The organism is Cyanobium sp. ATX-6F1 (genome assembly GCF_047395825.1).
In the GTDB taxonomy this organism is placed as follows: domain Bacteria; phylum Cyanobacteriota; class Cyanobacteriia; order PCC-6307; family Cyanobiaceae; genus ATX-6F1.
In genome coordinates this window covers 885836-1338841 of record NZ_JBCEBF010000001.1, presented here as the reverse complement: position 1 = coordinate 1338841, position 453006 = coordinate 885836, and the positions used below count along the sequence as shown (strand labels likewise).

368 protein-coding genes, 3 tRNA genes and 108 pseudogenes (2 of these 479 only partly in view) are annotated in these 453006 nt (G+C 65.6%); 251 read left to right on the top strand and 228 right to left on the bottom strand.

Annotated features, from left to right (window positions below; genetic code table 11):
* The 7 genes from AAF143_RS07795 to AAF143_RS07765 form a co-directional block, all read right to left on the bottom strand.
* Positions 1-7965, bottom strand: the 5' portion of a protein-coding gene (locus tag AAF143_RS07795) for a beta strand repeat-containing protein (protein ID WP_414026740.1). It extends 1842 nt beyond the left edge of the window; the window shows 7965 of its 9807 coding nt (coding positions 1-7965); its start codon is at positions 7963-7965; its stop codon lies beyond the left edge, outside the window.
* 49 nt (positions 7966-8014) lie between these two features.
* The gene (locus AAF143_RS07790) at positions 8015-10921 is read right to left on the bottom strand and encodes a beta strand repeat-containing protein (RefSeq protein ID WP_414026739.1); all 2907 of its coding nucleotides are present in this window, start codon (positions 10919-10921) and stop codon (positions 8015-8017) included.
* A gap of 554 nt (positions 10922-11475) precedes the next feature.
* Positions 11476-12717, bottom strand: a complete 1242-nt coding sequence (locus AAF143_RS07785; RefSeq protein ID WP_414026738.1) for a CHAT domain-containing protein — start codon at positions 12715-12717, stop codon at positions 11476-11478.
* 35 nt (positions 12718-12752) lie between these two features.
* Positions 12753-15722: a beta strand repeat-containing protein gene (locus AAF143_RS07780; protein ID WP_414026737.1), complete on the bottom strand. Its 2970-nt coding sequence runs from the start codon at positions 15720-15722 to the stop codon at positions 12753-12755.
* Positions 15719-16966 carry a hypothetical protein gene (locus tag AAF143_RS07775; protein WP_414026736.1) on the bottom strand — a complete coding sequence of 416 codons (1248 nt, stop codon included), beginning with the start codon at positions 16964-16966 and terminating at the stop codon, positions 15719-15721. The genes AAF143_RS07780 and AAF143_RS07775 overlap by 4 nt, the downstream gene beginning before the upstream one ends.
* A 496-nt stretch (positions 16967-17462) precedes the next feature.
* Entirely contained in the window at positions 17463-18065 is a 603-nt protein-coding gene (locus tag AAF143_RS07770) for a hypothetical protein (RefSeq protein WP_414026735.1), read from the bottom strand.
* A 113-nt stretch (positions 18066-18178) separates the two neighbouring features.
* Positions 18179-19456 (bottom strand): hypothetical protein, encoded by a 1278-nt coding sequence (locus AAF143_RS07765; RefSeq protein WP_414026734.1) that lies wholly within the window; start codon positions 19454-19456, stop codon positions 18179-18181.
* 253 nt (positions 19457-19709) lie between these two features.
* Here AAF143_RS07765 and AAF143_RS07760 point away from each other — a divergent pair.
* Positions 19710-20018: pseudogene (locus AAF143_RS07760) on the top strand (glycosyltransferase family 2 protein); the annotation flags it as partial.
* A gap of 619 nt (positions 20019-20637) precedes the next feature.
* On the opposite strand, the gene AAF143_RS07755 reads toward AAF143_RS07760, so the two are convergent.
* The 13 genes from AAF143_RS07755 to AAF143_RS07695 all read right to left on the bottom strand — a co-directional run bounded on the left by AAF143_RS07755 (position 20638) and on the right by AAF143_RS07695 (position 35365).
* Positions 20638-21117 (bottom strand): hypothetical protein, encoded by a 480-nt coding sequence (locus AAF143_RS07755; protein ID WP_414026733.1) that lies wholly within the window; start codon positions 21115-21117, stop codon positions 20638-20640.
* Positions 21009-21881, bottom strand: a complete 873-nt coding sequence (locus AAF143_RS07750) for a hypothetical protein (protein ID WP_414026732.1) — start codon at positions 21879-21881, stop codon at positions 21009-21011. The genes AAF143_RS07755 and AAF143_RS07750 overlap by 109 nt, the downstream gene beginning before the upstream one ends.
* Positions 21881-22639, bottom strand: a complete 759-nt coding sequence (locus tag AAF143_RS07745; RefSeq protein ID WP_414026731.1) for a tetratricopeptide repeat protein — start codon at positions 22637-22639, stop codon at positions 21881-21883. The genes AAF143_RS07750 and AAF143_RS07745 overlap by 1 nt, the downstream gene beginning before the upstream one ends.
* Before the next feature lie 22 nt (positions 22640-22661).
* A complete protein-coding gene (locus AAF143_RS07740; RefSeq protein WP_255007972.1) occupies positions 22662-24521 on the bottom strand; it encodes an HD family phosphohydrolase in 1860 nt (619 codons plus the stop codon).
* Positions 24522-24578: 57 nt separating this feature from the next.
* Positions 24579-25034, bottom strand: coding sequence for a CHAT domain-containing protein (locus AAF143_RS07735; protein ID WP_414026730.1), 456 nt, complete (start codon positions 25032-25034; stop codon positions 24579-24581).
* Positions 25031-25309: a hypothetical protein gene (locus AAF143_RS07730; protein ID WP_414026908.1), complete on the bottom strand. Its 279-nt coding sequence runs from the start codon at positions 25307-25309 to the stop codon at positions 25031-25033. Before AAF143_RS07730 ends, AAF143_RS07735 begins: the two co-directional genes overlap by 4 nt.
* A complete protein-coding gene (locus AAF143_RS07725; RefSeq protein ID WP_414026729.1) occupies positions 25288-25854 on the bottom strand; it encodes a CHAT domain-containing protein in 567 nt (188 codons plus the stop codon). Before AAF143_RS07725 ends, AAF143_RS07730 begins: the two co-directional genes overlap by 22 nt.
* Positions 25855-25858: 4 nt before the next feature.
* Positions 25859-26671 carry a hypothetical protein gene (locus tag AAF143_RS07720; RefSeq protein ID WP_414026728.1) on the bottom strand — a complete coding sequence of 271 codons (813 nt, stop codon included), beginning with the start codon at positions 26669-26671 and terminating at the stop codon, positions 25859-25861.
* Positions 26628-27884, bottom strand: coding sequence for a beta strand repeat-containing protein (locus tag AAF143_RS07715; protein WP_414026727.1), 1257 nt, complete (start codon positions 27882-27884; stop codon positions 26628-26630). Before AAF143_RS07715 ends, AAF143_RS07720 begins: the two co-directional genes overlap by 44 nt.
* A 59-nt stretch (positions 27885-27943) precedes the next feature.
* Positions 27944-30259, bottom strand: coding sequence for a beta strand repeat-containing protein (locus AAF143_RS07710; RefSeq protein ID WP_414026726.1), 2316 nt, complete (start codon positions 30257-30259; stop codon positions 27944-27946).
* On the bottom strand, positions 30250-33237 hold the full coding sequence (locus tag AAF143_RS07705) for a hypothetical protein (RefSeq protein WP_414026725.1): 2988 nt from the start codon (positions 33235-33237) through the stop codon (positions 30250-30252). Before AAF143_RS07705 ends, AAF143_RS07710 begins: the two co-directional genes overlap by 10 nt.
* 125 nt (positions 33238-33362) lie before the next feature.
* Complete coding sequence (locus tag AAF143_RS07700) at positions 33363-34673, bottom strand: hypothetical protein (protein ID WP_414026724.1); 1311 nt, start codon at positions 34671-34673, stop codon at positions 33363-33365.
* Positions 34622-35365, bottom strand: a complete 744-nt coding sequence (locus AAF143_RS07695) for a hypothetical protein (protein ID WP_414026723.1) — start codon at positions 35363-35365, stop codon at positions 34622-34624. The genes AAF143_RS07700 and AAF143_RS07695 overlap by 52 nt, the downstream gene beginning before the upstream one ends.
* Positions 35366-35667: 302 nt before the next feature.
* On the opposite strand from AAF143_RS07695, the gene AAF143_RS07690 reads away from it, so the two are divergent.
* Genes AAF143_RS07690 through AAF143_RS07670 form a run of 5 tightly spaced genes read left to right on the top strand, consistent with a single transcriptional unit; the run spans position 35668 to position 39272 of the window.
* The gene (locus AAF143_RS07690; RefSeq protein ID WP_414026722.1) at positions 35668-36474 is read left to right on the top strand and encodes a hypothetical protein; all 807 of its coding nucleotides are present in this window, start codon (positions 35668-35670) and stop codon (positions 36472-36474) included.
* On the top strand, positions 36423-37364 hold the full coding sequence (locus AAF143_RS07685; RefSeq protein ID WP_414026721.1) for a ShlB/FhaC/HecB family hemolysin secretion/activation protein: 942 nt from the start codon (positions 36423-36425) through the stop codon (positions 37362-37364). The genes AAF143_RS07690 and AAF143_RS07685 overlap by 52 nt, the downstream gene beginning before the upstream one ends.
* 8 nt (positions 37365-37372) lie before the next feature.
* Positions 37373-37915, top strand: coding sequence for a CHASE2 domain-containing protein (locus AAF143_RS07680; protein ID WP_414026720.1), 543 nt, complete (start codon positions 37373-37375; stop codon positions 37913-37915).
* A gap of 2 nt (positions 37916-37917) precedes the next feature.
* A complete protein-coding gene (locus AAF143_RS07675; protein ID WP_414026719.1) occupies positions 37918-38199 on the top strand; it encodes a CHASE2 domain-containing protein in 282 nt (93 codons plus the stop codon).
* Positions 38193-39272 carry an adenylate/guanylate cyclase domain-containing protein gene (locus AAF143_RS07670; RefSeq protein WP_414026718.1) on the top strand — a complete coding sequence of 360 codons (1080 nt, stop codon included), beginning with the start codon at positions 38193-38195 and terminating at the stop codon, positions 39270-39272. The genes AAF143_RS07675 and AAF143_RS07670 overlap by 7 nt, the downstream gene beginning before the upstream one ends.
* On the opposite strand, the gene AAF143_RS07665 is transcribed toward AAF143_RS07670, so the two are convergent.
* Both AAF143_RS07665 and AAF143_RS07660 read right to left on the bottom strand, forming a co-directional pair.
* Positions 39226-39876, bottom strand: coding sequence for a hypothetical protein (locus AAF143_RS07665; RefSeq protein WP_255007964.1), 651 nt, complete (start codon positions 39874-39876; stop codon positions 39226-39228). The genes AAF143_RS07670 and AAF143_RS07665 overlap by 47 nt on opposite strands.
* The gene (locus AAF143_RS07660; protein ID WP_414026717.1) at positions 39863-40390 is read right to left on the bottom strand and encodes a DUF3307 domain-containing protein; all 528 of its coding nucleotides are present in this window, start codon (positions 40388-40390) and stop codon (positions 39863-39865) included. The genes AAF143_RS07665 and AAF143_RS07660 overlap by 14 nt, the downstream gene beginning before the upstream one ends.
* A 46-nt stretch (positions 40391-40436) precedes the next feature.
* On the opposite strand from AAF143_RS07660, the gene AAF143_RS07655 reads away from it, so the two are divergent.
* Positions 40437-41789: a mechanosensitive ion channel family protein gene (locus tag AAF143_RS07655; protein ID WP_414026716.1), complete on the top strand. Its 1353-nt coding sequence runs from the start codon at positions 40437-40439 to the stop codon at positions 41787-41789.
* A gap of 20 nt (positions 41790-41809) precedes the next feature.
* Here AAF143_RS07655 and AAF143_RS07650 read toward each other — a convergent pair whose 3' ends face one another.
* The 5 genes and pseudogenes from AAF143_RS07650 to alaS form a co-directional block, all read right to left on the bottom strand.
* A complete protein-coding gene (locus tag AAF143_RS07650; protein WP_255007959.1) occupies positions 41810-42535 on the bottom strand; it encodes an SIMPL domain-containing protein in 726 nt (241 codons plus the stop codon).
* A gap of 39 nt (positions 42536-42574) precedes the next feature.
* Positions 42575-43003 carry a hypothetical protein gene (locus AAF143_RS07645; protein ID WP_255007957.1) on the bottom strand — a complete coding sequence of 143 codons (429 nt, stop codon included), beginning with the start codon at positions 43001-43003 and terminating at the stop codon, positions 42575-42577.
* Positions 43004-43102: 99 nt separating this feature from the next.
* Positions 43103-44959, bottom strand: coding sequence for a glutaminase A (glsA, locus tag AAF143_RS07640; protein WP_255007956.1), 1857 nt, complete (start codon positions 44957-44959; stop codon positions 43103-43105).
* 105 nt (positions 44960-45064) lie between these two features.
* Positions 45065-46237, bottom strand: a complete 1173-nt coding sequence (locus tag AAF143_RS07635) for a DHHA1 domain-containing protein (protein ID WP_414026715.1) — start codon at positions 46235-46237, stop codon at positions 45065-45067.
* Positions 46137-47808 (bottom strand): annotated as a pseudogene (alaS, locus tag AAF143_RS07630) (alanine--tRNA ligase). Before alaS ends, AAF143_RS07635 begins: the two are co-directional and overlap by 101 nt.
* A gap of 56 nt (positions 47809-47864) precedes the next feature.
* Here alaS and AAF143_RS07625 point away from each other — a divergent pair.
* A complete protein-coding gene (locus AAF143_RS07625) occupies positions 47865-48113 on the top strand; it encodes a hypothetical protein (protein ID WP_414026714.1) in 249 nt (82 codons plus the stop codon).
* A gap of 27 nt (positions 48114-48140) precedes the next feature.
* A pseudogene (locus AAF143_RS07620) lies at positions 48141-51251 on the top strand (DEAD/DEAH box helicase).
* Here the strand turns inward: AAF143_RS07620 and AAF143_RS07615 are convergent.
* The 4 genes from AAF143_RS07615 to AAF143_RS07600 all read right to left on the bottom strand — a co-directional run bounded on the left by AAF143_RS07615 (position 51220) and on the right by AAF143_RS07600 (position 53771).
* Positions 51220-51768 (bottom strand): TMEM175 family protein, encoded by a 549-nt coding sequence (locus AAF143_RS07615; protein WP_414026907.1) that lies wholly within the window; start codon positions 51766-51768, stop codon positions 51220-51222. The pseudogene AAF143_RS07620 and the gene AAF143_RS07615 sit on opposite strands and share 32 nt — an antisense overlap.
* 131 nt (positions 51769-51899) lie before the next feature.
* On the bottom strand, positions 51900-52388 hold the full coding sequence (locus AAF143_RS07610; protein ID WP_255007948.1) for a GNAT family N-acetyltransferase: 489 nt from the start codon (positions 52386-52388) through the stop codon (positions 51900-51902).
* A gap of 7 nt (positions 52389-52395) precedes the next feature.
* Positions 52396-53337, bottom strand: coding sequence for a hypothetical protein (locus AAF143_RS07605; protein WP_414026713.1), 942 nt, complete (start codon positions 53335-53337; stop codon positions 52396-52398).
* Positions 53337-53771, bottom strand: coding sequence for a hypothetical protein (locus AAF143_RS07600; protein WP_414026712.1), 435 nt, complete (start codon positions 53769-53771; stop codon positions 53337-53339). The genes AAF143_RS07605 and AAF143_RS07600 overlap by 1 nt, the downstream gene beginning before the upstream one ends.
* Before the next feature lie 153 nt (positions 53772-53924).
* On the opposite strand from AAF143_RS07600, the pseudogene AAF143_RS07595 reads away from it, so the two are divergent.
* From AAF143_RS07595 to AAF143_RS07585, 3 genes and pseudogenes are all read left to right on the top strand, one after another.
* Positions 53925-54770: pseudogene (locus AAF143_RS07595) on the top strand (SWIM zinc finger family protein).
* Positions 54763-55239, top strand: a complete 477-nt coding sequence (locus tag AAF143_RS07590; RefSeq protein ID WP_255007944.1) for an MEKHLA domain-containing protein — start codon at positions 54763-54765, stop codon at positions 55237-55239. Before AAF143_RS07595 ends, AAF143_RS07590 begins: the two are co-directional and overlap by 8 nt.
* 169 nt (positions 55240-55408) lie before the next feature.
* A complete protein-coding gene (locus tag AAF143_RS07585) occupies positions 55409-55813 on the top strand; it encodes an Hsp20/alpha crystallin family protein (RefSeq protein WP_255007943.1) in 405 nt (134 codons plus the stop codon).
* A 112-nt stretch (positions 55814-55925) separates the two neighbouring features.
* Here the strand turns inward: AAF143_RS07585 and AAF143_RS07580 are convergent.
* The 5 genes and pseudogenes from AAF143_RS07580 to AAF143_RS07560 all read right to left on the bottom strand — a co-directional run.
* A pseudogene (locus AAF143_RS07580) lies at positions 55926-56773 on the bottom strand (nitrate ABC transporter ATP-binding protein).
* Positions 56774-56827: 54 nt separating this feature from the next.
* Positions 56828-58825 (bottom strand): annotated as a pseudogene (locus AAF143_RS07575) (nitrate ABC transporter ATP-binding protein).
* Positions 58826-58877: 52 nt separating this feature from the next.
* Positions 58878-59696 carry a nitrate ABC transporter permease gene (ntrB, locus tag AAF143_RS07570; protein WP_255008205.1) on the bottom strand — a complete coding sequence of 273 codons (819 nt, stop codon included), beginning with the start codon at positions 59694-59696 and terminating at the stop codon, positions 58878-58880.
* An 81-nt stretch (positions 59697-59777) separates the two neighbouring features.
* Positions 59778-61118, bottom strand: a complete 1341-nt coding sequence (locus tag AAF143_RS07565; protein ID WP_255007940.1) for a CmpA/NrtA family ABC transporter substrate-binding protein — start codon at positions 61116-61118, stop codon at positions 59778-59780.
* A 307-nt stretch (positions 61119-61425) separates the two neighbouring features.
* Positions 61426-61590: pseudogene (locus AAF143_RS07560) on the bottom strand (bicarbonate-binding protein); the annotation flags it as partial.
* 373 nt (positions 61591-61963) lie between these two features.
* Here AAF143_RS07560 and AAF143_RS07555 point away from each other — a divergent pair.
* The 3 genes and pseudogenes from AAF143_RS07555 (at position 61964) to AAF143_RS07545 (ending at position 66339) form a co-directional block, all read left to right on the top strand.
* Positions 61964-63720, top strand: a pseudogene (locus tag AAF143_RS07555) (diflavin flavoprotein).
* Positions 63720-65559, top strand: a pseudogene (locus tag AAF143_RS07550) (flavin reductase). The pseudogenes AAF143_RS07555 and AAF143_RS07550 overlap by 1 nt, the downstream one beginning before the upstream one ends.
* Before the next feature lie 69 nt (positions 65560-65628).
* Positions 65629-66339 (top strand): rubrerythrin family protein, encoded by a 711-nt coding sequence (locus AAF143_RS07545; protein WP_315859612.1) that lies wholly within the window; start codon positions 65629-65631, stop codon positions 66337-66339.
* On the opposite strand, the gene AAF143_RS07540 is transcribed toward AAF143_RS07545, so the two are convergent.
* A complete protein-coding gene (locus tag AAF143_RS07540; RefSeq protein WP_414026711.1) occupies positions 66309-67223 on the bottom strand; it encodes an ion channel in 915 nt (304 codons plus the stop codon). The two genes, AAF143_RS07545 and AAF143_RS07540, sit on opposite strands and share 31 nt — an antisense overlap.
* A gap of 243 nt (positions 67224-67466) precedes the next feature.
* Here AAF143_RS07540 and AAF143_RS07535 point away from each other — a divergent pair, with 243 nt between their 5' ends.
* The 3 genes from AAF143_RS07535 (at position 67467) to AAF143_RS07525 (ending at position 69583) form a co-directional block, all read left to right on the top strand.
* Positions 67467-68528 carry an alkene reductase gene (locus AAF143_RS07535; RefSeq protein ID WP_255007929.1) on the top strand — a complete coding sequence of 354 codons (1062 nt, stop codon included), beginning with the start codon at positions 67467-67469 and terminating at the stop codon, positions 68526-68528.
* A complete protein-coding gene (locus AAF143_RS07530) occupies positions 68525-69268 on the top strand; it encodes a pirin family protein (protein WP_255007928.1) in 744 nt (247 codons plus the stop codon). The genes AAF143_RS07535 and AAF143_RS07530 overlap by 4 nt, the downstream gene beginning before the upstream one ends.
* Before the next feature lie 66 nt (positions 69269-69334).
* Positions 69335-69583, top strand: coding sequence for a hypothetical protein (locus tag AAF143_RS07525; RefSeq protein ID WP_255007927.1), 249 nt, complete (start codon positions 69335-69337; stop codon positions 69581-69583).
* On the opposite strand, the gene AAF143_RS07520 is transcribed toward AAF143_RS07525, so the two are convergent.
* The 4 genes and pseudogenes from AAF143_RS07520 to AAF143_RS07505 all read right to left on the bottom strand — a co-directional run bounded on the left by AAF143_RS07520 (position 69571) and on the right by AAF143_RS07505 (position 74611).
* Positions 69571-69876, bottom strand: coding sequence for a hypothetical protein (locus AAF143_RS07520; protein ID WP_315859611.1), 306 nt, complete (start codon positions 69874-69876; stop codon positions 69571-69573). The two genes, AAF143_RS07525 and AAF143_RS07520, sit on opposite strands and share 13 nt — an antisense overlap.
* Before the next feature lie 116 nt (positions 69877-69992).
* Positions 69993-72837, bottom strand: a pseudogene (gcvP, locus tag AAF143_RS07515) (aminomethyl-transferring glycine dehydrogenase).
* Positions 72838-72942: 105 nt separating this feature from the next.
* Positions 72943-73332 (bottom strand): glycine cleavage system protein GcvH, encoded by a 390-nt coding sequence (gcvH, locus tag AAF143_RS07510; protein ID WP_255007925.1) that lies wholly within the window; start codon positions 73330-73332, stop codon positions 72943-72945.
* A 13-nt stretch (positions 73333-73345) separates the two neighbouring features.
* A pseudogene (locus AAF143_RS07505) lies at positions 73346-74611 on the bottom strand (aminotransferase class I/II-fold pyridoxal phosphate-dependent enzyme).
* Between the two features lie 103 nt (positions 74612-74714).
* Here AAF143_RS07505 and AAF143_RS07500 point away from each other — a divergent pair.
* Positions 74715-75656 (top strand): acyl-CoA desaturase, encoded by a 942-nt coding sequence (locus AAF143_RS07500; RefSeq protein WP_255007922.1) that lies wholly within the window; start codon positions 74715-74717, stop codon positions 75654-75656.
* On the opposite strand, the gene AAF143_RS07495 is transcribed toward AAF143_RS07500, so the two are convergent.
* Positions 75608-76405 carry a hypothetical protein gene (locus AAF143_RS07495; RefSeq protein WP_255007920.1) on the bottom strand — a complete coding sequence of 266 codons (798 nt, stop codon included), beginning with the start codon at positions 76403-76405 and terminating at the stop codon, positions 75608-75610. The two genes, AAF143_RS07500 and AAF143_RS07495, sit on opposite strands and share 49 nt — an antisense overlap.
* Positions 76406-76457: 52 nt before the next feature.
* Here AAF143_RS07495 and AAF143_RS07490 point away from each other — a divergent pair, with 52 nt between their 5' ends.
* The 3 genes from AAF143_RS07490 to dnaB all read left to right on the top strand — a co-directional run bounded on the left by AAF143_RS07490 (position 76458) and on the right by dnaB (position 79520).
* Entirely contained in the window at positions 76458-77393 is a 936-nt protein-coding gene (locus tag AAF143_RS07490) for an acyl-CoA desaturase (protein ID WP_255007919.1), read from the top strand.
* 43 nt (positions 77394-77436) lie between these two features.
* The gene (gene rplI, locus AAF143_RS07485) at positions 77437-77895 is read left to right on the top strand and encodes a 50S ribosomal protein L9 (protein WP_255007918.1); all 459 of its coding nucleotides are present in this window, start codon (positions 77437-77439) and stop codon (positions 77893-77895) included.
* A 182-nt stretch (positions 77896-78077) separates the two neighbouring features.
* Positions 78078-79520: a replicative DNA helicase gene (gene dnaB / locus AAF143_RS07480; RefSeq protein ID WP_255007916.1), complete on the top strand. Its 1443-nt coding sequence runs from the start codon at positions 78078-78080 to the stop codon at positions 79518-79520.
* Here the strand turns inward: dnaB and AAF143_RS07475 are convergent.
* From AAF143_RS07475 to AAF143_RS07455, 5 genes are all read right to left on the bottom strand, one after another.
* Positions 79480-80136: a glutathione S-transferase family protein gene (locus AAF143_RS07475; protein WP_414026710.1), complete on the bottom strand. Its 657-nt coding sequence runs from the start codon at positions 80134-80136 to the stop codon at positions 79480-79482. The genes dnaB and AAF143_RS07475 overlap by 41 nt on opposite strands.
* A gap of 64 nt (positions 80137-80200) precedes the next feature.
* Entirely contained in the window at positions 80201-81304 is a 1104-nt protein-coding gene (locus AAF143_RS07470; RefSeq protein ID WP_255007913.1) for a hypothetical protein, read from the bottom strand.
* Positions 81305-81878: 574 nt separating this feature from the next.
* Positions 81879-82187 carry a chaperone modulator CbpM gene (locus tag AAF143_RS07465; protein ID WP_255007910.1) on the bottom strand — a complete coding sequence of 103 codons (309 nt, stop codon included), beginning with the start codon at positions 82185-82187 and terminating at the stop codon, positions 81879-81881.
* On the bottom strand, positions 82180-82701 hold the full coding sequence (locus AAF143_RS07460; protein ID WP_414026709.1) for a DnaJ C-terminal domain-containing protein: 522 nt from the start codon (positions 82699-82701) through the stop codon (positions 82180-82182). Before AAF143_RS07460 ends, AAF143_RS07465 begins: the two co-directional genes overlap by 8 nt.
* A complete protein-coding gene (locus AAF143_RS07455; protein ID WP_414026708.1) occupies positions 82698-83150 on the bottom strand; it encodes a DnaJ domain-containing protein in 453 nt (150 codons plus the stop codon). The genes AAF143_RS07460 and AAF143_RS07455 overlap by 4 nt, the downstream gene beginning before the upstream one ends.
* 512 nt (positions 83151-83662) lie before the next feature.
* On the opposite strand from AAF143_RS07455, the gene AAF143_RS07450 reads away from it, so the two are divergent.
* From AAF143_RS07450 to AAF143_RS07350, 21 genes and pseudogenes are all read left to right on the top strand, one after another.
* The gene (locus tag AAF143_RS07450) at positions 83663-84571 is read left to right on the top strand and encodes a hypothetical protein (RefSeq protein ID WP_255007908.1); all 909 of its coding nucleotides are present in this window, start codon (positions 83663-83665) and stop codon (positions 84569-84571) included.
* Between the two features lie 187 nt (positions 84572-84758).
* Positions 84759-85448 carry a TerB family tellurite resistance protein gene (locus AAF143_RS07445; RefSeq protein WP_255007907.1) on the top strand — a complete coding sequence of 230 codons (690 nt, stop codon included), beginning with the start codon at positions 84759-84761 and terminating at the stop codon, positions 85446-85448.
* A 39-nt stretch (positions 85449-85487) separates the two neighbouring features.
* Complete coding sequence (locus AAF143_RS07440) at positions 85488-85835, top strand: hypothetical protein (protein ID WP_255007906.1); 348 nt, start codon at positions 85488-85490, stop codon at positions 85833-85835.
* Positions 85836-86415: 580 nt separating this feature from the next.
* Entirely contained in the window at positions 86416-86919 is a 504-nt protein-coding gene (locus AAF143_RS07435) for a hypothetical protein (protein WP_255007905.1), read from the top strand.
* Positions 86807-88189, top strand: coding sequence for an N-6 DNA methylase (locus AAF143_RS07430; RefSeq protein ID WP_255008199.1), 1383 nt, complete (start codon positions 86807-86809; stop codon positions 88187-88189). The genes AAF143_RS07435 and AAF143_RS07430 overlap by 113 nt, the downstream gene beginning before the upstream one ends.
* Positions 88186-88758 (top strand): restriction endonuclease subunit S, encoded by a 573-nt coding sequence (locus AAF143_RS07425; protein WP_255007904.1) that lies wholly within the window; start codon positions 88186-88188, stop codon positions 88756-88758. Before AAF143_RS07430 ends, AAF143_RS07425 begins: the two co-directional genes overlap by 4 nt.
* A gap of 126 nt (positions 88759-88884) precedes the next feature.
* Positions 88885-89136 carry an addiction module protein gene (locus tag AAF143_RS07420; protein ID WP_255007903.1) on the top strand — a complete coding sequence of 84 codons (252 nt, stop codon included), beginning with the start codon at positions 88885-88887 and terminating at the stop codon, positions 89134-89136.
* Entirely contained in the window at positions 89133-89345 is a 213-nt protein-coding gene (locus AAF143_RS07415) for a hypothetical protein (RefSeq protein WP_255007902.1), read from the top strand. The genes AAF143_RS07420 and AAF143_RS07415 overlap by 4 nt, the downstream gene beginning before the upstream one ends.
* Before the next feature lie 68 nt (positions 89346-89413).
* Positions 89414-90178, top strand: coding sequence for a DUF429 domain-containing protein (locus tag AAF143_RS07410; RefSeq protein ID WP_255007900.1), 765 nt, complete (start codon positions 89414-89416; stop codon positions 90176-90178).
* Positions 90179-90185: 7 nt separating this feature from the next.
* Positions 90186-90479 carry a nucleotidyltransferase substrate binding protein gene (locus AAF143_RS07405; protein WP_255007898.1) on the top strand — a complete coding sequence of 98 codons (294 nt, stop codon included), beginning with the start codon at positions 90186-90188 and terminating at the stop codon, positions 90477-90479.
* Positions 90476-90811 carry a nucleotidyltransferase domain-containing protein gene (locus tag AAF143_RS07400; RefSeq protein WP_255007896.1) on the top strand — a complete coding sequence of 112 codons (336 nt, stop codon included), beginning with the start codon at positions 90476-90478 and terminating at the stop codon, positions 90809-90811. Before AAF143_RS07405 ends, AAF143_RS07400 begins: the two co-directional genes overlap by 4 nt.
* Positions 90812-90867: 56 nt before the next feature.
* A complete protein-coding gene (locus AAF143_RS07395; protein ID WP_414026707.1) occupies positions 90868-91056 on the top strand; it encodes a hypothetical protein in 189 nt (62 codons plus the stop codon).
* A gap of 89 nt (positions 91057-91145) precedes the next feature.
* Positions 91146-91529, top strand: coding sequence for a nucleotidyltransferase domain-containing protein (locus AAF143_RS07390; RefSeq protein WP_255007895.1), 384 nt, complete (start codon positions 91146-91148; stop codon positions 91527-91529).
* A complete protein-coding gene (locus AAF143_RS07385) occupies positions 91516-91899 on the top strand; it encodes a HEPN domain-containing protein (RefSeq protein WP_255007893.1) in 384 nt (127 codons plus the stop codon). The genes AAF143_RS07390 and AAF143_RS07385 overlap by 14 nt, the downstream gene beginning before the upstream one ends.
* A pseudogene (hsdR, locus tag AAF143_RS07380) lies at positions 91896-94240 on the top strand (EcoAI/FtnUII family type I restriction enzme subunit R). Before AAF143_RS07385 ends, hsdR begins: the two are co-directional and overlap by 4 nt.
* 188 nt (positions 94241-94428) lie before the next feature.
* Positions 94429-95580 carry a DUF1254 domain-containing protein gene (locus AAF143_RS07375; RefSeq protein WP_414026706.1) on the top strand — a complete coding sequence of 384 codons (1152 nt, stop codon included), beginning with the start codon at positions 94429-94431 and terminating at the stop codon, positions 95578-95580.
* Positions 95577-95912: a DUF1214 domain-containing protein gene (locus AAF143_RS07370; RefSeq protein ID WP_414026906.1), complete on the top strand. Its 336-nt coding sequence runs from the start codon at positions 95577-95579 to the stop codon at positions 95910-95912. Before AAF143_RS07375 ends, AAF143_RS07370 begins: the two co-directional genes overlap by 4 nt.
* Before the next feature lie 89 nt (positions 95913-96001).
* A complete protein-coding gene (locus AAF143_RS07365) occupies positions 96002-96802 on the top strand; it encodes a hypothetical protein (RefSeq protein WP_255007887.1) in 801 nt (266 codons plus the stop codon).
* A gap of 504 nt (positions 96803-97306) precedes the next feature.
* Positions 97307-97786: a VOC family protein gene (locus tag AAF143_RS07360; RefSeq protein ID WP_255007886.1), complete on the top strand. Its 480-nt coding sequence runs from the start codon at positions 97307-97309 to the stop codon at positions 97784-97786.
* A gap of 202 nt (positions 97787-97988) precedes the next feature.
* On the top strand, positions 97989-98690 hold the full coding sequence (locus AAF143_RS07355; protein ID WP_255007884.1) for a VIT1/CCC1 transporter family protein: 702 nt from the start codon (positions 97989-97991) through the stop codon (positions 98688-98690).
* Positions 98691-98729: 39 nt separating this feature from the next.
* The gene (locus AAF143_RS07350) at positions 98730-99218 is read left to right on the top strand and encodes a hypothetical protein (RefSeq protein WP_255007883.1); all 489 of its coding nucleotides are present in this window, start codon (positions 98730-98732) and stop codon (positions 99216-99218) included.
* Between the two features lie 105 nt (positions 99219-99323).
* Here AAF143_RS07350 and AAF143_RS07345 read toward each other — a convergent pair whose 3' ends face one another.
* The 4 genes from AAF143_RS07345 to AAF143_RS07330 are packed head-to-tail and all read right to left on the bottom strand — an operon-like array spanning position 99324 to position 102553.
* Positions 99324-100223 carry a hypothetical protein gene (locus AAF143_RS07345; protein ID WP_414026705.1) on the bottom strand — a complete coding sequence of 300 codons (900 nt, stop codon included), beginning with the start codon at positions 100221-100223 and terminating at the stop codon, positions 99324-99326.
* Positions 100175-100924 carry a DUF389 domain-containing protein gene (locus AAF143_RS07340; protein WP_414026704.1) on the bottom strand — a complete coding sequence of 250 codons (750 nt, stop codon included), beginning with the start codon at positions 100922-100924 and terminating at the stop codon, positions 100175-100177. Before AAF143_RS07340 ends, AAF143_RS07345 begins: the two co-directional genes overlap by 49 nt.
* Positions 100925-100974: 50 nt before the next feature.
* Positions 100975-101529 (bottom strand): 2'-5' RNA ligase family protein, encoded by a 555-nt coding sequence (locus AAF143_RS07335; RefSeq protein ID WP_255007878.1) that lies wholly within the window; start codon positions 101527-101529, stop codon positions 100975-100977.
* On the bottom strand, positions 101522-102553 hold the full coding sequence (locus AAF143_RS07330) for a methyltransferase domain-containing protein (protein WP_255007876.1): 1032 nt from the start codon (positions 102551-102553) through the stop codon (positions 101522-101524). Before AAF143_RS07330 ends, AAF143_RS07335 begins: the two co-directional genes overlap by 8 nt.
* A gap of 73 nt (positions 102554-102626) precedes the next feature.
* Between AAF143_RS07330 and AAF143_RS07325 the strand changes: the two genes are divergently transcribed.
* From AAF143_RS07325 to AAF143_RS07315, 3 genes are read left to right on the top strand one after another with little or no spacing between them, the layout of a single operon-like run.
* Positions 102627-103238 carry a hypothetical protein gene (locus tag AAF143_RS07325; protein WP_255007874.1) on the top strand — a complete coding sequence of 204 codons (612 nt, stop codon included), beginning with the start codon at positions 102627-102629 and terminating at the stop codon, positions 103236-103238.
* The gene (locus tag AAF143_RS07320; RefSeq protein WP_414026703.1) at positions 103177-105579 is read left to right on the top strand and encodes a hypothetical protein; all 2403 of its coding nucleotides are present in this window, start codon (positions 103177-103179) and stop codon (positions 105577-105579) included. The genes AAF143_RS07325 and AAF143_RS07320 overlap by 62 nt, the downstream gene beginning before the upstream one ends.
* Positions 105576-106055 (top strand): hypothetical protein, encoded by a 480-nt coding sequence (locus AAF143_RS07315; RefSeq protein ID WP_414026702.1) that lies wholly within the window; start codon positions 105576-105578, stop codon positions 106053-106055. Before AAF143_RS07320 ends, AAF143_RS07315 begins: the two co-directional genes overlap by 4 nt.
* Here the strand turns inward: AAF143_RS07315 and AAF143_RS07310 are convergent.
* Entirely contained in the window at positions 106050-106466 is a 417-nt protein-coding gene (locus tag AAF143_RS07310; protein ID WP_255007870.1) for a PilZ domain-containing protein, read from the bottom strand. The genes AAF143_RS07315 and AAF143_RS07310 overlap by 6 nt on opposite strands.
* A 127-nt stretch (positions 106467-106593) precedes the next feature.
* A complete protein-coding gene (locus AAF143_RS07305) occupies positions 106594-106722 on the bottom strand; it encodes a hypothetical protein (protein ID WP_255007869.1) in 129 nt (42 codons plus the stop codon).
* Between the two features lie 373 nt (positions 106723-107095).
* On the opposite strand from AAF143_RS07305, the pseudogene AAF143_RS07300 reads away from it, so the two are divergent.
* The 7 genes and pseudogenes from AAF143_RS07300 to AAF143_RS07270 all read left to right on the top strand — a co-directional run.
* A pseudogene (locus AAF143_RS07300) lies at positions 107096-107221 on the top strand (high light inducible protein); the annotation flags it as partial.
* 167 nt (positions 107222-107388) lie between these two features.
* Entirely contained in the window at positions 107389-107625 is a 237-nt protein-coding gene (locus AAF143_RS07295; RefSeq protein WP_255007865.1) for a chlorophyll a/b-binding protein, read from the top strand.
* 139 nt (positions 107626-107764) lie between these two features.
* Positions 107765-108046 carry a 2Fe-2S iron-sulfur cluster-binding protein gene (locus tag AAF143_RS07290; RefSeq protein WP_255007864.1) on the top strand — a complete coding sequence of 94 codons (282 nt, stop codon included), beginning with the start codon at positions 107765-107767 and terminating at the stop codon, positions 108044-108046.
* 88 nt (positions 108047-108134) lie between these two features.
* A complete protein-coding gene (locus AAF143_RS07285) occupies positions 108135-108344 on the top strand; it encodes a hypothetical protein (protein ID WP_414026701.1) in 210 nt (69 codons plus the stop codon).
* A 111-nt stretch (positions 108345-108455) separates the two neighbouring features.
* Positions 108456-110419: pseudogene (mnmG, locus tag AAF143_RS07280) on the top strand (tRNA uridine-5-carboxymethylaminomethyl(34) synthesis enzyme MnmG).
* Positions 110420-110429: 10 nt separating this feature from the next.
* Complete coding sequence (locus tag AAF143_RS07275) at positions 110430-111458, top strand: hypothetical protein (protein ID WP_255007858.1); 1029 nt, start codon at positions 110430-110432, stop codon at positions 111456-111458.
* A complete protein-coding gene (locus AAF143_RS07270) occupies positions 111455-112078 on the top strand; it encodes a chorismate lyase (protein ID WP_255007857.1) in 624 nt (207 codons plus the stop codon). The genes AAF143_RS07275 and AAF143_RS07270 overlap by 4 nt, the downstream gene beginning before the upstream one ends.
* A gap of 114 nt (positions 112079-112192) precedes the next feature.
* Here the strand turns inward: AAF143_RS07270 and AAF143_RS07265 are convergent, their stop codons facing one another.
* The 3 genes and pseudogenes from AAF143_RS07265 to AAF143_RS07255 all read right to left on the bottom strand — a co-directional run bounded on the left by AAF143_RS07265 (position 112193) and on the right by AAF143_RS07255 (position 114174).
* The gene (locus AAF143_RS07265; RefSeq protein ID WP_255007855.1) at positions 112193-112714 is read right to left on the bottom strand and encodes a DUF1269 domain-containing protein; all 522 of its coding nucleotides are present in this window, start codon (positions 112712-112714) and stop codon (positions 112193-112195) included.
* Between the two features lie 93 nt (positions 112715-112807).
* Entirely contained in the window at positions 112808-113464 is a 657-nt protein-coding gene (locus AAF143_RS07260) for a hypothetical protein (protein WP_414026700.1), read from the bottom strand.
* Positions 113465-113632: 168 nt separating this feature from the next.
* Positions 113633-114174: pseudogene (locus tag AAF143_RS07255) on the bottom strand (SprT family zinc-dependent metalloprotease).
* Between the two features lie 98 nt (positions 114175-114272).
* On the opposite strand from AAF143_RS07255, the pseudogene AAF143_RS07250 reads away from it, so the two are divergent.
* The 4 genes and pseudogenes from AAF143_RS07250 to AAF143_RS07235 all read left to right on the top strand — a co-directional run bounded on the left by AAF143_RS07250 (position 114273) and on the right by AAF143_RS07235 (position 117846).
* Positions 114273-114696: pseudogene (locus AAF143_RS07250) on the top strand (hypothetical protein).
* A gap of 23 nt (positions 114697-114719) precedes the next feature.
* Positions 114720-116806: pseudogene (gene ligA, locus AAF143_RS07245) on the top strand (NAD-dependent DNA ligase LigA).
* A gap of 30 nt (positions 116807-116836) precedes the next feature.
* On the top strand, positions 116837-117601 hold the full coding sequence (locus AAF143_RS07240; RefSeq protein WP_414026699.1) for an AI-2E family transporter: 765 nt from the start codon (positions 116837-116839) through the stop codon (positions 117599-117601).
* Positions 117602-117609: 8 nt separating this feature from the next.
* The gene (locus tag AAF143_RS07235; protein ID WP_414026698.1) at positions 117610-117846 is read left to right on the top strand and encodes an AI-2E family transporter; all 237 of its coding nucleotides are present in this window, start codon (positions 117610-117612) and stop codon (positions 117844-117846) included.
* Here AAF143_RS07235 and AAF143_RS07230 read toward each other — a convergent pair whose 3' ends face one another.
* Complete coding sequence (locus AAF143_RS07230) at positions 117847-121101, bottom strand: choice-of-anchor I family protein (RefSeq protein ID WP_255007849.1); 3255 nt, start codon at positions 121099-121101, stop codon at positions 117847-117849.
* 142 nt (positions 121102-121243) lie between these two features.
* Here AAF143_RS07230 and AAF143_RS07225 point away from each other — a divergent pair, with 142 nt between their 5' ends.
* Positions 121244-121450 carry a hypothetical protein gene (locus tag AAF143_RS07225; RefSeq protein ID WP_255007848.1) on the top strand — a complete coding sequence of 69 codons (207 nt, stop codon included), beginning with the start codon at positions 121244-121246 and terminating at the stop codon, positions 121448-121450.
* Here the strand turns inward: AAF143_RS07225 and AAF143_RS07220 are convergent.
* From AAF143_RS07220 to AAF143_RS07165, 12 genes are all read right to left on the bottom strand, one after another.
* Complete coding sequence (locus tag AAF143_RS07220; protein ID WP_255007846.1) at positions 121435-122049, bottom strand: TVP38/TMEM64 family protein; 615 nt, start codon at positions 122047-122049, stop codon at positions 121435-121437. The genes AAF143_RS07225 and AAF143_RS07220 overlap by 16 nt on opposite strands.
* 8 nt (positions 122050-122057) lie before the next feature.
* On the bottom strand, positions 122058-123473 hold the full coding sequence (locus AAF143_RS07215; RefSeq protein ID WP_414026697.1) for a DUF6880 family protein: 1416 nt from the start codon (positions 123471-123473) through the stop codon (positions 122058-122060).
* A gap of 4 nt (positions 123474-123477) precedes the next feature.
* Positions 123478-126303 (bottom strand): valine--tRNA ligase, encoded by a 2826-nt coding sequence (locus tag AAF143_RS07210; protein ID WP_255007844.1) that lies wholly within the window; start codon positions 126301-126303, stop codon positions 123478-123480.
* 28 nt (positions 126304-126331) lie between these two features.
* Positions 126332-126736 (bottom strand): type II toxin-antitoxin system VapC family toxin, encoded by a 405-nt coding sequence (locus AAF143_RS07205; RefSeq protein ID WP_255007842.1) that lies wholly within the window; start codon positions 126734-126736, stop codon positions 126332-126334.
* Positions 126736-126963, bottom strand: a complete 228-nt coding sequence (locus AAF143_RS07200; RefSeq protein WP_255007841.1) for a type II toxin-antitoxin system Phd/YefM family antitoxin — start codon at positions 126961-126963, stop codon at positions 126736-126738. Before AAF143_RS07200 ends, AAF143_RS07205 begins: the two co-directional genes overlap by 1 nt.
* Positions 126964-127070: 107 nt before the next feature.
* Positions 127071-127712 carry a hypothetical protein gene (locus tag AAF143_RS07195; RefSeq protein WP_255007840.1) on the bottom strand — a complete coding sequence of 214 codons (642 nt, stop codon included), beginning with the start codon at positions 127710-127712 and terminating at the stop codon, positions 127071-127073.
* Positions 127713-127759: 47 nt separating this feature from the next.
* Entirely contained in the window at positions 127760-128062 is a 303-nt protein-coding gene (locus AAF143_RS07190) for a hypothetical protein (protein WP_414026696.1), read from the bottom strand.
* Positions 128014-130134: an arylsulfatase gene (locus tag AAF143_RS07185; RefSeq protein WP_414026695.1), complete on the bottom strand. Its 2121-nt coding sequence runs from the start codon at positions 130132-130134 to the stop codon at positions 128014-128016. The genes AAF143_RS07190 and AAF143_RS07185 overlap by 49 nt, the downstream gene beginning before the upstream one ends.
* An 88-nt stretch (positions 130135-130222) precedes the next feature.
* Positions 130223-131203 carry a hypothetical protein gene (locus AAF143_RS07180; RefSeq protein ID WP_414026694.1) on the bottom strand — a complete coding sequence of 327 codons (981 nt, stop codon included), beginning with the start codon at positions 131201-131203 and terminating at the stop codon, positions 130223-130225.
* A complete protein-coding gene (locus AAF143_RS07175) occupies positions 131200-132576 on the bottom strand; it encodes an arylsulfatase (protein WP_414026693.1) in 1377 nt (458 codons plus the stop codon). Before AAF143_RS07175 ends, AAF143_RS07180 begins: the two co-directional genes overlap by 4 nt.
* A gap of 375 nt (positions 132577-132951) precedes the next feature.
* Positions 132952-133605, bottom strand: a complete 654-nt coding sequence (locus AAF143_RS07170; RefSeq protein ID WP_255007835.1) for a 2OG-Fe(II) oxygenase — start codon at positions 133603-133605, stop codon at positions 132952-132954.
* Positions 133596-134045 (bottom strand): protein phosphatase, encoded by a 450-nt coding sequence (locus AAF143_RS07165; RefSeq protein ID WP_409995627.1) that lies wholly within the window; start codon positions 134043-134045, stop codon positions 133596-133598. Before AAF143_RS07165 ends, AAF143_RS07170 begins: the two co-directional genes overlap by 10 nt.
* Positions 134046-134102: 57 nt before the next feature.
* On the opposite strand from AAF143_RS07165, the gene AAF143_RS07160 reads away from it, so the two are divergent.
* The 3 genes and pseudogenes from AAF143_RS07160 to AAF143_RS07150 all read left to right on the top strand — a co-directional run bounded on the left by AAF143_RS07160 (position 134103) and on the right by AAF143_RS07150 (position 136122).
* A complete protein-coding gene (locus AAF143_RS07160; RefSeq protein WP_255007831.1) occupies positions 134103-134360 on the top strand; it encodes a hypothetical protein in 258 nt (85 codons plus the stop codon).
* A 10-nt stretch (positions 134361-134370) separates the two neighbouring features.
* Positions 134371-135216, top strand: coding sequence for a methyltransferase domain-containing protein (locus AAF143_RS07155; protein ID WP_255007830.1), 846 nt, complete (start codon positions 134371-134373; stop codon positions 135214-135216).
* Positions 135213-136122: pseudogene (locus AAF143_RS07150) on the top strand (oxidoreductase). The gene AAF143_RS07155 and the pseudogene AAF143_RS07150 overlap by 4 nt, the downstream one beginning before the upstream one ends.
* On the opposite strand, the gene AAF143_RS07145 reads toward AAF143_RS07150, so the two are convergent.
* Together AAF143_RS07145 and cax are read right to left on the bottom strand one after the other, a co-directional pair.
* Positions 136119-136403: a pentapeptide repeat-containing protein gene (locus tag AAF143_RS07145; protein ID WP_414026905.1), complete on the bottom strand. Its 285-nt coding sequence runs from the start codon at positions 136401-136403 to the stop codon at positions 136119-136121. The pseudogene AAF143_RS07150 and the gene AAF143_RS07145 overlap by 4 nt on opposite strands.
* A gap of 885 nt (positions 136404-137288) precedes the next feature.
* A pseudogene (cax, locus tag AAF143_RS07140) lies at positions 137289-138367 on the bottom strand (calcium/proton exchanger).
* Between cax and AAF143_RS07135 the strand changes: the two are divergent.
* On the top strand, positions 138366-138488 hold the full coding sequence (locus AAF143_RS07135; protein ID WP_255007823.1) for a hypothetical protein: 123 nt from the start codon (positions 138366-138368) through the stop codon (positions 138486-138488). The pseudogene cax and the gene AAF143_RS07135 overlap by 2 nt on opposite strands.
* A gap of 7 nt (positions 138489-138495) precedes the next feature.
* Here AAF143_RS07135 and AAF143_RS07130 read toward each other — a convergent pair whose 3' ends face one another.
* Positions 138496-138861, bottom strand: a complete 366-nt coding sequence (locus AAF143_RS07130) for a hypothetical protein (RefSeq protein ID WP_255007822.1) — start codon at positions 138859-138861, stop codon at positions 138496-138498.
* A gap of 150 nt (positions 138862-139011) precedes the next feature.
* Here AAF143_RS07130 and AAF143_RS07125 point away from each other — a divergent pair, with 150 nt between their 5' ends.
* A complete protein-coding gene (locus tag AAF143_RS07125) occupies positions 139012-139296 on the top strand; it encodes a galactose oxidase (protein WP_255007820.1) in 285 nt (94 codons plus the stop codon).
* 3 nt (positions 139297-139299) lie between these two features.
* Positions 139300-139965 carry an HD domain-containing protein gene (locus AAF143_RS07120; RefSeq protein ID WP_255007818.1) on the top strand — a complete coding sequence of 222 codons (666 nt, stop codon included), beginning with the start codon at positions 139300-139302 and terminating at the stop codon, positions 139963-139965.
* Here AAF143_RS07120 and AAF143_RS07115 read toward each other — a convergent pair.
* Entirely contained in the window at positions 139954-140694 is a 741-nt protein-coding gene (locus tag AAF143_RS07115) for a methyltransferase domain-containing protein (RefSeq protein WP_255007816.1), read from the bottom strand. The genes AAF143_RS07120 and AAF143_RS07115 overlap by 12 nt on opposite strands.
* 234 nt (positions 140695-140928) lie before the next feature.
* Between AAF143_RS07115 and AAF143_RS07110 the strand changes: the two genes are divergently transcribed.
* On the top strand, positions 140929-141795 hold the full coding sequence (locus AAF143_RS07110; protein ID WP_255007815.1) for a phosphodiester glycosidase family protein: 867 nt from the start codon (positions 140929-140931) through the stop codon (positions 141793-141795).
* A gap of 7 nt (positions 141796-141802) precedes the next feature.
* Here AAF143_RS07110 and AAF143_RS07105 read toward each other — a convergent pair whose 3' ends face one another.
* On the bottom strand, positions 141803-142207 hold the full coding sequence (locus tag AAF143_RS07105; protein ID WP_255007814.1) for a PilZ domain-containing protein: 405 nt from the start codon (positions 142205-142207) through the stop codon (positions 141803-141805).
* Between the two features lie 169 nt (positions 142208-142376).
* On the opposite strand from AAF143_RS07105, the pseudogene AAF143_RS07100 reads away from it, so the two are divergent.
* The 4 genes and pseudogenes from AAF143_RS07100 to AAF143_RS07085 form a co-directional block, all read left to right on the top strand.
* Positions 142377-142651, top strand: a pseudogene (locus AAF143_RS07100) (AbrB family transcriptional regulator); the annotation flags it as partial.
* Between the two features lie 268 nt (positions 142652-142919).
* On the top strand, positions 142920-143210 hold the full coding sequence (locus tag AAF143_RS07095) for a hypothetical protein (protein ID WP_255007813.1): 291 nt from the start codon (positions 142920-142922) through the stop codon (positions 143208-143210).
* A 100-nt stretch (positions 143211-143310) separates the two neighbouring features.
* A complete protein-coding gene (locus AAF143_RS07090) occupies positions 143311-143634 on the top strand; it encodes a type II toxin-antitoxin system VapC family toxin (RefSeq protein ID WP_414026692.1) in 324 nt (107 codons plus the stop codon).
* A gap of 159 nt (positions 143635-143793) precedes the next feature.
* Positions 143794-144105, top strand: coding sequence for a hypothetical protein (locus tag AAF143_RS07085; protein WP_255007811.1), 312 nt, complete (start codon positions 143794-143796; stop codon positions 144103-144105).
* Positions 144106-144243: 138 nt separating this feature from the next.
* Here AAF143_RS07085 and AAF143_RS07080 read toward each other — a convergent pair whose 3' ends face one another.
* Positions 144244-144558, bottom strand: a complete 315-nt coding sequence (locus AAF143_RS07080) for a DUF3303 domain-containing protein (RefSeq protein ID WP_255007810.1) — start codon at positions 144556-144558, stop codon at positions 144244-144246.
* A 213-nt stretch (positions 144559-144771) separates the two neighbouring features.
* On the opposite strand from AAF143_RS07080, the gene AAF143_RS07075 reads away from it, so the two are divergent.
* The 5 genes and pseudogenes from AAF143_RS07075 (at position 144772) to AAF143_RS07055 (ending at position 146878) form a co-directional block, all read left to right on the top strand.
* Positions 144772-144963 carry a hypothetical protein gene (locus tag AAF143_RS07075; RefSeq protein WP_255007809.1) on the top strand — a complete coding sequence of 64 codons (192 nt, stop codon included), beginning with the start codon at positions 144772-144774 and terminating at the stop codon, positions 144961-144963.
* A complete protein-coding gene (locus AAF143_RS07070) occupies positions 144950-145723 on the top strand; it encodes a 3'-5' exonuclease (RefSeq protein WP_255007808.1) in 774 nt (257 codons plus the stop codon). The genes AAF143_RS07075 and AAF143_RS07070 overlap by 14 nt, the downstream gene beginning before the upstream one ends.
* Positions 145724-145792: 69 nt before the next feature.
* Positions 145793-146050: a hypothetical protein gene (locus AAF143_RS07065; protein WP_255007806.1), complete on the top strand. Its 258-nt coding sequence runs from the start codon at positions 145793-145795 to the stop codon at positions 146048-146050.
* 124 nt (positions 146051-146174) lie between these two features.
* Positions 146175-146455: pseudogene (locus tag AAF143_RS07060) on the top strand (2Fe-2S iron-sulfur cluster-binding protein).
* Between the two features lie 165 nt (positions 146456-146620).
* Positions 146621-146878, top strand: coding sequence for an ATP-binding protein (locus tag AAF143_RS07055; protein ID WP_409995626.1), 258 nt, complete (start codon positions 146621-146623; stop codon positions 146876-146878).
* Between the two features lie 289 nt (positions 146879-147167).
* Here AAF143_RS07055 and AAF143_RS07050 read toward each other — a convergent pair whose 3' ends face one another.
* The 3 genes from AAF143_RS07050 to AAF143_RS07040 all read right to left on the bottom strand — a co-directional run bounded on the left by AAF143_RS07050 (position 147168) and on the right by AAF143_RS07040 (position 148859).
* On the bottom strand, positions 147168-147722 hold the full coding sequence (locus tag AAF143_RS07050; protein WP_255007804.1) for a hypothetical protein: 555 nt from the start codon (positions 147720-147722) through the stop codon (positions 147168-147170).
* Positions 147715-148056, bottom strand: a complete 342-nt coding sequence (locus AAF143_RS07045) for a hypothetical protein (RefSeq protein WP_414026691.1) — start codon at positions 148054-148056, stop codon at positions 147715-147717. The genes AAF143_RS07050 and AAF143_RS07045 overlap by 8 nt, the downstream gene beginning before the upstream one ends.
* Positions 148057-148682: 626 nt before the next feature.
* Positions 148683-148859 (bottom strand): hypothetical protein, encoded by a 177-nt coding sequence (locus tag AAF143_RS07040; RefSeq protein ID WP_255007802.1) that lies wholly within the window; start codon positions 148857-148859, stop codon positions 148683-148685.
* A gap of 218 nt (positions 148860-149077) precedes the next feature.
* Between AAF143_RS07040 and AAF143_RS07035 the strand changes: the two genes are divergently transcribed.
* On the top strand, positions 149078-149221 hold the full coding sequence (locus AAF143_RS07035) for a chlorophyll a/b-binding protein (protein ID WP_255007801.1): 144 nt from the start codon (positions 149078-149080) through the stop codon (positions 149219-149221).
* A 385-nt stretch (positions 149222-149606) separates the two neighbouring features.
* Here the strand turns inward: AAF143_RS07035 and AAF143_RS07030 are convergent, their stop codons facing one another.
* Complete coding sequence (locus tag AAF143_RS07030) at positions 149607-149867, bottom strand: hypothetical protein (RefSeq protein ID WP_255008197.1); 261 nt, start codon at positions 149865-149867, stop codon at positions 149607-149609.
* A 222-nt stretch (positions 149868-150089) separates the two neighbouring features.
* Here AAF143_RS07030 and AAF143_RS07025 point away from each other — a divergent pair, with 222 nt between their 5' ends.
* The 3 genes from AAF143_RS07025 to AAF143_RS07015 all read left to right on the top strand — a co-directional run bounded on the left by AAF143_RS07025 (position 150090) and on the right by AAF143_RS07015 (position 151579).
* The gene (locus tag AAF143_RS07025; protein ID WP_255007800.1) at positions 150090-150461 is read left to right on the top strand and encodes an AbrB family transcriptional regulator; all 372 of its coding nucleotides are present in this window, start codon (positions 150090-150092) and stop codon (positions 150459-150461) included.
* 172 nt (positions 150462-150633) lie between these two features.
* Positions 150634-151104 carry a tryptophan-rich sensory protein gene (locus AAF143_RS07020; protein ID WP_255007799.1) on the top strand — a complete coding sequence of 157 codons (471 nt, stop codon included), beginning with the start codon at positions 150634-150636 and terminating at the stop codon, positions 151102-151104.
* A 103-nt stretch (positions 151105-151207) separates the two neighbouring features.
* Positions 151208-151579 carry an AbrB family transcriptional regulator gene (locus AAF143_RS07015; protein ID WP_255007798.1) on the top strand — a complete coding sequence of 124 codons (372 nt, stop codon included), beginning with the start codon at positions 151208-151210 and terminating at the stop codon, positions 151577-151579.
* A gap of 33 nt (positions 151580-151612) precedes the next feature.
* On the opposite strand, the gene AAF143_RS07010 is transcribed toward AAF143_RS07015, so the two are convergent.
* The 4 genes from AAF143_RS07010 to AAF143_RS06995 all read right to left on the bottom strand — a co-directional run bounded on the left by AAF143_RS07010 (position 151613) and on the right by AAF143_RS06995 (position 155168).
* Positions 151613-152398, bottom strand: a complete 786-nt coding sequence (locus AAF143_RS07010; protein ID WP_255007797.1) for a hypothetical protein — start codon at positions 152396-152398, stop codon at positions 151613-151615.
* A gap of 190 nt (positions 152399-152588) precedes the next feature.
* Entirely contained in the window at positions 152589-153038 is a 450-nt protein-coding gene (locus AAF143_RS07005; RefSeq protein ID WP_255007795.1) for a hypothetical protein, read from the bottom strand.
* A 663-nt stretch (positions 153039-153701) separates the two neighbouring features.
* Positions 153702-154160: a hypothetical protein gene (locus AAF143_RS07000; RefSeq protein WP_414026690.1), complete on the bottom strand. Its 459-nt coding sequence runs from the start codon at positions 154158-154160 to the stop codon at positions 153702-153704.
* A gap of 342 nt (positions 154161-154502) precedes the next feature.
* Positions 154503-155168 carry a hypothetical protein gene (locus AAF143_RS06995; protein ID WP_255007791.1) on the bottom strand — a complete coding sequence of 222 codons (666 nt, stop codon included), beginning with the start codon at positions 155166-155168 and terminating at the stop codon, positions 154503-154505.
* An 826-nt stretch (positions 155169-155994) separates the two neighbouring features.
* Here AAF143_RS06995 and AAF143_RS06990 point away from each other — a divergent pair.
* The gene (locus tag AAF143_RS06990) at positions 155995-157971 is read left to right on the top strand and encodes a UvrD-helicase domain-containing protein (protein WP_255007789.1); all 1977 of its coding nucleotides are present in this window, start codon (positions 155995-155997) and stop codon (positions 157969-157971) included.
* A gap of 222 nt (positions 157972-158193) precedes the next feature.
* Here the strand turns inward: AAF143_RS06990 and AAF143_RS06985 are convergent, their stop codons facing one another.
* Complete coding sequence (locus AAF143_RS06985; protein ID WP_261358906.1) at positions 158194-158748, bottom strand: phosphate-starvation-inducible PsiE family protein; 555 nt, start codon at positions 158746-158748, stop codon at positions 158194-158196.
* Between the two features lie 548 nt (positions 158749-159296).
* Between AAF143_RS06985 and AAF143_RS06980 the strand changes: the two genes are divergently transcribed.
* From AAF143_RS06980 to AAF143_RS06960, 5 genes are all read left to right on the top strand, one after another.
* Positions 159297-160409, top strand: coding sequence for a DMT family transporter (locus AAF143_RS06980; RefSeq protein ID WP_255007788.1), 1113 nt, complete (start codon positions 159297-159299; stop codon positions 160407-160409).
* 122 nt (positions 160410-160531) lie between these two features.
* Complete coding sequence (locus AAF143_RS06975; protein ID WP_255007786.1) at positions 160532-160765, top strand: hypothetical protein; 234 nt, start codon at positions 160532-160534, stop codon at positions 160763-160765.
* Positions 160766-162468: 1703 nt separating this feature from the next.
* Entirely contained in the window at positions 162469-162807 is a 339-nt protein-coding gene (locus AAF143_RS06970; RefSeq protein WP_255007784.1) for a TfoX/Sxy family protein, read from the top strand.
* A gap of 311 nt (positions 162808-163118) precedes the next feature.
* The gene (locus AAF143_RS06965; RefSeq protein ID WP_255007782.1) at positions 163119-163709 is read left to right on the top strand and encodes a sigma-70 family RNA polymerase sigma factor; all 591 of its coding nucleotides are present in this window, start codon (positions 163119-163121) and stop codon (positions 163707-163709) included.
* 966 nt (positions 163710-164675) lie between these two features.
* The gene (locus AAF143_RS06960; protein ID WP_255007775.1) at positions 164676-165263 is read left to right on the top strand and encodes a pentapeptide repeat-containing protein; all 588 of its coding nucleotides are present in this window, start codon (positions 164676-164678) and stop codon (positions 165261-165263) included.
* Positions 165264-165581: 318 nt separating this feature from the next.
* On the opposite strand, the gene AAF143_RS06955 is transcribed toward AAF143_RS06960, so the two are convergent.
* From AAF143_RS06955 to coxB, 9 genes and pseudogenes are all read right to left on the bottom strand, one after another.
* A complete protein-coding gene (locus tag AAF143_RS06955; protein ID WP_414026689.1) occupies positions 165582-166301 on the bottom strand; it encodes a hypothetical protein in 720 nt (239 codons plus the stop codon).
* Positions 166302-166344: 43 nt separating this feature from the next.
* Positions 166345-166911, bottom strand: coding sequence for an AAA family ATPase (locus AAF143_RS06950; RefSeq protein ID WP_414026688.1), 567 nt, complete (start codon positions 166909-166911; stop codon positions 166345-166347).
* A gap of 294 nt (positions 166912-167205) precedes the next feature.
* Positions 167206-168753 (bottom strand): IS1182 family transposase, encoded by a 1548-nt coding sequence (locus tag AAF143_RS06945; protein ID WP_414026636.1) that lies wholly within the window; start codon positions 168751-168753, stop codon positions 167206-167208.
* Between the two features lie 30 nt (positions 168754-168783).
* A complete protein-coding gene (locus AAF143_RS06940; protein WP_255010322.1) occupies positions 168784-169152 on the bottom strand; it encodes a hypothetical protein in 369 nt (122 codons plus the stop codon).
* Between the two features lie 1106 nt (positions 169153-170258).
* A complete protein-coding gene (locus tag AAF143_RS06935; RefSeq protein WP_414026687.1) occupies positions 170259-171386 on the bottom strand; it encodes a hypothetical protein in 1128 nt (375 codons plus the stop codon).
* Positions 171387-171666: 280 nt separating this feature from the next.
* A tRNA-Val gene (locus AAF143_RS06930) sits at positions 171667-171738 on the bottom strand.
* A gap of 56 nt (positions 171739-171794) precedes the next feature.
* A pseudogene (locus tag AAF143_RS06925) lies at positions 171795-172401 on the bottom strand (cytochrome c oxidase subunit 3).
* Positions 172398-174021 (bottom strand): annotated as a pseudogene (gene ctaD, locus AAF143_RS06920) (cytochrome c oxidase subunit I). The pseudogenes AAF143_RS06925 and ctaD overlap by 4 nt, the downstream one beginning before the upstream one ends.
* A 14-nt stretch (positions 174022-174035) precedes the next feature.
* The gene (gene coxB, locus AAF143_RS06915; protein WP_255010329.1) at positions 174036-174821 is read right to left on the bottom strand and encodes a cytochrome c oxidase subunit II; all 786 of its coding nucleotides are present in this window, start codon (positions 174819-174821) and stop codon (positions 174036-174038) included.
* Positions 174822-175191: 370 nt separating this feature from the next.
* Here coxB and AAF143_RS06910 point away from each other — a divergent pair, with 370 nt between their 5' ends.
* The 5 genes and pseudogenes from AAF143_RS06910 to speB all read left to right on the top strand — a co-directional run bounded on the left by AAF143_RS06910 (position 175192) and on the right by speB (position 178698).
* The gene (locus tag AAF143_RS06910) at positions 175192-175455 is read left to right on the top strand and encodes a hypothetical protein (RefSeq protein WP_255010332.1); all 264 of its coding nucleotides are present in this window, start codon (positions 175192-175194) and stop codon (positions 175453-175455) included.
* 3 nt (positions 175456-175458) lie between these two features.
* Positions 175459-176039: pseudogene (locus AAF143_RS06905) on the top strand (metal-binding protein).
* 6 nt (positions 176040-176045) lie between these two features.
* Positions 176046-176924, top strand: a complete 879-nt coding sequence (gene mazG, locus AAF143_RS06900) for a nucleoside triphosphate pyrophosphohydrolase (RefSeq protein ID WP_414026686.1) — start codon at positions 176046-176048, stop codon at positions 176922-176924.
* Between the two features lie 57 nt (positions 176925-176981).
* Positions 176982-177833 (top strand): polyamine aminopropyltransferase, encoded by an 852-nt coding sequence (gene speE, locus AAF143_RS06895; protein ID WP_255010439.1) that lies wholly within the window; start codon positions 176982-176984, stop codon positions 177831-177833.
* Positions 177830-178698 (top strand): annotated as a pseudogene (gene speB / locus AAF143_RS06890) (agmatinase). The gene speE and the pseudogene speB overlap by 4 nt, the downstream one beginning before the upstream one ends.
* Here the strand turns inward: speB and AAF143_RS06885 are convergent.
* A complete protein-coding gene (locus AAF143_RS06885) occupies positions 178692-179090 on the bottom strand; it encodes a cyclic nucleotide-binding domain-containing protein (RefSeq protein ID WP_255010341.1) in 399 nt (132 codons plus the stop codon). The pseudogene speB and the gene AAF143_RS06885 sit on opposite strands and share 7 nt — an antisense overlap.
* A gap of 108 nt (positions 179091-179198) precedes the next feature.
* Positions 179199-179399, bottom strand: coding sequence for a hypothetical protein (locus AAF143_RS06880; protein WP_414026685.1), 201 nt, complete (start codon positions 179397-179399; stop codon positions 179199-179201).
* Positions 179400-179611: 212 nt separating this feature from the next.
* On the opposite strand from AAF143_RS06880, the gene gcvT reads away from it, so the two are divergent.
* The 4 genes and pseudogenes from gcvT (at position 179612) to AAF143_RS06860 (ending at position 184844) form a co-directional block, all read left to right on the top strand.
* On the top strand, positions 179612-180748 hold the full coding sequence (gene gcvT, locus AAF143_RS06875) for a glycine cleavage system aminomethyltransferase GcvT (RefSeq protein ID WP_255010345.1): 1137 nt from the start codon (positions 179612-179614) through the stop codon (positions 180746-180748).
* A 36-nt stretch (positions 180749-180784) separates the two neighbouring features.
* A pseudogene (gene aspS, locus AAF143_RS06870) lies at positions 180785-182604 on the top strand (aspartate--tRNA ligase).
* A gap of 28 nt (positions 182605-182632) precedes the next feature.
* Positions 182633-183130 carry a Dps family protein gene (locus tag AAF143_RS06865; RefSeq protein ID WP_255010349.1) on the top strand — a complete coding sequence of 166 codons (498 nt, stop codon included), beginning with the start codon at positions 182633-182635 and terminating at the stop codon, positions 183128-183130.
* Between the two features lie 34 nt (positions 183131-183164).
* Positions 183165-184844, top strand: a pseudogene (locus AAF143_RS06860) (CTP synthase).
* 16 nt (positions 184845-184860) lie between these two features.
* On the opposite strand, the gene AAF143_RS06855 reads toward AAF143_RS06860, so the two are convergent.
* The 3 genes and pseudogenes from AAF143_RS06855 to AAF143_RS06845 form a co-directional block, all read right to left on the bottom strand.
* Positions 184861-186024: an HlyD family secretion protein gene (locus AAF143_RS06855; protein WP_255010354.1), complete on the bottom strand. Its 1164-nt coding sequence runs from the start codon at positions 186022-186024 to the stop codon at positions 184861-184863.
* Positions 186024-188955: pseudogene (locus AAF143_RS06850) on the bottom strand (ABC transporter transmembrane domain-containing protein). Before AAF143_RS06850 ends, AAF143_RS06855 begins: the two are co-directional and overlap by 1 nt.
* 13 nt (positions 188956-188968) lie before the next feature.
* Positions 188969-189739 carry a peptidylprolyl isomerase gene (locus tag AAF143_RS06845; RefSeq protein WP_255010359.1) on the bottom strand — a complete coding sequence of 257 codons (771 nt, stop codon included), beginning with the start codon at positions 189737-189739 and terminating at the stop codon, positions 188969-188971.
* 116 nt (positions 189740-189855) lie between these two features.
* Between AAF143_RS06845 and AAF143_RS06840 the strand changes: the two are divergent.
* Positions 189856-190523 (top strand): annotated as a pseudogene (locus AAF143_RS06840) (7-carboxy-7-deazaguanine synthase QueE).
* Positions 190524-190689: 166 nt separating this feature from the next.
* On the opposite strand, the gene AAF143_RS06835 reads toward AAF143_RS06840, so the two are convergent.
* Together AAF143_RS06835 and AAF143_RS06830 are read right to left on the bottom strand one after the other, a co-directional pair.
* Positions 190690-190872, bottom strand: coding sequence for an ecotin family protein (locus AAF143_RS06835; RefSeq protein WP_414026684.1), 183 nt, complete (start codon positions 190870-190872; stop codon positions 190690-190692).
* Positions 190863-191081, bottom strand: coding sequence for a hypothetical protein (locus AAF143_RS06830; protein WP_414026683.1), 219 nt, complete (start codon positions 191079-191081; stop codon positions 190863-190865). The genes AAF143_RS06835 and AAF143_RS06830 overlap by 10 nt, the downstream gene beginning before the upstream one ends.
* 52 nt (positions 191082-191133) lie before the next feature.
* On the opposite strand from AAF143_RS06830, the pseudogene queC reads away from it, so the two are divergent.
* From queC to AAF143_RS06810, 4 genes and pseudogenes are all read left to right on the top strand, one after another.
* Positions 191134-191828, top strand: a pseudogene (gene queC / locus AAF143_RS06825) (7-cyano-7-deazaguanine synthase QueC).
* Positions 191825-193184, top strand: a pseudogene (locus tag AAF143_RS06820) (anthranilate synthase component I family protein). The pseudogenes queC and AAF143_RS06820 overlap by 4 nt, the downstream one beginning before the upstream one ends.
* Positions 193181-193615: an aminotransferase class IV gene (locus tag AAF143_RS06815; protein ID WP_414026682.1), complete on the top strand. Its 435-nt coding sequence runs from the start codon at positions 193181-193183 to the stop codon at positions 193613-193615. The pseudogene AAF143_RS06820 and the gene AAF143_RS06815 overlap by 4 nt, the downstream one beginning before the upstream one ends.
* Positions 193510-194034, top strand: a complete 525-nt coding sequence (locus tag AAF143_RS06810) for an aminotransferase class IV (protein WP_414026904.1) — start codon at positions 193510-193512, stop codon at positions 194032-194034. The genes AAF143_RS06815 and AAF143_RS06810 overlap by 106 nt, the downstream gene beginning before the upstream one ends.
* Here AAF143_RS06810 and AAF143_RS06805 read toward each other — a convergent pair.
* From AAF143_RS06805 to ureE, 8 genes and pseudogenes are all read right to left on the bottom strand, one after another.
* Positions 193991-194675 (bottom strand): annotated as a pseudogene (locus tag AAF143_RS06805) (ATP-binding cassette domain-containing protein). The gene AAF143_RS06810 and the pseudogene AAF143_RS06805 sit on opposite strands and share 44 nt — an antisense overlap.
* Before the next feature lie 98 nt (positions 194676-194773).
* Positions 194774-195547 (bottom strand): urea ABC transporter ATP-binding protein UrtD, encoded by a 774-nt coding sequence (gene urtD / locus AAF143_RS06800; RefSeq protein WP_255010373.1) that lies wholly within the window; start codon positions 195545-195547, stop codon positions 194774-194776.
* Positions 195544-196699, bottom strand: a pseudogene (urtC, locus tag AAF143_RS06795) (urea ABC transporter permease subunit UrtC). The gene urtD and the pseudogene urtC overlap by 4 nt, the downstream one beginning before the upstream one ends.
* 3 nt (positions 196700-196702) lie before the next feature.
* Positions 196703-197859, bottom strand: a pseudogene (locus tag AAF143_RS06790) (ABC transporter permease).
* 102 nt (positions 197860-197961) lie between these two features.
* Positions 197962-199275: an urea ABC transporter substrate-binding protein gene (gene urtA, locus AAF143_RS06785; RefSeq protein ID WP_255010441.1), complete on the bottom strand. Its 1314-nt coding sequence runs from the start codon at positions 199273-199275 to the stop codon at positions 197962-197964.
* Between the two features lie 138 nt (positions 199276-199413).
* Positions 199414-200012, bottom strand: a pseudogene (gene ureG, locus AAF143_RS06780) (urease accessory protein UreG).
* Positions 200013-200680 (bottom strand): annotated as a pseudogene (locus AAF143_RS06775) (urease accessory protein UreF).
* Positions 200681-200682: 2 nt separating this feature from the next.
* Positions 200683-201225 (bottom strand): urease accessory protein UreE, encoded by a 543-nt coding sequence (gene ureE / locus AAF143_RS06770; protein ID WP_255010379.1) that lies wholly within the window; start codon positions 201223-201225, stop codon positions 200683-200685.
* Between the two features lie 70 nt (positions 201226-201295).
* Between ureE and AAF143_RS06765 the strand changes: the two genes are divergently transcribed.
* The 5 genes and pseudogenes from AAF143_RS06765 (at position 201296) to AAF143_RS06745 (ending at position 205320) form a co-directional block, all read left to right on the top strand.
* The gene (locus AAF143_RS06765) at positions 201296-202210 is read left to right on the top strand and encodes an urease accessory protein UreD (RefSeq protein WP_409995666.1); all 915 of its coding nucleotides are present in this window, start codon (positions 201296-201298) and stop codon (positions 202208-202210) included.
* A 269-nt stretch (positions 202211-202479) separates the two neighbouring features.
* On the top strand, positions 202480-202782 hold the full coding sequence (locus AAF143_RS06760) for an urease subunit gamma (protein ID WP_255010381.1): 303 nt from the start codon (positions 202480-202482) through the stop codon (positions 202780-202782).
* 36 nt (positions 202783-202818) lie between these two features.
* On the top strand, positions 202819-203127 hold the full coding sequence (locus AAF143_RS06755; protein WP_409995667.1) for an urease subunit beta: 309 nt from the start codon (positions 202819-202821) through the stop codon (positions 203125-203127).
* Positions 203128-203133: 6 nt separating this feature from the next.
* A pseudogene (ureC, locus tag AAF143_RS06750) lies at positions 203134-204851 on the top strand (urease subunit alpha).
* Between the two features lie 13 nt (positions 204852-204864).
* Positions 204865-205320: a hypothetical protein gene (locus AAF143_RS06745; protein WP_414026681.1), complete on the top strand. Its 456-nt coding sequence runs from the start codon at positions 204865-204867 to the stop codon at positions 205318-205320.
* A gap of 4 nt (positions 205321-205324) precedes the next feature.
* Here the strand turns inward: AAF143_RS06745 and AAF143_RS06740 are convergent, their stop codons facing one another.
* From AAF143_RS06740 to AAF143_RS06730, 3 genes are all read right to left on the bottom strand, one after another.
* Entirely contained in the window at positions 205325-205612 is a 288-nt protein-coding gene (locus tag AAF143_RS06740) for a hypothetical protein (protein ID WP_414026680.1), read from the bottom strand.
* 330 nt (positions 205613-205942) lie between these two features.
* Positions 205943-206437, bottom strand: coding sequence for a hypothetical protein (locus tag AAF143_RS06735; protein ID WP_255010394.1), 495 nt, complete (start codon positions 206435-206437; stop codon positions 205943-205945).
* Between the two features lie 80 nt (positions 206438-206517).
* Positions 206518-206889 carry a hypothetical protein gene (locus AAF143_RS06730; RefSeq protein WP_255010395.1) on the bottom strand — a complete coding sequence of 124 codons (372 nt, stop codon included), beginning with the start codon at positions 206887-206889 and terminating at the stop codon, positions 206518-206520.
* Between the two features lie 309 nt (positions 206890-207198).
* Between AAF143_RS06730 and AAF143_RS06725 the strand changes: the two genes are divergently transcribed.
* The 8 genes and pseudogenes from AAF143_RS06725 (at position 207199) to AAF143_RS06690 (ending at position 215478) form a co-directional block, all read left to right on the top strand.
* Positions 207199-207924, top strand: a complete 726-nt coding sequence (locus tag AAF143_RS06725; RefSeq protein WP_414026679.1) for a VanW family protein — start codon at positions 207199-207201, stop codon at positions 207922-207924.
* Positions 207921-208049 (top strand): hypothetical protein, encoded by a 129-nt coding sequence (locus AAF143_RS06720; protein WP_414026678.1) that lies wholly within the window; start codon positions 207921-207923, stop codon positions 208047-208049. Before AAF143_RS06725 ends, AAF143_RS06720 begins: the two co-directional genes overlap by 4 nt.
* Positions 208050-208090: 41 nt before the next feature.
* Positions 208091-209095: pseudogene (locus AAF143_RS06715) on the top strand (tetratricopeptide repeat protein); the annotation flags it as partial.
* Positions 209096-209721: 626 nt separating this feature from the next.
* Positions 209722-210639: a CHAT domain-containing protein gene (locus tag AAF143_RS06710; protein WP_414026903.1), complete on the top strand. Its 918-nt coding sequence runs from the start codon at positions 209722-209724 to the stop codon at positions 210637-210639.
* 104 nt (positions 210640-210743) lie between these two features.
* A complete protein-coding gene (locus AAF143_RS06705) occupies positions 210744-212915 on the top strand; it encodes a tetratricopeptide repeat protein (RefSeq protein WP_414026677.1) in 2172 nt (723 codons plus the stop codon).
* Positions 212903-213799, top strand: coding sequence for a CHAT domain-containing protein (locus AAF143_RS06700; RefSeq protein WP_414026676.1), 897 nt, complete (start codon positions 212903-212905; stop codon positions 213797-213799). Before AAF143_RS06705 ends, AAF143_RS06700 begins: the two co-directional genes overlap by 13 nt.
* 38 nt (positions 213800-213837) lie before the next feature.
* Positions 213838-214650 (top strand): hypothetical protein, encoded by an 813-nt coding sequence (locus AAF143_RS06695; RefSeq protein WP_255010401.1) that lies wholly within the window; start codon positions 213838-213840, stop codon positions 214648-214650.
* Positions 214651-214653: 3 nt separating this feature from the next.
* Positions 214654-215478 (top strand): hypothetical protein, encoded by an 825-nt coding sequence (locus AAF143_RS06690; RefSeq protein WP_255010402.1) that lies wholly within the window; start codon positions 214654-214656, stop codon positions 215476-215478.
* Between the two features lie 16 nt (positions 215479-215494).
* Here the strand turns inward: AAF143_RS06690 and AAF143_RS06685 are convergent, their stop codons facing one another.
* Complete coding sequence (locus AAF143_RS06685) at positions 215495-215917, bottom strand: PilZ domain-containing protein (protein ID WP_255010404.1); 423 nt, start codon at positions 215915-215917, stop codon at positions 215495-215497.
* 218 nt (positions 215918-216135) lie between these two features.
* Between AAF143_RS06685 and AAF143_RS06680 the strand changes: the two are divergent.
* The 9 genes and pseudogenes from AAF143_RS06680 (at position 216136) to AAF143_RS06640 (ending at position 223976) form a co-directional block, all read left to right on the top strand.
* Positions 216136-217574, top strand: a pseudogene (locus AAF143_RS06680) (circularly permuted type 2 ATP-grasp protein).
* Positions 217568-218551 (top strand): annotated as a pseudogene (locus AAF143_RS06675) (alpha-E domain-containing protein). Before AAF143_RS06680 ends, AAF143_RS06675 begins: the two co-directional pseudogenes overlap by 7 nt.
* The gene (locus tag AAF143_RS06670) at positions 218536-219435 is read left to right on the top strand and encodes a transglutaminase family protein (protein ID WP_255010410.1); all 900 of its coding nucleotides are present in this window, start codon (positions 218536-218538) and stop codon (positions 219433-219435) included. The pseudogene AAF143_RS06675 and the gene AAF143_RS06670 overlap by 16 nt, the downstream one beginning before the upstream one ends.
* Complete coding sequence (locus AAF143_RS06665) at positions 219432-220724, top strand: GGDEF domain-containing protein (RefSeq protein ID WP_414026675.1); 1293 nt, start codon at positions 219432-219434, stop codon at positions 220722-220724. Before AAF143_RS06670 ends, AAF143_RS06665 begins: the two co-directional genes overlap by 4 nt.
* Complete coding sequence (locus AAF143_RS06660) at positions 220678-221247, top strand: transglutaminase family protein (RefSeq protein ID WP_414026674.1); 570 nt, start codon at positions 220678-220680, stop codon at positions 221245-221247. Before AAF143_RS06665 ends, AAF143_RS06660 begins: the two co-directional genes overlap by 47 nt.
* A gap of 65 nt (positions 221248-221312) precedes the next feature.
* The gene (locus AAF143_RS06655) at positions 221313-222419 is read left to right on the top strand and encodes a transglutaminase family protein (protein ID WP_414026902.1); all 1107 of its coding nucleotides are present in this window, start codon (positions 221313-221315) and stop codon (positions 222417-222419) included.
* Positions 222344-222769 (top strand): transglutaminase family protein, encoded by a 426-nt coding sequence (locus AAF143_RS06650; protein ID WP_414026673.1) that lies wholly within the window; start codon positions 222344-222346, stop codon positions 222767-222769. Before AAF143_RS06655 ends, AAF143_RS06650 begins: the two co-directional genes overlap by 76 nt.
* A 25-nt stretch (positions 222770-222794) precedes the next feature.
* On the top strand, positions 222795-223145 hold the full coding sequence (locus AAF143_RS06645) for a hypothetical protein (RefSeq protein ID WP_414026672.1): 351 nt from the start codon (positions 222795-222797) through the stop codon (positions 223143-223145).
* Positions 223146-223430: 285 nt separating this feature from the next.
* Positions 223431-223976, top strand: a complete 546-nt coding sequence (locus AAF143_RS06640; RefSeq protein ID WP_414026671.1) for a hypothetical protein — start codon at positions 223431-223433, stop codon at positions 223974-223976.
* 8 nt (positions 223977-223984) lie between these two features.
* Here AAF143_RS06640 and AAF143_RS06635 read toward each other — a convergent pair.
* Positions 223985-224460 (bottom strand): annotated as a pseudogene (locus tag AAF143_RS06635) (redox protein).
* Between the two features lie 322 nt (positions 224461-224782).
* On the opposite strand from AAF143_RS06635, the gene AAF143_RS06630 reads away from it, so the two are divergent.
* On the top strand, positions 224783-225583 hold the full coding sequence (locus AAF143_RS06630) for a CsgG/HfaB family protein (RefSeq protein WP_414026901.1): 801 nt from the start codon (positions 224783-224785) through the stop codon (positions 225581-225583).
* An 8-nt stretch (positions 225584-225591) separates the two neighbouring features.
* On the opposite strand, the gene AAF143_RS06625 is transcribed toward AAF143_RS06630, so the two are convergent.
* The 4 genes and pseudogenes from AAF143_RS06625 to AAF143_RS06610 form a co-directional block, all read right to left on the bottom strand.
* Entirely contained in the window at positions 225592-226152 is a 561-nt protein-coding gene (locus tag AAF143_RS06625) for a DoxX family protein (RefSeq protein WP_255010422.1), read from the bottom strand.
* A 24-nt stretch (positions 226153-226176) separates the two neighbouring features.
* Positions 226177-226350 carry a hypothetical protein gene (locus AAF143_RS06620; protein WP_414026670.1) on the bottom strand — a complete coding sequence of 58 codons (174 nt, stop codon included), beginning with the start codon at positions 226348-226350 and terminating at the stop codon, positions 226177-226179.
* A 118-nt stretch (positions 226351-226468) separates the two neighbouring features.
* Positions 226469-227253: pseudogene (gene cobA / locus AAF143_RS06615) on the bottom strand (uroporphyrinogen-III C-methyltransferase).
* Positions 227250-227867 (bottom strand): CbiX/SirB N-terminal domain-containing protein, encoded by a 618-nt coding sequence (locus AAF143_RS06610; RefSeq protein WP_255010428.1) that lies wholly within the window; start codon positions 227865-227867, stop codon positions 227250-227252. Before AAF143_RS06610 ends, cobA begins: the two are co-directional and overlap by 4 nt.
* A 121-nt stretch (positions 227868-227988) precedes the next feature.
* Between AAF143_RS06610 and AAF143_RS06605 the strand changes: the two genes are divergently transcribed.
* The 5 genes and pseudogenes from AAF143_RS06605 to AAF143_RS06585 all read left to right on the top strand — a co-directional run bounded on the left by AAF143_RS06605 (position 227989) and on the right by AAF143_RS06585 (position 231672).
* The gene (locus AAF143_RS06605; protein ID WP_255010430.1) at positions 227989-229053 is read left to right on the top strand and encodes an anthranilate phosphoribosyltransferase; all 1065 of its coding nucleotides are present in this window, start codon (positions 227989-227991) and stop codon (positions 229051-229053) included.
* The gene (locus AAF143_RS06600; RefSeq protein ID WP_255010432.1) at positions 229050-229547 is read left to right on the top strand and encodes a nitrate reductase associated protein; all 498 of its coding nucleotides are present in this window, start codon (positions 229050-229052) and stop codon (positions 229545-229547) included. The genes AAF143_RS06605 and AAF143_RS06600 overlap by 4 nt, the downstream gene beginning before the upstream one ends.
* Before the next feature lie 31 nt (positions 229548-229578).
* A pseudogene (locus AAF143_RS06595) lies at positions 229579-230057 on the top strand (NTP transferase domain-containing protein); the annotation flags it as partial.
* A 156-nt stretch (positions 230058-230213) separates the two neighbouring features.
* A pseudogene (locus AAF143_RS06590) lies at positions 230214-231282 on the top strand (GTP 3',8-cyclase MoaA).
* A gap of 6 nt (positions 231283-231288) precedes the next feature.
* Positions 231289-231672 carry a hypothetical protein gene (locus AAF143_RS06585; protein WP_255009396.1) on the top strand — a complete coding sequence of 128 codons (384 nt, stop codon included), beginning with the start codon at positions 231289-231291 and terminating at the stop codon, positions 231670-231672.
* Between the two features lie 23 nt (positions 231673-231695).
* On the opposite strand, the gene AAF143_RS06580 is transcribed toward AAF143_RS06585, so the two are convergent.
* Positions 231696-232286, bottom strand: a complete 591-nt coding sequence (locus AAF143_RS06580; RefSeq protein ID WP_255009394.1) for a TetR/AcrR family transcriptional regulator — start codon at positions 232284-232286, stop codon at positions 231696-231698.
* A 161-nt stretch (positions 232287-232447) separates the two neighbouring features.
* On the opposite strand from AAF143_RS06580, the gene AAF143_RS06575 reads away from it, so the two are divergent.
* Positions 232448-233053, top strand: coding sequence for a glutathione S-transferase family protein (locus AAF143_RS06575; RefSeq protein WP_255009392.1), 606 nt, complete (start codon positions 232448-232450; stop codon positions 233051-233053).
* A 15-nt stretch (positions 233054-233068) separates the two neighbouring features.
* Positions 233069-233884, top strand: a complete 816-nt coding sequence (locus tag AAF143_RS06570) for a pyridoxamine 5'-phosphate oxidase family protein (protein WP_414026669.1) — start codon at positions 233069-233071, stop codon at positions 233882-233884.
* Here the strand turns inward: AAF143_RS06570 and AAF143_RS06565 are convergent.
* A complete protein-coding gene (locus tag AAF143_RS06565; protein WP_255009389.1) occupies positions 233779-234516 on the bottom strand; it encodes an SDR family oxidoreductase in 738 nt (245 codons plus the stop codon). The genes AAF143_RS06570 and AAF143_RS06565 overlap by 106 nt on opposite strands.
* Positions 234517-234620: 104 nt before the next feature.
* Here AAF143_RS06565 and AAF143_RS06560 point away from each other — a divergent pair, with 104 nt between their 5' ends.
* Positions 234621-235577: a LysR family transcriptional regulator gene (locus AAF143_RS06560; RefSeq protein ID WP_255009387.1), complete on the top strand. Its 957-nt coding sequence runs from the start codon at positions 234621-234623 to the stop codon at positions 235575-235577.
* On the opposite strand, the gene AAF143_RS06555 is transcribed toward AAF143_RS06560, so the two are convergent.
* Both AAF143_RS06555 and AAF143_RS06550 read right to left on the bottom strand, forming a co-directional pair.
* Entirely contained in the window at positions 235560-237284 is a 1725-nt protein-coding gene (locus tag AAF143_RS06555) for an MGH1-like glycoside hydrolase domain-containing protein (protein WP_414026900.1), read from the bottom strand. The genes AAF143_RS06560 and AAF143_RS06555 overlap by 18 nt on opposite strands.
* A gap of 723 nt (positions 237285-238007) precedes the next feature.
* A complete protein-coding gene (locus AAF143_RS06550; RefSeq protein WP_414026668.1) occupies positions 238008-240548 on the bottom strand; it encodes an FdhF/YdeP family oxidoreductase in 2541 nt (846 codons plus the stop codon).
* 246 nt (positions 240549-240794) lie between these two features.
* Between AAF143_RS06550 and msrA the strand changes: the two genes are divergently transcribed.
* From msrA to AAF143_RS06535, 3 genes are read left to right on the top strand one after another with little or no spacing between them, the layout of a single operon-like run.
* Positions 240795-241286 (top strand): peptide-methionine (S)-S-oxide reductase MsrA, encoded by a 492-nt coding sequence (gene msrA / locus AAF143_RS06545; protein ID WP_414026667.1) that lies wholly within the window; start codon positions 240795-240797, stop codon positions 241284-241286.
* A 1-nt stretch (position 241287) separates the two neighbouring features.
* The gene (locus AAF143_RS06540) at positions 241288-241893 is read left to right on the top strand and encodes a cytochrome b/b6 domain-containing protein (RefSeq protein WP_255009381.1); all 606 of its coding nucleotides are present in this window, start codon (positions 241288-241290) and stop codon (positions 241891-241893) included.
* Positions 241890-242579 (top strand): molybdopterin-dependent oxidoreductase, encoded by a 690-nt coding sequence (locus AAF143_RS06535; RefSeq protein WP_255009379.1) that lies wholly within the window; start codon positions 241890-241892, stop codon positions 242577-242579. Before AAF143_RS06540 ends, AAF143_RS06535 begins: the two co-directional genes overlap by 4 nt.
* On the opposite strand, the gene AAF143_RS06530 is transcribed toward AAF143_RS06535, so the two are convergent.
* Together AAF143_RS06530 and moaB are read right to left on the bottom strand one after the other, a co-directional pair.
* Complete coding sequence (locus AAF143_RS06530; RefSeq protein WP_414026666.1) at positions 242555-243346, bottom strand: sulfite exporter TauE/SafE family protein; 792 nt, start codon at positions 243344-243346, stop codon at positions 242555-242557. The two genes, AAF143_RS06535 and AAF143_RS06530, sit on opposite strands and share 25 nt — an antisense overlap.
* A 6-nt stretch (positions 243347-243352) precedes the next feature.
* Positions 243353-243877, bottom strand: coding sequence for a molybdenum cofactor biosynthesis protein B (moaB, locus tag AAF143_RS06525; protein WP_255009376.1), 525 nt, complete (start codon positions 243875-243877; stop codon positions 243353-243355).
* A gap of 102 nt (positions 243878-243979) precedes the next feature.
* Here moaB and AAF143_RS06520 point away from each other — a divergent pair, with 102 nt between their 5' ends.
* Both AAF143_RS06520 and AAF143_RS06515 read left to right on the top strand, forming a co-directional pair.
* Positions 243980-244240 (top strand): MoaD/ThiS family protein, encoded by a 261-nt coding sequence (locus tag AAF143_RS06520; protein WP_255009374.1) that lies wholly within the window; start codon positions 243980-243982, stop codon positions 244238-244240.
* Positions 244240-244699: pseudogene (locus AAF143_RS06515) on the top strand (molybdopterin synthase catalytic subunit). Before AAF143_RS06520 ends, AAF143_RS06515 begins: the two are co-directional and overlap by 1 nt.
* Positions 244700-244706: 7 nt before the next feature.
* On the opposite strand, the pseudogene AAF143_RS06510 reads toward AAF143_RS06515, so the two are convergent.
* The 8 genes and pseudogenes from AAF143_RS06510 to AAF143_RS06475 all read right to left on the bottom strand — a co-directional run bounded on the left by AAF143_RS06510 (position 244707) and on the right by AAF143_RS06475 (position 249857).
* Positions 244707-245961 (bottom strand): annotated as a pseudogene (locus tag AAF143_RS06510) (molybdopterin molybdotransferase MoeA).
* Positions 245962-246383, bottom strand: a pseudogene (gene moaC, locus AAF143_RS06505) (cyclic pyranopterin monophosphate synthase MoaC); the annotation flags it as partial. It lies immediately after the preceding pseudogene.
* Between the two features lie 92 nt (positions 246384-246475).
* Positions 246476-247375: a thioredoxin family protein gene (locus tag AAF143_RS06500; protein WP_414026665.1), complete on the bottom strand. Its 900-nt coding sequence runs from the start codon at positions 247373-247375 to the stop codon at positions 246476-246478.
* On the bottom strand, positions 247348-247590 hold the full coding sequence (locus AAF143_RS06495; protein ID WP_414026664.1) for a hypothetical protein: 243 nt from the start codon (positions 247588-247590) through the stop codon (positions 247348-247350). Before AAF143_RS06495 ends, AAF143_RS06500 begins: the two co-directional genes overlap by 28 nt.
* A gap of 134 nt (positions 247591-247724) precedes the next feature.
* A complete protein-coding gene (locus AAF143_RS06490; RefSeq protein WP_255009370.1) occupies positions 247725-248603 on the bottom strand; it encodes a hypothetical protein in 879 nt (292 codons plus the stop codon).
* Positions 248604-248627: 24 nt separating this feature from the next.
* The gene (locus AAF143_RS06485) at positions 248628-249338 is read right to left on the bottom strand and encodes a DUF4079 domain-containing protein (protein WP_255009404.1); all 711 of its coding nucleotides are present in this window, start codon (positions 249336-249338) and stop codon (positions 248628-248630) included.
* A gap of 10 nt (positions 249339-249348) precedes the next feature.
* Positions 249349-249477, bottom strand: a complete 129-nt coding sequence (locus AAF143_RS06480) for a DM13 domain-containing protein (RefSeq protein ID WP_414026899.1) — start codon at positions 249475-249477, stop codon at positions 249349-249351.
* The gene (locus tag AAF143_RS06475) at positions 249474-249857 is read right to left on the bottom strand and encodes a hypothetical protein (RefSeq protein WP_414026663.1); all 384 of its coding nucleotides are present in this window, start codon (positions 249855-249857) and stop codon (positions 249474-249476) included. Before AAF143_RS06475 ends, AAF143_RS06480 begins: the two co-directional genes overlap by 4 nt.
* A gap of 74 nt (positions 249858-249931) precedes the next feature.
* On the opposite strand from AAF143_RS06475, the gene AAF143_RS06470 reads away from it, so the two are divergent.
* The 3 genes from AAF143_RS06470 to AAF143_RS06460 all read left to right on the top strand — a co-directional run bounded on the left by AAF143_RS06470 (position 249932) and on the right by AAF143_RS06460 (position 252138).
* Positions 249932-250915, top strand: a complete 984-nt coding sequence (locus AAF143_RS06470) for a DMT family transporter (protein ID WP_255009367.1) — start codon at positions 249932-249934, stop codon at positions 250913-250915.
* A 108-nt stretch (positions 250916-251023) separates the two neighbouring features.
* Positions 251024-251521, top strand: a complete 498-nt coding sequence (locus tag AAF143_RS06465; RefSeq protein WP_414026898.1) for a sigma-70 family RNA polymerase sigma factor — start codon at positions 251024-251026, stop codon at positions 251519-251521.
* Positions 251518-252138 carry a hypothetical protein gene (locus AAF143_RS06460; protein WP_414026662.1) on the top strand — a complete coding sequence of 207 codons (621 nt, stop codon included), beginning with the start codon at positions 251518-251520 and terminating at the stop codon, positions 252136-252138. The genes AAF143_RS06465 and AAF143_RS06460 overlap by 4 nt, the downstream gene beginning before the upstream one ends.
* Before the next feature lie 389 nt (positions 252139-252527).
* On the opposite strand, the gene AAF143_RS06455 is transcribed toward AAF143_RS06460, so the two are convergent.
* A complete protein-coding gene (locus AAF143_RS06455; protein ID WP_255009362.1) occupies positions 252528-254861 on the bottom strand; it encodes a putative bifunctional diguanylate cyclase/phosphodiesterase in 2334 nt (777 codons plus the stop codon).
* A 112-nt stretch (positions 254862-254973) separates the two neighbouring features.
* Between AAF143_RS06455 and AAF143_RS06450 the strand changes: the two genes are divergently transcribed.
* From AAF143_RS06450 to AAF143_RS06400, 11 genes are all read left to right on the top strand, one after another.
* Positions 254974-255309: a hypothetical protein gene (locus tag AAF143_RS06450; protein ID WP_255009360.1), complete on the top strand. Its 336-nt coding sequence runs from the start codon at positions 254974-254976 to the stop codon at positions 255307-255309.
* A gap of 123 nt (positions 255310-255432) precedes the next feature.
* The gene (locus AAF143_RS06445) at positions 255433-255996 is read left to right on the top strand and encodes a phosphate-starvation-inducible PsiE family protein (RefSeq protein WP_255009358.1); all 564 of its coding nucleotides are present in this window, start codon (positions 255433-255435) and stop codon (positions 255994-255996) included.
* A 50-nt stretch (positions 255997-256046) separates the two neighbouring features.
* Entirely contained in the window at positions 256047-256250 is a 204-nt protein-coding gene (locus AAF143_RS06440; protein WP_255009357.1) for a hypothetical protein, read from the top strand.
* Entirely contained in the window at positions 256247-256855 is a 609-nt protein-coding gene (locus AAF143_RS06435) for an alpha/beta fold hydrolase (protein ID WP_255009355.1), read from the top strand. The genes AAF143_RS06440 and AAF143_RS06435 overlap by 4 nt, the downstream gene beginning before the upstream one ends.
* Entirely contained in the window at positions 256852-257337 is a 486-nt protein-coding gene (locus AAF143_RS06430) for a GNAT family N-acetyltransferase (RefSeq protein ID WP_255009353.1), read from the top strand. Before AAF143_RS06435 ends, AAF143_RS06430 begins: the two co-directional genes overlap by 4 nt.
* A gap of 117 nt (positions 257338-257454) precedes the next feature.
* Positions 257455-258690 carry an EAL domain-containing protein gene (locus AAF143_RS06425; RefSeq protein WP_255009351.1) on the top strand — a complete coding sequence of 412 codons (1236 nt, stop codon included), beginning with the start codon at positions 257455-257457 and terminating at the stop codon, positions 258688-258690.
* Between the two features lie 307 nt (positions 258691-258997).
* Complete coding sequence (locus AAF143_RS06420) at positions 258998-259171, top strand: hypothetical protein (RefSeq protein WP_414026661.1); 174 nt, start codon at positions 258998-259000, stop codon at positions 259169-259171.
* Entirely contained in the window at positions 259150-260118 is a 969-nt protein-coding gene (locus AAF143_RS06415; RefSeq protein WP_414026660.1) for a heavy metal-binding domain-containing protein, read from the top strand. The genes AAF143_RS06420 and AAF143_RS06415 overlap by 22 nt, the downstream gene beginning before the upstream one ends.
* A gap of 126 nt (positions 260119-260244) precedes the next feature.
* Positions 260245-260970: an alpha/beta hydrolase gene (locus AAF143_RS06410; protein ID WP_414026897.1), complete on the top strand. Its 726-nt coding sequence runs from the start codon at positions 260245-260247 to the stop codon at positions 260968-260970.
* A gap of 44 nt (positions 260971-261014) precedes the next feature.
* Complete coding sequence (locus AAF143_RS06405; protein WP_414026659.1) at positions 261015-261857, top strand: methyltransferase; 843 nt, start codon at positions 261015-261017, stop codon at positions 261855-261857.
* Positions 261842-262042: a hypothetical protein gene (locus tag AAF143_RS06400; RefSeq protein ID WP_414026658.1), complete on the top strand. Its 201-nt coding sequence runs from the start codon at positions 261842-261844 to the stop codon at positions 262040-262042. The genes AAF143_RS06405 and AAF143_RS06400 overlap by 16 nt, the downstream gene beginning before the upstream one ends.
* A 15-nt stretch (positions 262043-262057) precedes the next feature.
* Here the strand turns inward: AAF143_RS06400 and AAF143_RS06395 are convergent, their stop codons facing one another.
* A complete protein-coding gene (locus AAF143_RS06395) occupies positions 262058-262402 on the bottom strand; it encodes a YbjQ family protein (RefSeq protein WP_255009344.1) in 345 nt (114 codons plus the stop codon).
* Positions 262403-262435: 33 nt separating this feature from the next.
* Between AAF143_RS06395 and AAF143_RS06390 the strand changes: the two are divergent.
* The 4 genes and pseudogenes from AAF143_RS06390 (at position 262436) to AAF143_RS06375 (ending at position 267969) form a co-directional block, all read left to right on the top strand.
* Positions 262436-263759: pseudogene (locus AAF143_RS06390) on the top strand (MFS transporter).
* 46 nt (positions 263760-263805) lie between these two features.
* Positions 263806-265941: a polyphosphate kinase 1 gene (ppk1, locus tag AAF143_RS06385; RefSeq protein WP_255009341.1), complete on the top strand. Its 2136-nt coding sequence runs from the start codon at positions 263806-263808 to the stop codon at positions 265939-265941.
* Between the two features lie 309 nt (positions 265942-266250).
* Positions 266251-267281, top strand: a pseudogene (locus AAF143_RS06380) (RpoD/SigA family RNA polymerase sigma factor).
* A gap of 7 nt (positions 267282-267288) precedes the next feature.
* Positions 267289-267969: a diacylglycerol/polyprenol kinase family protein gene (locus AAF143_RS06375; protein WP_255009338.1), complete on the top strand. Its 681-nt coding sequence runs from the start codon at positions 267289-267291 to the stop codon at positions 267967-267969.
* On the opposite strand, the gene AAF143_RS06370 is transcribed toward AAF143_RS06375, so the two are convergent.
* Positions 267959-268291 carry a hypothetical protein gene (locus AAF143_RS06370; RefSeq protein ID WP_255009336.1) on the bottom strand — a complete coding sequence of 111 codons (333 nt, stop codon included), beginning with the start codon at positions 268289-268291 and terminating at the stop codon, positions 267959-267961. The two genes, AAF143_RS06375 and AAF143_RS06370, sit on opposite strands and share 11 nt — an antisense overlap.
* A gap of 124 nt (positions 268292-268415) precedes the next feature.
* Positions 268416-269488 (bottom strand): annotated as a pseudogene (locus AAF143_RS06365) (3-deoxy-7-phosphoheptulonate synthase).
* A gap of 116 nt (positions 269489-269604) precedes the next feature.
* Between AAF143_RS06365 and acnB the strand changes: the two are divergent.
* The 3 genes and pseudogenes from acnB to AAF143_RS06350 all read left to right on the top strand — a co-directional run bounded on the left by acnB (position 269605) and on the right by AAF143_RS06350 (position 274467).
* A pseudogene (gene acnB / locus AAF143_RS06360) lies at positions 269605-272204 on the top strand (bifunctional aconitate hydratase 2/2-methylisocitrate dehydratase).
* A 95-nt stretch (positions 272205-272299) separates the two neighbouring features.
* A complete protein-coding gene (locus AAF143_RS06355; protein ID WP_255009331.1) occupies positions 272300-272749 on the top strand; it encodes a hypothetical protein in 450 nt (149 codons plus the stop codon).
* 132 nt (positions 272750-272881) lie between these two features.
* Positions 272882-274467: pseudogene (locus AAF143_RS06350) on the top strand (B12-binding domain-containing radical SAM protein).
* On the opposite strand, the pseudogene AAF143_RS06345 reads toward AAF143_RS06350, so the two are convergent.
* A pseudogene (locus AAF143_RS06345) lies at positions 274462-275716 on the bottom strand (O-antigen ligase family protein); the annotation flags it as partial. The pseudogenes AAF143_RS06350 and AAF143_RS06345 overlap by 6 nt on opposite strands.
* 20 nt (positions 275717-275736) lie before the next feature.
* Positions 275737-276609, bottom strand: coding sequence for a formyltetrahydrofolate deformylase (purU, locus tag AAF143_RS06340; protein ID WP_255009327.1), 873 nt, complete (start codon positions 276607-276609; stop codon positions 275737-275739).
* 81 nt (positions 276610-276690) lie between these two features.
* Here purU and psbQ point away from each other — a divergent pair, with 81 nt between their 5' ends.
* The 3 genes and pseudogenes from psbQ to AAF143_RS06325 all read left to right on the top strand — a co-directional run bounded on the left by psbQ (position 276691) and on the right by AAF143_RS06325 (position 278250).
* Complete coding sequence (gene psbQ, locus AAF143_RS06335; protein WP_255009326.1) at positions 276691-277173, top strand: photosystem II protein PsbQ; 483 nt, start codon at positions 276691-276693, stop codon at positions 277171-277173.
* A gap of 346 nt (positions 277174-277519) precedes the next feature.
* Positions 277520-277768, top strand: a pseudogene (locus tag AAF143_RS06330) (hypothetical protein); the annotation flags it as partial.
* Entirely contained in the window at positions 277672-278250 is a 579-nt protein-coding gene (locus AAF143_RS06325; protein WP_414026657.1) for an FAD-dependent oxidoreductase, read from the top strand. The pseudogene AAF143_RS06330 and the gene AAF143_RS06325, both read left to right, overlap by 97 nt.
* Positions 278251-278312: 62 nt before the next feature.
* Here AAF143_RS06325 and dnaK read toward each other — a convergent pair whose 3' ends face one another.
* Complete coding sequence (dnaK, locus tag AAF143_RS06320) at positions 278313-280361, bottom strand: molecular chaperone DnaK (protein WP_261358989.1); 2049 nt, start codon at positions 280359-280361, stop codon at positions 278313-278315.
* Between dnaK and AAF143_RS06315 the strand changes: the two genes are divergently transcribed.
* From AAF143_RS06315 to AAF143_RS06295, 5 genes and pseudogenes are all read left to right on the top strand, one after another.
* Positions 280348-281082, top strand: coding sequence for a shikimate dehydrogenase (locus tag AAF143_RS06315; RefSeq protein ID WP_414026656.1), 735 nt, complete (start codon positions 280348-280350; stop codon positions 281080-281082). The two genes, dnaK and AAF143_RS06315, sit on opposite strands and share 14 nt — an antisense overlap.
* A 73-nt stretch (positions 281083-281155) precedes the next feature.
* Positions 281156-281263 carry a hypothetical protein gene (locus tag AAF143_RS06310; RefSeq protein ID WP_414026655.1) on the top strand — a complete coding sequence of 36 codons (108 nt, stop codon included), beginning with the start codon at positions 281156-281158 and terminating at the stop codon, positions 281261-281263.
* Positions 281264-281287: 24 nt separating this feature from the next.
* Positions 281288-281754, top strand: a pseudogene (locus tag AAF143_RS06305) (Tic20 family protein).
* Positions 281755-281903: 149 nt separating this feature from the next.
* Complete coding sequence (rpsF, locus tag AAF143_RS06300; RefSeq protein ID WP_255009318.1) at positions 281904-282281, top strand: 30S ribosomal protein S6; 378 nt, start codon at positions 281904-281906, stop codon at positions 282279-282281.
* Between the two features lie 229 nt (positions 282282-282510).
* Positions 282511-282837 (top strand): hypothetical protein, encoded by a 327-nt coding sequence (locus tag AAF143_RS06295; protein ID WP_255009317.1) that lies wholly within the window; start codon positions 282511-282513, stop codon positions 282835-282837.
* A gap of 25 nt (positions 282838-282862) precedes the next feature.
* Here AAF143_RS06295 and AAF143_RS06290 read toward each other — a convergent pair.
* Together AAF143_RS06290 and AAF143_RS06285 are read right to left on the bottom strand one after the other, a co-directional pair.
* Positions 282863-284066, bottom strand: a pseudogene (locus AAF143_RS06290) (argininosuccinate synthase).
* A 112-nt stretch (positions 284067-284178) separates the two neighbouring features.
* Entirely contained in the window at positions 284179-284358 is a 180-nt protein-coding gene (locus tag AAF143_RS06285) for a hypothetical protein (protein ID WP_414026654.1), read from the bottom strand.
* Positions 284359-284420: 62 nt separating this feature from the next.
* Between AAF143_RS06285 and AAF143_RS06280 the strand changes: the two genes are divergently transcribed.
* From AAF143_RS06280 to AAF143_RS06270, 3 genes and pseudogenes are all read left to right on the top strand, one after another.
* Entirely contained in the window at positions 284421-284672 is a 252-nt protein-coding gene (locus AAF143_RS06280; protein WP_255009311.1) for a DUF3134 domain-containing protein, read from the top strand.
* Positions 284673-284784: 112 nt separating this feature from the next.
* Positions 284785-285824: pseudogene (gene mraY, locus AAF143_RS06275) on the top strand (phospho-N-acetylmuramoyl-pentapeptide-transferase).
* 6 nt (positions 285825-285830) lie between these two features.
* The gene (locus AAF143_RS06270; protein WP_255009310.1) at positions 285831-286079 is read left to right on the top strand and encodes a hypothetical protein; all 249 of its coding nucleotides are present in this window, start codon (positions 285831-285833) and stop codon (positions 286077-286079) included.
* Between the two features lie 10 nt (positions 286080-286089).
* On the opposite strand, the pseudogene AAF143_RS06265 reads toward AAF143_RS06270, so the two are convergent.
* Positions 286090-286278: pseudogene (locus AAF143_RS06265) on the bottom strand (5'-phosphoribosylglycinamide transformylase); the annotation flags it as partial.
* A 62-nt stretch (positions 286279-286340) separates the two neighbouring features.
* Between AAF143_RS06265 and purT the strand changes: the two are divergent.
* The 3 genes and pseudogenes from purT to AAF143_RS06250 all read left to right on the top strand — a co-directional run bounded on the left by purT (position 286341) and on the right by AAF143_RS06250 (position 288620).
* Positions 286341-287527 (top strand): annotated as a pseudogene (purT, locus tag AAF143_RS06260) (formate-dependent phosphoribosylglycinamide formyltransferase).
* A 155-nt stretch (positions 287528-287682) separates the two neighbouring features.
* Entirely contained in the window at positions 287683-288144 is a 462-nt protein-coding gene (locus AAF143_RS06255) for a hypothetical protein (protein WP_414026653.1), read from the top strand.
* The gene (locus AAF143_RS06250; RefSeq protein ID WP_414026652.1) at positions 288084-288620 is read left to right on the top strand and encodes an LCP family protein; all 537 of its coding nucleotides are present in this window, start codon (positions 288084-288086) and stop codon (positions 288618-288620) included. Before AAF143_RS06255 ends, AAF143_RS06250 begins: the two co-directional genes overlap by 61 nt.
* Before the next feature lie 69 nt (positions 288621-288689).
* Here the strand turns inward: AAF143_RS06250 and AAF143_RS06245 are convergent.
* From AAF143_RS06245 to recN, 4 genes and pseudogenes are all read right to left on the bottom strand, one after another.
* Positions 288690-290083: pseudogene (locus AAF143_RS06245) on the bottom strand (glycosyltransferase); the annotation flags it as partial.
* A 65-nt stretch (positions 290084-290148) separates the two neighbouring features.
* Positions 290149-291696: an alpha/beta hydrolase family protein gene (locus AAF143_RS06240; protein WP_255009303.1), complete on the bottom strand. Its 1548-nt coding sequence runs from the start codon at positions 291694-291696 to the stop codon at positions 290149-290151.
* An 8-nt stretch (positions 291697-291704) separates the two neighbouring features.
* Positions 291705-294700: pseudogene (gene uvrA / locus AAF143_RS06235) on the bottom strand (excinuclease ABC subunit UvrA).
* A 51-nt stretch (positions 294701-294751) separates the two neighbouring features.
* Positions 294752-296439: pseudogene (gene recN / locus AAF143_RS06230) on the bottom strand (DNA repair protein RecN).
* Between the two features lie 74 nt (positions 296440-296513).
* Here recN and AAF143_RS06225 point away from each other — a divergent pair.
* The 9 genes and pseudogenes from AAF143_RS06225 to purF all read left to right on the top strand — a co-directional run bounded on the left by AAF143_RS06225 (position 296514) and on the right by purF (position 306555).
* On the top strand, positions 296514-298403 hold the full coding sequence (locus AAF143_RS06225) for an ABC1 kinase family protein (RefSeq protein ID WP_255009298.1): 1890 nt from the start codon (positions 296514-296516) through the stop codon (positions 298401-298403).
* Positions 298404-298527: 124 nt separating this feature from the next.
* Positions 298528-298671: pseudogene (locus AAF143_RS06220) on the top strand (alpha/beta hydrolase); the annotation flags it as partial.
* A 58-nt stretch (positions 298672-298729) separates the two neighbouring features.
* Positions 298730-299020: an alpha/beta hydrolase gene (locus AAF143_RS06215; RefSeq protein ID WP_414026651.1), complete on the top strand. Its 291-nt coding sequence runs from the start codon at positions 298730-298732 to the stop codon at positions 299018-299020.
* 52 nt (positions 299021-299072) lie between these two features.
* Positions 299073-300175: pseudogene (gene thrC, locus AAF143_RS06210) on the top strand (threonine synthase).
* Positions 300176-300618: 443 nt separating this feature from the next.
* Entirely contained in the window at positions 300619-301770 is a 1152-nt protein-coding gene (gene dnaN / locus AAF143_RS06205; protein ID WP_255009294.1) for a DNA polymerase III subunit beta, read from the top strand.
* 4 nt (positions 301771-301774) lie between these two features.
* The gene (locus AAF143_RS06200) at positions 301775-302608 is read left to right on the top strand and encodes an RNA methyltransferase (protein WP_255009292.1); all 834 of its coding nucleotides are present in this window, start codon (positions 301775-301777) and stop codon (positions 302606-302608) included.
* 43 nt (positions 302609-302651) lie between these two features.
* Positions 302652-303401, top strand: a complete 750-nt coding sequence (locus tag AAF143_RS06195; protein ID WP_414026650.1) for an AIR synthase related protein — start codon at positions 302652-302654, stop codon at positions 303399-303401.
* The gene (locus tag AAF143_RS06190; RefSeq protein WP_414026896.1) at positions 303302-305020 is read left to right on the top strand and encodes an AIR synthase-related protein; all 1719 of its coding nucleotides are present in this window, start codon (positions 303302-303304) and stop codon (positions 305018-305020) included. The genes AAF143_RS06195 and AAF143_RS06190 overlap by 100 nt, the downstream gene beginning before the upstream one ends.
* A 68-nt stretch (positions 305021-305088) precedes the next feature.
* Positions 305089-306555, top strand: a complete 1467-nt coding sequence (gene purF / locus AAF143_RS06185; RefSeq protein WP_255009289.1) for an amidophosphoribosyltransferase — start codon at positions 305089-305091, stop codon at positions 306553-306555.
* 86 nt (positions 306556-306641) lie between these two features.
* Here purF and AAF143_RS06180 read toward each other — a convergent pair.
* The 3 genes and pseudogenes from AAF143_RS06180 to queG form a co-directional block, all read right to left on the bottom strand.
* Positions 306642-309094, bottom strand: a pseudogene (locus AAF143_RS06180) (DNA gyrase/topoisomerase IV subunit A).
* A gap of 76 nt (positions 309095-309170) precedes the next feature.
* The gene (locus tag AAF143_RS06175; RefSeq protein WP_255009286.1) at positions 309171-310079 is read right to left on the bottom strand and encodes a tetratricopeptide repeat protein; all 909 of its coding nucleotides are present in this window, start codon (positions 310077-310079) and stop codon (positions 309171-309173) included.
* 26 nt (positions 310080-310105) lie between these two features.
* Positions 310106-311039, bottom strand: a pseudogene (gene queG, locus AAF143_RS06170) (tRNA epoxyqueuosine(34) reductase QueG).
* Between the two features lie 31 nt (positions 311040-311070).
* Here queG and AAF143_RS06165 point away from each other — a divergent pair.
* The 7 genes and pseudogenes from AAF143_RS06165 (at position 311071) to AAF143_RS06135 (ending at position 318311) form a co-directional block, all read left to right on the top strand.
* On the top strand, positions 311071-311724 hold the full coding sequence (locus AAF143_RS06165) for an HpsJ family protein (RefSeq protein WP_255009277.1): 654 nt from the start codon (positions 311071-311073) through the stop codon (positions 311722-311724).
* A gap of 53 nt (positions 311725-311777) precedes the next feature.
* Positions 311778-312593, top strand: a complete 816-nt coding sequence (locus AAF143_RS06160) for a DUF502 domain-containing protein (protein WP_414026649.1) — start codon at positions 311778-311780, stop codon at positions 312591-312593.
* Positions 312554-313168, top strand: coding sequence for a transcription antitermination factor NusB (gene nusB / locus AAF143_RS06155; protein ID WP_255009274.1), 615 nt, complete (start codon positions 312554-312556; stop codon positions 313166-313168). Before AAF143_RS06160 ends, nusB begins: the two co-directional genes overlap by 40 nt.
* A gap of 3 nt (positions 313169-313171) precedes the next feature.
* On the top strand, positions 313172-314653 hold the full coding sequence (ftsY, locus tag AAF143_RS06150) for a signal recognition particle-docking protein FtsY (RefSeq protein WP_255009272.1): 1482 nt from the start codon (positions 313172-313174) through the stop codon (positions 314651-314653).
* Between the two features lie 96 nt (positions 314654-314749).
* Positions 314750-316125: pseudogene (locus AAF143_RS06145) on the top strand (PP2C family protein-serine/threonine phosphatase).
* Between the two features lie 72 nt (positions 316126-316197).
* Positions 316198-317607 (top strand): annotated as a pseudogene (gene argH, locus AAF143_RS06140) (argininosuccinate lyase).
* A gap of 129 nt (positions 317608-317736) precedes the next feature.
* Positions 317737-318311: pseudogene (locus AAF143_RS06135) on the top strand (RNA recognition motif domain-containing protein).
* Between the two features lie 60 nt (positions 318312-318371).
* Here the strand turns inward: AAF143_RS06135 and dusA are convergent.
* Positions 318372-319360: pseudogene (gene dusA, locus AAF143_RS06130) on the bottom strand (tRNA dihydrouridine(20/20a) synthase DusA).
* A gap of 31 nt (positions 319361-319391) precedes the next feature.
* On the opposite strand from dusA, the pseudogene AAF143_RS06125 reads away from it, so the two are divergent.
* Positions 319392-320674, top strand: a pseudogene (locus AAF143_RS06125) (NAD(P)/FAD-dependent oxidoreductase).
* On the opposite strand, the pseudogene AAF143_RS06120 reads toward AAF143_RS06125, so the two are convergent.
* From AAF143_RS06120 to AAF143_RS06110, 3 genes and pseudogenes are all read right to left on the bottom strand, one after another.
* Positions 320639-321900: pseudogene (locus tag AAF143_RS06120) on the bottom strand (type II secretion system F family protein). The pseudogenes AAF143_RS06125 and AAF143_RS06120 overlap by 36 nt on opposite strands.
* Positions 321901-321923: 23 nt before the next feature.
* Positions 321924-323003, bottom strand: a complete 1080-nt coding sequence (locus tag AAF143_RS06115) for a type IV pilus twitching motility protein PilT (RefSeq protein ID WP_255009261.1) — start codon at positions 323001-323003, stop codon at positions 321924-321926.
* 64 nt (positions 323004-323067) lie between these two features.
* On the bottom strand, positions 323068-324903 hold the full coding sequence (locus AAF143_RS06110; protein WP_255009259.1) for a GspE/PulE family protein: 1836 nt from the start codon (positions 324901-324903) through the stop codon (positions 323068-323070).
* Between the two features lie 101 nt (positions 324904-325004).
* Between AAF143_RS06110 and grpE the strand changes: the two are divergent.
* From grpE to rsgA, 4 genes and pseudogenes are all read left to right on the top strand, one after another.
* A pseudogene (gene grpE, locus AAF143_RS06105) lies at positions 325005-325717 on the top strand (nucleotide exchange factor GrpE).
* 91 nt (positions 325718-325808) lie between these two features.
* A pseudogene (gene dnaJ / locus AAF143_RS06100) lies at positions 325809-326920 on the top strand (molecular chaperone DnaJ).
* On the top strand, positions 326920-327144 hold the full coding sequence (locus AAF143_RS06095) for a sulfurtransferase TusA family protein (RefSeq protein ID WP_255009253.1): 225 nt from the start codon (positions 326920-326922) through the stop codon (positions 327142-327144). The pseudogene dnaJ and the gene AAF143_RS06095 overlap by 1 nt, the downstream one beginning before the upstream one ends.
* Positions 327134-328021, top strand: a complete 888-nt coding sequence (gene rsgA, locus AAF143_RS06090; RefSeq protein WP_414026648.1) for a ribosome small subunit-dependent GTPase A — start codon at positions 327134-327136, stop codon at positions 328019-328021. Before AAF143_RS06095 ends, rsgA begins: the two co-directional genes overlap by 11 nt.
* A gap of 89 nt (positions 328022-328110) precedes the next feature.
* Here the strand turns inward: rsgA and AAF143_RS06085 are convergent, their stop codons facing one another.
* The 3 genes and pseudogenes from AAF143_RS06085 to murC all read right to left on the bottom strand — a co-directional run bounded on the left by AAF143_RS06085 (position 328111) and on the right by murC (position 330815).
* Positions 328111-328446 (bottom strand): YbaB/EbfC family nucleoid-associated protein, encoded by a 336-nt coding sequence (locus AAF143_RS06085; RefSeq protein WP_255009250.1) that lies wholly within the window; start codon positions 328444-328446, stop codon positions 328111-328113.
* Positions 328447-328472: 26 nt separating this feature from the next.
* Positions 328473-329373 (bottom strand): annotated as a pseudogene (murB, locus tag AAF143_RS06080) (UDP-N-acetylmuramate dehydrogenase).
* Positions 329374-329376: 3 nt separating this feature from the next.
* Positions 329377-330815 (bottom strand): annotated as a pseudogene (gene murC / locus AAF143_RS06075) (UDP-N-acetylmuramate--L-alanine ligase).
* A gap of 168 nt (positions 330816-330983) precedes the next feature.
* Here murC and gap point away from each other — a divergent pair.
* Positions 330984-332006 carry a type I glyceraldehyde-3-phosphate dehydrogenase gene (gene gap / locus AAF143_RS06070; RefSeq protein WP_255009244.1) on the top strand — a complete coding sequence of 341 codons (1023 nt, stop codon included), beginning with the start codon at positions 330984-330986 and terminating at the stop codon, positions 332004-332006.
* 72 nt (positions 332007-332078) lie between these two features.
* Here gap and AAF143_RS06065 read toward each other — a convergent pair whose 3' ends face one another.
* The 3 genes and pseudogenes from AAF143_RS06065 to AAF143_RS06055 form a co-directional block, all read right to left on the bottom strand.
* Positions 332079-332675 carry a thiamine-phosphate kinase gene (locus tag AAF143_RS06065; RefSeq protein ID WP_414026928.1) on the bottom strand — a complete coding sequence of 199 codons (597 nt, stop codon included), beginning with the start codon at positions 332673-332675 and terminating at the stop codon, positions 332079-332081.
* Positions 332676-332757: 82 nt separating this feature from the next.
* Positions 332758-333072: pseudogene (locus tag AAF143_RS06060) on the bottom strand (AIR synthase related protein); the annotation flags it as partial.
* Positions 333065-334172, bottom strand: a pseudogene (locus tag AAF143_RS06055) (peptidylprolyl isomerase). The pseudogenes AAF143_RS06055 and AAF143_RS06060, both read right to left, overlap by 8 nt.
* A 66-nt stretch (positions 334173-334238) precedes the next feature.
* Between AAF143_RS06055 and efp the strand changes: the two are divergent.
* Both efp and accB read left to right on the top strand, forming a co-directional pair.
* Positions 334239-334799: an elongation factor P gene (efp, locus tag AAF143_RS06050; RefSeq protein WP_255009238.1), complete on the top strand. Its 561-nt coding sequence runs from the start codon at positions 334239-334241 to the stop codon at positions 334797-334799.
* Positions 334800-334808: 9 nt separating this feature from the next.
* Entirely contained in the window at positions 334809-335297 is a 489-nt protein-coding gene (gene accB / locus AAF143_RS06045; protein WP_255009237.1) for an acetyl-CoA carboxylase biotin carboxyl carrier protein, read from the top strand.
* A gap of 87 nt (positions 335298-335384) precedes the next feature.
* Here the strand turns inward: accB and pdxA are convergent.
* A pseudogene (pdxA, locus tag AAF143_RS06040) lies at positions 335385-336305 on the bottom strand (4-hydroxythreonine-4-phosphate dehydrogenase PdxA); the annotation flags it as partial.
* On the opposite strand from pdxA, the gene AAF143_RS06035 reads away from it, so the two are divergent.
* The gene (locus AAF143_RS06035) at positions 336304-336525 is read left to right on the top strand and encodes a hypothetical protein (RefSeq protein WP_255009235.1); all 222 of its coding nucleotides are present in this window, start codon (positions 336304-336306) and stop codon (positions 336523-336525) included. The pseudogene pdxA and the gene AAF143_RS06035 overlap by 2 nt on opposite strands.
* Positions 336526-336538: 13 nt before the next feature.
* Here the strand turns inward: AAF143_RS06035 and AAF143_RS06030 are convergent, their stop codons facing one another.
* Positions 336539-337504, bottom strand: coding sequence for an SDR family NAD(P)-dependent oxidoreductase (locus AAF143_RS06030; RefSeq protein ID WP_255009234.1), 966 nt, complete (start codon positions 337502-337504; stop codon positions 336539-336541).
* Between the two features lie 32 nt (positions 337505-337536).
* Here AAF143_RS06030 and AAF143_RS06025 point away from each other — a divergent pair, with 32 nt between their 5' ends.
* A complete protein-coding gene (locus AAF143_RS06025; protein ID WP_255009233.1) occupies positions 337537-337782 on the top strand; it encodes a serine protease inhibitor in 246 nt (81 codons plus the stop codon).
* Between the two features lies 1 nt (position 337783).
* Here the strand turns inward: AAF143_RS06025 and AAF143_RS06020 are convergent, their stop codons facing one another.
* A complete protein-coding gene (locus tag AAF143_RS06020; protein ID WP_255009232.1) occupies positions 337784-338221 on the bottom strand; it encodes an HNH endonuclease in 438 nt (145 codons plus the stop codon).
* Between the two features lie 214 nt (positions 338222-338435).
* Between AAF143_RS06020 and AAF143_RS06015 the strand changes: the two genes are divergently transcribed.
* A complete protein-coding gene (locus AAF143_RS06015; protein ID WP_255009231.1) occupies positions 338436-339989 on the top strand; it encodes a DEAD/DEAH box helicase in 1554 nt (517 codons plus the stop codon).
* Here AAF143_RS06015 and AAF143_RS06010 read toward each other — a convergent pair.
* Both AAF143_RS06010 and AAF143_RS06005 read right to left on the bottom strand, forming a co-directional pair.
* Positions 339884-340465: a DUF6554 family protein gene (locus tag AAF143_RS06010; RefSeq protein ID WP_414026647.1), complete on the bottom strand. Its 582-nt coding sequence runs from the start codon at positions 340463-340465 to the stop codon at positions 339884-339886. The genes AAF143_RS06015 and AAF143_RS06010 overlap by 106 nt on opposite strands.
* 78 nt (positions 340466-340543) lie before the next feature.
* Complete coding sequence (locus AAF143_RS06005) at positions 340544-341065, bottom strand: AbrB family transcriptional regulator (RefSeq protein ID WP_255009229.1); 522 nt, start codon at positions 341063-341065, stop codon at positions 340544-340546.
* A 95-nt stretch (positions 341066-341160) separates the two neighbouring features.
* Here AAF143_RS06005 and AAF143_RS06000 point away from each other — a divergent pair, with 95 nt between their 5' ends.
* Positions 341161-341484 (top strand): hypothetical protein, encoded by a 324-nt coding sequence (locus tag AAF143_RS06000; RefSeq protein WP_255009227.1) that lies wholly within the window; start codon positions 341161-341163, stop codon positions 341482-341484.
* A gap of 39 nt (positions 341485-341523) precedes the next feature.
* The gene (locus tag AAF143_RS05995) at positions 341524-341754 is read left to right on the top strand and encodes a hypothetical protein (protein WP_255009226.1); all 231 of its coding nucleotides are present in this window, start codon (positions 341524-341526) and stop codon (positions 341752-341754) included.
* Between the two features lie 468 nt (positions 341755-342222).
* On the opposite strand, the gene AAF143_RS05990 is transcribed toward AAF143_RS05995, so the two are convergent.
* Both AAF143_RS05990 and AAF143_RS05985 read right to left on the bottom strand, forming a co-directional pair.
* Positions 342223-342294: transfer RNA gene (locus AAF143_RS05990), tRNA-Gly, on the bottom strand.
* A gap of 97 nt (positions 342295-342391) precedes the next feature.
* A complete protein-coding gene (locus AAF143_RS05985) occupies positions 342392-343543 on the bottom strand; it encodes a pyridoxal-phosphate-dependent aminotransferase family protein (protein WP_255009223.1) in 1152 nt (383 codons plus the stop codon).
* A 56-nt stretch (positions 343544-343599) separates the two neighbouring features.
* Between AAF143_RS05985 and cbiD the strand changes: the two genes are divergently transcribed.
* The 5 genes and pseudogenes from cbiD to mrdA all read left to right on the top strand — a co-directional run bounded on the left by cbiD (position 343600) and on the right by mrdA (position 349280).
* Positions 343600-344730, top strand: coding sequence for a cobalt-precorrin-5B (C(1))-methyltransferase CbiD (gene cbiD / locus AAF143_RS05980; RefSeq protein WP_255009221.1), 1131 nt, complete (start codon positions 343600-343602; stop codon positions 344728-344730).
* A 49-nt stretch (positions 344731-344779) separates the two neighbouring features.
* A pseudogene (gene guaA, locus AAF143_RS05975) lies at positions 344780-346375 on the top strand (glutamine-hydrolyzing GMP synthase).
* Positions 346376-346447: 72 nt separating this feature from the next.
* A pseudogene (locus tag AAF143_RS05970) lies at positions 346448-347055 on the top strand (hypothetical protein).
* A gap of 44 nt (positions 347056-347099) precedes the next feature.
* Positions 347100-347462, top strand: coding sequence for a hypothetical protein (locus AAF143_RS05965; RefSeq protein WP_255009218.1), 363 nt, complete (start codon positions 347100-347102; stop codon positions 347460-347462).
* Positions 347347-349280, top strand: a pseudogene (mrdA, locus tag AAF143_RS05960) (penicillin-binding protein 2). Before AAF143_RS05965 ends, mrdA begins: the two are co-directional and overlap by 116 nt.
* Here mrdA and AAF143_RS05955 read toward each other — a convergent pair.
* From AAF143_RS05955 to AAF143_RS05945, 3 genes and pseudogenes are all read right to left on the bottom strand, one after another.
* A pseudogene (locus AAF143_RS05955) lies at positions 349229-350370 on the bottom strand (glycosyltransferase family 4 protein). The pseudogenes mrdA and AAF143_RS05955 sit on opposite strands and share 52 nt — an antisense overlap.
* Before the next feature lie 29 nt (positions 350371-350399).
* Positions 350400-351595: pseudogene (locus AAF143_RS05950) on the bottom strand (NAD-dependent epimerase/dehydratase family protein).
* Between the two features lie 196 nt (positions 351596-351791).
* Positions 351792-352706 carry a thiazole synthase gene (locus AAF143_RS05945; RefSeq protein ID WP_255009211.1) on the bottom strand — a complete coding sequence of 305 codons (915 nt, stop codon included), beginning with the start codon at positions 352704-352706 and terminating at the stop codon, positions 351792-351794.
* Positions 352707-352781: 75 nt separating this feature from the next.
* On the opposite strand from AAF143_RS05945, the gene AAF143_RS05940 reads away from it, so the two are divergent.
* Positions 352782-353315 carry a hypothetical protein gene (locus tag AAF143_RS05940; RefSeq protein WP_255009209.1) on the top strand — a complete coding sequence of 178 codons (534 nt, stop codon included), beginning with the start codon at positions 352782-352784 and terminating at the stop codon, positions 353313-353315.
* Between the two features lie 32 nt (positions 353316-353347).
* Here AAF143_RS05940 and AAF143_RS05935 read toward each other — a convergent pair.
* The 3 genes and pseudogenes from AAF143_RS05935 to rpmI all read right to left on the bottom strand — a co-directional run bounded on the left by AAF143_RS05935 (position 353348) and on the right by rpmI (position 354545).
* A pseudogene (locus AAF143_RS05935) lies at positions 353348-353935 on the bottom strand (tetratricopeptide repeat protein).
* A gap of 20 nt (positions 353936-353955) precedes the next feature.
* Positions 353956-354303 (bottom strand): 50S ribosomal protein L20, encoded by a 348-nt coding sequence (gene rplT, locus AAF143_RS05930; protein WP_255009207.1) that lies wholly within the window; start codon positions 354301-354303, stop codon positions 353956-353958.
* A gap of 41 nt (positions 354304-354344) precedes the next feature.
* Positions 354345-354545 (bottom strand): 50S ribosomal protein L35, encoded by a 201-nt coding sequence (gene rpmI, locus AAF143_RS05925; RefSeq protein WP_255009206.1) that lies wholly within the window; start codon positions 354543-354545, stop codon positions 354345-354347.
* 76 nt (positions 354546-354621) lie between these two features.
* Here rpmI and AAF143_RS05920 point away from each other — a divergent pair, with 76 nt between their 5' ends.
* The 3 genes from AAF143_RS05920 to AAF143_RS05910 are packed head-to-tail and all read left to right on the top strand — an operon-like array spanning position 354622 to position 357582.
* Positions 354622-355881 carry a SpoIID/LytB domain-containing protein gene (locus AAF143_RS05920; protein WP_414026646.1) on the top strand — a complete coding sequence of 420 codons (1260 nt, stop codon included), beginning with the start codon at positions 354622-354624 and terminating at the stop codon, positions 355879-355881.
* A gap of 43 nt (positions 355882-355924) precedes the next feature.
* A complete protein-coding gene (locus AAF143_RS05915) occupies positions 355925-356191 on the top strand; it encodes a hypothetical protein (protein WP_414026645.1) in 267 nt (88 codons plus the stop codon).
* 38 nt (positions 356192-356229) lie between these two features.
* Entirely contained in the window at positions 356230-357582 is a 1353-nt protein-coding gene (locus tag AAF143_RS05910) for a glycosyltransferase (RefSeq protein ID WP_414026644.1), read from the top strand.
* Between the two features lie 34 nt (positions 357583-357616).
* On the opposite strand, the gene AAF143_RS05905 is transcribed toward AAF143_RS05910, so the two are convergent.
* Positions 357617-358015, bottom strand: a complete 399-nt coding sequence (locus tag AAF143_RS05905) for a tellurite resistance TerB family protein (RefSeq protein ID WP_255009203.1) — start codon at positions 358013-358015, stop codon at positions 357617-357619.
* Positions 358016-358234: 219 nt separating this feature from the next.
* Here AAF143_RS05905 and AAF143_RS05900 point away from each other — a divergent pair, with 219 nt between their 5' ends.
* From AAF143_RS05900 to AAF143_RS05890, 3 genes are all read left to right on the top strand, one after another.
* Positions 358235-358996 carry a MinD/ParA family protein gene (locus AAF143_RS05900; protein ID WP_255009202.1) on the top strand — a complete coding sequence of 254 codons (762 nt, stop codon included), beginning with the start codon at positions 358235-358237 and terminating at the stop codon, positions 358994-358996.
* A gap of 51 nt (positions 358997-359047) precedes the next feature.
* Positions 359048-360031 carry a glutaminase A gene (glsA, locus tag AAF143_RS05895; RefSeq protein ID WP_414026643.1) on the top strand — a complete coding sequence of 328 codons (984 nt, stop codon included), beginning with the start codon at positions 359048-359050 and terminating at the stop codon, positions 360029-360031.
* Positions 360032-360224: 193 nt separating this feature from the next.
* Positions 360225-362090: a PAS domain S-box protein gene (locus AAF143_RS05890; RefSeq protein ID WP_255009199.1), complete on the top strand. Its 1866-nt coding sequence runs from the start codon at positions 360225-360227 to the stop codon at positions 362088-362090.
* Positions 362091-362096: 6 nt separating this feature from the next.
* On the opposite strand, the pseudogene AAF143_RS05885 reads toward AAF143_RS05890, so the two are convergent.
* The 5 genes and pseudogenes from AAF143_RS05885 to tig all read right to left on the bottom strand — a co-directional run bounded on the left by AAF143_RS05885 (position 362097) and on the right by tig (position 368376).
* Positions 362097-363959, bottom strand: a pseudogene (locus tag AAF143_RS05885) (DNA polymerase III subunit gamma/tau).
* A 33-nt stretch (positions 363960-363992) separates the two neighbouring features.
* Entirely contained in the window at positions 363993-364655 is a 663-nt protein-coding gene (locus AAF143_RS05880) for a lecithin retinol acyltransferase family protein (RefSeq protein WP_414026642.1), read from the bottom strand.
* Positions 364656-364760: 105 nt separating this feature from the next.
* Positions 364761-366112 (bottom strand): annotated as a pseudogene (gene clpX, locus AAF143_RS05875) (ATP-dependent protease ATP-binding subunit ClpX).
* Between the two features lie 88 nt (positions 366113-366200).
* A complete protein-coding gene (clpP, locus tag AAF143_RS05870) occupies positions 366201-366857 on the bottom strand; it encodes an ATP-dependent Clp endopeptidase proteolytic subunit ClpP (protein ID WP_315859627.1) in 657 nt (218 codons plus the stop codon).
* Positions 366858-366933: 76 nt separating this feature from the next.
* Entirely contained in the window at positions 366934-368376 is a 1443-nt protein-coding gene (gene tig, locus AAF143_RS05865; RefSeq protein WP_255009191.1) for a trigger factor, read from the bottom strand.
* A 330-nt stretch (positions 368377-368706) separates the two neighbouring features.
* On the opposite strand from tig, the gene AAF143_RS05860 reads away from it, so the two are divergent.
* The 3 genes from AAF143_RS05860 (at position 368707) to AAF143_RS05850 (ending at position 372809) form a co-directional block, all read left to right on the top strand.
* Entirely contained in the window at positions 368707-369723 is a 1017-nt protein-coding gene (locus AAF143_RS05860) for an aspartate-semialdehyde dehydrogenase (protein ID WP_414026641.1), read from the top strand.
* 42 nt (positions 369724-369765) lie between these two features.
* Positions 369766-370671 (top strand): 4-hydroxy-tetrahydrodipicolinate synthase, encoded by a 906-nt coding sequence (gene dapA / locus AAF143_RS05855; protein WP_255009181.1) that lies wholly within the window; start codon positions 369766-369768, stop codon positions 370669-370671.
* An 89-nt stretch (positions 370672-370760) separates the two neighbouring features.
* On the top strand, positions 370761-372809 hold the full coding sequence (locus tag AAF143_RS05850; protein WP_255009179.1) for a ribonuclease J: 2049 nt from the start codon (positions 370761-370763) through the stop codon (positions 372807-372809).
* Positions 372810-372863: 54 nt separating this feature from the next.
* On the opposite strand, the gene AAF143_RS05845 is transcribed toward AAF143_RS05850, so the two are convergent.
* The 3 genes and pseudogenes from AAF143_RS05845 to tilS form a co-directional block, all read right to left on the bottom strand.
* Complete coding sequence (locus tag AAF143_RS05845; RefSeq protein WP_255009177.1) at positions 372864-373478, bottom strand: hypothetical protein; 615 nt, start codon at positions 373476-373478, stop codon at positions 372864-372866.
* Positions 373478-373753 carry a hypothetical protein gene (locus AAF143_RS05840; protein ID WP_414026640.1) on the bottom strand — a complete coding sequence of 92 codons (276 nt, stop codon included), beginning with the start codon at positions 373751-373753 and terminating at the stop codon, positions 373478-373480. Before AAF143_RS05840 ends, AAF143_RS05845 begins: the two co-directional genes overlap by 1 nt.
* Positions 373720-374384: pseudogene (tilS, locus tag AAF143_RS05835) on the bottom strand (tRNA lysidine(34) synthetase TilS). The gene AAF143_RS05840 and the pseudogene tilS overlap by 34 nt, the downstream one beginning before the upstream one ends.
* Before the next feature lie 162 nt (positions 374385-374546).
* On the opposite strand from tilS, the pseudogene AAF143_RS05830 reads away from it, so the two are divergent.
* The 3 genes and pseudogenes from AAF143_RS05830 to uvrB all read left to right on the top strand — a co-directional run bounded on the left by AAF143_RS05830 (position 374547) and on the right by uvrB (position 377838).
* Positions 374547-375313, top strand: a pseudogene (locus AAF143_RS05830) (DUF561 domain-containing protein).
* A gap of 71 nt (positions 375314-375384) precedes the next feature.
* Positions 375385-375810 carry a phage holin family protein gene (locus AAF143_RS05825; RefSeq protein WP_255009172.1) on the top strand — a complete coding sequence of 142 codons (426 nt, stop codon included), beginning with the start codon at positions 375385-375387 and terminating at the stop codon, positions 375808-375810.
* A 22-nt stretch (positions 375811-375832) separates the two neighbouring features.
* A pseudogene (gene uvrB, locus AAF143_RS05820) lies at positions 375833-377838 on the top strand (excinuclease ABC subunit UvrB).
* Between the two features lie 18 nt (positions 377839-377856).
* Here the strand turns inward: uvrB and AAF143_RS05815 are convergent.
* Both AAF143_RS05815 and holA read right to left on the bottom strand, forming a co-directional pair.
* Positions 377857-379666, bottom strand: a pseudogene (locus AAF143_RS05815) (aspartate kinase).
* Between the two features lie 27 nt (positions 379667-379693).
* Positions 379694-380667, bottom strand: a pseudogene (holA, locus tag AAF143_RS05810) (DNA polymerase III subunit delta).
* A 9-nt stretch (positions 380668-380676) separates the two neighbouring features.
* On the opposite strand from holA, the gene AAF143_RS05805 reads away from it, so the two are divergent.
* The gene (locus AAF143_RS05805; RefSeq protein ID WP_414026639.1) at positions 380677-381285 is read left to right on the top strand and encodes a precorrin-8X methylmutase; all 609 of its coding nucleotides are present in this window, start codon (positions 380677-380679) and stop codon (positions 381283-381285) included.
* Here AAF143_RS05805 and mutS read toward each other — a convergent pair.
* Both mutS and AAF143_RS05795 read right to left on the bottom strand, forming a co-directional pair.
* A pseudogene (gene mutS / locus AAF143_RS05800) lies at positions 381260-383944 on the bottom strand (DNA mismatch repair protein MutS). The gene AAF143_RS05805 and the pseudogene mutS sit on opposite strands and share 26 nt — an antisense overlap.
* A gap of 111 nt (positions 383945-384055) precedes the next feature.
* A pseudogene (locus tag AAF143_RS05795) lies at positions 384056-384199 on the bottom strand (PIN domain-containing protein); the annotation flags it as partial.
* A gap of 148 nt (positions 384200-384347) precedes the next feature.
* On the opposite strand from AAF143_RS05795, the gene psbZ reads away from it, so the two are divergent.
* Together psbZ and ribH (AAF143_RS05785) are read left to right on the top strand one after the other, a co-directional pair.
* Entirely contained in the window at positions 384348-384536 is a 189-nt protein-coding gene (gene psbZ, locus AAF143_RS05790; protein ID WP_255009159.1) for a photosystem II reaction center protein PsbZ, read from the top strand.
* A gap of 4 nt (positions 384537-384540) precedes the next feature.
* Positions 384541-385018, top strand: a pseudogene (ribH, locus tag AAF143_RS05785) (6,7-dimethyl-8-ribityllumazine synthase).
* Between the two features lie 458 nt (positions 385019-385476).
* On the opposite strand, the gene AAF143_RS05780 reads toward ribH (AAF143_RS05785), so the two are convergent.
* Together AAF143_RS05780 and AAF143_RS05775 are read right to left on the bottom strand one after the other, a co-directional pair.
* Positions 385477-385899 (bottom strand): type II toxin-antitoxin system VapC family toxin, encoded by a 423-nt coding sequence (locus AAF143_RS05780; RefSeq protein WP_255009156.1) that lies wholly within the window; start codon positions 385897-385899, stop codon positions 385477-385479.
* A 4-nt stretch (positions 385900-385903) separates the two neighbouring features.
* On the bottom strand, positions 385904-386158 hold the full coding sequence (locus AAF143_RS05775; RefSeq protein ID WP_255009155.1) for a type II toxin-antitoxin system Phd/YefM family antitoxin: 255 nt from the start codon (positions 386156-386158) through the stop codon (positions 385904-385906).
* Between the two features lie 214 nt (positions 386159-386372).
* Between AAF143_RS05775 and AAF143_RS05770 the strand changes: the two genes are divergently transcribed.
* Together AAF143_RS05770 and AAF143_RS05765 are read left to right on the top strand one after the other, a co-directional pair.
* On the top strand, positions 386373-386618 hold the full coding sequence (locus AAF143_RS05770; protein WP_414026638.1) for a FitA-like ribbon-helix-helix domain-containing protein: 246 nt from the start codon (positions 386373-386375) through the stop codon (positions 386616-386618).
* Positions 386615-387016 (top strand): type II toxin-antitoxin system VapC family toxin, encoded by a 402-nt coding sequence (locus AAF143_RS05765; RefSeq protein ID WP_255009151.1) that lies wholly within the window; start codon positions 386615-386617, stop codon positions 387014-387016. The genes AAF143_RS05770 and AAF143_RS05765 overlap by 4 nt, the downstream gene beginning before the upstream one ends.
* A 73-nt stretch (positions 387017-387089) precedes the next feature.
* On the opposite strand, the pseudogene AAF143_RS05760 reads toward AAF143_RS05765, so the two are convergent.
* The 3 genes and pseudogenes from AAF143_RS05760 to AAF143_RS05750 form a co-directional block, all read right to left on the bottom strand.
* A pseudogene (locus AAF143_RS05760) lies at positions 387090-387844 on the bottom strand (nucleotidyl transferase AbiEii/AbiGii toxin family protein).
* A 91-nt stretch (positions 387845-387935) separates the two neighbouring features.
* The gene (locus AAF143_RS05755) at positions 387936-388568 is read right to left on the bottom strand and encodes a type IV toxin-antitoxin system AbiEi family antitoxin domain-containing protein (RefSeq protein ID WP_414026637.1); all 633 of its coding nucleotides are present in this window, start codon (positions 388566-388568) and stop codon (positions 387936-387938) included.
* Positions 388569-389068: 500 nt separating this feature from the next.
* Entirely contained in the window at positions 389069-390616 is a 1548-nt protein-coding gene (locus tag AAF143_RS05750; protein WP_414026636.1) for an IS1182 family transposase, read from the bottom strand.
* A gap of 104 nt (positions 390617-390720) precedes the next feature.
* Between AAF143_RS05750 and ribH (AAF143_RS05745) the strand changes: the two are divergent.
* Both ribH (AAF143_RS05745) and AAF143_RS05740 read left to right on the top strand, forming a co-directional pair.
* Positions 390721-391059, top strand: a pseudogene (ribH, locus tag AAF143_RS05745) (6,7-dimethyl-8-ribityllumazine synthase); the annotation flags it as partial.
* A gap of 164 nt (positions 391060-391223) precedes the next feature.
* The gene (locus AAF143_RS05740) at positions 391224-391412 is read left to right on the top strand and encodes a transposase (protein ID WP_255008761.1); all 189 of its coding nucleotides are present in this window, start codon (positions 391224-391226) and stop codon (positions 391410-391412) included.
* Positions 391413-391829: 417 nt separating this feature from the next.
* Here AAF143_RS05740 and AAF143_RS05735 read toward each other — a convergent pair whose 3' ends face one another.
* The 6 genes from AAF143_RS05735 to AAF143_RS05710 form a co-directional block, all read right to left on the bottom strand.
* Positions 391830-392573, bottom strand: coding sequence for a cytidylyltransferase domain-containing protein (locus AAF143_RS05735; RefSeq protein WP_255008718.1), 744 nt, complete (start codon positions 392571-392573; stop codon positions 391830-391832).
* Between the two features lie 37 nt (positions 392574-392610).
* On the bottom strand, positions 392611-393075 hold the full coding sequence (locus AAF143_RS05730) for a KdsC family phosphatase (RefSeq protein ID WP_414026635.1): 465 nt from the start codon (positions 393073-393075) through the stop codon (positions 392611-392613).
* Between the two features lie 68 nt (positions 393076-393143).
* The gene (locus tag AAF143_RS05725; protein WP_255008716.1) at positions 393144-394181 is read right to left on the bottom strand and encodes an N-acetylneuraminate synthase family protein; all 1038 of its coding nucleotides are present in this window, start codon (positions 394179-394181) and stop codon (positions 393144-393146) included.
* A gap of 24 nt (positions 394182-394205) precedes the next feature.
* Positions 394206-395324, bottom strand: coding sequence for a glycosyltransferase (locus tag AAF143_RS05720; protein ID WP_255008715.1), 1119 nt, complete (start codon positions 395322-395324; stop codon positions 394206-394208).
* Positions 395305-396903 (bottom strand): hypothetical protein, encoded by a 1599-nt coding sequence (locus AAF143_RS05715; protein ID WP_414026634.1) that lies wholly within the window; start codon positions 396901-396903, stop codon positions 395305-395307. Before AAF143_RS05715 ends, AAF143_RS05720 begins: the two co-directional genes overlap by 20 nt.
* Positions 396904-398357: 1454 nt before the next feature.
* Entirely contained in the window at positions 398358-399056 is a 699-nt protein-coding gene (locus tag AAF143_RS05710; protein WP_255008759.1) for an HpcH/HpaI aldolase family protein, read from the bottom strand.
* A 726-nt stretch (positions 399057-399782) separates the two neighbouring features.
* On the opposite strand from AAF143_RS05710, the gene AAF143_RS05705 reads away from it, so the two are divergent.
* A complete protein-coding gene (locus AAF143_RS05705) occupies positions 399783-400193 on the top strand; it encodes an acyltransferase family protein (protein WP_414026633.1) in 411 nt (136 codons plus the stop codon).
* Here the strand turns inward: AAF143_RS05705 and AAF143_RS05700 are convergent, their stop codons facing one another.
* A complete protein-coding gene (locus AAF143_RS05700) occupies positions 400194-400760 on the bottom strand; it encodes an IS3 family transposase (RefSeq protein WP_255008713.1) in 567 nt (188 codons plus the stop codon).
* The gene (locus AAF143_RS05695; RefSeq protein WP_414026895.1) at positions 400753-400983 is read right to left on the bottom strand and encodes an IS3 family transposase; all 231 of its coding nucleotides are present in this window, start codon (positions 400981-400983) and stop codon (positions 400753-400755) included. The genes AAF143_RS05700 and AAF143_RS05695 overlap by 8 nt, the downstream gene beginning before the upstream one ends.
* Before the next feature lie 162 nt (positions 400984-401145).
* On the opposite strand from AAF143_RS05695, the gene AAF143_RS05690 reads away from it, so the two are divergent.
* Positions 401146-401871, top strand: a complete 726-nt coding sequence (locus tag AAF143_RS05690; RefSeq protein WP_414026632.1) for a hypothetical protein — start codon at positions 401146-401148, stop codon at positions 401869-401871.
* A 184-nt stretch (positions 401872-402055) separates the two neighbouring features.
* Here the strand turns inward: AAF143_RS05690 and istB are convergent, their stop codons facing one another.
* From istB to AAF143_RS05675, 3 genes are all read right to left on the bottom strand, one after another.
* Positions 402056-402874, bottom strand: a complete 819-nt coding sequence (gene istB / locus AAF143_RS05685) for an IS21-like element helper ATPase IstB (RefSeq protein ID WP_414026631.1) — start codon at positions 402872-402874, stop codon at positions 402056-402058.
* 41 nt (positions 402875-402915) lie between these two features.
* Positions 402916-404331: an IS21 family transposase gene (gene istA / locus AAF143_RS05680; RefSeq protein WP_255008707.1), complete on the bottom strand. Its 1416-nt coding sequence runs from the start codon at positions 404329-404331 to the stop codon at positions 402916-402918.
* A 128-nt stretch (positions 404332-404459) separates the two neighbouring features.
* Positions 404460-404789 carry a transposase gene (locus AAF143_RS05675; RefSeq protein WP_255008706.1) on the bottom strand — a complete coding sequence of 110 codons (330 nt, stop codon included), beginning with the start codon at positions 404787-404789 and terminating at the stop codon, positions 404460-404462.
* A gap of 191 nt (positions 404790-404980) precedes the next feature.
* Between AAF143_RS05675 and AAF143_RS05670 the strand changes: the two genes are divergently transcribed.
* Together AAF143_RS05670 and AAF143_RS05665 are read left to right on the top strand one after the other, a co-directional pair.
* Positions 404981-405322 carry a hypothetical protein gene (locus AAF143_RS05670; protein ID WP_255008705.1) on the top strand — a complete coding sequence of 114 codons (342 nt, stop codon included), beginning with the start codon at positions 404981-404983 and terminating at the stop codon, positions 405320-405322.
* Between the two features lie 281 nt (positions 405323-405603).
* A complete protein-coding gene (locus AAF143_RS05665; RefSeq protein ID WP_255008704.1) occupies positions 405604-406563 on the top strand; it encodes an SGNH hydrolase domain-containing protein in 960 nt (319 codons plus the stop codon).
* A gap of 156 nt (positions 406564-406719) precedes the next feature.
* Here AAF143_RS05665 and AAF143_RS05660 read toward each other — a convergent pair whose 3' ends face one another.
* From AAF143_RS05660 to AAF143_RS05610, 11 genes are all read right to left on the bottom strand, one after another.
* Complete coding sequence (locus AAF143_RS05660) at positions 406720-407607, bottom strand: FkbM family methyltransferase (protein ID WP_255008703.1); 888 nt, start codon at positions 407605-407607, stop codon at positions 406720-406722.
* A gap of 100 nt (positions 407608-407707) precedes the next feature.
* A complete protein-coding gene (locus AAF143_RS05655; RefSeq protein ID WP_255008702.1) occupies positions 407708-408400 on the bottom strand; it encodes an FkbM family methyltransferase in 693 nt (230 codons plus the stop codon).
* 118 nt (positions 408401-408518) lie between these two features.
* On the bottom strand, positions 408519-410780 hold the full coding sequence (locus tag AAF143_RS05650; protein ID WP_255008701.1) for a glycosyltransferase: 2262 nt from the start codon (positions 410778-410780) through the stop codon (positions 408519-408521).
* A gap of 7 nt (positions 410781-410787) precedes the next feature.
* Positions 410788-413022: a hypothetical protein gene (locus tag AAF143_RS05645; protein WP_255008700.1), complete on the bottom strand. Its 2235-nt coding sequence runs from the start codon at positions 413020-413022 to the stop codon at positions 410788-410790.
* Complete coding sequence (locus tag AAF143_RS05640; protein WP_414026630.1) at positions 413019-413942, bottom strand: glycosyltransferase; 924 nt, start codon at positions 413940-413942, stop codon at positions 413019-413021. Before AAF143_RS05640 ends, AAF143_RS05645 begins: the two co-directional genes overlap by 4 nt.
* Positions 413943-414013: 71 nt before the next feature.
* A complete protein-coding gene (locus AAF143_RS05635) occupies positions 414014-414676 on the bottom strand; it encodes a class I SAM-dependent methyltransferase (protein WP_414026629.1) in 663 nt (220 codons plus the stop codon).
* A 222-nt stretch (positions 414677-414898) separates the two neighbouring features.
* Entirely contained in the window at positions 414899-416116 is a 1218-nt protein-coding gene (locus AAF143_RS05630) for a class I SAM-dependent methyltransferase (protein WP_255008695.1), read from the bottom strand.
* A gap of 54 nt (positions 416117-416170) precedes the next feature.
* The gene (locus tag AAF143_RS05625) at positions 416171-417394 is read right to left on the bottom strand and encodes an ABC transporter ATP-binding protein (protein WP_255008693.1); all 1224 of its coding nucleotides are present in this window, start codon (positions 417392-417394) and stop codon (positions 416171-416173) included.
* Complete coding sequence (locus tag AAF143_RS05620; RefSeq protein ID WP_414026628.1) at positions 417391-418335, bottom strand: ABC transporter permease; 945 nt, start codon at positions 418333-418335, stop codon at positions 417391-417393. Before AAF143_RS05620 ends, AAF143_RS05625 begins: the two co-directional genes overlap by 4 nt.
* A 90-nt stretch (positions 418336-418425) precedes the next feature.
* Complete coding sequence (locus AAF143_RS05615) at positions 418426-419124, bottom strand: GDP-mannose 4,6-dehydratase (protein WP_414026627.1); 699 nt, start codon at positions 419122-419124, stop codon at positions 418426-418428.
* Positions 419096-419386 (bottom strand): GDP-mannose 4,6-dehydratase, encoded by a 291-nt coding sequence (locus tag AAF143_RS05610; RefSeq protein ID WP_414026626.1) that lies wholly within the window; start codon positions 419384-419386, stop codon positions 419096-419098. The genes AAF143_RS05615 and AAF143_RS05610 overlap by 29 nt, the downstream gene beginning before the upstream one ends.
* A 272-nt stretch (positions 419387-419658) precedes the next feature.
* Between AAF143_RS05610 and AAF143_RS05605 the strand changes: the two genes are divergently transcribed.
* Positions 419659-419730 (top strand) — tRNA-Gly (locus AAF143_RS05605).
* Positions 419731-419734: 4 nt separating this feature from the next.
* Here the strand turns inward: AAF143_RS05605 and AAF143_RS05600 are convergent.
* Complete coding sequence (locus AAF143_RS05600) at positions 419735-420202, bottom strand: GNAT family N-acetyltransferase (protein ID WP_409995638.1); 468 nt, start codon at positions 420200-420202, stop codon at positions 419735-419737.
* 175 nt (positions 420203-420377) lie between these two features.
* Here AAF143_RS05600 and secA point away from each other — a divergent pair.
* A pseudogene (gene secA, locus AAF143_RS05595) lies at positions 420378-423217 on the top strand (preprotein translocase subunit SecA).
* Positions 423218-423240: 23 nt separating this feature from the next.
* Here secA and cysE read toward each other — a convergent pair.
* From cysE to AAF143_RS05575, 4 genes are all read right to left on the bottom strand, one after another.
* The gene (gene cysE / locus AAF143_RS05590; RefSeq protein ID WP_255008753.1) at positions 423241-423981 is read right to left on the bottom strand and encodes a serine O-acetyltransferase; all 741 of its coding nucleotides are present in this window, start codon (positions 423979-423981) and stop codon (positions 423241-423243) included.
* Between the two features lie 16 nt (positions 423982-423997).
* Positions 423998-424381, bottom strand: a complete 384-nt coding sequence (locus AAF143_RS05585) for a type II toxin-antitoxin system VapC family toxin (protein ID WP_255008688.1) — start codon at positions 424379-424381, stop codon at positions 423998-424000.
* A 17-nt stretch (positions 424382-424398) separates the two neighbouring features.
* Positions 424399-424662: a type II toxin-antitoxin system VapB family antitoxin gene (locus tag AAF143_RS05580; protein WP_414026625.1), complete on the bottom strand. Its 264-nt coding sequence runs from the start codon at positions 424660-424662 to the stop codon at positions 424399-424401.
* A 62-nt stretch (positions 424663-424724) separates the two neighbouring features.
* Entirely contained in the window at positions 424725-425714 is a 990-nt protein-coding gene (locus AAF143_RS05575) for a GntR family transcriptional regulator (protein ID WP_414026624.1), read from the bottom strand.
* Between the two features lie 566 nt (positions 425715-426280).
* On the opposite strand from AAF143_RS05575, the gene AAF143_RS05570 reads away from it, so the two are divergent.
* Complete coding sequence (locus AAF143_RS05570) at positions 426281-426457, top strand: hypothetical protein (protein ID WP_414026623.1); 177 nt, start codon at positions 426281-426283, stop codon at positions 426455-426457.
* 21 nt (positions 426458-426478) lie between these two features.
* Positions 426479-426667, top strand: a complete 189-nt coding sequence (locus AAF143_RS05565; protein ID WP_414026622.1) for a hypothetical protein — start codon at positions 426479-426481, stop codon at positions 426665-426667.
* Positions 426668-426705: 38 nt separating this feature from the next.
* On the opposite strand, the gene infC is transcribed toward AAF143_RS05565, so the two are convergent.
* Both infC and miaA read right to left on the bottom strand, forming a co-directional pair.
* Entirely contained in the window at positions 426706-427308 is a 603-nt protein-coding gene (gene infC, locus AAF143_RS05560) for a translation initiation factor IF-3 (RefSeq protein WP_255008684.1), read from the bottom strand.
* A 41-nt stretch (positions 427309-427349) separates the two neighbouring features.
* Positions 427350-428250: pseudogene (miaA, locus tag AAF143_RS05555) on the bottom strand (tRNA (adenosine(37)-N6)-dimethylallyltransferase MiaA).
* Positions 428251-428397: 147 nt separating this feature from the next.
* Between miaA and gyrB the strand changes: the two are divergent.
* The 4 genes and pseudogenes from gyrB to AAF143_RS05535 all read left to right on the top strand — a co-directional run bounded on the left by gyrB (position 428398) and on the right by AAF143_RS05535 (position 431450).
* A pseudogene (gene gyrB, locus AAF143_RS05550) lies at positions 428398-430355 on the top strand (DNA topoisomerase (ATP-hydrolyzing) subunit B).
* Positions 430355-430660, top strand: coding sequence for an SH3 domain-containing protein (locus tag AAF143_RS05545; RefSeq protein ID WP_255008679.1), 306 nt, complete (start codon positions 430355-430357; stop codon positions 430658-430660). The pseudogene gyrB and the gene AAF143_RS05545 overlap by 1 nt, the downstream one beginning before the upstream one ends.
* A gap of 31 nt (positions 430661-430691) precedes the next feature.
* Positions 430692-431006: pseudogene (locus AAF143_RS05540) on the top strand (FluC/FEX family fluoride channel); the annotation flags it as partial.
* A gap of 18 nt (positions 431007-431024) precedes the next feature.
* Entirely contained in the window at positions 431025-431450 is a 426-nt protein-coding gene (locus AAF143_RS05535; RefSeq protein ID WP_414026894.1) for a fluoride efflux transporter FluC, read from the top strand.
* Here AAF143_RS05535 and AAF143_RS05530 read toward each other — a convergent pair.
* Positions 431416-431895 carry a glutathione peroxidase gene (locus AAF143_RS05530; RefSeq protein ID WP_255008674.1) on the bottom strand — a complete coding sequence of 160 codons (480 nt, stop codon included), beginning with the start codon at positions 431893-431895 and terminating at the stop codon, positions 431416-431418. The two genes, AAF143_RS05535 and AAF143_RS05530, sit on opposite strands and share 35 nt — an antisense overlap.
* Positions 431896-431992: 97 nt before the next feature.
* On the opposite strand from AAF143_RS05530, the gene mgtE reads away from it, so the two are divergent.
* The 4 genes and pseudogenes from mgtE (at position 431993) to AAF143_RS05510 (ending at position 436808) form a co-directional block, all read left to right on the top strand.
* Entirely contained in the window at positions 431993-433399 is a 1407-nt protein-coding gene (mgtE, locus tag AAF143_RS05525) for a magnesium transporter (protein WP_255008673.1), read from the top strand.
* Between the two features lie 191 nt (positions 433400-433590).
* Complete coding sequence (locus tag AAF143_RS05520; protein WP_255008672.1) at positions 433591-434541, top strand: RpoD/SigA family RNA polymerase sigma factor; 951 nt, start codon at positions 433591-433593, stop codon at positions 434539-434541.
* 88 nt (positions 434542-434629) lie between these two features.
* Positions 434630-435761 (top strand): annotated as a pseudogene (mutT, locus tag AAF143_RS05515) (8-oxo-dGTP diphosphatase MutT).
* A 33-nt stretch (positions 435762-435794) separates the two neighbouring features.
* A pseudogene (locus AAF143_RS05510) lies at positions 435795-436808 on the top strand (carbohydrate kinase family protein).
* On the opposite strand, the gene tsaE reads toward AAF143_RS05510, so the two are convergent.
* Positions 436795-437247 (bottom strand): tRNA (adenosine(37)-N6)-threonylcarbamoyltransferase complex ATPase subunit type 1 TsaE, encoded by a 453-nt coding sequence (gene tsaE / locus AAF143_RS05505; protein ID WP_255008669.1) that lies wholly within the window; start codon positions 437245-437247, stop codon positions 436795-436797. The pseudogene AAF143_RS05510 and the gene tsaE overlap by 14 nt on opposite strands.
* A gap of 135 nt (positions 437248-437382) precedes the next feature.
* Here tsaE and ahcY point away from each other — a divergent pair, with 135 nt between their 5' ends.
* Positions 437383-438810 (top strand): adenosylhomocysteinase, encoded by a 1428-nt coding sequence (ahcY, locus tag AAF143_RS05500; RefSeq protein WP_255008668.1) that lies wholly within the window; start codon positions 437383-437385, stop codon positions 438808-438810.
* A 176-nt stretch (positions 438811-438986) separates the two neighbouring features.
* Positions 438987-439609 (top strand): annotated as a pseudogene (locus AAF143_RS05495) (DedA family protein).
* A gap of 31 nt (positions 439610-439640) precedes the next feature.
* Here the strand turns inward: AAF143_RS05495 and AAF143_RS05490 are convergent.
* Complete coding sequence (locus AAF143_RS05490) at positions 439641-440036, bottom strand: single-stranded DNA-binding protein (protein ID WP_255008667.1); 396 nt, start codon at positions 440034-440036, stop codon at positions 439641-439643.
* A gap of 158 nt (positions 440037-440194) precedes the next feature.
* Between AAF143_RS05490 and AAF143_RS05485 the strand changes: the two are divergent.
* The 7 genes and pseudogenes from AAF143_RS05485 (at position 440195) to AAF143_RS05455 (ending at position 446773) form a co-directional block, all read left to right on the top strand.
* A pseudogene (locus tag AAF143_RS05485) lies at positions 440195-441265 on the top strand (rod shape-determining protein).
* 5 nt (positions 441266-441270) lie between these two features.
* Positions 441271-442019: pseudogene (gene mreC, locus AAF143_RS05480) on the top strand (rod shape-determining protein MreC).
* A 3-nt stretch (positions 442020-442022) separates the two neighbouring features.
* On the top strand, positions 442023-442535 hold the full coding sequence (locus tag AAF143_RS05475; protein ID WP_255008663.1) for a rod shape-determining protein MreD: 513 nt from the start codon (positions 442023-442025) through the stop codon (positions 442533-442535).
* Between the two features lie 43 nt (positions 442536-442578).
* Positions 442579-443885, top strand: a pseudogene (locus tag AAF143_RS05470) (ABC transporter substrate-binding protein).
* Positions 443886-444056: 171 nt separating this feature from the next.
* Positions 444057-444866 (top strand): response regulator transcription factor RpaB, encoded by an 810-nt coding sequence (gene rpaB, locus AAF143_RS05465; protein ID WP_315859620.1) that lies wholly within the window; start codon positions 444057-444059, stop codon positions 444864-444866.
* 58 nt (positions 444867-444924) lie between these two features.
* Positions 444925-446475: a lysine--tRNA ligase gene (gene lysS / locus AAF143_RS05460; protein WP_255008659.1), complete on the top strand. Its 1551-nt coding sequence runs from the start codon at positions 444925-444927 to the stop codon at positions 446473-446475.
* A gap of 34 nt (positions 446476-446509) precedes the next feature.
* Positions 446510-446773 carry a hypothetical protein gene (locus AAF143_RS05455; RefSeq protein WP_254939156.1) on the top strand — a complete coding sequence of 88 codons (264 nt, stop codon included), beginning with the start codon at positions 446510-446512 and terminating at the stop codon, positions 446771-446773.
* 4 nt (positions 446774-446777) lie between these two features.
* Here the strand turns inward: AAF143_RS05455 and AAF143_RS05450 are convergent, their stop codons facing one another.
* From AAF143_RS05450 to AAF143_RS05420, 7 genes and pseudogenes are all read right to left on the bottom strand, one after another.
* Positions 446778-447575 carry a YdcF family protein gene (locus AAF143_RS05450; protein WP_255008656.1) on the bottom strand — a complete coding sequence of 266 codons (798 nt, stop codon included), beginning with the start codon at positions 447573-447575 and terminating at the stop codon, positions 446778-446780.
* A gap of 3 nt (positions 447576-447578) precedes the next feature.
* The gene (locus AAF143_RS05445; RefSeq protein ID WP_255008654.1) at positions 447579-448097 is read right to left on the bottom strand and encodes a hercynine metabolism protein; all 519 of its coding nucleotides are present in this window, start codon (positions 448095-448097) and stop codon (positions 447579-447581) included.
* A complete protein-coding gene (locus AAF143_RS05440) occupies positions 448094-448342 on the bottom strand; it encodes a hercynine metabolism small protein (RefSeq protein ID WP_255008652.1) in 249 nt (82 codons plus the stop codon). The genes AAF143_RS05445 and AAF143_RS05440 overlap by 4 nt, the downstream gene beginning before the upstream one ends.
* Positions 448329-449336 (bottom strand): L-histidine N(alpha)-methyltransferase, encoded by a 1008-nt coding sequence (gene egtD / locus AAF143_RS05435; protein WP_255008650.1) that lies wholly within the window; start codon positions 449334-449336, stop codon positions 448329-448331. Before egtD ends, AAF143_RS05440 begins: the two co-directional genes overlap by 14 nt.
* Before the next feature lie 297 nt (positions 449337-449633).
* Positions 449634-449876, bottom strand: a pseudogene (locus tag AAF143_RS05430) (SUMF1/EgtB/PvdO family nonheme iron enzyme); the annotation flags it as partial.
* Positions 449807-450127 carry a hypothetical protein gene (locus AAF143_RS05425; protein WP_414026621.1) on the bottom strand — a complete coding sequence of 107 codons (321 nt, stop codon included), beginning with the start codon at positions 450125-450127 and terminating at the stop codon, positions 449807-449809. The gene AAF143_RS05425 and the pseudogene AAF143_RS05430, both read right to left, overlap by 70 nt.
* Positions 450127-450621, bottom strand: coding sequence for a DinB family protein (locus tag AAF143_RS05420; protein ID WP_414026620.1), 495 nt, complete (start codon positions 450619-450621; stop codon positions 450127-450129). Before AAF143_RS05420 ends, AAF143_RS05425 begins: the two co-directional genes overlap by 1 nt.
* Positions 450622-450681: 60 nt before the next feature.
* Between AAF143_RS05420 and AAF143_RS05415 the strand changes: the two genes are divergently transcribed.
* The 3 genes in view from AAF143_RS05415 to AAF143_RS05405 are tightly spaced (at most 26 nt apart) and all read left to right on the top strand, a layout consistent with a single transcriptional unit that may run on beyond the window.
* Positions 450682-451668 carry a cysteine synthase A gene (locus AAF143_RS05415; RefSeq protein ID WP_255008646.1) on the top strand — a complete coding sequence of 329 codons (987 nt, stop codon included), beginning with the start codon at positions 450682-450684 and terminating at the stop codon, positions 451666-451668.
* Positions 451665-452555, top strand: coding sequence for a protein kinase domain-containing protein (locus AAF143_RS05410; protein WP_414026619.1), 891 nt, complete (start codon positions 451665-451667; stop codon positions 452553-452555). Before AAF143_RS05415 ends, AAF143_RS05410 begins: the two co-directional genes overlap by 4 nt.
* Positions 452556-452581: 26 nt before the next feature.
* A protein-coding gene (locus tag AAF143_RS05405; RefSeq protein ID WP_414026618.1) for a hypothetical protein crosses the window boundary here: on the top strand, positions 452582-453006 show its 5' portion. 676 nt of this gene lie beyond the right edge of the window; 425 of the gene's 1101 nt are visible here — the first part of the coding sequence; its start codon is at positions 452582-452584; its stop codon lies off the right edge, out of view.

Here is a 453006-nt window from a genome sequence, read left to right as displayed (position 1 = left end):
GCCCGGGCTGAGATCACCGCTGGCCTGGTTGAGCGTGACCCCGGTGAGGCTGGTGCCCGTGGTTCCGCCCGTACGCGTGAAGGCATTGGAAACCGTGAGGCTGCCGCTGCCACCCAAAGCTCCGCCGTTGAGGGCCAACGACGATGCGCTGAGGGGCGATTCAATGTTCAGGGTGCCATTAACGGTGAGATCGCCAGCGAGGTTGGAGGCGGTGCCTGGATCGTTCAGTGTCAACGACCCACCGGAATTGATTGTGAGGTTGTTAGCAACAAGGCTGTTGAGCCCCTTGACGCTCTGGCTGCTGGAGAGGGTCACATCAACACCGCCCACCAGGTTCAGGTAGGCCACATCGGTGGTGGTGGGCAATTGATCGCCGCTCCAGTTGGCGAGGGTTTCCCAGCCGGTGGTGCCGCCGCCGCCATCCCAACAGACGCCCAGGCAGCTCAGGCCGGAATTGGTGAGTCGGTAGACGCTGCCCACAATCGCGCCGTTGAATCCCGAAGGCAGATTCGAGCTGGCAAAGCTGCCGGTGGTGGTGGCGGAGAGGATCACATCGAAGTTCTGGCCTGGGCTGGGGCTATAGCCATTGATCAACTGGGCGTTGATCGTGCCATCGAGGCTTGCGTTGCCGACGACGTTTGCAGTAAACAGCCTGTCGTATTGGCTTCCCGTGGCGCCACCAATGTCCAGGTTGAGCACGGAGGTGCTGCCCAAGATCAGGTTGTCGGCGCCTATTACTCCAACCACGCCATCACCACCGGGGCTGATCGTGCCAAAGTTGATCAACGTGCCAAAATAGACTTCAATGCCACCCGAGAGGGTGCCGGTGGAGGCATTCGTCAAGTCGGATTGGACCTGAAAGCTTGCATCTGAAGCCGTCTGAATCAGCCCATTATTCTGTATCAAAGAATTAGGGCTAACCACTAACGTGCCAGATCTCACATCCACCAAGCCGTTGTTGGTCAGATTCACGCTACCCAAGAAGCTAATTCCCAGCCCACTCTTGCGCAGCTCTCCTCCAGTCAAATTGTTGAACGCGAACGTGAATGATCCGGCAGCATCCCAGACATCACCGATCTCCACATCGAACAAGCCGCTGTTATCAATTACACCATCAGCACTATAATTTAATCCCTCAGCCAACCATTGAACCGTCCCCTGATTCGTCAGCCGACTCAAGCCATACGTGCCAGGAACAATCCCACTCCCGCCACCCACCACCAGCGTTGCCCCACTCCCCACCGTTAATGATCCCGCTCCAGCAAGGGTGCCGCCGGCCCACACCGAATTTCCATTCAGTGTTAGCGCTCCATTGGTCGTCAACGCGCCATCGTAGATGGCTAGTTCACCATTCAATGTGGAGCTCGTTCCTGAATCATTCAGGGTCAACAAACCACCGGAATTGATCGTGAGGTTGTTACCCACGATGCTATTGAGACCTTTGACGCTCTGGCTGCTGGAGAGGGTCACATCGACACCGCCCACCAGGTTCAGGTAGGCCACATCGCTGGTGGTGGGCAATTGATCGCCACTCCAGTTGGCCAGGGTTTCCCAGCTGGTGTCACCACCGCCGCCATCCCAACAGACCCCCAGGCAGCTCAGGCCGGAATTGGTGAGCCGGTAGACGCTGCCAAAGACGATCGCCCCATTGAAACCAGAAGGCAGATTCGAGCCGGCAAAGCTACCGGTGGCGGTGCCGCCGGATGTGATCACATCAAAGTTCTGGCCCAGGCTGGGGCTAAAACCATTGATGAGTTGGGTGTTGATCGTGCCCCCGAGGTTCACATTGCCCGAAACCGCCAGCCGGTCGTATTGACTGCCAGGCGTGGCGCCGCCCAGGTCGAGGTTGAGTACGGAGGTGCTGCTCAGGGCCAGGACGCCGGTGATGCTGAGAGCACCCGCCACGCCATCGCCGCCGGGGCTGATGGTGCCGAGGTTGGTGAGCGTGTTGCCGGCGCCCACATCGATGGTGCCAAAGCCCGAGAGGGTGCCGGTGGAAGCATTGGTGAAGCCGCCGCTCTTCTGAAAAACGGCTCCAGCGGCCACATCAATCGCGCCCGACTGGGTCAGTGAACCGCCAATCGACAGCGTGCCCACATCAACATTCACCGTGCCCGTGTTGTTGAAGTTGACGTCAATCGTGTGCGCACCGACCACCGTCTGGTTCAATGTCCCCGCATTGATCACCTCCGCTGTGCCGGCCCAATAGCTCAGCGGCGTGCCAGCGGCGCTCGATAGATTCAAGGTCGCGCCCACCGCATTCGTCAGCGTGTTGGCGCCCCCTCCGACAAAGCCAAAGTAGATCAAGTCATCACCACCGATCGTCAGTGTGCCTTCGTTCACCCAGTTCTTACCGTTCGAAATGTTTAGAGAGCCTCCACTCACGCTGGGCATGTTCACCGTGCTGGTGCCCTGCGTCGTGAACAATCCAGGTCCACTCAGGTAGCTGGAGGAGGTGACGTCAAACGCCCCACTGACCGTCACATCACCCGTGCCACCTAGCGTGCCGCCATCGAGTTGCAGATTGCTGCCGATCGTCAGACCACTGTTGGCATTCACCGTCGCACCCGAGACGCTCAGCGTTCCCAGGCCGGTGATGTTGCTGCCCGCATTCAGGTCGCGTGTACCGCTGCTGAAGTTGAGCGTGGTTCCCGCATCCACCGCGTAGCTGCCGCTGTCGCTACCGCTGCCGCCAATCGACAGCGTGCCCACATCAACATTCACCGTGCCCGTGTTGTTGAAGTTGACGTCAATCGTGTGCGCACCGACCACCGTCTGGTTCAATGTCCCCGCATTGATCACCTCCGCTGTGCCGGCCCAATAGCTCAGCGGCGTGCCAGCGGCGCTCGATAGATTCAAGGTCGCGCCCACCGCATTCGTCAGCGTGTTGGCGCCCCCTCCGACAAAGCCAAAGTAGATCAAGTCATCACCACCGATCGTCAGTGTGCCTTCGTTCACCCAGTTCTTACCGCCCTCAAGGTTCAAGTAGCCTCCGAGCTCACTGGGCATGTTCACCGTGCTGGTGCCCTGCGTCGTGAACAATCCAGGTCCACTCAGGTAGCTGAAGGAGGTGACGTCAAAGGCACCACTGACCGTCACATCTCCCGTGCCACCCAGCGTGCCGCCATCGAGTGGCAGATTGCCGACCGTTAGACCACTATTGACGTAGAGCGATCCATTATTACTTACGGAAAGCGACGTTCCGCTGGCTAAAAAGTCAAGCGCGATGTTGGCATTCACCGTCGCACCCGAGACGCTCAGCGTTCCCAGGCCGGTGATGTTGCTGCCCGCATTCAGGTCGCGTGTACCGCTGCTGAAGTTGAGCGTGGTTCCCGCATCCACCGCGTAGCTGCCGCTGTCGCTACCGCTGCCGCCAATCGACAGCGTGCCCACATCAACATTCACCGTGCCCGTGTTGTTGAAGTTGACGTCAATCGTGTGCGCACCGACCACCGTCTGGTTCAATGTCCCCGCATTGATCACCTCCGCTGTGCCGGCCCAATAGCTCAGCGGCGTGCCAGCGGCGCTCGATAGATTCAAGGTCGCGCCCACCGCATTCGTCAGCGTGTTGGCGCCCCCTCCGACAAAGCCAAAGTAGATCAAGTCATCACCACCGATCGTCAGTGTGCCTTCGTTCACCCAGTTCTTACCGCCCTCAAGGTTCAAGTAGCCTCCGAGCTCACTGGGCATGTTCACCGTGCTGGTGCCCTGCGTCGTGAACAATCCAGGTCCACTCAGGTAGCTGAAGGAGGTGACGTCAAAGGCACCACTGACCGTCACATCTCCCGTGCCACCCAGCGTGCCGCCATCGAGTGGCAGATTGCCGACCGTTAGACCACTATTGACGTAGAGCGATCCATTATTACTTACGGAAAGCGACGTTCCGCTGGCTAAAAAGTCAAGCGCGATGTTGGCATTCACCGTCGCACCCGAGACGCTCAGCGTTCCCAGGCCGGTGATGTTGCTGCCCGCATTCAGGTCGCGTGTACCGCTGCTGAAGTTGAGCGTGGTTCCCGCATCCACCGCGTAGCTGCCGCTGTCGCTACCGCTGCCGCCAATCGACAGCGTGCCCACATCAACATTCACCGTGCCCGTGTTGTTGAAGTTGACGTCAATCGTGTGCGCACCGACCACCGTCTGGTTCAATGTCCCCGCATTGATCACCTCCGCTGTGCCGGCCCAATAGCTCAGCGGCGTGCCAGCGGCGCTCGATAGATTCAAGGTCGCGCCCACCGCATTCGTCAGCGTGTTGGCGCCCCCTCCGACAAAGCCAAAGTAGATCAAGTCATCACCACCGATCGTCAGTGTGCCTTCGTTCACCCAGTTCTTACCGCCCTCAAGGTTCAAGTAGCCTCCGAGCTCACTGGGCATGTTCACCGTGCTGGTGCCCTGCGTCGTGAACAATCCAGGTCCACTCAGGTAGCTGAAGGAGGTGACGTCAAAGGCACCACTGACCGTCACATCTCCCGTGCCACCCAGCGTGCCGCCATCGAGTGGCAGATTGCCGACCGTTAGACCACTATTGACGTAGAGCGATCCATTATTACTTACGGAAAGCGACGTTCCGCTGGCTAAAAAGTCAAGCGCGATGTTGGCATTCACCGTCGCACCCGAGACGCTTAGCGTTCCTAGGCCGGTGATGTTGCTGCCCGCATTCAGGTCGCGTGTACCGCTGCTGAAGTTGAGCGTGGTTCCCGCATCCACCGCGTAGCTGCCGCTGTCGCTACCGCTGCCGCCAATCGACAGCGTGCCCACATCAACATTCACCGTGCCCGTGTTGTTGAAGTTGACGTCAATCGTGTGCGCACCGACCACCGTCTGGTTCAATGTCCCCGCATTGATCACCTCCGCTGTGCCGGCCCAATAGCTCAGCGGCGTGCCAGCGGCGCTCGATAGATTCAAGGTCGCGCCCACCGCATTCGTCAGCGTGTTGGCTCCCCCTCCGACAAAGCCAAAGTAGATCAAGTCATCACCACCGATCGTCAGTGTGCCTTCGTTCACCCAGTTCTTACCGCCCTCAAGGTTCAAGTAGCCTCCGAGCTCACTGGGCATGTTCACCGTGCTGGTGCCCTGCGTCGTGAACAATCCAGGTCCACTCAGGTAGCTGGAGGAGGTGACGTCAAAGGCACCACTGACCGTCACATCTCCCGTGCCACCGAGTGTGCCGCCGCTGAGGACAAGACTCGGTAACGTGATCGGATTAGTGGTGTTGACGTTGAGCGCGCCGCCGCTGATGCTCACAGGCGCCAAAGTGCCGGTGATGGCACTGCCATTGAGATTCAGCGCACCACTAGCGACTGTGAGCGGCGTGCCCGTTGACGCGATATCCAAAAGGTTGTTGGCATTTACCGTCGCACCCGAGACGCTTAGCGTTCCTAGGCCGGTGATGTTGCTGCCCGCATTCAGGTCGCGTGTACCGCTGCTGAAGTTGAGCGTGGTTCCCGCATCCACCGCGTAGCTGCCGCTGTCGCTACCGCTGCCGCCAATCGACAGCGTGCCCACATCAACATTCACCGTGCCCGTGTTGTTGAAGTTGACGTCAATCGTGTGCGCACCGACCACCGTCTGGTTCAATGTCCCCGCATTGATCACCTCCGCTGTGCCGGCCCAATAGCTCAGCGGCGTGCCAGCGGCGCTCGATAGATTCAAGGTCGCGCCCACCGCATTCGTCAGCGTGTTGGCGCCCCCTCCGACAAAGCCAAAGTAGATCAAGTCATCACCACCGATCGTCAGTGTGCCTTCGTTCACCCAGTTCTTACCGCCCTCAAGGTTCAAGTAGCCTCCGAGCTCACTGGGCATGTTCACCGTGCTGGTGCCCTGCGTCGTGAACAATCCAGGTCCACTCAGGTAGCTGAAGGAGGTGACGTCAAAGGCACCACTGACCGTCACATCTCCCGTGCCACCCAGCGTGCCGCCATCGAGTGGCAGATTGCCGACCGTTAGACCACTATTGACGTAGAGCGATCCATTATTACTTACGGAAAGCGACGTTCCGCTGGCTAAAAAGTCAAGCGCGATGTTGGCATTCACCGTCGCACCCGAGACGCTTAGCGTTCCTAGGCCGGTGATGTTGCTGCCCGCATTCAGGTCGCGTGTACCGCTGCTGAAGTTGAGCGTGGTTCCCGCATCCACCGCGTAGCTGCCGCTGTCGCTACCGCTGCCGCCAATCGACAGCGTGCCCACATCAACATTCACCGTGCCCGTGTTGTTGAAGTTGACGTCAATCGTGTGCGCACCGACCACCGTCTGGTTCAATGTCCCCGCATTGATCACCTCCGCTGTGCCGGCCCAATAGCTCAGCGGCGTGCCAGCGGCGCTCGATAGATTCAAGGTCGCGCCCACCGCATTCGTCAGCGTGTTGGCTCCCCCTCCGACAAAGCCAAAGTAGATCAAGTCATCACCACCGATCGTCAGTGTGCCTTCGTTCACCCAGTTCTTACCGCCCTCAAGGTTCAAGTAGCCTCCGAGCTCACTGGGCATGTTCACCGTGCTGGTGCCCTGCGTCGTGAACAATCCAGGTCCACTCAGGTAGCTGGAGGAGGTGACGTCAAAGGCACCACTGACCGTCACATCTCCCGTGCCACCGAGTGTGCCGCCGCTGAGGACAAGACTCGGTAACGTGATCGGATTAGTGGTGTTGACGTTGAGCGCGCCGCCGCTGATGCTCACAGGCGCCAAAGTGCCGGTGATGGCACTGCCATTGAGATTCAGCGCACCACTAGCGACTGTGAGCGGCGTGCCCGTTGACGCGATATCCAAAAGGTTGTTGGCATTTACCGTCGCACCCGAGACGCTTAGCGTTCCTAGGCCGGTGATGTTGCTGCCCGCATTCAGGTCGCGTGTACCGCTGCTGAAGTTGAGCGTGGTTCCCGCATCCACCGCGTAGCTGCCGCTGTCGCTACCGCTGCCGCCAATCGACAGCGTGCCCACATCAACATTCACCGTGCCCGTGTTGTTGAAGTTGACGTCAATCGTGTGCGCACCGACCACCGTCTGGTTCAATGTCCCCGCATTGATCACCTCCGCTGTGCCGGCCCAATAGCTCAGCGGCGTGCCAGCGGCGCTCGATAGATTCAAGGTCGCGCCCACCGCATTCGTCAGCGTGTTGGCGCCCCCTCCGACAAAGCCAAAGTAGATCAAGTCATCACCACCGATCGTCAGTGTGCCTTCGTTCACCCAGTTCTTACCGCCCTCAAGGTTCAAGTAGCCTCCGAGCTCACTGGGCATGTTCACCGTGCTGGTGCCCTGCGTCGTGAACAATCCAGGTCCACTCAGGTAGCTGGAGGAGGTGACGTCAAACGCCCCACTGACCGTCACATCACCCGTGCCACCTAGCGTGCCGCCGTTGATCGTCAGTCCACCGTTCAAGCTGGAACTCGTGCCTGAATCATTCAGCGTCAACGACCCACCGGAATTGATCGTGAGGTTGTTTCCAGCGATGCTGTTCAGCCCTTTGACGCTCTGGCTGCTGGAGAGGGTCACATCGACACCGCCCACCAGGTTCAGGTAGGCCACATCAATGGCGGTGGGTAAAAGATCTCCACCCCAGTTCGCCACATTTTCCCAGCTGGTGTCACCACCGCCGCCATCCCAGCAGATCCCCAGGCAGCCCAGGCCGGAGTTAGTGAGCCGGTAGACGCTGCCCACAATCGCCCCGTTGAACCCAGAAGGCAGATTGGAGCTGGCAAAGCTGCCGGTGGCGGTGCCGCCGGCGGTGATCACATCAAAGCTTTGCCCGGAGGGTACGAAGCCATTGATCAGGGGGCTGTTCAAGGTGCCCCCCAGGGTCACGTTGCCTGAAACCGCCAGCCGGTCGTACTGACTGCCAGCGGTGGTGCCTCCCAGTTCGGCTTCAATGATGCCGCTTGCGCTGCTGACGAAATTGCCGGTGATGTTGAGCGTGCCCGCCGCGCCCGTACCGCCGGGTTTGATCGTGCCGTTGTTGGTTACCGTACCGGTGCCCACATTGATGGTGCCGCTGCCCTGGATCGCGCCATCGCTGGAGAAGGAGTTGTTAGCGGTAGCGAGCGTGGAGCCCGCTGAAACAACGAGTGTTCCTGTGGCGCCGTTGGTGGAAGCTGGTGGGCGTAATGGACCAGGTGCCGCCGGTGGTGGAAGCGATTGTGCCGTTGTTGATGATTGGGGCCGCAGAGCTGTTGGTCAGCGTCGTGGTGCCTGCGCCGGAACTTTGCAGCGTCACGCCAGGGCCGATCGTCAGGGTCTGGCCGCTGACCCCCGACCCGGCGAAGATGGCGCCACCACTGCTGCTGACCGTGGCGCTGCTGGCGCCTGGAGCCAGGCCGAGGGTACGAACTCCTGTGGTGACGAAGTTCCAATTATTCGCTCCCTTGTTCACTGTCACGCCATTAGTCAGCAGCAGATCGTTGGCGATGCGCAACGTACCGTTGATGCCCACGTTGGAGCCGATCGTCATCCCATTGAGCGTGCCTAAGCCCGAGGTCAGCACAGGGGTGGTATCGGTGTTGATCAGCGTGCCGCCTAAAAGCGTGCCGCTGAGCTGCGTCAGCCCACCGCTGCCGAACAGGCCCGCCGAGCCCACATCCAACGTGGCACCCGCCAGGTCGAAGGTGCCGGGAATGAAGACCGAACCCCCGGTGCGATTGGAGGCACCTGGGTTGGCATTGGTGAACGTACCGCCCAGATTCAATGTGCCCGAAGGGCCAACATTGAAGACACCCGTGCTCCCATTGCTCCAACTCGTCGAACTGATCGACACCGTGCCGTTGTTGGCTGTCACCGCACCGTTGTTGATGAACCCGGCGGGCAAAATCGACCAGGTGCCACCAGTGGTGGAAGCGATTGTGCCGTTGTTGATGATGGTGCTGGCGGTGCTGTCTCTCAGCTGCGTGGTGCCTGCGCCGGAGCTCTGCAGCGTCACGCCAGGGCCGATCGTCAGGGTCTGGCCGATGACCCCCTGGCCGGCAAGAATGAAGCCCCCGCTGCTGATGACGGTGGCGCTGGTGGCCCCTGGGGCCAGCCCCAGGGTGCGCAGACCGGTGGTTCCAAAGCGCCAGATGTTCGCTTCTTTGTTCACCGTCACACCATTGGCCAGCAGCAGATCGTTGACGATTCCCACTTCGTTACTGAAGGTCATGTCGGTGCCAATCGTCACGCCGGTCAACCGAACGAAGAAGGGCGCCAGGTAGGAACCTGTTCCACTTTTGTCAAACCGAAGATTCCGAAAGTCGTCAATTAGCGTGAAGTCGCCATTGCCAGCAAGGTTCAAGTTACCGCCGTTCAAGTCGATGAAGGTACCAGAAGTCTGCCTCTGTACGGATCCACCGCCGACGTTGTCCGAATTGGCAACCAAATTCAGGTTCAATGCACCCGCTAATGAGGAAATGTTGGCATTGAGGTTGATGTTGTTGTGGGCGCTCAGGCTGAGGGAGGCAGCGCCGCCGGCCGTTTTGCTGATCGGGGCGGAGACCGTGATGTCACCCGCCTGGGCACCACCGGCACTGGTGGCCAGGCTCACGCTGGTGCCCGCGTTCAAGGCTGCATTGATTGTGGAGGCGGCGATGACGGCGCTGTCGCCTGTGGTGGTTGCGTTGGGGAAGCCGCTGACATTGCTGTCGGGCCCGCTGGCATTCACCGTGAGGTTGTTGGGATCCAGCAGCCAGGTGCCTCCCTTGCCCAAAGGGGCCGAGGCATCCGGCGCCCGACTGACCGCCAATTGCTCGCGGCCTGAGGTTTCCACGAAGCCGCCATCACCGCCCGCCGGGCCGCCGCGGGCGCTGATCGCCCCATCCACCAGGGTGGCCCTCTCAGCCCACACCACCACCTGGCCGCCGTTGCCCGCCTGGGTGGTATCGGCCTTCAAGCTGCTGCTGCTGTCCACCATGGTGTTGATGGCGTTGGCGCCCCCCAGGCTGAGGGGGCTGCCCTGAACCCCGCCGCCCACCCTGATCACACCGCCGCCGCCGGCGCCGCTGGCATCCACTTGGGCCGCCGCAAGGGTCACGCTGGGGGCCGTGAGCTCGATCGTGCCGCCCTTGGCCATTGGCCCCGTACCCGTGGCGGTGATCGCGGACGAACTCGTGAGGCTGGTGCCGGCCTGCAGGTTGATGGTGCCGCCAGCACTGGACCCGTTGGCCTGGATCGGTGCGCCGTTGGTGAGAGCGCCCGCCGCGTTGATCGTCACCGAGCCACCGCTCGTGCCGCTGGATTCGATCGGTGCGTCCTGCCGAACGGACTGGCCCTGGATCTCCACCGACCCGCCCTTCGCCTGCAGCCTCGCCGCCTGCAGCAGCACGTTGCCCCCCTGGGCATCCAGCAGCAGGCCCTGATCCACCGTCAGCAGACCGCCGGCGATGCTGAGATCGCCGTTCTTCTGGATCCCCAGGGCCGCAAGAGTTGCCGGATCGTTCACCGCACCGGCAAGGCCGCTCACAGGCGCTCCGCTCAACAGGGCCGCCTGACCGGCTGTGGTGCCCGCCGCATCGAACACACCATTGCCCACCCGCCAGCCCGTGGCGGTGCTCAGGTTCAGCTGCTGGATGTTGGCGAAACCGCCGGCGCCGCTGATGGCGATGCCGCCCGGGGAGAGCCAGAACAGGTTGCCGGGGCTCGAGAACGAGACAAGTTTGTCGATGAAGCTGCCCAGGGGGCTCGTCACCCCAACGAACACGTTTTGGGCGCCGCCGGTGGAGAAATTCACCCCCGTGATGCCGCCGCGCGTGTCGAAGGCGGAAAAGCGATGGAAGAGGTTGCGGCCTGCTGCCGTGCCACCGCCCACCTGGCACAGGCCTAAGCCGCAGCTGCCGCCCAGCTGGCCGTTCACCGCGGTGCCCAGGCCCAGGGCGCCGCCGGTGGCGCTCACTTCGCCGGCGACGACAGGACCCCCCGCCAGGATCAGAGCCCAAAGGCCGATGGCATGACGCAGCGCGATGGATGGGGCCATTCGAGTCCGTTTCAAGAAACTAAGGCCTATGTCAGACCTTTTGGCGGTTGATCCTTGATCGATCACTGAGAATCTGCTAAGTGCTGCATCACTGCAGCAGCTAATCCGTAGCCCTCGCTACTAAACATGACTTCATCGACTTGCCCAACGGCGCACCTATCCTTGCCCCCTAACGGTTTCAAGCCATCTCCCCAGCGCCGCGCATCATTGGCCTGCTGAAGGTCAAAAACGAGTGGCCCCTGGCGGCGGTGGCCCTGGTGCACGCCCTCCAGCACCACGTTGATGTGGCCTATGTGCTCGACCACGGCAGCAGCGATGGCACCGCCGCTGGCCTCCGCACCTGACTGGCTCTATCGCTTCGATGCCGATGTAGTTCTGATCGCTGCGCGAGGGCTGGGTGTGGAGTTCCAGCACGTTGTTCATGATCTCCACCAGGGTCTTGTCCGACAGCCGCTCAGGTCTACTCAGGCGTTGTGCAATGCCGAATATCTCATCTGGATAAACGCAGGATCAGCCATCCCCAGGGCAAGGGGAAGGACGGCCAGAATCGCTAATCACCAAGGCGTTCCCAGCAACTGGATGCCCGCCCAGAAGAAGGGGTGCTGCAGACCTGTGCTGATGCGACGTTGCTGGGACGTGGTCAGTTTGGAGAGGAGCACATCGCCCCCGGCCCCGATCACCTGGTCGCCCACGAGCCGCATCCGGCCGTTCGCCATGGCGCGCCGGGTGAATTGCAGCGCCTCGGCCTTGGGAAGGCCCTGGTCCAGGTAGCGGTAGAACTGCACGAACAGCGCCGAAGTGGCCACATCGTCGATGTACCAGAGGCTGCCGATCGCACTGCGGGAGCCCGCCTGGAGCGCCAACCCCGCGAAACCCAGTTCGCTGTCGGCATCACCGAGGGCGGTGCGGCAGGCGCTGAGGCTGAACACATCCAGCTGACCCTCACCGCGGCGTTGGCGCAGCTGGGATAACTGACGCAGGGACATCGGACCGGTGCCTGAGTACAGGCGAGCCGCCGCTGGCCCGCCGGGCAGGAATTCGGCGTGGGTGGCGATGTGCACCCGATCGATCAGTGGATCGCCCGCCTTCTGGAGCAGCACTTGGGGCGTAAAGCTCCTGTTGAGGAAGCTCTGGTTCGCCCTGCCCTTGCCCACCCGGTCGAGCTCCTGGGGCACCAGAGGCAGGGCATTGAGGCCCACGAACTCGGAGGCCCCGGCCGCCAGCAGTTGTGGTTGGGCTTTCTCGGGCAGCACTGCCAGCTTGGTGAGCCCCAGGGCCGGCGTCATGCCGAGGCCGTAGCGCTCACCCAGGTAGCTCTGGCCGTCGTGGAGGGCCGCGAACGGCACAGCCTGCAGCCCCGCATCGGCGGAGATCAGCAGCGTGGTGATCTTGTGCTTTTGCAGCTGCGCGGCAATCGGCTGGATCAGAATCGAATACAGCTGCCGAGCCGGTGAGTTCGGATCGTTGACATCCAGCGGCGATTGACTCGCCAGTTGGCCATAGAGCTTGCGCAGCAGCTCGTTGAAGCTCTTGAGCGAAACCTCACTGCGGGCACCATGCACATCCCCATCGGGTGGCACCAAGGTGATGTCGAGGAAGGAATCGGCCTCGGGATTGGCGGACTTGCCCTTGGCTTCGCTGAAGCCGATGCGCAGGATCGCCGGGTTGTAGAGGGCCGGATTGAAGGGGGAAGCACCATCGGAAGCGCGCGCCAGCTGCACAGCGGCGGCTGGCGGAGCCGCCAAGGCAACTGGTGTCGTTACAGGGAGACCGAGGAACAACGGCAGCGAGGCCACCAGGTAACGGCTCGGCCAATGACGTGCTGGCCGGATCATGGCTGACCTCCTCGGATCCGCCCGCGCACAGCTTTGATCACCTTCTGCAGGCTCGCCTGCAATTGAGCAGGAGTAGGCGCCAATAGGCCGTCAGTGGGGTCAAGACCTAGTTTCGCCGCCGTTGCTTCCATCGCTCGCTGCTCGGAAGCGGTGAACTGCTCTTCCACCTGTGAGGGGGTGAGCTGCTGCACGGATGGATCGAACGTCCACAGACCACTGGTTGAAAGACCTTCATTCAATAAGAAATTGGCATAGAGGAAGGCCGATTCCGTGAGGGTGATAGAAAGCGGATCGATCCCCAGCTGCTCCCACTGGGCGACCAGCAACGAACCCGGCGCCGTGTAATCAACGCTGGAGAGCGGAGAGCTCTGACCGAGATCGACGCTGAGCTGGAACGCCACCTCAGAGGGCAGCGCGACGATGGGGGACAAAACAGCGCTCAAGGGCAGATTAGGCAACACACTCACAGCGCCCAATCCCACCCCATTCAAAAACAACCGGCCACCGATGATGCTGGCGTTGTTGAGAATCGAACCGCCGAACAGGCTGAAGGTGCCATCACCACCGCCCACGAGAGAGGTGGCAGCATCGAGGCTCAAGGTGGCGGTATTGGCAGAACCCAGCAGGATGGAACCGCCGCTCAAGCCCACCACGTTCAAGGTGGAGCCAACCAAGGCGATGGCAAGGCCGTCGATGGAGATGGAACCGCCAAGACCAGGGGGATCCGCCACCAGGCTGGAGTTGGTGAGCGTAACGCTACTGGGCAGGGATTTCAGGCCCAGCTGAATCGAACCACCTTCGCTGGCACCAGAAGTGTTCACCGTGGCGTTGGTGAGGGTGATGCTGCTGCCATCGAGCTGCACCGTGCCGGCGGCACTGGCTCCGCTGGCATCGATGCGAGCGCCGTTCAGGCTCAGCGGACCGCCGCTGCTCACGGAGATCAGAGCGCCGGGGCTGATGAGCGACGCGGTGGAGGAAAGATCCGTGGCGCCGGTGGCGATCAGGTTGATGGGCCCACCGGCTGAGCTCACAGCGCCGCTGAGGTTGAGGGCGCCAGCGCTGCTGGTCAGGCTCACCGGGCCCGTGGATCCCACGCTGCTGAGGTTGAGGTCGCCGCTGGCCTGGGTGATCGCAACGCTGGAGAAACCGCTACCGAGACTGCCGCCGCTCTCGGTGTAGGAGCCATTCACCACGAGCGGACTGCTGCCGTTCACCAGCCCCTGGTTGCTCAGGGAGGTGGTCGAAAAATTGCCACCACTGAGACTCAAGCTGGCGCCGCTGGCCACGGATGTCGCACCGCTCACCGCCAGGGAACCACCGGTGATGCTGAGGCTCTGGTCGATGATGAGGCTCTGCAGGTTGGTGCTACCGGCGGCGGCGTCGTAAGTGAGGGCGCCGCTACCCACGGGGATCACCACGACGGCCACGTTAGAGCCACTGGGCAGGACATCCCAGTTGGCCGCATCGCTCCAGTTGCCAGGGGTGGAGGCGCTCCAGGTGCCGAGGGGGCGGATGGTGATGTCGGCGGTCAGGCCGCCCGGCTGAAGAAGGGTGTAATTGGCCGCATCGGGGCCACTGATCACGAAGCCGGAGACGGCAACGGGCTTGGCCAGGCCGGCGTTGGGATCGGCGAATTGACCGGTTGCGGTTAGGCCGTTAAGCGTCACACCGTCGGTGCCTAAGAGGCCTGACACGGCGGCGGCGGTATTGTTGAGGGTGGCCTGAGTGGTGCCGTCGTAGGTCTTGCTGAGGGGGGTAACGCCCGTGACCGAGAGGCTGAGGGGATTGATCGTGTAGTTGGGAGTTGATGTGAAGCCTGAGAAGCTGTAGTTCGCCGCATCGCTACCGCTGAGGGTGGCGCTGGCCGTTTGGGTGTAGGTACCAACGATGGGGGTGCCGCCGGTGCTGAGGGTTGAGGTATTGACGGAGGTGGCAGAACCGACGAGATCGCCGGAGAAGAGATTGGAGAAGCTGACTGCACCGGGGCTGAGGGCCGCGCCGTAGATGGAACTGGAGGGCGCAATCGCGGCACCGGCGAGCGCGAGCGGATTGATCGTGCCCAGGGCGGTACCGCTCGCTGTTGAGCTGGCCAACTGGTAGCCATACACCGCAACCGCACCCTCGCTGGCGCCGGAAATCGTCACCCCAGAAACGGAGACATCCTTTCCACTGCCAACATCCTTCGCACCACGCCCCCCGGTCCCGGCCGTTGTGTACGTGCCGAGCGTGGAATTGTTCACCTGTACGGTGTCGCCATCGATCGCGCCACTGACGAGATAGTTGCCAGCGGCGATCGGGGCGGCCACGGTGCCGTCGTAGGTCTTGCTGATGCTGCCGGTGAGGCTGGCCGTGACCGTTGGCGTGGCGCTGTAGAGGAAGCCATTGCCGGCGCCCAATACAGGGCTCGCGCTGCCGTAAGTGATGCCGTATTGCTTGAAGGCATAGCTCAAGCCGCCGCGGTTGTCGGTGAGGGGGCTGGCGGAATAGACCAACCAGCGCGCCCCTGGTGCCACCGCTAGCGCCCCGGCGCCGGCCAGGTTGGTGAAGGCGCCCGTGCCGGCATCGAGCACCAAGGCACTCCCCGTGCTTGCCGTGGCGTTCAGCACGACACCGGGCTGCAGCGTCAGCCCTGTGGCACCGCGGCCCAGCAGGGTGGTGGCCGTCACGGGTCCATCGACGAGCAGGTTTCCTGCCGCCGCCGTAAACGACACCGGTCCATTAACGGTCCAGGCGCCCGGGCTGAGATCACCGCTGGCCTGGTTGAGCGTGACCCCGGTGAGGGTGGTGCCCGTAGTTCCGCCCGTACGCGAGAAGGCATTAGAAACCGTGAGGCTGCCGCTGCCGGCCAACGCTCCGCCACTGAGGGCCAACGACGATGCGCTGAGGGGCGATTGAATGTTCAGGGTGCCACTGACCGTGAGATTGCCAGCAAGGTTGGAGGCCGTTCCTGGATCGTTCAGCGTCAACGCCCCCCGGAATTGATCGTGAGGCTGTTGCCGGAGATGCTGTTCAACCCCTTGATGCTCTGGCTGCTGGAGAGGGTCACATCGACACCAGCTACCAGATTCAGGTAGGCCACATCGGTGGTGGTGGGCAACTTATCGCTTGTCCAATTCGCCAGGGTTTCCCAGCCGGTGGTGCCGCCACCGCCATCCCAGCAGACGCCCAGGCAGCTCAGGCCGGAGTTGGTGAGGCGGTAGACGCTGCCCACGATCGCCCCGTTGACACCCGAAGGCAGATTCGAGCTGGCAAAGCTGCCGGTGGCCGTTCCGCCGGATGTGATCACATCGAAGCTTTGACCGGGGCTAGGGGCGTAGGCATTGATCAGCTGGGTGTTGATCGTGCCACCAAGGCTCACGTTGCCCGAAACCGCTAGCCGGTCGTATTGGCTACCGGGTGTGGCACCGCCCAGGTCGAGGTTGAGCACGGAGGCCCCGCCCAGAGCTAGGTCGCCGATGAGACTCAGGGTTCCCGCAGTACTAGTGCTAGCGCTGCCGGGGTAGATGAACAAGAGGTTGGTGAGCGTATTGCCGGCGCCCACATCAATGGTGCCAAAGCCCGAAAGAATGCCGTTGTTGGTGAGGCCTCCTGAAGCAACCTGGAAAGTTGCTCCCGATGCAATTTCGATTATGCCATTGTTCTGCATTGCCGACGCAGGGCTGATCGCCAGCGTTCCCGCGCTCACCTCCACTGATCCGCGGTTCGTCAGATTCACTCGATTGCCCCCTGCTCCCAAGGTCGCAGTACCCGTACCAGCACTCTTGCGCAGTATTCCGTTCAGGTTATTGAACTCAATCGCGAACAAGCCTTTGTTGCCCCAGATGCTATCGGTCTGCACGTCGAACAAAAGTGAGTTAGTGATCACTCCATTTGCACTAAAATCAACATTGCCGCTCGTCCATTGCACTATCCCCTGATTCGTCAGTTGGCTCAAGCCATAGGTGCCGCCGCCGTTCACCACCAATTTGGCCGCTGGAGACACCGTCAGCGTTCCCGTTCCATCAAGGGTGCCGCCGGCCCACACCGAGGATCCGTTCAGTGTTAAGGCTCCTTTGGTGGTCAACGTGCCACCACTGATGGTCAGCCCACCATCCAATAGCGAGCTTGTTCCTGGATCATTCAGCGTCAACGTGCCACCAGGATTGATCGTGAGGTTGTTGCCGGCGTTGCTGTTCAACCCCTTGATGCTCTGGCTGCTGGAGAGGGTCACATCGACACCAGCCACCAGGTTCAGGTAGGCCACATCGCTGGTGGTGGGCAACTGATCACTTGTCCAATTCGCCGGGTTTTCCCAGGCGGTGGTGCCGTCACCGCCATCCCAGCAAATGCCAAGACAGCTCAGACCTGAGTTGGTGAGGCGGTAGACGCTGCCCACGATCGCGCCGTTGAACCCCGAGGGCAGATTCGAGGTAGCAAAGCTGCCTGTGACCGTTAATGGGTCGTTTGAGATCACATCGAAGCTCTGGCCAAGGCTTGGGCTAAAACCATTGATAAGTTGGGTGTTGATCGTGCCACCGAGGCTCACGTTGCCACTAACTGTTATCCAGTCGAATTGGCTGCCATTAATGGGCCCGCCAATTTCGAGATTAAGGACTGAGGTGCTGCCCAGGACAAGGTCGCCCCCAGACAGGGTCAGCCAGCCCGCGACGCCATCGCCTCCGGGGCTGATGGTGCCGAGGTTGGTGAGAGTAGCAGAAGGAGAAGTACTATCGCCTTGGAGTAAGAGGCTCCCCTGCGCCAGACCTAAACCGCCGCGGATGATGCCGCCCGCCGCATTGGTGGAAGCTTTTCGCGCTGATGCTGGTGTTCGGGCCGATCTCTAGAACACCAGCATTGGAGAAGGGATTGGTGGGGAAGATCCCGATACTTCCCAAGGTGGTAGCAATGGTACCCGTGTTGTTCAGCGTCGTTGGTTTAATCGAGAACACCTGCCCAGCCGTGGAGGCACGAATCGTGCCCTGGTTGTTCAGCGTTGCCGATGAGTTGGTCGTCAACGTGCCATAGCCCTGCAGCGTCACGCCGCTGCCGATTCCGAACGTTCCAGGACCGCCATTGCCCGCAATGATGTTACCGCCGCTGCTGTTGATCACAGCAGTCCCGCCAGTCGTTAACTGCGTGCCCGGGGCTGCATACCAGTCGCTGCTGATGCCTTTGTTCAACGTGATTCCATTGGCCAGCCCGATCGTTCCAGAAAGATTCAACCCCCCTGTGGTCGACAGATTCGAGCCGAACGTGATGTTGCTCAGCGTTGCGTTACTTGAGGCAATCTCTGACCCGGTGATCGTGCTGCCGCTGATCGTGCCCGCCAAGGAAGTGCTGCCGTTGAAGGCCGCCGTGCCGCCATTGAGGGCGAGGGTGGCACCAGTAGCCAGGCTGGTGGTCCCACCGCCACTGGCATCACTGTCGGGGTTGAGCGTGAGATTCAGCTGTCCAACGCTGCTGCTGATGTTCGCGTTGAGGTTGATGTTGTTGTAGGCCGTGAGCGTGAGCGTGGCGTTACCCCCGCCGTTTTGCTGATCGGTGAGGCCACGGTGATGTCGCCCGCCTGGGTGCCGCCGGCGCTGGTCACCACACTCACGTTGGTGCCGGCATTGAGCGCGGTCTCAAGGGTGCTGGTGGTGAGCACCGCGCTGTCGCCGGTGGTGATCACGGCCGGCGGGGCGGTGACGTTGCTGTCGGGCCCCGTTGCCTGGATCGTGACGTTGTTGGGATCGATCAGCCACGTGCCGCCTTGGCCCTTCGGGGCGGAAGCGTCCGGCGCCTGGTTCACCACCAGCTCGCCGCGGCTGGAGGTTTCCACCAGGCCGCCATCGCCGCCCTGGGGGCCCCCGCGGGCCGAGAGGGCGCCTTCCACCTTGATGCTGTCGGTGCCGTAGACCACCACGGTGCCGCCCGAACCCTGGGCCGTGGCATCGGCGCGGACCGCGCTGGCCCCATCCACGCTCGTGCGTTGGGCGTTGGTGATCGTGGGATCGGCTCCCAGCAGGCCACCGCCCAGGCGCACCGTGCCGCCGCCGCTGGAGCCGCTCACATCCACCGTGCTGGATTGCAGTGAAACCGAGGCCCCGGTGATCGCCACCTGGGCCCCGGGCGCCTGGATCCCGGCCGCCTGCAGCAGCACGTTGCCGCCCTGGGCATCGAGCAGCAGGCTCTGATCGACGGTGAGCAGGCCGTCTGAAAGGCTCAGATCGCCGTTCTTCTGCAGGCCGAGCGCCGCCAGGCTGGCCGGATCGGTGAGGGCACCAGCCGCCCCTAGGCCCGGTGTGCCGCTGAGCAGGGCCGCCTGGCCGGCTGTGGTGCCCGCCGCATCGAATACACCGTTGCCCACGCGCCAGCCGGTGGCGGTGCTCAGGTTCAGCTGCTGGATGTTGGCGAAACCGCCGGCGCCGCTGATGGCGATGCCGCCCGGGGAGAGCCAGAACAGGTTGCCGGGGCTAGAGAACGAGACAAGTTTGTCGATGAAGCTGCCCAGGGGGCTCGTCACCCCAACGAACACGTTTTGGGCGCCGCCGGTGGAGAAATTCACCCCCGTGATGCCGCCGCGCGTGTCGAAGGCGGAAAAGCGGTGAAAAAGGTTACGGCCCGCCGCCGTGCCGCCGCCCACCTGGCAGAGGCCCGATGCGCAGCTGCCGCCCAGCTGGCCGTTCACCGCGGTGCCCAGGCCCAGGGCGCCGCCGCTGGCGCTCACTTCGCCCGCCATGGCAGGCGCTCCAGCCAGGATTAGCGCCCAAAGACCGATGGCATGACGCAGCGCCATGGGTGGGGCCGTTCGCGACTAGCTCCAGAAGCTAAAGCCCAATCAGCTTTTTTAGCGGTTGATCCATAATTGATCACTGAGAATCTGCTAAGTGCTGCATCACTGCAGCAGCTAATCCGTAGCCCTCGCTACTAAACATGGCTTCATCGTCGTGCCCAATGGCGCACCTATCCTTGCCCCCTAACGGTTTCAAGCCATCTCCCCAGCGCCGCGCATCATTGGCCTGCTGAAGGTCAAAAACGAGTGGCCCCTGGCGGCGGTGGCGCTGGTGTACGCCCTCCAGCACCACGTTGATGTGGCCTATGTGCTCGACCACGGCAGCAGCGATGGCACCGCCACTGGCCTGGCGGCCTTGCAGGCGTCGCCGTTGGGTGCACGAATCCATGTGGTGCGCTTCGAGGAGGAAGCTTTCATCGAAGAGGCGTTCATGAACGCCCTGGTGGAGGTGGCCCAGGCCTCCGCTCCCGAGTGGTTCTACCCCTTTGATGCCGATGAAATTCTGATCGCTCCGTCAGGGCTACGGGAGCTGATTGAAAGCCTGCCCGACACCATCAACGCCCTGCATTACCAGGTGGAAAACTGGCTTTCCACGTCGGATTTTGATGAGACCAACCTCAATCACTACCGCGTTCTTCAGGTGCGCTCCCTGCCGGATCAACCCTTCTCACCCTCGCTGGATCCACGTCTGGTGGAAGCGATCATCGCGGGTTCGTTCAACTATTTCCGCCTGCCGTTCGGTGGCAAGGTGATCTTCCGCAACACCGCCTCGGCCTGGCTCGCGGCCGGCGCCCACGAACTGCGCCCATCCATCCGCGCCCAGAGCCTGTTCGCCCACCGCCAGCACCTGAGGTGCGCCCACCTGCCCCTGCTCAGCCGCGGGCGGCTGGCGCGCAAGGCGGCGATGGGCCGCCGCACGATCGCCGACGGCATGGCTCCCTGGTACAACTGGCAACACCAGATGATCGCGCGATTGGAGGAGCTGAGGAGCCTCGAATCGTTCTGGGCCCGCCACAGCTGGCTGCCCGGGGGCGATCCCACGCAACCAACGGCGGATGGGCTGCGGGTGGCCGTCGATGACAGCCTGCAGCGGGCCCTGGGGCCCACCCTTGACACCCTGACGGACCTCAGGCTTGACCTGAGCGAACGTTGCGCGGCCGGGGCACCCGCTGACGCGCCCCTTTCCCTCCCGGCTGATCTCTACCGGCTGGCCCTGCGAGCATGCGCTCCACACAACGCTCGAACGCCCGGGCATGGTCCGCCTCCTGCCGCAGGGGCGACGCTTCCATAAGGGCTCGCAGACCCTTGCGCTCGGCGCTGAGCCCCACGGGATCCGCCGCGAGCTTCAGGGCAATCGCCAGGTAAGCCTCCGGATCATCGGCAATCCACTCGGGACGGCCCAGGGCCTCCAGCAGGCTCACACCGCCGCGCGCCTGGGGCAGCTGGCCACGCAGTGCCACAACGGGCACACCCATCCAGAGGGCATCGCAGGTGGTGGTCACACCGTTGTAGGGGAAGGGATCGAGGGCGATGTCGATGGCGTGGTAAGCCCCCATGTGCCCATGGTTGGGGTTGCGTGGGAGCAGCGCCAGCCGCTCTGCCGGCACCCCATGGGCGGAGAACGCCCCCAGGATGCGGCCGCGCCAAAGGGATCCTCCAGCTGGCTGTACTGCAACAGCAGGCGGCTGCCCAGGCAGCTGAGCAGCAAGCGGCTCCAGAGGGCAACGACCTCACGGCTGAGCTTGTTGAGGTTGCTGCGGGATCCAAACGTGATCCCCGGCGCCTCCAGGGCCGGCAACGGGGAAACCTCCGGGGCTTCGCACGCCGGGCGGTAGACGAACTGGCAGCGGTCCATCAGCACCGCACGCTCAGATTTGCCCTGATCTGGATCCTGCCAATCCTGACCCGAGCCAGCCTCCACCCAGGCATCGCTGAGGCGGTAGTCAATCGTGGGCAGCCCGGTGCGGAAGGGGTAACCGAGCCAGGAGACCTGGACCGTTGCCGGCCGTGTGGCCAGCGCCCCCAAACGGGTGCCACGGGTGTGGCCATTGAGCTCGACGAGCAGATCGATGCCTTCGCTGCGGATCAAGCTGGCCAAGTCGCCGTCATCGAGGTGATGGCAGGGGTGCCACTCCAGGGGCAACCGCCGCAGCCGCTCGCTCACTTCATCGTTCTCTTGCTGGCTGGCGAAACAGACCACCTCGTAGCGCTCCCGGTCCAGGTGCTCCAGCAACGGCTCCAGAAAGGTGCTCACCGCATGGCGGCGCAGGTCGCTGGAGAGGAACCCCAGTCGTGGCTTGCCGCTGGGGCTGGGGGGCCGGGTCTGATCCTGGGGCGCTGGGCTGACAACCCCAGGGGCCTTCCTGGCCATCAGGGCCTCCCCCAGGCGCGGTGGCGCTCCAGCAACTCGGCCTCACTGAGGTCGGAGCGGTAGAGGTCCCGCATCAGCTGGCCGCTGCCCAGGTTGTGCAGGGCCTCCGGCTGGTCGCCCTGGAGCTCCAGGGCGCGGCGATGGCAGGCCTCGGCTTCGGCGTGGAAGGCCAATTCCTCGAGGGCGCAGCCCAGGTTCACCCAGGCACCGGCATGGCCTGCCTGCAACGCCAGAGCCCCACGGGCCGCCAGCTCCGCCTCCGACAACCGTCCCAACAGGCGCAGGGCATTGGAGAGGTTCGCGAGGGCGTTGGCGTAATCCGGCCGCAGGCCGAGGGCCTGGCGGTAGGCCCCTTCAGCCGCCCCGATCTGGCCAGCAGCCAGCAGGGCATTGCCGAAGTTGTTCAGCAGCACCGGCCGCAACTCAGCTGAGGCCGCCACCCCACTGGCCTGGCGTTGCTCCAGCAGGGCCAGAAAGGAGGGGTAGGCGGGCAGAAAACTCGGCCAACCGTTGACAAGCTGCTCGAACAGGGCCTGGGCTCGATCGATCTGGCCCGTGCGGAACTCCAGTTCCGCCTGGTTGTGGCGGGGGGCCGGATGGCTTGGATCGAGCGTGATGGCCTCCTCCAGCAGGGTTCGTGCCTGCGCCACCTCTCCTTTGGCCAAGGCGTCCAAGGCTCGATTGATCGCCGCTGCAATCCCCTGGTCTGCAGGCTGCGCCTGCCCAGGTCCGGCCTGCCCCGAAGTCAGTTCACTCACGTTGGGGATCCCCGATCAGCGCTCAACTACCGCCCTTGGCAGCTGGGCGCAGGAATATCTCCACATCCACCTCGTCGATCTGCTCAGGCAGCAGGAAGAGATCGGCATAGTTCTGGTAGATGCCGGAGCGCAGGAACAGCTCGAACAGGTCGGCGTCAATGTGCTGGCGGTCGCGGAAGCCGGCCAGGATCTTGAGGCATTCCGACAACGACTTGGCCTTCTTGTAGGGGCGATCGGATGCCGTGAGCGCCTCGAAGATGTCGGCGATCGCCATGATCCGCGACGGCACCGAAAGCTGCTCGCCCGTGAGCTTGCGCGGGTAGCCCTTGCCGTCGAGGGTCTCGTGGTGGGTACCCGCATACTCCGCCACCCGCGAGAGATTGGCGGGGAACGGCAGAGCCTCGAGCATGATGATCGTCTGCACGATGTGCTCGTTGATCTTGTAGCGCTCCTCGTCGGTGAGGGTGCCGCGGGAGACCGAGAGGTTGTGCAGTTCCCCGAGGTTGTAGAGGTGCTCGGGAACCTCCATCTTGAAGCCGTAGCGGGCGTCAGGGATCTGGCTGTCCTCGCGGGGGATGATGTGACACGACTTATCCGCCAGCAGGGACTCCTCCGCGGGCAGCGTCTGAAGCAGTTGGGTGTGGCGTGAAAGCTCCTCCCAGGCCAGGCCCAGGGAACTGTCGAAATGGCGCTGCCAGCTCTGGGCACCGATGGCATGCAGGCGCTCCACCAGCTCAGGGCCCAGGAACTCACCCCCGAGGTTGCACTCAGCCACGAAGGTGAACTGGTCCTTGAGCTCTGCCTCCCGCTGCTTGTAGGCCTTGTCCAGCTGTTCGCGATCCGCTCCGTTGATCACCCCTTCAAACCAGACAATGCGGGCATCCCGCAGCAGCACCTCGAAACGGGTGCGGATTTCGTGGATGCGGTTGTAGTTGGTTTCAAGTTTGGTGGCCTTGTCGACCACGTATTCAGGGGTGGTGATCTTGCCGCAGTCGTGCAGCCAGGCGCCGATGCGGAACTCACGCCAGTCCTCCTCTCCGCCGAGCGAGAACTCAGCCAGGGGGCCCGCCGTGGTCTCTTCGGCCTCTCGGGCCAGCATCAGCGCCAATTCCGGCACCCGGGCGCAGTGGCCGCCGGTGTAGGGGCTCTTGGCATCGATGGCCCCCGCCAGCAGGGTGATCATCGAATCGATCAGCTGCCGCTGGGCCTCCAGCAACTGGGTGCGCTCGACGCAAACCGCCGCCTGAGAGGCCAGGGCCTCAATCAGGCTCTGATCAAAGGCATCGAACGGACGCACCAGCGTCTGGGCCGTTTCAGCGCTGATCACGGTGGCGGGGTCAATCTTGCGGTTGATCAGCTGCATCACCCCCACCGTTTCGCCTGAGGTGGAGCGCATCGGCACGGTGAGCATCGACACGGCCCGGTAACCCAGTTCCTTGTCGACGGTGCTGTCGAAGCGGTAAGGCAGGGCTGGATCGAGCTGATAGACGTCGGGGATGTTGAGCACCTCGCCGGTGAGGGCACTCCAGCCCACCAAGCGCTCGGAGGTGAGCGGGAAACGCAGATCGGAGAGCTCCTCATGGATGTCATCCTGCTGACCAGCCAGCCTCGATCGGCTCGCCAGGCTGGCGTTCTGGGAAACCGCGAACCAGAGCTTGTCCACACCACCAGGATCCTTGCGCTGATCCACGCGCTCCACCAAAAAGATGCTGCCGGCATCACTGCCCGTGAGCTGGCGGGATTTGGTCAGGATCAGGTGCAACAGGGTGCGCAGATCGCCGGCACCGCTGAGGGCGGTGGCGATGTTCAGGATCTCCACCAGGGTCTGATCCGACGGCCCGCTCGGAGCAGCTGCGGGGCGGGAGAAGGCCGTGTCGGTCATGGGCGAACCGCCTGATCAGCTAGATCCAACCTTAAGTTGGCCCACCGAACTCGCCACTCACCAGGGCGTTCCCAGCAGCTCGATTCCCGCCCAATAAAAGGGATGCTGCAGACCACGGCTGACCCGGCGTTGCTCGGCGAGGGTGAGATCCGTCAGCAGGGGCTGAGGGCCCGGTCCCAGCAACTGATCCCCCTGCAGGCGCACCTGGCCATCGATGAAGGCCGAACGCGTGCGCTGGAGGGCTTCTGCCTTGGGCAGACCGCGATCCAGATGCCGGTAGAACTGAATGAAGAAGGCGGCGGCAGCCACATCATCCACGTACCAGAGGGTGCCCAGGGCGCTGCGGGAGCCCGACTGCAACGCCAGGCCGGAAAAGCCCAGCTCCGAATCTGAATTGCCAAGCGCCGTACGGCAGGCGCTCAGGGAGAACAGATCCAGCGGTACCCCCTGGCGTCGCTGCCGCAGGGCGGCAAAGCGCGCCAGGGAGACTGGGCCCGTCCCTGAGAAGATCATCGACTTGTCCGGCCCCCGGGCAGGAATTCGGCATGGGTGGCCACGTGCACGCGCTGGTACTGGGAATCGCCCGCCTTCACCAGCACCACATCGGGGGTGAAGGCCCGATTGAGGAAGAGATCCGTGCGCCCGGGCGCCGAGGTATTGGCCAGTTCCTTGGGCACCAAGGGCAACGGGGAGAGCCCCTCGAACACCGAGGCACCCGCACTCAACACCCGCTTATCCGGTTGGGCGAGGGGCACATCCTTGACCATCAGCCCCAGGGACGGGGTGATGGAAAAGGCGTAGGTCTGGCCGAAATAAGCCTTGCCGTCGTGGAGAGCTGCCAGGGGAGAGCCTGGAGGCCGGCATCCACCGAGATCAGCAGGGTGGTGATCCCCCGCTGTTTCAGCTCAGGCTCGATCGGCGCGATCAACAGGGCGTGCAGTCGCCGGGAGGGTGAGGCTGGGTTGCCCACATCCAGGGATTCGAACCGGGCCAGGCGCACGTAGAGGCCCTTGAGGAGCTCGGCGAACTGCTTCACGTTCAGCTGCACCCGCTTGCCGATCACCGGGCCCTCGGGAGGAACGAAGCTGAGATCGATGAAGCCCTCGTTTGTGGAGGCGCCCGGTGGGGCCTTCTCCTGGGGGTTGACCGCTTGTGGGGCGCTGGAGAAGGCCAGACGCAGAATCCCCGGCCGGTAGACCGCCGGTGCCAGGACGGTCTTGGCCGGGCCGTCTGGGACCGGTACCGCCACGGGCGTGGCCGAACGGGCGGGGCCATTGGGAGCCACCAAGGCCAGCAGAACCAGGGAAATGAGTGGCCGAATCAGGGGTGCCATAGCGTCAGCGCCCCGACTGGAGCCGTTGCTGGACGTACGGCACCACCTGACGCAGCCACTGCTGCAGCTGCAACACGTTGATGGCCTCTTTATCGGGTTCAGGCTCAACTCCCAGCTTGATGGTGGCGTTGCTCTCGGCCGCCTGTTCGCCCTTGAGGAACAGGGCCTCGGCTTGAGAGGGATCCAGATCCGTGACCGAGACCCGGTCACGATCGTCCCGATCGGCGGGGTTGCCGCCCTGGCCAAGGCCGGGGAGCTTGAGCTGCTCATCGACGCTGAGGTCACCCGTCGCCTCGCTGCCTGTTTGACCCGCCGAGCTGGCGGCGCGCTTCTGCAGATCCAAGGCATCGAGGCCCAGGAGCGACGGATCCAGCACCGGATCGAGATAACCATCCACGTACAGGAGGGAACTCTGATCGAGGGTGAGCTGCAAAGGAAGCCCTGCGAACAGGCTGGGATCGGCGCTGCTGAACAGCCCGGTGGCCACAGGTGGTAAGGATGTGCCGGCCGACTGGTTGGTGGTGCCGTTCAGACCGGTTACTAGCAACAGATTGAAATTGGTGTTGAGCAGGCTGGAGGCGATCAGAGCGGACGTCAGACCCGACAGAGGAGAGCTGGTGGCCAGGGGGCTAGCCAACAGCCCGGCCGCCCCGGCCGTGGGGGAAATCGGCGCCGTTGGAGAGGTGGGAGTGGTTGGAGTCGTGGGGACGGCAGGGGAGAAGATCGTGCCGATGATCCGCAACGTGCCACCGGAATAGGGGGCGAACTGGGGGTCATAAATCGTGGTGCCCTGGTAGGTGGAAGCTGCCGCTGCCACCTCCGAGCACGCTGGTGCCGGCGCCGAAGATCAGGGCATTGGTCAGGGGCGAGCCGAGGGCCAGGAAACCTCCGCTGGCACCAAATACGTTGTAGAGGCTGCCGGACGTGAAGATCGTCGTCCCGCCAACGGCGATCGATCCGCCCGTGGCTGCCGGGTCGGCGATCAAGTTGGAGTTCACGATCGAGACGCTGGTGGGATTGTTCGTGGCCGCCATGCCAATGGCGATCGTGCCGCCAGTGGCGCCACCGGAGGTGTTCAGCGTTGCGCCGGCCAAGGCGATGGCCCCACCGTCCACCGTGATCGTGCCGCCATTGCTGAGGGGCAAAGGCAAGACAGCGGTGCCACCACGGGCATCGAGCAGGGAACTGGTCAGGGAGAGGGATGTGGGCACGAATGGGGTGGAGAGGGCGCCCAGGGCGATGGTGCCGCCATTCCCGGAGCCCGTGCCGAAGGCATTGAAGGTGCTGCCACCGATCTGCAACACCGTGCCATCAAGGGTGATGCTGCCGCCATCGCCCGTGGGGCTGCTGGCATTGAAGGTGCTGTTGGCCACGGACAACACTCCTGTGCTGGTCACCGACAGCGACCCGGCGGCCGTCGGGGAGCCGTTGGCGCTCAAGGTGGTCCCCGAGAGCGAGAGGTTGACGGCACTGATGTCGATGGCACCGGCGCTGACCTGGGAGAGGGCGATGGTGCCTGCGGTGGCCGTGGCGGTGGAGGGGCGAACGGCGAGGGTGACCGTGCCGGTGCCGGCATTGAGGCTGGTGCCAGTGCGCTGAACGATCCCTCCGTCACCGGGTTCGCGCACACCGGGAATGGCGCCAGGGTCGTTGGCGATCAGGGTGAGATTGCCGTTGTCGGTGCTGATGCTGGAATTGAGAGCAATGTTGCGACCAGCCTGGAGCGTGAGGTCGCCGCCATTGCCCCGCGGATTATTGAAGGTGAGATCGGAGAGCGGACGCAGCAGGATGTCGTTGCTGGCCTGGAGCACCAGGGCGGTGCCGGTGTTGGTGATCGCCGCGATCTGGCTGGGGGAGATGGTGACCGAAGCGTCGCCGGCGTCAGCGAAGTTGAGGCCCGGAGCGACCAAGGGATAGAGCGGTTCAGGGACGATTCGCACCTTCTGGGCCACCACGTTGGCCGTGACGGGAGGTGTACCGACCAGGGAGGCCCCCGGACCGTTGACGAAGAAGGTGTCCGGCGCGACCACATCAACACTTCTGCCGACCTGGTCACCGATGGAATTGCCGATCAGGGAGTTTTTGGCGCTCAGCCCCCCTTGCCGGATTCATCCACCATCAGCCCATTGGCTCCATTCACCCAGGTGACGGCACCGGCATCGACGAGCGGCCCGCCCGCGATCAAGGCATCCCAGTTGGGGCTTTGCAATAGCACGTTGAGGCCTGCATAGCTGTACAGCGAACCCATCGGCGCATAGAGCGCACCCACCTGGTCACCTGCGGACGTACCCACGATCGAGAAGTTGGCGCTCACCGCCCCGATCGCGGCGCTGCCGTCAAGGAGCTGGCCGGTGAGGCCGCTGATCCAGGTGACCGCGCCGGCATCCACCAGCGGACCGTTGTCCCAGGAGCCGCTCAACACCAGCAGGTTGGAGCCGATCTGGGAGTAATAGGACCCCACCTCCAGGGCTGTGGCGCCGATCCGGTCACCGGCGGTGCTGCCCACCAGGGAATTGGCAGCGCTGATGGGTCCGATCGCTGCCGCACCGTTGGCCAGCAGCCCTGAGCTGCCGCTGATCCAGGTGACGGCGCCCGCGTCAACCGCCGCACCGTTGTCCCAGTTGGGGCTGATCAGGCCGATGTTGCTGCCGAGAGAACTGGAGAAGGTGCGCCGGGAGAGCGCGACGTCATCACTGCTGCTGCTGCCCACCAGTGAATTAGCGGCACTGATCGGCCCGATGGCCACGGCCCCATTCGCCAGGGTGCCGGTGGCGCCGTTCAGCCAGGTGAAAGCTCCTGCATCGATGGCAGCGCCGTTGTCCCAGGAGCCGCTGAACAGGGCGACGCCGTTGCCAAACGAATAGGCGTCATAGTTGGTGCCGATGTTGTCGTAGCTGGTGTTGCCCACCAGGGAATTGGCGGCGCTGATCGGCCCGATCGCGGCACTGCCGTTGGCCAACTTGCCTGTGGCCACGTTCAGCCAGGTGACCGCCCCGGCATCTTCGGCGGCGCCGTTGTCCCAGTAGCCACTGAACAAGGCCAGCCCGCTGACGCCCTTGGTGACTGTGTTGTAGAAGTTGCCGATGCCATCGTTGGCGGTGCTGCCCACCAGGGAATTGGCGGCACCGATCACCCCAACCGCTGGGTTGCCATCGGCGAGCTTGCCGGTGCTGGTGTTCAGCCAGGTGACGGCCCCGGCACGACTGTTCCAGGCGACGTTGCGGAACAGGATTCCGTCGCCCGAGGAATTGGTGTTGTATTTGAAGAAGTTGGCGGCGACGGGCACGAAGCGGTAGTAGTTGCTGTCGTCGTACTGAGGGGCCAGATCGCCGACGGCGCTGCCCACCAGAGAATTTGCCGCACCGATCAAACCGCCCGTCGCGCCATTGGCCAGGGCGCCCGTCTTGCCGTTGAGCCAGGTGAGGGAGCCGATCCCGCTGCCCGAGGCTGAGCTGAAACCCCAGGCGGAGCTGTAGATCACCACGTTGCCGCTGGGAGACTCCCGGTAGGGATTGGTGGTGTCGGCCAGATCGCCGCGGCCCAGCGTGCCCTGGCCCGTGCCGAGCAAAGAGTTGGTGGGGCCGATCACGCCACCGCTGCTGCCGTCGGAGAGTTTGCCGGTGGCGCTGTTCAACCAGGTGATCGCTCCGCCATTCGCCGTGGCGCCGTTCCAGAACGGCGTCACCACCAGCACGTTGCTGTCGGCAGTGGCGCTCAGCTGGCGCAGGTAATAGCCATTGAGGTCGCCCGTTGCACCACCGACAATCGAGTTGCTCGGACCAATGGCCCCCAGGCCGGCCACGCCGGTGGGGTTGTTCGCAAGCGCCGGGGTGGTGCCGTTCAACCAGGTGAGGGCACCGGCATCGGCAACCGCGCCGTTGTCCCAGGAGGGAGTGGAAACAAGCAGATTGCCGCCCGAAAGGGATCTGAGCTGGTAGCTGGCCAGATCACCGCTCTGGCTGCCCAGCAAGGCATTGCCTGGCCCCACCGCACCACCGGGGCTGCCATCCGCCAGGGCCCCGGTGCTGCTGTTGATCCAGCCGAGGGCTCCCGCATCGGCTACGGCACCACTGTTCCAGCTCGGCAGGTGCACGAAGGCACCCGTGCCAAACTGAGAGGTGTTGTAGTCGGCAAAATCACCGCTGCTGCTACCCACCAGCGACGTACCAGCTCCTATGGCTCCGCCAAAGGAGCCATTGCCCAAGGCTCCAGTGGTGCCATTGATCCAGGTCACCGCGCCGGCACTTGCCACCGCACCATTGCTCCAGTTCGGGGTGAACAGCAGCGCGTTGCTGCCCAGGCTGCGGGCTGAGAAGCCCGTGAAATCACCGGCACTGCTGCCCACCAGGGCGTTGCTGGCATCGAGGCTGCCCACCCGGGGCGTGGTGGTGGGGATCAGGGCCACGGCACCGACATCGGCGGTGGTGGCGCTGTCCCAGCGGGGCTGGCCACCAGGGCGGCGCCGTTGGAGAGGGTGCCGACGTTGGTTTCGATCACCGGCGTGCCATCGGGAAGCTGGTCGTTGCGGCTGAAAATCCCCAGTTGCTCTCCGGCCGAACTGCCTACAAGGGCATTTGAGGAGCTCAGGGGGCCTGTGGCGTAGTTGGAGGTACCCACCAGACGGCCGTCGAGGAGACGCACGGCCGTGATGGCCCCGGCATCGGCCCGGGCTCCGTTATCCCAGAGGGGGCTGCCGATCAGCACTGATGAGCCGAAGTCAAAGGGCACCAAATAGTCCTGGTTGGTGCAGGCGGCTCCGGCGGTGCAGGCTTGCGTGATGGAGAAGGTCCCCAGCTGATCGCCGCTCGACGAGCCCACTAGGGAATTCGCCGTTCCAACTGTGCCGATCGCGTTGTCACCACCAACGGTTTGACCGAGCTGGCGGTCCATCCAGGTGATGGCACCTGCATCGACGGTGCTGCCGCCATCCCAATTAGGACTGCCGATGAAGGCGTACTGCCCGCCGCTGGTTTCGATGGTCAGGCCGACACGATCATTGGTGCTGCTGCCCACCAATGAATTGACGGAGCTGATGTCACCGAAGCTGTTGTTGATGCCACCGGCCAACTTGCCTATGGACAGGTTCAACCATGTGACGGCGCCGGCGTCGGTGGCCCCCGTGGCGGTGTTGTCCCAGGCAGTGCTCCGCAGCAGCAGGGTTTCAGTAGAGCCGAAGTAGCGGTCATAGAGCCCGCCCACTCCGTCGGCGCTGGTGCTGCCCACCAGGGAATTTCGACTGCCGATGGCCCCGAAGGGGTTGCTGGCTCCGTCGGCGAGCTTTCCAGTGGCACCGGCGATCCAGGTCACCGCACCGGCATCAGTGGCACCGGCCGAGGTGTTGTCCCAGAGCGGGGAGAGCAACAGCAGGTTGACACCGGGCGTGCTGTAGAACGATCCGCTGGTGAGGAAACCGTCGCCCACCCGATCACCGGAGCTGCTGCCCACCAGGGAGTTGGCGGCACCAATGGCCCCGAACGCATCACTGCCATCGGCCAGTTGGCCCGTACCGAGGTTCAACCAGGTGACCGCGCCGGCATCGGTGGCCACGCCGTTGTCCCAGGAGGGGCTCCGCAACACCAGGTTGGTGCCACCGGGGTCGTCGTAGTAGCCGACACCCGTCGCCAACGCTCCGATGGCGTCACCGCTGCTGCTGCCCACCAACGACGTGGTGGGACCGATCGGTCCCAGGGCAACCGCGCCGTTGCTCAGCAGGCCCGTGGAGCCATTAATCCAGGTGACGGCTCCAGCATCCGTGGCCAAGCCGTTGTCCCAGAGTGGATTGCGCAGAAGAACGTTTCTGAGGCTGTAGTAGTAATCGCCGGTGATCGTGATCGAGGCCGCCGAACCAAGGCCATCGCCAGGGCTGCTTCCCACCAGGGCATTCGCTCCACTGACCACGCCAAAGGGGTTGTTGCCATCGGCAAGCTTGCCGGTGTCGCCGTTGATCCAGGTGATCGCTCCCGCGCCGCTGCTCCAATCGGGGCTGGCCAGCAGGAAGTTGTCCGGCGGCTGACCGCTCAAACTGGAGCGCAGGCTCAAGGCAGCTGAACCAACTCGATCGCCGGGGGTGCTTCCCACCAGAGAATTGGCCGTGCCAATCGCTCCCACCGCCGGGGCTCCATCGGCCAGCGCACCGGTGCTGCCATTAATAAAGGTGGCGGCACCCGTGTTCCCCGACCACTGGGGATTGCGGGCCAGCACGTTGGGGTAGAGCTCCGGACCGTCATAAGAGTAGTAGTTGGTATCGATCAACGACCGCTGACCGATGGCGTCGCCCACATGGCTACCCACCAACGAGGTGGTGGCACCCAGGGCACCGAAGGCGCTCGCTCCGGTGGCGAGCTTGCCCGTGTTGCCATCCACCCAGGTGAGGGCGCCGGCGTCGGTGGCGGCGCCGTTATCCCAGTTGGGGGTGAACACCAGCAGGTTCTGGAATTTGTTGGTGTAGTAATAGGACGACGAATACAGACGTGACACACTGCTGCCGCTGAAATCGCTGGCACTGCTGCCCACCAGTGAATTAGCCACCCCGATCGCCCCCACCGCCGGAGAGCCATCCGCCAAGCTGCCGGTGGAGCCCTGGATCCAAGTGAAGGCGCCGGCATCGGCACTCGCACCATTGTCCCAACCACCGGTGGTGAGCCAGAGGTTGGTGATGGTCGAAGAGTAATAACCAGTTGTGATGCCTTCGTAGGATCCACCCACCCGGTCGCCGGCCGTGATGCCCACCAAGGAGTTGCTGGCGTCCAAGGTGCCGATGATCGGGGCGTTCGTAGCGAGTCGTCCGGTGCTGCCGCGGATCCAGGTGAGGGCACCGGCGTCGGCGGCGGTGGCACTGGCATCCCAGGTGGGATTGAGGAAGACGAAATAATCCCGGGAGGTGCTGGAGTAGTACCCCAATTGCTGGTAAGAGGAGCCGACCCGATCGTTCGTGGAGCTCCCCACCAGGGAATTGGCCGCTCCGATCGCTCCGACAGCGGCCGCTCCATTGCCGAGCTTGCCGGTGGCCACATCAATCCAGGTGAGGGCGCCGGCGTCGGTGGCTCCTGTGGCGGTGTTGTCCCAGGTGGTGAAGCGGAACAGGGCCAGCGGGGCGGCCGCGGCCGTCTGGTCGTAGACGAGGTTCGTCCCTCCCTGCTGAAAGAAGTAGTTAGGGTCATAGGTGTTGGGAACCAGACCACCGAAGGGATTGAGATCCCCCGCACTGGAGCCCACAAGAGAGTTGCCCGCGTCGATCACGCCACCGGTGGCGCCGTTGGCCAGGGCGCCCGTTGTGCCGTTCAACCAGGTGAGTGCCCCCGCATTCGGCACGGCGCCATTGGCCCAGGCGCCGCTGTAGATCAACAGATTTCCGCCGCCGTACTCGCGCACGGTTTGATTCACGTAGGAACTGCAACCGGTGCAGCCCGCCTGTGGCAGATAGGCCGCCGAGGCCGTGTTCAGAAGGGAGTTGCCAATGCCAATCGCTCCGCCCGTGCTGGCATCGGCGAGCTTGCCGGTGCTGCCACTCAGCCAGGTGAGACCGCCGGCATCGACGCTGGCTCCGTTGTCCCAGCGGGGGTGAACACCAGGGCTTGGCCGGAAGTCAGGAAGCGCACCGAGGCCTGGTTGAAATCACCCGTGGTGCTGCCCAGCAAGGAGTTGCCGCTGCCAATGACACCGCTGGTGGTGCCATTGGCGAATTTGCCCGTGGCGGTGTTGATCCAGGTGGCCGCCCCGGCATCGAGCGTCGCCCCGTTGTTCCAGCCGGGGCTGATCAGCGCCAGCAATCCCGCTGAGACACCCGACGGGGAGTAGTTCGCCTTCTGGCTGCTGATCGCATCGGTGCCATAGAGCGCGCTCAGCAGGCCGTAGGTGCTGCCATCGAACAGGTAGGTGACCCCCTCCTGGCCGGGGAGGCCGCCCGTGGGCACGTTCACCAGGATCGGGCTAGTGGCCGCCGTGCCCAGCTGCTCCACCAGCGCCGTCGGACCGGCTGCATCGGAGCCGGGGTAGACGATGTTCTGCGCGTCGTAGCCGTAGCCCCCGACCGTGGTGTTCTCGATGTAGATGTTCTTGGGATCGAGCAGCAGGCTGCCGGGGCTGCCGGCGGGAGCTGAGGCGTCGGCCGTGCCACCGAAGAACAGATCGGCCTTGCCCGACACCTCCAGCACACCGCCGTTCCCTCCCAAGGCGCCTCCCTTGGCGCTGACGGCGCCAGCAAACCGAGTGGCATCTTCCGACCAGACCACCACCTGACCGCCATTCCCCAGGGCCGTGGCATCGGCCCGGAGGCCGGTGCCGGGGGTCACCGTGACCTTGCGGGCATTCGCGCCCAGGCCGAGGTCGGCCCCCTGGAAGCCGCCGCCCACGTGCACCTGGCCGCCGCCGCCGACGCCGGAGGCATCGAGTTGGGCCGCAGCCAGGGTGATCGTGGAGGCGAGCAGATCGATACGACCGCCCTGGGCCGCTCCACCGGTGCCCTGGGCGAGGTAGCTGCCGGAGCTGAACAGTTCGGTGCCGGCGCTGAGGGTGATCGAGCCCCCCGCCGAGAGTCCGCTGACATCCCACAGGCCGCTGAGGGTCTGCACCGTGGAGGCGGTGCTGGCGCTGGTGATGCGGCCCCCAGAGCCCTGGCTGCCGATGGCCTGGATCGGCGCCGCACTGAGCAGCTGGTTCGCCTGCAGGGTCACCTCGCCACCGCTGCTGCCGCTGGCGTTGAGAGCCGCGGTCTGGAGCACCGCGCCGCCCGTAATCGTGATCCGGCCGCCGGGTCCGCTGACAGAACTCACATCAATCGATGTGGCGCCTTGGTCCACCGTGGCCCCACTGATCGCCACCTGCCCCCCGGCGCCTGGATCCCGGCGGCCTGCAGGAGCACGTTGCCGCCCTGGGCATCGAGCAGCAGGCTCTGATCCACCGTGAGCAGGCCGCCGGAAAGGCTCAGATCGCCGTTCTTCTGCAGGCCGATCGCCGCCAGGCTGGCCGGATCGCTGAGCGGCCCCGCCGCCCCCTGCAGGGGAGCGCCGCTGAGCAACGCCGCCTGGCCGGCGGTGGTGCCTGCCGCATCGAACACGCCGTTGCTCAGCCGCCAGCCGGTGGCGGTGCTGAGGTTCAGCTGCTGGATGTTGGCGAAACCACCGGCGCCGCTGATGGCGATGCCGCCCGGGGAGAGCCAGAACAGGTTGCCGGGGCTAGAGAACGAGACAAGTTTGTCGATGAAGCTGCCCAGGGGGCTGGTCACACCAACAAACACATTGCTGGCGCCGCCGGTGGCGAAGTTCACCCCGGTGATGCCGCCGCGCGTATCAAAGGCCGAAAAGCGGTGAAAGAGGTTGCTGCCTGCCGCCGTGCCGCCGCCCACTTGGCACAGGCCAGCTGCGCAGCTGCCGCCCAGCTGGCCATTCACCGCCGTGCCCAGGCCCAGGACGCCGCCGGTGGCGCTCACTTCGCCCGCGCACACCGGAACAGCGGCCAGCAGGGCCGAGAGGCCCAGGGCCACTGAGACGCCCTGGCCATGCGATTGCTTCATCCGGGAACGCGTCGCCATGGAAAGGACGCCAACAAAAAGCGGGGGTTCAAAACCCACACCAGGTGAAATAAACACTAAGCGGAGGACATGTTCGGGGCGTCATCGGGCAACAGACGTTCAAGCGCCCATTTCAATCAGCGCCCAAAGAATGACCTGAATCGTTTGGCCCGCATCGATCCGGCGGCCACCGCCCCAGCAACGGAACGCTGGGTCGTGCAGGGACGATCAACCAAGGGGTCCGTCGCGCTGAAATTCAGACAAATCTCCGATAAGTTTTGCTCATAAACTTTTACACGACTCTCATGTTCACTCTGCCCTTGCTGGCCCAGCTGGTGGCCCCACCAGTTCAGCAGGGGCCGGTACGGTTGCCGGGGCCGGGCGCCACCGAGCAACGACCCGATCGGGACCGTCCGGCCCCGAAGATTGATGGGCTGCCGGTGGAGCCAGAGGTCCCGGCCACCCCCGTGCCAACTCCCACCGGCCCCGGCGCACCCAGCACCAGCCGCCAGGCGCTGCCCGAAATCCGCGGTTTCAAGCGCTATTCCAGTGCCGAACTGAGCAAGATCCTCGCGCCCTGCCTGGCGATCAGCGATCCAGCCGAGCGTCTGAAGGCCTGCGCCGCCAGCCTCACCGCCCGGTTGGTGGCCGATGGCTACGTCAACAGCCGCGTCTTCGTCGAAACCAGCCCGGCGCCCGGCCGCCTGGAGGTGGTGGAAGGGAAGATCGTGGAGGTGCGGGTCAACGCCAAGAGTGCCTGGCTGAGTCGCCGGGTGACCCGGCTGCTGCGGCCGCTCCAGGGCGAGGTGCTCAACCTGGCCGAGGTGGAGCGCCAACTGCGGCTGCTGCAGCGCCAGGCGGGCATCAAGAGCATCCGCAGCAACCTCTCGCGCCTGGGCAGCGACCCCACCCAGGCCGTACTGACGGTGAATGTGGAGTTGGGCAGCCAGCCCCTCCAAGGTGACCTCTCCCTGCGCAACGACGGCTCCAGCGGCTCCGGCGAGGGCCGGGCCGTGGCCACCCTGGTGAAGGGGGGCTCGCCGCCCCCGGCGACATCCTGTTGCTCTACGGCGAACTCGACTTCAACAACGACCCCTCCCTGGGGGCCTTGATCACATCCGCCAGCTACACCTACCCGCTGAGCGACCAGGTCAACCTCACGGGCTCCTTCGGCTACAGCCGCCGCAACCTGATCGAGCTCCCCGCCCCGGCGAACGACTTCAGCACCCGGCAGTTCCAGGGCCTCGGGCAGCTGGAGTGGGTGTTCAAGGAAACCCTGACCCAGCGCTGGGCTGCCTTCGCCGGCCTGAGCATCAACCGCAGCGACACCTACCTCTCGGGCCAGGCCCTGCCCAGTTTCCTGCCCGAGAGTGTGCGCTCCCCGCGCACGGGCTACCTGCGGGTGGGGCTGAGCGGCAGCGGGCTGAGCAACTCCGTGGGCTGGAGTGGCAACGTCTACCTGTTGCAGGGCATCGGTGCCCTCACCCCCGACAAGCAGATCAACGAATTGACCCAGGTGGGCGTTGTCCCGGGCCAGGCCACGGCCCTGGGGGGTCTGGTGTCAGCGGCCTGGGGTTTCGCCCCCAACTGGCAACTGAACCTGCGGGCCGGGGGGCAGGTGGCCTTCAACCCGCTCACCCCCTCGATGCAGTTCACCCTCGGCTCCGACGTGGGCCTGCGCGGCCTGCCCGGTCAGCTGATCAGCGGCGACAACGGCTGGCTGGGCACCAGTGAGGTGGTCTGGACCTTCTGGCAGAAGAAAAAGAACGCCTTGCAACTGGTGCCCTTCTTCGGCTACGGCGGCATCAACACCAAGCTGCAGGGCCTCAACTTCACCGACTACATCGGCTCCACCGGCGTTCTCACCCGCTGGCTGGCCGGCGACAAGTGGACGTTGGAGGCCGGCTGGGTGAATCAGCTCGGCGCCAACACCAACGTCGGCCCATGGGCCGACTGGACCCTGAGCAAGGGCTTCTACGGCAAGGTGCAATACCGGTTCTGAGGGCCTCCATGGGCCGATCGTCGCGACCCAATCGTTTAAGCCGGGCGCTGCTGCTGACGGCCCCCTACGGAGCGGCGGCGCTGTTGGTGGCGGCCCTGCGCTTCACGGGCATCGGTGAATCGCTCAACCTGCTGCTCTACGACCTGATCACCTACCTGCGGCCTGCTCCCGCCGGTACCACCACACCGATCACGCTCATCGGGATCAGCGAAGGAGACATCTCGCGCTTCGGCTGGCCGATCGATGACCAGCTGCTCTGCCGGGCGATCGACACCCTCAGCGCCGATGGCGCCCGGGCGATCGGCTTCGATCTCTACCGCAACAAGGGCGTCGGCCCCCAGCAGGAGTGCCTGCGCCGCCAGGCACGCAGCAACCCGCGGTTGGTGTCGATCTTCAATGTGGCCGAATCGATCGGCCCGATCCCGGGCACCCCGAGCGATCGCCAGGCCTTCAACGACCTGGTGGTGGACGCCGATGGGGTGGTACGCCGGGACCTGCTCCATGTGGCCGGCCAGGACGCCGCCACCGTGGCCCTCCCCTGCGGCTGGTAGAAGTGTTCCGCGGCAACGGCGAGCTGCGCAGCCGGCTGGACACCAGCCCCAACGCCGAGGGTTGGCTCGAGCGCGATTCAGGCGGATACTTCAACCTCGATGCCGCCGGCTACCAGCAGATGCTGGCGTTCCATCGGCCGGGCAGTTTTCCCCTCTGGAGCCTCGATCAGCTGCTCAACCGGCAGGTGCCCCAAGCACAGATCCGCGGGCGGATCGTGCTGATCGGCAGCACCGCCCCTCCCTGCGCGATCTGTTCAACGTTCCTTACACCCGCTTCGTGCTGACGGCCCGCCAGATGCAGATGCCCGGCGTGGAACTCCATGCCAACCGCACCGCCGCCCTGCTGGCGCTCGCCGACGGGCGACCCCTTGGGCTGCGGGCCCTGCCGGGCTGGAGCGGCATGCTGCTGCTGGTGCTGGGCCTGGGGCTCGGAGTAGCCCTGGGGGAAAGCTTCGCCACCCTGCGGCGCAGCATCCTCGCCGTGACGGCGGTGCTGCTGCTGGGCCTGGGCGGCGCGGTAGCCCTGCTGCTGAACGGGGTGTGGCTGCAAACCACCCTGCCCCTGGCGGGCCTGACGCTGATGGCGGGGGCGGCCTGGTTGCGCCGCGGGGCCGCCAGCCAGCAACAGCGCCAGCAGATCCAACGGCTGCTCGGCCAGACCACCTCACCGGCGGTGGCCCAGCAGCTCTGGGAGCAACGGGATGAACTGCTCAGCGACGGGCGCTTTGAGGGGCGCCTGCTGGCGGTCACCGTGATCTTCTCCGACACCTGCGATTTCACCACCCTTTCCGAGCGCCTCAAACCGGCGGATCTGCTGGCCTGGCTGAACCGCGGCATGGCCCTCTGCGTCCCCGCCATCACCGAGCGCGGCGGCATGGTCAACAAGTTCACCGGCGATGGGTTCCTGGCGGTGTTCGGGGCACCGTTGGGCAAGGGGGAGGTGGCCGACGCGAGCGAAGCGATCGACGCCGCCCTGGCGATCCAGCACGGCCTGGAGCAACTCAACCGCGACCTGGCCGCCGACGGCGAGCCGCCGATGCGCATGCGCATCGGGATTCATTCCGGCGCTGTGCTGGCGGGCTCGATGGGAAGCAGCGAGCGGCTGGAATACGCGATCATCGGTGACACGGTCAACTGCGCCTCACGGCTGGAAAGCTCCGAGAAAGCGCGTCAGAACGGCCTCTGCCGGGTGCTGGTTTCCTCGGTGACGCGCGATCTGGTGCTTCAGAACGGCGCCAACACGATGAATTGGGAACCCTGGGGCAGCCTGCAGGTGAAGGGCCGAACGGAACCCCTCGACGTCTGGGAGCTCAGGGGCAGCGCACCGGCAGCGTCGCCGGCCAATCCGCCCCGATGACATCTTCGAGGCCGAAGGATTGGGCCAGCTGAGCCTTGGACAACTGGGAACCGCAGAGGCCCTTGAGCTTCTGCAACGCCGCCTGGATGCTGCGGTCGTCGGCCGAGCCTTCGGTGACGAGCAGGCTCAGGGCTGGTGGTGAGACCGTTTCGACGAAGCTGAGCGGATCGTTGGTGGCGGGCGGAGCGCCGTCATCGCAGCGGAAGGTGGATTCCCAGACCTGGGAACCCTTGAAGCTGGCCAGCTTGAGCAGGGTGATCCCCGCCGGAGCAGCCGGCAGCTCCCGTTTCACGGCGGGGCCGGCGGCCGTGCCGCCAGGGCCCTGGGGCCGGAACTGAACCTGCAGGGGCCGGGGGTTGGCCGTGGGTCCCTCGAGCAGAGCCACTGTCAGGGCGGGGCCGGGGGCGAAGACGCTGTCGCTGGGCACCAGGTGGGCCAGCACCCGTGCGGCGCACTCACCGCGGGTGCCGCCACCGATGCGACGGCCGGGAAACGTACTGCGCAGGTTCGGCTGGGCCAGGGCAGCGCTGGCCTCAAGGCTCACCGCCGCCAGGAGCAGGACATGGAGCCAGCGGCGGGCGGGTTTGCGATCAAAGAGGGCCATCGCTGGATCGGATGAAGGTCGTTGAATCCACCCGCTCAGGATCGCACCACCAGCCAGGTCCAAAAAGCTTGGTGGTCAGGTGGATGGCCTGATCACCCGGCAGGCGGTAGAGATGCCGGCACTTGCCGAAGTCGGTGAGGGCGTGGGCCACCCATTCCGCCAACCCCAGCAGGGGCACGCCGGTGATCGCACCCACCAGGAAGCCATGGATGGCGGCATGGGAGCCCAGCCACCAGTACCAAGGAAGCGTGACATCATGGCCCGGACACTTTTCTGTGGCCATCCGGTCGCTCTGCAGAGCGAAGTCCCCCACGAAATGCCCCATGGCCAGCATCAGGAACAGGTCCAGCGCATGCGGGTGATGGGAGGGGTCTGGAAACATGGCTTGGGCCGCCCGGCCCGTCCAGGATGCCCCGCCATGACCTGAGCCGCCATGGACGTGCTGCAACGGCTGCTGCTGGCCCTCGGTCTCACCGCCAGCCTGATCCTGCTGCGGGTCCTCAGCCGTCGCCATCCGCGAGGCCTCGCCTCCCCCCACCCGTCTGCCCCTGGCGGCGATCTTGGCCTGGTTCCTGAGCAGCAGCCTGCCGTTGGTCTGGCTGCCGGAGGCCCTCCGCCCCTGGTGGAGCACCTCGTCCGTACTGCTGATCAGCTACGCCCTGATCAGCCTGGGGGAGTGGGCGTTCCTGGAACTGCCCGCGGCCCTGGGCCTGTGGGCCAAACCTCCCAAGATCCTTCGCGATCTGGGCATCCTGGCCGTGGGGGCAGCGCTCACGGTGGTGGTGCTGCAACAACAGGCCCGCATCAACCTGGTGGGACTGGTGACCACCTCAGCGGTGCTCACCGCCGTGATCGGCCTCGCGGCCCAGGAAACCCTCAAAGACCTGTTCGCGGGCATCACTCTTCAGATCGACAATCCCTTTCGTGAAGGCGACTGGATCGAGGTGGACGGGTTCAAGGGCTTCGTGGTTTCACTCACCCTGATGAACACGATCGTCAAGGGCATGGACGGGTCCCTGCAAGTGCTCCCCAACAGCAAGGTGGCCTCAGATGTGCTGAAGCGATTCGGTCCGAACGATCCGGTGGGCAACCGCTTCAGCCTCGGCCTCGATTACGCCCTGTCTCCCGCCCAGGCCCGGCAGCTGCTTCTGCAGGTGGTCCGCCAGCACCCCCGCGTGCTCAGCAGTGAGGAATCGCGGGTCTGGGTGGGGGCCTACGCCGAGAGCGCGATCACCTACGAGCTGATGGTGTGGCACCTCGGTGCAGGAGAAGCCAGCCGCCTCCAGATCCGCAGTGAACTGCTGGAACAGTTCTGGTTCGCACTCCAGCGGGCAGGCCACAGCATTCCCTATCCGGTGCGCGAATTGCGCCGCAAGCGTCAGGCGAGCGCCGACGCGGATCCCTCGCTCACATCGCTGGAGCAGCGGCAGCGGTTGCTGCGCTCCAACCACCTGTTCGCGCTTCTGGGGGAAGAGCAGCTGAGCACCCTGGCCTCCCTGAGCCTGACGCGGCGCTTTGGTCCCGGCGAAACGATCGTGCGCGAGGGCGATGCCGGGGACTCGCTGTATCAACTGGTGCAAGGCCAGGTGGAAGTGCTCAAAGCAAACGCCGACGGCAGCCCCACCTCCGTCGCCCGGCTCGGAGCGGGGGAGATCTTCGGGGAGATGACCCTCTGCCTCGATGCCCCCCGCAGTGCCACCGTGCGCACCCTCGAGGAATGCCTGCTGCTGGAGGTGAGTCGTGCAGCGCTGCAGCCCTTACTGGCCGACGACACCGCCCTGCTGGAGGAGCTGGCGGGCCTGGTGAATGCCCGCCGGGCCCAGCTCGAACGCCTCGAAAACGAAGCGACACCCCTCCATGACAAGCAGCTGTTCGAGCGCATGCGTGAGCTGTTCAGTTCGCTGCTCGGCTGACTTGCCTACCCGCTGAGGCCTCAGCGAGCGCAGAAACGGGCCAGGAGGCTGGTGCGCTCAGTGGGCTTGGGCAATTCGGCTGGGTCAAAGGGGGCGGCGCTGTCGGCGGCCATGGCCTTCATCATCACCGGCCGAAACCCACCCTCCACCTGCACCTCCAACGGTGTGAGCCGGGCCAGGCCGATGGCGGCCGCCAACTCCCGCGCCTGGGTCAGGGCGTCCTGGTAGGCCGCCCGCAGCAACACGCCGCGGCTGGCGGCATCACCACGGGGATCGGCCTCGGCGGCCACCGGTGCCAAGCGCACCCCCGGCAGTGCCCCCACCCCACGGATCAGCGCCTGCAGGTTGTCGGGGGCCAAGCGACCGCTCACCTGCACGTTCGCCGTCACCTGGGCGGGCATGCGCGGCGCAGAAGGGCGATCCCAGGTGTTGGGGGAGGTGACCTCCAATTCCTGCACCCCCAGGCGCTGCAGGCCCTGGCGCACGGCCGCCAGGCGCTCCTGCAGCAAACCGAGGGCAGCATCGGCGTTGAGGCCCTCGGCCTCGATCCCCAGGGAAACGCGCAGGCGCTGGGTGGGGCGCTTGCCTTCGGCCGAGCCCCGCGCCTCCACCAAGGTGCCGTCGCAGCGCAGCTGCACCTGGCCCTCGGCGCGGGCCGCAGCCGGCGCCAGGGCGATCAGTGTTGGCAGCGCCAGCAGGCCCGTCAGCGAGCCAACCAGGAGAGGAGCGTTACGGGGGCGGGGCATCGGCAGGGGGCAACCGCTTCCCACGCTATGGCTGGCGGCCTACAGGGCTTCGAAACGCACGTTGAGGTTGAGCTTGCCGGGGCCCAGAGCAGTGGACTGCAGCACCAGGGCCGCCGTCTTGCCGGACGGGGTGCCATCCACGGTGGTGCCGGCCGGGGGATCGAGCACCAGGTTGAACCCCCACGGCCCGACCACGGTGTTGATGGTGCGTTCCTTGTAGCCCTGAACACTGAGCAAGGCCTTGGCCTTCACCAGGAGTGATTCTGGAGTGCCGCCCAGCTGGCCGTTGAGGCTGGTCTGACCCACGGCATTGGCCGCGAACAGCGTGGTGAGCCCGCCCGGCAACTTGAGGCCCTTGAGCAGGGTGCCGGCCGGGGTGGCGAAGGCGGCTGTGGCGCTGAGCAGAACAGCGAGGGCCGCCAGGCCGGAGACCCAGAGGCGTTTCGATGAGATCAGTTGGATGGCCATGGCTGTCTGCGGCATGGGGCACGGAGAGGTCCACCCTATGGAGCGTGGTTCCTTCCAACCAAGCCCCGACACGGATCCTCACCGCGCGCAGGCAAAAGATCAGAGGTGCTCCATCTGCGTGAGCTGATGGCTGGTGAGCGAAAGCTTCTGACCGACGTCGCGGATCAGGGCCAGCAACAGTTCGTTCATCGCCTCGGGGTCACTGCGGCGGAGCTGATCGAAATCAGCGCGGCTGAGCACCAGGCAGCTGCCGGCCTGGTCGCAGTGAATGCTGGCGCTGCGCCGCTGACCGGAGAGGAAGGCGATCTCCCCAAAGCACATCTCCGGCCCGAAGGTGGCCAGCCGTGATTCCAGCGCCCGGCCGTAGCCATCCGTGAGTTGGATCGTGGCGGTGAAGCGGCCCTCCCGCACCAGAAACAGTTCATCTCCGGGATCACCACGGCGAATCACCTGATCGCCGGCTGCAAAATCCCGTCGCCGCAGACAGGCCGCCACCCGCTGGCGGTAGTCGGGATCGAGGTGGGCGAGAAAGCCCAGGGACGCTTCGTCCTTGGCGCTGGAAGCCCCCTGGTCAGGGTCTCCGTTCCAGATGTCGAGGTAGAGGTTCTCAGCCCGCTCAATCGACTGGTCGAGATCAACGCAGAAGAGGGTCTCCGCCTCCAGGCCCAGGGCCAGGCGCACCCCCTCGAGATCGAGATGGGCGGAGCGCGACAACAGGATCGCCAGGCCCCGGTCACGCAACAGGGTCAACTGCTGGGCCAGCAGGCCCGCCGACTCCGCCGGAAGCTCGACCACATGGGCCAGATCAAGGACCAACACCTTCGCCTCAGCCAGGCTCGCCGCCAGTTCCGCCACCAATCGTTCCAGGGCGGCGAAATCGAGGATCCCCTGGACATGCACGATGCGGATGCGGTGGCCGGAGGCACGCAGGGCCTCCCGGTCGGCGGAGGAACGCCAACGGCGGGATTGACGCAGGGCGGCGGTGTAGGAGCGGCGGACGGTGGAGGAGCTCTGGGGGTACTGGTTGAACAGGCTCAGGCCGAGGCGCTCGGAGAGCTCCGAGCAGACGGCGATGCCGCGCACGCTGTTGCCGAGGCTGTCGAGGGGCGGGGAATAGACAGCGATGCCGAGGCGGCCGGGCACCACCGCCAGGATCCCGCCACCCACTCCGCTCTTGGCCGGCATGCCCACGTCGTGGAGCCACTGGCCGGCAAAGTCGTAGGTGCCGCAGCTGGCCATCAGCGCCAGCACCCGCTTGGTGATGTCCGAGCTGAGGGGCCTGGCACCGGTGAAGGGGTTGCGGCCCTGGCAGGCAAGGGTGGCCGCCATGATCGCCAGATCCCGGCAGGTGACCTGAATCGAGCACTGCCGGAAATAGAGATCCAGCGAGGGCTCCGGATCTGTTTCGATGATCTCGAAATTGCGCAGCAGATGGCCGATCGAGCGGTTGCGGTGGCCCGTTTCCCGCTCCGAGCGAAACACCGCCTCATCCACGCCCAGACGGCGGCCCGCCAGCTGGGCGAAGAAATCGAGAACGGTGGCTTCGCCGTGCTCAGGATCGTGGGAAGCGATCTGGGCGGTGGTGGCAATGGCCCCGGCGTTGATCATCGGGTTGCGCGGCCGCCCAGACGCCGGATCCAGGCTGATGGCGTTGAAGGCCTCGCCCGAAGGCTCCACCCCCACCTTGGCCACCATGTGCTCAGGCGTGAGCAGGCCCAGGGCCAGGCCATACACGAAGGGCTTGGAGATCGACTGAATCGTGAATGGCTTGCTGACATCGCCAGCCTGATAAAGCCGTCCATCGACGGTGGCGATGACGATGCCGAAATCGTTGGGATCGGCCTTGGCTAGCTCAGGAATGTAATCAGCCGGCGCACCATCATTCAACGATGAATAGCGTTGATGAAGTTCATCGATGAGGCCCTGAATCGCGTTGACCTGTGAAATGGCAACCATCGCCGAGAGGCACTCGCTCATCAATCACCCGGCGATCCCACTGCCTAACGGGGACCACCTCTGTAGCGATCGCTACCACCCATTGGGGATCCCGGCCGCCCCGCCTCATAGCGAGAGCGCCTCGATCAGCTGAGCGCGGGCCGTCTCCAAAGCGCCATCGAGGCCAGCCACCTCCTTGCCGCCGGCCGTGGCCAGATTGGGGCGGCCGCCGCCGCCGCCGCCCACCAGCCGGGCGATGGCGCCGATGAACGCGCCCGCCTTGGGGCCCGCCGCCACCACCGCCGGGCCGAAGGCCGCCACCAGGGAGAGCTTGTCGGTGATCGTCGCGTCGGGAACCCCCGCCAGCACCACCGCCGCCCCCTCGCCGAGGCGCTCCTGCAGCCGCTGGGCCGCGCTCTGCAGGCCGGCGGCTTCCACCCCATCGAGGCGGGCCACCAGCAGCTGGAAAGCCCCGATCGTCTCGGCGCCTGCCGCCAGCTCCGTGGAGCGGGCCAGGGCCAGCTCGGTGCGGGCCGCCGCCAGGGCCTTGCCGCTGGCCTTGAGCTCGTCGGCCAGCGCCGCCACGCGCTCGACGATCTCGCCCGGTTGCACCTTGAAGCGCTCCCCCAGCTGGCGCACCACCGCGTCGCGCTCGTTGAGGTAGGCGAGCACCGCCGGGCCTGCCACCGCCTCGATGCGGCGGATGCCGGCGGCCACACCGGTTTCGGCGATGATCTTGAACAGACCGATCTCGGCGGTATTGGCCACGTGGGTGCCGCCGCAGAGCTCCATCGACACCCCGGGCACGTCGACGACGCGCACCACATCGGCGTACTTCTCACCGAACATCGCCACGGCGCCGGCGGCCCTGGCCTGCTCGATTCCCATCTCCCGCACCTGGAGGTGGTGGGCATCGGCGATCCAGCCGTTGATCAGCGCCTCAATCCGCTCCAGCTCCGCGGCCGTGACCGCCCGGGGGCTGTGGAAGTCGAAGCGCAGGCGATCGAAATCCACCAGGGAGCCCGCCTGGGCGATGGAGGGATCCACCACCTGCTTGAGGGCCGCCTGCAACAGGTGCGTGGCGGTGTGGTTGGCCTGGGCGCGGCGGCGGCAGCCGCGGTCCACCCGGGCCATCACCAGATCACCAATCGCCAGCTGGCCGCGCTCGATCCGGCCGCTGTGCACGAACACGCTGCGATTACGGCTGACCCCATCGATGCGCACGAACAGATCGCTCGACTGGTCGCCATCGGCTCCCGCTTCGGTCTCCCCGGCGCTCAGCGTGCCCCGGTCCCCCACCTGGCCGCCCCCTCGCCGTAAAAGGGGTGGAATCGAGCACCAACTGCACCGCATCACCGGCAACGGCGCGTTCGGCCGGCGCGCCATTCACCACCAGGGCCAGCACGCAGCTGGGGTGCTCCAGGGCCTCGTAGCCCTTGAAGGCCGTGGCCTCCAGTTCGCCGGCCACCTGCTCGATCGCGCCCTGAAGCGTGAGATCGAGGCTCACCGCCGCCGCCTTGGCGCGCTGGCGCTGGGCCTCCATGGCGGCCTGGAACCCCGCCAGATCCACCCTGAGCCCATGCTCCTCGGCGATCTCCTCGGTGAGCTCCAGGGGAAGCCGTAGGTGTCGTAGAGCTCGAAGGCCTGCTCGCCGCTGATCTGCTGCGGCTGGGCCGCCAGCACCTCGGCCAGCAGCTTCTCGCCCCGCTCCAGGGTTTCGAGGAAGCGGGCCTCCTCGCGGGCCAGTTCCGCCAGGATCGCCTCGCGGCGCTCGATCAGCTGCGGATAAGACGCCGCCATCACCGCGATCGCGGCCTCGCCCATCGAGGTAAGAAACGGCTTGTCGATGCCCAGGAGCCGTCCGTGGCGCACCACCCGCCGCAGCAGCCGCCGCAGGATGTAGCCGCGGCCGAGATTGGAGGCACTCACTCCATCGCCGATCAGTTGGGTGATGGCGCGGCTGTGGTCGCCGATCACCTTCAGGGAGGTTTTGGCTTTCTCCTCCAGGCGGTGGTAGTCGACACCCGCCAGGTCCGCCGCCCGCTCGATCAGGGGATAGATCAGGTCGGTTTCGTAGTTGTTGGGCACCTGCTGCAGGATCTGGGCCATGCGCTCAAGCCCCAGACCGGTGTCGATGCTGCGCTGGGCCAGGGGGTGAGCTGTCCGTCCGCATCGCGGTTGGACTCCATGAACACCAGGTTGTAGAACTCGATGAAGCGGGAATCGTCTTCCAGGTCGAGGCCTTCATCACCGAGCTCGGGCTTGAAGTCGTAGTAGAGCTCCGAGCAGGGGCCGCAGGGGCCCGTGGGGCCCGAGGCCCAGAAGTTGTCGGCCTCATCCATGCGGATGATGCGCCTGGGGTTCACGCCCACGACGTCGCGCCAGATCGCCGCGGCCTCGTCGTCGTCGCGGAAGACGCTCACCACCAGATGGTTCGGCGAGAGGCCGAAGACCTCGGTGGACAGCTCCCAGGCCCAGCGGATCGCCTGCTCCTTGAAGTAGTCGCCGAAGGAGAAGTTGCCCAGCATCTCGAAGTAGGTGTGGTGCCGCGCCGTGCGGCCCACGTTCTCGATGTCGTTGGTGCGGATGCACTTCTGGGCGCTGGTGGCCCGGGGCGCCGGCCTCGGGGCCTGGCCCAGGAACACCGGCTTGAACGGCAGCATGCCGGCGATGGTGAGCAGCACGGTGGGGTCCTCCGGCACCAGGGAGGCACTGGCCAGCCGCCGGTGGCCCCGGCTCTCGAAGAAGCTCAGGAACGCCTCGCGGATCTCCGCGCCGAGGCGGGGCTGGGGCCGCTCAGGGGCAGGGCGATCGGGGAGAGCGCAACAGCCATGGCCTCGAACGTGCAAACAACACCCTGGAACGGGCATGATCGCCCAGCACAGGTCCAGCGCCCCGCCACCGTCCCCTGGTTGAGCCCCCTTGCTTGAGCCCCCGCTCCCCTGAGGCCCGCGCGCGCCTGCGGCTGCGATCGCTTGGCTGGGCCCTGCTGGCGGGCCTGGTGGGGGCGGTGTGCGGCATCCACAGCCTGGCCTTGCCCCTGGAATGGAATGGCCCAGCGGCGGAGGTCCTGCCAGGGTTGATGATGGCGCTGCTGCGCGCCTGGCTGCCGTTGATCGGTGCCGCCCTGGTGCTGCACGCCGGCCAACGCTCCTTGAGCGTCCTGCGGCCATGACCCCCGGCGCGGACGTATCCCGTACCCATGAGCCTGCTGCACGCCACCTGGCTCCGGTCCCACACCGCCGGCCGACCCGGCCTGTTGCTCTGGGCCGACACCTGGCGGGTGGCGGCGCCGGTCACGCCCGGCGCGAAGGTGCCGGTTCACCCCCTGAGCCTGGACCAGGACGAGCTCGGGGCCTGGCTGGAGGAGCACGAGCTCTGGTCGGAGGCCTTCCGCCCGACCGTGGCCACCCTCACCCTGCCCAGCCGCAGCCAGAGCGCCCGAGGCAAGAAGGCCAGCGAAGGGGCCGCCTGGAGCGGCCTGCCCCTGCAGGCGGGCGAACCGATCCCCAAAACCGTGGAGTGGTGGCCCTGGCAACTGGAAGGGCTGTGGCTGGAGCCGGCTGCGGCCGGGGCCTGGCTGGGCCAGCTCCCCCTCTCCGGCGATGAGCTCGGCCTGGCGGATGAACTGCGCTGGTGGAGCCACCTGCAGCGCTGGGTGTTGAGCCTGATCGCCCGCGGCCGCTGGCTGCCCCAGGTGGAGAGCAGCGGCGATGGGCGAGTGGCCCGCTGGCGCCCCCTGCTCAACCGCGAAGACGACCGCCGCCGCCTCGAAGACCTGGCGGCGCGCCTGCCCCAGGTGGCCATGGCGGCCTCGGGGGTGGCCACCCCGCTGGGGCTGCCGCCGGTGGCCGAGATGGCCTGCCGGCGGCCCGGCTCCAGCCGCCTGGTGGTGGTCAACCTGCTTAACGATCTGGTCGATGGCCAGCTGCGGGCGGGCTTCCGCCCCGACAGCACCGACCTCGATCCGCTGCTGGCAGCCTGGCAACAGGCCCTGGGGCCCGGCACGGGCAAGCTGAACCTGGGCGTCGAGGACGCCGAGCGGCTGGAGGTGGCCACCCACCACTGGCGCGAAGCGGTGGCGGGGCGGGTGGCCCCGGCCCGGGCCTGCCTGGAGCTCTCCACCCCGGAGGAGGGCCAGGATCTCTGGGACCTGCGCTTCAGCCTGCAGGCGGAGGCGGATCCCGCCCTGCGGGTGAGCGCGGCGGTGGTCTGGGCCACCACCGAGCGCCAGCTGATGCTCGGAGAGATCGAAGTGGAGCAGCCCGGCGAGGTGCTGCTGGAGGGGATGGGCCGCGCCCTGCAGGTGTTCGAGCCGATCGGCAGGGGGCTGGATTCCTCCGCCCCCGAGGGCATGCAGCTGACGCCGGCCGAGGCCTTCGTGCTGGTGCGAACCATCACCTCCAAACTCCGGGACGTGGGCGTGGGGGTGCTGCTGCCCCCAGCCTCAGTGGCGGCCTGGCCAGCCGGCTGGGCTTGGCGATTCAGGCCGAACTCCCGGCCCGATCCAGAGGTTTCAGCCTCGGCGAGACCCTGGAGTGGAGCTGGGAGCTGATGATCGGCGGGGTCACCTTGACCCTCAAGGATCTGGAGCGGCTGGCGGGCAAGCGCAGCCCGCTGGTGCAGCACAAGGGGGCCTGGATTGAGCTGCGCCCTGGCGATCTGCGCAACGCCGAAAAGTTCTGCGCCCTCGATCCCGCCCTCAGCCTCGATGACGCCCTGCGGCTCACGGGCAACGAGGGGGAAACCCTGCAGCGGTTGCCGGTGCACCGGTTCACGGCGGGGCCCAGGCTGCAGGCGGTGCTGGAGCAATACCACCAGCAGAAGGCCCCCGACCCCCTGCCGGCCCCCGAGGGTTTCTCCGGCCAGCTGCGGCCCTACCAGGAACGGGGCCTGGGCTGGCTGGCCTTCCTGCACCGCTTCGACCAGGGGGCCTGCCTGGCGGACGACATGGGCCTGGGCAAGACGATCCAGCTGCTGGCCTTCCTGCAACACCTCAAGGCGGAGAACGAACTCAAGCGCCCGGTGCTGCTGGTGGCCCCCACCTCGGTGCTCACCAACTGGAAGCGGGAAGCGGCCGGGTTCACCCCCGAGCTGCGGGTGCTGGAGCACTACGGGCCCCGCCGGGCCGCCAACTCTGCCGCCCTGAAAAAGGCACTCGACGGCGTCGATCTCATGCTCACCAGCTACGGGCTGCTGCAGCGGGACATCGACCTGCTCGGCGGCGCCGACTGGCAGGGGGTGGTGATCGACGAGGCCCAGGCGATCAAGAACCCCAGCGCCAAGCAGAGCCAGGCCGCCCGGGAGCTGGCCCGCTCCGCCAAGCACAGCCGCTTCCGCATTGCCCTCACCGGCACCCCGGTGGAGAACCGGGTGAGCGAGCTGTGGGCGCTGATGGATTTCCTCAACCCCAAGGTGCTGGGGGAGGAGGGATTCTTCCGCCAGCGCTACCGGTTGCCGATCGAGCGCTACGGCGACATGAGCTCGCTGAAAGACCTCAAGGCCCGGGTGGGTCCGTTCATCCTGCGGCGCCTCAAGACCGACAAATCGATCATCAACGACCTGCCCGAGAAGGTGGAGCTCAACGAGTGGGTGGGCCTGAGCCCTGAGCAGGTGAAGCTCTACCGCAAGACCGTCGATGAGACCCTTGACGCGATCGCCCGCGCCCCCTGGGCCAGAAGCACGGCCAGGTGCTGGCCCTGCTCACCAAGCTCAAGCAGATCTGCAACCACCCGGCGCTGGCGCTCAAGGAAGCAACCGTCGGCGAAGGGTTCGCCGCCCGCTCCGCCAAGTTGCAGCGGCTCGATGAGATCGTCGAGGAGGTGATCGAAGCCGGTGATCGGGCGCTGCTGTTCACCCAGTTCGCCGAATGGGGGCTGCTGTTGCAGACCCATCTCCAGAAGCGCTTCCACCAGGAGGTGCCCTTCCTCTACGGCAACACCAGCAAGGCCGAACGCCAGGCGATGGTGGATCGCTTCCAGGAGGATCCGCGCGGCCCCCAGCTTTTCCTGCTCTCGCTCAAGGCGGGTGGTGTGGGCCTCAACCTCACCCGGGCCAGCCATGTGTTCCACATCGACCGCTGGTGGAACCCGGCGGTGGAGAACCAGGCCACCGACCGGGCCTACCGCATCGGCCAGATCAACCGGGTGCTGGTGCACAAGTTCATCACCAGCGGCTCAGTGGAAGAAAAGATCGACCGCATGATCCGCGAGAAGGCCAAGCTCGCCGAAGACATCATCGGCAGCGGCGAGGAGTGGCTGGGGGCCTCGACCCTGGCCAGCTCAGGGATCTGGTGGCCCTGGAGGAGTCGTAGGCGCCGCCACCAGTGCCTGCTCGATGCGGCGGTCGGGGACGATCCAGATGAGGGCCACCAGTACATAGATCGTCTGGGACAGCCAGGGAAAGAGGAAGGCCATGGCCGCGCCGAAGGCATAGAGCAGCAGCGAAGCCCGGCCCTTGGTGTCACGGCCGACGGCACGACGCAGCAACGAATTCGAGCCTTCGGCAGCGATGATCGTCTGCTGCAGGACCCAGTAGGCGAAACCGGCCAGCAGCAGGTTGAGGCCATAGACGGCCGTCGGTACTGGGGCGTAATGGTTCTCGCCGATCCAGCGGGTGACGAAGGGAAACAATGACAGCCAGAACAGCAGGTGCAGGTTCGCCCAGAGCACCCCGCCGCTGACGCGACTGCAGGCGTGGAGCATGTGGTGGTGATTGCTCCAATAGATGCCGATGTAGATGAAGCTGAGCAGATAGCTCAGAAACACTGGCGTCAGAGTGAGGAGGCCTTGGAAACCTTCGCCGGCCGGGCTTTTGAGCTCCAGCACCATGATCGTGATGATGATGGCAAGCACGCCATCGCTGAAGGCCTCGAGTCGTCCGGTGCCCATAGGTGGTGCGCTCCGCTGCGGCGGTCTTGGGGCAGAAATCTAGGGGCGCTGGCCAACACCACCAGGCGGATTCAAAGCTCCAGTTTCAGCTTCAGACCGCCACTGACGCTGAACCCTTCCCGCTCGTAGAAGGCCAGGGTGCGCTCGAACGCCGGCAGCGGCGGGGTGGTCACCTCCAGACGGCTCCAGCCCCGGGAGCGGCCATGGGCGACGGCCGCCGCCAGCAACCCCAGGCCCACACCAGCGCCGCGGTGGCCCGGTGCCACATAGAACTCAGGGATGAGGCCGAACGCGCCCTCCGTGTAAAGAGCGAACCCCTCCAGCAGCGCCAGAAAACCAATCAGGTCACCTGGAGCCGTCTCTGCCAGTAGCACCCGGTAGCGATCCGCCGCCAGGGCCTCCCGCAGGCGCCGCTCGATGGCAGCGGGATCGACCCGAAACGCGGGCTCGTCAATCTCCGCCATGATCTCCATCAGCAACGCTCCCACCAGGGCCGTCACCCCAGGGGCATCTGCAGCGGTGGCGAAGCGCACCACCGGCTCCGGCCTCCGGCCGATCACGGCTCCATCAGGCCCTGCAGAGCAACCGAAAGATCCTGGGTGAGGGACGCCACAGCCCCTGGCGCCCGGCCCGGTAGGCGTCCCGGCGCGCGCTCACATCGATCGGTTCACCCACGCTGATCTGGGCCCGGCGCAGCCCCAGCCGAGGCACCTTCAGCATGGCTCCATCTCCTGTGAGCCGGTGCACCAACGAGAAGAGAATCTGCAGGGTTTCGCCGAAGCGGTCGGCGCAGGGTTTCTCGCGCACATGGGTGCCGCTGACGGCCACGAACGACTCCACCAGCCGCATGTGCCAGAGGGCGCGCTCGGCATCGGTGGCGAGGCGGTCCGCCAGCCCCAGCTCCACGGCTGAAAGAGCCTGGCGGTCGCGGGTTTCGGGGCGGTAGATGCAGTCCCAGCCCGCCTGCTCGATGCGTCGGCAGCGGTCGTTGAGGCTGCCCTTCGCGATCAGACCGAGCTGGGTCTCGCTCACCGCCAGTGCCGCCTCCAGCAAGTGCCGCAGCCGCTCGCCCCGGTTCTCGGGCGTGATCGGCCCCTCGCCCTCCAGGAGAGCCCGGTGGGCCTGCCGGTAGAAGCGCTCCAGGCGCTGCAACAGCCAATCGGCCACGGCCGCCAGCCGCGGGTAAAGGGCAGCCAGCTGGGCCTCCTCAGCGCCGGCCACGCCAGGGGCTGAAGCAGCGGCTGGACCCGGGGGCGGAACGGGCAGTCCGCAGGCCCGCTCCAGGCCTGAGAGCACCCGATCCGCGGCGGGGCCGATCGGCTCGACGTAGTGGTAACGAATGCCAAGCGGCACCAGCTCCACCGCCTCGGTGCGCCCGGCCTGGGCCAGGTCTTCGACCGCCCAGAAGGCGATCTGGGCCACACCCGGCTCCAGGGGGCTGAGCACGTCGCTGAGGCCATTGGTGGCCCCCTCCGGCGCCGCCGCCAGCGGATACTCCCCGTCGAGCATCAACTGCCGAGCGGCCCGCAGGCCCTTGAGATCGAGCTTGCCCCGCTGGATCGAGCTACCCCCAGACGGGTGAACAACCAGGCCACGGTGGAGCCGGCCCACAGGGGAATGCCGCGGTCGTAGAGGAAATGGGAATGGACGAACGTCCGCAGGGGCTGGCCCTGGGCCCGCGCTGAACGGGGCAGCAGATCCCAGAGCAGGGCGGAGTAGCAGAAGGGATCGCTGGTCTGGGGATGGCGAAAAGCGACCAACAGTCGCGCCTCACCCCGCTGAAAGCGCCCGATCGCCGCCACCAGGCGCTCCAGGTGATCGGCCTCCACCCCCACCAGGCCCGCCTGCAGGCGCAGCAGCAACGGCAGCACTGGCCGCATCAGCTGCGGCAGCCAGGGCAACAGCCGCTGGGGCAGGAAGTCGAGGGGGGCCTGGGCCAGCATCTAGATCAGGAGTCCAGGGAGTCGAGGAGCCGGCTCAGCTCCCGGCCCCACTCTCCAGTAGCGAAGGCCCGGCTAGGGCGATCGCCCACCGGGCCTGCATACTTGGCCCAGCACGGCCATGGCCAGCACGACCCGACCCAAGCGGCCCGAACCATGACGGTCACCCCCGCCAGCCTCACCACCACCCTGGGCGACGAAGGCCTCGGGCAGCAGCCCTGGTGGGTGGAGCAGTGGATGGAGCTGATCAACTCCTACCGCTACAAGAAACGGCTGGAGCGCGCCTGGACCTACGCCCGTTCCGGCAACGTGCTCTCGATCCGCTTCGAGGGGCGCCGCGTGCACGCCAGGGTGCAGGGCACCGAAGAGGAGCCCTACAAGGTGGAAGCTCTGGCTCGACACCCTCAGCGACGAAGACTGGGGCTACGTGCTCGAAGCCCTGGGGCAGAAGGCCCGCTGGTCGGCGCAGCTGCTGGCGGGAATCATGCCCGCCGACATCGAGCGCGCCTTCGCCGCCAGCGGCCGCCGGCTGTTTCCGTTCAAGTTGCAGGAGGTGCGCAGCGAATGCACCTGTCCCGACAAGGCCAACCCCTGCAAGCACACCAGCGCCGTCTACTACCTGATGGGGGACCGCTTCAGCGAAGACCCCTTCGTGCTGTTCCAGTTGCGGGGCCGCAGCCGCAACCAGCTGCTCGCGAACCTGGCGGAGCAACGCCGCCAGCTGCTGAGCGCCAAGGCCACCGCCCCGGCCGCCCCCCATCCGCCCCACCCGGCTATCACCGATCCCGGGCGCTGGTGGCGCTACGACGCCCCCTCGATCCCGATCTGGTGGTGGTCACCCCGGCCCTGGAGGGCGACACCGGGCTCGACGAGGCGGGCGATCTGCCCCTGGCCGCCGAACCCCGCTTCCCCGAGGCCAACCAGCTGTTCCTCGAGCGGCTGCGGCAGCAGGGAACCCTGCTGGGCCAGCAGGCGATGGCACAGGCCATGGGGGGTGGCTGAGGCCCCCTGGCTGACGCCGGAGTGCCTGGGACTCACCGCCCTGCTGCTCGACTCCCACTTGCGCGCCTTCGGGCGACCGCTGCTGGCGGGCGACGGACCCGGCCGCTCCCGGCGGCTGGCGGCCCAGGAACTGTTCGCCGGCGCGGAGGTGGTGCTGGCCCACGGCGGCGGCCGCGATCCCCAGCTGATCTACGCCAATGGGGCGGCCCTGCGCCTGTGGCGTCGCCCCTGGGCCGCGATGGTGGGGCTGCCCTCGCGGCTGACGGCGGAGCCCCAGGAGCGCAGCGCCCGCCAACGGCTCCTGGAGAGCGCCCTCCAGCTGGAGGCGATCCGCGGCTACACCGGGGTGCGCATCAACAGCCACGGGCGCCGCTTCGTGATCGACAACGCCCGCCTCTGGACCCTGCGCGACGAGGAGGGCCGGGGCTGCGGCCAGGCGGCCGCCTTCAGCCGCTGGTGGTGGATCTGAGGCGGATCGGACGGTTCTTTCGACCGGCCTGGGGTGGGGCCCGAACTGATGCGTGAGCGCCGTACCGGACGGGCCGGTTCTCCCCTCGGAGGCCCCAAACACTCGGGGCACAGTGACATCACGGGTGAAGCGTTCTCACCCCCATCAATCATCAAACCGAGGACACATCATGCTGACCCTGCGCCAATCCCCCTTCGATCTCTTTGAGCGTCTCGAGCAACAGGTGGTCCAGGCCGAGCGCGTGCCTGCCGCCGAAGTGCACGAAGGCGAAGCGGCCTACACGATCGTGCTGGAACTGCCCGGCGTGGACAAGGCCTCCATCGACGTCAAAGCCACCGACCGCTCCCTGGTGATCAGCGCCGAGCGCAAATCCGAAGCACCCCAGAGCGCTGAAGGCGCCCCGGCGGGCCCGCTGCACAGCGAATTCCGCTACGGCACCTGGAGCCGCAGCTTCCGCTTCCCAGGCGGCCTGGATCGGGAACATCTGGAGGCCCGTTACCGGGATGGTCTGCTCACCGTCATCGCCCCCAAGGCCCAGACCAGCACCACGGTGTCGGTGAAGGTGGAGGACTGAAGCGCTTAGGCGCGCTGGGGTGATACCCGGTCACACGAGAGGACGATTGTTAGGCACCAGCCCCGGCTTCGGCCGGGGCTTTTGCTGGCAACGATCACAAGGGCCCGTCGACTCAGTCCGCCGTGTCGTCGTGGGCGAAACGGCTGTAGAGGAAGTCCAGCGCCTGGTTGCGCAGGTCGTAGTAGATCGGATCCTCCATGATTTCCTCGCGGTTGCGGGGGCGCGGAAACTTGATGTCCATGATTTCGCCGATCTTGGCGGACGGGCCGTTGGTCATCATCACCAGCCGATCAGCGAGAAACAGGGCCTCGTCGATGTCGTGGGTGATCATCAGCACCGTGCACTTCTGGGTGTTCCAGATGGTGAGCAGCTCCTCCTGCAACTCCTCCTTGGTGATCGCATCGAGGGCCCCGAAGGGTTCATCGAGAATCAGCACTTCCGGCCGGATCGCCAGGGCCCGGGCGATCGCCACCCGCTGCTTCATGCCACCGGAGAGCTGCAGGATCTTCTTCTCGGCCGCCTCGGTGAGCCCCACCATCGCCAGGTGCTCCCGGGTGATCTCCTTCTTCTCACGCTCCGGCAGATCCGGCTTCACCGAATCAACCGCCAGATACACGTTTTCGTAGGCGGTGAACCAGGGCAGCAGGGCATAGCCCTGGAACACCACCATGCGGTCGGGACCAGGCTTGGTGATCCTGTTGCCGTGCAGCACCACCTGGCCCTCGGTGGGGGTGGAGAAGCCCGAGACCATGTTCAGCAGGGTGGACTTGCCGCAACCGGAGTGGCCGATCACGCACATGAACTCCCCTGGTTCACGGCCATGTCGATGCCATCGAGCACCGTGTAAGGGCCAGTGGCGGTGGGATACACCTTGCTGACGTTCTCGAAACGCAGGAAAGCCTCGCTGGGGGGCTGGTGGGGCCCGCCGGGGTGGACTGAAGCAATGTGGACATCAAGAATCTCGCTGATGGGAGGCGAAGCGGGAAACAAAGCGTGTGGGCCAGACGGCCCTTCTCAGCCGCGCCGGGGCGGGGCCAGGGGGATCTCGGCGATGCTGAAATCGCGCTTGATCGTCTGCGCGTTGAGATATCCGATCGGATCGTCGGCATTGAACGGCTGGCCGTCGAAGAGCTCGATGCCCTGGCGCTGGTAGCTGATCGCATCGAGACCGAGTTCGCGGGCCGCGGTGCTGAACACCCCCACCTGGCAGACGCGCTCAAGGATTTCCACCCAGTTGCGCGGCAGGGGAATCTCCCCCAGCGGGCCATCTGGGTCATCATCCAGAGGTGCTCGGTGCGGCTGGGCCGGTTCAGGCCTTCCCCGAAGAAGAGGTGGTGCGGCACGGCTTCTTCGCTCTCCGGTCCGCCCCGGTCCACATCGGCGCTGGCCTCACTGAAGCGGATCATTTCCGGCTTGATGCCCAGGTAGCGGCGATCGCTGAGCAGTTCACTCAGTTCGCCCCAGTGGGCGGGATCGGCGCAGTAGCGGCAGGCCTCGAGCAGCGCCTTGGTAAGGGCGATGTGGGTGTTGGGGTAGGCGATCGCCCAGTCTTCACGCACGCCGAGCACCTTGCCGGGATGGCCGGGCCAGATCGCCAGGTCGCCCGCCACAGGAATCCCGTGGCCGTCGCGGATCGCCCGATCGAGCCAGGGGCGCCCACGCAGTAGCCGTCGATGCTGCCGTCCTTGAGGTCGGCGAGCATCTGGGCCGGCGGCAGGGCCTGCAGGTGCACGTCCTTGTCGGGGTCGATGTCGTTGGCCGCCAGCCAGTAGCGCAGCAGCAGGTTGTGCATCGAGGCCTCGTGCACGATCCCCATCGTGTGGGGCTCGCGCTCGTGGCTCTTGAGATAGGCGCGGTAATCCTCCACCGTGCGCACCCCTGCTCCGCCAGGCGGCGGCCCAGGGTGATGCCGTTGCCGTTGCGGCTGAGGGTGAGCGCCGTCACGATCGGCAAGGGCGTACCGCCGTGGCCACCGGCGGTCATCCAGGTGGGCATCCCCGCCGGCATCAGCGAGGCGTCGAGGGTGCCGTCCACCAGCCCGTCGACGATGCCGCGCCAGCTGGTTTCCCGGATCAGGCTCACCTCATCGAGGCCGTGCTTGGCGAACAGGCCATGGGCCTCGGCCACCGCCATCGGCGCACTGGCCGCCAGGGGCAGGAAGCCCAGATCCAGGTTCACCTTCTCCAGTCCGTGGCGGGCCACCGTCTGGTGGGGCCGGGCGCGCCACTGCTTCACCCGCTTCTGGCGGTTGAGGAAGTAGATGATCTCCGAGCGCAGGCTGTAGTAGCTGGGGTGATGCACCACCTCCAGGCGCTGCCGTGGCCGGGGGATGTCGACCTCGAGGATGCCGCCGATGTTCGAGCCCGGGCCGTTGGTGAGCATCACGATGCGGTCGGAGAGCAGCACCGCCTCGTCCACGTCGTGGGTGACCATCACCGCAGTGAGCTCGTGCTCGTTGCAGATCTGCATCAGCTTCTCCTGCAGATTGCCCCGGGTGAGGGCGTCGAGGGCGCCGAAGGGCTCATCGAGCAGCAGCAGTTTGGGGCGGATCGCCAGGGCCCGGGCGATCGCCACCCGCTGGCGCATGCCACCGGAGAGCTGCAGGGGCAACTTGGTGGCCGCCGGGCCCAGGCCCACCATGTCGATGTGCTCCTGGACCAGGGCATCACGCTCGGCGGTGGGCAACGTCCCCATCACCTCATCGACTGCCAGGGCGATGTTCTCCCGCACCGTGAGCCAGGGCAGCAGCGAGTAGTTCTGGAACACCACCATCTTGTCGGGACCGGGGCGCTTGACGGCTTCGCCGTCGAGTAGCACGGTGCCCTCAGTGGGCAGATCGAGGCCAGCGATCATGTTGAGCAAGGTGGACTTGCCACAGCCCGAGTGGCCGATCAGGGAAATGAATTCACCCTTGCGGATCTCCAGATCGATGCCTTGAAGGGCCAGATAGGTGCCGCCGCCACGGAGATCGAAGCTCTTCTCGATCGATTGGACATCTACCAGTGCGGTCATGGTTGGGGCTCCTGTGGGATGGTGAAACAACGGAAGCGGAAACAGGAAACCATCACTGACCTGGGGAGATGCGGGTCTGCAACCAGGCCATCAGGCGATCGAGAATCAGACCGATGGCGCCGATCCAGATCACGCCGAGCACGATCTCGCCCACGTAGTTCTGCTGGTAGGCATCCCAGATGAAGAAGCCGATGCCGAGGGTGCCGGGCATCACGATCTCGGCCGCGATGATCGCCAGCCAGGCCAGACCGATCGAGATGCGCAGACCCGTGAAGATGTAGGGGAGGGCCGAAGGGATCAGCACCTTGATGAAGAAGCGCCGGTTCGACATCTGCAGCACCAGGGCCACATTGCGGTAGTCCTGGGGGATCTGGCGCACGCCCTCGGCGGTGTTGATCAGGATCGGCCAGATCGCCGTGATGAAGATCACGAAGATGGCGGCGGGCTGGTTCTTCTGAAACAGCACCAGTGCGATCGGCACCCAGGCCAGGGGCGCCACCATGCGCAGGAACTGGAACAGGGGATCGAAGGCGCGGTTGATCGTGGGCTTCAGGCCGATCGTGATGCCCACAGCGATGCCCACCAGGGCGGCGAGGGTGTAGCCCTGGGCCACCCTGGTGAGGCTGGCCAGGGTTTGCCAGAACAGGCCTTTATCAAGGCCACCGCGGTCATAGAAGGGGTAGAGGATCAGGATGCGGGTGCGCTCTTCGGTGAACAGGCTGGTGGGGGCCGGCAGAGCGATCACCCCGCTCATCGAGAGCAGCTGCCAGAGCAGCAGGAAGCCGCCGGTGCCCAGCAGGGGCGGCAGCCACTGTCCTGAGCTGCGCGTGAGCCAGCTCAGGGGGCTGGAGTTGTTGCCTTTACGGGGCATTGGAATCGGAGCCATGACGTGTGTTAGTGGTGATGGAGCGTGTATCTATTGCCGAGGCGTTTCGATCTCGGCAGTTGGCCGTTATTTCCTGATCTTCAGGCCATCGAGATAGGCCTGGGGATTCTCCGGGTCGTAAACGACGCCATCGAAGAAGGTCTCCTTGCCTCGGCTGGAGCCGGTGGGGATCTGGGCGGCGGGCAGGCCCAGTTCCTTGGCCGCCAGGAGCCAGAGATCCTCGCGGGTCACCTTGTCGTTGATTGCCTTGGCCTGGTCAACCGTGTCGAGGATGCCGGGGTAGAACTTCCAGCGCAGGGCTTCGAGCAGGAACCAGAGGGTGAGGCTCTTGTAGGGGTAGGAGATCACACCCCGATCGCTCGCCCAATAGAGCGGTCCCATGGCCAGGTCGGTCTCGGGCTTGCCGGAGGCGCCCATCAGGTACTCACCCTTGAGCGACTGCTCCAGCACCGGGGCCGGGATGTTGTACCACTTGCGCGAGCTGAGGATCTTGGCGGCCTCGGCCTTGTTTTCAGGCTTGTCGAGCCACTGCTGGGCCTCGATCACCCCCTTGATCAGAGCCACGGCAGCTTTGGGGTGCTTGTCGACCCAATCGGAGCGCACCGCCAGGTATTCCTCGGGGTGCGCCTTCCAGATCTGGGCGGTGGTGGCCGCCAGATAGCCCACCTTGTCCTTGACGATGCGCGAGGGCCAGGGATCGCCAGTGGAGAAGGCCTGCATCGTGCCGTTCTTCATCCCCTGGAGGGTTTCGGTGGCGGGCACCGTCAACAGTTCCACCTGCTTGTCGGGATCGACGCCGCCAGCGGCGAGCCAGTAACGGATCCAGATCTCCTGGTTGGCCTTCGGGAATGTGTAGGAGGCCTTGAACTTGTTGCCCGTCTTCTGGGCGAACGAATCAAAGAAACCCGGCGACGTCTTCTTGAGATCAACGCTGAGGTTGCCATCCTTGACGGCGTTGGCGGCCGCGATGCCATTGCCCTGGCTCATCAGCATCGCCAGCACAACCATCGGCACCTTCTTGCCATCGGTGATCGCGCCTTCGCTGATCATCTGGGGCATCGGCATCTGCCACTGGCCGCCGTCGATGCCGCCACCGGCGGAACCGAGCACGACGTTGTCGCGGGCGGAGGGCCAGCTGGCCTGCTTGGTGAGGTTCACCTCCAGGCCATGTTTGGCGAAGAAGCCCTTCTCCACCGCCACCACCAACGGCGCGGCCTCAAGAATGGGGATGAAGCCCAGGCTGATGGTCTTGGTCTCGAGGTTGGAAGGCGCGACAGCGGTCGGCGGGGCGCCGCTTCCGGCGGAGCCACCACCGGGTTCGGGAGGATTACCGAGGCAACCCGTGAGCACAACGCTGCTGGCCATGGCAGCACCCATCAGCGCGAGAAATTGACGACGCTTAGACATGGAAAAAGTTCCTGCAAAAAGGAAAACTTGGTACAAGTCAACGAAACCGGACTGGGAGAAACAGAAGTACCGGAAAACGCTCAAATTAAAGGGATCCAACTGGGTCCCAGGGATCAATCAACGGGCGTTCAAAAAAGCATCTGAAACGAAATTCGTCATTGGTCGGCGGACCCTAATGGCCGTCCCTGGCGATTGGGTGTGAATTTTGCGAAGGATTGTGAATAGAAGTGATAAGCAGAGGCGATCAATGGGCGCTCAGGCGGCTGCCGGGGCGGGGGCCGGGGCCCCAGGGATCACGGTCGCCCGATCAGCGCTTGATCTTGAGGCTGTCGAGGTAGGCCTGGGGCTTGGCGGGGTCGTAAACGCTGCCGTCGAAGAACCACTCGGTGCCACGGCTGGAGCCCTTGGGGATGGCCTTGGCGGGCACACCCAGCTCTGTGGCTGCTTTCTTCCAGAGGTGCGGCCCGGAGACGATCTGGAGCCCTGGCTCAGGCGGGTGAGCTTCCCCAGCAGGCCGGGGATCCTTTCTGCTTCAAAGAACTCAGCACGCGCGAGCAACGGGTGGCGGCGATCGAACGCTGCAGCGAGGCCGCTTCCGATGGAGTGGCCGTGGTCGAAACGGACAACGGACATGCGCGCCCACCGCAACCCCACCCGCCTGGCCACGAGCCGGCCGATTGCGGCGCCTGCAACCTTTGAGGTCACAGCCCATCCCAGCCGCACGGCAGCGCAAGGAGCCCGAGTCCGATCAGTCCCATCAGCAAGACCCATGGATGGGTCAGCCAGGCAACAGGCGGCTGTTCCTAAGTTGCTTCCACGCGATGCAACCCTGAGCCCCCGACGCCATGACACAGCTCGCCGCCCCCACGACCGCTCCCGCCGCCCCCGGCCGCCTCTCGCTCCAGTGCGAAGCGATCGGACCCGACACCACCACGATCCGGTCGCTCGACTGGGACCGCAGCCGCTTCGACATCGAGTTCGGCCTGCGCAACGGCACCACCTACAACGCCTTCCTGATCCGCGGCGAGCGCACCGCCCTGGTGGACACCAGCCATGCCAAATTCCGTGACACCTGGCTACCATTACTGGCCGAGCAGATCGATCCGGCCACGATCGACTATCTGATTGTTTCGCACACCGAACCCGACCACTCGGGCCTGATCGGTGATCTGCTGGAGCTCAATCCCGAGATCGAAATCGTCGCCTCCAAGGTGGCGATCGCCTACCTGGCCGACCAGGTGCACCGGCCCTTCCGCAGCCGGGCGGTGAAGAGCGGCGAGGAGCTCGATCTGGGCACCAACCCCGGGAGCGGCGTGCAGCACCGCTTCGAATTTCTGAGCGCCCCGAACCTGCACTGGCCCGACACGATCTTCTCCTTCGACCACGGCACCGGCATCCTCTACACCTGCGACGCCTTCGGCCTGCACTACTGCGGCGATGACGTCTTCGACATCGATCCCGGCGCGATCGCCCCCGATTTCCGCTTCTACTACGACTGCCTGATGGGCCCCAACGCCCGCAGCGTGCTGCAGGCCCTCAAGCGCATGGACGCCCTGCCGGAGATCACCACGATCGCCACCGGCCACGGCCCCCTGCTCAGGGAGCACCTCAACCTCTGGGTGGGCGACTACCGCGACTGGAGCAGCCAGCGCAGCGCCAATGAGACCTACGCGGCCGTCTGCTACATCAGCCAGTACGGCTTCTGCGACCGGCTCAGCCAGGCGATCGCCCGGGGCATCGGCAAGACCGAGGCCGAGGTGCAACTGGTGGACCTGCGCGCCACCGATCCCCAGGAGCTGGCGGCGCTGGTGGGGGTGCGGCAGCGGTGGTGGTGCCCACCTGGCCGATCAGCCCCGACGCCGACATCCAGCAGTCGATCGGCACCCTGCTGGCGGCCCTCAAGGCCAAGCAGTTCGTGGCCGTCTACGACGCCTACGGCGGCAACGATGAGCCGATCGACAGCATCGCCACCCAGCTGCGGGGCCTGGGGCTCAAGGAGGCCTTCAGCCCCCTGCGGGTGCGCCAGGTACCCGATGCCACCGACTACCAGCGCGGCGAGGAGGCCGGCACCGACCTGGGCCAGCTGCTCACCCGCGACAAAACCATCGCGGCGATGAAGAGCCTCGACGGCGACCTGGACAAGGCCCTGGGCCGGATCAGCGGCGGGCTCTACATCGTGACCGCCCAGCAGGAGGAGCGCAGCAGCGCCATGGTGGCCAGCTGGGTGAACCAGGCCAGCTTCGATCCGCCGGGGATCTCGATCGCCGTGGCCAAGGACCGGGCGATCGAGGCGTTGATGCAGGTGGGCGACCGCTTCGTGCTCAACATCCTGCGGGAGGACAACCACCAGGCCCTGCTGCGCCATTTCCTCAAGCGCTTCCCGCCGGGGGCCGACCGCTTCGCCGGTGTGGCCACCCTGGAGGGGGCCGCCGCCGGCGGGCCGGTGCTGAGCGAGGCCCTGGCCTTCCTGGGCTGCCGGGTGGTCCAGCGCATGGAGGGCCCCGACCACTGGATCATCTATGCCGAGGTGGAGGAGGGCACCGTGGCCGACAGTGAGGCCGCCACCGCCGTGCACCACCGCAAGGTGGGCAACCACTACTGATGGCGGACACCAGCTTCAAGGCCCCCGCCTCGCCGGCCGAGAGCAGCGACCGCCGCGTGATCGTCCTTCCTGTCGATGACGGGTTGCTCTGTCTGAGGGGGCTGAGCCCGAAGCGGCTGCGCTTCGAGGTGGAATACGGCCTGGAGCGCGGCACCAGCGCCAACAGTTTCCTGTTCAGCGCCGGCACCAACCCAGCCGGCCAACCGGTGCCGCCGGTGCTGGTCCATCCACCCGGTGAATCCTTCGCCGCGCCGTTCCTGGAACAGCTGGCCGAACTGGTGGGACCAGGCGAAGCCCTGAAGGTGGTGGTCGGCCACACCAACCCCAACCGGGTGGGACTGCTGCGCCAGCTGGCCCAGCGCTGGCCTGAGCTGATGCTGGTGGCCTCCAACGCCGGCGCCCGGCTCGTGGAAGAGCTCTGGGGGCAGCGCAAACCCAGCCCAGAGGGTGAAGCGCAGGAGCCCCTGCCTCCCCTGCCGCCGATCGATGTGGTCAAGCAGGAGGTGAGCCGTGACCTGGCCGCTGGCCACCGCCTCAGCTTGATCCCCGTGCCCACACCGCGTTGGCCCGGGGCCCTGGTGGCGTTCGAAGCCAAGACCGGTCTGCTGATGAGCGGCAAGTTCTTCGCCGCCCACCTCTGCACCGAGACCTTCGCCGAGGCCAACTCCAGCAGCAGCGAGGAAGACCGGCGCTACTTCTACGACTGCCTGATGGCGCCGATGGCGCGCCAGGTGGAGTCGGTGGTGGACCGGCTCGAGGCGCTGCCGATCCGCACCATCGCCCCCGGCCACGGGCCGGCGATCGAGCAGAGCTGGCGCAGCCTGCTGGCGGACTACCGCCGCTGGGGCGCCAGCCAGGAGAAGGCCAAGCTGGCGGTCGCCCTGCTCTATGCCAGCGCCTACGGCAACACGGCCACCATCGCCGACGCCCTCGCCCAGGGGGTGTCGCGCTCGGGGGTGCGGGTGGAGAGCATCAACTGCGAGTTCGCCCCCACCGAGCAGCTGCTGGCGGCGATCCGCGGCTGCGACGCGGTGCTGATCGGCTCCCCCACCCTCGGGGGCCATGCCCCCACCCCGATCGTTTCGGCCCTGGGCAGCCTGCTGGCGGAGGGCGACCGGGACAAGCCCGTGGGGGTGTTCGGCAGCTTCGGCTGGAGCGGCGAAGCGATCGATCTGCTCGAGAGCAAGCTGCGCGATGGCGGCTTCCGCTTCGCCTTCGAGCCGATCCGGGTCAAGTTCAGCCCCGACGGCCCCACCCTCAAGCGCCTGGAGGAGACGGGCACCGCCCTGGCCCGGGAGCTGCTCAAGGGCCAGCGCAAGCAGCAGCTGCGCAGCGGCGGCCTGGGGGAGAGCCTCAGCAACCCGGCGGTGCTGGCGCTCGGGCGCGTGGTCGGGCCCCTGTGCGTGCTCACCGCCGCCAAAGGCGAAGGTGCCGATCGGATCAGCGGCGCCATGGTGGCCAGCTGGGTGTCCCAGGCCAGCTTCTCGCCGCCGGGGCTGACCGTGGCGGTGGCCAAGGACCGGGCCGTGGAGGAGCTGATGCATGTGGGCGGCGTCTTCGCCCTCAACGTGCTGGCCGAAGGTCGCTCCAGCGGCCCGATGAAGCAGTTTCTGCAGCCCTTCCCCCGGCGCCGACCGCTTCGCGGGCCTGGAGCTGGAGGAAACCCCCGGCGGCCAGCCTGTGCTGCCGGAGGCCGTGGCCTGGCTGGAGGCGCGCATCACCCAGCGGATGGAGTGCGGCGACCACTGGCTGGTGTATGCCCAGGTCGACCATGGCGGCCTGCTCGATGCGGGCGCCACCCCGGCGGTGCACCAACGGCGCAGCGGCGCCTTTTACTGACCCTCCACGGCCTTATGCGGAGTCAGTCCGACTTCGTGTAAGCTTCCTGGCATCCACGATGGCTCCCCCATGGACCTCTCCAAGCCCAGCACCACAGCCAACCTCGAAGCCGCCTTCGGCGGTGAGAGCATGGCCAACCGCAAATACCTCTTCTTCGCGGATGTGGCCAAGCAGCTCGGCAACTCCGAGCTGGCCAAACTCTTCCGCGACACCGCCGCCCAGGAAACCGAGCACGCCTTCGCCCACTTCCGCCTGCTCCACCCCGAGCTCGTCGTGGCCGACCCCGCCACCCTGGGCGATGCCGAGAAGCAGGCCGTGCTCAGCCGTTGCCTGGAGTTGGCAATCGAAGGGGAAACCTATGAGTACACAACGATGTACCCGGAGTTCGCCGAGCAGGCCCGCAGCGACCGCGATGGCGGCGCCGAAGCCGAGTTCAACGAGCAGATCGCCGAATCCGCTGAGCACGCCGGCATCTTCCGCAAGGCCGCCAGCAACTTCGGCCTGCTCACCCCCATCGAGCACCACCACGCCGATCGCTACAGCGTCGCCCTTGAAGCGCTCATGGGCGCCGGCACGGCCGGGGAAACCGCCCCTGTGGCCGGCAAGTGGATCTGCAAGGTCTGCTCGGTGATCTACGACCCCGAACTCGGCGACCCCGATTCCGGCCTCGCCGCCGGCACCCCGTTTGAGGCCATCCCCGATGACTGGAGTTGCCCGCTCTGCGGCACCCGCAAGGCCAATTTCATCCCCTATCGGGAGCCTGAACTGGTGGCCGCCTGATCGCCGCAGTCGCTGCAGGGCACCGTCTCGTTGAAGCGGCTGAAGTCGAGCACCCGGCTGTCCTCGTCGTCCACGACGATGTCGGCAAACCGCGCATTCAGCCTCAGATCGCCGGGCCGGTAGGTCCAGCGGGCGTGGACGGGACTCTGCAGGGTCTCGTCCACCCCCTGGAAGGCCACCAGCAGCTCCCCATGGCGGGCGGCCAGGCTTTCGGCGGTGTGACCTTGGAGCGGACTTTGATCATCGATCGTGTGCATCAGCGTCCACATCAGTTGGAAATGGATCGACTGCTCCCGCAGCAGGGTCAGGGGCACCAGGCGCCGCAGCCTGAACCCCTCGCTGCTGAGCTCCTCCAGGGCCAGGTAGAGCCGCATGCGCCCATCGAGGATGCCGTTGCGGCGCACGTTGGCGATCCGGAAGGTGAGCGTGGGCACGCCATTCCAGGGCTCGATCGTGGCCACTTCGCTGAACAGGATGCGCGCCCGGCTGCGGGAAAAACGGGCGAAGGCCAGGCCCGTGGTCACGGCGATGAAGATCAGTCCCCCCAGGGCCTCAAGGGTCACCACCAGATTCACCCAGAGGCTGGCGGGATGGAGGACGCCGTAGCCGATCGAGCCCAGGGTCTGGACGCTGAAGAAGAAGGCCTCGGCGAACCCGGCCGGGCCTCCACCGGGAACCCCACCGATGCCGCCCGGGTCCAGCAGATAGAGCAGGGCGAAGGCGAGATTGAGGGCCAGATAACTGGCCGCGATCAGCCCCACGAAGCCCGGCCAGGGGATGGCCAGCATCAGGTGGTAGGGCTCACGCCAGTGGTGGCGCCAGTCATCGAGCTTCTCGGCCCGGAACACCCCGTCCTGCTTGCGCAGCCGCAGGGACCGCAACACGGGGACCCTGGGAGTGGAACGGCGCGGCTTAAGAAACCAGACCATCAGGGCTCAGAGACTGTTGGCTTGGGCACGCCTGCCTGAGCGCTCTGGTCAACGAACCCGTTTAGCTGACCCATTGATTCGCGGCAGGAAGGACAACAAGGTTCGGTGCGCTCCTGTGAGCCACTGAGCTGAGATCATGGCCGACATCCGAGCAAAACCATTCCCCCACTCTCGCCAACTCCTCCAGCCGCTTCCCCCATGACCGACCTGTTCAGCCCCCTGCGCCTCGGCTCCCTGGAGCTGCCCAACCGGGTGTGGCTGGCGCCGCTCACCCGCTGCCGCGCCGAGGCGGACCACATCCCCGGGCCGCTGATGGCGGAGTACTACGGCCAGCGGGCCAGCGCCGGCCTGGAGATCGCCGAGGCCACGATGGTGATGGAGGGGAACTCGTCCTTCATCAGCGAGCCCGGCATCCATTCGGCGGCCCAGGTGGCGGGTTGGCGCCTGAGCACCGATGCCGTGCACGGGCGCGGCGGCCGGATCGTGCTGCAGCTCTGGCACGGGGGCCGCGCCTGCCACCCCCTGCTCAACGGCGGCCGCCAGCCGGTGGCCCCCAGCGCACTCGCCATCACCGATGACGGCGTGCACACCCCCGAGGGCAAGCAGCCCTACGTGCTGCCCCGGGAGCTGGCCGACGGGGAACTGCCCGGAATCGTGGAGGGTTTCCGGCTGGCGGCCCGCAACGCCATCGCCGCCGGCTTTGACGGCGTGGAAGTGCACGGCGCCAATGGCTACCTGCTCGATCAGTTCCTGCGCGACGGCAGCAACCAGCGCAGCGGTGCCTACGGCGGCCCGATTGAGAACCGGGCGCGGCTGCTGCTGGAGGTGATCGACGCGGTGCGCCAGGAAAGCGAGCTGGTGGGGCTGCGCATCTCACCCCTGAACAGCTTCAACTCGATGCTCGACAGCGATCCGCTGGGTCTTTCCAGCTGGCTGGCCAGGCGCCTGAACGACAGCGGCCTGGCCTACATGCACGTGATGCGCAGCGATTTCGCCCAGCAGCAGCACGGCGATGTGCTCACCCCGATCCGGGAGCACTTCAACGGGGTGCTGGTGGCCAACATGGGCTACGACGCTGCTGAGGCCAACGCCGCCATCGGCGCCGGCGCCATCGATGCGGTGGCCTTCGGTTCAGCGTTCCTGGCTAACCCCGACCTGCCCGAGCGCCTGCGGCGCGGCGCCCCGCTCAACGCCCCCGATCCCGCCAGCTTCTACAGCCCAGGCCCCGCGGGCTACACCGATTACCCCTTCCTGCCATGACCACCACCAGCAACGGCACCCGCCCTGTCTTCCGCCCGGCCGCCGAGCGCTTCCACAGCCAGCTCGACTGGCTCGACAGCTGGCACAGCTTCTCGTTTTCGAGCCACTACGACCCCGCCTGGATGGGCTTCGGCCCCCTGCGGGTGATCAACGACGACACCATCGCCGCCGGCCGCGGCTTCGGGATGCATCCCCATAGCGACATGGAGATCATCACGGTGATGGTGGACGGGGAACTCAGCCACCGCGATTCGATGGGCAACGGCGAAGTGCTCCACGCCGGCGAGGTGCAGCGCATGAGCGCCGGCACCGGGGTGGTGCACAGCGAGATCAACCAGAGCGATCGCCCCTGCCGGCTGCTGCAGGTCTGGATCGAGCCCAGCCACCGAGGCATCCCGCCGGCCTATGGGCAACAAGCGTTCAGCATCGGCGACGACTGGATTCTGCTGATCGATCCCGACCAGCAGGGCGGCGCCATGGCGATCGACCGGCCGCTGCGGCTCTGGCGGGCGCAGCCCGGCGCGGGGCAACGGCTGGAGCTGCCCCGCATCGCCGGCCGCCGCTATTGGCTGCAGATGATCGACGGGGCCGTGCGCCTGGAGAACAGTGCCGCCGCCTCGGCCCCGCCAAGCCTGGAGCGGGGCGATGGCTACGGCTTCGCTGACGACGCAGGGGGCACCCCCTCCACGCTCAGCGCCTTGGATCAGGGGGCGGATCTGTTGCTGTTCGAGCTGGATTGAAGCGAAGGATGCAACACGCCCGCGGCCACCCAGTTACACAGGAAGGATCACCACCTGATCGGATCGATGGCGGAGCGACGTGAGCTGCTGAACAATCGGAGCCAGCAAACCCTGAGTGGGCCACGGCCGGCGGCGCCCCAGCGCTGGGTGGTGCGCTATAGGGGCTTCGTGCTCATCCCCCAGGACGACCTCACCTGGCTGGTGCGCCCGGAACGCAGTCCGATGCGAATGCTGCCGTTTCGGGCGCCGGCCAGCTCCATCGACGATGTGAAGGCCCTGGTGGACTGGCGCCTGGAAACGGTTCAGGCCGCCTGAGGCGGGGTGGGGTTGGGCCCGTTCAGTTGGAACGGCAGCACCAGGGTGGCCCAGTGCTCGGGGCGCTCGGGCCGCACCCGACGGGCCTGACGCACACCGAAGGGCACCCGGATCACATTGGTTCCTTCCACCTGGTGGATTTCTCCACGGCTGGCGGATTGCTGAAACGCCGCCATCAAGGGCGGAAGATCCACCGAACGGGACGGAAATCGGCTGCCGTTGATGGTTGCACCGCCAGCGTGATCGCTGGCGGCTTTGGCCCCATCGGTTGTGGTTGTGTCGTCGCCGTTCATGATCCCCATCGATGAACTGTTGGAATGTGAAATCAACCCGAAAGATGGGGCTGATTCATGGCCATTAGGCCGGAATGTAGCGCCTTTCGGCAAGAACGCACGGGCGCAACGGCGACTTAAACCGGTGTGAGCACCGGCACAGCCATCTCCTCCACCGAAGGGCAGGTGCAGACAAGGTTGCGATCGCCGTAGGCATTATCGATCCGGGCCACGGCTGGCCAGATCTTGTTACTGCGCAGCTGCTCCACGGGGAAGGCGGCCTGCTGGCGACCGTAGGGACGATCCCAGATCTCGGCGGTGACGGCGGCGAGGGTATGGGGAGCGCGTTTGAGCGGGTTGTCGAGCGGATCGGCGGCGCCGGATTCGATCGCGGCCACCTCGGCGCGGACGGCCGCCATGGCGGCGCAGAAGCGATCGAGTTCCGCCAGGCCTTCACTCTCGGTGGGCTCCACCATCACCGTGCCGGCCACGGGCCAGCTGACGGTGGGGGCATGGAAGCCGTAGTCCATCAAGCGCTTGGCCAGATCCTCCACTTCGATACCGGCGCTGCGCTTGAGCGGCCGCAGATCAAGGATGCATTCGTGGGCCACCCGACCGTTGGCGCCGCGGAACAGCACCGGGAAATGGGGCTCCAGCCGCTCGGCGATCAGGTTGGCCGAGAGCAGGGCAACGCTGCTGGCCGCCCGCAGGCCGTCGCCGCCCATCAGGCGGATGTACATCCAGCTGATCGGCAGGATCGAGGCGCTGCCCCAGGGGGCCGCCGACACCGGGCCGATCGCCTGATCGCCGCCGCAGCTCGCCAGGGGTGCCCGGGCAGGAAGGGGGCCAGATGAGCCGCCACGCCGATCGGCCCCACCCCGGGGCCGCCGCCGCCGTGGGGGATGCAGAAGGTCTTGTGCAGGTTCAGGTGACACACATCGGCGCCGTAGAGCCCCGGCTTGGCCAGGCCCACCTGGGCGTTGAGGTTGGCCCCATCGAGGTACACCTGGCCGCCGTGGCGGTGCACGGTGGCGCAGAGCTGACGGATGCCGGTCTCGAACACGCCGTGGGTGGAGGGGTAGGTGACCATCACCGCCGCCAGGCGCTCGGCGTGGAGGGCGGCCTTGGCCTCCAGATCCTTGAGGTCGATGTTGCCCTGCTCGTCGCAGGCCACCGGCACCACCTGCAGGCCCGCCATCACAGCGCTGGCGGGGTTGGTGCCGTGGGCGCTGGTGGGGATCAGGCAGACGGTGCGCTGGTCGTCGCCGCGGCTACGGTGCCAGGCGCGGATCACCAGCAGGCCGGCGTACTCCCCCTGGGAGCCCGCATTGGGCTGCAGCGACACGGCGGCAAAGCCGGTGATCGCCGCCAGCCAGCCCTCCAGATCCGCCACCAGCTTTTGGTAGCCCGCCGTCTGGGAGGCGGGGGCGAAGGGGTGCAGATGGGCGAAGGCAGGCCAGCTCACCGGCGCCAGCTCGGCGGCGGCATTGAGCTTCATGGTGCAGCTGCCCAGGGGGATCATCCCGTGCACCAACGACAGATCCTTGGAGACCAGGCGCTGGATGTAGCGCAGCAGCTCGGTTTCGCTGCGGTGGCGGTGGAACACCTCCTGGGCCAGCCAGGGACCCGAGCGCAGGGGAGCCCCGCCAGCAGCTGGCGCTCGGGCTCGGCGGCGGTGAGGCCCGCCTCCAACTGCTCCAGCAGCTCGGCGGCAGGGGTCACGGCCTGCCCATCGGCCAGGGCCGCCAGCAGGGCATCGAGTTCGGCGGCGTCGCTGAGCTCATCGAGGCTGATGGCGAGGCGATCGGGTCCCTCCAGGCGCAGGTTGAAGCCAGCGCGCTCGGCCCGCTCCAGCAGCGCCAGGGCACGGGAGGTGGTCAGGCCAACGGTGTCGAAGCCGGGGCCGGGCTCGATCTCCAGGCCCAGCTGCGCCAGGCCCAGGGCGAGGGCCGCACGCAGCCGCAGCACCCGGCGGGCGATCGCGGCCAGCCCATCGGGGCCGTGGTGCACGGCGTAGAAGCTGGCCAGCACCGCCAGCAGCACCTGGGCGGTGCAGATGTTGCTGGTGGCCTTGTCGCGGCGGATGTGCTGCTCGCGGGTCTGCAGGGCCAGGCGCAGGGCGGGGTGGCCCTCGGCGTCGAGGGAGCGGCCCACCAGCCGGCCGGGGATCTGACGCTTGTGCTCCTCGGTGGTGGCGAAGAAGGCGGCATGGGGCCCGCCGAAGCCCAGGGGCACACCGAACCGCTGGGCGCTGCCGACGGCGATGTCGGCGCCGAGGGCGCCCACGGGCTCCAGCAGCACCTGGGCAAGGGGATCGATCGCCACCGTGACCAGGGCCCCGCCGGCGTGGGCGGCCTCGATCACGGCGCTGGGGTCCCAGAGCAGGCCGCGGCGACCCGGCAGCTGCAGCAGCGCTCCGAACACCTCAGGGCCGAAGACAAAATCGGCGGGATCTGCCACCACCAGCTCGAGGCCCAGGGGCTCAGCCCGGGTGCGCAGCACGGCCAGGGTCTGGGGCAGCACCTGCTCGTCCACCAGGAAGCGCAGGGCGCCGGAGCGCTTGCAGGCGCCACGGCTGAGGGCCATGGCCTCGGCGGCGGCGGTGCCCTCATCGAGCAGGGAGGCGTTGGCGATCGGCAGGCCGGTGAGCTCGCTGATCAAGGTCTGGAAATTGAGCAGGGCCTCCAGGCGCCCCTGGGCGATCTCGGCCTGGTAGGGGGTGTAGGCGGTGTACCAGGCGGGGTTCTCGAACACATGGCGCTGCAGCAGCGCCGGGGTGGCGGTGCCGTGGTAGCCGAGGCCGATCAGGCTGCGGCGCACCTGGTTGGTGGCGGCGATCGCGGCCAGCTCAGAGAGGGCCTGCTGCTCGCCGCAGCCCTCCGGCAGGCCCAGGGCGGCCTCGGCCGGATCGAGAAGGATGTCGGCGGGAACCACCTCAGCGACGAAGCGCTCAAGATCGGCCGCCCCCAGCTCCCGCAGCATCTGCTCCTGCTCAGACGCGGTGGGCCCGATGTGCCGAACGAGAAAGGCTCCAGAGCTCACACCGCAGGATCAAAGGTGGCGGGATCCTAAGGAATCTCCAGGGGGTCAGGCGCCTTCCACCTTGGCGCGGTAGCTGGGGCCATCGAGCAGATCCTCCAGCTGGGCGGCATCGCTGGGACGCACCACCAGCAACCAGCCCTCGCCGTAGGGGTCGTTCTGGAGCTCTTCGGGGCTGGCGAGCACCGACTCGTTGCGGGCCTCCACCGTCCCGCTGATCGGGGCGTACATCTCCTCCACCGCCTTCACCGATTCCACCGTGCCGAAGCTGCTGCCCCGCTCCAGGGCGCTGCCCACCTCGGGCAACTCCACGAAAACGATGTCGCCCAGTTGATCGACGGCAAAGGCGCTGATGCCGATGCGCATCAGCTCGCCTTCGGGGCGCACGAATTCGTGGCTGTCGGCGTAGCGGAGGTCGTCGGGGAAGCTGGGGGCCATCGCGGTGAGGCGATCAGGTGCCCCCCAGTGTGACCGACGCAGCCCTCAGGGGCTCCAGGGCAACGAGCGCCCGCTCCAGGGCGAGCTCGGCATGGCTGCGGTGGGTGCCCCCTGGGCGAAGAGCACGTAGGGCTCCCGCAGGGGCCCATCGGCGGAGAACTCGCTGGTGCTGCCGTCGATGAAGGTGCCGCCGGCCATCACCAGCTCGCTGGCATAGCCAGGCATCGGGGCGGGCACCGGGTCGAGGTAGGAGCCCACGGGGGAGCAGGCCTGAAAGGCACGGCAGACGGCGATGAGCGGCTCGGGGGCCCCGAAGCGCACCGCCTGGATCAGATCGCTGCGGTTCCCGGCCGGCAGCGGATGGACGGCATAGCCCAGGTCGCTGAACACCGCCGCCACCAGCTCGGCGCTGATCAGGGCCTCGGCCACCATCTGGGGCGCCAGGAACAGCCCCTGGAACAGCAGCCGGTGCAGGTCGAAGCCCGTTCCCCCTCGCTGCCGATGCCCGGGGCGGTGAGGCGGCAACAGGCCTGCTCCACCAGCTCGGCGCGGCCGGCCACATAGCCGCCGGTGGGGGCGATCGTGCCCCCCAGGTTCTTGATCAGCGAGCCCGCGATCAGGTCGGCCCCCACGGCGGTGGGCTCCCGCTCCTCCACCAGCTCGCCGTAGCAGTTGTCGACGAAGCAGACGCAGCCCGGTTGCAGGGCCTTGACCCACTCGATCAGCCGGCCGATCTCCGCCACCGCCAGCGATGGCCGCCAGCTGTAGCCGCAGCTGCGCTGGATCAACACCATCCGCGTCGGCACGGAGAGGGCATCCGCCAGGCCGGCCCCATCCACGGCACCGCTGGCGCTGAGCGGCAGTTCGTCATAGGTGATGCCGAATTCGGCCAGGGACCCCTGGCCCGAGCCCCGCAGGCCGATCACCTCCTCAAGGGTGTCGTAGGGGCGGCCTGTGATCGACAGCAGCCGATCCCCGGGCGCAGCACGCCGAACAGGGCGGCGGCGATGGCGTGGGTGCCGCTGACGAACTGCAGGCGCACGGCGGCGGCCTCGGCCTGCAGCACGCGGGCGAAGACCCGATCGAGGGTGTCTCGGCCCAGATCGCCATGGCCATAGCCGCTCACGGAGGCGAAATGGTGGGTGCCCAGGCGCTCAGCGGCGAAGGCCGCCAGCACCCGCTCCAGCCGCGGCCGCACCGCCGCCGTGCGCTGCGCCGCCAGGGGCGCGACCCGCTCGATCGCCGCGGCCACCCGCTCGGCCGCCCAGCCCGTGCCCATGAACTCCATGTCTCAACCGCGGCCATGGTGCCGCGCCAGGGAGAGTCGCACCGGTAGATTTCTGCGCCATAGCCCTCGGCAGAGAGTTCATTTGGTCGCCGTCATGAATGAAGGCAGCCGCCTTTCCGAGGCCCAGGAGGCCCGGATGCGCGCCGCCGTTAACGCCCCGAGAGAGCGGCTGCCCCGGGATCAGCGGATCTACAAGCTGGGCACCACCGGGTTCATGCTGGCGATCCACGTGGGAGCCGTGGCGGCGCTGCTGCCGATGTTCTGGAGCTGGCAGGGGGTGGCCGCGCTGGCGGTTCTCTACTGGGTCACAGTGATCGGGGTGACGCTGGGGTTGCACCGGCTGGTGGCCCACCGCAGCTTCGTGGCCCCCAAGTGGGTGGAGCGCGTCCTCGTGGTGATGGGCACCCTGGCCTGCCAGAGCGGTCCGATCGAATGGGTGGGGCTGCACCGCCACCACCACAAGTATTCAGACCAGCCCAACGACCACCACGACGCCGCCCGGGGCCTGTGGTGGGCCCACAGCGACTGGATGCTGCACGAGATCCCGGCGGTGCAGCAGGTGGAGCGCTTCACCGGCGACCTGCAGCAGGACGGCTTCTACATCTGGCTCGACCGCTGGTTCCTGCTGCTGCAGGTGCCCATCGGCCTGGCCCTCTACTGGTACGGCCAGCACGCCAATGTCCATGGCGGCGGCCTGGGGCTGGTGCTCTGGGCGATCCCCCTGCGCCTGGCCATCGTCTATCACGTCACCTGGCTGGTGAACTCAGCCACCCACGCCGTCGGCTACCGCAATTTCGACTGCCCGGATCTGTCACGCAACTGCTGGTGGGTGGCGATCCTCTCCTTCGGTGAGGGCTGGCACAACAACCACCACGCCCACCCATCGAGCGCCCGCCACGGCCTGCGCTGGTTCGAATTCGACATCACCTGGCAGCACATCAAGCTGCTGCGGGCCCTGGGCTGGGCCAAGCGCATCCGCGAAGCCCGTTACAGCCCCGCCTTCGGGGCCAAGGTCGGGGCGACCGCCAACTCCTGACGGATCGCCGCCGCCAGATCACCGCCGCCCGTCTGCTCCAGCAGGCGGGCTTTTTGGCGCAATAACTCCAGGAACAGATCGGCGCTGAGCTCCTGCTCGGCCGCGACCCCCAGGGCGGTGAGGGTGCGGTGCAGGTCCAGCAGTTCGCCGTCGAGTTCGGCGGCGGTGTAGTCGCCCTGGCCGGCGATCACGGCGGCGAAGCGCTCGCGCCGCTGGCGTTTCTCGGCCGGATAGGCCGCCAGCAGCTGCTCCTTGCAGGCCCGCCAGGGGCGGCCGGCGGTGAGCAACTGGGCCAGGGCGGCGCTTAAGGGCGCGGCCTCGGCCTCGGCGATGCGCAGGTCGAAGGCGGCGGGCAGGGGCTCAAGGCCCACGAAGATCGCGAACAGCTCGGCAGGACCGAGCACCTGAGCGTCCTCGCCGGCCAGGGCCAGGGCGGAGGTCTGCAGGGCCGCGAGCAGATCGGGATGGCGCGCGAGCGGATCGGCCAGCGCCGGGCTGAGCGCCCCGGAGCGCACCTGCTCGGCCAGCAGCCGGTTGACGCCGCCGAGGGCCAGGAACACCTCCGGGCCGGGGGAGGCGAGCTTGCGGTTGCGCAGATTCGAGAGCTGGGAGTTGTGGATCCGGCCCAGGTCAAAGACCTCAGCGAGGCCGGGCAGCACACGGTGGGACCAGCCGTTGCGCTCATGCCAGGCCCTGATCAGATGGGCAAATGCCTCGCGCCCTGATGCGAGTTGGTCTTGATATCCCACGCGATACGGATTCGTACTGTTACTATTTTATCGATCGATCAGGAGTCGGCCCATGACGGCCTCCGTCGCCCTACCGCCCACCGCCCTGCGCCAGGCCCGTGCCCTGCACCAGCCCCGCCGCGGCGAACCCCAGCCCCTGGTGCCCAAGGGCGCCCACTGGGTCACCATCGGCTTCATGCTGGTGATCCATGTTCTGGCGCTGGTGGCGCTGCTGCCCCAGTTCTGGAGTGTGCCCGCCGCGGCCAGCTTCCTGGTGCTCTATTGGCTCACCGCCTGCCTCGGCGTGACCATCGGCTACCACCGCCTGCTCAGCCACCGCTCCTTCAAGGTGCCCCGCTGGCTGGAGCGTTTCTTCGCCACCTGCGGCGCCCTCAGCTGCCAGCACGGTCCGATCGACTGGGTGGGGATGCACCGCCATCACCACAAATTCTCTGATACGGAAGCGGATCACCACAACAGCCACAAGGGCTTCTGGTGGAGCCACATGGGCTGGATGTTCCATGAGATCCCGGCCATGGCGGCCGTGCCCCGGCTCACGGGCGACCTGGCCCGCGATCCCTACCACCGCTGGCTGAACAAGAATTTCCTGCTGCTGCAAGTGCCCCTGGGCCTACTGCTGTTCACCATCGGCACCCTCACCGGCACCGGCGGCTGGGCCCTGGTGCTCTGGGGCATTCCCCTGCGCCTGGTGGTGGTCTACCAATGCACCTGGCTGGTGAACAGCGCCACCCATAAGTGGGGCAAGGTGACCTACGAGAGCGGCGATGGCTCCCGCAACAACCCCTGGGTGGCGGCGCTCACCTTCGGCGAGGGCTGGCACAACAACCACCACACCTTCCCCCATTCAGCCCGCCACGGCCTCAAGCCCAGCCAGCTCGACCTCACCTGGCTGCACATCCGAGCGCTGCAGCGCCTCGGTCTGGCCACCGCGGTGCGCCTGCCCGCCGAAGGGCCCGCCGGCGAGAGGGCCGTTCGGGTCGTGGCTTAAGGTTGCCAATCGCCTCACCGCAGCACGTTCCGCAGGAAGATCCATGGCCAAGCGCGTATCCGTCGTCCTCAGCGAAGACGTCCTGAGCCTCGGGAAAGACGGCGATCTGGTGGAGGTAGCCCCCGGCTACGCCCGCAACTTCCTGCTCCCCACCGGCAAGGCCCTCGCCGTCACCCCAGCGGTGCTGCGCCAGGTGCAGCACCGCCGCGCCAAGGAAGCCGAGAAGCAGGCCGCCCTCAAGCAGACCGCCATCGATTTCCGCACCGCCCTCGACACCATCGGTCGCTTCACGGTCAAAAAGCAGACCGGCGGCGATGACGTGCTCTTCGGCACCGTCACCAACGGCGACGTGGCCGAAGCGATCGAAGCCGCCACCAAAAAGGACGTCGAACGCCGCGACATCACCGTGCCCGAAATCCACCGCACCGGCACCTACAAGGTGCAAATCAAGCTCCACCCCGAAGTGGTCGCCGAAATCAACCTCGAAGTCGTCAGCCACTGAGGCCCCACAGGGGCCCTCGATGGGTTGAAGCAGAAGATCCGGGCTCCGTTGGGGGTCCGGTTTTTTGCGGCAAGAAGCCGCTAGGGCGGCGCTCCGGTGGCCCTTTGGGATGGCGTGGGATTGGCGGGGGATTGGCGTCTGGGGCGACAGGATCCAGGGGCCATCGGCCCTAGGTTGAGCCGATGGCGCACGCTCCTCTCCACGATCCAGACGGCCCAGAACCCCTGGGCGGCAACACCGTGACGCCCGCCTTCCGGCGGCGCAACCAGGGTGGGGACGAGGCACGGTTCGAGGCCCTGCCCGATTCGGTGCCGCCCCAGAACCTGGAAGCCGAAGAGGCGGTGCTCGGGGGCCTGTTGCTCGACCCCGACGCCCTCGGCCGCATCGCCGACGTGCTGCGGCCGGAGGCCTTCTATCTCAGCGCCCACCGCGAGATCTACCGCACCGCCTTGATGCTGCACGGCCAGGGCAAGCCCACCGACCTCACCGCCATGGCCGCCTGGCTGGCGGATACCGGTGTGCTGGAGAAGGTGGGTGGCACCAGCCGGCTGGTGGAGCTGGTGGAGCGCACCCTCTCCACCGCCTCGATCGACCAGGTGGCCCGCCTGGTGATGGACAAGTATTTGCGGCGGCAGCTGATCCGCTCCGGCAACGAGGTGATCCGCCTCGGCTTTGATCAGAGCAAGCCGATGGAGCAGGTGCTCGATGAGGCCGAGCAGCAGATCTTCGCGATCAGCAACGAGAAACCCTCGGTGGGCCTGACCCCCACCGCCGAGATCCTCACCAGCACCTTCAACGAAATCGAGAGCCGTTCGCTCGGCACCGCGGTGGCCGGCATCCCGGTGAACTTCTACGACCTCGACGCGATCACCCAGGGGCTGCAGCGCAGCGATCTGATCATCGTGGCCGGGCGGCCGGCGATGGGAAAAACCTCGATCGTGCTCAACATGGCCAAGAACGTCGCCCAGCTGCACCAGCTGCCCGTGTGCGTGTTCTCGCTGGAGATGAGCAAGGAGCAGCTCACCTACCGGCTGCTGTCGATGGAGGTCGGGATTGAGAGCGGCCGGCTGCGCACCGGACGCCTGCACCAGGAGGAATGGCCGCTGCTGGGCCAGGGCATCAACACCCTGGGCCAGCTGCCGCTGTTCATCGACGACAAGCCCAACTCCGGGGTGCTGGAGATGCGCTCCCTCTGCCGGCGGCTGATGGCGGAGCAGGGCAAGGAGCTGGGGCTGATCGTGATCGACTACCTGCAGCTGATGGAGGGCTCCAGCCCCGACAACCGGGTGCAGGAGATCTCGCGGATCACCCGGGGGCTCAAGGCCATGGCCCGCGAGCTGAACGTGCCGGTGATGGCCCTCTCCCAGCTCAGCCGCGGGGTGGAATCACGCACCAACAAGCGGCCGATGCTCAGCGACCTGCGCGAATCGGGCTCGATCGAGCAGGACGCCGACCTGGTGCTGATGATCTACCGCGACGAGTACTACAACCCGGAAACGGCCGATCGCGGCATCACCGAGGTGATCGTGACCAAGCACCGCAACGGGCCGGTGGGCACCTGCAAGTTGCTGTTCGAGCCCCAGTTCACGCGCTTCCGCAACCTGGCCGCCCCCGTGGGGCACTAGGGCTCGATGCCGTGCACGGCCAAGGCCGCCTGCACGCCGGGATCCGAGACCATGCGGGCGTAGAAGCGATCCACGGCAGGCCAGGGGGCGAGGCCCCCTCGATCACGCGTCCCACCCAACGCAGCATCGGCACCGCGTAGGCATCCACCAGGGTGAGCTGCTCGCCCACGAAGGTGGTGCGTTCGCTCAGGTGGGCGTCCAGGGTGGCCAGGTGGCCCTTCACCAGCTCCACGGCCGCCGCCTTCACCGCCGCTTGGGCCGCTACGGAAGGATCGGTGGTGTAGCGGCCGGGGACGAACAGGGGGAAGAAGGCCGGGTGGAAATCGCCGGTGAAGAAGCACGACCACTGCAACACCCTGGCCTGGTTGGCCGGTTCAGGCCCCCCGAGCAGATCCCCGCGGCCGGCGCTCTGGGCCAGATGCTGCAGCACCGCCCCCGCCTGGGTGATCACCTGGCCATCGGCAAGCTTCAGGGCCGGCACCGCCCCGGAGGCATTGATGGCGCGGTAGCTCGCATCCCGAGGGGCGTTGATCGCCTCGTAGGGCGCACCGATCCACTCCAACAGGATGTGGGGAGCGAGGGCGCAGGAGCCGGGGCGGTAATAGAGCGTGACCACGGCAAACACCAGAGGTTGCCCCGACCCTAGGGAGGGCTCCGGCGGCGGGGCCCATGGCCGCTGCTCACTGGGGCACCCAGAACGTGCAGAGAGCTCCGGTGCGGCCACCGTCGCTCAGCTGAACGCAGGCGGCGTGGCTGGTGCGTGGCCGGTTGAGCAGGACGTCGGTGTGATGGGAGGAGCTGAGCCAGAGGTTGAGCACGCGCTCGGGGTTCCAGCGGCCACTGGGCACCGGGCAACCGAGCACCTCGCTCACCGGTCGCAACCGGCCAGCGGCGGAACGGGCCTGGAACGCCTGCCAGGCCCCCAGGTCGTGGTCGCAGGAACCCGTCGCGATCAGCTGCCGCAGCACGGGCTCGGCGTAGGCGGTGTTGGCGGCCGCCAGGGTGACCGGCAAGGACTGCAGCGGGGCGCGGCCGTTGCCGGTGCGGACGCCATTGATCAGGCTGACGATGGGATCGCTGGACGGCGCCGGGGCGCTGGAGGCCAGGGAGCGGGCCAGGCGCGCCAGGGCCTCTCCATCGGGCAAGGGTGAACGGAACCCCTGAACCAAGGGGCCCTCGAGGATCTCCCGCAGGGCGGCGGCGCTGAGCAACTGGCGGCTGAGCAGGGCGCCACTGGCTGAGAGCCGCACCCGCTCTCCCGCCAGCACGGCCACAGGCGGCTCACCCGTGGGGACGCCCTCGCGCAGGGTTTGCACCGCCACCGTCCCCTCCAACACGCTGAGCTCCAACTCGCCAGAAGCGAGCAGATCGAGCACGTAGTTGGTGCCGCGCACACTCATTCGGCTGGAGCGCGTGCAGGCGTTCTGCTTACCCGACACCAACACCTGGCCGGCCCCGAGCAGGAAGCAATCGCTGCCCAGGCGCAGCCTGGAGAAACGGTTGAGGCGGCCGGAGGCGCCGCTGGAGAAGGCGAGCTGGGCGCGGCTGTCCCCGGTGCTCACCTGCTGGGGGCTCTGGGCCCTGGCCCCCACCCGCACCTGGCGCTCCTCGATGGCGACCTGGCGGCCATCGAGGATTTCCTGGACCGTTGCTGTTGAAGAGGAGGCCGTTGAAGTGGGAGCCGTGGAAGGAGCGGCGACGGTGGGGACGGCCCACAGCAACGCCAGGGCAGGAACCAGCGCCCGCAGGCCGCGGCGGATCGACGCTGGGGTGTTCGCCGTCATCAGATCTGAGGAGCGTCAGGCGAATCCCCCAGTGGGGGCAAAAATGGTGCTGGTTCCTGGGACGGGAACATCTGCAATTCCGGCATCGACTCCTGCAACTCCTCATTGGCTGCGGGGGTAAATCCAGGCCACCGGTGCCATCGGAGGGAGACAGATCCCCAGCCAACAGTTGGTCAGGACTTAGATCGAGGCTGGCGATCAGCAGGAGGGAGATAACGAGATGGCGCAGAAGACACATCCGGCGGATCCAGGCGATCGACATGACCGGGATGCAGCGATCGTTCACCCTAGAGGGCCTGCACTGGCCCCAGGGCGGATGCCGGAGAAGGGAGTTTGCCTTGAGCACGCAATCTTGCGCCCCTGAAGAGAACTTGCGCGGCTGAACTCATCCCTGCGCAGCGACATGGCCGTTTCGTGGCGGCCGGACAACAAACAACAACCCGAATGATCACGATGCAGAAATAAAGGAATGCACCCCCAGCACGATCTCCAGGGCAGAGTGATTCAGGGGCAGATCCAGCAGCAGGGCGCCGGCGAGGCCCAGGCTGCGGCAGAGGCCAACGGGCTGATCCCCTCAGTGGGGCTGGCTGGCTTCCAGCACCCGCAAGCGCCGTTCCAGCTGCTCGATCCGCTCCAGGTAGGTGAGCGCCAGGGCCATGCCGGGGGTGTTGAGGCCGAAGTCGTCGCGCAGGCGGGCGGCGCGGCGGGCCTGGACCACGGTGCGCGAGTAGAAGGCATAACCCGTGAGGCCGCTGCAGGTTTCAAGCACGCCCAGCTCGACCAGCTCGATCACCTCGGCCTGCACCAGGCCGGTGCTCGCGATCAGATCGTCGAGGTCGATCGCCTCCTCGGGACTCGACGGGTTCAAGGCGAATTCAGACATGGCTGGGTTCTCCGGTGAGGTGGGCACGGGGATCGAAGCTGGAGCTGGCGGCGAGCTCTTCGAACAGCTGCTTCTCCTTGTCGCTGATCACGCTGGGGGTGACGATCTGGAGCACGGCGAAGAGATCACCCGCCCCCTCGCCGCGCCGGGGCAGACCCTTGCCGGCCAGGCGCAGCTTCTGGCCGCCGCGGGCGCCGGGCTTCACGGTCAGCTTCAGGCGCCCATCAAGGGTGGGCAGCTCGATCTCGGCGCCGAGCACCGCCTCCCAGGGGGCGATCGGCACCTGCAAATAAAGATCGTGGCCAGCCACTTCGAAGCGGGGATGGCGCTCCAGGCGGATGTCGATGTAGAGATCCCCCGGCTTGCCGCCCCCCAGCCCCGGGCCACCCTTGCCCGGCACGCGCAGGCGCTCGCCATCGCTGACCCCCTTGGGCACGCGCACCCGGGCGGTGTGGGGGCGGCGCTGCACCCGGCCGTCGTCCCCCAGCTCGGCGACGCTGAACTCCACGCTCACCTCGGTGCCCGTGGCGGCGTCCTCGAGGCTGAGGCTGGTGGCGATCTCGAAATCCTGGCCGCGGCGGGGGCCCGCCCGCCACCCCCCGGTCGCTGGGGGCCGCCCGCCCCGCGCGGGACGCTCCCATGGAAGCCGATGCGCTCGAGCAGTTCGGCCAGGTCGATGTCCTCGCCGGGGGCACCCTGCCAGAAGCGGCTGTCCCATTCGGCGCTGGGCTGCACGTTCTCGCCCGGGCGGTGGCGGCCGAGCTGGTCGTAGGCCTCGCGCTTCTGGGGATCAGAGAGGGTCTCGTTGGCCTCGCTGATCGCCTTGAAGCGCTCCTCGGCGTCGGGCTCCTTGGAGACATCCGGGTGGTAGCACCGCGCCAGGCGCCGGTAGGCCTTGCGGATCTCCTCGGCCGATGCGCCCCGCTCCACCTCCAGGGCGGCGTAGTAGTCGACGTAGTTCATGGCGCCTCAGCCGTGCGCCGGGCCGCCGAGGGAACCTGAATCCACACGGCCATGGGGCAACGGCGGGGGACGCTCCATCTTTGTAGCGCGCTGGGCGGTTGGAAAGACCGGCAGGGGCGGCCGATGCCGAACGGCTGGGCCTGGCCCATCCCCCAGTGACGCAATGTCTGCGGTCTGGCGTGTCGATGGGGAGGGACGTTGGAGCTGGGGTGCCCACGACGTCAGGTCAGCTCAAGGACACCCAGCACCACTGCAGGCCCGGGCCCAGGGGTTTGTCGATGAGCCTCCGTGCATCGACCTCCCGATCGCCGTTTTGTAGTGTCGCGAAAAGGGCTCAGCGGGTTCGCGAAACAGTGGTTCGTTTGGAACCAAGCAGGCGCAGATCCATCGGGGCGCAGACGTTCGCGCTAAGTGGGCCTAAGGCTTCCTGCGAGTTGGACGGGCAAACGCTCAGTGGCTAGCGTTGTTCTGGGAAACGGCGAAGATCTAGCTAGCCTGCGAATAAAGCCAATATGACTACCAACGCTGATTTGCTACGGACAATTCAAGATGGCGCAGTATCTGCAGACATGCCTGTTGGCGAATTACTTCGACGTTGTCAAGTCCTCGCGGCGCGCCAAAAGATACCCGACCTAGGCATGTGGGTTCAAAACGAGCTCAATGGATATCCCGAAGATGCCGAACTGCCTAACTATCGTGTTCTTTCCGGGCTTGCGATGGGTGACTTCATGGGGCCATTCGGTAGCGCTATTCGGAACAGTGTACTCCCTGCAAGCAATCTTCCAGATGAATTAAGACACTGGGCGCGCGAGGCGAAATTCCGTCATCCGATTGCAACTCTCGAAGAAATCGCTCGTCGCAAAGATGATCATCTTCTCTGTGCATGGCCAGGAGATCTCATCGCCATGGTTCAGAGGGACTTCTACGAAAACATGGCACTTGCCCAAGCATGGCTGAGCATTTCCAAGAGCACGATTATCGGAGCGATCGAGTCGGTTCGGAATCGGATTCTTACTTTCGCACTTGAGGCCGAATCAGTGATTGAGCTTGATGGAATCGACCTGCCGAACTCAAGTGCCGCATTATCTCAGGTCTTTCATACGGTGGTGTATGGAAACATTGGTAATATCGCACAAGCAAGCACACAAGTCACTCAGTCAGCAGGCGTAGCTCCCGGGGACTTAGAGTGTCTTATTCGCGAGCTTTCAAGGCTTGGCGTTAGCCCTAATGATTCAGGCGACTTAAGGGAGGCAATTGCAGAAGATGGCCAGCCCAAAGGGGAGAAGCTAGGCGCTCGCGTCGCGGGCTGGGTCGGAGGCATGATCGCAAAGGCTATGGCTGGCACTTGGACAGTCGCGACAGCCACGGCGACGACGGTGCTACCTAAACTCATTGCTAAATACTATGGACTGCCTGAGTAGACCCCTCTAACATCAAGATTCAGAAGACGGGTGCGTGGTACATTATAAGTGCAGAGAGATATGCCAGCTTCTGATCTTAGCGTTAGCCATCCGAGGCATAAAATATACAATAACTGCATAACGCATCAAAAACGCTGACGACACACGCCTTCCGATGTAAGCTTGTTGCATTGCTTGGATTAGCATAATGACTGAGGCACCGAAGCACCCCCTTCTCGCCCACCCCGAAGAGGCAAGGATTGCTTATCTGTCACTTCTTGCCGAACTATGCTTTATAGATCGCATCTTTGACGAACAAGAGCGTAAACACCTAGATACTGAGCTTTCCAAGCTTGACATTTCTGACCAAGGCAAAGCAAGGGTTTATGCTGCTGTTTACGATTTAAAGGATTCGCATCGCGAAGCAATCCTCGCTGGGATTAAGGCTCTTGGCAGCTCGGATCTCCGTTTCACATTGATTTCAGATCTATTCTTAATGTCTCTTGCCAATGGCTACATCTCAGTTGAAGAGCAGGAGCATGTCATCCGTCTTGGACGTCACCTGGAGCTTAAAGATGATCAGATTCAGGCGATTAAGCAGGTTCAATTTAATCTTTGGCAGATTCGCAATACCCCAAGTGATTCAGACTCCTTTAACAATCTGATCAAGGAATGTGCCGCAAGCCTCGCTGGTGTCGGCGTTCCTGTTGCAGCCGTCGCTGCATCTGGCTCTGTCTTCGGCCTTAGCGCTGCGGGCATTACCTCTGGCCTGGCGGCATTAGGCGCTCTCGTCGGAGGAGGCATGCTTGCTGGCACTGTCTTGGTGGTACCTGTTATTGCCGCAGGCTCAATCTGGGGTGTAAAGGTACTTGTTGACCTCATAGCCAAAGATAACTAACATATTGCCATTCTTCATCCTTCCTCTTTGGATATCATCATGAGTGACTCATCAATTCCCCATGTTTCAGCTATGAATACAGGTGGAGTGCTTGCAAAGGGGCTTATTGATAATCTGCCCGTAATAATAGATGGATTCAGAGATGTCTATGCCTTGAGGTCAAAAGAAGAGGCATTCCGGGCAGCTCTTCAGGCTCGGTGTACTGAACTTCAGATCAATAGCCAAAACTTCAGCATCCTGGTAGCCTCCCTCACAGAGCTGTCGAAAAACGAATCTGCCGACGAAGAGACAAAGGTCATGTTTAGGGAGATGATTCGCAGCCTCTTCGATCTTTTTGCAGATCGCTCTCGCCAGTCTAATACTTTTTCTGACTTCATGAATCGCTGAGCCGAATCATGTGGGGAATAAATCCAGTTGTCGTAGCCCAGATCCTAGGTACCGTGGTTTCAAAAGACATTTTCTCGCGCCGTCACGGAGTACCTAAGATGATCATTAACAAAATAACAATTCATATTGCACAAAAGGAGATTGAGCTTGCCAAAGCGATGGCTAGATCTGTCGCGCGACAAGACAAAGACTTGTACGAAGAACTAAAGCGTGATTTGCGTACTACTATCTCAGAGGTTGACTTTCAGCAGATCTTCTCGGACTGATCAGATGCTGCAGATTACCTGCTCGGAAGACGGGCAACAGAAGCAGATCGCATTGGACAATATTTTCAATTTAAGTATAGAATTTACTCCAATAGTTGCGTCCCGTCAAGGATCAACCAGCATCACCTTGCACTAGCTACCTCCAGCAAGATCCTTCTCCTGCATTTTAATATTCGGCCTGATGATGACAAGAGTTAAATGCAAATAAACCCGTCCATGCCATACCAGCTTTATCCCTCATCCACAAACTCCCCCCAACCTTCCCCCCAACTCTCTGACCCTGCCATCCTTAGCCTTCAGCCCTCCTTCTCCCCTTGACCACCGCGCCTGATCACGCTCTGACCCCTGCAAACACCCAGGATGACCTCCACGACGAGTTCCTCGGCGCCCTCGAAGCCCTGGGTGGATCAGCGGGTAACGGCCGCCTGCGGGAAATGCTGGAGTGGGACGAAGCCAGCTACGAAGCGGTGAAGGGCGACCTGCTGAGCCGCCGGCTGATCGTGCCCGGCCGTGGCCGAGGCGGTTCGGTGGCACTGGCGGATGGTTCGGCGGAAGAAGCCCCCGGCCATGGCCAGGAATTCAGCTCTGCCCCCTCCAACCGCGCCCCGAACGGTGCCCGCGCCGCTGCCCCCAGCTCGTTTGAGCAGGCGTTCCGCGCCATCGACGACTGCCTGCGCAAGGAGGCCGGCTGCGGCACCGAGCTCGATTACCGAGCAGACCTCCTGGCTGCTGTTCCTCAAGTACCTCGACGGACTCGAAGACGACAAAGCCACCGTGGCCGCCCTGGAGGGCCGCAGCACCACGCCGATCCTCGATGAGCCCTACCGCTGGAACAGCTGGGCGGCACCGAAGAACGCCAGCGGCCAGCTCGACCACCACGCCGCCCTCACGGGCGACGACCTGCGCGACTTCGTGAACCAGCGCCTGTTCCCCTACCTGGAGCGCTTCAAGCAGAGCGCCAGCGGGCCGAACACGATCGAATACAAGATCGGCGAGATCTTCGGCGAACTGCGCAACAAGATCAGCAGCGGCTACAACCTGCGCGAGATCATCGATGTGATCGATGGCCTGCGCTTCCGCTCCCAGGCCGAGAAGCATGAGCTCTCGATGCTCTATGAGGAAAAGATCAAGCGGATGGGCAATGCCGGCCGCAACGGCGGCGAGTACTACACCCCAAGGCCGCTGATCCGCGCCGTGATCCAGGTGGTCCATCCAACGATCGGGGAAACGGTCTGCGATCCAGCGGTGGGCTCAGCTGGTTTTCTCTGCGAGGCCTTTGATTTCATGCGCCGCCGCGGGGAGCTGTCCACCGCTGATCTGGAAACCCTTCAGAGCCGCACCTTCACCGGCAAGGAAAAGAAGAGCCTCGCCTATGTGATCGCGATCATGAACATGATCCTGCACGGCATCGAGGCGCCGAACATCCTCCACACCAACACCCTCGCCGAGAACCTCGCCGATGTGGAGGAGAAAGACCGCTTCGATGTGATCGTTGCCAATCCGCCCTTCGGCGGCAAGGAGCGCAAGGAAGTGCAGCAGAACTTCCCGGTCCGCACCGGCGAAACCGCCTTCCTCTTCCTCCAGCACTTCATCCGCGTGCTCAAGGCGGGCGGCCGCGCCGGCATCGTGATCAAGAACACCTTCCTCTCCAACACCGACAACGCGTCGGTGGCCCTGCGCCAGAAGCTGCTCGAGGAGTGCAACCTCCACACCGTGCTCGACTGCCCCGGCGGCACCTTTCAAGGGGCGGGCGTAAAGACCGTGGTGCTGTTCTTCGAAAAAGGCTCGCCCACCCGCAAGGTGTGGTTCTACCAGCTCGACCCCGGCCGCAACCTGGGCAAGACCAACCCGCTCAACGACGCCGACCTCGCCGAGTTCATCGACCTGCAGAAGACCAAAGCCGACTCGCCCAAGAGCTGGAGCGTGGACGTGGCGGCCATCGACCCGTACACCTTTGATCTGTCGGTGAAGAACCCCAACGGCGGCGAGGCCATCGCGCACCGCAGTCCGCAAGAGATCATGGAGGAGATTGCGGCGCTGGATGCTGAGAGTGCGGAAGTGCTGGGGAACATCAGGGCGCTGTTATGAAGAAGGGGTGGGAAACGAAAACACTTGGTGACGTTTGTCAACTCATTTCTGGACAGCACATTGACGCGAAGGACTACAATACGGAGTCTCGGGGCATCGGTTATCTCACTGGACCCTCCGACTTTGGGCCACTTAATCCGGTAATCACAAAGTGGACGGAGTATCCAAAGATACTTGCGAATCGAGGCGATGTCCTCATAACAGTCAAGGGCTCGGGCGTCGGCAAAGTCAATCTGCTCGACGAAGACGAAGTTGCGATTAGTCGTCAGTTGATGGCCGTTCGAGTAACCAGAGCTGTGCCGAGCTTTGTCTACGCATTTTTAAGTTCGAAATTTGACGACTTCCAGGCGCTCTCCACGGGTGCCGCAATCCCCGGCATCTCCCGTGAGCAAGTCCTTGGGTTGTCAATCGCGCTTCCTTCGCTGGCCGAACAGCAGCGGATCGTCAGCCTGCTCGACGCCCTCGCCACCGAAACCCAACGCCTCACCCAAATCTACGAACGCAAACTCGCCGCGCTGGAGGCCCTGAAAAAATCCCTGCTGCACCAGGCCTTCAGCGGCGAGCTCTGAGCCATGGCGAGCGGCCTCAGCTTCTCCTTCGCCGCCGTCACTGATGCCCTGACTGCCCAACCACTTCAGAAGCGCAGTGATAGCGGGGCGGAGGTGTCACGGTGAATCCAGCCAACCGGTTCTAGAATGGCCACAACACAGGGGGAGCGCATGTCGATTGATCTTTCCGGCGACGTGCTTGATGCGCTCACTGTGCAGGAAAAGGTTCGTCTTCTTGAGCAGGTCTGGCAAAGCCTCTGCAGCCACCCGGCGGATGTCTCCTCACCTGAATGGCACGCTGAGGTGCTGCGGGAACGCAGCGAGAGACTGACCGATGGCAGGGCTACGCGGATCCCATGGGCTGAGGCCAAGGCCCAGCTTCAGCAACTCGGTGGATGATCATCAACATCTCTTCAGATGCTCTGAAAGATCTGGAGGAGGGATTCTGGTTTGACGAGCAGCAGGCTCCGGGTCTTGGGGGCTATTTCCGTAGCTGTTTGCTGGCCGATAGCGAATCTCTGGCCTACTACGGAGGGATTCACGGGCTTGCCCATGGTTTATCGAGCGCTGTCGAAGCGATTTCCTTTTTGCATCTACTACACGTTTGACGTCGACGACTTGACTGTGGTCGCCGTTCTCGATGCCCGAAGGGATGCTCTCTGGACGCGTCAGCGTCTTGGTTGACGCCACCGTCGGCATTGATGTGGGCGGCGCCCGCAAGGGCTTCCATGCCGTGGCCCTCTGCGGTGGTGCCTATCACTCCCGCTTCACCAGCAGCGATGCAGCGGCCCTGGCCCATTGGTGCCGCTCGGTGGTGCGCGCCAGCGTGATCGCCATTGATGCCCCCTGCCGCTGGAGCGCGGATGGCCGCAGCCGCCTCGCCGAACGCGCGTTGATGGCCGAGCGGATCCCATGCTTCTCCAGCCCCAGCCGCCAGCGGGCCATCGAGCACCCAACGGACTACTTCGGCTGGATGCTGCGCGGCGAAGCGCTCTACCAAGCCCTGGAGCCCAGCCATCCCCTGCTCACCGCTTTGCCCACAGCCGAGCTGCCCGCAGGCGCCCTGCCAGCAGGAGAACAGCGCTGCTGCTTCGAAACCTTTCCCCACGCCATCACCTGGCACCTGCACCGGGCCCTCGGACTTCCCCCTCCCCAGGCGCGCCGCAAAGTCCAGGAGCGCTGGGCTCTGCTGCAACGGCTCGGCCTCGATTGCCGCGAGCTCACCAACATCGACTGGATCGATGCGGCCCTCTGTGCCGTCGCCGCCCAGCAGCTCGCGATGGGTGGCGCGTGCGTTGGCTACGGGGAGCCGCAGACGGGGTTGATCGTGGTGCCGAGGGGGCATGAACGGGCGCCATTCCCTACCTTGAACCCAGGACAGGTGTCGACATCCGCTGGCAGCAACGCTTCGGCAACTTCCGCCAGGCACTGGCGCGTTTGAGGAAGCGGTGGAGCTCTCCCAGCAGCGCAGCCTCAGTGACCTGGAACGGCAGGGGTTGATCAAGGCCTTCGAGTTCACCCATGAACTCAGCTGGAAAACCCTCAAGGATTTCCTGGTCTCCCGCGGTGTGTCCGACCTCTTCGGTTCCCGCGACACCACCCGTGAAGCCTTTGCCCAGGGGTTGATCAACGATGGCGAGATCTGGATGGAGATGATCCGCCATCGCAACCTCAGCGCCCACACCTACGACGAAGCGACGGTGCTGAAATCACTCCTCCAGGCAGAGGAGGCCCGGCCATGACCTCCCAGGCTTCCGCCACCCGCTACGGATTGCCCATCGCCGCCGTGGCCAGGATCCAGGCCACCCTCGCCGCCTTTCCGGCCATCGAGCAGGCCACCCTCTATGGCTCAAGGGCCCTCGGGCGCCACCGTCCCGGCTCCGACATCGACCTCACCCTCTCCGGCGTCGACCTCGATCACCGCACCCTTGCCCGCCTCGATGTCGCCCTCGACGATCTGCTGCTGCCCTGGCGCTTCGACCTCTCGCTCCTGGCCGCGCTCCAGTCCCCCGAGCTGATCGATCACATCCAGCGAGCGGGGGTGGTGTTCTACCGGCGTGGGGATCGGCCCTGAGCAGAAAGCAGGGCCTCGATCAAAATGCCTCTTTCGTTGTCGGGATGGACATTTCCGTGACCAAGCTCCTCGCCCACTATCTGGAGTTTATCCGGTGCGGCAAATCAGTGGCATGCCAGACGCCACCCTCCATGGGTGCCGCCACTAACCCCTCTCCCTGGGCGGCCTTGCGCGGATCCGGTGTGCTCCACGCCGAGCCCGAAGACTCCGTGCTGGAGGCCCATGCCTTCGATGCCTTGCGGTGATTCGCATCTGGCAAGGGTCCAGCTGACAACCATGGGCCGGCAACGCTGACAACCACCACCATGCCCAGTTCTGGTTCAGACTTCTCCCCATGACCGCCTCGGCCCGCCCCTCCAGCTATCACTACGTGGTGGATGAGCCGCTGCTGGGCACCATCGCGGCCGAGATCCAGGCGGCGATCCCCGGCGCCGAGGTGCGCCTGTTCGGCTCCCGCGCCCGTGGCACCGAACGGCCCGACTCCGACATCGACCTGCTGGTGACGGTGCCTGACGACTGGCTGGCCACGCACTCGCGCTTCGAAGAGACGGATGCCCTGGGCTGGAAGCTGGCCCATCACCGCCTGCCGATCGAGCTGTTGCTCTACTCCGCCAGTGAGGTGGAGGAGCGGCGTCATGGTCGTCAGAATGTGATTGCCGAGGCCTTCCGCTACGGACGGCGGCTGGACCCAGAGGAGTCTCCGCATGGCGCCAGCTGAGACGTCGGCCGCTTTTCTGCGCATCGCCCACCGCGATCTGCGTGCCGCCATGGCCATGGCGGACTCCTCCGTCTTCGAGGAGGACACCTGGGGGTTCTATCTCCAACAGGCCACAGAAAAATCCCTCAAAGCCTGGCTGTTGGTTCTGGCTCCAGAACAACCACCCTTCACGCACAATCTCCGGCTGCTGTTCCAGATGCTGCGGGATCAAGGTGTTGCGATCGAGCCCTTCATGGCTCTCAGCCGGTTCACTCTCTTTGCCGTCCTGCGCCGCTACGACGAAGAACCGGAGTTGGAAAACCTCGATCGCGTCGCCTGGAACCAACGATGTGCTGAGCTGCTCGCCCACGTGGATGCCCTGATCGCATGAACGAGGCCGAAACCCGCGCCGAGCTGATTGATCCGCTGCTCACGGCGGCCGGCTGGGGCGTGGTGGAGGGCAGCCGCATCCGCCGCGAATACTCGATCACCCCGGGCCGGATCGAGGGCGGCGGCCGCCGCGGTAAGCCACTGATCGCCGACTACGTGCTCACCTACCGCAACACCCAGCTGGCGGTGGTGGAGGCCAAGGCCGACAGCCTGCCACTCAGCGAGGGGGTGGGCCAGGCCAAGGATTACGCCACCAAACTGCAGATCCGCTTCACCTACGCCAGCAATGGCAAGGGCGTCTACGCCATCGATCGGGCCACGGGCGAGGAGGCGGAGCTCGACGCTTTCCACAGCCCCCAGGAGCTATGGGACCGCACCTTTGCCGAAGAGAACGCCTGGCGTGATCGCTTCGCCGCCATCCCTTACCCAGACAAGGGCGGCAGCTGGCAGATCCGCTTCTATCAGGACATCGCCGTGACCCGCGTGCTTGAGGCCATCGCCTCCGGCAGCAGCCGCATCCTGCTGACGCTGGCCACCGGCACCGGCAAAACTTCGATCGCGTTTCAGATCATCTGGAAGCTGTTTGCGGCCCGCTGGAACCTCTCGGGCCAACCCAGCCGCCGGCCCCGCCTCCTGTTTCTGGCCGATCGCAACAACCTCGCCGATCAGGCCTTCAACGACTTCACCGCCTTCGCCGACTTCGAAGAGGGCGCCCTGGCCCGCCTGGAGCCGGATGCCCTGCGCAAGAAAGGCCGGGTGCCCACCAACGCCAGCGTGTTCCTCACCATCTTCCAGACCTTCATGAGCGGGCCGCTGCGCGACGGCAAGCGCTCCCCCTGGTTCGGCCAGTACCCGCCGGATTTCTTCGACTTCATCGTGATCGATGAATGCCACCGCGGCGGCGCCAACAACGAATCCACCTGGCGCGGCATCCTCGAATACTTCGCCCCCGCCGTGCAACTCGGGCTCACCGCCACCCCGCGCCGCAAGGACAACACCGACACCTACGCCTACTTCGGCGAACCGGTGTTCACCTATTCCCTCAAGGAGGGCATCAACGACGGCTTCCTCACCCCCTTTCGGGTCAAGCAGGTCACCACCACCCTCGATGAGTACGTCTACACCCCCGATGACACGGTGGTGGAAGGGGAGATCGAAGCCGGCAAGCTCTACAAGGAAGCCGACTTCAACAGGATCATCGAGATCAAACAGCGCGAGCAGCAGCGGGTCGAGATCTTCATGGCTCAGATCGATCAGCGCCAGAAAACCCTGGTGTTCTGCGCCACCCAGGACCACGCCCTGGCGATCCGTGATCTGATCAACCAGCTCAAGGCCAGCCCCGATCCCAACTACTGCCAGCGCGTGACGGCGAACGACGGCGAACTGGGCAACCAGGCCCTTCGCGCCTTCCAGGACAACGAGAAGACCATCCCCACCATCCTCACCACCTCCCAGAAGCTCTCCACCGGCGTGGACGCCCGCAATGTGCGCAACATCGTGCTGCTGCGGCCGGTGAACTCGATGATCGAGTTCAAGCAGATCATCGGCCGTGGCACCCGCCTGTTTGACGGCAAGGAGTACTTCACGATCTACGACTTCGTGAAGGCGCACCATCACTTCAGTGATCCGGAGTGGGACGGTGAACCCACGGAGCCGGAAGAGGTTGTGCCTCGGGCACCGGAGCAGCGCATCGATCCCCTGACCCCAAGGATCCAGGCGACGAGGATGACACCAGCGGCCAGCCCAGCCGCACCAGAGCCCGGATCAAGTTGGGTGACGGCAAGGAACGCTCCATCCAGCACATGACGGTGACCAGCTTCTGGCACCCCGATGGCAGGCCGATGAGTTCTCAGCAGTTCCTGGAACTGCTCTATGGCCAGTTGCCGGAGTTCGTGAAGGATGAAGCCGAGCTGCGAGCGCTCTGGAGTGCACCAGACACCCGCAGCAAGTTGCTCCAAGGCCTCGCGGAGAAGGGTTTCGGTGCAGCGCAGCTGGCCGAGATGCAGTCGATTATTGATGCAGGCAACAGCGATCTGTTTGATGTGCTGGCCCATGTGGCCTATGCCCTGCAGCCCATCCCCCGCGAGGCGCGCGCCCAGCAGGCCCGTCTGTACATCCATTCCAGATTCACCAGCAAGCAACAGCTCTTCCTGGATTTCGTGCTCCAGCACTACGTGACGATGGGCGTGCAGGAGCTCGCTCAAGAGAAACTCACGCCGTTGCTCTGCCTTCGCTACCAGAACTCCATTGCCGATGCCGTGGCCGATCTGGGCAGGCCCGAAGACATCGGTCAGCTCTTTTCAGGCTTCCAGAGATATCTTTATGAAGCCACCGCCCGATGAGGGCGGCTTCGCTAAATCCCGGCAGCGCGAACAGATCGTGGCTCAGAGCCTGATGCTCCTGACTCGCCATCGCAGACTTGCTGGAACACCCACCAGCTCCGAGCGGGCAGGTGATCGGAGACGTTGGGCGGGCTCTACCAAGCGTGAGATCCCAAGGCTACGGTGGGCTTCTCATTCAGCCCATGGTGATGACGGTGGTCAAACAAAGACAGGCGTTGGTGTCGTGCTTTGTATGCGGGTCGCTCCCTCTGATGGCGCTCGCCGGCTACGGCAAACCCGCCGTCCCCGTTGCTCAAGCAGCGAAGATGGATGCGGTCGCCGGTCTGCCGGTGCCCGGCATCGCGGAAGTCAAGACCATCGCACAGGAGGGTTTCATCTACGGTCTGCCAATCGTGATGAATTATGCGGTGATGAACGAGTACATCTTGAACAAGAATTCTGGCCAGTGGAAGGCGCCCTTCAACCAGATTTTCAACGAGGCTCGCGTCTTCACCTACCAGGATACGGCGATCCCGACGCCGAACAGTGACACGCCTTATTCGCTTCTCTGGATGGACCTTCGCGCCGAGCCGCAAGTGGTGTCAGTCCCGTTGGTGGAGAACAAGCGTTACTACTCGGTGCAATTGATTGACGGCAACACCTTCAATTACGGCTATATCGGCAGCCGCGCCACTGGCCATGAAGCCGGCGACTACCTGATCGTCGGCCCCCGTTGGAAGGGTGAACAACCGCCGGGCATCAAGCAGGTGTTCCGCTCGGGCACCGACTTCTCGCTGGCGATTTTCCGGACCCAGCTTTTCGACCCCAAGGACCTGCCCAACGTTGAGAAAGTGCAGGCGGGCTACAGGACACAGCCGCTGTCGGCTTACCTCAAGCAGCCGCCCCCGCCAGCCGCACCTCCGATCAATTTTCCGAAGATCGACAAGGAGCTGGTGAAGACTAACTTCTTCGACTACCTGGCCTTCGCGCTGCAGTTTGCGCCGCCTGGTCCTGAGGAAATAGCCATCCGCGCCAAGCTCGCCAGCATCGGCATCGGCCCGGGCAAGATGTTCAGCATCAAGGATCTGCCGCCTGAGCGCCAGGCCGCCATCGTGCTTGCGATTAAGGAAGGCGGCGCCAGGATCGAAAGCTACCTGGAAGCCGGACAGAAGAACATCAATGGCTGGAAGGTCGGCTCGTTGTTTGGCAACCGAGAGTTTTATAACGGCGACTGGCTGAAGCGAGCCGCTGGCGCCAAAGGCGGAATCTTCGGCAACGATGCCGTTGAAGCCATGTATCCGTTGACCAAGACGCTCGCCAGCGGCGGAGACTCGACGGAGCCAAGCACAAATACAAGCTGACTTTCCCCAAGGATCAGCTCCCTCCTGTCAACGCCTTCTGGTCGATGACCATGTACAACGGCACGACGCAGCTCCTGATCAAAAACCCGATCAACCGCTACCTGATCAACTCGCCGATGCTGCCCCAGCTGAAGAAGAACGCCGACGGGTCGCTCACCCTCTACATCCAGAAGGATTCGCCTGGCAAAGGTAAGGAAGCCAACTGGCTGCCCGCGCCTGATGGCCCGATCTACATGGTGATGCGCCTGTACTGGCCGAAGGCCACCCCACCGTCGATCCTGCCCCCCGGCACAGGCAGTTGGAAGCCGCCGGCGGTGATGCAGGCGCAATGATCGGATTCATCAATCTCGGTCTCTGATCAGCGCTCATGGCCATTCGCTCTCTCGATTCACCCTCAACCAACCCATCGAACGTTTCGATCATGAAGTTGATTCTTTACGTCTTGCCTACCTTCTTCACCGCTGCCGCGCTGGTCGCTTCGGTGGGCTGGCACCCCACGGCACAAGCCCAAGCCAAACCGGCAGCCGGACCGATCGTCAAACTGACGGATCCCTGCCCGATCAAGGCTGAGAACTGGCGCGGCAAGGCCTTCTACGAGATTCTGTTCATGTTCCGCCAGCCCAACGGTGGCGGGATCGGCAACTACTTCAACTCTCTCAGCAACGCCCTTCCAGCGCCCAACGACGAGATGGACGCGCGCTTCCGAGCTCTGAATACGGAGACCTTGAAGAAGACGTTCGGGGGCGACGGGATCTTCTTCAATGGCCCACGGCGTTTCGTGGCGAATAGCCTAACGGCGATGTCCTGGGATGGCTGCAAGCAGAGAGTGATCGGCACGATCCCCTTGAACGTGGACGGCACCTTCGAAGTCCCGAGTTTCGACAAGTTCGTTTCCGGACCGCCCGTGGCCTACAAGCCGTTGGTCTCCAAACGTGACAGTCGCATGATCTTCAATGCGGGCGAAACGGTATATGAACTGATCACTCCCGAGGGCGCCGTTTACACCATGTTCAGCCTGTCCCTGAAAGCGGACCCCAAGAACACCATCGATAACCTGCCAACCCTGGGCCAGCGCCTGACCTTGCCGAAGGGATGGCAGTTCAGATCACGCCAACTGGACAAGGAGATGGTTCTGACGGCCGCCGCCGACTCCAACCCACCCAACACCGTCGTTCTCGACCAGTTCGAAGGCAACTACCAGTACAACGCTGGCGCCAAGTAGCCGCCCATGAGCCGCCTGGCTAAGGCAGTTCGCACCTGCCTTCTTGAATCCCGGTGAGATCAACCTGGGCCAATCAAAACGCCGCCTAAGAGGGCCTCTTCATCCGTAGAAGTGCCCTCTGAGCTCTCTGCCCATGGCGAGAGGGCTTCTTCTTGAGAGCTGATCGGCGCCGTTGGGCCGCGATGACAAGGCGCCGGACTGGCGTCTTCCTGTCGCACCTGCTCGCCGGCGCGCTGGGTCGGATGGAGGCCAGGCTCCCATCCCTGAGGTCGCGTCAGCCCTCTGGCTCGCAGGCCCCGCACCAGACATTGCCGTCGTCGGCGGAGCATGAGCATTCGACATAACTTGCAGCGATGGAACTCCACCACCCGCAACACCCAACCCGCCTGAACCGAAAACCCTTGAGCGCCACGGAGTTCCCAACAGCCCCATAGCAAGCCCAGATCAACCTCGCATCATCGCCTTACCCTTACCTACGTCTTTCCAGTGCACCGCAGAAACACGATGGTGGCAAAAAACACGATCTGCCTGTGGTACGACGGCGCAGCGCTCGAGGCGGCCACGTTCTACACCTCAACGTTCCCGGATAGCGAGCTGGGTGCCATATTTCATGCCCCGAGTGATTACCCCTCCGGGAAGCAGGGCGATGTGCTGACGGTGTTGTTCACGGTCTGCGAAATCCCCTGCCTGGGCCTCAATGGGGGCCCCGCCTTCCGCCCCAGCGAAGCCTTTTCCTTCCAGATCGCCACCGACGACCAGGAAGAAACGGATCGTCTCTGGCACGCCATCACGGCGAACGGAGGCCAGGAGAGTTCCTGTGGCTGGTGCAAAGACCGCTGGGGAGTGTCGTGGCAGATCACCCCGCGGGTGCTCACAGCAGCCCTGGCGCATCCCGAACCCAAGGCCGCAAAGCGTGCCTTTGCGGCGATGATGGAGATGACGAAGATCGACATCGCCACGATCGAAGCCGCCCTTCAGGAATGACAGTTTCAGCGGCGCGGTGGTTGGGCCCGTCATCGAGAAGGGACCCTGATGGACAGCAATGACTGCCGATGGGTGGCAACGTCCGACGCGTGAATGAATCGCAAGCTGTACACGGTCTGCGCCTCACTTGCCGAGGCAGACTTGTACGCAGATCTCGCCTTCCTCTCGCGTCTCACAGGCGATCCGGCTGAATCCCCCCTCCATGCCACGCCAGAACCTGCTCCATTCACTGAGATCCTCGTTTGAGGCCTCGATCGGCGATGTCGTCTTCGGGATGGAGGACGGCACCGTGTCGATCTTCGGCCTGGTGGCCGGGGTGGCACTCACAGCCAGCTCCGGCAAGAGCGTGCTGATCGCGGGTGCCTCCGGAGCCGTGGCCGCCGCCGTCTCGATGATGGCGGGGGTGTTCCTCGACCTGCAGTCAGAGCAGGACCAGGAGCGGGTGGACAGCCGCCGCCGCCTCAAGGCCGTGGGGGCCGATCCCACCGGCGAGATCGCCGCGCTGATGGGCCGCCTGGGCCGCACGGGCCTGCAGCCGGCCACCCTGGCGGCCATTGAGAGCGACCTGCAGCAGCGGCCGGCGACGCTGCCGGAACTGGAGCGCCGCGCCGCGGTGCCCTCTGCCTCCAGTCGCCAGCAGCCCTGGGCCCATGCACTGTGGATGCTCGTGTCGGATCTGTTCGCGGGGCTGACGCCGGTGATGGCCTTCGCCCTGTTGCCGCTGGAGCAGGCCCGGCCGGTGTCGCTGCTGATGACCCTGGTACTACTGGTGCTGCTGGGCTACGGCCGTGCCCGGATCGGCGAGCGCGCGGTGCTGCCCACGGTGCTGACCACGGTGTCGATCGCCGGTTGTGCCGCCCTGGCCGGGGTGGCGATCGGCCTGTGGCTGAACCGGATCGGTTGAGGCACGGGCCAGCCCGCTGATGGTCAATTCTGGAGCCGCATGACAACCACCATCCCCCTGTGGATCGCCTGCCTGGGGCTGGCGGCGCTGCCTGCGGGAATCGCGGCGCCCCGTGATCCCCTGGTCGTCCTCCGCAGCGGCAGCAGCTTCGGCCATTGCGTGGGCTACTGCGAGGAGGAACTGGAGCTGCTGGGAACCCGCGGGCGCTATGAGCGCCGGGCCTGGCGCACTCCGAACGGCACAACGCTGGCGCCGAAAATCCAGCTCACCAGCCTTCCCCCGCAGACCTGGCGGACGCTCGTTCGCCTGGCGGACAGCCTTCAACTCACGAAGCCCCAGGTCGTGATCGGCTGCCCCGATTGCGACGATGGCGGCTCGGAATGGATCGAACTGGTGCGCCAGAGCGGGGCCAAACGACGCATCGTGTTCCAGTACCACCGCTACCCCGCCCAGGCGGAGGCGTTGGGCCCCCAGCTCGCCGCCCTGCGGGAGTCGCTGGCGAAAGCCAGTGCCCAAGCTGATCGCTGAACGGGAGTGGGAGTTTTGCGCTGCGGGGGGTACAAGTTGTCTCAATCCGTTCAACCCACGACAGATCCCTGGCGCCATGGAAACCATCCCAGCTGAACCAGGCGTTCAACGGCAAGCTTTGAGCCCCGGCGAACCCGGCGGTAGCAAGATGGAGGGCCCGCTGGATCGGCCCATGAAAGAAATCAGCCTTCTGGAGGTGGTTCTGAGAGCCAGCGCAAAAGTGGCGGCGATCTCCGGCCTGGTGGCGCTCGTGATCTGGGTCACCTGGGTGATGCTCGACCTCAGGAACCTGCAATCAGGCTTCACCCTGCCCTGAGCCATGTCGCCTGGAGAACGACCAGGTTGAGCACGCCCGTGGGCTCTCTGGCCTGTGGTTGGTGTGATGGCAAGACAAGGCACAACAAACCTTGACCCGCCAAATGCCCACCCTCTGCCTGGTCCCCTTGGTCCTGCTGGGTTGGGCGATGTCATCAGCGATCGCGGTGGCTTGGGCCAAGGGGCCGCTTCGCCGGGCACAACGTGGTCGCCGATCTGCTCGGCCTGCCGCTGCCGCCGCACCCGAGCTGCCAACGGCACCGGCCGTGGAGCCATCGGCAACGGGCACGGCAACGGCCATGACAACGGAGAGCTAGTCGACGTCCTGTGGAACGGCTCCCGGCAGCGGCAGCCCCAGGAGAGCTGGCCCCCCATGGCGGCTGGATTGGGTGGGGTTTCCGGTCCGATCAGATCCACCGCGGTGCGCTGCACCAGCAGCCGGAAGCGCATCGGGGCCTGTTGCTGATTGATGAACTCCTGCACCGCCGCCACCTGCTTGGGGGTGGGCAGATCGGGGTCGGTGACGCGGACCCGGGCGTCGATCTGGGGTGGATTCTTCTGCCAGTCGATGCTGATCCCCACCAGATCGATGGCCGGGTCACTGCCCAGGGTGATCGTGCTGCTCCGCAGCCGCTGCTCGATCAGGGCCTCCACCCGCTGCGCCGCCGCCTGCTGGCGGTAGCTGCCCACCAGCCGAAAAAGCTGCTGCCCAGGGGAATCACGAGCAAGGCGGTGAGGCCCACGCTGATCAGGCCGAGCCGGCTGTGGAACAGCCTGGCCCGGTAGACGCGCTCGAGGGTGGCCAGCGCCGCCATGGCGCCCACCATGATCCCAAGCAGGTTGGTGGCGAACAGCAACAGCGCTCCGTAGGCCTCGGTCCTCTGGCCGGCTGAAAGCAAGAGCCCCACCACGCACATCGGCGGCACCAGCGCCACGGCGATCGCCAGGCCGGCCAGGGCGGAGATCGCCTCCTTACGCAACTTGGCGTACATCGCCACCGCTCCGGCCGCCAGGGCCACGCCCAGATCGAGCAGGTTCGGGCTCGTTCGGTTGATCACCTCCGTTCCGAAGCTGGGGAACGCCACCAGGGCTCCCAACCCCATCGAAAGCGCCACACAGATCACCACCCCGAGCATCAGGGTGCGGAACGCCCGCAGCAGCATCCCCACCCGCCCCCGCAGGATCTCGAAGGCCATCGCCTGCAGGGGCATGATCCACGGGGCCACCACCATGGCGCCGATCACCACACCCGGGCTGTTGGCCAGCAGACCCAGGGTGGCGATCAGGCTGGCGCCCACCGTGAGCACGACGAACACCTGGTTGAAGCTGGCCTCCCGCTCGAATTCCTTCGTCAGGGCCTCAAGCCGGCCCTCCTCCGCGGCGGCCACCATCCCAGCCATGGCGAGCACGGGCAAAGAAGCAAGTTATCGGCAGGGGCCGCCTACGCCGCTCCCAACCTGAAACGACCCTCAACCCGCCAGGGCCAGCCATGGCGCCAACCGCCGGGCCCCGGCCGCACCAGCGCCAGGGAATCGAAGCTGAGGCGCGCCGGCAGCTCCGGCGCCAGCTCCCGGGCCAGGGCCGCCCGGTCGATCGCAGCGCCGGGTTGCCCTTGCTCCGGCTCGGCGTAGAGCAGGCTCAGGTGGGGCCCCAGCGGCGGCCCGTCGCTGCCTGGGAAAGCCAAGCGAGCACGCTCCAGCAGCTCGGCGGCGGCTGGATCCGGCAGCAGCAGATAAAAGAACGTGAAAAAGTCATCGCACCAGGCGGGTCCCGCCGTGGCCAGCTCCAGGGGCGCCAGGCGGCTGGCCAGCGTGGCCGTGGCCTCCAGCCAAGGCTCCAAAGCCCCCGACCGATCGCCAGCACAGAGGGTCACATGGGGGGCAAAGGCCGGCGCCTCGTAACGCTCGGCCAGGCGCTCGATCAACGCCTGCAGAACTTGGGCCTGCTCCGGCGCCGGCAGCAGCCAGAGGGCATAGGGCCCGGCGGCTTCAGCCACAACAGGCTGGCGCGGGAGCAGGATCCGCTTCAGCCGCCGCGGCTGCGGCCAGAAATTGGCCCCGGTGGCGGGAGCGATCGCCGTGCAGCTCGAAGTGGGGGGCAAGGCGGCTCTCGCTGAGCATCCGCGCCGTGTTGCCATCCACCGGCTGGGCCACCCCGCGCGCAAAGCCCAGCTCCTGATCGAAGCTGAACGTCTCGGGACGGTCGGTCACCGTGCCGAGATAGGTCGCCGTCTGGCCGTAATCCTCTCGGGTTTCCTCCAGATCATCGAGCGCGAACAGCCGGTAGGTGGCCGAGCGGAAGCGCAGCTCCCCCAGCTTCACCGCCAGCTCCGGATCGGTGACGGCCAGGGGCCGCTGCTCCACCAGACGCGGATCGGCGAAACCCGCCTGGCGCGCCAGCCGCACGAAATCGGGGCCATAGAGCGCCCCACTCAGGCATTCGCCGTAGAGCACCGGATCGCCCTGCAGCTCGATCGGCACCCGCCGGTCGGCGTAGACATCAGCGAAGTACAGCTCACCCCCGGGTTTCAGCAACCGCCGCACACCCCGCAGCACGGCCAGCTTGTCGGTGCTGAGGTTGACCACGCAGTTGGAGACCACCACATCGAAGCTGGCGGGCTCCAGGGGCAAGGCCTCGAGCTGCTCGATCAGGCCCGAAAGGAAGCGCACGTTGGCGTAGCCGAAGGCCTCGGCCTGGAAGGCGCGGTGGGCTTCGGCCACCGCCAGCTGCTCGGGGGTCATGTCGACGCCGATCACCTCGCCCGTGGCTCCCACCAGCTGGGCGAGCAGGTACACATCCCGGCCGCTGCCGCAGCCCAGATCCAGCAGCCGCGTGCCTTCCAGCACCGGCGGCGCCACCAGGCCGCAGCCGTAGTAGCGCTCCAGCACTTCGGGGTGGAGGCCTGCCAACAGGGGCTTCAGCGACTCGGGCAGGGCGCTGGCGTCGCAGCAGGCATCCGTGCGCAGGTCAGCCGTGCCCGCCAGGGTGCTGCCGTAGTACTCCTGAACGGCGCTATGCACGGGGGCAGGGGGAAAGGAACAGCCAGTCTGGCGCCGGGGGAGTACAACGACTGCATCCCCGGATCCAGCTCTGGTGGGCTTCAGCGAGGTGATCCCCGGGGCCCTGGCCCTCGATCCGGCCAGCTTCCGCGCCATGCGGGAGCTGCCGGGGCTGGGGCTGCCGCTGGTGCTGGCGGCGGGGCTGAGCCGGGAGATCGCCCAGGGCTTCATCCTGTTCATCAACCGGGTCACGCCCCTGCGTTTCCTGCTCACGCTGCTGGTGCAGACGCTGCTGTTCGCCTTCGGGTTCCTGGTCTGGGCCTTGAGCACGGCGTTGGTGGCGCAGCTGGTGTTCCGCAACCCCGTGCCCCTGGCCCTGGTGGTGCGCGCCCTCGCCCTGGCCTACGCCCCCCAGCTGCTGAGCTTCCTGGGGGTGCTGCCCTACCTGGGGGTGCCGCTGCTGTCGCTGCTCTCGCTCTGGACCGCGATCGCCTTCGTGGTCGGTCTGCACGCGGTCACGGGTCTGGGGTCCTGGAGCGCCTTCGCCTGTCTGATCGGCGGCTGGTTGCTGAGCCAGCTGCTGGAACGCACCGCCGGTCAGCCCGTGATCGCCCTGGGCCAGCAACTTCTGGATCGGGCCGCCGGTGTGGCTGTGGTCAGCGACCGGCCGCAATTGCAGGCCCTGCTGCGCTCGGGGCGGCGATGAAGCTGCCCCCTTCTCCCGCCGCTGGTGGCTGCTGGTCGCCCTGGCCCTGGTGCTGCTGCCGGGCGCCGGCCTGGCCCTGGCACCGCTCTATGCGCTGCTGCATCGCACGTTCGGCGTCGCGATCGAGCTGGTCACGATCGGGGCGCTGCTGTTCCTGATCGCCGCCTTGCTCGCTCCGCTCGAAGCCCTGGGCTGGTGGGCGGGCTGGTATGGCGGAGGTGTGGAGGGCCACCCGGCGACGGGGGTGCTGGCCACACCGCGGCGCGGCGAACAGCCCCTGGCGCGCATGGTCGTCTACCTCGATGGCATCGGCCAGGCCTCCGCCGAGGCCCTGCCCGAAGGCGAAGACTTCCTGCGCCGCCTCGCCCAGCGGTTGCCGGATGACACGCCGATCGTGCGCGGAATCATGCCCTACTCGGTGGTCAACGTGCCGCTGACCGAAATGGGCTGGCTGGCGGTGTTCTGGCGTTGGGTGGATCGCCTGCGCCTCAAGAACCCCCGCAGCCTGCTGGGGCTGATCATCAACCTGCGCAACGTCACCGTGGTGGCGGTCTCCGCCGACGAGCGCTACGGGCCGATCTACAACCAGGGCATTGCCCAGGTGATCGTCGACAGCCTGGTGGCCAACGGCTACCCCCTCGGCACGGGCCTGCCGATCACCCTGCTGGGCTTCAGCGGCGGCGGCCAGATTTCCCTGGGGGCCTTGCCCTACCTGCGCCGCGCCCTGGAGGCCCCGATCGAGGTGATCTCCCTGGGGGGCGTGTTCGCCGGCGGCAACCCCTTTCTCCAGGTCCAGCACCTCTACCACCTGGTGGGGGATCGCGATCGCGTCGAGCGCTTCGGGCGGATCGTCTTCCCCCGGCGCTGGCCCCTGGTGGCGCTCTCCTACTGGAACCGGGCCAGGCGGCGGGGCAAGGTGAGCCTGATCCCCCTGGGCCCCGTGGGCCATGAGCTCCCCGGCGGCATCCTCGATGGCGAAGCGCTGCTCCCCGATGGCCGCAGCCCTCTTCAGCAGACCTTGGATCTGGTGGCCGCGATCCTGGGCGAGCGGCCGGTGGTGCCGCCCCTGGCGCTCCCGGAGGGCAGCAGCTACGGCCTGGCCCGGGCCAACCGCTGGCACCAGCTCGATCGGGCCCGTGACACCGGGCAGCTGGAGCCCACCCCCGGCCCCTTCCGGCCCCTGGACCGCTGGCTCGGCCGCCTGATCCTGCCTTCCCCTGAGCAGCGCGACGGCAGCGTGGACTTCGAGGTGTTCCGAGCGCCGGCCGAGGCGGCGGACCTGGTGGGCCGCACCCTGCGCCTGCACTGGGACGACCCCCACCTGGCCGCGATCGTGTTCGATGTGCACTTCAGCGAGGAGGCGCGCCACAGCCTCCGCCAGGGTGGGGTGCACCCGGTGCGTCTGGAGGGCTGGCGCCAGGTGACGCCGCTGGAATCCCTGGCCGGGGCGCGTCCCTATGACGACCAGTTCGTGGCCCTGCCGGAGCCGGTGCGGATCGAGACGACCGGCGCTGTGCCAGAGTTGCAGATCGTCGCCGAGCCGCGCCAGACCAGCGGGATGGCCCTGGTGCAGTTCCAGAAACCCCTGGGCGGCGACCTCTGGCAAGCCGTGGCCTTCGACCCCCTGCGGCGCAGCTTCAGTGGCGCCGCCCTGGAGCTGCGTTTGCCGGAGCCCATCGCCAACAGCGAAGGCCTGCGGCCCTCCACCAGCACCGACCTGAACCAACTGCCGCCGAACCGCGAGGGCTGGTATGTCGCCGGGGTGAGCGATGGCGAGGGCCGGCTGGTGGTGCAGTCGATGGCGCCGCGGGCGCTGCTGCGCCTGGCGCCGGAGCGGGTGATCAGCGGCCGGCGCGCCGCCTGGCGCTACCTCAAACGTGAGGCCTGGGCCGACACCTCCGCCGGCAGCCTCAGCTCGGTGCTGGTGAGCGGCCGCCGGGCGAATCCCCAGGCCCTGCTCGCCGACTGGCGGATCGGCGATCGCCTGCTGGTGCTGCACGTCTACGGCGGCATCGGCGGCCAGCGGCGGGAGGCGGCTGCGGCCTCGGGCCTCATCTTCGGCCACTTCGCCTACGGCACCGCCGAGGTGGTGCTCGAACCACTCGCCGCCGAGCCGTCCCTGGCGATCGACTACCACCAGGTGTATGCCCACAACGGCGATGGCGTGATCGCCGGCGCCCACAGCTGGTGGCGCTACATGGGCGATCGACAGGCGGGCTGGCTCGGCACCCGCCCCGTGGCCGACATCCTGATCCGCTTCCCGCCTTTCACCGCCCCCTACCAGGTGGGGGACGAGCTGCGCTCCCCCTGGCCCTGTTCGAGTGCCAGTTGGCGGCGATGACCGCCCGCTACCGGGTGGGGGATGGCACCGGCGCCACCTTCGTCGGTCCAGCCAACAACTGCGCCCAGGACTCCAACCAGGCCCTGTTCGGCGCCATCCGGCTGCTGCTGGAGCAGATCCAGGCCGTGGATCCCACCCTGCGCCGGGAGTGGGAGCGCGAGAACCCCGAGCCGGCCCAGCGGCTGGCGCAGTTGCTGCGGCTGGAGCGCGCCCTGAGGCGGGAGCTGCATCCCCTGGGGCGCACCCGCGCCGACTGGCGCCAGAACGCCTACCTGCTGGGGAGCAGCCTGGAGGATCGGCCCCTGGCCAACCTGGCCCGGGGATTGAGCAGCTGGCGGACGATGCTGCCGCGGCTCGCCTCCGACACGGTGATCAAGGTGTTCCTCGAGCATGGGGCCTCGGCCCTGGTGTTGCGCACCAACCAGGTGGGGGGCCGGCGGCCGGAGATCGAGCCCCTGGCGCCCCTGACCCTATGAAAAAAAGCGCGTCACCTGGGCGGTGCGGAAATGCTCCAGCCGCTCGGCCCAGGAGCCTTTCATGTACTCATCCAGGAAGGTGCCGGGGGCCAGCAGGCCCTCGCTGAACACCATGCCCACCAAGGTGGTGGTGGGCGAGGGCGTCGTGGCCCAGCAGACCTGCACCGGCAGGGACAGCTCATCGAGGCTGTTCGGCAGTCGCACCATCAACACACCCAGGCTGTTCTCGTCCACCACCGCCGTGCGGGACAGATAAAGGCAGGCTCCGGCGGAGCTGATGTCCCAGAGGCGGCCGGGGAGCAACTCGTCCGCGGGGCCGCGGAACTCGGCGATCACAGGTGCCAGGTTGGAGGGCAAGGGAAAGCGCGTGTGCCTTCGCTCCGGTAACCCCGCCACCCCTGAAGCACTCATCTCTGTGGTCCCTGCTGGGGACACGACTGTTCAGGGCCAGAGTTTAAGCGGAGTTTTCAACAGCAACGGACGCATCGATCACCATCCCCCGGCGGCGTTGCAGCGGTGCCTTGAGCCTGGTCAGGCTTCAGTGGCTGCCAGGTGTCAGACCGACGATGTTGTTGAGCTGAATGCCTAGATAGACGGCTTCTTGATTGAGGGCCCGTTTCAGCTCGATGTTGCCGGCGGCGGCGGCGGCGGCGTAACGGACGAGCAATGAGTCCCGAAGGGCCTGGTCTCGGGCTGGACTGGTGGTGACGTGGGCCATTGGGAAGGGTTGGGCTGAGCAGCGGAACATCGCACCGCAGTTCAACCATAAGCATGCGCCGGACCCGATCAAGCCCCATCTGTCTGTAGCTGATTACACCAAGTTGTGTCATGAATCACCGCCCAGGCCCGCTTCCCCCGCAGACCTGCTTTGATCCGGCGCCCAGGCAGGCCAGGCCTGTGGTGGGCTTGATCCCTCGGGCCCGGGGGTGCGGTGGTTCGGCGCCGGCCCGGAACTGCGGAGGGCGGGACGGTCCTCAGCGCCGTTACAACCTGTTACAATTCTCGCAACACTTCGTTGCAGCCATGGCTGATTCCACCCCCGCTTCGGTTTCGTTGCCTTCGCCGAAACCTGGAATGGCCGTCTGGCCATGCTCGGCTTTGTGATCGGCCTGGGCACCGAGCTGCTCACCGGTCAAGGCATCCTCTCCCAGATCGGTCTCGGTTGAACCCCATGTCCACCGATTACACCTCAGCCATCACCGGCCTGATCACGGTTGTGCTGTTGCTCACGGGCATGGTCACGTTTGTTGTCTCCCGTCCCACTGATCTCCCCTCCAGCTCCCGCTGACTCCAGCGCTTGCTGTCTGAACATTCATCCCACCCCGTATCAACCATGACCACCACTCCCTCTAGCAACAACTCTGCCCAGGATTTCGCCACCCAGGCGACCCACCTTGAACAGCTCAAGCGTGCGGAACTGTTCAACGGTCGGGCCGCCATGCTCGGCATCGTGATCGGGATCATCACCGAAGGTCTGACCGGCGCCGGTATTGCCCACCAGATCGGTCTGGGGCCCCTGGTGGACGGCTTCACCGCTTGCCACACCCAGTTCCTTCCCTTCTGCTTCTGAACCTGATCCCCAGGCGAGACATCCAGCAACCCCCAGGCCCTGCCTAGGGGTTTTTATGCGCCCAGACGCCACATCTCTGAACTCCTGTGGCCTGGGCTGGCTCAGCCTGTGAGACTGGATCCAGCCCATCGTTCTCCCAATGGCGAACTACACCATTTCGATCGAAGGCGGTGGGTCCTTCACCTGCGACGACATCACTTACATCCTCGACGCCGCGGAACGACAGGGCTTCAACCTCCCCTTTTCCTGCCGGGCTGGGGGCTGCAGCACCTGCGTAGGAAAGATCCTGGCCGGCAGCGTGGATCAGTCGGAGCAGAACTTCCTCGATGACGATCAGATGCGCGCCGGCTACGCCCTGCTCTGCCTGAGCTACCCCAAAAGTGACTGCACGCTCCAGACCAACGTGGAAGTCGAACTCTGAGGCCAGCGGCCGAGGGGTGGTGCTCCAGGCTGAACAACGATCAGTCCCTACCCCATGGCCACGGATCCTGTCGTGGTGGCCTTGGTCTGTGACAACGATCTATTCGTCAAGCCGACGGCTGCAGGACGGGAGATCCTCGGCGCGCCTGCGGAGCATCCCCTACCCGGGGGCCAAGCCCTATTTCCGGGTGCGGGACGAAATCGAGGATCCCGCCCGGCTGCGGCAGCTGCTGGTGGCCACGGCCCGGGAACTGCCGTTCCCCAAACCGAAGGCCAGGCCGAAGCAGAAGCTGAGCTGACGGGCCCTACGCCCCCGGCTCCAGGTCCGGCCCCTGAAAAGCCTTTCTGGAGCTGAGTTTCTCCCCTATCCCCCAGCGCTCCACAACGGCTGTACGCCCTAGATTCACAGGATGAGATCCGCGCAGGCCCCCAGCGAAACCTTCGAGCTGATCGTGGTCGGTGGCGGCCATGCCGGCTGTGAAGCGGCGCTCACCGCGGCGCGCCTGGGAATCAGCACCGCCCTGTTCAGCCTCAACCTCGACCGCATCGCCTGGCAGCCCTGCAACCCGGCCGTGGGCGGTCCGGCCAAGAGCCAGCTGGTGCATGAGGTGGATGCCCTCGGTGGGGTGATCGGCCGCCTCGCCGATGCCACCGCCCTTCAGAAGCGCGTGCTCAACGCCAGCCGCGGCCCGGCTGTGTGGGCCCTGCGCGCCCAGACCGACAAGCGCCAGTACGCCCGCCAGATGCTGCAGTTGCTGCAGCACACCCCGAACCTGGCCCTGCGGGAGGCGATGGTGACCGACCTGGTGGTGGAGGGCGACCCCGAGGCCGGCGACGCCCGCATCACCGGCGTGCGCACCTACTTCGGTAGCGTCTACGCCGCCGGCGCCGTGGTGCTGACCACCGGCACCTTCCTGGGGGGCCGCATCTGGGTGGGGGATCGCTCGATGGCGGCCGGCCGGGCCGGGGAACAGCCCGCCGAAGGGCTCACCGAGGCCCTGGGCGCCCTGGGCTTCCGCACCGATCGCCTCAAGACCGGCACCCCCGCCCGGGTCGACCGCCGCAGCGTCCGCCTCGACCAGCTGGAGGAGCAACCCAGCGACGCGGCCGATCGCTTCTTCTCCTTCGATCCGGCCGCCTGGGTGAGCGGAGAGCAGATGGCCTGTCACCTCACCCGCACCACGGCCGCCACCCATCAGCTGATCCGCGACAACCTGCATCTCACCCCGATCTACGGCGGCTTCATCGACAGCAAGGGCCCGCGCTACTGCCCCTCGATCGAAGACAAGATCGTGCGCTTCGCCGACAAGGAGAGTCACCAGATCTTCCTGGAGCCCGAGGGCCGCGACACCCCTGAGCTCTACATCCAGGGCTTCTCCACCGGCCTGCCCGAGCGCCTGCAGCTGGAGCTGCTGCGCACCCTGCCGGGCCTGGAGCAGTGCGTGATGCTGCGGCCCGCCTACAGCGTCGATTACGACTATTTACCGGCCACCCAGCTGCGGCCCAGCCTGGAGACCAAGCGGGTGGCCGGGCTGTTCAGCGCCGGCCAGCTCAACGGCACCACCGGCTACGAGGAGGCCGCCGCCCAGGGGCTGGTGGCCGGCCTCAACGCCGCCCGGCGCCTGCGGGGCCAGGAGCCCGTGCACTTCCCCCGCGAGGGCAGCTACATCGGTACCTTGATCGACGACCTGGTCACCAAGGACCTCAAGGAGCCCTACCGCGTGCTCACCAGCCGCAGCGAGTACCGGCTGGTGCTGCGGGGCGACAACGCCGACCGGCGGCTCACCCCCTGGGGCGGGAGCTGGGGCTGATCGATGTCCGCCGCTGGGAGATTTTCGAGCGCAAACAGGCGGCGATCGAATCCGAAGCCCGCCGGCTGGACACCTTGCGCCTCAAGGAGTCCGATCCGGCGGCGGCGGCGATCGCCGCCGAAACCGACGCCCCGATCAAGGGCTCGATCCTGCTGTCGGAGCTGCTGCGGCGCTCCGGCTTCCACAGCGCTGATCTGGTGCGCCACGGCCTGATGGAGGCGGCTCTGCCCCTGGCCGTGCGCGAGGCGGTGGAGATCGACATCAAATACAGCGGCTACCTGGCCCGCCAGGTGCAGCAGATCGAACGGGTGAAACAGCAGGAGCACCGGCCGATCCCCGCCGGCACCGCCTACGGCGCCATCGCCACCCTCTCCAGGGAGGCCCGTGAGCGCCTGGATGCCGTGGCGCCGCTCACCCTTGGCCAGGCCGCCCGCATCCCCGGCGTCAGCCCCGCCGATGTGACCGCCTTGATGCTCTGGCTGGAGCTGCAGAAACGGCAGCGGACACCGGCACCCTCGTCACAAGCGCTCGTCGCAGGTACCGTGCTCCCACCGACGCGCTGAGGGCAAGCCGATGGCTCCGCGAAGCAGCACCTCGAGAACCTTCTGGGAATTGCGGGCCGAGCAGGTCATGGACCGGGTGTTCCAGGGCGCCTTTGCGGCCCAGGCACCGGCGGCCGAACGCCCCCCGGTGGCACCCCGCCCCGCCACGGTCTCGCCAAGGGTGCCTGCAGGAGTGGGGGCCGCGGGGGCGGGAGTGGCCAGCCCCGGCGAACCCGCCATTGAGGTGGAGGTGCGCGAAGAGCGCCACTTCGGCTCCCGCTTCTTCGGCGGCGCCCGCCTGTTCCCGATTGATTGGCCCACACCCGAATGGGCCCGGGATGTGAGCCGCTGGAAGCCGCAGCTGCCCAGCCTGAGCCTGGATGTCCAGCTGCTGGCGGCGGTGCTGGGACTGCTGGCTCTGTTCACCGCTGGCTCCTCGGTGCTTCTATGGCGCGGTTGGAACCAGGCCCGCCTCGACCTGCGCCAGGAGCGCAACCTGCAGCTGCTGGAGCGCCTGCGCAGCATCGGTTTCGGCAACGCGGTCGCCTCGGCCCCGGCCGCACCTCTGCTCGATCCACCTGGCAAGGACAAGACCCTGACCCTGGGGGCCACGGGTGTCTCCACCCTGCCGCCGCCACCGCCTGAAGAGACCTGGATGCAGCAGCTGGAACCGCTCCAGGGCGGCGGTAACAGCGGTGGAGGCGGCGGCGGTTCTGCGCCGGTTCCCCGCTCCTCCAATGTGCTGAGGGTGCCGTTCAGCCGCAGCCTCACCAACCCCGGCCCTCCTCCTCCGGTCAACGCCGGCTCGTCCGGCGGCTCGAACTCCCGCAGCGATTACGAAGGTGGCGGTGGCAGCAGTGGTCCCGAGCTGGTCGGGGTGGTGCAGGTGCCGGGCCGATCAGGCTCAGCCATCTTCCAGATGGGCAGCAGTTCCACCAGCGTTGGGGTGGGCGAGATGATCGGCTCCAGCGGCTGGCGGCTGCGTTCGGCCTCAGGCGATTCGGCCGTGATCGAGAAGGGCTCCACCCAACGGATGGTCAGCATCAGCAGCGGCTTTTGACCCGATCGGAGGGATTTCTGGCGCTGACGGCGCTCTGGGAGGCCCCCTGCCAGAGCGCCGTCACGGCCGCCGAGGCCGGCGAAAACCTCAGTGGCCCCTGGAAGCTCCTGCTCCTGGGGGACGGCAGCCCCACCCGCCACCTGCAGCTGCTCACCGGCGCGCCGGTGGAGGTGGAACTGATCGCCATGGCCCCCGATCCGGCCACAAATTCCGACGCCGAGACGGCCAGCTCCAGCGAGCGGCCGGCGGAGGTGGCGGAGTTGGAGCCGCCCCTGATCCGCCGCCAGGTGTGGCTCAACTGCGGCGAGTCCACCCTCGCCTGGGCTGAGAGCTGGTGGAACCAGGCGGCAGCCGAGCGCCATCTCCAGGACCGCCAGCTGCCCATCTGGCGCAGCCTCACCGCCGATCGGGCCGAGCTGTTCCGGGAGGTGGACGGCCTGGCCCGGGTGAACGCCCCCTGGCTGGAGCGACGCTTCGGCCAGCCGGGCCCTTTCTGGAGTCGTCACTACCGCTTCTTCCGGGGCGGCGTGGAGCTGACGGTGATTAGGGAGGTGTTCAGCCCCGCCCTGGAGCGCTGGCTGGGGCCGAGCAACGCTCCAGCCGCAGCCAGCCGTTCCTGAGAGCTTGCCGAATCCGTGCCGGCTGCCAGCGGAAATGGCCTGAGCTCTTGCTCCTCGATGGGCACCACATCTGGTCGAGCTTCTGAACTCGCCTCCCTCCAGCCAACGGCCCACTCAGGTCAGGCGGAGGGCCTCGGCCTGCTTGCTCGCCGTCTCCAGCAGCTCCCGCAGACGATTTTCATCGGTGTGGCTGAGGCTGGTGCGCAGCAGCTTGGCGTGGGGCGCGTGGCGCCGCAGGCGCTCCACCACCCGATCCGGGGTGGACTCTCGCACCAGCAGACAGAGGGCGGCACTGCCCCGGGGCAGGCTCTCGCCCACCTCCTTGAGGAAGCCGTCGTTGATGCCCAGGTCGGTGAGCGCCCCGGAGGCCGCCCCCATGCCCGCGCCCACCGCCGCCCCCAGCAGGGGGTTGAGGAACAGCAGACCGATCAAAGAGCCCCAGAAGCCGCCGCTGACCGCGCCGGCGGTCGTGAGGTTGATGGACTGCCGCAGGTGCACGCCGCCCTCGGCGTCATGTTCCACCACCACCGCATCCTCCAGGGAGATCAGGTGCTCCTGCTGGATGTCCACCAGCTCGCGCCGCACCTCTTCCGCCTCCGCCACCTTGGGGAAGCCGACCACCACCAGATTGCTCATCGCCAGGGTTCAGGAAGGCCTCAACCTAGGCAGTCCTGAGACGGTCATCGTTCGCGCCGGTGGTCTGGAACACCTGGGCGCTCGAACCGGGTCTCAGCTCCGGCGACGGGTGGAGCGGGGGAGCGGGCGCCCTGCCGTGCCCTCCGGTTCCCCCGCTCGGAGCTCGGGCCGCTCCGCCTCGGGCACAGCGGGCCGGGCCGGCCGCCGCCAGCGGGGCACGCTGAACTCCTCGAGGTCGGGCCAGTCATCGGCGCCTGGGGGTGCCGACACCGGTGGCAGCAGGGGGTGGAGCGGCGGGAGATCGCCTCCAGGGGCTGGCGGCGGGGGCTCGGTTCCGGAGGTTCGCCTCCCCAGGTCGCCACGGGGCGCGGTTGCACGGGGGGAGGGGGCGTAGCGATCGGCTGTTGGACGGCCAGCTGTGGGACGACTGGCTGATTCGCGGCCCCACCGGTCGCCGTAGGGGGCCTCCCGATTTGGGGCCGTGCGGGAGGCCTCCTGCCAGGGCTCGCGCCAGTCGTCCTCGTCTTCCAGGAGCCAATCGAGCCGGTCTTCCACCCAGGCGCCCAGGCCCGCTCGCCCGCCGCCGCGGCCCGGGCCGGCGGACCCGGAGGGACGTGAGCCCGGGCGAGCGCCGGCCACCCCATTCACCAGCTGCCGTCCCGCATCTAGGAAGCGATCGAAGCCCTGCCCAAGGCGGGAATCGATGGGCTCACCGCCCCGGCGGCGTGCGCGGTTACTGGATCCGGCCATGCTTCGACGTTACTGACGCCTGGCTTTGAGCCAGCGCTCGCGGCCCAGGCCCACCAGGGCGATGCCCACACCGGAAAACTCCAACACCCAGAGAAAGGTGCCCATGGCGGCGTGACGGCAGGCCGCAGGTTAAGCGCCGGTCTTACGCGGCAGTTCTACGCAGCCGTCTTACGCAGCAGTGGACTCGAAGATCAACTGGCAACTGGTGTGCCAGCGGCCGCCGTGGAGCCTGTCGCAGCAGTGGCGGCAGGCCAGCCCTCGCGCCGGCGCCGGTAGGCCGCGCTGACGCCGCAGCTGGGGCAGCGGGCCCGCCAGCGGGCGGCGCTGATCGGCACCGGGTAGCGGTGGCGCAGGCTCACCTGAAACGACCCCTGGGCGGCGTTGATCGCCGCCATCCGGGCCCGGAAGCAGGGGCCGTGCACCTCCTGCACCTGCAGCACCCGGTCCACCCAGGCGTGGATCATCTCGTGGCAGAGGGTGCTGAGCGTGGCCTCCCGCGGCAGTGGCTCCAGCAGCGGCCGCGAGAGCACGATCTCGCAGAGGTCGCGGCCATCGCCGTAGCGGCCCCGCTTGTAGAGGCCGGCGGTGCGGTTCATGCGCCCATCGCTCCAGCGCAACTCCACCAGAGAGCGGCCGAGCGGGGCGAGGCTGCCGCCGAAGTGCTCCCGATCGAGCCGATGGAACAGGGGCAGCAGGGGCTCCAGGGGCATGCCGCGAGGGCCGCAGGTCAACCCCTCCAGTCTGAACCGCCTCGCCGGCGCCTGCCGTCGGTCAGACTCAGGAACCCGAATCGCCCCGTTCGAGCCCCATGGATCTGGTCCTGGCCCGTGAGATCGGCACCAAGTCGCTGCTGGCCGGTGCTGGAGCCCTGCTCCTCTACTGGACCTACACGGCGGTGGAAGCTGGTGATCAGCGCCCGGGGCATCAACCCGCTGATCAAGCAGTTCTTCACCCAGGTGGCCTCCGGCCGCATCGACGCTGCCTACCTGCTCACCACCAAGAACTACCGCTCCCACGTCAACCGTCAGCAGTTCATCCGCTTTCTGGCGGGGCTGCAGCTGAACAAGTACAGCAACCTCAAATCCGGGCGCCCGCGGCTGCAGGAGGGCCAGATGATCCTCACCGTCAAGCTCAAGTCCGACGCCAAGGAGGAGCTGCCCCTGGATTTCACCTTTGTGAAGGTGGAGGACGACTGGCGCGTCGATCGCATCGCCAAGCTGGCGGCCAGCTGAGGGTGGCCGCTCATCAAACAGCCGTGAGCGCCACCAGCCCGAGCCCGCAGACCCGCGCCCAGCACCTGCGGGCGCTGCTGAACCGGGCCGCCCACGCCTACTACGTGCTCGATGCCCCGCTGATGGAGGACCCGGTCTACGACCGGCTTTACCGGGAGCTGCTGGAACTCGAAAGCGCCCACCCCGAGCTGCTGGCCGCTGACAGCCCCACCCAGCGCGTCGGCGGTGCCCCGTCCGAAGGCTTCGTGAGCGTGGAGCACCGCATCGGCCTGCTCAGCCTCGACAACGGCTTCAGCACCCAGGAGCTGGAGGCCTGGTACAACCGCCTGCTCAAGGTGCTCGATCGCCTGCCGGAACCTGGCCAACCCCTGCCGGCCCTGGCGATGGTCAGCGAGCTCAAGATCGACGGCAACGCCCTCGCCCTCAGTTATGCGAACGGCCTGCTGGTGCGGGCCGCCACCCGCGGCGACGGCGAGCGGGGCGAGGAGATCACTGCCAACGTGCGCACGATCCAGGCGGTGCCCCTGAGGCTGCAGCTGGAGGATCCACCGCCCTGGGTGGAGGTGCGCGGTGAGGCCCTGATCCGCGATGACACCTTCGCGGTAATCAACGCCGAGCGCAACGAGCGGGGGAGGCCCCCTTCGCCAATCCACGCAACGCCTGCGCCGGCACCCTGCGCCAGCTCGATCCCCGGGTGGTGGCCTCCCGGCGGCTGGATTTCTTCGCCTACACCCTGCACCTGCCCGACGACTGGCGGCCGGTCTCAGCTGGGCGGCCCGGCAGCCAGTGGAACTCGCTTCAGTGGCTGGCGGCCGCCGGTTTCCGGGTGAATCCCAACGCCGAGCGCTGCTCCGATCTGGCGGCGGTGGAGGCCTTCTTTGCGGCCTGGGAGACGCGGCGGGCGCAGCTCCCCTACGCCACCGACGGGGTGGTGGTGAAGCTCGATGACCTGCGGCTCCAGGACAGCGCCGGCTTCACCCAGAAGGCGCCCCGCTGGGCGATCGCGCTCAAGTACGCCGCCGAGGAGGCCCCCAGCAAGCTGCTGCGCCTCAGCGCCCAGGTGGGCCGCACGGGGGTGGTGACCCCGGTGGCCGAGTTCGAACCCGTACCCCTGGCGGGCACCACGGTGAGCCGCGCCACCCTGCACAACGCCGACCGCCTGGCGGAGCTGGATCTCCGCATCGGCGACACGGTGGTGGTGCGCAAGGCCGGCGAGATCATCCCCGAGGTGGTGCGTGTGCTGCCGGAACTCAGGCCGCCCGGGGCCCGCCCCCTGGAGCTGCCCCACGCCTGCCCGGAGTGCGGTTCCGATCTCGTGCGGGAGGAAGGGGAGGCGGCCACCCGCTGCGTCAACTCCAGCTGCCCGGCGATCCTGCGCGGCTCCCTGCGCCACTGGGTGGCCCGGGACGCCCTTGATGTGGATGGCGCCGGCGGCAAGCTGATCGAGCAGCTGGTGGACCGGGGCCTGGTGGGCTCGATCGCCGACCTCTACCGGCTCGATGAAGCCCTGCTCGCCAGCCTGGAGCGCCTGGGCGAGAAGTCAGCCACCAACCTGGTGGAGGCCCTGGCGGCCTCGAAGCGCCGTCCCTGGCATCGGCTGCTCTACGGCCTCGGCATCCACCATGTGGGCAGCGTGAACGCCAAGGCCCTGGCCAAAGCCTTCCCCAGCGCCAGCGCGCTGGGCGCCGCCGCCCTGGAGCGACCCGAAGCGGTCACGGCCGTGTTCGGCGTCGGCGCCGAGATCGCCCAGAGCCTGCAGCAGTGGTTCGCCACCCCCGCCAACCAGCTGCTGCTGGAGCAACTTCAAGCCCTGGGGCTGCCGCTGATGGCCACGGACGCCGAGCGGGCGGAAGCGGGGGGCAGCGGCGCCGATGGGCCCCTGGCCGGCCAGACCCTGGTGCTGACCGGCACCCTGCCGACCTTGAGCCGCAGCGCCGCCCAGGCTCTGATCGAGGCGGCCGGGGGCAAGGTGAGCGGCTCGGTGAGCAAGAAAACCAGCTATGTGGTGGCGGGCGAGGAGGCGGGCAGCAAGCTCAGCAAAGCCGAAGCGCTGGGGGTGCCTGTGCTCGATGAGGCGGGGCTGAAGGAGCTGCTGGGAGAGGGCGCATAGCATCCGGCCACCCCGGGCCGTTGGCCGCCGATGAGCACCACCAACCTGGTCCGCTACCTGTTGATCGTGGCCAGCGCCGCGGTCACGGTGCTGCTGTTCAACTACTTCGCGGGCACGATCGGCCTGTTCACCGCCGCCGGCATCGTGGCGGCGCTGCTGAACATCCCGCTGGCCTGGTTGGAGCGGCGCATCCCCCGGCCCCTGGCGATCGCGGTGGTGTTCCTCGGCGCCCTGCTGCTGGCCGGCGGCTTCACCGCCCTGGTGGGCCTGCAGGTGCTCAACCAGGGCCAGAGCCTGGTGCTTGATCTGCGCAAAACCCTGGGCGAGCAGGACCTCAGCCCCATGCACCGCTTCCTGGAGGGCTACGGTCTCGACAAGATCACCCAGCTGCTGCAGGCGGGCCTGGTGACGGGGCTGGGGGTGCTGCAGACCCTGTTCACCAGCGCCTTCACCGGCATTTTCGGGGCGGTGATCAGCCTCTACATGCTGATCGACGGCGAAAAGCTCTGGCGGGGCTTCCTGGGCTGGCTGCCCGACGCCCACCGGGACCGCTTCGAGCGCACCTTCAAGCAAAGCTTTCTGGGCTTCATCCACGGTCAGCTGCTGCTGATGCTCTTCCTCACCCTGAGCACCGCCGTGGTGTTCCCGCTGGTGGGGGTGAGGTACGCCCTGCTGCTGGCGGTGATCGTGGGCGTGCTCGATGCGATCCCGGGCATCGGTGCCACCCTCGGGATCGTGCTGGTCACCGCCCTGGTGTACGCCTCCCAGGGGGCGACATCGCCCTGCGGGCCCTGATCGCCTCGTTGCTGCTGGGCCAGCTCCAGGACAACGTCGTGCACCCGCGGGTGATGGGCAAGGCGATGGAGCTGAACCCTGTCGTGCTGTTTCTGGCCCTGTTCATCGGCCAGCGCACCGCTGGCCTGCTGGGGGTGTTCCTCTCGATTCCGATCGCCGGCATGGTCTCGATCTGGATTCAATCGGTCCGGCAGGAGCAGGGTGCCCTGCCGGAAACCAACGCCGAGCCCCAAGCCAGCCCCTGATCAGATCAGCGGGGGCTGCTGTTGGATCAGATCGATCTGGCCACCTTCCACTAGATAGTTAGCACCGCCAATGTTGCCGTCTTTGATGCTGTGGGCTTGCACGTTGGCCAGGAAGTAGGAGCCAGCTGCAGCGTCATAGATGGATGAGACATCGATGATGCCGGAGGACTCCCAGTTGCCGACTCCATTGCTGTCTGCGTTGGTGTAGGCGGGCTGGGTCTGGCCATAGGCCGTGGGCACGGCGGTGCGGTCAATCTGAGCCCAGCGCAGAGCTTCTCCGGTCGCATTGCCGGTGATCGGATCGATCGCCAGCTTCCAGATCGAGGCTTCCTGAGTGCCGAAGTTGCCGAGGGTGGTGTTGGTGCCACCGCCGTTGGCCCGGTCCTCCTGGATGTAGGCATGGCCATCCGCGCTGATGGTCATGTTGTCGGGATTGCGCAGACCGGTGGTGGGATCAACCAGCAGGTCGCCGTCATAGACGACCTTGAGCACCGAGGCTCCAGGTCCGGAAATCAGGCCATCGCTGCCGAAGGCATCATCGAAACCAAGGGTGTAGACGTTGCCATACAGGTCACCTTTCGCGAAATCAGCGGTGCCGGTGGAGACGAACACCGCCTGCTGACCGTTGAGCGGGTTGACCTCACCGTCCTCGATCCGGCTCAGCTGCAGGGCACCGGCGCCCACCGCCAGCTGGCGCAGGGCCGGGGCACCCAGCTGGGTGTAGTTGGCATCGAGGCTGGCCAGGTCGACCCAGGAGCCATTGATGGCGGTGTTCAGGCCATTGGCCTGGGTGAAGGCCAGCAGGTCGGAGGAGTCGGGGCCTGCGCTCACCCCGTTCTCGGGAAGGGCCGTGGTCACGTAGGTGTACAACGTGCCCTGGTTCTCCGCCAGGCCGTTGCGCTCCAGGAAGCTGGCATCAGCGGCCGAACTCTTGCTGCCGACCCACAGGTAGAGGGGCGCCTTGGCGTCGTCGAACAACAGCACCGACACGGTGTCCGCACTGCCGGTATCGATGATCGTGGCGGATTCCCAGGTGCCCTTGCCGAAGCCCACCACCTCATGGATGGCCCGGCTGTTGACATCGAGAGCGAAGAAGGAACCACCGTCACCGCTGAATTCTTCTTCGCCCACCAGATAGATGCGGTCGGCGAAGCCGATGCCTGCACCGAAGCTGTTCGCTTCCACCAGATTGGCCGCACAGAATCTCTTGAAGCCAGCGGCACCCAGATCGGCAGCCTGATCGATCGCAGCGTCCGAGCCGTCGAGGTGGATGCGGTCGTAGGCCAGACCACCTCTGAGCACCTGGCTCTGGTAGCCGTTGGAGGCGTCATCATCGACGTCCTTGTCGATCACCAGGCTGCTGACGCGAGCACCGGTGAGCCCACCCTCGACGCCGGGCAGGAGATAGCCATAACCGCGATCAGCGCCCAGTTCACTGTTGACCAGCAGGGTGAAGCTGCCGTCGCCGTTGTCGTAGGCACCCATGCCATCGAAGATCCCCGTGGGGGCATAGACCGGGCTGCCGGGGGCAAGGCCGTTGGTGAACTCTCCGTTGGTGATCAGGCTGCTGATCTTCAGCTCGGGCCCGCCAGCCACGTCCTTGAGCATGGTGCTGGCAAAGGTGCCGGCACCAGCCACCGTCGGCGCGGCGATCAGAGCCTCAAGGTCGAACACGTTGAGGGTGTTAGAGATCTCATTGGAGACAATCAGTTGATCGCGCCCGGTGGGGCTCTGCTTGGCCTCGATCACCTGCAGACCCTCAGGGGAGATGCTCCCGGCAATCACGGTGCTGGTGACGAAGCTCACCGCAGCTGGATCGGTGACATCGAACACCGCGAGCATCGAGTTGGTGGTGCGCTCCATGCCCACGATCGCGTAAGTGCGGCCGTTGAGCTTGGCCACCACCACGCCCTCGGGCTCGACGCCCTTGTCATCACTGCGGCCATCGGCATACATGCCGGCCGCGAAGGCGATGGTCTGCAGGGTGTTGCCGCTATCCCAGAGCAGTGCGCCGTTGTCGGCATCGAAGAGGCTGATGCTGCGGCCACCGAAGGTGGTGATGCGATCGGTACTGCCGACATTGGTGTCATCGGAGAGGCGCTTGACGCGGTAGGCGGTGGCATCCGGAGTGCTGCTGGTGCCCGGGTTCGTCCCGCGGCGTTCATCGGTGTAGGCGCCGTACTCGCGGCCGTCGCCCTCGTTGGCGGTGATGAAGTAATCCTTGCCCTTGACGCTGTAGGCGGCAATGCCATCAGCCATCCTTAGCCCTTCGTAGTTCTGGCCCAGCAGCGGCTTGAAGGTGGGCGCACCACCTGTGCCGTCCTTATCAGTGAGATCAACGAGCTGATTCTTGAAATCGACCGTACCGAGGGCAAAAATCGACTCGATCTGATTCGAGATCAGGTTGACCTTGGCCACCCCGTTATTTTCCTGCAGGGTCACGTAGGCATAGTGGCCCAGGATTGAGACGTACTCAGGCTCGATGTCGTTGGCCTGGGTGGTGCCAGTAGGGCCAGAGATGCGGATCCCCGCAGGCAGTGTGAGGCCGTCGAAGCCCAGATCGGTATAAGAAAAACGCTCCTGGCCGGCACGGCCTTTGATGTCGATGATGCCGATGCTTCCGACCGGATCCTTGCCTGCAACGACGCCGTAGCCCGTGATCGGTTCGCCCTCGTTGGCGATCACCAGCTTGGTGCCCTGGTCGTTGAAGGCGATGCTGTCGGGCAGATAACCGACCTCCACATCCTTCACCACGGTGAGGCTGCCGTCAGAGCCGAGGCGGTAGAAGCGCACCAGGCCCCGGCCGCCGTTGGTGGCGTAATCGCTGGGGGAGAGGGCCACCGCCACCAGGTTGCCGTAGGTGGCCACCGCCTGGCTCTTGTAGGTGTCCAGGGGCTGGCGGCTGACCAGGGCAAGGGCGGCGGGGTTGGTGGCATCGGTGACCTGGAGGGTGCTGCCGCCGCCGCTGGAGAGGATGAAGGTCTTGCCGCCGATGCTCACGTAGGCGGAGATTTCCGTCTGGAACTGCTCCGTGGGAAGCGTGGGAGGCGTGGTAACTGGTGGGAGAACCAGGGAGAGGTTGATGGAGCCCAGCAGGGGGTTGGTGGGAGCAGGCTCAGGCTGCCCTGGGAAAGCCTTGCGATTGGCAATCGCGGGGGCCGCAGGAGTCAGGGCTGCGTCGCCCGACCTGCGGCCCACGTAGGCCTCCTCGAGCAACAGGTTGAGGCCTGCGTTGGCTGTGCTGACGGTGGCCATCGTTAGGGGAAAACGAATGGTGCCACCCTCTGTTGAGGACGTGCCTGGCGTCGTTAACGCTTGATTAGGGCTCGATTAACGCCACAGGCCGGCGTTGTCCAAGGCACATGCCTAGGTTTGATGGGCTTCGTTCTCGCCCGCCATGGCCGGTACCGCTGCCCCACCGCCACCGGCGGTGTTCCGCTGGATCAAGACCGAGTGCGGCCGCGCCCAATACAGCGACCTGGCCGCCCGGCCCGGCCCCCTGGCCAGGCTGCGGCTGGCCTGGTTCGTGCTGATCGCGGCGCTGCGGGATTGGCCCCTGGCCGCTCCAGCCGACCCCGCGAACCCGGATCAAGGCGACTCCTGAGCGTTCCCCTCCAGGGCTCGGCGTGCCGCCCGGCCCGCCACCCAGATCGACCCAACCGTGGCCACCAGCCCCACGATGCGCAGGGCCCAGGTGCCCGCATCGGCCCGGCCGGACAGCACTTCGCCGAATCGCGCCACATCCCCCGCCAGGGCACCTAACGCACAGAACAGAACCGTGCCGGGCAGGATCGCGATCAGACCGAGCGCATAATCCCGGAAGCTCACCTCACTGAGCCCATAGGCCAGGTTCAGCAGGCTGAACGGGAACGCCGGTGACAGGCGCGTGAGCACCACGATCTTGAGGCCCTCACGGCTCACCGCCTGCTCGATCGCCAGCAGCTTGGGGCTGCTCGCCAACCGCCGCCGGGCCCACTCCCGCAGCCAGCTGCGCCCCAGCAGAAACACCACGATCGCCCCCAGCGAGGCGCCCACGAAGACCACTGCACTGCCCAACACCGTGCCGTAGAGGGCGCCCGCCAGCATCGAGGCCCACACCCCCGGCAACAGCAGCGTCACCCAGAGGGCATAGAGGGGGATGAAGGCCACGGCCCCGGCGGGCGAACGCAGGGCGGGAAGGAGCTGATCGAGCAGCGTGTCCATGGGCCCATTCACCTGATCATCAGGCTAGGGGAGGCCCTGGAGGCCGTCAGCTCCCAGAAGCCGTACGTGCGGCCATGGTCGCGCCTCAGGCGGGCCAGGTAGCTGTCGTGAGGCTCGATGTCTCCCCAATCCTCGATCGCCGCGGCCAGGGCCGCGCAGGTGTCGAGGTGGCGGGCAGCATGGCGATAGCGGGTCGAACGGGCCTGCGCCAGGCTGAAATCGATCATCGCCCGCAGGCAAAGGGTGGCGGCCAGGGGCTGCTCCCGTTCAAGGCGCTCAGCCACCGGCCCCAGCAGCTCGTAGGCATCGCCGTCGAGTTCGCTCTGGCGCGCCAGGATCAACCGGGCGGCGCGGCGCCGATCGGGCCATTGGTGCAGAAACTGCAGGGCGAGGGGGAAGCTGGGGTGATCGAAGCCCAGATCGAGGGCCCGCTCCTCCGCTTCGACCTCCTCGAAATCAGGCAGGCGCCGCAGATAGTCGCGCAGGTGGCGGATCGAGAGGCTGCGCTCCAGCTCGGCCCAACGCAGCGCCTGCGCCTCCTGACCGCGATCCAAGGCCTCCAAGGCCGCCAGGCGAGCCTCCAGCCACTCGCTGCGTCCGGCCGTACGGCGTTCATCAAGAACGGCACTATCCAACAGATCCAGGGCCTCCTGGGCCCGACCGACCGTCGTGAGCCGCTCGGCCACCTCGGCGGCGATCGCCGGCAGCGCCAGCAGCTTCGGGTCATGGCCTTGGTACTCGGCCAGGTAGGCCTGGGCATCGCCACAGGCATCGGCGATGTCGAGCATCGCCAGCCGTACGATCGACGCCCGCGATTCGTGGGCCGCTCCAGAGGCTCGGCGGGCACGCAGCGTCTCCAGGCGCTGACGCAGATGGGCCAGCCCCGCCTCCCCCAGGGCGCCCGCGAGCTGCTCGATCAGGTGGTCGAACTGTCCGTAGCCGTTGTCCATCAACGCCGCATAGACCTGATCCGCCAGCGCTTCGGGTTTCACAGCGCAACGGGCTGCCACCACCCCAAGATCTTCTGTGGCCTGATGAAACAGCGGCATCACGGCGCCGTCGCTGTCGTCGCAGCGCTCGATCACCGGCTCCACCAGTTCCAGGAACGTCCAGAGCAGCTCCACCGCCAGGGCCGGATCCTGTTCGGCGATCGGGCCGCTGATCGCCTGGCGTTGCTGCTCCAGGTCCTTCAGCAGCGCCTTGCGCTGGCGGCTGTCGAGGAAACTGCCGGCGCGGGCCAGGGTGGCCAGACGTTTGCGCACCTCCCGGGCGATCTCCGCCGGCCCGCTCTGCTGCGCCAGGGCAAGCCGCAGCAGCCGTTTGGCGGAGGCGTTGCCCTGCACCACCTCGATCAGCAACTCCGCCAGCCGCGGAGCACCGAGGGCCTCCAGGTTCTTCGCATTGAGGGTGGTGCGTGCTGCCATGGGCTCAGCCCAGCCCCTCCAGCCGCCCCCGGGCCAGGGTGGCCTGGGCCTCGGCCTCAGCGAGGTTGGCTTGGCACTCGGCCACCACCTCCGGCGGCGCCTTGCCGGCGAAGTTGGGGTTGGCGAGGCGAGCGGAGAGCCCGGCGATCTCCTTTTCGGCCTTGGCCAGGTCCTTCTCCAGGCGGCCCTTAAGGGCACCCAGGTCCACCAGTCCCTCGATCGGCAGCAGCACCTGCAGCTCGCCGCTCACCGCCGCCAGGGTGCGGGCGCTGGAGCGCTGGGCCGCGGCCGCCGGATCCAGCACCGTCACACTCTCGGCCTTGGTCAGCGCGGCGATGTCGCCGCTGGCCTCGTTGAGCACCGCCGCCAGCACGGGGCGGCCGGTGACGAACACGACCGGTGCCGGCTGGTTGGGCTTGAGCCCGGCCACGGCCCGCAGGTTGCGCACCACCCGGATCGCCTCAATCAATTCGGCGAACGACGACTCCAACTCGTCGTCCAGCGCCGCTACGTCGACGGCGGGCCAGCGCTGCAGGGCCAGAAAGGTACCCTCGGGGGCGCCGGTGAGGCCATGCCAGAGCTCCTCGCTCAGGTGGGGCACCAGGGGATGGAGCAGCACCAGCAGCTCGCTGAGCACCTTGGCCAGCACCTGCCGCGCCAGGCGCTGATCAGCGAGGGCCTCGGGGCTGGGGTCCTCGCCGGGGTTGATCCGCCGCTTGAGCAGCTCAATCGTCCAGTCGCAGACCTCGTTCCAGGCGAACTCGTAGAGCCCCTTGGCCGCCTCACCGAGGGCATAGCTGCCGTAGCGCTCGGCGCTGCCCTGGTTCACGCGGGCCAGGCGCGAGAGGATCCAGCGGTCGGCCAGTTGCAGCTGGGCAGCATCAGGCGCGCCCAAGGAAGCCGGCGTTTCGCCCCCCAGGTTCATCAGCGCGAAGCGCGTGGCGTTCCAGAGCTTGTTGGCGAAGTTACGCGCCCCCTCCACCGTGGCTGAGCTGCCCGTGGCTCGGTCGTAGTCGAGTCGGATGTCCTGGCCGGCGCCCGCCACCTCCCGCACCAGGGCGAAGCGCAACGCATCGGCGCCGTAGCGCTCGATCAGCGGCAGCGGGTCGATGCCGTTGCCCGCCGACTTGCTCATCTTGCGGTTCTGCTCGTCCCGCACCAGCCCGTGGATCATCACGTCGGCGAAGGGGATCCAGGGTTTGCCGGCACCCAGGGGCTCCATGGCCCCCGCCAGCATCGTCATCCGGGCGACCCAGAAAAAGATGATGTCGAAGCCCGTCACCAGGCAGCTGGTGGGGTACCAGCGGGCCAGGTCGGCGGCTCCGGCGTCGGGCCAGCCCAGGGTGGAGAAGGGCCAAAGGCCACTGGAGAACCAGGTGTCGAGCACGTCGGGGTCCTGCTCCAGCACCACCCCAGCGCCGAACTGCGCTTCGGCTTGGGTCTGTGCTTCGACCTGATCGCGTGCCACCACGTAGGGCGTGGCCTCGGTGATCACGCCAGCGGTTTCGCTGACCACGAACCAGGCGGGGATGCGGTGGCCCCACCAGAGCTGGCGGCTGATGCACCAGTCGCGGATGTCCGTGAGCCAGTCGCGGTACACCTTCTCCCAGCGCCCCGGCACAAAGCGCGGCTCACCGCGATCGAGCGCCTCGCGGCAGCGCTCGGCCAGGGGCTCGGCCTTCACGAACCATTGCGTGGAGAGCAGCGGCTCCACCGGCACCTTGCCGCGATCGGAGAACGGAACGCTGTGGCGATGGGGTTCCACCTTCACCAAAAAGCCTTCGGCCTCCATGGCGGCCACCACCGCCGCGCGCGCCTCGAATCGATCGAGTCCGGCGAAGCGGCCGGCGGCCGCGTTCATGGTGCCGTCCTTGGCCATCACCGTGATCTGCGCCAGGCCGTGGCGGGCGCCGATGGCGAAGTCGTTGGGGTCGTGGGCAGGGGTGACCTTGACGCAGCCCGTGCCGAAGGCGGGATCCACATGCTCGTCAGCCACGATCGGGATCTCGCGGCCCACCAGGGGCAAGGTGATCATGCGGCCCACCAGGGCGGCGTAGCGAGGGTCGCCCGGGTGCACGGCGACGCCGGTGTCACCCAGGAGGGTTTCGGGACGTGTGGTGGCCACCACCAGGTGGTCGGGGCCAGCGGAGGCTGTGCCATCGGAGGCGGCCCCGCCGCTGAGGGGGTAGCGGAAGTGCCAGAGGTGCCCCTCGATCTCCTTCATCTCCACCTCCAGATCGCTCACCGCCGATCCCGAGGCCGGGCACCAGTTCACCAGGTACTCGCCCCGGTAGATCAGGCCCTGCCCGTGCAGGCGCACGAAGGCCTCCACCACGGCTTTGTTGAGCTGCTCATCGAGGGTGAAGCGCTCGCGCTGCCAGTCGACCGAGTAGCCCAGGCGGCGCAGCTGGCCCACGATCGTGCCGCCGCTTTCCGCCTTCCAGGCCCAGGCGCGCTCGAAGAAGGCATCGCGGCCCAGGTCGTCCTTGCTGGCGCCCTCGGCCTTGAGCTGCTTCTCGAGGATCGTCTGGACGGCGATCGAGGCGTGATCCGTTCCCGGCAGGCAGAGCACGTTCTTTCCCTGCAGGCGCTGGAAGCGCACGATCGTGTCGATCAGGGCCGTCTCGAAGCCGTGGCCCATGTGCAGACTGCCGGTCACGTTCGGCGGTGGGATCACGATCGAAAACGGTTCCCCCGGGGCACTGGGATCAGGGTGAAAGGCACCCGCTGCTTCCCAGGCGGCCTGCCAGCGGGCTTCGGTGCCGGCCGGGTCGTAGGTCTTGGGCAGGGCGCCTGCGTCGTTGAGGGGAGGGGCGGCGGCCTCGGCCATGGATCAGGGTCTGCGGTAGCCCATGCTCTCAAAGGGCCGCGAGCCTCACTTCAGGCCCGTAGGCCATCAGGGTGCGATCGGCGCTGAGCAGGGTGAGTCCTTCGCAGCGGGCCTGGGCCACCAGCAGCCTGTCGAATGGGTCGCGGTGCACCCAGGGCAGGTGCTGCACGGCCAGCCCATGGGCGGCAGTGATCGCCTGCTCGCTGAACCCCTCGCGCAGCAAGCCCTGCCTCAGGGCCTGGGCGTCGACCCGAAATCCGGGGCGCCCAAGGGAGGTTTTGACCGCCACTTCCCACAGGCTCACCACGCTGAACAGGAGCGGTTGCCGCCTGTCGCTGAGTTCCTGCCGGAGTGCCGTTGGCAGCCGCTCGGGCTCAACGGCCCACCAGAGCAGCAGGTGGGTGTCGAGCAGCAGCGGACCCGCCGGCTCCATCAACCGAACATCGCTTCGATTTCGGCGCTGAAATCAGCCTTGAGATCGGCCGTGATCTCGGCCTTCCCCTGGAGGAAGCCTGTCCTGCGCTGGGGGGTGCCCTGCTCCACCGGCACCAGGCGCACCAGCGGATGGCCTGCCTTGGCGATCACCACCTCCTCGCCCTCCAGGGCCTGGGCCACGTAGCGGGACAGGTGGGTTTTGGCGTCGTGGAGGTTGACCTGCATGGGGAGATCCTATGGACTTAGCCAAGGATAAGGACTAAGCCGTACTCCCTTCGTCGTGCCCGGCGTCGAACCATTCCTGCGCGTCACCTGCCCTGGCAGACAGCGGCTCAGCTGCCGAGGATGTTGATGGCCCGGGCGGCGATCACGGCGATGGTCAGCAGGGAGATGGTGCTCTGCAGCATCAACATCAACTGGGATCGGGCATTGAGCGGGATCGCCCCCGTGGGACTGAAGGCCGTCGCCGTCGAGAAGCTCAGAAACAGGTAATCGATGAAGGTGGGACGCCAGTCGGGGCGCACAGCATCGGGCACACCCTCCTGCGGAAAGAACCAGTCCGCCCGGATGGCCAGACGATTGAGGCGCGCCTCTGGGCCGCCGCGATCGACCTGCCAGAACGCCAGCGAAAAGATGACCACATTGGACACCCAGATCGCGACGCCGGAGGCGAGCAGCTCAAGGGCATCGAGATCTCCTCGGCCAAACAGCATCTCCTTGATCAGAACGACCAGGGTGACGAACGTGATGCCGCCGGCGGCAATCACGAAGATCGAGGTGGTGAGGCGCTCGATGCGTAACCAGCGAGAGCGCCCGGCCGTCAGTCCGACGGCCAGCATCGGGATCAGCACTAGGCCGAAGCTGATGAAGTCAAAGCCGGCAGGAAGGAGCCGGAACCGGTTGGGCAGCCCTCTCTCCAGTGCCCACAGAACGAGCACGGCGAGCGAAGCCGGCCAGCGCAACTCGATGCGCATGGATTTTGCTGGCTTGTTCTGGTTCACACCTTCCATGGCAACGCCGCCTATTGCAACGCCATCGCCACCTGCAGCCGTTCTTCGGGTGAGATCAGGTGATCGAGATCCTCGGCGTCCTTGTCGACCGCGATCTCCACCCAGTTCACCTCGCCGCTGAACGTGCCACCAACGCTCGGATAGTCGTCGGTCACCGGTGAACCGGCCTCGAAACCGACGTCGCAGGTCTCGTCGGCGGAGAAAAGCATCGGTTCAGTCTGCTCCACCCGGCCTTCGCCGGCCTTCTGTCCATCCACATAGAGCGTCACCGTGCCGCCCTTGGCCAGGCCGCCGCCGTCGTAGTCGAACTCCATCCGCACCTGGTGGGTTCCAGGGGGATCGTCTCTGTGCCCGCGATCGTGTAGCGGTTCACGCCATAGAAGTTGTAGCAGTACTTCGGTTTGCCCTCCTTCGTGTAGAGGCTCCAGCCACCGGTGAGACCACCCTGGGCGATGATCACGCCCTCGGCACCCGCTTCCGGAACCACCAGCTCGGCGGTGATGGCGTGTGACTTGTTCTTGAAGTTGACGATTGAGCTTTCGCTCAACCGCCCCATGCCGCCGAACAGCACTTGGCGGGTTCCCTTAATCAATTGTGGCCGACCGGCGATCTCGGGATTGGCCCGCTCGGCGAAGCGATCATCCAGCGGCAGCACGTTGTAGCGGGTGGCTTCGATCAGCCACAGCCGCTGCAGTTCATGGAGCTTCTGGGGATGGACGCTGGCCAGATCCTGCGCCTGGGTCCAGTCGGTGCTGGTGTCGTAGAGCTCCCAGACATCGTCGTCGAAGGCAGCCAGCTTCACCTGACCGGTCACCCAGGGGGTTCGGTGCCTGGTCACCGCCGTCCAGCCCTTGTGGTAGATGCCGCGGTTGCCCGCCATCTCGAAGTACTGGGTCTGGCGCCGTTCGGCAGCGCTGGAATCATTGAAGGAATAGGCCATGCTCACCCCTTCGATCGGCCGCTGTTGCACCCCATTGACGAAGGTGGGCTGGGGCAGGCCCGCCGCCTCCAGAATCGTTGGGGCCACATCGATCACATGGTGGAACTGGCTGCGGATCTCGCCCTTGGCCTGGATTCCCTTGGGCCAATGCACGATGGTGCCGTTGCGGGTGCCGCCGAAGTGGGAGGCCACCTGCTTGGTCCACTGGTAGGGGGTGTCCATGGCGTGGGCCCAGCCCACCGCGTAGTGGTTGTAGGCCTGTACACCGCCCAGTTGATCCAGGCGCTCGCTGAGGAACTCGGCGGTTTCGAGGTGGGCAAAGCCCGTGAGCGGAGCCATTTCGTTGAAACAGCCCTGGAGGGAGCCCTCCGCTGAGGCGCCGTTGTCGCCGATGATCACGTAGACCAGCGTGTCCTCAAGAATTTCGAGGTCCTGGAGCGCGTCGATCAACCGTCCGACGTGATGATCGGTGTGCTCCAGGAAGCCCGCATACACCTCCATCTGGCGGGCGAGAATCGGTTTCATCTCGGCCGTGATCGTGTCCCAGGCGGGAATATCCCCATGGCGCCCGGTGAGCTGACAGTCGGCAGGAATCACCCCCAACTGCTTCTGACGGGCAAAGGTTTCCTCTCTCAACTTGTCCCAGCCCTGGTCGAACTGACCCTTGTACTTGTCGGCCCATTCCTTCGGCACATGGTGCGGGGCATGGGTCGCTCCAGGAGCGAAATAGGTGAAGAAGGGCTTGTCAGCCATCAGCGCCTTCTGCTGGCGGATCCACTGAATCGCCTTGGTGGTCAGATCATCGCTGAGGTGATAGCCCTGCTCGGGCGTCTTCCTGGGTTCCACCGGCGTGGTGCCCTCATAAAGCGCCGGATACCACTGGTTGGTTTCACCGCCGATGAAGCCATAGAAGTATTCGAAGCCACCGCCGCCCGTGGGCCAGGCATCAAAGGGGCCCATCGGGCTCGTCTGCCAGACGGGCACCTCATGGCATTTGCCGAACTGCGCGGTGGAGTAGCCGTTGAGCTTCAGGGTGCGCGCCAGGGGAGCACAGGTGTTCGGCAGGATCGAGTTGTAGCCGGGAGCAGCTGTGGCGATCTCGGTGATGCCGCCCATGCCCACTGAATGGTGGTTGCGGCCGGTGAGCAGGGCCTGACGGGTGGGGGAGCAGAGGGCGGTGGTGTGGAAGCGGTTGTACTTGAGGCCGCCGGCAGCCAGCTTCTCGATGTTCGGGGTGTGGCAGGGCCCACCGAAGGCGCTGGAGGCACCGAAGCCCACATCATCCAGCAGGATCACGAGCACATTGGGTGCTCCCGCCGGCGGCCGCAGATCCCGGATCGGGGGATAGGTGGTATCCGGATCCCTGGCGTCGTAGGTGATCAGCCCCACGTGGGATTGATCCGGGATCGGCAAGATCTGGCGTTGTACGGAATCAGCTGGGGTCATGGTTGAGGATCTGTTCAGAAGACTGAATCTGGGTAAGACTGTGCCAGCTCCAAACAAGCCGGGCCGTTGACACTTGAGCGGAAAGCCGCTACTGCCGCGCCAGGATCATGCGCATTTTCTCTTCGAGCGATTCCACCGATGTGCCGGTCACATCCACCAGCGCCCGCTTCACCGTGCCGGCGAAAGCGAAGGGCGGCTTGTAATCAGGCATGGTGGGAGAACCGGGATCGGCACCGACCGCCGCACCCGCCGCCAGGCCCAGGCTCAGGGGAATCGTGACCGGCAGGTGCCCTTCGCCCACGGGCTGACCATCCACGAACAACTTGATCGCCGCGGGTGTGCCCTTGCCGTTGGCGATGTCCGCCGGGCCTGTGGGGGTGAACTCCACGCTGAAGATGTGGTGGCCGCTGGGGACCGGCGCCGTGGAGGTGATCCGGAAGTGGCTCTCGGCCACGTAGTTGTAGCCGTAGGTGAGGATCCCGTTCTGCACATAGAACGCGAAACCACCGTCGTTGCCGCCCATGCTGAACAACACCCCATCGGCGCCACCTTCGGGCACCAAGGCCTCCACCGAGATCGAGTGGGGGCGATTCATCACCCGGGGGGCGGCGTTGGTGGGCACCACTTGGGTGCCGGGGTAATAGATGTAGCGCTGGCGATCGGGGGCGATCTGAGGGCGCTCCACCCCGAAACGCTGGGTGCCGCGGCTATCGATCGGCAGCACGTTGTACTTGCCGGCCTCCACATACCACATGCCGATCATGGCGATCAGGCGATCACGCTCGCTGGCGGCGAGGTCGTTGGTTTCGGCAAAATCCTCCTCCAAGTTGTAGAGCTCGCAGCCGTGGGCATCGAGCTGAATCAGCTGGTCGTAGGAGATCGGATCGCCGAAGCGGCGGCCTGATTCGCTGAACGAGGCACCGGGCCAGGGACACACCGCCCGCCAGCCATCGTGATAGAGCGAGCGATGGCCAAACATCTCGAAGTACTGGGTGATGTGCTTGCTCGGAGCCGTGGCCTCATCGAACGACGAGGCCAGGCTGAAGCCCTCGATCGGGCTCTGGGTCACCCCCGGATCGTTGTGGGGGCCTCGATCCCCAGGGCATCGAGCACGGTGGGCACCATGTCGATCGCGTGGGCGTACTGGCTGCGGATCTCGCCCCTGGCGTTGATGCCTTTTGGCCAGCTCAGGATGAAGGGATCGCTGGTGCCGCCCCGGTAGGTCTCCCGCTTCCAGCGCCGGAACGGGGTGTTGCCGGCGTGGGTCCAGCCCCAGGGGTAATGGTTGAAATACTTCGGTCCGCCGATGTCGTCGATGGCCGCCAGATTCTGCTCCAGGTTTTCAGGAACGTTGTTGAAGAACTTGCCCTCGTTCACCGATCCGGTGGGTCCACCCTCGGAGCTGGCGCCGTTGTCGGAGATCACCATGATCAGGGTGTTCTCGTATTCACCGAGCTCCTTGAGGAACTCGATCAGCTCGCCGATGTAGTGGTCGGTGTGCTCCAGGAAGCCGGCAAACACCTCCATCATCCGGGCATAGAGCTTGCGCTCATCGGCCGAAAGGGTGTTCCAATCCTGCACGTCGGGATCGTGGCGCGAAAGGGTGGTATCGGGAGGAATGATGCCCAGCTCCTTCTGGCGAGCAAAGGCCGTTTCGCGGTAGGCATCCCAGCCGTCGTCGAATTGACCCTTGTACTTGTCGGCCCACTCCTTCGGCACATGGTGGGGCGCATGCATGGCGCCGGTGCAGAAGTACATGAAGAAGGGCTTGTTCGGTGCCACCTGCTTGGCATCGGCTATCATCGCCTTGGCCTTCTCCACCAGATCCGGGGTGAGGTGATAGCCCTGCTCAGGAGTTTTCTCGGGTTCCACCTGGGTGTTGTCGCGCACCAGCTCCGGGTAGTACTGGTGCGTGTCGCCACCGAGGAAGCCGTAGAAGCGCTCGAAGCCGCGGCCCAGGGGCCAGCGGTCATAGGGCCCAGCCGCCGAGGTGGCTTCCGCGGGCGTGAGGTGCCACTTGCCCACGGCGTAGGTGTTGTAGCCCTTCTGCAGCAGGATCTCCGACAGAAAGCCGTTCTCGAAGGGGATGTAGCCGTTGGAGCCGGGATAGCCCATCGAGCCTTCCGTGATGCAGGCCAGCCCGTTGGAATGGTGGTTGCGCCCCGTGAGCATGCAGGAGCGCGACGGCGAGCAGAGCGCCGTGGTGTGCATGTTGCTGTAGCGCAGCCCATCGGCCGCCAGGGCATCCAGATGCGGCGTGGCAATCGGACTGCCGTAGCAGCCGAGCTGCCCGAAGCCCGTGTCGTCGAGCACGAGATACAGCACATTTGGCGCACCTTCCGCTGCTCGGTTGGGCTCGGGCCAGGCCGGCGTCGACACGTCGGCGGTGCGGCCGATCACACCGGGGAAGGCGGCCCCCGATTTGTACTCGTTGAGAGGCATCGGAAGGCAGGCGGAGAGGATGGTTCCTGACTCAGAAAACTAATCTGGACAGCCGAGGCGTGCCAAGGGCAGCCGAAATTGTTACCAGGCCTGAGACGTGCCTATGGCGCTCCTTCAGGAGCCATAAGATGCGCAGACGGCAACGTCAGAAACCTGCGGATCGAGGTTGTGGTCATCGAGGGATTGACCATGATGTTCATGAGCTGAATGCTGGCCCGAAAGGATCTGGACTTCGATCTACGAACTTCAGTGTTATGAGCACTGCATCGTTGTGATCGCACTGTGAAACATCCAAAAGCCTTAGAACAGGCCAAAGCCGACCGAACAGGGTAAGCGGGTCTGCATCTGGCCGGTCCCTAGAACGTCCAAGGGGCTTCAAGTGGCGGCGAGGCGGGCGATGTAGGCCTCCAGCGTGCCGGCGTTGATCCAGCCGGTGGCAATGGTCTTGGTCTCGGCATGGCTCACCCGCCCCCGGTGGATGTGGGACAGCCCGGCCGGAAAGATCACGAGCTTGCCGCGCACGGCCTCTTCGTGGTGCCCCTGCCAATGGAACTCGGTGCCGCCTTCGCTCACGTCGTTGCAGTACAGGATCCAGGCCAGCACCCGCCGGATCGGCTCGGTGCCCTCCTCACTGGTGTTCCAGTCGCAGTGCCAGCGGTGGAAGCCCTCTCCGGGGGCGTAGCGCTGCAGGTTGAAGATCGGGTTGACGAACATCGCCTGTTCCGGGCAGCACTGCCGCAGCAGCGGCCGCTCCTGCAGGTAACGCTCCAGGGCAGCGCCCACGCCGCGCAGGATCACGCCTGCGAGGGCAAAGGCCTCGGGGTCGGAGCGGTCGATCGCCACCAGGCTGATGTCGGTGGAGACCTTGGCGGGGCCGGGGTCGCCGGACTGGCCAGGGGAGTCGCCACCCGATTCGCCCCCGAAGGCCACACCGCGGCGCTGCAGATCGCTGCGGCGATCGAAGAAGGCCACCGCCCCATCGGCGAGGGCCTCGAAGCCGGCGTTGCGGTAGGAGGCGATCAGGCGCATCGCTCCCCCCAGGGCAGCGCCACCAGCCCCTCCAGAACCTGCCACTGCTCGCGCCCGGCCACCCGCTCGCCCAGGCCCACCCGCTCCAGGGCCACCGCCACGCGCTCCAGGTCAGGGGCATCTGCGCCCACCAGGGGCAACGCCAGTACCTGGGCCTCGGCCGGATCGGCCAGCAGCTTCAGCTCCAGATCCCCCAGCTCACGCTCGAAGAACTGCCGGCGCAGGCGGCCACAGAGCACGGGGCCAAGGGCGGCCGCGAACTGCTCCAGGGCCTCCCGTTCGCCGGAGCAGCCGCAGTTGAGCGCCAGCCAGATCATCAACTTGGCCCAGCTCTCCAGCGTCCACAGGGGCGCAAAGCTCTCGCGGTGCTGCCGCACCAGTTCGCCGATGGCGAAATCGAACAGGGTGGCCTGCAGGGAGGCCGGATCGGTGCGGCTCATGGCTGCCATCCTCCCCGGCGAGGGTCCAAACTGCAGGGGCGTGAACGTGACAGAACGATGGCCCTGGACCTGAACGACCCGGATCTGGAGTTCGCCGATCTGGTCGAGGCCTATCAGAGCTGGGTGATCGCGGTGATCAACGATGAGAAGCTCGGCGGCGACGAAAAGCTCCTGAACGACGACATCGCCGAAGACGCCCTCAATGCCATGCGCTTCCTGCCCGGTGAGGTGACCTCCGCGATCGAAACCACCCTGGCCCGCGTCTACGACGTGGATGCCGACGAACTGGCGCTGCTGCTGTTCCCGGAAGACTGAGCGACGGTCCATGGCGGCGGGAGGCACGCCGGCTGAGCGGCCGAGCGACACCTACGTGCTGGGCACCGACCCGGCCGAGCGTGAGCGCCTGCGGCTCCAGCACGAGCTATGGCTGCCTGCCGCCCGGGAGGCCTGGGGCCGCGCGGGCCTCGCTCCCGGCCAGCGGGTGCTGGATCTCGGCGCTGGGCCGGGCTTCTGTGCCCTCGAACTGGCCCGGGCCGTGGGGCCGACGGGGAAGGTGCTGGCCCTTGAGCTCAGCGCCGCCTACGTGCAGGCGGGCCAGCGGGCGGCCGCCGCCGCTGGCCTGGAGCAGCTGGAGCTGCGCCGCCACGACCTGAACCGCGAGGCCCTCGCCGAGACGGGCTTCGATCTGGCCTGGTGCCGCTGGCTGGCGATGTTCCTGCCCGCCGTGGAGCCCTTGGTGGAAACCCTGGCGGGGGCTCTGCGGCCCGGGGCCCAGGTGGTGCTGCACGAGTACATCCACTGGGACAGCTTCGGCCTGCATCCCCACGGGCCGGCCCTGGGCCGCTTCGGGGCCGCCTGCCAGGCCAGCTTTCGCGCCAGCGGCGCTGACCCGGACGTGAACCGGCGCCTGCCGGCGCTGCTGGCGGCGCGGGGCTTTCGGATCGAGGAGCTGCGGCCCCTGCTGCTGCTGGGACAGCCGTGGGATCCGGTGGCGGCCTGGATTGAGCGCTTCGTGGCCATCTACGGACCCGAACTGGTGCGCCAGGGCCACTGGAGCGCGGCCGAGGCCGAGGCCGCCGCCGCCGAAATCACCGCGGCCCACCAGACCCCCGGCGCCTTCTGGGTGGCGCCCACGGTGATGGAGCTGCGGGCGACAAGATTGGACCCATGAGCTGGACCACCAACGATCTCGGCGACCTCAGCGGCCGCCTGGCCCTGATCACCGGCGCCAACAGCGGCCTGGGGTTCGAGTCAGCCCGGGCCCTCTCGGAGCACGGCGCCACGGTGGTGCTGGCCTGCCGCTCCCGCCGCCGCGCCGAGGAGAGCCGCGACGCCCTGCTGCCCAAGGCCAAAGGCGGCCTGGAGGTGCTGGAACTGGATCTGGCCGATCTGGCCAGCGTGGCGGCGGCGGCCCAGCGGCTGGCGGAGAACTGGGGCCGCCTCGATCTGCTGCTCAACAACGCCGGTGTGATGGCCCTGCCCCGCAGCCTCACCCGTGACGGCTTCGAGCGCCAGTTCGGCATCAACCACCTGGGCCACTTCGCCCTCACCCTGCAGCTGCTGCCCCTGATGGAGGGGCGCCCCGGGGCCAGGGTGGTGACGGTCACCTCCGGCGCCCACCTGTTCGGCCGCATCGCCTTCGACGACCTGCAGGGGGAGCGCCGCTACGACCGCTGGAGCGCCTACAGCCAGAGCAAGCTGGCCAACGTGATGTTCGCCCTCGAACTGCAGCGGCGCCTGGAGGCCGCAGGCAGCACGGTGGCCTCCCTGGCGGCCCACCCGGGGATGGCGCGCACCAACCTGCAGCCCGCCTCGATCAGCGCCAACGGCTCCTGGATCGAGCCGATCGCCTACGGGCTGATGGGTCCCCTGTTCCAGAGCGCCGCCATGGGGGCCCTGCCCCAGCTCCATGCCGCCGTCGCCGCCAGCGCCAAAGGCGGCGAGCTCTACGGCCCGGATCAATGGGGGTGTGCGCGGTTATCCCGCCAGGGGCCGCATCGCCCCGGCAGCCCTTGATGACGGCGCCCGGCGCCGGCTCTGGGCGGTGAGCGAGGAACTCACCGGCGTGGCCTCCTAACGCTCCAGCTTGCTGGGAATGCCCTTGATGCTGCCGGGCAGGCTCTGGCGGGAGCGGCTGCCGCCCCAAGCGCCCAGGTAAAAGCGGTCTTCGCTGTCCAGCTGGCGCAGGTCGGAGAGGTTGGCGTTCTCAACGATCGCGCCGGTGCCAACTCCCGACTCAAAATCCGGTGGGGTGCGCGGATCCGCTGGTGAGGCCGCCTCGGCCGTGCCGTAGAAGAAACGCGTGCGCTCCAGCCGGGCGCCATCGAGATCGGCGCCGCTGAGGTTGACCCCGGCCAGGTTGGCATCGGCCAGATCCGAACCGCGCAGGTTGGATCCCCCAGGTCGGCGCCGTTGAAATCCACCCCGCGCAGGTCGACGCCCGAGAGATCCACCCCCGTAGCATCTGGTGCAGGCGGATCACGGGCACCCCGTCGAGGCGGTCCACCTCGTAGTTGCCCTCGCCATCAAGAATCGCCCGGCCCAGGCGCTGGTCCCGGCGCAGGGGCGTGAGCAGGCGGGCGTGGGCGAGGAAGCGCAGGATCTTGGCCTTGCCCTCGGCGTCGATGCTGCCGAACACCGCCGCCATGCGGCCCTCGGCCAGCATGCGCTCCAGGGGCCAGTCCTCCAGCAGCCCGTCCTCGTCGCTGATCAGCTCGGAGAGGCCCTGCATGAAGCTGTCGATGGTCTGGGCCTGGGTGATGCGGTTCTGCTGGGTGGTGAGCCGCTGGTCAACCACGAACTGGCGCCAGGCGATCACCAGGGCCACGAAGGCCACCAGGATCTGGCCGAAGGCCCCGATCACCCCCTCCCCGACGGCCCCGATCGCGGTCCAGTCGCCGCTGCGGTAGATCGCAGCCAGCGGTTCCCACCAGCCCAGGGCCACGGTGATCGCCACCGCCCCCAGCACCAGTCCGAGCAGGGCCAGGGTCTGCACTGTGGCGGGCTCCTCGAGCCGCGAGCGCAGCACCACCCACAGGGGTGGCAGCAGCTGCAGCAGCGAGAGCACCAGGGTCAGCAGGCCCCCCAACAGCGCCAGCCAGCTCCAGCCCAGGGCCAGGGCCGCCAGGGTGGCGGAGGCCGCCAGCAGCAGCTGCAGGGCCGGCAGCTCCTGGAGCCGGGCCAGAGCCGCCCGGCTGCGGAACGGCAGCACCGGTCGATCGTCGGGGGTGGCGGCCATCGCGCTCAGCCCGCCTGGAAGAAGAAACCGGCCGCCAGGATCAGGTAGGCCGCCAGCAACAGCGCCCCCTCCAGCCAGTCGGAGCGGCCATCGACCGTCACCAGATTGCTGACCAGCACCGCTGTGATCACCGTCACGAGTTCGAAGACATCAAAGCTCAGATCGAGGGGATGGCCCAGCAACGGCCCGATCAGCACCAGCACCGGCACCACCAGCAGGGCCACCAGCAGGGTGGAGCCCAACGACACGGACACCGAGAGATCCATCTTGTTCTTGCGCGCCATGGTCACGGCGGTGAGGTACTCGGCCGTGCCCCCCAGCAGGGGCAGCAGCACCACACCGGTGAACAGGGCCGTGAGCCCCAGGCCCTCGGTGACGGTCTCGACCACACCAACGAAAAGTTCCGATTCGTAGGCCAGCACAGCGGTGGCCGCCAGCAGCACACCCAGCCAGGGCAACAGCGGCGGCTTGTGGGCGCTCGCGCCCTCCTCCTGGGCCTCCAGATCGGCGGCGGCCACCTCGTAGAGGCTGCGGTGGGTGCCCAGGGAGAACAGCAGGGTGAGGCCGTAGACCGCCAGCAGCACCCAGGCCACGAAGGTGGAGAAGCCCTGGGTGCTCTCCGCCGTATGGCCGCCCGAGAGCACCGAGAGGCTGGGGATCAGGATCGCCACCACCGCCAGGGTCATGGCCGAGCCGTTGACCCGCGCCACCACCGGCTGGAAGGTCTGCTCCTTGCGGCCGATGCCCCCACCAGCATCGAGAGCCCCAGGGCCAGCAGCAGGTTGGCCATCACCGTGCCGGTGATGCTCGCCTTGACGATCTCCACCAGACCGGCCTTGAGGGCCACCAGGGCGATGATCAGCTCGGTGGCGTTGCCGAACACCGCATTGAGCAGGGCGCCGATCGAGGGGCCCAGGGTGATCGAGAGTTCCTCAGTGGCGGTGCTGAGCCAGATCGCCAACGGGATGATCGCGATCGCTGAAGTCGCGAACACGACGCCATCGCCCCAGTGCAGGGCCTCGGCGGCGATCGACACCGGCACCATCGCCAGCAGGCCGATGGAAGCGGTCCGGCGCAAGGACATGACCCGGCAGCGAATGGCCCGCATTCTGCTGGCCCGCCCGCTGGCCGACGCGATCCGCCGCGATCTGGTCGCCTGGGACATCGAACTGTTCGAGAGCGTGCGCGATGCCACCCCGGTGTGAGCCGTTCCTACGGACAGGCCAGGGCCCACACCGCTGAAACCAGCTCCTCGGGCACGAAGCTTTCGGTTTCCTCGGGGATGGGCACGCCGTTGTAGGCGTACACGACGCGGGTTCGGCGGAGGCAGTCGATCCGCTCGCTGTGGCGATCGCCCACACCGGCGTAGTCGGCGAAGCGGATCTCCACCAGCTTGCGTGCACCACGGAGATCGATCGGACGGATCGACCAGGTCAGGGCGGCACCGCCACGGCCCAGCAGGATCCAGCCTGGCTCCCGCTCCCGGGCCCATCCCGCCGGCCCCAGCGCCAAGACCAGCACCCAGGCCGACGCCGAGCCGAACGCTTCGAGCTGGCAGCGGGCAACGGTCTTCGTCACGCCCTCTCAATCCAGCCGGAGCCATCCTGCCACCGGCGCCCGGTGGCCCGAGCACCCGGCTGGCCCGCGGGGATCCCACTGCGACCACCGAACCCATGGACAACGCCGCCCCAATCGACTAGTACAGGTGTTCCACTGGCGTTGCGATCGATGGTCCCGCTGCCCCTCTCCACCCTTGAGCCCTCCCGCCTCGAGCCGATCGAAGACTGGCCCTGGCTCGGGGGCCCCGTGCTCGTGGCCGCCCGCAGCCGCAAGGTCTGCATGACCTGCCACTGGTTTCGCCACCATGCCGCCCCCGGCGGGATCCCCATGCTCACCTGCCAGCTGCACCAGGGCCTGCTGGCCCACGGCGATCACCTCACCCACCGCTGCTCGGGCTGGACCGATGACCTTCACCGCCAGCGCGGCTGGGGGATATCGCCATGCCAGTGTTGATCCATGGCCATCAGCACTCGCTACAGCGAAGCTCTCCACTGGGCGGCGGAGTTGCATGGCGATCAGATGCGCAAAGGCAAGGCCGTTCCTTACATCTCCCACCTGATCGCCGTCAGTGGCCTGGTCTGGGAGGACGGCGGCGACGAGGAGCAGGCCATCGCCGGCCTGCTCCATGACGCGATCGAGGATGCGGGCCAGAGCCAGGCTTCAATCGCGGCGCGCTTCGGCGATCGAGTCGCCGCCATCGTCGCCGACTGCAGCGACAGCGCCGGGAGCCCCGCGGCTGAACACAAGGAGCCCTGGCTGACCCGCAAGACCCGCTATGTGGCCTCGCTGGAGCACAAACCGCTCGACTCCCTGCGGGTGAGTGCCGCCGACAAGGCCCACAACGCCCGTGATCAGGTGCTCGATGCCCGCCGGGAGGCCGACAGCTGGAAGCGCTTCAGCGCCGGCATCGAAGGCAGCGCCTGGTACCTGCTGCGGATCCACCAGGTGTTGAGCCACAGGCTCCCCGACAGCCGCTCCAATGAGTTGCTGGGGGAAGCGGTGCTGGAGATCCTGCACACGCCCACCTTCATCCGCCTGGTGCCGCGGGGCATGGCCCCCTCCGTCTGGGCGGCCGGTTACGCCGAGCGCCAGCTGGCGGGGGCCGGCGACCTAGGTCGCTAAGGGCTTGCGCCAGAACCCCAGCCATTCGCCCTCGCGGCCCTTGGCCTGCATCCCCACCGCCTCCCACAACTCCTCCACCAATCCGGCGCCGCTGAGCAGGGCGTGAACGGCCCCTGGATCGGCGCCAAAGGGCGGACCGCCGGGGCGGCCATGACACCAGAACAGCCCCAGCAGCCAGCCCCCCGGCGCCAGCAGCTCAGCCACGGTGCGCCCGTAGGCCGGCCTCAGGCCCGGATCAATCGCACAGAAACAGGTGTGCTCCAGCACCCCCGCCAGGCTCCCGCCACCCAGACCCGCCGCGGCCAGGGCAGGGGCGTCGAACAGATCCGCCTGGAGCCAGCGCAGCGCGCCAGCGGCGCTGCCGTGGAGCCGCTGGGCCTCGCGGAGTGCTTCGGCACTGAAATCCAGACCCACCACCTCGAAACCGCGATCGGCCAGCAGCCCGGCCTCATGGCCGCGGCCGCAACCGGGCACCAGCAGCCGCCCCGGGGGCTGCGGCGCCAGGGGATGGCCGCTGAGGAACTGCGCCAGGGCGGCCGCCGGTTGGCCCAGTTCCCAGCCGTCGCGGCCCTCGCGGTAGCGCTGGTCCCAGAAGGCGGCCTTCAGGGGCGATGAAGGGGTCTGGGGAGGCGAGGCCATGGCGAACGGATGCCGCCGGGGAGCGGCGCAGGAGAGCACACAGCGTGCCATCCAGCGGCGCGGAGACGTTCCTCCCGGGATCGCGACCACGGGCCCTTCACTCCCTGCCCCTCTGGGGCGCCCCCATGGGATTGCAGCCCTGTGGCCTCCAAGCTGGGTGTGCGCCAGGGCCGCTGCCCAGGGGCCCAAGCCGGAGCTGAACGGGCCAGGACAATGGCGGAATGAACCCGAACCCGTCCTTGCCCAGACGGCCGCCTGACCATGCCACTGCTGAGGCCACGGCTGAGACCACAGCTGAGACCAAAGCTGCTTGCCCTCGCCGCCGTGGCTGGCTCCGCCGCGCTGGCCCTGGGCGGCGGATTCGCCAACCCTCCGGCGAACCGGCACCAATCCAGCGGTGTGATTTATCAGGTCGATGAACGGGCCGGCGAGCGCGTCCATCTGCTGACGATCGCGAACGATTCGGCCCTCATGGTCGTTCCGGCGGTGGGCCCATCGCTGCAACCCCTGGCGCAGATCGCCCGGGCCAGGGGAGCGATCGCAGGGATCAACGGCGGCTACTTCGATCCCGCCAACCAACAGACGAACTCCTGGGTGCTGATCAACGGACGGGTGGCAGCCAACCCAGGCAAGAACAGGCGCCTGATCGAGAACCCGGCACTGAGGCCCTACCTCAACGCGATCCTGGCCCGCAGTGAATTCCGGGTGTACCGCTGCAGGGGCAAGGTCCAGTACGGGATTGCAGCCCACCAGGCACCGATCCCGCCCGCCTGCAGGCTGGAGCAGGCACTCGGTGGAGGGCCGCAGCTGCTTCCCAACCTGACCACCGAACGGGAAGCGTTCACGGCCAGGGAACAGGGCGTCGTGGTCCGTGATGCCATCGATGCCCTGGGCGCCAACGCCCGTACGGCGGTGGGCATCAAGGCCGATGGCCAGCTCCTGTGGGTGATGGTTGAGCAGAAGCCCGGCCGGGACCGCTCAGGAATGACCCTGGCGGAACTGGGCCGCTACCTGCAGGGACGGGGAGTCATCGCGGCCCTGAATCTCGACGGTGGATCTTCATCGTCGATCTATGTCCAGGGCGTCAGCCATGGGGGCCAACGTGATCGAAGCGGCCAGCCGATCCAACGGGCCATCCAATCGGTGCTGCTGCTGGTGCCGGGCCCTTCAGGCAAGGGGCCATCCAGCTGAGCTGGCGTCAGGGTTTGCTGAGGTACTTCTCCAGAAATGTGCGGGCCTTTTCCGAGAGCCCCATGTTCGAGTACGTGAGCCCGTAATAGGTGTTGCCGTACTCCTCCTTTTCCCACATTTTGGTCACCTCAAAGAGCACCTCCTCTCTCCCGTGGGACTCCTTGAGCACCAGGGTGAACTGATCGCTCTCGTTGAGATGGCTGGTGTTCTTGACCCCCACCACCACACAGAGCCCCCCGCGGCTCACATCCCAGAGGGTGACATGGCAGCGACCCTCCTCACCGGAGCGGAGCTCTCCCTTGGGTGGATTCACATGCAGGATCGTGCGTTTGTAATTTCGCCTCGGATCGTCAGGATCAATCTCCCTGGTCTTGGGGGGTTTCTTGGCTTCGCCGAACAGGAAGTTGAACATCTCCCCAGACCCATGAGCTGGGCCCCAAGCTAGGTGGTCCCTGGGTCTGCGCCGCACCCCTGTCTCCCCGTGGCCCGGCAGCAGCTGGACTGGGGGCAGCATCGGTACCCCCGGCACCCAACCGGGTGCTGGGAAATGGGTAACTTCCTATCAAAAACCTGAATGTCCCGTGGCTTTGACTGGAGCAGATCTGCTGGCAAAGCTCAAAGAGCTCGGTGATGTCAGCACGTCCACGCTGGTGCGGGCAGCGGGGTATGTCTCCACCAAAGAGGACGGGACTGAACGGCTCAAATTCACGACGTTCTACGTCGGCGAAGCCTTCTCGAAGAGTGGCGATGCTGGAGGCCTGGCCGCAAGCTGAGCCACATCGCCACGGTGCAGGGCAACAGAAATCTGCTGGTGGGCAAGGCCTGCGCAGTCCTGCTCGATCTGGCGGCGGCCGACGGGGCCTGCCAACAACGTCTCGCGCTGGCCAAGCCGATCCGGGAACGGCTCTGTCCTGCCCTGAGCCGGCAGGCGGAGGCGGAACTGCAGCGCCGCCATCGGGTGCTCCACCGCGACCGTTTCTCACTGGCGTACTACACGCCCGAGGGGGCGGCGTTGGGGCTGCCCCTATGGCAACCGCTGAGCGGGGCCAGGGCCAACACCGGCGCCGGGCGCAGGACCGATCTCATCCTTTGTATTATTGGCGTAATGCACTTGAAGCGAAGCGATGCGGACGATTTCCGTGCGCCTGGATGACGGCAGCGAGGTCAGGCTCGAGCGCCTTTGCCACGTCCTCGGCCTCAGCCAGACCGAGGTGGTGAAGGCCGGCCTAGAGCTGCTGCAGCGGCAATCCACCAACCCTGCGGCCCTGGCGGAGAGCCTTGGTCTGATCGGCTGCTTCTCCAGTGGTGCCCCAGATGGCACCAGCAGCAGTCGGGGACGGGACCATTCGGCTCAACTTCGCCAGAAGTTGAACGGCCAGCAGAGGCGGCAACGTCTGAGCGAGCTGGACGCGTGAGTCGCTCCAGCTTTCGCGGTGCCACCCTCGTCGATACGGGCCCTCTGGTCGCCTGGTTCGATCGCAGTGACCAGGACCACGACGCCTGTGCCGCTTTTTCTTGCAGCACAGCGGAGCCCTGGTTTCCACCTGGCCGGTGCTCACCGAGGTTTGCCATCTGATCCCAGCGGATGTGGCCCCTCGCCTGCTCGGTTGGGTCTCGCTCGGTGGCCTGAGCGTGGCGGAGATGGGTGGGTCCGCCCTGGAGTTGATGGCCCGCTGGATGCGGCAATACGGCGATCTGCCGATGGATCTGGCCGATGCCTCACTGCTCTGGCTGGCCCATGAGCATGGGCTGCGCCAAATCGCCACGCTTGATCGACGCGATTTCGGCGTCTATCGACTGCCCGGTGGAGACGGGCTCGAGAACCTGCTGGAGCCGTGAGGGCGCTCATCTGATCTTCAGCGTGGAACTGGGCCAGAGCGCCCCGGGCCTGCGCTGCGCGCAAGTTCAGCCGCCTTGCCTTGCCTATCAATTCATGACGCAGGGTCGATCCGAGCGCCACCGGCATCAGCCTTGATGGGATCAACTTGGAGACTCGTCATGCGTCAGCTGATGAAGGTGCGTTTCGAGAATGCCGCCGCCAATGTGGCACTGGCCGATTCACAATTTGGCGAAAAGATGCAACGACTGTTGACGGACATCCATGCCGAAGCGGCTTATTTCACAGCCATTGATGGTCAACGGGGTGCCTACATCATCCTTGATCTGGAAAACGCAGCGCAGATTCCTGCGGTTGCTGAACCCTTTTTTCACTGGCTCAAGGCGGAGATCTCCTTTGAACCGGTGATGATCCCTGCTGACCTCGCCCAGGCAGGGCCCGCCATCGCAGAGGCCGCCAGGGCCTGGGGGTAGCCCCAGGAGCACGACAGGTCCCTCACGCCTGAGCAGCGGGCCGCAGCCAGCAACTGAACGCAACCTGTGGGCGTCCAGGAGCGATCTCGCCCGTGGACACGCGGCTCACACACGGCGAGTCATCCCGCAGCAGGCTGATTACCCCGCCGGGAGCGAATCACGCCAGTGGATCGCCTCAAGCTCCACCCTGACCGCCTCCTCCACGGGAATCACCGGGCGTGCCTGGAACTCGAACGCCGGAAAGGTGGAGCAGAGCTTGTGCACCGTCAACGGGTCATCGCAATCCACCAGCAGATGGCCGCCCCATTCCCCAACGCGAACCACGAAGAGCTCGATCCGAAGATCGGCGGGTGCCTTCCACTGACCAAACACCTCAAGGATCCGCTTCTGGGCTTGCTCGTATTCCGCTGAAGAACCCTGCGGACGCTCGAACCAACTGATCATGTATTTCATGGCAGCAACATTTCCTCAGGGCACCATTCGTATGAACGCTAGATCGGTCATGGGTGCATGATCAGCGCCAAGCATGAACGGACACAACCAGCCCGCTCGGGGTCAATGACCATCGAACCGCTCCCTTCAGCCGTTCATCCTGCCGCGGGCCGATGAATGACCTGATGAGCAATCACACGTGGACAGAGCATCAGACGTGCAAGCAGGTTGCCCATGGCTTACACGCAAAAAGACAAGCCGGCCAGAGATATCATCATGGCCATTCATAATAGTAAATCTCAAACAAGACTGCAATCCATCTGGTCCCATGTCATCGTGATCAACCATGCAGTGCCCTGGATAGCCTTTGGCCGCTTCCCCATAGAAATCCAACAGAGAGCTCAAGCCACCCATGCCGAAGGATGAGGCGAGCCATCGCGATAAACGAATCGTTTTCTGTGAACTCAGGGCCCTGGGATGGTCGAACGGTGATGTACTTCTCTACGGAAAGCTTCTGGAGTATCGACGCCGCTGGGGCGCGATCAACTTGGAGCTTGAGGAGAGGCAATTCCTGAGCAAGGCTGAGGCGGCCTTGTCTCAACATCGTTCAAGCAACACACCCCCAAAGAATGAAGCGAGCGGCTTACCCCGCCGTCAATCAGCGCTGCCGCGCAATGGGAAACTCGAAACCGATTGCTTCGTGGCGCTGGATTTTGAGACCGCTGATCAGGGCAGGGACAGCGCCTGCTCGATCGCGTTGGTGCGGGTCGAGAGGAACGCCATCGTGCATCGCGAGCACCGACTGATTCGACCACCTCGGCAGAAATTTTTATTCACGTCAATTCACGGAATCAGTTGGCCGCAGGTGGCCGATGCACCTTCCTTCGCTGAACTCTGGCCCGAGCTGGAGACCTGCCTCGAGGGGGCCCGTTTCATCGCCGCCCACAATGCTTCTTTTGACTCCGGTGTCATGCGGGCCTGCTGTGATCGGGCTGGCTTCTCGCCCCCGCTCCAGCCCTATTTCTGCACGGTGCAGCTCGCCCGGAAGACCTGGAACCTTCGGCCGACGAAGTTACCGGATGTGTGTCGGCATCTGAATCTGAGCCTCAATCACCACGATGCACTCTCCGACGCTGAAGCCTGCGCCAACATCGTTCTTGCGGCGATCCGTGATGGCGGGATGTAACGGGCCCATACCCGGGCGCCTGGCCGCCCCAACTGGGAAGCTGGATCCAGCGACGCCCAACCCTCGATGATGTCCGTTCTGCTCACCGTCTTCACCGTCCTGGTGGGCTATGGCCTTGGGCGCGGTATGCCCCGCCTGGCCCAGAAATCCGGTGGGATCGTGCGGCGCTCTCGCTCGGGCCAACTGGCGATGGGCCTGGTGCTGCTGATCCCCTGGGCGGTTGGTGGCCTCGCCCTGGTGATGGTGCTGGGCCAACCGTTCCTGTGGCTGCCGTTGCTGGGCTATGCGGCAGGGATGTGGTGGGGGAGGCGCAAGATCGGCCTCTGAGGGCCCATGGCTTGGCCTATCCCTCGCCAGGTGCTGATCCCCTGAATTGGCCGGCATGGTGTGTCGCGGGATGCAACCCAGATGGCCTGAGGGCCTTGGACTGTTTCAAACCGTTCCTGGTTCCATGGCCACCTACACCATCTCGATCGAAGGCGGGGCTTCCTTCCCTGCGCGGATGACACCTACATCCTCGACGCCGCAGAAGAACAGGGCATTGACCTGCCCTATTCCTGCCGGGCCGGCGCCTGCAGCACCTGTGCCGGCAAGGTGCTCACGGGCACTGTCGACCAATCCGATCAGAGCTTCCTTGACGACGAACAGATCGACCAAGGCTTTGCCCTGCTGTGCGTCAGCTATCCCAAGAGCGACTGCACGGTGAAGGCCAACGTGGAAGACGACCTCTGAGGCTCGCTGCTGGAGTAAGCGGTCTGGACTCCTGCCCATGAGGGGAGCAGCGCTGGCTTCTGGAGCGACAACACCCCTGGCGGAAAGGAATGCTGGGTATGCCCGATGCCGATTTCGAACCAGCCACATCCTGCTTGCAAGTCAGGTTGAATCCGCTCAAAGCCATTGCCATCAAATGGTTTTGTACTCTCAACCAACACGGTCGGCGGAAGTTTTAGCAAAATTTCGCTACTGCAACCCGTTGTTTGGTCCCTGAGTTCCAAGGTCATTGAATCCGATGCGATCCTCAACCGGCTGCCACACCACAGCCATGTGGTGACGATCAGCGGCGACAGCTACCGGCTCAGGAAGAAACGCAGATCCTGGCTGTTCCGCACTCAGGTGGGCGGCTCCTCGCCGTCACTGCCTGCCAAGGAGGCCTGAGGGGGAGAACAGCCCCACCGGCATCAACGGCCGAGGTCAACCAAGCCAACGCACGAACCATGAACGACCCCAGGCAACACAGCCAGAACCAAGACACATCACCACCGCAAACCCCCGACCCTCGCCCGGCCGGAGATAGCCCACGTTTCGATGGTGGAAGTGGCTCAGTTTTCAGTTTCGCTCGACAGGAAGATCGCTGGCCGGGGCCTTGAAGTGGTTGTTCCTGAGGATTTCCCTCATCGCCGTCATGGTCTTTCGGTCAATGAGGGCCGTGACCCTTCTGCGATCGTCACGATGAAGAATCTACCTCTACACGCAATCTCTCTACCTCTTCAAACTTCGGTTTCTCGTTTCTTGCCCAGTCGGCAATGGCATCCCAGTCAATCGAATGGCTCCTGCAAACCATGACGGCTTGATCCCAGCATTGGCGGTCACAGTGATGGAAGTAAGCCGCTAACCGGTCGATCACGCAAAGGGTTGGCGTGATCACCCGTAAGGCCCCATGCTCGCTCTGAAATACGTCGATCGTTCTGGGGTCGGTAACATAAAGTTCTCCAAATCCAAGGGGCCCAGCGGGGAACTCAACCAGCCACTCGGTACGGGGATGTTCATAAAGTCGCTTGGAAGAACCCTGGGCGAAGCCCAAGGGAGCGATCGCCTTCAGCAAATTCTTGGGGTCCGCTGAAGTCACGAAATCCAGGTCATGGCTCATGTATTGGTTGTTGCTGTAGATCGATACCGCCCCACCACCCGACAAGGTAGCGATGATCCCTGCTGCCTCCAAGGCCTCGCTGAGGATCACGGCCAGCTCCTCGATGCTGGTGGCTTCGGTGATCTCAACCATGGTTGATGAGCACCTTTCCCGACTGGCGCGGCCGTTGCCGTTGGCGGAAATACTGCTGAACCTGCGCCGCGGGAAGCAGCTTGAGCTCAGCTTCCAGCAATTCCCTGAGATTGCGCACGGTTGGATTTCGATCATTGAAGGCAAACAGCCGGATGTTCCCCACCAACCGGCTCACCAGCACACCCTCTTCCTCCAGGCGCTTCAGCTGGCGCTGGGTCATGTTCAACCCAAAGCCGAACGTCTTGGCGATGCGCAGGGCATGGCCTTCGCCGTAGCACTGCAGGAAGAGCAGAACCCATGCCGCCGTGCGGTTGCCAAAGATCGCTTCAAGCACAGGGTTCATGGCGGGATCCAGGCACACCATTAATGAGTCGCATAACTCAAGACCTGAGTTAGACTACCCCATAAAGGGGTGCTTTGATGGGCTGTGAATAGGGCATCCATGCCTCGTCTGCCATGACAAGACAACCCGTAGGCAGCCTTCCTGACTTTGGCTCGCAGCCTGGCTCAGGCCTTTCACACGATGCTCCCCTCTGTCGTTGCCTCAGAGCTGGAGCAGGTGACTCATTCGGCCGTGGAGGGAGATCGCTGCTCACGACCCACGTAACCAACCCGATCCCGCTGCACCTCCTGGAACCATCCAGGGCAGCCCCTGGAATGGCGCATGAATTCTTGCCATGCCCGATGCCGGTTTCGAACCAGCGACATCCTGCTTGTAAGGCATACCTAACCTGCCCAAAAACCTTGCTGTGACTGGGTTTATTAATCTCCGCTAGCAGAAATAGCGTAATTTTTAGCGTAATTTTGCTGCTGCAAGCGGTTGCCTACTGACACGATGTCGCAGGTCGTTCTGTCGACGGCTACCCCCCGACTGTTGGCCATGTCCAAGGCTGGATGGCGTGGGAGACCACACCACCCACCTATCAACGTCTGAAAACGTCCCTGGAGCAGGCGCCGGCTTCAGTTGTTGCCGGTTGAGCCGATGACCTGGTTGAGCTGAATGCCGAGGTAGGTGGCTTCGTGGTTGAGGGCGAGCTTCATGTCGTTGTTGCCGGCGGCAGCAGCGGCGGCGTAACGGACGCGCAAGGAGTCCCGGAGAGCTTGTTCACGGGCGGGGCTGGTGGTGGCTTTGGCCATTGGGAATGCTCGGTAAAATGCGGACGGATGATCCGCCACTGGACCGTAGTCAGGTTTGAAGTCACCAAATGCCGAGCTGTCTGTAGCTGATTACACCGAAATGTGCCGCGGGACACAGTCCTTGCCACGCCGGCCTTAGGGGGCTGCCTTGGCCGGCGGCTCAGCCGAAAACCCCGTTACAACCTGTTACAATGGGTGTGTAACAACTCGTTGCAGCCATGACTGATTCCACTGCCCGCTTTGGTTTCGTAGCTTTCGCTGAAACCTGGAATGGCCGCCTGGCCATGCTCGGCTTCGTGATCGGCCTGGGCACCGAACTGCTCACCGGCCAAGGCATCCTCTCCCAGATCGGTCTCGGTTGAACCTGATGTCAACTGATTACTCAGCGGCCATCACCGGCCTGATCACGGTTGTCGTGATGCTCACGGGCATGGTGACCTACGTGGTTTCACGTCCCTCTGATCTACCAGCCAGCTCCCGTTGATCCCAACGCTTGCTGGCTGGTTCACCCTGCTGTGCGGGGGATCCACTACCGGTACGAAACCAAGCAACCCCTGGGCTTCTACCCAGGGGTTTTTGCTGCAACCGCTCCACGGACGTGATCCCCAGCAGTGGTCCTTTCCTAGGGGAGCGGATGGTTCGTCAGTGCCCACGGCGGTACGTCGTCAGCCTCGTCATTGACCTACCGTTCCACCTCTAGCCAGTGCAAGGGATGTGAACCCTGGGTGACTCACCGAGCCGAGGGGATCAGAAAATCCACAGGGTTTTCTTTTTGCAGTAGCCCGCCCCAATGTTCATCCATCCCGAGTCACAGGGCTTTCCATAGGTCGGCTTCACCTGGTAGTAGATGGGTGAATTGCAATGCTGCTTCAGGTCATTCACATACCCCAGTGGACATTGGTCGTTGCCCGGGAGTTTGGGAATCCGCTTCTGAGCCCATGCTGTGTCAGGGATCAGCAGTGGAAGGCCCAGGAGCACAGTGGCCAGACTGAGGAGTAGCTTCTGCACTGGGTGGGTGAGCAAGTGCTCAAACCCTAGGGAATTTCCTCAGTAGCACCGCTTTCCAGTCAAGCGGCGGCCCCAACCACCATCAGCTTTTTCGGGTTCATGCCCTGTAACACCTGGGTCGGAAGGATTCGCTGACACCGATCAAGTACAAAGCAGTTGGAATAGGTACTGGTGCCCTCCGGACCATCCGGTACGTTGTGGGTTACAACGATCGACTCTCCAATGGCACTCACCGGACCTGATCTGCTCGCCAAAGTCAAAGAGCTCGGTGACGTGAGCAAGTCTGATCTCGTCAGGGCAGCGGGCTACGTCTCGACCAAGAAAGACGGGTCCGAGCGGCTGAACTTCACGGCGTTCTATGAAGCTCTCCTGGAAGCCAAGGGGGTGTCTCTGGGCACCAATGGTGGTGGTTCCGTGGGCAAAGGTGGCCGCAAGCTGAGCTACGTGGCCACCGTGCAAGGCAACGGCAATCTCCTGATCGGCAAGGCTTACACCGCACTGCTGGGCTTGGAGGCTGGGGACGAGTTTGAAATCAAACTCGGCCGCAAGCAGATTCGACTGGTCCCCGTGGGTTCCACTGACGAAGAGGATTGATCGGCCAGGTGGCTTGACGAAAGACACACCACTAAGCGGGTAGGTCAGTCCAGTTGCACGTGCTGGCCTACCCGTTCGGGGAAGCAGGGTGCCGCCGCTTGCCTGTCCTTTGCACACGGCTGGTGTGGGTACTGTCGAGCAGCAGCAAAGGTGGGGTGAATCAGCCAAGCTGATGAAACCCGCGGAAACGATGCCCTTGCCTGCCTGGTTGGTGATCCTGGCTGTAATGGGTGCTGTTTTCTGGGCCCTGCGGCTGTCGCGGGTGGATGCTGATTGGTATCTGCGTCTGCATCGGCCTGCTTGGCTGAGCTTCGAGCGTTGGATCCCCTTGATCTGGCTTGGGATCTATGCCTGCTGGTACGCGTCAGCATTGCTGTGCTGGGAGGCCAGTCGGAGTTGGGGGTTGATGGTTGGGTATGCGGGATTACTGCTGGTTCTGGTGGGACGCACGTGGCTGATCGGCTATACCCGGCGGCTCTTGTGCGGTGTGGTTCTAGGTGTTGTGGGGTGGGTGCTGGCGGTGACGCTGGTGGATGCGGTTGGAATAGATGCAGCGGTGTCTGGCTGGTTGCTGTTCCCCTACCTCCTGTGGAGTCCGGTTGAAACAGTGGTGTACTGGCAGATGCGCGGACTCAACAGTTGAGCGGGTCATATTCAGTCGCAACCTTGCAGCAGCCGAGGAGGAACTACGAGCTTTTAGGGGCGGAAGTGACGGTGTAGCTTGTGCTGAACGTGTTGCACTTGCCATGGCATTGACCGGTACGGAGCTCCTGGCCAAGATCAAAGAACTGGGAGAGGCCAGCAAGTCGGTCCTGGTCAGGGCCACTGGGTACGTCACTGCCAAGAAAAACGGCACCGAACGCTTGAACTACACCGCGTTCTACGAAGCACTGCTGGCCGCCAAGGGCACGAGCTTTGGTGACAAGGCCGGCCAACTGGCAAGCAAGGCTGGTCGGAACCTTTCTTATGCCACCAAAGTCCAGTTCAACGGCAACCTCATGGTGGGTAAGGCCTACACGTCACTCCTCGACCTGAAGCCTGGGGACGAGTTTGAAATCAAGCTGGGCAAGAAGCAGATCCGCCTGGTGCCTTTGGGTGCCACCGACGAGGAGGAGTGAGCTCACAAGACTGAAGCTACATTATTTGTGAGCTCAGGTTGATTGCATCAAGGACGATTCCTTCCAATCGGCAACCGCATGGCTTAACGCTTCCCTGTTGGCCTCGAATTGGGCGGGCCTGCCTGTGTTGGCGCCTGATGGATGGGGAAAGCCCTGCAAGATCGTGGCATGCAGTTGGCGGTCACGCAGGGCGTAGTTGACGAACCGTTCAACAGCAATCCCCAGGGGCACAATCAACAACCCGGCAGGCAGCGAGGCAAGTTCTTCTGTTAGCAGCGTGTCCAGCATGGTCTGAAAGAAACCAATGCTGAGTGCGTCTGGCTGATGCCCCCCGTAGTTCTTCCACTCCCTGCTCTTGTGGCAAAACACGGGGTAACGCAACGCGGATGTTGCATGCACGCGGGGATCAGGCTTCCCGAGAATGTCACCGGTGGTCTGGATGTTGAACGCCTTGTTGACCCCGAGCTGATCAAGCATCTTGACTAGATTTGTCCGCATCGACCCAACAAAAGCTGCCTGTGAGTGGGCTTGTTTGCAAGCTGTGCTGTAGTCCAAACCTTCCGCGAGTGCCTGCTTGGCAACGGAATAAGCGGTCTGTGCCTGTGTCCAGCCAGGAGTGATGCCTACAAGTGCAATCCTGGCGCTGCTGTTGATGTGGTCAAACGGCGCCCACACTGCCTTTAAGTTCTTGTCCTGGTAGAGAACAAACTCAGGTCGAATTGAACCTGGGCTGCACGGCACGCCATCAGCGAGCTGGTGGTATAGGTCGACGGTATCAATGGTGCCAAGGTTGCTGGTAGCGGTATAGCGAATCAACATCCCTCCCAAGCCTCCCGCATCTGTCCAACCTCACCTAAGGGGCATGTCACCATGACTGACTCAAAGCTCCACCCAATCATTTCGCGTTCTTTTGGATCTGTCGCGGATTCGTACAGCTTCCGCAACCGTCTGGCCGTTTCGGTGTGGGGTAGCTGAAGCGCGAATTGCTGCTGGGCATGGGCGAACGTGCTCAAGACCTCGACTCCTGAGCTACGCAGTCGGGGTTGTCTCGATTGTGCTTGATAAAGGCCTGACATAGCTCGTACATCTGGTGCGGAGTCATGTCGTGCTTGGCATCATTCATCCCCCACCCGCAGATCACAAAGTCTGGCTCGGCATTGGCAATGCGGTGGTCGATCGTGGGTAGCAGATTGAAATCCCGCTTGTAGGCACTACGGCCTTTCTTCGATTCCGTGTTGTCGTAAGTCCCGATCAGGTTCCAGTGAAGTCTTTCGCCAGTCCAATGATCGACACCGTTAGATTTGACAACAGCCTTATGGATGGCTTGAACATACTCAGCACGAGTGGACTTGCTACCACGCTTCTTGTCACGCCTGTGCAGAGCAGCGGCCTTGCGGAACAGCCACTTAGTGTAGACGGCTTGGTTTGTCTGTTCAAGCAGCCATGGGGGCGCATTCATGCGGTGCGGTCCTCCAGCTTGCACCGCAGGACCTCCCAATTGTTCTCATAATTGTTTTCATCGTTGTAGAACCAGAAATTGCGGATAGCGGTGTCCGTTCGAGTTGTCCGCCTATCCTCTGGCCCAGCGGCAATCCATTCACGATGCTCTCGAGAGCATTGCTCCGCGACCACCTCACTGGGCACCAAAAAAAGCGGGGTAGGGTGCCGACTTCACCCAGATGGACGAAACAGTAGACGAGATTCGGGGCTCCGATCTGCTCAGCTCTGCTGGAAAGAGTCCAACACCACCAGAGGCGCTTGGTGGGAGCCCGCATGGCGTCGGATGCGGTTTTGACCTCCACCTTAAGCATGTGGCCTGTCTCCTGATCAACAACGAGGATGTCCATCCCCTTCGTGTTACCAAGAGTGGGATGGGCACTGTATCCACGCTGGAGTAGCTGAGCTAGGACATGGAACTCTCCTGCCATGCCGACCTCATTGAGTGTCCCCTTCTTTGAAGTCGTCATTTCAGGAGCTCGGTGGGCAAGTGCTTATGAACATACAACCAGGACGAAGCTGCCATCAGCGACAACAAGTCTTCAGCGGTGCATGTGAGGAGGATCATGACATCACTTTAGCGGTTTCTATCAGCACCACTCAGGCGTCAGCACCGCCTGGGCAGCTACTTCTTCAGAACCACAATTGACCGCAGAACTCGTTCGAACTCTGCCTGGCCAAGTGACTTGCAGTCGGGCTTTCCATAACCAGGCGTAAGCAGCAGAGGATTGCCCACCACTGGAATGAAAGCAGCGAAATTGTTGGCACCCGCTGGGCTAGGGGATTCGGTGTAGATCTTGATCCTCCCAAACGCGGTTGCTACCTGTCCAACCTGCTGCAGGCCACGAGGACCTGACTGGCTAGAGGCCACGGTAAAGCAAGTTTGGCTGTTATTGCGGTAGTCGATGTTGTAACCCGAGTCGTCGTCACCATTGGCGTACTTGCCTGTCTCAGCGTCAACCCGAGTCACACGAAAACTAACGGGTGTATCAACCGGGACCACCACTGGTATTGGTAAACGGATGAGCTGCTGGACTTGCTTGGTGGTCAGCAGGTTGACTGTTTCCTTGGCATGGCCATGCAAGGGGAGGCCACCAATGCAAAAGCCATCAGTAAGAGGAAGGCGTAGTTCTTCACTGGCCTGCGGCTAGCTGTTCCATGGTGCCATCACCATTGCGTGCTGGCAGAGATTGCGGGTGGCCCAGCTGGTCAAGAAGCACAACCAACAGGACCACTGGAGGTGCTTGCTGTGTCGTAGTTGGGGTTTCTGGATTCCCCTGCTCCCCTATTCCCCTTTTACCAAAGGCAGTCTGCACGGCCCCGCAGGTCAGTCGTAGCAAACGGAGCCAGGGGTGGGTAACCAGGCGGCCAACTGGGGAAACAGGGGAAACAGGGGAGTCTCTACAAACCGCTGCCGGGGGTGGGCTCAGGTGAAAGCTGACGCCACTGGGTCAAACGAAAAGTGCTGGCCCGTGGTTTCTTTGGTGAGGTAATCCACCGAGAAAGCAGCAGTCGGGTGTTCGAGCACCCCGACCAGGTCTGCTGCAGTACAAGCAGCGGTACCGCCAGCAATGCCACGCACGTGAATCCCCCGCCAGGACAGGCATTTGGCTCGGGCCGGCAGGTGGTGGTTGAGATCCCTGGTGAGTGACCCCGCGGTGTGGTCCGTGCCGGGTGGGTGGGGCAGCAGCAGATGTGAGTGGTACTGGGTACGCAAGGACCCGAGCTCGTGGAACACCAGCACCAACGGCTGGGGTGGGTGACCGGCGGCACGGTTGCGGCTGGCGAGCCGCCGCAAGTGGCGGGGAGTGGGCACGTGGTAATACCGGGCCAACAGGAGATTCCTGAGGTGTGTGGCGTCCTGGGAGACCGCGTCGTAGTCGTTTCTACGGCGGGTGTAGTAGTTGTACGCGGGTGTTTGTTGCCAGGTGCTGGCAGCGGGGTTGGAGCCCCAATTGGCGTCAGCGGGTGACCGGTAATGCAGGGTGACGAGGTACCGAGGTTGGTACCCGTCGACCAAGTACGACTGCAGGTAGTCCCTGGTGGCCTGGCGTTGCGGGCTGGTGTTGGTCTGGTGGAAGCGGTACGACACGGGGGGACAGGGGACAGGGACGCACGGGGCGTGGTGGTGGTTGGTGGTGGGTTGGGAAGTGGGAAAAAAGGAAAAAAGAAAAACGAGCAGGTAAAAAGATGCGGTGGTGGTGGGTGTGGTGGGTAGTGGTAGCAGTGGAGTAGTGAGTGGTGGGTGGAGTGAGTGGAATGAATTGGTAATGGAGTATTGATCTGGGTCCTGCTCTCAGGCACAGCAAAGCAATCACCACTGACGCGGCTCGCGTGTGCCTGCAGCCCGACCAGTGATGTTCTGCACTCCAGGCAGAGATCAGTGTGGGTCAGGTGTTGTGGGTATGGCTGTGGTTGGAAGGTTGTGGTGGCTGAGAGAGTTATGGGCTACGTCGTTGGGTGGTTGCGGTTCGGCGGGAGGTATGTGTTTTGGTAGCTGGCGTCGTGCGGGTTGGTGGTGTCGGTGTTGTCAGTGCTGGTGGTGTGACCTGTGGAGGTCCACTCAAACAGTGTAAGCACAAAGTGTATAGAATGGCAAGGGGTGATGGTTAGTGGGGCTTAGAAATGTTGCGGCTAAAGGGGTTAGCGGCTGAGCAGGCATTTCCCGCGGGGGCTAGTTCCCAGCCCGGAACGATTGTCCCCGTTGGTTGCTGGGGAAACAGGCCATGTGTTGTGGGTTCGACTCCTGACTTTCAAGATTTTTTGCCCCCTGAAAAGGGGGTCATTTTGTGGTTTCTGACCACCCACCCCCTTTGGGAATGACTTAATCCCCCGCTGCCCTGGAGTCACGGCAGCTGACACCCAGCAGGGGAACGGGTGGCTCGAAAACCATGCCCTGTCCCATTGATCTACTAACCATGACGACCACACGCGCCACACAATTGCTCCGGCGGCTGCCAACGCACGCACCGCCGCCACTAACGGACGAACAACAGGCCGTTGTGGACGCCAACGGTGACCTCCGGGTGCTGGCTTTTGCCGGCACCGGCAAGACCACGGTGCTGCAGGCGTATGCCCTGGCCCGCCCCGCAAAGCGGATGTTGTACCTGGCCTTCAACCGCTCGATTGCAGCTGCGGCTGGCAGCAAATTCCCGGCCAACGTGTCTTGCTCAACGATCCATGCCCTTGCTTTCAAGGCTGTCGGTCGGCGGTACCAGCACAAGCTGCGGGGTGCTGTCCGACCAGACGAGGCCGCCAAGGCACTGGGACTCAACCCCCAAGAACCAGGTGAACTCGGGCAAGCCGCACTGGCACTCAAGCTGCTGGTGCAATGGCACTGCTCGGCTGCAGAGGAGTTCGTTGCCTTTGCTGCTCAGCACCAGACCCGGCAAAACGCCGTGGCCCTAGCGGCTGCGGAGCGGCTGTGGCGGTTGCAGCTGGATTCCGGTCACGGGCTGCCGATGACTCACGAGGGGTACTTAAAGGTCTACCAATTGACCCGTCCCCAACTGCCGTACGACACGATCCTGTTCGACGAAGCCCAGGATTCCAATCCGGTGACGTTGGCCGTCGTGCTGGGGCAACCCGCCACGAAAGTCTTCGTGGGAGACCCGCACCAGTCGATCTACAGCTTCCGGTACGCCACTAACGCCATGGCTGACGCCGGTCTCGGGCAACTGCTGCACCTCACCGAAAGCTTCCGCTTTGGGGCTGGAATTGCAGCTGACGCCAACCGGTTGCTGTCGGTCAAGCGGGAGACCCGTGAGCTGGTCGGGGGACGGCGTGGTGCACCCACGGGCACGACGGCGTTCTTGGCCCGTGGGAACGCTGCGGTGTACACCCACGCTGTTGAACTCGTCACCCAGCACAAACGCATCCATTTCGTAGGCGGGATCAGCGGTTACCGGTTGGATCTGCTGCTGGAGGTCTGCTGCCTACGGGTTGGAGCCACTGCTGACGTGAAGGATCCGTTTTTGCGCGGGTTCCAGAGCTACGCGGCACTGGAGGCCTACGCACACGAACAGGACTCCCGTGATCTCCTGGCCTGGTTAGGTCTGCTCGAACGGCACCGTAATTGGCGGGAAATCCCCGGGGAGATCCACCAACTGCAGACCCTGGCAGTCGACACCGCTGCTGCTGCTGACGTTGCCGTGGCCACGGCCCACAAATCCAAAGGGTTGGAATTCGGCCGGGTGGAACTGGCAGACGATTTTCCTGCAGTGGTCTTCGTGCCTGAGCCTGCATCGTCGGTGCGTGCAACTGACTACCCAGCTTGTTGGGACTACGGCCCGACTCTGTCCCCCCAGCTTTGGGGACCAACAGGATTCCGTGGGGCCCTGGTGTTGCCGGTTGAGGAGCTCAATCTGCGGTACGTGGCTCTCACCCGTGCCGAGCACACCTGTGTGGCCCCGCAGTGGGGTGATCCAATGTTTGCTGACTTGGCGGCCTTTACGGCGGCCTACCCGGACTACGTCCAGCTGGAGCGTGCCCCAGTGCCTCCGAAGGTGACGGCAAGACCCGTGCGGCTGCCGGTGGATACCCACGGTGCAGCTGCTGGTGCGGTAGTGACCGCTGACCATGCTGGTGCTGCTGTGCAGGCTGTTGGCCCCACTGCTGCGGTTGCTGCTGGTGGTGTTGAGGCAACCAGTCGGCAATGGGTACTAGGTGTACTGGATGCCGACCTCGTCCGAGCCGTGGTCAACCACTACGACTACCGCTACCCCGCGTTGGATTGGGGTTGGCTCCTGACAGAACTGTCGACGCTACGGCTGGTGTCTGTGGAACCCGTAGCTGCGGTGGAAGCCTTCTTGGCTGAACACCAGCTCGGTTCGACGGGGTACCTGGTGCTGCGGTACCTCCTCGACGTGGGGCTGGTGCAACACGTTGGGGATTGACGTCCGCCAGGGCTTGAGCTGGGCACGGGAGGTGCTACCGGCCGCTTGAAGCCGTAGGGGAACACTTGCAGGGGGAGGCGTCCCAGCCGCGAGTGATCCAGAAAGAAGAGGGGGAGAGAGAGTGAATCGTCAGGGTTCCCGCCGCACGCGGGCACACGTCACCAGAAACGCTGACGTACGTCGTGGTAGTAACGCCCAACCCTTCCATCAAGCCGAGGCCCACTAGGAATGCTCCTGCCCTGTCATGGGCTTAGGGGACATTCTTGATTCCGGGTCAACCCCAACGAACGTCGGTGGTAACCAGACTCTCACGACCAACAGGCCTGCCATCGTGGCCAAGAACAAGCACACCGCCAACGTCTGGTGCCAGTCGGTTTCAAGTACTCCACGCACGATCACCTCCCGCAGCACTGACACGATTGCAACTTCAACCGACACCGTGATCGAGACCCTTTGCTCCTGGAGGTAAATGATCAGCAACCGGAACAATTCCACCAAGATCAGAATGAACAAAATGTCGGCAGTGATCCCGTGGAATTCAGCGGTTGTGAGCAGCTCGGTAAAGATCACTTTCATCTCCAACACCATTACGCAGAACAGCCCCACGCAGAGTGCTACGGCAATCAGGTCCTGCACGGCCTCGAGGGTCTGAACAATCTGAGTTCGCCGGAACTGCTGGTACCAGGGCACTCTCTGGTTGCCAGGAGATGACGTAGCGGCTGCTGGCTGGCCGTCTGGGTTATGGGCAGGAAAAGTAAAGGTTGTGGTGTCTTGCATGTCGACCCCGAAGCTGAGGCACAGCCTATTGAAAGGCTGAAAGGTCGAACCAAATATGAGGAACTCAGCATTGCCCTTGGTGTTGAAGAACACGGCAAATCCTGGAGGCCGTGGCATCAGGGAAAGAATGAGCTATCGAATTGATCAACGCAATGTCGTGCAGTTTGCTGCCTCTTCTTGCTTGATTTCGGACTGGAGCATTACTTAGGGAGCTAACGTCTGATGGGGCTTGATCTGATCATGCAAAGTGCTGCCAGATGGTTGATGCGTTAGGCCCGACTGTTGTTTGAGGCGTTCGAGCTCCGTTTGGTGAGAGAATGAGCGAGAGAGAAAGGAGAAGTCGATCCGAGCGGCGGACCCGTTGCAGATTGAGCGGAAAGTTGCCTTCGGCGCAGAAGACGAATTCTTGAAACCCCATGGAGTTTGGTCTGCACAGTGGCTTGATGACAGCTGAGAGCCTCACCCATCCTGTGCTCTGGGCAAGGACGTCAGTTTCAGTGACTGGTTGCAGCCCTCCAGCAAACTGGTGGTTGGGCTGAGCTGAAGCCATGGACCACGATCATGCTCCCAAGGCCAGGGATACCCCACAGCGGTGGGGGCTGACTGCCGGCTTGCTGGCCGCCTTGCTCTTTGGCATCAGTGCTCCCTTGATCAGCGTAATCAGCAGTGCTGCCTCCCCACTGATGATTGCGGCACTGCTTTACGCCGGAGCCTCGTTCGGGCTGCTGGTGGTGCGTGGGTTTGTACGCCATCAACAGGAAGAATCACCGGTTCAGCGGAGTGACCTTCCCATGCTCCTTGGGCTCACTGTTTGTGGAGGGATGATTGGTCCACTTTGCTTGGTCCAGGGCCTCACCCTGCTGTCTGCGGGATCTGCCTCGCTGCTGCTGAACCTGGAAGCAGTGTTCACGTTGCTGATTGCCGTGCTGATTGGTCGTGAACACCTCAGCCGCAGGGGGCTGATTGCTGCCGTTCTGATCCTCACCGGTGCTGTGCTGCTCACCGACGGCTCCTTGAACAGTGCAAACCTTCTCGGCACCCTGTTGATCGGCGGTGCCTGCCTGGCTTGGGGGATCGACAACAACCTCAGCCAACGCCTCAGCCTGCGCAACCCCATCCAGGTTGCCCTGTTGAAAGCCATTGGGGCGTCAGCTCCGATGCTGATTCTGGCCCTCGGTGCGGGTCAGCCACTGCCAGCGTGGAACTCGTTGCTGGCAGTGCTGGCCATTGGCGCGGTGGGGTACGGCTTCTCAATTTGGCTGGATCTGATAGCCCTACGCCACCTGGGTGCAGCTCGGGAATCCGTGGTGTTTGCAACGGCTCCGTTCGTGGGATTGCTGTTCTCCGTGTTGGTGCTGGGTGAAGCTTTCACCCTTGGCTTGACCATGGCTGCAGTCTTGATGCTGCTCGGTGTGGCCGTGCTGCTGAAGGAAGACCATGCCCACTGGCACCGGCACGCTGAGTTCTGGCATGCCCACCGTCACAGGCACGATCCGGCTGCCGGAGACCCGCACCACAGCCACGACCACCCTGCCGATAACCCGTCAGCTGGTAATCCTGAGCGGGCGTACTGGCATGCCCATGAGCATCAACACGCACCGATTGAGCATGAGCACCCCCACGTCAGTGATGTGCATCACCGTCACGGCCATGGCGGTTGAGCATCGTCAATACAGACGAAAGGCAGGCTTTGTCGGGCCTAAGGCATCATTTCAGGCATTGCACTGGGCCTGGGCGGGTCAGTTGCCCAATGGCCGTCATTGGCTCTGGACAGATTCCAGAGGTGCCCCTGGCCGTCAAGGTGCAGGGCCACGCGTTGAATGGTTTCCTGCTGCTGGAGGGACCGCCAAACAGCGGCTGCTTCCTGGTGGTCTGCAACGTGAACGCGGATCATGGTCTTGCAGGTGGTAGTGGTGATCAGCCCAATTTCACGCTGGAGACCTCAACCGGTCTTGAAGGGAAATGTGCGAGCGTTTTAATGCCTACGGCGCGGGCCCGGGTCCGCATGACCAGGTAGGCCTCGGCCCGACAAGCAGCTGATCTGATCTGCCCTGAAGACTTGGCTGGCCAGCAGGACTGATCGGCCTGGGGCCACACCGACGGCTCTTGGTGGACACGACCCCACACCTCCCATGGTCCACCGGCACCCCACCAGCTGGCAGTTGCCAGGGTGGGGACAACGTCCGGCAAGGGCTACGCGGTGTGCCGGGCGGCACCCTGGCCTGAGACGTTGTAGCCGGTGGGGGGAACGGTGTTCTTGCCGTGCCCCCAATGGAGCCGACCACTACACCGACCACGATCCTGACCACCTTGCTGGCCCACGCACTGGCCTGCGGGTGGTTTGCCGTTGCTACTACCCACCGCTTCACAGTCCAGGCCCACCGCTGGTACCTGGCCACCAAGGCTCAACCATCCCCAGGTGCACCCCAGCTCGACGCTGTCATTGATGCCTGGGCTACTGCCGCCGCTGCCGGTGACTGGTCAGAGCCAGACCCTGCAGACGTCCCGTCCCTGATTGGTTCCGGTTGGGATTCCTGGTCCTGCGGTGACCACTGGCTGGACGAGCAGCAAATCGACGAGCTCCCCGACGACCTGCCGTTGGATTGGGCTACTTGAGCTCTGCCGCAGGTGCCTGGTGCCACCCGGCACTGGGCACCACACGCTGCCAGCTGCCCTGGTCACTGCTACCACCGGTAGCCGTCAGCTGGTTGACGTCAACCCTAGTGGCCTGTGTTGACCACCTAGTGGCCCTGGCTGGTAGCCGCCATGGTGATCCAACCCAGTGGCCTCCTTGCTGGAGGGAGCTTTGACAAGAGGAGTGGCTGAGATCAGGGAAGAGACAAAAGCTGCCAATTCACCAGGTCCGAATGCACCTACCATGGCAACCAGTCCACATCAGATAAAGATGATGCCACGATCAGGATTCAATTGTCTGTCCCTTTCCATTGCAGGCGTCATGCTTGGGTTTCTTCTGACACCGCAAGGGGCAAGAGCTCAGTCGTTACCTTTTAAGCCCTCACCGCAGGGCTACGCCAGCTATCTGAATGACGTTCAATGGAGCAGTGGCTCCAAGATCGTTTTCACAGGCTTGAACTCCTGCCAGGACACTGGACCACGCTACCGCTGCCTAGATGGCAAGGCCACGATCACAAGCCCCTCAGGCCAGGTCAAAGTATGTACCTTGGCGCTTGTGGCATACACGAAAGCCACTGACAGCCCTACCTATGCCGTTCGTAGCTGTACAACTCGTTAACGTCTTACGCCGGTAGCCGTCCACTGGTGTTGGTTGTCACCGTGGTTGGTACGGACTACGCATCGGCGTCACACCACCCCGATTTTAGCCAGACCGCACATTTGTTTCTGGGCACGAATGGCGTGCGGTCTGGCTGATGGGGTGGCGTTCTCCACCGCTGCTCCGTGGCCGTACCAACCCTGTACCAACGTCTCCAGCACCAGCTGCGTCTCCTGCGGTGGCGTGTTGACCTGTGGTTCCTGTGCCGTGAATACGAAGCGGAATGCCGGCAGCGGCAGCGGTGAACCCGCACCACAACCTGCTCCCCCCCCCGACAGCTCCCCCCTACGGGGGGGGATTGCTACGGGGTGGGTTCGGGGGGGTGCAGCTCAGGTTGCACGGTGCTGCTGGCCTGCCAGTGCTGCCCCCCGAGCAGTTGCAGGGACCAGCACCTGGGACCCAAGATCAAACGACTACGGATGTCCCCTGTGGCCACTGATCCAGACACGGTCACCTACATCTGTGAGCAAGTGAACCTCCCCGGTGAGCTGACGCAGCGGAAGATGTTTGGGGAATACGCCTTGTACCTGGCGGGGAAAGTAGTGGCTTTGGTCTGTGACAACGATCTGTACGTGAAACCCACCGCAGCAGGCCGGCAGATCCTTGGTACCCCAGTTGAGCTACCGCCATACCCAGGGGCTAAGCCGTACTTCCGGGTGCGGGATGAGATTGAAACCCCCGCGGCACTCCAGCAGCTGCTGGTGGCTACTGCCCAGGAGCTACCGCTGCCAAAACCGAAGACCAAGCTGCAAACCAAGTTGAGCTAACGGCCCCGGACCAGCGGTAGCCACCAGAGCCGTCCGTCGATCGAGCCCCGGGCGGACTCAAGAAGCGGTGGCTGCTGGCTCAACGGCTCGTAGCCACCAGGCTGCTGCTCACGGTGGTGGGGGGTCGTCAGCCCCGTAGGCCACGGGTGGGTGCTCGGCCCTCTACACCCTGCAGCCCGCACGCCACTGGTTTGTTTTCTAGTCGGTGGTAGCTCACCACTGCCGTCAAGGGCAAGCGTTGTGCTGGCAGCACCCTGGACGGCAGCGGTTGTCGGGCTGCAGGCGGGTAAGGGTCCTACACAGACCCACCCATGGCACGCTCAGTTGCCTCCCAATCCCCCCAACGGCACCGTGACCAATTGGTGCTCGACCACCTGGCCCTCGCTGACACGATCGGCGGTTGTTTCCACCGCCAGTACAGCGGCCTGATCGAACGGGATGATGCTCAGCAGGTGGCCCGCCTGGAGCTCGTCCGCGCCGTCAGCCGTCTTGACGCTGCACACGACAATCCTGTCCCGTACCTGCGGCACTGCATCCAGGGGGCTTTGAGCCACTACCTCCGGGATCGTTCCCGTCTGGTCCGGGTATCCCGGCGTCAGCACGAGCTCGGTACCCACGCCTACGGCCACACCAGCCTCGATGCACCGTTGGGTGGGCAGCCCACCATGTTGCTCGATCAACTGGCGGCACCTGACACGGCACCCACCGACCCGCAGCTCGCTGCCACGCTCGACACCCTGGTGGACCAACTGCCCGCTGCGCAAGCTGCCAGCCTGCGTCTGACCGTGCTGGAAGGCTTGTCCCTCCGTCAGGCAGCGGCGCAGCTGGGCCTCAGCCCCATGACGGTCTGCCGGGCCCGTAAAAAGGCCCTGGCCACGCTGCGGGAACAGGTCACGGCCTGACGGCCGACGGGCCAGCCTTCCAACGGCTGGCCCTTCACTGCAGCTGCCAGCTCGGAAGTCGTTGGTCTGTGAACGCTCCTGCCAAGCAAAACGCCGCAGCATGAGCTGTTAAGAGCGGCACTGCCTGCAGGCTGGTGCTGGTTGTGTTCAAGCCGACCAACCAGCTGATCTAGCTTGACTTTCCTGGTCGCAACAACAGGTGTGACTGAACCGGACCCTCGTGTTGCCCGTTGCGCGGAGTTGCGGCACCGAATGGGGGAGATCTCCCGAGAGATTCAAGCTCCGGGCACCCCACCGGAACGCATGGCTGATCTGGTGGCTCGCATTGAGCACCTTCACAAGATCATCCTGGCCCTCTCCCAGGAGCTGACAAGCCACTGAGCTACAGGCCAACCTTTGGACGAAACGCGGCATGTTGTTCTTGGTTCAGGCGCATCACACACAGCTCACCCAAGGTGAGTAGCAGCTTGAACCTGCGGCAGCCTGAAGATAAATATCCTGATCGGAACGAAAGAAGTCAACGTGACACTCCTAAAGCTGAACGGTTATCGATAGAAAAGGAGGTGATGATGCTGCAACACAAGGTCTCGGTTCAGAGCTTTCGGTTGAGGTGCTTGCCAGAAAGCACCATGCATTTGATTGAGATCCTTCAGAGAGCTGATTTAGCATCCAAGCAAGTGATCGACTTCCGTGGCTGAATCCCCGCAACCGGACCAGGAACCGAAGCTTGGGCTATGGGGTCTCCTTGGTAGATCAAGCCAAACATCGTCACGGCATACGCCCGACAAGCGGAAGATCATGGCAAGGGCACACCTCATCAGCAGGATCCACCCCTGGCAAACGGAGTCAGAAAACCAACAGCAAGCTGAGCAAGAGCTTTCGAACCCCTCATGTCTTGCGCCGCTGACGGCACTGTGGCGGTGGTCGGGGCTAGGTGAGAAGTCAGGCAGGGGAGGGTTGGATGCGGTGGCTTCCATCTCCGTTCCAGTGGTGATTGCAGCAGGAGGACTTCTTTTTAATCACGTCAGTGAGGTTCGTCAGCGAGATATTGCAACAGAGGAGAGAAAAGATACTGTCCTGAGAGAATACACATCAGAGATGAAGACCATACTTCTAGACGCCAGAGTTTCCCAGCAGGCTAGGCAGGAAGGAACAGAGGCAAATTCAATTGCGCGTGCTCTGACACTGACGGCCTTGACCCAACTCTCTGGCCATAGTCCACTTGGTCCCCAGCGCAGAAGCATGGTGTTTCAGTTTCTCCGAGAAGTTAAGTTCCCAGTGCTTGCTGGTGCTGACCTCACCGGATTTGATCTTGCAGGTGCCAACCTCAGCAGGACCAGTTTTGTTGGAACCAAGTTCACCAACGCTGATCTACAGGGGGCAGACCTCACCGGGACAGACCTCAGAGGGAGCGAGTTCGCTGGGGCCGATCTCAGTAAAACCAACTTGCTCTGGGCTGACCTCAGCGGTGCCGATCTCAAGGGTGCCCAATTCAGTCGGACAACCTGCCCCAACGGAAGCGTAACGAATGTGGGCTGTGGGCTGAGAAAGTGAGCTCAATGGCACACGCCGGGGACACCAGAGCCTGCCAGCCTTGCCGGCTGGCCCTTCACCGCAGCTGCCACCACCGGGGGTAGGTTCGAGGCTGGGCAGCAACGGTCGGAGAGCAGGAGAACCATTGGTGTGGCTGGGTTTCCACCCTTAGCTGGTCAGGCCAGCGCAATTAGACTTGCTTCTAGGGAAGCAACTGGTTCTTTACCCCGACACCAGTAGACGTTGGGCGGGTGATGTCGTCTTCGACTCGACGTCCGCACCAGAAAAAAGCCCCTGGTCAACGACCAAGGGCTCGGGTTCAGGGGTGTCTGGTGGGGATCAGACCTCCTGGGCAACAGGGGCTGCAGTTACGGCGGGGCCAACGTTGTCGTTGGCCCCGCCCAGGCCGACCACCTCTGCCGGGGCGTGCCCTGTCTGCTCAGGTGTAGCGGCTGCCTTGCTCTTCCTGCGGGGCTGGCCCTCAGCGTGCTGGGACTGCACGGTGGGGGCTTCAGTCGGCGCGGGCTCGTCACCTTCCCCCGTGGCCAGTTCGGACGGTTGGGAGGGCTCTGTGGAGGCAGTGACCTCGACCGCCTTGGGCTGAACGGTCACCACCGCGTTGGTGGCGGCGTCCTCCGAGTTGAGTTCTCCGAAGAGGCCGTCGATCACGACGGGCTGGTAGCGGTTCTCCATGGCACGGCTATTGCTGGCCTTCCAGGAGGTAGCTAAACCATGCCGGACCAATCGGTTCAGGGGTCGACGACCAACGCATTCATCTGGACCACCGGTTTGGCCAATCTCGGCAACTACCGCAGCCGCAGTGACGCCGTTGGGGCAAGACGGACTCAGGCGGCGTAGAGCACGTAAAGCGGTACGTTCACGGGGTTGCAGTTCATCTTCAGCTGTTTCCAGCTTGAAGACCAACGCTTCCTCCTCGACCCGCTTCCCTGATTCGAAGATCCCGTCGTCATTGAGCCTGATCGTCATGTTCTGCTCTGGGCCATGGCGGCCTTTGGTGTGCAGCTTGATCAAGCTCCCACCGAGCTCACTGAGGGTCACGATCTGGGACGCAGCCGCAGGAATGGCAGAGCTGCCACGGCTTCTACCGGTGGCGTAGCTGACGTGGTGGAAGCAACAAACCCGTGGTGTTCGTGCCCAATAGCGCCTTGGATAGGGCTCGCAATGGTTCGGCCACCTTCACAGAACTTTCGCCGATCCTGAGCGGACAGAAGAACGAGTGCAAGGTGTCGACGATCATCAACGAACCAGGCTGGGCAAGGGCCATGCGCCGAATGGCATCGATGCCGTTCTGGTGCGGTGGGAAGCAGTTGCCCTCGTGGAAGAGGGTGATTCCAGCCTGCAAGCGTTCGTTGCCTTCATGGTCTCGCTGACACAAGCCAGCCTTTCCGAGCATCGTCATCCAGACAGCCTCCGGCATATCTGGGCCAAAAATGATCACCTGCGGCGGCGTCATGGGTGTCACTGCCCGGTCAATGAAACTGCCCTTCTTGCCAAGAAGGGCTGCCACTAGACCCACGGCAAGTCTGGTCTTGCCGACCTTCGGCGGAGCAACCATCAGGGTAAGAACGCCCCGAGGAACCACACCTTCCAGCAACCAATCGGGCTCGTTAGTCACGATTGGATCGGCTGCAGTCACGCCGAGGCCCATGAGTGCCTCTGGAGTTTCTGCGGTCCGGTTGCAGTCGGCCTGAGCCAATAGCGTTTCGATGTCCCTTCGGGGGACTGAAAGCTTCAGTGCTCTAGCAATTTCACGCAGAATCAGGAGAGCTGTTGTCGTGTCGAGGCCCCTGCTAGGAGTTTGTTGCCAATTGAGCAGCGAACCCCTGGCCACAGCGGATCGACCCCTGAGCTGAATAGCTGAGACTCCGTCCTTCTGCTGTCCGGGCCCCATCGATGGGCCTCAGTCAGCCGCTGCTACACCGGCCAACGCTTCTGCTGCCACTCATCCCGATGCTGCCACCAGCGCCTGTTGCTGTGATCGCCTGAACCTGAACAACTTGAGCAGGTTGTGGGTGGCAGCGATCAGATGCCACTCGTTGTTCACCTTCTCCAGACCCCGCAGCAGGAATCGGCGTAGGCCCCGGGCTTCTTTGATCTGCCCATTTACCGGCTCCACGATCGCCTTGCGCTGGGCGTAGATCTTGGCGCCCTTCTTGCTTCTGAGCTTGCGGGCCATGCGGGTTTTTGCATCGGCGTCTCTGGCTAAAGGTCCTCGCTTGGGCGGTGGCGGCTGGCCGTGTGGCAGGCGGCCGGTGGCGATGTATCCATCAATGCCCTGATCGGTGCAGGCGTTGGCGTTTGCCTCGCTCCAGTAGCCCGCATCCATCGTCATCACCGTGGGCAGTGCACCGGCGCTGGCGGCGATGCGCTCCAGCATGGGTTCCAGGTGCTCGACGTCCGGCGGTTGGCTGCTCACCCCGAGCGCCACGATCACCTGGTGGTCGCTGTCCACCGCCAACTGGCAGTTGTAGCCCTGCAGATAGGACCCACCTGACTGCATCAGATGACTCTGGGGATCGGTGAAGTTGCGCTGGGCCTTGGTGGTTGGGGTGCCGTCGGCTTTCCGGGCCAGACCACGGTGTGGCATCGCGTCAGCAGCAAGTGGCTCCAGATCCGGCGGCTCCACGCCAGCGACCTCGGCGGCCTTGATCGCAGCCTCCCGGGCAGCCTTGGCCTTTGCTGCTGCCGCCTCGGCTTTCTTGTTCAGCTCGGCCTGCTCTGCTGGCGATGCCTCCGCGTCCTGCGCGGCAGTGGCTTGGGCCCTGGCCGCTTCTGCCTCCTCGTGCCGCTGACGCGCTGCAGCAGCAGCGGTCTCCGCTTCCATCTCCTTGCGGGCCTGACGGATCCTGGCCAGCCGATCCTGCCGCCGCCGCAGTTCGTCGGGCAGGTCGCTGCCGCGGTTGCTCTTGCCGTAGCGACGATCCTCCTGGGCATCAAGGATCTCGGCCTTGCGCATCAAGGCATTGATCTCCTGCTGCAGCTGCTTCTCCGCCCTGAGCATGCGCTCGTGGCTCATGGCTTTGTGCTTGGAGGCATTGGCCTGAATCTTGGTGCCATCAAGGGCCACATGGCCGAGGCTCACCATGCCGGCCTTCTGGCACAGGCGCAGGATCTGAACAAATAGACCCCTCAGGGCATCGAGGTTGCGGCGCCGGAATTCGCTGACGCGGCTGTGGTCTGGCTGCTGGTTGCCCGTCAGCACCCGGAAGGCCAGGTCCTCGTAGCAGGCCCGCTCGATCTTGCGGGAGGAGACGATGCCCACGCAGTACGCGTAAAGCAGCAACATCGTCATCATCCTGGGGTCAAACCCTTTCTCCCCACGTGGATCTTTGCTCTGAGCGGGGATCAGGACCTGTGATAGATCCAGCTCATCCACCAGATCAAGCAGGAAATACACCTGGTGATCATCCGAGAGCCAATCACTCGGTGATGGCGGCAGCAGGGTGGTCTGCTCCGGCTGCCAGGGGCGGAAGGACTTGGGCTTCTGCATGCCCCATTCTGGTGGCCAGACCCATTGCTGTCACTGGGATCTGGGCAGATTTATGGGCGTCTGTGGAGAGCTCGGCCGCTGATCTACGCGCAACAGGCTCCTAGCAACTGCATCGACGTGGACCCTGAACTCGCTGATCTTTCCTTCGACCTCATAGGGCACCTCGGTTGCCGCGCATCCATTGGGAGACGTGGTGTCCGTGCCGGTGGTGGGCTGCTCAGCGGCAGGAGAGCCGAGCTCCTCCACAAGCGGCGTGGTGCCGTTGCTGGCGGCCACTGCCGTTGCGGTGCTGGAGTCCATGGTGTCGGGCTCTGGCTGGTCGCCAGGATCGATCGGCCGGCTGGCGTGATCAGTGTTGTTGCCGTTGTCAGGTGTAGCGGAGGCGAATTTGTCGTCCATGGTTAGAAGAAATAGATTCAAACGTATAAATGCTCTGCTGGCACTGGTTGGTATTGACATCCAAGTTGCTGGGATGATGCAACCCCACGGGGAAACATCACCGCCACCGCAATGGAATGTTGGAGGAACTCCCACCACCTTGCCTCTACAGAGCTTCCGTGCGGTGGTGTTAGTTCTGCCCCCCAGTTCTTGTGCCGCGGCTCAACAACCCCCGATGACTCAGGGCTGCCAGGCAGCGTTCAACCCGCCAGACCATCGGCGAATTGCGGTGAGGCCCGTACCGGAAGTGCTCTCCTACGTTGAGCACGCCTGCCTTGGCATGACGCTTTAGCGTGTCCGTGCTTAGGCCAAGGGCTATAGCCGCCTGGCCGGTACGCAGCCACAGCTCTGGATGCTGAGCCTGGGGCTTGAGTTTGGATTTACCCGCAGGAGTCAAAGCTCCCCGGGTACTTCCGCGCTGGGGAGGTCGACCTCCCGTGAGGCGAGAATCTTCGGAGTTGCCCCCAAAGTTCGAGTCGATCAGATTCGCAATCATTAGTAGCCATCAATGGAACTGATGTGGCTACTCGCTTTGGTTACGTGTGGGTTGTAAAAATATTGGTTGGGCGTGAGGGTTACGTAGAGGGCTATGTAGTGGGTTGTGTAGTGGGTTGTGTTGTACGCGAGCAAGTGTCGGCCAGGGTGAGACTCGCTGGCTGAACCAGGTTGTCTCACTTATGGTACATCGTTGGTTCTGGCCAGCTTCAAGAGCCCTGCTGGAGGGCTCAACTGCTGCGGCTTCGGGAACCCCCGGTTGGGCAGCAGGAAGACGGGTTGGAAGTAGGAAGCACCAAACACTGGAATCAGCATTGCACATGCTCTTGCGGGGGGTCAATAGGGGTGAAGGTGCGGTTGACCGACCTCTTGCTGATCATCTCGGTGCTATATCCCCAGCGTTCCCAGTTGGATCCTGGGATGCGTGGCCCGCCACCCAATCGGCGGGTCCAATGAGTGTCGACAGAGAGGATCTGCCCAGTCGGGGCTATACAGAACATGCTCCCTGACTGGGTCTGTACACTCTGAACGTGCTTTTTCAGACAGTGCCCCCCGATTTCTTCCTGCCACGATCACCGTCGGCGGGCCAGCCGCTCTGGTGCTGGCGGTGACGCCTCGGGCTGCAGCTGCTCGATCCGCTCGCGGGCTTGGGTGAACGCAGCCTCCTGGACCTCGACGTCGGACCAGGTCCCATACGCACTGTTGTGGGTGAGCGCGGAATGGCCCATTGAATCAGCTGAGGCCCGCACGGTAAGGCCGCCATCCTGGTGGGCTCGGAGGGCATAGCCGTGTCTGAGGGAGTACGGAGTGAGCTTCTCTCCGCGGGCGGCCGCTTCCTGTTTGAGTTCTTGCCAGATCGGCCGGCGGTCGAGATAGACCCTCAGGGCTTTCGATGTTTCGCCGTCGGTGGCCCCCAGTGGCGGTAGTCCCGGTTCTCCCGAAGCCAGTTTCGCAACGGCCCTTGCCGTCAGACCCGGAAGACCAACAGGATCGAGCCCCAGGGCAAGGCGTGGCTTGGTACTGCCTCTGCTCGTGCGCTTGCGGTAGCTGACCCTCAGCGAGGCACCGTCAGCACCGGGGGAGCAGTGCTTGAGTTCCACGGGCCTGAGCCCAAAGCAGACCAGCAGCTCGACGGCCAGCCGCCAGCGCGGATCAGCTATCCCTTCAAGGAGCCTGACGATGTCCGGGCTCTTGAGCGGTGTCGAATCTCGCTTGGGCGTGAGCCGCTTGCCGATATAGTCCGACAAGCTCGGTGGTGGCAGCCACCGCTTGGGAACTCCCCGCTTGTCGACGGCGTACCGCAGGAACTGGGCTGCATAAAGGATCCGTTGGCGGCGGCCCTGGGTGCCGGGTGCACCGCCGTAGGCATCTCGCAAGGTGGCAAGGACTGCGGGGCCATCTCGTGGTGCCGGCCGCTGGTCCATCACCTCCAAAAGCTGATTCATCACCGGGAGGTACATGCTCTCCCAGGTGCTCAGCTTGATCTCGCCGGAGTCCTCGTTCTTGTGCTTCCGAAACGCCTCGACCAGTACCGGCCAGTTGGTGGCCCCTTCAGCCGGTGACGACGCTTGGTCACCGGCTGTGAGCTGCTCAACAGCGTCGGCCAGGCTCAGCCCGACATCTTCCATCTGATGGATGGCCTGAAGCCGCGTCAGCACCGCCGTGGAGCTCGAGCTGCTCCACGGCAAGTCGAGGACCACACTGCTGCGTCCTCCGTCGGGTAGCCGACGCGTCAGCTTGACCTTCCCGCTTTGCGGGTCGAGCGTCCATCCGCGACCGTGCTCACGACGCACCAACGACCGCAACTCCTTCACCCAAGCAGGCACGGGGGCTCGAGCTGCGGCTGACATGTCTCAAGCTCAGCGAGAGCCGTTGTTAGCGTAAAAACTAGCGTAAAGCTGCTCTAGCGGGCCTGTTCATGGGGGTGCAGCGGCTTGGGCCTGGTGGCCAAAACCCTTGTGCTGGAGGCGGTTTGGGGTATGCCCGATGCCGGTTTCGAACCAGCGACATCCTGCTTGTAAGGCAGGCGCTCTACCGCTGAGCTAATCGGGCGATCGTTCCATTCTGAGGGATCAGCTCCCCCAACGGCCCCGGCTCCTCCGGGGGGCCTAGAGCAGGTAGATGATCCCGAACAACACCACCCAGATGCCATCGACGAAGTGCCAGTAGAGCTCGGCGGCCTCCAGGCCGAAGTGCTCATGGCTGGTGATCGAGCCACCCTCACGAGCCTGCCACCAGACAATCAGCATCAACATCACCCCAAGGCTGACGTGCAGGCCGTGAAAGCCCGTCAGCACGTAGAAGGTGCTGGCATACAGGTTGCTGGTGAGACCGAAGGGGAGGGTGAAGTACTCGCGCATCTGGCTCACCAGGAACGCCGCCCCGAGCGCCACGGTGATCATCAGCCAGAGGCGGCAGCCGGCTGAATTCTCGGCGCGCAGCAGCTTCGCGGATCGATGGAAGGTGGAAGCTGCTGAGCACCAGCAACACCGTGTTGATCGTGGGCAGCAGCAGTTCGAGCTCGTAGATCCCACCGGTGGGCAGGGGATTGACGGCCCGGAAGGTGAGGTAAGCCGCGAACATGCCGGCGAAGGTCATGCCATCGGCCACCAGGAACAACACCAGGCCGAACAGACGGAAATCTCCGTGCTCTTCGTGCTCATGCGCCTCGGGCGAGTCCTGCAGCTCGGGGCTGATGGAGGGAAGGGTGGTCATGGTTGGGGCTCCGCTCCGTAGCCGTAGGGGTGACGCACATGGGGAGCTGGTCCGTGCCAGTTCTCCACCGGGGGCGGAGAGCTGGTGAGCCATTCGCTCGTGAGCGCTCGCCAGGGATTATCTCCGGCCACCTTGCCGTTGAAGTAGCTGGCGATGACGTTGTAGAGGAAGGGCAGGGTGCTCAGGGCCATCAGCAGGGCGCCGACGCTGCTGATCTGGTTCAACAGGGTGAACTGCGGGTCGTATTCCGCCACCCTCCTGGGCATGCCATTGATGCCCAGCCAGTGCTGGGGACCGAAGCAGAGATTGAACCCGATGAAGGTGAGGGCGAAATGCACGAGGCCAAGGCGCTCGTCCAGCATCTTGCCGGTGAACTTGGGATACCAGTGGTAAATGGAGCTGAAGATCACGAAGACCGTTCCGCCATAAACGATGTAATGGAAATGGGCGACCACGAAGTAGGTGTCGTGCACGTGGATGTCGAAGGGCACCTGGGCCAGGGCCACGCCTGTGATGCCGCCAAGCACGAAATTGACGATGAAGGCACAGGCGAAGAGCATGGCGGAATTCAGGGCAATTCTTCCGCCCCAGAGCGTCGCCAGCCAGTTGAAGAACTTGATGCCGGTGGGCACGGCAATGAACGAGGTGGCGATCGTGAAGAACAGCCGCATCCAGGGGGCGTGCCGCTGGTGAACATGTGATGGGCCCAGACGATCAGGCCCAGGAACACGATCGCCAGAATCGAATACACCATGGTGGTGTAGCCAAACAAAGGCTTGCGCGCATGCACCGGCAGGATCTCGCTCACGAGCCCGAAGGCCGGCAACACCATGATGTAAACCGCCGGGTGGGAATAGAACCAGAACAGATGCTGATACACCACCACGTTGCCGCCCTGGCCTGGGTTGAAGAAGCCCGTGTGGGCCACGATGTCGAAGGCCAGAAGGATCAGGGTGCCCGCCAGCACCGGCGTGGACAGCACCACCAGAATGCTGGTGCCCAGCATGGCCCAGCAATACATTGGTAACTCCATGAGCTTCAGCCCTGGGCGGCGCAGCTTCAGGATCGTGGCGATGAAATTGATGCCCCCGAGGATGGAGCTGCCCCCCAGCAGAATCACGCTGAAGATCCAGACCAGCTGCCCCGCCGCTGGTGTGGTGAGGCTCAAGGGGGATAGGCCGTCCAACCCGACTGGGACGCCCCACCGATGAAGTAGCTGGTGATCAGCATCACCCCGGCGGGCGGAATCAACCAGAAGGCAATGGCATTGAGGCGGGGGAAGGCCATATCACGGGCGCCCACATAGAAGGGCACCAGATAGTTGCCGAAGGCCCCGTTCACCACCGGAACGATCCACAGGAAGATCATGATCGTGCCGTGGAGTGTCAGCACCTCGTTGTAGGCCTCACGGCTGAGGAAGTCAGAGATCGGAGTGGTCAGCTCGGTGCGGATCATCCCCGCCAGGACACCGCCCACGAGATAGAAAAAGAAGCTCGTGACCAGATACTGAATACCGATCACCTTGTGATCGAGGCTGAAGCCGAAGTAACGCCGCCAGTCCTCAGGCTCCGGCCCGTCGAAGAGCCCAGGGGATGGGGAGGTGGAGGTGGTGGTGGTCATGGCTGGAGATTCCCTCAGGCGGCAACGGGGTCGGGGCTGTTCTGCTTCAGCCACTGCTCGTAGGCATCTTGCCCGTGCACCACCACCGACGTGCGCATGCCGCCGTGATAAGGCCCGCACAGCTCAGCACAGATGATCGGGTAGGTGCCTTCCCGGGTGGGGGTGAAGGCAAGCACGGTCGGCTGGCCCGGAATGATGTCCTGCTTGAGGCGGAACTGCGGCACCCAGAAGGCATGGATCACATCGTTGGCCTTCATGTGCAGTTCCACCGGCTGACCCACGGGCACATGCAGCTCGCCGCTGATGATGTTGCTGGAGGGGTAGCTGAAGATGAAGGCGAACTGCATCGCCGTGACATCCACCGTCGTGGCAGGAGCCACGCCGGCGCTGGTGCCGATGCCCCCCCAGACCTCGCCCTCGGGTGGCGCCGCCATGGTCGCCATGGCCTCCATCGAATGCATGCCGCCGTGGTCCCCGAGGGAGGTCATGCCGCCCATGCGGTCATAGATGTTGTAGCTGTAGAGGCCGACGAACAACACGACCACAGCCGGAATGGCGGTCCAGACGATCTCCAGGGGCAGATTCCCCTCGATCGCCGCCCCATCGCTGACATCACCGTCACGGCGCCGAAAGCGGACCATGCTGTAGATCAGCACCCCGAAGACCCCCAGGAACAGGATCGTTCCGATGCTGTACAGCACTTGAAACAGCTGGTCGTAGAGCGGAGCGTTGAGGCTGGCCTGCACCGGCAACAGCGAATGGTCGCTTCCCACCCAGAGGCCGATGAGGATGGTCGCCACGACCAGGGCGACGACGAGCACCCTCGAACGTACGGAAACCAAGCTCAGGCGGGCAAATCGGCTTTCACATTATGGAAAGCGGACCCTTTGGCGCGATCGCCGGGGGTTTGTGTTGAAGGACGGATCGAAACCGGGCCGAGGTCCAGGGGCGCCCCCTCAACCGCCGGCGGCGAAGGCGGAGAGCACCAGCACGGACAGCAACATGCCCGGAAGGAGCAGCATCACCAGCTGGCCCAGATCGTGGATGGTCATGGCCGAAGCAGTGGCATGGGGGTGAGGTTAAGCAGGCGATCCACTGAAACAGATGTTGACAGATTGATTCAAACCGGCCCGGCCTGCCTTAGCTGAGGACGAGCCCGACTGATCCCCCATGGACCGCCTCCAGGCCTACCAGCTCCGTTGCACCCTCACCTTCGGGGACATCTACGGCCAGATCATGATCTGGATGGTGGTCATCTTCGTGAGCCTGGCGGCCGGCATGGCGCTGATGGGGGCGAGCAGCCCGATCTATGCCCTGGTGGTGGTGGGCGTGATCCTTGTGCTCTCCCTGCCCTTCCTGCTGTTCGCCTTCACCACAACCCTGCTGAACCACATCGCCCTCGATCCGTCGGCCGATCCGGTCCAGGCGCCCTGATCCATGGCCAGCGGCCGCGAGCACGACCGCCTGACCCTGTGGCTCAGCCTGCCCTTCGCCCTGCTCTGGTGGCCGGCCTTGGGCCCATCGGGGGCGGCCACGGCCCTGGTCAGCTTTCTGGTGGGGGGCCTCTGGCTCTCCCCTGACCTCGACACCCCCTCCAACCCCACCCGCCGCTGGGGCCCCTGGCGCTGCTCTGGCTCCCCTACCGCAAGCTGCTGCGCCACCGCTCCTCCCTCTCCCACACGCCGTTGGTGGGCACCGCCGGGCGGTTGCTTTATCTGTCGGCGGTGCTGGTGGCCCTGGGCCTGCTGCTGAAGCCCCTGGGGCTGGTCCACATGGGTCTGATGGGCCCCGCCCGGGCCCTGGCGGCGGCTGAGCAGCTCTGGCGGCAGCAACGGCCCCTGGTGCTGCTCGCCTTGGTGGGGCTGGAGGCCAGCGCCTGGCTGCACCTGCTCCAGGACGGCGATCCCATGCCCAAGCGGCCACGGCTGTTGAGGCGTAACTCGCTGTTGAGACGCAACTCGCTGTTGAGACGCAGATGGCTGTTGAGACGGCGGCGCCAGCGATCGATGCGAAGGTGAGCGCCCGTGAGGGCCCCAATCCCAGACCACCGCCATGAGCGCCGCGCCTCCCCTGAGACCGCCACCACCGACGCCCTCGCCGAGCTGGTGGCCGTGGTGGACCGGCTGCGCGATCCCGAAGGCGGCTGCCCCTGGGACCTCAAGCAGACCCACAGCTCGCTGATCCCCTACGTGCTCGAGGAGGCCCACGAGGTGGCCGATGCCATCCGCCACGGGGACGACGAGCACCTGTGCGAGGAGCTCGGGGACCTGCTGCTGCAGGTTGTGCTGCACGCCCGCCTCGCCTCAGAGGAGGGCCGTTTTGACCTGGCGCAGGTGGCCCGGGGCATCAGCGCCAAGCTGATCCGGCGTCATCCCCACGTGTTCGAGCCGGAGAACGGCTCCCCCGCCACCTGGGAGGCGATCAAGGCGGCCGAGCGGGCCGCCCGCGGCGCCGCAGAGAGCAGCCTCAGCGATCGGCTGCGCGAGCAGGTCCGCGGCCAGTCGGCCCTGAGCGGGGCGATGACCATCTCGAGAAAGGCCGCCGCGGCCGGCTTCGAGTGGGAATCGATCGCAGGGGTGTGGGGGAAGGTGGAGGAGGAGCTGGGGGAGCTGCGGGAGGCGGTGGCCAGCGGTGATCGGGCCCACGCCCAGAGCGAGCTGGGGGATCTGTTGTTCACCCTGGTGAACGTGGCCCGCTGGTGCGATCTGGATCCCGAGGAGGGCCTCGCCGGCACCAACCGTCGCTTCCTGGCGCGCTTCGCCCGGGTGGAGGAGGCCCTCGGGGGCGAGCTGGAGGGCCAGAGCATCGAGCGGCTCGAAGGCCTGTGGCAGCAGGCCAAGGCCGCGATCCGCGCCGAGACCACCAGCGCGGAGGCGAGCTGCTCCGGGGAAGCCCGCCCCTGAGGTGTGCGGGACGACAACGGCGAACCGCTTAGCTGGGAAGACCCGATCAAGCCCCCCATGGACTCCAACGACGGCTGGGTGGATGAGATCCACGCCGGCTGCCGCTACGGCATGAAGGCCACGGTGCTGGTGGACACCCACAGCCCCTTCCAGCGGGTGACCGTGATCGACAGCGAGCCCTATGGCAAGGCGCTGCTGCTCGATGGCTGCTGGATGACCGCCGAGCGCCAGGAGCGCCAGTACCACGAATCGCTGGTGCACCCGGCCCTCACCTCGGCGGCCTCGATCGAGCACGTGCTGGTGATCGGCGGCGGCGATGGGGGCACCGCCCGCGAGGTGCTGCGCCACCGGGGCGTGCGCCAGCTGGACATGGTGGAGATCGATGGGCTGGTGGTGGAGCTCTGCCGCGAGCACCTGCCCAGCCTGGGGGCCACGGCCTGGGATGACCCCCGCTTCCAGCTCACGATCGGCGATGGCCTCGCCTGGGTGGCCGCGGCCCCAGACGCCAGCTACGACGTGGTGATCGTCGATGGCTCCGACCCCGCCGGCCCCGCCGAAGGCCTGTTCAACGAAGCCTTCTTCCAGAACTGCCGGCGCCTGCTCAGACCCGGGGGCGTGTTCGCCACCCAGAGCGAATCCCCCGAGGCCTTCCGCGCCGTGCACATCGACACCGTGCGCCTGCTGCGGCAGGTGTTCGGCCACGCCGATCCGCTCTACGGCTGGGTGCCCATGTACCCCAGCGGCTGGTGGAGCTGGATCTTCGCCGCCGTGGATGGCCCCCGCTACCTCACGCCCCAACGGGAACGGGCCGAAGCGGTGGCGGCGGGCTGCGAGATCTGGAGCCCCCGCTGGCAGGGCGGCGCCTTCGCGGCGGTGCCGGCGGCGATCGAGCGGGAGCTCAAACGATGAGTGAGCTATTTGATCAAGGGCTGTTTGACACAGATGGCGCCATCTACATGGCCAGCCGCCGGGACCCCGCCGGCTGCCGCGTCGGCCTGTTCGGAGTGCCCTACGACGGCACCACCTCCTTCCGCCCCGGCACGCGCTTCGGGCCGGCGGCGATCCGTGAGGTGAGCAGCGGCCTGGAGACCTACGACCCCCAGCTCGACCTCGACCTGGAGGAGGCCGCCATCGCCGATCTGGGCGCCCTTGACATCCCCTACGGAGCCCCCGAACCCGTGGTGGAGGCCGTGGGCCGCGCCACCCGGGCGGTGATGGGCCTTGGCCTCAAGCCCCTGATGCTGGGCGGAGAGCATTCGATCAGCAGCGGCGCCGTGGCGGCGGTGGCCGAACGGCACCCGGAGCTGGTGCTGGTGCAGCTCGATGCCCACGCCGACCTGCGCGAGCAGTGGCTGGGGGCCCGCCACAGCCACGCCTGCGCCATGCGCCGCTGCCTGGAGGTACTGCCCAGCGGCGACCTGCTGCAGATCGCGATCCGCAGTGGCACCCGCGAGGAGTTCGGCGAACTGCGCCGCAGCGGCCGCCTGATCGGCCTCGATGGCCTGGTGGCTGCCCTCACCCCCTGCGCGGGCGGCCCTTGTACCTGACGGTGGATCTGGACTGGTTCGATCCGGCGGTGCTGCCGGGCACGGGCACCCCCGAACCCGGTGGCTTCTTTTGGCACCACTTCGCGGCCCTGGTGGACGAACTCCGCCATCACCAGCTGGTGGCCGCCGATGTGGTGGAGCTGGCACCCCAGCTCGATCCCAGCGGTGTCAGCGCGGTGCTGGCCGCCAAGGTGGTGCGAAGCCTGTTGCTGTTGCTGGATCAGTAGCAGCAGGTGCCGCTGGTGCGCTGCTCGCGCAAACGGTCGTGCTGCTGGGCGATCAGGTGCACCGCCAGGGTGGGGTGGTTGTGCAGCAGGTTCAGGAACCGCAGCCGGTCGAGCCTGATCAACTCAACGGGCGTTCGGGCCACCGCCGTGTGGCGATAGGGGCCTTCACTCCAGACAATGTCCTGATAACTGAACAGTTCACCGGGGCGATAACACAACGTGTCGCCCTGATCACCAATCAATTCGACAATTCCACGGCGCACGGCATAGATGGAGTCGGCCGATTCACCGGGGGTGAAGACATGGGTGGCCGTGGGAAACGTGAGGACCTCACTGTCGATCTGAGCGCCGAGGAGCTCAGCAGGAGTCGAACTTGCCAGCAGCGTGACCAATAACCCACCTCAGCAACGAAATTTGGATGATCCCCCACATTGACAGCCGCTGAGGCCGTTTCAAGTGCCGATCAGCACCTTCTGGCCCCGAATCGATGACAAGCCGTCTCAGCCCTCGAACAGCAGCGGCGTGAGCGCCAGTTGCTGGCTGACGCCAAGGGGTGACGAATCTGCGCCAGTGAGGCTGGTGCCCTCGCCACCCTGGCCGGTGAGAGGCAGCCGCGGCGGCAAGGGTGTCCAGTGGTGGCACCAGAACTCGCCACTGAGCTCGGGATGGATCGCCAGGCGCCGCAGCTTGCACCAGCCCATCCCCGCCGCCGTGGGGGGCGCAATGGAGACAACTGCGGCAGCTGGGGCGCTTGCCCATTGAGGCGGAGAATTTTGGTCACTCAACTTAATGAGAAGCCTTCCCCAACACCTGTGTGCGGACCGAACCTGCGGGAAGTCTTCGGATTCGGGCCCGGCCCCATCCAGCCAGGGGCCTCCATAGGATCCGCCCCATCCCCGCGCCCGACCCCGCCATGGCCGACGCCCTGCAGCGCACGCCCCTGTTCGAGGCCGCCCGCGCCGCCGGCGGCCGCCTGGTGCCCTTCGCCGGCTGGGAGATGGCGGTGCAGTTCGCCGGCCTGGTCCAGGAGCACCAGGCGGTGCGCCAGCACTGCGGCGTCTTCGACATCTCCCACATGGGTGTGCTGACCCTGCGCGGCGACGGCGTCAAGGAGGCCCTCCAGGCCCTGGTGCCCAGCGATCTGCACCGCATCGGCCCCAGCGAGGCCTGCTACAGCGTGCTGCTCAACGAGGCGGGCGGCATCCGCGACGATCTGATCGTCTACGACCGCGGCCGGGTGGCGGGCCCCGAAGGCGAAACCGATGAGCTGGTGCTGGTGATCAACGCCGCCTGCGCCGACGCCGACACCGCCTGGATCCGCAGCCAGCTGGAACCGCTGGGGTTCGAGATCACCGATCGCAAAGGCGACGGGGTGCTGCTGGCCCTGCAGGGGCCCGAGGCGGCCAGACGCCTGGAGGCCCTCAGCGGGGCCGATCTCTCCGGCCTGCCGCGCTTCGGCCACCGGGAGCTGGCCCTGGCGGGCACGGCCACCGGCGCCGCCCTGGGGGCGCCCGTGTTCGTGGGGCGCACGGGCTACACCGGCGAAGACGGCTTCGAGCTGCTGCTGGGGCGTGAGGCGGGCCTGGCCCTGTGGCAGCAGCTGCTGGCAGGCGGTGTGAGCCCCTGCGGCCTGGGCGCCCGCGACACCCTGCGCCTGGAGGCGGCGATGCACCTCTACGGCAACGACATGGACGCCACCACCACCCCGCTCGAGGCCTCCCTGGGCTGGCTGGTGCACCTGGAGATGCCGGCCACCTTCATCGGCCGCGAGGCCCTGGAGCGCCAGACGGCCGAGGGGGTGGGACGCCGGCTGGTGGGCCTCAAGCTCTCGGGCCGCGCCATCGCCCGCCACGGCTACCCGGTGCTCCTGGGCGGCCAGGAGGTGGGGGAGATCACCAGCGGCACCTGGTCGCCAACCCTGGGGGAAGCGATCGCCCTGGCCTACGTGCCGGCCGCGGCCGCCAAGGTGGGCACGGAACTGGCGGTGGAGATCCGCGGCAAGTCCGAACCGGCGCTGGTGGTGAAGCGGCCCTTTTATCGGCGTGCCTAGTGCCGTGGGAAAATCCCTGATTCATCTCTCTCCCCCATGCGCAGCCACGGATGCGGTGACCTGCGCAGCGCTGACGCCGGCCAGTCGGTCCAGCTCTGCGGCTGGGTCGACCGGCGCCGGGACCACGGCGGGGTGATCTTCATCGACCTGCGCGACCGCAGCGGCACCGTCCAGATCACGGTCGATCCGGATCGCGGGGATGGTGCCTTCGCCGCCGCCGAGCAGCTGCGCAGCGAGTTCGTGCTGCAGATCCAGGGCACGGTGCGCCAGCGGCCGGCCGACTCCCTCAACGAGCGCCTCGCCACCGGCGCAGTGGAGGTGCTGGCGGAAACGATCACCGTGCTGAACACGGTCAAGCGCACCCTGCCCTTTGCGGTCTCCGTCCACGACGACGAGAGCGTGCGCGAGGAGCTGCGCCTGCGTCACCGCTACCTGGACCTGCGCCGCGAGCGCATGAACGGCAACCTGCGCCTGCGCCACAAAACCATCCAGACCGCCCGCCAGTACCTGGAGGCCGAGGGCTTCATCGAGGTGGAAACCCCCGTGCTCACGCGCTCCACCCCCGAAGGCGCCCGCGACTACCTGGTGCCCTCGCGGGTCAACGGCGGCGAGTGGTTCGCCCTGCCCCAATCCCCCAGCTGTTCAAGCAGCTGCTGATGGTGGGCGGCCTCGAGCGCTACTACCAGGTGGCCCGCTGCTTCCGCGATGAAGACCTGCGCGCCGATCGCCAGCCGGAATTCACCCAACTGGACATCGAGCTGAGCTTCACCACCCAGGAGCAGATCCTGGCGCTCAACGAGGGCCTGATCGCCGCGATCTGGAAGGCCGTCAAGGGCATCGAGCTGCCCCGGCCCTTCCCGCGGCTCACCTGGACGGAAGCGATGGAGCGCTACGGCACCGACCGGCCCGATACCCGCTACGGCCTGGAGCTCACCAACGTGAGCGACATCGTGGCCACGAGCGGCTTCAAGGTGTTCTCCGGCGCTGTGGCCGCCGGCGGGGCCGTGAAGTGCCTCGCGATTCCCGGCGGCAACGAGGCCCTCAGCAACGTGCGCATCAAGCCCGGCGGCGATGTGTTCGCTGAAGCCACCGCCGCCGGCGCCGGCGGCCTGGCCTTCATCCGGGTGCGCGAGGGCGGCGAGATCGACAGCATCGGCGCCATCAAGGACAACCTCTCAGAAGCGGGCAAGGCCGAACTGCTGCGCCGCACGGGCGCGGTGCCCGGCACCCTGCTGCTCTTCGGCGCCGGCGAGACCGCGACGGTGAACAAGGCCCTCGATCGAGTGCGCCAGTTCCTGGCCAAGGAGCTGGGCCTGGTGGCCGAAGGGCGCGCCAATGACACCTGGAACTTCCTCTGGGTGGTGGATTTCCCGATGTTCGAGTTCAACGCCGGCGAACACCGGCTCGAAGCCCTCCACCACCCCTTCTGCGCCCCCAACTCAGGCGATCTGGGCAACGATCCGGCCGCCTGGGCCGAGCGACTGCCAGGCGCCCGCGCCCAGGCCTACGACCTGGTGCTCAACGGGCTCGAACTCGGCGGCGGCTCCCTGCGCATCCACGATTCCGCCCTGCAGCGCCAGGTGCTGCAGACCATCGGCCTGCCTTTGGAGGAGGCGGAGCGTCAGTTCGGCTTCCTGATCGAAGCCCTCGACATGGGGGCCCCGCCCCACGGCGGCCTGGCCTTCGGGCTCGATCGGATCGTGATGCTGCTGGCCGGGGAAGAATCGATCCGCGACACGATCGCCTTCCCCAAGACCCAGCAGGCCCGCTGCCTGCTCACCGGCGCCCCCGCCGGCGTCGCGCCCCAGCAGCTGGCGGAGCTGCATGTGGCCAGCACCTGGGTGGATCCTCAATAGGCTGAGCCCCTGCGCCCAGCCTTCATCCATGGCCCACGCCCCCAGCCTGTCCGCCCCTTCGATCGACATCGGCATCCCCGAGGCCCAGCGCCAGGCCATCGCCGAGGGGCTGGGCCGGCTGCTGGCGGACAGCTACGTGCTCTACGGCAAGACCCACGGCTTCCACTGGAACGTCACCGGGCCGATGTTCAACACGCTCCACCTGATGTTCATGGACCAGTACACGGAGCTGTGGACCGCCCTGGATGTGATCGCCGAGCGCATCCGCGCCCTGGGCTTTCCCGCCCCCTTCGGCGGCGCCCGCTTCGCGGCCCTGGCCTCGATCAGCGAAACCGAAGGTGTGCCCGCCGCCCTGGAGATGGTGCGCGAGCTGGTGAAGGGCCACGAGGCGGTGGCGCGTACCGCCCGCGGCGTGTTCGCCACCGCGGCTGAGGCCAACGACCAGCCCACGGCCGATCTGCTCACCCAACGGTTGCAGATCCACGAGAAAACCGCCTGGATGCTGCGCAGCCTGCTAGAGGGCTGACACCCCCGTAGATTGGGTGGTCCCTGAGGTGCCCATGGCCAGCCCCGCCGCCGCCCGCAGCCACGCCGCCAAGTTCGTCTTCGTGACCGGCGGGGTGGTCTCCAGCATCGGCAAGGGCATCGTGGCCGCCAGCCTGGGCCGGTTGCTGAAATCCCGGGGTTACAGCGTCTCGATCCTCAAGCTCGATCCCTACCTGAACGTGGATCCGGGCACCATGAGCCCCTACCAGCACGGCGAGGTGTTCGTCACCCAGGACGGCGCCGAGACCGACCTGGATCTGGGCCACTACGAGCGCTTCCACCGACACCGCCATGTCGCGCCTCAACAGCGTGACCACCGGCTCGATCTACCAGGCGGTGATCAACAAGGAGCGCCGCGGCGACTACAACGGCGGCACGGTGCAGGTGATCCCCACATCACCGGTGAGATCCGCGAGCGCATCCACCGGGTGGCGGCCAACAGCGGCGCCGATGTGGTGATCACCGAGATCGGCGGCACCGTCGGAGACATCGAATCGCTTCCGTTTCTCGAGGCGATCCGGGAATTCCGCGGTGATGTGGGACGCCACGACATCGCCTACGTGCACGTCACCCTGCTGCCGTTCATCGGCACCTCGGGCGAACTCAAGACCAAGCCCACCCAGCACTCGGTCAAGGAGCTGCGCTCGATCGGCATCCAGCCCGATGTGCTGGTCTGCCGCAGCGACCGCGCGATCACCAGCGAGCTCAAGGCCAAGATCGGCGGCTTCTGCGGCGTGTCCACCGACGCCGTGATCCAGGCCCTCGACGCCGACAGCATCTACGCCGTTCCCCTGGCCATGGAGCGCGAGGGCCTCTGCCGCCAGGTGCTGGACGTGCTGGGGCTCGAAGACCACGAGAGCGACATGGCCCGCTGGGCCGAGCTGGTGCGCAAGCTGCGCAACCCCGGCCCGGAGGTGAAGGTGGCCCTGGTGGGCAAATACGTCCAACTCAACGACGCCTACCTTTCGGTGGTCGAAGCCCTGCGCCACGCCTGCCTCGAGCGCGACGCCTCGCTGAACCTGCACTGGATCTGCGCCGAGCAGATCGAAACCCAGGGCGCCGACACCCTGCTTCGGGGCATGGATGCGGTGGTGGTGCCGGGCGGTTTCGGCCACCGCGGCGTCGATGGCAAGGTGGCGGCGATCCGCTGGGCCCGGGAGCAGCGGGTGCCGTTCCTGGGGCTCTGCCTGGGGATGCAGTGCGCCGTGATCGAGTGGGCGCGCAACCAGGCGGGCCTGGAGGGGGCCACCAGCGCCGAGCTCGACCCCGAGAGCCCCCATCCGGTGATCCACCTGCTGCCCGAACAGCAGGACGTGGTGGATCGGGGCGGCACCATGCGCCTGGGGGTCTACCCCTGCCGGCTGGTGCCCGGCACCCTGGGGCAATCCCTCTACGGCGAACAGGTGGTCTACGAGCGCCACCGCCACCGCTACGAGTTCAACAACGCCTACCGCAGCCTGTTTCTGGAATCGGGCTACGAGATCAGCGGCACCTCCCCCGATGGGCGCCTGGTGGAGTTGATCGAACTCAAGAACCACCCCTTCTTCACCGCCTGCCAGTACCACCCGGAATTCCTCTCCCGCCCCGGCCGGCCCCACCCCCTGTTCCGGGGGCTGATCGAGGCCGCCCAGCAACGGCTGCCCTCCTCACCGGAGGAGGCGTTCTCGCGCAGCGGCACGGCGCTCAGCGGCTGAGGGTGAGGGCTGAGGCCTAAATCTTCTTGAGCGAATCGGTCTTGTCCTTGAAGTCGGAGAGCAACAGCTGCAGGTAGGTCACCTTGCGCAGCTTGATGTTCGCGGTCAGCGACATGCCCACCTGCAACGGCAACAGCTGGCCGCTCTTGAGCTTCAAGGTTTGTCTTGAGAGCTGGATCTGGGCCGGGAAGCGGTAGGTCTGCTTGAGCTGGTCGGGGGGCAGGGCATCGGAGCCGATTTCCTTGACCGTTCCCTCGATCACGCCGAAATCGGAGGAGGGGAAGGAGTCGATGCTGATCTCCGCCGGCTTGCCGACGCGCACGAAGCCGATCTTGTTGCTGGGGATCTCCACCTTGGCCAGCAGGTTGGCGTAGGGCACGATCTTCATGATCGGTTCGCTGCCCTGGGCCACGAAGCCGGGACCCGTGGGCTTGAGGTCGAACACCACCCCGTCCACGGGAGAACGGATGTCCTGGTAGCGGATGTTCACCCTCAGCTCGGTGAGCTTGCTGCCCAGATCCGCCAGTTCGCCCTTGAGCTGCTCGATCGCCTGCTCCACGATTGCGCTCTGGCGCAGGCGATCCACCCGGGTCTTGTCGAGTTCGCCCTGCACCTCCTTGACCTTGTTGCGCTGCTGCAGGTACTGGAGTTCGGCCGTGGCCCCCTGCTTCTGCAGAGTTTCGAGGCGATCGAGGATCTCCTGCTCCAGGTCGCGGTTGCGGCCCAGCACCCCCTGTTCGGTGTCGTTGAGGTTGAGGTAGCGGGCCAGCTCCACGGTCTTGAGCCGCAGCTGCTCTTCCTTGGCGGCGATGGTCTGGATCAGGCTGCGCTGGCGATCGAGGGTGGCCTCGTTGTCGAGGCGCAGCAGCACCTGGCCACTCTTCACGCGTTCGCCGTCCTTGACGAGCATCCTGTCGAGCACACCACCCACGGGCATCTGCACGATCTTGACGTTGCCGATCGGCTCCAACTTGCCGGGGGCCACCACCACCTCCTCGGTCTTGGCCAAGGCCAGCCAGGCCAGCGCCAGGCCGGTGCAACCGATCAGGGTCCAGGTGAGGGTGCGGGCCAGAAAGCGCGACTGCTGCAGCGCCAGCTCCTCATGGCTGCTCTGCGCCCGCCGTTCGATGGCGCTCTGGGCGGCGCGTACGAGGGCGCCGGGTTTGTTCGGGCGGGCCATCAGCTGTCCTCCTGCTGCTGAACCAGGGCGTAGTAGCGGCCCCGTTGGGCCATCAGTTCATCGTGGGTGCCGCTCTCCACCACGGAGCCCTGGTGCAGCATCACGATCCGATCCACCCGGCGGATGGTGGAGAGCCGGTGCGTGATGAAGAACACCGTGGCGTGCTTCACGTTCTCGATCAGGTTGTCGAACACCTGGCGCTCGGTGGCGTAATCCAGGGCACTGGTGGCCTCATCGAGCACCAGCAGCTTGGGGCGGCTCAGCAGCGTGCGGGCCAGGGCGATCCGCTGACGCTGGCCCCCCGAGAGGCTTGCTCCTCTCTCGCCCACGTTGGTGCTGTAGCCGGCCGGCAATTCCATGATGAAGTCGTGGGCACAGGCCAGCCGGGCCGCCGCCACGATCGCGTCGCTGCTGGCATCGGGGTCGGTGAGGGCGATGTTCTCGGCCACGCTGCCGGAGAACAGCAGCGGATCCTGGGGCACGATGCCGATCTGACGACGCAGGGAATACAACTCAACTTTGTCGATGTCGTGGCCATCGATCAGGATCCGGCCGCTCTGGGGGGAATAGAGACGTGAGAGCAGCTTGGTGAGGGTGCTCTTGCCGCTGCCGCTCTGACCCACCACGCCCACGAAGGTGCCGGCGGGGATCGACAGATCGATGTGGCTGAGCACCGACGCGGTGCCGCTCTGGAAGCTGAAGCTCACATCATCGAAGCGGATCTCCCCATCGATCGGGGGCAGGGGGATCTTCTGCTTGTCGGCGTCGTCGGATTCCTCCGGGGTGTCGACCACATCCGCCAACCGCTCAAAGGACACCTTCAGCTCCTGGATCGTCTGCCAGATCGAGGAGAGCCGCAGCAGCGGCTGGGTGACATAACCGCTGATGATGCGGAAGGCGATCAGTTGACCCAAGGTGAGCTCCCCCTTGAGCACCAAGGTGGTGCCCACCCACAGCACCAGCAGCTGGGAGAGCTTCTGGAGCACCTGGCTGGTCTCGTTGAGGGCCGTGCCGGTGATCGTTTTCTCGAAGCTTCGGGCGATGTACTTGGCGTAGAGGTCCTGCCATTTCCAGCGGCTGATCATCTCCACGTTCTGGGCCTTCACGGTCTGGATGCCGCTGAGCACCTCCACCAGGTGGCTCTGGGTGCGCGCGTTCTCCTGGGCGGCGTCGCGGTACTGGCGCCGGAACAGGGGGCCCCCAGCACGGTGAGCAGCACCTGGATCGGCACCACGCAGAGGGCGATCAGCGTCAGCAGCCAGCTGTAGATCACCATCACCACGATGTAGATGACGGAGAAGGCCGCATCCAGCAGGGTGGTGAGCGCCTGGCCGGTGAGGAAATTGCGGATCTTCTCCAGCTCCGCGATCCGGGTGCCCAGTTCCCCCACCGGGCGCCGGTCGAAATAGCCCAGGGGCAGCCGCAGCAGGTGATCGATCACCTCGGCGCCGAGCCGCATGTCGAGGCGGTTGGTGGTTTCGGTGAACAGGAAGGTGCGCAACGAGCCGATCACCCCTTCCATCAGGGTGACCACCACCAGGGCGATGCCGAGCACCTGCAGGGTGTCGAGGCTGCGCTGGTTGATCACCTTGTCGATGATCACCTGGATCAGCAGGGGGTTAGCCAGGCTGAACAGCTGAACGACGAACGAGGCCAGCAGCACCTGGAAGAGGAGGCCGCGGTAACGGCTCAGGGCGGGCCAGAACCAGCTGAAGCCGAACTTCTGCTCCGGCGTGGCGTTGCTGCGCTCCACCAGCAGCAGATCGATGCCCTCGGGGAAAACCTCCGCAAGACGGCCTGGTGGCAGCTCCACCCAGCCCTCCCGGGGCGAGGCCAGCAGCAGGCCGCGGGCGTTGCTGAAGCGCACCAGGGCGAAGCCCCCTGCCAGGGGATCAGGGCCGGGGTCATCAGCCGCGTGCCCTGGGAGGCCGGCACGCGCACGCCGCTGACATGCAGCCCCATCATCGCCGCCAGGTTGCCGCAGAGCTGCAGATCGGGGGTCTGGCCGCGGCGCAGGGCATCGCGCAGGATCTTCTCGATCGCGTCGCGGCGGAAGGGCAAGCGCAGCTCCGCCGCCAGCATCTGGAAGCAGGCGAGGGTTTCTTCCAACGGGCCGTTGCCGCGCAGCAGCCGGAAAACGGGGCGATCCCGTTGGCCCAGATCAAGGCCGGAGGCCAGGGGCGGACCGGCGAGATCGGAGGAGCCGGCGGCCACCAGGGCCGATCCTTCCCCATCCAGCAGCTCGGCCTCGAGAACGGGCGCCGCCCCGATCTCCGTCTCCAGGGCCCTCGGCAGGGCGATCAACCGGGGCGGCAGCGGCGGCAGGGCCTGGGGCACCCCGGCGGCGGGCTCCAGGCGGCTGCCGATCGGATGGCGCTCGATGTTGTTGCTGGAGACCAGCAACACCTGATCGGCGTCCAGCAGCTCCAGCACCGCTTGGCTCGGGGCCACCAGCCGGGCCTCGGGCCGGATCCGCTCGAACTGCTCCACCAGGGTGAGGTGGGTCTGGGGATGCTGGCGGCGCAGCTCCTGGATCAGGGCCGCCAGTTCGGCGCTGAACAGTTGGGCGGCGCACCAGGCCGCAAAGCTGGGTTCGCTCTGCAGCAACTGCAGCACCAGGGCATCGCCCAGGGCGGCGGCGGCCACGGGCTCGGCGGCGCTGACCTCCTCGCAGGGGCTCGCCCGCAGCAGCGAGGCCAGGCCGACAAACTCGCCGGGGCGCAGCTTCGTGAGCGTGAGCAGGCGGCCGCCCTCGCGCACCAGCAGCCGCGCCTCTCCCTCCAGCAGCAGCAGGATCTCGCTCGGGATCAGCGCAGCGCTGGAGAGGGACTGGCCGAGGGCGTAGCGATTGAGCCGGGCCTGGCCCTCCAGAAGGGCGCGGCCGGCGGAGGAAAGCCGCGCGAAGGCGGGATGGCCCAGCAGGGCCGCCAGGGAGGGGCCGCGCTCATCGGCCCACCGGGGCAGCGCCCGGCTGGGGCGGGGCCAACCCAGGTTCACCCGGCTGCTCCCGGGCCAGCCCGGCCAGCCGCTCAACCACCTGCTCCTCCACCCATTCCTCCAGCAGTTCAGCGGCCATCTGCCGGCGGGTGGCCTCATCGAGGCTGGCGTCGGTCTGGCTCTCGAGGCGCACCACCAGCCACCAGGTCTCCACATGGAACGGCTCCAGCAGCGCCCCCACCGCAGCCGTGCGCAGTCGCTCCAGCAACTGGGGGTGGGCCTGGGACAGGGGAACGGGGCCGACGATGCCGCGGGACTCCTTCTCCGGGCCCTCGGCATAGCGGGCCGCCAGCTCACTGAACTCGGCCTCGCCCTCGGCGATGCGCAGGTAGAGCTCCCGGGCCAGCCCCGCATCCCGCACGCGCAGCAGGCTGTAGACGATGCGATCGAGCTGGGGCTTGCGGCTCAAGAAGCGAGCTCCCGCCCGGGCCAGGAAACGTGCCTCCATGGCCCGCTGCAGTTGCAGGGGTTGCTCGGCCAGGGCGCGCAGATCCTCCTCACTGAGCAGGTTGGCGGCCAGGAAGCGGGCCAGGGCCTCAGGCTGCTCCAGGCCCCGCTCCCGCCGCACGGCCTCGAAGCGTTCCTGCCGCTCCTGCTCCTGCAGGGGAAAGCCCGCCGCCAGCTCGGCGAGCACCTGCTGCTTGAGCAGTGGCCGGAGCAGATTGTGGCGGGCCAGCTGTGACACCACGGCGGGGGTCAGCCACGGGTCGGAAGGCAAACGACCAAGGCGCGAATCAACCAAGGCTATGGGCGGGCGGTGGTGCGGACCGTTGTTGACGGATGGGTTGCTTAGGGTTCCACATTGAGCGTGCACGAGGCCACGTGGAGCGGCCCATGGCTCTCGACCTTCCCGTCGTTGAAACCTTCCACTCCCTGCAGGGGAGGGCCTCCACGCTGGCCGCAGCGCCTTCTTCATTCGGCTGGGGGGCTGCCGGGTGGGCTGCCACTGGTGTGACACCAAGCATTCCTGGCCCGAGGCGGTCCATCCCCGACGAACCGTTGGTGCCCTGGCTGCTGAAGCCGAAGCCGCCGCCGCCACGGGCGCGGCCTTTGTGGTGATCACCGGCGGTGAGCCCCTGCACCATGACCTCACCAACCTCTGCGCCGCCCTGCGGGCCGCCCGGGGCGGCGCAGAGGTCCCCCTGCCCCTGCACCTGGAGACCAGCGGCGTCGATCAGCTCAGCGGCCATTTCGACTGGATCTGCCTCTCCCCCAAGCCCCACCAGCCCCCCACCAGGGAACTGCTCGCCGCCTGCGACGAGCTCAAGGTGGTGATCCACGGCCCGGAGGATCTGGTCTTTGCCGAAGCGATGGCCGCCGCCGCCCAGGACGCTCGCGGCTCTGATGCGCAGGGCCCTGGCGCCGCTGCCTCCAGAGCGCAGCTGCTGCTGCAACCGGGCTGGGGGTGCCCCGAAGGCGCGGCCCTGGCGATCGAGCACGTGCGCCGCCATCCCACCTGGCGCCTCAGCCTGCAGAGCCACAAGTGGCTGAACGTGCGCTGAGCGGCCCCGACCTGACGGCCCCGCTGCTGCCTCAGATCTCCTGGGCGCGGCGGGTCTCCTTTTCCGCCTTCCAGATCCGCCAGCGCAGCTCGTAGCCCCTTCGGGGTGTAGACCACGACCGGCAGGCTGGCGTTGTAGGGCACCACGAAGGGCTTGCTGCCGGCGCTCACGAACTGGGGCCTGAGGGGCTCCCCGGGGGGCAGGCCTTGCGGGTGGAGAGCATCGGGCCCACCTCCGTGAGCCGGAACAGGGTGTAACCCCAGCCGGGGATCGTCTCGGGCTTGAGCTTGCCGCCGAGGCGGTGCTGGTTGCAGTCGAGTGGCAGGGTCTTGCCAGCGATCAGCTGCACCCGCCAGTCGGCTGGATCCGCAGAAAAGGAGGGGTCCCTGGTGGGGGGAGCAGGCCCGGCAACTGGATCACCCAGCGCAGCTCATCGGCCGCCGGGGCCGGATAGGGCTTGAGATCGAGCCGGGGGATCGCCCGGGCCGGCAGCGAGGCCGCGGCAAAGGCCGCCCCAAGGGCCACCACCAGCCCAGCCCTGACGCGCACCTGTCCCATCGATCCTGGAATCCAACTGCCATGATCATGGCCGCCGCCAGCCCCAGCGCCGTTGGCCTCCGCGTTTCCAGCCTCCGGCGCCACAGCCGTGGCCCTGCTCTCGGGCGGCCTCGATTCGGCCACCGCCACGGCCCTGGCGATCGAGGCGGGGCAGCGGGTGATCGGGCTGTCCTTCGACTACGGCCAGCGCCACCGCCGCGAACTGGAGGCCGCCCGGGCCCTGGCCGAGCGCCTGGGTCTGGCGGAGCACCACACCATTGCTGTGAACCTGGCGGCCTGGGGCGGCTCCTCGCTCACCGATGCCGCCCTGGCGGTGCCCAGCGATGGGGTCGCCGACGGGGTGATCCCCTCCACCTACGTGCCTGGCCGCAACACCGTGTTCATCGCCCTGGGGCTGAGCCTGGCGGAAGCGCGCGGGGCCACGCGGCTGGTGCTGGGGGTCAACGCGATCGACTACTCCGGCTACCCCGATTGCCGGCCCGACTACCTCGACGCCTTCCAGACCCTGGCCGATCTGGCCACCAGGGCGGGCCGCGCCGGACACGGTGCCCGGCTCTGGGCCCCCTGATTCACTGGAGCAAGACCGAGATCGTGCGCCAGGCCCTACGGCTCGGGGTTCCGATCGAGGTCACCTGGAGCTGCTACGCCGGCGGCGAGCTCCCCTGCGGCCGCTGCGACAGCTGCCGCATTCGCGACGCGGCCCTGATCGAAGCCGGGCGGCCCGATCTGGCCAGCCACCGGCCGTGAGGCGGGAGCTGCCCTGGCGGGACCCCTGGGCGGTGGCGCTGGCCCTGGCGGCGGCCTTCGGCCAGGACGGGCTGGTGTGGCTCGATGGCGATGGGTCCCCAGCTGGGCCGGCAGCGGCGGGAGGCGGAGCCGAACCGTTCGGGGCGGGCCTGAGTGCGCGCAGCATTCTGGCGGTGGCTCCGTTGGAGACCCTCTGCTGCCGGGGGCTGCCGGGGAGCCCGGTGCCCACGATCCATTCGCGGCCCTCGAACGCATGGAGGCCCAGGGGGCGATTGGCTCGGCTGGCTGGGTTACGAGGCGGGGGCCTGGGTGGAAGCCGGTGACCACTGGCAGCGCCCGGCGATGGCCACCCTCTGGGCCGGCCGCTACGACCACCTGCTGCACATCAACCTGAAGGAGCGGCAGCTCTGGCTGGAGGGCTGCGGAACCGAGCGGCTGGCGACGATCGCCGCCGTGGTGGAGGCCCTCCCGGAGGGCGCCGGGGCGCCCACCGCCGGCGATCCGGCAGCGATCCCGATCTCCACCTGGCACTGGCACACCGACGCCGGCGGCTTCGCGGCCCAGGTGGAGCAGCTCCAGGCCTGGATCGCCGCCGGGGATCTGTTCCAGGCCAACCTCACGGCCTGCTGCGAGACCACCCTGGCGGCGGAAACCGACCTGCTGGCCCTCTACGGGCGCCTGCGCCGCGCCTGCCCGGCGCCGTTCTCGGGCCTGGCGATCGCCAATGGCGCGGCCCAAGGGGAAGCGGTGCTCTCCGCCTCGCCTGAGCGCTTCCTGCGGCTGAGCGCCGATGGCCAGGTGGAAACCCGGCCGATCAAAGGCACCCGCCCCCGCCGGGCCGACCCCGAGGCCGATGCCCGCGAGGCCGCCGAACTGATCACCAGCCCCAAGGACCGTGCCGAGAACGTGATGATCGTGGATCTGCTGCGCAATGACCTTGGGCGGGTGTGTGTGGCGGGGAGCATCAGCGTGCCCCAGCTGGTGGGGCTGGAGAGCTACCGCCAGGTGCATCACCTCACCTCGGTGGTGGAGGGGCGGCTGCGGCCGGGGCTGGGGGTGGTGGATCTGCTGCGGGCCTGCTGGCCCGGGGGCTCGATCAGTGGCGCCCCCAAGGTGCGGGCCTGCCGGCGTCTGAACGCGCTGGAGCCCGTGCCCCGGGGCCCCTATTGCGGCAGCCTGTTTCACCTGGCCCCTGGCGGCGCCTTCGATGGCAACATCCTGATCCGCAGCCTGCTGATCAACGGCCGCCAACTGCGGGTGCATGCCGGCTGCGGCATCGTCGCCGACTCCGATCCGGCCGGGGAGGCCGAGGAAATGGGCTGGAAGATCCAGCCGCTGCTGGAGGCCCTGACATGAACGCGATCGCCTGGATCGGCGATCCCGCTGGCGGTCCCCAATCGGGCCTTTGGGGGGCGCCCGGCGCCCTGAGCCTGCCACTGGATGACCGGGGCCTGGGCCTGGCCGATGGCCTGTTTGAAACGGTGCGGGTGGAGAACGGCCAGGCCCTGCTGCTGGCGGAGCACCTGGAGCGCTGGGATCGCGCCGCCGCCCTGCTGGCGATGGCAGCGCCACCGGCCAGCGCCGCGGTGCGGGCGCTGCTATCGGAAGCCGTGGGCCGCTGCGGCCAGGGCGATGGTGCCCTGCGGCTCAACTGGAGCCGGGGGCGGCCGCCGGGCGGGGGATTGATTTACCCAGCATCGGCGCCACACCATCACCCGCTGCCGGCCATCGCTTCTGGCTGCAATTCAGCCCCGGCGCGGCTTGCTTCCAGCCGGTATCGGTACTGATCAGTCGCCTGGAGCGCCGTAACGCCTCAAGCCAGCTGAGCGGTTGCAAGACCTTTGCCTATGGGCCCGCGATCCAGGCCCGCCGTGAAGCGCGCTCAGCCGGCGCCGAGGACGCCCTGTTGCTCAGCACGGCCGGTGGGCTCTGCTGCGGCACCGCCGCCAACCTGCTGGTCCGGCGCAACGGAGGCTGGTGGACGCCACCCCTGGCCAGCGGCTGCCTACCGGGGGTGATGCGCGGCCGGGCCCTGGCCCTGGGGCTGGCCAGGGAGGGCGAACTGAACGCCGAGGACCTGGTGGGCGCCGAAGCCGCGCTGCTGATCAACAGCCTCGGCTGCCGGCCGATCACGGCCGTCGATGGGGCACCCATGGCGTTTCTCAGCCCCACGGAGGCCGAGACCTTCTGGCGTCAGTTGTCGTAACTCCACAACGGCTTGAGCTGGGACGACTCAGACCTTGAGGAAGCGGTTCACCACCTCCTGACTGAGCTCTTCGGTGGGGCCACTGGCCACCATCCCCCCGCTGCATGGCATAGAACCAGTCAGCCTGCTCCACGAAATTGACGTGCTGCTCCACCAGCAGGACGCTGATTCCCGTGGTCTTGATGATCCGCTTGACCGCGCGCTCGATGTCGAGAATCACGGACGGCTGAATGCCCTCGGTGGGTTCATCGAGCAGCAGCAGTCGAGGCTTGCCCAGAAGGGCACGGGCGATGGCGAGTTGCTGCTGCTGTCCGCCGCTGAGATCGCCGCCGCGACGGTTGAGGAACTTCTCGAGAACCGGGAACAGCTCGTAGACCACAGGATCGATGTGGCGGTTCTTCTGCAACCCCCGGCAGAGCCTCCAGACCCAGCAGAAGGTTCTCGCGCACCGTGAGCTGGGGAATGATCTCCCGGCCCTGGGGCACGTAGCCGATACCGCTGCGGGCCCGCTGATGGGGCGGCAGGGCGGAGACGTCTCGATCCTCGAGCTCAACGGCTCCACTGCGCTGCCGCAGCAACCCGATCACGGTCTTGAGCAGGGTGGTTTTACCGACACCGTTCCTGCCGATCAGACAGACCATCTGGCCTGGTTTGACGGTGATGTCGACATCCCTGAGGATATGGCTGTCACCGTAGTAGACGTTGAGGCCGCGAACCTGCAGCACCGCATCCGTGGTGGTCATGCGTCGTCCTCCATCGAAATGCCCAAGTAGACCTCGATCACCTTTGGATTCTTCTCGACTTGATCCATGGGCCCCTCACACAGCACATGGCCCTCATGCAGCACCGTGACCTGGGAGTCGAGATCGCGGATGAACTCCATGTCGTGCTCAATGACCAGCACGGTGTGATCACCGGAGAGCTGCTTGAGCAGATCAGCGGTGCGGCGGGTTTCCTCATCGGTGAGGCCGGCCACGGGCTCATCGACCAACAACAGATCGGGGTCCTGGGCCAGCAGCATGGCGATCTCCAACCACTGTTTCTGGCCATGGGACAACCCACCCGCCGGCACGTTGGCCTGGGCCTCCAGATCCACCACCGCCAGCAGCTGCTGCACCCGCTCCCGAGCCTTGGAATCGAGAGAGCCGAAGAGGAGATCGATTGGGGAATTGCGGTGGCTCACCGCCAGCTCGAGGTTCCGGCGTGGCGAAAGGTTCTGATACACCCGCGGCGTCTGGAATTTGCGGCCGACCCCCAGCCGTGCGATCTGGTGCTCCGTGGTGCCCACCAGGGATTTCCCCCGGAAGACCACATCCCCCTTGGTGGGCCTCACCTTGCCGGTGATCACATCGAGGAAGGTGGTCTTGCCGGCACCATTCGGACCGATCACCGCCCGCAGCTCGCCGGGTGCCAGCTGCAGATTGAGATCGTTGAGGGCCCAGAAACCATCGAAGCTGACGCTCACCGAGCGCAGTTCCAGCAGCGGACTCACGCCGGTGGACGGGGTGCTCATGGCTCGACTCCTCGGGTGGACGGCGGGGTGAGTTCGGCGGCCTCGGCCTGCACGACGGGATCGAGATCCAAGGCGGGATAGGTGGGCGCCAGGGGCGGCCAACCGAGCATCGCCTGGAGCTGGCGCACTCCGCCCTGGCGCCACCAGCCCACCAGGCCATCGGGCAGGGCGGTGACCACCAGCAGGAACAGACCCCCTGGATGAACAGCCAGGTTTCGGGCAGCTGCTCACTGATCAGGCTCTTGGCATAGTTGATCAGCACGGCCCCGAGCACAGCCCCGATCAGGGTGCCCCGTCCGCCCACCGCCACCCAGATCACCATCTCGATCGAGAACGGCACCGCCATGAACTGGGGGCTGACGATGCCGGATTGGACGGTGTAGAGCGCTCCGCTCACCCCGGCCAGGGCTCCGGCCACGGCGAAGACGAGGGTCTTGTAGGCGGTGGGGTTGTAGCCCGTGTAGCGAAGCCTGGGCTCATCATCTCGGATCGCCACCAGGGCATCACCGAAGCGGCCGCTGGTGAGCCAGCGGCAAAGGAACCAGGCCGCCACGGTCAGCACCACGGTGAGCAGGAACAGGCTGCGCTGCATGGCATCGGAGCCGACCAACTCGCCGAAGATCCGCGCGGTGTCGGTCTTGAGGCCGTTGGTGCCGTTGATCAGCTTCTGTTGGCCGTTGAAAAAGTTGAAGAAGACCAGCAGGGCCGCCTGGGTGAGGATCGAGAAGTAGACCCCCTTGATCCGGTTGCGGAACACCAGAAAGCCGAGCAGGCCAGCCACCAGGGCAGGGATCACCCAGATCGCCAGAAACGTGAACACCGGCGAGGTGAAGGGCTGCCAGAAGGTCGGCAGCTCCTTGACGCCGTAGAGGCCGAAGAACTCCGGCAACTGGCCGGGCTCGAGGCTGTCGAGCTGCAGGTACATGCCGATGGCATAACCACCGATGGCGAAGAAGATCCCCTGGCCGAGGCTGAGCAGGCCGGTGAAGCCCCAGATCAGATCAATGCCCAGGGCGACGATGCCCAGCGAGAGAAACCGACCGAGCAGGTTGAGCCGGAAGGGGGCAGTAGCACCGGCAGGATCAGGGCCGCGGCCACGATCAGCACCCAGGGCAACAGGCGACGCCAGAGGGGAGCAGCGGTGGGCGCCATGGCTCAGGCCTCCACCATGCGGCCCTTGGGCGGGAAGATCCCCGCCGGGCGGAACTGCAGGAAGACCACGATGATCGCAAACACGAGCACCTTGGCCATCGAGGTGGTGGCGAAGAAGGTGATCAGCTCGTTGAGGCCGCCGGGCATGGCAGGCCAGACCAGAAGCAACGAACCGGAACCGACCACATAACTCAGCACACCGATGGCGAGGGCCGCCACCACCGTGCCCATGAGCTTGCCCACCCCTCCGAGCACCACGACCATGAAGCAGTCGACGATGTAATTGCCTCCGAGGTTGGGGCCCACCGATCCCAGCAGGGTGACGGCGACACCAGCCACACCGGCCAGACCGGAGCCGACCAGGAAGGTGAGCGCATCCACCTTCTGGGTGGGGATGCCGAGGCAATCGCTCATCGGCCGGTTCTGGGTGACCGAGCGGATGCGGATGCCCCAGACGCTCTTCTGCAGGAACCAGGTGACCGCCACCAGGGCGGCGATGGTGAGGGCGATGATGAACAGGCGCGCAGTCGGCATGTTCACGGCCCCCACGTCGATGGAACCGCGCAGCCAGCTGGGCGCGGTGACATCGAGGTTGCGGGCGCTGAACCAGGGTTCATCAAGGGCCCGCTGCTGTCCGAGGACGGCGGCCACGGCGATCCCCACCAGGCCGGCGACGAGCCAGTTGCCCACGGCGAGGATCGGGGTCCAGCGCTGTTGCCACCAGGCCTTGGGGGTGAGGCGAGGCAGCAGCAGACCGAGGGCCACCGCCAGCACCAGGCCGATGGCGAAGGCACTCGAGACCGAGCGCACAAACTGCTGCAGGATCAGGCTCACCCCCAGGTGGCCAGCAGGGTTTCCAGGGGCCGCCCGTAGAGCCTGCGGATCACGGTCTTCTCCAGCAGCAGACCGGCCAGACCACTGACCAGGAAGGCGATCGGAATGGCAATCAAGATGTAAATCGGGAACAGCGCTTCCGGCACGGCGGCCTTGAAGATGTTCTGCACCACATAGGTGGTGTAGGCCCCGATCATCATCAACTCGCCATGGGCCATGTTGATGACGCCCATCAGCCCGAAGACCACGGCCAGTCCGAGTGCGGCGAGCACCAGCACCGAGCCGATGGCCAGGCCGTTGAACAGTGTTTCGTAGAGAAGATCCATGGCGTCCCGGCGGAACCGGGCAAGGTGAACGGTCAGCCCAGAAAGCCAGGCACGAAAAGAGGGGAGATTCCTCCCCCTCTGAGGTCGATGGCCTGACGGCGATCACATCTTGAACTTGCCGGCGTCAGGACGCTTCTGGGTCCAGTCGCAGGTGTAGCCCTTGGTTTCAGGCACAAACTGGTTCCAGGCAATGGGCTTGAGGATGCCCTTGTTCTCGATGATCTTGAACATCCCATCCTTCTGGACCTCGCCGATCATCACCAGTTCAGTGGTGTGATGGTTGGGTTGAACTTCGATCGGACCCTGAGGGGCATCGAACTTCACTCCGATCAAGGCCTCACGCACCTTGGCGTTATCGGTGCTGCCGGCCTTCTCGGCACCCTTGGCCCAGAGGTAGACCATGTTGTAAGCCGACTCAGCCGGGTCGTTGGTGACCCGCTTCTCGCCATACTTCGCCTTGAAGTCAGCGGTGAACTTCTTGGAAGCCGGGGTATCAAGGCTTTGGAAGAAGTTCCAGGCGGCATAGGTACCTTCAAGGTACTCAGGCCCGATGGCGGCCACTTCCTCTTCCGCGATCGAGAAGCTCATGATCGCGTAACCGTTGGCCGGGGTGATGCCGGCAGCCTTCATCTGCTTGAAGAAAGCAACATTGCTGTCACCGTTCAGGGTGTTGACGATCACACCACCCTTGGGCAGGGCCTGCTTGATCTTGGCAATGATCGGCGCCACCTCAGTGTTTCCAAGGGGAAGGTAGTCCTCACCCACCAGCTTGCCGCCTTCTGCCTTGAGCTGTTCCTTCATGATCGTGTTGGCCGTACGTGGGTACACGTAATCGGAGCCCACCAGGAAGAAGTCTTTGCCCTTGTTCTTCAGCAGCCAAGACACAGCCGGCTCGGCCTGCTGATTGGGCGTAGCCCCGCTGTAGAAGATGTTCTTGGAGCACTCCTGACCTTCGTACTGGATTGGGTAGAAGAGGAAGTGATCCTTGGCCTCGAACACCGGCAGCATCGCCTTGCGGCTGGCGGAGGTCCAGCCTCCGAACACCACGTCGACCTTGTCCTGATCAATGAGTTTCTTGGCTTTCTCGGCGAAGGTGGGCCAGTCGGAAGCGCCGTCTTCCTCGACCGGAACGATCTTCAGCTTCTTGCCAGCAACATTGACACCACCGGATTTGTTGATCTCCTCGATCGCCATCAGCTCGGCTTCGGCCACCGTGTTCTCGGAGATAGCCATGGTGCCGGAGCGGGAGTGAAGGATCCCGACCTTCACTTCACCGTCGAAACCGCCGCCGCCGTCTCCGGAGGCCATCTTGTCGCCGCCACCGCCCCCACAGGCCACGAGGGAAAAGGACGTGGCCAGAGCGGTGGCGCCGCCCAGCAGACGAAAGGCCGTCTTCTGCGTCGAGGTGGGCTTCATTGAACAAAACTCCTGGGTGTGGTCCGCCAACTAGCGGAAAGGGCAACGTATCGACGGGTACCTCGGAAAACATGTAGCGGATCGCACCGTTTGGCCAACCCATGGGCGGCCTGTCACAGACCCAACGTCAAACAAGTCTCAATCCGGTAGCTGTTGCAACAGAAACTTCTCCACCTGATCGAGGCCCTCTCCCGAGCGGAGGTTGGTGAAGCACCACGGCAGACCCGGGCGCATGCGCTCGGTGTCCCGCTCCATCACCTCCAAAGAAGCGCCCACCATCGGGGCCAGATCGATCTTGTTGATCACCAGCAGATCGGAGCGGGTGATGCCCGGTCCCCCTTGCGGGGGATCTTGTCGCCGGCGGCCACATCAATCACATAGATGCAGCGGTCGACGAGCTCCGGGCTGAAACTGGCGGCCAGGTTGTCACCGCCGCTCTCCACCAGCACCAGATCCAGGTCGGGGAAGGCCTGCTCCAGCTCCTCCACCGCCGCCCGATTGATCGAGCAGTCCTCACGGATCGCCGTGTGGGGGCAGCCGCCCGTCTCCACCCCGCGGATGCGCTCGGGGGCGAGGGCACCGGCGCGGGTGAGGAACTGGGCGTCTTCCTGGGTGTAGATGTCGTTGGTCACCACCGCCAGCTGCAGCCGGTCCCGCAGCGAGCGGCACAGGGCCTCCACCAGGGCCGTCTTGCCGGAACCCACGGGCCCGGCCACCCCCACGCGCAAGCGGCTCATCTAACTGCGGAACAGACGGGAGTAGAGCTCAGCATGCTGCAGCTGGGCCAGGGCCGCCCCGACCCCGCCGCTCCAGAGGGCGCGGGGGTCGGCGCCCACCAGCTCCCGGGCGCGGCGCTCCAGCAACGGCCCCAGCCGCAGCTGCAGGGCCTGGCCCGAGGTGGCCCCCAGGGGCACCAGGCGCACGGCGGCACTGATCTGATTGGCCACCCAGCCGTGGAGGTAGGCCTCGATCAGCTCAAGGGGCTCCAGCTCCAGGCACACCCCCGCCCAGGCCCAGGCGGCGCTCCAGCCCAGCCCAGGAGCTGCAGCTCCAGCCCCAGCCGGAGGCAGGGGCCAGCCCAAGTCCTTCAGCAACTGCAGCAGCGAGCGCCCCATTTGACGCTGCTGGGCCCGCAGCTCCGCCGCCTCCCGCTGGGCCAGCAGCCAACCGTCGAGTTCGGCCGCCGCCGGCAGGTCCCCTGGGCCAGGGCCTCCATCAAGGGACCCAGGGCCGCGGCCTCGATCGCCACCAGGCCGCGCTCCAGCTCAGCGATCAGCCAGCCCTCCAGGGCGGCGACCTCGGCCAGCTGACCGCGCTGCACCAGCACCTCCAACCCCTCCGAATAACTGAAGGCGCCCACCGGCAGGGCTGGGCTGACCAGCTGATAAAGGCGCAGGCGGGACAGGCTCACGGCTGGTGGTGATCGTGGGGCCCCTGATGGCTGTGATCGTGGTGGCTGGGCCCAGCCCCGGCATAGGCACCGCCCTCGGGCAGGAAGGGCGCCTGCAACCGCTCCACCAGCAGGCCCCGCTGCCGCAGCAGGTCCTCGAGCACGCTGTCGACCCTCAGCCGCAGCTGATTGGCATGAACTTCCAGGGGCACATGGCGGTTGCCCAAGTGGTAAGCCGCCTGCAGCAGCGCCAGGGGATCGGCGGCGCGCACCACCAACAACGGTTCGGGGGCCGCCTCCACCAGCACCACAGGGCTGCCGCCCGCCGGGACCAAGCGCTCGCCGGGCTCCAGGGCCGCGCCCCGGGGCAACTGCAGCAGCAGATCCCTCCCGCAGGCGCTCCTGCGGTGGCCCCGCAGGCTGGTGCGTTGGTCAGCGTTCAGGGGCAGGAGCAGGACCGAACCGGCCTCGGGCCCTTCGGCTGGGCCGCCCAGGCGATTCACCAGCACCAGGGGCGTCGTGGCTGAGGAGCCGGAGGGGCCGAGGGGAGAGCGACTCATCACTGGCGACGGGGAAGGCGACAGGATGGGCGCCTAAGCCATTCCACCATCAGCCCCCGCTTGCCCCCGCGTGATCGTCAGCCCACCCGAGCGCACCACCACCCCCTGGCGGGCCAGCGCCCAGCTGTGTTTCAGCCGAGCGGACCCTGGCGGAGCCACGGTGCACCAGGGCGGAGCCACGGCACCGCTCAAGATCCAACGTGCCTTCCGCCAGCAGGATGGTCGCTGCGAACTGCCGCTGCTGCACACCGCCGGCGGCCTCGTGGGGGGCGATGAGCTCGCCATCGAGGCCCAGCTGGGCCCCCGAAGCCAGGCCCTGATCACCAGCGTGGCGGCCCAGAAGGTCTATGGCACGGTGGGACGCTCGCGGATCACACCCAAAGGCACCTGGGCCCGGCAGCGACTGCAGTTTGATCTCGCCGCCGGGGCGGACCTGGAATGGCTCCCCCAGGAGCTGGTGCTCTACGCGGGCGCCCTGTTCGAGCAGCACAGCCGGGTGGAGCTGACGGCCGGGGCCAGCTGGCTGGGGGCGGAGGTGGTGCGGCTGGGCCGCAGCGCCGACGGCGAAACCCTCGGCTCCGGCAGCTGGCGTTCCTCCCTGGAGATTCGGCGCGCCGGGAGCTGGAGTCTGGTGGACCGCTTGGCACTGGGGGGCGAGAGCCTCACGGACCCCCATGGCCTGGGGGGATCCCCCGTGTTCGGCAGCCTGGTCTGGGCGGCGCCAGAACCCGTGAGCGAGGCGCTGCTGGAGGCATGCCGCGCCGATCGACAAGGGCTGGAGGGGGCCATGGCCTGCGGACGATTGGATCAGGGGCTGGTGGCCCGTTACCACGGGCCCTCCACCCAGGCGGCCCGCTGGTGGTTCACGCGCCTCTGGGCACGCATCCGCGCCGAGCGCGGCCTGCCGCCACCTGAACTGCCGCGGGTGTGGCCGTTTCAGGAATCACCCTTCACTCACCTCCCCTCCCCTGGGGAAGCCCCATGAGCCGGCAACGGCTGGGCGCGCTGAGCGAGCGGGGGCTGTTGGCGATCGGGCCCATGCCCTGCTGGATGTCGGCAGCGGCAAGCTGGCGAACGCCTGCCGGTGCTCCGTGGGGGCCGCCTGCAACGGGGGGATCCCGTCTGGCTGGAGACCGAGGGCGCCTGGGGGGAGCAACAACGCCAGGGGATCTCATAGGAGTCGTCACAACCGTTCCCCCTGAACCCGTCCACACGCCCAACCACTGCCAGAGTGCAGCCGGCACGCCAGCACCCATGCACCTGACCCCCCAGGAGAAGGACAAGCTCCTGATCGTCACCGCCGCCCTGCTGGCGGAGCGACGGTTGAACCGCGGCCTCAAGCTCAACCACCCGGAGGCGGTGGCCCTGCTCAGCTTCCTGATCCTGGAGGGGGCCCGTGACGGCCGCAGCGTCGCCGAGCTGATGCGCGATGGCAGCACCTGGCTCAAGCGCAATCAGGTGATGGAAGGCGTTCCGGAGCTCATTGGCGAAGTGCAGATGGAGGCCACCTTCCCCGACGGCACCAAGCTCGTCACCCTCCATGACCCCATCCGCTGAGCGCCTGAACCCATGAGCCCACTGATTCCTGGTGAAATGATTCCCGGTGAACTGATCCCCGAGCCCGGCGTGATCGAGCTCAACGCCGGTCGCCCCGTGACCACCATTGGGGTCGCCAACCGCGGCGATCGGCCCGTGCAGGTGGGCTCCCATTTCCATTTCCACGAGGCCAACGAAGCGCTGGTGTTCGATCGCGACGCCGCCCGCGGCCAGCGGCTCGACATCCCCGCCGGCACGGCGGTGCGCTTTGAACCCGGCGATGCCCGCGAGGTGCAGCTGGTGCCCTACGCCGGCGCCCGCCGGGTGTTTGGTTTCAACGGCCTGATCAACGGACCCCTGGAGTAAGCAGCCATGGCCTATCGGATGGAGCGGAGGGCCTACGCCGAGACCTACGGCCCCACCACGGGCGACCGCCTGCGGCTCGCCGACACCGAGCTGATCCTGGAGGTGGAGCGCGACTTCACCACCTACGGCGATGAGGTGAAGTTCGGCGGCGGCAAGGTGATCCGCGACGGCATGGGCCAGGCCCAGACCAGCCGCGCCGACGGCGCCGTCGACACGGTGATCACCAACGCCCTGATCGTCGACTGGTGGGGGATCGTCAAGGCCGACATCGGCCTGCGTGACGGCCGCATCTGCGCGATCGGCAAGGCCGGCAACCCCGACATCAGCGATGGCATCGACATCATCGTGGGGCCGGGCACCGAAGCGATCGCCGGCGAAGGCCACCTGGTGACCGCCGGCGGCATCGACACCCACATCCACTTCATCTGCCCCCAGCAGATCGAAACGGCCCTCTCCAGCGGGGTCACCACCCTGCTGGGGGGCGGCACGGGTCCGGCCACCGGCACCAACGCCACCACCTGCACCCCCGGTGCCTTCCACCTGGCCCGCATGCTCCAGGCCGCTGAGGGGTTGCCGGTGAACCTGGGCTTCTTCGGCAAGGGCAACGCCAGCACCCCGGCGGCCCTCGAAGAGCAGATCCGCGCCGGCGCCTGCGGCCTCAAGCTCCACGAAGACTGGGGCACTACGCCAGCCGCGATCGACTGCTGCCTGTCGGTGGCCGACCAGTTCGACGTGCAGGTCTGCATCCACTCCGACACCCTCAACGAGGCGGGCTTCGTCGAAGACACGATCCGCGCCATCGGCGGCCGCACGATCCACACCTTCCACACCGAAGGGGCCGGTGGCGGCCATGCCCCCGACATCATCCGGATCTGCGGCGAGGCCAACGTGCTGCCCAGCTCCACCAACCCCACCCGCCCCTACACCAGCAACACGCTCGAGGAGCACCTCGACATGCTGATGGTGTGCCACCACCTGGATCCATCGATCCCGGAAGATGTGGCCTTCGCCGAATCGCGCATCCGCCGCGAGACGATCGCCGCCGAGGACATCCTTCACGACCTGGGCGCCTTCTCGATCATCGCCAGCGACTCCCAGGCCATGGGCCGGGTGGGGGAGGTGATCACCCGCACCTTCCAGACCGCCCACAAGATGAAGGTGCAGCGGGGCCCCCTGCCGGAGGATGCCGCCGCCGGTGGCCGCCACGACAACACGCGCATCCGGCGCTACGTCGCCAAGTTCACGATCAACCCCGCCATTGCCCACGGCCTGGATTCCCAGATCGGCTCGGTGGAGGTGGGCAAGCTGGCGGATCTGGTGCTGTGGAAACCAGGCTTTTTGGGGTCAAGCCCGAGCTGGTGCTCAAGGGAGGCTCAATCGTCTGGGCCCAGATGGGCGACGCCAACGCCTCGATTCCCACCCCCGGCCCCGTGCACGGCCGGCCGATGTTCGCCGCCTACGGCGGTGCCCTTGCCCCCAGCTGCCTCACCTTCTTGAGCCAGGCCGCCCTCGATGATGACCTGCCCCGGAAGCTGGGCCTGAAGCGGCCCTGCGTGCCGGTGGTGAACACCCGCGGCATCGGCAAGGCTGAGATGCGCAACAACAGCGCCCTGCCCAAGGTGGAGGTGGACCCCCAGACCTACGAAGTGTTCGCCGACGGGGAGTTACTCACCTGCGAACCGGCCGAGGTGCTGCCCATGGCCCAGCGGTACTTTTTGCTCTAAGCAACCTGCTCAGATGCAAGCTCTTCTGCTTCTCGCCCTCGCCACCTGCCCGCCCCAGGCCAGCGCCGTGGTGAAGGACGTCTACGGGTGGTACCTCAAGGACCAGAACCACTGGCCCCGCTCCCTGCCGAGCCAGCGGGAGCGGTTCGAGCCCGGGCTCTACGCGAAGCTGAGTGAAGCGAGCAAGCCCTTCCAATCTCCCCGCAACGATGGGAGCGGCGTGCTCGATTCCGATCCCTTCCAGGGCACCCAGGTGGGCGCCATGAGCTATCGCATCGCCGGCTGCCAGCTGACGGCGCCGGACCGAGCCATCGTGTCAGTCCCGGTGAGTGTGGGGCGCTCCAAGGCCTCCGCCAGCCTCCAGGCCATCCAGGTGCAGGTGAACGCCACCGGCGGCCGCTGGCGCCTCGCCGACATCAGCTTTCCGGCGCCCGAGGGATCGCCGGAGCAGACCCCCGCCGCACGTTGAGCGATCAACTGCGGCAGATCCTGGCCATGCGCAGCCCCTCATGGGTCCCCCCGGAACGAAAGGCCCGGTCCACACGCCATAGCTGCACCAGACCCCAGCTGCTGGCCAGCATCCCCGCCGCCCCCACCAGGCCCAGGGACCAGGGGGAGCCGTTGCCGGGGGCGCGCAGGGCACCGCTCCAACCCGCCCAGAGCACGAACGCCGTGGCCAGGCCATAGACCCTGAAGGCGTGGAGGCTCTGGCGGCGGCCAGCGGGATCGACGGGATCCTCGCGGTCGTAGCGGTGGGGCAAAGCACCAGGAAATGGGCCGCCTGCCACAGGCAGGTGAGCAGGAACACCGGCATCGCCAGCAGGCTGCCGATGGCCAGCATCAGACCGCCGGCCCCCACGATCGGCGCGCCGCCATAGAGCCTCAGCGCCCGTTCGCGCACCAACCGATCAGGGCGCCGCGCCGCGAGGCCATCGAGAGCCGCTTCGAGCAGGGTGTCGCGGATCGCCGCCCGGGCGGCCACCACACCGGCGAACGCGTAGGACAGCCCCACCAGCACCGTTGAAGCGGCCCCAGGAAGGCTGGCCATCCCTCGGCGTCGTGGGGGCAACGATCGACAGGCCAGCTTGGGCTCAATGACGTTCTGCCGCCTGGGGCTGATAGATGGCCCCATCGAAGCGGTAGAGGGTGCGGCCGCGGGGCCCGTAGCGCGTGCGCAGATCGGCGTAGCCCAGGGTGCGGCTGCCCGGGACCTCCAGACCATCCTCGGCGCCACTCATCAATTCGCTGTAAACCCCGTCGGGCCGTCGCTCGACAATCCAGAAGGGCACCGAATGACCGCCGAAGTAAGCCGGGCAACGGCGGGTGGGGACCACAAGCCAGGCCGCCCCCGAGGGCGCCAGCCGCGGCATTGGCAGCGCCGCGAAAAACGCCTCGGCCCGCCGAAGGCCCACGGAGGGATCGGCCACGCAGCGGGCGAGCGCAGACCGGTGCTCAGGATCGGCGGCAAGCTGACGGCTCAGCGCCGGCGGTGCCGGTGTGCGGGTGGAACCACGCATTAATGACTCAAGGTCGTAGCTCTGGGCGCGGGCAGCGCTGGCTCCGAGCAACGCCAAAAAAAGCGTCAAACCCACGGCATCAGAACTCCACCGTTTCACCCGTCCAGCCCAGCGCCCGGCCGAGCGTATCGAAGAAGTTGGGCCACTAGTCAGGCCCCACCGCAGGCGTGCTGGCTGTCTGGAAGTGTCCAGAATTCGCCCGTGCGCAGGTTGCGCGTGGTGTACCTCCGACCGCGCCGATCGTCCTTCGCGGCCTGCCGGCAATCGGGGATGAAGCTCAGGCACAGCTGCACCACATCCCCCTCGCGGCTGCGATGGATCGCCGGCACGGTGTCATAGGAGACCTGGTAACCGCCGTTGGTGAAGGTGATGGCGGACCCCGATCCTGGGATGGGGATCAGGACGCCATTGGCATCGGTGGAGCTGAGCCGGTAGAGCACCTCCTTGACGCTGCTGCGGCGGCACTCCCCCAGCCGCTGGGGCAAGGGAGCTCCCTGGGCCCCGGCGGGAAGCAGCGCCACCGCGCTGAGCAGCCACGCCAGGCCCAGCGGCCGCCAGCTTGTGGTGCCCCTGATCCTGAGCAAGGTGATCCACGGCGCCGGTCCACTACGAAGGCGGGCAGGGGGAACTGAAACGCCATCGGAGGCCCTCCACTCGAAGGGGACGATCGGCTCCGATTCTGGCCCTGCACCCACCGATGGACATCGGCCGCCAACTCCGTCGCTCAGGCCGTTCCAGGGCAGGGCCGGAAGCTTTGCCCTTCACCACCTGCCCGAGCGGGAGTGAACCGGTGCAACACCCCTAAACTGCCGATCCCCGGACCCCAGCCCGTGTCGAGGCGGCTGCTCTCCCAGCGCCACCCTTTCCTGTACCGCGCCTCGGTGGCGTTCCACCGCCTGCGGCGACGCCTGCGTGCCCGCTTCGATGGCCGCACCTACTGCACAGTCGCCAGCGTTGGCGCCGAACCGCTGCCTTACCGGATCAAGAAGCACCAGTCGCTGCTGATGCGCAAGCTCGGCAGCACCGACCTGCGCCTTCAGCACAACAAGGTCGACAACCTGCGCCTGGTGGTGGCCAACCTCGATGGCGTGCTGTTGCGCCCGGGGGAAACCTTCTCCTTCTGTCAGCTGGTGGGCAAACCAAGCCGCCGGCGCGGTTTCAAGGAGGGGGTCGAGCTCTCGTTCGGGGTGGCGCGGCCGGGTATCGGCGGCGGCATCTGCCAATCGACCAACCTGCTCTACTGGCTGGCGCTGCACGCGGAGCTCACGATCAGCGAGCGCCATCACCACACCTGTGATCCCTTCCCCGATGAGGGCCGGGTGCTGCCCTGGTCATCGGGGGCGGCTGTGTTTTACAACTACCTCGACTTCCAGCTCACCAATCCCACCCCGTCCACGTTTCAGATCCGCCTCTGGCTCACCGACACCCACCTGGTGGGGAGCTGCGCAGCGATCGGGAACCTGCCTTCAAGTTCCACGTCTACGAGGAGAACCATCGCTTTCTCAAGGGCGAGAACGCCTACTTCCGCAGCAACGAGATCTGGCGCCGCGCCGTGAACCGTGCCAGCGGCCGCACCGAGCGCCATGAGCTGATCTCCCACAACTTCGGCAAGGTGCTCTACGAGCCGAGTGAGGAGATCAAGCGGGCTGCCGTGCCACTGGAGGAGACGGTGACGTTGTGAGGAGGAGGCAATGGCTGTCCGCGCTTGCGCCCCTGGTGCTGATGCTGGGAGCCCAGACCATGGCCATGAGCGCCATGCCATCAGACGTGCAGGAATGGGTGCGGCAGGCCGAGGCCCGTGAGAAGCAAGGAGCTTTTGGCGAAGCGGCTGAGTTCTGGAAACGGGTCGTCCGCCGCAGCGAGCAGGTGCAGGGCGGCAATCATCCCGATACCGCCACGGCGTTGAACCACCTCGGCGAGAACCTCTACTACATGGCCGCGTACGGCGAAGCTCTCATCGCCTTCGAACGGGCCCTGCGCATCCGCGAAAGCAGGCTCGGTCCCCGTCACCCGGACACGGGCACCTCCCTCCAGAACCTGGCTGCGCTCTATGAGAAGCAGGCCGCCTACGGCAAGGCTGAACCCCTTTACGAGCGGGCCCTTGAAATCCAGGAAGCGACCCTCGGGTCTCAGCACCTCGCCACGGCAACCACCCTCAACAACCTTGGAGGACTAAGCCGCCGCCAGGGAGCGATGGCCAGGGCCGAGGCCTTCTATAGGCGGGCCCTCGTGATCGTCGAACAACGGTTGGGGCCCAAGGATCCCCAGACCGCTGACACGCTGCACAATCTCGCCAGCCTGTATGCCAGCGAGGGCCAGGGCGAGAAAGCCGAGCCCCTCTTCCTCCGAGTGGTCGCCATCAGTGAGGCCACGCTCGGACCCAATCACCCGGAGACGGCCACGACCCTCAATTCCCTTGCGCTTCTGTACGACAAAAAGAAAGAGTTCTCCAAAGCGGAATCGCTCTACCGCCGCAGCCTCGCGATCCGGGACAAGGTCCTGGGGGCAGGCCACCCCGACACAGGAGCATCACTCAACAACCTGGCCCTATTCCTCTCCAGTCAAGGGCGATTCGAGGACGCAGAACCCCTGGCCCGGCGCGCCCTGGAGATCAAGGAACGAGCCTTGGGCCCGAACCACCTCGGCACCGCACTCTCGCTGGATACCTTGGCTGGCCTGCTCCTCAACCAGGGCGCCCATCAGTCCGCTGAACCTCCCCTCCGTCGCAGTATTTCGATTCAGGTCAGCTTCCTACAGAGGGAACTGCCCCTGTTGCCCGAATCCAGCCGCCTTCCCCAGATCCAGGCCCTGGGCAACGCCTGGGAGGCGGCCTACTCCCTGGCCGGCCGCACCCCCAGCGGCGCCGATCTCGCCCTGTTCACACGCCTCAACCGCCACGGCCTCCTCCAGGACATCGAACGCCGGCAGGCCCTGCTCGCCCGTGCACCAGGGCCCCAGCAGGCCCTCAGCCAGCGGATTGCCGCCCTCACCGCCCTCCTCGCCAACGTCGGACTGCCCCCCGCCCAGCGACAGCCCCTCCAGGACCAGCGCCAGCAGCTCGAGCAGCAGCTCTACCGCCAGCTCCCCGCCCTCCAGCCCAGGCTGGTGGAACCCGCTTCCGTGGCCCAGGCCCTGCCTCCCGATGGAGTGCTGATCGAGTTCCAGCGCTACCGGCCCTACGACGGGCGTGCCAACAAGGACCAGCGCTGGGGTGAACCCCGCTACCTCGCCCTCGTGCTCCAGCCCTCCGGCGCCATCACCGCCACTGATCTCGGGCCCGCCAGTGCCATCGATCCCCTCATCCGCCAGGCACTGGCCGTCAGTGAAAAGGGCGAGCGCCCCGCCGATCCCCTCTGGCAACAGGTCACCGTCAAGGTGCTCAGCCCCCTGCTCCCCCAGCTCGCCGGCCGCCGACGCTGGTTCCTCTCCCCGATGGCGAGCTCAACCGCATCCCCTACGCCGCCCTCTCCGATCCAAGCAACCCCAGCCAGCGCCTGGTGCAGGCCGTGCAGCTGCGCCTGCTCACCAGCGGCCGCGATCTGCTGCCAGGCGAGCCCAGCTCCGCTGGCCAGTTACCCCTGGTGGTGGCCGGCCCCGATTTCGGTGGTGCCCGCCCCTGGGCCGCCCTCCCCGCTGCCGCCCAGGAAGGCCAGCAGGTGGCCAGCCAGCTCAAGGCCACCTTGATCGCGGGAACTGCCGCGACCACCACAGCCCTCAAGCAGGCCCGCGGGCCCAGCGTGCTGCATGTGGCCAGCCATGGCTTCTTCCTGCCCGCCGCCAACGGCGGCGACCCCCTGCTCGATTCCGGTCTGGTGCTCGCCGGCGCCAACCGCAGCGGCCTGCCCAATCAGCCAAGCGCAGCCCCAACAACGGCAACTCGCAAGAGCGGTGCCGGCGACGATGGCTACCTCACCGCCAAGGAGGCCGCCCAGCTCCAGCTCGACGGCACCCAGCTCGTCGTCCTCTCCGCCTGCGACACCGGCTCCGGCACCGTTCAGGGCGGCGAGGGCGTCTACGGCCTCCAAAGAGCCCTCACCGTCGCCGGTGCCCGCTCCACACTCCTCTCCCTCTGGAAGGTCGACGACGACGCCACCGCTCAGTTCATGCGCCGCTTCTACGACCTCCTCAAGGCCGGCAAAGGACGCATGGAGGCCCTCGTTCAGGTCCAGGAGGAGTTCCGCACCAACCCTCCCGTGCGCGACTGGCGCGACCACAAGTACTGGGCCGCCTGGCAGCTCTCCGGTGATGTAGCACCGCTGCCGGGGCTGTGAGGAAGCGGGCGCTGCTGGCCGTGGTGGGAATCCTCGCGGCCCCGGCGCTGGCGGTCGCAGCGCCGGGGCCGATCCCTTCCCGCTCCGATTCCCGGCAGGCACAGGTGCCCTCCGCGTCCAGCCGCCGTCGCACGATCGCCCCAGCCGACCTCCTCAGCGAGGTGCACCGGGCACAAGCCCTGGAAGCCCGTGGCGCCATCGCGCAGGCAACGGCGCTGATGGAGCAGATCCTGCACTCGGTCGAGAAGCAGGCCGGCTCCAGCCACCCCACGACGGCCGCCGTGCTCTCCGCTCTGGCCCGCCTTCTCCAGAAGCAGGGGAACGGCAAGCGTGCCGAGGCTCTCCACCTGCGGGCTCTCGCCATCTTCGAGCGGCTCCACGGCCGCGGTCATGCCGACACGGCGACAGCGCTCCAATACCTGGCCGACTTCTACGACAACCAGCACCTCTTGCCTCAGGCCGAGTTCTTCCACCGCCGAGCTCTGGCAGCACAGGAGCAGGCCCTCGGACCCGATGACCCGGCCACGGCCACCTATCTGAACAACCTTGCCGTCCATCTGATGCGCCGGGGCGCTTACGACAATGCCGAGCCCCTGCTTCAGCGGGCACTCTCGATCGTCGAGCGGCACCACGGCCCTCTCCATCCTGACACCGCAACCACCCTCATCAACCTGGGCGGGCTCCATCAGGGACTTCATGACTACGACAGAGCCCAAGCCCTGTTCACCCGTGCGCTCCATGTGGCCGAAACCTCGCTGGGCGCGGGGAGTCCACTCGCGCTGCAGGCCCTCGGCAGCCTCGCCCTTCTCTCTCACATTCAGGGGGCCTACCCCGAAGCGGAAGTCCTCTACCGGAAGGTGCTGACCGGCATGGAGGAGAACCGGAGCACAGCTCCGACCGATGCGGCGAGGGTTCGGATAAACCTGGCTCAACTTCTTGTGCTCCAGTCCAGGTACGGGCTGGCGGAACCACTCCTGCTGAGCGCCCTGGATCTGCAGCGCCGTGCCCTGGGTGCACGGCACCCGGAAATCGGCCTGACGCTGAACAACCTGGCCCAGCTCCACATCGATCAGGGAGCCTACGAGCGGGCAGAGCCGCTGCTCCGGCAAGCCCTTGCGATGAGCGAATCCACCCTGGGACCCTCCCATCCCGCCACAGCTCTGGGGCTCAGCAACCTGGCCCAGCTCCACCAGCGCAGCGGGACCCCGGATCGAGCCGAGCCGCTCCTGCTGCGGGCCCTCGCCATCAACGAGAAGGTTCAGGGCCGTGAGGCTCCGGGCACAGCGGTCGTCCTCAACAACCTGGCTCAGAACTACCTGACACAAGGGGCATTCACGCGAGCTGAAGCGCTCCTGCTGCGTGCCCTCTCGATCAACGACAAAGCCTTCGGTGCCGATCACCCCACCTCATCGGGCTATCTCCTGAACCTGGCCGAGGCCTATCGGCAACAGGGTTCCGCCGTCCGCGCCGAACCGCTCTACCGCAGGGCCCTGATCATCCAGGAGCAACGGCTCGGAGCGGAGCATCCCGTGACGGCCAACACCCAGATCAACCTGGCCCTGCTCTACGACGGCCAGGGCGCCTCCGCCCGCGCCGAACCCCTGCTGCGCCAGGGCATCCGCGGCCAGACCCTCTTCCTTCAGCGCGAAATCCCCCTCCTTCCCGAATCCCGCCGCCTCCCCCAGATCCGCTCCCTCGGCAACGCCTGGGAAATCGCCTACAGCTACGCCGGCCGTTCCCCCGCCGGCTCCGATCTCGCCCTGTTCACACGCCTCAACCGCCACGGCCTCCTCCAGGACATCGAACGCCGGCAGGCCCTTCTCGCCCGTGCACCAGGGCCCCAGCAGGCCCTCAGCCAGCGGATTGCCGCCCTCACCGCCCTCCTCGCCAACGTCGGACTGCCCCCCGCCCAGCGACAGCCCCTCCAGGACCAGCGCCAGCAGCTCGAGCAGCAGCTCTACCGCCAGCTGCCCGCCCTCCAGCCACGCCTCATCGAACCTGCTGCCGTGGCCAAGTCCCTGCCTTCCGATGGTGTGCTGATCGAGTTCCAGCGCTTCCAGCCCTTCCAGGGACGCCCCGGAACGGCCTCCCCTGGGGAGAACCCCGCTACCTCGCCCTCGTCCTCCAGCCCTCGGGCGCCATCACCGCCACCGACCTGGGGCCCGCCAGTGCCATCGATCCCCCCATCCGCGAGGCCCTCGCCGTCAGCGAAAAGGGCGAGCGTCCCGCCGATCCCCTCTGGCAGCAGGTCACCGCCAAGGTGTTGGCTCCCCTGATGCCCCAGCTGGAGGGTCGCCGCCGCTGGTTTCTCTCCCCCGACGGCGAACTCAACCGCATCCCCTACGCCGCCCTCTCCGATCCCCGCAACCCCAGCCAGCGCCTGGTGCAGAACGTGCAGCTGCGCCTGCTCACCAGCGGCCGTGATCTCCTTCCCACCGATCCAGCCCCCAACGCCCAGCCACCCCTGGTCGTCGCCGGTCCCGATTTCGGCGGCGTCAAACCTTGGGCCGCCCTGCCCGCCGCCGCCAAGGAAGGACAACAGGTAGCCGACCAGCTCCGCGCACGCCTGATCGAGGGATCCGCCGCCACCGCCACCGCCCTGGAACGGACCCACGGGCCCCGGGTGCTGCACGTCGCCAGCCATGGTTTCTTCCTGCCCGCCCCCACCGGAGGTGATCCCCTGCTCGATTCCGGCCTCGTGCTGGCGGGCGCCAACCGCAGCGGCCTGCCCAACCAGCCCAAAGCCCCTGCCGGCCCCCCAACCACCCGCTCTGGCGCCTCCCTTGATGACGGCTACCTCACCGCCAAGGAGGCCGCCCAGCTCCAGCTCGATGGCACCCAGCTCGTCGTCCTCTCCGCCTGCGACACCGGCTCCGGCACCGTTCAGGGCGGCGAGGGCGTCTACGGCCTCCAAAGAGCCCTCACCGTCGCCGGGGCCCGCTCCACACTCCTCTCCCTCTGGAAGGTCGACGACGACGCCACCGCTCAGTTCATGCGCCGCTTCTACGACCTCCTCAAGGCCGGCAAAGGACGCATGGAGGCCCTCGTTCAGGTCCAGGAGGAGTTCCGCACCAACCCTCCCGTGCGCGACTGGCGCGACCACAAGTACTGGGCCGCCTGGCAGCTCTCCGGCGACACCTCTCCCTTGCCGGGGCTATGAGAGGTAAACACACTGAACCCACCCACCCAGCTGCCGTCGTGTCCCAGCCCTCGACCCCCGGGTTCCTGATCTCCGCACTGTTGCTGGCCGCCAGCGCCGGCGCCACCTTGGCCCCAGCGGCCGTGGCCGCCCCGAATCCTGCGACCGACCTGCAGGCAGCGGTTCAGGCCGTCAGCGGGCCCCTGCAGCAGGCCTGGAAGGGGGATCCAGCCACCGCCGCCCTGCCCTGGCCGGCCCTGCGGCTGGTCCCTGCGGGCAACGGTCTTCTCTCCAGCTGCCCCAGCGCCCAGGGCGCCAGCGCCGACACCAGTGCCCTCTACTGCCCGGCCAGTGGCGAGCTGCTGCTGGAGGCGAAAGGATTGAGCAGCGATCGGAAGCGCTACGGACCGTGGGGAATCGCCTACTGGGTCGCCTCCGGCCTGGGCCAGGCCTTCCTCGCCCGACAGAAGGCCGGCACCGCCCTAGAGGGACCGGCTCTCAATCTCCAGGCCATCTGTCTGGCGGGAGTGCTACTGGATTCCAGCCCGGGACTCAAGCCCAGCACCCCCGCCCAGAAACTCTCGCCGGCGCGCTCCGCCTACGGCAGCGCCGATGCGGCCCTGCAGGGCACCCGAAGCCAGCGGGCCTACGCCCTGCTCAGCGGTTTCGGCGCCACCGCCAGCCCCTGCACGGCCGCGGCCATGGAGGGCCTGGCGAACGACCGCGTCAGCGATCTGAAGCTGTTGGCCGAGGTGGGCGAGGAGCCCAACCGGGCCTTGAGCAGCGTCAGCAACGCCCCAACAGCCTCCTGCCGCAAACCCCTGCGCTGCCCCCGCCGGGTCGGTGAGGTCTTCGCCGCCGCCCGGCCCTGAGCCATGGCCGAGCCAGAGCAGCCGCCAACCGCAACGCCCCGCGCAGCGGCAGCTACCCCCGCGGCGTCCAAGGATCCGGTGCCCTCCTGGGTGCGCTCGAACGTGCTGCACAACTGGATTCAATCGGTCGGCATCGTGGTGGCGGCCACCTGGGGGGCCTACACCTTCATCTGGAAGGAGGTCCTGGTGCCGGACATGGCCCCCGCCAGCCTCAGCCTGCAGATCGCGGTGAGCCCCAGCCGTCGGCTGCGGCCGACCCAGACAACGGGCCAGGCCAACCTGGAACTGGAAGTGGAGATCACTGCTTCCAATTCCAGCAGCCGCAGGCTGTACCTGCTACCCAGCGTCTGGCAGCTGAAGGGGATCCGACTCCATCAGGATGGCGAGGATCCTGCCTTCGCAGAGAGGGCCACCGAGGTGCTGATTCTGCTGGGCCCCCAGGACCGGGCCGAGCGCTTCGCCCCCTCAGACCCCGGCCGCACCCTCTCCACTGGCTGGCTCTTCCTCGACGATGTGATTCACCCCGGCGAGAAGCTGAGCCGCAACCTGCTGTTGCGATTGCCGGCCAAGAGCTTCGAGGCCGCCAGCTTCGATCTGCTGATCCCCACGCTCACCCAGCCGCCGAAGCCATCCCTGTTCGGGGGCCGGGCCCTGCGCTGGTCCTACGACCCCCGGGCCACGGCCGCCATGGAACTAGTGCCCAATCTCTGCCCTAGGGATCCTTCCAAGGACTGCGCCCCCATCAGCCTTGAGGCCCTCACCCACCAGGTGAAGGCCTTCGATCCCAAGTCAATCTTCTTCAAGGCCACACGGGAAGTGGCGCTGTAGGTGACGACCAACCGCCTCAGGCCAGCTCTGGCGGGGGATCGAACGGCTGATCGAAGCCCACGCCGAGGCTCACCAGCAGTCCGCCTTTGACGTACCAGCGCAAGTTGACCGAAATCTGCTCGACACCGAAACCCGGCTGACTGCTGAGGTTGAGCAGCAGGCGGTTGACGGGCTCAAACTCCTGGCCAGAGGTCAGCACCAGGCAGAGCCCGCCGGCGCTCAGGTCAAGAATGTCGGCCGAATACCAGGGCCCGATCGCCTCACCATCGGCTGACGCCAGGGCCAGAGAGATGGGCTTGGTGACCTCGATGGAGTTTCGGAAATGCTCGCGTCGGTTGGCGCCATGGTCTTTTTCCCCCTCTTCCTGGAGGGATCCGCCCGCCTCAGAACCATCGCCAGGGACCTGGATGAATGGGCTCGTGAGAGTGGGTTCGGTCACAGTGATGAGAATGAAGAGGACTGTGAACGATTGAGCAGCTGAGCTCGCTTGATCTCATCAACATTAACGGTGTCTACACTTGCCGACAGCCCAGGCCAAGGGACCCTTCCAGCCCATCGGCAGGCTTGACAACAGGCCCGTAAACCCCCTGATTCGTAACAACGGTCACCAGAGCGGGTCCCACCGCTGTTCATGATCACGACCTCCAAAGGGCCCCCATGTTCACGGATTACAGGCCCCACAAGGGCTACGACGAGTACTTCAGCGCCACGGCCCAACCCCGCCAGGCCCTCAAGCCCCTGCTTTCCTCCCTCGGGCAGCTAGGCCTCGATCAGCTCAACACCAGCCACGCCGCGGCGGAGATCCTGCTCAAGCGCCTCGGGGCCACCTTCCGCCTGAACGACTCAGGTGACAAGGGCAGCGAACGCATCCTGCCCTTCGATCCCCTGCCCCGCCTGATCTCCACCAGCGCCTGGCAGATCCTGGAGAAGGGCCTGGTGCAGCGCCTGGAGGCCATCGACGCCTTCCTGGGCGACGTGTATGGACCCCAGAAGATCCTCCGCGACGGCGTTGTGCCCCGCGAAGACGTAGAGAGCTCCCAGGGCTGGCGCCCCCAGATGAACGGCTTCAAGCCACCCTTGGGCCGCTGGTGCCACGTCTCCGGCCTGGATCTGATTCGCGACGGCTCGGGGACCTGGCGGGTGCTGGAGGACAACCTGCGCTGCCCCTCCGGCGTGGCCTACTTCCTGGAGAACCGGCGCGTCATGAAGCGCATGTTCCCCAGCCTGTTCGCCGGTCGGGCCGTGCAACCGATCGACGACTACGCCTCCCACCTGCTGCGCACCCTGCGGGAGCTGGCCCCCTGGACCGACTCCCCCAAGGTGGTGCTGCTCACTCCCGGGGTGTTCAACAGCGCCTACTTCGAGCACAGCTACCTGGCCCAGCAGATGGGCATCCAGCTGGTGGAGGGCCGTGATCTGGTCTGTGAGGGCAATCGGGTGTGGATGCGCAGCACCGCCGGGCTGGAGGTGGTGGATGTGATCTATCGCCGCATCGACGATGACTTCCTCGATCCAGCTGTCTTCCGCAGCGATTCGATGCTGGGAGTGCGGGGGCTGATGGAGGCCTACCGGGCCGGCCGGGTCGCGATTGCCAATGCCCCAGGCACCGGCGTCGCCGACGACAAGCTCATCTACGCCTACGTGCCGGAGATGATCCGCTACTACCTGGATGAAGAGCCGATCATCGAAAACGTTCCCACCTACATCTGCTCCCGCGAAGACGACCGTGCCTACGTGCTGGCCCACCTCAAGGAGCTGGTGGTGAAATCAGTGGCGGAGGCCGGGGGCTACGGCATGCTTATCGGTCCCCATTCCACGGAAGAGGACATCCTTTCCTTCGCCGCCAAGATTCAGGCCGACCCGCGCAACTTCATCGCCCAGCCCACGTTGGATCTCTCCACGGTGCCGTCCCTTAGTGAAGGAGAGCTCTATCCCTGCCATGTGGATCTGCGCCCCTATGTGCTCCGCGGCCAGGATGCCTGGGTGAGCCCCGGGGGCCTCACCCGCGTCGCCCTTCGCCGGGGCTCCTTGGTGGTCAACTCCTCCCAGGGGGCGGCTGCAAGGACACCTGGATCGTGGACGAAGCCTCATGCTGAGCCGTGTCGCCGACTCGCTTTACTGGATCAATCGCAATGTGGAGAGGGCCGAGAACATCTCCCGCTTCGTCGAAGTCAGCGAGGCTATGGCGCTCGACTGCCCCCGGCAGCGCCGAACCATGGCTGCCCCTGATCGACGCCTGCGGCGATCGAGAGCTGTTCGACAAGCTCTACCCCCAGGGCCAGCCCGAGGATGTGGTGCGCTTTCTGGTGCGGGAGGAGGGCAACCCCAGCAGCATCGTCAACTGCATCGCCGTGGCCCGGGAAAACTCCCGTCAGATCCGCGAGGTGATCACCACCGAGATGTGGGAGCAGATCAACGGCCTCTACTGGACGTTGCAGGAGAGCGACACCTTCTGGGCGCAGCCCCCCAGGAGCAGCTGCGGGAGATCCGCCGTGCCTGCCAGCTCTACTACGGCATCACCGACGCCACCTTGAGCCGCGATCTCTCCTGGCACTTCTCCCGCCTGGGCCGGCTGATCGAGCGTGCCGACAAGACCAGCCGCATCCTGGATGTGAAGTACTTCCTGCTGCTGCCCAGCCCGGAGGATGTGGGCGGTGTTCTTGATGAACTCCAGTGGATTTCACTGCTGCGCTGCACGGGGGCCTACCAGATGTTCCGCCAGGCCCAGCAGCAGGGCATCACCCCCAAGGCCGTGGCGGAATTTCTGCTGCTCGATCCGATCTTCCCCCGCTCGCTGCGCTACTGCCTGGAGGGCATCAACCGGACCCTGCGCGTGATTCGCGGCAATCCCGTGCCCGGTCCACCCGATGATCTGGAGTGCCTCAGCGGCCTGATGCTGGCCTCCTGGAGTTTCGTGCGGATCGATGAACTGATGGCCCAGGGGCTCCACGAGGCCATCGATCAATTTCAGAGCGATCTCAACCGGCTGCACGCGCAGATCGACGGGCGGTACTTTGTCATTTCCACCCCCTCCCTCCCCAGTCCACCGGAGCCGGCATGCGCGCCCGACTGACCCACACGCTCACCTACCGCTACAGCGCACCGGTGCAGCTCGGGCCCCATCGGGTCTGCCTCAAGCCCCGCGGCCACGGATTCCAGCGACTGATCAGCTTCGCGCTGCGCTTTTCGCCGGAACCCAGCCGCTCCTGGCCCCTGGTGGCCGCCAGCGGCGATGAGATCCAGCGGGCCTGGTTTCTGGGCGACACCGACAACTTTGAGCTCCAATCCTTGAGTGAAGTGGAAACCTCAATGCCACCTCCCCTGGAGATCTGCCTGGAGCAGAATCGCCTCGCCCTCCCCTATCCGGTGGGGCATCTCAACGGCGATCTGATGGGCAGCCTTGAGGGCTGGCTGCCCAATGGGCAGCACGACCCTGCCGCCGTGGAGCTGGCCCAGGAGGCCCTGATGGGCAGTGACCAGCAGGCGCTGATGTTCCTGGCCCAGCTGGTGGAAACGATCCAGGACCGGGTCAAGTACACCCAGCGCCACTCCGGTCCAGCCTGGCCCGCCGGCCGCACCCTCAAGGAGCGCGTGGGTTCCTGCCGCGACCTGGCGATGCTGATGATCGAGGCCTGCCGCTGCGTGGGGCTGCCGGCCCGGTTCGTCAGCGGCTACCACCTGGTGGAACCCGCACCGGAACGCTACGACCTCCACGCCTGGGCGGAGGTCTACCTGCCCGGAGCCGGCTGGCGCGGCTTCGACCCCAGCGGCATGGGGGCAATCGATGACCGCTACATCCTCCTGGCCACCTCCTCGAAACCGGACCTCACCGCGGCCGTCAGTGGCACCTACTCCGGGCCACCGGGGGTGGAGAGCAAGTTCAAATGGTCGATCACGGCCGAAGTGCTCGACGAGACTCACCTGAGCGTCCCGATTGCCCCCAGCCTGAGCCGATGACCCTCGCTGGCCATCCGCTTCAGTCGAACCTGGCCGACGAGGTCAACCAGCGCCTGATCCGAATCATGGCGTTGGTGGGACTGCTCGGCAGCGCCCTGATCGGGATGTCCACAGGCTCCCTGGCCCTGATCGCAGCCAACCGCAGCATCGTGCGTCAGAGCGATCAGATCAGTGCCTCGATCAGCACCTTCCTGCAGGCGGAAAGTAGCAAAAGCGAACAGCAGCGAATGGTGCAGCTTTACCGCAGCCAGACCGTCAGCCCTGACACCGACAGCCTCGATCAGCTGGTGGTGTTCGACGGGAGTGGCCAGGTGCTGCTGAGCTCGAGGCCATCCCTGGTGGGCCGCTCCCTCGCGGAGCTGCTCCAGCGCGGCGACCTTGGCGACGGTGTTGATCGCGCCAGCCTGCGCTGCTTCGCCCAGCCCACCCCGGGCTGCCGCCTGGCCAGCCGATCGTTCCACCTGCCCTGGCAACGCACCCAGACCGAGTGGCGGCTGCTGAACCAGCTCAGCTTCGACGCCACCCCAAGGGAAACGCGTTACCTGGTGCTGATGACCTTCAACGCTGAGGCCACCAACCTGCTGGTGTTTCAGCAGATGCTGCTGCTGGCGAGCCTCAGCATCCTGATCCTGGGCAGTCTGCTGACCGTGCTGACCCTGACCCTCAAGCAGAGCTTGCTTCCCGGATTGCATCAGGTGGCCGAAACCGATGGGCTGACGGGCCTGGCCAATCGCCGCACCTTCATGGAAATCAGCGAAAAGATGCTGAACCGGGGCCTCGATGAGGGCCTGCCCTTTGTGCTCACGGTGATCGACATCGATTTCTTCAAACGCGTCAACGACACCTACGGCCACGTCTGTGGGGATGCGGTGCTCAAGGCGGTGGCGCAACAGATTCGGGTCTCCGTGCGTGAGCGTGACCTGGTGGGCCGGCTGGGGGGCGAGGAATTCGGCTTGGTCCTGTCCAGCAGCACCACCACGGCCGATTCGATTCTCGAGCGCGTGCGTCAGCAGGTGGAAGCCTCACAGATCGATTGGGAGGGTGAACCCGTGAAGGTGACGATCAGCCTGGGGGCCGCCAGCAGCGAACACCTGGACCACTCCCTCGATCACCTCTATGCCGCCGCCGACACGGCTCTTTATCAGGCCAAATCGGAGGGGCGGAACCGGGTGCGCTGGGCGGCGGCTCCCCGCCCTGCGTCCAGCTCCGCCAACAACCCCTCCCCCCACAAACGGACCGCCGATGACCACTCCTCCCTGGCTCACCGGGTCCCTGGCCGTCGCCAGTGAGATCGATCGCCGCCTGGCCGCCGCCGGCGTGAAGCTCACCCTCGGTGGGGAACCCACCTACGTGCCGGACCTGCCGGAAGGGGCCGAGTGGACCGTGGCCGCCGATGGCCCCACCAAGCTTGGTTACGCGCGGGCCCTGGGCCTGGAACTCCAGCGCCGAGCCTGGCCCAGCAGCACATTGATCTATTGCCCGGGCAAGCGTTACGACGGCGAGGTGAACCCCCGTTGGGCCCTGCGCCTGATCATCGGAGCCGACGGAGAACCGATCGTGCGCTGGCCCCAGCAGGGAATCAGCGACGAGGCCGCCGCGGCCCTGGGCCCCCTGCTTGAGGCCGATGCTCTGCCCTTCCTGGAGGCCATCGGCGCGTCCCTGGGTTGCGGCCTGCGGCCCCTGGCCCTGCGGGACACCCTCGACCCGGAGCGGCGGGTCTGGGCCGCCCCCTCTGCCACCACGACCCTGAACTCGATCCGGAGGCCCCACCGGGTTGGGAGGCCGCCGAATGGCCGCTGGATGAACCCCTGAGGGAGCTGCTGGGCGCCGCCGGACCGGCGGGTCTGCGCTTGCCCCTGCAGCATTTCCCCGAGGGTGTGCTGCGCCAGGTGCTCACCCTGGAGGTGCACCCCGGCGGCTGGAGCCTGTTCCTGCCGCCCCTGGCGCGGGAGCCCCTGGAGCAGCTGCTGCGCTTGATCGCCGCCGCCAGCGCGGGGAAAAGCCAACCGCTGCTGAGCGGTGTGCTGCCCCTGGACATCACCGGCCACTGGCAGGTGCTGGGGCTGACCGCCGATCCGGGTGTGCTGGAGGTGAACCTGCCGGTGTGCGCCAACTGGCAGGCCTATGCCGGCTGGATGGTGAGGCTCGAGGAAGCGGGGGCGACGGTGGGCCTGCGCTCCTGGAAGGACGACGATGGTCACATCGTCGGCACCGGCGGCGGCAACCACCTGCTCTGGGGCGGCCCCGATCTGGAAACGAACCCCTTCTTCAGCCGCCCCGCCTGGCTGGTGGGGGTGCTGCGCTTCTGGCAGCGCCATCCCAGCCTGGCCTACCTGTTCAGCAACCCCTCGGTGGGTCCCGCCTCCCAGGCCCCGCGGCCCGATGAGGGCAGTGCCTCCTGGCTCGATCTGGAGCTCGCCCATCAGGTGATCGAAGACCTGCCAGAGGGCGATCAACGCGTGCTGATCAGCGAAACCCTGCGCCACCTCCATGCCGACCGCAGTGGCAACACCCACCGCAGTGAGATCAGCATCGACAAATTCTGGAATCCCGCCTGGGCCGCCGGCTGCCAGGGACTGATCGAGTTTCGGGCGATCGAAACCCTGCCGCGCACCGAATGGATCGGGGCCATCGCCCTGCTCTGGAGCGCCCTGGCGGTGCATCTGCTGGAGCCAGCGCACCGGCCGGAGACGATGGAGCCCTTCGGCCCCCGGCTCCACGACGCGCTGATGCTGCCCAGCGCCCTGCTGGCCGACCTGGAGGCGGTGCTGGCCCGGCTGGCGGCCGATGGACTGATGCTCGATCCCAAGACCTTCCGTACCATCTGGGACTGGCAGAACCCACGGCTGCTGGCCTGGGAGCAGGGGAGGCACGGCTGGAGGTCCGCCGGGCCCGGGAAGCCTGGCCATTGCTCTGCGACACCCCGGTGGAAGGGGGCAGCACCAGCCGCTTCGTCGACAGCTCCCTGCGCCGCTTCGAACTGATTTCCTCCGCGGCCTTCCGCCAGCGCTTCGCGGTGGTGCTGAACGGGCGACCGCTGACCCTGGGAGAACGGCCGGTGGCCGTGCGTTATCGCCAGGAGCAGCTCTACCCCTGCCTGCATCCCGCGATCGCCCCCCATGTGCCCCTGGAGCTGGCGGTGCTGGAGACCGGCGCCGGCTCGGACGCGGCACTGGAGGGCTACTGGACCCTGGCCAGCGAGCGCGACGGCTTCCGTCCGGAGACCCCTAGCGACGGGAGCTCTCCCGGCGAAGGGCTGAAGGCGGCCCCCTGGCGCGCCGCCAACCCCGGGGACGTCACGGTCGATCTGCGCCTGGAACCCCTGCCCGCCTGAAACCCTTTCGCCAGCCCCACCACCGATGCAACGCCCTACCGCCCGCCTGCTGCTGAGCGCTCTGCTGCTCATGGGCTTCGCTGGGGCTTCTGCGGCCGAGGCCGCCACCCCCAAGACCACCCGCCGGGGCCCGGCAGCCGCCGCCAAGACCACCCCCTTGGCCCGCTACCGGATCAGCGCGGAGACCACCACCGCGCGCACGATCAAGATGCCGTCCTTGGGCCAGATGATGGGCGGCGGCTCGGTGAGCTTCAGCACCGAGACCAACCGGAGCCTGCTGCTGCGGCTCCAATCCCCCGCACCCCAGCCACCGCACCCCAGGCGGAGCACAGGATCCCTGCGAGACTGCAACTGGGCACGGCCCTGCCCCTGCTGAGCCCCCAGGGCAGCAGCCCTGAGCCGCCTGGGGAGATCCCGCCGATCGAGCCCGGCGCCAAGGCGAGGCTGCTGCGCTTCTGGGGCTGTGGCGCCCAGGCGGGACCCGGTCAGCCGGAGGTGATCGAGCTGGGCACCGACCGCACGCGGCTGGCGGAAGCGTTCAGGACCCTTCGGGCCAACCCCGCCCTCTCGCCCTGGGCCCGGCGGCACCACCGGCACCTGGCCCAGCGGCAACGAGTCCCCGAAGATTCCCCTCAGCGCCTCCCTGGTGGGGGAGCACGTGGTGAGCGGGAACTACAGCCCCGAGATTCGTTTCAGCCTCGATGGCTCCCAAGATTTCCTCGGCGCCCTGGATCTGAAAACGGCCCCGGAGGGTGAGGCCCTGCGCCTGAGTTGGGGCACGCTGCCCAAGGCCCTGGCCTACGGCGGCCAGGTGATCGGCCTGGGCAAAGGCGGCGGCAAGGAGAACCGGGACATCGTGATCTGGGAATCCAGTGCCCAGCGCGATGGACTCAGCCAAGCCGAAGGCGAGCTCACCCCATCGGTGGTCGCCAAGCTGGTGGCCCAGGGGCAGCTGCTGGGCCCTGAGCGCAGCTCCTGCGTGATGAGCGCCGAAGCGCGTCGGGCGATGGAGTTACCCACCACCAGCCTGCAGGCCTACGGCGGCGTGACCGTTCTCCAAGGCCCCGATTGGGTGGTGACGCTGGAGCGCCAGTCGCGGACGACCTTGCCGCCCTTCGACGGGATGGGCCTCCCAGACGGCGGAGGCAAGCCCGAGGGCAAAGGGGGCAAGGGAGGCGGGGGCTTCAACCCCTTCAAGCTGTTCTGAGGCTTTCCCTACCAGCTCACCCCGTGCAGCTTGGGCAGCGGCGCGGTGCGGGAGGTGGTGGCGAACAGACGCGGGATGCGGCTGCTGTTGTAGACCCGGAACTCACGCACGAGGCTGGCCCCCTTTTCCCGCACCGCCTGGTTGAGCACCAGGGAGCCATTGGGGTCGGAGACCGAGCGGTGGAAGGTGCCGGGAGGAATGCGCAGGATGTCGCCACCCATCTCCAGGCGCACGATGTGGAATGGGTAGTTCCAGCCCAGGTTGACCAGATAGAAGGTGCGCCCGCCCTGCATCGCCAGCAGGTTGTCCTCCTGGTGGGGGTGCAGATAGAACTGCCAGGAACCGCTCTCAGGATCGTCGGGGGGCTGATCGCCGGGCCCGTGTGCACCACCAGATCACGGGCATTGGAGGTGGGCACGGTGATGTCGAAGAAACGCACCGCGGGGGTGTCGCGGAACTTCTCGTAGGGGATCAGCTCGAACATCGGTGCCGGGCGTGGTCCCCGCCGGGCTGGATCCAGAAGCAGGCCTGAACTGGGCATGGCGATCGTCCTTCCGATCAAGGAAGGTCAAGTCCTCCCACCTAACCGAACCGCCGCCCCCCGGGCCGTTCAGTTCGCTACCGAACGGGCGGTAATCCAAGGTTCGCAGCCGGTGCTGCAAGTGGCGTCATCACCCATCGGTGGCCACCCGGGTGCATTGCTTCAATGAGCAGGCCACCCCACCCGAGCCCGCCGTGCCCTCCTTGCGTGCGTTTCTCTCCCCGCTGTCGGCCCTGCTGCTGGTGACGGGCCTGGGCTTGAGCCCCTGGTTGCCAGCGCCCAGCAGAGCCAGCCGATCCGCTCCAGCCAGCGACGCCCCACCGTCTCGGTACCCGACTTCAAGAACACCGTCACCCAGAGCACCTGGTGGTGGCAGGGGCCCGTGGCCCAGGACCTGGCCGCCGCCCTGGCCAATGAACTCCAGGCCACCGGTGATCTCCAGGTGGTGGAGCGCCGCAACCTCAAGGAGGTGCTCTCCGAGCAGGAGCTGGCCGATCTGGGCATCGTGCGCAAGGGCACCGGCAGTTCCGCCGCCAAAAAGGGCCAGATGACCGGCGCCCGCTACATCGTGCTCGGCACCGTCACCTCCTATGACAGCAACGTGGAGAGCAAGGCCTCCGGCAGCAACTTCGGCTTGATGGGGGTGGGCACCGCCAAAGAGCAGCTGGAAACCAAGGACTACGTGGCGATCGACATCCGCGTGGTGGACAGCAGCACCGGCGAGGTGGTCGGCTCCCGCACCGTGGAGGGCCGCGCCAGCAACGCCGCAGAAGCCAGGTCGAGCGGCGTCAGCCTGCTGCCCGCAGCTGGCCTGGCCCTGTTGCTGGCCCCGAACATGGGTCGCACCGGCCAGGTGCTCACGGGCGCCGCCGGTACCTTGAATTTCGGCAACCGCAACAGCCAGAGCCAGCGCACCCCGGCGGCCAAGGCCCTGCGGGCGGCCCTGATCGATGCCTCCGACTACGTGAGTTGCCTGCTGGTGCCCAGGGGGAACTGCATGGCCGACTTCAACGCCCAGGACCAACAGCGGCGCCAGCGCACCCGCGGGGTGCTCCAGCTGGAGTGAGCCTGGGCTCAGCGCCGGAGCAGGGACCGACGATTCACCATCACGGCGGAATCATCGGCTCGGATGGGCACAGCCATGAGCTCAACGCCTTGGATCGTGCCGAAGTCGTCGGAACGATCTGACCCCTCTGAATCCGGTGCAAGCAGCCCGGAGACAATGCCGGCATCAAAGGAGAAACGGCCCGGACCGTTCAGCAGGATCGCCAGGCTGCCGCCCATGTAGAGCACCACCAGTTCAAGCACGTAGATGTTCAGCCCGCTGGTGAGGATGTGCTGGTAAGCGGCCACCGACATCGTTCCGGTCAGGGCAAGGGCTCCCAGCGGGGAGAGAAAGCCGAGAATCACGAACCAGGAGCCGAACAGTTCGGAGAAACCGGCCAACTGGGCGAAGAACAGCGGGAAGGGGAGGTGCAACGGCACCACGTAATTGGCGGCGAAGGTGGCCGGATCGGCCAGCTTTTCCTGGCCGTGATGGATCATCATCAGGCCGATCGACAGCCGCAGGATCAGCAGGCCGGCGTTGGCGAAGAAGCCGTCCTTGAGGAAATAGCGGCTCAGCAGAGATTTCATCGGGGAAAGGGGGTCGGAAGGTTCTCAGGAGTGGTGAGGGCCCTGTCGTTGACTTAGGGCTTGGAGCCGACGGCTCCAAGGGCGACCAAGGGGGCGTTCAGGGCTGCAGTCGGGGGAGGCGGAGAGGCGAAAGGCCCAGAGCGCCACGGTGGCGATCAGAAAGCCCAGGAAGCCTTCGAGCAGCGAGAGGGTGGGCATGGCTTGAAGATCAACAGCCTTCATCCTGGCTCGCTGGATGAAGAAATGTGAGGACGGCTTGACGGAAACCGCCAAGCTGCCCGGCATGGGCCGCGCCACTGGGCTCACCAGGGGGGCGTCAGAAGGGGATCGGCAGCTCCACGTCCGCGGGGGCGGGGGCGCAGGACGGCACCCGCTCCTCCACCACCTGGCCGATCACCACGATCGAGGGGGACTCAAACCCCTCCGCCTCCACCCGGTCCGCCAGCTGGGCCAGCTCCGTGACCAGCTCCCGCTGGCCGTTCACCGTTCCCTGCTGGATCACCGCCGCCGGCGTGGTGGCCCCCAGGCCTCCCGCCATCAGTTCCTCGCAGATCCGGCGCAGGTTGTGCAGGCCCATGTAGATCACCAGCCCGTCGCTGCAGCGGGCCAGGCCGCGCCAGTCGACCCCTGGCCGGCCCTTGTCGATCTCCTCATGACCGGTCACAAACGTGACCGATGAGCCCGCCCGGCGGTGGGTGATCGGGATGCCCACATAGGCGGGCGCCGCGATGCCGGCGGTCACCCCCGGCACCACCTCCACCGGCACCCCATGGCGCACCAGGTGGGCCGCCTCTTCGCCACCGCGGCCGAACAGGAACGGGTCCCCCCCTTGAGCCGCACCACACAGCGGTGGCGCTGGGCCAGCTCCACCAGCACGGCGTTGGTGCTGGGCTGGGGCACGGAATGGTGGCCGCGGCGCTTGCCCACGAAGTGGCGCTCGCAATGCTCCGGCGTGAGTTCCAGCAGCTCCTTGGGCACCAGGGAGTCGTAGACGAGGGCATCGCACGCGCGCAGGAGCCGATGGGCCTTGAGCGTGAGCAGCTCCGGATCCCCCGGACCCGCCCCCACCAGGTACACCTTGCCGGGGATCGGCTCACTCATGGCAGGGCAACGAGCCGTTGCAGCAGAACCTGATGGAATCGGAGGCGTTGCAACAGAGGTGGGCCGAGCTGATCGGTGAGACGGTTGGCCGCCAGAGCCAGGGGCAGCGCCACCTGGTCCCTGGCGGGGCTGGCCTGAGTGTATGAATCAGCCCCCTCAGCGGGCCGACAGGGGGCTTCGATCACCCGCTCCAGGTGGCGCAGATAGCGCGCGGCCAGGGGGCCTTCGAGCGGGTGGTGCCACCAGACCGGCTGACGTCCCGCCACGCGCACCTCGGCGCCCGCCTCCGCCAGGGCCCGCTGCCAGAGGGGCCAGGCCCCGAGGAACGGCAGGCGCCGCAGGGGACCCTGCCGTCGCCAATCGGCGGCGATGACCTTGATGTCATGGCGCACGTGATGGCCGGGCAACAGGAACAGGGGCACCAGGGTGAGACCCGAGAGCCGCTGCTCCGGTGACGGGAAGGCTGGCTGTTCGCACGCCGAGAGGGCCTGGAGTCGCACCGGGCTCTTACGGGACTCCTCCACCGCCGCGGCCAGCGCCTGCAGCTCTTCAGGAATCTCCCCACCGGCGCGGCCGTGCACCACGAGCAGTAATGGACTGGGGAGGTCGGTCAACGGCCGACTTGGACGCTAGTTCTGCCCACCCTGCCACCCTGTCCCACCCGCCGGGGGCCGATGGCAACCATCCACCGGCGGGAATGCCCAGAATCCACGGGCCTCTGCCCCGACCGCAACCATGGAGGTGCGCCCCCAGCTCTTACCGGCCGCCGCGCTGAGTCCGGAGCGACTGCGGTTCCGGGAACTGATCGGCAAGATCGGCAGTGGGGAGCACACCAGCACAGGGCTCAGCCGAGCCGAGGCCCAAGAAGCCCTCGACCTGATGCTGCAAGGGGCTCCGAGCGAGGCCCAGCTTGGGGCGTTTCTGATCGCCCACCGCATCCGCAGGCCGGCGCCACAGGAGCTGGCGGGCATGATTGACAGCTACAGGGCACGAGGGCCCGTGTTGCGCACGTCAGGCCAGCGGGCCCTTTGCTTCGGCGTCCCCTATGACGGCCGAAAGCGCACGGCGCCGCTGTTGCCCCTGGTGGCGCTGCTGCTGGCGGCCAGCGGCCAGCCTGTGGTGCTGCACGGCGGCGGTCCGATGCCGGTCAAGTACGGCGTCACCCTGGCCGAGCTGTTCGCCGCCCTCGGGATCGAATGGCGGGGGCTGACGCTGGAGACCGTGCAGGCGCGGCTCGACCGCTTCAACCTGGCGCTCACCCACCAACCCGATCACTTCCCAGCCGCCGAACGACTGCTGCCGGTGCGGGTGGAGATCGGAAAGCGACCACCGGTGGCCAGCCTGGAACTGCTCTGGACGCCGCACCAGGGGGAGCATCTGCTGGTGAGCGGTTTCGTCCACCCACCCACCGAACCGCGGGCCTGGGAGGCGCTGGCGGAAGCGGGCGAAACCGACCTGTTGACGATCAAGGGGCTGGAGGGTTCCACCGACCTGCCCACCAGCCGCTCCGGCATCGCCGCCCGGGTCAGGCATGGCCAGGTGGAGCGTCTGATCCTCGATCCCCAGGGCCATGGACTCGGCGGCGAAGACCTGGGCTGGCAGGGGATCGAAGCCTGGGGTGATCAGGCCAAGGCGGCCTTGGTGGGCGAGGGACCCCTGGCCAGGCCCCTCACCTGGAACCTGGGAACCTTCCTGTGGCTGGCTGATCGATGCAACAGCCTGGAGGCGGGTCTGGATCAGTCCCGGACCCTTCTGAGCAGCGGCAACGGCGAAAGAAGGCGCCAGGATCTGATCCCATGACTCCGCAGAAACCCAGCCTCCACAACCACTGTTTCAGGTTCGAATCGGACTTCGTGAGCGATCTGCGCTGTCTGCCGATGGCGGTGCGCCGCAAGCTCGACCTGGCCGGGGTGAAACTCAAGTTGAGCCACTGGCATGCCCTCGAGGGCCAAGAGCGTGCTCTCGTTCTGGCCTGGTCCGATGATCCCGCCGCGATGGCCGAGCTGCGTGGCTGGCTGATGGAGCACACGGCCTCGATGCCGGACGGACCCGCCCAACCCCTGGAGCCTGCCATGGCCACCTTTTGGCAACAAACCGCCGTCGTTCCGGAGGTCCTGCAGCTGGCCTGCGATCAGATCGAAAACGCCATCACCCTCCGGGATTGGGAGGCACTCGATGAACTGCAACGCTTCGCCCTCGTCAAACTCAGCCACCCAGGCCATGAGCACCGCAACCTGCCGCGGGCCCTCCAGGAATTCGGCCTGATCGATCCGCCATGCAACGGGGAAAGGTGATCGAAAGCTCTGCCCAGCGAAAGGCAATCTGATGGAGTCAGAGCTCCAAGCGAACGCTGGCGACTCGGCCCTGCGGACCTGCCTGCTCAGTGGCGGTGAGAGCTGCCGCATGGGCCGCGACAAGGCCCTGCTGCCCCACCCGGAAGGGGGCAGCTGGCTGGAGCGCAGCCTGCGGTTGCTGGCCCAGCTCGAAGCCCCGATCAGCGTGCTCAGCCGGCACCCCAGCCATCTGGAGCTGGCCCGGGCCATCGCCCCCTCCCTGGCGGTGCCCCTGGAGGCCCTTGAAGAACCGGCCCCCTGGGAGGGCCCCTGCGGGCCCTGGGGCGGCTGATGGAGCACCACCCGGGCGCCCTGTTGCTGCTCTGTCCCGTCGACATGCCCTGGCTGGATCGCACCAGCCTCGACATCCTCTGCCAGGAAGCGCACGGCGACCCCGGGCAGCCGCTGGTGGCCCACGATGGCGAACGCCTGCAGCCGCTGCTCGGGATCTACCCCGCCGATCAACAGCACCGGGCGTCGCTTGAGGCTCACCTCGCCCTGGGCCGCCGCAGCCTGCAGGGCTGGCTGGAGGCGGTGGGCGCCCGCAGCGTGCCCCTGCCGGCCGCCCCCTGCGCAACGCCAACGACCCCGCCACCGCCGCCGCGCTCTGGCCCTAGCCTGCGCCCCATGGCGCAAGGTCCACTGGATCAGCTCGGCCGGCCCCTGGGGGTGCTGCGCCTCTCGCTCACGGCCCGCTGCAACCTGGCCTGCCCCTACTGCTGCCCGGAGGGGGAAGATCCACCTGAGCTGCTCAGCCAGGGCGAGCGCGTTCAGCTCGTGGAGACGGCCGTATCCCTTGGGGTGCACACCCTGCGACTCACCGGTGGTGAGCCCTTGCTGCATCCAGGGCTCGAAGCGCTGATTGCCGCCCTCCAACCCCTGCGCCAACGGGCCGAAGGCGATCGCCGCGGCCGTCTGCGCGAGATCGCCCTCACCAGCAACGGTGTGCTGCTGAGCGCCGAACGGGCCCATGCGCTCAAGGCGGCGGGCCTGGAGCGAATCACCCTCAGCCTCGATGGCAGCGATGGCGCCAGCGTCGCGCGCATGGCCGGGCTGACCGGGGGCCGCCGCCGGAGCGGTGGTGCTGGAGAAGGTGCTCGCGGCCATCGAGCACGCACGCGCCGCCGGTTTTGATCCAGCCACCGGGGCGCTCAAGCTCAACGCTGTGCTCACCCGCGGCGGCAACGGCGAAAAGCTGCTGCCCCTGGCGGAACTGGCCCGGGAGCGGGGGCTGGAGCTGCGCCTGATCGAGTTCATGGATGTGGGCCATCGCAACGGCTGGTCAGCCGATCAGGTGCTCAGCGCCGCAGAGATGGTGGCCCGCCTCGGTGAGCGCTGGCCCCTGGAACCCGTTGGCCGCAGCGCCCACGGCACCGCCAGCCGCTGGCGTTACCGCGATGGCGGGTTGCACGTTGCCGTGGTGGCCTCGATCAGCGCCCCCTTCTGCGGCGACTGCAACCGCCTGCGCGTCACCGCCGATGGGATCGCCTACGGCTGCCTGTTCGCCACCAGCGGCACCGATCTGAAACCCTGGCTGCGGCCCGCCCTCGATTCCACTGGCCTGGCAGGCGCCCTGGGGGGCCTTTGGGAGGCGCGCACCGATCGCTACAGCGAGGAGCGCCAGGAGCGACAACTTGTCGCGAGCAGCGCCCAAGCCGCGGCCCCACGGGCCGAGATGGCCTACCTCGGGGGTTAAGCGCCGTTGACCCTGCTGCGCTACTTCGCCAAGCTGCGCCCGGGCAAGCAGGTGCTCTGGTGCTATTTGATCTGGTATCTGGTCAGCGCCATCGCCCTGATCGAGCCCGACCCCCTGCTGTGGCTGAACTCCCTGGGCCTCAGCGTGATCATCGGTGTGGGCCTGATGCTCAGCGTCTCCAGGGATGTCGCTTCGCCGACCGATCGCTGGCAGACCCTGCGGCTGTTCCTGATGCCGTTCTGCGTGTCGAGCTTCGCGGCGCTCACCAAGGGGAAGGGCTACGTGCTGCTGATCCCCGGGCGGGGAGAGGTGCTCACCGTTTCACTGGTCGCCTGCGGCGGGTTTCTGCTGGCCTGCCGGCTGCTCAAGACCCAGCGGCGCGCGGGCTGAGACCGAAGGCGGGGCGTTGGTTCTCAACCGGGAGCCGCGGCGTTGATCAGCACCGCTGCCGCCTCCCGTGCGGCCTGGGCCGCACGGGGATCGCGCTCGAGGAACGACAGCACAAGGGCGCCTTCGAGCAGGAGATGCAGCTGGCGGGCCAGGCGAGAGGGATCAGCGATCCCGAGTTCCTGGCATTGCTCCTCCAACAGCACGCGGCAACTTGCCTTGAACGCCTCCGCGGCCTGGCGGGGGCGATCGGTGGCCTCGGGGTACTCGCTGGCCGCCTTGATGAACAGACAACCGTGGAAATCGGGGGAGCGGACCCAGTCCGCCAGCCAGTCGAACACCGCCAGGATCCGGCCTTGGCTCCCTCCCGCGGCGTGCGCCAGCCGGGCGATGAGCGCCGCGCTGATCTCCCCGGCCAGGCGCTCCAGCACGGCGGCGATCAGCTCCTCCTTTGAGCCGAACTGCTTGTAGAGCGTCATTTTGGCCACCCCGGCCTCGGCCAGCAGGGTGTCGATGCCCACGGCCCTGTAGCCCTGCCGCGAGAAGAGCTCCTGGGCCGTGCTCAGCAGGGCCTCACGCTTGGCGGAAGCCCGGTTGGCGGTGGCGCTGGCAGTCATGGCGCTCCTGTCGTGAACAAAGCCTAGACAGTAGACAGAACGGTCTGCTACATATGAAGAGACAGACCGATCTGTCTAATTCCTGTCGGACTGTGCGGTCGGCCCCCTGTTCTTTTCAGGGGCTTCGCCTCAGCCATTGCCCCCCTTCGCGCCTCACTGCCATGCTTCGTCTCTACGGCCACGAACTCTCCGGCAACAGCTACAAGGTGCGCCTGCTGCTCGAACTTCTCGGGGTTCCCTACGAATGGGTGCGCGTCGATCTGATGCAGGGCGAGCACAAGTCGGAGCCCTTTCTGACGCTCAACCCCTTCGGCCAGGTGCCCGTTCTGGAAACGGACGACACCATCCTTTCCGATGCCCAGGCGATCCTCTACTACCTGGCGGCCCTCCAGGGCGACGGCCAATGGCTCCCCAGTGAGCCCCTTGCGCAGGCCAGGGTGGTGCGCTGGCTTTCCACGGCCGCCGGGGAGGTCAGGCAGGGCCCCGAGAGCGCCCGTCTGCACCACCTCTTCGGGGTCACAAGCCTTCCGATCGAGCGCGCCTTGGAGAAGGCCGCCTTCATCCTCGACCAGCTGGAGCGCCACCTGAGCGATCGACTCTGGCTGGAGCTGGATCGCCCCACCATCGCCGACATCGCCGTTTTCCCCTACGTGGCCTTAGCTGGGGATGGGGGTATCGATCTGGCTCCCTATCCCAACGTTCGTGCCTGGATCGGACGGATTCAAGCGCTGCCGGGCTACAAACCGATGGCGGGCCTGAAGGCCTAAGCGGAGCATCCACCGATGACCCAGCACTACCTGCATCGCCATCTCACCCCCGCCGTAGGGGAGGCCCAGCGCCAGGCCTACGGGCAGAGCCAGGCGGTACCACCGGCCCCCGAGTCCGATCGGCTCGGAGCGAAGGAAACCGCCTTCATCCAAGCTCGCGACAGCTTCTACCTGGCCAGCCTCACCGAGACGGGCGCGCCCTACCTCCAGCACCGCGGTGGCCCGGTGGGCTTTCTGAAGGTGCTGGATGACCACACCCTTGGTTTCGCCGATTACGGCGGCAACCGGCAGCTGCTCACCACGGGACACCTCCGGCGCGATCCGCGGGTGGCCCTGTTCCTGATGGATTACGGCGCCAGGCGGAGACTGAAGATTGACGGCGAGGCCGCGGTCGTTTCACTCGAAGGCGATCCAGCTCTGCGGCAACGGCTGTGGCTGGATGAGCCCGAGGCCGGTGAACCTGAGCGCCTCTTCCGCATCCAGGTGGAGGCCTTCGACTGGAACTGCCCGCAATTCATCACCCCCGTTACACGGCGGCGGAGCTGGAGGCGCGGGAACGGCCTTTGCGGGAGCGCATCGCGGTCCTTGAGCACGAGCGGCTCCAGGCTCAGCATCCCGTTCGCGAACCTTCGCCGCACCAACCCGACCGTTGAAGGAACAGCTGATGGGATTTCACGACCCCCGCTGGATGTGTCGGCAGAATCCCTGGCCAGAGGCCCAGGCGCTCAACCGGGCATCCAGCCACCGAATTGCAGCTCCAGGGCTTTGAGCGGAGCCAGCAACTCCTGGAAGGATTGCTGCGAAACGGGATCAGGCAGCACCACCTCTTGACCGGTAAGGATCGCCTCCAGGGAGGCTTTGGCCACATCGATCGGGGCGACCTTCTCCACGGGCAGACCCTCGGCCATCGCCGTATCCACCGGCCCGGGGTAGACCCCGACCACAAGGGTGCCCTGGGCGGCCAGTTCAGCGCGGATGCCCTGGGTCAACGAATGGAGGGCGGCCTTGGAGGCGCTGTAGGAGCTGAACAGCGGTGCATTGGCGAGCGCAACCACAGACATCATGTTGACGATCGCGCCGCCGCCGTTGGCCTTGAGGATCGGCGCGAAGGCCCTCACCATCGTCAACGTGCCGAAGTAGTTCGTTTCCATTTCCCAGTGGGCCGTCTGGACACTGGAGGAGGTGAACAAACCGCCTGAGCCGAGCACCCCGGCGTTGTTGATCAATACGGAGATGTCTCCAGCGATGGCGGCGACCTTCTGAACCTGGTCGATCTGAGTGATATCCAGGGCAAGCGGCAGGATGCGCTCCGGGGCGAGGGTCACAAGCTCTTGCAGGCTCTCCAGGGAGCGTGCTGTCGCATAGATGCGGCGCACGCCGCCCTCGAGCAGGGCCTCGACGAAGGCACGTCCGATGCCGCGGTTGGCACCGGTCACGAGGGCGCTGGTGTTCGAAAGCTCCATGGATCGCTGGGATGAGTGGTCAGCCCAAAGCCTGTTCCATTCCCATGGATTTGAGAAGAGGGCCAATGAGACTAGGATTCATTCCATTGGCGAATGATTGAACCGTGGATCGGCTGACCCTGCTCCAGGTCTTCGTTCGGGTGGTGGAGCTGGGGAGCTTTTCGGCCGCCTCCAGGGAGCTGGGCACGTCCCAGCCCACCGTGAGCAAGCAGATCGCCAGCTTGGAGCGCAACCTCGACGTGCAACTGCTGCGCCGCTCCACCCGCCGCTTGAGCCTGACCCCCGAAGGGGAGCGGTTCTTCGCCCATTGCCAGCCGGCATTGGATGCCCTGGCAGCGGCAACGGCCAGCGTCGGTCAGCGCAACCGATTGGAGGGCTTCCTACGCGTGAGCTGCCCGGTGGCGTTCGGCCAGCAGGAGGTCATGCCTTTTGTGCGGTCGTTCCTGGAGCGCCATCCAGGACTTCAGCTGGATCTGAAGCTCAGCGACGCCTTTGTTGATCTGGTGGAAGAGGCCGTGGATGTGGCCATTCGGATCGGAGAGATCCGCGATCCATCCCTGATCGCCTATCCCATCGGCATCACCCGGCGCGTCACCGTGGCGGCCGCCACCTATTTCGCCGAGCGACCCGTTCCCCAGACTCCCGATGACCTCCTCAAACACAATTGCCTCATCTTCAGCCGTCATACGACGCTGAACGACTGGCATTTTGACCATCCCCTCCACGGGCCCCTACGGGTGAGCGTCGGGGGGAACTTCAGAACCGACAACTCCTCGGTGATCAGGGAGGCCGTTCTGGCCGGCATGGGGATTGGCGTCTGTCCCGTCTGGCTCTTTGGCGAGGAGATCGAATCCGATCGGCTGCGGGTTGTTCTTGAGGCCTACCAGCCCAAACCATTGCCGATCCACGCGCTGCACCGACGCGATCGCTTCGTTGCGGCCCGGGTCGATGCCTTCATCAAAGAAATCAGCCATCACTTCAAGGAACATCCATGGGTCTCCAGCGATCCACTTCTGCCTAGCCCGGGAGTCAGGCCACCGCCATCAAGAAGGGGCCCGTGACCGGGCTCGGTCCTGGATCAGCTGGGCCACCAGGCCGGTCCAGCCCGTCTGGTGGCTCGCGCCCAGACCGGTGCCGTCGTCGCCATGGAAATACTCATTGAACAGATGCAGGGGCTGTCCATCTGCATCGCTGAGGAAGGCGGCGGAGGCGCCGTAGGCCGGTGCAGGACCATTGGCACCGGGCAGAAAAAGGGCGATCAACCGGTCTGTGATCAGGTCGGCGGCCTGCTGGAGACTCATCCAGCGTCCGGAACCGGTGGGACATTCCACCTGGAAGTCGTCACCGGCGTATTGATGGAACTGGTGAAGGGCCTCGATCAGCAGGTAGTTGACCGGAAACCACACCGGGCCGCGCCAATTCGAATTGCCCCCGAACAGGCCGGAACGCGACTCCGCCGGCTCGTATCCGACCCGGTGCTCGTGGCCTTCGAAGGAGAAGACGTAAGGGTGCTCGGCGTGGTGGCGGGAGAGGGAGCGGATGCCGTGATCGCTGAGGAATTCGGCGGGATCGAGGAGGCGATTCAGGATGCGGCGGAAGCGATCCTGCGCCACGAAGCGGTTGGGGCTGAGGTAGGTGAGGGCGAGCAGGCGGCGGGCCTTCTGCCCCCGGGTCTCCATGCAGGCCACGTTGACCTTGAGATCAGGCCGGTGACGGATGAACCACTCCAGCCGCTCCTTGAACTTCGGTAGTCGCTCAAGCACATCGGGCTCCAGGATCGCTGTGGCGAAGAGGGGAATCAGCCCCACCATCGAGCGAATCTTCAGGGGCAGGCGGCTGCCGTCCGGCAGATGCAGCACGTCGTAGAAGAAGCCGTCCCCATCGTCCCAGAGCCGGTTGCCACCACTGCCGATGGGATTCATCGCCGCGGCGATGTAGAGGAAATGCTCGAAGAACTTCGTCGCCATGTCCTCGTAGACGGGATTTTCCAGCGCCAGCTCGAGAGAAATGGTGAGCATGTTGAGACAGAACATGCCCATCCAGCTGGTGCCATCGGCCTGCTCGATGAAGCCCCCAGTGGGCAGAGGCGCGCTTCGATCGAACACGCCGATGTTGTCGAGTCCAAGGAAACCTCCCTGAAAGATGTTGTTGCCCTCTGCATCCTTGCGGTTCACCCACCAGGTGAAATTGAGCAGCAGCTTCTGGAACACCCGCTCTAGAAAAGGTCGATCACCTGTGCCGGTAGCCCGCTTCTCCATGCTGTACACCTGCCACGTGGCCCAGGCGTGGACAGGCGGATTGACGTCGTCGAAGGCCCATTCGTAGGCGGGCAGCTGGCCGTTGGGATGCATGTACCACTCCCGCGTCAACAGATCGAGCTGGGATTTGGCGAAGCCGGGATCCACCAGGGCGATGGGCACGCAGTGGAAGGCCAGATCCCAGGCGGCGAACCAGGGGTACTCCCATTTGTCGGGCATCGACAGAACGTCGTCGGCGTGGAAGTGCTGCCACTGATGGTTGCGGCCGAGCCGGTGCCCCGGTGGCGGCGGCGTGGCCGGATCCCCCTCGAGCCAGTCGCGGATCACATAGAGGTAGGTCTGCTTGCTCCAGAGCAGCCCGGCAAAGGCCTGGCGCTGGAGGTCGCGCAGAGGGTGCGACAAGGAAGCCGGGATCAGCTCGCCGTAAAAGGCGTCGGCCTCCTGCAGGCGTGCCCGAAAGATCGCATCGAATCCGTCGCCGAGGGGATCGACCGGAAGCCGGCGATTCACGAGCCGCAACTTCAGCACCCGGGTTTCCCCGCCGCCAGGGGCAGGACGTAGTGCAGGGACGCCTTGGTGCCGATGCCTTGCGGATGCACCGCCCCCTCTCGCCCTCCACCACGCAGTTGTTGATGCCGTCCTTGACGAAGGGGCTGGGGTTGTCCGCACCGAAGAGTCGTCTGGCGTTGGTCTCGTTGTCGGTGACCAGCAGCCCGGGCTGCGCGCCCATGGACCCATCAGGGGCAGCGACCAGCGCTTCGGCATGCAGCCAGAACTCCCCCATGGCAGGGTGGCTCGCGACCAGGCTGAGCCAGGGTGTGGCATCAGGAGCGGAGGCTGCGACAAACGGCGCGTCGGGCCGGATCGAAGGGCGCGCTTCATCGCCTCCCCAACTCCAGGTGTTGCGAAACCAGAGGGTGGGCAGCAGGTGAAGGGTGTGGGGATCGGGGCCGCGGTTGGTGACGCTGAGACGGATCAGGATGTCGTCCGGGGATTGCTTGGCATACTCCACCTGGACGTCGCAGAAGCGATCGCCCGCGAAGATGCCGGTGTCGAGCAGTTCGTATTCAGGAGCGTCGCGGCCCCGGCGGCCGTTCTCCGCGATCAGCTCCTCATAGGGAAAGCGGCCATGGGGGTAGCGGTACAGCCCCTTCATGTAGCTATGGCTGGGGGTGCTGTCGCGGTGGAAGTAGATCTCCTTGACGTCCTCCCCGTGGTTGCCCTGGGGGCCACTCAGACCGAAGAGCCGTTCCTTGAGGAAGGGGTCCAGGCCATTCCAGAGGGCGAAGGAGAAACAGAGGCGCTGGTGGTTGTCGCAGAGGCCCAGCAGGCCGTCCTCCCCCAGCGGTAGGCACGCGAGCGGGCCTGGTCGAAGGGGAAGTGGTTCCAGGCCTCGCCATCGCCGCTGTAGTCCTCCCGCACCGTTCCCCACTGGCGATCGCTGAGGTAGGGCCCCCAGCGGCGCCAGCGGGCTTCACGGAGGTCGTCAGCGACGAGCCGCTGCCGTTCAGCCGACACGGTTTGCCGCCAAGGCCCCCGCACCAGCACCGGCACCCGCTTGAACGCCGGGGTACCGCTGCGGGGATCGATCTGGGCCCTGACGATCGCGTTCACCTCCGGATAGAACATCAGCGCCGCCCCCTCGCGGATCTCGCCGGGGATGATCTCCACGTTCTCCAGGGCTCCGGCCTCCCCCTGCACCGTCACCCGCTGGTGGGCGCGCAGACCGGAGCGCGTCAGATCGGCGCGGTTCATCAGGATCGTGTTGCGATGGGACATGCCCCGGTAGGCGTCGCCCTCCTTGTACACAACGGTGTTGTGCTGGGAGTAGCTGCGCGCCGTGATCAACGCCAGCACCAGCCCCGTGTCGTCCGGCGCCAGGCCGCCGAAGTGGGCCGGCTCGGGCAACGCCAGCTGCGGCAGGGGTGTGGGTTCCATCCGCGCTTTCCCGGATGGCGTGGGGAACGTCGGCTCGCTGAACAGCCGCCCCTGCACACTGAATTCCCGCCTCGTTGCATCGATGTTGGCGATCGGGCCATAACCCGGCACCGTGCGGGCGATCAGCTGGCGCACATACACCGGATCCTGGAGCTGGGGCCAATCCACGGGATCGCAGCCCAGTAACCGGGCCGCCAAGGTGGAAAGGAAACCAACCTCGCTGATCAGATCGGCGCGTTTGAGGTGGGTGCTGCCGGGTTCGTTGAGGCGCACGAAGTTGTTGCCCGCTTCGGTGGTGGTGCGGTGCGGCGTCTCGAAGCGGTTGAACACCGGCAGCACCAGGGTGCGCTTCGCCCCTAGCCCGTGGAAGTGGCCCTGGTTGGGTTTGGTGGCCAGATACATCACGGTGTCGATCCGCCCTAGGGCGAGCCTCGCCTGGGCCGAATCCGGGTTGGCGCCCCAGAGGTTGCCGCCCAGGCAGAGGAGTGTGTCGACGGCACCGGCTTCGGCCGCCTCGATCAGGGCGCGGGTGTCGTAGCCAGGCACACGGCTCAGGGGCCGGCCCAGCAGCTGCTCAAGCGCCTGCTGCATCTCGGCGCGGAGCTTCACGGTCACGCCCATCGAGCCGAAGCCCTGCACGTTGGAGTGGCCGCGGATCGGCATCGTGCCCGCCCCAGGCTTGGCCACATTGCCGCTCAGCAGCGCCGTGTTGGCGATGGCGTGCACGTTGGCGGTGCCGTTGGCGTGGTGGGTGATGCCCATTGCCCAGGCGAACACCACACCCCTGGCCCGGGCGATCACGGCGGAGGTGTGCTCGAGCTCCTCTCGGCTGAGGCCGCAGCAGGCGGTGATCGCCTCCCAGGGGGTGGAACGCAGCTGCTCCAGCACCGCCTCGGAGCCTTCAGTGTGGGCGGCGAGGAAATCGTGGCGCACCTGGTGGGCCTCCAGCAGGGCCTTCTGGATCCCCAGGAAAACGGCTGTATCGCTGCCGGGAATCGGCTGCAGGAACAGCGAGGCGATCGCCGATCCCTGCAGCATTGATTTGATCGGGAAGGCCGGAGAGCCGAACTTGAGCAGGCCCACCTCCAGCACCGGATTGATCACGATCACGGAGCCGCCTCGCTCCCGCAGGCGGATCAGCTCGTTCATCAGCCGCGGGTGGTTCGCCGGCGCATTGGATCCCACCAGCACCACGCAATCAGCCTGCTGCAGGCTCTCGAGGCTCACCATCGAGGTGCCCGAGCCGAACACCTCGCCCAGCCCCACGGTGGAGGGGGCGTGGCAGAGGTCGGAGCAGTCGGCGAGGTTGCTGGAGCCCAGCGCGCGCACCAGCAACTGCAGCAGGTAGGCGGCCTCGTTGGAGGAGCGGCCGGAGCTGTAGGAGGCCAGCCGCTCCGGCGGCACGCGGAAGGCGGCCTCGGCCAGTTCGAAGACGTCGTCCCAGCCGAGGCGCTCGTAGTGGCTGCGGCCCTCGCGCAGGATCAGCGGATGGCTGAGCCGGCCGAGCCGGTCGGCCTCCAGGGAGCTCAGGCGCTGGAGCTCGCTGACGCTGCGGCCTGAGAAGACGGATTCCGGCACCGCCGCCTGCAGTTCGGCGCTGATCGCCTCGACGCTCTTGAGGCAGCGCTGCAGCGGCTCACCCAGTTCATCGACAAAGCCACCGTTCTGGCCGCCGGTGCCCCAGGCACAGGAGAGGCAGGCGCTCTTGTGCAGCAGCGTCTGCCAGAGCAGGGGGCCGCGGGGCGAAAGAGTGGCCCGGGCCCAGCCGTCGATCACAGGCCAGCCGCCGCCCATGGCCGGGGTGGAGGAATCGGGACTGGAGCCGGGGTCAGCCATCGGCCGCCAGAGCGAAGATTCAAGCTACGGCGTCCGCCCTCCAACCGGTCGAGGATTCCCCCATCCGATCCGGGCGTTCACCGGTATTCCCTGCATCACGCCCCGCACCTGCCATGGGTCCGCACCTCTCCGCCCTGCTGACGGCCCTCTTCGCCCTGATGCCACTTTCCCTGGGCGCCGCAAGGGCGGCGGCGGCCCCACCACCACCCCTGCAGACCGCCGTGCTGGCGGGGGCTGCTTCTGGGGGTGGAGGGCGTGTTCGAGCACGTCAAGGGAGTGCGCGAGGTGGTGTCCGGCTACGCCGGCGGGAGCCGCTCGGAGGCCAGCTACGACACGGTCAGCAGCGGCCGCAGCGGCCATGCCGAGGCGGTTCGGATCCGCTTTGATCCCCGGCGGGTCTCCTACGGTCAATTGCTGACGATCTACTTCAAGGTCGCCCACGATCCGACCCAGCTCAACCGCCAGGGGCCCGACCAGGGCCCCCAGTACCGCTCAGCGATCTTCACCGCCAACCCGGAGCAACAACGCACGGCCGTCGAGACGATCAACCAGCTCAGCCGCGCCCGCCGCTTCCCACAGCCGATCGTCACCCAGGTGGTGCCCCTGCAGGCCTTCTACCCCGCCGAGGCCTACCACCAGAACTTCATGGCACGGAACCCCTTCCACCCCTACATCGTGGTCCACGACCAGCCGAAGCTGGCGCGGCTGCGGGCGCTGTATCCGGCGATGGCGCTCTGAGATGGCCCACACGTCCGCCCGCCAGCCCCACCACCCGCTCTGGACCCGGGCCTTCCACGGCTTCAACCTGGTGGTGCTGTTGGTGATGGCCGCCAGCGGCCTGCAGATTTACAACGCCAACCCCGTCTTCGGGGGCCGGGGAGGCGCCACCGTGCCGGATCTGTTCACCCTCGGCGGCTGGCTGTCGGGGGGCCGCGACTGGCACTTCGGCTTCATGGGCCTCTATGCGTTGAACCTGGGCCTCTGGCTGGCCCTGCTGATCCAGCGCCGCCGCCGGCGCCTGGGGGAACTCGGTGATCTCACCGCTCTGAAGGCCAGCGCCAGTGCGCCACGGCGGCGGCTCTCGGCCCACCGGATCGTCTACACCCTGATGCTGATCGTGCTGGCCTTCAGTCTGATCAGTGGTCTGGCGATGTACAAACCGGCGCAGTTCTGGTGGCTCACCAGCCTGTTTGCCCTGGCTGAACCGCTCGGGGTGAGCAGTTGGCAGGCGCTGCGGGTGAGCCACCTGGCCACGATCCCGGCCATGGTCCTGCTGGTGCTGGCGCACGTGGTGTTGAGCTGGCGTGTCGGCGGCCTGCGACTGCTGCGGGCCATGACCCTGTGAACCGGCGTCAGCTCCTCGGCCTGGGCCTCGGAGGCAGTTCGTCTCTGCTGCTGGGGGGCTGCGCCCTGAACGGCGTCAGCGAAGCGGTGGGCAACGGCACCCAGCCCCTGAACGAACGCCTCGAAGCCTTGCTCCAGGGCCAGGGGAAGGTGCCGGAATTCAGGCCCGATCAGGTGGAGCCAGCCGCGCTGCTGGTGAACAGCTTCAACGGCACACCCCGCCTTGATCCAAAGCGCTACCGCCTCCAGGTGAAGGGACTGGTGGGCCGTCCCTTGAACCTTGATCTGACCGACCTTGCCGCCCTGCCCCAGCACACCTCAGTGATGCGCCACGTGTGTGTGGAGGGCTGGTCCGCGGTGGTGGCCTGGTCGGGGGTGCGCCTGGCGGACGTGCTGCGGCTGGCGGAGCTTTCGCCCCTGGGCGGCTATGTGCTGATTGATTCGGCCGACAGCTACTTCGAAAGCTGGGATCTGGCCTCGGCCCTGCACCCCCAGACCCTGCTGGCCACCCACATGAACGGGGCCCCCCTGCCGGCTCCGAACGGCGCCCCAGTGCGATTGGCCGCGCCGATCAAGCTGGGGTACAAGCAGAGCAAGTGGGTGACCGGCCTGCGGGTGACGGCGACCCTGGGGGAGCGACGCGGCACCTGGGAAGACCAGGGCTACGAGTGGTTCGCCGGGCTCTGAGCCCGGGCCCCGCCCCGTTCATCCCCCCAGGCCCAGCAACTTGCCGCTGGCCACCACCAGCACCAGCGCCAATAGGCGCCGGATCCAGAGGGGCTGAAGCGCCGGCTGCCGCCGTAGGCCCCCAGGGCCCCGGCCAGCGCCACCGCCAGGGCCATCGGCCCCACCAGGGCAAGGGAAGGCAGCGCGGCGGGCCCCCTGGCGATCAACAAACCCGTCAGCCCCGCCAGGGAGTTGACCAGGATGAAGGGCGCCGAGATCGCCGCCGCCTGGCGGGGCGCCAGCCAGCCGCGCAGGATCATCAACGGCGTGAGGAAGATGCCGCCTCCGGTGCCGGTGAGGCCAGCCAGCAGACCGAGCAGGCCGCCGGTGAGCCCCAAACCCAACGGCCCCGGCACGGCGGCGGCGGACGGTTCCGGCAGCGCGGGCCGCAGCAACCGCCAGGCGGAGAGGAGCAAGACCACGCCGATCAGCCGTTGCAGCAAGGGGCCCGGCAGGGCCACCATCCCTCCCACCAGGGCGGCCGGCACCGAGGCCAGCGCCAGGGGCAGAAACACCGCGCGGCGAAAGTGGCCGGCGCCGATGAACTGCCAGCTGGCCAGGCCCGCCACCAGCACGTTGAGCACCAGCGCCAGGGGGCGGATCTCAGCGGCGGCGAATCCCGCCAGAGCCAGCACGGCGATGTAGCCGGAGGCGCCGGCATGGCCGACGCCGGCATAGAGAAAGGCCACGGTGGCCAGGGCCGCTAGCAGCCAGGTGGAAGGCTCCATCGGTGATCAGGCCGGTAGGTGCGGCGATTCGCGCAACCTTGGCAGCAGCTGCACCAGGTTGCAGGGGGCGGTGGTGGCCTCCAGCTGGGCGCCAATCAGGCGATCCCAGGCCGTTGTGACGGCATCGAGGGAGCCGGGCAACACGAAGATCACCGTGCCGTTGGCCACCCCGGCGAGGCAGCGGCTCTGCAGGCTGCTGGTGCCGATGGTCTCAAACGACAGCACCCGGAACAGTTCGCCGAAGCCCTCGATCGTCTTGTCGAGCAGGGGCGCCACCGCCTCCGGGGTGCCGTCGCGGCCGGTGAGGCCGGTGCCGCCGCTGGTGATCACCACCTGCACGGCAGGATCGGCGATCCAGCGGCTGAGCTCGGCGCGCACCCGGTAGCGATCGTCGGGAACACGGCAACGCTCCAGCAGTTGATGGCCCGCCGCGCCCAGGCGCTGCTCGAGGGCATCGCCGGAGGGATCGGCCAGCTCAGGATCGGCGCTGCGGCGATCGGAGATGGTGAGCAGGGCGATCGCAAGGCCCACGGAGACAGCGTCAGATGGAAGCCCGACCCTAGACACGGGCGACCGGAAGTCTTACCGGCGTCGGGCGGGAGGTGCCAGGCTCATCGGAGCTACCCCGCCGTGATGACCGCCCCCGAGGCCACCCCCACCATCACCGTGCGTCTGTTCGCGCGGCTGCGGGAGCAGGCCGGCTGGGGCGAGCGGACCGTGCCCCTGGGGGAGGGTGTCGTCAGCGCCGCCGAGATCTGGGAGCGGCTGGGGCTCGGGCCGAGCCCGCTGCCCGCCCCGCTGCGGGTCGCCATCAACCAGCAGTTCGCCGCCGCCGATGCGCGGCTCAGGGCCGGCGATGAGCTGGCCTTCCTGCCCCCGATCAGCGGCGGCTGATGGACCTCCCCGCCGAGCTGCTGATCAGCCTGCACCCGGAGCCGTTCATGCCCCTGGAGCTGCTGGCGGCCTGGCAGCTCGCCGCCTCGGCCCTGGCGCCCCTGGCGGCAGCCGAGAGCCACTTCATCGGCCGCGTGCGACCTGTGGGCGCCGATGGCACGGCCCTGGAGGCGTTGGAGCTGGAGCACTACCCGGGGATGAGCGAACGGCGCCTGCAGGACCTGGCCCAGGAGCTGGCGGAGCGCCACGGGGTGAGCCGTGTGCGCCTGGCCCACCGCGTCGGGCGGGTGCGACCCGGTGGAAGCGATCGTCCTGGTCGCTGTGGCGGCCGACCGCCGCGGCCCCGCCCAGCGCTGCGCCCAGGAGCTGCTGGAGGCGCTCAAGCACGAGGCGCCGTTCTGGAAACGGGAATGGAGCGGTGGCGTGGGCACCTGGGTGGAGGGCAACACGCCGTTCTGAACGGCTCCTAAAGGATCGGCAGCCGCAGCAGCTGGGCCCACAGTTCCGTACCAGCCGCCAGGTTTCCCGCTTCGGCGGGGATCTCGAGCAGCAAGTCCGCCCCCTGCAGCGAACCCAGCCGCGAGGAGGCCTGGCTGCCCTCCACCAGCGCCAGCAAGGCCCCATCGGCTCCCACCTGCAGCCGCGCCGGGCCAGCTCCGGGCGGCCGGGGCCGCGGTTGAGATCCGCTGCCAGGTGCACCTTCAGCCGCGGCAAGAGCTTAATCTCGGCCCCCTCCAGCCGCTGCAGTGCCGGCCAGAGCAGCTGCAACGCCGTGATCGCCGCCGCCACGGGGTTGCCCGGAAGACCAAAGAACGGCCGGTCCTGTACCCGGCCCCAGGCGAAGGGGCGGCCCGGCTTGAGGAACAGCTTCCAGAAGGCCACCTCCCCCAGCTCCGCCACCAGGGCACGCATCCAGTCGCTGTCGCCCGCCGACACGCCGCCGGTACTCACCACCACATCACAGCCTGCCGCCAGCTCGATCAGGGCCTGGCGCAGGGCGCCAGGGTCATCAGCCTCCACGCGCCGTTCGCTGACGCCGTAGCCCAGCCGCGCCAGCAGGGCTTCCAGCAGGGTGCCGTTGCTCTCCCAAATGCAACCGGGCGCACGGAGCTTCCCTGGCGCCACCAGCTCATCGCCGCTGATCAGCAGACCGATCCGGGGGCGGGGACGCACCGCCAACTCCCCCACACCACAACTGGCCAGACGCGCCAGGTCGGCCACCCCGAGCCGCTCCCCCGCCGCCAGCAGCTCCTGGCCTGCTGAGGCCTCCTCGTCGGCGGCGCGGATCCAGGGGTTCGGCCCCGCCGGGCGGCCCAGACGCAGGAGGCTGGACTCCTCCCGCTCCACCAGCTCCTGGGGCAACACCCTGTTCCCCCCTCCGGCAAGGGCGCACCGGTGAGGATACGGATCGCCTCCCCCGCCGCCAAAACGCCTTCATAGGGAGCCCCCGGGGCCGAGCGCCCCACCAGGCGCCAGCTCTGCCCCAACTCCGGCACCCCGGCATCGGCCAGGGCATAGCCATCCATGATCGAAGCCCTGAACCCCGGCACCGCCTCGCGGGCGAGCGCGGGCTCGGCGCTCACCCGGCCCAGCACCTCCGCCAGGGGCAGGTTCTCGCTGCCGCCCAGGGGCTGAAGGGCTTCGAGAATGAGACGGCGCGCCTCTTCGAGGGGCAGACCCTCGGCGGGGAAGGGTTCCGCTGGAGCGCTGCTGGGGGACACCCACACCCCATGGCGACCACCCTCCTTGCGCAGCAACCGCACGGGTCCGATCGTCATCGCCGGATCGGCGGATTTGACCATGTCGTAGAGGGTGAGCAGACCCACCTGCACAGCGGTGAGCGCCTCCATTTCCACCCCCGTGGGACCGGTGGTGCGGGCCGTGGCCTCCAGGCGCAGGCCGGAGCCATCGCCTGCGGGTTCGATCCGCACCTCAAGGCCGGTCAGGGCAATCGGGTGGCAGAGGGGATCAGCTCCCAGGTGCGCTTGGCCGCCTGGATCGCCGCCACCCGCGCCACCGCCAGCACATCGCCCTTGGCGGCGGTACCCGAGAGGATCGACTCCAGCACCGGCGCTGCGATCGCGATGAACCCCTCGGCCACGGCGCGGCGGTCGGTGGCGGGGCGATCGCCCACCTCCACCATGTGCACCTCGCCGCGGGGGTTGAGGTGGCTGAGCCGGGGGATGAATCCTGCATCAACCGATCATGGCGAAGCCCCCGAACCTCGCGGCAGCCTCAGCGGGCCCAGGGCTGCACCAGACCGCCCGGAATGTTGGTCTGGCCGGCCTCCCGCAGCAGGCTCTGGAGGATCCGCTCCGATCTGTCGTAGGCGCCTTCTCCGAAGTGGGTGGCGCGGATGCGCCCCTGGGCGTCGATGAAATAGAAGGCGGGCCAGTAGTTGTTGTTGAACGCCTTCCAGATCGCGTAGTCGTTGTCGATCACCACCGGATAGCTCACCCCAAGACGCTTCGAGGCCTCCCGCACGTTGGCAAGGTCGCGCTCGAAGGCAAATTCCGGCGTGTGCACACCGATCACGACAAGACCGTGGTCCTTGTACTTCTGCGCCCAGGCCCGAACATGGGGCAGCGTGCGCACGCAGTTGATGCAGGAATAGGTCCAGATGTCGATCAGCACCACCTTGCCCCAGAGCTGATCGCGGCTCAGCGGCGGGGAATGGAGCCAGGCGGACCCCTTCGGAAAGGGTGGCAGGGTGCCCAGCACCGGCAGGTTGCTGGCGGTTCCAGCCGGCTTCGGGCTACTGCCAGCGGGCTGAACCTGTGCCAGCAGCGCCCGCTCCAAAGCACCCGTGTCGGCAAACGCAAAGCGGGCCAGCGAGGCCTGCTCCAGCCCCAGGGCGATCACGCCCACGGCCACCAGCACGGCACCGCCCAGGCCGCGGCGGATCCAGGCGGTGGCCGCCGCCGTGCGCCTCAGGGCCGCCGCCAGCCTCCCGCCGGCCAGCAGCACCAGGGCCAGGGAGCTGGCGGCACCGAGGCCGTAGGCGAGCAGCAGCAGGGGCGTCCGGACGCCGGCACCCCCGACCACGGCACCGGTGAGGATCAGGCCCAGGATCGGACCGGCGCAGGGGGCCCAGAGCAGACCCACAGCTACACCGAGCAGCAGCGAGGAGCCCACCGGGCGCCCGGGGCTGCCCCCGCCTCTGCATGCCACGACAGGCGCTCCCCCAGCCGGACCAGGGGCCGACCCAGGCGCTCAGCCAGGGCAGGAAACAGCAGCGACAGCCCGAACAGCGCCATCAGCAACAGCGCCGCGGCACGCCCGAACTGACTGGCCTGGACGGCCCAGCCGCCGGCCACGGCGGCGAGCGACCCGACGGACGCAAAGCTCAACGCCATGCCCCAGCAGGGGCAGGCCATGGGTCAGGAACGGCTCGCCCGCGCGGGCGAACACGAAGGGGAGCACTGGAAGGATGCAGGCACTCAGCAGGGTGAGCGCACCCCCAGATAGGCCAAGAGCAGCAGGGTCATGGGTGAGGGCGGGTGCGATCGAGGGCGTCGAGGTCCACCTGGCGGCGCCCGGAGGCGTCAAGGCTGACCAGATCGGCGAACACCTCGCCCACGCGGATGTCGTCGGGGCGGTAAGCGTTGATCTGCAGCAGCGGGGCTCCCGTCACCGCGTCGGTGCCCTCCACCTGCACCATCAGCAGCCCATTGGCCCGCTGCAGCCCATCCAGGCCCAGCCGCCGCAGCGGGCTGTCCGGCGAGAGCCGGTGGCTGATCACCGCCGTGACCTGCAGCTGGGGGGTCTGGCCGTTGAGCACCGGCAGGGCCTCGACCCGCCGCTGCACTACCCCAGGTTCGATTTCCTCATCCTGGAAGAGGAACATCCCGTAGGACACCTTCAGCCAGTGGCTGGGATCTGTGGTGACGAAGCGGCAGCTGAGGTGCCCGCCGGACCAGGAGCTCAGGCAAAGGGCCCGGCTGAAGGTGAGCGGCGCGTCCACCCGGGTGAAGCGCAGGAAGAACAGGCCAGTCACCATCGCGTTGGTGAGCAGACCCACCAGCCGTTCGATGGCCGCCACGGCGAGGCCATAGCCCGACGTCAACTCGGCGGCGCGGAAGCTGGCGCTGAACAGGTTCTGCAGGGCAAAGACCAGGCTGGCGGGCAGGCCCATCGCCCCCATGCCCTCCAGGTGGCCGGCATCCAGCTGAAAGGCCAGGGTGAACACCACCAATTCGGCCAGATACAGCCCGGTCATCGCCAGGAAGAACAGCGGCCAGGGCATGCGCATCACCATCGACACCGGCTGACGCCAGAGCCGTTGCCAGGGGCTGTGCTGAACACCCAGGGACTGCCAATGGCGGCGGCGGGCCATCGAAGGAGCCGGCGAACGGAAGGACATGAATCCGGCGGTCGGGATGAATCCTTAAGGAGCGGCCAAAGGCACGGGGGTGGGACAGCGCTGGGCCTGGAAATCACAGGCGTAGACGGCCGGCTTCTGCCAGCCGAGCGGAATCTCGAGCAGATCCCGGGGCCCGCTGATCCCCTGGGCCAGGAAGATCAGGGCCGCCAGCACATTGGCACTGAGGTGCCACCGCCGCCAGCGCAGGTGCTTGTGGATCTCGGGGCGGCAGGCCACCGAGAACAGCATCAGCCCGGTGAGGCCGGCCCCGCCCCAGAAGTGCGATTGCCAGAAAGGGAGGGTGAAGGGGTTGTCGCTGAGGCGGAACACCTCCGGCTGCATCCCCAGGGCGAGCACGCCCGCCCAGCAGAGCAACGCAAAGGTGGCCCGGTACAGCGGCTGTTTGACGCGGCCCAGGGCCACCAGCGCTCCCACCGATCCGGCCAGCACCATGAGCAGGAGCAGCAACCGGAACGGTCCGCCTTCAAAGGCGCCAAGGGGATGCTTGGTGGCGATCACCACCCCCAGGGCGATCAGCACGATGGCCACCACCGACGTCGCCAGCCACTGGCCTAGGTCGGCATGGTCGCGCCCCACGGTGGGCGGCAGCTTGGCCTGGTTGAGACGCCGGTCCCGGGTCTGCTGCGCCAACCGCAGCACCATGCCGAGCAAGGGGTAGACGAGCACCACCGCCAGGGCGGGGTGCAACAACCAGAGCCAATCGATGGTCTGCAACATGGGTTGTTCAGGGCTTCAGGGGCGCCCAGGCCATGGTGGCGTTGAACTTCTTGCACCAGATCAACACCGATCCCTGGGCCTTCAGATCGACCGAGGCGGGGATTGCGTAAGTCTGGGCACCGGAGCTCGACTTCAGCGACGCCAGGATCGTGTAGCTGCCGGGCTTGAGCGGGAAACCGGGGGCTTTGGTGCTGGCCAGGGGGTGCTCGAGGGGCTGAAGATCACCTTGAGATCCGGGGCCATGTCGTTGGTCTTGAAATCGCTGCTCAAGACGAGCACCTTGCCGCTTCCCTCCTTCTTGATCGTGAAGCCACCGCTGACTGGCGCTTCGGCCTTGCGGAACGTGCCTTGGATCATCGCGGCGGGCGCCATCATTCCGGCACCTTCCTTCTTCATCATCGCGCCACCATCCGGCTTGGACATGGACTCGGCATGGAGAGCGGCACCGCTGAGCGCGGAGGCACCGATCAGGGCCAGGGCGAGGCTCTTGGTCAGTGAACGGTTGACGTGGGCCATGATTGATTCAAAGGGTGTGAGTAGAGCGAAAGCCTTGAGCCAAGACGGATCGGCTCCCGCGCCCCCTACTACCGATGACCGGACCGTTCGGATTGCACACATCCATGTCGGGCCGCTTCGGTGTGCTGGCGTTGCTGCTCTACGTGCTGTTGCGGGGCCTCGACGCCACGGCGCTGAAGGGTCTGCAACTGGCCGGGGCCAGCCACCTGGTTCTCGGCGAGAATCCGATCAGCTTCTGCAATGTCTTCTTCTTCTCCCAGCTGGTGGTAGGTCTGGTGGCCCTGCTGCCCGCCCGGCAGACGCTGCCAAGGGAGCTGGCCGCCTTGAGCACCGCCGACCGCTGCCTGCTGGCCCTCGACGCTGGCCTGGGTCTGTTCCTCGGTCCGATCGCCTACTACCTGGCCCTGCAGGCGCTCTCGGTCGTCAGCCAGACGCTTCTGTTCGCGCTGGTGCTGCCGCTCTCAGCCCTGCTGGCCCGCTGGCTCCTGGGCGAGCCCCTGCCCCGGGGTTTCGCCCTCAGCCTCGGCCTGATCGCTGCAGGGTTGCTGCTGCCCCAGGTGGCCTCGGCGGCCATGGGCGGGCCCATGGATGATCGGGTGGGGATCGGCTGGGCGCTTGTGGGGGTGGCGGCCTTCAGTTCGGCCGCGATCACGGGGCGGACGATCGCCGGACGCAGCTGGCCGGTCGCCGTGAGTGTGGGGGTGCCCTCCCTGCTCACCGCCCTGGTCTTCGCTCTGATCGCCCTGGTGCTGTTCGGACCCCACCATTTCCTGTTGCTGCAGCTGTGGTGGGTGGTGGGTGTGATCGGCGTCTATGCCGTCGTTCTCAGCCTGGGGCGCGAACTCTGCCTGCGCCTGGCCTATCGCCACAGCAGCGTCGCCATGGTGTCGCTCTGGGGCAGCCTGTCGCTGCCGGTGGCCGTGGTCAGCGCCGCTCTGCTGCTGCAGGAACCACTCAGCTTCCAGGCTGTGTTGGGTCTCGCTCTGGTGCTGGCGGGCGCGTTCTGGAGCAGTGCCCCGGGGCAATCCGATCGGCCTCCCCAGCGGTACTTGCCTTGACGATGTGCGCACGGCCCCTCCCTTGGGAGTGACTCCCCCGAATCCGATGCCCCGGCCCAACGGCGAACGGGAGACCTCCCAGCCAGCGATCCCGGCGACCACCGCGACCTGGCCGCGCTCTACGACGCCTGCGGCGGCCCGGTCTACCGCCTGGCCTTGCGGCTGTGCCGCGACCGCCAGGAAGCGGAAGACCTCACCCACGACGTCTTCCTGCGCTACTGGCAGCAGGACCGCTACGACCCCTCCCGGGGGCCGGTGCTGGCCTTTCTGCTGCTGCTGACGCGTTCGATGGCCCTCAATCGTCTGCAGCAGCGGCAGAACCGCTGGCGACTGGTGCAACGCTGGTCATCCCAGCTGTTTGCCACCGCCGTGCCCAGCCCCCACGAGCAGGCGGAAACGGACGACCTGGCCCGTCGGGTCAAGGTCGCGCTGGAGTCGATTCCCGCCAACCAGCGTCAGGTGCTGGAGCTGGCGTATTACGAGGGATTGAGCCAGTCGGCGATCGGCGCGCAGCTCCAGTTGCCGCTCGGCACCGTCAAGACCCGCTCCCGCCAGGGGCTGATCCGACTGCGGGAATTGTTGATCGACTTCCGGAGCGAACCATGAACCCCAACGACAACCGCCGCTCCTCCCTCGACGACGACCGCGACGCCCTGCTCGCTGGCCACGCGCTGGGGGATCTCGATGCCGACGAACGGGAGCGGTTGGCCTCCCTGTTGCGGGAGCAGCCCGAACTGCGCCAGCGGCTCGATCAGTTCCGCACCACCCTCGAACTGCTGCCCCTGGCCCTGCCGGCCACGGCGACGCCCCCGGCCCGGCTGCGCCAGCGGCTGCTCGAACCGAACCCTCCCTCACGCTCCCGGCTGCCGTGGCTGGTACCGGCCCTGCTGGGGCTGGGCCTGCTGATCCTGGGGGTGGAGCTGCAGCAAACGCGCACCCAGCTCGCCCAGGTGCAGAACCAGTTGTCAGGCCAACAGAGAAAACCGCAGGGAGCCGCCGTTCAGGCCCCCCACCGTCTGCTAACGCTCACGGCGATGGCCCCCGGCGCCGCGGCGAACGGGGAGGTGCTGGTGACGGGCAACACCACCCACAACGTGTTGATGCTCAATGATCTGCCAGCGGCGCCCCCGGCCATGTGTACAGGCTCTGGGCCAACGTGGACGGTCACAAGGTCGGCTGTGTCGCCTTCGTGCCGACAGCCCAGGGCCATGTGGCGATGCTGATCCCAACCATGCCCACCAGCCTGGCCAAGGGCGTGAGTGTCAGCCTGGAGCGGGATCCCAATGGCACGGCGCCGAAGGGGCCCATGGTGCTCAGCGGTCCGATCTGAGCCCCAAGGCGTGAGCGCTGGGCCAGCGCCAGAGCTCTTCGATCAGGTGCGCGTCACGCCGACGGACCCCGACACACCCACCTCGCCATGAGAACTTCATGAATCAATCGATTCGAAACAAAGCACAGCTTTGAACGTGCTGAACGTTGCACCACGTGAACTGCCCATCGATGGGGGATCGCGCCCAAGGGGTCCAAGCCTTCAACGGCGGGCTGAACTGACGACAACCCTTAACGTTGCAGTGAGATCAACCGCCCTGAGCAACGGATAGCTGCAAGCAGCTCAGGACGTTGACGCTTTCTGCGTTCGCTCGAAGGCCTTGGCGCCTGATGCGATCAAATCGTTAGTGGCACGAGCCTTGGAATACAAGTATCCTTGATGATGATGAACGCCGAGCTCAGAGAGAAGATCGGCAATCTCGTTGGTTTCCACGCCTTCGGCGACAACCCTTATCTTCATCAATGTAGCCAGGCCGGTGATCAGCTTGACGATCCGCATCGCCGTTGCATCTGTATCAAGGTCTTTCACGAAAGACTTGTCAATCTTGATCTCATTGGGTTGGACAAGAAACAGCCTGTTGAGCGAGGAATAACCGGTTCCAAAATCATCAAGAGATAAATCCATCCCAGAATCCCTGAGGATCCGCAGATTGTCTTCTGTGGCGGAATCGGTTTGGAACAGGGAAGTTTCCGTAATTTCAAGAGTCACCTGAGTCGGAAGGACTCTCTGCTTGCTGAGCATCTGAAGGAGCATCAGAGCGAAATCCGGATTGTTGAGCAGAGATGCGGTCACGTTGATCGCCAGCCTGAGATCACTGTTCATGCTGGCCAGCAGAGTCGCAAAACCCTTCACAGCAAGATGCAGAAGCTCTTCACCAAGGGGGCCAATCAATCGATAGCGCTCCGCCAGGGCCAGGAACGTTTCTGGCGACACGTCTCCCTCGGTTGGGTGGGTCCAGCGCGCCAGCGCCTCGACGGTATGGATGCCTCCATTGGTTGAAAGAATCGGCTGAAAAAACACCGCCAGCTCATGATTCTCCAGTGCTTTCTGTAGATCAGCAAACAGCTGATAGTCGTCAAGCTCCTCCCTTAAGGCCTCCTCACCAAAAACAAAGATGCGGCTATGAAACTGCTTCTTAGCCTGATACATTGCAACATCTGATCGCTTCATCGCTTGCCTGAAGTCAGTATCGCCCCCTTGTACAATCGTAATGCCGATACTTAGCCGAATCGGTAGCGATACAGCGCCAAGTTCAAAGGGGGCTTCAAACCTAGATATCAGCCTATTTGCGAACAGATAGGCCTTGGCCTTGAGATTACTTTCGCTACGATCCTCCAAACCAGAGAGATCCATCAAGACCGCAAACTCATCCCCTCCATAACGAGCGACAAAGTCCTCACGCCGGCACCACTCGCGCAAATTGTCTGCGACGGTCGAAAGCGCTGCATCGCCCACACCATGCCCATAGGTATCATTGATCTGCTTAAATTTATCGATATCAACAAACATGACCGCGTAGGGCTTACCACTTCTTTTGGCGCGCTGAGCCTCAATCTCAAGGCGAACGAGAAAATAGCGGCGATTCGGTAGATCGGTAAGAGAATCAAGCAGTGCCAAAGCCCGGGCAGATTCCAGAAACTGCTCGAAGCGTTTCGCCACTACTCCGAGCTTGTGCTCCATGCCATCAGTCTTGGGAGCTGAGGCTTCCTGCTCCAAGGGTGCTTGCTTGTTGACTCCAAAGATGATCGAGGTCACCTCATCTTCAACTGCCAAGCCACGGGATCCGTCTGAAGCTCCGAGCCGTTCAAGCATGTGATCCAACCGCTCACTGCTCCTCCGAATCCGCAGGCCCGCCTGATGCTCTCTATGGCGCTGAAGAACCATCACCCGACGACGCTCCAGCATCATCACCATTCGGAAGGTGAGCAGCGCTGCCAACAGCACCAACATCAGGGGCAGATCATCCACCAAAGACCGCATCGTGCCTTCCACCACCTCAGCATCAGGAGATTTCAGAAGTGAGCCGTCTGGGGCGAAGGGTGTCAGATAAACCAACTGTCCCCATGGCGCTTCGTTGGCGGGCTTCACGCCCACCGGTCTCACTACCCCTTTGAAAACCTGGTTGCGACTGTCGCGGCAGAAAAACTGACGGGTAACGCCTCGCTTCGGCAACAGCTTCAACTGACCGGTGGCGCAGTTCTTCAGCAAAGGATCATCGAGGCCACCATTGGACAGCCTGTTGGTTTTAAACAACAGATCACCCGTGCTCGAAAAAAGCAGCAGCATCACACCGGGTTCAACCCTTTTGCTGGCTTCGTTCAGACGTATATAGCCCTCTGGAGTCTTCTTCCTGAGATAGTCAAGAAACTCAGTTCTGCGGGTCCAATCATCCGCCTTTCCCTGCAGCCATTTTTGCGATGGAGAAGACTGGGCCGTCGAATCCTTCAACTCATTCAGCCTTTTGTTGTTGACATCAACCCCTCGACGGATCAGCTCCATCACCATCAGAGGGGTCAGCACAAGGAGTGCCAGCAAAACAGCCTGGCGTTGGCGCAGTTGGCTCCGGCGCAGATCGACGCGTTCCTCCTTGATCCACGGCAGAAAGAACTTCTTCAAATCGAGCCTGGTCTTTGATTGTGACCTTACCGAACAAAGCAGAGAATGGGTAGATCAACGGCGAGCGCTCAACACCATGGTTGCTGACTGGGCGTGTTCAGCCAGCGGAGCCATGCCAGCCTTGGTCAGCCTCCGCGGTCCCCGCCATGGGCACTCGCCTGAGTGGCGGCTGTGGCGTGACCAGCGCTCGGACCTGATCTTCAGCTGCGACCATCAAGACCCGATCGATCTGAGCGCCCCGCCTGGCGCCGAGATCAGGCAACCGCTGATGCCCGGTGTGTGGTTGGCCAACAAGCGCCATCCCCATGGCCAGGAGCTGGTGCTGGAGTGCCAGCTCACGGAGAGCGAGCTGATCGGTCGCCTGCGGGCGGAGACCGCGCTACCCCTGCGGGAGCTGCGCTTTGAGCGCGAAGCGGAGGGCCGCGACCAGCTCCGCGTGCGCGCCTGAAGCGACGAGCCGCTGTGGCCCCCATCACTGCCATCAGTGAGTCTGATGGCGAGAGGATTGACCCATCAGAACAACTACGGATAGCGTCTGGCCACGCCACACGATCGACTCAAATAAACCGCCATGACCACTGTGATCAGCCTCGATTCCAGGCCGTCAGCTGATGCTCAGCCACCGGAAACCTCCACCTCCCCGCCCACTGATCCAGCTGCCACAAACACACCCGTTCCCTGGCATCAACAGTTCCGTCGACGCCAGATCGTGCAAGCGCTCGAAGCGGTTCAGGACATGATTGCCGTGTCGCTTTGCGTGGGGTTGTTCTGTGTGATGGCGCTGCAATTACGCGCCATTTTTCTCTCCTTGCTGACCAAGCCACATTTTCACCAAATCACCGCGGACATCCTCTTCATCCTGATCCTGGTGGAGTTGTTCCGCCTGATGATCATTTACCTCCAGGAACAGCGCGTCTCGATCGGGGTGTCGGTGGAGATCGCCATCGTTTCGGTGCTACGGGAGGTGATCGTCAAGGGGGTGCTGGAAACGGACTGGCACCAGATCCTGGCGGTGTGCGTGTTCCTGATGGCCATGGCGGTTCTGTTGGTGGTGCGGGTCTGGCTGCCACCCACCTTCGCCGGCGTCGATCCCGAGGCCATGGTCTCGGCTCGCCTGCGCGAAACCCACCACTGAATTCGCCCTAGGGTCGGACCGGGTCCTCAGGTTCCCTCTGCCCCAACGCCATGACCGACGCCACCGCGCTGCTGGTGGGGCTGATGGTCAGCCTGATCGGCAGCGGTTACGTGCTCTATGGGCGCAAGCAGAGCCACACCATCGCCCTGCTCTGCGGGCTGACCTTGACGCTCATCCCCTGGTTCCTCACCAATCCATGGCTGCTGGCCCTCAGTTGCGTCCTGTTGATGGGGCTCCCCTTTCGCCTGCGTTGATCGACGCCCAACTGCTTTTCCTGCCCGGGGCCTCCGGCAGCACAGCGTTCTGGCAACCACTGGCGGAGCGGCTCACCCACCCAGCCGAACGCAGGTTCCTGGGCTGGCCAGGCTTTGGGCCAACGCCGCCGGATCCCGCCATCAACAGCCTCACCGACTTGGTGGACCTGGTCAGCGGCGCCCTCGATCGACCCAGCGCGCTGATCGCCCAATCCATGGGCGGGGTGATCGCCTTGCTGACCGCCCTGAAGCAACCGCAATCCATCACCCACCTTGTGCTGATCGCCACCTCCGGCGGCCTCGCCATGGCGGAGCACGGCGCTGAGGATTGGCGGCCGGCTTTCATGGCCAGCCAGGCCTCCGTTCCCCCCTGGTTCGCAGACGCCACTGAGGACCTCACTCCCCTGCTCCCTGAGATCCGTATGCCCACCCTGCTGGTGTGGGGGGACGCCGATCCGATCAGCCCACTAAGCGTCGGGCGGAAACTGGAAGCGCTGCTGCCCCGCTCGAAGCTGCGGGTGATTCCCGGCGCCGACCATGACCTGGCCTTCAGCCACGCGGCGGAGCTGGCGCCGATGATCGAGGACCACCTCGCGACGCCATGACGCAGGAGTCAATCCGCCTGAGCCCCGTGCAACCGGAGCAACTGGACCAGTTGATGCCCCTGGTGGCGGCCTTCTACGCCCATTTCGGCTACTCCTACGACAACGACCGCAAACGCTCGTTGCTGGAGACGTTCCTGAACGATGGAAACAGCGGTCGGTTGTGGTTCATCGTCAACAGCGACGCACCCGTGGGCTATGTGCTGATCGCCTTCTCCTTCAGCCTGGAAATGGAAGGCCGCATCGCCTTCGTCGATGAGCTGTTCATCGCACCGGAAGGGCGCTCCAAAGGCACTGGCGCCTGGGCCCTGTCCCTGGCGGAGGCGGCCTGCCGGGAACTGGGGGTGGGCACCCTGAGGCTGGAGGCCGAAGCAGACAACCTCCGCGCCGCCGCCCTTTACCTAAGGCAGGGTTACGGGGATCTCGGCCGTCGTTTGCTGAGCAAATCACTTGATCAACCGAATCACAGACCAGAAGACACCTGAATTGTTTGACTGATCGGCGAACAAGCACCCAACGCCCAGGCCAGGGTGGGAGTCATGTATCAATCAACACCAAGCAAGCCCCTTGCCTCCCATACTCTCGCGGCCAAAGGAATCTCCATGCTCAACAACAGTGGCAAGGTTTCATCAAGCCAAGCCTCCAACACCATGACATCTGACGATCTGGAGATTCATTTTCAACCGATCATCAGCCTCAAGACCAGTGCTGTCATTGGGTTGGAGGCCCTGGCCAGGCCCCTGAAGATGAACGTCGAAGCCTTCTTCTCCGAAGCTCGCCAAAGTGGCAAGCTCCTGGAACTGGATCGTCGCTGCCGTGCCCTGGCCATGGCCGGATTTCGCAATCTGTCCCAACAGCTGGCCCAGCAGCCTTTGTTATTTCTGCAATTTGAAACCTCCCTGATCGATGAAGGAGCGGAGGGATCAGAGGCCCTGATGAATGCCACAAAGGAAGCGGGCCTAGAGCCCAATGACATCGTGATCGAACTAAAAGAAACAAGGGCCATGAACTCCATGGCCATCAAAAACTTCGTAGACAACTACCGGGAACTAGGCTTTCTGATCGCCATCGATGACGTTGGCTCGGGATACAGCAACCTTACAAAAATATCTGAATTACGTCCACACATCATCAAACTCGATCGCTGCCTCGTGGAGGGCGTTGAGAAAAGCTACATCAAGCAGGAAACGATCAAATCGCTTGTTCATTTAAGCAAAAACATCGGCACGCTTGTGCTGGCAGAGGGAATTGAAACCCAGGCAGAATTGGATTATTGTGCCTATGTTGGTATCAACTACTTCCAGGGCCATTACTTCGCACGGCCGGCAGCACCGACGGATCTGCATCTATCAGATGTGCAGCTCTTGATCCTCAAGGCGAACCACCGACACCGCGCCAAAGTCATCGCCGCTCAGCAAGCCCAGCAGCAATCCGATCAAGACCTGCAGGCCATGGCCATTGATTGCAGCGACCGCCTGCGCTCTGGTACTCCCACTGAGTTTGATCCGATCCTCGCGGCCTGGGTTCTGGAACAACCATCGATCAATGCGGCCTACCTTCTCGACAATGAAGGGGTGCAACTCAGCAAAACCCACCTGGGACGTGGGGTCAGACCCTCCCAGCATCGCCTGTTCGCGCCAGCCACGCCAGGAACCGATCACAGCAACAAAGAATACTTTCTCGGCTTGATCGAGAACGGACCGGATCAATTCCTCACCAACAGTTACATCGACCTGGCAACGGGTCGGCTCTGCCGAACCCTGGCCAGGCAGTTGAACATACCTGATGGTGGTGCTTACGTGCTCTGCATCGACCAGCTCACACCAAACACTGTTTAAGCCGCTTGGGCGTCCCTCGCCCAAAGCTCTGGCAAGCCCGCCTCAACCACCCTGCTCTCCATCAGGGATGACGATTCCATGGCGGATCGCAACCGAAGCAGGATCATGGGGGGCCTCAATCTGATCAACTTGGCCCGCGCGGACCATGAACGCCCATGCCCCAGCGTTGCCGCACCGTGGCCATGAGGTTGGAGCACGCCAGCGGCGCTGCCTTCATTAGGAACCCACGGCTGGACGTCCCAGGACAACCTGCGGGAGATTGCCTGCGGTTGCTCCCCCGGGAGCAGCGCCTCCTCGCTCAGCCGCCATGACCCTCATCACCGGCCTCTCCGGCAACGAGATCTACTGTCTGCGCCGCAAAGGCCTGACGCCGGGTGACCTGGTGATCGGCAACAGCGTGATCGCCCTCGGCCTGGTGCGCAGCCTGCTCTCCGGCCTCAAGACCCTGGTGGGGGAGAGGTGCATCAGATCACCGCCCTGATCCAGGAGGGTCGCTCGCGCGCCTACCGGCGTCTGGTGCGTGAAGCCGGCCAGCGGGGTGGCGTCGGCATCACCGGCGTGGCCAACGAGCTGGTGTTCCAGGGCACCAACGTGGAGTTCCTGGCGATCGGCTCCTGCCTGCACCGGGAAAATGGAACACCAGACGACGAGCTGGCGTTCTCCACCTCTGCCGATGGCCAGGCGCTCTACTGCCAGCTCGATTGCGGCTTCAGGCCGCTGCAGTTCGTCTTCGGCAACGTGGCCTACGCCGTGGGCCTCGGGGGCGGCCTGCTGGGGGGCCTGCGCAGCCTGGTGCGCGGCGAGGTGGTGGAGTTCTCTCGCCTGTTCAACACCATCCGCCACCTGGCGCTCCAGCGCATCTCGGCGGAGGCCACGGCCGTGGGCGCCAACGCCGTGGTGGGGATCCGCACCACGATCCTGCCCTTCGTCGGGCTGCAGGAGATGGTGATGATCGGCACCGCCTCCCACCACCCCGCCCTGCCGGCGGCCTACACCGATGCGCCGATCACCAGTGACCTCACCAACGAGGAAATGTGGAACCTGATCGACCAGGGCCTGATGCCCGTGCAGCTGGTGTTGGGGGTTTCGGTCTATTCGCTGGGGCTCTGGGGCGGCCTCTCGGCCTTCTTCAAATCGTTCGTGCGCGGTGAAATCCGCGAACTCAGCAGCTTGATCTACGCCGCCCGCGAGCAGGCACTGCGCCACATCGAAGTCGATGCCCGCCGCTGCGGCGCCGATCAGGTGGTCGGCATCAAGACCTACGTCTACAACCTCGGCGGCGGCATCGTCGAATTCCTGGCCATTGGCACCGCCGTCAAGGCGATGCCCGGGGTGCACACCCTCTCCGAGCAACTGCTACCCCAGGCGATCATCCGCGACCAGGACACCTTCATCAACACCGCCCAGTCCAGCTCCGCAGCCCCCTGAATCAGCCCACCAACTCGCGCAGCATTCTGGGCTCCGTGGGCACCCTGTTCGCCATCGTGGCCTGGATCGGCTATGTGATGTTCGTCATCTTCCGTTGATGGCGGCTGGTCGCACCCCTTCGCTGCGCTGCTGCTGCACGGCTTCACCGGCAACCCCGAAACGCTCGGGCCGTTGGCGGCACCGCTGCGGGCCCTGGGGCTCCCCGTGGCCATGCCCCTGCTGCGGGGCCATGGGGGGCCCAGCCCCGAGGCCCTTGGGGCGGTGCGCTGGCCCGATTGGGTCGCCGATGGGGCTGCCGCCCTCGAGCAGCTGAGCGCCCAGGCCGAACAGGTGATCATCGTGGGCCACAGCATGGGAGCCCTGGTGGCCCTGCAGCTGGCGGCCGACCACGGCGCCAGCATCGACAGCCTGGTGCTGGTGGCGACCCCGATCCAGCTGGCCTCGCCGCTGGCCCCCGGCCGTCCCCTGCAACGGCTGCGACCGCTCGTGCAACGACTGCTGCGCCGCTGGCCGATCCCGAAGACCTACCGCGACCCCTCCCTGGCCATCCACGACAGCAGCTACGACTGGTCGCCCATGGCTCCGCTGATCTCCTTCCTGGAGTTCGGCGCCCACACCCGAGCGCGCTTAGGGGAGGTGAGCTGCCCTGCCTTGATCCTGCAGAGCCATGCCGATCCGGTGGTGCTGGACGCCAGCGTCCCGTTGTTGTGCGCCGGCCTGGCGACCCCGGCCGCCGAGAAGCGTGTGGTCTGGTTCGAGCGCTCGGGCCATGAGCTCGTTCTCGATCTGGAGGGCCCGGCGGTTGTTGCGACCGTGATGGAGTTCGTGGGGGAGCGGCTGAAGCGCGATTGAATGCCCGCAGGCTTGACGAACGAACGACCCTTTCACCCGCTGCCATGGCCACCAACGACCTCTCCCCGGACCGGATCCTCGACGTGGCGATGGCCTTCTGGCCCGCCAAGGTGCTGCTCTCGGCCGTTGAACTGGATCTGTTCAGCACCTTGGGTGAGCGTGCCCTCAGCGGCGCTGAGCTCCAGGCGGAGCTGAAGCTGCACCCCCGCGCCAACCCCGACTTCTTCGACACCCTGGTGGCCCTGCGTTTTCTCGAACGTGAGGGCGATGGGGCGGAGGCCCGCTACCGCAACAGCGCCGAAACAGCCACGTTCCTGAACACGGCCCATCCGGCCTACATCGGCGGCTTTCTGGCCATGGCCAACGACCGCCTCTACCCCTTCTGGGGCGATCTCACCGAGGCCCTGCGCACGGGCGCACCTCAAAACGAGATCAAACACAACGGTGCCCCCCTCTTCGAGGCGCTCTATGCGGACCCCGAACGACTGGAGCAGTTCCTCGCCGCCATGGCGGGGATTTCCGCCGGCAACGCAACGGCCCTGGCGGAGCGCTTCGATTTCTCCCCGTATCGCAGCCTCTGCGACGTGGGCGGTGCCTCCGGCCTGCTAGCGCTCACCCTGGCCCGACGACACCCCCATCTGCGCTGCCTCACCGCCGATCTGCCCCCTGCCACGGCGATCGCGGAGCGTCAGGTGGCCGCCTCGGGGCTGGCTGATCGGGTCAGTGCCGTGCCGCTGGATTTCTTCGCCCAGCCGCTGCCCAGGGCCGATGTGATCACCATGGGCCTGATCCTCCACGACTGGAACCTGGAGAGGAAGCGCGAGCTGATCGCCGCTGCCTACGAGGCCCTGCCCGAGGGGGCGTCTTCATCGTGCTGGAGCACCTGATCGACGATGCCCGGCGTGAGAACGCCTTCGGCCTGATGATGTCGCTGAACATGTTGATCGAAAACGGTGACGCCTTCGACTTCACCGGAGCTGATTTCAACCGCTGGTGCCTGGAGGCGGGCTTCCAGCGCACGGAGGTGCTTCCCCTGGCCGGGCCCGCCAGCGCCGGCATCGCCTACAAGTAAGCGCTCCCTGGCGCCTCACTCCAGCTTCTCGATCACCACCGCCGTGCCATAGCAGAGCACCTCGGTGGCCGCCGAGGCTCCGCTCTCCACCTCCGAGCCGTCGTAGCGGGTACCCACGATCGCGTTGGCCCCGAGCTTGCGGGCATGGCTGATCATCTGCTCGTAGGCCTGTTGCCGGGTCTGCTCGCACATCTCGGTGTAGGCGCCGATGCGGCCGCCGATCATCGATTTCAGCCCGCCGAAAAAGCCCTGCAGCAGGGTGGGTGAACGCACCACGATGCCGCGCACGATTCCCAGGTACTCCTTGATCGCATAGCCCTCGATGCTGAAGGTGGTGGTCACGAACACCGGCTGAACCACGGGCGTCCCCTCGCTTCGATCGGATCCAACCCTATGGCGCTCTGGCGGCCCCATGGGAGCCTGAAGATCTCCTCGGCACCGTCGTCCTTGCGCCTCGCCCGGCCCTCCACCTACCTCTGCGCCTTCGTCACCCTGCTGAACGACCGCATGGGGGAAAGCATCGTCTTTCCGTTGCTGCCCTTCCTGCTGGCCAGTTTCAGCAACGACGGCCGCACCCTGGGCCTGCTGGCGGGCAGCTACGCCCTGGCCCAGTTCACCGCCACCCCCTGATCGGCGCCCTCAGCGACCGCTACGGCCGCAAGCCAGTGATCGCCCTATGCGTGGCCGGCTCGGTGCTGGGCCTGGGGCTGTTTGCCCTCACCGTCGCCACCGACTGGGCCCGAATCCCCTGGGCGGCCGGCACCAGCCTCCCCTGGGTCTGCTGTTCGTGGCCCGTCTGATCGATGGGGTCAGCGGCGGCACCGCCGCCACCGCCGGGGCCGTGCTCGCCGACATCTCCCCGCCGGAGAAGCGGGCCAAGGCCTTTGGTCTGATCGGTGTGGCCTTCGGGCTGGGCTTCATCCTCGGTCCTGGCCTGGGGGGCCGGCTGGGGGAGATCAACGTGAACCTGCCGGTGCTGGTGGCGGTGGGCTTCGCCGCCGCGAACCTGGTGCTGGTGCTGACCCTGCTGCCGGAAACCCACCCCCCGAAGCCCGCCAGCCGATGCCACGCCGGCGCGAGCTCAACCCCTTCAGCGCCCTGCGCAAGGTGTTCACCAACCCCCAGGTGCGCCGCCTCTGCCTGGCCTTCTTCCTGTTCTTCCTGGCCTTCAACGGCTTCACCGCCGTGCTGGTGCTCTATTTCAAGCAGGCCTTCGACTGGGGGCCGGCCCTGGCCGGCACCGCCTTTCTGATCGTGGGCGTGGTGGCCACGGTGGTGCAGGGTGGCCTGATCGGGCCGCTGGTGGAAGCGCTTCGGCGAATGGCGCCTCACCCTGGCGGGCCTGGGCTTCGTGATCGCCGGCTGCCTGCTGGTCCCGCTGGCCACCAAAGCCAACGCCCAGCCGGTGGTGTTCAGCGCCGTGGCGGTGCTGGCGTTGGGTACGGGCCTGGTCACCCCCTGCCTGCGCAGCCTGGTCTCCCGCCGCCTCGACAGCAGCGGCCAGGGGGCCGCCCTGGGCAGCCTGCAAGGTCTGCAGAGCCTGGGCAGTTTCCTGGGGCCACCCCTGGCGGGCCTGGCCTACGAACTCACGGGTCACACCAGTCCCTTCTGGCTGAGCATGGGCCTGCTGACTGCGGTGGCCGCCCTGGTGGCCGGTGGCTTGCCTAGTTCCGGTCCTTTGGCAAGCAGCTCCAACACCGAAAGCAGCCAAGGTTGATTGCTACGTTGACACCCTGAACCTTTCGGGCGATGCGAGAGCCACCATGAGCGAACCCATGGTGGCGCCGGAGCTCTACATCAACCGTGAACTGAGCTGGATCGCCTTCAACCAGCGGGTGCTGGCCCAGGCGCTGAGCGAGCACACCCCGCTGCTGGAGCAGGCCAAATTCAGCGCGATTTTCAGCAACAACCTCGATGAGTTCTTCATGGTGCGCGTGGCGTCCCTGAAGTCGCAGGTGGAGGCGGGCGTCGGCAGCCTCAGCGACGACGGCCACACGCCGTTGCAACAACTCAAGATCATCCGTGAAACCCTGCGCCCCCTGCTGGGGCAGCAGCAGGAGCACTACCGCCTCTACCTCAAGCACCAGCTCGCGGAACACGGCGTCCAGCTGATCGACTACGAACGGCTCAATGCCCACCAGAAGACCTGGGTCAACGACTACTTCCAGACCGCCATCTTTCCGGTGCTCACGCCCCTGGCGGTTGATCCGGCCCACCCCTTTCCCTTCATCAGCAACCTCAGCCTCAATGTGGCGGCCCTGATCCGTGACCCAGACACCGGCCAGCAGCAGTTCGCCCGGGTGAAGGTGCCGCAGAAGAACCTGCCCCGGTTCGTGACGATCCCCACCGAGCTCTGCACCCGGGAGCCGGCCCCGATCTTCACCGCCGTGCCCCTGGAACAGGTGGTGGCCTTCAACCTGCAGCTGCTGTTCCCCGGCATGACGATCGAGGGGCACTACTTCTTCCGGGTCACCCGCGACGCCGACCTGGAACTTCGTGACCTCGAGGCCGACGACCTGATGGAGGCCCTGCAGGAGGGCCTGCGCAAACGGCGCCGGGGCGGCGAGGTGGTGCGGCTGGAGGTGGCCGATGAGATGCCCGATGAGGTGGTGGAGCTTCTGATGGAGGGCACCGACGTGGAGGCCGACGACCTCTACCGGATCAATGGGCCTCTGGGTCTCGATGACCTGATGAGCCTGTTGTCGATCCCCCTGCCCAAGCTCAAGGACAAACCCCACAAGGGCCGCACCCACCCCGCCCTGGCCCGGGCCCAGAAGAACCGCCTGGAGGACGGCTCGATCAAGGCCGAGGAATTTGAGAGCGTGTTCTCGGTGCTGCGCCGGGGCGACGTGCTGCTGCACCACCCCTTCGATCTGTTCTCGACGTCGGTGGAGGAGTTCATCGGTCAGGCCGCCGACGATTCCTCGGTGCTGGCGATCAAGATGACGCTGTACCGCACCTCAAAGGATTCGCCGGTGATCGCGGCGCTGATTCGCGCCGCCGAGAACGGTAAACAGGTGATGGCCCTGGTGGAGCTCAAGGCCCGTTTCGACGAGGACAACAACATTCAGTGGGCTCGGCAGCTGGAGCGCTCCGGCGTGCACGTGGTCTACGGCGTGCTCGGGCTCAAGACCCACACCAAGATCATGCTGGTGGTGCGCAAGGAAAAGGAACGACTGCGCAGCTACGCCCACATCGGCACCGGCAACTACAACTCCAAGACCTCCACGCTCTACACCGATCTGGGCCTGCTCACGGCCAACCCGAAGATCGGCCAGGACCTTGTGGAACTGTTCAACTACCTCACCGGCTTCTCCAAGCAGCAGAGCTTCCGCCGGCTGCTGGTGGCCCCGGTCACCCTGCGCAAGGGGATGGAGGCGCTGATCGAGCGGGAAACACTTCACGCCCTCGAGGGCCGGGGCGGAGCGATCAAGGCCAAGATGAACGCCCTGGTGGACCCGCGCCTCATCGCCCTGCTCTACGAGGCCTCCCAGGCCGGCGTGCAGATCGATCTGGTGGTGCGGGGCATGTGCAGCCTCCGCCCCGGGGTCGAGGGGGTGAGCGACAACATTCGCGTCAGCAGCGTGATCGGTCGCTTCCTGGAGCACTCGCGCCTGTTCTCGTTTGCCAATGGCGGTGAACCGGAGTTCTTCATCGGCAGCGCCGACTGGATGCCCCGCAACCTGGACCGGCGAGTGGAGGCGATCACACCGGTGGAGGATTCCCAGTTGCAATGGCAACTGGAACAACTGCTGGAGGCGTATCTCGGCGACAACAGCAGCGCCTGGGACATGCACAGCGACGGCAGCTTCGAGCGGCGCCAGCCGGAGGACGAACAACGGGCGGTGCAGAAGGAGCTGATCGAGACCTGGCGAGGTGGTTTCAGCGCCCGCAGTTGATCGAAACCGGAGCAGCCGCCTACCAGACGAACCGGTCACAGGCTGAGCAAGCCATGGGCTGGAGCTGAAGGATCCAGATCACTGATGCCGATGACTGATGCCGATCAGTGGCACAGATCAGTGATGCAGATCGCCTGCGCATGCGAATCAAAAAGCGCAGAAGTGTGCTGAAGACGACAAAATCCTTAGCCATCCAAACGCATCCGCAAGGAAACTTTGTGGACAATTAAGGAACTCTGCGCTTTTGGCCCGTTGTTTTCTCCGCCACAGTGCTACATTCCGCGCAAATCAAATATGGAGCTCGGGGTGATGGGGACACCTCTGCGATCCACGGAGAAGGCGACGCCTGTGCGTTCGTCTTCGACGTCAGATCCTGTTGTCGAAGCCACGGACAGCGCTACCAACGCACCGGCTGAACGCAAGAAATCTTCCCGTGCGGCCGCCCGCCCTGCGGGTCGCCTGAGTGCCGATTCCATCGGTTGGTATCTCAGCACCATCGGCCGGGTGCCGCTGCTCACCGCAGCGGAAGAGATCGAACTGGCCCATCACGTTCAGGCCATGAAGCGCCTGAACGAGCTGCCTGCCGAAACACTCACGCCCCGCCAGCGCCACCAGATCCGCATGGGCACCCGTGCCCGGGACCGCATGATGGCCGCCAACCTGCGGCTGGTGGTGAGTGTGGCCAAGAAGTACCAGAACCAGGGGCTCGAGCTCCTCGATTTGGTGCAAGAAGGGGCCATCGGCCTGGAGCGGGCCGTCGACAAGTTCGATCCCGCCATGGGGTACAAGTTCTCCACCTACGCCTACTGGTGGATCCGCCAAGGAATGACCCGGGCCATCGACAACAGCGCCCGCACGATTCGCCTGCCGATTCACGTCAGTGAAAAGCTTTCGAAGATGCGTCGCATCACCCGGGAACTCTCCCACCGCTTCGGCCGCCAACCCAACCGGCTGGAGCTGGCCCATGCCATGGGCATCCCCCCAAGGAACTGGAGGATCTGATCGCCCAGAGCGCACCCTGCGCCTCCCTCGATGCCCACGCCCGCGGTGAGGACGACCGCAGCACCCTCGGGGAGCTGATCGCCGACCCGGCCAGCACCGAGCCCATGGATTCCATGGACCGCAGCATCCAGAAGGAGCACCTCAGTGCCTGGCTCTCCCAGCTCAACGAGCGGGAGCAGAAGATCCTCAAGCTGCGCTTCGGTCTGGAAGGGGCCGAACCGCTCACCCTTGCCGAGATCGGCCGCCAGATCAACGTCTCCCGCGAACGGGTGCGCCAACTGGAAGCCAAGGCGATCCTCAAGCTGCGCCTGATGACCAACTACCAACAGGCCGCCTGATCCCTTGATGGCGCCCGACACGCAGCGGCAGCTGCTGGGGGTCTGTGCGGTGGCCCTGTGGCTGGCCTTCGTGTCGGGCGGAGCCCTGTTGCTGCGCTCCCGCTGGCCGGAGCAGAAGGAGTGGAGCCGCAAGCTGGTTCACATCGGCTCCGGTGCGGTGGTGCTGCTGGCCTGGGGCTTCGGCATCAACCGCACCATCGCCCTGGGGGCCGCCCTCATCGCCACCCTCCTCACCAGCCTCAATCACCGCTTCCGGCTGCTGGGGGCGATCGAAGACGTGGGTCGCCGCAGCTACGGCACGATCGCCTACGGGGCCTCGATCAGCCTGCTGTTGGCCCTGTTCTGGCCGCAGCAGCCGGAGGCCGTGGCGGCAGGGGTGCTGGTGATGGCCGTGGGGGATGGCCTGGCCGGCCTGCTTGGGACCGGCTTTCGCTCCCCCGGCTGGACCCTCTGGGGCCAACGCAAATCCCTGCTGGGCACGGCCACCATGGCCGCCGCCAGCCTGGCCGTGCTGACGGCCCTCAGCCTGGCCAGCGGCACCGGCCCCAGCACCTGGGCTGCGGCCGCACCGGCCTTGCTGCTGATCACCCTCGTCGCCACCCTGCTGGAGCAGATCGCCGTGGCCGGCCTCGACAACTTCACGGTGCCGGTGGCGGTGGGTGTGCTCTGGAGTCAGCTCAGCACCTGAGCAACTGCTCACAGCGATCGCGCCAATCGGCTTCGCTACCCAGGGCCGCCACCAGCAGCCGGTCGGAGGGCTCCTGACGCAGCCGCCGTTGCCACTGGCGGATCGCCTCGGACCGCTCCATCCACTCCGCCAGCACCATGCTCTGGATGACATCGGCGTCCCAGTTCCTCAGCTGGGCGGCGCTGAGGGCCCAATCCAGCAGGTCGTCGAGCTGAAAGGGGCGGAAGCCGGCATAGGCGGGGCCACGGGCGACCGCGCTCTGCTCGAGGTGAAACACCTGGAGCGGATTGGAAAAGCCGCAGAACTGCAGGAAATAGACCATGGCTGGGCCTGCGTTGAGTGGATCCAACGCACCCTAAAGACGATGGCCAAAGACTCTGTTCAGCAGGAACAGTTTGCGCTGGTTGATGTCAAGCTGGCACTCGAGTCAGCCGAGTGCCAATCACTCAAACCGACGCCATCAACCCAGACTGCGCCTTGGCCACAGCCGATCCAAGCTGCTCCAGCAGCCCACGGGTGGTGGCCAGGTCGATGCAGGCATCGGTGATGCTCTGGCCGTAGGTGAGCTGGCTCAGATCGGCGGGAATCTTCTGGCTACCGCCCACCAGATGGCTCTCGATCATCACCCCCATCACGTGGCGCGAACCCGAGCGCAGCTGCTCGGCCACCTGCTCCGCCACCTCCCCTGGCGGCGGTAGTCCTTGTTCGAGTTGCCGTGGCTGCAGTCCACCATCACCCGGGCGGGCAGGCCGGCCTTGGCCAGGGCAGCGGCCGACTCCTCCACCGCCTCCTGGTGGTAGTTGGTGCCGCCCTTGCCGCCCCGCAGCACCAGATGACCGTCGGGGTTGCCGGTGGTGGTGACGATCGCCGCCTGGCCAAGGGCATTGATGCCCAGGAAATGGTGGGGGCGGGCCGCGGCCTCCATGGCATGGATGGCGGTGGCGGCGCTGCCGTCGGTGCTGTTTTTGAATCCGATCGGCATCGACAGCCCCGAGGCCATCTCCCGGTGGGTCTGGCTCTCGGTGGTGCGGGCGCCGATGGCGGTCCAGCTGATCAGATCGGCGATGTACTGGGGCACCACAGGATCCAGCAGTTCGGTGGCGGCGGGCAGGCCCAGCTCAGCGAGATGCAGCAGCAGCCCCCGGGCCAGGCGCAGGCCGGTGTTGATGTCGTAGCTGTGATCGAGGTGAGGGTCGTTGATCAGGCCCTTCCAGCCCACGGTGGTGCGGGGTTTCTCGAAATACACCCGCATCACCACCTCCAGCTGGTGGCGGTGACGCTGGTGCAGCTCGGCGATGGCGGTGGCGTACTCCTTGGCGGCGGCCACGTCATGGACCGAGCAGGGCCCCACGATCACCAGCAGGCGGCTGTCCTCGCCCCGCAGGATCGCCTTGATGCGCTCCCGCGCCCCCAGCACCGTGCTGGCCGCCTTGTCGGTGAGGGGAAGCTCCCGGTGCAGCAGGGCGGGAGCGACCAGGGGGCGGGTCTCCACCACGTGCAAATCGGAGGTGGGGATCATGCCGGGACGGTCTCCTGGTCGGGCCAATCGTCCAGCCTAAACAGTCGCTTTGGAAGCCATCGTCACCAAAGCCGGTCCGGCGGCCAAGAACAATGGGCTGAGATCGAACCGCTGTGATGCTTGCTGCCTACCGCCAGGCCGCCCTTGATCGCGAGGCGCAGGGGGTGCCGGCCCTGGCCCTGGATGCCGCCCAGACCCAGGCCCTCACAGAACTGCTGGAGCAGCCCCCCGCCGGTGAGCAGGGCTTTCTGCTGCATCTGCTCAGCGAACGCATCCCCCCGGGAGTGGATGAGGCGGCCTATGTGAAGGCCAGCTGGTTGAGCGCCATCGCCCAGGGGCTGAGCGCGAGCCCCCTGGTGAGCCCGATCGAGGCCACCCGCCTGCTGGCCACCATGATCGGCGGCTACAACGTCGGCGCCCTGATCGAGCTGCTCTCCAGCGCCGATCCAGCCATCGCCGCCGAGGCCGCCACCGGTCTTTGCCGCACCCTGCTGGTCTACGACTCCTTCCACGACGTGCTGGAGCTGGCGGAAACGAACCCCTGGGCGAAGCGGGTGGTCGATTCCTGGGCCGCCGCCGAGTGGTTCACCGCCAAGCCGGATCTGCCCGCCGCGATCACGGTCACGGTGTTCAAGGTGGAAGGGGAAACCAACACCGACGACCTCTCGCCCGCCACCCACGCCACCACCCGGCCCGACATCCCCCTGCACGCCATGGCGATGCTGGAAACCCGCATGCCGGGCGGGCTGGCGCTGATCGAGCAGCTCAAGACCAAGGGATACCCCGTCGCCTACGTGGGCGATGTGGTGGGCACCGGCAGTTCGCGCAAATCAGCGATCAACTCGGTGCTCTGGCACACCGGCACCGACATCCCCCATGTGCCCAACAAGCGCAGCGGCGGCGTGGTGCTCGGCGGCAAGATCGCGCCGATCTTCTTCAACACCGCTGAGGATTCCGGCGCCCTGCCGGTCGAGTGCGACGTCAGCGCCCTGAACACCGGCGATGTGATCACGATCCGCCCCTACGCCGGCACGATCGAGCGGGCCGCGGGGGAACCCGGCGCCGGCGAGCTGGTGGCCCGCTTCGAGCTCAAGCCCAGCACGATCACCGATGAGGTGCGCGCCGGAGGCCGCATCCCGCTGCTGATCGGCCGCTCGCTGACCGACAAGGTGCGCGCCCAGCTGGGGCTGGCGCCCAGCGATCTGTTCATCCGCCCCGTGGCTCCCGCCGACACCGGCAAGGGTTTCACCCTGGCCCAGAAGATGGTGGGCAAGGCCTGCGGCCTGAGCGGCGTACGCCCCGGCACCAGCTGCGAACCGCTGATGACCACCGTCGGCTCCCAGGACACCACTGGACCGATGACCCGCGATGAGATGAAGGAACTCGCCTGCCTGGGCTTCTCAGCTGATCTGGTGCTGCAGAGCTTCTGCCACACCGCCGCCTACCCCAAGCCGGTCGACCTCAAAACCCACGCCGAGCTGCCCGATTTCATGGCCTCCCGCGGCGGCGTCGCCCTGCGCCCCGGCGACGGCATCATCCACAGCTGGCTGAACCGCATGCTCCTGCCCGACACCGTGGGCACCGGCGGCGACAGCCACACCCGCTTCCCCCTGGGCATCTCCTTTCCTGCCGGCTCGGGGCTGGTGGCCTTCGCTGCCGCCATCGGCGCCATGCCCCTCGACATGCCCGAATCGGTGCTGGTGCGCTTCACGGGCTCGTTGCAGCCCGGCATCACCCTGCGGGACGTGGTCAACGCCATCCCCTGGGTGGCGATCCAGAAGGGTCTGCTCACCGTGGAGAAGGCCAACAAGAAGAACGTCTTCTCCGGCCGCATCCTGGAAATCGAGGGGCTGCCCGATCTCAAGCTGGAGCAGGCGTTTGAGTTAACGGATGCCTCCGCCGAGCGCTCCTGTGCCGGCTGCACGATCAAGCTCTCGGAAGCCACCGTCGCCGAGTACCTGCGCAGCAACGTGGCACTGCTCAAGAACATGATCGCCCGCGGCTACGCCGACGCCCGCACCATGGCCCGGCGGATCCAGGCGATGGAGGCCTGGCTGGCGGATCCCCAGCTGATGGGCGCCGATGCGGATGCGGAGTATGCCGAGGTGATCGAGATCAACCTCGATGAGCTCAGCGAACCGGTGCTGGCCTGCCCCAATGACCCCGACAACGTCAAACTTCTCAGTGAAGTGGTGGGCGAGCGGATCGATGAGGTGTTCATCGGCTCCTGCATGACCAACATCGGCCATTACCGCGCCGCCGCCACGGTGCTCGATGGAGCCGGCACCAGCGCCGCGCGGCTGTGGGTCTGCCCCCCACCCGCATGGACGACGAGGTGCTGCGCGCCGAGGGTTACACCGCCAAGTTCGAGGCCGCCGGCGCCCGCATGGAGCTGCCCGGATGCTCACTCTGCATGGGCAACCAGGCCCGGGTGGAAGACAACACCACCGTGTTCTCCACCAGCACGCGCAACTTCAACAACCGCCTCGGCAACGGCGCCCAGGTGTACCTGGGCAGCGCCGAGCTGGCGGCGGTCTGCGCCCTGCTGGGCCGCATCCCCAGCCCGGCCGAGTACCTGGAGATTGCGGCCGCCAAGATCGATCCCCTCTCAGGCGAGCTCTACCGCTACCTCAACTTCGACCAGATCGAGGGCTTCGCGGATGACGGACGGGTGGTGAGCAGCGCGGAACAGGCCCAGGTGCTGGCCGCGGTTTGAGCAGAACCTTGTAGCAGGAGTAACAACTCGCGACGGGGTCCTTCGGGCCCAAGAGACCTCCCTACGTTGCGGACGGACCCCCCTCATGCCTTGGGATGACCCATCCGTTCCGCTTCAGCTTGAACCTGGCCGCCTCCGCCGCCTTGGCCGGTGCACTCGTCCTCAGCGGCTGCTCCAGGACCGCCGACACCGTCAAGGATGCGGCCTCCGGTGCCGTCGATGCGGCCAAGACCGCCGCCACGGCCGGCGCCCAAGGCGCCCTGGCGCCCGCGGTGAACCCGGTGCTGGAGCTGCTCAAGAAAGGCCAGGGTGAGGTGGAGGGCGGCAATCTGGCCGGAGCCTCTACCACCATCGCTGGCTTCAAAGGGCTCTGGGAGAAGGCGGCTCCGGTGATCAAGCCCCTCGCCGGTGACAAGTTCCCCGCCATCGAGGCCGCCGCCGCCAAGGTGACCAGCACCTTCGCGGGCGCCACCCCGGACAAGGCTGCCGCCAGCTCCGCCATCAGCGGCCTGATCGGCCCCCTCTCGGGGCTGATGGGCCAGTAGGCGCAGGCCTGCTTCCACCCAGGAGGCTCGGGGCGGTGACACGCTGGGGGGAGTGACGACCTCCCACCTCCACTGAACCAGGAAACCCTGCTGTTCGAGCCCGCCACCCCGGCGGCCGATGCCCTGCGCACGGTGCTGGCCTTCCCCAGCACCTATTCCGTGGGGATCACCAGCCTGGGCTTCCAGGTGGTCTGGGCGACCCTGGCCCGACGCCCCGATGTGGATGTGCGGCGGCTGTTCACCGACCAGGGGGACCCACCGCACCAGAAAGGCAGGGGCGGTCTCGATCTATTCGGGCTCTCCTTGAGCTGGGAGCTGGACGGCCCTGTTCTGCTGGACCTGCTGGAGCAACAGCGCATCCCGATCTGGAGCCACGATCGCCATGAGACGGACCCGCTCGTGTTCGGCGGCGGTCCGGTGCTCACCGCCAACCCAGAACCCCTGGCCCCCTTCTTCGATGCGGTGCTGCTGGGGGATGGGGAGCTGCTGCTGCCCGCCTTCATCGACGCCGTGCAGGCGCACCGAAGCGCGCCCAGGGCCGAGCGCCTGCGGGCCCTGGCCCAGGTGCCTGGGATCTATGTGCCCTCGCTCTACGCCCCCGCTATGGCTCCGATGGCCGGTTGCTGGCCGTTGAGCCGATCGAGCCGGGCATCCCCGCCACCGTGGCCAAGCAGACCTGGGGCGGCAACACCCTCAGCCATTCCACCGTGATCACCCCCGAGGCGGCCTGGCCCTCGATTCACATGGTCGAGGTGGTGCGCAGCTGCCCGGAGCTCTGCCGCTTCTGCCTGGCCAGTTACCTCACCCTGCCCTTTCGTACCCCCTCCCTCGACGACGGCCTGATCCCGGCGGTGGAGAAGGGGCTGGGGGCCACCCAGCGGCTGGGGCTGCTGGGGGCCTCTGTGACCCAGCACCCTCAGTTCGGAGATCTGCTGGGCTGGCTGGATGCTGACCGTTTCGATGGGATACGCCTCAGTGTGAGTTCGGTGCGGGCCGCCACGGTCACCCCCAGCTGGGGCGGATCCTGGCCAAGCGCGGCAGCAAATCACTGACGATCGCGATCGAAAGCGGCAGCGAGCGCATGCGCCAGGTGGTGAACAAGAAGCTGAGCGGCGAGGAGATCTTCGCCGCCGCCCGTTACGCCAGAGAAGGTGGCCTCACGGGCCTGAAGCTCTACGGCATGGCCGGGCTGCCGAGTGAGGAGGAGGCGGACGTCGAGGCCACCGCCGAGCTGCTGCTGGCCCTCAAAAAGCCACCCCCGGGCTGAGGCTGTCGCTGGGGGTGAGCACCTTCGTGCCCAAGGCCCACACACCGTTCCAATGGGAAGGGGTGCGCCCTGAGGCCGAGAAGCGCCTCAAGTTGCTGGCCAAGCGCCTCAAGCCCAGGGGCATCGAACTGCGGCCCGAGAGCTACGGCTGGAGCGTGATCCAGGCCCTGCTCTCGCGCAGCGATCGGCGCCTGGCGCCGGTGATTGCCGCCGTGCGCGGCCGCCACGAAAGCCTGGGGGGCTGGAAAAGCACCTACCGGGAGCTGGTGGAGCAGGGCCCCGAGCCAGGATCAGCCCCGCTGCCCCCCTGGGGGAGGTGATCCACGACAGCTGGGATCCCCTGCGGGTGCTCCCCTGGGACCACCTGGAGGGTCCCCTGCCCAAGTCCACCCTCGCCGGCCATCGCCGCAGCGCCCTCGATCCGGCCGGGCCGGCCCTCGAAGCGGCGTAGGCCCGCCAGCAGGATCCAGCCGGCGACGTTGATGCGGCTGTCGTAAAAGGGCATGTCGGTGGCATGGAGGGCCACCAGCACCAGGGCCGAGGCCCACCAGGCCCGCTCGAAGACCGGGGCAGCGGTCATCCCCAGCCTCCAGGCCCGGATCAACAGCCAGAGCACCAGGCCCACCAACAGGGCCGCCACCGGCAGCCCATGGCTGAGGGCCAGATCGATCGGCAGGTTGTGGGGATGGCCATGCCAGTGGCCCGTGCGCAGGGGATAAATCACGCTGAAGGCCGCCGCCCCCACCCCAGCCAGGGGCGCTCGGCGATCAGGCCCACGGCCACCGACCACTGGCTCAATCGCGTGATCGCCAGGGGCCGCTGACCGGCGAAGTTGGCATCGCTGAGCCGCACCCAGATCGGATCGGGCACCAGCACCCGGGCCGCGTGCTGCAGGGCCGCCGGCACCATCGGCAGGCTGGCCAGGCCCACCAGCAGCAACCCAGCCAGCAGCAGGGGCAGCAGCCAGCTCCAGGTGAGTGGCCCGGCCACCACCGGCAGCGCCAGCACCAGGGCACCCCAGGCGTTGCGGGAATCGGTGAGGTAGAGGGCCACCGCCTGGCCCAGCACCAGCAGCAGGGCAACACTCCGCAGTTTCCAGCCCAGGCGCCGCTCCAGCAGGGCCGCCAAGGCCAGGGGCCAGGCCAGCGCCAGCCAGGCACCGGCGATGTTGGCGTAGTCGAACAAGCCTGAAAGCCGTCCCGGCGGGTCACCCCCGGCTCGATCCACCAGACCACCAGGCCGTGGAGCGATCGGAACGGACCACTCCAGCCCCACCACAGCTGGCCCAGACCGGTGAGCACCACGGGCACCGTGCCGGCCACCAGCCACAGGGCCGCCTTGCGCCGGGCAGCGGCCGTGGCCACGTAGGGCTGGAAGCCCCAGAACGCCCAGAAGAAGGGCACCCAGTTGCCCAGGCCCACCCAGGCCAGCCAACCGCTGCTGGCCGTGAAGCAGCCCAGCACCATCAGGGCGGCGGCCAGCACCAGCAGGCGGTTCACCCGGTCGCGCCAGAACGGCTCCCGGCCGCGGCTGCCCAGCACCAGCGCCAACAGCAGCAGCAGGGAGCCGAACAGGGCGCTGGAGGCGAGCAGCAACAGACCCAACTGGAAGCATCGCCAGCCCAGGGGATGGGCCTGGGGAGGCCGCTCCGCCAGCAGCTGGCGACCCCAGCGCGCCCTGATCAACTCGAACCGCCCCATACCGACCGGCCCCTCATCTCTCAATCGAACACCGCCGTGCGGCCCCGGTAGACCATCACCTGGCGCCGCAGGTGCAGGCGCAGGGCCCGGGCCAGGGCCAAGCGCTCGGTGTCGCGGCCCTTGCGGATCAGATCATCCACCTCATCGCGGTGGCTCACACCCACGGTGGCCTGGGCGATGATCGGGCCGCCGTCAAGGTCTTCACTGACGTAGTGGGCCGTGGCGCCGATCAGTTTCACACCCCGCTCCCAGGCCCGGTGGTAGGGCTGGGCGCCCTTGAACGCGGGCAGGAAGGAATGGTGAATGTTGATCACCCGCTGAAAGGCCTCCGGGGCGTCGAAGCGCTGCAGGAAAGCAGGACTGATCACCTGCATGTACTTGGCCAGCACCACCAGTTCGATCCCCTCATCGGCCAGCAACTCCAGCTGACGCTGCTCCACCAGCTCCCTGGTGGCGGCACTGATCGGCAGATGCTCGAAGCGGGCACCGAAATCCTCCGCCAGCGGCCGCAGGTCGCCGTGGTTGGAGATCACCAGCGGCACCTGCATCGGCAACTCGCCGGCGCGGGTGCGCCAGAGCAGGTCCACCAGACAGTGGTCCTGCTTGCTCACGAAGATCGCCACCCGGGGCGTCTCGTCGGAGAAATGGACCTGACCCACCCCCTCGAGCCGCTGGGCCAGGGCCGAGGTGGCGGGCACGATCGCTTCGCGCGGCAAACCGAATCCCTCGAGCTGCCATTCGATCCTGCTCAGGAACAGACCCGCCCCCAGGTCGGTGTGGTGGTCGGCATGGCGGATGTTGCCGCCGTTGGCCGCCACCCAGCCTGAGAGCTCACTCACCAACCCCGGACGATCCGGGCAAATCAACTGAAGGATGGCCGTGGGATCGCTCATCGCTTCCCTCCGGACAGTTGCTGAAGCATCGGGGCATTGTGCCGGTTACCGCCGTTAAAGTCGCCCAGCTCGTCCCCCCCCATGGCCGCCCTGCTGGTTTCGACCGTTCGACACTTCCTGGCCATCGGCCTCGCGGTGGTGCTCAGTTTCGCTCTGGCGGCCTGCTCCGGTGAACCTTCCAAACCACCCACCATCAGCTCCGCCGATCTGGCGGTGATCCAGCGCCAGGCCGAAGGCTTCCTGGCCTCCCGCAACGAGCTCACCGAACTGGCCACCCTGGTGAACGACAAGAACTGGGTCTTCACCCGCAACTTGATCCATGGCCCCTTCCAGGAGATGGGGCGGCAGATGCTGTACATCAACCAACGCCTGCTGCCGGCCGATCGCCCCTCGGCCGACCTGCTGGCGGCCCAGGTCAAGAGCTCCCTGGCCCAGCTGGATGAGGCGGCCCGCCTGCAGGACGGTGAGCGCCTGCGCAAGGCCTACATCCAGGTGGCGAGCGGCATCGGTCGCTATGCCCAGGTGCTGCCCCAGGAAGTGAAGACGGCCCTCAACCAGGTGTGAGCATGGCCCCCCGCCGGCCGCCGCCCGTTCGGTGGTGGTGATCGGCGGGGGTTCGTCGGCCGTTGCTGCGCCTGGCTTCTGAGCCGGCGGGGCCACGAGGTACAGCTGATCGATGGGGGCCAGCCGGCGGGCGTGAGAGGGGCAGCGAAGCCGCCCTTGGGCTGCTGATGGCCGACGTCTACCGGCGCCGCAGTGGCCGGGGCTGGCGCCTGCGCCAACACTCCCTGGCGCTGCTGGAGCAATGGCAGGGCCTGCTGGCGGCGGCGGGCCAGCCGGTGGAATTGCGGCGAGGTCTGCTGCTGCTGGCCCATGACGGCGACGACTGGCAGAGGCAGCAGGCCCTGGTGTGCCGCAGCGGAGCCAGCGGGCCGCCGCTGGAACTGCGCACGGCCTCCGCACTCGAAGGGCTGGAGCCCGCCCTGCCCCGCGGCGCCCTGGGGGGATCTGGTCCCCCCGTGACGGCCAGCTCGATCCCAGCCGCTGGGGTGAAGCGCTGGAGTGCGATGGCCGCGCCCATGGCCTGAACCTTCAGCACGAACCGGTGGAGCACCTCGAGCCCGCCCCAGGTCCATCGGGCCGCTGGCGGATACGGATGGCCGGCGGCGCGCAGCTGAGCGCCGACAAGATCGTGGTGGCGGCCGGGCTGGGCAGCGCCCCCTGCTGGAAACGCTGGGGATCGAACTCCCCCTGGAGCCCGTGCTGGGCCAGGCCCTGGAACTGGAACTGGCAGCCTCAACCCCCGAGCTCTGGCCAGGATCACTGGTCTGGCGAGGGATCAACCTGGTGCCCCGGCCCCAGCGGCGGCTCTGGATCGGGGCCACCCTGGAGCCGGGCGAGAGCGCCAGCCCCGATGCGCTGACCAACCTGGCCAACCTGCAGGGTGACGCCCCGACCTGGCTGCGTCAGGCCAGCACCGTGCGCCAGTGGCAGGGGCTTCGGGTGCGACCCGTGGGCCAGCCGGCCCCGGTGCTGATCGAACCGAGGCCCGGGCTACTGGTGAGCACCGGTCATTACCGCAACGGCATCCTGCTGGCACCGGCCAGCGCCGCCTGGGTGGCCGAGCAGATCGAAGCATGAAAAAAGCCCCCGCCGGAGCGGGGGCTGATCTGGATCGCTGGGACCCCGGCGAACCCGAGGGCTTACTTGCTCTCGGTGAACTCGGCGTCGATCACGTCGTCGCTGGCGGCACCGCTGCCGTTGGCGCCCGGTTGGGGGCCGGCCCCATCGGCTCCTGCCGCTCCCGCCTGCTGGTACACCGAAGCACCGGCGGCGTAAAGGGCCTGCTGAAGTTGCTCCAGCACGGTCTTGATGGCGGTGTAGTCCTCTTTTTCGAGGGCCTCCTTGAGCTGCTTGGACAGATCCTCCACCTTGGCCTTGTCTTCGGCGGCCACCTTGTCCCCCAGTTCGCCGAGTTGCTTCTCGGACTGGTAGATGAGGGTTTCGGCCTGGTTCTTGAGGTCGATGCGCTCGCGCTTCTCCTTGTCGGCGGCCGAGTTGGACTCAGCGTCCTTGACCATCTTCTCGACCTCGTTCTCACTGAGGGTGGAGGCGCCGGTGATCGAGATGCTCTGCTCCTTGCCGCTGCCCTTGTCCTTGGCCGTGACGCTGAGGATGCCGTTGGCGTCGATGTCGAAGGTGACTTCGATCTGGGGCACGCCACGGGGGGACGGGGGAATGCCGTCGAGACGGAAGGTGCCGAGGCTCTTGTTGTCGCTGGCCATTTCACGCTCGCCCTGGAGCACGTGGATCTCCACGTTGGTCTGACCATCGACGGCGGTGGAATAGACCTCGGACTTCTTGGTCGGGATGGTGGTGTTGCGGGTGATCATCTTGGTCATCACGCCGCCCAGGGTTTCCACGCCCAAGGAGAGCGGGGTGACATCCAGAAGCAGGATGTCCTTGACCTCGCCGGCCAGCACACCGCCCTGGATGGCGGCACCCACGGCCACCACCTCATCGGGGTTCACCGTCTGGTTGGGGTCCTTGCCGGTGACGCGCTTGACCAGCTCCAGCACCGCCGGGATGCGGGTGGAACCACCCACCATCACCACTTCGTCGAGTTCGCTGGAGGCGAGCTTGGCGTCCTTGAGGGCTTGCTCCACCGGCACCCTGCAGCGGTCAATGAGCTTGGAGGCCAGCTCCTCGAACTTGGCCCGGGTCAGGGTGAGGTCGAGGTGCTTGGGCCCCTCCGGCGTCGCCGTGATGAAGGGCAGGTTGATCTCGGCCTGGGTGGCGCTGGAGAGTTCGATCTTGGCCTTCTCAGCCGCCTCGGTGAGGCGCTGGAGGGCCTGCTTGTCCTGGCGCAGGTCGATGCCCTCGTTGGACTTGAAGCTGGCGGCCAGGTAATCGACGATCACCTTGTCAAAGTCGTCGCCACCCAGGTGGGTGTCGCCGCTGGTGGAGAGCACCTCGAAGACGCCATCGCCCACCTCGAGCACGGAGACGTCGAAGGTGCCGCCGCCGAGGTCGAAGACCAGGATCCGTTCGTTGCTCTTCTTGTCGAGGCCGTAGGCCAGCGCCGCCGCCGTGGGCTCGTTGATGATGCGCAGCACCTCAAGGCCGGCGATCTTGCCGGCGTCCTTGGTGGCCTGGCGCTGGGAGTCGTTGAAGTAGGCGGGAACGGTGATCACCGCCTGGGTGACGGTTTCACCGAGGTACTTGCCAGCGTCTTCGGCGAGCTTGCGCAGCACCTGGGCGCTCACCTCCTCGGGGGCGAACTGCTTGTTCAGCACCGGGCACTTCACCTTCACATTGGCGCCCGCCTTCTCAACCCCGTAGCTGACTTCCTTGGATTCCTCGTTGACCTCATCGACGCGGCGGCCGATGAAGCGCTTGACGGAATAGAAGGTGTTCTCAGGATTCATGACCGCCTGGCGCTTGGCGATCTGGCCCACCAGCTGGTCCTGGTTCTTGGTGTAGGCCACCACCGAGGGCGTGGTGCGGAAGCCCTCGGCATTGGCGATCACGGTGGGCTTGCCGCCCTCCATCACCGCAACGCAGCTGTTCGTGGTGCCAAGGTCAATTCCGACAACTTTGCCCATCGGGGCCCTCCTTTGGAACGGGTGGTTTGAACTGGATGCATCCTCCACACCAGGGGCCTGCCCAGGCGAGGTGTGGTTCCCGAACCGTTCCCGTACGGTGCCTGGAGAGGAGCCCGCAGAGGAGCCCGGGCCGATGCCCCCAACCATCGATGGAGCCACAGCCCTGGTGGGCGTTCTCGGGGACCCGGTGGGTCACTCGCTCTCACCGGCGATGCACAATGCCGCCCTGGCGGAGCTGGGGCTGAACTGGGCCTACCTGGCCCTGCCGACGCCGGCGGCAGAACTGGCCGCTGTGTTGCGCGCCCTCGAAGCCCTCGATTGCCGTGGCCTCAACGTCACCCTGCCCCACAAACAGGCGGCGGCGGAACTGGCGGACGCGCTCAGTCCCCTGGCCCGGCGACTGGGGGCCGTCAACACCCTGGTGCGCCGGGCCGAGGGAGGCTGGATGGGCACCAACACTGATGTGGAGGGGTTCCTCGCGCCCCTGCGGGACGGGAACGGACCTGCTCCGTGGCGGGGCCAACGCGCCCTGGTGCTGGGCTGCGGCGGCAGCGCCCGGGCCGTGGTCGCCGGCTGCGCTGAACTGGATCTCGAGCGGATCAGCGTGGCGGGGCGCCGGGCCGCAAGCCTGGAGCCCTTCATCGAGAGCTGCCGCCCCTGGGCCCCAGGCATCGAAGCCCTGGCCTGGGACGACAGCGATGACCCCGGCGACGGCCCCCTTTCCAGCGCCGTGGCCCAGGCCGATCTGGTGGTCAACACCACGCCCCTGGGCATGGCCGCAGCGGAGGATCCGGCGGCGGCCCAGCGCTGCCCCTCACCCCCGGCCAGCTGGATCGGCTGCGTCCCGGCGTGGTGGTCTATGACCTGATCTACACCCCCGGCCCACCCGGCTGCTGCGGGAAGCGGCGGCCCGGGGCGGCCGCGGCCTCGACGGCCTGGAGATGCTGGTGCAGCAGGGGGCCGCGGCCCTGCGGCTCTGGAGCGGCCTGCAGCAGGTGCCGGTGGAGACGATGCGCCGGGCGGCCCTGGACCGGCTGGAGGGGCCCTAGCCTCAGGCGACCACAACGGGTCCCATGGCGGAACCACCGATCTGGCAGCGGCTGCTGGCGCTGCTGGCCTACCTGCTGCCCTGGAGCGAGGGGGTGCCCTTCGGACGCTCCCTTTACGGGATGTTTCCCGCCTTGCAGTGGCTCAGCCTGCCGGTGATCCCTGTGGTGATGCTGCAGCAGCTGGTGCCCTTCGGCGGCTTCCTGTTGTTCCTGCTGCTGTTCCTGGCGGTGGTGCGCAACCCGAAGGTGCCCTACTTCATCCGCTTCAACGTGCTGCAGGCGATCCTGCTGGACATCGTGCTGGTGCTGCTCACCCTGGCCTTCAACGTGCTGCTCACCCCCTGGGGGCCAGCTTCGCGATCCGCACCCTGAGCAACACCGTCTACCTGGGCACCCTGGTGCTGGTGCTGTTCGCCGCCGTGCAGTGCTTGCGCGGTAAGGAGGCCGACATTCCCACCGTCTCGGAGGCCGTGCGCATGCAGCTCTACTGAGAACCGGCGCCCCGCAGGAAGCTGAGGCTGGGGCTGGCGATCAGGCGCCGCGATAGGGTCATCAATCCGTCGCTGATCAGGCCCATGGCCGATCGGCCTCATCCCCCTCGGCCCGCCCCGCGCCGGCCAGAGTCCTCAACGGAGATTCCATGTCCGAGCTTTATTACGAGACCATGTACATCCTTCGCCCGGACATCCCGGAGGAGGAGGTCGAAACCCATGTCAACAAGTACCGCGACCTGGTGACCGAGGCCGGCGCCGAGGTCTACGAGTCACAGATGCGGGGCAAGCGTCGCCTGGCCTACACGATCGCCAAGCACAAGGAAGGGATCTACGTGCAGCTCACCCACAACGGGGACGGCCAGCAGGTGATCGCCCTGGAGCGAGCCATGCGCCTGAGTGAAGACGTGATCCGTTACCTCACCGTCAAGCAGGACGGTCCGGTGCCCCCGCCACGCACCGGCAGCGTGCCCGTGGCCACCACCTCCACCACAGAGGAAGCGACCGCCGCCGCCGTAGAGGCCTGAGCTGAATGGTTGGCCGTTGGCCTGGAGCCAAGTGCTGGCCTGCCTTGTGGGCGGGCCAACCATCCGATACCGTCCGCGCATGTTCCCGGACGATGGCCACCGCGCCCCGGTCCCCCGTTGGGGCCGGCCCCTGCTGAAGGCCTGTTCATCACCAGAAGCTGACGCGGTTGCGTCATCACCGCCCCGTGATGTGGGGGATGATGGAAGGCCTTCGGGATGGACGCTCGCCTTGGTCACCACCCCATTCACTCAGCCGTCGGCCCGCGAAGCCCTGCTCCGCGACCTGGAAGCCACCCGCCATCAGGTGGCGGAACTGGAAACGCTGCTGGCGGAGCTGCCCGCCATCTTTGAGCGCAAGTTCCAGCAGCAACTGCAGCCGGTGCAGGAGCGCACCAGGCTGCTGGCGGAGGAGCATCAGGCCCTGCGGGAGCAGGCCCGTTTCGCCCTGCAGGGAGCGGCCGAAGGCCAGCCCCCACAGCTGCCTTTCCCCAACGGCTTGGGTTCCTGGACCCGCAAACTGCTCAAGGGCCACAGCTCCGACAGCTCGGCGGCCTGAGCTGCCTTCAGGCCGCAACAAGTCTTCAGCGGCGGCGCTGGGCCGCCCAGAGCCGGGTGGGCAGCCCCCAGACATAGATGAATCCCTCGGCGGCCCGATGGTCGAAACGATCGCCTGAGCCGTAGGTGGCCATGTCGCTCACGTACAGGCTGTCGCTGGCGCTGCGGCGGCCGACCACGGTGGCGTTGCCCTTGTGCAGCTTGACCCGCACCGTGCCGTTGACGCTGGTCTGGGTGCGGTCGAGGAAGCCATCGAGGGCCTCCTTGAGGGGTCCGAACCAGAGGCCCTGATACACCAGGTCGGCCCAGCTGGCTTCGATCTGGCGCTTGTACCGCTGCACATCGGCGGCGAGGGTGAGCGATTCGAGTTCCTGGTGGGCACGGATCAGCAGCAGCAGGCCGGGGGTTTCGTAGATCTCCCGGCTCTTGATGCCCACCACCCGGTTCTCCACCATGTCGAGCCGGCCGAAACCATGCAGGCCGGCCAGCTCATTGGCCCGGCGGATCAGACTGACCGGATCGAGGCGCACCCCATCAACGCTCACGGGATTGCCCGCCTCGAAACCGATCTCGACCACCTGGGGAGCATCGGGGGCGTTCTCAACAGAGCGGGTGAGGGCGTAGATCTCCTCGGGGGCTCCACATCGGGATCCTCCAGGGGGCCGGCCTCGATGCTGCGTCCCAGCAGGTTGAGATCGATGGAATAGGGCGAGCCCTTGCTCACGGGCGACGGGATGCCGCAGCGCTCTCCGTAGGCGATCGTTTCCTCGCGGCTCATGCCCCACTCGCGGGCGGGGGTGAGCACCTTGAGCTCAGGGGCGAGGGCGCCGATGGCCACATCGAAGCGCACCTGATCGTTGCCCTTGCCGGTGCAGCCATGGGCCACCGCATCGGCCCCCACCTCCCTGGCGACCTCCACCAGGCGCCGGGCGATCAGCGGGCGGGCCAGGGCGGTGGAGAGGGGTAGCGACCCTCGTAGAGGGCGTTGGCGCGGATGGCGGGGAAGGCGAACTCGGTGATGAACGGTTCGATCAGATCGTCCACGATCGACTGGCTGGCGCCGGAATCGAGCGCCTTCTGGCGAATCGGCTCCAGTTCATCCCCCTGGCCCAGATCGGCGGCGAAGGTGATCACCTCCTCGACACCCCATTCCTGCATCAAGTAGGGGATGCAGACGCTGGTGTCCACACCTCCTGAATAGGCCAGCACCGCCTTCTTCGCCCGACCCATCAACCCTGCTCCCCTTCGCAATCCGACGATTCTCCCCCGCCGCCCTCCAGCCCACCGTTCGGGAGGGCGCCGAGCGCCCGGGCGGGCCAGCGCAGCACCAGCACCAGGGCGATCAGCGCCGGGGGCCCAACACCAGCGCCATCACCAGCCACGGCTGGATGGGCAGTCGTTCCGGCCAGCGCTGGCCCGCCCAGCCCAGCAGCGCACTCAGCCCCAGGGCCGCGAGCCACACCAGGGCCAGCTCAGCCCACTTGCGCAGCGGCAGCTGCGAGTTGCTGGTGGTGATCGACACAGGAAGTGGCTCCGCTAAGGTCGTGGATTGGTCACCAGGACCCAGCGAGCCCGAGGGCGTTCATGAGCATTCTCGATACCATCAATCCCTCATTGACACGCTATCGGCGCGATGAGCCAGCTCCGGTGCTGCCCTTGCGGGAAGAGCCCGATCTGCTCAGCTGGCTGGAGGCCAGCGGCCGGCTCGTGGCGGATGAGGAAGCCGCCGCTCCCGATGTGAGCACGGTGGAAGAGGAGGAACTCTCGGCGCTGATGGGCGAGAAGGAGGATTACAACCAGGCCGACGAGCCCGCCGAGGAGAACTGGGAAGACTGAAATCCCGTGGCCTAGGGTCCCGCCGAGGCGAGAGCCACGAGCTCCGCCGCACTTGAGGAGATTCGCCGCCTTGGCCACCCCGACTTCGACCTCCAAGGCCGCCAACAGCCCCATGGCGGCGGTTCTGGCCCTGCTGTTGCTGCTGGGTTGCCTGCTGAGCGATGGTCTGGCCAGAGCCCCCCAGCTCACCCCTCCGCTGCTGATCGCGGCGCTGATCACCGCTCTGCTGGGCCTCTGGGGCGTCCCGCGGCTGCGGGCGCTCAAACTGGGCCAGGTGATCCGCCAGGAGGGGCCCCAGGCCCATCACGGCAAGGCGGGGACCCCCACCATGGGGGGCCTGTTGGTGGTGCCAGTGGGGGTGATCGTGGGGGGCTGGTGGCCCCCAGCGATCCGCGCCTGGTGGCTGTGGCCGCCCTGAGCCTGGCCTTTCTGGCGATCGGCGGCCTCGATGACTGGCGCAGCCTCACCAAACGCACCAACACCGGCCTGAGTCCCAAGGGCAAACTGCTGCTCCAGGCCCTGGCGGCGCTGATCTTCCTGGCTGTGGCGGCCCACCAGGGTTGGATCGCCGGCGATGTGGCCCTGCCCCTGGGCTGGGTGCTGCCCCTGGGCCTGCTGATCTGGCCCCTCGGCCTGTTCGTGGTGCTGGCCGAAAGCAACGGCACGAACCTCACCGATGGCCTCGACGGGCTGGCGGCCGGCTGCGGCGCCGTGGTGTTCACCGGTCTCGGGCTGCAGCTGATGCTGCGCGGCCACGAAGGCGACCCCGCCCTGGCGGGCTTCAGCGCCGCCATGGCCGGAGCCTGGCTGGGCTTCCTGGTGCACAACCGCCATCCGGCCCGGGTGTTCATGGGCGACACCGGTTCGCTGGCCATGGGCGCGTCCCTGGCGGCGATCGCCCTGCTCAGCAACAGCCTCTGGCCGCTGCTGCTGATGGGCGGGGTGTTCCTGGCCGAATCCCTCTCCGTGATCGTTCAGGTGTGGGTGTTCAAGGCCACCAAAGGGCCCGATGGCCAGGGGAAACGGGTGCTGCGCATGGCGCCCCTGCATCACCACTTCGAGCTCGGGGGCGCCAGCGAGCAGCAGGTGGTGGTGGGCTTCTGGGCCACATCCCTGCTACTAGTGATGGCAGGACTTGTGCTGCTGCCCTGAACGCCGATGGCCTATTTCATCTGGAAGGACGCTGGCCTCAGCTCCGACTGCGCCAGCCTCGAGGCCATGGCGGCCCGCTTCGAGGAGACGGCGGCACTGATGCGGCGCATGGCCGCCGAGGGCTTCCGCCTGGAGCGCCGCCATGACGGCCAGCACATCAGCCACAGCGACTCCCAACTGTTCGCCGACTACGGCTTCATCGATGAGGAGCCCCCGGTGAAGCAGCTGGGGCTGATCCCCGACCCTCAGGGCTGAGGGGGCCTGGGCGGCGCAGCAGTCCCACCACCCAGACGACCACGAAGGCCAGGGAGGAAACCCCCAGGTAGATCAGGGTCCACTTCTGGAGATCGGCGATGTTCCAGCCAAAGATCAGGCCCTGGGCCGCATCACCGGCGGTGGAGAAGGCCAGGGTGGGCACCGCCAGCAGTGCATCGGGCCAAGGCTGCAACACCATCGTGATCGGGCGGCCCGCCGGAGGAAGATCAGGCCAGTATCCCGCCAGAGAGCGCTCGATCCATGGCCAGCACCACCTTCCCCCGCACCCTGATGCTTCTCGGCAGCGGCGAACTGGGCAAGGAGGTGGCGATCGCCGCCCAGCGCCTCGGCTGCCGGGTGATCGCCGTCGATCGCTACGCCGGCGCCCCGGCGATGCAGGTGGCCCAGGTGGCCGAGGTGGTGGCCATGGGGGATCCGGAGGCCCTCAAGGCGGTGGTGCGGCGCCACCGGCCCGACCTGGTGATCCCAGAGATCGAGGCCCTGGCGGTGGACGCCCTGGCCGAACTGGAGGCTGAAGGCCTCACCGTGATCCCCACGGCCCGGGCCACCGCCGTGACCATGAACCGCGACCGCATCCGGGACCTGGCCGCCCGGGAACTGGGACTGCGCACGGCCCGCTTTGCCTACGCCAGCAGCGCCGCCGAACTGGCCGCCGCCGCCGAGGGCCTCGGCTGGCCGGTGGTGGTCAAGCCGGTGATGAGCTCCTCGGGCAAGGGCCAGAGCGTGGTGGAGGCCCCGGGCGGCATCGAAGCGGCCTGGGAGGCGGCCCTGGCCGGCGCCCGGGGCGCGGGGGCGAAGGTGATCGTGGAGGAATTCCTGCGCTTCGAGCTCGAGATCACCCTGCTCACCGTTCGCCAGTGGCAGGGCCCAACGCTGTTTTGCCCGCCGATCGGCCACCTGCAGGAGCGGGGCGACTACCAGTGCAGCTGGCAGCCGGCTGAACTGGGCGAGGCGCAGCTGGCCACCGCCCAGGCCATGGCCCGCAGGGTGACGGATCACCTGGGGGGCGCCGGCCTGTTCGGAGTGGAGTTCTTCCTCTGTGGCGATCCCGGCCAGGAGGAGGTGGTGTTCTCCGAGCTCTCCCCCGGCCCCACGACACCGGCCTGGTGACCCTGGTGGGCCAGAACCTGAGCGAATTCGAGCTGCACCTGCGGGCGGTGCTGGGTCTGCCGATCCCCGAGATCCGCTCCACCGGAGCCGCCGCCAGCCGGGTGATCCTGGCGGATCGGGCCCTGGAGCGGGTGGCCTTCGAAGGGGTGGCCGAAGCCCTGATGGAGCCAAGCACCCAGGTGTTGCTGTTCGGCAAGCCCGAGGCCCGGCCCCTGCGTCGCATGGGGGTGGCCCTGGCCAGCGGCCGCGACCGGGCCGAGGCCCAGGGCCGGGCGGACCGGGCCGCCGCCCGGGTGCAGGTGGTGGCAGCGCCCTGAACCCTCTGGCCCCACGGGGTTGCGCCCTTTATGGTGCGTCGATCGGACCCCCCATGAGCCAGGCCCAACCCCGACCTAGCAGCAGCAGCGGCCGCCCCGCGGGTGGCAAGGTCCAAAAGCTGCGAGCCAAGGACCGGCTGGATCTCCCCTTCGCCGTGGATCCCGGCAGCCTGCCCAACGGGGCCAGCCCTTCGCGCTCACGGGGCACGGTGGCGGTCAAGACCCGCCCACGCAAGACAGGCAAGCTCCCCTTGCTTCCCTTCGGCCTGGGCCTGGTGATCGGCGCCGCCCTGGCTGGTCCGATCCCCCAGCTGCTGGGGCCAGCGCTGGCGGGACTGCACCAGGGCTCCCAACTACTGGGCTCCGTGGTCAGCCCCGCCTACAAGGGGCGCATTCTGGTGATGGGCACCGACCAGGTGGCCACCAACACCGATGTCATGTTCACGGCCCAGCTCAAGGAGGGCCGCACGGAACTCACCCAGGTGCCCCGGGACACCTACATCGAATCTGAGACCTACGGGGTGCTCAAAGCCAATGCCCTCTTCGCCGCCGGGGGATGCCGGCCGTGGAGCAGGAGCTGGGCAAGCTGCTCGGTGCGCCCCTGGAGCGCTACCTGATCGTCAACCTCGATGCCGTGCAGCACCTGGGCGACGCCCTGGGGGGCGTGGAGGTGGAGGTGCCGAAACGGATGGTTTACTCCGACAGCCGCCAGGGGCTTTACATCGATCTCTATCCCGGCCGACAGCTGCTCAAGGGCAACGATCTGGAGGGGTTCCTGCGCTTCCGTCACGACGAGCTGGGGGACCTGGGCCGCATGGAACGGCAGAAGCTGGTGCTCGCCGAGGTGTTCCGCAAGCTGGCCCAGCCCAGCGTTCTGGCACAGCTGCCCCAACTGCTGCGGATCGCCGGCCAGGACATCAAGACCAACCTCTCACCCGTGGAACTGGGCAACCTCCTGGCGACGCTCCGCACCACCAAGCTGGCCACCACCCGGCTCTCAGGCCAGCCCTTCTGGCACGACGACGTGAGCTACTGGATGCCCGATCTCAACCCAAACCACGCGGCCTACGTGAGCCAGGAGCCACGGCCCTGAGTCCGTTGAAGCTGGCGATGGAGAGGATCTTCCCGCGCCCCCCTGCCGAGGGGCGTAAGGCAAACACGACGGGGGAGCGAGGCGGCAGCAGCGGGAAGCCGCCGCCAGATAGGCGCTCACATGGGCCTCCCAGCTGAACAGCCGGATCACCGCCTCCAGCCCGTCATCGCGCCAGCGGCGCCAGCGGGCCGGATCACCCAGGGCCAACTCAAGGGCCTTCTGCAGGTCCTTGAGGTCACTGACATCCACCAGCAAACCGTTGCGGCAGCAGGCCACGATCTCCCGGGGTCCGCCGTCGTCGGTGGCCACCACCGGCAGGCCCGAGGCCGCCGCCTCCAGCAGGGTGAGGCCAAAGGGTTCGCTCAAGGCCGGGTTCACGAACACACCCCTCCGGCGGGCCGCCCAGCGGTAGAAATCAGGAATCTGGGCGGCACTGTGGTGCTTGGGGTAGGCGATCAGGCCATAGAGATCAAAGCGATCGATCAGCTCGAACATCTGCTGGAACAGGTCCCGCTGCTGCTTTTCCAGCAGGCGGGGATCCTGCCGGCAGCCCAGCACCAGCACCAGGTTGTGGCGCTGCCGCAGCAGTTCTGAGCGACCGAAGGCCTCGATCAAGGCCAGGATGTTCTTGCGCCGGTCGGCGCGGCAGATCGCCAGCAACGGAGGTCGCTCGGGCTCGCGCAGGAAAGGTTGCAGCAGCGCGGCTACGGCGGCTTCTCCGGTCGGGGGGCGCCGGATCCTGGGAGGTCCTCGCCCTCGGGATGGAACCGCTTCAGGTCGACCCCCGGCGGAATCACCTCCACCCGTTCGGATCGAAAGTGGCCATAGCGGGCGTACTGATGGTCCGCCTCCTGGAGGCTGCTGGTGACCACCAGCAGGGCCTGGGCCAGGGCCAGCTCTTCGGCCTCGATGCGTTGGCTGATGGCATAGAGCCGCTCGATCTGATCGTGGTCGGCGCCACTGGCCAACAGCCGCCGCAGCTTTTCCCGTCCCAGGGAATGACCCGTGAACACCAGCGGGATCCCCAGCCGCCGGCTCACGAGGGCCCCCACGTAGCCGGCATCGGCGTAGTGGGCATGGATCCAATCGGGGTAACGCGCCTGGGTGCTCAGATGGGCCACCAGGCTGTCGGCCAGCTGGTCGAGATGGGGCCAGAGCAGCTCCTTGCGCAGGTAGCGCTTAGGGCCACAGGGGAAGCGCAGGATCGCCGCACCGGGCGCCAGTGCCTCGATCGGCCGGGCGTAGTCCGCCGAAAGGCGACGGTCGTCGATCAACCGGGTGACCACCTCCAGCCGCTCCACTTCTGGCCGTGCGGCCAGGGCTTGCGCCAGTTCGAGCACGTAGGTGGTCTGGCCGCCGGTGTCGGCATCCCGCCCCAACTCCAGGTCACGGCCGCGAAACAGACCGTGGAGATGAAGATGTAGGAGGTAGAGCCCCACCCGAAGCCGGCGCCGTCTCCCCATCGATAGCGGGGTTTAGCCGCCTCGACGGCTTCAGCCCCATCGGCCCCGAGCCGGCCTGTGCTCCTTCAGGGGGTCCAGCCCTTGAGCTGAGCGGTGACATCGGCCAGGGGAATCGTGGCATCACCCCAGCCGTTCGGCGGCAGCAAAGACGGGGCCGACGGACCGGGAACGGCGGCCGCCCCAGCGGCAAAGGCCCCGTTAACCCAGGCCAGAATCAGGCCCCGCAGCGCTCCTCCGGCCTCTGCGTAAGGGGATCCCAGGTTGAAGTGATCACCGCCCTTGGCCAGCACCAGCCGGTGACCACCTCCGAGGGCGCGGGCCTCATTGGCCATGGGAACAATCGCTTCGGGCCCCGCAGGGACGACGAAATCCCGGCTACCACTCACCAGCAGCACCCGGGCGTTCATGGCTTTGGCCGCGCCAGCGGAAAAGAGCAGCGACATGGGCGGGCTGACCGCCACCACCGCCTTGACGCGGGGATCGCTCAGTCCAGCCCGATCGGCGGAGCTCAGGAAACTGCACTGCAACACCCAGCTGAGGTTGCGGGAAGGGTTCATCACATCCCCGCAGAACTTCTGCAGCATGGCCGCACTGGGGGTGGCACCGGCCAGCTGCAGCGCTGTGGTGGCCCCCCAGGATTGGCCGAGCACCACCACGGAATCGGTCTTCAGGCCTGGCGGTAACCCCAGCTTTCCGGCGGCCGCCCCGTCGATCAGGGCGCTGACATCCATGGGCCGCTGCCGCAACTCGGCCGGCCCTGGGGGCGGCATCTTGCCTGAGAGCATGGCCTGCTGCTGGCTCTTGTCGCTGCCGGGGTGGTATGGCATCAGCACGGTGTAGCCATGGCTGGCCAGGTGACGGGCCCAACCCTCAAAACTCGCAGGGCTGTCCCAGAGACCGTGGGAGATCAGTGCCAGGCGGCCATTGGCCCCCTGGGTGGGGCTGATCACCACCAGCCTCAGGGGCTCCGGCCGGTAAGGCACAGAAAGGCTCGCCTCACGGCGCTGCACCGTCAGGGGCCCGGGCTTGCTGAGGGCCGGGCTCACGCTGCCCGCCGGCTGGGCCGCCAGCAGGCGATCGGCTGGCTGCTGTTGGCTGGCGAGGCGCTTGAGAGCGAACAGCCCGCGCTCCAGGTCGATCGAGGCGGTCGTCCCCGGCATCGCCTGGAGCACCTTGAGCATGGTGAGGGTGCCCTTGGCGCTCGCCTGCTGAAGCGCCGACTCCAGGGCCATGCTGGTGAGGTTGATCGGCACGCCATCCACACCGATCAGGGCGGACACGAGCAATAGGGCCTGCGAGACCAGCGGGGAACCTACCGACTCGCTCATCACAGCCTTGGTCCGCAAGGGGAGGGGTGAATTGAGCAGCTCCACCAACTTCAGGCCGATGGCGCCATTGCTGGCCTGATTCAGCTGGGCCAGGTCGCTGGTGCCGGCCAACAGCCGATCAGGATTGCTCAGCTCGCTGAGCTTGATGGTGAAGTTGGTGTCCAGCAGCGGCATGCGCAGCTGGATCTCCTCCAGGGCCGCCGCAGGCTGGGCAGCGCCGGCCAACAGGGCCCCGGATGCCAGTGCCAGCGCCAGGGCGCGGTGAGTGCGATGGAGCAGGGTCATCGGGGGCTTCAGGCGACGGCAGGCTCGGGCGGATGCTGGGCGAGCACCTGCTTGAGATAGCGACCAGTGTGGCTGGTTGGGTGCAGAGCCACCTCCTCGGGGGTGCCACAGACAACGATCTCACCGCCCTTGTCGCCGCCTTCGGGGCCCAGGTCGATCAGCCAATCGGAGCAGCGGATCACATCGAGGTTGTGCTCGATCACCACGATCGAATTGCCCTTGTCGACCAGGCGCTGCATCACGTCCATCAGCTTGTGCACGTCGTAGAAGCTCAAGCCCGTGGTGGGCTCATCAATCAGATAGAGCGTTTTGCCCGTGGCGCGCTTGGAGAGCTCGGTGGCCAGCTTCACCCGCTGGGCTTCCCCTCCTGAGAGCGTCGGCGCGGGCTGGCCCAGCTTGATGTAGCCCAGGCCCACATCCACCAGCGTGCGCAGCCGATCCGCCGCCTGGGGAATGGCGGAGAACACCTCGGCGGCCTGCTCCACCGTCATCTCGAGCACGTCGGCGATGGTGTGGCCCTTGTAGGCCACCTGCAGCGTCTCGCGGTTGTAGCGGGCCCCCTTGCAGACATCGCACTGCACGTAGACATCGGGCAGGAAGTTCATCTCGATCACGTTCACCCCCTGGCCGCTGCAGGCCTCGCAGCGACCGCCCTTGACGTTGAAACTGAACTGGCCCACCTGGTAACCACGGGCCTTGGCCTCAATCGTGGCGGCGAACACCTGGCGGATCGGATCGAAGGCGCCGGTGTAGGTGGCCGGGTTGGAGCGGGGGTGCGCCCGATCGGGCTCTGGTCGATCACGATCACCTTGTCCACCGACTGGATCCCCCGCAGTTCCTCGAGCCCGCTGGGGAAGGGCACCTTCAGCCCCAGCTTGTGTTCCAGGGCCGGGTGCAGCAGTTCGTTGATCAGGGTGCTTTTGCCGCTGCCGCTCACCCCGGTGATGCTCACCAGCCGCCCCAGGGGAATCTCCACATCGATGCCGGAGAGGTTGTTGCGGCGGCACTCCACCAACTTGAGCGTGCGGCTGCTGGCGCTGCGGCGTTGAGCAGGGGTGGGGATCGCGCGGCGACCGCTGAGGTAATCACCCGTAAGCGAGTCCTGGGCCGCCAGCAGATCCTCGAAGCTGCCCTCGGCCACGATGTGGCCCCCGTGCACGCCGGCTCCGGGACCAATGTCGACGATGTGATCAGCGGCACGGATCGTGTCCTCGTCGTGCTCCACCACGATCAGGGTGTTGCCCAGATCGCGCAGTTTGAAGAGCGTGTTGAGCAGGCGGTCGTTGTCGCGCTGGTGCAGGCCGATGCTGGGTTCATCGAGCACATAGAGCACCCCGGTGAGACCGGCCCCGATCTGGGTGGCCAGGCGAATGCGCTGGGCCTCGCCCCCCGAGAGCGTCATCGCCGGACGATCCAGGCTCAGGTAATCCAGGCCCACATCGAGCAGGAAGCGGAGGCGCAGGCGGATCTCCCGCAGCACCAGATCACCGATCTGGATCTGGCGCGGCGTCAGCAGCGGTTCGGCCCCCTCGCTGGCCCCCACCCCCATGAGCGCCTCAATCCGGGAGAGACATTCGGCCACGCTCACGGCCGTGAGATCGGCGATGTTGAACAGTCCCACCTTCACCGCCAGGGCCTCGGGCCGCAGCCGCAGCCCCGTGCAGGTGGCGCAGGGCACCATCTCCAGGAACTTCTCCAGCTTCTGGCGCACGGCCTCACCGCTGGCGTCCCGCAGCTGACGTTCCAGGATCGGCAGGATCCCCTCGAAGGGACGCAGGTAACCCTCGCTCTTGCGGTAGCGGCTGTCGGCCTTGATGGCGATCGGCTCCATGCTGCCGTTCAACAAGACCTGCTGCTGCTCGGCGCTGAGCTGGTTCCAGGGGGTCTTGATCTCGAAGCCGAAGGCCTCCCCCACCGAATAAAGGAGTGAGAAGTAATAGCTGTTGTCCTTGTCGCTCCAGGGGGCGATCGCCGCGTAGACCGGCAGGGAGGGATCCGGCACCACCCGCTCGAAGGTGAACTTGCGCAGGTGGCCGATGCCGTGGCAATCGGGGCAGGCGCCGTAGGGGCTGTTGAAGGAGAACAGCCGCGGCGAGAGTTCCTCCATCACCGCGCCGTGCACCGGGCAGGCGAAGTTCTCCGAGTACAAGCGCTCCTTCTCCACTCCTTCGGGCAGCTCCTCGCCCGCCTTGGGCACCACCTCGACCAGGGCCAGACCGTCGCCGCGCTTGAGGGCGGTGCGCAGGGAATCGTTGAGACGCTCGTTGATGCCCTCACGGGCCACGAGCCGGTCCACCACCACCTCGATGTGGTGGGCATGGTTCTTGTCGAGCTCGATGTTGTCGGAGAGCTCGCGCACCTCGCCGTTGATCCGCACCCGGGCGAAACCCTCGGCCACCAGACCGGAGAGAAGCTTGGCGTGGGTGCCTTTCTTGCCCCGCACCACCGGCGCCAGCAGCTGGTAGCGGGTGCCCTCGGGCAGCCCCAGGATCTGGTCGACCATCTCGTCGATGCTCTGGGGCCGGATCGAGCGCTCGCACTGGGGGCAGTGGGGCTCCCCGGCGCGGCCGAACAGCAGCCGCAGGTAGTCCTGGATCTCCGTCACCGTGCCGACGGTGGAGCGGGGGTTGTGGCTGGTGGACTTCTGGTCGATCGAGATCGCCGGTGACAGACCCTCAATGGCATCCACATCAGGCTTGTCCACCTGGCCCAGAAACTGACGGGCGTAGGCCGAGAGGCTCTCCACGTAGCGGCGCTGGCCCTCCGCGAAGATCGTGTCGAAGGCCAAGGAGCTCTTGCCGCTGCCGCTTACCCCGGTGAACACCACCAGGCGGTTACGCGGGATCGTCAGATCGACGTTCTTGAGGTTGTGCTGGCGGGCGCCGCGCACCCGGATCACATCCTCGAGGCTTCCCCGGCCGAGCTGGCCGCCCCCGACGGCGCCGTTGAAGCCCGCAGAGTCTGCTTTGGTCTGCGCTTTCGAGGCCCCGGCCGCTCGGCCCATCCATTGACCACGAGAACAGCGGAGTCTACGGAGGCACCGGCAAGGGTTGGATCAGGCCACCCGCTTCTCCAGCAGGCTGGCGGCGTAGCTGTGGGCCTCACCGCTGTCGCCCCCTGCCAGTTCCGCCAGCTCCCGCTGGCGCTCCTGAGTGTCCCGCAGCTGGGACACTCCCGTGAGCGTGAGGCCGCCCTGCACCTCCTTGCTGACACGGAAGTGGTGGTCGGCGGCGGCGGCCACCAGCGGCTGGTGGGTGACGCAGAACACCTGTCGCCGCTCGGCCAGGCGGTGGAGCAGCTGGGCCATGGCGCCGCTCACACGCCCGCTCACGCCGGCATCGATTTCATCGAACAGCAGGGTGACGTGGGGATCGCTAGCCGCCAGGCAGGTCTTGAGGGCCAGCAGGAAACGGCTCATCTCGCCGCCGGAGGCCACCTCCGCCAGGGGGCCAGCGGTTGGCCCGGGTTGGCGGAAAACAGAAACTGCACCGCATCGGATCCGTCCTCACTGGCGGGGGCAGGATCCACCGCCACGGCGAAGCGCACGTTGGCCAGGCCCATGGGCCGCAGCGCCTCCATCAGCTGGTCCTGCAGCTGGGCGGCCGCCTGACGCCGAAGGGCACTGAGCTGCCCGTGCACGCGTTCACGTATCTGGCGAGCCTGCGCTTCCGAGCGCTCCAGCTCCGCCAGGGAGGCCGCGGCCCCACCAGGGCCCAGCAACTCCCGCAGCCGGTCCCGCTCGGCGATCAGCTCGCTCAGATCGAGGCCATGGCGCCGCTCCAGGCTGCGCAGCTGGGCGATGCGGTCCTGGAGCGTGGCCAGGGTTTCAGGGTCGCTCTCCAGTCCGGCGCCGTAGCGGTCGAGGTCGCGCGCCAGATCCTGAACCTGGGCCAGGGCTTCCCCAATGGCGAGCAGCTGGGGCTGCAACGTTCCATCGAGCACCGCCATCGCCTGCAGCTCCTGCTCGCAGGCCGCCAGGTGATCAAGCACTGAAGGGGCCCCGTCGGCTCCCTCCTGCAGGCGGCCGATCAGGGTCATCACCCCGTCCTGGAGACGCACCCCGTGCACGAGTCGGTCCTGGTCGGCTTCGAGGGCCTGGCGCTCGAAGGGATCCTCCAGCCGCGCCGCCTCCCATTCATCCAGCAACTGCTGGCGCCCCTGGCGCTCCTGCTCCAGCCGCTCGCGGTCGCCGCGGGCCCGCTCCAGGGCGGCCTCCGCCTGTTTCCAGAGCCGCTGGGCACTGCGGGCCGGCTCCAGGCCCGCCAGCAAGGAATCGCCACCAAAACGATCAAGCCAGCGGCGCTGCTGCCCGGGCCGGGCCAGCTGCTGGGTCTGACCCTGAACCGTGAGCTCCAGCAGCAGCGGCCGCAGCTCCAGCAACTGGGCACGGCTGACGACCACACCGTTGACGCGGCTGCGGCTGTTGATGCGTTCCTCCAGGCGGCGCCACTCGCGAGTGATCACCAGCTCCTCCTCAGCCGTGTCCAGCTGCTGCTCCTGGAGCCAATCGAGCAGCGGCGGGTTGAGGCTGAAACTGGCCTCGATCGTGCTGCGCTCGCTCCCCGGCCGCAGCAGCCGCACTCCGGCGCTGCCCTGGCCGCCGCCGAGCAGGGCATCGAGGGCATCGAGCAGAATCGACTTACCGGCGCCGGTTTCGCCGGTGAGCACCGTGAAACCCCGCTCGAAACTGAGTTCGAGCGCCTCGATCAAGGCAATCTGGTGCAGCCGCAGACCCGTGAGCACGCCGGCCTCCGGTCATTGGTCCGACCGTAGCGGCTGTCGGATTCGTTTAGAAGGGGTGCAGCGATTCCAGCGGCATGGTCGGTGCGACCGGCGATTTCATCGAAGCTGCCGGTCTGCTCAGCTACGACCCGGCCGCGATCCGCCGCATCTACGCCGGCCATCCGCAGCGGCTGCTGCGCCGCCTGTGGCAGACGCTGGTGCCCATCGGCCTCTATCTGCTGGGGGTCGGCTTTGACTGGTCCACCGGCCTGCTGGCCAATGCCGAGCGGGCCCGGGCCCGGGCCAAGGAATGCGCCGATCTGCTGGTGCAGCTGGGGCCGGCGTTCATCAAGGCCGGTCAGGCCCTCTCCACCCGGCCCGATGTCGTGCCGCCGCTGCTGCTGGAGGAGCTGGCCTTGCTGCAGGACCAACTGCCGGGCTTCGATTCAGCCCTGGCGATGGCCTGCATCGAAGAAGACCTGGGACAGCCGGTGGAGGCGATCTACGAGCAGCTCGACCGTGAGCCGATCTCCGCCGCCTCCCTGGGGCAGGTGCACAAGGGCGTGCTCAAGGGTGGCGTTCCGGTGGCCGTGAAGGTGCAGCGGCCGGGTCTGCGCGAGCAGATCACCCTTGACCTCTACATCGTGCGCCTGATCGCCGCCTGGATCAACCGCAACGTGGGGCTGATCCGCAGCGATCTGGTGGCCCTGATCGACGAACTGGGTCAGCGGGTGTTCGAGGAGATGGACTACCTCAACGAGGCCGCCAACGCCGAACGCTTCGCGGCGCTGCACCGCCACAACCGCCGCATTGCGGTGCCGGCCATCCATCACGGGGCCACCAGCCGTCGGGTGCTGACGATGGACTGGATCGACGGCGTGAAGCTCACCAACCTGGCGGCGGTCAAGGCCCTCGGTTTCGATCCCGACGACATGGTGCAGGTGGGCGTGAACTGCAGCCTGCAGCAGTTGCTGGAGCACGGCTTCTTCCATGCCGATCCCCACCCGGGCAACCTGCTGGCCCTGGCGGACGGCCGGCTCGCCTACCTGGATTTCGGAATGATGAGCGAGGTGAGCCGCAGCTCACGCACGGGCCTGATCCAGGCGGTGGTGCACCTGGTCAACCGCAACTTCCCTGCCCTTTCCCACGATTTCGTGCAACTCGGCTTCCTGGCCGAAACCGTGGATCTCGAGCCGATCGTGCCCGCCTTTGAAAAGGTGTTCGGCCAGGCGATCGAGCAGGGCGTGAGCCGGATGGATTTCAAGGCCGTCACCGACGATCTCTCCGGGGTGATGTATCGCTTCCCGTTCCAGGTGCCGCCCTATTACGCCCTGATCATCCGTTCGCTCGTCACCCTCGAGGGGATTGCCCTGAGCGTCGATCCGAGCTTCAAGATTCTCGGGGCCGCCTACCCCTACTTCGCCCGCCGGCTGATGGAGGATCCCGATCCCGAGCTGCGCGAGAGCCTGCGGGACATGCTCTTTGACGGCGATCAGTTCCGCTGGCAACGGCTGGACAACCTGATCACCAGCGCCTCCCTGCAGGATCAGCTCGACCTCGAGGGCCTCCTCGATCAGGTGCTGGATTTCCTGTTCTCCCCCGGCGGCGGGATGCTGCGGGAGCAACTGGTGGAGGCTGCGGTGGATCAGATGGATGCCATCGGCTGGCAGACCGTCCAACGGCTGGGTCAGCGGCTGCCCAGGCGGCTGCAGCCACCCGGTCTGCGGGGCCTCGACCCAATCAGCAACAAGGACCTGGAACTGCTGTCGCTCGAGCCCGTGGCGCGGCTGGTGGCGATCCTGCGCGAACTGCCTGGGTTCGACCCCCAACTCCTGCTCAGTCGCCTGCCCCGGCTGCTGCGGGAACCCGACCTGCGGCAGATGGGGCTGGAGCTGGCCCGTCGCCTGGCCGAGCGTGGGGTGGTTCGCTTGCTGCGGGATGTGCTCGTGACAACGGAAACCCGCAGCGCCGTCGTCGCCCCCTGAAGGGCGCCTCCTAGAGTTCTTGAACGATTGGAGTCTCACCTTGCGACAGCCCCGCCTGTTCACGTCCGCCCTGCTGGGTCTGGCCCTGACCGCCATCCCCCAGGGCGCCCTGGCCGCCGAGCAGGTGGTGTTCGTGAGCGGTGCCTTCCGGCGCTCCATTCCCGTGGCTGACCTGGAATTGCTGGCCAAGTCCGGCCAGGCCCAGGGGCTGCTGGCAGACCTGCTGCGGCTGGGCAAGCAAAAGCCCCAGGACGTGGCCAAGCTGCTCAACCAGCAGATCAGCCTGCCCCTGGAGCTCACCAGCCGCCTGCTCAACACCCGCATCGGTGGAAGCGGTGCTCAGCCGGGTGGCCGTGATCGTCTACCCCCTGAACGCCAAAGGCGTGGCCGTTCCCGCCCTTCGGGCCGCCACCATCCTCGGCCTCAACGGCAACAACGACAGCCTCTCGGCCGTGGGTTTCCTGCGGGCCTACCCCAACGACGATCTGGCGATCAGCCTTCCCGCCCTGATGGGCACCATGAGCAAAGCCAGTTCGATCGCCGAGCTGGTGCGCTTCTTCTCGGAATCGCCCCTCGATGGTCTGAAATCCACCAGCAACCCCAAGGGTTCCTCCTGAATCAGGACCACGCCCCTGACACGTAGATTCGCCAGAGCCCCCTTCTGCTGCTGTGCCGCTGCTTGACTCCCTGCGGAACCTGGGCAGAAAGCCGGCCTTCCAAGACTGGCCAGGGCTGATCGAGGGCTACCGGCGCTGGTTGCCGGTCTCGGAGCGCACCCCGGTGATCACGCTGCGGGAAGGGGGCACGCCATTGATTCCGGCCCCCGCCGTGGCCGAACGCATCGGCCGGGGCGTGAGGGTGTTCCTCAAATACGACGGTCTCAACCCCACCGGCAGCTTCAAGGACCGGGGCATGACGATGGCGATCAGCAAGGCCAAGGAGGCGGGCTCGAGCGCAGTGATCTGCGCCAGCACCGGCAACACCTCCGCCGCCGCCGCCGCCTATGCCCGCCGGGCCGGCATGCGCGCCTTCGTGCTCATCCCCGACGGCTACGTGGCCCAGGGCAAACTCGCCCAGGCCCTGCTCTACGGCGCCGAGGTGCTGGCGGTGCGCGGCAACTTCGACCAGGCCCTGACGATCGTGCGCGAGGTGGCCGAGCGCTATCCGGTCACCCTGGTGAATTCCCTCAATCCCTACCGCCTGCAGGGCCAGAAGACGGCCGCTTTCGAGGTGGTGGATGCCCTCGGTGACGCCCCCGACTGGCTCTGCATCCCCATGGGCAACGCCGGCAACATCAGCGCCTACTGGATGGGCTTCCAGGAATACCGCCAGGCGGGCCTGAGCCGCAAGCTGCCCAAGATGATGGGCTTTCAGGCCAGTGGTTCCGCCCCCTGGTGCTGGGCCACACGGTTGAGCAGCCGGACACCATCGCCACGGCGATCCGCATCGGCAACCCGGCCAACCGTGAAAAGGCCCTCAAGGTGCGCAGCGAGAGCGGAGGCGCCTTCCATGCCGTCACCGACGCCGAGATTGTGAGCGCCTACAAGCTGCTGGGAAGCCAGGAGGGGGTGTTCTGTGAACCTGCCAGCGCCGCCTCGGTGGCGGGGCTGCTGCAACAGGCCGAGGCGGTGCCCGCCGGAGCCACGGTGGTCTGCGTGCTCACCGGAAACGGCCTGAAAGATCCCAACTGCGCGATCGAGAACAATGACGCCACCTTCCACCCCGATCTGTCCCCCGACGTGGCCACGGTGGCGAAGGTGATGGGCTTCTGATCCCGATCAGAGCCGGGTCATTTCAGGAACTGGTCCCCAACAGGTCGACCTGGGGCTGAGGAAAAGCGCTGGCGTTCCATGGAAAACGACGGGCTCAGCCGGGTCATGGATGGTCATTGTTTTTCCCCAGTCGGGGGAAAGAGTGGAAAACAGCTCGAAATCGATTCATTCGCGCTCACTCTCCCCAAGGGATCTGAGCGCTCATCCATTCTCTTGCAGGCCCTTTGCACTGTTTTCCACGATTTCCACAGGCCCTACGACTACGAGGTTTTATTGATTCAAGAAATCAATCCTTTCTTGATCCGTCGGGCCGAACCCAACCGGTCGGTTCCAGGTCGATCTTGGTACGGACTCCCGATCGGGCCGTTGCGGATCCGACCGCCTTGTGGAAGCTTGGTGTCGCCCGATGGGCCATCCATCGTTTCAAGCCCGGGTCTGCGTCGATGAAGCTGGTCTGTTCCCAGGCCGAACTGAATGCCAGTCTCCAGCTGGTGAGCCGGGCTGTCACCGCCCGTCCTAACCACCCCGTGCTGGCCAATGTGTTGCTGACGGCCGATGCGGGCACCGGTCGCTTGAGCCTCACCGGCTTCGATCTCAGCCTTGGCATCCAGACCAGCCTGGCGGCATCGGTGGAGGCCAGCGGTGCGATCACCCTGCCGGCGCGCCTGTTCGGTGAAATCGTCTCGCGCCAGTCCAGTGAGAGCCCGATCACCCTGCACAGCCCTGAGGAGAGCGAGCAGGTGGAGCTCACCAGCCTCTCCGGCAGCTACCAGTTGCGCGGCCTGGCGGCGGAAGACTTCCCCGATCTGCCCCTGCTCCAGACCGGCGTGCCGATCCGCCTGGAGGCCGAGGCCCTGGTGAGGGGCCTGCGGGCCACCCTGTTCGCCAGCAGCGGTGATGAGGCCAAGCAGCTGCTCACCGGTGTGCATCTGAGCCTGGAGGGCCAGGATCTGGAGTTCGCCGCCACCGATGGCCACCGGCTCTCCGTGCTGCGGCTGGCCAACGCCCTGCCCGGGGGCGCCAGCGAGCCGGGAGAAGGGGAGCCCTTCGCCGTCACCGTGCCGGCCCGCTCCCTGCGCGAACTGGAGCGGCTGCTGTCGGCACGCCCGGCGGCCGAGCCGGTCAACCTCTTCTGCGACCGAGGTCAGGTGGTGTTCCTCTGGGGTGACCAGGTGGTCACCAGCCGCAGCCTCGACGGCACCTATCCCAACTACCGCCAGCTCATCCCCGACAGCTTCAACCGGGTGCTGGAGCTGGACCGCCGCGGTCTGATCGCTGCCCTCGAACGGGTGGCGGTGCTGGCGGACCAGCACAACAACGTGGTCAAGCTCAGCAGTGATCCAGCCAACGGCCAGCTCGCGATCAGCGCCGATGCCCAGGACGTCGGCAGCGGTTCGGAGGCCCTGGCGGCCTCGATCAGCGGTGAACCGATCCAGATCGCCTTCAACGTGCGCTATGTGCTCGATGGCCTCAAGGCGATGGTCGCCGAGCGGGTGGAGCTGCGCTGCAACGCCCCCACCACTCCGGCCGTGCTGGCGCCGGTGGAGGATGGGGGCTTCACCTACCTGGTGATGCCCATTCAGATTCGGACCTGAGCCCGTGGCCCTGCCGGAGCACCTGTTGCTCAGTGACCTGCTGCGGCTGCGGGTTCGCTGCGACCAGGGTCTCGATCGCGGCGCCGGCCAGCAGGGCTGGATGCATCCGCCGGTCCACCGTCTGCTGGGCTGGGTGAGCAAACCGGCCGGTTTTGGCTCCCGGCCGCTGGTTTGGCGTCTGGATCAGTTGCGGGGCCTGGGGGAGCAGGAGGCCCTGGTGCAGGGGGATCCGGCGGAAACGGAGCCCGACACCCTGGCCCGTCTGCCCACGCTCCTGGAGGCGGTGTTAGTGAACCGTTCCGCAGAGCCGATCGGCACCCTGGTGGACCTGGCGGTGGAGCTGCGAACGGGCCGGATCCTCCATTACCTGGTGGCCCGCAGTGATCCCCGGCTGCCCGGCAGCAGCCGCTGGCGCCTGTCCCCGGATCGCATCCTCGACCAGCAGCCCGGCCAGGTGGTGACCGCCGTGGCTGGCCTGGATGATCTACCCCTGGCCAAGGCCAGCCTGCGCCAGGAATTCCTGCAGCGCTCCCGCCGCTGGCGGGAGCAGGTGGGCCAGGAGACGGCCCGGCTGCGGGACCAGTTCCAGCAGGTGGGGGATCGCTTCGAGGATCGGCTGGAGGGTTGGTTGGAGGAGCCCCCGTGGGAGGAGAACCCGAGGGGCGAGCGGGAGGAGCGCCAGGTCTCCTTCGAGGAGCGGGAGCCCTGGGAAGCCATGGACCCCGAGGAGCGCTGGGAGCAGCAGCGCCCGGAGGATCAGGAGTCTCCGCCCCGTCAGGCCGCCAGCCGGCGCCGGCAACCCCGTGACCCCGGATCTGAGGAGGATCCCTGGATCTGAGTGACTCCCCTCAGCCAGACTGGCGCTCTCTTGCCTCCGCTCCGTGGTTGCCAGCTCCTCCTTTTCGGTCGCCGATGCGCTGCGCAAGGAGGGCCTGAGCCAGGCCGATTACGACGAGATCGTTCGGCGCCTGGGCCGGGCCCCGAACCGGGCTGAGCTGGGCATGTTCGGGGTGATGTGGTCGGAGCACTGCTGTTACCGCAACTCACGGCCACTGCTGCAGGGCTTTCCCACCGAGGGGCCGCGCATCCTGGTGGGCCCGGGTGAAAACGCCGGTGTGGTGGATCTTGGCGAAGGTCAGCACCTGGCCTTCAAGATCGAGAGCCACAACCACCCCTCGGCCGTGGAGCCCTTCCAGGGGGCGGCCACGGGTGTGGGCGGCATCCTGCGGGACATCTTCACCATGGGGGCGCGGCCGATTGCCCTGCTCAACGCCCTGCGCTTCGGCCCATTGGAAGACGAGCGCAACGTGGGCCTGATGGAAGGTGTGGTGGCCGGCATCGCCCACTACGGCAACTGCGTGGGGGTGCCCACCGTGGGCGGTGAGGTGGCCTTCGACCCCAGCTACAGCGGTAACCCATTGGTGAACGCCATGGCCCTGGGGCTGATGGAAACGCCGGAGATCGTGCGCTCCGGCGCCGAGGGGTGGGCAATCCGGTGGTCTACGTGGGCAGCACCACCGGCCGCGATGGCATGGGCGGTGCGAGCTTTGCCTCGGCAGAACTCAGCGCGGCCTCCCTCGACGATCGCCCCGCCGTGCAGGTGGGGGATCCGTTTCTGGAGAAGGGACTGATCGAGGCCTGTCTGGAGGCCTTCCAGAGCGGCGATGTGGTGGCCGCCCAGGACATGGGGGCCGCCGGACTCACCTGCAGCTGCTCGGAGATGGCCGCCAAGGGCGGCGTGGGCATCGAGCTGGATCTCGATTTGGTGCCCGCCCGCGAAGCCGGCATGACCGCCTACGAGTACCTGCTCTCGGAATCCCAGGAGCGCATGCTGTTCGTGGTCAGGGCCGGGCGGGAGCAGCCGCTGATGGAACGCTTCCGCCGCTGGGGGCTCCAGGCCGCCGTGGTGGGAAGGGTGCTGGCGGAGCCGATCGTGCGGGTGCTGCAGCACGGGCAGGTGGCCGCTGAAGTTCCCGCCCATGCCCTGGCCGATGACACCCCGATCAACCGCCACGAGCTGATCAGTGAACCGCCGGCGGACCTGCTGACCCATTGGCGCTGGAGCGAAGCTGAGCTGCCCGAGGCCACCGATGCTGGCATCGCCACCCCCAGCGGAACCCTGACCTGGAACGCTGTGCTGGAGAAGCTTTTGGATGATCCCACCATCGCCAGCAAGCGCTGGGTCTGGCGCCAGTACGACCACCAGGTGCAGGCCAACACCGTGGTGCTTCCGGGCGGCGCCGATGCCGCCGTGGTGCGCCTCAGGCCCCAGCAGGGTGCCGGTTCCCTCGCTGCGGTCACCCGTGGGGTGGCGGCCACCGTGGATTGCCCGAACCGCTGGGTGGCCCTCGACCCCGAACGTGGGGCGATCGCGGCGGTGGCCGAGGCGGCCCGCAACCTCAGCTGCGTGGGCGCCGAACCCCTGGCGGTCACCGACAACCTCAACTTTCCCTCCCCCGACACCGACCGGGGCTACTGGCAGCTGGCCCTGGCCTGCCGCGGTCTGGCGGAGGCCTGCCGCACCCTCGGCACCCCGGTCACGGGCGGCAACGTCTCGCTCTACAACGAGATCCGCCTGAGTGATGGACGGATGCAGCCGATCCACCCCACCCCGGTGGTGGGCATGGTGGGGCTGGTGCACGACCTGGCCCAGGTCACCGGTCTGGGCTGGCGAACCCCGGGGGATGCGATCTGGTTGCTGGGGGTTCCCCTGGAGGCTTCTGTGGAGAGTGCCGCTGTCGAGGAGCGCCTGTCGCTGTCAGGCAGCAGCTACCTGGAGCGGATCCACGGCCTGGCCACCGGCCGGCCGCCGCACACCGATCTGGAGTTGGAGGTTCGGGTGCAGGCTTTCCTGCGCCAGGCGATCAGCGCAGGCCTGGTGGTCTCCGCCCACGACCTGGCCGACGGCGGTCTGGCGGTGGCCCTGGCGGAGGCTTCGATCGCCTCGGGCCTCGGGGCGACGGTGCAAGTACCTCCCGGTGAGGTTCGGCTCGATCGTCTGCTGTTTGCCGAGGGCGGCGCCCGAATCCTGGTGTCGGTGCCGGCGTCACAGGCAGCTGCCTGGGAGGTAGCCCTGGAGAGTGCTGGTGCCTTGGGGGAGCAGGCCTGGGCCCAGCGCCTGGGGCAGGTGAGCGCCGAGCCGCAGCTCACCGTCAGCCGGGCGGATCAGCCACTGCTCACCAGCGCCATCGAGTCCCTGCGCGAGCGCTATGAGCAGGCCCTGCCCCGCCGCCTCGGGGCCCGGAGTTGAGGCAGACTGTTCATCACCCCTTCAAGGCGCCAGGCCCTGTGTCGCTCAGCGAACATCCCCTTGGATCGGTGAGCACCGCTGATCGGCCTGAGCGCCCTGATAAACCCGAGGAGGCCTGCGGCGTGTTCGCCGTGCTGGCCCCGGGCCAGCAGGTGGCGAACCTCACCTACTTCGGCCTCTACGCCCTGCAGCACCGCGGCCAGGAGTCGGCCGGCATCGCCGTCTTCAACGGCGACAAGGTGCGCCTGCACAAGGACATGGGCCTGGTGAGCCAGGTGTTCGACCAGGACGTGCTCGCCCGCATGCCCGGTGATCTGGCCATCGGACACAACCGCTATTCCACCACCGGCAGCAGTCGCGTCTGCAATGCCCAGCCCGTGGTGCTGATGACGCGCCTGGGACCCTTCGCCCTGGCCCACAACGGCAACCTCGTCAACGCCGGCGAGCTGCGGGCGGCGATCGCCGCCACCGATGCCGAGCTCACCTCCACCACCGATTCGGAGTTGATCGCCTTCGCCCTCCAGGAGGCGGTCAACGGCGGCCTGGGCTGGGAGGCGGCGATCCGCTGCGCCGTCGGCCGCTGCCACGGCGCCTTCAGTCTGGCGATCGGCACCCCGGAGGGTCTGTTCGCCCTGCGCGATGGCCATGGCATCCGCCCGCTGGTGTTCGGTGTCTTCGGCGATGGCGACGAACGCCACTGGGTGGTGAGCAGTGAATCCTGTGGCCTCGACATCATCGGCGCCACCTACATCGACGAGGTGGCCCCCGGGGAACTGGTGGCGTTCCGCTTCGGCGCAACGGAACCCGAGCGCGCCCGCTGGATCGAGCAGCCCACGAAGCTGTGCGTGTTCGAGATGATTTATTTCGCCCGCCCGGACAGCCGCTTCTTTGGCGAATCGCTCTACAGCTATCGCCACCGCATCGGTGAGGTGCTGGCACGGGAATCCGCCGTCGAAGCTGACATCGTGATCGGGGTGCCGGATTCAGGCATTCCTGCCGCCATCGGTTATTCCAAGCACAGCGGCCTCCCCTATGCCGATGGGCTGATCAAGAACCGCTACGTGGGCCGCACCTTCATCCAGCCCACCCAGGCCATGCGCGAAGCGGGCATCCGGGTCAAGCTCAATCCCCTGCCCGATGTGCTCTCTGGCAAGCGTGTGGTGGTTATCGACGACTCGATCGTGCGTGGCACCACCAGCCGCAAATTGGTGGCGGCCCTGCGCGATGCGGGGGCCACCGAGGTGCACATGCGCATCAGTTCACCGCCGGTCACCCATCCCTGCTTCTACGGCATTGACACCGACAACCAGGACCAATTGATTGCGGCTCGTCTCACCCTCCAGCAGATCGAAGCCCATCTGGGGGTGGATTCCCTGGCCTACCTGAGCAAGGAGGGCATGGTCGAAGCGGCCCATGCCGCCTCCGCCAACTTCTGCACGGCCTGTTTCGATGGCCACTACCCGATCGAGATGGAGGAAGAGATGCGCTCCAGCAAATTGATGCTCGAACCAACCGGGCTCGCGGCCACGGTCTGAGGCCTCAGCTTGCTGCCAGGATCTGCCCCGATGGCTCGCTGGGCTGAGGGGCCGCTCGTCTGGGCTGATGGATCCGTGGGATCGGCTCAGCGGATCAGGGGAACCAGCTCCTCAACGCTCTCGCCCGCCGGCAGGGGAACAGCTGGCCGCTGCCACTGGCCTCCTGGGATTCAAGCTGGTCTGCCTGGAGGCGGAAGTGGCGCTTGTCGCCCACCAGCACACTCACCACCGCAGAGCCCAGGCCCTGCAGGTCGACCAACTGATCGCTGCGGTCCTTGAAGTGCATCCCGATCTGGCCGAGGTCACCGCGCTGGCAGCGGCGCAGGCCGGCGGCCCGCAGGCGCTTGAGCTGACCGCCACGGCTGGCCAGCAGCACGTCGTCACCCTCCCCAGCGGCCACAGCTCCGACCACCGCTTCCCCCGGCAGCAGCCGCATCAGCACGGGCCCCTGGGCCGTGCGCCCCATCACCGGCAGGTTGGCCTCATTCACCTCCAGTTTCAGCACCCGTCCGGTGCTGCTGGCCACGATCAGGTCGTCCCCTTCCCTGCAGCAGACCACCCGCCGCAGGACCACCTCATCGCGGAGTTTGAGCACGCTGATGGCCCGTCCGGAGAGCTCCTGGAACTCGCTGATCGGCAGGCGTTTGAAGCGGCCATCGCTGCTCAGCAGCCCCAGGCTGAGGGCTGGATCGCTCTCCAGGGGGAGCACCTGCACGACCCGTTCGCCCTCCAGGCTGTCGGGGAGGAACTTCTCCAGGTTGCCGGGTTGCTGACCGGCAAACTCCCAGCGCAGCAGGGCCACCCGGCCACCGCTGGTTAAGGCCAGCAGGCTCGGTTGTCCGGTAATCGGCAGGATCAGTCGGGCCGGGGCCGGGTGCTCCCCCAGCTCAACGGGCTCCTCCAGGTGCAGTCGTCCCAGGGTCTGGGGGGCCACGATCCGCACCTGGCCATCGCTGCTGATCAGCAGCCGGCCATCGCTGGCCAGGGCTCCGTAGGCCTGCTGGCGTTGTTGTTCGGCGTTGGGACGCACCGCCGCCGCCCGCAGGGCCACCAGGGCATCGCCCCCTCCACCAGGCGGGTGCGGCGGGGGTGTTGAAGCGCTTCTTGAGCACCTTGAGCTCATGCACCAGCGCCTCGAGCAGGCTGCTGCGGTTGTCGAGCAGTTCCCGCAGCCGCGTGCGCTCGTTCCGCAGCTCCTTGGCTTCGCTGCGAAGGCCGTCCTGCTCCAGGCCTGTGAGCCGGCGCAGGGGCATGGCCAGCACGGCCTCCGCCTGCCGTTCGCTGAGGTCGAGGTGCACCTGCAGGCTGGCCTTGGCTGAGGCGGCGTCGCTGGCCGCCTGGATCAGCTCGATCACCCGCTGGAGGGAATCAAGGGCTTTGATCAGCCCCTCCACCACCTCCAGTCGGTCCTCGGCGCGCTTGAGGGCATGGTTGGTGCGGCGGATCAGGGTGCGTTCGCGGTACTCCAGGAACTGCTCCAGCAGCTGGCGCAGGCTCAGTTGCTGGGGCTTGCCATTCACCAGGGCCAGCAGGATGGCGCCGAAGTTGCTCTGCAGGGCCGTGCGCCGTTGCAGTTCGCTCAGCACCTTGTCGGCTTCCGCATCCCGGCGCAGCTCCACCACCACGCGCATGCCGTCGCGATCGCTTTCATCGCGGATGTCGGCGATCCCGCCGATCTTGCCGTCGTTCACCTGCTCGGCCAGTTTCTCGATCCAGCCCGCCTTGCTGAGCTGATAGGGCAGCTCGGTGATCACCACGGCAGAGCGCCGGTGGCGGCCCTTGCCGGGTTGGACCTCTTCGATGTGGGCCACCCCGCGCATGGGGATGCTGCCGCGGCCGTTGAGATAGGTGTCGCGCACGCCGCTGCCGAGGAGGACCTCTCCGCCGGTGGGGAAGTCAGGGCCGGGCACCAGGGCCAGCAGCTTCTCGTCGCTGAGGTCAGGGTTGCGCACCAGGGCGATCACGGCGTCCACCACTTCCCCGAGGTTGTGGGGGGAATGTTCGTCGCCATGCCCACGGCAATGCCCGAGCAGCCGTTCAGCAGCAGGAAGGGCAGCTGGGCGGGCAGCACCGTGGGCTCCTGTTGGGAGCCGTCGAAGTTGGGAGCGAAATCGACGGTGTCGCTGCCGATCTCATCGAGCAGCCCCTCGTGGGAGATCGGTGCCAGCCGCGTCTCCGTGTAGCGCATGGCGGCGGCCGGGTCGTCGTCCACCGAACCGAAGTTGCCGTGGCCGTCCAGCAGGGGATGGCGGCTGGCGAAGGTCTGCACCAGCCGCACCAGGGCGTCGTAGACCGCCTGGTCGCCATGGGGGTGGTACTTGCCCAGCACATCGCCCACGACCCGGGCGCACTTGCGGTAGGGCCGATCCGGGGTCAGCCCCAGCTCGTGCATCGCGAAGAGAATGCGCCGCTGCACCGGTTTGAGGCCGTCGCGCACGTCCGGCAGGGCCCGCCCCACGATCACGCTCATGGCGTACTCGAGGTAGGAGCGCTGCATCTCGTGATGCAGGGCGATGGGCTGGATGCGCTCCTCGGCCATCCGGGTTCGGGCTCAAGGGGCGGAAGGGGCTCAGCCTACAGATCTCGCTGCGGGCACCAAAACCCCTGAGAGAGCCTCATTCGTCGGGTTCCTGGCTGCCGTTGCCGGCATTGGCCAGGGCACGTTCGACCACCGATTTGAGCTCGGGACGGCCCAACAGCCGTTTGGTGGCGGCCCGCAGCTTGTTGCCCCAGAGTTGTTCCTTCTGGTACGTCTCCAGGACGTAGCTGGGTTCCCCCTCCAGGGCGCGCTTGGCCAAGCGCAGGGCTTCCTCGTTGTTGTTGCCGCTGCCGTTAAGGGCCGCGGCCAGGGCCAGGGTGGGCTCGGAGGCGCTGGATTTGATCTGCAGGGCCTGACGCCAGCGCTCGATCGCCTCGCGCGGGCGGCTCAGCTCGAACAGCACCAGGGCCTGGTTGTTGATCGCCTCCCAGAAGCCCTTGCGCAGGGAGGCGGCCTTCTCGAAGGAGCCGAGGGCGGCCGTGGGGTTGTTGAGCAGAATCTGGGCGTTGCCCAGGTCGAAGTGGGCCCCGGGGTTCTTGCCGTTCAGCTTGAGACCCTGCTCCAGGTAGCCAAGCGCCTGCTTCGGCTGGCCGTCCCGCAGGGCCAGGGAGCCCTGGGCGAACAGGATGCCCGGGTTGCGGGGATCCAGCTGCTTGGCCCGCGCCAACGCTTTGGAGGCCTCCTTGGGCTGGTTGCTGCGCAACTGGGCTTCCGCCAGCAGCACCCAACCCCGGGGGTCACCGGGCAGCAGTTGCACGGTCAGGGCCGCCAGCTTGGCGGCATCCTCGGGCTGACCCAGCCGCAGCAGGCGAGAGGCCGCCTGGGCGATGCCGAGGCCGGACGCCTCCAGTTCCTGGGGGCGAGGGATGTACACGTAGGGCACGAACGCCTGGGCCGCCGGCGCCGTCCCCACCTCCAGGCCACCGGCCACCAGGCCGAAGGCCAGTGGAGCGGCCGCCAGTGACCGCAACCAGCGGGGAATCATGGAGGTCTGTCGTGATTTGAAGCAGCCTAGGGGTCTCGCCCCAGGGCGGCCCTGACATTCCGTCGCCACATCCAGGGTTTGATGCGGCGCAGGGCTGAGGCCCTCAGCCGTTCATCCCATTCCGCGTCGCTCCAGCCCAGGGCCTGCTCGGGTTCCAGGTTCAGCATCCAGGGCCGCGGCTGCACATCCGGATCGCTGGAGGGCTCCAACGCCGGCCCGTTCCAGGGGCAGACGTCCTGGCAGATGTCACAGCCGGCCACCCAGGGCCCCAGGCCTGCCTTGATCGCAGCCGGAAGGGTTGGTTCGCGGCTTTCGATCGTGTGGAAGGCCAGGCAACGGCGGGCATCCACCACGAAGGGCTCGCTGATCGCGCCGGTGGGGCAGGCCTCGAGGCAGCGGCTGCAGCTGCCGCAGAGGGGCTCCGCAGGACTGTCGGCGGGCAGCTCCACGGTGGTGAGCAGGTGGCCGAGCAGCAGCCAGGAGCCCCTGTGCCGGTGGATGAGATTGCCGTTTTTGCCAATCCAGCCCAGGCCCGCCTCCTCCGCCCAGGCCTTGTCCAGCAGTGGTGCCGCATCCACGCACACCCGCCAGCGACTGTCCGGCACCTGCTGCCCCAGCCAGCGCCCCAGTCGCCGCAACCGCCCATCGATCACCCGGTGGTAATCCCGGCCCCAGCCGTAGCGCGCGATCGCCAGGGAGCCGGGGCCCGCCCGGCGGCCACGTGGTAGCTCAACCCCACCGCCACGAGGCTGCGCACCCCTCCAGCAGGCCTTCCACCCGGGTGCGGCGGGGGTCCGCCATCCAGCCCATCGACCCCTGGTGGCCCGCCTGGAGCCAGCGCTCCAGGGCGGCGGTGCGCAGGCGCAGATTGGCGCCACCGGGCACGGCGGCGATGCCGACCGGATCGAAGCCCAGCGCCTTCGCCTCCTGTTTCAGCCGCTGGGCCAGGTCGGTTCTCACCCGTACAGTTGCGCGACATCGTCATTGTGATGTGACCACCCTTGCCGCCTCCGGGCGTTTCTCCACCGTTCTGCGCTGGCTCGGCCTCACCCTTGTGGTGCTGCTCCTGCTGCAGCTCGTGGCCACCTTGATTCCCTGGGCCTGGAGCGAGGAGGCTTTCCGTCAGCTGGTGGTGGAACGCCTGGTGAGCCAGGCGCCCATGGCCCTGCTTGGGTTGCTGCTGGTGCTGCTCTCCTCACGCCTCGACCATCCCAACGAGAAGCACACCCCCGTCCGCTGGCTGGTCACCGGCATCAGTGCCGTGCTGGCGATCGCCCTGCTGGTGGCCGTGCCGGTGTCGATCAGCGGCGATCGGGCGCTCTCCGACCAGGCCGAGCAGCAGCTGGCCGCCCAGCGCAGCCAGGTGCAGGCAGCCCGTGCCCAGATGAAGAACCCCCAGGCCCTCGAGCAGTTGGTGGCCCAGTTGGAGCAGTCCGGACAGCTGCCTCCGGGCGGCACGGCCGAGCAGAAACTTCAGCTGGTGAAGGTGCAGTTCGAGAGCCGCTTGCAGCAGGCGGACAAGCAGATTCAGCAGGCCGAACGGGCCCGGGATCTGTCGATCAACCAGCGTCGGTTCGGCGGCACGGGCTCGGCCTTGGTGCTGGCGGTGGCCTTCACCTTGCTGGCGCTCGCCTCGGCGCTCTGACGGCTGGCTAGGTTGCACGGAGATCTACGACCGCCGGATCTCCGGGTCGCCACTTGGTTCAATCCAGTCCCCGAACCGATCAACCGCTGCCCAGCAGGCTCCAGCAGGATCTCAAGAACGACCTGATCGCTGGTCTGCTGGTGGTGATTCCGCTGGCGACCACCATCTGGCTGGCCACCACGGTCAGCCGTTTCGTGCTGGCGTTCCTGACCACGATCCCCAAGCAGTTCAACCCGTTCAACACCCTCAATCCGCTGCTGCAGGAGCTGATCAACCTCGGCGTGGGTCTGCTGGTGCCGCTGCTGGGGATCCTGCTGATCGGTCTGATGGCCCGCAACATCGTCGGTCGCTGGCTGCTGGAGTTCGGCGAAGGAACCCTGTTGCGCATCCCCCTGGCGGGATCGGTCTACAAGACCCTCAAGCAGCTGCTGGAAACCTTCCTGCGCGACAACTCCACGCGCTTTCGGCGGGTGGTCTTGGTGGAGTACCCCCGCGAGGGTCTCTATGCGCTTGGTTTCGTCACCGGGGTGATCGGATCTTCGGTGCAGGCGGGATTTCCTCAGCCGATGCTGAGCGTGTTCATCCCCACCGCCCCGAATCCCACCACCGGTTGGTATGCCGTCGTGCCCGAGACGGCCGTTCAGGACATCGACCTGTCGGTGGAGGATGCCTTCCGCACGATCATCTCGGCCGGCATCGTCAGCCCGGATGAGCGTGAAACACCGGCCAGCCGGAGTTTTTCCAGCTTGCTCGCCCAGCTGCGGGCCCCCGCTTATTCCACTCCTCCCCCAACAAGGCCTGAGCCCAGGCTGGTCTCACCAGGTGCCCGATGCAGAGTCGATCCGTTGCCCGAGAACTGGCCCTGCTGATGCTGGGCCAGACCAACGACCGCGTTCCCGCCGCCGATCTGGCCTTGGATGGGCTGCTCAACCAGGCCTTGGCGACCCTGGCCCAGCACGTGCGTGAAGCCCTCGACCGCTCCGCCAGCGCCCTTCAGGAGGCGCAAGAGCATCTGCTTGAGAGCGAGTTGCTCGATGGCCAGGACCGCCTGCCCCAGGTGCGCGACCACCTGCAGCAGGGCCTCACCCAGGCGGAGCTGGCGCTCAACCAGCTTTCCGCCAGCCTGGAATTGCCGCGGCTGCTGCTGCTGGCTGACCAGGAGGGAGTGCGCAGGGGTGCGCTGGATCGCGCCCGGGCCGTGCTCCAGCGGCGGGAGGCCCTGGATGCCCGCCTCGATGGGGTGATGGAAGGCTGGCGCCTCACCCGCCTGCCGCGCATTGACCGCGACATCCTGCGCCTGGCGGCGGCGGAGATCGAGGCCTTCGGCACGCCGCCGGCGGTGGCCTGCAACGAGGCCGTGGAACTCGCCAATCGCTACAGCGACGAGCAGGGCCGGCGGATGATCAATGGCGTGCTGCGCCGTTTCACCCAGGCGGTGTCCTGAGCGATGGAGTTCGACTGGTTCCAGCGGGGTCGCAGCGCGGCCAGTGAGGGCGCGGCCCCCACGCCTGAGCCTGGGCCGATCCCAGAACAGCCGATCCCAGGCGCCACCGCTCCGCTGGAGGCTCCTCCCCCGCCTGAACCTGCCGCACCGGCCCCCGCGGCAGCGGCTGATCAGGCCCGCGAGGAGGCCCTCGACTGGGCGCGCCAGGCCTATGCGCGGCTGAAGCAGAAGCAGGAGGCCGAGCGCCTGGCCGCTGAGACGGCAGCAGGGCTGGAGGTCGCCGTCGTTTCGCCCGAGGCCCAGGCGCCGGCCCCTTCGGTGGCCGCTCCTCCCGAACCTTCTGGGGTCGAGCCACCCCAGGCGGGCTTGTCGCTGCTGGAGCAGGCCGCGGCCGAGCGCAGTCAGCGCCAACGGGAGTTGCTGGAGCGCGCTCCCCAGTCGCCGGAGGCACACGATGAGGATCAGCCCCAGCTGGGCGCCTTCGACGCCGATTTCACCTGGTCGGCGGAGGTGCTGGCGGCCCAGGGCCGTGAGCTCGATCAGGTCTCCCTGGAGGAGATCGACTGGCTCTCGCGTCTGCGGCGTGGGATGGAGAAGTCCCGCCAGGGGCTGGTCACCCAGCTTCTGGAGACCTTCGGTGATGACCCGCTCGGGCCGGAGGTGCTCGAGGACCTCGAATCCCTGCTGCTGCGCGCGGATGTGGGCGTCACGGCCACCGATCAGGTGCTCGAAGCCCTGCGCCGCCGACTCAACGAGCAGGTGGTGGACCCCTCCGAGGGGATCCGCTTCCTCAAGCAGCAGCTCCAGGAGTTGCTGGAGCGGCCGATCAACGCTAGTGGGCGTCCCCTGCTGGCCCCGGAGCGGGGCCGGTTGAACGTGTGGTTGCTGGTGGGGGTGAACGGTGTGGGCAAGACCACCACCCTCGGCAAGCTGGCCAACCTGGCGGTGCGCAGCGGCTACTCCTGCCTGATCGCCGCCGCCGACACCTTCCGGGCCGCGGCGGTGGAACAGGTGAAGGTCTGGGCTGAGCGCAGCGGTGTGGCCGTGATCGCCAACACCTCAGCCAATGCTGATCCTGCCGCCGTGGTCTTCGATGCGATCGGGGCGGCCCAGTCCAAGGGCCTCGATCTGGTGCTGGTGGACACCGCCGGACGGCTGCAGACCAAGCACAACTTGATGGAGGAGCTGGCCAAGGTGCGGCGCATCATTGATCGCCTGGCGCCGGAGGCCGCGGTGGAATCCCTGCTGGTGCTCGATTCCAGCCAGGGCCAGAACGGCCTGCGCCAGGCGATGGCCTTCGCCAAGGCCGCCGGGCTCACCGGTGTGGTGCTCACCAAGCTCGATGGCAGCTCCCGGGGTGGGGTGGCGGTGGCCGTGGCCTCCGAGGCTGGGTTGCCGATCCGCTTCATCGGCGCCGGCGAAACGATCCGCGACCTGCGGCCGTTCAATAGCTTTGAGTTCGTTGAGGCTCTGTTGGCGATCTAGGGTCCACGGCCCTGGGATACCCAGGTGCCGCTGCTACCTTTCGAGTCCTCCGCGGCCGCTCCGTTGAGCAGCCAGCCGTCCGCTTTCGGTTCCCCCCTGCCGTCTTCGGCGCCGCTGAAGGCAGCGGGAGCGGCCACTGCTGCGGCCTCGCTGCGGGAGCTGCTGGACAGCCTCAGCCGCGAGCAACGCCGCAATCTGGAACTGCTCAGTTCCCTGGGCTTTGCCCTGCGCAGCTACACCAACCTCAACCGCTTTCTGGAGTTGGTGCCCCTGGTGGCCTCCCGTCTGGTGGGGGCCGAGGGAGCCGTGCTGGTGGTGTTCCACAGCGATGGCAGGCTGTGGCGGGAGCAATTGCAGGTGAGCGCCCCTGAACCCTATGGGGAGCGGCTGCGCCAGCTGGGGCGGCTCGAGGACCGCCAGCTGGCGATCGAGGCGGGCGAGGAGGTGGTCGCCCAACGGCTCGATCAGCACCTGGGCCGCCTGCTCAAGGATCAGCTCTTTTTCGGCACCTCCGTGGTGGCGCGTAACCGCCAGCGGGGGCGCCTTTATGTGTTCGGCGCGAGGGAATCTCTGAACTGGAGCGACGTGCACCGCCGTCACGTGCAACTGGTGGCCGATCTCACTGGCGTGGCCCTGGAGAGCGAAGCCCTGGTGCAGGACCGGCGCCTGCACGAGCGCCTGGACCGTCAGCTCAGCACCGGCGCCGAGATTCAGGCCCAGCTCCTTCCGGACCACTGCCCGGTGATCGAAGGTGTCGAGTTGGCGGCCCGTTGCCGCCCCGCCTTCCAGGTGGGAGGTGACTACTACGACTTCATCCCCACCCGCCCCCAACTGCTGGGTCGTCTGCGGGAGCAGGGCCGCTGGGCCCTGGTGATGGGGGACGTGATGGGCAAGGGGTGCCCGCCGGGCTGCTGATGACTCTTTTGCGGGGAATGCTGCGGGCTGAGGTGCTCAGCGGCCTGCCACCGGATCGCATCCTCCATGACCTCAACCAGCTGGCCCAGGAGGACCTGGCCCACTCCCACCGCTTCGTCACGCTCTTCTATTCCGACTTCGACCCCCGCACCCGCCTGCTGCGCTACGCCAACGCGGCCCACAACCCGCCGCTGATCTGGCGCCGTCAGCGCAACAGCGTCGATCGGCTCGATGCGCCGGGCCTGCTGATCGGCCTGCAGCCCGATGCCGATTACGGCAGCGAGCAACTGGTGCTGGAGCCGGGTGACGTGCTCCTCTACTACACCGATGGGGTCACCGAGGCCGCCGGTTTCTCCGGCGAGCGCTTCGATGAGGAGCGGTTGATGCGGGCCCTGCAGACGGCCGGTCGCTCCGGCATCGGCGCCCAGGGCATTCTCGATCAGCTCTTCGGCCGCCTGGATCGCTTTGTCGGTCCCGATCGCCAGCTTGAGGACGACGCCTCGATGGTGGTGCTCAAGGTGCGGGAGGAGGTGGCGCTGCCCCCGTTGCCGATCTGAACCCTTGGCGTCGGGTGCCAAGCTGAAGGATTGCGGTTGTTCAGCGGCCCCGATGGCACCCGACGCACCTGAATCCAAGCCGGCGGTCGGTGTCACGGGGGTGCGGACGGCAGCTGGAGCAACCGTTTCGAGCAGGGGCTGCATCCGGCGATCGAGCGCTTCAACGCCTCGATCGGCTTCGACCTCGAGCTGCTGCCCCAGGACCTGGACGGCTCGATCGCCCATGCCCGCATGCTCGGCAGCTGCGGCGTGATCACGGCCGAGGAGGCCGAGCAGCTGGTGGCGGGCCTGGAGACCATCCGCGCCGAGGCGGCGGCCGGTGCGTTCAACCCCGGGCTGGAGGCCGAGGACGTGCATTTCGCCGTCGAGCGGCGGCTGATCGACTTGTTGGGTTCCCTGGGCAAGAAGCTGCACACCGGCCGCAGCCGCAACGACCAGGTGGGCACCGACCTGCGGCTGTGGTTGCGGCAGAAGATCGACCACATCGACGGGGCCCTGGTGCGGTACGAGCGGGCGTTGCTCGCCCTGGCCGAGGCCCATGCTCAGACCCTGATTCCGGGCTACACCCATCTGCAGCGGGCTCAGCCGATCTGTCTGGCCCACCATCTGCTGGCCTACGTGGAGATGGCCGAGCGCGATCGCCAGCGCCTGGGCGACCTGCGCCGGCGGGTGAACATCTCTCCTTTGGGCGCAGCGGCCCTGGCGGGGACCCCGGTGCCGATCGATCGCCGTCACACCGCCGAGGCCCTGGGCTTCGAAGCGATCTACGCCAACAGCCTCGATGCCGTCAGCGACCGGGATTTCACCGTCGAGTTCAGTGCCGCCGCCAGCCTGGTGATGGTGCACCTCAGCCGCCTGAGTGAGGAGGTGATTCTCTGGGCCAGTGAGGAGTTTGGGTTCGTGCGCCTCAGCGACCGCTGCGCCACCGGCAGCAGCCTGATGCCCCAGAAGAAGAACCCCGATGTGCCCGAGCTGGTGCGGGGCAAGGCCGGCCGGGTCTTCGGCCATCTCCAGGGCCTGCTGGTGATGATCAAGGGCCTGCCCCTGGCTTACAACAAAGACTTCCAGGAGGACAAGGAGGCCCTGTTCGACGTGGTTCGCACCACGCTCGATTGCCTCGAGGCGATGGCGATCCTGTTGGAAGAAGGGATCAGCTTCCGCCCTGAGCGCCTGGAGGCGGCGGTGGCGGCCGATTTCTCCAACGCCACCGATGTGGCCGACTATCTCGCGGCCAAGGGGGTGCCGTTTCGAGAGGCCTATCAGTTGGTGGGAGGACTGGTGGAAGCGCTGTCTGGCCGAGGGGGTCCTGCTGCGGGAACTGCCCCTGGAGCGTTGGCAGGAGCTTCATCCGGCCTTCGCCGCCGACATTTTTGAAGCGATCCACCCCCGCCAGGTGGTGGCGGCCCGACGCAGTGAGGGGGGACCGGATTCGAGCAGGTGGCGAAGCAACTGCGGAGGGCCGCGGCCCGTCTGGAGCCCTGAACGTGCGTTTTTCGGGGCGTGGTCGGATGTCCCATTCGGACTAATCTTGGAAGGTGAGAGGTCACTGATTCGATCCTTGGATCGTGTGCTGTGACCTCCCCGATCCCGGTCATTCGGTCCCATCCGTCCGTGAGCATTTTTGTCGGTAACCTCCCCTTCCGCGCGGAGCAGGAAGACGTGGCGGAGTTGTTTGCCCCCTTCGGTGGTGTGGTCAATTGCTCCCTCCCCTGGAGCGGGACACCGGGCGCAAGCGGGGATTCGCCTTCGTCGAACTGGCCGATGATGCCGCCGAAGGCCGCGCTATTGACGCCCTGCAGGGCGCCGAATTGATGGGCCGTCCGCTGCGGATCAACAAGGCAGAGCCCCGTGGCAGTGGCGCCCCCAGGCGTTCGGGTGGCGGTTACGGCGGCGGCGGCGGTGGTGGAGGCTATGGCGGTGATCGTCCGGCCGAGCGCGGTGGCTACGGCGGTGGTGGTGGTTATGGCGTGGGTGGCGGTGGCGGTGGCGGCTATCGGGGTGCCGCCAGCCCCGCGTCCGGCGCGGAGACCGAACGGGGTTCCGGGGCCAGCGGCTGGGAGGACCGCAGCTACGGCGGTGGCGCCGAGGGCTTCGAGGAGGGCCGCAGCCGCCGGCGGCGCAGCGGCAGCACCGGTGCTGGAGCCGACAGCTCCAGCGACGATGGCTACGGCGGGGCTGAGGTCTGAGCCAGGGCCGCTCCCTTGGTCCCGGGGATCTGCCGGTGCAGGGTAATCAGCCGGCTTGATTCAGAGGCCGCGGTCCTCCAGTTGCAGGGCCGCCCTCACCAGCACCTCCGGCCCCGCGCCTCTGGCCCCGGCGGCTTCACCAAGCTGCCGGCGCCAGTGGCGCGCTCCAGGCACCCCTTCCACCACCTGCACCAGGTGGCGGGCGATCGGCCATAGCCGCCCGCCGCCGGCACACCAGCGCTCCGCATAGGGAACCAAGCCCCGCACCACCGATGAGGCCGAGGCCAGCGTTGCCCCGCTCTCGCCGAACAGGTCCCGGTCCACACTCCGCCAGCGCAGGGGGTGGTCGTAGGCGGCCCGCCCCACCATCACCCCGTCGAGATGCTCCAGGTGGGGACGGCAGTCCTCCAGGTGCTGCAGACCGCCATTGAGTTCAATGCGCAGCTCCGGCCGTTCCTGCTTGAGCTGGTGAACGAGCTCGGGGCGCAGGGGGGAATGGTGCGGTTCTGCTTGGGGTCGAGGCCGCTGAGCCAGGCCTTGCGCGCGTGCACGCTGAAGCGACTCGCTCCGGCGGCGGCCACCCGGTCGACGAAGGCCAGCAGGGCTTCGAAGGAATCGAGCGCATCGATGCCGATGCGGTGCTTGACGGTCACGGGCAGGGGCCCGGCGGCGGCCATGGCCGCCACGCATTGGGCGACCCTGTCCGGTTGAGCCATCAGGCAGGCCCCGAAGCGGCCCTTCTGCACCTTTTCACTGGGACAGCCCAGGTTCAGGTTGATCTCGTCGTAATTCCAGTCGGCGGCCAAGCGGGCGGCCTGGGCGAGCTGGGCCGGATCATCGCCACCCACCTGAAGGGCCAGGGGTTTCTCGCTGGGATCGAAGGCCAGGAGCGTCTCCCGCCTGCCGTGGTGCAGGGCCTGGGCCACGACCATCTCGGTGTAGAGCAGGCTGCGGCGGGTGATCTGGCGCATCAGCACCCGAAAGTGCCGATCGGTGTAGTCCATCATCGGAGCCACACTGAAGCGATGGGCGGCGAAGACGTCATCCATCGCCCCATGCTGCCCTTCGCCCGGTCCACCCATGCCTCCAGCGTTTGCGACCCCCTGGCCCCTGGTGGTGGCCGGTGGTGGTGCAGCGGGGTTCATGGCGGCGATCAGCGCCGCCGAAGCGGGGCTCAAAGGGGTGCTGCTGCTGGAGGCCACCCCCACACCCCTGGCGAAGGTGTTGATCAGCGGTGGTGGCCGTTGCAATGTCACCCACGCCTGCTGGGACCCCCGCGCGTTGGTGGGCCATTACCCCCGGGGCGGCCGGGCGTTACTGGGTCCCTTCAGCCGCTTTGCCACTGCCGAGGCGGTCGAGTGGTTCAAGGCCCACGGCCTGGAGCTGGTGGAGGAAGCCGATGGGCGCCTGTTCCCCCGCAGCAACCGCTCGAGTGCGGTGGTGGCCAGCCTTCGGGAGGCGGCCCAGGCGGCGGGGGTGACCCTGCGCACCGGTGCGGCCCTGCAAACGGCCGAAGCGCTCCAGCCAGAGGGTTTTGAGCTGAGCCTGCGAGCGAGCGAAGGCCCCACGGAGTTGCGCTGCTGCCAGCTGCTGCTGGCCACCGGCGGTCACCCCAGCGGCCGTCAGATCGCCGCGCGCCTCGGCCACACGCTCGTGCCGCCGGTGCCTTCGCTGTTCACGCTGGCGCTGAAACCCAACCCGTTGCAGGAGCTAGCCGGGGTGGTCATGGATCCGGTGCGCCTGCAGTTGGAGCTTCCGGGAGCTCGCTTCCAGCAGCAGGGGCCGGTGCTGGTGACCCACTGGGGCCTCAGCGGTCCGGCCACCCTGCGGCTGACCGCCTTCGCCGCCCGGGCGTTGAAGGAGCAGGGATACCGCGCTCAGCTACGGGTGGATTGGAGCGGTGGCCGCAGCCAGCAGGATCTGGAGGTTGCCTTCGAGGGACTGCGGCGTGATCAGGCCCGTCGTCAGTTGAGCAGCTGGCGGCCCTGGCCCGAGCTCAGCCGCCGGCTCTGGCTGCATCTGCTGGCCGTTTGCGGCATCGAGGGCACGGGCCGTTGGGCGGAGCTGCGGCGGCCCCAGCAAAAGGCCCTGATCGACGCCCTTCGGGCCAGCCGCTACGCGGTGGGGGGTCGTGGCCCCTTTGGCGAAGAGTTCGTCACCGCTGGGGGGTGAGCCTCGGGGAGGTGAACCTGGCCACCATGGCCAGCCGCAAGCTGACCGGGCTGTATTTCGCCGGAGAGTTATTGGATGTGGATGGCATCACCGGTGGCTTCAATTTCCAGCACTGCTGGAGCTCCGGTTGGCTCGCGGGACGGGCGTTGGCCGCGTCAGCGGATCTTGTCGAAGACGGAGAACATCGGTAGATACATCGCCACCAGGATGGAGGCCACCATGCCGCCGACGATCACGATCATGAACGGTTCGATCAAGGCCGTCAGTGCTTTGGTGGTAGTACTCACTTCGTCCTCGTAAAAGTCGGCCACTTTGGTCAGCATCTTATCCATTTCACCGGTTTCCTCGCCGATCGCCAACATGCTCATCGCCATCTCTGGAAACACATTTCCCTTGTTCAAGGAGCTGCTGAGGGGGATGCCCTCCTGCACATCTTTTCTGGAGGCGCCGATCGCATCGGAGATGATCGTGTTGCCGGCGGTTTCCTGAACGATCTCCAGGCAAAGCAGGATCGGCACGCCTGCCCTGCTCAGGGAGCTGTAGACGCGGCAAAACTGGGCGGTGGCGCTTTTTTGGATGAGGTCACCAAAGAGGGGAACCTTAAGCATCAAGGCATCCACCTTGCGTCGCCCCGCTGGTGTGGCATAAAAGCGGCCAAAAAGCCAGGCCGCCAGCATGATTCCACCGACCAGAAAGAAGGAGAAGGAGGATCGCAACAGAGCGCTGAGATTCACCAGGGCTTGCGTGAAGGCGGGTAGTTCAGCGCCCAGTTGTTTGAAGATATCGGCAAATTGAGGGATCACGAAGATCGTCATTCCCAGAAAAACGCCGATGGCGATGACGAACACGGCAACGGGATAGCCCAGGGCCCCCTTGATCTGGTTCTGAAGCTTTGAGATGTTCTCGAGCAGAATCGCCAGGCGCCTGAGGGTTTCATCCAGCACACCGCCGGCCTCGCCCGCCTCCACCATGGCCACGAACAACCGATCAAAGATCTTGGGAAACTTGCGCATGGAGCTTCCCAGGTTGCCGCCCTGGTTCACATCCACACTGATCTGGCTGATCGCCCGTTTGAACATGGGCAACTTCTGCTGGTGGGCCATCAGATCAAGGCTGCGCACGATCGGCACGCCCGCATCGACCATGGCCGCCAATTTGGTGGCGAAGATCGCCTTGTCCTTCACCCCTGGGACCTTTTCAAAGGCTGCGCCCAGTTCCATGCTGAGGAGTGAATTGGCGCCTTTCTTCTCGGCTCCCCCTTGGCTCCGGCTTGGGCGCCATTGCCGGCCACCAGGCTTGAAGGGGCGATGCCCCGGCGCCGCAGGTCCCGTTTGGCCGCATTTTGATCGGCCGCTGTGAGTTTCAGCTGTCGTTGCTGACCCAGGGTGTTGGTGTAGGTGGCGGTGAAGGTGGGCATCGATCGTTAAGAGAGGGAATGAATCAAATCTTGTTTTCGAGCAGCCGGTTCAATTCCTCTGGCTTGCTGGCTTTGCCCTGGGCCTCTTTGGCGCTGATCTCGCCTCTGAGAACCATATCGGCCAAGGCCTTCTCCAGGGTGATCATGCCGAAGGTGGCACCGGTCTGGATCTGGGAGTAGATCTGGGCTGTCTTGCCTTCACGGATCAGGTTCCCGAGGGCGGGCGTGTTGATCATGATCTCCTGGGCCATCACCCGGCCGAACTGACCGGGCTCAGGATTGAGCCGCTTGCACAGGGTCTGCGAGAAGACGGCCAGAAGGCTGTTGCTCAGCTGCACCCGAATCTGGGTCTGCTGGGCCGCCGGAAACACATCCACCATGCGGTCCACGGTCTGGGCGGCGGAGCTGGTGTGCAGGGTTCCGAAGACCAGGTGGCCCGTTTCGGCGGCGGTGATGGCCAGCTGAATCGTTTCCAGGTCGCGCATTTCCCCCACCAGAATCACATCCGGGTCTTCGCGCAGGGCTGCCCGCAGGGCATTGGCGAAGCTCTTGGTGTCGTCATGGAGCTGGCGTTGATGCACCAGAGATTTATCGTTTTTGTAGGTGAATTCGATCGGATCTTCGACCGTGATGATGTGTTCGGCCCTGGTGTGGTTGATGTGATCGAGCAGGGCCGCCAGCGTGGTGGTTTTCCCTGATCCGGTGGGTCCGGTGACCAGCACCAGGCCCCGGGGCTTGCGGCTCATTTCCTCCACCACAGGAGGCAGGTTGAGGGATTCCAGGCTGGGAACGTCGTTGCCCAGGGCCCGCAGGCAGGCGGCGTAAGTACCTCGCTGGCGGTAGACGTTGACCCGAAAGCGGGCCACGCCCTTGAGGCCGTAGGAACAATCCAGTTCCCAGTTTTGCTCCAGCTGTTTGCGCTGAGCATTGTTCACCATGGAAAAAATCAGCCGGTTGCAGTCTTCCTCGGAGAGTTTGTCTTCTGTGATCGGCTGAAGTTGGCCATTGAATCGACCGTAGGGAGGGTGTCCTGTGGCGAGGTGAAGGTCGCTGCCGCCATCCTTGACCACTTTCATCATCAGGTCTTCGATCAAGAGCTCCATGGCCGCGATGCTTTTCGCCTATTGTGTTCGATCAGAAGGCAAACAGCAAGCATCGAAACGAGTTTCAGCCACGGGCTGTCAGGCAGTAGGGGCACTCGAGCCATTCATCGCGCATGCCGGCGCCGCAGCCCCGGCAGGTGCTCGTGGTGATCGCTCGGGCCCGGCGCTCCGATTCCAGACCTGAGTCGGTGAGGATCATGCGTTCAATTTCCTCCAGGGTTGTGTAGCCCTGACGGACCAGATCTAGTCCGTAGCTAAGCAAGGTCTTCATGCCCGATTCGATCGCAATTTTGCGAATCTGATCAGTGGTGGCTTGCTGGGAGATCGCCGAGGTCAGATTTTCATTGATTCGCAGAACTTCATAGATTCCGATCCGACCCTTATAACCGCTGCCTTGACAAGTCTGGCAGATGCCACTGCCGACATGGTTGGTTTTTTTGGCTTTGTAGAAGGTGACATTTTCCTCAGAGCTGCTGAGCAGTCCGAAGCGCCCCAATTCCTGCGAAGAGGGGTGATACTCCATGCGGCAGCTGGGGCAGACGCGGCGCACCAGACGCTGGGAGACAATCCCAAGCAGGGAGGCGCTGACCATGAACGGCTCCACACCCATTTCCGCCAGGCGGGCGATGGCGCTGGGGGCGTCGTTGCAATGGAGGGTGGTGAGCACCAAGTGTCCGGTCAAGGCCGCCTCAATGGCGGTCTTGGCGGTTTCCAGGTCCCGGGTTTCCCCCACCAGGAGCACGTCGGGATCCTGACGCATGAAGGCCCGCAGCGCCAGGGAGAAGTCGAAGCCCTTTTCACGGTTCACCTGGCTCTGGGTGATGCCCTTGAGGGTGTATTCGATTGGATCTTCGACCGTGGAAATGTTGATGTCCGGGCTGTTGCGCTCAGCCAGGAGCGAATAGAGCGTGGTGGATTTACCCGAGCCTGTGGGCCCGGTCACCAGAATCATGCCGAAGGGTTTCGAACCAAGGTCGCGAAGGGTTTCCAGGGCAACAGGATCGGTGATCAGCTTGTCGAGGCCCAGCTGGGTGGCGCCGCTGTCCAGCAGCCGCATCACCACTTTCTCCCCATACTTGGTAGGAAGTGTGCTGACCCGAAGATCGAAGGTGCGGCCCCTGAACACCCGTCTGATGCGGCCATCCTGGGGCATGCGACGCTCGGCGATGTCCAGCTCGGACATGATTTTCAAGCGTGAGGTGACCGCTGGAATGATGTTCTTGGGCAGTTTTTCCAGCTGTTGCAGCACCCCGTCCTGCCTGAAACGGATCACCAGGCCATCTTCCTGTGGTTCGACGTGAATATCACTGGTGCCCGTACTCAGCGCCTGGATCAGGATCTTGTCCACCAGGCTGATGATCGGTGAGGCGTTGGAGGCGTTGATGCTGGACTCCAGGTCCATGTTGTTGGGGTCCTCCTCCTGGGACTCCTCCAACCGTCCGGGGATGTTGAGGTCATCAAGCAGGGAGAGCCGAACTGGTGGTAACTCTTCCTCGCCTTCCCCCTCGATGGGCTCCTCCAGCAGGGCGCCGGCATCGCTGTCGTCGGGGACGAGGGATTGACCGCTGAGGGCGGCTTCGATCTCTTCCTGCAGTGCCATCCGCAGCTCGGTCTCGAGGCCCTTGGCGGTCAGTTCTTCCCCGAGGGCCAGCCGTTGCTCCAGGCCCCAGAACGTAGGGATGGCGATCGTTGCCCGGTTCCCCTCCCTGCCCACCACCAGACAGCCCAGTTCGCGGCTGCGTTCAGGGCTGAGCACCGCTTCGTTGCCGCTGGCTTCGGCGCCGCCACGGGCCAGCACGTCCGGCCGCAGCACCTGTTCCCCCATCAGCAACTCCACTTCAAGCCGTTGCTGGGCCACGGTCTTGGCAGCGGGAACCGGACGGGCGGGCGTGAGGGTCATGGCGACGGCAGGCTGGAGGTTCAAAGGTGCGGGCTTCCCCGCTTGTGGGAGGCGGGCCCAGACGTTCAACATGTCTAAGTCCAAATTCTGGTTCAGTCAGCATGAGCGGCGAAGCCACGCCTTCCTCTTCCCAGGGCAACCATGCCGCCGAGGGCGCGTCAGACCACCCGGTGGATGACCTCAACGGGCTCGGGGCCGACGCCGGCCAGGCGGCGGGCGAGCCGGTAGACGCTTCGGCCCAGGCTGACGCCTTTCGGGCTCCTCAGGCGGAAGGGGGCGATGCCGAGCGACGTCCCCTTCTCGAAGCCGAGATCGAGCGCCTCAAGGCCGACAACGAGAGCCTGCGGGCCCAATACATGCGCATTGCCGCCGATTTCGACAACTTCCGCAAGCGCCAGAGCCGCGATCAGGACGACCTCAAGCAGCAGATCATCTGTTCCACCTTGAGCGAAGTTCTGCCGGTGGTGGACAACTTCGATCGGGCTCGCCAGCAGCTCAACCCCGAGGGGAGGAGGCCCTGAGCCTGCATCGCAGTTACCAGGGTCTCTACAAACAGTTGGTGGACGTGTTCAAGCAGTTGGGGGTGTCCCCGATGCGGGTGGAGGGGGAACCCTTTGATCCCAGCCTGCACGAGGCGGTGCTGCGGGAGCCAAGTGAGGAGCACCCCGAAGACGTGGTGATCGCCGAGCTGCAGCGGGGGTACCACCTCGATGGGCGTGTGTTGCGCCACGCACTGGTGAAGGTGTCGATGGGCCCTGGTCCCAGCTCCGGTGACGCCCCCAACCCGGCAGCGCAGGACGTCCAGGCGGGCTGAGACCTCTGCTGGTCCCAGGCGCGGGGGTCGGTTCTCACCCCTTCGGAGTGGCCGCTGGTGAGTTTTAGGGTGGCAGCGACTGACAGGGCCGATGGCGGATTACTACGACCTGCTTGGGGTGCCACGGGAGGCAGACGCCGAGACCCTCAAGCGGGCCTACCGCCGTCTGGCTCGCCAGTACCACCCGGACATCAACAAGGATCCCGGCGCCGAGGATCGCTTCAAGGAAATCGGTCGCGCCTACGAGGTGCTCAGCGATCCCCAGACCCGCTCCCGCTACGACCAGTTCGGTGAGGCGGGCCTGGGCGGTGCCGCCGGAGCCCCCGACATGGGCGATATGGGCGGGTTCGCCGACCTGTTCGAGACCTTCTTCAGCGGATTCGGCGGAGCTGGCGGCGCTCCGGGCCCCGCCGCCGCGGCCCTCGCCAGGGGGATGACCTGCGCCTTGACCTCACGATCAGCTTCAAGGAGGCGATCTTCGGCCAGGAGCGGGACGTGCAGATCCGCCATCTGGAAACCTGCACCACCTGCAGTGGTTCCGGGGCGAAATCAGGCAGCGGGCCCACCACCTGTGGCACCTGCAACGGTGCCGGCCAGGTGCGTCGGGCCACCCGCACTCCCTTCGGCAGCTTCACCCAGGTGGCCCCCTGCCCCACCTGTGAGGGCACCGGCCAGGTGATCGCCGACCCCTGCAATGCCTGTGGTGGCCAGGGCCTGCAGCAGGTGCGCAAGAAGCTGCGCCTGAACATTCCCGCCGGGGTCGATTCCGGCACCCGCCTGCGGGTGGCCGGTGAGGGCAACGCTGGCCAGCGGGGCGGCCCCGCGGGGGATCTGTATGTGTTCCTGACCGTTCAGACCAATTCCCAGCTGCGCCGCGACGGGATCCACATCCACTCCGAGGTCAGCGTCAGCTACCTGCAGGCGATCCTGGGCGATCGCATCGAGGTGGAAACGGTGGATGGCCCGGAAACCCTTGAGATTCCAGCCGGCACCCAGCCCGGCGCGGTGCTCACGCTGACGGGCAAGGGGGTGCCCAAGCTCGGCAACCCTGTGGCGCGAGGCAATCATCAGTTCACCATCAAGGTGAAGTTGCCCACCAAGCTCTCGAGCGAGGAACGCTCCCTGCTCGATCAACTGGCCGGTCACCACGCCAGCAAGGACCATCCCCACAAGAGCGGCCTGTTCGGCGGGCTGTTCGGTTGATGCACGCCCTCGACCTGCGCGGTACCCCCTGTCCGGTGAACTTCATCCGCGCCCGGTTGGCCCTTGAGGCGATCGAGCCCGGCGAGTGCCTGTGGGTGGATCTGGAGGCGGGGGAGCCGGAGCGTTCCGTGGGTGAGGGTTTGCGCCGTGAGGGTCACGCGGTGGAGGTGAGCCCCAGCGAAAACGGCTCCGTGCGCCTGCTGATCCGCCGCCATGGCGGCTGAGGCCCGGGTGGTGGCCCTTCAGGCCAATTTCTGCCAGGTGCAGCTCAGCCGACCCGGTCCCGGAGCGGTCGAGCGCCTGCTGTGCACCCGCCGCACCCGGCTGGGGAAGCGCGGTCAGCAGATCTGTGTGGGTGATTGGGTGAGCGTGGAGGCGATCGACTGGGTGGAGCGGCGCGGCGCCATCGCTGGGCGCGGGGATCGGCAGAGCCTGCTGGAGCGGCCGGCCGTGGCCAATTGCACCCGCATCGTCGTGGTGGTCTCCCTGGCTCAACCCGAACCCGATCCCCTTCAGCTCACCCGTTTCCTGATCACCGCCGAGCGCAGCCACCAGCAGGTGGAGGTGTTGTTCAGCAAGGCCGATCAGGTGCCCACAGAGCAGGTGGAGGCGTGGGTGAGGCGGTTGGAGGGTTGGGGCTACGCGGCCCTGGCGGTGTCCAGCCTGAGCGGTCTGGGGTTGGGCGAGCTGGCGGCTCGGCTCTCCACTCCGGGGCTCAGCGTGCTCTGCGGGCCCTCGGGGGTGGGCAAGAGCAGCCTGCTCAATGCCCTGCTGCCGGCGTTGCGGTTGCGGGTGGCCGCCGTGTCAGGTCGCCTGCAGCGGGGGCGCCACACCACCCGCCACGTGGAGCTGTTTGCCCTGGCCCAAGGGGCGCTGGTGGCGGATTCTCCGGGCTTCAACCGGCCCGATCTGCCCAGCGATCCCCAGGCCCTGGGACGACTGTTTCCCGAGATCCGCCAGGCGCTGGCGATCAGCCCCTGTCGGTTCAAGAATTGTCTCCACCAGGGGATCCCGGCTGCGCCGTCGGCCAGCACTGGGACCGGTACGGGCTCTACGGCCAGTGCCTGCAGGACATCGCCTTCGGCGCTGAGGCCCCCGTGAACGCTCGGTGCCTGTGCCCCAGCGGACCGGGGACTCCCGCCGTCTGCAGCGTCAGCGGCTTCAGGAGGAAATCGAGGATGAGGGAGAGATCAGCCTCCGAAACCCGGCAAATTGAGACCGCCGGTGAGCTGCTCCATGCGCTCCTTCATCGTGGTGGTGGAGAGCTCATAGGCCGCCTTGAGCGCTTCAAGGGTGGCGGTTTCGGTGGCTACGGCGCCTTCGCTCACCAGTTCAGGCGCGAGGCTGATCCTCAGCGGCTGCTGGTTGCCCGACAGCCAGACACTGGCGCGGCCATCCTCACTCTTCCCCTCCAGTTCGAGCGCATCGAGTTCATCCTGCAGTTTCTGGGCGTCCTGCTGGATCTGCTGGGCCTTGCGGAACGCTTCGGTGAGCTGGCCGAAGTTGGGAAGCCCGAAGCCGGACATGGATGCGATGCGGAGGTCTGGGCAGGCTAGGTCCTGGGGCCCAGTCGTTTCACCTCTGGATGCAGCCAGAGTCCATGGGCGGCGAGCACCTGCTGCTGCACCAGGGCGATCAGCCCATCGATGTCCCTGGCCGTGGCACCGCCTGTGTTGACGATGAAGTTGGCGTGCAACGGCGAAACCTGGGCGGCGCCCACCCGGGTGCCCTTGAGTCCCAGGTTCTCGATCAGTTGGCCCGCCTTCAGGGGTTCCGGGTTGCGGAAGACGCTGCCGCAACTTGGTTGCTGGTAGGGCTGGGTGCTGGTGCGGCTGAGCAGGTTGGCGCTGGTGCGCCGGCTGATCTCCGCCGGGTCATGGCCCGCCGTCAGCCGAAACCGGGCCGAGAGCACCACCAGGGGTTCCTCCTGCAGACGGCTGTGGCGGTAGGCGAAGGCCAGCTCCGCCGCCTTGAGCACGAAGGGTGTGCGGCCGCGCCCGGGGTCGAGCACGGTCACTTCCTCAAGCCAGTCGGCCGTGCAGCCCCCTGGGCCCCCGCGTTCATCACCACGGCCCCGCCCACGGTGCCGGGGATGCCCACCGCCCACTCCAGCCCACTGAGACCGGCGCGGGCAGCCTTGCGGGCCAGGGTGGGGATCGGCTCCCCTGCTTGGGCCTCCACCAACCCAGAGCTTGCCTCAAGTGTGCTGCCCTGGAGACGGCGGAGGCAGAGGATCAGTCCCCCCAGACCGGCGTCGGCGATCAGCAGGTTGGAGCCGGCGCCGATCAGCTGCAGGTCGAGACCCTCGACCGTCGCCCAGCGGCTCAGGGAGATCAGCTGTTCGGGGGTTTCCGGCTCGGCGAACCATTGGGCGGGCCCCCCACTTTCCAGGTGGTGTACTCCGCGAGCGGGATCGCCTGGCGCAGGCCGGCAGGGCGCAGACCAGTGGCCATCGCTCAGGCCGCCAGGGCCGGGGCGGCGTTGGGTTTTTCCAGGGCCTGGAGTCCGTCCCAGAGACCATTCACGTCACCGGCACCCATGGCCAGCACCAGATCCCCTTCCCGGCTGTGGCGACCCACCTGTTCGGCCAGGTGCAGGAGATCCTGGCTCACCCATACGGGCAGATCGGGCTTGAGCCGAGCCATGCACTGGGCGAGCGCTTCGCTGGAGATGCCCTTGATGGGGGCCTCGCCGGCCGCATAGAGCGGTGCCAGCAGCACCGCGTCGGCTTCGCAGAGCGCCTTGGCGAAGCCCTCGAGAAATTCGGCGGTGCGGCTGTAGCGATGGGGCTGGAACACCGCCACCAGCCGGCGGGGGGCACCGGCAGGGGCTGCGGCCGCTGCTGATCATCAACCGCGCCATCGCCAGAGTGGCCCCCACCTCGCTGGGGTGATGGGCGTAGTCGTCGACCACCTGGCGCCCGTGCCAGCTGCCGCGGAAGTCGAATCGGCGGCCAGGGGGCTGCAGCGACTGGATCGCCTGCTTCAGTTCGGCGAAGGACACCCCTGGAGCCGGCAGGCGGCCAGGGCGGCGGTGGCGTTGCTGAGGTTGTGGAGACCCGGCAGGGGCAGCTCGAACAGGCCCAGGCTCTGGCCTTGTTCGAAGAACTCGGCTTCGGTGCGGTCGCCATCGAGGCGCCGGGGAAGGGCGGCGAAATCCATCCCTTCGCTGCGGCTGACCGACCACCAGGCCTGGGGCTCGAAGTGCTTCCGCAGGATCGGATCGTCGTGGTTGGCCAGCACCGATTCGCAGCCGCTGGCGAACCGCTTCAAGGTGGCGATCAGGGTCCCCAGGTCGGGGTAGTGATCGGTGTGGTCGAGCTCCAGGTTGGTGATCACCCCGAGGCTGGGCCTGAATTTCACCAGCGAGCCGTCGGATTCATCGGCCTCCGCCACCAGGAGCCGACCGGCGCCGTTGCGGCCATTGCTGCCGAAGGCGGGCACGATGCCGCCGATCACGGCCGTGGGGTCGTGGTTGGTGGCCAACAAGAGCGTGGCCACCAGGGTGCTGGTGGTGGTTTTGCCGTGGCTGCCGGCGATGGCGATCGAGGTCTGGCCGTTGATCAGGGCCGCCAGCACGTCGGAGCGATGACAGATCTCCAGGCCGGCGGAGCGGGCCGCGGTCAGTTCGGGGTTTGCCTCCGGCACGGCGGTGCTGATCACCACCAGCGGTGACCTTGAGATGCCGCTGCGGATGGCATCAATGGTGGCGCCGTTCTGCTGACGGAACACCCGAACCCCCGCTGGCGCAGGTCCTGGAGCACGGCGCTGTCCTTGGGGTCCGAGCCGCTGACGTTGAAGCCCCGATCGGCCAGGATCCCCGCCAGCGCCGACATCCCGATTCCGCCAACCCCGATGAAGTGGAGAGGTTGCTGACGATCGAGCACAGGTCCCAAGGGAGCGTCCAAACCTGATCGAAGTTAAGCCGGGATGGTCCCCTTGTCTCTAGCGCCTGTCGCAAGGCGAGATCTGTCGGTTCGTGCCGTGACCGGGGAAGGCGGACCCCTATTTCTGTATGATTCGCATCCGAATCACCCGTTTTAGTAACGGGTTTCCCCCCTGCCATGACCTTGCGTGTTGCGATCAATGGATTCGGCCGAATTGGTCGCAACTTCATGCGTTGTTGGCTGAGCCGTGGCGTCAACACCGGTATCGAGGTGGTTGGTCTCAACGACACGTCCGATCCCCGCACCAACTCCCACCTGCTCCAGTACGACTCGATGCTCGGGCACATCCGGGATGCCGAGGTCAGCTACTCCGATAGCGCGATCATCGTCAACGGCCGGGAGATCAAATGCTTCTCCGACCGCAATCCGCTCAACCTCCCCTGGAAGGAGTGGGGCGTGGACCTGGTGATCGAGGCCACCGGCGTCTTCAACGACGACGTGGGCGCCAGCAAGCACATTCAGGCGGGTGCCAGGAAAGTGATTCTCACCGCCCCCGGCAAGGGTGCCGGTGTGGGCACCTTCGTGGTGGGGGTCAATGCCGATCAGTACCGGCACGAGGATTTCGACATCCTCAGCAATGCCAGCTGCACCACCAACTGCATGGCACCGCTGGTCAAGGTTCTCGACCAGACCTTCGGCATCGTCAAGGGCACGATGACCACCACCCACAGCTACACCGGTGACCAGCGCATTCTCGACGCCTCCCACCGCGACCTGCGCCGGGCCCGGGCCGCCGCCGTGAACATCGTGCCCACCAGCACGGGCGCCGCCCAGGCCGTGGCCCTGGTCTATCCGCCCATGAAGGGCAAGCTCAGCGGCATCGCCATGCGGGTGCCCACCCCCAATGTGTCGGTGGTGGACATGGTGCTGGAAGTGGGTCGCCCCACCAACCGGGACGAAGTGAACGCCGTGCTGAAGGGAGCTTCCGAGGGTGCCATGAAGGGCATCATCAAGTACTCCGATCTGCCCCTGGTCTCCTCCGACCACGCCGGCACAGACGAATCCGCGATCGTCGACTCCGACCTCACCCTGGTGATGGGGGACAACATGCTGAAGGTGATCGCCTGGTACGACAACGAGTGGGGCTACAGCCAGCGGGTGGTCGATCTGGCCGAAGTGGTCTCCAGGAACTGGAAGTGACGTTTCGTTTATGTTGGCCGCCCCTGGGATGGGGCGGCTTTTTTGTGCAGCGCTTCAGTGCGTCGAAACCGTTCAGTTGGCCTCGAAGTGGCGGTAGCCGAGATTCGGGCTGAGCGACTCACCCGTTTCGGCCCAAAGCACCTGCCCAGGGCCTTCGACGAGTCGGCCAATCGCCGCGCTGCCGGGCAGGGCGTCCAAGAAGGCCTCGCACCAGCCGGGGGACAGGGCGAGCACCAGCTCGAAGTCCTCCCCGCCCCCGAGGCACCAGGCCTCCGCCAGGGCAAGGGGTGCCAGGGTCGGATCGATCGGTAGGGCGGCCCGCTCCAGCAGGGCGGTGCAACTGCTGCCGCGGGCCAGCAGGGTCACGGCCGTGGCCAGGCCATCGCTGCTGTCGGTGCCGCCGACCCGCCAGGGCTCCTGGGGCGGTCGGCTGCGCTCCAGGGCTTCCACGGCATCGAAGCGGGGGAGGGGGCGGCGATGGGCCCGGATGGCCCGTTGAACCCCCTCGCCCTCCAGGGACTCTTTGGGCGTTTCGCCCAGCAGCAGGGCGAGCCCCAGGCGGCTGAGGCCGTGGGGGCCGGTGCTGACCAGCCGATCTCCCGGGCGGCCATCGCCGCGGCCGATTGCCTCCCCCGGCGTCAGCTGCCCCAGGGCCGTGATCGCCAGCATCCGCTGCTCCCCGGCGCTGCAGTCCCCCCAGCAAATCGCCCCCGTAGCGCGCCAGGACCTCCCCCAGCCCGCCGTAGACCCCCTCCACCCAGCTCCAGGCGGTGGAGCCGGGGGCCACCAGTCCAACGGTGAGGCCCCGCACAGAGTGGCAGCCCATGGCCGCCAGATCAGAGAGGTTGGCCGCGGCGGCCCGCCAGCCCAGGTCAGCCGCCGCGATGGTGGCGTCGCTGAAGTGAACGCCCTCCACCAGAACATCGGTGGTGACCACCAGGACACGGTCGCCCGGTGCCTTTAGCAGGGCCCCGTCATCGTTGAACTGGCCAGGGGGCGCGTAAGCCTCCAGGCGTCGGATCAGCTCGGCTTCCCCCAGCGCCGCCAGGGTGGCCGGTTCAGCCATGGGCCCGCAGGTTCTCGGCCCCTTCCAGCACCTTGGCGCTCACGATGCCGTCATCGGCGGTGAGTTCGGAAAGCACATCGAAACCGTCCACCACGTAGCCGAAGGCGGCATAACGGCCGTCGATCAGGTTCAGGCCCGCCGGGGTCAGTTCCGGTTCGAATAAGAACAGGAAGAACTGGGAGGAGCCGTCGCCGAGGTCGGCGTCGGAGTGGGCCCAGCCCAGGGTGCCCTTGGTGGCAAAGGGCAGGCTGGGGGACGCTTTGAACAGGCCCAGCTCCTCGAAGGTCTGGTTGTAGAAGGGCTCGCTTTCGCCGGGCACCTTGATCTCCAGGGGAACCCGGCGTTGCTGCTTGCTCACCGGATCGACGAAGCCGTCGGCAGGGCCGGCGGGGGCGCCGGTCTGGAGCACGTAGAAATCTTCGGCGCGGTTGAAGGGCAGGCCGTCGTAGAAGCCTCGTTGCACCAGGTCGACGAAGGCTCCGGCGGTGAGCGGGGCGTTGTAGCCGTCCACCACAGCGGTCAGATCACCCTTGTTGGTGGTCAGGCGCACGGTGGCTCGGCCCAGCAGGCGGGGCAGTTCTGCGAATTGATCGGGGATCGTGAACGGGAACGGCCCCACCTGCAGCGCTTCTGCGGCGCCGATCGTGCTCAGGGCCTGGCGGCGAGCGGCCAGGAAGTCGTCGCGGTTCTGGGTTTCGGTGGTGGCGGCCAGGGCCTGCAACTGCCCATCGAGTTGATCGAGCAGGGCCCCAGTGGCGGCCCGGTCGGCCTCCGGGAAGCTGGCCAGGATCGCCCCCTTTGGCCGCTGAACAGCGACTGTGTGCGCCGCACCGTGTTGGCCAGGGCGCTCCAGCGCTTGGCCCGCAGATCATCGCTGGAGTTCTCCAGCCGGTGCTGCAGATCCTGCAGTTGGGGCTGGTCCACCGGCAGGGCATCCCGCAGCAGCGCCGCGGGGTCGGTGATGGCGTTGCCGGGGGCAGGGCCGCCAGGACCGGGACCGCGCCCGAGAGGTTCACCAGGCCGCCCAGCACCAGGGCCAACAGCCAGGCGAGGGCCTGCCCGCCTTGCCTTGCGTCGATCCTTCGATCTGTGCCTGTCATGGCCAATCCAGCCTCTGACTGGACTTTGGCACAGCCGTACAATCCGCCAGAACCCGTTCCGCCGGAATGATCTCCAGCAACGACTTTCGTACCGGTACAACGATTGAGCTGGATGGCCAGGTCTGGCGGGTGGTGGAGTTCCTGCATGTGAAGCCCGGCAAGGGCTCTGCCTTCGTGCGCACCAAGCTCAAGGGGGTCCAGAGCGGCAACGTGGTCGAGAAGACCTTTCGGGCCGGGGAGACCATGCCCCAGGCCCTGCTCGAGAAGGCCACCCTCCAGCACACCTACATGGAGGGCGAGGACTACGTCTTCATGGACATGGCCTCCTACGAGGAGACCCGGCTCACGGCCAAACAGATTGGTGATGGCCGCAAATACCTCAAAGAAGGCATGGCGGTGAGTGTCGTCTCCTGGAATGGCAAGCCCCTGGAGGTGGAGCTGCCCAATTCGGTGGTGCTTGAGATCACCCAGACTGATCCCGGTGTCAAGGGCGACACCGCCACAGGCGGCACCAAGCCGGCGATCGTCGAAACCGGTGCCCAGGTGATGGTGCCGCTGTTCATCACGATCGGCGAAAAGATCAAGATCGATACCCGCACTGACAGTTATCTGGGACGGGAGTCCTGAGGCGCCGCCATGCAGCTTGATTACGACCAGCTTCAGAAGCTGCTGGCCCTGCTGGGGGCCAGCGATATCCAGGAACTCAAGCTCGAGGGCGACGACTTCCGTCTTGAGGTGCGGCGCAACCTGCCCGCAGCCCAGGCGGTGTCGCTGCTGCCGGCCGCTCCGCTGGCCCCGGCCGCTCCCGTGGCGGCGGTGACGCCGCCTGGGGCGACCGCGGTGCCATCGGCGGCTCCTCCCGCGGCGGCGGCCGTCCGTGGGGATCTGGTGGCGATCACGGCCCCGATGGTGGGGACGTTCTACCGGGCTTCGGCCCCCGGTGAGCCCAATTTCGTCGAGATCGGCCAGCGCATCAGCGTCGGTCAGACCGTCTGCATCCTTGAGGCGATGAAGCTCATGAACGAGCTTGAAACCGAGTTCAGCGGTGAGGTGGTCGAGATCCTCTTGGACAACGGCACCCCGGTGGAATTCGGCCAGGTGCTGATGCGGGTCAAGCCGGGCTGAGTTCCAGGGCCGTTTCCAGGGCCGCCTGCATGCTGTCGGGTCGGGCGATCCCCTGGCCGGCGATCGAAAAGCCCGTGCCGTGGTCGGGGAGGTGCGCAGGAACGGCAGCCCGAGGCTGGTGTTCACCGCCGCGTCGAAGGCCAGGAGTTTCACCGGAATCAGCCCTTGATCGTGGTAGAGGGCCAGGTATCCGTCCGGTCCGCCGCCGCCCCGGCGCCAGGCCTCGGCGGCGCTCAGCCAGCAGGTGTCCGGCGGCAGGGGACCGACCAGATCCACCTCCGGGTGCTGGCCGCGCCAGCGCTCGAGCAGGGGTACCAGCCAGGTGACCTCTTCCTCCCCGAGGACGCCGGCTTCGCCCGCATGGGGGTTCAAGCCCGCCACCACCAGTTGTGGTGTGGGGTTGAAGCGAAGACTGAACTGGCGCAGTACATCAAGTTTCATTTCCACCCTTCGGGCGTCCAGGGCGTCGGGAACCTGGGCCAGCGGTAGGTGGGTGGTGGCCAGCAGGGTGTTCAGCCGCCAGGAGCCATGGGGAGAGCGGGCCGTGAACAGCATCGAGGCTTCGCTCACAGCGCAGAGTTCCGCCAACCGTTCGGTCTGGCCGGGGTAGTGATGGCCGGCGGCATGCCAGGCATGTTTGGCGATCGGGGCGGTGACCAGGGCCTGGCAATCTCCGTTCAGCACCCGTTCGGCGGCGGCGGTCAGCCAGCGGAAACTGGCCTGCCCACTGATCGCCGTTCCCTCACCGGCTGGAACTGTTTGCGGCAAGGGAAGATCGATGATGTCGAGCTCTGCGGGGTCGATCAGCGGCTCGGTGCTGAGGGCCCGCAACCCCTGGTAGCTCTGCTCCAGCTGGCGACGGCAGCCCACCAGCACGGGATGAAGCTCGAGATGACGGAGCCGGTGCAGGGCTTTGAGGGTCACTTCGGACCCGATGCCTGCAGGATCGCCTACGGAAATCGCCAGTCGAATCGCGTTACTCTCTGATCGGTTGGGCAGACGGTTCATGTTTCGTTGGCTCCTTTTGGGACTGGTGCTGGTGGGGGCCGGTGTCGCCTTGGATAAAGAGTGGGTGGTGGCCAACTGGGACCGCATGGCCCGTGATATCAAGCTGCCCAATGCGAAGTCCTGGAACACAGATATCTATAAAACCAACGAGACCACCGACCCCCTTACACCCCAACCAAGCAATTACAAGAGCTTCCGCGACCTGGTCAAAGCCGAGTAGCGATGTTTTTCTGCTAGGGGTTTGAAGCCTCAGATCCTTCCTGACGCTCCGCCAGCAGAATCGAGCGAAAGCCTTCGCGATAGGTGCGATACCGCAACACATAGCCCAGCTCCTGGCAGAGCCTGCGGTTGCACACCCGACGATTCTCCAGCCAGAAGCTCTGGGCCATGGGGCCCATCGTCGCAGCGATCTCCTCAAAGCTCTGGACCTCCGGCAGGGGGCAGCCCAGCAGGTGGGCGGCGTAGCCCAGGGTCTCGCTGGTGGGGCAGGGCTCATCGTCGCTGAGATTCAGCACCGGCGGGCGGTGCGGCGCCTCCAGGCTTAAGCAATGCAGCAGCGCCCCGACGATGTCATCCACATGGATGCGGCAGAACACCTGGCCCCGCTTATGGATCAAACGCCCCTGTCCAAGGGCGAGGGAGCGGAAGGCTGAACGCTGGGGACCGTAGATGGCCGGCAGCCGGAACACCTGCACCGGTAGTCCGCTGGAGCGCCAGGCGGCTTCGCAGTTCAGCCGCGCCTGGCTGCGCCCGAGCCCAGCAGGAGTGGGGGCATCTTCGTTCACCCAGGCCCCCTGGGTGTCGCCGTAGACGCCGGTGGTGGAGAGGTAGCCCAGCCAGCGCAGGGGCAAGCGGGCCAGGTGAGCGGCCAGCCAGGTGAGCACAGGATCGCGTCCATCGGTGGCGGGGGGAATCGTGACGAGCACGTGGGTGGTGCCGGCCCAGGCCTCGTCCGAGGGCAGCAGGCCTTTCTCCCCGTCGAAGACATCCCAGCTGATCAAGGGCTGAACGGGGGGCGCGGGTCGTGGGGGTTGCCGGCGGGTCAACACGACGGGCACCCCGAGGGCGGCCACGGCCCGGGCGAAGCGCTCACCGGTGTAACCACCGCCCAGCACCAGCAACTTGCCGCCCCTGAGACCTTCAGGGGCCTGGGTGAGAGCGACCGGCGAGGGAAGGGGGTTGACAGGTTCAGTCGACATGAGTACAGATGTATCAGTAATGATCTGTGGTCATGACCGCCTCCTGCTTCTCTACTGCACACGTGCGCATTCCCGTGGCTATGCCGGCCGCCCGGCCGGTGGTCCGGCGTCATCGCGGTCGCCAGCCGCAGGCCTTCGCTGCTGGGACCGGCACCACGGCCCTTGGTCTGGCCCTGGTGCTGATGCTGGTGGCCGCTCTCGTGGCTCCTGAGCAGCCCGGTGAGCAGGCCTCGATCTGCCAGCGCCACAACGGTGCAGCCGCCTGCCGCGTCTGGTGATTCAGGCAGCCTGGAGGCTCCAGCCGGAACTGTCAGCGGCCTGAACCATGGGACCGTGCTTGCGTTGCAGCTCCCGTGGCCCAGTAGGCGTTGCTTCGGGTCTGACCCATTGCAGCAGCCTCAGGGCGAGGCGCAGATCACCGTCCATCCAGGCCCGGATGGCCATGGCCCGACGGGGGTCATAGAAGCGCTGCTGGCGGTACCACTCGAAGGCATCGGCGTCGCTCTTATGGCCGTTGCACGCCAGGCAGGCGGGCACGCAGTTTTCGGTGACACTCAATCCGCCGCGGCTGCGGGGCAGCACATGGTCGATGGATTCAGAAGTGCAGCCGCAATAGATACAACTTTGATCAGTGAACTTATGAAGGGATTGTCGCCAACGTCGAACACGAAACTTGGGGCAGAGATCCTCAAGGAAAACCCCATCCCTCGCGTGCATCGGCATGCCTCGGTTGGGGCAAGTGTGGCCTTGACCACTGGCTTGTCAATGTGTCGAAGACTGCATTTTTCCGGTTTGCTGGACGCTTGTTGTTTTCTGGCCTGGGGGATTTAGATTTACAGTCAGCTCAGTTGGCAGGGATCCGCTGAGCGCTTCCACCAGCTCCCCGAGCACCGGCGTGACCACGGGCACGCCTACCCACCAGCGTTGTCTGATGCGGTTGGGACCGTCCGGTTTGATTGAGGTGGTGCTGCCCTTCGATGCCGTCACCCAGGCTCAGTTGCGGGCGATTCGGCCCCGGGGCCACTGGCGGCCGCGCCGGGGATGTTGGGAGTTTCCCCTTCAGGCGGCTCGTCTGCTTCAGGACCGGTTCGGTGATCGCTTTGCTCTCGATCCCGAACTGGCCCGCTGGTTCGCTTGGCTCGAGCAGCCCTTGCCACCCCTCCCTCCCCTTCGGGAGCTGGTGGCCGAAGCCCAGCTGCGAGCGCCCCTGGCGGATGGACGCTCCCTGTTGAGCCACCAGCGCAGCGCCGTGCGTTGGCTCCTGGCCCGGCGGGGCGCGGTGTTGGCCGATGCCATGGGTCTGGGTAAGACCCTGACGGCCCTGATGGCCGCCCGAGCCCTGGCGCGCGTCACCGCTTGTCGCGTGCTGGTGATCGCGCCTGTGGGGCTCCATGGGCTCTGGCGTCAGGAGGCCGCCGGGCTCCCCTTGGAGATCGAACTGCACAGCTGGTCGCGCTTGCCGCAGGCCCTGCCACCGGCGGGCACGGTGTTGATCGCCGATGAGGCCCACTACGCCCAGAACCTCAATTCCCAGCGCACCCAGCGATTTCTGCGCCTGGCCCGTCACCCGCGCCTGCGGGCGATCTGGCTGCTCAGCGGTACGCCGATGAAGAACGGCCGGCCGGCCCAACTGTTCCCTTTGCTGGCGGCCATCGGTCACCCCCTGGGGCTGGATCAACGGGCGTTCGAGGAGAGCTACTGCGCGGGTCACTGGCGGGAGATCGATGGCCTTCAGCGTTGGCATGCCCTCGGAGCCAGTCAGCTCCAGGAGCTCCAGCGCCTGAGCCGCCCCCTGGTGTTGCACCGTTCCAAGCAGAGTTGCCTTGATCTGCCGCCCAAGTGTCGCCGCTTCCTCCCGGTGGCGCTGGAGGAGATCCAGGGCCGCGGCTTTCAGCACCGCCTGCAACTCAAGGTGGACGATTACCGGCTGCGGGCCGCCCGAGGCGAGGTGCGACGGGATGCGGAGGCCCTGGCGGTGCTCACGGCCCTGCGCCAGATCGGTTCCGAGTACAAGCTGCCCGCCGCCGCCGCGCTGGTGGCCGGATTGCTGGAGAAGGGCGAATCAGTGGTGGTGTTCACCGCCTTCGTGGCCACGGCCGATTTGCTGCAGCGTCAGTTGGGCGGGGCCCTGCTCACAGGTCGTCAACCGCCGGACGAGCGCCAGCGGCAGGTGGAGGCTTTTCAGGCGGGCGCTCACCCGCTCTTGATCGCCACCTTCGGGGCTGGCGGCCTGGGCTACACCCTGCACCGGGCCGGCCACGTGGTGCTGATCGAACGCCCCTGGACCCCCGGGGACACGGAACAGGCGGAGGACCGCTGCCATCGCCTTGGCATGGAGGGCGGCCTCACCTGCCATTGGCTGCAATTGGGGGTGGCCGATCAGTTCGTCGACGGGCTGATCGCCACCAAGGCCGAACGCATCAGCCAACTGCTGGAGCGCCGGAGCATGCCGGCAATGGCGCGGGAGTTGCTGAGCCGCTGGTGAGCGGCTGGTTCAGTAGTTGTAGCGGTTCGGCCGGGGGCACCGCTGTTCGTCGGGGGGCGGGTGCCGATGCTGCTGATCGGAGTGGGACCGGCTGCCTCGCCGCTGGAGCTGGTGGTTGCGGGAGTTGCGGATTTTTCGTAGAGGGAACCCAGGTAGCGGCCGCAATCCGGGTAGTTGCCAGGGTTCTGAACCACCGCCTCGGTGATCATCACGGCAGCGTGTTCCGGGGAGGTTTTGAACATGCTGGCGCTCTGGCGCTTGATCAGCGCATAGGCCGCCACCCAGCTCACCTCGTGGGTGTTGTTGGCGCCGCGCATGAAGCAGTACACCTGGGCACCTTTGCTGCCGGCGGTGTCGCCGACGCTGCCAGCCAGTGCCGGTGTCAGGCCTGCCTGCAGGCTGAGCAGCCCCAGGACACCGGCGGCGGCCCTGGCCGTGAGCGCGCGTCGGAGGCAGAAGTGGGGACGGCTCGCCATGGGCCTGGAAGGGCGGGAGTGGACTACGGCCCAACGTATCGAGCCTCCTGGAGCTGTCCAGGGGGCGCATCTGCCGCTTCAGCTTGAGGCGTGACCAGCTGTGAATGAGACCACGAACCGCACGATCACAGGCAGCACCAGCAGGACGGTGATCAGCCGCACCGCATGCAGGGCGGCCACCGCCGCGCCGACGCCGAACTCTGCCCCCACCAGGCTCATGCCGCTGATGCCACCAGGGGCGGCCCCGAGCAAGGAAACGATCGGATCGAGGCCCAGGAGCCTGCTGCACCACAGGCCCACCACCAGGCCTGTGGCCACCAGGGCCACGGTGATCAAGATCGCCGGTTTCCAGAGTTGACGCAGTTCCGTCAGCGCCGTGGCGGTGAGGCCGGTGCCGATCACCGTGCCGATGCCGATTTCCAGCAGGGTGCGGGAGCCTACGGGCCAGACGGCCACCTCAAGGCGGCCCGTCATGCTCACCAGCCCAGCCCCCAGCAGTGCCCCCGCCAGGGGAGCGGCCGGGATGCCCGTGCGCAGCGCCAGCAGGCCGCCGCCCAGCCCGGCCAATACATAGACAAGCAGATTCAATGGGGTGCTCATGGCCCTTCGGCGCGGCATCGGGGCGCCGTAAGTCTGGGGGACGTCTTGAGATCAACGTGTTTCTGTGTTGTCATCGGCCCAGCAGTTGGCGCTCGATGACCACCGAATCGGTTTCCTTCCGGATCACGCGCACGGCTGAGGATCTCGCCCACACCGTCAGCGCGCTCTCGCACCGCCTCGTACGGCTGGAGCAGCGGCTGGCGGGGTTGGAGTTGCAGGCCGACCAACGGGCCCAGCCCGAGGCCGCAGAGCTGGCGACCCTCGACAGCGTGGAGCGCTTGCTCATCGACTGCCGCACGCTGCTGGAGGACTCGGAGGCACCCGCCCCGGCTCCTGACAAGGCCATCGAGCCCCGGGAAATCGAGCACCAGGGCCCAGATCACGGCCCAGACCATGGCTCCCACGCCTACGCCGCCTGATCCCTGGCGTGGGGTGTCAGAATGGGAAGAAAGCGAACCATGGGCAGCTCCAACGGGCTTCACAGCGGTAACAGGACCTTCGCTTCAACCAGCTCCAGCGGCACTCCGGCCTGCCATCAGCCGGTGAGCTCCCTTGAAGGCGGCCATCAGCTCGAAAAACTTGAATTTGCCCTGGCCGTTGCCATTACCCGGGGTGATCACAACCGTTCCGATCAACTTCGCGCCCAGATTGCCGCCCTTGGGGGCAACCGCGAAGAACCAGGCACTTGATCAGCGCAACCAGGGATCACACCCAAACGTCGCTCTGATCCCTGGCGAACTTTCCACTGCGCAGTACAATCGAATATCACCAGGGCACCTCAGTGGCCAGCACGTTTCAAGTGCAATCCAGGCAACCGCAACAACGGATCCAAGGGGGATCCGAAGACAAGCGATCTGAATTGTTGGCACAGGCCTCAGAACTTTCAGTGATGGCCGAAGCTGCCGCTGATCGGGGTGATCTGGCTGAATCGGCCCGCCACATTCTGCTGTCGCTGGATTGTGAGCGCCGGGCCGGAAGTCTGGGGCCCCAGGTGTTGCTCTTGATCAAGCCAAGGGCTTGAATTCTGGCCTTCACGGCCATGGTCAATTCAATCGGCGGAGCGCACCACTGGCTGGTGAACTCTTTGGTGGAAGCCTGATTAGACCTGAATCAGCTTGAATGACCTGATTCTCCTGAAGTCAGGCTCGAAAATGACAAGCGGGTGACCGGACTCGAACCGGCGACGTTCAGCTTGGGAAGCTGACATTCTACCACTGAATTACACCCGCATGACCAAACACTAGCAAAGGACCCTGCACCGCAGGGCGCCACCGCCAGGCGGCCCGGGCGCCATTCCTCAAGGGAGCCCTGGCTCGCCTCCTCGGCTCAGCGGGCGAACTCGGCCGCCGCCGCCGCCACGCCTGCGCCGACAGGATGCACCGAGGCCCCCAGTTCCTGCAGGCTGGCTTCAATGGCAGCCACGGCGGTGAGCACGTCGCGGTCGCAGACGAAGCCCAGGTGGCCGATGCGAAACACCTTGCCCTTGAGGTGGTCCTGGCCGCCGGCCAGCAGGATGTCGTAGCGCTCCTTCACCTTTTTGCGCAGCAGCTCGGCATCGAGTCCCTCGGGGGCCACGGCGGTGATCGCCGGGCTTCCGTGGCCTGCGGCGGCATAGAGGGGCAGGCCGATCGCCTTCATGGCCGCGGTGGTGGCCCGGCGATGCCGTTCATGACGGGCGAAAATGGCTTCAAGGCCTTCGGCTTGCATGATCTCGAGGGAGGCCTGCAGGGCGAAGTAGAGGTTCACGGCCGGGGTGAACGGATTGCTGTCGGCGGCGGCCGATTTCCTGTATTTGCCCAGATCCAGGTAGAACTTCGGCAGATCCGAGCGTTCGTGGGCCTCCCAGGCCCGGGGCCCCATGGCCACGAAGGCCAGGCCGGGCGGCATCATGTAGCCCTTCTGGGAGCCAGAGCCCACCACATCCAGGCCCCAGGCATCGACGGGCACGTTGGTGGCCCCCAGGCTGGTGACGCAATCGGCGATGCTGAGGGCCTGGCCGTGGGCCCTCACGTGACGGGCAATGGTTTCCAGGTCGTTGATCACCCCCGTGGAGGTTTCCGAGTGGGTCAGGATCACCGCCCGGATGCGCTTGTCGGTGTCGGCCTCGAGGGCGGCTCGGAAGGCCTCAGGATCCAGGGGCTGACCCCACTCGGCCTTGATCACCTGAACATCCAGCCCGTAGGCCTTGGCCAGCTTCACCCAGCGCTCGCCGAACTTGCCGTTGTCCCCGCAGAGCACCCGATCGCCTTTGCTCAGCACGTTGATGATCCCGGCCTCCATGGCGGCGGTGCCGCTGCCGGCCAGCACGAGCACCTCGGTGCTGGTCTGATGGAGCCACTTGAGCTGCGCCGTGGTGCGTTTGACGATCGCCTGGAAGTCGGCGCTGCGGTGGCCGATCGGATGGCGGCCCATGGCCAGCAGGACGGTTTCCGGCACCGGCGTCGGGCCGGGGATCATCAGGGTGAGCTTGTCCTGCATGGGGGGCTGGCGCGGGCGCGCGGCGGCGCAATTACCGATCTTAAAAAGAGGCCGTCATGAGCTCTCCCGGCGGGTGGACCTTGCCGGTCTGGGTGGCGGCCGCAGCTCGGGCCGCCACCGTCGCCCTGCTCCGTGAGCCCTTTGAGCCAGGCCAGCCCCTGGAGCTGCTGGAGCCCGCCGGGGTGCGGATGGTGCCGGTGGTGGCCGCCGCCTGCCTGGGTCCCGCCGGGGCCCTGGCGGTGGCCCGCTGTGATCCCGGCGTCGGCCTCGACCTGACCCGCGACCTGGTGATCTGGGTGCTGGCCAGCTGGCGCGATCCAGGCGCCGACTGGCTGCAGCTGGAGGCCGGCGAGGGGTTGGGGGTCCATGCCCACAACCGGGAGCTGTGCCTCTCCGCCTATGCACGAAGCCTCCTGGAGACCAACCTGCGATATCTCGTGCTGCCGGGCCGTGGCCTCAACCTGCGACTGGTCTTCCCCAATGGCCGGGCCCTGGCGGAGCGCACCAGCAACGCCGCCTTCGGGGTGGTGGAAGGCCTGGCCCTGATCGGCACCCAGGCGGAGGTGCAGCGCAGCGCCGATCCCGAGCAGCTCGAAAAGTGCCTCCTGGAGTTGGAGTCCCGCACGCACCAGGGCGACTTTTCGGGCGATCTGGTGCTGGTGATCGGCGAGAACGGTCTCGATCTGGCACCCCGCCTGGGCCTGCCGCCCTCCTTGCTGCTCAAAGGGGGTAACTGGGTCGGCCCGCTGCTGGTGGCGGCGGCCCAGGGCGGCGTACGGCGGCTGCTGCTGTTCGGCTATCACGGCAAGCTGATCAAACTGGCTGGCGGCATTTTTCACACCCACCATCACCTGGCCGACGGCCGCGCCGAGGTGCTCACGAGCCTGGCGGCCCTGGAGGGCCTGCAGGGGGAGGCGCTGCGGGAGCTCCACGGCGCGCCCACGGTGGAGGCGGCCCTGGAGGCCCTGGCCGCCACTGATCCAGGGCTGGCAGCTCGCCTGCGCCAGCGGATCGCTGAAGCGATTGAGCAGCGCAGCGCCGCCTATGTGGCCCGCTACGGCGCAGCGGATCTGGTGATCGGAGCCGTGCTGTTCGATCGCCAGCGTCGGATCAGCGCCCGGGGCCCCTGGGGAGCTCAGCTCTGGGAGGCCTTCACGGCCGTGGGTTCCCCAGGCCAGGCGCCCTAGGGTGACGCCACCCAAGTGGCCACCGCACGGTGGCCCCGTGATCGGCCGTATGACCCAGTCCCAGCCTCCCGACGCGCCGCTGGAGGGTCAGCGCCACCCAGCCATCGTCATCCTCGATTTCGGTTCCCAGTATTCGGAGCTGATCGCCCGCCGGGTGCGGGAAACGGAGGTGTATTCCCTGGTGATGGGCTACAGCACCACGGCCGAAGAACTGAGGGCCATGGCGCCCAGGGGAATCATCCTCAGTGGTGGACCGAGCTCGGTCTATGCCGAGGGCGCGCCGGTGTGTGATCCGGCGATCTGGGAGCTGGGCCTTCCAGTGCTGGGGGTCTGCTACGGCATGCAGCTGATGGTGCAGCAGCTGGGGGGCGGTGGAGGCGGCCGGCCGTGGTGAGTACGGCAAGGCGCCCCTGAACGTGGATGACCCCACCGATCTGCTGACCAACGTCGAGAGCGGCTCGACCATGTGGATGAGTCACGGTGATTCCGTGCAGCGCCTGCCCGAGGGCTTCAGCCGCCTGGCCCACACGGAGAACACGCCCGAGGCGGCGGTCGCCGACCACGCCCGCCGGCTCTACGGAGTGCAGTTCCACCCGGAGGTGGTCCATTCCACCCACGGCATGGCCCTGATTCGCAATTTCGTCTATCACATCTGCGGTTGCGAACCCGACTGGACCACCGCCGCCTTCATCGATGAGGCCATGGCCTCCGTGCGCGCCCAGGTGGGTGAAAAGCGGGTGCTGCTGGCGCTCTCGGGCGGCGTGGATTCATCCACCCTGGCCTTCCTGCTGCACCAGGCGATCGGAGATCAGCTCACGTGCATGTTCATCGACCAGGGGTTCATGCGCAAAGGCGAGCCCGAATTCCTGGTGGAGTTTTTCGACAAACGTTTCCACATCAACGTGGAATACATCAACGCCCGTGAGCGCTTCATCGGCAGGCTCGCCGGCATCACTGACCCCGAGGAGAAGCGCAAGATCATCGGCGCGGAGTTCATCCGCGTGTTCGAGGAGGAGAGCAAGCGCCTGGGGCCCTTCGATTACCTGGCCCAGGGCACCCTCTATCCCGATGTGATCGAGTCCGCGGGCACCAACGTTGATCCCAGGACCGGCGAACGGGTGGCGGTGAAGATCAAGAGCCACCACAACGTGGGTGGTCTGCCCAAGGACCTGCAGTTCAAGCTGGTGGAGCCCCTGAGGCGCCTGTTCAAGGACGAGGTGCGCAAGGTGGGCCGCAGCCTCGGGCTTCCCCAGGAAATCGTGGGGCGCCATCCCTTCCCGGGCCCGGGGCTGGCGATCCGCATCCTCGGTGAGGTGAGCGCCGAGAAACTCAACATCCTGCGGGATGCCGACCTGATCGTGCGGGAGGAGGTGAAGGAAGCGGGTCTGTACAACGAGATCTGGCAGGCCTTCGCCGTGCTGCTGCCCGTGCGCACCGTCGGGGTGATGGGGGACAAGCGCACCTACGCCTTCCCGATCGTGCTGCGCTGCGTCTCCTCGGAAGATGGCATGACCGCCGACTGGTCGCGCCTCCCCTACGACCTCCTGGAAACGATCTCCAACCGCATTGTCAATGAAGTCAAAGGTGTGAACCGGGTGGTGCTCGACATCACCAGCAAGCCCCCGGCACGATCGAGTGGGAATGAGCCCCGGTTGATGGGGGCGGGGCTGGTGGGCTCGGCCGGCCTTCGATACGATCGGCGCCCGGCCATGGACCTGTGACTGCCGCCCCTCAGCTGGATGTCCAGCTGCAGCGCCGACTCCAGCAGGACAGCATCCAGCTGGCCGGCAAGACCATCTACCTCAACCCCTTCCTTTACTGGCGCCGCTTCGACGCCAACACCGACCGCTGGCTCAGGGAGCCCGGCCAGCTGGGGGAGGAGCAGATCGAGGCCAACCGGTTGCGCTTTTATCCCGAGCTCCACTGGGACGACCTCGAGGAGTCCGAGCGCCAGATCAAGGACGGCGCCGTGGAGATGTTCCTGAAGTCGCTGGAACTGATCAGCACCTTCCACCCTGAGCTCAGCGCCGGCCATCTGCTGGAGGTGGAGCGCAAGATGGCCGTCACCAAGAAGAAGGCCTTCGAGCGCTGGGTGCAGAAGTCGTTGCGGCGGCGTCAGCAGCACCAGAACCAGGAGCGGCGCCGTTTCGACCGGGAGCGGTTGCTGCGGGGCTGGGGGAATGGGCTGCCCTGGAGACCACCCGCCAGGCGTTGCTGCCGTTCACGGCCTTGCTGGTGATCGCCAGTTTCGGGGGCTGGTGGGTCGGTTCGCAGGAGTTCTGCCGTCAGGTGATTCTGCAGCCGGGGATCCAGCGCGCGCCCTGAATCCGTTCGGCGGCAGACTGTGGGTTCTGCTCCATCCCGGCGTCATGGCCAGTGATCCCTTCGATGCCCTGCGGCTCTCGCTGATGCAGGAGGTGCTGCCCGTGGGGATGGCGGTCGTGGAGCGGGCGCGCAAGGGCGGTCCCCGCGATGTGATCGAGGCCTTCACCACCTCCGCGGATCCCCTCCTCCAGCTCAGGCAGGAGGGGGATTCCGCCGCCAGCCGCGTCCGCGAAAGCCTCGATCGTCTGCAGCCCGGCCTCGGCAATCCTGTGATGAAGGTCACGGTGCGGGATGTGCGGTCTGAGGCCCCACCGGGCTCCCCTGATACCCACGAGCTTCAGGAGGCCCTGGGGCGCATCGGTGAGCGCCTCGCCCTGCTCGAGCAACGGCTGGACGCCGGGGCCTGACCATGGCAGGGGGTTCGCTCCGCCGTCCGCGCGCCACGCCGGCATGCGCCAGCAGCCCGCGGTGCTGCTGGCTCTTGTGCTCACGCTTTGCGCCGCCATGGGGGCACGGCTGGCCTGGCTGCAACTCATCCATGGCGCCGAGAACCGGGTGATGGCTGATCAGAACCGCATTCGCCTGGTGCCGCGCAATCCCATGCGCGGGAGGCTGCTCGACCGCAATGGCCAGGTGCTGGCCACAAGCCGCCTCACCTACAACCTCTACCTGCAGCCACGGCTGGTCAGCGAGGCTGACTGGCCGCAGCTGCGGGATCGCCTGGCGCGCCTGCTGACGCTTTCCCCGGCTCAGCTGGACCGGAAGCGCCGCGCCGCCGGCTCCGGTTCCGGCTACCGGATCGAGTTGGCCGGCCCGCTCAAGCCCCTTCAGGTGCTGCGCTTCCGGGAACAGGCCAGCAACCTCGAAGGGGCTGAAGTGGATGTGGACTATCTGCGGGCCTATCCCTTCGGCCGCCTCGCTGCCCATGTCCTGGGCTACACCAGCGGCATCACCGAACAGGAGTACGAGCGCCTGGAGCCCAAGGGCTACCGCGTCCAGGACCGCATCGGCCGCAGTGGGCTGGAGCGGGTGTTCGAGCCGCACCTGCGGGGTGAATGGGGCGGTCAGCAGCTGGAGGTGAATGCCGAAGGCCAAGTGCAGCGGGTGCTGGGGGACAAGCAGGCCCGATCCGGCAAGGATCTGCGGCTGACCCTCGATCTGGAGCTGCAGAAGGCGGCGGAACGGGCCCTTGATGGCGTGCGCAAGGGGGCGATCGTGGCCCTCGATCCCCAGACCGGCGCGGTCCGCGCCATGGCCAGCCGGCCGAGTTTCGATCCCAACGTCTTTTCGCCCGGACCCACCACGGCCCAATGGAACGACCTCAACCGCCCTGAGTCGCCGATGCTGAACCGGGCGTACCAGGGCTTCCCACCGGCCAGCACCTTCAAGATCGTCACCACGATCGCGGGCATCGAGTCGGGGTTGTTCAACGAGAACTCCACCGTGCCGACCTCCAACTCGTTCTGTTGGGATGGCCTCTGCTACAAGGACCACGGCAGCTTCGGCGCGATCGGTTTTCCGATGGCCCTGGCGGTGAGCAGCAACAGTTTTTTTACCGGGTGGGCCTGACGGTCAAGGACGCCGAGCTGTTCAAGGCCGCCCGGCGCATGGGGTATGGCAGCCTCACCGGCATTGAGCTGACGGAAGAGGAGACCCCAGGCCTGCTCGGCGATCGGGCCTGGAAGATGAAGGTGCTCGGCGAGGAATGGGCCGCTGTGGACACGATCACCTCCGCCATCGGTCAGGGGGCCCTGCAGGTCACACCGATCCAGATGGCCCGTTTGTATGCCGCCGTGGCCAATGGTGGCTGGCTGGTGACGCCCCATCTGGTGGAGGCCGAGTACCCGCGTCAGTGGATCGGCCTCAAGCCCGGGACCCTGCGGGCCCTGCGCAAGGGCCTGCGCATGGTGGTCACCGCTGGCACCGCCACGATCCTCAACGACCCCAGCCTGCCGCCCGTTGCCGGCAAGACCGGCACCGGTGAGGACCCCCGGCCTGATCACGCCTGGTTCGGTGGCTACGCCCCGGCCGGCAAGCCCACCCTGGTGATCGTGGCCTTCGGGGAAAACTCCGGCGGCTTCGGTGGCACGGTGGCGGCTCCGATGGTGAAGGCGCTGATGACCACCTGGTTCAAGGAAGCGGCGAACAGCGGCAGCCGGGCGCCGGGCAGTGATCAGGCCACCAGCTGCAGCTGGGGCCGGTGGTGGTTGTGCAGTTGCTGGTAGAAGCGGCGCAGCTGAGCGGTGGCACCGGCCCAGCCCCAGCGTTCGGCCTCGCTGCGGGCCGCCTGGCGCAAGGTTTCCCGCTGATTGGGGTTTCCCAGCAGCCGTTCGGTGGCCTCGGTGAGGCTGCTGGGCTGATCCGGGTCGTAGAGGCAACCGTTGACCCCATCGGTGACGATGTCGGGGACACCGCCGCGGTTGGCTCCCACCACCGGACAGCCGGCGGCCATCGCCTCCAGCAGCACCAGCCCCAGGGTTTCGGTGCTGGAGGGGAACAGGAAGGCATCGGCGCTGGCGTAGGCCGCGGCCAGCTCCTCGCCCCCCAGGTAACCGACAAAATGGGTGGCACTGCCGGCGAACACCTTCTCCAGCTGCTGGCGGTGGGGCCCATCGCCCACCAGGGCCAGCCTGGCGTGGGGCAGGGCATCGAGCACGGGGCGGATGCGCTCGATCTGCTTTTCCGCTGACAGGCGGCCCACGTAGAGCAACAGGGCGTTCTGATCGTCGTGGGGGCCCAGCAGCTGCCGGCGCATGGCCTCCGAACGGAGCTGGGGACGGAACAGCTCGGTGTCGACCCCCGTTGCCAGAGGGCGGTGTGGAGGATGCCCCGATCGCTCAGTTCCTCCACCATGGCCGAGGAGGTGCAGAGATTCAGCTGGGCCTGGTTGTGGGCGGCCTTGAGCAGTTCCCAGAGAACCGGCTCCAGCAGACCGACGCCGTAGTGCTCCAGGTATTTGGGCAGGTGGGTGTGGTAGCTGGCCACCAGGGGCAGCTGACGGGTGCGGGCCATGTAGATGCCGCCGAGCCCCAGCACCGCAGGGTTGACCACATGCACCAGATCGGGCTTGAAGGCGTCGAGGGCACCGGACACCGCCAGGCTGGGCAGGGCCAGTTTCAGCTCGGGATACATCGGCAGGGGAATCGCCGGCACCCCCTCCACCCGGGCCCCCATGAAATGGTCGGGCGCGCCTTCCGGGCAGAAGACCAGCACCTCGTCGCCAGCAACCACCAGGTGCTCGATCGTCTTGGTCAGGCGGGTGACGATGCCGTCGACCTTGGGCAGGAAGGTCTCGGTGAACAGGGCGATCTTCACACTTGCCGCGCAGGGGGATGGACCGTGACTCAGACCGTGGCTTGGAGCGAAGCGGCCTGGGTGGTGGTCCAGGCGGAGACACAGGGAATTCTGGAGCGGTCGCAGCGGTCGGCCCAGCGGCGGGCCACATCCACCACTTCCGACAAGAGCCCCTCATCGAGGGTGGTGGGCTTGAGTCCGAGATCGATCAGACAGCGATTATCGACGATCAGATCGTTTTCGATCGCCTCCTTGCGGGGGTTGGGCAGGTAGTTGATCTTGGCACCGGTGAGATGGGCCACCTTTTCGGCCAGGCTCTTCACCTGGTGGCTCTCGGTCATCTGGTTGAAGATCCGCACCTTGTCGCCTGGTTGGGGCGGGGTTTCGACCGCCAGTTGCACGCACTTGACCGAATCGCGGATGTGGATGAAGGCCCGGGTCTGGCCGCCGGTGCCATGGACCGTGAGCGGATAGCCGATGGCCGCCTGGATCAGGAAGCGGTTCAGCACGGTGCCGTAGTCGCCGTCGTAGTCGAAGCGGTTGACCAGACGAAGTTCCTTGTCGGTGAGGTCCGTGTTGGTGCCCCAGACGATGCCCTGGTGCAGGTCGGTGACCTGGATGCCGTCGTTTTTGTTGTAGTAGTAAAAGAGCAGTTGATCCAGCGTCTTGGTGAGGTGATAGACGCTGCCGGGATCGGTGGGGTGCAGGATCTTCTCTGTGAAGCGGCTGCCATCGGGCTGGGGCACCTCGACGGTGAGGTACCCCTCGGGGATGGTGGCGCCCCGGTGGGAGCCGTAGCCGTAGACCCCCATCGTTCCCAGGTGGACGATGTGGGTTTGGATGCCGCTCTCGACGATGGCGCAGAGCAGGTTATTGGTGCCGCTGACGTTGTTGTCGACGGTGTAGCGCTTGGTGGTGCTCGTCTTCATCGAGTAGGGGGCGGCCCGCTGCTCGGCGAAGTGGACAATCGCCTCGGGTTGCTCGTTGCGGAGCAGGTCCAGCAAGCGGGCGTAGTTGCGGGCGATGTCGATCGAGACGAATTCGATCGGCCGGCCACCCCCTCACGCCAGGCCCTGAGGCGGTCGTGGATGGTGGCGATCGGGGTGAGCGATTCGACCCCGAGATCGATGTCGATCTTGCGCCGGCTCAGGTTGTCGACGATCACCACGTCGTGTCCCGTATCGGCGAGATTCACCGCACAGGGCCAACCGCAGAAGCCGTCTCCGCCAAGTACGAGAACCTTCACCCTTGACTCCTCAAGAACGAGCGCGTGCTCATTGAATCGAAGCTACTACAGGCATTCCGCCGCAACGGGTGATGCCCGTGACGCTGCCGGGCTCAGCTCAGCTTGAAGGCCAGGGCCACCATCAGTGCCGCCAGCGTCCCCCGCCGATCGCCCTAGGCAGCGTCCGTTCGCGCCAAAGCCAAGTGGGCAGGAAACTTCATGGCTGCTCGGCCCATGGCTGCTGACCCACCCTGCCCTGGACGGGTGAACTGGGTCTGGCGTCGGGGCGTACCGGCAGGCGGCCGGCTCGAAAGGCGGTACGGCCAGCCAGGGTGGCCAGGGCCATGGCCCGAGCCATGGCGGCGGGATCTCCCGCCAGGGCGATGGCGCTGTTGATCAGCAAGGCATCGGCCCCCAGCTCCATCGCCTGGGCGGCCTCACTGGGAACGCCGATGCCTGCGTCCACCACCACGGGCACCTGGGCATTTTCGATGATCAGGCCGATGTTGGCGGCGTTGCGGATGCCCTGCCCCGAGCCGATCGGCGACCCCAGGGGCATCACGGTGGCGCAGCCCACATCCTCCAGCCGCTTGGCCAGCAGCGGATCGGCGTTGATGTAGGGCAACACCGTGAAGCCCTCGGCCACCAGGCGCTCAGCGGCCTCCAGGGTGCCGAAGGGGTCCGGGAGCAGGTGGCGGCTGTCGGGAATCACCTCCAGCTTCACGAAGCTGTTGTCCTCCTGGCCGGCGAGCTTGGCCAGCTCGCGGCCGAGCCGGGCCACCCGCACGGCCTCCTCGGCGGTGGCGCAGCCGGCGGTGTTCGGCAGCATCCAGAACCGGCTCCAATCAATGGCCTCGATCAGGCCCTGGTGGCCGGCGGCCGCGGCCTGCACCCGGCGCACCGCCACGGTGACGATCGAGCAGGCGCTGGCCTCAAGGCTGGCCTGCATCACCTCAAGGCTGGGGTACTTGCCGGTGCCGGTCATCAACCGGCTCGAGAATCGCCGGCCCCCGATCACAAGGACCTCGTCCTCGCCCGGGGCGCCAGCGGCAGGAGCGTGAGCGCTGCCGAAGTTGCTGGGGTCGGGACGGCTGGGATCGATGGGGGAGCTGGGATCGGCAAAGGGGGCCATGCTGCGAACGTACTGCCCGGGGATTCCTTTTGGCGCCACAGCTCTTAGCCTGGGAATAACTGAATCTGTTTTGCCATGCCCGTGCTGCTGGCCGCCGTCCCCCTTCCCGTGGGCAGTGTGGTGCCGTTCAATGCGCCGGCCGTGGCCCCGATGGCGGCGATTTCGGCCTTCCAGTCGGAACTGGGGCCGGTGGAAACCTTCGATCCTGTGGCGCGGGCCCAGGACCTGGCGCTCAGCATTCCCCGCACCTGGACGGGCACCTACCAATCGTTCATCGATGGTCGGGTGGTGCCGGCGGAGTTGCGGCTCGCTTCGGTGGTGCCGATGGGACAGATGCTCGACCTGCGCGGTGAACTCACCGTCGCCGGCGTCACTATGCCGGTGCAGGGCAACTTCAACGCCAAGTCGGATCAATTGGATCTACTTCCCCTCGAAGGCAACCCAGACTCCGCCCTCGAACTCGGCGGGGCCTTTCAAGGCCTGCAGGGCGTGTATCTGGCCGGCTGGAATGCCCCGCGCCTGACCCACCCAGGCGGTGTGCTCGACCTCCGACCCCCTGCTCCGAGGCCGGTGATTCGCAAGGCGGTCCCCGTCCGGGGCCTCTGGTGAGGCCTTAGCCCAAGGGGCGATCGCCCAACGGTTCAGGCTTTTCTTTTAGGGTCGCCGCCCACGCCCAGGCCCTCCTTTGCGCTCAAGGGGGCGAGGGGAACACCCTGCCTGCGCTCAAGTCCCTTGAGTCGCTTGCGGGCGGTTTTGTTGGTGTCATCGAGTTGAAGCACCTGCTCGTAGATGGCCTTGGCTTCCTCGTTCTGGCGCTGGTTTTCCAGGGCGTAGGCCAGGTTGTTGAGGGCCACGGGGTAGTTGGGCTTCGAGCGCAGGGCGGAGCGGTAGTGCTTGATCGCAGCGGCGTAGTTGCTCTGGGCGGCCAGGGCGAGAGCCGAGGGCGTTCTGGATCACGGCCTGGGCTTCGGGGGCTCCCCTTCGGCCCGTTTCGCAGCCAGCTTGAGGTTGGCCGCCGCCTGGGGGTAGAGGCGTTTGCGCAACTGCACAGAGGCCAGCTCATAGAAATCAGCCGCGTCGGTGGCGCTGGCCTTGCTCTTGCCCTCCAGACGGACCAGGGACTGCTCGTCCTTACGCACCCGCAGGATCTGCAGGCCGACCAGGACGGCCGCCCCAGCGAGCAGAACGACCAGACCTAGGAGGTAGGCCTGGGGAAGGAGCCGATCCATCGGGCCTATCGAGAGGATGGTCAGCCCTTGGCGGCGCTGACCACGTTGCTGAAGCTGCTGGGATCGATGACGGCGAGTTGAGCGAGCATCTTGCGGTTCAGCTGCACATCGGCCTTCTTGAGCCCGCCAATCAGGCGGCTGTAGCTGAGGCCGTTGAGGCGGGCGGCGGCGTTGATGCGGGCAATCCAGAGGCGGCGGAAGTCGCGCTTGCGCCGGCGACGGTCGCGGTAGGCATTGCAGAGGGCTTTCATCACCCGCTGGTTGGCCGTGCGGAACAGCGAACCATTGCCGCCCCGGAAGCCACGGGCCAGGCGAAGGATCTTGTTACGGCGTTTACGGGCAACGTTGCCCCTTTTGACGCGGGCCATGGGAGTTCAGTAAAGGAATGGAAACGGAGCGCAGCTGGGGCTCAGCGGCTGTAGGGCAACATCGCCCGCACGTTGTCGGCATCGCGCTCGTCGACGACGGCCATGGTGCCCAGGTAGCGCTTGCGCTTGGGACTCTTGTGATCGAGCAGATGGTTCAGGAAGGCGCGACGGCGCATGAACTTCCCGGTGCCTGTCGCCTTGAACCGCTTGGCGGCAGCTTTGCGGGTCTTCAGCTTGGGCATGGCTCGTGGTCGGGCACAAACAAGCAAACTACGACGCGGACCAGCCTTCCGCCAACTCCCTGGCGCCCGTTCGTCGATGTCTTCGTCCCTGATGCTCAATCTGCGGCGCCCGATCCAGGGGACCGCGCTCCTGGGCGGAGCGGCCCTGGGGGGTTTGCTGCTGCTGGCCCAGGGCTGTCGTGCCAGCTCGCTGCTGCATTGGCCGGTGCCTGCCCCGCCGGCGCTGAGCCGCACCGAGCCGGTGCTCTGGGTCGCGCTGGCGGCCCACCTGGGCCCCAGGCCGGACAGCGATCCCGCAGCGGCGCCCCCGTTGACCCTGGTGAGTCCATCGGGCCCACTGACGCTCACAGAGGCCTCGGGTCGCCAGCTGCGGGGCTCCAGCCTGGGGTTGCTCTGGCGGCGGGTTCCCCTCAAGGAACCCCTCAACCTCCAGCGCACGGTGCTGGGTCCGTTCCCCAGCTACGAGCGCGCCGAGCAGGTGGCCGAGGCCTGGCGCCAACAGGGAATCAGCCCCGTGATCGCCAAACCTGGCGACTGGGAGGTCTGGGGCGGCCCGGATGCGCTGCCACCGACCCTTGGGGGCAGCCGGCTGGCTGCTCGTCAGCAGCGGGCCCGGATCACGGAGCGGCTGGTGCTCGCCGTTCGGGAGTCGTTGGGCCTGAGGACCCTGGAGGGCCCCCTGCGGCTGAGCGCGCCATCAGGGCTGCGCTGGGCCGGTGGGCTCTACCAGGGGCCGTTTCGGCTCCAGAGCGATGCCTATGGCAGCTGGAGCCTGATCGAGCAGGTCCCACTGGAGCGTTACCTCCTGGGGGTGTTGCCCCATGAGATCGGCGCCGAGGCTCCCGCCGCCGCCCTCCAGGCCCAGGCGGTGCTGGCCCGCACCTGGGCCCTGCGCAACCGTCAGCGTTTCAGGGTGGATGGGTACCACCTCTGCGCCGATACCCAATGCCAGGTCTACGCCGATCCCCGCCAGGCGGGCGCGGCTGTGCGCCAGGCGATTGCGGCCACTCGATTCCAGGTGCTGATCTGGCAGGGGCAGCCCATCCATGCGGTGTACCACGCCAGCAATGGCGGGGTGGCGGCCGGGTTCGAGGAGGCCTGGGGGGCGCCCCACTGCCCTATCTGCAGACCCGACCCGATGGTCCAGCTCCTTTCGAGCGCAGCTTCGCCGTGCCCCTCAGTGAACCTGCCCGCCTCCGCCAGCTGCTTCAAGAAGGTGGCGCGGCCTACGGCAGCGATCACCCGCTGTTCCGTTGGCGGCGCTCCCTGGACCGGGATCGAATCAGAGCGGCCCTCGGTCCCCAGGCCGCTGCCCTCGGCGTGCCCCAACGGCTGACCGTGCTGGAGCGGGGGCCAGCGGTCGCGTGCTTGCCCTGCAGATGCAGGGGACCGCGGGCCGGGTGGTGCTGCGCTTCGATGCGATCCGGCGCGCCTTCCGCCGGCTGCCCAGCACCCTGTTTGTGGTGGCGCCGGATGGCCCGGGCCGCTGGAGCTTCGTGGGGGGCGGCTTCGGCCATGGAGCTGGGCTCTCCCAGGCCGGGGCCATGGATCTGGCCCGGCGGGGCTGGCCTTCAGGCCGGATCCTTCAGCACTATTACTCCGGCACCAAGCTTGAGAGCCTCCAGGGCCTTCTGCTGGATCCCTAAACCGCGGCCCCTAAACTTCCTCAACTTTTGGGTCGGCCATGGCCGTGAACGGCAGCACGGGGACCGATCGCCGACGGGTCAAGGCTTCGGTGTTCCTGATCGCCTGCGTGGCGGCCGGGGTGGCGCCCCATGGCCTCAGCGGGGGCCGCAGCGTTCTGCCGGCGCTCACCTTGACCCTGTTGCTCGGGATCTACAGCTTCCGCACGGTGCTCCTGGGGGCCCGCCGCCGCCAGGGTGAGACCGAGGCCGCCCAGCCCCCGTCGAACCTTGATGGGGACGCAGCGTTGCCGTCCGTCGATGTGGTGGTGGCGGCCCGCGATGAGGAGGCGGTGATTGGTCGTCTGGTGGAGCGCATCGCCCAGCTCCGATACCCCGCCGGTCGGTTGCAGCTCTGGGTGGTCGATGACGGCAGTGAGGACCGCACCCCGGAACTGCTCGAGGAGCTCAGGCGGGAGCATCCCTTTTTGCATCTGGTGCGCCGCAACCGCGAGGCGGGGGGTAAATCCGGTGCCCTCAACACCGTGCTGGCCCAGCTCAAGAGCCGCTGGATGTTGGTGCTCGATGCCGATGCCCAGCTTCAGAGCGATGTGCTCGAGCGGTTGATCCCCTTTGCCGAGCAAGGTGTTTGGTCAGCGGTGCAACTGCGCAAGGCCGTGGTCAACGGTGAGGTCAACCTGCTCGCCCGGGCGCAGGCGATGGAGATGGCCCTTGATGCGGTGGTGCAGCAGGGCCGCCTTGATGGCGGCGGCATCGCTGAACTGCGGGGGAACGGCCAATTGCTTCTCAGAGAGGCGATCCAGGCCTGCGGCGGATTCAACGAGGCCACCGTCACCGACGATCTGGACCTCAGTTTCAGGCTGTTGCTCGCCGGCCGTTCGATCGGCGTGCTCTGGGACCCACCGGTGCAGGAGGAGGCCGTTCTCAGTCTCCGGGCCCTCTGGCGACAACGCCAGCGTTGGGCCGAAGGGGGTCTGCAGCGCTTCTTCGATTACTGGCCAGGCCTGGTCTCCGGCCGCGTCAGCCTCTCCGGCAAGCTCGATCTCAGCAGCTTTTTCCTGTTGCAATACGTGCTGCCGGTGGTGGCGGTGGCGGACCTGGCCGCGTCCCTTGTGACGCGCACCCTGCCGGCCTTCTGGCCCCTGTCCCTGGTGGTCCTCGGCCTCTCGGGGGTGGCGATTCTTCAGGCCTGCCAGCGGAGCAGCGAGGGCCCGCCCCTGCCCGAGGCCAATCCGGCCTCCCTCGCCCTGGTCATGCTTTACCTGCTCCACTGGTTCGTGGTCATTCCCTGGGTGTGCCTGCGCATGGCGGTGCTGCCCAAGCGACTGGTCTGGGCCAAGACCCTGCATCTGGGCACCCTGCCCGAAAGCGATCTGAGCACCCAGGCCTCCTGAAATTGGGGCCGCGGCCAGCCTCTGGCCTGGGCTCCTAAAGACTCGCGTGGAGGATGTTCATCACCTCCATGATTGTGCTTGTTTCGTCAGCGCTCAGTTCCAAAGCCTCCGACAGGTGGTCGAGAATGCGCTGTTCTTCCTCCACCAGGGGACCGTCCGAGCGCATGATCTCCGTCGCCATGGCGAAGGCGGTCAGCCGTTGGGGCCCATCCAAGGCGGCGCCAGCCTCCAGCAACAGGGCTTCGGCACCTTGTGCCTTGAGGCTCAGGAGCAAATCGTTCATCAGGGCGATCATCTCCTGGTCGCTGCGTTCCCGGTAGGGGGAGCGGTAGTCGAGGGAGTGGCGCAGGGCGCGGGCTCCAGCGCTGCCCATCACCCCATCCCAGGCGACGGAGGCCAGGGCGACAGCGGCAAGGGCACGAGAAGGATCCATGGGCGCGCTAGGGGCTCAGCCACGCCTTTCATCGCAGGCTGAGGGCCCAAACGATGGTAATGGTTGCAACCGTCCCCAAGACTGAACGATTCGTGATCCAATGGCCGAACCATTTGGACACCTGGGGAGCCTCCGCCGACCAGGCCGGCATTCTTGGTAGCGCTCGTTACCGCAAGGGGGTCGGGCAACGCTTAGTTGTTTCTGAACTCAAGGGTGGCAATGCCAAAAGTCGTCTCCGTTCATTCCTACCGCGGGGGCACCGGGAAGTCGAATTTCACGGCTAATCTGGCTACGACTGTTGCGGCTCAGGGTTTTCGAGTTGGCGTGATTGATACCGATGTGCCCTCGCCAGGTATTCACAACCTGTTCTGCCTTGAGCAAGATGAAATAGGCAAAACGCTGAATGATTTCCTCTGGGATGAAGCGTCCATTGCAGAGGCTGCTTACGATGTCAGCGCCAAGGTGGGCATCGAGCTTCCAGGTCAGATCTTCCTGGTTCCCTCCAGTGTGAAGCCCGATGACATTTCACGCATTCTTCAGGTGGGCTATGATGTGAGCAAGATGAACGACGGATTCAGGAATCTCGTTCGAGAGCTCAAGCTTGATTTCCTGTTCATCGATACCCACCCAGGGCTTTCCAAGGAAACCTTCCTTTCGATTGCCATCTCCCATGTACTGCTGCTGATTCTGCGCCCTGACAAACAGGATTACCAAGGAACTGCGGTCACCGTCGATGTGGCTAGGCAGCTGAAGGTCCGACGTTTATTGCTGGCCATCAATAAGGCCCACAGTGGACTGAATCTGGATGCATTGCGAGCCAAAGTGGCAGAAACCTATGGCGAAGCGGTGGCTGGAGTCTTTCCTCTTTCTGAAGACTTTGCCCGCTTGGCCAGTGAGGGTGTTTTCTGCGTCAAGTATCCTGATCACCCATTGACTCAGGAGTTCAAGCTCGTTGCCAAGTCCATCATGGAAGGTAGTTGAGTCATGACAGATCTAAGGAGTTTTGTTACACTCGCCAGCTCGATCAATGCGGTGGCCTCCCCTTTCAGGAGTTATCTCAATGATCTTTATAATAAGCATCGCGGCCTCAAGAAAGGCAGGGTAGCTGATTACATTCCTGAGCTTGCGTTAGCCAGCGCCGATTCATTTGGGATTTGCGTGGTCAGCACGGATGGTCAGACCTTCGAAGTTGGAGACTGCGATAAAACTTTTACGATCCAGTCAATTTCAAAAGCCTTCGTTTTTGGTCTTGCTCTTGAAGATCACGGTCGCAAGTATGTGAATAGCAAAGTGGGCATGGAGCCCACGGGTGAAGCCTTCAACTCGATCATTCTTGATGAGGCGACCAATCGCCCCTACAACCCCATGGTTAATTCCGGGGCGATCGCTACCACAGATCTGATCAAGGGTCGCAACGGCACCGAGCGCCTCAAGCGCATCCTCGAGATGTTCGGGCGCTACACCGGCCGTGCCCATGACATTAATGTCCCCGTGTTTCTTTCGGAAAAAGAGACCGGTCATCGCAATCGGGCCATGGCTTTTCTGATGCTGAACTTCTCCATGGTCAGCGAGAAGATTGATGAAACGCTGGATCTTTACTTTCAGCAATGCTCCATGTTGGTCAACGCCAAGGATTTGGCCATGATGTCAGCGACCCTGGCCAACGGCGGTGTGAACCCCGTCACGGGCATTCGAGCCATCGAAGAACGCTATGTACAAGATGTGATTAGTTTGATGCTCACCTGTGGCATGTACGATGCCTCGGGAGAATGGGCCTACCGGGTGGGCATTCCAGCCAAGAGTGGGGTCGCCGGTGGGATCACGGCGGTGGCCTCAGGCAAGCTGGGTATCGGCATCTATTCTCCGCCCCTCGATGCCAAGGGCAACAGCACCCGAGGGATCAAGGTTTGTGAGGAGATTTCACGGGATTTTGGCCTGCATATGTTCAACACGGCCACACCCAAGCACGACCTTGTCACCTGGATGAATGGAGACCATGACTCCCTTGGCTGGTAAGTTACGGCACGTCCATGCTGCGTGGGGCGACTCACCATGGTCATGGGTTCTTTTGCTGTTGACACCTGGTTTGGTCTCAGTTGAGGCAGTGGCAGTTGGATAGACATTGGTCCATGCGCATGCCTGTATACCGAAGCTTTAAGTGCGGCTGTAGTAGACCAAACGATAGGCAAAGGCCACGGCTGCTAATGGCATGACCACCCAGAACCACCTAGAACCTAAGTCCAGCTGGTACAAGGCATTGAGTTTTCAAGCCTTTCGCCTGAACCTCCGCACCTACTTGGTGGTTCCTTTTGTCTTGCAGACTGTGGCCACGGTGGGTCTGGTTGGCTTTCTGTCGTTTCGCCATAGCCAGCGGGCGGTCAATGAATTGGCGGCGCAGCTCCAGGACTCGATCTCCAAACAAGTTTTGGTGCGGGTCACTAATTTTCTCAACACTCCCCACCGCGTCAATGCGCTGAATGCGAATGCTGCCAGCCTGGGGTTGATCAGATTTGACAACATTGATGCGGCCCGCCCCTTCCTCTGGAAGCAGGTCAATGCCTTCAACGATATCGGTTACTCAGGTCTGGTTGACCGTGAGGGTCGCTTCATCCGTATTGGTTGGGCCAACAATCGCTTTGCTTCCGATGAGGATCCACAGCTAGCTCTTCAACTCAAGCCAGGTTCGGGAGATCTGGTTTATTACGGGCTGGATCGCTCCGGCAATCCAGCAGATGTGGAGAAGGTTCGCTCTAACTTTGATGCCAAGGACTCTCCCTTGTTCAAGGCCGCAGTTGCTGCCCGTCGCCCCACCTGGGGGCCTGTTACGGTCAATTTTGGTTATGACAATCTTCAGTTAAATGCCGTTTCTCCTTACTTTGGCCCGGGCGGCAAGCTACTTGGGATTTTTAATACTCAGATCAGCTTGGATCAGATCAGCCAATTTCTTCGCTCCTTGAAGGTCAGCCGCAATAGCAAGGTCTACATCTTTGAGCGCACGGGTGAGCTGATCGCCTCGTCTTCACCCAACCAGCCCCTGATCGTAGGAAAAGGGGACCAACGACAGCGTCTGCTCGCCAGTGAGTCCACCGATCCCATGCTCAGGGGCGCCATGGGTGTCATCAACGAGAATTTGGGAAGCTACAGTCGCGTTTACGAGAGCCATCAATACGAGTTCAAGCTAGATGGCGACAGGGAATTGATGAGGGTTTCACCGCTTGAAGATGGCAAGGGTTTGCAGTGGCTGCTGATGGTGGTCACACCTGAAGCTGATTTCATGGGCCAGATTGAGGCCAACTCCAAGACCACCATCTTCCTTTGCGTTGGTTCGTTGGTGTTTGCGGTGTTTCTTGGCCTGGCTTCCTCCCAGTGGGTCACCAATCCAATTGAAAAGATTTCCCAGGCAGCCAGGCGGCTTGCGGCTGGAGACCTCAATCAGACAGTTGATCCAAGCGTGATTATCGAGATCGATCAGCTGGCGGGCTCCTTCAACAACATGACCCACCAGCTGCAGGCATCGTTCACGGCGCTGGAGCAATCGAACCTTGAGCTCACCTTGGCGGAGGAGAACTTTCGCAGCATCTTCGAGAATGCTCAAGATGGCATCTTCCAGTCCAGTGTTGAGGGTCGCCTGCTGCGCGCTAATCCCGCCCTTGCGGACATCTACGGATACCACTCCACCAAGGAGATGCTGGCGTCTGTGAAGGATGTCAATACTCAGTTCTTTCAGAATCCTGAGGTGGTCACTGAACTTCAGGAGCGGCTGAAGCGCGATGGTACCTTGACCGATTTCGTGTATTCGACCCTACGGGAGGACGGCGACAGCATCTGGCTCGAACTGGATGCTCGGCTGGTGAAGGATGCGGCCGGCAAGACGCTCTATCTGGAGGGCATTGCGCGGGATGTGACCGATCGCAAGTTGCGCGAGGAATCCCTGGAGCGTCAGTTGCGCGAACTTAAGGTCGAGATCGATCAGGGCAAGAAACAACAGGATGTCGAGAAGCTGACCAGCAGCACATTTTTCCGCGAAGCCAAGCAGCAGATCGAAGATCTCGATCTGGAAAACTTCTGGTCCTGAACGTTCTCAGGCCGCTTCCCCATCCTCCAGGGGGCCATCCAGCTCCACAACCTCTCCGTTGAAGAATTCCGCCAGTCGGCGGGCGTTTTCATCCAGTGGATTGCGCGTCTGTGCGCCACCAGGGGCGAGCTGCTGCCCTGCGTTGGCAGCGGCCTCAGGCGCCGGGGTTGCCGCCCCGGCCCGATCATGCGCTGGGGGGCTCGGGATGGGCAAGATCGGAACAGCTGCCGTTTGCGCCTGTCGTACAGGGGGAGAAGGTTGGGGGCTGGCCTGGGCCGGGGGCTGAGCAGCAGCAGGCATCGCCGAGGCGGGCACGGTTGCCGGAGCGGCCCCCTCCAGAACCAGTTGGCGGGGGCTCCCCAGGGTGGTGGCCACCGCCTTCTCCAGCAGAGGAAGACGGCTCTGCACCATCGCCATCCAGGTGGTCGCCACCCGCACCACGGCCCGCTGACCATCCAGCCGCACTAGCTCGGCCTGCTGGGAGAGCAACATGCGCGTTGACGGCAGCTCCAGGGCGGCCAGCATCTGTTGCCAGAGCTCGCTCAGGGGGATCTCGCCGCTCGCTGGAGGGGGTGGCGATCTTCGGGACTGGCGGGGGTTCGGCCTCGGCCGCTGGCTCTGGTGCCGCTGGCACAGTTGCCACTGGTGCAGGTGCCACTCGTGCAGGTGCCGCCGGCTGATTGGCGGCGCGCACGTCCATTCGCACCGGAGCGGCTGCCGTTGCAGTCGCTGGCACCTTGGTGGCCGTGGCCGAAGCACTGGCCGCTGCCGGTTCCGCCAGCAGCCCCAGCAGCAGCACTTCCAGCCACAGCCGGGGCTGCACGCTTTGACGCAGTTGCTGCTCGCTGCCCTTGAGCTGGCTTTGCCAGCGCAGCAGCCGATCGGGGTCGATGGCGGCGGCCAGGGGTGCCAACCGCGGCCTGAACTGGGGCGAGAAGCTGCTCAATTCGGGGCGCTCAGGGGCCACCCGCGCCAGGACGAGATCCCGCAGCAACCCCGCCAGGCCCTGGAGCACGGCGCCGGGCTCCCGTCCCCGCTCTAGCAGCCGGCGGGTGGCTTCGATCACCCCCAGGGGCTCACCCGTCGCCAGGGACTCCGCCAGTTCCAGCAGGTCCTGCTCGGGCACGGCCCCCAGCAGATCCCACACGGCCACAGCTTCGATCGGTGCCGGCAGCAGGCTCAGTTGATCCAGCAGGCTTTCGGCATCCCGCAGTCCCCCTGGGCCCGCTGGGACACCACGTGCAGGGCCTCGGGTGTGATGCCGATGGATTCGGCCCCAGCGATGAAGCGCAGGTGGGTCTCCAGGGCCTCCAGGGGAATGCGGCGGAAATCGAAGCGCTGGCAGCGCGACAGAATCGTGGGCAGCACCCGCTGGGGGTCGGTGGTGGCCAGCACGAACACCACCCGCGGTGGCGGCTCCTCCAGGGTCTTGAGCAGGGCGTTGAAGGCCGCCGTGGAGAGCATGTGACATTCGTCGATCACGTAGACCTTCCAGCGGGCCTGCACCGGCGCGAAGCGGGAACGCTCGATCAGCTCTCGGATGTTGTCGACACCGGTGTTGGAGGCCGCGTCGATCTCGATCACATCAAGGGCATTGCCGGCGGCGATGGAGGTGCAGAGGGAACAGCTGCCGCAGGGCTCCGCGGTCGGCCCTTCGCTGGCCAGGCAATTGAGCGAGCGGGCGAGGATCCGGGCACTGGAGGTCTTGCCGGTGCCGCGCGGACCGCTGAACAGGTAGGCCGGCGCGATTCGGTTCTGCTGCAGCGCCTGGGTGAGGGTGGCCGCGATCGCCTCCTGCCCCACCAGCTGGTCGAACCTCTGGGGTCTGTACTTGTGGTGCAGGGGCTGATAAGGACTGGCCTGGGTCATCGGTCTGTCCCTGGGGTGGCCATGGACCTGAGATTACTCAGGCTTGCCGGCCTCCAGCAGCCGGTTGAGCTTCCCCTCCAGTTCCTCCACGGTGGTGAGCTGGTCGGCCAGGCTGCGGGCCGCCCGCAGCAGCCCCTCGTTGACCGAGGCCTGGCCCCCTCCCCACCAGGTCTCCGCCTGGGCCAGTTCCTTCTCCAGCCGCTCCTGCAACATCAGCCGCAGGGCATCCAGCTGCTCGAGGCTGCGCAGGGCCAACGCCCGACCCCGCTCCAGCTGTTCGCCATCGAGGTTGAGCCCCTGGCGCAGCAGCAGTCGCACCGCGGCGATCAGGGCCGCGGGCATGAACTGGCCGATGGCCAGGGCACCGAGGCTGCCGGTGTGGAGCCAGTCCTCCACCTGGGGGCTGCGGTGTCGACCGGTCTTGCACCAGATCGCGAAGTGCTCACAGTTGTTGAACAGCAGGTTGTAGCGCTGCTCCCCGAGTCTCCCCATGGCCCGCCGCAGGGTCACCCCGGGGGAGGCTTCGGCGTAGGGCACCACGATCAGAGGCTGGCCGCGGCTGAACTCCTCCACCGGGCTGCGCAGAATCTGGCGCCCTTCCAGGTAATGGGCCACGGTGCCATCTCCCAGATCGATGCCGTGGTGGTTGAACAGACCGTGCTGGCGCGGGGCCTGCAGGTGGTCGGCGGCGGCCAAGGCTTAAGCGGGGAATGGGGTGCTCTCAGCTTCTGCCCTGACGGGCCCAAGGCCCCAGGGCCGGTGGGGTGGGGATTGCCGTTCCCGCCAGGCTCAGGCTCAGGCTCAGGCTGAGGCCTGGGCGTCACGGTCGCCAGGGGCGAGGGGCAGCACCTTGGCTTTGGTGCGCTGCTCCACCAGTTCCTGGGTGACGGTGAAGGTCTTCATGTCCTGGTTGGAGGGAAGGTCGTACATCAGATCGAGCATCAGTTCCTCGACGATGCCGCGCAGGGCCCGGGCGCCGGTGCGCCGGCGGTGGGCCTCCTTGGCAATGGCCTCCACCGCCTCGGGTTCGAACTCCAGCTGGACGTTGTCCATGCTCAGCAGCGTCTGGAATTGCTTGACCAGGGCATCGCGGGGTTCGGTGAGGATCGCCTTGAGGGCGCGGGTATCGAGGGGTTCGAGCACGGCGCTCACCGGAAGGCGGCCGATGAATTCGGGAATCAGGCCGTAGCGCACCAGATCGTCGGGTTCCAGGTGGCGCAGGGCATGGGCCGCCAGGTGCTCGCGGCTGCTGCGGGTGCGGCCACGACCATCGGTGGGCAGAAAGCCGATCGAGTTTCGGCCGAGGCGCTTCTGCACCACCTCATCGAGGCCGACGAAGGCACCTCCACAGATGAACAGGATCTGACTGGTGTCGATCTGGATGCAGTCCTGGTAGGGGTGCTTGCGGCCCCCTGGGGCGGCACGTTGGCCACGGTACCCTCCAGCATCTTGAGCAGGGCCTGCTGCACCCCTTCGCCCGACACATCACGGGTGATCGAGGCGTTCTCGCTCTTGCGGGCGATCTTGTCGATCTCATCGATGTAGATGATCCCCCGCTGGGCCTGTTCCACATCCAGATCGGCCTTCTGCAGGAGCCGCAGCAGGATGTTCTCGACGTCTTCACCGACGTAGCCGGCCTCGGTGAGGGTGGTGGCATCCGCCACCGCAAACGGCACATCGAGCAGTTCCGCCAAGGTCTGCGCCAGCAGGGTCTTGCCGCAGCCCGTTGGGCCAATCAGCAGGATGTTCGACTTGTGCAGGCGGGTGGCGCTGCGGTCGGTTTCTCCCTGGCCATCGCCCTGCCAGGCCAGGCGTTTGTAGTGGTTGTAGACCGCCACCGCCAGCACCTTCTTGGCCTCCTCCTGGCCCACCACCTGCTGATCCAGGAAGGCCTTGATCTCCTGTGGTTTGGGGACCGTGGCCAGGGTGGGGGCTGGTTTGGAACTCTTCTTGGCGGGCGCCTTGCGCGAACCTTCCAGCGCCGTGCGGGAGGAACTGCCCTGGGTTTCCACCAGCTCCTCGTCAAGGATCTCGTTGCAGAGATCGATGCACTCGTCGCAGATGTAGACCCCAGGCCCGGCGATCAGCTTGCGCACCTGCTCCTGGGACTTGCCGCAGAACGAGCACTTGAGATGGGCGTCGAACTTGGCCATCGCGCGGGATGTTGCGTTCTGAGTGGAGGGGGAGGCCCTGGGGGAATGAATCAGCCGCGGGAGTCGGCTCGGCTCGGTTGATTCGGGATCAGACCGGATGGGCTTCCACCATCACACGATCAATCAGGCCGTATTCAACCGCCTCCGCAGGAGAAAGAAAGTAGTCCCGGTCAGTGTCTTCGGTGATCTTGTCGAGCGGCTGGCCCGTGTGCTCGGCCATCAGGCCGTTGAGGGTGTCCTTGAGGAACAGGATCTCCTTGGCCTGGATCTCGATGTCGACGGCCTGGCCCTGGGCCCCACCCAGGGGCTGGTGGATCATGATTCGGGCATTGGGCAGGGCCAGGCGCTTGCCCTTGGTACCGCCGGAGAGCAGGAAGGCCCCCATGCTGGCCGCCAGGCCGTAACAGATGGTGACCACATCCGGGGCCACCTGCTGCATGGTGTCGTAGATGGCCAGCCCCGAGGTCACCGAGCCCCCGGGGGAGTTGATGTAGATCTGAATGTCCTTTTCCGGGTCCTCGGCTTCGAGGAACAGCAGCTGGGCCACCAGCGAATCGGCGACCCCGTCATTGATGTCGGTGCCCAGGAAGATGATGCGCTCCCGCAGCAGGCGGGAATAGATGTCGAAGGCGCGATCACCGCGGCCGGATTGCTCCACCACCGTGGGAAGGATCCCGGGGGACGACACCGGCCGAGGCCCCTGCCAGCGGTTCGAGATCGGGTGGGATTGAAAAGCCTGGATCACGCGTGCGCCGGCAGGGGGAAGGGGAGTGAATTCAATCTATTCGGCGCCACTGGACGGGGAGAGCCGGTGGGACGACTCAGCCCTCGGCCGCTTTGGCCTTGCCGGCCTGTTCGGATTGGTCGCCCTTGTCGGCTTTGCCCTTGGCTTTGGCCTTGGCCTTGGCGGGCTTTTCCCCAGCCTCATCAGCGCTGTCAGCGTCGCTGGCGGGGGCCTTTTCGCTCACGGTGCTGTGGGTTTCCAACCAGCCCAGCAGCTTGTCCCGCAGCAGGTCTTCGCTCACCGCTTCCCTCAGGCGGACCGGGTCGATGTTGGCGCTGTCGCTGAAGCCCTGGCTCAGCTCCTTGACCTTGGCGTCGATCTCCTGGGGCTCGAGGGCGATCGATTCGGCGGCGGCCAGGGCCTTGAGGGCCAGGCTGCGGCGCAGGCGTTCCTCGGCCTCGGGCCGGGAGGTCTCCTGCAGGCTGCGCACCAGCTCAGGGGTGAACAGTTTCTTGATGTCCATGCCCTGCTGGGCGATCTGGCTCGCGGTCTGCTCGAGCAGGGAGCGGATTTCCTGCTGGATCAAGGTCTCGGGCAGCTCCACCTCCAGCTCCACCACCAGGGCCTTGAGCAGGGCGTCGTGGCGGTTGCCCTTGGCCCGGCGCTCGGCGTCCTCCCGCAGCCGGGTCTCCAGGTCGGCGCGCAGCTCGGCCAGGGTGGTTTTGTCGCTGGCCTGCTGGGCGAAGGCGTCATCAAGGGCCGGCAGTTCCCGGCCCTTGAGTTCGGTGAGGGTGATCTCGAACGAGGCCCCGCGGCCGCGGGCCTCCTCCTGGGCGTACTCCTCGGGGAAGGTGCAGCTGATCGTGCGGGTCTCGCCGATGGCCTGACCCAGGATCCCCTCCACGAAACCGGGGATCATGCGGCCTTCCTCCAGCTCCACCTCCAGGGCCTCGCCGCTGCCACCGCTGATGGCTTCGCCGCTGTCAGCGAAGGTGCCGGTGAAATTGACCACCGCCACATCGCCGCTGGCGGCGGCGCGGCCCTCCAGGGGCACCAGGGTGGCCAGCTGCTTGCGGGACTGCTCGATCAGTTCATCCACCCGGGCCGGGTCATAGGCCACCGCCTCGGCTTCGGCCACCAGCCCTTTGGTGGCGCGCAGCGTCGGGGTGGGCTCCACATCGAGCTCGAGGGTGAGGGTGAGCTCCTCGCCGGGGTTGAAGCGCGCCAGCAGGGTGTCGAAGCCTTCGCTCAGCTCCGGACTGCCGAGGGCTTCGATTTTCTCCTGGGCCAGGGCGTCCCGCCAGACGCTGTCCACCAGCTCTTCGAGGGCGGTGGCGCGCACGCGCAGGGGGCCGATCTGCTGCAGCAGCACGGGGCGGGGCACCTTGCCCTTGCGGAAACCCGGCAGACGCACCGTGCGGCTGAGTTTCTCCACGGCCGCGTCATAGCTGGCCTGGCTGCGGCCGGCAGGGATGGCCACCTCCAGCGCCACCCGGCTGGCGGGCCTGGGGCTGGTTTTGACCTTCAAGGCGGTGCTCATGGACGCAGGGGATCGGCGGGGCAGCCTGTGATCCTAGAAAGCGGCCCTCTCGCCAAGGGACGCACGGCCACGTATTGTTGATCACAGTCAACTTGAAGTTCTACGCCGGGCCGGCATCTCCCCCAGCGACCTTCCCTGATTCCAGCTTTCACCACCTTTCGTCCGCTTCCGCCACCCCCCGACCCAATCCCAACCGCTCCACTCCGGCCATCCCATTCAGCTCTGCCTTCCTGGTGCTTCGGGCTGGTTTCGTCTTGATGTCGCTGTTTCACCCCGTTGTCCGTTACCGCTCACTCCCGATCCCTGCCTGAGCGCCCCCTCCGCGTCGTCGTGCTCGGCGCCACAGGAGCGGTGGGTCAGGAGTTGCTTGCCCTGCTGAGCGAGCGCCACTTTCCGGTGGCCGAGCTGATCCTGCTCGCTTCTCCCCGCTCCGCCGGCCAGACGGTCGAATGGAACGGTCAGACCCTCACGGTTCAGCCGGTGAGCGCCGCCGCCTTCGAGGGGATGGATCTGGTGCTGGCCTCCGCCGGCGGCTCGGTGTCGAAGCAGTGGGCTCCCCTGGCGGCCGCGGCCGGTGCCGTGGTGATCGACAACTCCAGCGCCTTCCGCCTCGATCCCGCCGTGCCCCTGGTGGTGCCGGAGGTGAACCCCGAGGCCGCTTTCGAGCACAGCGGCATCATCGCCAACCCCAACTGCACCACGATCCTGCTCACGTTGGCCCTGGCCCCTCTGGCTGCCCGCAGGCCGATCGAGCGGGTTGTGGTCAGCACCTATCAGTCCGCCAGCGGCGCCGGGGCCCGGGCGATGGAGGAGCTGCGGGAGCTCAGCCGCACCGTGCTCGAAGGGGGTGAACCGGTGAGCACGGTGCTGCCCCACTCCCTGGCCTTCAACCTCTTCCTGCACAACTCCCCTCTGCAGGCCAATGGCTACTGCGAGGAGGAACTGAAGATGCTCAACGAGACCCGCAAGATCATGGGCTTGCCCGATCTGCGTCTGTCGGCCACCTGTGTGCGGGTGCCGGTGCTGCGGGCCCATTCCGAGGCGGTGAACATCCAGTTCCGTGAGCCCTTCCCGGTGGAGGAGGCCCGCTCCCTGCTGGCGGTGGCGCCGGGGGTTGAGCTGATCGAGAACTTCGAGACCAACCGCTTCCCCATGCCCACCGACGTCACCGGCCGGGATCTGGTGGCGGTGGGTCGAATCCGCCAGGACCTCAGCGATCCCCATGCGCTCGAGCTGTGGCTCTGCGGCGATCAGATCCGCAAAGGCGCGGCCCTGAATGCGATCCAGATCGCCGAAGCGCTGCGTTCCCCCCAGCGACCTCCTCAGCGCCCCCCCAGCGCCCCTTGATGCGGCCACCGGCGCCGCAGCGATGACCGCAGGAGGTGTGGCTTGAGCCCATTGGCGGCCAGCCCCGTACCCTTCGGCCGGGTGCTCACGGCGATGGTGACCCCCTTCGCCACCGATGGCTCCGTCGATCTGGAGCTGGCGGCCCGGCTGGCGAGCCACCTCACCGCCCAAGGGTCCGATGGCCTGGTGGTCTGCGGCACCACCGGTGAATCGCCCACCCTCAGCTGGGACGAACAGCACCGCCTGTTCGCGGCGGTGAAGGGGGCTGTGGCCGCCGAGGTCAAGGTGCTGGCGGGAACCGGCAGCAACTGCACCGCCGAGGCGGTCGAGGCTGTGGCCCAGGCGGCTGAGCTGGGGGCCGATGGCGCCCTGGTGGTGGTGCCCTACTACAACAAGCCTCCCCAGGCGGGCCTGGCGGCCCACTTCCGGGCCATTGCCGAAGCGGCGCCCCAGCTGCCGCTGATGCTTTACAACATCCCCGGCCGCACCGGCTGCAGCCTGGCTCCCGAGACCACGGCCCTGCTGCTGGATCTGCCCAATGTGGTCAGCTTCAAGGCCGCCAGCGGCAGCACCGAGGAGGTCAGCCTGCTGCGTCAGCACTGCGGCAGCCGCCTGGCGATCTACTGCGGCGACGACGCCCTCACCCTGCCCATGCTGGCCGTGGGCGCCGTGGGCGTTGTGAGCGTGGCCAGCCATCTGGTGGGGCCCCAGATCCATCAGCTGGTGAGCGCCTTCCTGGCCGGCGACCACACCACCGCCCTGGCCCTGCACGATCAATTGCTGCCCCTGACCCGGGCCCTGTTCAGCACCACCAACCCGATCCCGGTGAAGGCGGCGCTCGAGCTGTTGGGCTGGCCCGTGGGTGCCCCTCGCCTACCGCTGGTTTCCGCTGAAAGCGATGTGCGTGACCGACTGACCACCGCCCTGGCTGCCCTGCGTCCTACCTGACGCCAAGGCTTCGCACCGCGCGCTTCGCTCCAGCTTCAGCAACAGATTTCCCCTCACTTCTCACCCGGAACCCTCCGGATCTCTCCACGATGACAGTCAGCAACAACGGCAAAACCAACGGTTCCCCCAAGCAACCCGGTCTGCGGGTGATTCCCCTTGGCGGTCTCCATGAGATCGGCAAGAACACCTGTGTGTTCGAGTACGGCGACGACCTGATGCTGGTGGATGCCGGCCTGGCGTTCCCCAGCGACGGCATGCACGGCGTCAATGTGGTGCTGCCCGACACCAGCTACCTGCGCGAGAACCAGAAGCGCATCCGGGGCATGATCGTGACCCACGGCCACGAAGATCACATCGGTGGCATCCCCCACCACCTCAAGAACTTCAACATCCCCGTCATCTATGGCCCGCGGCTGGCGATGTCGATGCTGCAGGGGAAGATGGAGGAAGCGGCCGTCACCGATCGCACCATCATCCAGACCGTGAGCCCGCGGGATGTGGTGCAGGTGGGGCAGCATTTCAAGGTGGAGTTCATCCGCAACACCCACTCGATCGCCGACAGCTTCTCCCTGGCGATCACCACCCCCGCCGGGGTGGTGGTGTTCACCGGTGACTTCAAGTTCGACCACACCCCGGTGGATGGCGAATATTTCGACATCCAGCGCATGGCCCACTACGGCGAGCAGGGGGTGCTCTGCCTGTTCAGCGATTCCACCAACGCCGAACTGCCGGGCTTCACGCCCCCCGAGCGGGCCGTGTTCCCGAACCTCGATCGCCACATCGGCGCCGCCGAAGGTCGGGTGATCGTCACCACCTTCGCCAGTTCGGTGCACCGGGTCTCGATGATCCTGGAGCTGGCGCTCAAGCATGGCCGCAAGGTGGGCCTGCTGGGCCGCTCGATGCTCAACGTGATCGCCAAGGCGCGAGAGTTGGGCTACATCCGCTGCCCCGACGAGCTGTTCGTGCCGATCAAGCAGATCCGTGATCTGCCCGACCGCGAGACCCTGCTGCTGATGACCGGCAGCCAGGGCGAGCCGCTGGCCGCCCTGAGCCGCATTTCCCGCGGTGAGCACCCCCAGGTGCAGGCGAAGAGCACCGACACGATCATTTTTTCGGCCAGCCCGATCCCCGGCAACACCATCTGTGTGGTGAACACCATCGACCGGCTGATGATGCTCGGAGCCAAGGTGGTCTACGGCAAGGGCGAGGGCATCCACGTCTCCGGCCACGGCTGCCAGGAGGATCACAAGCTGATGTTGGCGCTCACCCGGCCGAAGTTCTTCGTGCCGGTGCACGGTGAGCACCGCATGCTCATCGCCCACTCCAAGACCGCCCAGTCGATGGGTGTGCCGGCCGACAACATCCTGATCATCGACAACGGCGACGTGGTCGAGCTCACCCCCGACTCGATCCACAAGGGCGATCCGGTCAAGGCGGGCATCGAGCTGCTCGATGCCTCCCGCAACGGCATCGTCGATGCCCGGGTGCTCAAGGAACGCCAGCAGTTGGCGGAAGATGGCGTGATCACCCTGTTGGCTGTGATCAGCACCGACGGCGTGATGGCGGCCCCGCCCCGGGTCAACCTGCGGGGGGTGGTCACCACGGCCGATGCGCGCAAGTTGTCGCTCTGGGCCGAGCGGGAGATCACCTGGGTGCTGGAGAACCGCTGGAATCAGCTGGCCCGCAACACCGGCGGCAAAGCCCCCGAGGTCGATTGGGTGGGCGTGCAGCGGGAAATTGAGGTGGGACTGCAGCGGCGCCTGCGCCGGGAGCTCCAGGTGGAGCCCCTGATCATCGCCCTGGTGCAGCCCGCCCCCGGGGGCACACCGGCCTACAAGGGTCGCGCCGAGGCCGAACCCGACAGCCGTCCGGCTCCCCGGGGTGGTCGCTCCGGCGGCCGTGACCGTGATGGAGGCGTCCCCCGTCCCCAGCCCGTCCATGGGGCGCCCGTGCGCCAATTGGTGACCGCCGCCGCACCCACTGCTGCGGCATCCATCCCGTCGTCGGCCTCAGCCGTGCCGGCGCCGGTCGCCACTTCCGTGGGTCTGCCAACGGCGGCAGCCACCCCCGTGCGGGATCCGGAGCCGGAGATGCCCGCCAACCGCACCCGCCGCCGTCGCTCCACCGCCGCAGGCTGAGACCCAGGGAGCGAGGGGTGAGGGGGCCATCCCCTTCCCCCTCTCTGGGGGGATTCAGCGCAGGATCACCCGCAGCCGGCCCTTGGCCAGCTGGGCCAGTTCCTCGGCACTGAAGGAGGACGCCGCCGTCAGTGGCGGTTCGCTGGGGCTCGGGGCAGGCTCCTCAACCAACACCTTCGCCTCGATGATCCCCTCATCGGCGGCGCTCGGGGCCGCAGGAGCCTGCTTGAAGGGGTCAGCAAAATCCTGGGGACCGGTGGCGGTGGCAGGGGCCTGATCACTGGTCAACCAGGGCATCGCCGGCACGGTGGCTCCTACCGCCGGGGCGCCGGACGCGGCGGTCTCGAAGGGGGCCTCGCTGGCCTCAGGGACCGGTTTGGCCCGCTCACTGGCGCAGATTTCGAGCCCCTGCCGGGCCAGGTCGCGGTAGGTGGGTTCCTTGCTTGTTTCCACCACCTGGTCGTAATAGGTGGAGGCGGCGTCGTACTGCTTGAGCCCGTAGAGGTTGATGTGGCCGCTGAGCAACTGCAGGCGTGAATACTGCAGATCGTCCGCGTCCTCCGGGCGGTTGTTGAGCAGCGTTTCTGCCTGGGTGAGGGCTTCTCTGAACTGGCCCTGGCTGTAGGCCCGCTCCACGTCGATGTAGGACTCCTGAAAAGGTTTGGCCATCAGTTCTCGGGTTGATCGGGACGCGTTGCGGGCCGCCGTTCGGCCGGGGGCGGCTGGAGGCGGATCTCCATCCTGTCCCAGCTCAGCCGCCAGCCCCTGGGCAGGTCAAGGCTGCCGGGCCCAGCGCCAGGTTGCAAGCGGTGTTGCAGATCCTCCAGTTGTGGGGCCCCCAGCCCATGGCCGCTCTGGAGCCGCAGCCATTGGGCCAGCAGATGGCACTGACTGGCGCGCGCGAGCGCCGTCAGGCCGGGGCGCCGCAGCACCAGGGGGTCCACCCCAGGGTGCAGCGCCGCCAAGGCCAGGGGCAGCAGCTCCTCCAGGGGTTCCCCTCCTGCTCCAGGCGCTCGGCCAGGGCGGCCAGGCGCCGGCCGGCGCCGGGGTGCAACGCCTCCAGCACCGGTACTACCTCGTGACGGATCCGGTTGCGGCCGTAGGTCAGCGCGGCGTTGCTGGGATCCACCCACACCGGCAAACCCTGCTCAGCGCAAAAGTGGCCGGTTTCAGCGCGGCTCATTCCCAGCAGCGGCCGCACCAGCAGGATCGGATCGAGCAGGGGCCGGCTGCGCCGAAGGCTGCTGAGGCCGCGCAGGTGGGCCCCCGGGCCAGGTGCAGCAGCAAGGTTTCAGCCCGGTCGTCGGCGGTGTGACCGGTGAGCACCCGCTGGCAGCCCCGGGCGGCGGCCTGGCAGGCCAGGCGGTCGTAGCGCCAGCGGCGCGCCGCGGCCTCGCTGCAGGGGCCGGAATCGGCCCGCTCGATCAGCAACTCAAGTCCCGCCGTCGTCGCCCAGCGACGCAGGCCCTCGGCCTCGGGGGCCGAACCGGGATGCCAGCCGTGGTCCCCATGCCAGAGCAGCAGGGTCCAGCCGTGCAGGCGCCGAAGGTCCAGCAGCAGCCGGGTGAGGGTCATCGAATCCTGGCCGCCCGAGACCGCCAGCAGCAAGCGTTCTCCGGCCGGCAGCAACTCGGGTCGCCTCAGCAATTCCCTGTGCAGACGGCCGTGCAGGGGGCTCCAGGGACGGGAGTCCGGGGGTTCGGATGGGAGAATCGCCGTCATCTGCCTGCGTTGCCGATGTCCCGTCTCACCAGCCTGCCCACCGCCCTGCAGCGCGCGCTGGAGACGCGACAGCTGCTGAAGGTGATCGCCGGACTGACCAATTTTGACGCCGGATCTGTGCGGCGCATCGCCCGGGCCGCCGCCGCCGGTGGCGCGGACCTGCTGGACATCGCCTGCGACCCTGGGCTGGTGCGGACCGCCGCCGCGGCCTCTGGCCTGCCGATCTGCGTCTCGGCGGTCGATCCCGAGCTGTTCCCTGCCGCTGTCGCCGCCGGCGCGGCCCTGGTGGAGATCGGCAACTTCGATGCCTTCTACCCCGAGGGCCGCGTGTTCGGAGCACAGGAGGTTCTCGAGCTCGCCCGCCGCACCCGCTCCTTGCTGCCGCAGGTGGTGCTGTCAGTGACGGTGCCCCACGTGCTCAGCCTTGATCTCCAGGAGCAGCTGGCGATCGATCTGCAGGCGGCCGGCGCTGACCTGATCCAGACCGAGGGGGCACCAGTGCTCGGCCCTTCAGCGCCGGAGTCCTCGGCCTGATCGAGAAGGCCGCCCCCACCCTGGCCGCCGCCCATGCCCTCAGCCGGGTGGTGGAGCTGCCGGTGCTCTGCGCCTCCGGCCTCTCGGCGGTGACCCTGCCGATGGCGATCGCGGCCGGGGCCTCCGGGGTGGGCGTGGGCTCGGCCGTCAACCGGCTGGGCGATGAGCTGGCCATGGTGGCCGTGGTGCGCTCCTTGAGGGAAGCCCTCAGCGGCGCCGTCGTGGCTCCGATCGGCGCCGTTTCGTAACGCCCTGTGGACCGGCCGTTGTTGGCTCCGGCTGGGGCTGCTTAGCCTCAAGGAAAATTACCTGTCGACCCATGGGTGCCTTCGTCTGGCTGTTGCAGTGGCCGATCCGGGCTGCGGTTCTGCTGCTGGTGGGCTGGTTGCCCCTGGGTGTTGAGCTCGAGAACTTCGGCACCGCCATGCTGTCGGCGGTGGTGATCGGTCTGCTGGGCACGCTGTTGATCTGGCCCCTGAAGTTGCTGCTGGCCCTGCCTTGGGCCCTCACCAGCCTCGGCGGCTTCGTGACCCCGATCAGCGCCCTCTACAACTGGGTGATCACGGTGGTGCTCTTCGGCCTGGCGGCCTGGCTGATTCCCGGGTTCCGGCTCAAGAACGGCCTGGTGAGTGCCATCCTCGGCGCCGTGGTCTACACCGTGGTCAGCGTCCTGATTCTCCGTTTCCTGGGACTTGAGGTGGGCTTTACCCGCGCCAGCGCCCTCGTCAGCGGCGCGGTGGCCTGAGCGAACCCCACAGAATGGGGGCATGGCCCGTTTCCAGCTCCAGGCCCCCTACATACCCCAGGGTGACCAGCCATCCGCCATCGCCGCCATGGTGCGGGCGGTGGATGCCGGTGAGCGCTACCAGACCCTGCTGGGCGCCACCGGCACCGGCAAGACCTTTTCGATCGCCAATGTGATCGCCCAGACCGGGCGTCCCACCCTGGTGCTGGCCCACAACAAGACCCTGGCGGCGCAGCTCTGCAACGAGTTGCGGGAGTTCTTCCCCGACAATGCCGTCGAATACTTCATCTCCTACTACGACTACTACCAGCCCGAGGCCTATGTGGCGGTCTCGGACACTTACATCGCCAAGACCGCCTCGATCAACGAGGAGATTGACATGCTGCGCCACTCGGCGACGCGTTCGCTGTTCGAGCGCAAGGACGTGATCGTGGTGGCCTCGATCAGTTGCATCTACGGCCTTGGAATCCCCTCGGAATACCTCAAGGCCGCCGTTCAGTTCCGGGTGGGCGAAACGCTCAACCTGCGCACCTCCCTGCGGGAACTGGTCAATAACCAATACAGCCGAAATGACACCGAGGTGGCACGCGGCCGTTTCCGGGTGCGCGGAGACGTGCTCGAGATCGGCCCGGCCTACGAAGATCGGCTGGTGCGCATCGAGCTGTTCGGCGATGAGGTGGAGGCGATCCGCTACGTGGATCCCACCACCGGCGAGATCCTGCAGAGCCTGGAGGCGGTGAACATCTACCCCGCCAAGCACTTCGTCACCCCCAAAGACCGGCTCGAGGGGGCGATCACCGCGATCCGGGCGGAGCTCCACCAGCGCCTGGATCAACTCAACAGTGTGGGCAAGTTGCTGGAGGCCCAGCGGCTGGAGCAGCGCACCACCTACGACCTGGAGATGCTCAAGGAGGTGGGCTACTGCAATGGCGTCGAGAACTACGCCCGCCATCTGGCTGGCCGCGATGCGGGCACCCCGCCCGAGTGCCTGATCGATTACTTCCCCGACGACTGGCTGCTGGTGGTGGACGAGAGCCACGTCACCTGCTCCCAGCTGCGGGCCATGTACAACGGCGACCAGAGCCGCAAGCAGGTGCTGATCGAGCACGGCTTCCGCCTGCCCTCGGCCGCCGACAACCGGCCGCTCAAGGATGAGGAGTTCTGGGCCAAGGCCCACCAGACGATCTTCGTCTCTGCCACCCCCGGGGCCCTGGAGCTGGAGCGCAGCCTCGGGCAGGTGGTGGAGCAGGTGATCCGCCCCACCGGGGTGCTTGATCCAATCGTGGAAGTTCGCCCCACCGAGGGCCAGGTGGACGATCTGCTCGGGGAGATTCGGCTGCGGGCCGACAAGGGGAGCGCTGCTTGATCACCACCCTCACCAAGCGCATGGCCGAGGACCTCACCGATTACCTGGCCGAACATGGCGTGCGCGTTCGTTATCTGCACTCGGAGATCCACTCGATCGAGCGCATCGAGATCATCCAGGACCTGCGCAACGGTGTGTTCGATGCCCTGGTGGGGGTGAACCTGCTGCGGGAGGGCCTCGATCTGCCGGAGGTGTCGCTGGTGGCGATCCTCGATGCTGACAAGGAGGGCTTTCTGCGGGCGGAACGCTCCTTGATCCAGACCATCGGCCGGGCCGCACGCCACGTGGAGGGCAAGGCCTTGCTCTACGCCGAGAACCTCACCGATTCGATGGCCAAGGCGATCTCCGAAACCGAGCGGCGGCGGGCGATCCAGCACGCCTACAACCTGAAGCACGGCATCACCCCAACGCCTGCGGGCAAGCGCGCCGGTAACTCGATCCTTTCGTCGCTGGAGCTTTCGCGCCGCCTCAGCGACGATCAGTTGGAGCAGGCCACCGAGGAGGCCCTGCATGAGACGGTGCCGCTGGAGGCCCTGCCGGAACTGATCACCCAGCTGGAGGACAAGATGAAGGCCGCGGCCAAGAACCTGGAGTACGAAGAGGCGGCGGGCCTGCGCGACCGCATCAAGCAGCTGCGCATGAAGCTGGTGGGCAAGCACTGATCAGAGCTGAGCCACGGATCAGACCGGAGCAGCCGTGCCCTCGGCCCGGTGCACGGTGATTCCCCCAGGCCGAAGCGGGCATGCACCGCCCGCAGGGCCCCCTCGCCATCTTTTTCGGCCACCACACAGCTGGTGCGGATTTCGCTGGTGGCGATCATCTCGATGTTGATCCCCGCGTCCGCCAGGGCACGGAACATGCGCGCCGCCGTGCCAGGGGTGCAGGGCATGCCCGCCCCCACGGCACTGACCCGGGCGATCGCCTGACCCTGCTCGAAGCGGGCGCCACTCCACTGGGCCAGCACCGGTGCCAGGGCGATTCGGGCGCGCTCCAGGTCGTCGCGGCGCAGGGTGGAAGCTCATGTCGCGGCGGCGATCGTTGCCATCGCCGCGGGTGCGCTCCGACTGCACGATCGCATCGAGGCTGATGCCGGCATCGGCCAGGGCCCGGCAGACCTGTGCCGCCGTGCCGGGCCGGTCGGGCAACAGGCGAGTGGCCACCTGGGCCTGGTCGCGGTCGAGGGCCACCCCCGCACCGCCGGATCCCCCAGGCCGCAGGGCGGGGGTTGAGCTGGAGCTGGTGATCGGCCAGTTCGAAGGAGGCCGCCGCCGCCCGCAGGGCCTTGGTGGCCTGGTCTCCCTCCACCAGACAGCTCACCTTCACCTCGCTGGTGGCGATCATGCGCAGGTTGATGCCGCTGCGGGCCAGGGTGTCGAACAGCCGGGCCGCCACCCCGGGGCGGCCGAGGATCCCCGCCCCGGAGATGCTCAGCTTGGCGAGGCCCCCCTGGGCGGTGAGGGCGCAGTCGGCGGCCCCGGTGGCGTTCAGCAGCACCTGGCAGACCTCCCGGGCCCGTTCCAGCTGGGACGCGGCGAGGGTGAAGGCGATGTCGTTGGTGGCCCCCTCCTGGGTGGCCTGCACGATCAGGTCCACGTTGAGGCCGGCGCTTGAGAGCGCTTCGAACAGCCGCGCCGCCACCCCTGGTTCGTCGGGCACCAGGGAGAGGGCGATGACGGCCTGGTCCACCTCCAGTTGCGCCCCGTCCACCGGTTTGCCCAGCTCCAGGCCCTCGCTGCCGATCGACCGGCCCGGCCCACTGGTGAGCAGGGTGCCGGGGGCCTCGCTCCAGCTGGAGCGCACCACCAGGGGCACGCCGTAGTTGCGGGCGATCTCCACGGCCCGAGGATGCAGCACGGCGGCACCGAGGCTGGCCAGTTCCAGCATCTCGTCGCAGGTGACCGTCTCCATCAGCTGTGCGTCGCTGACCTTGCGCGGGTCGGTGGTGAGCACCCCGGGCACATCGGTGTAGATCTCGCAGGCGTCGGCCCCCAGCGCCGCCGCCAGGGCCACGGCCGAGGTGTCGGACCCCCGCGGCCCAGGGTGGTGATTTCGGCGGTGCCGCCGCTGCCGCTGCTGGTGCCCTGGAAGCCGGCCACCACCACCACCTGGCCGTCATCGAGCAGCCGGCGCAGGCGGTCGGTGCGCACTTCAAGGATGCGGGCGCGGCCATGGGCCGATTCGGTGACGATGCCCACCTGGGCGCCCGTCATCGAGACCGCCGGCACGCCGAGGGCGTTGAGGGCCATGGCCAGCAGCGCGATCGACACCTGCTCCCCGGTGGCCAGGAGCATGTCCATTTCCCGCTGGGGGGTCATGGCTGATCGCACGGGCCAGGGCGGTGAGCTCGTCGGTGGTGTGGCCCATGGCCGAGACCACGATCACCAGCTCATGGCCCTGCTCACGGCTGTCAGCCACCCGGCGGGCCACCGCCTGGATGCGCTCGACGCTGCCCACGGAGGTGCCCCCGAATTTCTGAACCAGCAGGGCCATCGCTCGGTTGCGGGCAGTGAGGTGTGATTATCCGTCGGGGCCGGCGCCCGCCAGAAATCCATCTCGGAAGGCGTCGCGGGGTTCGCTTCCGCGCTTGAGGGCGGCCTCCACCTCCAGCAGCTGAGCCAGCAGGGCGAGGAAGCGCTCCGGCGGACGCCCGCGGATCTGCTTGCGCATCACGTAGACGCGCTTGGGGTTGCCGATGCCGGCGGCCTTGGCAATCACGGCCACGTCCTGTTCGCCGCTGCGCTCCAGCAGGCTCACCCAGAGCCAGCCGCGGATCTGGCTGCAGAGGGTGGCGACGATGCGCAAGGCGGGCTCATTGGCCTCCAGCAGGGCGTCGAGCAGGGCGATGGCGTCGCCGAGGCGACCCGCCAGCAGGGCGTCCCCCACCTGCAGGCTGGTGGTGGCATGGGCCCCCACCAGGGCGGCCACGGCCGCGGCGTCAATGGGCTGGTCGCCTTTGTAGAGCCCCAGTTTTTCCAGCTCGCTCGCCAGCCGGGCGCTGTCGCTGCCCACGGCTTCGGCCAGGGCTTCGGCGGCGCCGGCGGTGAGTTTGAGGCCCAGGGCCGCGGCGGTGCCCTTCACCAGCTCCAGCTGGCCGGCCCCATCCCAGACCGCCGGCAGGGGAAGCTTTGTTCGGTGGCCACGGCCTTGAGGGCCTTGGTGGTGCGCAGGCGGGCATCGGGCTTGCCGGGGCTCACCAGCAGCAGGTGGCCGTTGGCGGGAATCAACTCCAGGGCGGCCTCCAGCTGGGCCGCCAGCTCGGCGGGGCAGGCGCTGCAGAAGGGGCTGCGCTGCAGCAGCACCACCCGATCACCGCCGCCGAGCGGGGGCGTGCGCGCTTCCGCCAGGGCCTGGGAGGCCTGGGCGGGGTCGTTGCCATCGAGCCGGGAGAGGTTGATGCTGGCCCAGGCGGGATCGATCACCTGGGCGATCAGGGCCTCCACGGCCCGGGTTCGGGCGGCTTCGTCGTCGCCCCAGTAGAGATGGACCGGCATGGGCGCGCCATGGATCACCCGATCTTCACCGAAAGCGTGCGGCGCATCCGCGACTGGCTCGGCGACACGGGCCTCGATCCGGTGCAGCAGGAGGTGCTCGAGCGCCTGGTGCACACCAGCGGCGACCTGGCCATCGCCGCCGACCTGCGCTTCGGGCACGGGGCCTGCGCTTCGGGCCTGCTGGCCCTGGCCGCCGGGGAGCTGATCCTCACCGACACCGCCATGGCCGCGGCGGCGGTGGCGCCGATGGCGGCGCGCACCTTTGCCAACCCCGTGCGCAGCGCCCTGGACTGGGCCCCGGCGCTGGCGCCTGAAGGGGGCACCCGGGCGGCCACCGGCATGGCCCTGGCCCTGGCGGAGCACCCGCGGGCGGTGGTGTTGATCGGCAGTGCCCCCACGGCCCTCGAGCGGCTGCTGGAGCTGGCCGCCGAGGCCGATTCACCTGTGCGGCCTGCCCTGGTGGTGGGGATGCCGGTGGGTTTCGTGGGGGTGGCCGAGAGCAAGCGCCACTTGGCCGAATCGCCCCTGGCGCAGATCCGGCTCGAGGGCAGCAAGGGGGCGGCCCTGGCGGCGGCCACGGTGAATGCGTTGCTCAGGCGGGCCTGGCTGGGGCGCTGAGCGCCACATGGCTGTTGGCCTCGATGCGGCTCAGCACCTGGCGGGCCCGCAGCACCACCGAAGGGGGCACCCCAGCGAGGCGGGCGGCCTCGATGCCGTAGCTGCGGCTGGCTCCACCGGGCCGCACCTGGTGGAGGAACCTCAGCCGCTCGCCTGTTTCTTCCACCAACACCTGCACGTTGGCCACGTTGGGCAGCAGCTCGGCCAGCTCGTTGAGCTCGTGGTAGTGGGTGGCGAACACCGAGCGCGCCCTGATCCCCTCGGCCAGGTGTTCGGCCACCGCCCAGGCGATCGAGAGGCCATCGAAGGTGGCGGTGCCGCGGCCGATCTCATCGAGCAGCACCAGGGAGCGATCGGTTGCGTGGTGAAGGATGTTGGCGGTTTCGGCCATCTCGACCATGAAGGTGGACTGGCCCGTGGCCAGGTCATCGACGGCGCCGACGCGGGTGAAGATCCGATCGCAGATCCCCAGACGGGCGGAGCGGGCCGGAATCCAGCTGCCCACCTGGGCCAGCAGCTGCAGCAGGCCGATCTGGCGCAGGTAGCAGCTCTTGCCGCTGGCGTTGGGGCCCGTGAGCACCAGCAGATCGGGCTGTCCCTCCTCCCCTAGGTGAATGCCGTTGGCGGTGAAGGGCTCCTCCACCAGCATCTGCTCCACCACCGGATGGCGTCCGGCCTCGATCTGCAGGGTGCGGCTGTCCGTGAGCTCCGGGCAGCAGTAGCCGCCGGTGGCGGCCACCTCGGCCAGGGCGGCCAGGGCATCGAGGGCGGCCACCCGGCGGGCGGCGGCGCGGATCGGACCCGCCTGGGCGCCCACGCGCTGGCGCAACTCGGCGAACAGCTCGTATTCGCGCTGGGCGGCGCGGGCCTTGAGCTGCAGGATCGCCCCCTCGCGGGCCTTGAGGTCGGGGGTGACGAAGCGCTCCTCGTTGGCGAGGGTCTGGCGGCGGATCCAGTGCTCGGGCACGGCCAGGGCCTTGGCCCGGCTGACGGCGAGGAAGTAGCCGAAACTGCGGTGGAACTGCAGCCGCAGGCTGGCGATGCCACTCAGGCGCCGTTCCTGGCGCTCCTGGGCCTCCAGCCAGGCGTCCTGGTCATCGAGGCGGTTGCGCAGGCCATCGAGGCGCTCATCGACGCCGTCGTGGATCAGGCCGCCCTCGGTGAGGCCCATCGGGGGGCATCGAGCAGGGTGTGGCGCACCAGGGCGGCCAGTGCCGCCAGCTCCGGCCGCGGCTCGTTCAGATCCCGCAGAGGGGCGCTGGAGGCCTCCTGCAGCAGGGCCGCCAGCCGCGGCAGCCGTTCGAGGCCATCGGCCAACGCCACCAGGTCGCGGGCGGAGGCGGAGCCGGCCCCCGCCCGGCCCGCCAGGCGCTCCAGGTCGCCCATGGGCCGCAACAGCCGGCGCAGGGCCAGGCGCAGGGAGCGCTGGGCCACCAGTTCGCTGACGCTCTCCTGGCGGGCGCGGATGCGCGTCAGCTCCACCAGGGGGCCTCCAGCCAGCGCCGCAGCCGGCGGCCCCCATGGCCGTGAGCGTTCGATCCAGCACCCAAAGCAGCGAGCCGTGAAACGCGCCGCCCATCTGGGTGCGGGTCAGCTCCAGGTTGCGGCGGGTCTGGGCATCCAGCACCAGCTCATCGCCGGCGGACCAGGTGCGGGGTAGCTCCAGGGGGATCGAGCTGCCCGGTTGGGTGTCATCGAGGTAGCGCACCAGGCCGCCGGCGGCCCGCAGCCCCAGGGGGTCTCCCCCAGCCCCAATCCAGTGAGGCTAGCCAAGGCGAAGCGCTCCAGCAGGGTGCGGCGGGCCTCGGCGCTGGCGAAGGGGGTGGTGGGCAGGGGCGTGAGCCGCAGACCCTCAGGGCACCAGGGGGGGGCGACGCTTCTCCCGGCCAGAGCAGTTCGGCCACCTCCAGCTGCAGCAGTTCCTGGTGCAGGCGGTCGGTGCCCTCCCGCTCGGTGACCCGGAACTCCCCCGTGCTCACATCGGTGACCGCCAGGCCCCAGCGGGGCCCTCCAGCACCACCGCCGCCAGCCAGTTGTTGCGCCGGGCCGCCAGCAGGCCCTCTTCCAGCACCGTGCCGGGGGTGATCACCCGGGTGATGCCGCGCTTGAGCAGGCTGCCCTTGGCGGCCACCGCCTCCAGCTGATCGCAGAGGGCGATGCTGAGGCCGTGGCGCACCAGCTCAGCGCAGTAACGCTCGACGGCGTGGTGGGGGATCCCCGCCATCGGTACCCGGCCGAGGCGCTTGCCCGCCTCCTTGCCGGTGAGGGTGAGCTCCAGCAGGCGCGAGAGCAGCAGGGCGTCCTCGAAGAAGAATTCGAAGAAGTCCCCGAGGCGGTAGAGCAGCACCCGATCGGGGTGGGCGGCCTTGAGCTCCACGTAGTGGCGCAGCATCGGCGGGAGCGCCTCGGGGTCCACCAGGCCGTGGTGGTGCCAGCGGGGCAGGTCGGAGACGCCGGCGTTGTCGTCGCCGGGGCTGGTTTCGGTGGCGTCTGGTTCGCTCCTGGCCTGGCGCTTGCGGGGCCGGGCGGCCGCCTGGGCGATCAGGGCTGCGTCGTCGAGCTCGGTGGTGCCTGGATCTGCCTCATCCGGGGCCTCGGCCAAGGCCTCGGCAGCGCCGAACAGGCTGCCCTGCAGCGCCGGAGCGGCGATCAGCGACAGCTGTTCCTTGGCTTCCCCGCCACGTTGTGCCCCTGCCAAGGGGGCGATCGTAGGTGGCTCAGCCGGGGGCTTTCGGCAGCCAGCGCACCCCGGCGATCCCCGGAAATCGGCGTCCTGGGTGATCAAGAGAGCACCACAGGCCTTGGCGGTGGCGAGCATCAGGCTGTCCGCCATGGGCAGCTTGAGCTCCAGGCTGAGCTGGGCCCCGTGGAGGGCGATTTCGGGGCTCAAGGCCACCAGCTCAGAGCGCTGCATCAAGGCGATGGCCTGCAGGGCCGGGCCTTCCCCGTGCTCGCGCAGGACCCCTCCCGACAAGTTGTGAAGGATCGGCAGACGCCCTCAGAATCGGCCGAAACGCCGTGGGACAATCCATTTCCAGCCCGCACAGGCCCCCGAAGGACCCATGCAGATCCTCAACACCCTCACCGTTCTGGCCCTGGTGGTGCTGTCCTTCGCGTTGATCGTGGCTATTCCCGTGCTCTACGCCAGCAGCGATGACAGCGGCCGCTCCAACCGGCTGATTCTGCTGGGCGGAGGGGCTTGGGTGGCCCTCGTTCTGCTCAACTGGGGTATGAGCTTCTTCGTCATCTGACCCCTTGGCCATCTTTGAAGGACGGTTCACCGAGGTCAGCGGCCTGCGGATCGCCGTCGTGGTCGCCCGTTTCAATGATCTGGTCACCTCCCGGTTGCTGAGTGGCTGCCTGGATTGCCTCAGCCGTCACGGCATTGATGTGTCCGAAGGCAGCACGCAGCTGGATGTGGCCTGGGTGCCCGGCAGCTTCGAGATCCCTCTGATCGCCCAGCGCCTGGCCGCCAGCGGCCGCTACCAGGTGGTGATCACCCTGGGGGCCGTGATCCGCGGTGACACCCCCATTTCGATGTGGTGGTGGCCGAGGCCAGCAAGGGGTGGCGGCTGTCGCGCGCGAGACGGGAATCCCCGTGATCTTCGGGGTGCTGACCACCGACACCCTGCAGCAGGCCCTGGAGCGGGCGGGCATCAAGAGCAACCTGGGCTGGAGTTATGCGCTGCAGGCGCTGGAGATGGGGAGCTTGATGGCGGGGTTGCCGGGTTAGGGCATCCGCCAGACTTAGCCAGTCCAGGTTGAGCGCCCGGTATGGCTGATGAGGATGTTCGCTGGCTGCAACGGCTGGAGAATGACGGGCGTTCCTTGGCCACTCTGCGGCGGGTGGTTCTCTAAGGCTCAAGGGCGATGGGGCGCCATCGCTCAGGCTCGGATCTTGATCTCTGCCTGGAGGCGCCGTCCATGGACGTGGCCGATCTGTTGAGGCTGGGCGCCGAACTCGATAGCTCACCCATGGGGACGTGCTGGCCTGCTTGGCCTTCGTGGCGGAGCGGGAGAAACGCCTGATGACCTTGCAATCCAGCTATTTGAGGAAGTTGTGCATCTGTGCAAGTTCCCCAAAGCAACACTGAAAAGCTCCGGCAGGGCCCGACCGGTTCGCAGCGGATGCAATCGATTACCACGGTGCTGGCTGTTCCTGCTCCAGTTCCCAGAAGCTGTGGCGCCGACTCAGGCCCCACTGCCCGTAGCGGTGAATGGATTGATCAGCTCCACCCCAAAGCGGCTGAAGTCAGCCTCGTTCCGGGTGACCACGGTGAGCTTGTGAACCCTGGCGATGGCAGCGATCATCGCGTCCTCGTAGAGGGTGTCGGATTGCCGCTGCATGAGTCGGGCCCAGCAGCGAAAAGCCGCTCCATCCATCGGCAGGATGTTGTAGGTGCAGCTCACCTGAACGAGCCACTGTTCGATCTCGGTGGCCTTGGCGGGGTCCTGTTCGCGGGTGAGCTCGATGCCAGCCTGGATCTCGCCAAGGGTCACGCTGGCGAGGTGGAGGTCTGCATCGTCAACGCCCTGGAGCCAGGCGAGCACGGCGCCGTGGGGCCGCGGCTTACGCAGCTCCGAAACCACATTGGTGTCGAGCAGAAATACCACCGGTCTAAAGAGCCAGCAGGGATCGCCGGCGGGCCTTGCCCCGGGGCGGAACCAGCGCCTCGGTACGCGCGCCTGGGGTCAGCAACAGGTCTTTCAGGCTGGGCTGTGCGGCTGCCTGGAGACGGCGCCATTCGTCGATGGATACCAGCACAGCCGCTTCGCTGCCACGTTTCGATACCACCTGGGGCCCTTCACGTTGACACGTATCGAGCAGCTCACTGAAACGCGCTTTTGCGTGCTGGACCGGCCAGACCGTCATGGGGCACTCCGCATTCAGACTAGTTAGATGACTAGTCTAATCATTGCTGCCTTCTTGCGTCGGATCTTGGCCTGCGCCGGACCCATCCGCTTCATGGCCATGGATTGACAAATCAACCAATACCCAGCGCAATGCTGACCGGGCCATGCCCATGGGCCGCCAGAAACCAGAATGGATCCATAATGGTTGCATTGCTGCGAGATCGCTGGCTGCCATGGCCAAAACCATCACGCTCAAGAACCTGCCCGACCTGCTCCATGCCCGGCTGGCAGCAGCAGCCAAGCGGCATCGGCGCAGCCTCAACAACGAAGCCATCGTTTGCCTGGAAGCCGGCTTGGGCCATGGGCCCTTGGCTGTGGAGCAGCAGCTGGCGGAGATCCGCGCCTTGCGCAACAGCCTTGGCCAGCACAGCTTTGATCCGGCCGAGATCGATGCCTTCAAGCGCGAGGGGCGACCTTGATCGTCGTCGACACCAACGTGTTGGCCTATCTGCTGCTGCCGGGGCCCAAGACAACGTTGGCAGAAGCCCTGTTGCTCCATCAACCCTGTTGGGCAGCACCTCCGCTCTGGCGCAGCGAGTGGCGCAATGTGCTCACCACCTACCTGCGGCGTGACCTGCTGCAGCTCCCAGACGCTGTGGCGCTGATGGAACGCGCTGAGCTGCTTCTGGCTGGTCAGGACGAACCGGTGACCTCCGAGCAGGTATTGCAGCTGGCCATCAGCAGCCGCTGCAGTGCCTATGGCTGCGAGTTCGTTGCCGCTGCGCAGCAGCTGGGGGTGCCGCTGGTCACCGAGGACCGCGCCATTCTCGTGGCCTTTTCGGATGTGGCGAGGCCCCTGGATTTGTTCACCGCCTGAACCCACCTGCCGAGGGCGCGATCAGCGCCAGATGCAGGGCTTGACGCGAGACACGCATCGGCCGGCCAGAGGTTCAGACCGTTGTGATGCGACGGCCAAGCTGGTGGAAGTAGTCCGTCGACCAGATGGCCAGTGGGTGGGGGTCGGGAATGAAGCGTTCAATGTCCATGCGGGCATTGGCAACATCCAGGCGGGCGATGCGCTCATCCAGCAACGCCTGCAGCGTTGATGCCGTAAAGGGCTGATCCGCTGGCCAATGGCCGCTCTGGCGAGCCCGCTCAGCCAGGTGATCCAGATGCAGGGGGTTGCCTTGGCGCACATACCACTCCAGATCGAACCAGTCACGGCCTTTGATCCGCTGCTGCCACTGCCTGAACAACACCGCATGCATTTTGCCTGCGAATAAATCGGGCAGGCTGAAACATTTAACGTAAAAGGAATAGGGTTGCAGCAGGAGCTTCTCCTCGGTGCTGAATCCCAGGGGGGTTCTGAGTCGACCTCAAGTTTGATCTTCAGCATTTTGGAGCTGCCGATTGCGAGCTGAACGATGGTGGTGGTTGTTTTCAAAAAGGCTGAATGGATTGCTGTTTGAGCCGTCTTGGTTTTTACCTTGATCTCAACATCAATTCCCAGGGCGGCAAATTCCTCCGTAAGTCCCCGCAGATAGGGCTGCAGGGAGAAGTTTGGATCTGGCTGTAGGAGCGAGAAATCCAGATCCTCAGAAAACCGCGGCAGCTGATGAAAGATGCGCAGGCAGGTGCCGCCGTAAAACGCGGCTTTGCCAAAGAAACCACGGCGATAGAGCCCCGCCAGAGCAAGCTCCTGCATCACCTCCCGCAACGCCTGGCTGCGCGCCGCATCGCTATCGAGGGGAACCCGCTGCAGCATCTGCTCAACCACCCTGTTCATGGTGCTGAGTTCATGGCGAGGGCTCCGTGGCCAGCTCCTGCTGCAGCGTTTCGATCACCTTGAGCAAGGTTCCCAGCTGCCTTCGCTTGTAGCCGGTGGCCAGGCACGCGCGGATGGCGGCGAGGTTGAGCAGTCCCAGCTGATCGGGATCCAGCCGCAGGTCCTCCAGCAGCCACTGCCGCATGGCCCCGCGGGACAACGGCGCCAACTGGCGGCTGAGCACCAGCCGATCACACAGTGCCTTGGCGGGGCTGGCGATCAGGAAGCTGAGCCCATCGGCTGCCTGGCCCAGTTCTTGGCCCACCGTGTAGTAGGGCAGTGGCAGGTGGTGGTAGGTGAAGCGCCCCAGAGCGTTGCTGAGCCTGCGGCTTGGCTTGGGGGTCACCGAGGTCACCTCCGCCACCCCCTCGGGAATCAGGCCATGCCAGGCCAGGGCAAAGTCGAGGGATACACAGGAGGGGCCGTAGAGATGATTGGCGATAAGGGGCAGGCAAGCCGGGCTGGTTCGCAGGGGCGCCCCCGCCAGGTAGAGCCCGCGTCGCAGCGGCTGCAGTGCCCCTTCCCGCAGCCATTCACTCACCTTGTCGTTGGGCTGCCGGTAACCGCTGAGTGCTTCATCGAGCACGTCCCGTGCCAGCGGCACAGCCCCGAAGCGCCGAAGCGGATGGTCCAGATTGTCTGTTTTTGACGGCATGATCGGATTTTATCCGATCATGCTGGTTCATTTCGTCAGAATCAGCGCTTAAAGCCGGCCCATCAGCGTGCTGCTGCCGTGATGGAGTGATCCCTCAGCGAACTCTTTGCAAATTCCGACTCTTTGGGAGCTCTGCTGCGCCCCATCCAACGGCGAGAGGTCGCAGCAACACGGCCGCCGCCACTTCGGCCCAGTCCTAAAAGTACACGTTGTACAGATTTTAGGACTCGGTCCAAGCCGGTGCCACGGCATCGATGTGGCCTGGGTGCCCTGCAGTGTTGAGATCCCTCTGATCGCCTAGGAGTTTGTTGCCAATTGAGCAGCGAACCCCTGGCCACAGCGGATCGACCCCTGAGCTGAATAGCTGAGACTCCGTCCTTCTGCTGTCCGGGCCCCATCGATGGGCCTCAGTCAGCCGCTGCTACACCGGCCAACGCTTCTGCTGCCACTCATCCCGATGCTGCCACCAGCGCCTGTTGCTGTGATCGCCTGAACCTGAACAACTTGAGCAGGTTGTGGGTGGCAGCGATCAGATGCCACTCGTTGTTCACCTTCTCCAGACCCCGCAGCAGGAATCGGCGTAGGCCCCGGGCTTCTTTGATCTGCCCATTTACCGGCTCCACGATCGCCTTGCGCTGGGCGTAGATCTTGGCGCCCTTCTTGCTTCTGAGCTTGCGGGCCATGCGGGTTTTTGCATCGGCGTCTCTGGCTAAAGGTCCTCGCTTGGGCGGTGGCGGCTGGCCGTGTGGCAGGCGGCCGGTGGCGATGTATCCATCAATGCCCTGATCGGTGCAGGCGTTGGCGTTTGCCTCGCTCCAGTAGCCCGCATCCATCGTCATCACCGTGGGCAGTGCACCGGCGCTGGCGGCGATGCGCTCCAGCATGGGTTCCAGGTGCTCGACGTCCGGCGGTTGGCTGCTCACCCCGAGCGCCACGATCACCTGGTGGTCGCTGTCCACCGCCAACTGGCAGTTGTAGCCCTGCAGATAGGACCCACCTGACTGCATCAGATGACTCTGGGGATCGGTGAAGTTGCGCTGGGCCTTGGTGGTTGGGGTGCCGTCGGCTTTCCGGGCCAGACCACGGTGTGGCATCGCGTCAGCAGCAAGTGGCTCCAGATCCGGCGGCTCCACGCCAGCGACCTCGGCGGCCTTGATCGCAGCCTCCCGGGCAGCCTTGGCCTTTGCTGCTGCCGCCTCGGCTTTCTTGTTCAGCTCGGCCTGCTCTGCTGGCGATGCCTCCGCGTCCTGCGCGGCAGTGGCTTGGGCCCTGGCCGCTTCTGCCTCCTCGTGCCGCTGACGCGCTGCAGCAGCAGCGGTCTCCGCTTCCATCTCCTTGCGGGCCTGACGGATCCTGGCCAGCCGATCCTGCCGCCGCCGCAGTTCGTCGGGCAGGTCGCTGCCGCGGTTGCTCTTGCCGTAGCGACGATCCTCCTGGGCATCAAGGATCTCGGCCTTGCGCATCAAGGCATTGATCTCCTGCTGCAGCTGCTTCTCCGCCCTGAGCATGCGCTCGTGGCTCATGGCTTTGTGCTTGGAGGCATTGGCCTGAATCTTGGTGCCATCAAGGGCCACATGGCCGAGGCTCACCATGCCGGCCTTCTGGCACAGGCGCAGGATCTGAACAAATAGACCCCTCAGGGCATCGAGGTTGCGGCGCCGGAATTCGCTGACGCGGCTGTGGTCTGGCTGCTGGTTGCCCGTCAGCACCCGGAAGGCCAGGTCCTCGTAGCAGGCCCGCTCGATCTTGCGGGAGGAGACGATGCCCACGCAGTACGCGTAAAGCAGCAACATCGTCATCATCCTGGGGTCAAACCCTTTCTCCCCACGTGGATCTTTGCTCTGAGCGGGGATCAGGACCTGTGATAGATCCAGCTCATCCACCAGATCAAGCAGGAAATACACCTGGTGATCATCCGAGAGCCAATCACTCGGTGATGGCGGCAGCAGGGTGGTCTGCTCCGGCTGCCAGGGGCGGAAGGACTTGGGCTTCTGCATGCCCCATTCTGGTGGCCAGACCCATTGCTGTCACTGGGATCTGGGCAGATTTATGGGCGTCTGTGGAGAGCTCGGCCGCTGATCTACGCGCAACAGGCTCCTAGCGCCTGGCCGCCTGTGGCCGCTACCAGGTGGTGATCACCCTGGGGGCTGTGATTCGTGGCGATATACCCCATTTCGAAGTGGTGGTGGCCGAGGCCAGCAAGGGGGTGGCCGCCGTCGCGCGGGAGACGGGAATCCCCGTGATCTTCGGGGTGCTGACCACCGACACCCTGCAGCAGGCCCTGGAGCGGGCGGGCATCAAGAGCAATCTGGGCTGGTGCTACGCCCTGCAGGCACTTGCGATGGGGAGCTTGATGGCGTGGTTGCCGGTCGGAATCCTCATGAGTTCTCTGAATAATCCAATCAACTCTGTGAAAATTAGACACTCGTGTCAGCCGTGATGCGAGACCAGCAGGAGTCCACTCATTCCGTGTACTTCTATATTTTGACTGAGGAGCGGATGCTGGCCAACCATCGGGTGCCGGATTCGGAAGCTGGCTGATTAGACCCTTGATTTCTTAATCCCATCTTCTGTAAGTTGTAACCCTAACAAAGTTGTCCATCGATCCCACCCGAGGAGATCTTGCTCGCCTCGCTGTTCAGGCGTTTTATGGGATACGTTCTGAGCGCCTGTAATCTTGAGCATCTCGACCGCAATCTGATGCTGCGCTGGTTCGTCAACCTCAGCAGTGACGATGCGATTTGTAACCCGATCATGTTCACCAAAAATCGTGACCGCCTGCCTACTCAATGAGTTCGCCTTGGGCGGGTTCCTCAAGGCGCTGATGGAAGCATCTCAATTGAAACCCATGCACAGAAAGGGGACTTCTCGGTGGACGCCATTTTGCTCTGACCTCGGGAGGTAGAGCATCCAGGAGTCGTAGAAGCACATCGTGTTCTGACATCGGCCCAGAGAACAAGAGAAGCCTCAGGGATCGCTGCACTGGAACCTAAGGGCAGTCGAAACTAAGGAGAAGATGTATTTCGGGTTACTACCCTGGCCACCAGTTCCGCACTCTAAGAGATAGGGTAATCGACTATCTGGGAGGAATGAACCGCTGAGAAGTGATCATTCAATATTAGCTTGGAAGGAAAAGTGTAGCCTGGGAAATCTCACTCAAAAAGGTCGTTTGTTCGCAACCTCCTATGGCGCTCTGCGGAAGGTGACTCCTTAGGTAGACCCTGCCGCTGGAGAGCCTATCTCCGGAAGTATCCATTCTCCGCTCTCTATCCGTCGACAGGCAATCTCCAGATCAAGAGGATAGTTGATGTCAAAGCCTTCCATCTCTGTGGTAAGGAAAGGGGCGACGAGATGCCCAGCAATCGAACCGGTTTCTGCAAAGCAAGAGTAGCGAGCGATCTCCAAACTTGCGTTCTGCACATAAACGGTGGGCAGCGCGGCCATCTGTGAACTGTGCCAGGGGGTACCTACCTGATCGAAAGGTAGAAGCGGCGTCAGAAACGGTCCATTCATCCTCCACATCTTGCCGGGATGGAGGCTGGTTTTCTCCACTGCCCGGACCGAATCGGCACGGTGGTTTTCCTGGAGAACCGCGAAAGCTCGCCGGATGGTGTCAGCCTGACGAAAGGGGCTCGTTGGACGCAGGATCGAAAAGTACTCGATCGGCCCGTCCACGAAACCTGATTCGAAGAACCAACGCACCCAGCTGATGTCCGGAGAGTCGGATCGAGCGGTCGACTCGGGGCGCAGACCGGGCACCCTGGCTCCGTAGGAACGGGCGATGTCTGCATAGTTCTCGCTGTCGGTAACGACGTGAACGGTATCGAAGCAGCCGCTCTCCAAGGCTGTGGCAATGCTGTAAGCCATAAGGGGATGGCCGCCAAGCTGAGCCACATTTTTATCCTGCAGGCGGGACGAGCCGCTACGGGCTGGGATCAGAGCGAGCCGCGTCATGAACCTGGGGAACGGGCCGCCTCGATGGCGTCTCCGATCAGGTCGCATATCTCACGGACGGCACCGTGTCCCCCCAGGCGAATAGTGATGAAATCGGCATGCTCGAGGACTGGGGGAAGGCGTCCGCCACGGCGAAAGCGATGCCGACGGCCTTCATGGCATCGATGTCGTTGATGTCGTTGCCGACGAAGGCAGCGTGTTCCAAGAGGATGCCATGCTCGGCGCAAACCTTGGCGACAACCTCAGCCTTGTCCTCAACGGATTGATGAACAGGGAGAAGGAGTTTCTCTGCCCTGCGGCTCACTACTGGATTTATCTCTGTGGAGACGATCAACTGAAGCACCCCCATCGAGCGCAATCGCGAGATACCGAAACCATCCAGCCTGGAGCAGCGTACGTGTTCGATTCCATTGGAATCAACGAGAACATGATTATCGGTGAACACCCCGTCAAAGTCATAGAAGATGATTCGGATGGTGCTTAGATCGCGGCGGCGGATCATGTGTTGCGGCTGGGTAAAGCCGAGAGGTTGATGAAAGCAATCCGAGTAAATCGCTGAAAGTAACTATTTCAATCAGAGTCTGCCAAGTCTTCGTGCCTGATGGGCATTCCCTCGTCGATTTTGTGAATAACCCTTCGGCCAAGCATGGTATTGCTTTCCCGCACGGGTATGTGGGTTTTATCAAAAATCTTGCCTGTGACCTTCTCTAGGGTGATCTGATCCCCTGGATTCAATGGCACCCTGGCGGCCAAAGATTTCCCCAGCTTCTGGAACACCGGTTCGGTTCCCAGGCTTTCCTTGGGTTTGGGTGTCATCATCGCGGGAATTCGCTTGATATCACGGGTGAAACGCCGGAATCCATCGGGCTCCAAAGCAAAGCTATGGTCGGTTCCCTTCCAGGATCGATTGAGAGTGACGTGTTTTTCAAAAACACGTGCTCCGCACATATAGCCCACAGGGCCACTGACGATCCCATTGAAGTGGTCGGAGAGGCCGATCGTGATGTCGGGATAGTCGTTGAGAAAGCGCTCAATCTGATGCAGCCCGAGATGGTTATACTCGCAGGGATACTCGGAGACGCAATGCAGTAGAGCGATTTCGTCGTGATGGCGCAGAATTGTGTCGACACTACTTCTAATCTGTTCCTCGGTTGCCCCTCCCGTACTCACCACCACAGGAATGCCAGTGGCGGCGATGCGATCGATGAATGGCAAATTTCCGATGTCGAATGAGGCGATTTTCAGTAGGTCGGTTTCCAGATCAACCAGTAATTGAAGGCTGTGCTCATCAAACGGCGTCGACATAAATAAGGCTCCGGCCTCGCGGCATTTGGAGCGCAGAATTTGCTTCTCCTTAGGAGTCAGTTCAAGTTGCTCTCGATGTTCTCCATAGGTGGGACCAAAGGCATTTTCACTATCGTATGACTTATTATAGGCGGCTTCGGAAAAGAGATAGCGATTATTCCTGGTCTGAAATTTAATGACATCGGCTCCGGCTGCAGTGAAGCGATGAATATATTCAAGGGCGTTTTCCAGTTGTCCCTGGTGATTCTGGCCCACCTCGGCAATGATCAGGGGTTGATGGGACGTTCGCAGATTTTTAAGCATCAGCGGATGTAGATCTTACTCAGTTTAACATGCTTCACTGTGCCACAGCCTTAGCTGTTCGGTGAGACGCCCTAGTTCGCTGCGGTTGGATTGTTCCATTCTCTTGAAAACTGCCTGGCTAGAAGGCCCTCCCTGGGCTCGAGGCCAGTGCTGGCAGAGGTAGGCCACGGAGTCGGGCTCACTCGGGTTCACGTAGGAGGCGGCATCGCCCAGGATCTCCCGGAATACGGGCAGGTCGCTGCAGATGATACGACAGTTCTCGTTTAGGGCCTCGATCAGGGGAAGGCCGAACCCCTCCACAAAGGAAAGCTGCCAGTAGTAAGAGTTCTTGCGGTAGAGATCGAGTAGCTCGGCCTCTGAGACCCTTTCCAGCACTCGCAATCCATGGCTCAAGGGCCGAGCTAATTCCTGAACAGCATTTGCTGCGTCGGTAACGATGGTCAGTTGCCATCTGGAATCTGTCCTTAACAGCAGTCGATAGGCAGCGAGGACGCCAGATAGATTCTTGTTGGCGGTGTTGGCTGCAACGGTCAAGATCGAGAACTCTGAACGCTCTAGAAACTCGGTCTTCTCCATCTGCGAGTCTTCAGCAATTCCCAGACTCCTTGAGGTTCCTTTCAGAAGATAGTAGAGAACGAAACTAGTGGCGGCAGGTCTGCTGCGAAGTTGGTCGACTCGATTTTTATTGGTGAAGGTGGTGACGAGCAGTAGATCTGCCCAGCGCAGATTGGCGGCGACGATGAGCTTATAGTAAAGATATTGACTGAATCGGTAAACCCTTGGCATGTCCTGCCAGTAGAGATCATTGATGACCACAACATTGTGGGCACTACCGAAGACTCCGCATGAACCGATTGAGATCACAATGTTGTCTGTTTTGCCGTTCCGCATGAAATAGATTTGTCTGCTCAAGTAGCGACACCAGAGCATCTGCGGCAGTTGTATGGAGCGTATGCTGACGTCATAGTCAGAGAGGCGCATGCTGAGATATGCAGCGTTGGCAGGCCCGCTTACCACGCATTCGATTGGAAAAGGCAGAACTTGCATACTCAAGGATTTGGCCAGTTCAATACCATACTGAAAGGTCCCTTTCAGGTATCCTCCATCTTTGGCGTAGCTGAAATCAATGATCAGATGCTGCATGAAAGGGTGACCCAAATGCAATGCCGTCCAAAATTGCCTTTTCGCCATCGCTGGCTTCGGATGCAGTGAGAAGTTCCCACTCGATCATCCGTCGCCTGAATAGATGGAACGCATACCGTTCGGCACGTTCTTGGCAGGGAGGAGTTCGATTTTCCAACATGTCCTTCACAACCGTGGGCAGATCTTCACCTCGTTGGAGATCGCGACCCACATTTTTGCCCCGTAAGCAGGATTCACCGCAGATTAGTACGGGCTTGCCGAGGTAAGCGGCCTCGACAGCCGTTTTGGTGGCATAGACGATCACCAGATCGCTGGACTCCAGGAGCTGATAGGTGCTGATGGGTTGGTCGGCACTGATGATAGAAAGATTGGTGCAGCGGTTGGCGGTCTCGCGGAGTTCATCTGCAGAAGTCGTTGTAGCCATCCTTCGACCCGTCACTTCGGCCGGATGGATTCTCACCACGAATCTCGTGCCTGGAAGTTTCTCCGCACAGCGGCCGATATCCTGGAGCCAGGTTTTCATGTCGCTGTAGGTGTTGGCACTAAAGTGGGCTTGGGCATCCCAATCTACGTTTGTGAGGACAGAGACAAGGGGGCCATCGATGTTGCTCGAAAGCTCAGGAGCCTTTGATTCGGCATTCTTGTGCACGAAGGAGATCCAGTCCTGTTCTCCAGACCGGCGTGAGGTCATGTAGTTTGCCAGCCAAAGCCGTTCATTCTCGCTGAGAGCGTAGTTCTCCCAGGTGGAATTTTCTTCCTCAATGAGTTGTCGGTGGTAAGTATCACCGTGGCTTAGCAGCATAGTATGGCGCCGATAGCCCTTGTGCCAAGTCACAACTCGGATCTTATGAGCATGCGCGGTGGCTACGATCACTCCCTGAGGAACATAAAGACCATGGTTCACCACGATGACTTCCGGGGAGAAGATCTCAAGAATTGATTCCATTCGCAGGACTGTTTGACAGGCGGCTTCGGCAAATCGACGAACGATTGAGGCAGGAATCTGGCTTGGCTCAACAACCTTTCCATAGAAACGAATGAGGCCGGAACGAACGTGTTCACTGATTGGGACTCCGTGGAAGAAGCTTTCTTTCCCTTCGAGGAACCTCTGTACCCATCCTTCTATGTCCGATTGGCCCTGTCCGCTGGCATGCATATAGGTGAATACCTGGAAATGATTATGGATGTAGGTATTGAATGTTCCTGAGCAGTAAGCGCAGGTGTGTCCTGGTCCTTTCCGAGAAAACTCCTTTTCGCTGTGAAACCGCTCCTTTTCACAGAGTGCACAAGCAGATAAACTGCCATCACAGATAAGAAAAGCCACTGAAGCGCCTTGTCTCTGCAGCCGTATTCCTAGACAGATGTCCAGGCTTGAGATGTCTACGTTGCCTAGAATTGAACTGGCAATCAGGATGCGCCTTTTGCTATAATCACTCAGTGGAGGACGATCCTGTGCTTTAGAGAAGAGTTCCAACGCGCTGTTGGCACGACGTCTCAAGCGTGCCGGCAGAATCGTGCGACTCCAGAGACTGCTGAGGCCCGGAAGAAGCTTCAGTTGCTTCCTGAGGCTAAGCTTCATTGGTAACCGGGTGTAATGCACTGGCTCTTGGGATCATCTTGTAGGCAATGCTTGCTGAGAACTTGGTTGTTGCCAGAGTACGAGGATCGCATGGAGATGTGATGACACTCACCATCTTACCCCTACGCTAAGCCCTGTGCAGCTGTCTGGTTCTCTCGGCAATCGAACCTGTTATGCATCGACTACTCCCGATCAGTTCGACGATTGTCACTTATCGAGCTGCAGAAGATCGTGTTTATGGCGAGCGGTTGTTGGAGTGCATTGATGGTTTGCTCTCATCCGGGATAAGCGGCCCACTGTATATCGTAGACAATAGTAGAGAGTTTGGTCTAGGGTCGATTTTACCCACGGATCCTCGACTCCACTATCTGCACTTGGGCGGGAGAAATATTGGCTTTGGAGCGGCACATAATCTTGTCCGAAATCTAGAATTGGGTGCTTTTCATCTGATCCTTAATCCTGACATTGTCTTTCCAGATGCTTCAGTCCTCCAGACCCTAATAGGTCTACTGGAGGAGTTCCCTTCGCTGTCGATGATCCAGCCTTTGATATGCGATGTGCGACCGCCTAATCATTTGCAGCGGCTATGCAAGAGGAATCCCACCTTGCTTGCCCAGATAGGTAGGGCTGTTCTAGGGCCGCTCTACTTCAGGGTCTTGGGTAGGTACAACGACTGGTATGAAATGCGTGGAGTGGCTTATGGCAGTTCGCTGGTTTCTTCCACATATCTTTCTGGAGCTTTCATGCTTTGCCGTACAGATCGACTTCATCGTGCTGGTTGGTTCGACCCTGCTTTCTTTCTTTATCTCGAGGACGCTGATCTCACGCGCAGGCTCGCATCGTATGGACCCTGCGTTCATTGTCCCACGGTTACGGTTTATCACCATTGGGCACGTTACAACCGAACCCGCCTGTTGCCATTCCTCTCCGCTGTTTGGTCTTTTGTTCTCTACTCTCGAAAATGGGGACTGGTATGCTGGTAATGTTCTGCTTTCATAATCCCAGGATGCCAGGCTCCATCCCGACTCCAGAATTTCCAGCACCGAGAGACATGGGAGCGAGATCGTGGGGGACTGAGACTCTCATTGCACTCTCTCCAGGTAAGTATTCGCTTAAGCGTCTCTTCGTCCATGCGGGCTCTCGCGGAGGCCTCCAGTATCACCATTTTAAGGATGAAAGTGCCTATCTTGTCAGCGGCACCATGCTCCTGCGGTACGACGATGGGAGTGGACAACTTGTTGAGAAGTTGGTCGGCCCAGGAACTGGCTTTCGTTTTCCGCCTGGATCGGTCCACCAGGAGGAAGCCATCACCGACTGCGTTCTAATTGAGGCCTCCACTCCCCATGCCAATGATCGGGTTCGGGTTGAGTCTGCTTACGGCATTGATGCCGGGATCGACAACCTCCTTCCTTCCACCACTCCGGAGCAGGTCACACTTCTCTCCTGATCGAACCTCAGCGTTGCAGTTCATTTAGCAGACCACACGCACCTTCGCTGAGCAGGACGGTATCTGTAGTCACGGCAATGAACTGAAATCCCTCCTCTCGCCGTTGCCGAATGGCCTCGGGTTCCAGTGCGATCACCCCGGCTGCTACTCCTGCCCTCTGGGCGGATTCCAGAACACGGTGTGCTGCCGCAACGACGCTTGGATGATCTACTTGGCCTAGTAGTCCGAGGCTTGCGGAAAGGTCATACATGCCCACGAACACAAGATCAAGGCCAGGGACAGCCACGATCTCGTCAATGGCGTCCACGGCGGTGATGTGTTCGATCTGCGCAATGGCCAGGATCTCTTGGTCGGCGACTGCCGCGTAGGATTTCGCATCTTTCGTTCTCCAGCGGGTCGGTGCCATGGCTGGGCCGAATCCTCTTATCCCCTGAGGTGGATATCTCAGGGCGGCAACTGAATCGCACGCATCCGTTGCGGAATTGATCATGGGCGTGATGATCCCCATGGCACCTGCATCCAGATGGGCCTTGGCCATCCAGCTGAAATTCTCGGCCAGTCGTACAAGGGGCACGGCGTCTGTACCCTGGCTGGCCTGGATCATCATCTGAACCGTTTCAACAGATATTGAACCATGTTCGGTATCGATCCAAATCCAGTCGAACCCCTGGGAGGACAGCAAGGCCGCCACCGTAGGGCAGGCCAATTGCAGGATTGCTCCGTAGACGGGCTCACCGGAACTGAGTTTGCGCCGTAAACGAGCAAGTGAGTCCGGTGAGCCGACCAAAAGAAAACGTGCTGAAGTTATTGTCGATCATCGTCGGACAACAGCCGCTGCACCAAGAATCGTTATTTATTACTGAAAGAATTTACGTATGGAGACCAGGTTGAGTCGGCTTGCTGTCCTGGGCCTTGGAGTTCGGTCCAGAGTGAAAGAGACTCCTCAGTCGGCCAGGGTGGCTGGTCACTCTGCCATGACACGCTCGCCCCAGATGCCCGATGCCGCTGGCTTCTCCGTAGGAGAACAGATCATCTGCAAGATGCGCACTGCCAAGCAGGTGATTAGACATACCATGAGCAGCGGGATGTTGTGTAGTCCTACCACTTATGAGCTTGGCGAAGCTATACGATTCGTTTCTGTTAACGTAGCGAAGGAGAGCTGATTGGAGGTCATTTGAGGGCCTGCACTAAGGCAAAGGGGGCCATATACCGATAACTTCGTAGCCAACCATGAGGTGATCAGGGATCAAGTCCTTATCCTTCCGTGTGAGAAGCTGCACATCCAAGATAGTTGTCGCCCAGGTTGGTTTCGGAGGGCGGCACTTCTAGGAAGGGGATAACCCACCCGAGTAGCTTTCCTGTAACCAATTCTTCCAAAGCATGCATGGTAGAGTGATGACCTGAGATAATTTGTACCTTGGCCCCGATGCGGATGGAGGAGAACATGAAAGCTTCTCCCTTGCAAATGCTTGTTTCTCGGGATGAAGTTGTCCAGGCGAAGGCCCATTATCGCCCTGAGATCGATGGCTTGCGGGCCGTTGCCGTGGTTGCAGTCATTATCAATCACTTCAATAAGTCAATCTACCCGGGGGGATATCTAGGAGTCGATATCTTCTTTGTGATTTCCGGCTTTGTCATCACTTCCTCCCTGGCCGGTAGATCAAGCAAGGACCTCGGCGACTTTCTCCTGGGATTCTATTCCCGTCGTGTCAAGCGTCTGATCCCTGCCTTGCTTGTGTTCGTGCTGATCACGAGCCTGTTGATCTCCCTCTTTAATCCTGATCCACATCTCTCCCTGCGTACGGGTATTGCTTTGGAGTTACCCCGATTCTGTGGACAGTGATCAGGGCCCCGCGGAGATGACTGTACGGGTAGCGATGAACTGCTGCTCGTAGTCGATCGGGCTGAGGTAGCTGATCGTTGAGTGACGTCGCTCACGGCTGTAGTAACCGTCGATCCAGAAGGCCAGATAACGCTGCAGCTGCTGGGGCGTGTGCAGGGCTTCAGCGTCCTCATCAAGGTCGAGCTCGTGTTTGAGGGTGGAGAAAAAGCTTTCCACCACAGCGTTGTCCCAGCAGCAACCCTTGGCCGACATGCTGCAGCTGATCTGGCGGCTCTCCAGCAGCTGCCGGTAGGCCGTAGCCCGGTACTGGCTGCCCTGGTCCGTGTGGATCAAAAGCTGTTCCGGTTCGATCTGGCGGTGCCCAAGGGCCCGATTGAGGGCCTCCAGCACCAATGTGGCTTCCATGGTGGCGGCCATGGCCCAGCCGACCACGCGGCGGCTGTACAGATCGATCCAAACCGCGAGATAACGCCAACCGCTGCTGGTGCGGATGTAGGTGATGTCACCTGCCCAACAGCGGTTCGGCTCTGGGGGCGTGAATTCCTGCTGCAGCAGGTTCTCAGCCACCCCAGCGGCCTTGCTGCCACTGTTGCGGCATGGCCTGAAACCGCGCCTGGTCTACTCCTTCTCTTCGAGAGCCTGCGGCTACGGAGAAGGCTTCGCCTATGGCCTTGAGTGCAGCCCGACGCATGAGCCGGGCGACGCGGTGCCGGCCCACCAAGCGACCAGTGGCCCTCAGTTCCTGATGGATCCGAGGGGCGCCATAGAAGCCGCGGTGCTGCTCGAACACCGCGGCCACCTCAGTGGTGATGGCAGTGTCCGACGACAATCTGGTTGAGGGGTCGCGCCAAACAGGTTGACCGCTCTTGAGGGGCTGAGCTGAATCCGGTTGCCATGCGCAGGGCACCGGGCCATGCCTGCTCCCCTCACCGTTCAACAGATTGCGCTGTACATGTCCAAGCGACGAGTCAGCGGCAGCCAGCAGGTGGCTGCCGCTGCGGCGGGCATTTCGGTGAGCAGTCCCCACCGGATTGATCGCGGCCGCATCCAACCCAAAGCCGCCAAGCCCCGTGGTCGGCGGCGTCCAGACCCATTGGCTGAGGTGTGGGAGCCCTTCCTGGTGCCCCTGCTTGAACGCCATCCGGCCCTCACGCCCACCACGCTGCTGGAGCACCTGCAGGAGCAAAAGCCAGATCAGGACTGGAGTTTGCTCAAACGCACCCTGCAACGGCGGGTCCAGCATTGGAAGGCCCTCCATGGCCCGGCGCCCGAGGTGATGTTCCCGCTGGCTTATCAGCCTGGAGAGATCGGCTTCTGCGATTTCACCAAGGTCAAGCGGGTTGAGATCACCCTGCGCGGTGAGCCCTTTCCGCATCTGCTGTTCCACTACCGCCTGGCCTGGAGCGGCTGGGCCTACGGCCAGGTGATCCATGGTGGCGAGAGTTTTGTCGCCCTCTCAGAAGGACTGCAGAACGCCCTGGCCGCCTGCGGCGGTGTGCCTAAAGAGCTACGCACCGATCGCTTATCTGCCGCCAGCCGTAACCGAGACGGCAGCTATGCCATCGACATCACCCCCGCTACCAGGGCCTCTGCAACCACTACGGCCTTTCGCCCAGCCGCAACAACCGTGGTGTGGCCCATGAGAACGGCATCATCGAGGCACCCCACGGCCATGTGAAACGGCGGCTGGAGCAGAAGCTGCTGCTGCGTGTCAAGCGACATCCGGAATTGGTCCTCCGGCGACACGAAAACTGGCCCACCCTGTGGGGCTGTAGCGCCGGCTTGTTGACGCCGTAGCCGGCGCCGGTAGGTCTTGCTCATCAGTCGTTGGGAAAGGGGGTGGATCGGGAGGAACGGGATGCTCATGGGCTCCCTTCCTCCCCGGTGGCTGGGATGGTGCTCACGGCACTGCTGCTCTTGATCAGACCGGAGCGGCGTTTCTCGCGCAGCCGGTAGCTGTCGCCCCGTACGGTCAGCACATGGCTGTGGTGCAGTAGGCGATCGAGGATCGCGGTGGCGACGACCTGATCACCGAACACCTCGCCCCACTCCATGACGGGGCGGTTGGAGGTGATCAAGACGCTGCCGCGCTCGTAACGGCGTGAGATCAACTGAAAGAACAGGTGTGCCGCATCGGGCTCCAGCGGCAGGTAGCCCAGCTCGTCAATGATCAGCAGCTTGCTCTTGCCGTACTGGCTCAGCCGGGCCTCCAGCGCCGTCTGGTTGTGGGCCCGGGCGAGGGTGGAGATCAGCTCCATCGCCGAGACGTATTGCACGGTGTAGCCCTTGCTCACTGCCTCACGGCCCAGGGCGACGGCCAGGTGGGTCTTGCCTACTCCTGGCGGACCGAGCAGCAGCAGGGTGTCGCCGTTGGCGACCCAGCGGCAGGTGGCGAGTTCCCGGATCTGGCCTGGATCGAGCGAGGGCTGGGCCTCGTACTCAAACCCCTCCATCGTCCGCACGAACGGGAATTTGGCGATGCTCATCGCCATCGCGATTCGCCGCTGGTCCTTGCGGGCGATCTCCGCCGCACACAGCCAGGTCAACGCCTCACGCAAGTTCAGCTCCTTGCGGGCCGCTTCCTCGAGCAGGTTGTCGAGCTGATCGCGAATGGCGGTCAGCCGCAGGCGGCTGAGCATGTCGTCCAGCTCCTCTACGGGGATCGGCGGCATCGTGGCCATCGGCTGCAGGCGACGATCCGGCTGCCCGGTTTTCGTTGGGCTCATACCGCCACCTCCTCGCCCACCTCGGCGGCATAGACCGCCAGGGAGCGCGCCAGTTCTGAGCTGCGCATCACGCCGGTCCGCCGCCGCGTTCCGCCCCCACAGGGCGGGGACGTGGCTGAGGCGGACCCAACGCAGCTGGCGCCATCGGCTGAGGGCAGTGACCGTTCGGCCAAGTCCTGCTGCGGCGCTGGCACCAGGCCATCCCAGTGCCCCCGCAGCACGGAGCGATGACGTCGATTGGCCGCCATTCGTTCATGGCGGGCGACAACCCGGCCACCATGGCGGATCAGCACCTGCTGATCGCGCAGCAGCACGCTCACCCGCTGTTTGAGCAGCTTCCAGGGGACGCTGTACCAGTTGCCCTCCACCTCGACGCAGGCGTCGTTGTGGACCACCCGCACCAGCTCCCGCTCCGCCAGGAACGACGGCTTATGGGGCAACGGCTGCAGGGCAGCGGCCTCCTCCCGCTGGAAACGCACCACCGGCTGTTCACCGGTCGTTCCGTGGATGCGAACGTCGGCCACCTCCCGGCACCACTGCTCGAGATGGGCTTCCAGCGCCTGCCAGCTGGCGAACTCCCTGCCGGCCACGGCGTTCTTCTTGACGTAACCGACGCCGCGCTCGTCCTTCCCCTTGGTCCTGGCCCGGTAGGGCCGGCAGGCTTTGGGAAGGAATCCCCAGTAGCGGGCAAAGGCATCGAGCCGCTCGTTGAACACCAGCACCTGACGGCCCGGATCGTGCTCCTTGACCAGGGCGCGGGCGTTGTCAAACAACACCTCAGTCGGTACGCCCCGCCAGTGGCGGAAGGCCTCCTCCATGGTGAGTAACCAGTTGGCCTGGCGCTCATGCCGGTAGGCCCGCACCACCAGCCGCCGCGAGTAGCCCAGGGTCAGCACGCACAGGTGCACCTTGACCCGTTCACCAGCGATGCGGGCATAGGTCTCACCGAAATCCGCCTGCAGCTGCTTGCCCGGCGGCGTCTCAAACCGCACTGTCGCCAGCGCTGCAGCCCGCAACTCCTGCCGCCACTGCCCCACCGCCCGTTCCACGGTGCGCAGTGACACGGCGATGCCCTTCTCGCTGGCCAGCTCCTGGCGCACCACATCGGCATTGCCGTTGTGGGCAAGGAACCGCTCCTTGAGCCAGTCGTACTGGCCATCAAGAACGCCGATCCGCCGGGGTGTGCCGTAGGACTCCCAGCCTCCTTGACGGCGGTACTTACGGACGGTTTCAGGCGAGCAGCCCAGTTCTTTGGCGATCCGCCGGCGGCCCCAGCCAGCCGCGGTGAGGCCAAGGATCGCCTGGACATCCTCTGGAGTTTCCAACGCCGCATCCCGGGAGCTCTGCTCCTGAGGTGACAGCACCGCGCTGATGGCGCTGGCCCTGGTCAGTGGCTCGCAGAGGGGGGCCATGGCAGCGTTCTCTTGGGCCCTTGGGCCGGGGTTCTGCTGCCGTTGACGCCAGGCATAGAAGCCGCTGCGGGCAACTCCCAGCTGGCCGCAGAGCCAGGCAATGGAGAAGCGCTCACACAGCGCCTCGATCAGGCGAAACCTCTCGGCGGCAGCTGCTCCTTTGCAAAGTGTGCTGCCGCCAGCCTGAAAAAATCCTTCTCCCTCCGGAGCTCACGGTTCTCCTGGCGCAGCCGCGTCAGTTCGCCACGTTCATCGGTGGTGAGCTGGCCCTGGTCGCTGGGTCCGAAATCACCCCGATCAATGCGGGCCTGTCTGACCCACTTGGCCAGGCTGCTGATGGGAATGCCAAGTCGCTGAGCCACAGCCGTGCAGCTGAGGCCCTCACTGAGGCAGAACTCAATGGCCTCCTGCTTCTGCAGAGGCGTGAACCGGCGTCTGGTCTTGGTCAGGTTTGTCATCGATGGACAGTCTGAGGGTCATGGCGTGACTCCTATCGACCTGTCCAAGAAACTGGGGCAACCCCACTTCACTCTTCGGTTTCTCGAATATTTTTCTTCAGGGTCAGGCAACCGACTACTTCGCAACTTCCACAGAACTCAATGTTTTCACACATACTTGGTCCCTTGGGGTAGAAGAAAAGTTCTGTTTCTTGTTTCCCTTCCTGCTCTGGTTCAGCGGTTTCATCCGCACGACAGAAGCAGGAGCCCGAAGGCTTTTCTGGGCAACAGCAGTCCTTTCCCTTGCCTCCTTTGTGGTTTTTCTGGCGTTCCAGCGCCTGGACGAGCCCATGGCCTACTTCTCGATGCCAGCACGCTTCTGGGAGCTCGGTGCAGGCTGCCTTCTCTTTCTGGTTCTGCAGCGGAAGGATCCTTCCCGTTCTGGTTCCTTCCCACTGCTGCGGCATGTTCCTCCCCTCCTGCTCTTGCTGCTGATCCTGTCGGCGATGGCCACACCGTTCCGGGTCGGGGCACCATCGCCGTTGTGGTGTTGACTGCCCTACTGATCGCCAGTCTGCGACCAGGTACTGCTGCTTTCACGTTGCTCGCCCACCCCAAAGTAGTGTTTCTGGGGCTAATTCCCTATTCTCTCTATCTCTGGCACTGGGGGGTGATCTCCCTGAGTCGCTGGACCATTGGCATTCACTGGTGGACCGTGCCTTTCCAGGTGGGGGTGATGTTACTCCTGGCGGTAGCTTCTTTACGCTAAATCGAAACGCCGTTTCGCCGTTGCGATACATCTGCCTTCCGCCTGCTCTCAATTGGAGTTGCCCTCGTGTCCTCTTTTCTCGCGGCGGGCCTGCTATCTACCTTGGTGAATAAGATTCTCTCACTCTATGCGGGACGGACTCCTTCTCTGGTCGCAGTAGGGCCGAACTCGCTTAAGGATCCCTATCGTCTTCAGGTTCAGAAGGATCGGCTGCACGAGCGGGGTTACGTCTGGGCGGGCAAGCCATGCTATCTCGAGGATGATTCAGAAGCTGGCAAGGAAATTCCCCTTGCAGAGTGCACACTCGGCAATTTTTCCACCGCCCGCCAGCGGGTGCTTGTTCTGGGAAACTCCTTCTCCGTAGCCTTCACGCAGGCGTTCGACGATCTGGTTCTTGTGGATGACTTTGCAGTGACAATCACCTCCTCTCCCGGGGCCTGGCCCGTGCCGAACATTCCCAGCCTCAGGCGCTTTGGAAAGGCCAATGACTGGTACTGGAACCACGTGATCCCGGAGCTTTCCGGGCGCCTCTTGCCAGGCGACTGGGTTTTCCTCATCAATGATCTTTCACCGTTTTTCCAGCCGAGCAATTCCACTAGTCTGTCCAGGGACAGGCTTCAGAAGTTAAGGGTAGGCCTAGAAAAGCTTTCCGCAAGACTTGCCTCAAAGGGGGTGCGGTTGGCCGTGCTCCACGGAATACCTCTTGCACGCGAGGCGAACTGTGATCCCGTGATCGCCGTCAGGCAGTGGTTTCATCCCTTTGGCAGTCCTTGCAGGATTCCTGACCGGGTCAGCACGCTGCGAATGCGACAGGATCTCGATGATGTACTGATGACTCTGAAGCATCAGGGGAAGATCCAGGTGATCGACATCTTCAATGTCTTTTGCCCTGAGGATTCTTGCACCTACACCGCACCTAGTGGCGAAGTACTCTACCGGGATGAATACTCCCACCCTTCGGTGGAGGCTGTCCGTTTGGCGGCCCCAATTCTGCGCCGGTATCTGACCGCCCTCCGGGGTTCTTAAGGGTCGGTTCGAGCAGCTGGGCGGAATTTTGCTCCATCTAGTTCCGCGATAGTGCCATAAAGGACGATGTAAGCCATCTCCTCTAGTGTACTGCAAGATTATCCTTTTAACTCCATTTCATCAGGGCCAATATCAAGTTTCAAAAAACTGACTTGATTACCAACCCTTCTCTCTTGATGACGCCAACTTTACTCCCGAAGCATGCACAGATTCCTCGGCTCGGCTCGAATCTCGTTCAAATATATAATTATGAAGATTGCGATGAAGCTTATGTTTTTCTAGTGGGACCAAGCCTTGAGCATAAAGCAAGTCGATAATGTTTTGTGTTTCTTCAGGTAAGTCCTCATTGAGCTCAATCAAGATTGATCTCAGCTGACTGTTCTGCAAAACATTTGAGGCTCCTAATAGGATATCGTACTCTAAGCCGTCGACATCGACTTTGAGTAAATCTGGTAGTAACACACCCGGAATCTCTACAAGGTCATTGAGTGAAAGTCCGAGCATTCCCAATGAAACAACTGGCTCAAAGGCTTCAGACTTGTAATCAATGTTGCGAGAAAAAGAATGAAGAGCGCCACCTGATTCCAAGTTTTGGTAATGGAATCGATCTAGGCAGTGTTTTTTGCAAAGTGGAATTTGAAACGGAATAATGCTACTTTCGCAATTGTTTAAAATAATGTTTCTGCAGAGTTGCCTGAAATTCTGAAAACTTGGCTCAAAAGCGTATATTGTTGCTTTCCTTTGGGACGCATGGGATGCTATTAATGAATACGCGCCGACATTGGCGCCAATATCGTAAAGGACATCTCCAGGTTTTAATTCCCGTTTTAGCCATGCAACAGTCATCGGCTCCTTCCTGCAGGAAATAGATCTCAAATCTCGTTCCACAGTCGAATCGGCGTGTAAAAATAATTCCCCATCGGTATAGTCCAGCTTCTGAATCTCATGAAGCTCGTTGGCGAGCTGTAGTTTTTCTTCGGGCGAAAGTTCAACCTTTAGTTGACGGATAGAGTCAAGTAATTGTTTGAAACTTGATTGGGTCATGACTACTTAAATGATTTGGTTATGTGTGAGGCCGAGGGGGAGGTGGTGTCGTGTCGTGACCCGCATGCCATGCTTCAAGCGCAACATGCACATCATGCGTTTACCTTGTCGAGTAGCTATTACGATTCCATGTCGGATGGCTGGAGCGAATAAAAATCATGTGAAACTGCCATAATGCCATGTCGCCTGGCCGAAATAGCAGATCACACATGTCAATGCAACGAAAGCCAATTGACTTCATATGCAGAGACATTTCGTCAAACGTAAGATTCTTCCCGTCAACAAAGTTTAATTTGAAGTTGTAGCACTCCATCATGACTAAGTTGGTTTGCTTTAGGGTTTCGGCAGCGCCTTCAAGAACATCCAGCTCAACGCCGTGGGTGTCAAACTTGAGAAAAAAGGGCCCTGGCATTGCGAATTCCTTGACGAGTGTGTCGATTCTGCGAACCGGCGTTTTGTGGGTGTTCTCGCCGCTGCCGTCTCCAGATCCGAGGGCGCCGCCAGTATCGTTGCTCTTCTGAAAGAAGCCCTCCGTGTCCTTACTTCCTGCACCACAGACTATATGTTTGACGCCGGGATAACTCTGTGAGAGTTCGTTCCATGTGGGAACAAACCTTTCATCCATATCTATTAACAAGGCGTCCAGTTGGCTCCAGTGATTTCTGAAGAAGCCGATATCATCTCCCTTCCCGGCTCCAATATTTATCAAGCTTCTCACTTCAATCTGACGAGCGTTCATGCGCTGGAACGCCGCCCCAATATCTGAGCTTCGGTAAAGTTGGTTGTCGGTCATTCTTGCGTAAAAGTTTAGTAACTAAATGTAAGCCTAGTCTTCAGCTTGGATCCTAAGTGTCTGTTGTCGCTTTTGTTGATTTGGGGTGGTGAGACACATCAGGAGCTGCCGTTGGCTTCTAGCAGAATAGTCGCTGAAGCTCAATTCTCTCATGCTCGGATAGTGGGCGTCTCGCAATAAACCGATACAGCAAATGAAATGAACTTGCGGCGTGCTCCCACGAGAAGTCCTTTGATCGTTGTTTCCCCCTGATGGCCAATTCCATTCTTAAGCTATCATTTGACCAAACAGCTAATATCTTAGCGGCGATGTCATCGATTGAGTACGGATTGAACATGATTGCCGATCTCCCAACGACTTCGGGAATGCAGGAGACGTTGGAGCAAGCGATCGGGACTCCCTGATCCATGGCCTCCAGCAATGGGATACCAAGCCCTTCAAAGAGGGATGGATACAGCAGTAGCCTTGCGTTTGCCAGATAGTGTTGGATCTCATGCTCTGACAGATAACCAGTGCAATCAATCTGGTCCCTGATGGCATACTGTTCTGCTAAGCCTTCAAGAAATCCTTCCTTGCCCTTAACGGCTCGTCCAGTACAGATGAGTGGGATGCGAAGCCCAGACTCACTTCTCAGTTTGGCTAAGGCAGCGAAGAGGCGCTCATGGTTCTTATGAGGCCACGGCTTGGCTGGATAAATGGCATAGGGTTCGTCGTACATGGAAACCTGTTCACCATCGCCACTTGCTGCAATCTTTTCCTCTATTGGCTTGATGTCTTGTGATTCAATCCCTCGATAGATGACGGCGACTTTGGACGCAGGAATCTGATAATGACGCACAATATCGAATTTTGAACTTTTTGTCGCTGTTACGACAACGGTGGCTTTTTGAGAAGCTTCTTTATAGTGTTGGTTTCTAAAGAGTATCTCCTCCTTGGTGAATAGTTCAGGCAGATAGATGTGTTGAAGATCCCAGGGCTCAAATATAAACGGGAGGGACGTCGGGAAAAATCTTTGGTAGGGGAAGTGGATGAGCTCCACTCCATTAGACTTCAATTCATGCTCAAGTCCCTTGATTCCAGTGCGGCTCATATGGGCATTATTGAGCCTGCTTCGCTTCCAACTCTGTATCTGACGAAAAATTTTGATGAGCCACCCTTGGATGGAAAAATGGGAATACCGAATTGGTTGCCAGGCGATGATCGACTGACAAGCTGATGTATGCGCATTCAGCCATGCTGACTCCCCGCCCGGCCCAATCAGAAACTGTGCATCTCCAGGCATGTTACGCAAGGAAAGAGCACGGAGTAGCTGTAGCAAATTGGTTTCGATTCCCCCTGCGCTTCCTTCGAGAAGCTGAGCATTGATGGCGATCCTGACGCCTGAATCTTCAGCGAAATACTTGTTGTGACTTGGGTCGTCAGTCTTTTTCGCATTTTCCAGCACCTCCGATGTCTCCAACTCGACTGATGATGGCTTCAATCGCTTTTGATTTTGCAATGACTGCCGCAAGTAGTATACTTTTCCTGCACAGCTGATCGGATCGTATGGACTGATATAGTGGCATGAGAATATGTTGTTGATATCTCTCAACAGGCTTTTCAGTCGAAGACTTTTCTGTATTCCAGGGGCGTGCTTGAGCAGTCGACCGACATTTCGATACAGTCTCTTGAGACGACGATTCTTGGGTTTTGTCTGATTCTGGACAAAGGTTTTCCGATAGAGAGTCTGGTACTCTTTCTGTTTCTGTAGTTGTCGTTCAAGTTGCGCATCCGTCCCCCAGTCTCGCCAGTGATGGAGTGCTGTATCGCGGGTATAAACAATATCATTCCCACTGAAGAGAATCCTCGCAGTAAGGTCCGGATCAATGCCATAGTCCATGAAGGCTTCACTGAAACCTCCTAGCCCTTGGAGAAGGTTAGTGCGAAGCAGACCCTGATTTACATTTAAGATCCCAGAACTCGATATCCCGCCGATGTATGGTTCATTGGCGAACGGCCCTTGCATGTCACGGACTTTTAGGGCGACCATTCCAATTCTGGTGTCCTGTTCAAGTATGCTGACGGCGGTGGCCAGACTATCATTGACAACAATATTGTCATCACTTAGCCAGCATGTGTAGGGAGTTGTAATCTCGTTAAAAATCTCATTGTAGGCTTTTGCCTGTCCAATCTTCTGAGGGTGAAAGATGCACTTGACCTCTTTTGGGTTGAGGCTCTTAAGATATTCAACGGTCCCGTCTTGTGATCCAGCATCTGTAACATACACTCGCGTCGTAATCGATGATCCGCGAATAGATTGAATGCAGGCGTGCAGAAGTGACAATCGGTTGTAGGAACCAATGACGACGGAAAGTACAGCTGTCTTGTTTGAAACTGGCATCCCTTGATTAGATACGTCTGTAGATAGTCTCAATCATGTGTGGATGTCCCTTGTCGCTTGAGATTGACTGTTGAAGCACTCCTGCGAGTTGGAAACCACACTGTACAAGCGTTTGGTGGAAGCCCTCACATGGGCTACCTTTGTCTGCATCCATGTCAACTCCTTTCTGGAGACTCACGTACTCGAGAGTGGGACTCTCTAGGCTGGCAACCAACACATTCTTATCATCATGAATGTCCACGATCAACATTGCAGGGCCACTTTCCATATCTTTTGATAGTATTCCTTCACGGTCTGGATGGACAAGCCTGATATGCCGGGGCTTTTCGGAGCCAATCATCTTGGCTACATCTTCTGCTCGTCTTCGAGAGCGTTCACTCAATAGGAAAACATTCTGCATTCCTTGGCTCTGCAGCCATGTCGACATGCTCTTGGGTTCTTCGGGATGTCTACTCCAACGATTAAATCTAGCTGACTTCTGCCGCCACGTTAACAGAAGCCGTTGTAGGCGATGGACATAGTATTCAGCTGGATAGATAAACTCTGATCCTTGCGTGATGCCATCACAGATGATGTCAAGGCCGAGGTCTACGCCAGGTAGCAATTCCCTCAATGAGCGAATGGCGGGTTTATAGGGTGGCCATGCACCAGTCTTCCCCATGCATTGCAGAGGAATCATTCTCCTGTAAAAGAAGTGAAAAGCATATTTTAGAGCCCGTATCTGAGTCTTCTTATCGAGACGTTTGCCGCTTGGAAGTGTTGATAGAATCTGTAAGTAGTCTTCCACAGAGCTGGCATCACGGGTAACTTTCTTGTTACGTATCCAGGCTTCTCCAGCCACGATCACCGGAATTCCCACACTCGTCAGCTCAACACCTGTCTTGGTTCCGTAAATGATCACGGAGTCGCATTGATCCATCACTGCGTAGGTACTGATCTGGCTTTCCGGTCCAATCACCTTAATATTATCCGGCAGAGTTGGCCAGCGTTTCCTTATCTCTGTGAGTAAGGGTTGCCTTGAGGGTAGGGTGCCTCGGACTTCTGCAGGGTGAATCCGAATCACAAGCTGCAGTTCGGGACATCCAGCAAAGTATTCAATCGTTTCGAAGACCCAACTCAACATGTCAGGGAACGCATTTGCTTCGTAATGCAGCTGCGCATCCCACATCACATTGGTCAGCATGCCAATGATTGGCTTGGAAAGGTCAAGCCCAAGTGTCTTGTTAATCTCGTTGAAGTCCTCCTGTGGTTTCTCGTGAAACCAGATCCAGTCCCTACTGCCTTTCAGCCGACTCTTTAGGTAGGACTGAACTTGTTTTTGAGCCAGCTTATCAAATACGATGTCATCCCAGTTTGAATTTGGCTCATTCAATAATGTGTGATGATACGTATCGTTGTGACTAAAGATAAAGCACTTTTTGCGATAGGCGATGTTCCATGTACTTACCCTAACCCCTTTCGATCTAAGCACTTCTCCGATAATGCCATGAGGGCAGTAGATTCCATGATTGAAACAAGATGCCTGAAAGTTGTAGCGACTGGCGAGCTCATTGACAGCATCCATGGTCACTATGGTCGCCTCAAGGTAGCGTCGAAGAACACCTTCGCCCATCTCCTGATCATTGAGATTTCCGCTGGCAAAGTACCGCAATGTACCTGCATAGGCATGTTCGCCTACTGAGATATCTGCAATCTTGAAACTCGAAATATCTGAGGACTCAACTTCTTGACTCTTTGTCTTGGCCCCATCTCGTTGCTCACTGGTGACGAGCTCGCTGAGCCGATGGACGTGAATACCTAGGGCAGAGAAAAGATACTCTCCTGTGGCCTGGCATGTCTTGCAGATGATCGATTGAAATTCAGACGAGACGATATCGTTGGGATCCTTGATTGTTGTGTACTCAACACGAAGGCACGCTGGCAAGGCGGCATCACAGAGCAACACATGAACTTCGAAGCCACGTAGAGTGAGTGACACTGCAAGGAGGCTTTCCATGGAGCTCAGTGCTGCCATACCACCGACAGTTGTAGGCAGCAATATCTTTGGCGCATCAGCGGACTGTTTTAACCGATCGTCCCAGAATGACCGCTCTCTCCTCAGGATCTTTTCCCAATCTGGCAGATAATCAACATTCTCGACTTTATTGCGAGGTGGTCCCTTTCCACGCAATGTTTCCGTTCTATTGTTTATCAGTGCTGAGAACGGGCTGTTCTTCAGCAGATTGCGAACTCTATCTTTCATGGCTGCTCGCCCTCGGTCGATTGGTTCAAAGCTCTAGTGGCTTCCATCGACTGATTGTCTTGGCAAACAGACCTTGGCTGATTTCCGTGATCACAGGTTATTTCTGTTTGCACTCGACTTCGGAGCGTTTGATTGTGATAATCGCGAAAATAACCTTCAGCTTGGTGACTTGTATCTTGAAACTCACAGTAAACCTTTCCCATATTCTTTTTTATCTTGGTCACCTGAGTGTGGTACTTCCACTTTGAGCGGTACCGCTCGGCGTCCTCCTTCTGCGTGCGGTTATTCTGGACTCTCACAAGTTCAGTATTGTCCATGTAGTGCTCAACGTAGGAGCTATCCGCTTCAAGTATCTTGTATCCTAGCTCCCATATCTTTAGACAAAGATCTCCATCTGCCTTGTAGAACATATAATAGTCTTCTTCAACCCAGTCCACATCTTCCAGAGCACTACGTAAAAACAATCCATGATTCACCATTAGCTTCCCTCCCAGCGTTCTTTGCACGTAGTAGTGCTCTTCCTCGGGCCAGTTTCGGAAGTAGAAGGCAATACCTCCAATCCTAGCCTTTCTATTTAGTCTTTCAAATTGATCTATACCGCTTTTTAGAGATCCCGGTAGAAGGATGCAATCATCACTCACCATCAGAACGTATTTCCCTTGCGTAATCTTGAAGCCTAGGTTCATGAAGTATCCCCAGCTGCGACGGGGAATTGGTGATCCTGGATCGCGGCTTCGGTTGTGTTGAATGATCGTAACAATGTCGGTCTGGCTGGTTAACCATTCCATGGAGCCATCAGTGGATCCACCGTCAATGACTATGATTTCCCTGTTCAGGCCACAGCTCTCGGCACGTACATTATCAATTGTCTTCTTTAGCAGCTCGAGTCGATTGTACGTGCCAAGAACAATGGATACCAATGGCGATGCGTACATCGGAGCAATCGACTGCGGCCCGCTTGTGTCTGTACAACCCGCGTAATGATCTCCTGTCATTCAGTTACCTTTGTATTCTTCTGAAAGACCAGACAAGCCACTGCTCTGGCCGCAGCTGCAAGATCATCCTGAACACTCTGATTCGCATGGGTGTCAAAGTACTCGCAGTCTTTACAACCCTCGGCGTCGGCTAATTGCCACCCTTTGCTGTCATAGCGAAAGTAGGATGCCTCAATCAAGGAAGCACCATTCAAGTGACTGCACAGTCCTGCAATCATTTCGCTGTCAAACTGCTGCAGCCATCCATGGAACTCCTTTTTCCCAAAGGGTACTGACAGAAAGAGCTTGCCCGAAGTCTTCAGAACTCTGATCATTTCATTGACTGCGACCAGGTAGCTGCAAGCATCTTGTTCTTTGTACCTCACTTTGTCCGAGTAGACCAAGGTGTTATCCATTCCTATGTGCTCAATGGTGCTCAGACTGACCACGGTATCAAAGGCCTCGTTCCGGAAGGGATTATCTCGCAAATCACAGAACACATAGGAGAGGCGACTTCGTCGCGTCATTGTACTCTCCGGCTCCAGTGTCATCAGAAAGATGTCCTTATGCTTGAGGACTGTCTTCTCAAGGAGATATGGATAGTTGAGCACAGACCCTGCATCCAGCAAGCGTTCATCATTGCTGTTTATTCTCGAGAACAGCCAGGGGTATTCAACCATGCGTTCATCAACCCCATAGCCATAGCCTGATGGTAATTGCCCCCTGTACGAAAGATCTCAAGAGTCTGATCACTCAAAAGAGTCTTTTCTAATTGTTCAAGCTTATATTGCTTATAACCAGGCGACCAAGGGATACGACCATTGTCAAGATAGCTTTGAACTTTGGTTGAAACCATGGTGCCTCTTCGTACGGGATTCATTACTGATAGTAGTCTCTTGATACTAGCCATATTCCTTTTCCTCAAGACTTGCTTGAAGGGGTTTCCACTGATAGGTACCGACATCCATGTTGTCAATGTACAGCACTAGGCAGGTACTTCTTATTCTCATGAGTGGTTTATCGATGGCTAGTTCACGTAGGTATTTGACGACTCCTTCTGACTTTCCGGCAAAGTCGTGCCATGCAATGGCTCCATTTGGGGCCAGGAGTTCAAAGGCTTTCTCCGTATCGTTTTTGACGTACTCGTAGCTGTGGTCTCCATCAACGAAGACAAAATCCATCGTTCTCTGATAGGGCGTCGTGTCGAAGTCTTTGGAATCAGAGAAGACTTGGTGAATCCTCTGCTTGTTCGGACTTGTCTTAATGAACGATCCTATGTACTCCCCATAGCGACCATCCTGGTCGGGTGGCAGGTTGAGAGTGTAAATCTCTGCGTCCTCACATACATCTGCAAATCCACATGTCGTCTGGCCGCGGTATGTACCGATCTCAAAGATTCTTTTCGCTTCACGTAGCTTGGGGATTGCACACACATAGGCCATGTCAACGTGGTTCATATGCTGTGTTTCCTGGTGTATGACGCTTAGTGGGACTTTTATTCTTGTCATATCTCCAAAAATCTCACCCATATACGTTGAACGGATCTGGCCTCCCGCCATTGCACTCCCCACGACCAAGTCTTCTTTCAGCAACGCCAGATGTTGCTCCAATGGAGTTGTATTGTTTTGACTAGAACGTTTGTCGGCCAGCTCAAGTGTCATTGGGCTTTGATTGGAAACCCAGCGTACAAGCGTGATGATCATACCCCTTTCGGGATCAGACTTGAGATGGTTCAGAAGTAGCTCAATATTTCCTGAAAACTCGTAATCGCCGGTCACGAGCTGCTGAATCATTTCAGACAGGACTGTAATTCTGGCTTGCATCTCCCCTTCGACGGGACTTGCATTCTTCATGTCTTCAATCATTTGCTCAAGCCTGATCGCCAGCTCAGTTGAGCTCCCGCTCGGCGTCTTACTTGCGAGGCTTTCCGTTACACTGCGATTCTGTCCCGACAACCAATGAGCGAAGACCAGCACGAGTTCCTTTTCATCCTTCTTGCCAAGAAGAGTCAGGAGCGGCTCTAACTCCTCTGAAAGATCTGGATTGTTCTGGACGGTTTTGATGAAAGCACTTGATAGCACTTTGATTCTCTGCTCTAATTCCTCTTTTCTGATGTTCATCTGAATGTTTTTAGTCTTGACTTAAATGTAGCATGGATGAGGCCCTCTACATCTCTATCCCTTCAACTCCATTTCTTTATTCGTGCCAACATCTTCATCCTTTGCCTGGCTGCGTGGTTCGACTATCCAGTCGAAATCAACACAGATATCACCCATGGTCTTGAGTGGTAGCCTTCCTGTACCATAGAAATCACCATCAAATACCTTAATGGATGTCGCCATCTCCAGTTTATCTACCAACTGATTGTTGATCAACAGTGCTACGGTCAGACTGTAGAAGCCAGGGACAAGTGGAAGTCGGCCGATATGGCAGCGCAGTGCTCCCGCCTTTCCCAGGTCTGTCAGATTGACTGGCAGAACTTCGCTTGGTACTCCAAAGACACGTTTCCCAACCTCATTCATAAAGACGATGCAGGCAAAGACGTCAAAGACATCCGCATAGTCTGCATACACCTCGTAGTTTAGCTTTATATCGCAGCTTTCCCCGGTTCGCATGATTTCTGGCTGCGACGCCACTGGACCGTAACTTTTGATTTCCACGATTCTTGCATTGCCTGTTCCTTCTCGACGACGATTCTCTAACGCTACGGAGACCTTTGGATTCATCTCTTCTTCGTATCGATTGACTCCTTCTATGGAGCCGCCATCAAATCGTACCTTTCCGTGGTCAATCCAGATGACTCTCTCGCAGAACCTTGCTATATCGCCCATGCTATGCGATACAAATACAATTGTTCTTCCACCATCGGCCAATCCTTCAACCCGTGACAGGCACTTCTTTTGAAAGCTCAAGTCGCCGACGGCAAGAACTTCGTCCATGATAAGTATATCTGGGTCCAGGTGGGCTGAGACTGCAAAGGCAAGTCGCATGTACATGCCGCTTGAGTAATGCTTGACTGGGGTGTCAATAAACTCGCCAACACCCGAGAAATCTACAACCTGTTGAAATATACTTCGGATCTCATCGCCTTCCATCCCGTGAATGGAGGCATTCAGATGAATGTTATCCCTACCACTGAGCTCCATGTTGAAGCCGGTCCCCACTTCCAGAAGCGAGGCCACCCGTCCCGTGATTTCGGCCCTGCCCTCTGTTGGGTACACCAGCCTGGAGAGAATCTTCAGAAGGGTTGACTTCCCTGCGCCATTTCTGCCCACGATGCCAACGCGCTCACCTTGCTTGATGTCCATGCTGACATTCCGTAATGCCCAGAACTCCTTGTTCCCTATTCGGTACTTCTTCCCGATCTCATCACATTGTACGGCGTAACTCCTATTCATAGTCTGTCGGCTAACTCTTTTTCAACCGAGTTGAACGCCACCAGCCCCATCAGAATCGACCCCACAGAAACCAGCACGGCATAGAGCCACCACAGGATGGGAAACGTGCCGGTGCTGCCTAGGCATGCACGAAATGACTGCAATGTTGCGGCCATGGGGTTTATTTTAATCAACAGTGCTATGGGGCCTTGAAAGAGGTTGGGAGAGAAGTACACGCATGAAACGAACAAACCTATATACAGCATCAGGGATAGCAGCTGCTCAAAGTCTCTGTTGCGAAGTGATATGGATGCAAACAGCACGCCCACGCCCAATGACAGAGCTCCACACTGCACTATCACCAAGGGCAGAAGCAGTACGGTCCAGCTTATCTTGACCCCGTAGGCGATCATCATGATCAGCAAGGGCAGGAAGGCCATGCCCAGCAGGATCAGATTCGACACAATAGGCACAGCAGGGATGATGAGCCTCGGGAAATAGACCTTTTTGATCATACCGGCATCCTTGCGAAGGGAGCTTGCCGACTCCTGTGTGGCATCTGTAAAGTAGTACCAGATGATCAGTCCGCTATAGATGAAAATGGGGTAAGGCGCTGTCTCTCCTGTTGTTGCTCCAGAAGCATGCTTGAATAGGCTAAATACAGCCGTCACCGATAGTGGCCGGACCAGATTCCATAATACACTCAACTTCATATCATCAAACTTTGTCTGTATCTCCCGCTTGACCATGCGCTTCAGCATGCTCCGATACTTAACGTACTCTTCGATGTCAAAGAGCCTGATGCTCTTTCTGGGTTCAATGACTATCGTTTGCTTGGGATTAATTTTTCTCTCTCTCATGTGTTCCACCCCGTCTTGACGTCTGCAGACGCATGCTTGCCCAGTTCGCCAACTGTTTGCAGCCATATCTCCTTCTGGAGCAATGTGATTGGGTGCGTGCATCTCCAGAAGGCGCCTCTGTTTCGGCAGTTTGTACTTCGTTGAGTTGCTTTGTTTGTCGTTCGTGGATTGGAAGGCTTGTCCATTGAGAATTCAGAAGAGAATGTCGTTGTACATCTTGCCGATGATTTCCCTTAGCTTTGTCTTAGATCTCCAGCCCAGTTCCTTGTAGATTCTGGCGGGGTTCATCGCGGAGTATCTGAGGTCGCTGGGCCTCATCAGTGATCCTTGTGTGTGAACATGGTCTTCGGCCTTGAGTCCAGCCATCTCAAAGGCCACCTGCACAAATTCTTTCAACGACGATGTTTCGCCTGAAGAGATCAGATAGTCTTGCGGCTTGTTCGTTTGTAGCATCATATTCATAGCTCGCACATACTCAGGCGCCCAGCCCCAATCCCTCCAGATCTCTAGGTTGCCAAGTTCGAGCCTGTCTAGTTTGCCCTCCTTGATGAGTTGGACTCCTCGGATGATCTTCTGGGTGACAAACCTGCTTTGTCTCAAGGGTGACTCATGATTGGCCAGTATCCCTGTGCATGCCCAGAGTCCATAGGCAATTCTGTAGTTAGCAATTTGCCAGTACGCCGTTGCCTTGGCGACCCCATAGGGACTTCTCGGTTGCATGGCTGTGCTCTCATCGGCAGGCTTTCCCGCAGCTTCGCCAAAGCATTCCGAGCTTCCTGCGTTGAACAGTCTTGTTGGTAGATTCAAGAAGCGGATTACTTCCAGAACATTTAGACATCCTCCAGCAATTGATTCCATGCACTCAACGGGCTGCTCGAACGATAGGCCCACGCTGGTTTGTCCAGCCAGGTTGTAGATTTCGTTTGGTGCTATCGATGAGAACAACCTTAAGGACACTTCGAAAGTCGTTCGGCGCTAGTGAGATGATTTCAACATCTGCGTCAACCTGCAGCCGTCGAAGGCGACTTTGATCGCATGCCTGAGCATCGCGACTGGTGCCGACGACCCTATAACCCTTCGTCAACAGCAGTTGCGTGAGGTATGCGCCGTCCTGCCCTGTAGCTCCAATGATCAGTGCAGTGGGTCTCGTCATTGGTTCAGCCTTCGCATGTCAAGCGGGCCTGTATGGCTTTTCGGGCCTTCGGCTGCTTGGGTGCTTTACACGGGTTTCCCCCTGTGCTCACGTCTTGACCCCGTCCCATCTGCTCATCGCGCATTTTCCCATAGCGTTGTCAAGTCTGGATGGATGGCTTTGCCCGGTTTGACAGGCAGGCCCTCCGTAGTCCATGATTTTCTAGTATCCGAGCGCCGGGCCTCCACAGCTGCACTCAGCTCTGTCTCCTATGCTCTCAGATACCGCGTACTGCGGATGTAGCTCAGTGGTAGAGCATCTCCTTGCCAAGGAGAGGGTCGAGAGTTCGAATCTCTTCATCCGCTTCGTTCAACGGCCCGTCTGGGCCCGCAAAAGCAGCTCCTGACCGTGTTCTGGGCTGAATCCAAGGCGCCTGTAGAAGCCTGAGCTGTTCGTGGTCATCAGGTAGACGCGCTCGGCCCTGGCCACGGCCGGGCTGTGCAGCAGCGCCCCGACGATCCGCCGGCCCAGGCCTTCGCCCTGGTGCCCACTGGCCACCACCACATCCCAAAGCACGGCCCGGAACACCCCGTCGCTGGTGGCCCGGCCGAAGCCCACCAGTTCACGGCCCTGCCAAGCGCTCACAATGGCCTGGCTATGGCCCAGCATCCGCGCCAGATCGCCCCGGCTGCGGCCCGCTGCCCAGAAGCTGTGCCCATCCAGCAGGGCCTGGAGGCCCCCCAGATGAGCGCGCAGCCGCAGGGCCAGGGGCCCGTGGCTGATCAGCCGGTAGGCCTCGCCCCCCGGGGCCTCAACGGTTGGGCTGGGCGAGCTCACGGGGCTGGCCGATCAGGCGAACAGCAGAATCCTCGCCTCCGGCGCCTCGAGGATCCTCGAGGATCCCGGATCTGTCGCCATCTGTTTGCTGAAAACCCCTGCGCCAGCTTGCTTTTGCCCTACAGGGCCTGGCTGCGCGGTGATAGGGTGCCCTGATCTGGCTGGTCCGCTTTCCATGCTCAAGCTGCTGCTGGGGGATCCCAACGCCCGCAAGCTGAAGCGTTTCCAGCCCCTGGTTTCGGACATCAACCTGCTGGAGGAGGACGTCGCTCCCCTCTCCGACGAAGACCTGCGCGCCAAGACCGCCTCCTTCCGGGAGGCCTTAGCCAAGGCGGAGACGCCGGTGCGCCAGCGTCAGCTGCTCGATGAACTGCTGCCCGAGGCCTTCGCCGTGGTGCGCGAGGCGGGCAAGCGGGTGCTGGGCATGCGCCATTTCGACGTGCAGCTGCTGGGCGGCATGGTGCTGCATGAGGGTCAGATCGCCGAGATGAAGACCGGCGAAGGCAAGACCCTGGTCGCCACCCTGCCGGCCTACCTCAACGCCCTCACCGGCAAGGGGGTGCATGTGGTCACGGTGAACGACTACCTGGCCCGCCGCGACGCCGAGTGGATGGGTCAGGTGCACCGCTTCCTGGGGCTCTCGGTGGGCCTGATCCAGCAGGACATGGCCCCGGCCGAGCGCCGCCGCAATTACGCCTGCGACATCACCTACGCCACCAACAGCGAGCTGGGCTTCGATTACTTGCGCGACAACATGGCGAATGACATCGCCGAGGTGGTGCAGCAGGAGTTCCATTACTGCATCATCGACGAGGTCGACTCGATCCTGGTCGATGAGGCGCGCACCCCCTGATCATCTCCGGTCAGGTGGAGCGGCCCCAGGAGAAATACCGCCGTGCCACCGAGGTGGCCGCCCAGCTCGAGCGGGCCGAAGGCATGACCAAGGACGGCATCGACCCCGAAGGCGACTACGAGGTTGATGAGAAGCAGCGCAACGTGACGCTCACCGATGAGGGCTACGCCAAGGCCGAGCAGCTGCTGGAAGTGGGGGATCTGTTCAATCCCGAGGACCCCTGGGCCCACTTCATCACCAACGCCCTCAAGGCCAAGGAGCTGTTCATCAAGGACGTCAACTACATCGTGCGCGATGAGGACGCCGTGATCGTTGATGAGTTCACCGGCCGGGTGATGCCCGGCCGTCGTTGGAGCGATGGTCAGCACCAGGCGATCGAATCCAAGGAAAACCTGCCGATCCAGCCCGAAACCCAGACCCTGGCCAGCATCACCTATCAGAACTTCTTCCTGCTCTATCCGCGTCTGGCCGGCATGACCGGCACCGCCAAGACAGAAGAAGTGGAGTTCGAGAAGACCTACAAGTTGGAGGTCACCGTGGTGCCCACCAACCGGGTACGCTCGCGCACCGATCTGGTCGATCAGGTCTACAAGAACGAGTCCGCCAAGTGGCGGGCGGTCGCCGCGGAGACCGCTGAGTTCCACCGCGCCGGCCGGCCGGTGCTGGTGGGCACCACCAGCGTCGAGAAATCCGAGGTGCTCTCGGCCCTGCTTGCTGAACAGGAGATCCCCCACAACCTGCTCAACGCCAAGCCCGAGAACGTGGAGCGCGAGGCCGAGATCGTCGCCCAGGCAGGCCGGGCCGGCGCTGTGACCATCGCCACCAACATGGCCGGCCGCGGCACCGACATCATCCTGGGCGGCAACACCGACTACATGGCCCGCCTCAAGCTCAGGGAGGTGCTGCTGCCCCGGCTGGTGCGTCCCGAGGAGGGCCACAAGCCCCCGATTCCCCTGCAGCGCGATCCAGCCGCCGGTTTCGCTCCGGGAACGGCCTTGTCCGCCAAGCCATTGAGTGAGGCACGCGCCATCGGCACCCTCTACCCCTGCGCGCTCTCCGAGGAGTGCGATCAGGCCCTGGGCAGTCTGGCCCGTGCATTGGTGGCCGCCTGGGGTGATCGCACCCTCACCGTGCTTGAGCTCGAAGACCGCATCGCCCAGGCGGCGGAGAAGGCCCCCACCGATGATCCCCAGATCGAGCAGCTCCGTGAGCTGATTGCCCGGGTCAAGGCCGAATACGACGCGGTGGTGAAACGCGATGAGGTGACGGTGCGCGAAGCAGGTGGTCTGCATGTGATCGGCACCGAGCGCCACGAGGCCCGCCGGGTCGACAACCAGCTGAGGGGCCGCGCCGGCCGCCAGGGAGACCCGGGCAGCACACGCTTTTTCCTTTCGCTCGAAGACAACCTGCTGCGCATCTTTGGAGGCGAGCGTGTGGCCGGATTGATGAACGCCTTCCGGGTCGAAGAGGACATGCCGATCGAATCGAACATGCTCACCCGTTCGTTGGAGGGGGCCCAGAAGAAGGTCGAGACCTACTACTACGACATCCGCAAGCAGGTGTTCGAGTACGACGAGGTGATGAACAACCAGCGCAAGGCCGTCTACGCCGAGCGGCGGCGGGTGCTGGAGGGCCGTGAGCTCAAAAAGCAGGTGATTGGCTATGGCGAGCGCACCATGGACGACATCGTCGAGGCCTACGTCAACCCCGATCTCCCGCCTGAGGAATGGGATCTGGAGCGGCTGGTGGCCAAGGTCAAGGAATTTGTCTATCTCCTCGAAGATCTACAACCCGAGCAGTTGCAGGGCCTCTCCATCGAGGAGCTCAAGGCCTTTCTCCAGGAGCAGCTGCGCAATGCCTATGACCTCAAGGAGGGGCAGGTGGAGCAGGGGCGGCCGGGGCTGATGCGCGAGGCCGAGCGCTTTTTTATCCTCCAGCAGATCGACACCCTCTGGCGGGAACACCTCCAGGCCATGGATGCCCTGCGCGAATCGGTGGGTCTGCGTGGCTACGGCCAGAAGGATCCCCTGATCGAATACAAGAACGAGGGCTACGACATGTTCCTGGAGATGATGACCGGCATGCGCCGGAACGTGATTTATTCGATGTTCATGTTCGAGCCAAGGCTCGACACCTCCACTGAGCCGGTGGCCTCTGCCTGAGCTGCCTCCCAGAACCCCTTCAGCTAAGGCAGGGTTTCATCCCCCAGAAACTCCATAATTTCCCGGTCCTTGAGATTCTGGGACATGCCGGCATCTAGCCCATCCCTCCCCGGGGTCGCGCCTTCGCTGAGACGTCGCTGAAGCAGGCTCAGCTCACCTTCAAGGGCATCAATCCGCTCCATCAGGTTGCGGATCACCTGGGCTTCGGTGTCAGGCAGGGCGGAGTGGGCCAGGGGGTCGATGCGCACCCCCGACTGGTGCACGACCCGGCCAGGGACCCCCACGACGGTGCTGTCGGCGGGCACGTCCTTCAGCACCACTGAGCCGGCGCCGATCCGGGTGTTGGAGCCCACGCTGATGGCGCCCAGCACCTTGGCGCCGGCGCCCACCACCACGTTCTCCATCAGGGTGGGGTGGCGCTTGCCGTGCATCTTGCCGGTGCCCCCCAGGGTCACCCCCTGGTAGAGCAGGCAGCGGTTGCCGATCTCGGCGGTTTCACCGATCACCACGCCCATGCCGTGGTCGATGAACACCCCATGGCCGATGCGCGCCCCGGGGTGGATCTCCACGCCCGTCAGCGTGCGGCCCAGTTGGGACACCAGCCGCGGCAGCAGGGGCAGGCCCAGCCGCCAGAGTCGGTGGCTGAAGCGATGGATCACCAGGGCATGGAACCCCGGATAGCAGAGCAGGATCTCGAGCTTGCTGCGGGCGGCCGGGTCCCGTTCCTGGATGATCGCCAGATCGGCTCGGATGGCCTGAAGCAGGCGGCCGCTGGAGGGTTCAGGGCTCACGGTGGAGATCCAGCGCGGGCCGAAGATCGGTCTGGGCGAAGTCTGATCCTTTGAACAGCAGGGGGCGATCCAGGGCCTTGGCGAGTGCGTAGCTGAAGCAATCGCCCAGATTCAGCGCCGCTGGATGGTTGCCTTTCCCGAATTGGCACCAGCCCTTCAATGCCCAAGCCACGTGCGCCGGCGCCAGGGCCACCGTGTTGACCTGGCCGAGTTGCAACAGCAGCTGCAGTTCGGCCAACCCGGCCTCCCCGAGATAGCGCATCGTCACGATCTGGGCTTCGACGAGTGTCGCGGTGCTGATGAACTTGCTTTGCTCCTGATTGAGGCAGTTCAGGTAAACGCCTGCATCCGACTCGCCCAGGAGCACCGCCACCAGGGCCGAGCTGTCGATCACCATGGCAGCACAGCGTCGTCGAAAAGATCACGCTCAACCTCTCCCCGCTCACGCGGATCAAGACGGGGAAGGGCGCGGCAGCGTGCCAGTAACGCTTGCATCGCCTGCTTTCTGGCCTCCAGCGCGGCCCCGCTGTTGGGCTCGCCATTCCGCTCCAGTTCGGCGGCCAGGGCCTGGCGCACGGCGTTGGTGACGCTGGTGCCGCGGCGGCTCGCCAGCTCCTTGGCCATGGCGTGGACCCGCTCGTCCTTGATGTTCATCCCCATGGCAGAGCCGGGGTAGAAGTTGGCTGAATTCTACCCAGCGGTGCCTGGGGACTCCCTCAGGGGGCCTGCAGCCCGATCTCCTTGCGCAGCAGTTCGATCGTGGCGGCCCCCAGGTAGCTCTTGGCGCAGTGGAGCTGCGGCAGGCGCATCAGTTGGGAGCGGTTCTGGCGCAGGGTCTGCTCCACCAGCGAGAGGCTGGGGCGGTCGCAGAGCACGTGGCTGGCGGCCCGCAGCAGTGCCAGCAGTCGGCTGTTCACATCGGGCGTCGCTGTCATCACCAGCAGCTCATTGCCGCGCATGCTGTGCAGGATCACCTCCGCCGCCCGCAGGATGCCGGGGCTGATGCTCACCAGGCCCACACAACTGCCCGCCCGCAGCTCCTTGAGCAGATCGAGCTCCTGGCGGAATTCATTGAGATCCACCGCCACCGCACGCACCCCGTGGCGCTTGGCCAGCTCCTCCACGGGCTGGAGGAAGTAGCGGCTGGTGACCACCGTGCCGTTGTTGGAGCTCTCGAGCACCGCCTCGAGCTCCTCCATCGGCACCACCTCCACGGGCACATCCAGGTTGGGGGCCAGCTCCTCGGCGATCAGCATCGAGGCGCCGATGTCTTCGCGCGGGGTGCTCACCAGCACCCGGGCGCCGCAGCGCAGGCGCCAGTCGATCTCCCGGGTGAGCAGTTCCCTGGCCTGCTGCAGGGTGCAACCCGCATTCAGCAATCCATCGACGCACTGGCGCACCTCCCGGTCGATGTCGGGGCGGATCTTGCTGCGCAGGCCGGCCGGGGGCTTGAGCTCCCGGGGCTTCTGCTGGTCGCGCACGTAGATGCCGGAGCCGGCCATGGCCTCGACGACTCCGTCGTTCTCCAGCTGCCGGTAGACCTTGCTGATCGTGTTGCGGTGCAGACCGGTCTGCATCGCCAGCTGGCGGGTGCTCGGCAGGCGGTGACCAGGCGGGTAGTGACGGGCCGCGATCGCGAAGCAGATCTGGTTGTAGAGCTGGGTCGACGCCGGGATGTCGCTTTCCTGCTGGATGTGGAATCGCACGCCGGGTGGGCCAGAGCTGACGACGGCCACCCTACGGAGCTTTGGGGCTGGTGACAATTCCCCCTTTGGCATAAGAGTGTGTGCCAGGGGTGCCAGTTGCCCCAGCTGTCGCAGCCCCTTTTTCTCCACAGCCCTGTTCCATTGGCCCCATCCCCCAGCCCCCGTTCCGTGCTCGGCTCCTGGATCGAGATTGCTGTGCCCCAGGGCCCTGATGTGGCCGCCACTGTTCTGCGCAGCTGGTGGGTCCGGCCGGCTGATGGAGCCCTGCGGGGCGGGGTGCTGGTGCTGCCGGAGGTGTTCGGGGTCAACCCCTGGGTGCGCGGCGTCGCCGGCGCGCTGGCGGCGGAGGGCTACGGCGCCCTGGCGCTGCCGCTGTTCGCCCGCACCGCCCCCGATCTGGAGCTGGGTTACGACGACGCCTCCCTGGCGGAGGGCCGCCAGCACAAAGACCTCACCACAACCCCCAGCTGCTCGCCGATGGTGCGGCCGCCGCCCGCTGGCTGCAGGATCAGCTGGCACCTGATCCGTCCCGGCCATCAGCAGCGGGCCGCCCTGCTCTGGGCTGCGTGGGCTTCTGCTTCGGCGGCCACGCGGCCCTGCTGCTCGCCACACTGCCGGCTGTGGTGGCCAGCTGCGACTTCTACGGCGCCGGTGTGGCCACGGGGCGCCCCGGCGGCGGCCCCCAGCCTGGAGCTGCTCGATCAGGTGGCTGGAAGGCTTTGGTGCTTCTGCGGTGGGGCTGATCCCCTGATCCCCCGGCGGAGGTGGTCGCCATCGAGCGCGCCCTGGCGGCCGCCGATCCCAGCGGCGAACGCCACCGACTGATCAGGGCCGAAGGCGCCGCCCACGGCTACATGTGCAGCGCCCGGAACGCCTTCCAGCCGGCAGCGGCGGCCGAGGGCTGGAGGCTGATGCTGGAGCTGTTCGACGCCGAACTGACGGGCAAGGGCTGAACAGACGGAAGCTGAGCCCGATCGGCTCGCCGCCCCGATCAGAGCGTGCGCACCGCCTTGGCCGCCAGGGCGGCGGCGTCTTTTTCCTTGGTCAGCGGCGTCTTGCGGGGGCTGAGGAACATGATCATGTTGCGGCCCTCCCGCTTCGGGTCCTGCTGGATCTCGGCGTTCTCCTCGAGGTCCTTGGCCATGCGGAACAGCAGCACCTCAGCCAAGGCGGTGTGCTGAATTTCCCGGCCCCGGAAGATCACGGTGCATTTGACCTTGTCACCGTCCTTGAGGAAGCGCACCGCCTGACCGATCCGCACCTGATAGTCGTGGGAGTCGATCTTGTAGCGCATCTTGACCTCCTTGACCTCGGTCTGGTGCGACTTCTTCTTGGCCTCCTTGGCCTTCTTCTCCTGTTCGAACTTGAACTTGCCGTAGTCCATGATTCGGCAGACCGGTGGATCAGCCTTCTCGCTGACCAGCACCAGATCCAGTTCCCGGTCTTTGGCCACCTCCAGGGCCGCTTCCCTGGTGATCACTCCGAGCTGGCTGCCGTCGGAGTCGACCACCCGCAGCTGGGCGTAGCTGCGGTCGTTGATGTTGGGCAGTTCCCGGACGGGCGCCCGGCGGTCAAAACGGGGACGAGGTGGCATTCAGAAGGGCGAGTGGACGGTTGGAAGGTGCCGTGAACGCTTCAGCCTAGAACGTGCCTGATCTGTAGAACCGCTTCGTTGAGAAGATCCGGAGTGGTGAGCCACACCGGTTGGTGTTGCCGGCGAAACCAGGTGCGCTGGCGCTTGGCGTACTGGCGGGTGCGCCGGGCCGTGAGCGCGATCGCCTCGGCCTCCTCCAGGCGCCCGGCGAGCAGGGCCTTGGCTTCGCCGTAGCCGATCGTCTCCAGCAGCGGGCAGTGGTCCCCGAAGCGCTCCAGCAGCTGGGCCGTTTCCGCCACCAGGCCCCCTGGTAGAGGGCCTCGGTGCGGCGATCGATGCGTTCCATCAGATCAGCCCGGTTCACCCCCAGCTCCAGGACCCGCCAGGGCGGAGGCACAATCCCCTGCTGGCTCGAGAGCGGCCGGCCGGTGGCGTAGAGCACCTCCAGGGCCCGTTGGGTGCGCACCGCATCGGCAACGGCAATGCGCCCGGCGGAGGCCGGATCGGCCGCGCGCAGCAACTGGTGGCAACTGGCCTGGCCGAGGGCCTGCAGCTGCGCCCGCAGCTGGGGTTGGGGCGGCACCGCCGGGGGCGACAGTCCCTGGGTGATCGCCTTGAGGTAGAGCCCACTGCCCCCGACCAGGAACGCCACCCCCGCCGCCGGTGCTCGGCGGTGATCACCGCTTCGGCCTCGGCGCGGAATTCCTGCAGGTTGATCGGCTGATCGGGGCGGCGCAGGTCCAGCAGGTGGTGGGGCACCATGCGGCGCTGGGCGGCCGTGGGCTTGGCCGTGCCGATGTCCATGCCCACATAGAGCTGGCGCGAATCCACCGAAATCACCGCCAGGTCAAGCCGCTGGGCCAGCTCGATCGCCAGGTCGGTCTTGCCGCTGGCGGTGGGCCCGAGCAGTGCGATCACCAGGGGCGGCGTGGGGTCGGACAAGGGGCGGGGGCAGAAGGGGGTTGGAACCCCCGGGCGAACGGAGTCTCAGAGGCCCCCAGGCGGGGCTGTGGGGCATCGGTGATAGATTGAGCCTGCCAGGTCGCGTCTTTTCGCTTCCTCCCGCCTTCCTGGCCGCAAATCACCGGAATGAGCGAAGCCAGCAAGGTCAGTGCCGCCTACGGCGCCGAGCAGATCCAGGTGCTGGAAGGCCTGGAGCCCGTGCGCAAGCGGCCGGGCATGTACATCGGCACCACAGGCCCCCGGGGTCTGCACCACCTCGTCTATGAGGTGGTCGACAACTCCGTGGACGAGGCCCTGGCGGGCCACTGCAGCGAGATTCTGGTTCACCTGGGGGAAGACGGCTCGGCGACGGTCTCCGACAACGGCCGTGGCATCCCCACCGATGTGCACTCCCGCACCGGCAAGTCGGCGCTGGAAACGGTGATGACGGTGCTCCACGCCGGCGGCAAGTTCGGCAGTGGCGGCTACAAGGTGTCTGGCGGCCTCCACGGCGTGGGGATTTCGGTGGTGAACGCCCTGAGCGAGTGGGTGGAGGTGGAGGTGCGGCGCCAGGGGCAGGTGCACCGCCAGCGCTTCGAGCGCGGTGCCCCGATCGGCAGCCTGGTTTCAGAGCCCGACAGCAGCGGCCGCACCGGCACCACGGTGAGCTTCAAGCCCGACATCGAGATCTTCAGCGGCGGCATCGCCTTCGACTACCACACCCTCTCCGGGAGGCTGCGGGAGCTGGCCTACCTCAACGGCGGCGTCAAGATCGTCTTCCGCGACGAGCGCGAGGCGGCCCGCAGCTCCAGCGGGGAGGCCCACGAGGAGATCTACCTCTACGAAGGCGGCATCAAGGAATATGTCGCCTACATGAACACCGACAAGGATCCCCTGCACCCCGACATCATCTATGTGAATTCCGAGAAAGACGGCGTTCAGGTGGAGGCGGCCCTGCAGTGGTGCGTTGATGCCTACTCCGACAGCATCCTCGGTTTCGCCAACAACATCCGCACCGTCGATGGCGGCACCCACATCGACGGTCTGAAAACCGTGCTGACCCGCACGCTCAATACTTTTGCCCGCAAGCGGGGCAAGCGCAAGGAGGCCGAAGGCAACCTCGCCGGCGAGAACATCCGCGAGGGCCTCACCGCCGTGCTCTCGGTGAAGGTGCCCGAGCCCGAGTTCGAAGGTCAGACCAAGACCAAACTCGGCAATACCGAGGTGCGCGGCATCGTCGACAACCTCGTGGGCGCGGCCCTCAGCGAATACCTGGAGTTCAACCCCGGGGTGATCGATCTGATCCTGGAGAAGGCGATCCAGGCGTTCAATGCCGCCGAGGCCGCCCGCCGGGCCCGCGAACTCGTGCGCCGCAAGTCGGTGCTGGAGAGTTCCACCCTGCCGGGCAAGCTGGCCGACTGCAGCTCCCGTGATCCCAGGGAGTCCGAGATCTACATCGTGGAGGGGATTCGGCCGGTGGCTCCGCCAAGCAGGGCCGCGATCGTCGCTTCCAGGCGATCCTGCCCCTGCGGGGCAAGATCCTCAACATCGAGAAAACCGATGACGCCAAGATCTACAAGAACACCGAGATTCAGGCCCTGATCACGGGGCTGGGCCTGGGCATCAAGGGCGAGGATTTCAATGAATCCGCCCTGCGCTACCACCGGATCGTGATCATGACCGATGCGGACGTGGACGGCGCCCACATCCGCACCCTGATCCTCACCTTCTTCTTCCGCTACCAGCGGATGCTGCTGGAGGGGGGCTACATCTACATCGCCTGCCCGCCCCTCTACAAGGTGGAGCGCGGCAAAAATCACACCTATTGCTACAACGAACAGGATCTCAAGAAAACCCTTGATGCTTTCCCCGAGAAGGCCAATTACACGATCCAGCGTTTCAAGGGTCTCGGGGAGATGATGCCCAAGCAACTCTGGGAAACCACCATGGACCCGGAGACCCGCACGATGAAACGTGTGGAAATTGAAGACGCGGCCGAGGCTGACCGCATCTTCACGATCCTGATGGGCGACAAGGTGGCCCCCCGCCGGGAGTTCATCGAGACCCACAGCGCCGAGCTGGACTTCGCCCAACTCGACATCTGATGGATTGGCGCTGGGCCTGGGTGCTGGGTTTCGCCCTGATCGCACCGGCGGCCCTGCCCGCTGGTGGGGCTGATCGTCGTCAGCCGGCGGTGCGTCGGCGCCTGGCCGCCGAGCCGCTGCTGGTGGCTGATTCCGTCGCCCTGCGCTTGGCTCCCCGCCGCCATGCCCCCGCCCTGGTGGCCCTGCAGCCCGGCGAACCCCTGCGGCTGCTGCGCAGCTGGGTGGCCCCGAACGGCCGCCGCTGGCTCCAGGTGCAGGCGGATTCCGCGCCTGGCACCCCACGGCGGGGCTGGCTGGTGGGTTGAGGCAGGTGCTGCCTTGAGGGACACCTTGCTGGTGGCCGTTGGGGCGATTCCAGGGGCCTGGCTGCGTTTTCGCCTGGTCAACCACTTCCAGCCGCTGATCCCGCGCAAGCACTGGGCCACCTTCGCCGTCAACGTGGGCGCCAGCTTTGCCCTGGGGTTGCTGGTGGCCCTCGATCAGCGCAGCCCCGGCAGCCCCCGCCTGCTGCTGCTCCTGTCCACGGGATTTCTCGGCAGCCTCAGCACCTTCTCCACCTTCATCGTTGAGGTGTTGCAGGCCCTGCAGCGGGGCGAGCGGCGCGAAGCGCTGGCCCTCGGGCTGGGGTCGGTGCTGGCGGGGCTGCTGGCCCTGGAACTGGGCCTGCTCATGGGGGGCATGAGCGCCGCCCTGCGCTTTGACCTCAAGGAACTGGCCCTGGTGGGGGCGGGGGCCGTGCCGGGCGCCTTGCTGCGTTGGCAGGCGGTTGTTCAGCTGGGGCCGGTGCTGGGGGGCAGCGCCGGCGCCAATCTGCTGGTGAACCTGGTCGGTTCGTTCCTGCTGGGAATCCTGGCGGGCCCCCTGAAGCCAGCCAGTGCCGTGATGCTGCTGCTGGGAATCGGCTTCTGCGGTTCCCTCACCACCTTCAGCTCCTGGATGCTGGATGTGGTGCGACTGCAGCAGCAGGGGCACGGCGCCTGGGCTGTGCTGCTGGTGGCGGGCAGTCTGACCGTTGGCCTGCTGGCCGCTGCCCTGGGGCAGGCCTCCAGCCGCTGGCTGCTCAGGCCGCCAACGCCGCCTCGATCGCGCCGCTGAGTTCGGCGGATTCGGGATCCACGGCGCTCTTGAAACGCCCGAGCACCGTGCCGTCCTTGCCGATCAGGAACTTCTCGAAATTCCAGGCCACCTCGCCCGCGGGTTCGGCCTGGTTGAGGGTGTCGTAGGGGGCGGTGGCAGCGCCCTTGGCGTGGACCTTCTCAAACAATTCGAAGCTGGCGCCAAAACTCGTGGAGCAGAACTGCTGGATTTCCGGCAGCGTTCCCGGCTCCTGGGCGCCGAAGTCATTGCAGGGAAAGCCGAGCACCTGAAGGCCCTGGGGGCCGTAGGTGTCCTGGAGTTTCTGCAGGCCGGCGTACTGCTTGGTGAAGCCGCAGCGGCTGGCCACGTTGACGATCAGCAGCACCTTGCCGGCACGATCCCCGAGGCGCTGCTCGCTGCCATCGGCCGCCTTCACCACCACATCCGAAACGTCGACAGCCATGGAATCCCTGTGTGCATCAACGGCAAGCTAGCGGCCGCCCTGGAGCGCTGAGGTGGGGGCTCCCCCATAAACTTGGACTGCCTTGACCCTCAGGCCGATGAGCGAGGCAACCGGCATCAGCTCAGGCCGCAACTCCGGCGGCGCCGACCTGGCGGAACTGGTGGCCCAGCAGCTGCAGAGCTTGCTCGAGGCCGGCAACTACGACGGCGTCAAGCTGCTGTTGCAGCCCGTTCAACCGGTGGACGTGGCCGAGGCGATCGGCACCCTGCCCCGCACCCTGCAAGCCCTGGCCTTCCGGCTGCTGCCCAAGGACCAGGCGATCGAGATTTACGAATACCTCGAGCCCGCCGTGCAGCAGACCCTGCTGGAGCGGCTGCGCTCCGGTGAGGTGCTGGAACTGGTGGAGGAGATGTCGCCCGACGATCGGGTGCGCCTGTTTGATGAGCTGCCCGCCAAGGTGGTTCGGCGGCTGCTGGCGGAACTCAGCCCGGCCGAGCGTCGGGTCACGGCCCAGTTGCTGGGCTACGAAGCGGAAACCGCCGGTCGGTTGATGACGACCGAATTCATTGACCTCAAGGAGTTTCACAGCGCCGCCCAGGCCCTCTCAATCGTGCGCCGCCGGGCCCGCGACACCGAAACCATCTACAGCCTCTACATCACCGATGCGTCGCGCCACCTCACTGGAATCCTTTCACTGAGGGATCTGGTGGTCGCCGACCCCGAAGACCGGGTCGGTGACGTGATGACCCGCGAGGTGGTGAGCATCGCCACCGACACCAACCAGGAGGAGGTGGCACGGGTGATCCAGCGCTACGACTTTCTGGCCGTGCCGGTGGTGGACCGGGAGCAGCGGCTGGTGGGGATCGTCACCGTGGACGATGTGATCGATGTGATCGAGCAGGAGGCCACCCGCGACCTCTATGCCGCCGGCGCTGTGCAGGCCGGCGACGAAGACGACTACTTCCAGAGCAACCTGTTCACCGTGGCCCGGCGCCGGGTGGTGTGGCTGATGGTCCTGCTGATCGCCAACAGCGGCACCGCCGCTGTGATCGCCTCGATGGATGGGGTGCTCAAGCAGGTGGTGGTGTTGGCGGCGTTCATCCCGCTGCTGATCGGCACCGGCGGCAACGTGGGTGCCCAGAGTTCCACGGTGGTGATCCGGGGCCTGAGCACCCAGCGGATCCAGAGCCTCGGGCCAGGCCGTGCGATCAGCCGCGAGGCCGTGGCCGGTGCCCTGCTGGGCATGCTGATGGTGGTGGTGGTGGTGCCCTGGGCGGCCTATGTGTCCGGAGGGAACTGGGTGGTGGCCGGGGCGGCCGGCTTCAGCCTCGTGGCGATCACCACCCTGGCGGCCACCGCCGGGGCGGCCCTGCCGCTGCTGTTCAACCACCTCGGCCTCGATCCGGCGTTGATGTCGGCCCCGTTCATCGCCACGGCCACCGACGTGGCCGGCGTGTTCATCTACCTGCACACCGCCGCCTGGCTGCTGGAGAGGCTGGGCTGAGGCTCCGCCTGGGCGGGGCGGGGAAGCGATCAGGCGGCCTGGGACAGAACCACGGAATCCCGCCCTTCCTGAGAGGTGCTTCACAGTTCTTTAGGTTAGGCTTTACACAAGTTCAAGACACCGCTGTGGTCATCGCCCTAGCGTCCGCGCCCATCGCCGGCCAAGCCTCCAGCGCTGCGGCCAACCGCCAGATGCCCTCCCTAGAGGGCGATCTGGTGCGCTCCTACCTGCGCGACATCGGTCGCGTGCCCCTGCTCAGCCATGAGCAGGAGATCACCCTCGGCCGCCAGGTGCAGGAACTGATGGCGCTCGAGGAGCTCGCCGAGGAGCTGGAGATGCGCCAGGGCGCCAAGCCCTCGGAGCCCGAATGGGCCGCCGCCGCCCAGCTGGAGCCTCCCGCGCTCAGGCGCAAGCTGGCCAATGGCCGCCGCGCCAAGGAGCGCATGGTTGCCGCCAACCTGCGCCTGGTGGTGAGCGTGGCCAAGAAGTACACCAAGCGGAACATGGAGCTGCTGGATCTGATCCAGGAGGGCACCATCGGCCTGGTGCGCGGCGTGGAGAAATTCGATCCCACCCGCGGCTACAAGTTCTCCACCTACGCCTACTGGTGGATCCGCCAGGGGATCACCCGGGCGATCGCCGAGAAGAGCCGCACGATCCGGCTGCCGATCCACATCACCGAAACCCTCAACAAGCTCAAGAAAGGCCAGCGCGAGCTGAGCCAGGAGCTGGGCCGCACCCCCACCGTCAGTGAGCTGGCCGTGGCCGTGGAGCTCCCCGAAGAAGAAGTCAAAGACCTGCTCTGCCGCGCCCGTCAGCCGGTGAGCCTGGAGATGAAGGTGGGTGATGGCGATGACACCGAGCTGCTGGATCTGCTCCAGGGCGATGACCAGCTGCCTTCTGACGCCGTCGATGGGGCCTGCCTGCGGGGTGACATGCGCGCCCTGCTGGAGCAGCTGCCCGAAATCCAGTGCCGGGTGCTGAAGATGCGCTACGGCATCGATGTGGAGGAGCCGATGAGCCTCACCGGCATTGGCCGCATCCTGGGCATGAGCCGCGACCGCATCCGCAACCTGGAGCGCGATGGGCTGATCGGCCTTCGGCGCCTCAGCGACAGCGTCGCGGCCTACGTGGCGAGCTGAGACCGCCCGCTGCAAAACAGTGGGTTCAAGGCTGGTGCGCCGAAGCGTCCAGGCCGAATGTGCTGGTGGTCAGGTGCCCGTGGCTGCCTTGACCCCATCGCCCTGGGATCCCGCCGCCCTGCGCTCCGCCCTGCTGGTTTGGTGGGAGGACCATGGCCGTCACGATCTGCCCTGGAAGCTCACGGCACAGGGCACACGGCCTGAACCGGGTGAACCCTTGTGTGTGTTCAGTCTTTGGACGGCTGAAGTGATGCTTCAGCAGACCCAGCTGGCGGTGATGCTTCCCTACTGGCGGCGCTGGATGGTGGCCTTTCCCGATCTGGTCACCCTGGCGGCGAGCGATCAGCAGGCTGTGCTGCTGCACTGGCAAGGGCTGGGCTACTACGCCCGTGCCCGGCGCCTGCACCAGGCGGCTGGTTCGCTTCTGGCGGCGGCGGCAGAGAGGGCCGCCGACCCCTGGCCGCGAACGCTCGAGGGCTGGCTGGCGTTGCCGGGCATCGGTCGCAGCACCGCCGGCAGCATTCTTTCCTCGGCCTTCGATCGGCCCCATCCGATCCTCGATGGCAATGTCCAAAGGGTTCTGGCGCGCCTGCTGGCCCATCCCGAGCCGCCCCGCCGCCAGGGGCGCCTGTTCTGGGCGCTCAGCGCTGAACTGCTGGATCCGCTGCGCCCCAGGGATTTCAACCAGGCGTTGATGGATCTGGGCGCCACGGTCTGCACCCCCGCCAGCCAGCCTGTGGGCGCTGCCCCTGGCGATCGGCTTGCGCTGCCTACGCTGCCGGCGATCCCCAGGCCTACCCCGTGAGCGACCCCGGCAAGAGCCCGCCCTTCCAGGTGATCGGGGTGGCGGTGGTGCTCGATGACAGCGGCCGGGTGCTGATCGATCAGCGCCTGGAGGAGGGGTTGCTGGGGGGCTGTGGGAGTTCCCGGGCGGCAAGCAGGAGCCGGGGGAGGCGATCGAGGCCACGATCGTGCGTGAGCTGGTCGAGGAACTGGCGATCGAGGTGGAGGTGGGGGAGGAACTGATCACCCTGGAGCACGCCTACAGCCACAAGCGCCTGCGCTTCGTGGTGCACCTCTGTCGCTGGCGCTCGGGCGAGCCCCAGCCCCTGGCCAGCCAGCAGGTGCGCTGGGTGGAGCCGGAGCGGCTGGCGGAGTTCCCCTTCCCGGCCGCCAATGCACGGATCATTGCGGCCCTGAGGGAACGACTGACCCGTTGATGCGGCGGCGAAGACCGCCGATAGCTTGAGGGCATGGCGAAGGTGCTCTGCCTCGGCGAGGCCCTGGTGGATCGGCTCGGTCCGCCGGGGGCGACCCGGCCCTGGCGGGCCCCGTCGACGATCGCCTGGGTGGGGCCCCCGCCAACGTGGCCTGCGGCCTGGCCCGGCTGGGCACCTCCGCCGCACTTCTGGCCCGTCTCGGGGAAGACGAGTTTGGGCGTGCGTTTGAGCGGCTGCTGCTCGCGCGCGGCGTGGACACCCAGGGGCTGCAGTGGGATGGGTGGCGGCCCACCCGGGCCGTGCTGGTGCGGCGGGAGCGCTCCGGTGAGCGTCATTTCGGTGGTTTTGCCGGTGATCGGGGCGAGGGCTTCGCCGATCAGGCCCTCGATGCCGCCGCCCTGGGGGCTCCCCTCGCCCAGCTGCTGCCGGCGGCCCGCTGGTTGCTGATCGGCAGCCTGCCCCTGGCAAGCCCCGCTTCGGGGGAGGCCCTGTGGCGAGCTGTGGCGCTGGCGGCGGCCGCGGGGGTGCCCGTGGCTCTCGATGTGAACTGGCGTCCCAGTTTCTGGTCCGTGGGGCCTGAGGAGGCCAAGACCATCCTGGCGCCGTTGCTGGAGCGAACGCAGCTGTTGAAATTGGCCGGCAGAAGAGGCGGATTGGCTGTTCGAGCGTCTGGGGGCCTCCCGCCGGGACCCCAGGGTGATCGCCGCCGCCCTGCCCCAGGCTCCGGCGGTGGTGATCTCCGATGGTGAGGCACCGGTGCGCTGGTGGCTGGGGGGGCACAGCGGTGAGCTGGCCCCCGCCCCCGTGCCCGTGCTGGACACCACCGGGGCAGGGGATGCCTTCCTCGCCGGGCTGCTGCACCGGCTGTGCGCCGAGCCGGAGCTGCTGGCGGCAGCCGAGGCGGCCCAGGTGCGGGACGCGATCGCCTTTGCCTGCGCCTGTGGCGCCCTGGTGTGTCAGGGGGCCGGCGCGATCGATCCCCAACCGGATCAGGCCCAGGTGGCGAAGGCTTTGAAGGAGTGGGCGCTTCCCCCTAGGGGGCTCTGAATAACCTGGCCCGCCGCCCCTCCGCTTCGGGTTCCAGATCCAGCCACCAGGCGCCTGCCGGCAGGAACGGCAGCCGCTCGGGCCATTCCACCGCCAGTACGGCTCCGAGGGCCAGGGCTTCCTCCTCCTCCTGCCGGTAGAGATCAGCGGCCGAGGCCCCCTCCAGCCGGTACAGATCGAGGTGGACCAGATGGGTCAGTGCTTCGCCCCGGCAGCCCTGGTAATGCTGGGCTAAGGCGAAGGTGGGGCTGGTGACCGGCTCGTCGATGCCGAGGCCGCTGGCCAGACCCTGCACCAGGGAGGTCTTGCCCGCCCCCAGCTGGCCCCGCAGCAGCAGCAGGCGGTCGGCTGGCTCCAGGCTCAGCAACTCGACGGCCAGACGTTCCCCCAGCCGGGCGGTGGCCGACGGGTCGGCCAGGAACACATCACGCTGGTCCATCCCTGTAGATTGCATCTCAAGCGAGCCCGAAGCCTCGGCGTCTCTGCAGATATTCCCAGGCCCCAGGCTTTTCCTGGGGGGGTTGCCGTTCCGATCGCACCCTCAACACCTCAATCCACACTGCCGCGAACCCCCATGGTTGCCGCCCCCAGCTCGCCTGCCCTGCAGGTCACCAACACCTATGTGATCGCCGACATCGGCCTGGCCGACTTCGGCCGCAAGGAGATCGCGATCGCCGAAACCGAGATGCCCGGCCTGATGGCCTTGCGTCAGAAGTACGGCGCCGAACAGCCCCTGGCGGGTGCCCGCATCGCCGGGTCGCTGCACATGACGATCCAGACCGCCGTTCTGATCGAAACCCTGGTGGCCCTCGGCGCCGAGGTGCGCTGGGCTTCCTGCAACATTTTCTCAACCCAGGACCACGCCGCCGCGGCCATCGCTGCCGCCAACGTTCCTGTGTTCGCCTATAAGGGCGAAACCCTTGATGAGTATTGGGCCTTCACCCACCGCATCCTCGAGTGGGGCGATGGCGGCACGCCCAACATGATCCTCGACGATGGCGGCGACGCCACCGGTCTGGTGATTCTGGGCACCAAAGCTGAGAGCGATCTTTCCGTTCTTGAGAACCCCTCGAACGAAGAAGAAACCGCCCTCTTTAACTCGATTCGCCAGAAGCTGGCCGCCCAGCCCGGCTTCTACTCCCGCATCCACGCCAACATCCAGGGCGTCACCGAGGAGACCACCACCGGTGTTGCCCGCCTCTACCAGCTGCAGAAGAGCGGCGAGCTGCCCTTCCCTGCCATCAACGTCAACGATTCGGTCACCAAGAGCAAATTCGACAACCTCTACGGCTGCCGCGAATCCCTGGTCGACAGCATCAAGCGCGCCACCGACGTGATGGTGGCGGGCAAGGTGGCTCTGGTGATGGGCTACGGCGATGTGGGCAAGGGTTCAGCACAGTCGCTGCGCGGCCTCGGCGCGATCGTGATGATCGCCGAGATCGACCCGATCTGCGCCCTTCAGGCCGCCATGGAGGGCTACCGGGTGGTGCGCCTCGATGAGGTGGTGGGCGATGTGGACATCTTCGTGACCGCCACGGGCAACTTCCGGGTGATCCGCCATGAGCACCTGATCCAGATGAAGGATCAGGCGATCGTCTGCAACATCGGCCACTTCGACAACGAGATCGATGTGGCTTCGCTCAAGCAGTACACCTGGGACAACATCAAGCCCCAGGTCGATCACATCATCCTGCCCAGCGGCAACAAGATCATCCTGCTGGCCGAGGGCCGACTGGTGAACCTGGGTTGCGCCACCGGCCACCCCAGCTTCGTGATGTCCAACTCCTTCACCAATCAGGTGCTGGCCCAGATCGAGTTGTTCACCAAAGGCGATCAGTACGGCAAACAAGTTTATGTCTTGCCCAAGCATCTCGATGAGATGGTCGCCCGCCTGCACCTCGAGAAAATCGGCGTCAAGCTCACCGAGCTCAGCGCCGACCAGGCCGCCTACATCAACGTGCCGGTGGAAGGCCCCTACAAGAGCGACCACTACCGCTACTGAGCAAACTGGCTGGCTGATCGGCCGCCTTTGATTCCTGCCCGGCCTTCTGGTCGGGCTTTTTTGTGCCCCTGGCCTTTGGTCTCTGGAGGCGTTCTCAGCCTGCTGGTCTGGAAGACTTGCCACGACCCCTCTGATCGCTTCCTGTGGCCATCGATTTGGTTCAACAGTTGCCCGACATGATCGGATCGGCGGTGGAGGCCAATCCGACCGCGGGTTATGGCGCGATTTTTGCCGCCATGTTTCTGGAGAATTTGTTTCCGCCCATTCCCTCGGAATTGATCATGCCCCTGGGGGGTTCTATGTGCAGCAGGGGAAGCTCGCCTTGGTTCCAGTGGTGCTGGCCGGTTTGCTGGGCACAGTGCTCGGAGCCCTGCCCTGGTACGGCGTTGGCCGCCTCGTGAACGAAGAGCGGATTGAGCATTGGCTCGAGCGCCATGGCCGCTGGATCGGCATCAGCACCAAGGAGCTACGCCGCAGCCGCAGCTGGTTCAACCGCCACGGCACGGCGCTGGTGTTCTGGGGTCGACTGGTGCCAGGGATCCGCACGCTGATCTCGGTGCCGGCGGGGATCGAGATGATGCCTTTGGCCCCCTTCCTGATCTGGACCACCGCAGGCAGTCTGATCTGGACCCTGCTGCTGACGGTGGCTGGGATGATGCTGGGTGAGGGCTACACCAACGTAGAAGTTTGGATGGAGCCGTTCACCAAGGCGATCAAGGTGCTGTTGGTGCTCTCTGTGCTCGGCCTGGGGGCCTGGTTGGGGCTGCGCACCTGGAACAAGCACCGCAACACACACTGACCCCAGACGCCACGCCCCCGCTGGAGAGCCCTCAGAAAGGCACTTCCTCGGAGCTGGGCTCACCTCCCCCGTAGCCACCTCCCTCGGCATAGGCACTGCCCTGCTCGCCGTCGCGTTTGGAGCCCAGCAGTTCGAGGCGGTCCACCCGCACCACCGGCTTGCTGCGTTCCTCACCGGTGGCCCGGTCGGTCCAGCGGTCGAGCTTGAGCGAACCGATGATTCCCAGCTGGGAGCCCTTGCGGACATAGTCGGCGGCCACCTGGGCTTGCTTGCCCCAGATCTCGAGGTTGAACCAGTCGGGCTCTTCGTCGCGGTTGCGGCGGTTGACCGCAAGGGTGAGGTTGGCCACCACGCTGCCCGATTCGAAGTAGCGCACCTCGGGGTCGCGGCCGGCCCGGCCGACGAGGGTGACGGAATTGACGCCCATGGCGTTGTCTCCTGATGTGTAGTTGGTCAATGATGCGCCACTTTCTTGGGGCGCCTCGTTCAGGGAGTTCCACCCCTGGCCCCGGACGTATCAGCCTGTGTTTTTGGGGCAGGTCCCAGTTTGCCGTTCATCCAGGGGCCCGCCCGGCCAGCACTCCTATGATTCGCCCCCTTGGTGGCACCCCTGTGTTCTTTCGACGTTTCCAGCTCTCACGCGACATCGGCATCGATCTGGGAACGGCCAACACCTTGATGTACGTGTCCGGCAAGGGGATCGTGCTGCAGGAACCCTCGGTGGTGGCGCTCGATCTGGAGAAGGGGTGCCCCTGGCGGTGGGCGATGAGGCCAAGTTGATGCTCGGTCGCACCCCCGGGAACATCCGGGCCGTGCGCCCCCTGCGCGATGGCGTGATCGCCGACTTCGACGCCGCTGAAATGATGATCAAGTCCTTCATTCAGAAGGGCAATGAGGGCCGCGGCATCGTGGCTCCCCGGCTGGTGATCGGCATTCCCAGCGGCGTGACCGGCGTGGAGCGGCGGGCCGTGCGTGAGGCGGGCCTGGCCGGCGCCCGGGAGGTGCACCTGATCGATGAGCCGGTGGCGGCGGCGATCGGCGCCGGTCTTCCGGTCACCGAGCCCGTGGGCACGATGATCGTCGACATCGGCGGCGGCACCACCGAAGTGGCCGTGCTGAGCCTGGGCGGCACGGTGCTGAGCGAGTCGGTGCGGGTGGCCGGCGACGAACTCAGCGAGGCCATCGGCATCTACCTCAAGAAGGTCCATAACCTCGTGGTGGGTGAGCGCACCGCCGAGGACATCAAGATCCGGATCGGATCGGCCTTCCCCGACGATCGCCACGACGACACCTCCATGGATGTGCGTGGTCTCCACCTGCTCTCCGGTCTGCCCCGCACGATCAATGTGCGCGCCGGTGACATCCGCGAGGCCATGGCCGAACCCCTGAACGTGATCGTCGAGGCGGTCAAGCGCACCCTGGAGCGCACCCCCCGAGCTGGCCGCCGACATCGTCGATCGCGGCATCATGCTCGCCGGCGGCGGCGCCCTGGTGCGCGGCATCAGCGACCTGATCAGCCACGAGACCGGCATCCTCACCCACATCGCCGAGGATCCACTGCTCTGTGTGGTCAACGGCTGCGGCCGGGTGCTGGAGGACTACAAGCGCCTGGAGCGGGTGCTGGACACCCCTGACTTCTCGCGCAACACCAACTGATCGCGATGCCGCTTGGACGCCCCTTTCGCGTCCCCCCGGCGCGGCTGCTGGTCCAGGGCTGGCCCTGGATGCTGCTGTTCCTGGCCCTGGTGGGCATCCGCCTGAGCAAGGGGGCTTACTTGAGCGAGCTCTACGCCCTGCTCAGCGCCCCGTTCTGGCCGGGCTCGGCCCAGCAGGAATGGGTTCAGTCGGCCGAGAAGCTTTCGGATCAGAGCCAGTTGGCCCAGCTGCGCCAGGACAACAGCCGCCTGCGCACCCTGCTGGACCTCAGCCACGCCAACCCGCAGCTGCTGATGGCGCCGGTGATCTCCAGGGAACCTGGGGGCTGGTGGCAGCAGCTGGTGATCGGCCGGGGGTCGCTCCAGGGCATCCAGCCCGGCGACGCCGTGGTGGCCCCCGGTGGCCTGCTGGGCCGGGTGGCCAGCGTCACCCCGGTGACGGCCCGGGTCACCCTGCTCACGGACACCAGCAGCCACGTGGGCGTCTGGGTGGGGCGCACCCAGCGCCATGGTCTGCTCACGGGCCTGGGCACCGCCCGCCCGGTGCTGCGGTTCCTGGAGAAGGATCCCCAGGTGCGACCGGGTGATCTGGTGGTGACCTCCCCGGCCAGCACATTGGTACCCCCAACCTCACCGTCGGGGTGATTCAGGCCGTGGACGACAAGGTGATGCCGGCCCCCGAGGCGTTGGTGCAGCTGAGCGCTCCGATCGAGGCCATCGACGGGGTTCAGGTGATGCTCTCCAGCCGTCGCTGAGCCATGGCGCTGCTGTCTCGTCAGCCCTGGTACGTGGCCACGGCCCTGGCCGTTCCCCTGCTGGTGCTGGCTTCCCCGGGCGTGCTCAAGCTCACCGGGGTGCCGCCCTCCTGGGCGGTGCTCTGGCTGTTGCCCTGGGCCCTGGTGGAGGGGCCGCTCTCAGGCGCTCTGGCCGGTCTTGCTCTGGGCCTGATGCTCGATGGCCTCAACCTCGGCGGGGCCAGCCAGATGCCGGCCCTGGCGCTGCTGGGCTGGTGGTGGGGCCGGATGGCGCGCAACGGGCCGCCGCTGGAGCGCAGCTTCAGCCTGGGGCTTCTGGCCCTGGTGGGCACCTTGCTGCTCAACCTCAGCCTGATGCTTCAGTTCGCCCTAGGGGGCTCTCCGCTTGAGCTGCTGCGGCTCAGCGGCCTGCCGATCCTGCTGGCCCAGACCCTGCTCACGGGTCTGCTGGCGCCGATGATCTGCTCGCTGCAGCTGCTGTTCTGGCGCCAGCGAACCTCGTCGTTGCGGGGTTGAGCCGTTGCCGCCCTCTTCCTTGATCCCCCGAAACCGACCCTCCATGGCCCGCCCATGGGGGACACGCAAGCTGATTGTTCGCGCTTCGGGCGTCGCTTTTGCCCTGCTGCTGCTCGGCGGCTGCGCCAGGCCCGAGGCCCCGAAACGGGAGCTGCAGTTCTGGACCCTGGATCTGGCCCCCAAGTTCAACGGCTACATGCGGGCCGTGATCGCCGAATGGGAAGGTCAGAACCCTGGGGTGACGGTGCGTTGGACCGATCTGCCCTGGGGTTCGGTGGAGCGCAAGCTGCTGGCGTCGGTGTTCGCCCGCTCCGCCCCTGACCTGGTGAACCTCAACCCCCTGTTCGCGGCCAACCTGGCCAGCAAGGGGGGTCTTCTGAACCTGGATCCGGTGCTGCCGCCCGGCGCCGGTGGCGCCTATCTGCCCCGCATCTGGCAGGCGGGCCGCGCCGATGGCCACCAGATCACGATCCCCTGGTACCTGACCACCCGCATCACCCTGGCCAACCGCAGCCTGCTGGCCCGCTCCGGCTATCGCCAGCCCCCGAAGCAATGGAGCGAGGTGCCCGCCTACGCGGCGGCGATCAAGCGCCAGACCGGCCGCTATGCCCTGTTCACCACGGTGGTGCCCGACGACTCGGCGGAGTTGCTCGAATCGATGGTGCAGATGGGGGTGAGCCTCACCGATGCCCGCCAGCGGGCGGCTTTCGACAGCCCCGCGGGCCGGAGGGCCTTCGCCTTCTGGACGGACCTTTACCGGCGCGGGCTGCTGCCCCGGGAGGTGGTGAGCCAGGGGTTCCGGCGGGCGATCGAGCTCTACCAGAGCGGTGACCTGGCCCAGGTGGCCAGCGGGGCGGAGTTCCTGCGCAGCATCCAGACCAACGCCCCCACCGTCGCCACCGCCACGGCCCCCTTTCCGCCGCTGGTGGGCCCCGATGGCGCCGCCAACGTGGCGGTGATGAACCTGGCGGTCCCCAAACAGAGCAAGCTCCCGCGTGAGGCGGTCAGTTTTGCGCTGTTTCTCACCAACGCCACCAATCAGGCCCGCTTCGCCGAACAGGCCAAGGTGCTGCCTTCGGCCACCGGCGCCCTGCGTCAGGTGGGGCAGCAGTTGGAGCGGGCCAAGCCCCGGGGGCGGCCGAGGCCCAGGTGGTCTCCGCCCGCAAGCTCTCGCTCACCACCCTGGGACGAGCCCGGGTGCTGGTGCCTGCCACCCCGGGGGTCAAGCGGCTGCAGTCGATCCTCTACACGCAGTTGCAGCGGGCGATGCTGGGGCAGATCAGCAGCGACCAGGCCCTGGCGGCGGCGGCCCTGGAGTGGAACCGTTACGCCGAAGCCCGCTGGCCCTAGCGGAGCGGCGCAGGCTTTGACGCTGGCCGCCGCGGGGTGCGTGGATCCGGATGCCGAGGGATCTGGACGAATCCTTAAGACTTGGGGAAAGCCTCCTGATCCCAGCCGTTTCAGGGCTCGGTGGGTCCGCGCTGAGCGGTAGTGTTGCCTTTCTTCATCCGGCTTAACGCCATGCCATTGGAGGACCATCCCCGTCCAGATCAGGGCGATTCCTTCGACTCCGGGCATGACGAGCATCAGGCCACCGTGCTCGTGGTCGACGACGAGGCGGCGGTGCGCCGGGTGTTGGTGATGCGCCTGCAACTGGCGGGCTACCGGGTGATCTGCGCGGAAGACGGGGAGGAGGCGCTGAACCTCTTCCACCAGGAGCAACCGGATCTGGTGGTGCTCGATGTGATGCTGCCGAAGCTCGATGGCTTCGCCGTCTGTCGGCGGCTGCGGGCCGAATCCTGCGTGCCGATCATCTTTCTCTCCGCCCTCGATGCGATCACCGAGCGGGTGGCGGGCCTGGATCTCGGAGCCGACGATTACCTCCCCAAGCCCTTCAGCCCCAAGGAGCTCGAAGCCCGCATCGCCACCATCCTGCGCCGGGTGGGCCGCGGTTCGGCCGCCAGCGAACCCAGGGATCTGCCCGTGGGCCACGGGGTGATGCGCGTCGGCGATCTGGTGGTGGACACCAACCGCCGCCAGGTGACGCGCGAGGGCGAGCGCATCGGGCTCACCTACACCGAATTCAGCCTGCTGGAGCTGCTGTTCCGCGAACCGGGCCAGGTGGTGCCCCGGGCGGAGATCCTCGAGCAGCTCTGGGGCTACCCACCCCGCCGGGCCGCCGACCTGCGCGTTGTCGACGTCTACGTGGCCCGCCTGCGCGGCAAGCTCGAACCCGATCCGCGCAACCCGGAGCTGATCCTCACCGTGCGCGGCACCGGCTACGCCTCCCAGCGGGTGGGTGAACCCACCCTGGTCGGCGTCAGCGCCTGAGCCCTCCCTGCATGCGCCCTCTCCTGCAGGATGGGGCCTCTTGATTGATCCCCCGCCGGTGCCTGTGCAGCGCCTCAACCGCCTGGAGCAGGCCCGACTGGACAAGGCTCGCGTCCTCGCCGACCTGGGTCAGGGTCCCTATGCCCTGCGCTTCGATCCCAGCCACCACACGGCCGATCTGCAGCGCGACCACGCCGACCTGCCCAACGGTGCGGAGCGCGACCTGGAGGTGCTGGTGGCCGGCCGGGTGATGACCCGCCGGGTGATGGGCAAGCTCGCCTTCTTCACCCTGGCCGATGAATCCGGCCCGATCCAGCTGTTCATCGAGAAGGCCACCCTGGCCGCCTCCCAGCCGGATAACCCCGAGAGCTTCGACCAGCTCACCTCCCTGGTGGATGCCGGCGATCTGATCGGCGTGCGCGGCACCCTGCGGCGCACCGACCGCGGCGAGCTCTCGGTGAAGGTGCTGCAGTGGTGGATGCTGACCAAATCGCTCCAGCCCCTGCCCGATAAGTGGCACGGCCTGGCGGATGTGGAAAAGCGCTACCGCCAGCGTTACCTGGATCTGATCGTCTCCCCCCAGACCCGCGAGACCTTCCGGCGCCGGGCCCGGCTGGTGAGCGGGCTGCGCCGCTGGCTCGATGAGCGGGGCTTTCTGGAGATCGAAACACCCGTGCTGCAGAGCGTGCCCGGGGGAGCCGACGCCAGGCCCTTCGAGACCCACCACAACACCCTCGACCTCCCTCTCACCCTGCGCATCGCCACCGAGCTGCATCTCAAGCGGCTGGTGGTGGGCGGCTTCGAGCGTGTGTACGAGCTGGGGCGAATCTTCCGCAATGAGGGGATCAGCACCCGCCACAATCCCGAGTTCACCTCGGTGGAGATCTACCAGGCCTACGCCGACTACACCGACATGATGGTGCTCACCGAGGAGCTGATCGCCGCGGTGACCGTGCAGGTGTGCGGTGGCACCCGCCTCACCTACCAGGGCACGGAGGTCGACCTCAGCCTCCCCTGGCGCCGGTCCACCATGCACGATCTGGTGCTACAGGCCACCGGGTTGGACTTCACCAGCTTCCCCAACCGGGCGGCGGCCGCCGCCGCCATGGAGGCCGCAGGGCTGGAGGCGCCGGCCCTGGCGGATTCGGTGGGCCGGTTGCTGGTGGAGGCATTCGAGCAACGGGTGGAGGCCGATCTGATCCAGCCCACCTTCGTGATCGATTACCCCCTGGAGAATTCACCCCTGGCCCGGGCCCACCGCAGCAAGCCCGGCCTGGTGGAGCGCTTCGAGCTGTTCATCGTTGGCCGCGAAACCGCCAATGCCTTCAGTGAGCTGACCGACCCCATCGACCAGCGCCAGCGGCTGGAGGCCCAGCAGGATCGGCGCCTGGCGGGGGATCTGGAGGCCCAGGGCCTGGATGAAGACTTCCTCCAGGCCCTGGAGGTGGGCTTGCCCCCCACCGGCGGCCTGGGCATCGGCATTGATCGGCTGGCGATGCTGCTCACCGACAGCCCCAGCATCCGCGATGTGATTGCCTTTCCGCTGTTACGGCCGGAGAGCCGGGGAGGTCAGGAAAGCTCCATTTCGGACCCCGAACCGGCGCAGTGAGATAATGGACTCACTAGGCAATCTCAACCGGCCCATGAGTGGTGAGCGCGTAGGTTTCCGCTTCAAGCACGCGGATGCGGTGGTCAAGCGCAATCCCCAGGGTCGCTCCCGCCGCGGCTGGGTGATGGAGCCTGTCGAACAGACCACGAGCCGGGGCACCAAGATGCCGGCCTATCGGATCCGCTGGCGTGACAGTGAGCGCCCCGAGATCGTGCTCCAGCACATGCTGATCGCCGATCCCGATCCCACCCCGCCGCCCGAGGGCGTGAGCCTGGTGCCGCCGGTTCCCAAAAAGTAAGCCCTCAGCTGCGCCCCAGCAGGCGGTAGCTGGCCAACCCCAGGACTTCCTTCAGCGCCACGGTGCTGAGGAACAGCGCCTCGGCGTCCGGCAGAGCGTCCTTGAGCACGCTGCCCGCGGTGGGTCGGCCCCAGAGGTTCCTTGAAGCGAACTGGAAGTCGCAGGCCACAGGCACCACCCGCAGGCCGCTGAGCCGCTCGAAGCTGGCCAGGGCGCGGGGCAGATGGGTGGCGCTGGTCACCAGCAGGACCGAACGCCAGCCCCGCCGCTTCCCCAGCGCGCCGATGTCACGCGCCTCCTCGGCGGTGGTGCGGGAGCGGGCATTGGCCACGATGGCACTGGGCTTGAGCCCCAGCTCGATGGCCAGGGCCCGGGCCGTGACCGCCTCCGGCGGGGCCGGATCGCTGCCGGTGAAGCTCACCTGGCCGCCGCTCACCACCAGCAGCGGTGCCTTGCCCTGGCGGATCAGCCGCAGGCCCATAAGCAGCCGATCGCCCGCCTCCCCCACCTCCACGCTCCGGCGCGGCGTCAGGGCGGGCCTGAGGCCGCCCCCCAGCACCACCACCGCATCGGCCTTCGGCAAGGGATCAGGCGTGAGGGCGGCGCTGCGTTCCTCCAGGCTCCACACCAGCTGCCGGGCGGTGAAGGGCATGGCGCTGATCCAGAGCAGGGCAAGGCCCGCGGCTGATACCCAGCCGGCCCAGCGCCGTCGGCGGCCCACCAGGGCGCCCAGCTGCAACAGCAGCGCCAGCCCCAGGGGGTAGAGCGCCAGGGGCAGCAGCTTCGAGAGCAGGAAGCCCATGGTTCAGGAGCCGCGGTTTCGCTTGAGCTGCTCCAGGTCCTGCTGGGTTTCGAAGGCTGCCCAGTCCGAATCCAGGTCGGCGGCGGCCGCCTTGGGTGCTGCCGCCGACCCATCACGGGCGTCGGTGGCGCCGCGGGGTTGTTGGGCCAGTTCGTCCCGTTCCCGTTGCAGCCGCTGGAAGTCTTCCCCCAGCTGCGCCAGGGCCTTCCAGCGGTCGCGGCCCTGGCCCATCAGCTGATCCACGTGGGCCTGGGCCCGCTGGGCCAGGGCGCTGGCATCGGCGCTCCGGGCCCGCTCCACCCGCTGCTGCCAGGTGGAGATCTCCTTGGCCAGGTCGAGCAGCTGGTTGCGCTGCTCAATGGCCTGCTGCTGCAGCTGAAGCTCCCGCCGGTGCAGGCGCCGTTCGCGCTCCTGCAACTCCTCTTGATCGAACAGCGACTGCTGCTGGGGGTTGGAGCGCAGGAAGGCCTCCAACTGCTGCTCGAGCCGGGCTTCAAGTTGCTCGAACCAACTGGCGCTCACGGCGTTTGCCCATCCCGGGGTTGGCCCGGAGCGCTGGTGATCAAGGGGGCCTCGATCTCCTCCTGCAGCGGCGTGATCGCCCCTTCGCGGGAGCGCAGCAGCAACTGGGTGAGCCGGGCGATCGCCCCTTCGCCCAGGTCCTGGGTGCTGATGCGGTCGAAGGCCTCCCCGTAGAGCGCTTCGAGCTGCTCGATCAGGCCCTCGCGCACCAGGCGCACAGCGCGCCGTTGGTCATCTCTGCTCATCGAGCTGGGGTTCCGTTGCTGACGAGTCTGCCTGCCCCAGAAGATGAACACTGAGGTCGCCGGCTGGATCGCTCCAGCGTTCCCTGGCCCGCCAGCCGGCCTGCTCCGCCAGGGCCAGGAACCTGGCGGGGTCGTACTTGACGCTGTGTTCGGTGATCAGGGGCTCGCCGCCGGCGAAGTGCCAGCGTTCGCCGGCCACGCTCACCCATTGATCCCGCTCGCTCACCAGGGCCATCTCGATCCGCTGCTGCTGCGGTTGCCAGCGGGCCCGGTAGCGGAAGGCCGAGGGGTCGAAGTCGCCGCCCAGATCCCGGTTGAGCCGGCGCAGCAGGTTGAGGGCGAAGGCGGCCGACACGCCGGCGCGGTCGTCATAGGCCGCCTCCAGCCGCCGCTCGCTCTTGGGCTGGTCGATGCCGATCAGCAGCTGACTGCCCGGGCCCAGCAGCCGGGCGAATTGCCGCAGCAGCCCCAGGGCCTCCGCACGGTTGAAGTTGCCCAGGGAGCTGCCCGGGAAGAAGCCCAGCCTGTTTCGCCGCTCCAGCAGCGGGTGGTCCGGCAGGCGCTCGAGGCTGGTGTAGTCGCAGCAGATGCCCAGCACGGGCACGCCGGGATGGCGGCCCTGTAGATCCCGGCAGGCCGAGCGCAGGTGGGCGGCGCTGATGTCGAGCGCCACGTAGGCCGGCCCGTCCAGGGCCCGCAGCAGCGGACTCACTTTGCGGGCGCTGCCGGCGCCGAACTCCACCAGCACCCCCGAGCCCATGGCCGCGGCCATGGCCGGCGCCCGGGCCTCCAGCAGGGCGGTCTCGGTGGCGGTGAGGGTGTACTCCGGCTGGCAGCAGATCGCCTCGAACAGGCGGGAGCCCTCCTCGTCGTAGAGGAACCAGGCCGGCAGCTGCCTGGGACTGCGGCGCAGACCTTCGCGCACCAGCCGCTCCATGTCGGCGGCGGCGGGGTGCAGGTCGAGCAGCTCCGGCTCCAGCAGCGCCGAAGTCATCCAGCGTTCCTCGCCAGGCGCAGGCCGCTGGCCATCCAGCGGCTGCCGGGGGAAGAAGTTGCGGTAGGTGAGCCGGCCGTGGCCCGCCGGGGTGAGGAAGGAGTGGCCCCTGAGCACGAATTGGGAGCTCATGAACTTGCCGTTGTACTCGCCCACGGCGCCGGCGGCGGGCAGGAAGCCGGGGTAGGGGCGGTAGGGGCTCGCGCTCCATTCCCAGAGCTGCCCGATGTCCGCCAGCAGGCCCGCTGCGGCGGCGATCTCCCATTCGGCTTCCGTCGCCAGGCGGGCGCCGGCCCAGCGGGCGTAGGCCTCGGCTTCGAACCAGCTCAGGTGGCGCACCGGTGCCTGTGGCCGCAGGGGACGGCGGCCGGCGAGGGTGAACTCCCACTCCCAGCCCTGGGCGCCGCCGCTGCCACGCCAGTAGCGGGGGGCCTGCCAGCCCCGCTCGGTGGCCAGGGCCCAGCCTTCGCTCATCCAGAGTTCCGGGCGCCGGTAGCCCCCGTCGGCGATGAAGGCGGCGTAGTCGCCGTTGCTGACCAGTCGTCCGCCGATGGCGAAGGGCTCGAGCCAGTGGCGGTGGCGGGGGTCTCGTTGTCGAAATGGAAGCCCGCGGCCTCCTCACCCGGATGGCCGATCGCCACCAGCCCGCCGGGATGGGCCCGCCAGCCCCCATCGGCGGTGGCGCATTCGCTGGCTCCAGGGCCGTTGGCATAGCCGGCTTCGGGACCATCGGGGCCGCTGCGATAGGCGGGTTCGAGCGGGTTGCGGGCGAACCCGTCCAACAGGTCCATCAGCAGCAGTTCCTGGTGCTGTTGTTCGTGCTGAAGACCCAGCTCCAGCAGGGCCAGCGGGGCGCTGCGCTGGGCGGGGGGCGTTGATCGAGCCGCTCGATCAGCAGCACCAGGCTGGCGTCCACCCGCTGACGCCAGGCCAGCACCTCGGCGATCGTCGGACGGGTGAGCAGACCCCGCAGGGGCCGCGCCAGCCGCTCGCCGACCGTGTCGTAATAGGAGTTGAACAGGTAGCCCCAGCGGCTGTCGGCCGGTTCGTGCTCCGGCAGCTCCGTTGCCAGCAGGAACGTCTCGAAGAACCAGCCGGTGTGGCCCAGGTGCCATTTGGGCGGACTGGCGTCCGCCATGCCCTGCAGGCAGAGGTCCTCGGGTTGGAGCCCGGCGATCAGGGCTTCGCTCTGGCGGCGGATGCTCCCCAGCCGGTGGGCCAGCGCCGCGGTGTCGGGGGACTCTCCACCGGGGCAGCGTGACTGGAGCGAGGTTAATCGGGCCAAACGGGCGCGGCGTGGCACCTACGATCGCCCCACATCTTCTGCAGGAGCACGGCCGGCGCCATGGGCATTACCCAGGGATTCGTGGGTGCGGTCGGCCATACGCCCCTGATCCGGCTCCAGGCCCTCAGCGAGCTCACCGGCTGCGAGATTCTGGGCAAGGCGGAGTTCATGAACCCCGGCGGTTCCGTCAAGGACCGGGCCGCGCTCGGAATCCTGCTGGAGGCGGAGGCCAGCGGTGAGCTCCAGCCCGGCGGCACCGTGGTGGAGGGCACCGCCGGCAACACCGGCATCGGCCTGGCCCACCTCTGCAATGCCCGCGGCTACCGCAGCCTGATCGTGATCCCCGACACCCAGTCAGCGGAGAAAATCGGCCTGCTGCGCAGCCTGGGGGCGGAGGTGCGCACCGTGCCCGCGGTGCCCTACCGCGACCCCAACAACTACGTGCGCCTCTCCGGCCGGATCGCCGCTGAAACCCCCGGGGCGATCTGGGCCAATCAGTTCGACAACCTCGCCAACCGGCGCGCCCACTACAACTCCACCGGCCCGGAAATCTGGGAGCAGACCGGCGGCCAGGTGGATGCCTGGGTGGCCGCCACCGGCACCGGCGGCACCTATGCCGGGGTGGCGCTGTTTCTGAAGGAACGCAACCCCCGGGTGCGCTGCGTGATCGCCGATCCCCACGGCAGTGCCCTCTACAGCTGGGCCACCAGCGGCGAACTGACGCTCGAGGGCAGCTCGATCACCGAGGGCATCGGCAACAGCCGGGTCACCGCCAACCTGGAGGGGGCACCGGTGGATGACGCCGTGCGCATTGACGACCAGAGTGCCCTCGACACGATCTACCAGTTGCTCTGGCGTGAGGGACTGTTCATGGGCGGATCGGTGGGCATCAACGTGGCCGCCGCGGTGGAGACGGCCCGGCGTCTCGGGCCCGGTCACACGGTGGTGACCGTGCTCTGCGACAGCGGCGACCGCTACCGCTCCCGCCTCTACGACGGCGAATGGCTGGCCAGCAAGGGGCTCAGCCAGCCCCGGCGCGGCTCATGAGCGGCGCATTGATCGGCGATCGCTACCTGCTGGAGGAGCAGCTCAGCCGCAGTGCCCAGGGGGTGCTGTGGCGGGCCAGCGACCAGCTGGCCGGCGAGGCGCCGATGGTGTTGCGCCAGCTGGCCCCGGGCCAGGATCAACAGCGTTTTCGTGAGCTCTGGGGCCGCCTTCAAGGGGTGCTCCACCCGCAGGTGCCCCGGTTCGGTGGTGTCATCCAGGACGGCGCCAGCCTTTGGCTGGTGCGGGAGTGGCAGGGCGGTCCCACCTACCAGGAGCTGCTGGAGGCCCGCCGCGAGCGCCAGCTGGTGTTCGGCTCCGGAGAGGTGCTGTTGCTGCTGCGCCAGCTGTTGCCAGTGCTGGCGGTGCTCCACAGCCAGCAGCTGCTCCATGGCGATCTGACCCCCGCCAACCTGCTGCGGCGGGATCGCGACGGTCTGCCGGTGCTGCTGGATTTCGGCCTGGTGCGGGGGTGGCGGCCACCGCCGCCCAGTCAGCCGGTCTGCTGGGGGCCACCCCGGCTACGCGCCGCCGGAGCTGGTGCGTGGGGAGCCGGCCCAGCCCTGGATGGACCTCTACAGCCTGGGGGTGGTGGCGCTGGTGTTGCTCAGTGGCCAGGAGCCCGCCGAGCTGCTCGATCCGGTCACCCTGGCCTGGCGGTTGCCCGCTGGATTGGAGCCCGAGCCGGGCTTTCGGGAGGCCCTGACGCGCCTGCTGGCGAGCGAGCCCTCCGAGCGCTTCGCCTCGGCGGCGGCGGCCCTGCAGGCCCTGCAGCAACTGCCCATGCCCGAGAGCACCGGGCCCGTGGCCCGGGCCGACCGCACCGTGGTGCTGGTGCCCCAGAGCGCCCCGCCCACTCCGCCAGTGGAAGCGCCATCGACGTCGCCTGAGCCGGAGCTTCCCCCTGCGGCCCGCCGTGGCCGCGAGCGTCGAGCCTGCTCCCCGCAGCCGCCAGGAGCAGAAGGAGGAGGAGGCCGAAGGCCGGCTCTGGCCGGTGGTGATTGCCCTGGTGCTCTCGGCGGTGGTGGGCACCGCCCTGGGCTGGTTGCTGCTCAGCCGCGGCAAGGCCCCCACCCCCGATCCGGCCGCCTCCCTGCAGCTGCCCGCCAGCCTGCCGCCGGCGGAGGTGGACCAGCGCCAGCAGCTTCTTAATCGCTTACGGGCGCTCCAGATCGATCGGGCCTGGTTCCTCAAGCTGGTGGACGCCAGCCTGCTGGCCCAGTTCCCCGAACGGGGCGGCCGCCTGCCCAGTGATTCGCTCGAGGACGCGCCCCTGCGCAAGGTCTGGAACGAGCTGGCCGAAGAGTGGCTGGCGCGGGTGGAACAGCTGCCCCCGGAGTT

What these genes read in the sequence shown, in the direction of transcription:
- AAF143_RS05610 (WP_414026626.1), bottom strand. Translation starts at nt 419,386, where the DNA reads ATGACGAGACCCACTGCACTGATCATTGGAGCTACAGGGCAGGACGGC.
- AAF143_RS06950 (WP_414026688.1), bottom strand. Translation starts at nt 166,911, where the DNA reads ATGGGCCTCGGCGTGACTGCAGCCGATCCAATCGTGACTAACGAGCCC.
- urtA (WP_255010441.1), bottom strand. Translation starts at nt 199,275, where the DNA reads ATGAAGCCCACCTCGACGCAGAAGACGGCCTTTCGTCTGCTGGGCGGC.
- tsaE (WP_255008669.1), bottom strand. Translation starts at nt 437,247, where the DNA reads ATGGACCAGCGTGATGTGTTCCTGGCCGACCCGTCGGCCACCGCCCGG.
- AAF143_RS06115 (WP_255009261.1), bottom strand. Translation starts at nt 323,003, where the DNA reads ATGGAGCTCTTGATCGAAGACCTGATGATGAAAGTGGTCAAGGATGGC.
- infC (WP_255008684.1), bottom strand. Translation starts at nt 427,308, where the DNA reads ATGCCACCTCGTCCCCGTTTTGACCGCCGGGCGCCCGTCCGGGAACTG.
- AAF143_RS07415 (WP_255007902.1), top strand. Translation starts at nt 89,133, where the DNA reads ATGATCATCAACATCTCTTCAGATGCTCTGAAAGATCTGGAGGAGGGA.
- AAF143_RS06065 (WP_414026928.1), bottom strand. Translation starts at nt 332,675, where the DNA reads ATGCTGGCGATCACGGCCCTGGGGCAGCTGACGCCGGGGGAGGCAATC.
- AAF143_RS07020 (WP_255007799.1), top strand. Translation starts at nt 150,634, where the DNA reads ATGAAACCCGCGGAAACGATGCCCTTGCCTGCCTGGTTGGTGATCCTG.
- AAF143_RS05775 (WP_255009155.1), bottom strand. Translation starts at nt 386,158, where the DNA reads ATGACGGTCTGGCCGGTCCAGCACGCAAAAGCGCGTTTCAGTGAGCTG.
- AAF143_RS06470 (WP_255009367.1), top strand. Translation starts at nt 249,932, where the DNA reads ATGACCGGACCGTTCGGATTGCACACATCCATGTCGGGCCGCTTCGGT.
- AAF143_RS05410 (WP_414026619.1), top strand. Translation starts at nt 451,665, where the DNA reads ATGAGCGGCGCATTGATCGGCGATCGCTACCTGCTGGAGGAGCAGCTC.
- AAF143_RS05995 (WP_255009226.1), top strand. Translation starts at nt 341,524, where the DNA reads ATGGGCAGCTCCAACGGGCTTCACAGCGGTAACAGGACCTTCGCTTCA.
- AAF143_RS06440 (WP_255009357.1), top strand. Translation starts at nt 256,047, where the DNA reads ATGACCGACGCCACCGCGCTGCTGGTGGGGCTGATGGTCAGCCTGATC.
- gcvT (WP_255010345.1), top strand. Translation starts at nt 179,612, where the DNA reads ATGGCCGACGCCCTGCAGCGCACGCCCCTGTTCGAGGCCGCCCGCGCC.
- AAF143_RS06355 (WP_255009331.1), top strand. Translation starts at nt 272,300, where the DNA reads ATGACCCATCCGTTCCGCTTCAGCTTGAACCTGGCCGCCTCCGCCGCC.
- AAF143_RS05900 (WP_255009202.1), top strand. Translation starts at nt 358,235, where the DNA reads ATGCCAAAAGTCGTCTCCGTTCATTCCTACCGCGGGGGCACCGGGAAG.
- AAF143_RS05520 (WP_255008672.1), top strand. Translation starts at nt 433,591, where the DNA reads ATGCCCTCCCTAGAGGGCGATCTGGTGCGCTCCTACCTGCGCGACATC.
- AAF143_RS07645 (WP_255007957.1), bottom strand. Translation starts at nt 43,003, where the DNA reads ATGGCCATCCAACTGATCTCATCGAAACGCCTCTGGGTCTCCGGCCTG.
- AAF143_RS05715 (WP_414026634.1), bottom strand. Translation starts at nt 396,903, where the DNA reads ATGAAGCTTAGCCTCAGGAAGCAACTGAAGCTTCTTCCGGGCCTCAGC.
- ahcY (WP_255008668.1), top strand. Translation starts at nt 437,383, where the DNA reads ATGGTTGCCGCCCCCAGCTCGCCTGCCCTGCAGGTCACCAACACCTAT.
- AAF143_RS05910 (WP_414026644.1), top strand. Translation starts at nt 356,230, where the DNA reads ATGGCCGTGAACGGCAGCACGGGGACCGATCGCCGACGGGTCAAGGCT.
- AAF143_RS05625 (WP_255008693.1), bottom strand. Translation starts at nt 417,394, where the DNA reads ATGAATAGGAGTTACGCCGTACAATGTGATGAGATCGGGAAGAAGTAC.
- AAF143_RS05845 (WP_255009177.1), bottom strand. Translation starts at nt 373,478, where the DNA reads ATGGCCAAACCTTTTCAGGAGTCCTACATCGACGTGGAGCGGGCCTAC.
- AAF143_RS07390 (WP_255007895.1), top strand. Translation starts at nt 91,146, where the DNA reads ATGACCGCCTCGGCCCGCCCCTCCAGCTATCACTACGTGGTGGATGAG.
- cbiD (WP_255009221.1), top strand. Translation starts at nt 343,600, where the DNA reads ATGAGCTCTCCCGGCGGGTGGACCTTGCCGGTCTGGGTGGCGGCCGCA.
- AAF143_RS05690 (WP_414026632.1), top strand. Translation starts at nt 401,146, where the DNA reads ATGTCCAAGCGACGAGTCAGCGGCAGCCAGCAGGTGGCTGCCGCTGCG.
- AAF143_RS07200 (WP_255007841.1), bottom strand. Translation starts at nt 126,963, where the DNA reads ATGCAGGTCAACCTCCACGACGCCAAAACCCACCTGTCCCGCTACGTG.
- ureE (WP_255010379.1), bottom strand. Translation starts at nt 201,225, where the DNA reads ATGAGTCGCTCTCCCCTCGGCCCCTCCGGCTCCTCAGCCACGACGCCC.
- AAF143_RS06565 (WP_255009389.1), bottom strand. Translation starts at nt 234,516, where the DNA reads ATGGAGCTTTCGAACACCAGCGCCCTCGTGACCGGTGCCAACCGCGGC.
- AAF143_RS06540 (WP_255009381.1), top strand. Translation starts at nt 241,288, where the DNA reads ATGGCCCACACGTCCGCCCGCCAGCCCCACCACCCGCTCTGGACCCGG.
- gcvH (WP_255007925.1), bottom strand. Translation starts at nt 73,332, where the DNA reads ATGGCCCCCAGCTTCCCCGACGACCTCCGCTACGCCGACAGCCACGAA.
- AAF143_RS06760 (WP_255010381.1), top strand. Translation starts at nt 202,480, where the DNA reads ATGCACCTGACCCCCCAGGAGAAGGACAAGCTCCTGATCGTCACCGCC.
- urtD (WP_255010373.1), bottom strand. Translation starts at nt 195,547, where the DNA reads ATGAGCACCCCGTCCACCGGCGTGAGTCCGCTGCTGGAACTGCGCTCG.
- AAF143_RS07135 (WP_255007823.1), top strand. Translation starts at nt 138,366, where the DNA reads ATGACCCGGCAGCGAATGGCCCGCATTCTGCTGGCCCGCCCGCTGGCC.
- AAF143_RS07215 (WP_414026697.1), bottom strand. Translation starts at nt 123,473, where the DNA reads ATGGCAGCACGCACCACCCTCAATGCGAAGAACCTGGAGGCCCTCGGT.
- istA (WP_255008707.1), bottom strand. Translation starts at nt 404,331, where the DNA reads ATGGCCCCCCTCTGCGAGCCACTGACCAGGGCCAGCGCCATCAGCGCG.
- AAF143_RS06575 (WP_255009392.1), top strand. Translation starts at nt 232,448, where the DNA reads ATGCTTCGTCTCTACGGCCACGAACTCTCCGGCAACAGCTACAAGGTG.
- AAF143_RS05920 (WP_414026646.1), top strand. Translation starts at nt 354,622, where the DNA reads ATGTCTTCGTCCCTGATGCTCAATCTGCGGCGCCCGATCCAGGGGACC.
- AAF143_RS06430 (WP_255009353.1), top strand. Translation starts at nt 256,852, where the DNA reads ATGACGCAGGAGTCAATCCGCCTGAGCCCCGTGCAACCGGAGCAACTG.
- AAF143_RS06000 (WP_255009227.1), top strand. Translation starts at nt 341,161, where the DNA reads ATGACCACCGAATCGGTTTCCTTCCGGATCACGCGCACGGCTGAGGAT.
- AAF143_RS07735 (WP_414026730.1), bottom strand. Translation starts at nt 25,034, where the DNA reads ATGATCTTCTCAGGGACGGGCCCAGTCTCCCTGGCGCGCTTTGCCGCC.
- AAF143_RS07195 (WP_255007840.1), bottom strand. Translation starts at nt 127,712, where the DNA reads ATGCGCATCGAGTTGCGCTGGCCGGCTTCGCTCGCCGTGCTCGTTCTG.
- AAF143_RS07205 (WP_255007842.1), bottom strand. Translation starts at nt 126,736, where the DNA reads ATGGAGCCGGCGGGTCCGCTGCTGCTCGACACCCACCTGCTGCTCTGG.
- AAF143_RS07005 (WP_255007795.1), bottom strand. Translation starts at nt 153,038, where the DNA reads ATGAATGCGCCCCCATGGCTGCTTGAACAGACAAACCAAGCCGTCTAC.
- AAF143_RS06745 (WP_414026681.1), top strand. Translation starts at nt 204,865, where the DNA reads ATGCAAGCTCTTCTGCTTCTCGCCCTCGCCACCTGCCCGCCCCAGGCC.
- AAF143_RS07340 (WP_414026704.1), bottom strand. Translation starts at nt 100,924, where the DNA reads ATGGTGGCCGCCGCGGAGGAGGGCCGGCTTGAGGCCCTGACGAAGGAA.
- AAF143_RS06670 (WP_255010410.1), top strand. Translation starts at nt 218,536, where the DNA reads ATGCGCGCCCGACTGACCCACACGCTCACCTACCGCTACAGCGCACCG.
- AAF143_RS06190 (WP_414026896.1), top strand. Translation starts at nt 303,302, where the DNA reads ATGGGCGGTGCGAGCTTTGCCTCGGCAGAACTCAGCGCGGCCTCCCTC.
- psbZ (WP_255009159.1), top strand. Translation starts at nt 384,348, where the DNA reads ATGCAGATCCTCAACACCCTCACCGTTCTGGCCCTGGTGGTGCTGTCC.
- AAF143_RS06830 (WP_414026683.1), bottom strand. Translation starts at nt 191,081, where the DNA reads ATGGGACAGGTGCGCGTCAGGGCTGGGCTGGTGGTGGCCCTTGGGGCG.
- accB (WP_255009237.1), top strand. Translation starts at nt 334,809, where the DNA reads ATGCAGCTTGATTACGACCAGCTTCAGAAGCTGCTGGCCCTGCTGGGG.
- AAF143_RS05650 (WP_255008701.1), bottom strand. Translation starts at nt 410,780, where the DNA reads ATGCCAGTTTCAAACAAGACAGCTGTACTTTCCGTCGTCATTGGTTCC.
- AAF143_RS06405 (WP_414026659.1), top strand. Translation starts at nt 261,015, where the DNA reads ATGGCCACCAACGACCTCTCCCCGGACCGGATCCTCGACGTGGCGATG.
- dnaB (WP_255007916.1), top strand. Translation starts at nt 78,078, where the DNA reads ATGGCGCACGCTCCTCTCCACGATCCAGACGGCCCAGAACCCCTGGGC.
- AAF143_RS07445 (WP_255007907.1), top strand. Translation starts at nt 84,759, where the DNA reads ATGACTGAGGCACCGAAGCACCCCCTTCTCGCCCACCCCGAAGAGGCA.
- AAF143_RS07615 (WP_414026907.1), bottom strand. Translation starts at nt 51,768, where the DNA reads ATGGTGCTGGAGCTCAAAAGCCCGGCCGGCGAAGGTTTCCAAGGCCTC.
- AAF143_RS07085 (WP_255007811.1), top strand. Translation starts at nt 143,794, where the DNA reads ATGCGTCAGCTGATGAAGGTGCGTTTCGAGAATGCCGCCGCCAATGTG.
- AAF143_RS07585 (WP_255007943.1), top strand. Translation starts at nt 55,409, where the DNA reads ATGCTGACCCTGCGCCAATCCCCCTTCGATCTCTTTGAGCGTCTCGAG.
- AAF143_RS06625 (WP_255010422.1), bottom strand. Translation starts at nt 226,152, where the DNA reads ATGAAATCTCTGCTGAGCCGCTATTTCCTCAAGGACGGCTTCTTCGCC.
- AAF143_RS06225 (WP_255009298.1), top strand. Translation starts at nt 296,514, where the DNA reads ATGGTCGGTGCGACCGGCGATTTCATCGAAGCTGCCGGTCTGCTCAGC.
- AAF143_RS05440 (WP_255008652.1), bottom strand. Translation starts at nt 448,342, where the DNA reads ATGAGCAGAGATGACCAACGGCGCGCTGTGCGCCTGGTGCGCGAGGGC.
- AAF143_RS06570 (WP_414026669.1), top strand. Translation starts at nt 233,069, where the DNA reads ATGACCCAGCACTACCTGCATCGCCATCTCACCCCCGCCGTAGGGGAG.
- AAF143_RS07265 (WP_255007855.1), bottom strand. Translation starts at nt 112,714, where the DNA reads ATGAGCAATCTGGTGGTGGTCGGCTTCCCCAAGGTGGCGGAGGCGGAA.
- AAF143_RS05620 (WP_414026628.1), bottom strand. Translation starts at nt 418,335, where the DNA reads ATGCACGCACCCAATCACATTGCTCCAGAAGGAGATATGGCTGCAAAC.
- AAF143_RS06620 (WP_414026670.1), bottom strand. Translation starts at nt 226,350, where the DNA reads ATGCCCACCCTCTCGCTGCTCGAAGGCTTCCTGGGCTTTCTGATCGCC.
- AAF143_RS06315 (WP_414026656.1), top strand. Translation starts at nt 280,348, where the DNA reads ATGCCCCCAACCATCGATGGAGCCACAGCCCTGGTGGGCGTTCTCGGG.
- ntrB (WP_255008205.1), bottom strand. Translation starts at nt 59,696, where the DNA reads ATGCCCCGTAAAGGCAACAACTCCAGCCCCCTGAGCTGGCTCACGCGC.
- AAF143_RS07095 (WP_255007813.1), top strand. Translation starts at nt 142,920, where the DNA reads ATGCGGACGATTTCCGTGCGCCTGGATGACGGCAGCGAGGTCAGGCTC.
- AAF143_RS05750 (WP_414026636.1), bottom strand. Translation starts at nt 390,616, where the DNA reads ATGCAGAAGCCCAAGTCCTTCCGCCCCTGGCAGCCGGAGCAGACCACC.
- AAF143_RS06240 (WP_255009303.1), bottom strand. Translation starts at nt 291,696, where the DNA reads ATGACCCTGCTCCATCGCACTCACCGCGCCCTGGCGCTGGCACTGGCA.
- AAF143_RS07015 (WP_255007798.1), top strand. Translation starts at nt 151,208, where the DNA reads ATGGCATTGACCGGTACGGAGCTCCTGGCCAAGATCAAAGAACTGGGA.
- AAF143_RS07040 (WP_255007802.1), bottom strand. Translation starts at nt 148,859, where the DNA reads ATGGCCAAAGCCACCACCAGCCCCGCCCGTGAACAAGCTCTCCGGGAC.
- rplT (WP_255009207.1), bottom strand. Translation starts at nt 354,303, where the DNA reads ATGGCCCGCGTCAAAAGGGGCAACGTTGCCCGTAAACGCCGTAACAAG.
- AAF143_RS07490 (WP_255007919.1), top strand. Translation starts at nt 76,458, where the DNA reads ATGACGGCCTCCGTCGCCCTACCGCCCACCGCCCTGCGCCAGGCCCGT.
- AAF143_RS07075 (WP_255007809.1), top strand. Translation starts at nt 144,772, where the DNA reads ATGGCTTACACGCAAAAAGACAAGCCGGCCAGAGATATCATCATGGCC.
- AAF143_RS05905 (WP_255009203.1), bottom strand. Translation starts at nt 358,015, where the DNA reads ATGGATCCTTCTCGTGCCCTTGCCGCTGTCGCCCTGGCCTCCGTCGCC.
- AAF143_RS07025 (WP_255007800.1), top strand. Translation starts at nt 150,090, where the DNA reads ATGGCACTCACCGGACCTGATCTGCTCGCCAAAGTCAAAGAGCTCGGT.
- AAF143_RS07600 (WP_414026712.1), bottom strand. Translation starts at nt 53,771, where the DNA reads ATGCTGGCCCAGGCCCCCCTCGACTTCCTGCCCCAGCGGCTGTTGCCC.
- AAF143_RS07170 (WP_255007835.1), bottom strand. Translation starts at nt 133,605, where the DNA reads ATGCGCCTGATCGCCTCCTACCGCAACGCCGGCTTCGAGGCCCTCGCC.
- AAF143_RS07310 (WP_255007870.1), bottom strand. Translation starts at nt 106,466, where the DNA reads ATGAGTGCTTCAGGGGTGGCGGGGTTACCGGAGCGAAGGCACACGCGC.
- AAF143_RS07375 (WP_414026706.1), top strand. Translation starts at nt 94,429, where the DNA reads ATGACGGTGGTCAAACAAAGACAGGCGTTGGTGTCGTGCTTTGTATGC.
- AAF143_RS06520 (WP_255009374.1), top strand. Translation starts at nt 243,980, where the DNA reads ATGACCGCCCCCGAGGCCACCCCCACCATCACCGTGCGTCTGTTCGCG.
- AAF143_RS06280 (WP_255009311.1), top strand. Translation starts at nt 284,421, where the DNA reads ATGAGCATTCTCGATACCATCAATCCCTCATTGACACGCTATCGGCGC.
- AAF143_RS07790 (WP_414026739.1), bottom strand. Translation starts at nt 10,921, where the DNA reads ATGGCCCCATCCATCGCGCTGCGTCATGCCATCGGCCTTTGGGCTCTG.
- AAF143_RS07465 (WP_255007910.1), bottom strand. Translation starts at nt 82,187, where the DNA reads ATGTCTGAATTCGCCTTGAACCCGTCGAGTCCCGAGGAGGCGATCGAC.
- AAF143_RS07450 (WP_255007908.1), top strand. Translation starts at nt 83,663, where the DNA reads ATGACTACCAACGCTGATTTGCTACGGACAATTCAAGATGGCGCAGTA.
- AAF143_RS05770 (WP_414026638.1), top strand. Translation starts at nt 386,373, where the DNA reads ATGGCCAAAACCATCACGCTCAAGAACCTGCCCGACCTGCTCCATGCC.
- AAF143_RS07220 (WP_255007846.1), bottom strand. Translation starts at nt 122,049, where the DNA reads ATGGACACGCTGCTCGATCAGCTCCTTCCCGCCCTGCGTTCGCCCGCC.
- AAF143_RS06880 (WP_414026685.1), bottom strand. Translation starts at nt 179,399, where the DNA reads ATGGGCTGGTGCAAGCTGCGGCGCCTGGCGATCCATCCCGAGCTCAGT.
- ftsY (WP_255009272.1), top strand. Translation starts at nt 313,172, where the DNA reads ATGGAGTTCGACTGGTTCCAGCGGGGTCGCAGCGCGGCCAGTGAGGGC.
- AAF143_RS07765 (WP_414026734.1), bottom strand. Translation starts at nt 19,456, where the DNA reads ATGGCGGGCGAAGTGAGCGCCAGCGGCGGCGCCCTGGGCCTGGGCACC.
- AAF143_RS05645 (WP_255008700.1), bottom strand. Translation starts at nt 413,022, where the DNA reads ATGAAAGATAGAGTTCGCAATCTGCTGAAGAACAGCCCGTTCTCAGCA.
- AAF143_RS05630 (WP_255008695.1), bottom strand. Translation starts at nt 416,116, where the DNA reads ATGAACATCAGAAAAGAGGAATTAGAGCAGAGAATCAAAGTGCTATCA.
- AAF143_RS05490 (WP_255008667.1), bottom strand. Translation starts at nt 440,036, where the DNA reads ATGGGCGTCAATTCCGTCACCCTCGTCGGCCGGGCCGGCCGCGACCCC.
- AAF143_RS06110 (WP_255009259.1), bottom strand. Translation starts at nt 324,903, where the DNA reads ATGACCCTCACGCCCGCCCGTCCGGTTCCCGCTGCCAAGACCGTGGCC.
- AAF143_RS05985 (WP_255009223.1), bottom strand. Translation starts at nt 343,543, where the DNA reads ATGCAGGACAAGCTCACCCTGATGATCCCCGGCCCGACGCCGGTGCCG.
- rpmI (WP_255009206.1), bottom strand. Translation starts at nt 354,545, where the DNA reads ATGCCCAAGCTGAAGACCCGCAAAGCTGCCGCCAAGCGGTTCAAGGCG.
- AAF143_RS06015 (WP_255009231.1), top strand. Translation starts at nt 338,436, where the DNA reads ATGCGGTTGGGACCGTCCGGTTTGATTGAGGTGGTGCTGCCCTTCGAT.
- AAF143_RS06460 (WP_414026662.1), top strand. Translation starts at nt 251,518, where the DNA reads ATGAACCCCAACGACAACCGCCGCTCCTCCCTCGACGACGACCGCGAC.
- AAF143_RS07260 (WP_414026700.1), bottom strand. Translation starts at nt 113,464, where the DNA reads ATGGCCGGATCCAGTAACCGCGCACGCCGCCGGGGCGGTGAGCCCATC.
- AAF143_RS07545 (WP_315859612.1), top strand. Translation starts at nt 65,629, where the DNA reads ATGGACCTCTCCAAGCCCAGCACCACAGCCAACCTCGAAGCCGCCTTC.
- rplI (WP_255007918.1), top strand. Translation starts at nt 77,437, where the DNA reads ATGGCCAAGCGCGTATCCGTCGTCCTCAGCGAAGACGTCCTGAGCCTC.
- AAF143_RS06250 (WP_414026652.1), top strand. Translation starts at nt 288,084, where the DNA reads ATGCCGGCCGTGGAGCAGGAGCTGGGCAAGCTGCTCGGTGCGCCCCTG.
- AAF143_RS07385 (WP_255007893.1), top strand. Translation starts at nt 91,516, where the DNA reads ATGGCGCCAGCTGAGACGTCGGCCGCTTTTCTGCGCATCGCCCACCGC.
- AAF143_RS06690 (WP_255010402.1), top strand. Translation starts at nt 214,654, where the DNA reads ATGGCCGAGCCAGAGCAGCCGCCAACCGCAACGCCCCGCGCAGCGGCA.
- istB (WP_414026631.1), bottom strand. Translation starts at nt 402,874, where the DNA reads ATGGCCACGATGCCGCCGATCCCCGTAGAGGAGCTGGACGACATGCTC.
- AAF143_RS07695 (WP_414026723.1), bottom strand. Translation starts at nt 35,365, where the DNA reads ATGAAGCAATCGCATGGCCAGGGCGTCTCAGTGGCCCTGGGCCTCTCG.
- mgtE (WP_255008673.1), top strand. Translation starts at nt 431,993, where the DNA reads ATGAGCGAGGCAACCGGCATCAGCTCAGGCCGCAACTCCGGCGGCGCC.
- AAF143_RS06370 (WP_255009336.1), bottom strand. Translation starts at nt 268,291, where the DNA reads ATGGTCTATTTCCTGCAGTTCTGCGGCTTTTCCAATCCGCTCCAGGTG.
- AAF143_RS07275 (WP_255007858.1), top strand. Translation starts at nt 110,430, where the DNA reads ATGGCTCCGCGAAGCAGCACCTCGAGAACCTTCTGGGAATTGCGGGCC.
- AAF143_RS07185 (WP_414026695.1), bottom strand. Translation starts at nt 130,134, where the DNA reads ATGACCCCAGCTGATTCCGTACAACGCCAGATCTTGCCGATCCCGGAT.
- AAF143_RS06025 (WP_255009233.1), top strand. Translation starts at nt 337,537, where the DNA reads ATGACCGCCTCCTGCTTCTCTACTGCACACGTGCGCATTCCCGTGGCT.
- egtD (WP_255008650.1), bottom strand. Translation starts at nt 449,336, where the DNA reads ATGACTTCGGCGCTGCTGGAGCCGGAGCTGCTCGACCTGCACCCCGCC.
- AAF143_RS05890 (WP_255009199.1), top strand. Translation starts at nt 360,225, where the DNA reads ATGACCACCCAGAACCACCTAGAACCTAAGTCCAGCTGGTACAAGGCA.
- AAF143_RS07365 (WP_255007887.1), top strand. Translation starts at nt 96,002, where the DNA reads ATGAAGTTGATTCTTTACGTCTTGCCTACCTTCTTCACCGCTGCCGCG.
- AAF143_RS05535 (WP_414026894.1), top strand. Translation starts at nt 431,025, where the DNA reads ATGGGGGGCATGAGCGCCGCCCTGCGCTTTGACCTCAAGGAACTGGCC.
- AAF143_RS07740 (WP_255007972.1), bottom strand. Translation starts at nt 24,521, where the DNA reads ATGACCGACACGGCCTTCTCCCGCCCCGCAGCTGCTCCGAGCGGGCCG.
- AAF143_RS07050 (WP_255007804.1), bottom strand. Translation starts at nt 147,722, where the DNA reads ATGGTTGAGATCACCGAAGCCACCAGCATCGAGGAGCTGGCCGTGATC.
- AAF143_RS05720 (WP_255008715.1), bottom strand. Translation starts at nt 395,324, where the DNA reads ATGCAGCATCTGATCATTGATTTCAGCTACGCCAAAGATGGAGGATAC.
- AAF143_RS06030 (WP_255009234.1), bottom strand. Translation starts at nt 337,504, where the DNA reads ATGTCGACTGAACCTGTCAACCCCCTTCCCTCGCCGGTCGCTCTCACC.
- AAF143_RS07125 (WP_255007820.1), top strand. Translation starts at nt 139,012, where the DNA reads ATGGTCCCGCTGCCCCTCTCCACCCTTGAGCCCTCCCGCCTCGAGCCG.
- AAF143_RS05725 (WP_255008716.1), bottom strand. Translation starts at nt 394,181, where the DNA reads ATGCTTAAAAATCTGCGAACGTCCCATCAACCCCTGATCATTGCCGAG.
- dnaN (WP_255009294.1), top strand. Translation starts at nt 300,619, where the DNA reads ATGAAGCTGGTCTGTTCCCAGGCCGAACTGAATGCCAGTCTCCAGCTG.
- AAF143_RS07725 (WP_414026729.1), bottom strand. Translation starts at nt 25,854, where the DNA reads ATGGCACCCCTGATTCGGCCACTCATTTCCCTGGTTCTGCTGGCCTTG.
- AAF143_RS05735 (WP_255008718.1), bottom strand. Translation starts at nt 392,573, where the DNA reads ATGACGCGGCTCGCTCTGATCCCAGCCCGTAGCGGCTCGTCCCGCCTG.
- AAF143_RS07315 (WP_414026702.1), top strand. Translation starts at nt 105,576, where the DNA reads ATGACCGCCCGCTACCGGGTGGGGGATGGCACCGGCGCCACCTTCGTC.
- psbQ (WP_255009326.1), top strand. Translation starts at nt 276,691, where the DNA reads ATGGCCGCCCTGCTGGTTTCGACCGTTCGACACTTCCTGGCCATCGGC.
- speE (WP_255010439.1), top strand. Translation starts at nt 176,982, where the DNA reads ATGGACTCCAACGACGGCTGGGTGGATGAGATCCACGCCGGCTGCCGC.
- AAF143_RS05425 (WP_414026621.1), bottom strand. Translation starts at nt 450,127, where the DNA reads ATGGACCTGTTGGACGGGTTCGCCCGCAACCCGCTCGAACCCGCCTAT.
- AAF143_RS06815 (WP_414026682.1), top strand. Translation starts at nt 193,181, where the DNA reads ATGAACGCGATCGCCTGGATCGGCGATCCCGCTGGCGGTCCCCAATCG.
- AAF143_RS07605 (WP_414026713.1), bottom strand. Translation starts at nt 53,337, where the DNA reads ATGCTCGACGGGGAGTATCCGCTGGCGGCGGCGCCGGAGGGGGCCACC.
- rsgA (WP_414026648.1), top strand. Translation starts at nt 327,134, where the DNA reads ATGGCGGCTGAGGCCCGGGTGGTGGCCCTTCAGGCCAATTTCTGCCAG.
- AAF143_RS05705 (WP_414026633.1), top strand. Translation starts at nt 399,783, where the DNA reads ATGGAGGAGAACATGAAAGCTTCTCCCTTGCAAATGCTTGTTTCTCGG.
- AAF143_RS06445 (WP_255009358.1), top strand. Translation starts at nt 255,433, where the DNA reads ATGACCACTGTGATCAGCCTCGATTCCAGGCCGTCAGCTGATGCTCAG.
- AAF143_RS07425 (WP_255007904.1), top strand. Translation starts at nt 88,186, where the DNA reads ATGAAGAAGGGGTGGGAAACGAAAACACTTGGTGACGTTTGTCAACTC.
- AAF143_RS05455 (WP_254939156.1), top strand. Translation starts at nt 446,510, where the DNA reads ATGAGTGGTGAGCGCGTAGGTTTCCGCTTCAAGCACGCGGATGCGGTG.
- AAF143_RS06855 (WP_255010354.1), bottom strand. Translation starts at nt 186,024, where the DNA reads ATGGCCCGCCCGAACAAACCCGGCGCCCTCGTACGCGCCGCCCAGAGC.
- AAF143_RS06530 (WP_414026666.1), bottom strand. Translation starts at nt 243,346, where the DNA reads ATGGAGCCTTCCACCTGGCTGCTAGCGGCCCTGGCCACCGTGGCCTTT.
- AAF143_RS06645 (WP_414026672.1), top strand. Translation starts at nt 222,795, where the DNA reads ATGCAACGCCCTACCGCCCGCCTGCTGCTGAGCGCTCTGCTGCTCATG.
- AAF143_RS06985 (WP_261358906.1), bottom strand. Translation starts at nt 158,748, where the DNA reads ATGCAAGACACCACAACCTTTACTTTTCCTGCCCATAACCCAGACGGC.
- AAF143_RS07420 (WP_255007903.1), top strand. Translation starts at nt 88,885, where the DNA reads ATGGCCACAACACAGGGGGAGCGCATGTCGATTGATCTTTCCGGCGAC.
- efp (WP_255009238.1), top strand. Translation starts at nt 334,239, where the DNA reads ATGATCTCCAGCAACGACTTTCGTACCGGTACAACGATTGAGCTGGAT.
- AAF143_RS05945 (WP_255009211.1), bottom strand. Translation starts at nt 352,706, where the DNA reads ATGGCCCCCTTTGCCGATCCCAGCTCCCCCATCGATCCCAGCCGTCCC.
- AAF143_RS06605 (WP_255010430.1), top strand. Translation starts at nt 227,989, where the DNA reads ATGGAGGTGCGCCCCCAGCTCTTACCGGCCGCCGCGCTGAGTCCGGAG.
- AAF143_RS06270 (WP_255009310.1), top strand. Translation starts at nt 285,831, where the DNA reads ATGGCCTATTTCATCTGGAAGGACGCTGGCCTCAGCTCCGACTGCGCC.
- AAF143_RS07470 (WP_255007913.1), bottom strand. Translation starts at nt 81,304, where the DNA reads ATGACGGCGAACACCCCAGCGTCGATCCGCCGCGGCCTGCGGGCGCTG.
- AAF143_RS06010 (WP_414026647.1), bottom strand. Translation starts at nt 340,465, where the DNA reads ATGGCGAGCCGTCCCCACTTCTGCCTCCGACGCGCGCTCACGGCCAGG.
- AAF143_RS07520 (WP_315859611.1), bottom strand. Translation starts at nt 69,876, where the DNA reads ATGAACGGCGACGACACAACCACAACCGATGGGGCCAAAGCCGCCAGC.
- AAF143_RS07525 (WP_255007927.1), top strand. Translation starts at nt 69,335, where the DNA reads ATGGCGGAGCGACGTGAGCTGCTGAACAATCGGAGCCAGCAAACCCTG.
- AAF143_RS05475 (WP_255008663.1), top strand. Translation starts at nt 442,023, where the DNA reads ATGGCGCTGCTGTCTCGTCAGCCCTGGTACGTGGCCACGGCCCTGGCC.
- AAF143_RS07290 (WP_255007864.1), top strand. Translation starts at nt 107,765, where the DNA reads ATGGCGAACTACACCATTTCGATCGAAGGCGGTGGGTCCTTCACCTGC.
- AAF143_RS07650 (WP_255007959.1), bottom strand. Translation starts at nt 42,535, where the DNA reads ATGCCCCGCCCCCGTAACGCTCCTCTCCTGGTTGGCTCGCTGACGGGC.
- purU (WP_255009327.1), bottom strand. Translation starts at nt 276,609, where the DNA reads ATGAGCGATCCCACGGCCATCCTTCAGTTGATTTGCCCGGATCGTCCG.
- AAF143_RS06175 (WP_255009286.1), bottom strand. Translation starts at nt 310,079, where the DNA reads ATGATTCCCCGCTGGTTGCGGTCACTGGCGGCCGCTCCACTGGCCTTC.
- AAF143_RS05915 (WP_414026645.1), top strand. Translation starts at nt 355,925, where the DNA reads ATGCAGGGGACCGCGGGCCGGGTGGTGCTGCGCTTCGATGCGATCCGG.
- tig (WP_255009191.1), bottom strand. Translation starts at nt 368,376, where the DNA reads ATGAGCACCGCCTTGAAGGTCAAAACCAGCCCCAGGCCCGCCAGCCGG.
- AAF143_RS05805 (WP_414026639.1), top strand. Translation starts at nt 380,677, where the DNA reads ATGGATCACCCGATCTTCACCGAAAGCGTGCGGCGCATCCGCGACTGG.
- AAF143_RS05675 (WP_255008706.1), bottom strand. Translation starts at nt 404,789, where the DNA reads ATGACAAACCTGACCAAGACCAGACGCCGGTTCACGCCTCTGCAGAAG.
- AAF143_RS05635 (WP_414026629.1), bottom strand. Translation starts at nt 414,676, where the DNA reads ATGGTTGAATACCCCTGGCTGTTCTCGAGAATAAACAGCAATGATGAA.
- AAF143_RS06865 (WP_255010349.1), top strand. Translation starts at nt 182,633, where the DNA reads ATGGCCCACGCCCCCAGCCTGTCCGCCCCTTCGATCGACATCGGCATC.
- AAF143_RS06450 (WP_255009360.1), top strand. Translation starts at nt 254,974, where the DNA reads ATGCCAGCCTTGGTCAGCCTCCGCGGTCCCCGCCATGGGCACTCGCCT.
- AAF143_RS07010 (WP_255007797.1), bottom strand. Translation starts at nt 152,398, where the DNA reads ATGTTGATTCGCTATACCGCTACCAGCAACCTTGGCACCATTGATACC.
- AAF143_RS07680 (WP_414026720.1), top strand. Translation starts at nt 37,373, where the DNA reads ATGGGCCGATCGTCGCGACCCAATCGTTTAAGCCGGGCGCTGCTGCTG.
- AAF143_RS07295 (WP_255007865.1), top strand. Translation starts at nt 107,389, where the DNA reads ATGACCACCACTCCCTCTAGCAACAACTCTGCCCAGGATTTCGCCACC.
- AAF143_RS07440 (WP_255007906.1), top strand. Translation starts at nt 85,488, where the DNA reads ATGAGTGACTCATCAATTCCCCATGTTTCAGCTATGAATACAGGTGGA.
- AAF143_RS06660 (WP_414026674.1), top strand. Translation starts at nt 220,678, where the DNA reads ATGACCACTCCTCCCTGGCTCACCGGGTCCCTGGCCGTCGCCAGTGAG.
- AAF143_RS05530 (WP_255008674.1), bottom strand. Translation starts at nt 431,895, where the DNA reads ATGGCTGTCGACGTTTCGGATGTGGTGGTGAAGGCGGCCGATGGCAGC.
- AAF143_RS05660 (WP_255008703.1), bottom strand. Translation starts at nt 407,607, where the DNA reads ATGACCCAATCAAGTTTCAAACAATTACTTGACTCTATCCGTCAACTA.
- AAF143_RS07535 (WP_255007929.1), top strand. Translation starts at nt 67,467, where the DNA reads ATGACCGACCTGTTCAGCCCCCTGCGCCTCGGCTCCCTGGAGCTGCCC.
- AAF143_RS06755 (WP_409995667.1), top strand. Translation starts at nt 202,819, where the DNA reads ATGATTCCCGGTGAACTGATCCCCGAGCCCGGCGTGATCGAGCTCAAC.
- AAF143_RS05730 (WP_414026635.1), bottom strand. Translation starts at nt 393,075, where the DNA reads ATGATCCGCCGCCGCGATCTAAGCACCATCCGAATCATCTTCTATGAC.
- AAF143_RS07120 (WP_255007818.1), top strand. Translation starts at nt 139,300, where the DNA reads ATGGCCATCAGCACTCGCTACAGCGAAGCTCTCCACTGGGCGGCGGAG.
- AAF143_RS06965 (WP_255007782.1), top strand. Translation starts at nt 163,119, where the DNA reads ATGGCACGCTCAGTTGCCTCCCAATCCCCCCAACGGCACCGTGACCAA.
- glsA (WP_255007956.1), bottom strand. Translation starts at nt 44,959, where the DNA reads ATGGTTGCCATTTCACAGGTCAACGCGATTCAGGGCCTCATCGATGAA.
- AAF143_RS06035 (WP_255009235.1), top strand. Translation starts at nt 336,304, where the DNA reads ATGTTTCGTTGGCTCCTTTTGGGACTGGTGCTGGTGGGGGCCGGTGTC.
- AAF143_RS07360 (WP_255007886.1), top strand. Translation starts at nt 97,307, where the DNA reads ATGGTGGCAAAAAACACGATCTGCCTGTGGTACGACGGCGCAGCGCTC.
- AAF143_RS07225 (WP_255007848.1), top strand. Translation starts at nt 121,244, where the DNA reads ATGGCCGGTACCGCTGCCCCACCGCCACCGGCGGTGTTCCGCTGGATC.
- AAF143_RS07230 (WP_255007849.1), bottom strand. Translation starts at nt 121,101, where the DNA reads ATGGCCACCGTCAGCACAGCCAACGCAGGCCTCAACCTGTTGCTCGAG.
- AAF143_RS06980 (WP_255007788.1), top strand. Translation starts at nt 159,297, where the DNA reads ATGGACCACGATCATGCTCCCAAGGCCAGGGATACCCCACAGCGGTGG.
- AAF143_RS06940 (WP_255010322.1), bottom strand. Translation starts at nt 169,152, where the DNA reads ATGGACGACAAATTCGCCTCCGCTACACCTGACAACGGCAACAACACT.
- AAF143_RS06310 (WP_414026655.1), top strand. Translation starts at nt 281,156, where the DNA reads ATGCTGGTGCAGCAGGGGGCCGCGGCCCTGCGGCTCTGGAGCGGCCTG.
- AAF143_RS07165 (WP_409995627.1), bottom strand. Translation starts at nt 134,045, where the DNA reads ATGAGCCGCACCGATCCGGCCTCCCTGCAGGCCACCCTGTTCGATTTC.
- AAF143_RS06550 (WP_414026668.1), bottom strand. Translation starts at nt 240,548, where the DNA reads ATGGCTGACCCCGGCTCCAGTCCCGATTCCTCCACCCCGGCCATGGGC.
- AAF143_RS05415 (WP_255008646.1), top strand. Translation starts at nt 450,682, where the DNA reads ATGGGCATTACCCAGGGATTCGTGGGTGCGGTCGGCCATACGCCCCTG.
- AAF143_RS06580 (WP_255009394.1), bottom strand. Translation starts at nt 232,286, where the DNA reads ATGACTGCCAGCGCCACCGCCAACCGGGCTTCCGCCAAGCGTGAGGCC.
- AAF143_RS07035 (WP_255007801.1), top strand. Translation starts at nt 149,078, where the DNA reads ATGACTGATTCCACTGCCCGCTTTGGTTTCGTAGCTTTCGCTGAAACC.
- AAF143_RS06425 (WP_255009351.1), top strand. Translation starts at nt 257,455, where the DNA reads ATGCTCAACAACAGTGGCAAGGTTTCATCAAGCCAAGCCTCCAACACC.
- AAF143_RS05450 (WP_255008656.1), bottom strand. Translation starts at nt 447,575, where the DNA reads ATGGGCTTCCTGCTCTCGAAGCTGCTGCCCCTGGCGCTCTACCCCCTG.
- AAF143_RS05940 (WP_255009209.1), top strand. Translation starts at nt 352,782, where the DNA reads ATGCCCGTGCTGCTGGCCGCCGTCCCCCTTCCCGTGGGCAGTGTGGTG.
- AAF143_RS07665 (WP_255007964.1), bottom strand. Translation starts at nt 39,876, where the DNA reads ATGGCCCTCTTTGATCGCAAACCCGCCCGCCGCTGGCTCCATGTCCTG.
- AAF143_RS07455 (WP_414026708.1), bottom strand. Translation starts at nt 83,150, where the DNA reads ATGAACTACGTCGACTACTACGCCGCCCTGGAGGTGGAGCGGGGCGCA.
- ppk1 (WP_255009341.1), top strand. Translation starts at nt 263,806, where the DNA reads ATGAGCGAACCCATGGTGGCGCCGGAGCTCTACATCAACCGTGAACTG.
- AAF143_RS06910 (WP_255010332.1), top strand. Translation starts at nt 175,192, where the DNA reads ATGGACCGCCTCCAGGCCTACCAGCTCCGTTGCACCCTCACCTTCGGG.
- rpaB (WP_315859620.1), top strand. Translation starts at nt 444,057, where the DNA reads ATGCCATTGGAGGACCATCCCCGTCCAGATCAGGGCGATTCCTTCGAC.
- AAF143_RS05965 (WP_255009218.1), top strand. Translation starts at nt 347,100, where the DNA reads ATGGCCAGTGATCCCTTCGATGCCCTGCGGCTCTCGCTGATGCAGGAG.
- AAF143_RS07070 (WP_255007808.1), top strand. Translation starts at nt 144,950, where the DNA reads ATGCCGAAGGATGAGGCGAGCCATCGCGATAAACGAATCGTTTTCTGT.
- AAF143_RS07175 (WP_414026693.1), bottom strand. Translation starts at nt 132,576, where the DNA reads ATGCCTCTCAACGAGTACAAATCGGGGGCCGCCTTCCCCGGTGTGATC.
- AAF143_RS06945 (WP_414026636.1), bottom strand. Translation starts at nt 168,753, where the DNA reads ATGCAGAAGCCCAAGTCCTTCCGCCCCTGGCAGCCGGAGCAGACCACC.
- AAF143_RS05580 (WP_414026625.1), bottom strand. Translation starts at nt 424,662, where the DNA reads ATGAACATCAAGGACGAGCGGGTCCACGCCATGGCCAAGGAGCTGGCG.
- nusB (WP_255009274.1), top strand. Translation starts at nt 312,554, where the DNA reads ATGCAGAGTCGATCCGTTGCCCGAGAACTGGCCCTGCTGATGCTGGGC.
- rpsF (WP_255009318.1), top strand. Translation starts at nt 281,904, where the DNA reads ATGTCCGAGCTTTATTACGAGACCATGTACATCCTTCGCCCGGACATC.
- AAF143_RS07155 (WP_255007830.1), top strand. Translation starts at nt 134,371, where the DNA reads ATGGCGGCGGGAGGCACGCCGGCTGAGCGGCCGAGCGACACCTACGTG.
- AAF143_RS06665 (WP_414026675.1), top strand. Translation starts at nt 219,432, where the DNA reads ATGACCCTCGCTGGCCATCCGCTTCAGTCGAACCTGGCCGACGAGGTC.
- AAF143_RS06020 (WP_255009232.1), bottom strand. Translation starts at nt 338,221, where the DNA reads ATGCACGCGAGGGATGGGGTTTTCCTTGAGGATCTCTGCCCCAAGTTT.
- AAF143_RS06005 (WP_255009229.1), bottom strand. Translation starts at nt 341,065, where the DNA reads ATGAGCACCCCATTGAATCTGCTTGTCTATGTATTGGCCGGGCTGGGC.
- AAF143_RS06095 (WP_255009253.1), top strand. Translation starts at nt 326,920, where the DNA reads ATGCACGCCCTCGACCTGCGCGGTACCCCCTGTCCGGTGAACTTCATC.
- AAF143_RS07750 (WP_414026732.1), bottom strand. Translation starts at nt 21,881, where the DNA reads ATGGCCAGGAAGGCCCCTGGGGTTGTCAGCCCAGCGCCCCAGGATCAG.
- AAF143_RS06490 (WP_255009370.1), bottom strand. Translation starts at nt 248,603, where the DNA reads ATGTCCTTCCGTTCGCCGGCTCCTTCGATGGCCCGCCGCCGCCATTGG.
- AAF143_RS07500 (WP_255007922.1), top strand. Translation starts at nt 74,715, where the DNA reads ATGAATGAAGGCAGCCGCCTTTCCGAGGCCCAGGAGGCCCGGATGCGC.
- AAF143_RS07080 (WP_255007810.1), bottom strand. Translation starts at nt 144,558, where the DNA reads ATGAAATACATGATCAGTTGGTTCGAGCGTCCGCAGGGTTCTTCAGCG.
- AAF143_RS07190 (WP_414026696.1), bottom strand. Translation starts at nt 128,062, where the DNA reads ATGGAGTTCGACTACGACGGCGGCGGCCTGGCCAAGGGCGGCACGGTG.
- AAF143_RS05655 (WP_255008702.1), bottom strand. Translation starts at nt 408,400, where the DNA reads ATGACCGACAACCAACTTTACCGAAGCTCAGATATTGGGGCGGCGTTC.
- AAF143_RS07660 (WP_414026717.1), bottom strand. Translation starts at nt 40,390, where the DNA reads ATGGCGACGGCTGAGGACCCGCAGCAGGATCAGGCTGGCGGTGAGACC.
- AAF143_RS05825 (WP_255009172.1), top strand. Translation starts at nt 375,385, where the DNA reads ATGGGTGCCTTCGTCTGGCTGTTGCAGTGGCCGATCCGGGCTGCGGTT.
- AAF143_RS07530 (WP_255007928.1), top strand. Translation starts at nt 68,525, where the DNA reads ATGACCACCACCAGCAACGGCACCCGCCCTGTCTTCCGCCCGGCCGCC.
- dnaK (WP_261358989.1), bottom strand. Translation starts at nt 280,361, where the DNA reads ATGGTTGGGGGCATCGGCCCGGGCTCCTCTGCGGGCTCCTCTCCAGGC.
- AAF143_RS07210 (WP_255007844.1), bottom strand. Translation starts at nt 126,303, where the DNA reads ATGGCCGAGGCCGCCGCCCCTCCCCTCAACGACGCAGGCGCCCTGCCC.
- AAF143_RS07240 (WP_414026699.1), top strand. Translation starts at nt 116,837, where the DNA reads ATGAGCACCACCAACCTGGTCCGCTACCTGTTGATCGTGGCCAGCGCC.
- AAF143_RS07355 (WP_255007884.1), top strand. Translation starts at nt 97,989, where the DNA reads ATGCCACGCCAGAACCTGCTCCATTCACTGAGATCCTCGTTTGAGGCC.
- AAF143_RS06375 (WP_255009338.1), top strand. Translation starts at nt 267,289, where the DNA reads ATGGCGCCCGACACGCAGCGGCAGCTGCTGGGGGTCTGTGCGGTGGCC.
- AAF143_RS06420 (WP_414026661.1), top strand. Translation starts at nt 258,998, where the DNA reads ATGACCCTCATCACCGGCCTCTCCGGCAACGAGATCTACTGTCTGCGC.
- AAF143_RS07690 (WP_414026722.1), top strand. Translation starts at nt 35,668, where the DNA reads ATGTTCACTCTGCCCTTGCTGGCCCAGCTGGTGGCCCCACCAGTTCAG.
- AAF143_RS06600 (WP_255010432.1), top strand. Translation starts at nt 229,050, where the DNA reads ATGACTCCGCAGAAACCCAGCCTCCACAACCACTGTTTCAGGTTCGAA.
- AAF143_RS07350 (WP_255007883.1), top strand. Translation starts at nt 98,730, where the DNA reads ATGACAACCACCATCCCCCTGTGGATCGCCTGCCTGGGGCTGGCGGCG.
- AAF143_RS05850 (WP_255009179.1), top strand. Translation starts at nt 370,761, where the DNA reads ATGACAGTCAGCAACAACGGCAAAACCAACGGTTCCCCCAAGCAACCC.
- gap (WP_255009244.1), top strand. Translation starts at nt 330,984, where the DNA reads ATGACCTTGCGTGTTGCGATCAATGGATTCGGCCGAATTGGTCGCAAC.
- AAF143_RS07065 (WP_255007806.1), top strand. Translation starts at nt 145,793, where the DNA reads ATGTCCGTTCTGCTCACCGTCTTCACCGTCCTGGTGGGCTATGGCCTT.
- AAF143_RS07160 (WP_255007831.1), top strand. Translation starts at nt 134,103, where the DNA reads ATGGCCCTGGACCTGAACGACCCGGATCTGGAGTTCGCCGATCTGGTC.
- AAF143_RS07565 (WP_255007940.1), bottom strand. Translation starts at nt 61,118, where the DNA reads ATGTCTAAGCGTCGTCAATTTCTCGCGCTGATGGGTGCTGCCATGGCC.
- AAF143_RS05545 (WP_255008679.1), top strand. Translation starts at nt 430,355, where the DNA reads ATGGATTGGCGCTGGGCCTGGGTGCTGGGTTTCGCCCTGATCGCACCG.
- AAF143_RS07105 (WP_255007814.1), bottom strand. Translation starts at nt 142,207, where the DNA reads ATGTTCAACTTCCTGTTCGGCGAAGCCAAGAAACCCCCCAAGACCAGG.
- AAF143_RS06475 (WP_414026663.1), bottom strand. Translation starts at nt 249,857, where the DNA reads ATGGCCCACGTCAACCGTTCACTGACCAAGAGCCTCGCCCTGGCCCTG.
- AAF143_RS07400 (WP_255007896.1), top strand. Translation starts at nt 90,476, where the DNA reads ATGACCTCCCAGGCTTCCGCCACCCGCTACGGATTGCCCATCGCCGCC.
- AAF143_RS06990 (WP_255007789.1), top strand. Translation starts at nt 155,995, where the DNA reads ATGACGACCACACGCGCCACACAATTGCTCCGGCGGCTGCCAACGCAC.
- AAF143_RS06085 (WP_255009250.1), bottom strand. Translation starts at nt 328,446, where the DNA reads ATGTCCGGCTTCGGGCTTCCCAACTTCGGCCAGCTCACCGAAGCGTTC.